Origin of the sequence: Pseudomonas oryzihabitans (assembly GCF_007665395.1) — a bacterium.
Taxonomy (GTDB): domain Bacteria; phylum Pseudomonadota; class Gammaproteobacteria; order Pseudomonadales; family Pseudomonadaceae; genus Chryseomonas; species Chryseomonas psychrotolerans_C.
The window spans coordinates 1-430,721 of sequence record NZ_VDND01000003.1 but is presented as its reverse complement, the minus strand read 5'-3'; the positions used below and the strand labels follow the sequence as shown (position 1 = coordinate 430,721).

Here is a 430,721-nt window from a genome sequence, read left to right as displayed (position 1 = left end):
TGGGCCTCGTTGGGCTTCGCTGCGCTCAGCGCCAACCTACGGAAACAGCGTGCGGGCCTGACAGCCGTAGGTTGGGTTGATACAGCTTCATCGTCGAAGCCCAACAGTGCGGGATCGACCTGGGCCTCGTTGGGCTTCGCTGCGCTCAGCGCCAACCTACGGAAACAGCGTGCGGGCCTGACAAACGTAGGTTGGGCTGAGACAGCTCTACCGTCGAAGCCCAACATTGCGAGGTCGACCTGGACAACGTTGGGCTTCGCTGCGCTCGGCGCCAACCTACGGAAACAGCGTGCGGGCCCAGACAGCCGTAGGTTGGGCTGAGACAGCTTTATCGTCGAAGCCCAACGTTGCGAGGTCGACCTGGACAACGTTGGGCTTCGCTGCGCTCAGCGCCAACCTACGATTGTCAGACCTGCTTGTAGATCACTCCACCTTCGTCCTTGAAGCGCGCGGCCTGTTCCTGGAAGCCGGCCTCGATGGCCTTCTGCTCGTCGGTCAGGCCGTTTTCCTTGGCGTAGTCGCGGACTTCCTGGGTGATCTTCATGGAGCAGAACTTGGGGCCGCACATGGAGCAGAAGTGCGCCACCTTGGCCGAGTCCTTGGGCAGGGTCTCGTCGTGGAAGGCGCGCGCCGTGTCCGGGTCCAGGCCCAGGTTGAACTGGTCTTCCCAGCGGAATTCGAAACGCGCCTTGGACAGGGCGTTGTCGCGGATCTGGGCGCCGGGATGCCCCTTGGCCAGGTCGGCGGCATGGGCGGCGATCTTGTAGGTGATGATGCCGGTCTTGACGTCGTCCTTGTTGGGCAGGCCCAGGTGCTCCTTAGGCGTCACGTAGCAGAGCATGGCGCAACCGAACCAGCCGATCATGGCGGCGCCGATGCCGCTGGTGATGTGGTCGTAGCCGGGGGCGATGTCGGTGGTCAGCGGGCCGAGGGTGTAGAACGGCGCCTCGTCGCAGCATTCGAGCTGCTTGTCCATGTTCTCCTTGATCAGTTGCATGGGCACGTGGCCCGGGCCCTCGATCATGGTCTGGACGTCGTGCTTCCAGGCGATCTTGGTCAGCTCGCCGAGGGTTTCCAGCTCGCCGAACTGGGCGGCGTCGTTGGCATCGGCGATGGAGCCGGGGCGCAGGCCGTCACCCAGGGAGAAGCTCACGTCGTAGGCCTGCATGATCTCGCAGATGTCTTCGAAGTGGGTGTAGAGGAAGTTCTCCTGGTGATGCGCCAGGCACCACTTGGCCATTATGGAGCCGCCGCGGGAAACGATGCCGGTGACGCGCTTGGCGGTCAGGGGCACGTAGTGCAGGCGCACTCCGGCGTGGATGGTGAAGTAGTCCACGCCCTGCTCCGCCTGCTCGATGAGGGTGTCGCGGAACAGCTCCCAGGTCAGCTCCTCGGCGACGCCGCCGACCTTTTCCAGGGCCTGGTAGATGGGCACGGTGCCGATGGGGACCGGCGAGTTGCGGATGATCCACTCGCGGGTCTCGTGGATGTGCTTGCCGGTGGACAGGTCCATCACGGTGTCGGCGCCCCAGCGGATGCCCCAGGTCAGCTTCTCCACCTCTTCCTCGATGGAGGAGCCCAGGGCGCTGTTGCCGATGTTGCCGTTGATCTTCACCAGGAAGTTGCGGCCGATGATCATCGGCTCCAGTTCCAGGTGGTTGATGTTGGCGGGGATGATGGCGCGACCGCGAGCGACCTCGTCGCGGACGAACTCGGGGGTGATCTCCTGGGGAATGCTGGCGCCGAAGCTCTGGCCACGGTGCTGGTTGCCGAGCAGGCCGGCGGCGCGGGCTTCCTGCAGCTTCATGTTCTCGCGGATGGCGATGTATTCCATCTCCGGGGTCACTATGCCCTGGCGGGCATAGTGCATCTGGGAGACGTTGCGCCCGGCCTTGGCCCGGCGCGGCTGGCGCGCCAGGTCGAATCTCAGGGCGGCGAGACTCGGATCGGCCAGGCGCGCCTGGCCGAAGTCGGAAGACAGCCCCGCCAGCAGCTCGGTGTCGCCGCGTTCGTCGATCCAGCGCGAACGCACGTCCGGCAGGCCCTTGCGCAGGTCGATGCGCGCCGCCGGGTCGGTGTAGGGACCGGAGGTGTCATAGACGAACACCGGGGCGTTCTGTTCACCGCCGAAGGCGGTGGGCGTATCGGCCAGGGAGATTTCCCGTACCGGCACGCGGATGTCGGGACGCGAGCCGGTAAGGTAGACCTTGCGCGAATTGGGCAACGGCTGGGTGGACTGGCGGTCGACGCGGGTGAAATCGGTGACGTTATTCTGCTTGTTCATCGAGGCTCTCCTGGTGGGCACGTTGCCGAGGGAAGAACCTGGACGAAGGGTGGGCACGCAAGAAGAGGCAAGCCCGGACGGATGGCGACCACGGATCGAGACTGCGGACGCCCTCTTGTTCCCTACGCAGGTTGACGCACCGCCATGCGGCGCGCCTAGCCTGATCAGGTTCAACGGGATCCGGGACTACCCGATCTCAGCGCCTCGTAGCGCACCCCGACAAGAACGCGGCCAGTGTAAACCCAGAGCGGCAGAAACTTCGACCGCTATTTCCTCTCCTATGGCGGATTCGGACGAAGCCACTACACTGGCGCGGTCCCTCAAGGAAGGCTCAAGAATGCGAAGACTCCTGCTGCTCGCTGCGCTCTGCTCCGCCACCGGCCTGGTCCAGGCCCAGGTAGCCGGAAGCGGCCTGCTCGACGTCTACCGCGAGGCGCTGGACAACAACGCCGACCTCGCCGCCGAGCGCGCCGGCCTCGGTGCCCAGCGCGAGGCGGTGCCCCAGGCCCGCGCCGGCCTGCTGCCGCAACTGGGCCTCGGCGCCCAGTTCAACGACACCCATACCAGTCTCGAACTCAAGGACAATCCCGCGCTGGGCGTCCAGGGTGGCCGCTACGACAGCGACCGCAGCAGCCAGCTGATCCAGGCCACCCTCAGCCAGCCGCTGTTCCGCGCCGATCGCTGGTTCCGGCTCAAGGCCGCCCAGGCTGCCACCGAGCAGGCCGAGCTGCAGTTCTCCGCTGCCCAGCAGCAACTCATCCTGCAGACCGCCGAGGGCTATTTCAGCGCCCTGCGTGCCCAGGACGCCCTGGCCACCGCGCGTGCCGAGGAAAAGGCGCTGTATCGCCAGCTGGACCAGTCCCGCGAGCGCTACAAGGTCGGCCTGACCGACGACACCGACGTGCTCCAGGCCCAGGCCAGCTTCGACAACGCCCAGGCCAACCGCTCCCAGAGCGAGCAGCAGGTGGCCGACGCCTTCCAGGCCCTGACCCGGTTGACCGACCGCGACTATGGCAGCATCGCCGGCATCCGCCACGACCTGCCGATCCTGCCGCCGCAGCCCAACGATGCGCGGCTGTGGGTGGACACCGCCATGCGCCAGAATCTGCAGCTGCTGGCGGCGGGCCAGGGCGTCAACGCCGCCCAGGAGACCCTGCGCCAGCGCCGCGCCGGGCACCTGCCGACGGTGGATGCAGTGGCGCGCTACAGCCACAGCGACAACGACGCGGTGAACCTGCCCAACGCCGAGCAGCTGTCCCTGTTCGGTAGCCCGGTCAACAGCCGCAGCATCGGTATCCAGGTCGAGGTGCCGCTGTACAGCGGCGGCGCCACCAGCTCCCAGGCGCGCCAGGCCTACCAGCAGCTGGACCAGAGCGAGCAGCGCCAGGAGAGTCTGCGCCGCCAGGTGGTGCAGAACACCCGCAACGCCCATCGCGCGATCAACACCGACATCGAGCAGGTGCGCGCCCGCCGGCTGTCCATCGCCTCCAGCCAGCGCGCCCTGCGTGCCACCGAGATCGCCTACCAGGTGGGCAGCCGCACCATCGTCGACGTGCTCGACGCCCAGCGGCTGCTGTACAACGCCGTGCGCCAGTACAACGACGCCCGCTACAACTACATTCTGGACAACCTGAGACTCAAGCAGGCGGCCGGCACCCTGGCGCCCAACGACCTGCTGGCGCTGTCCGGCTATCTCGATTCCCACTACGACCCGGATCGCGACTTCCTGCCGCCGGACCTGGCCAAGACCCGCGCCGACGTCCTGCCGGCACGGTCGCTTCAGGGCGTGAGCAGCCCGTCGAGCCCCGCGAGCAACCGCTCCAGCGCGCCCTGATTGGCGGCCAATACCGCCAGACCCGCCTGACGGCGTCGCTCGGCTTCCGCCGGCTCGGCCCAGAGCCGGGCCACGGCGGTGGCGATGGCCGAGGTCTCTGCCACGGTTTCCAGGGCGCCGGCGTCGCGCAGCTGGGCAACGATGTCGAGGAAGTTGAACACGTGCGGGCCGCTGAGTACCGGCAGGCCGAGGGCGGCCGGCTCCAGCGGATTGTGGCCGCCGCGCTCGATCAGGCTGCCGCCGACGAAGGCCACGTCGGCGAGGGCGTAGAGAAACAGTAATTCGCCCATGGTGTCGCCCAGCAGCACCTGGGTATCGGCCGCCACTGTCTCGCCCGTCGAGCGCCGTACCACGCTGAAACCTTTGCGACGCACCTCGGCCAGCACCTCGGGAAAACGCTCGGGATGGCGCGGGACCAGGATCAGCAGGGCATCGGGGTGTGCGGCCAGCAGCTGGCGATGGGCCTGGAGCAGGATGCCGTCTTCGCCGGCATGGGTGCTGGCGGCGATCCACACCGGACGCTGGCCCCAGCCCTGGCGCAGCGCGGCGGCGCGGGCCGGCAGCGCGGGATCGATGCGCAGGTCGAACTTGATGGAGCCGGTCACCGTGACCCGCTCAGCGCGGGCGCCGAGGGCACGAAAGCGCTCGGCTTCCACCGGGGTCTGCACCGCTAGCCAGGCCAGTTCCGCGAGCATCGGCCCGGTCACCCCGCCCAGCTTTCCATAGCCCCGGGCGGAACGCTCGGACAGCCGGCCATTGGCCAGGGCGATGGGAAGGTCACGGCGCGCCGCCTGGTGGATGAGGTTGGGCCAGAGCTCGGTCTCCATCACCACCCCCAGGCTGGGCCTGAGCCGGTCGAGAAAGCGCCCGGCCAGCCAGGGCAGGTCATAGGGTAGATAGCAGTGGTGGACATCGTCACCGAACAGCGCACGAATGCGCTCCGAGCCGGTGGGCGTCATGCAGGTCACGGTGATCGGCAGGTCGGGATGGCGCTGGCGCAGGGCGCGGATCACCGGCGCAGCGGCGATGCTCTCCCCCACCGACACCGCATGCACCCAGATGCCGCCGGGCGGCACCTCAGGCAAGCCCAGCGCCAGGCGCTCGCCAATACGGTGTTTATAAGCGGGCGCCTTGCGTCCACGCCAAAGCAGGCGCAGCAGGATGAAGGGCAAGGCCAGGGAGAAGATCAGGCTATAGAGGGTACGGTTCATGGCGGCAGAGCTTAAACGCAGACCTAGGGCAAGGGCGAGAAGTGAGCGATGCCCCAAGGCAAGCACGGCAGCCGTCCCCAACCTCCACTACTGCCTCATCCGGCCTAGAACGAGGTAATCCCGACCTCCAAAATCTACCTTCCGCAACACTGCATCTCGTGATGCTACGCAATCCTGCGGCTCGAATTCCGGGTGCGCATCCAGCAGCTTGCTGGAACGGACAACCTGCGCCGGCAGCAGGTCAAGTTGCCCGGAGCGCTTGAATCTCGAGAGTCTTGTTTCATTCGTACCGGCAATGGCAAATCCCCACTCATCCTCAAGGATCACGACGTCCTGCTCTTTGAGGTAGGCGTTGAGGCGCTGACCTTCTAGCCCCGCTAAAGATACATCCACGGCGTAAGGAGAGAGGACGCACACCAACCCGGCATGAGCTCCGAAAAGCTCTTCGACGCCTAACGTCTGATTTGCCGCCAGCCTATGCAAACGCCGCTCTTGAAGCTCCCGACGCTCGTGATCGTCGCCAATAATGGCGTCACCGCCTGTGACGGTAAGCGCGACGGCGCCCAGAAAGGCGAAACACCCGCGAGCCGGGAATAGTGCTCCTATCAGCCTTCCTCCCATCACGATCGCCGATTCCTTTCGCCGCTTCAGTACGCCAAGCCTGCCAGAAACGTGCTGATCGTGCGCGATGGGAGCCATGCGAAACGCCACCGAACCTCGACCGGGTCGGCACTAGCCGCTACGAAGCACCAACCGCTTATTGGCAGACCATGATGGACGGCGAGCATGGCGCCCCCGCCCCGCCAGGCTGCCACGCTCTACGCCGAAGGCTAATGCGAATGCCGCGGCACTCCACCCTCGCGGGCGATCACCTTGAGGTGCAGGGTGGCCGGTTCCAGGCAGCCGCCGGTGGAGAGCTGGCCTACCAGTTGCCGGTAGAGCTCCTGCCAGGGCGTCTGGGCCGGCGGTAGGTTGGGGGTCCAGGCGGCGCGGCGGCGTTCCAGTTCGGCGGCGTCGAGCAGGACATCGACGCGGCGGGCATTGAGGTCCACGCGCAGCCGGTCGTTGGTCTGGAGCAGCGCCAGGCCGCCGCCCACCGCCGCTTCCGGCGACATGTTGAGGATCGAGGGGCTGGCCGAGGTGCCGCTCTGGCGACCGTCGCCGAGGCACGGCAGGGAGTCGATGCCCTTCTTGATCAGGGCCGCCGGCGGCGCCATGTTGACCACCTCGGCGCTGCCCGGATAACCCACCGGCCCGGCGCCGCGGATCACCAGGATGCAGCGCTCGTCGATATCCAGCGCCGGATCCTCGATGCGCGCGTGGTAGTCCTCGGGGCCCTCGAAGACGATGGCGCGCGCCTCGAAGCTGTTTTCCTTGCCCGGCTCGGCCAGATAGGTCTGACGAAAGGCCTCGCCCACCACCGACATCTTCATGATGGCGCTATCGAAGAAGTTGCCGCTGAGCACGATGAAGCCGGCGCGGTGCTTGAGCGGCGCCTCATAGGGCTGGATCACCGCCGGGTCGGCGCTGGCGGCGCCTTCGGCGATGCTGCCGATGGTCTTGCCGGAAACGGTCAGGCACTCGCCGTGCAGGCGCCCGGCCTTGAGCAGTTCGTGGAGCACCGCCGGCACCCCGCCGGCGCGGTGGAAGCCCTCGCCGAGGTACTTGCCGGCTGGCATGCAGTTGGCCAGCAGGGGGATGTCCTCGCCCAGGCGCTGCCAGTCGTCCAGCGACAATTCGATCCCCATGTGCCGGGCGATGGCGATCAGGTGCGGCGGGCAATTGCTGGAGGCGCCCAGCGCCGAGGCCACCACGATGGCGTTCTCGAAGGCCGCGCGGGTCATGATCTGCGAAGGGCGGACATCGTCCAGCACCAGTTGGCAGATGCGCTTGCCGGTGGCATAGGCCATCTGGCCGCGTTCACGGTAAGGCGCGGGGATGCTGGCGCAACCGGGCAGTGACATGCCCAGGGTCTCGGCCAGGGCATTCATCGACAGGGCCGTGCCCATGGTGTTGCAGTGGCCCACCGAGGGCGAGGCGGCGGTGGTCAGGGCCATGAAGCCCTCGTAGTCGATCTCGCCGGTGGCCAGCAGGTTGCGCGCGTGCCAGAGCACGGTGCCGGAGCCGATCAGCTCGCCCTTGAAATGGCCGTCGAGCATGGGGCCACCGGAGAGCACGATGGCCGGCAGGTCGGTGGTGGCCGCGGCCATCAGGCAGGCCGGGGTGGTCTTGTCGCAGCCAGTGGTAAGCACCACGCCATCCAGCGGGAAGCCGTGGAGGATCTCCACCAGGCCGAGGTAGGCCAGGTTGCGATCCAGGGCCGCGGTGGGCCGGCGACTCTGCTCGGCGATGGGGTGCACCGGGAATTCCATGGGGATGCCGCCCGCATCGCGGATGCCGGCCTTGACCCGCTGGGCTAGTTCCAGGTGGTGGCGATTGCAGGGGGTGAGGTCGCTGCCGGTCTGGGCGATGCCGATGATGGGCCGGCCGGACTGGAGTTCGTCGCGGGTCAGGCCGTAGTTCATGTAGCGCTCGACATAGAGCGCGGTCATGTCGGCGTGGGCAGGGTCATCGAACCAGAGTTGGCTGCGCAGCGGGCGTTTGGCGGAAGTCATGGTGGTCTCTAGTTGTTATTAGGAAAAATGGATCAGCGGCCCAGCAGCCCACGGGCGGCCAGGTTGTGCATCAGGGCGCCGAGGCCGAAGCGCCAGGGCGCGGCCTGGTCGCTGGTGGTCACCCGGTTGTGCAGGGTACCCAGCAGCGGGCTGGCGATGCTGACCCGGTCACCCACCTTGTGGGTGAAGCCACCGCCCGGGGCGTCGCGATCCTGGGTCGGGGCGAACAGGGTGCCGAGAAACAGCACGAAGCCGTCGGGATACTGGTGGTTGGCATTGAGGGTCTGGGCGGCCAGGTCGGTGGGATCACGACTGATCTGCGCCATGGAGCTGCTGCCGCTGAGCTGGAAGCCGTCTTCGCCGCGCACCTCCAGGGTCACCACACACTGGCGCACCTGGTCGAGATCGAAGGTCTCGTCGAACAGGCGGATGAAGGGCCCCAGGGCGCAGGAGGCGTTGTTGTCCTTGGCCTTGCTCAGCAGCAGGGCGCTGCGGCCCTCGATGTCGCGCAGGTTGACGTCGTTGCCCAGGGTGGCGCCCTGGATGCGACCGCGGCTGTCCACCACCAGCACTACCTCGGGCTCGGGATTGTTCCACCGGGAGGCCGGATGCAGGCCGATGGCGCTGCCACTCCCCACGGCGGCCAGCACCGGCGCCTTGGTGAAGATCTCGGCGTCCGGCCCGATGCCCACCTCCAGGTACTGCGACCACAGGCCCTGCTCGATCAGCAGCGCCTTGAGCGCCTGGGCGCGCGGGCTGCCCGGCTCCAGACCCTGGAGGTCCGTACCTATCACCGCCTGCACCTGTTCGCGGATGGCCGCCGCGCGCCCGGCATCGCCGCCGGCCTGCTCCTCGATCACCCGCTCCAGCATGCTGGCGGCGAAGGTCACCCCGGCGGCCTTGATCACCTGCAGGTCGGCCGGCGGCAGCAGGTGCAGGCGGCCCGGGTCGGCCTGCTCGCCGCTGTTGGCCAGCAGCTCTTCCAGGCTGCCGAGGTAACGCCCGGGGGTGTCGCGCAGGGCCTGCAGGGGCGCCTCTTCCTCGAACAGGGCGCTCAGGGTGGCGAAGCGCGAGGAGACATCGAAGACACCGTCTTCGCGCAGTACCACGGGTGAAGGACCGGCCAGCGGGTCGGGCACCCAGGCGCGACCCACCAGGGTGCCGGCCAGGCCATCGGCAGGAAGGGTGTTGGCAGGCGAAAGACGAAGGGACATGGGCAGGACTCCGGGGAGGGATGGATCCACGCTAGGCACCTGGACTGATAAACTCAAATGGGCTTATCTCATCATTCGATAACCGTTGCTTATCGCGGAGGAAGGATCCATGTCCGAGCCGTCGTTCAGCCAGATCTGCCACTGGCTCAAGTTTCGCCACCTGCTGCTGATCGACACCCTCGGGCGCACCCGCAACATGCACCTGGCCGCGCAGCAGATGAATCTCAGCCAGCCGGCCGTCAGCAAGATGCTCAAGGAGATCGAGCACCTGCTGGGCTTCGCGCTGTTCGAGCGCCAGCCGCGCAGCATGCCGCCCACCGCCCTGGGCGAGCACGTGCTGCGCTATGCCCGGGTGGCCCTCAACGACGCCCGTGACTTCGCCGAGCAGATCGACAGCCTGAGGCGCGGCGGCCATGGCCAGCTCAAGGTGGGCGGTATCTTCGCCGCCACGGCGGTGGCCCTGCCGGAGGCCATCGTCGAGATCAAGCAGCGCTGGCCGCTGCTGGCCATCGAGGTGGTGGAGCAGACCAGCGATCACCTGATGGAGATGCTCGACGACAAGCTGCTGCACCTGGCGGTGGCGCGCTTCACCGACGAAGCCCAGGCCCAGCGTTTCGCCTTCCAACCCCTGGCGCCGGAGCCGTTCCGCTTCGTGGTCAACCGCCAGCATCCGCTGGTGGACAGCGGTCCCGTGGCCCTCGACCAGGTGCTGGCCTGGCCGTGGATCCTCTATCCCAAGGGCACGCCGATCCGCGGACGCATGGAGCGCGCCTTCGCCGCCGCCGGCCTGCCGGTGCCGAGCAACACCATCGACACCATCTCCATGCAGACCTTCCTGCGGGTGCTGCGCGCCGGGCCCATGATCGGCATGCTGCCCGAGGCCATGGTCGAGCCCTATCTCGCCAGCGGGGTGCTGAGCGCCCTGGAGTTGCCGCTGCACCTGCCGGCCCAGGACTACGGCATCCTCACCCGCAAGGGCGAACCCCTGGGCGACGCCGCCCGCGAATTCGCCGCCATCCTGCTGAGCCATGCCGGCCGCGAGAAGGCCTCGGCCTAGAGGCTTCGATAACGCCGCGTTATCGAATGATCCGCAAATGCCATTGGGAAAGAATCGCTCGCCCTCCTAGAGTGGCCTGGCGATTCAGACGGCCACCCTGCATCCCCGGCCGCCTTCGACCTCTTCAATAACAACAACGGGCCCCAAGGCCCCGAAGGTCATTCCCATGTTCGAGACCACCGCTCCCCAGGGCGCCGCTGGCGACGCCTTCGAAGAACGCACCTACCGCAAGGTGGTACTGCGCATCCTGCCGATCCTGCTGCTGTGCTACATCGCCGCCTACCTGGACCGGGTCAACGTTGGCTTCGCCAAGCTGGACATGCTGGGCGATCTCGGCTTCAGCAACACCGTCTACGCCCTGGGCGCCAGCATGTTCTTCTGGGGCTACTTCCTCTTCGAGGTCCCCAGCAACCTGTTGCTGCACCGCTACGGCGCGCGCTTCTGGATCGCCCGCATCATGCTCAGCTGGGCAATCATCTCCATGGCGGTGGCCTTCACCCAGCCGCTGGCGCAATTCTTCGGCCTGCAGTCGAGCACCCTGTTCTATGTGCTGCGCTTCCTGCTGGGCGTCTGCGAGGCGGGCTTCTTTCCCGGGGTGATCCTCTATCTCAACTACTGGTTCCCGACTCGGCGGCAGAGCCGGGTGATGTCGGGCTTCCTGATCGCCCTGCCCTTCAGCCTGAGCTTCGGTGGCGTGCTCTCCGGCTGGCTGATGAGCAGCCTGCACAACTGGCACGGCCTGGCCGGCTGGCAGTGGATGCTGCTGGTGGAAGGGGTACCCTCGATCATCATGGCGGTGGTGGTGTTCTGCTGCCTGAGCGACAACATCGACAAGGCGCCCTGGCTGGACACCCGGGAAAAGGCCCTGCTCAAGCGCAACCTGGAGCAGCAGAACACCGGCAAGGCCTCACGGCTCAGCGAGATCTTCTTCAATCCGCGGGTCTGGCTGCTGGTGCTCATCCTGCTGACCTTCAACACCGGCTTCTATGGCCTGGCCTTCTGGATGCCCTCGATCATCAAGAACGCCGGCGTCAGCGGCAGCCTGCAGATCGGCCTGCTCACGGCGATTCCCTACAGCGTCGCCCTGGTGGTCATGCTGCTCAACGCCCGCCACTCGGCGCGGACCGGTGAACAACGGTTGCACGCCGCGGTACCGGCCTTCGTCGGCGCCCTGGGCCTGGTGCTGAGCGCCTGGTTCATCCACAACATCGTGCTGTCGATCTTCTTCCTCACCGTGGCCGCCTCGGGGCTGCTGGCGCTGATGCCGATCTTCTGGTCGCTGCCCGGTACCCTGCTCTCCGGCGTCGCCGCCGCGGCGGGCATCGGCATGATCAATGCCATCGGCAACCTCTCCGGCTTCACCGGCTCCATGATCACCGCGACCATGGAGACCCTCACCGGCGACATCAACAACGGCACCTATGTGCTCGGCGCCTGCCTGTTCGTCAGCGGCCTGCTGATCCTGGCGATCCCGGCCTCGATGCTGCACCGCACGCCGACCGCCGTGCCGCTGGATCTCAAACCCGCCTAGCCCGCCTCGGGCACGGCCGAGCGCCCGGCACCCGCGGCGCTCGAGCGCCCGATCCCCAGGGCCATCAGCGCCGCCAGGATGCCGGTCAATCCGGCCAACACCAGGGCCTCCTGATAGGAGCCGAAGTGCTCGCGCAGGGCACCGGCGAGGAAGGCCGCGCAGGCGGCGCCGAGCATGTGGCCGCAGAACACCCAGCCGAATACCACCGGCGCGGTCTTCTCTCCGAAGGTCTGGTTGGTCAGCTTGACCGTGGGCGGCACGGTGGCGATCCAGTCCAGGCCATAGAAGATGCCGAACAGCAGCAATTGCTCGGGGGCGAAGCCGGAGAACGGCAGGTAGATCAGCGAGAGGCCGCGCAGGCTGTAGTAGACGAACAGCAGCCGGCGCGGATCGTATCTATCGGTCAGCCAACCGGAAGCGGTGGTGCCCACCAGGTCGAAGACGCCCATCAGCGCGAGGATGCCGGCGGCCTGCACCTGGGACAGCCCGTGGTCGTGGCCCATGGCGATGAAGTGGGTGCCGATCAGGCCGTTGGTGGTGAAGCCGCAGACGAAGAAGGTCAGGAACAGCAGCCAGAAGTCGCGCCGGCGACTGGCCATGGCCAGGGTACCGAGGGTCACGCGAAACAGATTGCCGGGGGCGGTGGCGGCCGGCGCCTGGAAATCCGCCGGGGCGCCAAAGGGCCGTAGGCCGATGTCCGCCGGACGCTCCGGCAGCAGCCAGGCCACCAGCGGAATCAGCGCGGCGCTGGCCACAGCCACGGTCAGCACCACCGTCTGCCAGCCTTCATGACTGGCGAGATGGGCCAGCAGTGGCAGGAACACCAGGTTGCCGGTGGCGGTACTGGCCGCCAGCAGGCCCATCATCAGGCCGCGCCGGGCGACGAACCAGCGATTGACGATGGCCGCGCCCAGCACCATGGCCACGCAGCCGGTGCCCAGGCCACTGAGCAGGCCCCAGGTGGCCACCAGGTGCCAGGGCTCGCGCATCAGGGTACTCAGGGCAGTGGCCAGGCTGATCAAGGTCAGGCCACCGAGCAGGGTACGGCGGATGCCCAGGGTCTGCATCAGGGCGGCAGCGAAGGGCCCCACCAGGCCATAGAGGAAGATGCCCACGGCGGCGGCGAAGGAGACCGTCTCACGACTCCAGCCGAAGGTGTCCTGCAAGGGCAGCAGTAGCACGCCAGGGGTGGACCTCACCCCGGCGGAAACCAGCAGGGCGAGAAAGATCAGCGCCAGGACGACGAAGACGTAGCGCTGGCCAAAAGCGGGGGTTTGGGTCATGGCGATCATCCCAGATCAGGAAGGAATGACCCGAGTATCGCAGCGCGCGCCGCCTGGCGCTGGTCAAGCTGCCCCACGGATCTGGCCAGAATGGGCTTTCGTTGGAAGGGACGGTAGGCGAGTGCCGGGGTCCGTTTTGTTGGGCTTCGCTGCGCTCAACCCAACCTACGTAGAGCACCTGTGGGTTGGCGCTGAGCACAGCGAAGCCCAACACGGCGATTCAACCGATCGCCCGCAATTCCTCCGCCAGCCGCAGCGCCAACCAACGCGCCGCCGGACCCGGGGCGGCGTTGCGGCGCCAGGCCAATTCCACCACGAGAGCGGGCGGGACCCAGTCGCAGTCCAGTTCGGCGAGCAATCCCTGGTAGGAGGGATAGCGCGCCACGTGGCGCGGCAGCCAGCCCCAACCGAGTCCGCGCATCAGCAGTTCGGCGAGCAGGTAGAAGCTGTCGGCGCGCCAGACCTTGGGGGCGATCTGTTCGCCGCCGGGGTAGGAATTCTCCAGCGGTGCGATGAGCAACTGGCGATGGCGGGCCAGCTCGCGGCGTCCTACACCGCGTTGGCCGGCCAGGGGATGGCTGGCGCTGCAGGCGGTGACCTGGGCGACGTCGCCCAGCGCCTGGCGCTCCAAGGCCTGGGGCATGCGCTCGTGGCGAAACAGCAGGCCGAGGTCGGCCTGGTCGGTCAGCAGCTTGCGCGCCACGTCGCCCTGGGCGCCGCTGGTGAGCTGGACTTCCAGGTGCGGAAAGGCCGTGGCCAGGGCATCCAGGGCGTCGAGCACCGGTTGATAGGGCATGGCCTCGTCCAGGGCCAGGCGCAGCAGCGGCTCCTGACCGGCGCACAGGGCTTGGGCCCGGCTATCCAGCCGCTGGCACTGGCGCAAGACTTCCCGCGCCTCTTCCAGCAAGGCCAGGCCGGCGGCGGTGATGACCGGCGTACGGCCATTGCTGCGCGCGAACAAGGCGACGCCCAGATCGGTCTCCAACAGGGCGATGGCCGAACTGACCGCCGACTGGGCTCGTCCCAGCCGACGCGCCATGGCGGAAAAACTCGCGCCTTCGGCGACCCCGACGAAGATCTCCAGTTGCTCCAGATTCCACTGCATCACCCATCTCCTTAGCTGATAGGTATCAACTTTCACCCATCACAGAACAAGGCACAATGGCGTCATTCGAAAGGAGAACCCACCATGAGCGGATACGTCTACCTGGCCATCGCCATCGCCGCCGAAGTCGTCGCCACCACCTCCATGAAGGCCATCGACGGCTTCAGCAAGCCGCTGCCGCTGCTGCTGGTGATTACTGGCTACAGCCTGGCCTTCTGGATGCTGACCCTGGTGGTGCGCAGCATCCCGGTGGGCATCGCCTACGCCATCTGGGCTGGCCTGGGCATCGTGCTGGTCAGCATCGCCGCGGCCGTGCTCTACGACCAGAAGCTGGACCTGCCGGCCCTGCTGGGCATGGGCCTGATCGTCGCCGGGGTGGTGGTGATCCAGCTGTTTTCCGGCAGCACCGGGCATTGAGACCAGCGGTGGCGAGGAGCGTGTAAAATCGCCCCTTTGCGGATTACCCGAGCAGGCCGTTCATGTCCCAACCCTGGTCCACCGATATCCTCATCGTCGGCGGCGGCGTCGCCGGCCTCTGGCTCAACGCCCGCCTCCGGCGCGCCGGCTACGCCACCGTGCTGGTGGAGACCGGCGCCCTGGGCGGCGGCCAGAGCGGCAAGTCCCAGGGCATCATCCATGGCGGTACCAAGTACGCCCTGACCGGGATGCTCACCGGCGCCTCCGAGGCCATCGCCGACATGCCGCGGCGCTGGCGCGAGAGCCTGGCCGGCACGGGCGAGCTGGACCTTTCCGGCGTACGCCTGCTCTCCGAAGCCCATTACCTCTGGTCGCCCGGCAGCCTGGCCGGCAACCTCACCAGCTTCTTCGCCAGCAAGGCGGTGCGCGGCCGGGTGGATACGGTCAAGGGCGACGAACTGCCCCCGGCCCTGCGCGACCGCGCCTTCAAGGGCAAGGTCTATCGCCTGGCCGAACTGGTGCTGGACGTGCCCAGCCTGGTCGCGCGCCTGGCCGAGCTGGCCGGCGACAGCCTGCTGGCCGGACGTGATCTCCAGCCCCTGCGCGAAGCCGGCGAACTGACCGGCCTGGTGGTGGACGGCCAGCCGATCCGCGCCCGGCGCCTCGTGCTCACCGCCGGCGCCGGCATGGCCGATCTGCTCCAGGCCCTGGGTCTCGAACAACCGGCCATGCAGCGCCGCCCGCTGCACATGGTGGTGGTCAAGGGCCCCATGCTCAAACCCCTCTATGCCCACTGCCTGGGCGGCGGCCCCAAGCCGCGGGTGACCATCACCAGCCACCCCACCGCCGATGGCCAGTGGCTGTGGTACCTGGGTGGCGACCTGGCCGAAGCCGAGGGCGTGGCGCGTGAACCCCAGGCGCAGATCGCCGCGGCGCGGGAAGAACTGCAGCGCCTGCTGCCCTGGATCGATTTCGCCGGCGCCCAGTGGGCGACCCTGCGGGTGGATCGCGCCGAGCCGGCGCAATCCGGGCTGGTGCGGCCGGACAATGCCTTCCTCGCCGAGGAAGGCCGCCTGCTGGTGGGCTGGCCGACCAAGCTGGCCCTGTCGCCGGACCTGGCCGACCGCGTCCTGGCCAACCTCGACCGCGACGGCATCGCCCCCGGGCAGCACCCCGCCCTGCCCGCCCATCCGCAACCACCGGTGGCGGCGCCCTTCTGGGAGGAACTGCTGCCATGAGCCTGCGCACCCTGCACGGTCTGCATCGTCCGCTGGGCGGCACCGGCCTCGAGATTTCTCCGCTGGGCCTGGGCACGGTCAAATTCGGCCGCGACCAGGGTGTGAAGTACCCCAATGGCTTCACCATCCCCGACGACCGCGCCGCCGCCGATCTACTCTGTCTGGCCCGCGAGCTGGGTATCAACCTGCTGGACACCGCCCCGGCCTATGGCCGCAGCGAGGAACGCCTGGGTCCGCTGTTGCGTGGCCAGCGCCAGCACTGGGTGATCGCCAGCAAGGTTGGCGAGGAATTCACCGATGGCCGGTCCAGTTTCGACTTCAGCCCGGCCCATACCCGCCGCTCGGTGGAACGCAGCCTGCAGCGCCTGGAAACCGACTGGCTGGACCTGGTGCTGGTGCATTCCGATGGCAACGACCTGGCCATTCTCGAAGGCAGCGGCTGCTACGAGACCCTGGCCGACCTCAAGCGCGAAGGCCTGATCCGCGCCTTCGGCTTTTCCGGCAAGACCGTGGCCGGTGGCCTCAAGGCCCTGGAGACCGGCGATTGCGCCATGGTCACCTTCAACCTCAACGAAGACGCCGAGGTCCCGGTGATCCAGGCCGCCGCCGCCCTGGGCAAGGGCATCCTGATCAAGAAGGCCCTGGCCAGCGGTCATGCCATGCTGGGCGCCGGCCAGGACCCGGTGCGCGCCAGCTTCGCCCGGGTGTTCGGCGAGCGGGGGGTGAGCGGCGCGATAGTCGGCACTATCGATCCCCTGCACCTGTCACATAATGTCCGTACGCTGGCCGACGTGATCACCGCTCGGCCCTGATCCAGAGCGTTTCGCTGAACCCTCGCCTTCGTCCGCTGGACGCCCTGCCCGGTCGCCCGGGACGGCGCGTCCGCGGCATACAACAAACAGGAGTCGGCCATGCCCCAGCTCATCGCCCGCCACAATCCCAAGGCGTTCAAGACCCTGCCCCTGCTGGTCGAGGCCTCTGCGGAAGGCCTTACCTACCAGGCCCTCGGCCAGCCGCTGAATTTCGGCGAAATGCTGGAGCGGCGCAAACCCATCGAACTCGCCGATGCCCAGCATTTCAGTGTCAAGCTGGCCAACCTGGGCGTCTCCGTGCGCCTGACGCTGAACTGGCAGGGCCAGGACCACTGGCTACTGGTGCGCCAGCGCCGGCCCGATCGCGGCGACGTGGTGCTCAAGCTGATTTCCGGCTACATCCCCGCCCATGAGCTGGCGCTGCCGCTGCTCACCGCCGTGCAGGAAGTGGCCGAGGAGTGCCTGATCGAGACGCCGCGCGGCTGGCTGGGTGGACGCTTCGCCGATACCTGGCTGCCGACGCCCTATGCGCCGGCGCTCCCCTATCGCGAGGACGTGGCCTTTCGCCTGACACCGCGCTCGGGGGCGGCGCGGCCGGTACGCTGCGGCAGCCTGGCGCTGCTGGAGCGTCCGCGGGCCTATGTGCACACCCCCACCGCCTCGCTGCAGCTGGTCTACGACCTGCTCCTGGAATTGCCCAAGGAATGCAAGGCGCCGAGCCTGTTCCACGTCGACGAGAAGATCGAGGACGGCCAGTTGCTGGCGCGGCTGGACCGGCAGCGTCCCGACCTCTATCTGGTCGGCCTCAACGACGGCAAGCCGACCGGCGAACTCTATACCCTCGCCGGCGGACAACGGCTGCCGGTCTCGACCCGTGGCCTCTGGCTGTCGGAAAGCTTCGCCCGCCAGGACGGCTGGCTGGTCCATGACAGTCGGGTACGCTGGCGCGACTGGCTCGAGCGCATGGCGCCGCAGAGCGCCCTGCAGCGGGCCTAGTCGCCACCCGCGCGGCGTTCGCCGACGCCACCGCCGGCCGCGGCCTGGACCCGGCCGGCCAGTCGGGAAAAGGGCAAGGTCTGGATCCATACGGTGCCGTGACCGCTCAGGGTCGCCAGCACCAGGCCCTCGCCGCCGAACAGCATGCTGCGTAGGCCGCCGGCCAGCTTAATGTTGTAGTCGATGCCACTGGTGAAGCCCACCAGGCAGCCAGTATCCAGGCGCAGCGTCTCGCCCCTGAGTTCCTTGCGGATCACCGTGCCCCCGGCATGCACGAAGGCCATGCCATCACCTTCCAGCCGCTGCAGGATGAAGCCTTCGCCGCCGAAGAAACCGGCGCCCAGACGACGGGTGAAGGCCACGCCGATGCGAGTGCCCTTGGCCGCGCAGAGAAAGGAATCGCGCTGGCAGAACAGGGTGCCGCCCAGGGCGGCGAGGTCCAGGGGCACCACCTGCCCGGGATAGGGGGCGGCGAAGGCGACGTGGCGCTTCTCGCGCCCTGCGTTGGTGAAATGGGTCATGAACAGCGACTCGCCGCCGAGCATCCGCTTGCCAGCGCCCCAGAGTTTGCCGAGCAAGCCGGCGGACCCATCGCCCATGCGCGCGGTGAAGTCGATGTCGGCTTCCATGTAGGTCATGGCGCCGGCCTCGGCGATCACCGTCTCGCCGGGATCGAGGCCGATCTCCACCGCCTGCAGGGATTCGCCAAGGATGCGATGGTCGAGGATATGACTGGCCATGAAGGATTCCTGTGCAGCGCGGGAAAGCCTCCAGCCTAGCAGTCGCCGAGCGCTTTGGCGTGCCCTGGAGCGCCCGAACGAAGCGGCTTGCCGGCCCCTCGCGCTCGTCGGCGCGGCAAGCCAGACGGTGGAACAGGCAACCGCTTCACGGGTTCACCTCTAGGTATCCGCCGGTTTTCGTCCGGCCCCGCTCCAGAGGTGAACATGACCAAGCACGCTGCCCAACCCTCCGCTCAACCCCTGCACGGCACCCAGGAAAAAGGCACCGCCGGCGGCTGGGGCGCGCTCAATGCCGTGACCCAGCACCTGAGTCGGCAGAAGGTGCTGATGCGCGGCAACAAGGCGCTGCTGACCATGAACAAGCCGGGCGGCTTCGACTGCCCGAGTTGCGCCTGGCCCGATCCCAAGTTGCCCCACACCTTTGAATACTGCGAGAACGGCGCCAAGGCGGTGGCCTGGGAAGCCACGCGCAAGCGCACCACCCCGGAATTCTTCGCCGCCCATACCCTCACCGAACTGCGCACCTGGACCGACCACGACCTGGAAGACCAGGGCCGGCTCACCCACCCGATGCGCTACGACGCTGCCAGCGACACCTATCGCCCGGTGAGCTGGGCCGACGCCTTCGCCGAGATCGGCGCCGAGCTGCGCGCCCTGGACGATCCTTGGAAGCTGGAGCTCTACACCTCGGGGCGCTCGTCCAACGAGTCGGCCTTTCTCTACCAGCTGTTCGGCCGCCTCTACGGCATGAACAACTTCCCCGACTGCTCCAACATGTGCCACGAGACCACCACCACGGCCATGCCGGAAAGCATCGGCGTGGGCAAGGGCACCCTGGACCTGGACGACTTCGCCCAGGCCGATGCGATCTTCATCATCGGCCAGAATCCCGGGACCAACAGTCCGCGGATGATGAGCGAATTGCACGACGCCGTGCATCGCGGCGTGCCCATCGTCACCTTCAATCCCTTGCGGGAAAAGGCCCTGGTGCGCTTCGCCTCGCCCCAGGCGGTGCGTGACATGGCGCTGCCCGGTGGCGGCGTGACCATCAGCTCCCAGTATCACCAGGTGCGCACCGGCGGCGACCTGGCGGCCATGCAGGGGCTGTGCAAGCTCGTCATCGAGGCCGACGACGAAGCCCGTCGCACGGGTGCTCCACGCATCCTCGACGTGGAGTTCATCGAGGGCCATTGCGCCGGCTTCGAGGACTTCGCCGAGCACTGCCGGGGGCTGTCCTGGGAGCGCCTGGAGCGCTATTCAGGCCTGACCCGGGCCGCCATGGAAGAGGCGGCGCAGGTCTACATGAAGGCCGAGCGGGTGATCGCCTGCTGGGGCATGGGCGTGACCCAGCATCGGCGCGGCGGCGATGTGCTGCAGCAGATCATCAATCTGCTGCTGCTGCGCGGCAATGTCGGCAAGCCGGGGGCTGGGCCCTGCCCCATCCGCGGCCATTCCAACGTCCAGGGCGACCGCACGGTGGGCATCTACCAGAAGCCCAAGGAGCCCTTCCTCGCCCGGCTGGACCAGGCGTTCGACTTCCAGGCGCCGCGGCAGGGTGGCCATGACGTGGTGGAGTGCTGCGAGGCGCTGCTGCGTGACGAGCCCCAGGCCTTCATCGGCCTGGGTGGCAACTTCTTCCGCGCCATTCCCGACATCGACCGGGTGGCGCCCCATGTCGCCAACCTGCGGCTGACGGTGCAGATCGCCACCAAGCTCAACTGGAGCCACACCCTGCACGGTCGCAGCACCTTCCTGCTGCCCTGCCTGGGGCGTACCGAGCGTGACGTCCAGGCGACCGGCGTGCAGACCATCACCGTGGAGGACTCCATGTCCATGGTGCACGGCTCCACCGGCAGCCTGGAACCGGCTTCGCCGGAGCTGCTCTCGGAGATCGCCATCGTCGCCGGCATCGCCAAGGCCACCCTCGGCGAGCGCTATCCCCATATCGACTGGGACGCCCTGGTCGGCAACTACGCCCTGATCCGTGACAAGATCGAAGCGGTGCTGCCCGAGCAATTCGCCGACTACAACGCGCGCATCGAGCAACCCGGCGGCTTCCGCCTGCCCAACGCCGCCCGCGAGCGGCAGTGGGACACGCCCAATGGCAAGGCCAACTTCCTCTTCCCCGGCGACGTACTGGACGAGGACGACAGCCCGCCGGACGCCGAACACCTGCAGCTGATGACGATCCGCAGCCACGACCAATTCAACACCACCATCTACTCCAACCGGGATCGCTACCGCGACATCGACGAGCGCATGGTGGCCATGCTCAGTCCCGAGGACATGCGTCGTCACGCCGTGCAGGAGGGGGACTTCATCGACTTCGTCGGCGATGCCCTGGACGGTTATCCGCGGCGGGCCGGGCCCTTCAAGGTCATCGCCTTCGACGTACCCGCTGGCTGCTGCGCCGCCTATTATCCCGAGACCAACAGCCTGGCGCCCCTGGCCAACCACGACACCCGCAGCCATACCCCGGCGTCGAAGTCCCTGCCGGTACGGATCGAGCGACTCAGTCAGGAACAGGCGATGGGGCGACGGGGATTGATAGCGGCGGGGTGATCCCGCAGCCCCGTAGCGTGGAAAACGGCGCAGCCTTTTCCACTGCCCTGCGAGTAGGCGAGGCGCGTGGAAGACACTGCGCGGTTTGCCACCCTACGACATCGCGGCCATGGGCCGTTCCTACAGGGCTCCTCCGCAGTTGTAGGAGCGGTCGCATCGGCGCACCGCCATGGCCGCGATGGAATCCATACCCTTACCGGCGCTACCTGGCTTCCCTCACCCCAGCCCTCTCCCAGAGGGAGAGGGGGTGATTCGGTGCGGACGGAAGCTCCGTAGGTTGGGTTGAGCGCAGCGAAGCCCAACACATCGCAGCCCCGTAGCGTGGCAAACGGCGTAGCCTTTTCCATTGCCCTGCGAGTAGATGAAGCGCGTGGAAAACGCTGTGCGGTTTGCCACCCTACAACATCGCGGCCATGGGCCGCTCCTACGGGCTCATCCGCAGTTGTAGGAGCGGTCCCATCGGCGCACCGCCATGGCCGCGGTGGACTCCATACCCTTACCGGCGCTACCTGGCTTCCCTCACCCCAGCCCTCTCCCAGAGGGAGAGGGCGTGATTCGGTGCGGAAGGAAGCTCCATAGGTTGGGTTAAGCGCAGCGAAGCCCAACATGGCCAGGCTCGACCGTGGCTGTTGGGCTTTGACGGTAGAGCTGTCTCAACCCAGCCTACGAATCGGCTTCCACGTCGCGCAGCTCGCCGGCACAGCGCGCCAGGCGCTGGTTCTCGCGGCGCAGCTCTTCCACCTCATCCAGCAGGTGCAGCCCCGTAGCGTGGAAAACGGCGCAGCCTTTTCCACTGCCTTGCGAGGCGGTGAAGCGCGTGGAGAACGCTGCGCGGTTTTCCACCCTACGACATCGCGGCCATGGGCCGCTCCTGCAGGGCTCATCCGCAGTTTTAGGAACGGTTGCATCAGCGCATTGCCATGGCCGTGATGGAATCCATACCCTTACGGCGCTACCTGGCTTCCCTCACCCCAGCCCTCTCCCAGAGGGAGAGGGGGTGATTCGGTGCGGACGGAAGCTCCGTAGGTTGGGTTGAGCGCAGCGAAGCCCAACACGGTCAGGCTCGACCCTGGCCGTTGGGCTTCGACGATGGAGCTATCTCAACCCAACCTACGAATCGCCTCTCACGTCGCGCAGCCAGGCTCATCCATGGCCGTTGGGCTTCGACGGTGGAGCGGTCTCAACCCAACCTACGAATCGGCTCCCACGTCGCGCAGCTCGCCGGCAAAGCGCGCCAATCTCTGGCGCAGCCGCTGGTTCTCGCGGCGCAGTTCTTCCACCTCATCGAGCAGGTGCAGGGCCAGGGCGGTGGCGGCCCAGTCCAGTTCCAGTTCGCGTCTCAGGCGCACGGCGCGGCGGGCGCGGTGCAGGGCGCCGGTGTCGAAGTGCCATTCGGCCGGGCGCTTGCCGCGTTGCGGCGCCAGGATGCCGTGCTCGACGATCTCCACCACCACGGGCTCGCTTACCTCGCAGAGCACGCAGAATTCCTGCAGGACGATCAGACTGCTCATCGGACTTTCCTCCAGTCTTGGCGGGGATCGAAGGCCGCCCGCTCGGCCAGTTGGCGCCACAGCGCCTGGGTCGCTTCATCGCCCTTGGGCGGCATGACCACCTTGAGCAGCGCATGCAGATCGCCCTGCCCGTTTTTACCGGCCAGGCCTTTGCCGCGTACTCGCAGCCGCGCGCCGCTCTGGCTGCCGGCCGGAATGCTGAGCATGATCTGACCGTCCAGGGTCGGCACCTGCACCTTGGCGCCCAGGGCCGCTTCCCAGGGCGCGAGTGGCACATTGACCACCAGGTCCTGGCCATCCACGTCGAACAGGGGATGGGGCACCAGGCGGATGACCAGGTAGAGATCCCCCGCCTCCGCCCCACCAATCCCCGGCTCACCCTGGCCTTTCAGGCGGATGCGCTCGCCATCGGTGCTGCCGGCGGGAATCTTGACGTTGAGGGTCTTGGTGGTCTCGCCGACGCGCCGACCGAGTTCGTCACGCTGCGGCAGCGTAAAGCTCAACGGCTTGGTGCTCCCGGCCTGGCTCTCTTCGAGGAACAGCGGCAACTCCAGCTCGACATCGCGGCCGCGCCGGGCGAAGCCGCCCTGGTGCGAGCGCCCGGCGGCGCCGAACAGGGATTCGAAGAAATCCGAATAATCGTCGCCAAAACCGGCATGGGGCTCGCTGTAGTCGGCGCCCGAGCCCGGCTGCCAGTCCGGCGGCACCTGGAAGCGCTCGCCCTGTTGCTGGTAGAGCCGCACCTGGTCGTATTCGGCGCGCTTGTGCGGATCGCGCAGGACGTCATAGGCCTCGGCCACTTCCTTGAAGCGCTCCTCGGCCTCGGCCTCCTTGCTCACGTCGGGATGGTATTTGCGCGCCAGCTTGCGATAGGCGGTCTTGAGAGTCTTGTCGTCGACGTCGGGGGCGACGCCGAGCACCTCGTAGTAGTCCTTGAAGTCCATCGCGGTCTCCAGTGGGGGGCTGTCCTAGAGACCGCGACGCACGCCTGGGGGTTGCACGCAGCCGGTCAGTCGCCGCGCTTGCGGAAGGCCCAACTGCCGGCCAGCACCGTGAAGGTGGCCACCAGCGCCACCAGGATCCAGAAGCCATGGGGCGAGCTGGCCAATGGAATGCCGCCGACGTTCATGCCGAAAAAGCCGGCGATGATGTTGATCGGCAGGGCCAGCACCGTGACCAGGGTCAGGGTGAACAGGGTGCGATTGGTCTGCTCGGCGGAGGCGGCGGCGATCTCTTCCTGCAGCAGCTTGAGCCGCTCCACCAGGGCGGAAAGGTCGTCCAGCACCCGGTCGAATTCCTCGGTGGCCTCGCGCAGGGTCTGGATGTCGTCGCGGCGCAGCCAGGCCGGGGGGCGGTTGAGCAGCCGCAGCAGCGAACCCGGCTCCAGCGCCAGCAACCGCTGCAGCCGCACCAGGGCGCGCCTCAGGCTGCCCAACTCGGCGCGGCTGGCGGCCAGCCGCTGGGACAGCAGCCGATCCTCGATGGCGTCCACCTTGACCGTGGTGTCACGGATGATGCCGGTGAGCACATCGGCCTGGTCGCGCAAGAGGTGCACCAGCAGTTCCAGGGTCGAGCCGAAGCCCTCGCCACGGCGTACCGCATGGCGCAGGCGATCCACCGAGCGCAGCGGCTGGGCGCGGGCGGTCACCAGCAGGCCCGGGCGGGCGCAGGCCCAGAGGGTGGCGACGTCCACCGAGACCTGGCCGTAGGCGAGGGTCACGTCGTTCACCACCCCGAGCAGGGTGTCGTCGGCCGGTTCCAGGCGGGTCGAATGGGAGCCGGCGTGCAGCGACTCGAAGAATTCCTCGGGCAGCCCCAGGTGCTCGCGCATCCAGCGCTCGGCGGCGGCGTGGGCCAGGTTGAAATGCAGCCAGCGAAAGCCGCCCTCCTCCGCGTCCCAGGGGTCTTCCGGCGCCATGGTCAGGGCCAGGCCCGGCTGGCCGGAGGTGAAGTGATAGGCGTAGAGCAGCCCCAGCCGTTCGGCGGCCGGATGCAGGGGGATCAGCGTGTTGGTCATGGCTACCTGCGGGAGGAACGCGACATCAGGGCTCTGTTAGCAGATCCGGATGAACCTTTGATGACAGAGCCCCGGTCGGCAGAAGCCGGAGCGACGCCCCGGACGGGGCGCCGCGCTTATTGCGGACGCATGTGCGGGAAGAGGATGACGTCGCGGATCGACGGCGAGTTGGTCAGCAGCATCACCAGGCGGTCGATGCCGATGCCTTCGCCGGCGGTGGGCGGCATGCCGTATTCCAGGGCGTTGATGAAGTCGGCGTCGTAGTGCATCGCCTCGTCGTCACCGGCGTCCTTTTCCTGGACCTGCAGCATGAAGCGCTCGGCCTGGTCTTCGGCGTCGTTGAGCTCGGAGTAGGCGTTGGCGATCTCGCGGCCGCCGATGAACAGCTCGAAGCGGTCGGTGACGTTGGGATTCTGGTCGTTGCGGCGCGCCAGCGGCGAGACCTCGAAGGGATACTCGGTGATGAAGTGCGGCTGCTCCAGCTTGCTCTCCACCAGCTCCTCGAAAATCATCACCTGCAGCTTGCCCAGGCCTTCGTGACCGAGCACCTTGGCGCCGGCCTTCTTGGCGATGGCGCGGGCCTTCTCGACGTCCTGCAGGTCTTCCGCGGTGATGTCCGGGTTGTACTTGAGGATGGAGTCGTACACCGACAGCCGCACGAAGGGCTCGCCGAAGTGGAAGACCTTGTCGCCATAGGGCACGTCGGTGCTGCCGAGCACGGCCTGGGCCAGCTCGCGGAACAGCTCCTCGGTGAGGTCCATGTTGTCTTCGTAGTCGGCGTAGGCCTGGTAGAACTCGAGCATGGTGAACTCGGGGTTGTGCCGGGTCGAGACGCCTTCGTTACGGAAGTTGCGGTTGATCTCGAAGACCTTCTCGAAGCCACCCACTACCAGGCGCTTGAGGTACAGCTCCGGCGCGATGCGCAGGAACATGGCCATGTCCAGGGCGTTGTGGTGGGTCTCGAAGGGCTTGGCCGCCGCGCCGCCGGGAATGGTCTGCAGCATGGGGGTTTCCACTTCGAGGAAACCGCGCTCCATGAGGAAGCGGCGGATGTGGGCGATGACCTGGGAGCGCACGCGGAAGGTCTGGCGCACCTCTTCGTTGACGATCAGGTCGACGTAGCGCTGGCGATAGCGCAGCTCGGTGTCGGTCAGGCCGTGGTGCTTGTCGGGCAGCGGACGCAGCGACTTGGTCAGCAGGCGCACGTCGCTCATGTTGACGTAGAGATCGCCCTTGCCAGAGCGGGCCAGGGTACCCTCGGTGGCGATGATGTCGCCCAGGTCCCAGGTCTTGACCGCTTCCAGCGTCTCGGCCGGCAGGGTCTTGCGGTCGACGTAGACCTGGATGCGCCCGCTGGTGTCCTGCAGCACCATGAAGGCGCCGCGGTTGAGCATGATGCGGCCGGCCACCTTGACCTTGATGCCCGCGGCTTCCAGCTCTTCCTTGGTCTTGTCGGCGTACTGCTTCTGCAGCTCACCGGCCAGGCTGTCGCGACGGAAGTCGTTGGGGAAGGGAATGGCCTGCTGGTCACGCAGCGCGGAGAGCTTTTCCTTGCGCTGGGCGATCAGCTTGTTGTCTTCCTGTTCCTGGGCTTGGGGGTCTAGGGGTTGTTCGCTCATGTCTGCTGTTTACCTGGGGAGTGCTGGTTGTAGGAGCGGTCCATGACCGCGATCCTGGCGGGGAATCGCGGCCATGGCGGTGCGCCGATGCGACCGCTCCTACGGGGAAAGTGGATTAGATGCCCTGCTTGAGGCTGGCTTCGAGGTATTCGTCCAGATCGCCGTCGAGCACCTTGTCGCAGTCGCTGCGTTCCACGCCGGTGCGCAGGTCCTTGATCCGCGAGGCGTCGAGGACGTAGGAGCGGATCTGGTGGCCCCAGCCGATATCGGACTTGGAGTCTTCCAGCGCCTGGGAGGCGGCGTTGCGCTTCTGCATCTCGAGCTCGTACAACTTGGCCCGCAGCATCTTCATGGCGGTGTCCCGGTTGGCGTGCTGGGAACGCTCGTTCTGGCAGGCCACCACGGTGTTGGTGGGCACGTGGGTGATCCGCACCGCGGAGTCGGTGGTGTTCACGTGCTGACCGCCGGCACCGGAGGAGCGGTAGGTGTCGACGCGCAGGTCGGACGGATTGATCTCGATGTCGATGTTGTCATCGATCTCGGGCGAGACGAACACCGCGGTGAAGGAGGTGTGGCGCCGGTTGCCCGAGTCGAAGGGACTCTTGCGCACCAGGCGGTGCACGCCGATCTCGGTGCGCAGCCAGCCGAAGGCGTATTCGCCCTTGATGTGCACCGTGGCGCCCTTGATGCCGGCGACCTCGCCTTCGGACAGCTCGACGATCTCGGCGCTGAAGCCATGCTGGTCGGCCCAGCGCAGGTACATGCGCAGGAGCATGTTGGCCCAGTCCTGGGCCTCGGTGCCGCCGGAGCCGGCCTGGATGTCCAGGTAGCAGTTGTTGGGGTCCATCTCGCCGCTGAACATGCGGCGGAATTCCAGCTTCTCGAGGATGCCGCGCAGGCGCTCCACCTCGGCCGCCACGTCATCGACCGCGCCCTGGTCTTCCTCGTCGGCGGCCATTTCCAGCAAGTCGCTGGCATCGGCCAGGCCACCGCTCAGCTCGTCCAGGGTACCGACCACCTGGGCCAGCTGGGAGCGTTCGCGACCGAGGTTCTGGGCGTACTCCGGCTTGTTCCAGACATTGGGGTCTTCGAGCTCACGCTCGACTTCGACCAGCCGATCCTTTTTCAGATCGTAGTCAAAGATACCCCCGAATGGTCTGGGTACGGCTGGAGAGGTCCTTGATGCTGGTGACGATCGGGTTGATTTCCATGGGGGAAACACTCGCGAGAAAAGCTGTGGAAAAGCTCGCGAGTATAACCCAATCGGCGGCGAAACTCAGAGTGCGACAGGGATTCGCCGCCCGTGGGGCCTCAATCGGCGTCGAGGTCGCGGTGGCGGGTTTCCGGCAGGCACAGCAGCCCCACCACCAGGCTGATGCCGGTCACCAGCACCGGATACCAGAGCCCATAGAAGATGTCGCCGGTATAGACCACCAGGGCGAAGGACACCGTGGGCAGGAAGCCGCCGAACCAGCCGTTGCCGATGTGGTAGGGCAACGACATGGAGGTGTAGCGGATGCGGGTGGGGAACAGCTCCACCATCAGCGCCGCCAGGGGGCCGTAGCAGAGGGTGGCGATGAGGATCAGGGCGAAGATCACCGCCACCACCATCGGCTTGTTGACCTGGGCGGCGTCGGCCTTGGCCGGATAGCCGGAGGCCTGCACCGCGGCGCGCAGGGCCGGTTCGTCGTAGCCGACGATGAGCCGGTCACCGACGCTGACCTGCACCGCATCGCCGGGCGCCGCGGCCACGCTGCGATAGGGTAGCCCGCTCTTGGCCAGCAGCGTCTTGACCCGGTCGCAGGGGCTGTCGAAACGCGCCTTGCCCACCGGATCGAACTGGAAGGTGCAGGTGGCCGGATCGGCGGTCACCACGATGGGCGCCTGTTGGCTGGCCTGGTAGATCTGCGGATTGGCGTAGTGGGTCAAGGCCTTGAACAGCGGGAAGTAGAGCAGCGTGGCCAGCAGCAGGCCGAGCATCAGGATCGGCTTGCGGCCAACCTTGTCCGACAGCCAGCCGGCGATGACGAAGAAGGGCGCGCCGAGGATGACGCTGACGATCAGCAGGTTGTTGGCCAGCAGCGGATCCAGCTTGAGGGTCTGGGTGAGGAAAAACATCACATAGAACTGCGCGAGGTAAAAGGTCACCGCCTGGCCGCCATTGATGCTGAACAGGGCGATCAGCACCACCTTGAGGTTGCTCCAGTTCGTGAAGGAATCGCGGATCGGCGCCTTGCTCTGCTTGCCCTCGGCCTTCATGCGCAGGAAGGCCGGCGATTCATGCATCGACATGCGGATCCAGGTGGAGATGGCCAGGAGGAAGATCGACAGCAGGAACGGCAGGCGCCAGCCCCAGACCTCGAACTGGTCACCGGTCAGATGGCGGCAGACCAGGATCACCACCAGCGACAGCAACAGGCCCAGGGTCGCGGTGGATTGCAACCAGCTGGTGTGGGCGCCGCGCTTGCCGGGCGGTGCATGCTCGGCGATGTAGGTGGCGGCGCCGCCGTATTCACCGCCCAGGGCCAGCCCCTGCAGCAGGCGCAGCACCACCAGGATGATGGGCGCGGCCACGCCGATGCTGGCGTAGGTGGGCAGCAGCCCGACGCCGAAGGTGGCGATGCCCATGAGGATGATGGTGGCGAGGAAGGTATACTTGCGCCCGACCATGTCGCCCAGCCGGCCGAATACCAGGGCGCCGAAGGGCCGCACCACGAAGCCGGCGGCGAAGGCCAGCAGGGCGAAGATGAAGGCGGTGGTGTCGTTGACCCCCGCGAAGAACTGCTTGCTGATCACCGCCGCCAGGGCGCCGTAGAGAAAGAAGTCATACCACTCGAAGACGGTCCCCAGGGACGAGGCGAAGATCACCTTGCGCTCTTCGCGGCGGCGGGTGGCCACGCTGGGTTGCACCCGGGGTTGGGCATAGTCTGACATCGCACGTTCTCCTGGCCCGGGATCACCGGGCGCCAATTGTTGTTATGGGCGACTGCTACTACGGTGGAAACGGCGGGCGGTCCGCCGTCGGTATAGCTAGGCGGCCGAGACCCGGTCCGGTCGGCCGACCGCTGCGGGCAACTCGACGACCCCCTGCTCCTGCGCCTCGGCCAGCATGAAGCGCGCGGCCTGTTCGGCGATCATCAGCGTCGGCGAACAGCTGTTGCCGGACACCAGGGTCGGCATGATGGAGGCATCGGCCACCCGCAACCCGGGAATGCCATGCACCCGCAGGCGGGCGTCCACCACGGCCTCCGCGCCCTGCCCCATGCGGCAGGTACCGGAGGGATGGAAGATGGTGGTGCCTATGGCGCCGGCGGCCTGCTGCAACTCCTCTTCGCTCTGGTAGGCCGGTCCCGGCAGGTATTCCTCGGGCTGGTAGGCGGCCAGGGCCGGCGCGGCGACGATGCGCCGGGTCAGGCGGATGGCATCGGCGGCCACCCTGAGATCCTCCGGTGCGCTCAGGTAGCGCGGCTGGATCAGTGGCGCGGCCAGCGGGTCGGCGCTGCGGATGGCTACCTGGCCGCGACTGGCCGGCCGCAGGTTGCACACCGAGGCGGTGAAGGCGGGAAAGCCGTGCAGCGGCTCGCCGAAGCGCTCCAGCGACAGCGGCTGCACGTGATACTGCAGATTGGCCGAGGGCTGCCCGGGATCCGAGCGAGCGAAGGCGCCCAGCTGGCTCGGCGCCATGGCCAGGGGACCACTGCGCTTCCAGAGGTATTCCAGGCCCATGCCCAGCTTGCCCCAGAGGCTGCCGGCCAGGGCATTGAGGGTCGGCACGCCATGGACGCGATAGATCAGGCGCAGTTGCAGGTGGTCCTGCAGGTTGCTGCCTACCCCTTCCAAGCGATGCTGGATGCCGATGCCCAGGCCGTCGAGCAGTGCCCGCGGTCCTATGCCGGAACGCTGCAGCAGCGTCGGCGAGCCGATGGCGCCGGCGCAGAGCACGATTTCCCGCCGCGCCACCAGGCGCTGCGCTTCGGCCCGGCCCGGTAGGCGCGCCAGCACCGCCCGCGCCCTGCCCTCTTCCAGCAGTACCCGCTCCACCTGGACACCGGTCAGCACCTCCAGATTGGCACGCTGGCGGATCGGCCGGAGAAAGGCCTTGGCCGCATTCCAGCGCACCCCATTGCGCTGGTTGACCTGGAAGTAGCCACAGCCTTCGTTGTCACCCATATTGAAGTCCTCTACCGGGTCTATGCCGGTTTCCCCGGCGGCGGCGCGAAAGGCGTCGAGCAGCGTCCAGTGCAGGCGCTGGCGCTCCACCCGCCATTCGCCGCCGGCGCCATGGAAGGCCGAGGCGCCGTCGCAGTGATCCTCCATGCGCTTGAACAGCGGCAGCACGTCCCGCCAGGCCCAGCCGGGATTGCCGGCGGCGGCCCAGCCGTCGTAGTCACGGGCCTGACCGCGCATGTAGATCATGCCGTTGATGGAGGAGCAGCCACCCAGCACCCGGCCGCGTGGATAGTTCAGCGCGCGGCCACCCAGGCCCGCTTCCATCTCGGTCTTGAAGCACCAGTCGGTGCGCGGATTGCCGATGCAGAACAGATAGCCGACCGGGATATGGATCCAGGGATGGTTGTCGCGCCCGCCGGCCTCCAGCAAGAGCACGCGGTGGGCCGGATCGGCGGAGAGTCGATTGGCCAGCAGGCAACCGGCCGGACCGGCGCCGACGATGATGAAGTCATAGTCCACAGCAGGACGGGGCATGACGTTCCCTCGTGTTTTGTTGTTGTGGCCCCTATCCTAGTGGCGTCATCCGCGAACGACAGTCGCCGAAAACGGGCAATGGCTGTGCATTTCTGCACAGCCTCCTGGAAGCGGCCGGCTAGACCAGAACAAGAGAGGCGGCGGCATGTTCGACTGGAACGATCTGCGCGTTTTCCTGGAGGTGCAGCGCCATGGCCGGTTGCTGACCGCCGCCCGCAGCCTGGGCGTCAGCCACGCCACCGTCGCCCGCCACCTGGAGGCCCTGGAACGCGACTTGGGCAGCCAGTTGCTGGTGCAGCAGGCCAGCGGTTACCAGCTCACCCCGGCCGGCCAGGCGCTGCTCGCCCATGCCCAGGCGATGGAAGACGCCGCCTTGCTGGCCCAGGAGGCCGTGACCCAGAGACTCAATCCCCTGGGCCAGGTGCGGGTCGGGGTGACCGAGGGACTGGGTACCGGTTTCCTGGCCCGACGCCTGGGTGGGCTATTGCAAGATTATCCAGGCCTGGAAGTGGAACTGGTCTCGGTGCCACGCTTCGTCAGCGTCAGCAACCGCGAGGCGGACATCGCCATCACCCTGGAGCGCCCCACCGCCGAGGGCCTGATCGGCCGGCGGCTGACGCCCTATCGGCTGCGGTTCTATGCCAGTCGCGCCTACCTGGATCGGGCTCCGCCCTTGGATGCCGGGGCCGATCTCGGCGCGCAAACCTTCATCGGCTACGTCGACGACCTGCTGTTCTGCCGCGAGCTGCAATTCATCCAGGGCCTCTGCCCGGAGCCTCGCCTAGTCTTTCGCAGCACCAGCGTCATCGCCCAGCGGGAGGCGGCCTGTGCCGGACTTGGCCTGGCGGTGCTGCCCTGCTACCTGGTGGACGCCGGCAGCCCGCTGGAATGCGTGCTGCCGGCAAGGTCCTTCACCCGGGAATACTGGATCTCGACCCACCGGGAGCTGCATCGCTCCGCCCGCCTACGCGTGGTCTGGGACTTCCTGCTGCAACTCTGCGCGGCGGAGCGGCCCTTGCTCCTGGGTGAAGAAACCCCGCGTGAAGAACCGCTGACCGGATAGCCGTCAGACCGCCGCGGCCTCGCGCTCCAGTTCGGCGCGCAAGCCGGGCTCCAGGCGCAGCTGGCGCGCCAGCTCGTCCAGGTAGGCCTTCTCCATGTATTGCTGGTCGTCGATCAGCAGCAGGCTGGCCAGGTACATCTCGGCCGCCATCTCCGGTGTTTCCGCGGCAGCCGCCACCTTGGCCGGATCCAGCGGCTGTTCCAGTTCACGCTGCAGCCAGCCGCGCAGTTCGGGATCGTTGTCCACCTTGGCCATCTCCGCCTCGATGGCCTGGCGCTCCTGGGCATCCACGTGGCCATCGGCCTTGGCCGCGGCGATCAGGGCGATGAGCACCGCACGGCCATGGGTCTCGGCCTCATGCTCGGGCACCCGGTCCACCGTCCGCGGCTCTGCTGCTGGCTGGGCGCCCTGGGCCTGGTTGGCCTGCCAGGACTGATAGGCCTTGTAGGCCACCATGCCCAGCGCCGCCAGACCACCATAACTGACGGCCTTGCCGCCCAGGCTACGGCCACGCTTGCTGCCGAGCAGCGCGGTCAGGGCACCAGCGGCCAGGCCGCTGTTACCCAGGCCCGACAGCAGACTGCCGAGACCGTCCTTGCCAGCGGGAGCGGCGCCAGCGCCTGGTCGCGGGGTCGACTGGCCGGTCTTGTTGGCCAGGGCTTGCTGGCCGGCCTTGAGCAATTGATCGAGCAGACCGCGGGTGTTCATGGGCAACCTCCACAGGGGATTTGGATTCAACCTGTTGAGACCGCCCGCCAGGTCGTCTGGCTCCCCGTACCTGCTTACCGGATGTTGCCGTCGCGCGAGCGATGAATCGCAGGAGATACAAAATATTTCTGACCGCGGGCCGGCCGCAGCGCTACTCTTGCGCCTTCCCCCTGCAGTTGCCGGAGACACCCCATGCGTTCGCGTCTGGCTGTGCTGTTCGCGCTTTCGCTCGCCCTCACCGCCGGCCAGACCCAGGCCGCCGCCGAGGACGCCCACCTCATCGCCAATCGCTATCTCGATGCCTGGAACGATCACGACGCCGAGGCGGCCAGCGCCCTGCTCGACCCCAAGGTGCAGTATTTCGACAGTGGCGCCGCCATCACCGAGACCAGTCGCAACCAGGCCCGCGACAAGATCGTCAAGGTCACCCTCAAGGCCGTGCCCGACCTCCAGGTGAAGATGGTGCACAAGCCGGTCATCGGCCCGCGCAGCATCGCCTTCGAATGGGAGCTGACCGGCAACCGCGTTACCGCCACCGGCAAGCAACCGGTGAAGATCCGCGGCGCCAGCATCATGAAGATCCGCGACGGCCGCATCTGGTACCTGGGCGACTACTACGACAGCGACGCCCTGGAAGCGGCGTTGCGACCGGTCAAGCCCTGACCGCGGGAGCCATCCGCACGGCTGGCTCCCTGGCGGCTATTCGGCGCCGAAGGGCTTGCGCAGCGGCGTATCCCGGTGCGCGGCGCGCACGTACTGCGGTGGCCAGGAGACCTTCTCGCGCAGGGCTTCGGCGGCATTGAGCGGCCAGTAGGGATCGCGCAGCAGTTCTCGCGCCAGCAGCACCAGGTCGGCCTGGCCGGTGCGCAAGACGTGCTCGGCCTGGGCCGCATCGGTGATCATGCCCACCGCGCCACTGGGGATCTCGGCTTCCTTGCGTACCCGCTCGGCGAACTGGGTCTGGTAACCGGGTCCGGTGGGAATGTCGGCCTGGGCCGCGGTGCCGCCGGACGAGACATCGATCAGGTCGACACCCAGGGTCTTCAAGCGGCGGGCCAGCTCCACCGTCTCGTCGACATCCCAGCCATCCTCCACCCAGTCGGTCGCGGATACCCGCACGAACAGCGGCAGCTCATCCGGCCAGACCGCGCGCACGTCGGCGGTCACCTCCAGCAGCAGGCGAATGCGATTCTCGAAATTGCCGCCGTAGTCGTCGTCGCGACGGTTGGAGAGCGGCGAGAGGAACTGGTGCAGCAGATAGCCGTGGGCGGCATGGATCTCCGCCACCTTGAAACCCGCCGCCAGGGCGCGCTCGGCGGTGTCCACGAAGGCCCGGCGAACGCTGGCGATGTCGTCTCTATCCATGGCCGTGGGCCGGGTGTGCTGGGGATCGAAGGCGATCGCGGAGGGGGCCACCGGCACCCAGCCGCCTTCGGCGATGGGCACGCTGCCGTGCTTGCCGACCCAGGGCTGCCAGGTACTGGCCTTGCGCCCGGCGTGGGCCAGCTGGATGCCGGCGACACTGCCCTGGCCCTCGATGAACTGGGTGATGCGGCGCAGCGGCTCGATCTGCTCGTCCTTCCACAGGCCGAGGTCCTGGGGCGTGATGCGACCATCGGCCGTGACCGCGGTGGCCTCGAAGATCACCAGGCCGGCGCCGCCCACGGCGCGACTGCCGAGGTGGACCAGGTGCCAGTCGTTGGCGAAGCCGTCTTCGCTGGAGTACTGGCACATCGGGGAGACCACCACCCGGTTGGGCAGGGTCAGCTGACGCAGGGTCAGGGGCTGGAACAGGAGACTCATGGCGGACCTCATCTGAATCGGGATGCACGGCATTGGAGTGCGCCCAACCAGAATAGATCGCCGATCCGACGGGACTTGGCTGAAAAGCCGCCGAGCGCCACCCGCCCAGGTACCGCTCGCCGATGTCTAACGCGGTGCCAGGTGCACCACCAGCAATTGCACGCTCTCGTTGCCGCGAAACTCGTTCACGTCCAGCCGATAGGCCAGCTCGGCCCAGCGGATGTTGGGATCGGGCCAGGTGTCGCGATCGATGTTGAAGGCGATGCCGTCCAGCTCCGGCCCGCCCTGTTCGCTGCGCAGGGTCAGCTTGAGATGCCGTTCCTTGAGCAGGCGCTGGGAGAGGATCTCGAAGGTGCCATGGAACAGCGGCTCGGGAAATTGCTGGCCCCAGGGGCCGGCCTGGCGCAGGGCCTGGGCCAGGCCGAGCTGGAATTCGGTCGGGGCGAGGCAGCCATCGGTCTGCAGCCGACCGCTGAGATCGTCGGCCTGCAGATGGCGGCGCACCTCGGCGTCGAAGGCGGCGGCGAAGGTCTCGTAGTGTGCCTGGGGCAGGCTGAGACCGGCGGCCATGGCGTGACCGCCGAACTTGGTGATGAGTCCCGGATGACGGGTCGCCACGGCGTCCAGGGCATCGCGGATGTGCAACCCGGCGACCGAACGCGCCGAGCCCTTGAGCATGCCGCTGCCACTGCCGTCGTCGGCGAAGGCCAGCGCCGGGCGGTGATACTTTTCCTTGAGCCGCGAGGCGAGGATGCCGATCACGCCCTGGTGCCACTCCGGATCGAACAGGCAGAGACCGAAGGGCAGGTCGTCTTCCGGCAATTCCTTGAGCTGCTTGAGCGCCTCGCGCTGCATGCCCTGCTCGATGCTCTTGCGATCCTTGTTGAAGTCGTCCAGCTGCTGGGCGTATTCCTGCGCCAGCTGCGGGTCTTCGCAGAGCAGCAATTCGATGCCGATGGACATGTCGTCCAGCCGGCCCGCCGCATTGAGTCGCGGTCCTAGGATGAAACCGAGATCGCTGGAGGCCACCTTGCCCGGTTGGCGCCCGGCCACTTCCAGCAGCGCCTTGAGTCCCGGCCGCGCCCGGCCGGCGCGGATGCGCAGCAGCCCCTGGTGCACCAGGATGCGGTTGTTGGCATCCAGCGGCACCACGTCGGCGACGCTGCCCAGGGCGACCAGGTCGAGCAACTCGGCCAAATTAGGCTCGGCGAGGCCCTGGCGGGCGAACCAGCCGCTCTCGCGCAGGCGACTGCGCAGGGCCAGCATCACATAGAAGATCACCCCCACCCCGGCGATGCACTTGCTGGGGAAGGCGCAGGCCGGCTGGTTCGGATTGACGATGGCGTCGGCGGCGGGCAATTCGGCGCCCGGCAGGTGGTGGTCGGTGATGACCACCTGCAGCCCGGCGGCCTTGGCCGCGGCCACGCCGTCCAGGCTGGAGATGCCGTTGTCGACGGTGAGCAGCACCTCGGGTTCGCGCTGCAGGGCCACGGCGACGATCTCGGGCGTCAGGCCATAGCCGTATTCGAAGCGATTGGGCACCAGGTAGTCGACCCAGGCCGCACCCAGCCGGCGCAGGGCCAGCACGCCGACGGCGCTGGCGGTGGCGCCATCGGCGTCGAAGTCGCCGACGATGAGGATGCGCCGGCGCTCTTCCAGGGCGCGCGCCAGCAATTCCACCGCCGCCTCGATGCCCTTGAGCTGGTGATAGGGCACCAGCCGCGCCAGGCCCTTGTCGAGCTCTTCCGGCAAGGTCACGCCGCGCGCGGCGTAGAGGCGGGTGAGCAGCGGCGGCAGGTCACCCAGGTCGGGCAACACCGCCGGCAGCGGACGGGGCTCCAGGCGCATCAACGCTCGCCCAGCAGCCATTCCAGCTGCAGTTCGTGCTGACCACGGTCGTCGGTGACGAACAGGGTGCCCTCGCTGATCATCACCTGCCAGGAAATGCTGCGTGGCAGGTCGCGGGCCAGCTCGGCCAGGGGCTCGGCGGGCACCGCGGCGATATGCAGGTTCTTCAGCGTCTTGACCGCGTCCACCACCTTGGTCTGCCAGACGCGCAGGTTGCCGTAGGCGAGCAGGCTGGTGCGTTCGGTGCGGCGGCTGCACCAGGTCAGGCGCTCGGCATCGGGCTGGCCGACCTCGATCCAGTGCAGTACCCGACCGTCGAGGCTCTTCTCCCACAGCGCCGGCTCGTCGACGTCCGACAGGCCGCGGCCGAAGGCCAGCTGCTCATTGTACCAGAGCACATAGGCCAGTAAGCGCACCGCCAGCCGCTCCTCGGTCTCGGAGGGATGCCGCGCCACGGTCAGGCGCAGATTCTCGTAGACGCCGCGATCCAGATCGGTGAGGTTGAGTTCGACTTTGTAGGGCGTGGCTTGCAGAGCCATGGCGGGTCACCGGCAGGGAAAGCCGGGCATTGTACCGGAAAAGGCAGCGGGGCTTGGGGACGGTAGGACGGTAGGTTGGGTTGAGCGCAGCGAAGCCCAACGGAGACGATTCGAATCCGACTTTTTGGGCTTCGACGATAGAGCCGTCTCAACCCAACCTACAGGTCCGCGTAGGTTGGGTTGAGCGCAGCGAAGCCCAACGGAGACGGTTGGAATCCGCCTTGCTGGGCTTCGACGATGCAGCCGTCTCAACCCAACCTACAGGTCCGCGTAGGTTGGGCTGAGCGTAGCGAAGCCCAACGGAGACGGTTGGAATCCGCCGTGTTGGGCTTCGACGGTGGAGCCGTCTCAACCCAACCTACAGGTCCGCGTAGGTTGGGTTGAGCGCAGCGAAGCCCAACACGGGTGTACTACCGCCTTACAGCGGCTGCCCACGCTTGCCATGACGGCTGACGAAGGCCTGGACGGCGGCGAGGTCGTTGGGCAGCACGGTGCAGCGCTCCTCGCGTTGCAGCAGGTCGGCCAGGTGGGTCGGCAGGCTGAGGGTGGCGCCGATGCCGGCTTTTTCCACCGCTTCGGGGAATTTGACCGGGTGGGCGGTACCCAGCACCACCATGGGCGTGGCCAGGCTGCGCCGGCACTCGCGAGCGGCACGCACGCCGATGGCGGTGTGCGGGTCCAGCACCTCGCCGGTGGCCGCATGGACCTCGGCGATGGTGGCGCAGGTCTCTTCGTCGTTGACCGCCAGGGAATCGAACAGCCTGCGGGCCTCGGTCCAGCGATCATCGGCCACCGACAGGGTGCCACTGGCGCGGAAGCTGGCCATCAGCTCGGCCAGAGCTTGGCCGTCGCGGCCGTGCAGGTCGAACAACAGGCGTTCGAAGTTGGACGAGACCATGATGTCCATGGACGGCGACAGCGAGGCTTCCAGCTGCTGCTTGTCGTAGCGGTTGCCGGACATGAAGCGGTGCAGGATGTCGTTGCGGTTGGTGGCCACCACCAGCTGGCTCACCGGCAGGCCCATGTTGCGCGCCAGGTAGCCGGCGAAGATGTCGCCGAAGTTGCCGGTGGGCACCGAGAAGGCGATGGAGCGCGCCGGGGCGCCCAGCTGCAGGGCCGCATGGAAGTAGTAGACGATCTGGGCCATGATCCGCGCCCAGTTGATCGAGTTGACCGCCACCAGCGGGGTGCCCTTGAGGAAGCCCTGGTCGGCGAAGCTGGCCTTGATCATTTCCTGGCAGTCGTCGAAGTTGCCTTCGATGGCCAGGTTGTGGATGTTGTCGCCCAGCAGCGTGGTCATCTGCCGACGCTGCACTTCCGACACCCGCTGGTGCGGATGCAGGATGAAGATGTCCACGTTCTCGCAGCGCTTGCAGCCTTCGATGGCCGCCGAGCCGGTATCACCGGAGGTAGCGCCCATGATTACCACGCGCTCGCCGCGCTTGGCCAATACATGGTCGAGCAGCCGGCCGAGCAGTTGCAGGGCGAAGTCCTTGAAGGCCAGGGTCGGGCCGTGGAACAGCTCCAGTACCCACTCGTTGGCGTCCAGCTGGCGCAGCGGCGCGATGGCGCTGTGGGCGAAACCGGCGTAGGTCTCTTCCAGGATGGCCTTGAATTCGGCATCGGCGATGGAGCCGGCGACGAAGGGCTTCATCACCCGGAAGGCCAGCTCGTGGTAGGGCAGACCGGCCCAGGAGGCGATCTCCTCCAGGGAAAAGCGCGGCAGGTTCTCCGGCACATAGAGACCACCGTCGCTGGCGAGACCCGCCAGCAGCACTTCTTCGAAATTCAGCGCGGGCGCCTGGCCGCGGGTACTGATGTAACGCATGACTCGACCTCGGGAAAGACGGCGGCGCCGGGCGCCGCCAGGCTGCTCAGTTCAGGTGCTCGACGCGGATGCGGACGACATCGCCGACGACGTCGTCCAGGGCTTCCAGGGCGGTGATGGCCTCGACCATGTGGCGCTCGGTCACGCGATGGGTCAGCAGGATCATGGGCACCAGGCCGTCATGTTCCTCGGCTTCCTTCTGCATGATGGATTCGATGTTGATGCCGCGCGCCGAAAGGATGCTCGCCACCTGGGCCAGCACGCCCGGGTGATCCTTGGCCTGGATGCGCAGATAGTAGGCGCTCTCGCAGGCCTCGATCGACAGCACCGGATGGTCGGACAGCGCATCGGGCTGGAAGGCCAGGTGCGGCACGCGATTCTCCGGATCGGAGGTCATGGCGCGCACCACGTCCACCAGGTCGGCCACCACCGCCGAGGCGGTCGGCTCCTGGCCGGCGCCGGCGCCATAGAACAGCGTCGAGCCGACGGCATCGCCATTGACCATCACCGCGTTCATCACGCCGTTGACGTTGGCGATCAGGCGATCGGCCGGGATCAGCGTCGGGTGTACCCGCAACTCGATGCCCTGGTCGGTGCTGCGCGCCACGCCCAGGTGCTTGATGCGATAGCCCAGCGCCTCGGCGTAGCCGACGTCGGCGGTGGTCAGGCGGGTGATGCCCTCGGTGTAGGCCTTGTCGAACTGCAGCGGGATGCCGAAGGCGATGGACGCCAGGATGGTCAGCTTGTGGGCGGCATCGATGCCCTCCACGTCGAAGGTCGGATCGGCTTCGGCATAGCCCAGCGCCTGGGCTTCGGCCAGGACGTCGGGGAAGGTGCGACCCTTCTCGCGCATCTCGGAGAGGATGAAGTTGCCGGTGCCATTGATGATGCCGGCCACCCAGTTGATGCGGTTGGCCGCCAGGCCCTCGCGCAGCGCCTTGATCACCGGGATGCCGCCGGCCACCGAGGCCTCGAAGGCGACGATCACGCCCTGCTCGCGCGCCTTGGCGAAGATCTCGTTGCCGTGCACGGCGATCAGCGCCTTGTTGGCGGTGACCACGTGCTTGCCGTTGGCGATGGCGCGCAGCACCAGCTCGCGGGCCAGGGTGTAGCCGCCGATCAATTCGACGACGACGTCGATCTCGGGATTGTCCGCCACCGCCAGGACCTCGGCGGTGATCGGCGTGCTGCCGGTGTCGCAGTGGGGATTCGGCCGGCGCTGGGCGATCTGCGCCACCTCGATACCCCGCCCGGCGCGCCGGGCGATTTCCTCGGCGTTGCGCTTGAGTACGTTGAAGGTCCCGCTGCCCACGGTACCCAGACCACAGATGCCTACTTTGACCGGCTTCACACCCTTATCCCCATGTCGTGTGGGACCGCTCCGCGGTCCCGTTTGAAGTCTTGGTTACGGCGCCTAGCGCGCGCTGATTGCCGCTTCCGCCAGCTGGTCGGCCGGCTGGTAGCCCGGGATCATCTGGCCATCGGCGAGGATGATCGCCGGCGTGCCCTGGATCCCCATGTTCTGCCCCAGCGCGAATTGCTGGGCAACCGGATTCTGGCAGCTCTCGGACTTGACCTCACGCCCGGTGAACATCTGGCTCAGCGCCGCCGGCTTGTCCTTGGCGCACCACACCGCCTCCAGTTGCTTGGAGCCCGGCGAGCCCATGCCCTGGCGCGGGAAGGCCAGGTAGCGTACCTCGATGCCGCGCTTGTTCAGCTCGGGCACCTCGGCGTGCAGCTTCTGGCAATAGGGGCAGGTGGTGTCGGTGAAGACGGTGATATGTGCCTTGGTCTCGCCCTGGGCGGGAAAGACGATCATCTGGCTGCGGTCGAGCCCGTTGATCTGCCGCGCGACGGCAATATTCTCGGCCTTCTCGGTCAGGTTGGCGGCCTTGCCGTCCTTCACCTGGTAGAGATAGCCCTGCATGACGAACTGGCCGTCGCCACTGGCGTAGAGCACCCGGCCGCCCTTGAGCTGGACCTGGTAGAGGCCGTCCAGCGGACTCTTGGCGATGGACTCGATGGCGAGATTGGGCTGCAGCGCGGTCAGGCTCTGGCGGATGGCCTGCTCAGGTTCGGCCTGAGCCAGTTGCACGCCGAGCCCCAGGCAAGCGGCGAGCAACAGTCGGGAAATACGCATGTTTGACTCCTGTTGAGACGCCGGCAAGCCTACCACAGACCTGCCGGCTACGGCGGTCCCGCCCCCAGGGCGGGGCTTCAGAAGTGTCTACGCAATTTTGGCGGCGCTTCTGGTTCCTGAGCGGTGTTGCCGCTCCTCGCCATAGCCCTGCTATGACTCGTCCCGGCGCCTGGCTCAGAAACCAAAATCACTCGCCAATTCTTGCGTGAACTTCTGAAACACCGCCCTAGCCGCGCGGATGGTGCTGGGCGTGCAGTTGCTGCAGGCGCACCCGGGCGACATGGGTGTAGATCTGGGTGGTGGAGAGACTGGTATGGCCGAGCAGCATCTGCACCGTGCGCAGGTCGGCGCCATGGTTGAGCAGATGGGTGGCGAAGGCGTGCCTCAGGGTATGCGGCGACAGCGAGGTGCGGATGCCGGCCACCTGGGCGTGCAGCTTGATGCGGTGCCAGAAGGTCTGCCGGGTCATGGGCGTGCCCCGCTGGCTGGGAAAGAGCACGTCGCCGGGCTGGCCACCCAGCAGCAGCGGCCGCGCCGTCTTGAGATAGTCCTCCAGCCAGGCGATGGCCTCTTCGCCCAGGGGTATCAGCCGCTCCTTGCTGCCCTTGCCGAAGACCCGCAGCGAGCCCTCGCGCAGGTTGATCTCGTCCAGGGTCAGGCTGACCAGTTCGGTCACCCGCAAGCCGGTGGCATAGAGCACCTCGAGCATGGTGCGATCGCGCAGGCCGAGGGTGTCCTCGGTATCGGGCGCCGCCAGCAGGGCCTCCACGTCCGCCTCGGACAGACTCTTGGGCAACGGTGCCCCCAGCTGCGGCATGCTCACCAGCAGCGTCGGGTCCTCGGCGATCCGCCCCTCGCGCACGGCGTACTTGTAGAAGCTGCGCAAGCCCGAGAGAAAGCGCGCGGTGGAGCGCGCCTGGTAGCCTTCGCTCAGCCGCCAGCCGAGGTGATCGAGCACGGCATCGCGGCCGACCGTCTCCAGGGTCAGGCCCCGGCCTTCCAGCCAGCGGGCGAAGGCCAGCAGGTCGGTGCGGTAGGCGCTGCGGGTATGGGGTGACAGGCCCTTTTCCAGCCACAGGGCGTCGAGGAATTCCTCGATCAGCCGCTCGCCGTTCACTCGGCGAATCCGGGCAGGACCGGCGTCGGCTTGCCCGCCTCATCGACGGCGACGAAGCTGAAGGCGCCGTTGATGGCACGCTCGCGACCTTCCGCCAGCATGCCTTCGACGAACACCTCGACCTGCACCTTGATACTGGTGTTGCCGACCTTCACCACCCGCCCGATCAACTCGACGATGGAGCCGGCGGGAATGGGATGGTTGAAATCGATGCGATCGGTGGAGACCGTCACCAGGGGCTTGCGGCAGAAGCGCGTCGCCGTGATGAAGGACACCTCGTCCATCCAGGCCAGGGCGGTACCGCCGAACAGGGTATCGTGATGGTTGGTGGTGGGCGGGAACACCGCCTTGGCCACCCGGGTTTCCGACAGCGCGGTACGCCGCTGGATTTCCGCTTCGCGGGTCGTCATTGCTTACCTCGAACCTCAGAGCCTACTCAAAATCTGCTGCGCGTCGGCCAAACGTCGTTGAAGCCGGCCTGGAAGGCCAGCCCCATCGGAATGCTCATTTACCAGCTGTAAACTCGCGCGCGAGCCCGGTCCGCTTCCTCAGCCAGCTTCGCCTTGTTTGTCTCTAGCTCGCGAGATTTTGACTGGGCTCTTAGAAACGAAAAAAGCAGCCGAAGCTGCTTTTTTCTGGTCACGCCGCGATCAGGAAAGCTTTTCCTTGATGCGGGCAGCCTTGCCGGACAGTTCGCGCAGGTAGTACAGCTTGGCCTTGCGCACGTCGCCGCGACGCTTGACGCTCAGGCTGTCGACCAGCGGGCTGTAGGTCTGGAAGGTACGCTCGACGCCAACGCCGTTGGAGATCTTGCGCACGGTGAAGGCGCTGTTCAGGCCGCGGTTACGCTTGCCGATCACCACGCCTTCGAAGGCCTGCAGACGCTGACGGTCGCCTTCCTTCACCTTCACCTGGACGATCACGGTGTCGCCGGGGGCGAACGCCGGGATTTCCTTGTTCATCTGCTCAGCTTCGATCTGGGCAATGATTTTGTTGGTCATGTCACTCTGCTCCTAAGACAGGCCGCGGCCCGCCATCGATACCTAACTATCGTTCCGCTGACGGAGGTATTCCGCCAACAGGTTCTGCTCTTCTCCAGAAAGCGAGCGGCCATCCAGAAGATCGGCACGTCGCTCCGCAGTGCGTCCCAGGGACTGCTGCAGGCGCCAGCGCCGGATATGCTCGTGGTTACCACTGAGCAACACGTCGGGTACGCGACGGCCCTCGTACACCTCGGGTCGGGTGTAGTGCGGGCAATCGAGCAGGCCGTCGGTGAACGAGTCCTGCTCAGCGGAATCCGCATGCCCCAAGGCTCCAGGCAGCAGTCGCGTGACCCCATCGATCAGCACCATGGCCGGCAATTCACCGCCGGACAGCACATAGTCGCCAATCGACCATTCTTCATCCACGTGCGTCTCGATGAAACGCTCGTCGATGCCTTCGTAACGCCCGGCGATGAGGATCAGGTGCTCCTCCTGCGCCAGTTCCCGTACCGCCGCCTGGTCGAGCTTGCGACCCTGGGGGGACAGGTAGATCACCTTCGCCGCCGAATCACCCTTGGCATCGGCCAGGGCGCGCTCCAGCGGCTGGATCTTCATGACCATCCCGGGACCGCCGCCGAAGGGCCGGTCGTCCACGGTCTGGTGGCGATCCTCGGTATAGCTGCGCGGGTTGTAGCAGGTCAGCTCCAGGAGCCCCTGCTTCATCGCGCGGCCGCTCACGCCATAGGCGCTGACGGCCTCGAACATCTCGGGAAAGAGGCTGATGACATCGATACGCATGGATTAGAAATCCGCGTCCCAGTCGACCTGCATCTCACCCTTGGCCAGATCCACCGCCAGCACGTACTGGTCCGGCAGATAGGGCAACAGACGCTCACGATCGTCGAGGCTGCCAGCACAGGGCTTGACCACCATGACGTCGTTGGCCCCGGTCTCCAGCAGGTGCTCCACCACGCCCAGCCACTGGCCTTCGCGATTGATCACCTTGAGACCTTCCAGCTGATGCCAGTAGTAGTCACCGGCGCCCAGCTGGGGCAATTCGCTGCGCGGCACGCAGATCTCGAAACCGGCCAGGAGGCGGGCTTCTTCGCGATCGTCCAGGCCCTGCAGGCGTACCGTCAGGACCTTGCCGTGCAACCGTCCGCCGAGCACCTTGGCCTGCCGGGTCTCGCCATCGCGCCTTAGCGTCCAGGTCCGATAGTCCAGCAGGTTGTCGAGGGGATCGGTGAACGAGTAGATCTTGAGCTCACCCCGTACGCCGAAGACCGAAACTATCTTGCCCAGGACCACCAGGTCGGGGGCGGAGGTCGGCGTACTCATGGTCTTCAGGCGGTAGCCTGAGCGCTCTTGAGCAGCTGAGCGACGCGCTCGGACGGCTGGGCGCCCTGCGACAGCCAGTAGCTGGCACGCTCGTGGTCCACCGACAGACGAACTTCGGCGCCGCTGGCGATCGGGTTGAAGAAACCGATGCGCTCGACGAAGCGACCATCGCGCGCATTGCGGCTGTTGGTCACGGTCAGGTGGTAGAAGGGGCGCTTCTTGGAGCCGCCACGGGCTAGACGGATGGTTACCATTGAACTTCGTTCCTGTAGTCGGTGCTTGAAACAGTGGGCACGCTGGGCCACATGGCCCGAAAGGCCGCATATTCTAAGGGCTGTCACCCCATTTGCCAATGGCTTTCAACGCAGCTCCCGGCAATGCGTTGCGCCGGAGCTCCGTGCGAGGCAGCCACGCGGCTCGCGAAGGCGCACCAGCGCTGGCGCCTGCCCCTCTCGCAAAGCCGCTTCCGCGGCCGACCGTCTGGCGACGGGCGGCACCCGCGGATCACATCTTGGGCATGCCGCCGCCGGGGAACATGCTGCCCATGCCTCTCATCATCTTGGCCATGCCACCCTTGGCGGTGACCTTCTTCATCATCTTCTGCATCTGCTTGTGCTGCTTGATGAGGCGGCCGACGTCCTGCACCTGGGTGCCGGAGCCGAGGGCGATGCGCTTCTTGCGCGAGCCGCTGATCAGCTCCGGATCGCGGCGCTCGGCCGGGGTCATGGAGTCGATGATGGCTTCCATCTGCTTGAAGTGCTTCTCGGCCGCGCCCTGGGCGTTGCCCATCTGCTGGATGTTCATGCCGCCCATCATGGTCGGCAGCTTGTCCATCAGCGAACCCAGGCCACCCATGTTCTTCATCTGGCGCAGCTGGTCGCGGAAGTCCTCGAGGTCGAAGCCCTTGCCCTTCTTGAGCTTCTTGGCCAGCTTGTCGGCCTTCTCCCGGTCCAGGGTCTGCTCGGCCTGCTCGATCAGCGAGAGGACGTCGCCCATGCCGAGGATGCGCGAGGCGACGCGATCCGGATGGAAGGGATCGAGGGCTTCGCTCTTCTCGCCCATGCCGATGAACTTGATCGGCTTGCCGGTGATGTGGCGCACCGACAGCGCGGCACCACCCCGGGCGTCGCCGTCGACCTTGGTCAGGATCACGCCGGTGAGCGGCAGGGCGTCGTTGAAGGCCTTGGCGGTGTTGGCGGCGTCCTGGCCGGTCATGGCATCGACCACGAAGAGGGTCTCGGCCGGCTTGGTGGCGGCATGGACCTGCTGGATCTCCGCCATCATCTCGCTATCGATGTGCAGGCGACCGGCGGTGTCGACGATGACCACGTCGATGAACTTGAGCTTGGCCTCGCGGATGGCGGCCTGGGCGATGTCCACCGGCTTCTGGCTGATGTCGGAGGGGAAGAAGGTGACGCCCACCTCCCCCGCCAGGGTTTCCAGCTGCTTGATGGCGGCCGGGCGGTAGACGTCGGCGGAGACGACCATGACGGTCTTCTTCTTGCGCTCCTTGAGGAAGCGCGCCAGCTTGCCGGCGGTGGTGGTCTTGCCCGCACCCTGCAGGCCGGCCATGAGGATGACCGCCGGTGGCGCCACGTTGAGCGCCAGGTCCTCGTTGGCCGCGCCCATGATGGCTTCGAGTTCGGCGCGGACGATCTTCACGAAGGCCTGACCCGGGGTCAGGCTCTTGGACACCTCGGTGCCGACCGCCCGCTCCTTGACCCGGTTGACGAACTCCTTGACCACCGGCAAGGCCACGTCCGCCTCGAGCAGCGCCATGCGCACCTCGCGCAGGGTGTCCTTAATGTTGTCTTCGGTGAGCTTGGCCTTGCCGGTAATGTGGCGCAGGCTTTGTGACAGGCGGTCTGTGAGATTCTCGAACATGCGGACATCCAGGGCGGAAACGGCGGCTGACCGGCAAGTATAACGAAAGAGCGCCGACCCAGGGATAGTCACGGGCAGCTGGGGCGCGAGTAAGGGTCAAGGAGAGGGGGCTCGGCTGCAGAGCGGGAGCGCCAGCAAGAGCGGGGCGCCGGGCACCGCCGGAGCGACGGTGCCCGGCGGGCGGGCGGTCAGAAGATCAGCGAGAAGATACCGATGACCACCACCAGACCGATCAGGAAAATGATGCCCATGGTACCGCCGAGAAATTTAAGCATGGTCGAGACTTCCTAAAGGGGTGTACCTCATGGGACCGCCCGGCGGCGGCCGGGGTTCGGCGCGCCGGACCGGCAGGCGCCAGAGCGTGCCCCGGACTTTCTGTGCTGCCCCGTCTGTGCCACACTCGTCCGCTTTCCGCCCTGCTGAATCCGGACCATGCACGCCCTGCTGCCCACCCTCCTGGCCGCCGCCCTCTATCTGCTCGCGACCCTCTACCAGGGCAGTTGCCTGCTGCGCAAACAACCGTCGAACAAGCCCCTGGTCCTGGGCGCCGGCATCCTGGCCCTGCTGCCCCATGCCCTGGCCGTCTATCTGCAGCTGATCCTCGAACCGACCCTGAGCCTGGATTTCTTCGACGCCTCGAGCCTGATCTCGGCGACCGCCATCGCGCTGATGCTGGTCGGCTGCCTGCGCATGCCGCTGCAGCCGCTGCTGGTGCTGGTCTATCCGCTCGGCGCGGTGACCGCGCTGCTGGCCGAATTCGTCCCGCCGGGCACCGTGGCGCCGCTGGATGTCTCGCCCAAGATCGTGGTGCATGTGCTGCTGTCGATCATCGCCTACGGCCTCTTCACCCTGGCGGTGCTGCAGTCCTTGCTGCTGCTGATCCAGGACCGCCAGTTGAAGAACAAGCATCCCTCCGGACTGATCCGCAGCTTCCCGCCGCTGCAGACCATGGAAAGTCTGCTGTTCGGCTTTCTCTGGGCCGGCTGGGTGGTACTGTCGCTGTCGCTGATCTCCGGCTGGTTCTTCGTCGAAGACATGTTCGCCCAGCACCTGGTGCACAAGACGGTGCTCTCCTGCATCGCCTGGGTGGTCTTCGGCATCCTGCTGTGGGGCCGCAATCGCCTGGGCTGGCGCGGCCACCGGGCGATCCGCTGGACCCTGCTCGGCTTCATCCTGCTGATGCTGGCCTATTTCGGCAGCAAGCTGGTGCGGGAATTCATCCTGCATCGTTGACAGTGGTCCTTCCGCTACCCGCATAATCTGGCGACCGAACCACGTTCGGCGCGATCCCGGCCAACAGCCAGATCGCGCCCGGCACGTCACAATCAGGTCGTCCCGCCCGTCCCTATCCCTGGACAACCGCTGCCCCATCGGGCCGCCCCGGCAGACGCCTCCTATAAGAACGACTGCCCGGTACCCCTGCATGGCCACGACCGCTGCCGCCTTCGATACCGCTACCCCTGCGCCCCGCAATTCCCCAACCCGCGTGGCCACCGCCAGCTTCATCGGCACCGCCATCGAGTTCTACGATTTCTACGTCTATGCCACGGCCGCCGCCCTGGTGATCGGCCCGGTGTTCTTTCCCCAGGGCTCGGGCGTGGCCCAGACCCTGAGCGCCTTCATCACCTTCGGCATCGCCTTCCTGGCGCGGCCCCTCGGCTCGCTGCTGTTCGGCCACTTCGGCGACCGCCTCGGGCGCAAGTCCACCCTGGTGGCCTCGCTGCTGCTGATGGGCATCTCCACCACCCTGATCGGCCTGCTGCCCGGCTACGCCAGCATCGGCGTCTGGGCCCCGATCCTGCTCTGCCTGCTGAGATTCGGCCAGGGCCTGGGCCTGGGTGGCGAATGGGGCGGCGCGGCGCTGCTGGCCACCGAGAATGCCCCGCCCGGCAAGCGCGCCTGGTTCGGCATGTTCCCCCAGCTCGGTCCGTCCATCGGCTTCCTGATGGCCAACGGCCTGTTCCTGGCCCTGGCGCTGCTGCTGGATGAGGAGCAGTTCCGCGCCTGGGGCTGGCGCATCCCCTTCCTGCTCAGCGCCCTGCTGGTGGTGGTCGGGCTCTATGTGCGGCTGTCGCTGCACGAGACCCCGGTGTTCGCCGAAGCCATGGCGCGACGCGAGAACCTGCGCCTGCCCATGGTCGAGACCTTCGGCAAGCACGGCAAGGCCGTGCTGCTCGGCGCCCTGAGCATGGTGGTGTGCTACGCCCTCTTCTACATCTCCACGGTGTTCTCGCTGAGCTACGGGGTGAAGAACCTCGGCTACAGCCGCCAGGAGTTCCTCGGCCTGCTCTGCGTGGCGGTGCTGTTCATGGCCCTGGCCACGCCGCTGTCGGCCTGGCTGGCCGATCGCTTCGGGCGCAAGCCGGTGCTGGCCGCCAGCGCCCTCGCCGCCCTGCTCTCGGGTTTCGCCATGGAACCGCTGCTGACCCACGGCTCGAGCCAGGCGGTCGGGCTGTTCCTGGCGCTGGAGCTGTTCCTAATGGGCATGACCTTCGGCCCCATGGGCGCCCTGCTGCCGGAAATCTTCCCCACCCAGGTGCGCTACACCGGCGCCTCGGCGGCCTACAACCTGGGCGGCATCCTCGGCGCCTCCCTGGCGCCCTATGCGGCCCAGCAACTAGTGGAGGCCGGTGGCCTGAGCTGGGTGGGTGGCTACGTCTCGGCGGCGGCGGCGATCAGCCTGCTGGCGGTGCTCTGCCTGCGCGAGACGCGCGACCAGTCACTGTAGATTTCTCTACGCAGTAAAAAAGGGCCCCGCGGGGCCCTTTTTCGTGGTGCCCGGGCGGTCTTACAGCTCGACCTTCACCGCCTGGGACGCGCGCACGGCCTTGGCGCGGGCGGCCTCGATGCTTTCATCGCGGGCCAGGGCCACGCCCATGCGGCGCTGACCCTTGACCTCGGGCTTGCCGAACAGGCGCAGCGCGGTGTCCGGCTCTTCCAGGGCGGCGCCCAGGTTGGCGAAGGCGGTCTGGCGCGAGTCGCCGTCGACCAGGATCACCGCCGAGGCCGAGGGACCGAACTGGCGGATGGCCGGGATCGGCAGACCGAGGATGGCACGAGCATGCAGGGCGAATTCGGACAGGTCCTGGGAGATCAGGGTCACCAGACCAGTGTCGTGAGGGCGTGGCGAAACCTCGCTGAACCAGACCTGATCGCCCTTGACGAACAGCTCCACGCCGAACAGACCGCGGCCACCCAGGGCCTCGGTCACGGCGCGGGCGACCCGCTCGGATTCGGCCAGGGCCTTCTCGCTCATGGCCTGGGGCTGCCAGGACTCGTGGTAGTCGCCCTTGACCTGGCGATGGCCGACCGGCGCGCAGAAGACGGTGCCGCCGACGTGGCGCACGGTCAGCAGGGTGATCTCGTAGTCGAAGTCGACGAAGCCCTCGACGATCACCCGGCCCTTGCCGGCGCGACCGCCTTCCTGGGCGTATTGCCAGGCCGCCTGCAGTTCATCGGCGCTGCGCAACAGGCTCTGGCCCTTGCCCGAGGAACTCATGATCGGCTTGACCACGCAGGGATAGCCCAGCGCCTCGGCGGCGGCGGCGTAGTCTTCGTAGGTGTCGGCGAAATGGTACGGCGAGGTGGGCAGGCCCAGTTCCTCGGCGGCCAGGCGGCGGATGCCTTCGCGATTCATGGTGAGCTGGGCCGCCCGCGCGGTCGGCACCACGGTGTAGCCCTCGCCTTCCAGCTCCACCAGGGTGGCAGTGGCGATGGCCTCGATCTCCGGCACGATGAAGTGCGGCTGCTCGCGCTCGATCACCGCGCGCAGGGCGGCGCCGTCGAGCATGTCGATGACATGGCTGCGGTGGGCGACCTGCATGGCCGGCGCATCGGCATAGCGATCCACGGCGATGACCTCGACGCCCAGGCGCTGCAGTTCGATGACGACTTCCTTGCCCAGTTCGCCGGAGCCGCAGAGCAGCACGCGGGTGGCGCTGGGGGACAGGGGGGTACCGATACGGGGCATGACAGATCTCTCCGGCTGATGTCAGGTGAGGAAGGCCGCACCACCGGCCCGCGCCCGCTCGTCGCAGCGCACCAGCACCTCGCGGCGCTCGGCGTCGCTCATGGACATCCAGCGGGTAATCTCGGCGGCGCTGCGCTGGCAACCGATGCAGATGTCCTGTTCGTCCAGGGCACAGACATGGACGCAGGGCGAACGCACGGGTGAATCGGCGGTGGTCATGCGGCTTCCCTCGAATGGCCGCGCATTGTGCCCGTTATGACCCGTCTTGGCATGTGCCTTTACCTTGTCGAGCGCGCTCAATCCCGCCGGGGCGGCGCCTTGAGCACGATGCCGGCGTCATACAGCAGGTTGACCAGTTCGACGATGATCACCGCGGTCAGCCCCCAGATGCGGTGATCCCCGTATTGATAGCTGGGCACCTGCCAGCGCCGGCCGTCGTGGTCGACCCTGAGGGTGAAATCCGGCGGCACCTCGCAGAAGAACTGCAGCGGCACGGTGAAGATCGCGGCGATCTCGGCTTCGCTGGGAACGTAGTCGAGCTGATCGGGAATCAGGGCGACGATGGGCGTGACCGCCAGGCCGTAGCGCGATACCAGCGGACTCAGGGGCGCGATCACCTCCACCAGGCCGGGTGGCAGGCCGACTTCTTCCTGGGCTTCGCGCAGGGCGGTGGCGACCAGGTCGGCGTCCTCAGGGTCGCGGCGACCGCCGGGCAGCGCCACCTCGCCACCGTGGGTGGACAGGTTGCTGGCGCGCAGGGTGAGCAGCAATTCGGGATGCTCGCCGCGAATGATGGGCACCAGCACCGCCGCCTCCTGGTAGGTCTCGCTGCCACTCAGGGTGCGCGGCTGGTAGTGACGCAGGCGCTGGAGCAACTCATCCACGCCGGAATTCTCCCTTGGTCGTCATAGCCGCTGGATCATGGCACGCCCGCCGGGCAATCCCAAGCCCAGCCATCGCTTGCGAGGCGAGCGACCACCCCGGCACACTGCGGCAAAACGAGGACGAGCCATGAAGCATTGCAACCACTGTGGCGGACTGCTGGAGGAACGCATTCCCGCCGGCGACAACCGAATGCGCCTGGTCTGCAGCCAGTGCGACGCGGTGCACTACCAAAATCCGCGGGTGGTGGCCGGCTGCCTGGCGATCTGGGAAGGCAAGGTGTTGCTCTGCCAGCGCGCCATCGAACCGCGGCGCGGTTACTGGACGCTGCCCGCCGGCTTCATGGAGAACGGCGAGACCACCACCGAGGCGGCCGCCCGCGAGACCTTCGAGGAAGCCGGGGCCAGGGTCCAGGGCCTGGAGCTCTATACCCTCTTCGACCTGCCGCACATCGACCAGATCTACATGCTGTTCCGCGGCGAGCTGGTCGACGGGCGCTTCGGCGTCGGCGAGGAAAGCCTGGACGTGCGCCTTCTGGACGAAGCCGACATCCCCTGGTCGTCTCTGGCTTTTCCGACCATCAAGCGGACACTAGAATGCTTTTTCGCCGACCGCCGCCGTGGCGACTTTCCGCTGCGCCATGAAGGCATGGCCCCCATGGTGGTCGCGCCCAAGCCTGCCTGAGCTCTCCCGAGGATCTTCCCGACATGCGTCCGTTGCACCTGTTGTTGGCGCTCTGCTATGTGCTGTGCGGTTCCTTGCTTCCCTCGCTGGCCCAGGCCAGCACCAGCGTCACGGTGATCCGCCAACCGGCTGCACCGCTGATCGACAAGGTGCTGGTCATCAAGTCGCGCAATCAGTTGCAGCTGCTCAGCGGCGATACCGTGATGAAGTCCTATCGCGTCTCCCTGGGCAAGAACGCCCGCGGGCCCAAGCTGCGCGAAGGCGACCAGCGGACGCCGGAAGGCTTCTATTGGATCGACTGGCGCAAGACCAGCGACAAATTCAACCTGGCCATGCACATCTCCTACCCCAACCGGGAGGACCTGACCCGCGCCTACAAGGCCGGCGTGCCCCCGGGCAGCATGATCATGCTGCACGGCACTCCCGTCGACGAGGAGTATCCGGAGTGGTACTTCAACTCGCTGAACTGGACCAATGGCTGCATCGCCCTGACCAACCACGACATGCGCGAGGTCTGGGGGCTGGTCAAGGACGGCACCCTGATCGAGATCCGCCCCTGATCGTCCCGCCAGCACCGATCGGTTGACCGGTGCTTACTGCCCTTCCCTACCCCGCTACCTGCTCCGCCGGCGAGACGATGCTGGTCTTGCCCCGCGAACGGCCGCTACTCAGGTAGTCGGCGATGGATTCCTGGGTGACCTCGCCGAGGAAGTCGTTGTCGGCGCTGAGCACGGGCAGCCAGGAGCTGTTGAACTGGTACATGCGCGACAGCAGGATGCGCAGGTGCTCGTCGAAGGCCGCGGTGGCCTTGAACGGGGTGACGAAGGGCGCCACCGGCCCGCTCTGGCCGCGCAGGTCGCGGCGGCGCACGTAGCCCAGGCCCTTGTTGGCGGCGTCGGTCACCACCAGGTAGCGGCGGTCGTGTTCTTCCATCAATTCCACGGCATCGCCGATCAGGGTCTCGGCCTGGATCGAGGGAGCGTTGTCGGCGGCGTCTTCGGCGCGGATCAGCAGCAGGCGCTTCAAGGTGCTGTCCTGGCCGACGAAGTTGCTGACGAACTCGTCCTTGGGATGGGCCAGCAGGGTATCCGGATGGTCGAACTGCACCAGCCGGCCGCCGCGGAACACGGCGATCTTGTCACCCAGGCGGATGGCCTCGTCGATGTCGTGGCTGACCATGATCACCGTCTTGTTCAGCGCCCGTTGCATCTGGAAGAACTCGTTCTGGATGGCGTCGCGGTTGATCGGGTCGACCGCGCCGAAGGGCTCGTCCATCAGCAACAGCGGCGCCTCGGCCGCCAGGGCGCGGATCACCCCGATGCGCTGCTGCTGGCCACCGGACAGCTCGCGCGGATAGCGCGACAGGTACTGCTTGGGTTCGAGCTGCACCATGCTCATCAGCTCGGTGGCGCGCTCACGGCACTTCTTCTTGTCCCAGCCCAGGAGCTTGGGCACCACGGTGATGTTCTCCTCGATGGTCATGTTGGGGAACAGGCCGATCTGCTGGATCACGTAGCCGATGTGGCGACGCAGCGTCACCTCGTCGATGCCGGTGGTGTCTTCGCCATTGATCAGCACCCGCCCGGAGGTGGGCTCGATGAGGCGGTTGATCATCTTCAGCGTGGTGGTCTTGCCGCAGCCGGAAGGACCGAGGAAGACGCAGATCTGGCCCTCTTCCACGGTGAGGCTCACCGCGTCCACCGCGGTCACGTCCTTGCCATGCTGCTTGAAGGTCTTGGTCAGGCGGTCGAGTTCGATCATCTGGGGCTCCTTAATGGGCGCCGCGCAGGCCGCGCAGGCCGCGCGGGGTGAGGCGGCGTTGCAGCCACTGGAGGACGAGGTCGGCGACGATGGCCAGCAGGCTGACCAGCACGGCGCCGACGATGAGGGTGGCCATGTCGCTGCGGCTGATGGAAGTGAGGATCAGCACGCCCAGGCCGCCAGCGCCGATGGTGGCGGCGATGGTCATGACGCCGATGTTCATCACCACGGCGGTACGCACCCCGGCGAGGATCACCGGCAGGGCGATGGGCAGCTCGACCATGCGCAGGCGTTGCCAGAAGGTCATGCCGATGCCGGCGCCCGCCTCGCGGATGCCCGGCTCGACGCTGGTCAGCGCCAGGTAGGTGTTCCTCAGGATCGGCAGCAGCGAATAGAGGAACACCGCGGTGATGGCCGGCAGCGGGCCGAGGCCTTGGCCGAACTTGGAATAGAACGGCAGCAGCAGGCCAAACAGGGCGATGGAGGGCAGCGTCATGACCACCGTGGCCACCGCCTGCAGCGGTCCGGCCAGCCAGGGATAGCGGGTCATGAGGATGCCCAGGGGTACCCCGACCAGGATCGCCAGGGTCACGGCGATGCCCACCAGGGTGATGTGCTGGCGGGTCAGTTCGAGGACCTGCAGCCAGTCGATGTGATTGAAGGAGGTGACGAAATCCATGGGTCATTGCCCTCCGCTGAAGGGGTGCTGGGCGAGGAAGTCACGCGCCACCTGGGCCGGCGTCTGGCGCTCGATGTCCACCTTGGCGTTGAGCTGGCGCATGGTGGCCTGGTCGAGGCTCTCGGCCAGGGGCTTGAGCAACTCGGCGAGATCCGGATGCTTGGCCAGGTAGGCGGCGTTGACCACCGGCGCGGCGGTGTAGTCGGGGAAGTAGCCCTTGTCGTCTTCCAGCACCTTGAGCTTGAAGGCGTCCAGACGGCCATCGGTGGTGTAGACCAGGCCGGTGAACACCTGGCCGTTGCGCAGGGCGGTGTAGACCAGGCCCGGGTCCATCTGGCGGATGTCGTCACGGGTGTAGCTCAGGCCATAGTCCTTGACCAGGCCGGCGAGCCCGTCGGAACGGTTGGCGAACTCGATGTCCAGCGCCGTCAGGTGCGGCTGCCCGGGCTCGGCCTCGAGCAACCGCGCCAGGTCGCTGATGCTGTTCAGCTCCGGGTGGGCCTGGGCGACCTTTTCCGGCAGGGCCAGGGCATAGGTGTTGTTGAACCGGGTGGGTGCCAGCCAGGCCAGGCCGATCTTGGCATCCAGCTCCTTGACCCGCTGGTAGGAGGCCGCCTGGTCCAGCCGCTCGGTCACGTGGTTATAGGCCACCAGCGAGGTGCCGGTGTATTCCCAGGTGAGGTCGAGCTGGGCGTTCTTCACGCCATTCCAGGCGATGGTGCTGCCCAGGCCGCCGACGATCTCCGGCTGGTAGCCGTGGCGGGACAGATACTGCCCGGTGAGTTCGGCGAGGATGGCCTGCTCGGTGAACACCTTGGCGCCGATGCGGATCGGCTCGGCCTGGACAGTACTGGCCAGCGTCAATCCGAACCAGGCGGCGCCCAGGGCGATAAGCAACTTCTTCATCTCGTCTCCTTAGCGGGCCAGGCCGCGTTCCAGCCAGAGGCGGCTGGCCAGCAGCACCAGGCCATCGAGCAACAGCGCCAGCAGGGCCGTGGCGGCGGCGCCCAGCAGCAGTTGCGGCTGGTTCTCCAGGGCGATGGCGGGAAAGATCAGGCTGCCCAGGCTGTTGGCACCGATCAGGAATACCAGTGGCGTGGTACCCACGTTGATCGCCAGGGCGACCCGCACCCCGCCGATGATGATGGGCACGGCGTTGGGCAGCTCGACCTTGGTCAGCACCTGGGTGGGCGTCATGCCGATGCCGGTGGCCGCCTCCTTGAGCGAGCCGGGTACGTTCCTCAGGCCTTCGTAGGTGTTGCGCACGATGGGCAGCAGCGACGCGAGAAACAGCGCCAGGATCGCCGGACCATCGCCGATCCCGACGATACCCAGGGCGATGGCCAGCACCGCCAGTGGCGGTACGGTATTGCCGATGTTGAACACCTGCATGAAGCGCTCGGCGCTACGGGTGAAGCGCGGCCGACTGAGCACCACCCCGGCGGGAATGCCGACGAGCAGGGCGACGACCATGGAGACGGCCACCAGGTAGAGGTGCGCCTGGAGATAGAACAGCAGATCCGCGCGATAGGTACGAAGGGTATCCATACCGATCCAGTGCACCAGCAGTGCCAGGATCACCACTCCCACGGCCGTGCCGAGCAGGAGGGTCTTGAACTTCGCCATGTCAGGCTCCTTCAACGGGCGGACAGGCCGCATGCCTTCCAACTGCGGAACTCGCACCAGTGGCGAGGCGCACGACGGCTGCCCGGGTTCAGGGTCGAGACGCAGCGGGGCATGGCGGGTATGCCGGCTGGACCAACGGGGCGCTGGAGGATCTCTGGATCCGTGGCGTCCTTGGGTGTCGTCTCCTCAGGAGGCGACATGGCACCTTGTCTCGACCGAAGTGATTGACGTCCATCGGGGTCGATAGTTCGCCAACTCCTTTTTAGGCTAACCCAATAGACTCGCTCAATGCCAACCCCGTCGCGCTGAAGAGTGCGGCGGACAGCCCCTGACGCCCGCGCCAGAGGCATCCGTTACCCGCCAGGGCCAAGAGCCGCGGAATAGACCGCTTTGCCGATCAGCCCTACCAAATGTAATGGCTTTTCTGTTAACCACTTGGCAGCCGGTAGACGATCTGCATCACAGCCAGGAGGGCACCGGCAGACTGTTTCGTGGAGCGCCACACAGCCAGGCTGACGTACGGTCGCGACTGAAACATCTTTCTGTGCACCAGTGCGACGCCGTTGTTTTGGCACCTCTTTATCATTCTGACGAGCGGCTGACGCTTTGAGGGATCATTCAGCCCAACCAAGGTCAATAGGTGGCCCAGTGATAGCACCAAGCCATTCCTGGTATCGCTATAACAACAGACTATTCACCGAGCTAACTTCAAAGGGAACGTTATGAATGACATGACGGCTTGTGCATCGTTGGACTCCGCCATCCTTTCCTCTGCCCCCGTACTGCTGCTGCAACCCAAGGTGGAAACTTGGGTGGTGGTCTATGCACACGGTGGCCTGGTCACCGAATTCAACGACGAGGCAGCGGCCCGCCAGGAAGCCGAGCAGTGGGCGGGTATCTGCCTGCGTCGCTAGAGACCGCACCTGAATGACCTGCCTGGCGCCGTCGCCTGACGGAAAGCAGTCGCCAGCAGTTCATCACCCGCTCCAGCGCTGCCCGCGCCTGGCGAGCCAGCCCCAGCCTAGGCGATCTCCCGCCCAGCCTCTGCAGCCCTAACCAGCTCGCATTTTTGCGGATTCCCTGCTGCCGTAACGTTGCCTGGCGCACTTTACGAGCACCGCGTTGCAACTTCTCCCTGGCCATTCGGGCCTCATGGCGAATCGGGCAGCCCGCCTGCCGCCTACCTCTCCGTCTGAGCCACTGCCTGGGACCTTGCCGATGACGCCTCGCTGGAAATCCGCTTTCGCGACCCTGTCCATCCTGCTCTGCAGCCTCACCGCCCTGCCTGCCGCGCACGCCGATACGCGCGACTTTCCCACCGACCTGATCGGACTGAATTTCTCCGGCGCCGGCTTCGCTCCCCAGGTATTGCCGGGCAAGCCCGGAACCAACTACTTCTTCCCCGACGCCGGCCACTATCGTCGCTGGGCGGCGAAGGGCATCCGGGTGATCCGTTTCCCGGTCATCTGGGAACGCCTCCAGCCGCGCCTCGGGCAGCCGCTGGATCCGGTCTATGCCAAGCTGATCGACCAGACCCTCGATAACGCCAAGCGCTATCGCATGAGCGTGATACTGGATCTGCACAACTACATGAGATACCGCGGCCAGATCATCGGCAGCGCGGCGGTGCCCTACCCGGCCTATGCCGATGTGCTGCGCCGGATCGCCCAGCGCTGGCACGACCATTCCGCCCTCGCTGCCTACGACATCATGAACGAACCCCACGACGCCGTTGAGCAATGGCCGATCGCGGCGCAGCACGGCATCGATGCGGTGCGCGACGTGGACCGCGCGCGCCCGATCCTGATCGAGGGCAATGGCTGGTCCAGCAGCTACCTCTGGCCGCGCTACAACGCCAAGCTGCTCGGCCTCAAGGACCCGGCGGACAACCTGATCTATTCCGCCCACGTCTATTTCGATAACGACGGTGGCGGCAAGTACCTCAAGAAGGACATGACCGACTTCGATCCGAACGTCGGCATCCGCCGGGTGGAGCCCTTCATCACCTGGCTCAAGCAGCACGGCAAGCGCGGCCACATCGGGGAGTTCGGCGTGCCGGACAACGATCCCCGCTGGCTGGCGGCCATGGATCGCCTGCTGGCGCGGCTGCGCCAGGAGTGCATCCCGGCCATGTACTGGGCCGCCGGCCCCAACTGGGGTGATTACAAACTGGCGATCGAGCCGGTGAACGGCAAGCCGCGCCCGCAATGGGCGGTGCTGCAGAAGTACGTCAAGCCGTCGGCCTGCGAGACCCTGGGCCCACGCTGAGCCGGCGCGCGGTCGGTATCCCCAGGCCGTGCACCACTGCGATCACCGACGACCTGAGGGGCAATCGGTGATCGCAATCACAAAGTCTCGTGTCGGGCGACCACCGGCAGCGAACTCTTAAGGATTTGACGATCAAACCGTAACAGAAAGTAATAGTTCGACGATTGAAATTCGTCGTGATAACAAGAGCCTGGATGCCATGTCTTCTTCCTTCGCGCTGTTCCACCGCCGCCTTTCGCCCTGACGGCAGCCTACCGTCACTCGTCTTCGTCTGTCGCACCGTCAGGGAAATCCCATGGAAAGATTTGTCGCTTTGGATAGCTTTCGCGGTCTGCTGGCCGTCGCCGTCGTGCTCTTCCATACCTATGTCGCCCAGGCCGCCTCGGAAAATCCGCTGATCGCCAACGCCTATCTGTTCGTCGAATTCTTCTTCGTTCTCAGTGGTTTCGTCCTGATGCACACCTACGAAACCCGCCTGCGTACCCTGTGCGACTATCGCGATTTCGCCATCAGCCGCTCGGCGCGGCTGCTGCCGCTGCACCTGGCGATGCTCGGACTCTATGTGCTGCTGGAAACCGGACGGCTGCTGGCCGAGCACCTGGGCATCGGCTTCAACGATCCGGCCTTCAGCGGTGCCACCGCACCCGAGCAGTTCCTGCCCAACCTGCTGCTGCTGCAATCCTGGCTGGGCCAGGCCATCACCGGCTCCTTCAACTACCCGTCTTGGAGCATCAGCATCGAGTACTACCTCTATCTGGTATTCGGCATGCTGGTGCTCAAGGGCCAGGGCCACCATCGCCAATGGTTCCTGGTGATCGCCCTGCTGGCCTTCGTGCAACTGCTGTTCCCGGTGCTGCCCCTGAAGACCGAGATCTTCCGTGGCCTGTCGTGCTTCTTCGCCGGCGCCTGCACCTACCGTCTCTATGCCTGGATCAAGCGGCAGAACCCGGACTCGTTCGGCGGCACCCTGCTGGAGCTGGCCTGCCTCATCGCGGCGATCGCGGTGATGACCTCCGATCTGCCCGTCGCCAAGAAAGGCGTCCTTGCCAGCCTGGTGTTCTGCGTCACCATCCTCACCTTCGCCTTCGAACGCGGCCTGGTCTCGAGCGTGCTGCACCATCGCTACTTCGTGCGCCTGGGGATGCTGTCCTATTCCATATACCTCTGCCACGCCGCGGTGATCTTCCTGTTCAAGAGCGCCTTCATCGTGCTGGGCAAGCTGCTGCACCAGGATCTCACCGTGGTAGCACCGTCCCACGATGTGCCAGTGCCCTTCATGATCCGCTACATCGCCACCGGCAGCCCCATGCTGGACAACCTGGTGGTCCTGCTGGAACTGGCGGCGGTCCTCGGCCTGGCCTGCCTGACCTACAGGTACATCGAGATCCCGGGCATGGCCTTGGGCAAGCGTCTGGTGCGCAAGAGACGCAACGCGCCGTTCTGCGAAGGCAAGATCCAGCCGCAACCCTGAGCGACCGGAAGCGTCGGGGGCCTTCGCTCCCGAGCCGCCGGGGGCTGCCCTCTGCTATACTCCGCCCCCTCTTTTTTCGCTCTCGCCCAGGTTCATCCATGACCACCCAGGCCGCCGAAGTCGCCAAGCGCCGTACCTTCGCCATCATCTCCCACCCCGACGCGGGCAAGACCACCATCACCGAGAAGCTGCTGCTGATGGGCCAGGCCATCGCCGTGGCGGGTACGGTGAAGTCGCGTAAATCCGACCGCCATGCGACCTCCGACTGGATGGAGATGGAAAAGCAGCGCGGCATCTCCATCACCACCTCGGTGATGCAGTTCCCCTACCGCGAGCATATGATCAACCTGCTCGACACCCCCGGCCACGAGGACTTCTCCGAGGACACCTACCGCACCCTGACCGCGGTGGACTCGGCGCTGATGGTGCTCGACGGCGGCAAGGGCGTCGAACCCCGCACCATCGCCCTGATGGACGTCTGTCGGCTGCGCGACACCCCCATCGTCAGCTTCATCAACAAGCTCGACCGCGATATCCGCGACCCCATCGAGCTGCTCGACGAGATCGAGGCGGTACTCAAGATCAAGGCCGCGCCCATCACCTGGCCGATCGGCAGCTATCGCGACTTCAAGGGCGTCTATCACCTCTCGGACGACCGCATCTACGTCTACACCCCCGGTCACGGCCACGAGCGCATCGCCACCAAGACCATCGACAAGCTGGACTCCGACGAGGCCCGCGCCCACCTAGGCGATCTCTACGAGCGCTTCGTCGAGGAACTGGAGCTGGTGCAGGGCGCCTGCCACGAATTCGATAACGAGGCCTTCCTGCGCGGCGAGATGACCCCGGTGTTCTTCGGCACCGCCCTGGGCAACTTCGGTGTCGACCAGGTGCTCGACGCCGTGGTCGACTGGGCGCCGCGCCCGCTGTCGCGCGCCGCCCACGAGCGCACCGTGGAGCCGGTGGAAGAGAAGTTCTCCGGCTTCGTGTTCAAGATCCAGGCGAACATGGATCCCAAGCACCGCGACCGCATCGCCTTCATGCGCATCTGCTCGGGCAAGTACGAGAAGGGCATGAAGCTGCGCCATGTGCGGATCAAGAAGGACCTCAAGATCGCCGACGCCCTGACCTTCTTCTCCAGCGAGCGCGAGCACCTGGACGAGGCCTTCGCCGGCGACATCATCGGCCTGCACAACCACGGCACCATCCAGATCGGCGACACCTTCACCGAGGGCGAGGCGCTGGGCTTCACCGGTATCCCGCATTTCGCCCCTGAGCTGTTCCGCCGGGTACGCCTGAAGGATCCGCTGAAATCCAAGCAGCTGCGCCAGGGCCTGCAGGAACTGGCCGAGGAAGGCGCCACCCAGGTGTTCTTCCCCGAGCGCAACAACGACATCGTGCTCGGCGCGGTGGGCGTGCTGCAGTTCGACGTGGTCGCCAGCCGCCTGAAGGAGGAATACAAGGTGGAGTGCGCCTACGAGGCCATCAACGTCTGGTCGGCGCGCTGGATCGAGTGCGACGACAAGAAGAAGCTCGAGGACTTCAAGACCAAGGCCTTCGAGAACCTGGCGGTGGACGGCGGCGGCCACCTCACCTACCTGGCGCCGACCCGGGTCAACCTGGCGCTGATGGAAGAGCGCTGGCCGGAGATCACCTTCCGCGCCACCCGCGAGCATCACTAGGCTACAAGACCCGACGGATGCGTCCTGCACCCGTCGGTCCCCTCCCCCAGGGTCGGATCGTCCGACCCTGTCGCTCGGATCAACCGTGGCCAGGTAACTCGGCTGCGGTTTCCAACTCCACCATGGTGAGTTCCAGCTCCGCCCGCTCGGTCCACTGGCCATCCAGCTCGGTGCGCACCGCCACGCCCAGTTCCTTGAAATCGGCCACCTGCTTGACCAGGTTGCCCGGCCCACCGACCAGCTGGCCGCAGGCCTTGCGATAGGCCTCGCCAGCCTTTTCCAGGCTCTTGCCGATGCCGTCCATGCTGCCGAGGAAGGTGCGCAGCTTGTCGTAGACCTTGGCGGCGCGTTCGGCCAGCTCCGCCGTATGGCGATTCTGGTCCTCGAAGCGCCAGAGCTGGCGGACGATGTTGAGGCTGGTGAGCAGGGTGGTCGGCGTGGCCACCAGCACGTTCTGCTCGATGGCGCGCTGGAACAGGCTTTCGTCGGCCTTGAGCGCCTCGACGAAGGCCGATTCGATGGGGATGAACAGGAAGACCATCTCCGGTGAATTCAGCCCCGGCAGGCTGAAGTATTCACGGTCGGCCAGTTCTCGAATGCGCTCGCCCACGGCGCGCACGTGCTCGCCCAGGGCCAGGCGGCGCTCGCCTTCGTCCTCGCTGTTGACGTAGCGGGTATAGGCGTTGAGCGACACCTTGGCGTCCACCACCAGGTGCTTCTTCTGTGGCAAATGCACCAGCACGTCCGGGCGACGGCGGCCGGTCTCGGTGGTGAAGCTGCGTTCGCGGACGAAGTCGCGGCCTTCGCGCAGGCCGGAGCGCTCCAGCACGTTTTCCAGGATGAGTTCGCCCCAGTTGCCCTGGGCCTTCTTCTGGCCGCGCAGGGCGGTGGCCAGGTCATGGGCTTCCTGGGTGATCTGGCGATTGAGTTCCTTGAGGTCGAGCAGTTGCTGGCCGAGCGCGGCCTGCTGCTGGACGTCCTTGTGGTGGATGTCCTCGACCTTGGCGCGAAAGCCTTCGATCTGCTCGCGGAAGGGGCGCAGCAGGGCATCCAGGGACTGCTGGCTGTGCTGGGCGAAGGCCTGGCCCTTGGCCTCGAAGATGCGTCCGGCCAGTTGCTCGAATTCCAGCTTGAGCTGCTCACGGCTGTCGCGCAGCAACTGGTGCTGTGCCTGGAAATGCTCTTCCTTCTGCGCCAGGGTGGTCTTGAGGGTCGCATGCTCTTCGGCCAGGCGCGCATGGCGCTCCTGCACCTCGGCGTGCAGTTGCTGCTCGCGGTGCTGGCGCTCGCGCAGCTCGGTGAGTTGCTCCTGGATACCCTGCAACTGGGCGCGGGTAGCCTCGGCCAGGGCGTGCTGTTCGGCGGCCTGCAACTGGGCCTGGCGGGTCTGCTGGCGCAACTCGGCTTCCAGCTCGCGATTGGCCTCCAGCTGGCGCTGCAGGGCGGCGGTACGTTCGCGCTCGGCGCCCAGCTCCACCACCTGGCGGCCGTTGGCCAATTCGGCTCGCTGCAGGTCGTCGCGCAGCATGTCGTAGCGCTCGGCGGCGCTGTCGAGCTGCTGCTGGAGATAGCGCTGGCGGCCGGTCAGCCAGATGGCCGAACCGGCCCAACCGGCCAGCAGCAACAGCGGAAGCACAAGGGAGGCGAAAGGCAGGGAAGTCATGGCACTCTCATCACGGACGGCTCCCCCTCACCTTAGGCAGGCCAGGCGGCAGCGTCCAGCAGTTATCTGTATATTTACACAGTGTTTCGCAAATCCAGGTCCAGCCCGCTGACGCGCCGGACCCGCCGGGCCACCGCCTCGGCGAAGATGCCCCCACGGGCCTCGATCAGGGTGAAGTCATCGCGCGCCCGGGTGATGCCGGTGTAGACCAACTCCTTGGTCAGCACCGGGCTGAGTTGCTCGGGCAACAGCAGCGCGGTATGGGCGAATTCCGAGCCTTGGGACTTGTGCACGGTCATGGCGAACACCGTCTCCACCGCTGCCAGGCGACTGGGCAGGACGAATCTCAGTCCACCGCTGCCATCGCCACGGGGAAAGGCGACCCGTAGCACCTTGCGTCCCGGCTGGGTGGCATCGGGCAGGCAGAGGGTGATGCCGATGTCGCCGTTCATCAAGCCCAGGCTGTAGTCGTTGCGCGTCACCAGCACCGGGCGTCCTTCATACCAGCCGTGCTCACCCGCGAGCAGGCCGGCCGCCAGCAGCGCGCTGGCGATACGCAGGTTGAGGCCTTCCACGCCCCAGGGGCCCTTGCGCACGGCGCAGAGCAACTGGAAGTCATCGAAGGCGGTGAGCACCTGGCCAGCCCAGTGCATCCAGGCTGGATCGTCCAGGGAGGTATCCGCCTGTGGCCGTGCCTGGCGCAAGACCTCCAGATAGTGCCGATAACCACGGGCGCGCCCGCGGCCTTCCAGCACCAAGCGCTCCAGCGCCCGGTCCTCCGGCCCCTTGAGCAACACCCGATGCAGATCGGCGTAGCCGCCGTCGACCAGCACCTGCTGGGCGCCCAGCCCATCCTGGGCATTGACCCGCCGCGCCAGCTGGCCGATGCCACTGCCGGCGCCGAAGCGTCGCGAGCGGCGCAGCATCACCACCTGCTGGGCCAGGGCATCGCCCTGGTCATCGCCAACGGCCAGGGCGGTCGCGGCCAACGACTGGCCGCTCACCGCCTCCAGCCAGGCGCGGGTGGCGGGGCTGTAGCGCCCGGCCTCGGCATCGCGACAGAGATCGCCCAGCACCGCCCCCGCCTCCACCGAGGCCAACTGGTCCTTGTCGCCGAGCAGGATCAGGCGTGCCTTCGGCGGCAAGGCCGCCAGCAGGCTGGCCATCATCTCCAGGTCGATCATCGAGGCCTCGTCCACCACCAGCACGTCCAGCGGCAACGGCTGCCCACGATGATGGCGGAAGTGGCGGGTATTGGGCCGACTGCCCAGCAGCCGGTGGACCGTGGTCACGCCCGTGGGGATATGCCGACGCAGCTCCTCGTCCACCGGCAGGCGACTGACCTGGCCGCCGATGGATTCGGTGAGGCGCGCAGCCGCCTTGCCGGTGGGCGCAGCCAGGCGGATGCGCAGGGGGCGACCGGCCGCCACCGCCGGCGCCTGGAGCAGCGCCAGCAGGCGGACCACCGTGGTGGTCTTGCCGGTGCCAGGGCCGCCGGTGACGATGCTGAAGGCGCCCCGTACCGCCAGGGCGCAGGCCAGTTTTTGCCAGTCGGGTTCGCCGTCGGCCTCGGCGTCCGGCGGAAACAACCGGTCGAGGCGCTCGGCGAGATCCGCCGGCAGCGGCTCGGGGGTGGCCAGGCGCTGGCGCAGGCTGGCCGCCACCTCGCGCTCATAGTTCCAATAGCGGCGTAGGTAGAGACGCTCACCCCCCAGCACCAGCGGCCGTTCCGGCGCGCTGCCGTCGCCATCGACCAGGGCGCTGGCCAGCAGCGCCTGGCGCCAGGCCTCCAGGCTATGGCCCTGGAGCAGTTGCGACGGCAGCAGTGAGCTGCGCGCCTTGTCGCCCTCGGGGGGCAGCGACAGCGCCGCGTCCGGATTGCGCAGGGTGGCCGTCAGATCCAGGCAGACATGACCATGGCCGAGTTGGTGACTGGCCAGGGCCGCGGCCAGCAGCACCGCCGACTCGCCGTGGGGTTCGAGTTCACCGAGAAAACTCGTGAAGGCCCGGTCGACCTGGCGCAGCCAGCCGCGTTGCACCCAGAGTTCCAGCAGACGAAAGAGGTCGTCACGCTGACTGAGGGGCGCAAGCGGGCGCTCCTCGACCAGGGACGCCAAGCGCAACAGCCGTTCGGTGGCCGGGCTGAAATCAGACATGGGCAGGCTCCGCACCGCTGAACAGCAGATCCAGGGTCTCGATCAAGGCCTGGGCAGGACGTTCGACGAAGACGCCGTGGCCGGCCGGATCACAACCGCGCAGGAATAGGTAGACGGCACCACCGAAATGGCGCTCGTAACGGTAGTCGGGCAGCCGCGCCTTGAGCAGGCGGTGCACGGCCAGGCTGTAGAGCACGTATTGCAGATCGTAGCGCTTGGTCAGGACGGCCGTCTCCATGGCCGCGCGGGTATAGGCAGCCGCCTCGGCACCCAGCCAATTGGATTTGTAGTCCACCACGAAATAGCGCCCCTCGTGCTCGAAGACCAGGTCGATGAAGCCCTTGAACAGGCCATTGAGCTGCCCCGGTTCCAGCACCGGTCGCGCCTGGCCGCCATGGGTACCGCGACGGACCAGGTCATCGAGGCGCTCCAGATCGACGCCGTGGGTGGCGAACCAGAATTCCATCTCCACCTGATAAAGGGCCAGCTCGCCCAGCCGCTGAGCGCCGCCGGGCAACGGCAGCGGCAGGGCCAGCAATTGGCGCAGCCAGCCCTGCAGGATGGGAATCCAGTGATTCCAGCCACGCCGTTGGCAGCGCCGGGCGATCAGATCGTCCAGCCGCTCGGGTGTGGACTGGATGGCGGTGAAGCCCTCCTCACCGACCCACTCCAGCAGGCTGTGCAGGAAGGTGCCCGGACCGGGGCCACGGGGAAAGCGATGCAGGTCTTCGCCAGCGGCGGGCTGGCGGAGTTCGTCCGGGGCGAGGCGGTCGTCGTCGAACAGCTTCTGCGCCGCGGGGGTGTCCAGGTCCAGCTCCAGATTCAACTGGCCCTCTTCCCGCGCCTCGCCGAGGCGCGTGCCGATGCGCAAGGCGCTGTAGGAGGCGATCCACCAGTCCTCGCGAGCCGCACGGCGGGCGGTCAGCGCCTTGAGCGGCGTGGGGGCCTCGCGGGCTTCCGGTAGGCGCTCGGTACTGGCCTCCGGCAGCGGCAGGATGAGGCTGTCGGGCTGGGCGCCGATCAGGATGGTCAAGGCAGCGGTCAGCGCTGCCGAACTCGCCAGCGGCTCGCCGGCAGTGGCCAGGTAGCCCAGGGCACTGCGGGCGAACCCGGATTCCTTGCTGCGTCCACGCTTGAGATCGGCGACGCCGACCCAGCAAGCATGCCGGGCGCGGGTCAGGGCGACATAGAGCAGCCGCAGGTCCTCGGCCAGACGCTCGTCGTCAGCGCGGGCCAGTTCTTCGGCCGAGGGGCGGAAGGTCCGGCGCACCCGGCCCTGGTCATCGTGATAGCGCAGCGGCAGGGTGGCGCCCTCCTCGGCGCGATAGGCGCAGGCGAAGGGCAGGAATACCAGCGGGTATTCCAGGCCCTTGGACTTGTGCACCGTCACCACCTTGACCAGCTCGGCATCGCTTTCCAGCCGCAGGATCTGCTCGTCGGCGGCGCCCTGGGTGGCCAGTTGCTCGGCCAGGTGACGGATCAACGCCTGCTCGCCGTCCAGCTCGCCGGCAGCACGCTGCAGCAATTCGGCGAGGTGCAGCAGATTGGTCAGCACCCGCTCGCCATCGGCGCGGGCCATCAGTCGCTGCGGCAGGCGGAAGTCCTGCAGCAGGCGGCGCAGCATGGGCAGCACGCCCTGGCCGCGCCAGAGTTGGCGATAGCCGCGGAATTGCAGCACCCGCGCCTCCCAGGCCTGCTCGTCGTGGTTGAGGGCATCCAATTCGGCCAAGGGCAGGTCGAGGGTCAGGCTGCCCAGGGCCGCGCGCAGGCGGCGATCCACATCGGGCTCGGCGCAGGCCTTGAGCCAGTCCAGCAGGCAGCGCGCCTCCTGGGCGGCGAATACCGAGTCCTTATCCGACAGATAGACGCTGCGTACCCCGCGCCGCACCAGTGCCTGGCGTACCGCCTGGGCCTCGCTGCCAGCGCGGACCAGGATGGCGATATCGGCCGGGCGCAGAGGCTTGAGCTCGCCGTCTTGGTGGCGAAAGCCTGCACGCCCGTCGGCGGCCAGGGTCAGCAGCCGGACGATTTCGCTGGCGGTGCTTTCGGCCAAGCTGGCGCGATAGGCGGTACCGGCCAGGGGTTCGTCGCCAGCCAGGTGCCAGAGGGTCAGGGCCGCGCCGGGGGCACCGTCGATCTCCAGCACCTCGCGCCGGCCCTGGGCGCGGACCGGCTCGAAGGGCACTGGATTGTCCTCGCCCTGGCGAAACAGGAAGGCCGCTCGTGGCGCGGTGCTCTCGCCGTGCTGGAACACCTGGTTGACCGCGGCGACCATAGCGGCGGTGGAGCGAAAATTGGTGTCCAGCGAATGCAGGTGGCCGGCATTGGCGCGGCGGGCCTGCAGGTAGGTGTGGATATCGGCACCGCGGAAGGCATAGATGGCCTGCTTGGGATCGCCGATCAGGAACAATCCGCTACCCTCTCCCGCACCATAGACAGTGCTGAAGATGCGGTACTGCACCGGATCGGTGTCCTGGAATTCGTCGATCAGCGCCACCGGGAATTGCTCGCGGATCAGCGCTGCCAGCCGCACGCCGGCGCCATCGGCCTGCAGTGCCTTGTCCAGGCGGGTGAGGATGTCGTCGAAGCCCAGCTCGGCGCGGCGCAGTTTTTCGCGCTCGAATTTCTGCTGGACCCAGGCCGCGGCGTGTTCCAGCAGCGGCACCTCGGGGCTGGGCAGCTCGGCCAGTTGCCCGGGCAGGCGCGCCATGGCCGCCAGCGCTGGATGAGCCGGCGGACTGGCCTTGGTCCAGACCTCGGCGAAGCCCTCCTCGGTCAGCCGGGTGAAGCCGGTGCCGATATCCAGGTCCTCACTGGCGGGGTCGTCCGCCCAGGCGATCAGCTTGTCGCACCAGGGCCCGAAGAATCTCTTCTGCAACTTGCGCCCATCGACCACCTTGGCGTCGCAGCCAGCCTGGCAGAGGTCACGCAATTCTTCCGCCCAGATCGCCCAGGGCGCCTTGAGGGTCGCCAGTCGCGCCTGGCACTCGGCCAGGGCCGTGGCCAGCAGCGTGGCGGGATCGCCCTGGGGCTCACCCAGCGCCTCGCTCAACAGGGGTCGCAGACGCGCCGCCAGGGCCCGGGGCTCGCCCCAGTGCTCGATCACCCAATCCAGCGCCTCGCCTTCCAGGGGATAGCAGAAGCGGCGCCAATAATCGCGCACGACCTGGGCGAGCAATTCGCTCTGGTCCTGCTCCAGGTTCTGCACGAACAGACTGCCGCTGTCGAAGGCGTGCTCGCGCAGCATGCGCTGGCACCAACTGTGGATGGTGGAGACGGCCGCCTCGTCCATCCACTGGGCGGCGATATCCAGACGGCGGGCGCAGTCGGACCAGGCCTCGCCCGGAAAGTCTTCGCGCAATTCGGCGAGCAAGGGATCGGGTGCCTCGATTTCCCCACGGAAGAAGCGCGCGGCCTCGGCCAGCCGGTGGCGAATACGATCACGCAGTTCCTGAGTGGCGGCTTCGGTAAAGGTCACCACCAGGATCTGCGGCGGCAACAACTCGCGGCCGAAGGCGGTCTCGGGCGTCCCGTGGCCCAGCACCAGACGAACATAGAGCGCGGAGATGGTAAAGGTCTTGCCGGTCCCGGCACTGGCCTCGATGAGCTGATTGCCCTGCAGCGGAAAGCGCAGGGCGAGCGGACGCTGACTCATGCCTGGCCCTCCCCGCCCAGCACCTGCCAACCGGCGGTGAAGACCGGCGCATAGAGGGTCTGGCACCAGCCATCGAATTCCTCGTCAGCCAAGAGCGCGGCGAAGTCCGGGTACTGCCGGCGCAGCGCCGGATGGGTCGCCGCCTCGCCCTGGTAGGCCTGCTCGGCAAAGGCCAGGGCCTTGTCCGGGTCGCTCGCCAGCCAGGCGAAGGCGGTGCGCGGCGCCACCGGCAGCGGACGCCGCTGGCCCAGCGCCCAGGCGTCCAGCAATTCGTTCAGCTGACGTCGAGCGAGGTCAGCATCCAACGGCGCCAGCAGCAGGGTCAAATCGGTCGCCACCACCGCGGTGGTCAGTTGCAGACCACCGGCCGCGGCGACCAGGTGCTGTACCCAAGGTCGCAGCAACCGGTGCCACTTGCGAGCACGGGCATTGCCCAGGCCATTAGCCTGGGCGCTCAGCGCCAGCAGCCCCTCGGGCCCACGGCGCAACCGTTCGAGGTTGGCCAGCAGTGGCAGCTCGCGATGTTCGAGATCCAGGGTTACAGCCTCTTCCAGGGAGTCGGGCCAGCGCAGCATCAGGGCCTCGACCTGGGCCACCACGGCGGGCAGTGGTTCGCGAAGCGCCCGCCCGGCCCGCTCGCCGAAACCCGCCAGCGGCAGGCGACCGCTGCCACGCAAGCGCTCGGCCGCTGCCATGAGCGCCCGGTCCGCCTCGGCAGGCTCGGCCAGCGCCGCTGCCAGCAGGTCTTCGCCCAATTGATAGCGGGTCAGGGCGTCCAAGCCGAAGGGTTCCTCGTCCTCCGCCGGGGCATCGGGCGCCTCGAAGTGCACCTTGAGGCGATTGCCGAAGAACAAGTCCACCGGTCCGCGCAGAAAGCGCGCCAGGTCATCGAGACCCAGGGGCTCTTCGAGCACCAACGGCGGCAGCAGGGCATCCTCATCACGCGTGGTGCGGTCGTGTACGCCCAGCCACTCGGCGGCGAAGCTGAAATAACCGCGCTCGCCGCGAAAATAGCGAGCGCTGAAAGGTTGCAGGGGGTGCTCCTGGGTCAGGGCCGCCAGCAAGCGCTCGGGCTCTTCCTCGTGACCGGCCAGCCGCCAACCGGCCTGCAGGTGATCGCGTAACTGGGCGATCAGCACCGAGGGTGGTCGCTCGCTGTTGTCACGGATGCTGCGCCCCACCCAGCTGACATAGAACTGGTCACGCGCCGAGAGCAAGGCCTCCAGCAGCAGATAGCGATCGTCCTCGCGCCGCGAGCGGTCACCGGGGCGATAGTCCTGGGCCATGAGATCGAAATCCAGCGGCGACTGGATACGCGGATAGGCGCCGTCATGCATGCCCAGCAGGCAGACCACGCGAAAGGGAATGGCACGCATCGGCATCAGAGTGCAGAAATTGACCGCCCCGGCGAGAAAGCGCTGGGCCAGGCCGCCGGCATCCAGCCCGGCCAGCCAGGCCTCGCGGACCACGGTGAGCGGCAGCTCTTCGTCCAGCGCCACGTCCTCGCACAGCTCCAGCCAGCGCTCGCGCAGATTTTCCAGCTGCTCCAGCAGGTATTCGTCATGCTCGTCCTGGGCGCTGAAGAATAGCGCCAGCAGCGCCTGCAAGCGCGCGCCCCACTCCGCCGGCCGGGCCGGTTGCGCCAGCGCCGCCTGGGCCGCGTCCAGGGCATCGAGCAGATCCACCAGCGGCCCGACCAGCGCCGCGTCCAGGCCGCCCACCTCGTCGAAGGGCTCGATATCGCCCAGCGCCGCGCCGCCGCCCACCGCATAGCCCAGCAACATGCGCCTCAGGCCGAAGCGCCAGGTGTTCTGGGTCAGGCCCTCGGGCAGGTCGAGGCGGCTGCGCTGTTCGGCATCCAGGCCCCAGCGCACGCCGGCGCCTTCCAGCCAGAGGTGCAGGGTCGGCAGATCGCCTTCGCGCAGGCCGAAGCGCGCGCGCAGCGCCGGCACGTCCAGCAAATCGAGGATCTCGCTCAGGGCGAAACGGCTGTCGGGCAACTGCAGCAGGTGCTCCAGGGCGATCAGCAGCGGCTGGAAGCCGCGCTGGTGCTGGTCCGCCAGGCTGAAGGGAATGAAGCGTGGATCCTGGCGCTCGAGCTGGCCGAACACCGCGCGGATGTGCGGTGCATAGGCATCGATGTCCGGCACCATGACGATGACATCGCGCGGCCTGAGGCTCGCATCGCTGTTGAAGCGCGCCAGCAGCTGGTCGTGCAGGATCTCCACCTCGCGCTGCGGACTGTGGGCGACATGGAAACGCACGGACCTGTCCCGCGCCGTATCGACCGCCGGCCAACGTGCGCGTGTCTCGGCCAGTGGGCGCAATTCGAGGATGTCGTCCTGCAACTGGCCCAGGAGATGCTGGGGCTCGCTCTCGGCGAAGAGGTCGATGCGCCCGCCGTTGAGGTCTTCGAACAGGCGGCGATAGCCATCGGGCTCGTCGAATTCGTCCAGCAGGTGGATGTAGTCGCGGCCCTGCTTGCCCCAGCTCGCCAGCAGCGGCTGGCCGTGCTGGTGCAGCGCCTCGGCATCCAGCGTCTGCGGCATGCCCGGCTTGCGCTGCTGGCGACGATAGTTCTGCCGCAAGAGATCCTGGTCGGCGACGATGTCGGACCAGTGGTGGCGACAGGGATTGTGCACGCAGAGCAGCACCTGGCTGAAACGCGCCAGGGCGGCCAGGGCTTCGAGGGTCTGCGCCGGAATGGCCGACAGGCCGAAGATCACCACCCGCCGCGGCAGGCCGGCCGGCGGCTCGGTCGCCGCCTGCATCACCTCTAGGAAGCGTCGGTGTACCCCGGCCCGACTGCGGGCCAGACCGCCGTCGCCCACATCGGCCAGCAGGGCGCGCCACAGTTGCGCCTGCCAGCGGCAGCTCTCCGGCAAGGGACGCCGGCCGTCGCGCAGGCTGGCCAGCAGATCGCGGCCCGCGGCCCAGTCGTTGAGCCAATCGGCGCGATAGACCTGGTAGCCGTCGTAGAGGTCGGCCAGGCGCTCGGCCAACTGGTATCTCTTGCGCAGATCACCATCGTCGTCGAGAAAGCGCCGCAGCGCAGCGAAGTCCGGCTGCAGGAGCAAGGTCGGCAGCAGCCGCATCAGGCGCCAGGTCAGGGGTGCACGGTCCAGCGGCGAGGATGGCGGCACCTGGTCACGGCCCAGTACCTGGCGATAGGTGCGCCAGAGAAAGGCCGCCGGCAACTGCACCTCGAGGGCCGCGGCCACCCCGCACCCGCCTTCGTCGTCTCCGCGCGGACCCTCGGCCAGCGCCAGCTTCAGCCACTGGGCGATGCCATTGCTCTGCACCAGCACCTGTTCGTTTTCCAGCGGTGCCAGGGGATAGCGGCGCATCCAGCCGACCGCCAGGCCGCGCAGCTCTTCGAGCCGATTGCCGTGTACCACCATGAATCCGGGAGTGAGCGCCTCGGACATCCTACGCCTCGCTGTTCGCTATCTGCCGCCAGGGTAAGGATCGCGCGACCCGGACACCAGCCCGCGATGTGATGGCCGACGCATGACGCAGCGCACAGGCACTCCGTCCATCCGCCTCCGATCGGATCCCAACCGGTAGACTCAGCGCCTATCGGCCGCCGGCCCTCGACAGGATGTTTTCATGCGTTTCCTCGTTGCCCTTCCGCTGCTCCTGAGCGCCGCCCTCGCCCATGCCGACAACGGCGAGCCCGTCGACTGCGCCAGCCTGCAGGCCCAGTTGCCACTGCCCCTGCTCCAGCAAACCTCCGGCCTGCCGCTGGCCTATGCCCGGCAGATCGCCGGTGGCTGCGCCTTCACCGATCGCGACACCGGCCAGCCGGCCAACTACCTGCTGGGGCTATCGGCGGGCTACGAGAATGGCGGTCGGGCGCTACCCAAGTTGCGTCGCCAGGTGCAGTCGCTCAGCGAACAACTGGATTGCAAGGCCATCGACGGCCTCGGCGAAGGCGCCAGTGCCTGCAGCAAGCCCCTGCTGGGCACCCAGGTGTTCTTCATCAAGGGCGACCGCATCCACACGATCACGGCGTCCAGTCCGCTGGAATACGACAAGCCCGAGCTGGCCGCCAAGCTGCGCCAGGCGGCCCAGGCCACCGCCCAGGCCTGGGCGCAACGGCTGTGAGGGACGGCGCGCCCTAGTGGCCGCGCCGATTGAGGTCATCGGAATATAGATCGTCTTCGAGTTCGTTACCTGGGATGGCGTGTTCTTCCGCCGCCCAGGCGCCCAGGTCGATCAGCTTGCAACGGTCGGAGCAGAAGGGTCGGTTGGGGCTCTTCTCGCTCCATTCCACGGGTGCGCCGCAGGTGGGGCAGTCCACGGTGAGAGTGCTCATGCTTGGCCTCCGTCAAGGGTCAAATAAAAGGAATGCAGGCGCTCCACCTCGGTGTGGAGCGCGGCGAGATCGCCGTCATTGCGGATGACGTCATCGGCCCTGGCCAACCGTTCGGCACGCGGCAGTTGCGCGGCCAGGATGGCCCTTACTTGGGCTGCGTCCACCCCATCGCGGCGCACGGCCCGCTCCAGCTGCAGCTCTTCCGGCACGTCGATCACCAGGCCACGCTGCACCAGGGCACGCTGTCCGGATTCGAACAGCAGCGGCGACACCAGGATGGCATAGGGCGACTGGGCCCGCGCCAGGACGGCCAGGATCTCCTGGCGAATGATGGGATGCAGCAAGGTTTCCAGCCAGCGCCGCTCGGCCGGGTCGGCGAAGATCGCCGCCCGCAGCGCCGCCCGGTTCAGGCTGCCGTCCGGTTGCAAGACCGCCGGCGAAAAATGCCTGACGATCTCGGCCAATGCCGGCCGTCCCGGCTCGACCACCCAACGGGCGGCCTGGTCGGCGTCGACGCAGGTGATGCCCAGACGGGCGAAGTGCTCGGCAGCGGCGCTCTTGCCACTGCCGATGCCCCCGGTCAGGCCGAGGGTCCAGGCAGAAGTCATCGGAATCCGGCGAAGTTCAGGTACAGGCCGGTTATTTGATCACCCCAGAGCAAGGCAATCCACCCCGCCACGGCCAGATAGGGACCGAAGGGCAAGGGCGTACTGGTTTCCGCCCGCCGCAATCGCAGGGTGATGATGCCGAGAATGGCCCCCACGAGCGACGACAGCAGGATGGTCAGCGGCAGGATCTGCCAACCACCCCAGGCCCCGAGCAAGGCCAGCAACTTGAAGTCGCCATAGCCCATGCCCTCCTTGCCGGTCACCAGGCGGAACAGCTGGAACACCAGCCAGAGACTCAGGTAACCCGCCACGGCGCCCCAGACCGCATCACCCAGGTTGGTGAACAGGCCGAACTGGTTGACGACCAGGCCCAGCCAGAGCAGCGGCAGGACGATGACATCCGGCAGCAGCTGATGATCGGCATCGATCAGACTGGCCGCCAGCAGGCCCCAGGTCAGCAGCAAGAAGGCCCCGCCCTGCCAGGTCACACCCAGATGCCAGATGACCCAGGCCGACAACAGGCCGCAGGCCAGCTCCACCAGCGGATAGCGCGCGCTGATCGCCCCCTGGCAACCCTTGCAACGACCGCGCAGGAACAGATAGCTGACAACCGGCACGTTCTCCCAGGGCCGCACGGCGCGCTGGCAATGAGGGCACCGCGAGGCGGGGCGCGCCAGATTGAAAGGCGCTCCAGCCGGCTCGGGTGGCAGCTCCAGCACCTCACGCGCCTCCGCCTGCCACTCACGCCTAAGCATCACCGGCAGCCGATAGACCACCACGTTGAGAAAGCTGCCCACTAGCAACCCCAGGAGTAGCGCGCACAGCGTCGCGGCCAGCGGCGCGCCGGCCAGGAATTCCAGCAGTGCCATCAGACCACCGAGCCGAGTTGGAAGATCGGCAGGTACATGGCGATGATCAGGCCGCCCACCAATACCCCGAGTACGGCCATGATCATCGGCTCCATCAGGGTGGTGAGGTTGTCGACCATGTTGTCGACCTCGTCCTCATAGAAGGTCGCGACCTTGGACAGCATCTCGTCCAGCGAGCCCGATTCCTCCCCGATGGCGGTCATCTGAATGGCCAGGGAGGAGAACACCCCGGTGGTACGCATGGAAAAGTTGAGCTGCATGCCGGTGGACACATCACCCTTGATCTTCTCTACGGCATTGCGGAACACCACATTGCCGGCCGCCCCAGCGACCGAATCGAGCGCATCCACCAGCGGGACGCCGGCAGCGAAGGTAGTGGCCAGCGTCCGGGCATAACGGGCAATGGCCGACTTGTAGAGGATGGAACCGATCAAGGGAATCTTCAGCAGCATACGGTCCGTGGCATCGCGAAATTTCTCGGACTTCTTGTGGAAATGCCGCAAGGCGAAGCCCAGGACGAACAAGCCACCGAGCACCAGCAACCACCACTCCTGCAAGACTTCGGAAATGGCGATGACCATCAGTGTGAATGCCGGCAATTGGGCACCGAAGCCTTCGAATACCGACTGGAATTGCGGTACCACCTTGATCAACAGGATGGCCGAGACGATTACCGCCACGATAATGACCGCCGCCGGATAGGTCATGGCCTTCTTGATCTTCTTCTTCAGCGCCTCGGTCTTTTCCTTGTAGGTGGCGACCCTATCCAAGAGGGTTTCCAGCGCACCGGACTGCTCACCGGCATCCACCAGGTTGCAATAGAGATCATCGAAGTACTGCGGCTGCTTGCGCAGGGAATTAGCCAGGCTGTTACCCGCGGCGACATCCTGCTTGATGTCGTCCACCAGCTTGCGCATGTTGGGATTATCAAAGCCTTCACCGATGATATCGAAGGCCTGCAACAGCGGTACGCCTGCGCCCATCATGGTCGCCAGCTGCCGGGTGAACAGGGCGATATCCAGGGGCTTGATCTTCTTGCCCTTGCCAAACAGCGACACCGACTTCTTGCGCACCCGGGTCGGATTGATGCCCTGCTTGCGCAACTGCGCCTTGATCAGCGCCGGATTCAATCCGGCCATCTCACCCTTCACCTTGGTCCCCTTGCGATCGGTTCCCTCCCAGGTGAAGTTGCCCATCTTGATAGCTTTATCGGCCATGGCCTCGACTCGTCAAAGACTCGGCCCGACATGGCGGACCCGTCAAAAGAATGCTCTTTGCAAAGCGGTTGCCTCTATCCAGGCAAGCATCGCGCCAGAGAGGCCAGGCGCCGCCGTTTAGAATAGCCCTCAGCCTACAACCGGGAGCTGACCCAACACTCCGCCCCAGTCCCCTCTCCCTCCGGGAGAGGGCTAGGGTGAGGGCAACCGTCAGTCCTTGGTCACCCGATTGATCTCTTCCAGACTGGTGATCCCTTGCATGGCCTTGACCAGTCCGGACCGCCGCAGATCGTTGAAGCCCTCGGTGCGCATCCGCGCCGCGATCTCGATGGAGTTGCCCTCCTCCATGATCATCTGCTGCAACGCCGGGGTGATCTTCACTACCTCGTAGATGCCTACCCGCCCGCGATAACCGGCGTTGCACTCCTCGCAGCCGATGGCCTGGTACAGGGTGAAGCTGCCGATCTCTTCCGCGCGGAACCCCTCGGCCAGCAGTGCCTCATGGGGTACCTCATGGACCCTCTTGCACTTGTTGCACAGCTTGCGTGCCAGGCGCTGGGCGATGATCAGGTTGACCGAGGTGGCCAGGTTGAAGGCGGGCACCCCCATGTTGCGCAGGCGGGTCAGGGTTTCCGCGGCGCTGTTCGTGTGCAGGGTCGACATCACCATGTGGCCGGTCTGGGCCGCCTTGATGGCGATCTCCGCCGTTTCCAGGTCACGGATCTCACCCACCATGATCACGTCCGGATCCTGACGCAGGAACGCGCGCAGCGCCTGGGAGAAGTCGAGCCCCTGGCGCGGATTGACGTTGACCTGGTTGATGCCTTCCAGGTTGATCTCCACCGGGTCTTCCGCGGTGGAAATATTGATGTCCTCGGTATTGAGGATATTCAGGCCGGTATAGAGGGATACCGTCTTGCCCGAACCGGTCGGCCCGGTCACCAGGATCATGCCCTGCGGCTGCTTGAGCGCCTGCAGGTAAAGCTCTTTCTGCACATCCTCGTAGCCCAGGGCGTCGATGCCCATCTGGGCGCTGGACGAGTCCAGGATCCGCATCACGATCTTCTCGCCCCACAGGGTGGGCAGGGTATTGACCCGAAAGTCGATGGACTTGGTCTTGGACACCTTGAGCTTGACCCGTCCATCCTGGGGCTTACGGCGCTCCGAAATATCCATATTGGACATCACCTTGAGTCGCGCCGAGATGCGCGACACCAGTTGCACCGGTGGCCGCGCCGCCTCGTGCAGGATGCCATCGGTACGAAAACGCACCCGATACATCTTTTCATAGGGCTCGAAATGCAGGTCGGACGAGCCCTTCTTGATGGCGTCGAGCAGCATCTTGTTGACGAACTTCACCACCGGCGCATCGTCGGCATCGGTCCCGGCCACCGCTTCCTGGGGCCGCTCACCACCGTCGGTTTCCAGATCGAGATCAATATCACCCAGATCCAGGCCACCCGTGCCGGTATCCAGATAGCGCTCGATAGCCTGGTGCAACTTGTCATCTTCGACCAGTACCACCTCGACCGCCAGCTTGCTGCCAAAGGACACATCGTTGATGGCCTGCTGGTTGGTCGGATCGGACAGGGCGATGAAGAGCTTGTTTCCCCTCTTGCTGAGGGGCAAGAAGTGATGCTGCTGCATCAGCTTCTCGTTGACGATATCCTTGGGCAACTGCTCCTTGTCGATGGCCGCCAGATCGAGAAAGGGTACGCCGAACTCCTGAGCAGCTAGCTCCGCCAAGGGCCGGCTCTGCACCAGGCGCTGCTGTACGAGATAGGTCACCAGCGGCACCTTGGCCTGCTTGGCCTTGACCACCGCCTGCTGGGCAGCCGACTCCGCCAGCAACTGCGCATCCACCAGTTGCCGCGCTAGTCCCGACAGCATCACCGTCTCATTCATCGTCGATCACCCAAGCCTGCGTTAGCTGGCCTTATAGCACCCCCCTGCCCCGCCCGCAAAATGACGCCAGACCACTGACATTTTTTGTCATGACCTGCCCCTTTATTGACGGCATCGACAGAGAAAACGTGGTGCAGTAGGCACTTTTCTTTGGCACGGCCTATGCTATACCCCTGACAGGCACGTTGGCCTGACGCAACCTTGGAGATTTGGAATGAATGCTCAAAAAGGCTTTACCTTGATCGAACTGATGATCGTGGTGGCGATCATTGGTATCTTGGCGGCGGTGGCAATTCCTGCCTACCAAGACTACACAGTTCGCGCTAGGGTCTCTGAAGGCCTTAGTCTGGCTTCGCCCGCTAGGCTTGCAGTAGCTGAGAATGCCGCAAATGGCGCTTCTAGTTTGGCACAGGGCTGGTCGGCTCCGCCAGCAACTACTAATGTCAGCTCTGTTTCTGTTGCAAGTGATACAGGCATTATTAGTATTGTTACTACCTCTCGCGCAGGAAACGTCACTTTGACCCTGACACCTAAATCTAGTGGTGCAGCTTTGAGCTCGGGAACTGTTCCGCCGGGTGCGATTACGTGGGTTTGCGCAGTTAGCGACGCCACAAAAGCGAAATATGTTCCTTCCGAATGTCGCGGCTAATTAATAGAGATAAAAAAAGGCCGAAAGGCCTTTTTTAATATTCAATGAAAAAGTATACACCCATCAGCCTATTGTCCTTCGGGATTGTCTCAATACCCTTCATAAATCCTGTGCACTTGTATCCCGATGGGGACTTTACAAGCCAGATACTGGCATTTTCGCTTTCCGTTGGACTAGCGCTATACGCAACCTATAAGAACAAAAAACTATACATTTCCGCAACATCTTTATTATTAGCTTACTTATTATTCGCCATACTATTAAATCCTCAGATAAACGAATACTCCTATTCGGCTGTACTAGTCATTTTTGCCGCAACTCTTTTATCGACAACCGTCCAGAGCAACTCAAGGGAGTCGATATTATGGGGATTAATCACTGGCACGATCCTCAGTTGCGCCGCAGGTTATATCCAGCTTTTCGACCTCACCGAAATGGTGAAGCCATATGTTTTTTGGGAACCTAACAATCCCAACGCGACCATTTATGGAAATATTGCACAGAGAAATTTATTTACCTCCTACATCTTTATAGGGCTATTATCCGCAATACACATCTACTCAAATGCGAGCACTATAAAAAACAGGTCTATCCTATCTACAGTATTAATATTGATAGCGCCCTTGCTGGCGTTCTCTGCATCCCGATCCATCTTTTTGTATCTAGCAACTTCGATATGCCTGATAGTTATATTTTCTAGAATCGGACTACAAACAGACTACTCACGCCGCTTTCTGAAGTCTCTACTTTACTCCCTAACAGTCTTATTAATCTGCCAAATACTAGCAACTCTATTTGCCAATCAAGAGACAGGCATAAAGAGACTTGCTGGCGGAGACGCGATTCGTATAGCCGAGTGGAAAAAGTCCTTAAGCATAATATTGAACAATCTTCCATGGGGAACAGGATGGGGGAACTATGCACACTATAGTTTTTTAGAACAGCTAAAAGCGCCTAGCGCGGCCCAAAACATTACCTGGAGCCACTCCCACAACATAGTGATAAACCTGCTAAGCGAGCTAGGAATTACCGCAATCCCAGCACTGGCAGGTCTGATAATAATTGGCACCCAACTGATAATGTCACTAAAAAGCAATAAAAAAGATTATTTTTCAGCCCTTGCAATCGCCACCTTAGTATTACACAGCTTATTAGAGTATCCGCTTTGGTACACTCACTTTCTCGCACTAGCAGTCACCATAATTAGCACCTCTAGTTTAAAAAGGACTGAAATCCCACTTACAACCATCACCAAGACGGTGATATACGGAGCCTGCCTATCGCTATTAACACTCGCAACAATAACATCATTTCAATATACTTATTTAGTAGAAAATACTTACAAGTCTTCAGACCAGCTTTCAAACATAGAAAAAACGGCGAACTTTACTCGCATCGCCGCCAATCCCGCTTTAAGCTTTTCGGCTGATCTTTCGAGTCTAAATTTTCTACCCGTAGCTAGTGGAAACTTACGCCTTTGCCTTATCTATCGAATGGCAAGATCTCTCCCCACATACACCCTACTTGATAAACTGGCATTAGAACTTTATATAGCGGAAGAGAACGATTCCGCAAAGCGGGTCATCAATAGTCGCTATCGAGCATACCCAACCGAAAGCGAAGACGTCTTTCTCGAAGACATAAAAGGTTTTTCAAAAAAAGATCAAAGAACTATCGAACAGGACATAGAGTATGCTAAGAAAAACAAATCCGAGGAGCCTCTTTATAAACTTGAGGAAATAATACCGTGCAACAGCTAGACGAGAAAGAGCCATCCGGAATATTGGCAATTATAGCCACCTACAATCCAGACATTCCTAAGCTAGAAAAATTACTACTTGAGCTCGATCATCCAGAAATTAACACGATCATTATTGACAATGGAAGCAAAGTAAAACCAGTTATCAAGAGCAATAGAGCTGCGATTATAGAAAACAAGAATAACGAAGGACTAGCAGCAGCTCAAAACCAAGGAGTGGAATATGCAAAAACCAAAAATTTTGAGCACATCATATTCTTAGACCAGGACAGTTTTCTCTCTAAAAGCAGCCTCGACAGCTTGCTTGATGATCTAAGACTCGTTTCCCCTTACTACAAGGTAGCTGCAATTGCTCCACTGTACAAGGAAAAGCAACATGACAATCGATACGCTCATCACATCAAAATATCTAAATATGGATTATTAAAAAAAATAAAAGCAAAGAAAGCATCAAAGCCTAGAGAGGTAGACCTCCTAATATCATCCGGAAAAATAATTCCTACAAAAGTCTTCGATACAGTAGGGATGATGAACGAAGCGCTTTTTATTGATTACATAGATACTGAATGGTGTTTGAGAGCAAAAAGCAAAGGCTTTCATCTGTTTAGCTCAACACGGTGTGAAATGACTCATACCATAGGGGACAGTTCCGACATTTTTTTGGGGCTAACCGTCCCAATACATTCTCCTGAACGAAGATACTACCGAGCTAGAAACTCAATAATCCTACTTGGTCTACCTCACGTACCTACCGCAATTGCCCTAAGGGAAATTGCTGCATGCATATTTCATCATGTCTTCTTTTTTTTATATAAAAGAGAGAAAAAAAAATACCTGAAATTTGGGGCCAAGGGGTTCTTAGATGGAATTAAAACACTGCACGGACTCAAAAAAAAATGAGTGCGAAATTTGCCATATTATTAGCAGCAAAGAATGGAGAAAAATGGATATCGGAACAGATATCTAGTATTATTTCACAAGAAGGTATCGACCTACATATATATATAAATATCGACAGATCAGATGACAATACCGAAAGAATTGTTAGCGAAATACAAAAATCCCAAAAAAATATAACCATTTTCAATGAAAAGAAAAGCTTTGGCAGCGCAGCCAAAAGCTTTTATTACTTATTGGAAAATATACCGATTCATCAGTACGACTACTTTTGCTTTTCAGACCAAGACGACATTTGGTCAGAGAAAAAGCTTATTACTGCCCATGAAAAAATAAAAGATGGAGGATACTTTGGATACTCAAGCGATGTAACAGCATTCTGGGAAGACGGCCGTAGAGTTGCTATAAAAAAATCACAGCCTCAACGGAAATGGGACTACCTATTTGAGTCAGCTGGCCCTGGTTGCACATACGTGATATCCAAATTTTTAGTAGAACGCTTTTTAGAATTCTTCAAAATTTATCGCAATGAAATATTGAGCATAGATATCCACGACTGGACAATATACGCCTTCTCAAGATCTAAAAATTTAGAATGGTTTATTGATAAAAACGACTCTTTTGTACATTATCGCCAGCATGAAAGCAATGCACTTGGCGCCAACCTAGGAATAAAAGCGGCTAGCAAGCGGATCAAGCAGATCCGGGAAGGAATATACAGTAAAAAGGTGCTGAAAACAGCCACATTATTCCAGCCCGACCTCATCCCAAGCATGAGCGGCAACGAAGGCACCAAAATAAGAAAATCTTTTATCTTGAAAAATTTCTCAAGGCTAAGAAGACAAAAAAAAGACCAAATACTCATGGTTTTATTTTCAATAATTAATATACTTTAAAGGCGCTATACCCCATTACTAAAATTCTAAAGACCTGATTAAAACAAAAGAAAATGAGCACTCCCACAGAAATATCGAAGTACAAATACACAAGTGATATCGATCACGGCATGCCCTTCCCCCCAAATGCCCCCACCACCGTCCCCGTACTAAAACTCGCATCCTCTTCCGCCAGCGCCACATAGAGCCCCGCCAATTCCGCCGGCTGTCCTGCCCGGCCAAGCGGCGTATTCTGCCCAAACTCCTTCATCTGCCCCTCTAACTGACCACCCGCCACTTGCAATGGCGTCCAGACCGGACCCGGTGCCACGGCGTTGACGCGGATGCCCTTCTTGGCCAGTTGCTTGGCCATGCCCTTGGTGAGATTGAGGATGGCAGCCTTGGTCGAGGCGTAGTCGATCAGTTCTTCGCCGGGATCGTAGGAGTTCACCGAGACGGTGTTGATGATGCTGGCGCCCGCCGGCAAGTGCGGGATGGCGGCCTTGCTGAAGCGGAAGACGTGATAGACGTTGGTTTTGAAGGTACGGTCGAATTGTTCGTCGGTGATCTCGAGGATGTCGGCCTTGCTCTGCTGGTAGGCGGCGTTGTTCACCAGCAGATCCAGGCCTCCGAGTTGCTGGATGGCCTTGTTCACCACCTCTTCACAGGCCTCCTGGGTACGGATGTCCGCCGGCAGGGTGATGGCCTTGCGACCGGCTTCCCTGATCAGCTTGACCACCTCCTGGGCGTCGGACTCTTCGGAGGGGTGGTAGTTGATGGCCACATCGGCGCCCTCGCGGGCGAAAGCGATGGCCACCGCCCGCCCTATCCCGCTGTCGCCGCCCGTGATCAGCGCCTTGCGCCCGGCCAGGCGACCCGAGCCGTGATAGCTGGTTTCGCCGTGATCGGGACGCGGCTCCATCTTGCTGGTCAGCGCCGGCCATTCCTGGCGCTGCTCCTTGAACGGCTCCCGGGTGTACTTGGTGCGGGGGTCCTGCAGCGGCTTGGCGGGACGGGTAGTAGCGGTACCTTCCTGGGCGACGGCGGCGCCGGAGGCCGCCGCGGCCAGGCCAACCGTGGAGCCGACCAGCACGTTACGACGAGTGAGGGAATAATCGGTCATCAGGGTTCTCCGCTATGGGTGGCCAGCCAGCAGCCCAGGCTTTTCGAGGTTCGGCCCGGCTGCTGTGGCCGCGAAGAATTAGGTAGGACGATTGCCGCAAAGGTTTCCCGGATACCCCTCTGGGCTGACCAACAGCCCCATCCGCCCCGGCCTCGTCAAACCGCGATCCCTGTTTGAACCCCGATAACACGCAGTCGCGGCAGTGCGACACATCGCCACAGCCCCTGCCCGGGGTCGGCGTGGCAAGCTTGCATAGTGACGACACTCGGACTTATCATTGAAAGCTTCGTGCCGGTGTAGCTCAGTTGGTAGAGCGGCGCATTCGTAATGCGAAGGTCGTAGGTTCGACTCCTATCTCCGGCACCATCCCTCCGCTTTCTCCCTCCCCGTTCTTTTCAAAGCCTTCAAGGCCTTAGCCGCCTTGGGCCGCGCCTTCCTGGCCCCCTCCTCGTCTTGCACCCCTCGCGCATCGATGCCGGCAAGCGCCGTTCGCACTGGCGACTCCGACGTCCTCGACTACTCTTACCCAGCGCATGACAGTGCCTTACCCCGCCCGATTTCGGCTTTCTTGACGGCCGGCAACACCTGAACGGCGGCTGACCAAAGGGTCGAATATCCAGCCCCTCTGTGGCACCATACCGCGCTGCGAAATCCCGCAATTTCTGCAATCCATCAGCCTGCCGCACGGATGCCTGTCCGTTGCGGAGCATGAGGCTGGCGACAGGCACGTTGAGAGAATAACCACGATGAGCCGCTCTACTGAGGTCGTGAGATGAAACTAACGAAGTATCTAAAACCAACCGGTTGGCTTCTGGCCGGTGCCGCCGCGCTGCTGCTCAGCGGGTGCGACGCCGTGCTGCTGGATCCGAAAGGCTCCATCGGCGTGCAAGAACGCAACCTCATCTACACAGCGTTCGGCCTCATGCTGATCGTGGTGATCCCGGTCATCGTGATGACCTTCCTGTTCGCCTGGAAGTACCGCGCAACCAACAAGGAAGCCAAGTACACCCCGAACTGGGCTCACTCCTACAAGATCGAAGCCGTGGTCTGGCTGGTCCCCCTGGCCATTGTGGTGTTCCTGAGCATCCTGTCCTGGAAGACCTCCCACGAGCTGGATCCCTTCAAGCCGCTCGACCATCCCGAGCAGCCGCTGGTGATCGAAGCCGTGTCGATGGACTGGAAGTGGCTGTTCATCTATCCCGAGCAGGGCATCGCCTCGGTGAACGAGATCGCCATCCCGGTCAACCGTCCGGTGCAGTTCAAGATCACCTCCGAATCGGTCATGAACACCCTGTCCATCCCGGCCCTGGGCGGCATGATCTACGCCATGTCCGGCATGCAGAGCCAGCTGCACCTGATCGCCGATCATCCCGGCGAGTTCGAGGGTCGCTCGGCCAACTACAGCGGCGCCGGCTTCTCTGACATGATCTTCGCCGTGCACGCGGTACCCACCGCCGGTGACTTCGACGCCTGGGTAGCCAAGGTCAAGCAGTCGGGTGGCAAGACCCTGGACCAGGCGAGCTACGCCGAGCTGGCCAAGCCCAGCGAGAAGCAGCCGATCGCCTACTACTCGACGGTCGAGCCGGACCTGTTCAGAACGGTCATCAAGAAGTTCATGAAGTCCGACTTCAGCAAGCAGACCGATCACGTGATGGATATGACCCAGCACGCCGGTCAACACGGTACCGAGGAATAAGTTATGTTCGGTAAATTAACTCTCGCGGATATTCCGTATCACGAGCCGATCATTCTCGTGACGTTCCTAGTGGTCGCCCTCGGCGGCCTGGGGCTGGTGGGTGCCATCAGCTACTTCGGCAAGTGGGGCTATCTCTGGAAAGAGTGGCTGACCACCGTCGACCACAAGAAGATCGGCGTGATGTATTTCATCGTCGCCCTGATCATGCTGCTGCGCGGCTTCTCCGACGCCATCCTGATGCGTAGCCAGCAGGCCATCGCCTCCGGCGGCGCCGAGGGCTACCTGCCACCGCATCACTACGACCAGATCTTCACCGCCCACGGCGTGATCATGATCTTCTTCGTGGCGATGCCCTTCGTGGCCGGCCTGATGAACGTGGTGACGCCGCTGCAGATCGGCGCCCGCGACGTGGCCTTCCCCTTCCTGAACTCGCTGAGCTTCTGGCTGTTCGTGGCCGGCGCCGTGCTGATCATGATGTCGCTGTTCATTGGCGAATTCGCCGCGACCGGCTGGGTGGCCTATCCGCCGCTCTCGGGCATCCAATACAGTCCAGGCGTGGGGATGGACTACTACATCTGGGCCTTGCAGCTGTCCGGTATCGGTACGACGCTGACCGGTGTCAACTTCTTCGTGACCGTGCTGAAGATGCGTACCAAGGGCATGACCCTGATGCGTATGCCGATCTTCACCTGGACCTCGTTCTGCACCGCCATTCTGATCATGGCCGCGTTCCCGATCCTGACCGTGACCCTGGCGCTGCTGACCCTGGACCGTTACCTGGGCTTCCACTTCTTCACTGCAGAAGCGGGCGGCAACCAGATGATGTACACCAACCTGATCTGGGCCTGGGGCCACCCCGAGGTATACATCCTGATCCTGCCGGCCTTCGGCGTGTTCTCGGAAGTCACCTCCACCTTCAGCAAAAAGCGCCTGTTCGGCTACGTGTCGATGGTCTGGGCTACGGTCGCCATTACCGTGCTGTCCTTCATCGTCTGGCTGCACCACTTCTTCACCATGGGCTCGGGCGGTAACGTCAACGCCTTCTTCGGCATCGCCACCATGATCATCGCGATCCCCACGGGCGTGAAGATCTTCACCTGGCTGTTCACCATGTACCAGGGGCGCATCCAGTTCACCTCGCCAATGCTCTGGACCCTGGGCTTCATCGTCACCTTCAGCATCGGCGGCATGACCGGCGTCCTGCTGGCGGTTCCGGGTGCCGACTTCGTGCTGCACAACAGCCTGTTCCTGATCGCGCACTTCCACAACGTGATCATCGGCGGCGCCGTGTTCGGCTACTTCGCCGGCATGATCTACTGGTTCCCGAAGGTCTTCGGCTTCAAGCTGAACGAGAAGCTGAACAAGCAGGCCTTCTGGTGCTGGCTGATCGGCTTCTATGTGGCCTTCATGCCGCTGTACATGCTGGGCTTCATGGGCATGACCCGTCGTCTGAACCACTACGACAACCCCGACTGGCACCCCTTCCTGGTGACCGCCGCCATCGGCGCCGGCATCATCGCCCTGGGCATCCTCAGCCAGCTGTGGATGTTCTACGTCAGTATCCGCGACCGCAATCTGCCGGAGAACCTGGACGTGACCGGCGATCCGTGGGATGGCCGTACCCTGGAATGGTCGACCGCTTCGCCGCCGCCCTTCTACAACTTCGCTGAAGTGCCGGAAGTGCACGACATCGACGCCTACTGGGGTATGAAGGAAAAAGGCATCACCGAGAAGAAGGATGCGGACTACAAGCAGATACACATGCCGCGCAACACTGCCGCCGGTATCGTGATCAGCCTGTTCGCCCTGGTCCTCGGCTTCGCCCTGATCTGGCACATCTGGTGGCTGGCCATCGCCAGCTTCGTAGGCGCCATCGTCAGTGCGGTCGTCCGCAGCTACGACGACGACGTCGACTACTACGTACCAGCGGAAGAAGTGGCGCGCATCGAAACCGCACGCATTCAGTCCCTGGCGAAATTGAAGCAGGCCTAACCCAATGGCGAATCAAGTTATGCATAACGAAGTCGCCCATGCCGAGGAGCATGGGCACCACGACGCCGGATCGATGAAGACATTCGGCTTCTGGTCCTACCTGATGACGGACTGCATTCTGTTCGGGACGCTGTTTGCGACCTATGCAGTCCTGAGCGGGGCCCATGCCGACGGCCCCAGCCAGAAGGACATTTTCGAACTGCCCTTCGTGCTGGTCGAAACCTTCCTGCTGCTGTTCTCCAGTATCACCTACGGCTTCGCCATGATCGCCCAGCACAAGGGCAGCAAGGGCGGCGTCCTGGGTTGGCTGGCGGTCACCTGGCTGTTCGGCGCCGGCTTCATCGGCATGGAAGTCTATGAATTCCATCACCTGATCGAAGAGGGCTTCGGCCCGGATCGCAGTGCCTTCCTGTCGTCGTTCTTCGCGCTGGTCGGTACCCACGGTCTCCACGTGAGCTCGGGTCTGATCTGGATGATCGTGTTGATGCTGCAGGTCGCTTCCAAGGGCCTGACCACCACCAACGTGACCCGCCTGTCGTGCCTGAGCCTGTTCTGGCACTTCCTGGACATCATCTGGATCTTCGTCTTCACCATCGTCTATCTGATGGGGGTGCTGTAATGGCGCACGACCATAACGCCCACGGGCACACCGCCGAGAGCCATGGCACTTTCAAGAGCTACATGGTCGGCTTCATCCTGTCGGTCATCCTGACGGTCATTCCCTTCGGCCTGGTGATGTTCCCCACCTTCTCCAAGGGCGCGACCCTGGCGATCGTGGTGATCATGGCGGTGGTACAGCTGCTCGTGCACCTGTACTTCTTCCTGCACCTGAACACCTCCGAAGAGCAGCGTTGGAACGTGATCTCCTTCGGGTTCACCGTGGTCATCGTCGGTATCGTGGTCGTCGGATCCCTGTGGATCATGTACCACATGCACCACAACATGATGATCCACTGAACCGGGCCGACGTGATGATCAAGAAGTACCTTCTCGTGACCAAGCCGGGCATCATCTTCGGCAACCTCATCTCGGTTGCCGGCGGGTTCTTCCTGGCTTCCAAAGGGAGCATCGACCCGCTGTTGCTGCTGGCGACGGCTATAGGGGTGTCGTTGGTCATTGCTTCCGGCTGTGTGTTCAACAACGTGATTGATAGGGATATCGATCAGAAGATGGAAAGAACCCGCAATCGTGCGCTGGTCCAGGGCACGATCTCTTCGAAGGTGGCGCTGGCCTATGCCACCCTCCTCGGCCTGGCCGGGGTGGGGCTGCTGTACGGGGCGACCAATCTGGTCGCCACCGCCTTCGCGGTGATGGGTTTCGTGGTGTACGTGGGGCTCTACAGCCTGTGGCTGAAGCGCACCTCGGTGTACGGCACCCTGGTCGGCAGCCTGTCCGGTGCCGCTCCGCCGGTGATCGGCTACTGCGCTGCCAGCGGCCAGTTCGACAGCGGCGCCGCGGTGCTGCTGCTGATCTTCTGCCTCTGGCAGATGCCGCACTCCTACGCCATCGCCATCTTCCGTCTCAAGGACTACACCGCGGCCTCGATTCCGGTACTGCCGGTGGCCAAGGGCATTTCGGTGACCAAGCGGCACATCGTCTGGTACACCGTGGCCTTCCTGGCCGCCACCCTGCTGCTGACCGTGCTCGGCTATGCCGGCTATGTCTACCTGGCAGTGGCCGCCGTGATCGGTGCCTGGTGGCTGCGACTGGCGTTCATGGGCTATCAGGCCGAGAACGACGTGCAGTGGGCACGCAAGCTGTTCGGGTTCTCCATCATCGCCATCACCGCGCTGTCGGTGATGATGTCGGTGGATTTCCAGATCCCGGGCGACGTGCTGCTGACCTACGCACGCTGAGACGCAAGGCTCCATGAAAAAGCCCGGCCAAGTGCCGGGCTTTTTCATGCCTGCATGAAAGCTACATTCGCTAGTCCTGGTTGGTGATGACGCGCCAGGTCTGGCGGCGACTGGCCGGCAGCTTCCCGCCCAGGCCATCCGCCGCCTTGCCACTGCTTCCATACACCGCCGCATCGGCCAGCGTGCCCTCCACGCTGAAACTGCCATCGCCGTAGACGAAGGGCACGATCCCGCCCAGCAGGCCATCGAGCTGGATACGTCCATAGACGGTATCGGTCCCGAGATTGAACAGCCCGCTGTTGTTGCCCCCGGTATAGGGATTCAGGGCATAGAGGTAGGTGGTCACCCCACTGGTACAGGCGTCGGTGCTGGGGATCAGCGAGCTCAGCAACAGGGTGCTGCTGAACAGCTGGGGCTTGTTGATCACCTGTTCGCCATTGAGGGGCAAGTTGAGGTACCAGCCCTGCTTGCCGGTGACCGCCGTCGTGGGGTCGTACCAATTCACCGTGGTGGTGGAGACGGTATTCGCCGTGCTGCTGACGCTGGATCCCGCGGAGCTGGTATAGCTGATGCTCTGGGCGGTACCGAGGGACTGCTGCTGGAGATTGGCGAGGGTCAGGGTCGGGGTGCTACCCGCCGCCGAACCATCGGTCTGCCGATCCCAGATGCCATAGAGGGTCATGGCCTTGCTGGTATTGGCGATGGCATCGTTGACCTCGAGGTATTTGCCGGTGCCGAACAGCACCAGATGCCCCGTCCCGCTGGGATGGGCGATGACCGAGGGGCTGGCGGTGATCGGCTGGACCAGGTTGGTCGTCCCGGGGGCCAGGCTGCTCGCCTGGGCGGTGTAGAGAGGCCGGCCGCCGAAGGCCACCCGGAAGTTGTCCGCGGTGGCCATGGCGCTCAGCGAGGTACCTATCAGGTCGAAGCGCCAGAGATTGCCATGCAGGTCGCCCGCGTAGGCGTAGTCGGCGACCAGGTCGCCATCGACATCGGCGACGAAGGGCGAACTCAGGCCATTGGGCGTGGCGAGGTTGTCGCTGACGGGCAGTGCCTTGACCAGGCTGCCGTCGGCGAGGTTCATTACGTAGAGGACGGTATTGTCCTGGGCACTGTTGTAGCCGTTGCTCAGCACCACGCCCCAGCCGCCGGTGTGCAACCGTGCGATGACGGGCTGGCCATAGGTGAAGCCCAGATCCTTGTAGTCGTTATCGGCGGACGATTTTTCCCAGAGCAGCACCGGGGCGTTCGGGTTGGTGATATCCAGGGCGAAGATCCCCTGCCCTCCTCCGCGCAAGGTCCCGACTAGGACGGTGCGCCAGGCGCCCCCGATATAGGCGTCTCCCACCACGGGGGTGTTGTCGACGTAGGACTGGTGCCCGCCCCCGGTGTAGCTGCGTTCGGTCAGCCGATTGAGATTACCGATGACCGCGCTGGGCATGAAGGTATAGACCTCCTGCCCCTGGTCGTTGAAGGCGTGCAACATGCCGTCGTTGGCGCCCACATAGATACGTCGCTCGCGGTTCAGGTTGGCGCTGCGGAAGGTCGTGTAGGAGTTGTCGCCGACCGTGGCATTCATCAGGGCGATGGGATTGCTGGGCACGTCCACCACCACCGGCGAGGAGTTGACGATATCGCCGAGCAGGTGGTTGCGCGGCCGAAACGACGGGGTAGCACTCGGCACCTCCAGACTCCGATCACCGCGCAGATAGTCGACCCGGCGACTGCCATAGGTGTCGGTGGCCCCACCCGAGGTCCGGTTGAGGCTCGTCTGCTGGGTGGCGGTCAGGTTGGCCCAGATGAAATCGGCAAGAATCCCGCCCTTGGCCATATAGATCTTGCGCGCGCCAAAGGCGGTGTTGCCGGAGGGGAAGCGGCTGTCGAGCTGCTCGGCGGCGCTCCAGATGCGGGTCTGAGTGGTGGCGGTTCTTTGATACTTGATGACGTCCCCGCTCCAGTCGGCGCTGGAGAAGGACGGCTTGTAGGTGAAGAGCGAGGTGGTATCTCCCACCTGGGTGGGTGACACCGTCTGGCTGGCACCGACACTGGTGGATTGACTGATCCGCGTGATCACCTTGCCCAGGGAGGTGATCAGGTCGCTGGCATTCTCGGCGCTGAAGAATTCCCCACGCGAATTGATCGCCGCGTGCCAGAGGTCGTAGACGTTGTTCTGGTTGACCGAATTGTCCGCGCCCGCCACCGGCCAGGGCGTGGTGCCAGCCGCGAGACCGGCATAGCCGCCAGCGAAGGTGTCGCCACCCCAGGCAGGATTCACCAGGGCACTGCTCAGGCCGATGCCGACGTAGAAACCGGTGAGATGCTGCCAGGTGGCGGGATCGTTGCGTGGATTCCAGTAAGGCGGAAGGGTACGGGTGCCCTGCACCTCGTCACTGGTGACGGTGTTGTAGGGCGGTACCTTGTCGGCGAGACTGGACTGGGCATCGGTGCTCCAGTAGAGGAAGGCCAGGTCCGCCAGGGTGTCCGAGGTGCCGTCCTGGAAGGGTGGGCGAGGGCTGTACTGCTGGCCGTCCGGCAGGGTCTTGGCCGTTCCATCAGCATTGCTGGAGGCGAAGGCCGCGTTCCAGATGCCATCGGTGACCACCAGGCTGTAGCTGGCACGACAGCCATAGACCGGCGATTCGACCGTCCCCGGCTGATAGGCGTAGGGACTCTCGGTGCCACTGGTCTTGAGCAGCTCCCCTACTCGCGCCACGGCCTGCAGCAAGGGCGTGCTCTGGTTGTAGTAGACATCCCCCAGCCAGGTGAAGAAGGCGGCCCGGTGCGCCCCGGTGAAGGGCCGCAGGCGATTGTCATAGGCGGCCGGGCTCGAATTGCTGATACCGCGGCAGTTGGCATTGGCCGTGACCAGTACGCAGCTGTCGTTGGTACCCAGCGCCTGCCAGCCCACCCGGATGTTTTCCGAGGCATCCGCCAGGGCCAGGTTGGTCGACGTCTGAGCGGCCAGGGCTCGGCTGCGATAGAAGGAATACCAGTTGGCGAAATTCTGCCGCTCGTCCGTGCCGTTGGGACCGGAGGTGGCGCTGACCAGCACGCGGCGATAGCAGCCTTCGGTCTGCAGCGAAGCGGGAAGACAGGTGGTGAGCGTCGTATCGTAAAGATAGTAGTAGGCCGGCACGCCGGTAATGGCGGCAGAGATGTTGGTGTTGGCCGTGACGGTATAGCTGACCGAGGAGATCACTCCCAGCAGGCCATAATCCACGTTACGTGTGCACGTGACGTTGCTGTAAGTGACGGCCGGCGTGTTAGCGATGCTCGCGGTGCATCCGCCATTGAGTGCCGCCCCCGTGAGTAGCCGCTCGAGCAAGGAGGCGTCGCTGATGGTGACCTGGGCGCCGTTGATGTTTTCCGTGAAGCCGGTACCCAACAGGATGTTGAGCAGGGTAAGGCTACCGTAGGTCGAGCTGGTTCCACGGTAGGTACCGCTGCTAAAGAAGTCCTGCGAAGGATTCTCTGCCAACATGCTCGGACTAGCATTTTGCAGCCCTGGATTGCCATAGGCGGTGCCGCGCGCCACGTTGGGGTCGGTCGTGACCAGATTGGGGTTGTAGCTCCAGCTCACCCGGTAGTCACTGGCCAGGTTCACACTGCCCAGACTGGAGCGGTAGCCATTGACATAGGCACTGGTGAAGCTGGTCGTGAGTCGCGTGCGCGTCAGGCCGCCGGTATTGCTATAGCTCACCGCATAAGGGGCTGGGTAAGAGATGGCGGGGTTGTAATAGAGGCTGTTGAAGGCCGCGGACTTGGCACGCCGCGTCGGTCGAATCGCGTCGGTATTCGACGCATCCGGCACTACCGCCATCTGCATGCTGGTGGAGTTGTCCAGAGTGACGAACAGGTTGGGACCGACGCTGTTGGTCAGGAACAGCGGCTGCTGGCTGAGGTTCAGGGCCGCCGCTTGGGCCGTCGGTGCGGCCAGGGTCAACAGCAGGGCCAGGGGCCCGATACCCGACGCGGCTCGACTCATGGCACCTCCAGGGAGACGACGCTCTGCAGGATCACCGGAAAGCGCTGTCCGCGGTCCTGGGCGACGGCGGTGACCCGAAACAGGGTGGTGGTCGGTGCGGAGACGTCGACGGAATTGCTGCCGATGGCGGTCACAACCCAACGCGGCGTGCGGGCAAAGGCCGAGCTGCCATCGGAGCCGCGATAGGCGACCGAGCGCGCCGTCGCCACCGCGTCGGTCGCCTGTAGCGCGGTGGCCGCCCAGGCCTGGGTCAGGGCGCTGGTAGCAAGGTCGCTGGTCTTGGTGAGGATGCAGAGATCACCGCTGGGGGCTTTGGTGAAGGCGCTCTGCACCGCCGCGACGCTATCGGTGCAGCTGGCGAAACCGGCGCTGAAAGCGGTGAAGGCTGGCTGCTGACTGAGCGCCAGCAGCCGCCGCTCGCCTTCGCGCAACGCCGCTTCCGCCGCATTGAAAGCCTGGGTGTTTTCCAGCGCGGCGCCGCCGCTCCGGGCCTGGAGCAGGGTCTGGCGCATGCTGGAGGCCGCCAGCAGCGAGAGCAGCAGCAACATCACCAGGGCGACCAGCAGCGTCGCGCCGCGTTGTCCGCGCAGCCGGCAAGGACTCATAGCGCAAGATTTCTCAGGGTAACGGTGCTCTGCAGCATCTGCATGGGCCGGTTCGCCTTCGTCTCGTCGATCTGCTGCCCGGTCAGCGTCTTCCAATTGACCGCCGCATTGCTGGCCACGTCACTCTGAACGGCATCGGGGGTGCTGAGCAGGGCGGCATACCGTACGGCCGGCGCGTCGGCCTTGGGCGGGATCGACCAGCGAAAATCCTGCAGCCCCTGCACCAGCACGGCATTGCCCTTGCGCGTCAGAGCCCCTGCCCGCTCGCTCCAGACGGTACAGCTCAGGGTGCCGGCCCCGGGCGTCGCGCTAGCGGTGTAGCTCAGCTTGAGCAGTACGTTGCCGCCGGCATTGAGATTCACCCGGGGAATGGCATTGCCCAGGCAATCCAGATCCTTACTGTCCAGCGCACCCTGGTAGCGGATGCAGACCCCCCTGGGCGCATCGACGCTATCCGTGGTAGCAACGAAGGTGACCCCCGCGGCGAAGGCGGGACAGCTGATGCCATCGTCGTCGGCGATCGCCCCTACCGCCGGGAAGGCGGCCTCCAGACTGTTCTGCAAGCGAACCTCGGCGCGATAACCGGTCCGCGCCAGTTGCCGGTCGAGCACCTGCAGGGTCAGTTGGGCATTGTTGCGATTGCCGGTCTGCCCCTGCTGGAAGAGGAAGCTGCGCTTGTTGTCGATATAGATCTGCGAGACACCCAGGACCAGGAAGGTGCCCACGGTCAGCGCAATCATCATCTCGATGAGCGAGAAGCCCTGCTGGCGGATGAGGTACCGGAGTCTCAGGTCCATGGCCTACAACTCCGAGCGCAACGCGTAATAGCAGACGCCCTTGGGGCAATTCAGGGGGTCGTTGCTGGCGTCCTGCCAGGCGACCACCACCATCACCATCGCCCGCGCCGTGGTCTCGCATTTGGCCAGGGGCGTGGTGTTGCCGGACGCGTCACTGGCCGGCAGCGCGGGTATGCCCGCTGCGGGACAGACGGCGAAGCTGCTGCTGATCAGGGCGTCCGTCACCGGCAGCAGGGCCTTCACCTGATTCAGCCAGCAGCCGAGGTCCTGACCGGCCACCGTTTCACCCCCCGCGGAGCGATCACGGGTCAGGCAGGTCTTGCCGGCATCGAGCGCCTTGGTGCGAAAGGTGCCACCTGGCTGCTTGGCGTAGGCGCCATCGGGCTTGACCTTGTCACTGGCCAACACCTGATCGCGATTGCTGCGCATCAGCTCGAGCAGGTCGTTGGCCAGCACCATGGCGTTGCTGCGTTGCACCGAGTCCTGGGACAGCGCCACGCTGCGCGTTTGCAAGGCCACCATGCCGAGCACGCCGATGCAGATGATCACCAGGCTGACCAGGACTTCGATCATGCTGAATCCATACTGACGGCGCTTCATCTAACTGCACCCCGTCGCGCTGGGCCGACCGGGCGCGTAATCGGTCACCGTCAATACCCCACCCTGGCTGAGGGTGAATTGCTTGCCCTGGACGAGCGCATTGGTGGCGCAGACGCGGATGGTGGCATCGCCGCCGAGCTTCAGGCTGCCATTGGGTTGGAAGGTGAGACTGGTCAAGGGGCTGCCGCCTACCGCACCGGTGCCGTTGACGCCATTGCCCAGGCCGCCGCTGTACTGGCGCAGGGTCTCCGCGGTGGGCAGCACCACGGTCTTGACGGTGCTGATCTTCAGCGCGCCCATCCAGCCATTGGCATCTTCCGGGTCGGTAGTGACGATGACGTTCACGCCCCGACTCATGGCCTCGCTGCGAGCGTAGTAGAGGGCGCGCTGCAACTCACCGGCCGCGGCCTGGACACGATTGTTCTGGACCAGACTGGCAAAGCCGGGGGCCGCGAGCGCCGTGACGATGCCCAGCAGCGCGATGACCACCAGCACCTCGATAAGGGTGAAGCCCAAGGGGTGTCTAGACCGCATTACCACCGCCTGAAAGCTGGTTGCTTTCCCTGATAGTAGTCAGGCCGACGGCAGTCGCTAGGACCGAATATCGCTTCGCTGCTGGCTGGAAGCCGCATGAACACAGGGATTCAGTGCAAAGGGGCGAGCTAGAGCGGCGCCCAAAGGAGTGCTGATCCAAGGCTCGAATGGAAGACGCAAGCCCCAGCTGCCTGGGATGGGTAGGTGGCTGTCGCCAGCGCCAACCGCGCAGCGTCCCGGGACCACTGCAGGCGACCGAGCCATCCCCTTCGCTGCGCGGGCGACCGAGGGGTGCCCCGTACAAACAGGGGGCTAGAAACGCAAAAACCCTCCTGGCGGAGGGTTTCTGGTGAAATGGTGGGTCGTGCAGGATTCGAACCTGCGACCAATTGGTTAAAAGCCAACTGCTCTACCAACTGAGCTAACGACCCAAAGATGGTCGGGGTAGGGGGATTCGAACTCCCGACATCCTGCTCCCAAAGCAGGCGCGCTACCGGGCTGCGCTATACCCCGAGAATGGAAGTGGCTCCGCGACCTGGACTCGAACCAGGGACCCAATGATTAACAGTCATTTGCTCTACCGACTGAGCTATCGCGGAATTTCGATCTTCCAACCCCTCTTACGTCAGTGCCTTTCGGGCTTTGCCGTAAGTGAGGTGCGCCATTTTACGGAAGTGGAAACAGACGTCAACACCTAGCCTGCTGTTTTTTCACAAATTTATGTGAAGAGCCGGACGACCCCAGGGCCGCCCGGCTTTTGCCTAGGCGAAGACGATCTCATCGCCCTCCACCCGACCCTGGATACGGCTGCCAGGGGCGAAGACGCCGGACAGGATGCGCTGGGCCAGCGGGTTCTCGATCCAGCGCTGGATGGCCCGCTTGAGCGGACGCGCGCCATAGACCGGGTCGTAACCCACCGCCACCAGCTTGTCCAGGGCTTCCGGGGTCAGCTCCAGGTGCAGTTCACGCTCCGCGAGGCGCTGGCGCAGGTGCTGCAGCTGGATCTCGGCGATGCCGGAGATCTGCTCGCGCCCCAGGGGCTCGAACACCACCACCTCGTCGATCCGGTTGATGAACTCGGGGCGGAAATGACCGGCCACCGCATCCATCACCGCCGCGCGCTGGGCATCGGGGTCGCCGACCAGTTCCTGAATCTGCGCCGAGCCCAGGTTGGAGGTCATGACGATCACCGCGTTGCGGAAGTCCACGGTGCGACCCTGGCTGTCGGTCAGGCGCCCATCGTCCAGTACCTGCAGGAGGATGTTGAAGACGTCGGGATGAGCCTTCTCCACCTCGTCCAGCAGGACCACCGAATAGGGTTTGCGCCGCACGGCCTCGGTCAGGTAGCCGCCCTCCTCGTAGCCGACATAGCCAGGCGGAGCGCCGATCAGCCGGGCCACGGAATGTTTCTCCATAAACTCGGACATGTCGATGCGCACCATGGCGTCCTCGGTATCGAAGAGGAACTCCGCCAGCGACTTGCACAGCTCGGTCTTGCCCACCCCGGTCGGGCCGAGGAAGAGGAAGGAGCCACTGGGGCGATTCGGATCGGACAGCCCCGCCCGCGACCGGCGTACGGCATTGGCCACCGCGGTGACCGCCTCGTCCTGGCCGATCACCCGGTTGTGCAGGGCCTCTTCCATGCGCAGCAGCTTGTCGCGCTCCCCTTCGAGCATCTTGCTCACCGGGATGCCGGTCCACTTGGAGACCACCTCGGCGATCTCGTCCTCGGTGACCTTGTTGCGCAGCAGCTGGTTGGCCGGCTTCTCGTGCTGGTCGACCATCTGCAGGCTGCGCTCCAGATCGGGGATGGTGCCGTACTGCAGCTCGGCCATGCGGTTGAGGTCACCCTTGCGACGGGCGGCTTCCAGCTCGGTCCGGGCCTGCTCGATGCGCTGTTGCAGCTGGGCGGAATCCTGCACCTCGGCCTTCTCGGCCTTCCACACCTCTTCCAGGTCGGCGTATTCCTGTTCGAGACGGACGATGTCCTCGTCGAGCTTTTCCAGGCGCTTGCGTGCGGCCTCGTCCTCTTCCTTCTTCAATGCCTGGCGTTCCACCTTGAGCTGGATCAGCCGGCGATCCAGGCGATCCAGGGCCTCGGGCTTGGAATCGATCTCCATGCGGATGCGGCTGGCGGCTTCGTCGATCAGGTCGATGGCCTTGTCCGGCAGCTGGCGGTCGGTGATGTAGCGATGGGACAGCTTGGCCGCGGCGATGATGGCGCCGTCGGTGATGGCCACCTTGTGGTGCACCTCGTAGCGCTCCTTGAGGCCCCGCAGGATGGCGATGGTGTCCTCTTCGCTCGGCTCGTCCACCAGCACCTTCTGGAAACGCCGCTCCAGGGCCGCGTCCTTCTCGATGTACTGGCGGTACTCGTCGAGGGTTGTGGCGCCCACGCAGTGCAGCTCGCCACGGGCCAGGGCCGGCTTGAGCATGTTGCCGGCATCCATGGCGCCCTCGGCCTTGCCGGCGCCGACCATGGTGTGCAGCTCGTCGATGAAGAGGATGACGCGCCCTTCCTGCTTGGCCAGTTCGTTGAGCACGCCCTTGAGCCGCTCTTCGAATTCGCCACGGAACTTGGCGCCGGCGATCAGGGCGCCCATGTCCAGCGCCAGCAGGCGCTTGTCCTTGAGACCGTCGGGCACCTCGCCATTGATGATGCGCTGGGCGAGGCCCTCGGCGATGGCGGTCTTGCCGACGCCGGGCTCGCCGATCAGCACCGGGTTGTTCTTGGTGCGCCGTTGCAGGACCTGGATGGTGCGGCGGATCTCGTCGTCACGACCGATCACCGGGTCGAGCTTGCCGTCCTCGGCGCGCTTGGTCAGGTCGACGGTGAACTTGTCCAGCGCCTTGCGGCTGTCTTCGGCATTGGGGTCGTTGACCGCCTCGCCGCCGCGCAGGTTGTTGATGGCGTTCTCCAGCGCCTTGCGCGAGACGCCCTGCCCCAGCAGCAACTTGCCGAGCCGGGTGTTCTCGTCCATGGCCGCGAGCAGCACCAATTCGCTGGAGATGAACTGGTCGCCCTTCTGCTGGGCCAGGCGATCGGCCTGGTTCAGCAGGCGTGCCAGGTCCTGGGACAGATTCACGTCGCCGGTGGGGCTCTGGATCTTGGGCAGCTTGTCCAGCTCTTCGGCGAGGGTCTTGCGCAGGCTGGCGAGGTCGAAGCCGACCTGCCGCAGCAACGGGGGAATGGAGCCCCCTTGCTGGTCGAGCAAGGCGGAGAACAGGTGCAGCGGCTCGATGGCCGGATGGTCGTGGCCGACGGCCAGGGACTGGGCATCCGCCAGGGCGAGCTGCAATTTGCTGGTGAAGCGATCTATACGCATGGGCAAGGTCCTATCTGAGACGCGGGACAGCGCGGCAGACGGCGCTTTCGATTACCCGCGGGAGTGGTCTTTAGATAGGGGCGATGCTTAACGATTCAAGCCGAGCAGGCTTGACATCCCAAAAAATACTTAGGCCTTGATCCAGATCAGGCTGGCGAAGCGACCGGTACGGGCGGCACGCCGGTAGGAGAAGAAGCGCTCCGGATCGGTGAAGGTGTCCAGGCCACCACCGTAGACCGCGGTGATGCCCTGGGCAGCCAGGCGCAGGCGAGCCAGGGCATAGAGGTCGCCCAGGTACTTGTCCCCGCCCCGCGCCACGAAGCACTGCGCCGCTTCGGGGTGCTGGGCGACGAAGGCCGCGCGCACCTCGGCGCCCACTTCGAAGCTGGCGGGGCCGATGGCCGGTCCCAGCCAGACCAGCACCTCAGCGGGCGCGACAGCCAGGCTGGCCGCCGCGGCTTCCAGCACCCCGCCCGCCAGACCCCGCCAGCCGGCGTGGGCCGCCGCGACCCGGGTGCCGTCACGGCGGCAGAACAGGGCCGGCAGGCAGTCGGCGGTCATCATGGTCACGGCCACCCCCGGCGTGGAACTCCAAGCCGCATCGGCGCGCAACACCTGGGCCGGATCGGCCTCCACCACCGCGGTGCCGTGCACCTGATCGAGCCACGCCGGCTGGCAACCCAGAGCCTCGCCCAGGCGCCGACGATTCTCCGCCACCGCCGCGGGATCGTCACCGACGTGGGCGCCCAGATTGAAGCTGGCGAAAGGCGCCTGGCTGACACCGCCGAGGCGGGTGGTGACGCAGGCCTGGACGCCGACCGGCGCCGGCCAGTCAGGCCGCAGCCAGTCGGCGCCGCTCATTCGAAGGATTCCCGGTCCTGGCGCAGCAGGTCCAGCAGCCAGACCAGGTCTTCCGGCAGTGGCGACTCCCAGCGCAGCCGCTCGCCGGTCACCGGATGATCCAGCTCGAGAAAGCGCGCGTGCAGCGCCTGGCGCGGGAATTCGCGCAGGGTCTTGATCAGGGTCGGGTTGGTCGCCGGCGGAATCTTGAAGCGCCCGCCATAGACCGGATCGCCCACCAGGGGAAAGCCGACGTGGGTCATGTGTACGCGAATCTGGTGGGTGCGCCCGGTCTCCAGCTTGACCCGGGTATGGGTATAGGCGCGAAAGCGCTCCAGCACCCGATAGTGACTGACGGCGGGCTTGCCGCCGGCGATCACCGCCATCTGCTGGCGACGCTGGGAGTGGCGGCCGATGGGGGCATTGACCGTCCCCCCGGCCACGATCACCCCGGCGACGATGGCTTCGTAGATGCGACTCACCGAACGCGCCTGCAGCTGGGCGACGAGGTGGGTATGGGCTTCCAGGGTCTTGGCCACCACCATGAGGCCGGTGGTGTCCTTGTCCAGGCGATGGACGATACCGGCGCGCGGCACGCTTTCCAGCCCAGGCACGTGATGCAGCAGGGCGTTGAGCAGGGTACCGTCGGCATGGCCGGCGGCAGGGTGCACCACCAGGCCAGCCGGCTTGTCGAGCACCAGCAGGTGGTCGTCCTCGTAGACGATGTCCAGCTCGATGTCCTGGGCCACCCATTCGCCCTGGGCCTCGCGCTCGGCGCGTAGCGCCAGCTGGGCACCGCCATGCACGGTATCGCGCGGGCGGAGCACGGCGCCATCGACGGTCAGGCTGCCGTCCTTGATCCAGGCGGCGAGACGCGAACGGGAGTGATCGGCGAACAGCTGGGCAGCGACCTGATCGAGGCGCTGGCCACCGAGTTCGGAGGGGACTTCGGCATTGAGAACGATGGATTCGGACATGGATCTGCGCGGGCAATGGCAGGGCTTTTGGAATCGGCCCGACCCTGTGGTTAAATACGGCGACTTTTTTGCCCCGGCATTCCGGGTCGATCATCATAACAGGACGGTTCCGGCCCCGTCACAGGCTAGGTGAGTGCCTTCCGCCCTCATCCCTGCACCGCCGACCGTTTCGGGGAATCCAAGCCGCCATGCAATTGAAGCACCTGCTGCTGGTCACCAGCCTAGTCCTCACCGCCGCCTGCTCCTCGAAAGCGCCCGAGGTTCCGGAAAACATGCCGGAGGGCGAGCTCTATACCCAGGCCCAGCGCGATATCTCCAACAGCAGCTACACCGATGCCATCAGCAAGCTGAAGGCGCTGGAGTCGCGGTATCCCTTCGGCCGCTATGCCGAACAGGCCCAGCTCGAGCTGATCTACGCCAATTACAAGAATGGCGAGCCCGAGGCGGCCCGCACCGCGGCCGATCGCTTCATCCGGCTGCACCCGCAGCACCCCAACGTCGACTACGCCTACTACATGAAGGGCGTGTCCTCCTTCGAACAGGACCGCGGCCTGCTGGCGCGCTTCCTGCCGCTGGACATGACCAAGCGTGACCCGGGCGCCGCGCGTGACTCCTTCAACGACTTCGCCCAGTTCACCAGCCGCTTCCCCAACAGCCGCTACGCCCCGGACGCCAAGGCGCGCATGGTCTACCTGCGCAACCTGCTGGCGGCCTACGACATCCACGTCGGCCACTACTACCTGACCCGCAAGGCCTATGTGGCCGCCGCCAACCGCGGCCGCTACGTGGTGGAGAATTTCCAGGGCACCCCGTCGGTGGGCGATGGCCTGGCGATCATGACCGAAGCCTACCAGCACCTGGGCCTCAACGACCTGGCGGCGACCAGCCTGGAAACCCTGAAGCTCAACTACCCGGACAACGTCAGCCTCAAGAATGGCGAATTCCAGCTGCGCGAGCCGGACGACAAGGATCAGCAGCGCTCCTGGCTGACCCGCGCGACCCTGGGCCTGATCGATCGCCCGAGCGATCCGCTGCCGCCCGGCGAGACCCGCGCCAGCCAGGACATCCAGCGCAAGTACCAGGAAGAGCGGGACAACCTGGCACCCGAGCTGCGCATCGTCGACCCGGCCGAAGCCGAGAAGGCCGGCGGTGCGACGCCGGCGCCGGCCAAGCGCTCCTGGTTCAGCCGTCTGACCTTCGGTCTGTTCGACTGACCGCGCGCCGGACGTGAAAAAAGGGGAAGCCACTGGCTTCCCTTTTTCGTTCCTGGGACTTGCTGAGCGACAGCCGTGTCGTGATGCCGAGCCACGCGGACTCGACATGAACGTCACTCAGTCGCCGATCCGCCAGCCGGAGGTGATCGGATAGCGCCGGTCCCGGCCGAAGCCGCGCTGGGTCACCCGCGCGCCAACCGCCGCCTGCCGTCGCTTGTACTCGTTGAGATCCACCAGGCGCAGCACCTTGCGCACCACCTCCTCCTCGAAGCCGGCGGCGACGATGTCCACGGCCGAGAGATCCTGCTCGACGTACAGCCGCAGGATTTCGTCGAGCACCGGATAGGGCGGCAGCGAGTCTTCGTCCTTCTGGTCCGGCGACAATTCCGCCGACGGCGGCCGGTCGATCACTCGCCGGGGTATCACCTCGCCATCGCGATTGCGGTACTCGCAGAGGCGGAACACCAGGGTCTTGGGTACGTCCTTGAGCACATCGAAGCCGCCGGCCATGTCGCCATAGAGGGTGGCATAGCCGACCGCCATCTCGCTCTTGTTGCCGGTGGTGAGCACCAGATAGCCCTTCTTGTTGGAAATGGCCATCAGCAGGGTGCCCCGGCAGCGCGCCTGCAGATTCTCCTCGGTAGTATCCCGCCCGAGTCCGGCGAATTCGCCGGCCAGGGTCTGCTGGAAGGCCTCGACCATGGCGGCAATAGGCAGCACGCTGTAGCGCACGCCCAGGGTCCGGGCCTCGGCTTCGGCATCGTCCAGGCTCATCTGGGCGGTGTAGTGATAGGGCATCATCACCGCCTCGACCTGCTCGGCGCCGAGGGCATCCACCGCCACCGCCAGCACCAGGGCCGAATCTATCCCCCCGGACAGGCCCAGCACCACGCCCTTGAAGCCATTCTTGCGCACGTAGTCGCGTACCCCGAGCACCAGGGCGTCATAGACGCTGGCCTCCAGCGAGGCGACCGGGGCGGTATCGGCGGGCAGCGGATTCAGGTCCGCATCGAAGGCGACCGGATAGAGGCCTTCGACGAAGGCCGGTGCGCGCTGGCTGACCCGACCCCGAGCATCGACCACGAAGGAATGGCCGTCGAACACCAGCTCATCCTGGCCGCCTACCTGGTTGACATAGACCACCGGCATGCCGCCCTCGCGTGCCCGTTCGCCCACCACGGCCTCGCGCTCCGGCTGCTTGCCGCCATGGAAGGGCGAGGCATTGAGGTTGAGCATCAGCCGGGCGCCGGCCTGGCGCGCCTTGGCCATGGGCGCGGCGAACCAGATGTCCTCGCAGATGGTGACGCCGATGGGCACACCCTGGAAGTCGAACACCGCGGCAGTGTCACCCGCTTCGAAATAGCGCTTCTCGTCGAACACCCGGTAGTTGGGCAGCTGCTGCTTGCGATAGAAGGCCAGTTGGGCGCCATCGCGGTAGACCGCGCAGGCGTTGAAGCGGCGCCCCTCCTCCAGCCAGGGAAACCCCACCAGTACATGGATCCCGACGATCTCCTCGCGGATCCGCTGCAGACCCTGCTCGATACGCCGCTGCATGCTCGACCGCAGCAGCAGGTCCTCGGGCGGATAGCCACACAGCGACAACTCCGGAAAGACGATGAGATCGCCCTGCAACCGGTCGCGGGCCTCGCACGCCGCGCCGATGATGCGCTCCACGTTGCCGTGGATGTCGCCCACCTTGAGATTCAATTGCGCCATCACGACGTTCAGCAGCTGAGTCATGCACTCTTCCTAGCCGGGTTTGTCACGCCATTTTCCCGCATCGCGCGAAGCCGGACAATCGATGCCACTCAGGGCTCACCGGCGCCGATGGCCCTGTTAAACTTGCCCATCCCTCACCTCGCGAGATCATCCATGGGTCTGTTTCGCCTGCTGTTGTGGCTCGTCCTGCTGGGCGCGCTGTTCTGGATGATCAGGCGCTGGTGGCGCGGCAAGACGCAGACGCCGGCCGGCAAGGCCCGACCGCTGCCCGCCAACCCCATGGTGCGCTGCGCCCATTGCGGGATCCACGTGCCCCAGGAGCGCGCCCTGGCCGATGGCGACAACCAGCGCTGGTACTGCAGCGCCGAACATCGCCGGTTGCAGCATGAGCAGCGCGACTGATCCAGGCGTCCTGAGAGCCGACGCGGTCCTGCGGCTCTATCACCTCTACCGCATCGTCATCGGCCTGGCGCTGGTGGTGCTGATCTCCAGCGACCTGGACCAGCAGTGGCTGCGTACCGTGGATGGCGAGCTGTTTCGCCAGGCCAGCTGGACCTACCTGGCCGCCAACGCCCTGCTGGCGATCGGTCAGCGCTGGTTGCGCGGTCATGCCTTCACCCTGGCGCTGATCGACATCCTCGCCCTGGGCGGACTGTTCTTCCTGGCCGGTGGCATCGCCAGCGGCATGGGCAGTCTGCTGGTGGTGACCGTCGGGGTATCCAACGTCCTCATCCGCGGCCGCCGCGGCCTGCTGATCGCCGCCCTGGCCGCCATCGCCCTGCTGCTGGCGACCGGCTACCTGGGCCTGCGCCGCGGCGACGGTGGCAGCGGCTACGTGCAGGCGGCGGGCCTCGGCACCCTCTGCTTCGCCACGGCGCTGCTGGTACAGGGGTTGGTCAGGCGGCTGCTGGACAGCCAGGCCCTGGCGGAGGATCGCGCCACCACCGTGGCCGAGCTGGAAGCCCTCAACGCGCTCATCCTCGCGCGCATGCGCACGGGCATCCTGGTGTTCGACGCCGAATACCAGGTGCTGCTGACCAATCCGGCGGCCCGGCGCCTGCTCGGCGTGGACGACGAGGCGACGATCACGCCACTCAGCCTGGGCCTGGCCCAGCGGCTGGAGGAATGGGAGCGCAATCCCAGCATCCGTCCCGCGCCGCTGCGCGCCTATGCCAACGGACCGCTGCTGCAACCGAGTTTCGCCCGCCTGCAGCAGGCCGAAGGCGAGCGGGTGCTGACCTTTCTCGAGGACGTCTCGCGGATCGCCCAGCAGGCCCAGCAACTCAAGCTCGCCTCTCTCGGCCGCCTCACCGCCGGCATCGCCCACGAGATCCGCAATCCGCTGGGCGCCATCAGCCATGCGGCCCAGCTGCTGCAGGAGTCCGAAGAACTGGCCACGCCGGACCGTCGCCTGGCGCAGATCATCCAGGATCAGTCGCGGCGGATGAACCGGGTGGTGGAAAACGTCCTGCAGCTGTCGCGCCGGCGCCAGGCGGCGCCGCAGCTGATCGACCTGCGCTACTGGGCGCACCGCTTCGCCGGCGAGTTGCGCCCTACCCTGCCGTCCGGCCAGACGCTGCACGTCAAGACCGAGCCCGGCACCCTGCAGACCCACATGGACCCCCACCAGCTGGGGCAGATCCTGACCAACCTGGTGCAGAACGGCCTGCGCTACAGCTGCCAGAAGCACGGCGTCGGCCAGGTCTGGATCAATACCTACCGCGACCCGGACAGCGACCTGCCCATCCTCGAGGTCATCGACGACGGCCCGGGCGTCGCCGCCGAGCAGCTCGACCACCTGTTCGAGCCCTTCTTCACCACCGAAAACAAGGGGACCGGGCTGGGCCTGTACATCTCCCGTGAGCTTTGCGAGAGCAACCAGGCCAGACTTGGCTATCATCCCTTGGCAAGCGGCAGCTGTTTTCGCATCACCTTCGCCCATCCCCGCACAATGAGCTGAGCATGGCCCGACAGAAAGTCCTGATCGTCGACGATGAACCCGATATCCGCGAACTCTTGGAAATCACGCTGGGCCGGATGAAGCTCGATACCGCCAGCGCCAAGAACATCGCCGATGCGCGGGCCGTCCTCGAGCGGGAAAACTTCGACCTCTGCCTGACCGACATGCGCCTGCCCGATGGCTCGGGCCTCGACCTGATCCAGTTCATCCAGCAGCGCCTGCCGCAGCTGCCCGTGGCCATGATCACCGCCTTCGGCAGCCTGGAGACGGCGGTCCAGGCGCTGAAAGCCGGCGCTTTCGACTACCTCACCAAGCCGGTGGACCTGCCGCGCCTGCGCGAACTGGTGGGCACCGCGCTGCGGCTGTCCGGCAACGGCGCCGCGCCGGCCGCCGGCGCCAGCGAAACCCAGTTGCTCGGTGATTCGCCGCCCATGCGCGCCCTGCGTGGCCAGATCGCCAAGCTCGCGCGCAGCCAGGCACCGGTCTACATCAGCGGCGAGTCGGGCAGTGGCAAGGAACGGGTGGCGCGCCTGATCCATGAGCAGGGCCCACGCGCTGGCCGCCCCTTCGTCCCGGTCAACTGCGGCGCCATTCCCTCGGAACTGGTGGAAAGCGAATTCTTCGGTCATCGCAAGGGCAGCTTCACCGGCGCCATCGAGGACAAGCAGGGCCTGTTCCAGGCCGCCCAGGGCGGCACCCTGTTCCTCGACGAGGTGGCCGACCTGCCGCTGCCGATGCAGGTCAAGCTGCTGCGCGCCATCCAGGAAAAGGCCGTGCGCCCGGTCGGCAGCCAGCAGGAGATCAGCCTGGACGTACGTATCCTCAGCGCCACGCACCGGGATCTCGCCGCCGAGGTGGCCGCCGGCACCTTCCGCCAGGATCTCTACTATCGCCTCAACGTCATCGAATTGCAGGTACCCGCGCTGCGCGAGCGCCGCGAGGACATCGGCGCCCTGGCCAGCTACATGCTCGAACGCCTGGCGCGGGATTCAGGCCTCGCCCCGGCGACGCTCGGCGAGGATGCCCTGGCCAAGCTCAAGAGCTACCGCTTCCCCGGCAACGTGCGGGAACTGGAAAACATGCTGGAGCGCGCCTATACCCTCTGCGAGGGCGACGTCATCCGGCCCGCCGACCTGCGCCTGGCCGATGCCCCGGCCGCCACGGCCACCGGCGAGGCCAGCCTGGCCAACATCGCCAATCTCGAGGACCACCTGGAGTCCATCGAGCGCCAGCTGATCATGCAGGCCCTCGAAGAGACCCGCTGGAACCGGACCGCCGCGGCGGAACGCCTGGGCCTGTCGTTCCGCTCGATGCGCTACCGCCTGAAAAAGCTCGGCATCGACTGATCAGCCGGGCGCCAGCCGCGCCGCGGGCGCATAGGGCGCGGGATCGATGATGGGCGTGCGCTCGGTGAGCAGATCGGTCAGCAGCTGGCAGGAGGCGGGCGCCAGCACCAGGCCGTTGCGATAATGCCCGCAGTTGAGCCAGAGCCCGGGCAGCTCCGCCACCGGACCGATGAAGGGCACGCCATCCGGCGATCCCGGTCGCAGTCCCGCCCAATGCCCGACCGGCTCTTGAGCGGCCAGCGCCGGCAACAATTCGGCCGCGGAGGCCCGCAGGCTGGCCAGCGCCTCGGCGGTCGGCGTCTTGTCGAACTCGGCATGCTCCAGGGTGCTGCCGATCAGGATATGGCCGTCCCGTCGGGGAATGGCATAGCGCCCCTTGGCCAGGACCATGCTGGTCAGATAGCCCACCGGCTGGCGATACAGCAGCATCTGCCCCTTCACCGGCCGCACGGGTACGGCCACCCCCAGCGTCTGCAGCAGTTCGCCGCTCCAGGCGCCCGCGCAAACCACCACGGACTCGGCGTGGAGGTCCTCGCGAGGCGTCCGCACCCCCACCACCCGCGCACCCGCGCGCAGGAAGCCGGTCACCGGTGAATCGCTCAGCAGCGTCACGTTCGGCAGGCGCAGCAGGGCCTCGCGCAGGGAGCGCACCAGCCGGGGATTGCGGACATTGGCCACCCCCGCCATGAACACCGCGCGTTCATAGCCTGGCCCCAGTACCGGCACCTGCTGCCGCACCTCCTCGATGGCCACGGTAGCCAGCGGCCGCACGTTGCGCCGCGCCCAGTCCAGCGCCTCGGCTTCATCGTCCAGGTCGAGCCAGTAGAGGCCGGTGACCTCGACTTCCGGGTCCACCCCGGTCTCCTGCCGCAACCGCTCGCCGAGCACCGGATAGAAATCCTGCGACCAGTGCGCCAGCGCCGTCACCGCCGGCTGATAGCGCCACGGATAGAGCGGCGAGACGATGCCGCCGCCCGCCCAGGACGCCTCCCGCCCCGGCTCGCCCCGCTCCACCACCACCACCCGCCGACCGCTCAAGGACAGGTGATACGCCGACAACAGCCCCAGGGCGCCGGCACCTATCACAGCTACATCGAAGATCACGTAATACCTCGCCTGTTGCGCTTTGACGATCTCCCCTAAAACTGTCAAAACTCTGCGGGGGCCAGGACGGCCCCTCAAGGAGATCAAGGAATGAGATCCATCGTCGCATATCGCCGTCAGTCCGGTCTGACGCTGATCGAACTTTGTACCGTCATCCTGGTGCTGGTCATCGGAGCCGCTATCGCGGTGCCAGCCCTGCAGGCGTTGGTTGATCGACAGCGGCATACGAGCACCCTGCATACCCTGACCAAGCACCTTGGCTATGCGCGCCAACAAGGCGTACAACGCGGTCAGCGCGTGCGGGTCTGCCCAATCGACCCCAGCGGAGTCTGCGGCACCGACTGGAGCCTGGGCTGGCAGATCCTGGATGCCGAGGACCGGGTGCTGCTCAGTACGCCTAACGCCCACAGGCGCCAGCGTCTGCTGCTCTTTTCACCCAGTGCCACGGTCATCATCTATCAGAGCAACGGCACCACGCAGATGGGCAATGGTACCTTCGTGTTGTGCAATACCCAGGGCCAGCCCGTCTGGGCGCTGGTCGTCAATCGGCAGGGACGCCTACGCCACCGCACCCCTGAAACGCGGGATCACAGACGCTGTAACGAGGTATCTGCCCAGACGTGACCGATCGTCAGCGGTAGGCTTCCGGCAGTCTAGAGGGGCTGGGCCGGTCTGTATCGCCTTTGACACACTGGTCTGATAACGCTGTCTTCAAGGAAGATCCGATGCACTCGCGAGCGTCTCGTGGCATCACTCTGGTTGAATTGCTGGTAGTGATAGCCCTCGTCGCCATCGTCGCCAGCTTTGCCGCGCCCAGTTTCACGGGATCCTTGCGCAGCAATCGCGTCGCCGCCGCGCTCTCCGAGCTCAATGGCCTGTTCCAATACGCTCGTGCCGAAGCCCTGACCCGCGCAGCTTCCATTGCAGTCGCACGCGCGGGTGACACCTGGAGCGTGACGTCAGGTAGTCAAACCCTGCGCCAGGTGACCCTGAGTGGCGTCACGGTGGCGACCAATTCAGCGAACGTCACCCTTCGCGCCAATGGCACCCTGAATACCAACCTGGTGGCACTACTCTGCGCGGACAATCAGGCGACCGGTGCCCAGAAGCTGCTGATCGACCGTACGGGCCGCTCGCGAACCCCAGCCCAAGGAAAGGACGAAGATGGCAAAGCGCTCACCCAATGTACGCTCTAGGTCGGCCGACGGCTTCAGCATGATCGAGGTACTGATCGCCCTGGTGGTGATCTGCATCGGCGTACTCGGCCTGGCCGCCTTGCAGGGTAAAACCCTGAGATACACCAATGAGGCAGGTAACCGTAACGCCGCGGCGATGCTCGCCGCGGACCTCATCGAGATGATGCGCAGCAATCGCGGGCAGCTTATCGGCAGTAATGGCCAACTCGCCACCGACTCCTCCTACTTCAAGGCGGCTGGCAACGACTTCCCGACCACGCGCACCAGTAGTTGTCGTAACACGAACGGCTGTACGCCCAGTCAGCTGGCAGAGGATCAACTAGCCGGATGGGTGCAGCAGGTACGCCGTACCCTACCCATAGGCGATAACGATGACCTGCTGAAGAACCAGTACGTCATCTGTGCGACCCAGAATCCAACCGCTGCCACGCCCTGCTCGCAAACGGGCTCGGCAATCCTCATTCAACTCGCCTGGCTGGGCAAGGATGCCTGCCCGTCCGGACAGACCTGCCCCTCACTGGACGCCGATCATCGTGAATACTACCGCATCAGTTTCCAGCCTTGAGCCGGGGGGCCGCGCAGTGGTCCGCCGCCGATCCAAGGGTATCTCGCTGGTGGAGTTGCTCATCGCCTTGGCGCTGGGCAGCTTTCTGATCATCGGTGTGACCCAGGCATTCCTCAACGGCCGCCTGCATGCGCTCAGTCTGAACAATCAGCTCGGCAATCAGGACAGCAGCCGTTTCGCGCTCATGCTGATCGAGCAATATCTGCTCAAGGCCGGTTATCGCACCAGGGCCCAGGATGCGCGTGAGCTGGCCTTCCCTGCCCTCGCCGCGGCTGACGGCTGCCCGGCGTTCGCCAGTCGCCAGAGCATCGTGCCCACGACCGATGGCCAGGGCGTCTGTCTGCGCTATCAGCGGCGCAGCAGGACGGAGCTCGACTGCCTGGGCAATCAGATCAACGTCACCACCGCCATCGTCACCCGCATCGGACGTGATGCCAGCAACGACACTCTGGTATGTGCCGCTCAGGGCCAGGCCGCGCAAGCCTTCGTCTCTGGCATTGGCAACCTGCAGTTCATCTACGGCCAGGACAAGAACGCCGACCGGCTGGCCGATACCTTCATTTCCAATCCAGCCGCCGGTACCGATCTGGTAGCCGTCAGGATCGCGATCCTGCAGCGCAGTGAAAGCGCTCAGGTAGCGCTCGGCAGGCAGGAATACTTCTTTCCACTCGATGCGGCTGAAGCCACGACCGCCCCCGACAACAGTCTCTATCGCTCCGTACAGAGCACTGTCACCTTGAGGAACCTGGCGCCATGATGGCTCCCAACGTCACACGGCAAAGGGGCGCGGTATTGCTGATCGCCATGATCATGCTGCTGCTGGTCACCCTGCTCGCCATCACCGGCATGCGCAACACCGTGGTAGAGGAAAAGCTCGTCGGCTACTCCCGTGATCGCCTGGCCGCGGTCAATGGCGTGGAGTCAGCGTTGCGCGAGGCGGAAACGCGGCTGGCGCTGAATCTCGGTCCGCCGGATACCACCGCTGATTGCCGAGACACCGCGAAGATATGCCTGTTCGCCAGGCTACCCAGCAATCTGCACGTCAACGACTGGAACTGGTGGCAGCAGGAACAGAACGCGCTGCCGTACCAGGGCAACGCCAGCACCACCACCACACTCTACAACCTCGACCAGCAGCCGCGCTGGCATACGGCCTTCATTGGCTTCGATCCAGCCAATTCCCAAGGCAATGTCGAGGTGACCGACCCGGTCCTGCGTCGTCGTGGCGTAGGCCCCTACTACTACCAAAACAACGCGACCTCGCGGGGCTACTCGTCACGCCTCACCGCGACCGGTCAGTCCACTCAAGTCCAGCGCTATTGAGAACCTATGATGTCGAATATCCAGAGGATCCTCTCGACGCTACGGTACCTGGCCTGCGGCTTGATGGCCGCCGCCCCGGTGCATGCAGCGCAAATCGTGCCCAGCAACCAACCGCTGTTTCTCAATCAGTCCGTGGCCCCCAATATCCTGGTTACGCTGGACGATTCAGGCAGCATGCAATCCGGCTACACGCCCGATTCGCATGCGGCCAAAAACAAGGTCTACTTCAAATCCAGGACCTATAACGGTAGTTATTACGATCCTACCGTCACCTATCAAGTCCCCAAGAAGGTTACCTTCGAACAGGGCAATCTGGTCATCACCGACTACCCTACGCCGAGCCTGACCAATGCCTGGAAGAATGGCTTCCTGCAGCAGGGTGCCCTGAGTCTGGCGAGCAACTACCGGGCGACGCGCGCCTATGATTACTACCGGAACGTGAACGACGAATCGGACGTCTCCGAATACTATTACGACTTCACCTGTAATGCGGCGACAGATGCCAACATCACCAATGAAAGATGCTACACGGCTGGCAAGCTGACCTCGGATGCGCAGAAGACCAACTTCGCCATCTGGTACTCGTATTACCGCACCCGTGAATTAGCGACCCAATCGGCGGCGAGCCTGGCCTTTTATCGGCTGCCAGAAACGCTGCGCCTATCCTGGCAGAGTCTCAACTCGGCCTGTAACAGAATTGGCTCAGGGACAGCTACCGGCAATTGCTACAGCAACGCCTTGAGAACCTTCAGCGGCCAACACAAAGCCAATTTCTACAGTTTCCTTGCCAACTTCAGCGCCAGTGGCGGTACCCCGCTCAAGCGAGCCTTGACGCGCGCGGGCGAGCTGCTGAAGGACACGACGGTCGACGGACCCTATGCTGAAAATCCCGGCACCTCCATAGGAACGGAATACGCCTGCCGACCGACCTATCACATCCTGATGACTGATGGCGTCTGGAACGAAAACAACGGTGCCAACGAACTACGGGATTACGATAGCGACAGAGCAGGAATTTCTCTTCCGGATGGCAAGACCTACATGCCACGCATGCCCTTCAGCGACCGCCCGAGCGGCGCCTATCAGAACAACCGCTCCCTCGCCGACTTGGCGCTGTATTACTGGGCGACAGACGCCAGATCGCTGGACAACAAGATCAAACCCTATATTCCCTTCAAGAACAGTAGCGATCCGACTGCCGAATACTTCGATGCACGCAATGATCCCGCTACCTGGCAACATCTGACCAACTACACTATTGGCCTGGGTCTCAGCGGCAGTCTCGACGACGATCCGAAATGGGCAGGATCGACCTATGCAGGCGGGTACGAAAAGCTGGTAGCGGGTACGGCCAGCTGGCCCAATGTCAGCAGTCTGAGCGAAAGCAACGTCTATGACCTTTGGCACGCAGCGATTAACTCGCGCGGGGAATTCTTCGCCGCCGACAGTCCAGACACCCTGGCCGGAGCCTTCCAGACCATCCTTTCTCGCATTGGCGATCGCCAGACCTCCGCAGCGGCTGTCGCCGTAGAATCCTCGCGCATCAGTCAAGACAACGAAGCCTACTTCGTTCGCTTCTCCACGGAAGACTGGAGCGGGCAACTGGTCAAGAACCAGATAGATAACGCCACCCAGGAACCCACGATGGTCTGGGATGCCCGGGATCTGCTGACCGGTACCGGACGCAACATTACCTTTGCCCGTCAAGGCACCCTGAGCAGGCTGCAATGGAGCGCGCTCAATGACACTCAAAAGGCCCAGCTCAACGTCGGCGATGATGGTAAGGCCGACACGCTGGGGCAAGCGCGGCTCGACTACATCCTGGGTGATCGAAGCAATGAGGGCACCGACAGTGATCAGTTTCGCGAGCGACGCTACCTGCTTGGCGACATCATCAACTCCAGTCCGGCAGTCGTCGGCGCCGCTGAAAGCCCCCTGGTCCTGGCCATCGAACAGGATCGGCTGAGCGGCGCCCTGGCCAACTCCGCCATTCAACGCTATAGCGAATTCTTCGCTACGCAGAGCAGGCGCGCCAAGCGGATCTACGTGGGTGCCAACGACGGCATGCTGCACGGCTTCGATGATGACGGCATCGAACGCTTCGCTTTCGTGCCTTCGGCAGTGTTCGCCAACCTGCACTGGCTGCCTTCCCAACGCTACAAAGGCACCATGCATCGCTACTTCGTGGATGGCACTCCCGTCACGTCCGAAATCCTCATCGACAACAAGTGGCGCACCATCCTGGTAGGCACGTTGCGCGGTGGTGGCACGGCACTGTTCGCCCTGGATGTCACCGAGCCCGGCAAGGAGAAGCTGCTCTGGGAATTCAGCGACCAGAATGATAGCGATCTCGGTTACCTGTTCGGCCAACCCTCGGTCATTCGCCTTCATGACGGCAATTGGGGGGTGGTCTTCGGCAACGGCTATGGCAGCAAGAACGATCGCGCAGCGCTGTTCGTGCTCAACGCCGTCAATGGAACCGTGATCAGCAAGCTGGTTCCGCCAGCGGGCGTTGGCGTCAACGGTCTATCCACGGTGCGACCGGTCGATTTGAATGGCGACCTGATCACCGAGTACCTCTATGCCGGCGACTTGCTGGGCAACCTCTGGCGATTCGATCTATTCGGCAGGAACCAGACAAGTTTCACCGTGATCGGTAGCGATGGCAGACTTGCCACCTCGGCGTCAGGTGACTGGCGGGTTGCCTTCGGCGGCAAGCCGCTGTACCGCGCCACGGTCAGGAATGTCAGTGGCCAGGACGTCGCCCAACCCATCATGGCTGCACCTTCACTCGTCCAGCACCCGCTGCAACGTGGCTATATCGTCGCCTTCGGTACCGGTCGCTATGTGACGGACGGCGATGCCACACCCGACAAGACACGCAGCATGTCGCTCTACGGCATATGGGACAACCAGCTGGATCCAGCCCAAGGCACCTCTACCACTACTCCCACGCTGAGCCGTGCCAATCTGGTCGCGCAGACCCTGACAGCCAGTGCGACGTCGGCCTTCACCGACAGCGATGGCGGTGGCACAACACGCGAGTACCGCATGCTCAGCTCCAATCCGGTCAACTGGTATAACGCCGACGGTACGAGCGTCGCCAAGTATGGTTGGTATCTGGATCTCAAGAATGGCGATTCGCTCCAGGGCGAGATGCTGGCCTTCGACATGGTCACACGCGCTCGGGTCTTGTTGGCCAGTACCCTGGTGCCCAACAGCGATCCCTGTGAACCCGGCGTCAGTGGCTGGTTGCTCGCCTTGGACGCCACCACGGGCGGCGCCTTCAGCTACGACGTGCTCGACCTCACCCGCAATCGCCAAATCAACCTGGCGGACGGCTTCAATAAACGCCCCGTGTCCATGATACGTTTGGCTGGCTTCGGCCCTCCCACCGTCGTGGGTGATCGCATTTGGCTCAACGATCCGGACAAATTGCGGTCGCCGGAAATGTTCTACAGCGGACCCGATGCCACCGGCCGGCAGAGTTGGCGCCTGATCGACGAGGAGGATAGCGAGCAATGAAGCCAACGGCCCTGTTCCTGGCTCTGGTTGCGCTACTGGCCAGTGTAGAAAGCTATGCAGAGACCTTTGAAATCGCTGGCACGATCGAGTCGGTCAGGCCTGATCGGAACGAGATCGTCATCGACGGACAACGGTATCGCCTGCCCAACACCGTAGTCGACAGCGGTGCGCCAAATGCCGGACCGGCGATCTTTCAGGTCACACCCGGGACGAGCGTAGCGTGCTCGGGATCGACCGAGGGAGAGCCGCTGATAGAGACGCTTCACATTCACCGCCGATTGCATCGGCTAACCTACCCGTGAAGCAGCTCCGTGGCTTTACCCTCATTGAGCTGCTCATCGCGGTGGCCATCGTTGCCATCCTCTCGGCCATCGCCTATCCGAGCTACCAGGAATACGTTCGCCGCGCCAATAGAGCCGAAGGCCAGAGCCTGCTGCTCGATGCCGCTGCGCGCCAGGAGCGTTTCTTCGCGCAGAACAACACCTATGTGACCAGCCAGGCGAACCTGGCTCAGTTACAGCTGAAGAACACAACCACCTCAGGCTCTGGGGGCAGCGCAACCACGGTGGTGAGTTCGGAAACGGGCAAATACCAGCTGGCGGTCAGCAGCGCGCAAGGCGATGGCGGTTATACCCTGACGGCCAGGCAACAATTTGGGGACGAGGCGCGCTGTGGCAACCTCACCCTCAATGCCATCGGCATAAAGGGAAGGAACATAACGGCAACGGCCAGCTCGGGATTGGCGAAAAGCGTGCAGGATTGCTGGCGCTGAGTCCGATCGCTGCCAGCCCGATCACACCGCCTTCACCCTCAACTCCCGCGGCAGGGTGAAGGTGATGTTTTCCGGCTCGCCTTCCAGTTCCACTTCGCCGGTGGCGCCCCAGCTCTGCAACTGGTCGATGACACCGCGGACCAGGACCTCGGGCGCCGAGGCGCCGGCGGTAACGCCGATGCGTTGCACGCCTTCGAACCAGCTCTGCTGCATATCCTCGGCGCCGTCGATGAGATAGGCCGGAGTGCCCAGGCGTTCGGAGAGTTCGCGCAAACGGTTGGAGTTGGAGCTGTTAGGGCTGCCTACCACCAGTACCACGTCGCTTTCCAGCGCCAAGGTCTTCACCGCGTCCTGGCGGTTGGTGGTGGCGTAGCAGATGTCGTTCTTGCGCGGGCCGTTGATGAGGGGAAACTTGGCGCGCAGGGCGTCGATCACCTTGCGGGTGTCGTCCATCGACAGGGTGGTCTGGGAGACGTAGAACAGAGCTGCGGGGTTGCGCACCTCGAGCTTTTCGACGTCTTCCTCGTCTTCCACCAGGTAGATGGCGCCGCCAGCACGGTCGTCGTACTGGCCCATGGTGCCCTCCACTTCCGGGTGCCCGGCGTGGCCGATGAGGATGCACTCCTGGCCGTCGCGGCTATAGCGCGCCACTTCCATGTGCACCTTGGTCACCAGCGGGCAGGTGGCGTCGAACACCTTGAGACCCCGTTCGGCCGCCTCGCGGCGCACCGCCTGGGAAACGCCATGGGCGCTGAAGATAAGGATGACGTCATCCGGCACGTCAGCCACGTCTTCGACGAAGACGGCGCCGCGGGCACGCAGGTTGTCGACCACGAACTTGTTGTGCACCACCTCGTGACGCACGTAGATCGGCGGACCGAAGACGTCCAGCGCCCGGTCGACGATATCGATGGCGCGGTCCACGCCGGCGCAGAAGCCGCGGGGATTGGCGAGCTTGATCTGCATAGGCTCCTCTGCCCGCTCGGCGGGCGGCGTTGGATCAGTGAGAAACGGCAGGCTCGATGGCCAGGATTTCCACGTCGAAGGTCAGCACACGGCCGGCCAGCGGGTGGTTGAAATCGATGATCACCTGCTCGTCGTCGTAGCTCTTGACCACCCCGGGCATCTCGCCGCCGGCGGCGTCGCTGAAGATGATCAGCAGACCGGGCGACAGCTCCATGTCACTGAAATCGTCGCGCGTCATGGTCTGCAGATTGCCGTCGTTGGGCTGTCCGAAGCCGCGCTCCGGCGGGATGGTCAGGCTGGTCTTGGCGCCGGCCTGCAGGCCGAACAGCGCCTGCTCGAACCCGGGCAGCAGGTTGCCATCGCCAACGGTGAAGGTAGCCGGCGCCTTGTCGAAGGTGCTGTCCACCACGTCGCCGTTCTGCAGCTTGATGGCGAAATGCAGGGTGACCCGGGTATCCGGGCCGACGGTGATCTCAGCCATGGGCGACCTCCGGCTTCTTCTTACGGAACATGTCCAGGGCCAGCATGATGGCGCCAACGGTGATGGCGCTGTCGGCCACGTTGAAGGCCGGGAAGCGCCACTCCTGGCGCCAGTGCACCAGGATGAAGTCGATGACGTGCCCCAGGACCATGCGGTCATAGAGATTACCCAGGGCACCGCCGAGGATCAGGGCCAGGGCAATGGCGGTCCAGGTATCGTTGCGCAGGCGCTTGAGCCAGACCACCAGCACCACGCTCACCACCAGGGCGATACCGGCGAAGAACCAGCGCTGCCAGCCGGAATGGTCGGCCAGGAAGCTGAAGGCCGCACCGGTGTTGTAGGCCAGGGTCCAGCTGAACAGGTCGGGAATGACCGGCACCTGCTGGTAGAGCGACAGGTTGTTCTGGAAGTAGGCCTTGCTCAGCTGATCCAGCAGGATCACCAGCACGCTCAAGGCCAACCAGGGCAAGGCGCCGAAGCGCTGGGCCTCACGCATGCTCGCGCACCTCGCCAGCCCCATAGACGTTGGTCACGCAGCGGTCGCAGATTTCCGGATGCTCGGCATGCTGGCCCACGCTGTGGCTGTGATGCCAGCAACGGGCGCACTTGGGTGCTTCGGACTTGCGTACCACCAGCTTGAGGCCGCTCAGCTCGCTGGCCACGGCGCCTTCCGGGGCCTTTTCCAGCGGCTGGACAGCGGCCTGGGAGGAAATCAGCACGAATCTGAGTTCGTTGCCCAGGGCCTCCAGTACGGTCTGCAGGGCGCTGTCGGCATAGAGGGTGATCTCCGCCTGCAGGCTGCCGCCCAGGGTCTTGGCCGCGCGCTGGTTCTCCAGCTCCTTGTTGACCGCGGCCTTGACCGCCATTACCTGATCCCAGTAGGCGCGATCCAGGGTCGCGCCTTCGGGCAGGGCGAAGAGGCCGTCGTACCAGGTGGTCAGCATCACCGACTCTTCCCGCTCGCCCGGCAGGTACTGCCAGATCTCGTCGGCGGTGAAGGACAGGATGGGCGCGATCCAGCGCACCAGGGCCTCGGCGATGAGGTACAGCGCGGTCTGGCAGGAACGCCGCGGCAGGCTGTCGGCACCGGTGGTGTACTGGCGGTCCTTGATGATGTCGAGGTAGAAGCCACCCAGCTCCTGCACGCAGAAGTTGTGCACCTTCTGGTAGACGTTGAGGAAGCGGTACTCGGCGTAGGCCTGCTCGATTTCCTGCTGCAGCAGCAGGGCGCGATCCACGGCCCAGCGATCCAGGTCGATCATGTCCTCGGGCGCGACGCTATTCACCGCCGGGTCGAAGCCGGACAGGTTGGAGAGCAGGAAGCGCGCGGTGTTGCGGATGCGGCGATAGGAATCGGCGCTGCGCTGCAGGATCTGGTCGGAGACCGCCATCTCGCCGGTGTAGTCGGTGGAGGCGACCCAGAGGCGCAGGATGTCGGCGCCCAGGCTGTCGATGACCTTTTGCGGGGCGACCACGTTGCCCAGCGACTTGGACTGCTTGCGGCCCTGCTCGTCCACGGTGAAGCCGTGGGTCAGCAATTCCTTGTAGGGCGCATGGCCATCGATGGCGCAGCCGGTCAGCAGCGAGGAATGGAACCAGCCGCGGTGCTGGTCGGAGCCCTCCAGGTAGAGATCGGCCACCGGCCCCTGGGTATGCGCCAGCTCGGCATGGGAACCGCGCAGCACGTGCCAGTGGGTGGTGCCGGAATCGAACCAGACGTCGAGGGTGTCGCGGCTCTTGTCGTACTGGCCGGCTTCTTCGCCGAGCAGTTCGGCGGGATCGAGCTTGAACCAAGCTTCGATGCCCTCGCGCTCGACACGCTGGGCGACGGCTTCCATCAGCTCGACGGTACGCGGATGCAGCTCGCCGCTTTCCTTGTGGGTGAAGAAGGGAATCGGCACGCCCCAGTTGCGCTGGCGCGAGATGCACCAGTCGGGCCGGCCGGCGATCATGCCGTGCAGCCGCGCCTGGCCCCAGGCCGGGACGAACTGGGTCTGCTCGATGGCCGCCAGGGAACGCTCGCGCAGGGTGGCGCCCTCGTTGGGCTGCTTGTCCATGCCGACGAACCACTGGGCGGTGGCACGGTAGATCAGCGGGGTCTTGTGGCGCCAGCAGTGCATGTAGCTGTGGTTGATCGCCTCGTGCTTGAGCAGGGCGCCCGCCTCTTCCAGCGCGCCGACGATGACCGGGTTGGCCTTCCAGATGAACTGGCCGCCGAACAGCGGCAGCGATTCGGCGTAGACGCCGTTGCTCTGCACCGGGTTGAGGATGTCGTCGTTGCTCAGGCCGTACTGCTTGCAGATGCGGAAGTCGTCCTCGCCGTAGGCGGGCGAGCAGTGCACCACGCCGGTACCAGCGCCCAGCTCGACGTACTCGGCCAGGTAGATGGGCGATAGCCGCTCGTACAGCGGATGGCGGAAGTCGATCAGCTCCAGGGCGGTACCGGGGGCAGTGGCGATCACCTCGCCCTGCAGGCCGTAGCGCGCCAGGCAGCTTTCCACCAGCTCCTCGGCCAGCACCAGCAGGCGATCACCGACGTCCACCAGGGCATAGGTGAATTCGGGGTGCACGTTGAGCGCCTGGTTGGCCGGGATGGTCCAGGGGGTGGTGGTCCAGATGACGATGGCGGTGGGCTTGGCCAGGCCACCGAGGCCGAAGGCGGCCGCCAGCTTGTCGGCATCGGCGACTGGGAAGGCCACGTCGATGGCGTCGGAACGCTTGTCCTGGTACTCCACCTCGGCCTCGGCCAGGGCCGAGCCGCAGTCGAAGCAGAAGTTGACCGGCTTGAGGCCCTTGAAGACGAAGCCGTTCTTCACCATCTCTGCCAGGGCGCGGATCTCGCCGGCCTCGTTGGCGAAGTTCATGGTCAGGTAGGGATTGCTCCAGTCGCCCAGCACGCCCAGGCGGACGAAGCCGGCCTTCTGCTCCTCGATCTGCTCGCTGGCATAGGCGCGGCAACGCTCGCGGGTCAGGTCCGCCGGCTGGTTCTTGCCGAAGGTGGTCTCCACCTTGTGCTCGATGGGCAGGCCATGGCAATCCCAGCCCGGCACATAGGGGGCATCGTAGCCGGCCAGGGTCTTGGAGCGGGTGATGATGTCCTTGAGGATCTTGTTCAGCGCATGACCGATGTGGATGCTGCCGTTGGCATAGGGCGGACCGTCATGCAGGATGAAGGTCGGCCGGCCCTTGCCGATGGCGCGCAGCTTCCCGTACAGGTCGATGTCCTGCCAGCGCTTGAGCGCTTCCGGCTCACGCTGGGGCAGGCCGGCTTTCATCGGGAACGCCGTTTCCGGCAGATTGAGCGTCGCTTTGTAATCGGTCATGTCAGTCCAGGCTCGTTGACGGTTGCCCCTGCCAGAAGGCGCGGGCCGTGGCGACGTCCGCTTCGATCGCCGCCTTGAGGGCCTCCAGAGAGGCGAATTTCTGTTCGTCGCGCACCTTCTGCACGAAGGTCACGCTGAGGTGGCGGCCATAGAGGTCGCCGGCAAAGTCCAGCAGATGGATCTCCAGGTGCGGACGGCCATCGCCCTGCACCGTCGGCCGCTGCCCGATGTTGGCCACGCCCGGCACCACCCGCCCATCGATCAGGCTGCTGACCAGGTAGACGCCGCGCAGTGGCGGGCGGCGCCGCTTGAGCTGGACATTGGCGGTCGGCCAACCCAGCTGGCGCGCCAGCTTCTGGCCGTGCAGCACCCGCCCGGAGAGGCTATAGGGCCGCCCCAGCATCCGCTCGGCCAAGGCCAGGTCACCTTCGGCCAGGGCCTGGCGGATCAGCGTACTGCTGACCCTTAGGCCATCCAGCTCGACGGTGGTAGCGGCTTCCAGGGTGAAGCCGTGGTCACGGGCGGCCAGGTTCAGGTAGGTGAAGTCGCCCGCGCGATCGCAGCCGAAGCGGAAGTCATCCCCGATCTCCAGGTGCTTCACCCCGAGCCCCTCCACCAGCACCTGCTGGACGAAGGCCTCGGCCGACAGTTCGCGCAGCCGACGGTTGAAATTCAGGCAGAGCACGTTGTCGACGCCCAGGCGGGCGAAGCATTCGAGCTTCTCGCGCAGGCGGGTCAGCCGCACCGGGGCGATGTCGGGGAGGAAGAATTCCCGCGGCTGCGGCTCGAAGATCACCACGCAGCTCGGCACCCCGAGCTCCGCCGCTCGCTCACGCAGCCGCGCGAGGATGGCCTGGTGCCCCAGGTGAACCCCGTCGAAGTTGCCGATGGTGGCAACGCAGCCCTTGGGCAGGGCGTCGAGATGATGGAGACCGCGAAACAGCTGCATGGGTAGGTATTGCTCAGAAAGTAATCGATTATATCCGGATGCCCGTCGCGAGGACAGGCGCATACCCGGCTTCGTGCAATCCTCTGGCGCCTAGAGTACCGCCCGCCGATTGAAGTCGCGCAGGCGGAAACCGAGCAGGAAGAGACTGGCGAAATAGGCCAGCACCCCGGCCGCCACCAGGCCACCCAGGCGCAGCAGGCGCTGCGCCATCAAGCCCTCGCTCCAACTGGGCAGCAACTGCATGAGCCCGAACAGCACCGCGCTCATCGCCCCTACCGCGACCAGCAGCCGCAACAGGAATCCGGTCCAGCCCGGCTGGGGCACGAACAGGTTATGGCGGCGCAACTGCCAGAATAAAAGGCCTGCGTTGAGACAGGCGGCCAGACCGATGGCCAGGGCCAGGCCGACATGCTGCAACGGACCGATCAGGATGAGGTTGAGCACCTGGGTCACCGCCAGGGTGAAGAGCGCGATCTTCACCGGCGTCTTGATGTTCTGCTGGGCATAGAAGCCCGGCGCCAGCACCTTGACCAGGATGATGCCGAGCAGCCCCACGGCATAGGCGACCAGGGCGCGCTGGGTCATCAGGGCATCGTGGGCATCGAAGCGGCCGTATTGGAACAGCGCGGCGGTCAGCGGCTCGGCCAGCAGCGCCAGGGCCGCGGCACAGGGCAGCACCAGCAGGAAGCACAGCCGCAGCCCCCAGTCGAGCAGGCGCGAATACTCCTGGCGATCGGCCTTGGCATAGGTGCGCGACAGCGCGGGCAGCAGGATGGTCCCCAGCGCGACGCCGAGCACGCCCGAGGGCAGCTCCATGAGCCGGTCGGCGTAGTACATCCAGGAGACCGATCCGGCCACCAGGAAGGAGGCGAAGATGGTGTTGATGATCAGCGAGATCTGGCTGACCGACACCCCGAGGATCGCCGGCCCCATCTGCCGCATGACCCGCCAGACGCCGCTGTCGCGCAGATTCAGCCGCGGCAGCACCAGCATGCCGATGCGCTTCAGATGCGGCAGCTGATAGAGGAACTGGGCCAGGCCACCCACCAGGGTCGCCCAGGCCAGCGCCATGATCGGCGGATTGAAATAGGGGGTGAGGAACAGCGCGAAGACGATCATGCTGATGTTGAGCAGGGTCGGCACGAAGGCCGGCACGCTGAACCTGTTCCAGGTGTTGAGCACGGCGCCGGCGAGGGACGCCAGGGAGATCAGCAGGATGTAGGGAAAGGTCACCCGCAGCAGGCTGGAGGTGAGGGCGAACTTTTCCGGGGTATCGGCGAAACCCGGCGCGGTGATCCAGATGACCAGCGGCGCGGCCAGCATGCCCAGCACCGTGACCAGCGCCAGCACCAGGGTCAGCAGGCCACTGACATAGGCCAGGAAGGTGCGGGTCGCCTCCTCGCCCTGCTGGGCCTTGTATTCGGCGAGGATGGGCACGAAGGCCTGGGAGAAGGCGCCCTCGGCGAAGATCCGGCGCAGCAGGTTGGGCAGCTTGAAGGCGACGAAGAAGGCGTCAGTGGCCATGCCGGCGCCGAAGGTGCGGGCGACGATGGTGTCGCGCACGAAACCCAGCACGCGGGACAGCATGGTCATGGAGCTGACGGCGGCCAGGGACTTGAGCAGATTCATGGCTAGGGGCGGACTCGGTGAAGGCAGCGGGGGCGCGGCGAAAGGTGCGAGCGAGCGCAGGCGCGCGATGGGCACAAGCGATCGAGTGTAACGAGGCCCTTCATCGGCGACCAGCCGGATATCCATCCAGACAGCCTTGACAGGCGCCGCCAGGGACGTCAAGATTCGCGACCTTAATTTAGCTCTGTACTTGCTACAGAGTTCGCTCTGTACCCAATACAGTCTTTTTCGAAGGAGCTCCACGGTGGCTAACTCCCCCTCCGCCAAAAAACGCGCCAAACAGGCTGAGAAGCGTCGCAGCCACAATGCGAGCCTGCGCTCCATGGTGCGTACCTACATCAAGAACGTCGTCAAGGCGATCGAAGCCAAGGACCTGGAAAAAGCCAAGTCCGCTTATGTTGCTGCCGTTCCGGTCATCGACCGCATGGCCGACAAGGGCATCATCGACAAGAACAAGGCCGCTCGCCACAAGAGCCGCCTGAACGCGCACATCAAGGCCCTGGCTATCCCCGCCGCTGCCTGATAAGCGTTCGAATGAAAAACCCGGCCTAGGCCGGGTTTTTTATTGCCTGAGCTCTGTGCGCCCTGACGCCCCTCAGGGAGGCGCCAGGATCACCGGTATCAGACCAGGACCAGATTGTCCCTGTGGATCAACTCGGGCTCGTAGACGTAGCCCAGCTCGACGACGATGGCATCCGAGGGCCGCCCCAGGATCCGGCGTGCCTCGGTGGCACTGTAGTTGACCAGGCCGCGCGCCACCTCGCGCCCATCGGGCCCGACACAGGCGACCATCTCGCCACGCCGAAAGCTGCCTTCCAGCTCCTGCACGCCCACCGGCAGCAGGCTGCGATGCCCGCCCACCAGGGCCTGGACCGCACCCGCATCCAGCCGCAAGGTACCGCGCACCTGCAGATGGCCGGCCAGCCATTGCTTGCGCGCCGCCACCAGGCCACGCTCGGGCGACAGCAGGGTGCCCAGCCGCTCGCCCTGCTGCAGGCGACTGAGCACCTGCTGGATGCGCCCGCCGACGATGACGGTATAGGCTCCGGAACGCGCTGCCAAGCGCGCGGCGCGCAGCTTGGTCTGCATGCCGCCCCGCCCCAGGGCGCCCCCGGTACCGCCGGCGACCAGGTCCAGCGCCGGATCGTCGGCCCGCGCTTCGCTAATGAGGCTGGCGTCGGGATTGCTGCGCGGATCGGCGTCGAACATGCCGTCGCGGTCGGTGAGGATGACCAGCAGGTCGGCCTCGACCAGGTTGGCCACCAGGGCGGCCAGGGTGTCGTTGTCGCCGAAGCGGATCTCGTCGGTGACGACGGTATCGTTCTCGTTGATCACCGGCACCACGCCCAGGCTGACCAGGGTACGCAGGGTGCTGCGGGCATTGAGGTAGCGCTTGCGATCGGACAGGTCGTCATGGGTGAGCAGGATCTGCGCGGTCTGCACCTGATGCTCGGCGAAGCTGGATTCCCAGGCCTGCACCAGGCCCATCTGCCCCACCGCCGCCGCCGCCTGCAACTCATTGATGGCGGTCGGGCGCTGCGTCCAGCCGAGCCGACTCATGCCCGCCGCCACCGCTCCCGAGGACACCAGGACCAGCTCGATGCCGGCCTGGTGCAAGGCCACCATCTGCTCGACCCAGCCAGCCATGGCGCCGCCGTCCAGGCAGCGACCGTCATCGGTCAGCAGCGCACTGCCGATCTTCACCACCCAGCGCTGGGCGCCAGACACCTGATCACGCATGGGCAAGCTCCTTTCTTACCGTACGTAAATAATTTCCGGACCGTCGCCGTCGTCTTCGTCATCGTCGAAGTCATCATCGGCATCGTCCACCGACTTGACGCCAGAGCGCCGCAGGGCACGCTGGTCATCTAGCGCCTGCAGCCGTGCCCGCGCCTCGTCTTCGATCTGCTGATCGAGCTCCTGCAATGCCTCGGCATAGGCAGGATCCTCAGCAATACGCAGGGAGCGCTCGTCCAAATACTGCATGATCGCCTGGCAGAGTGCCTCGGTTCCCTCGCGCTCCAGGGCGGAGATGACGAAGACCGGCCCCTTCCAGTCGAGATGCTCGACGACCGCCTTGAGGCGCTCCTCGCGCTCCTCGTCGAGCAGCTGGTCGGCCTTGTTCAGCACCAGCCAGCGGTCACGCTCGCCCAGTGCCGGACTGAACTTGGTCAACTCGTTGATGATGGTCTCGGCCGCTTCGGCCGGATCGCTCTCATCCAGGGGCGCCATGTCGACGAGGTGCAGCAGCAGGCGGGTCCGTGCCAGGTGCTTGAGGAAACGGATCCCCAGGCCGGCACCCTCGGAGGCTCCCTCGATCAGTCCGGGGATGTCGGCGACCACGAAGCTCTTGAAGCGCCCCACGCTGACCACGCCCAGGTTGGGCACCAGGGTGGTGAAGGGATAGTCCGCCACCTTGGGCTTGGCCGCCGACACGGCGCGAATGAAGGTGCTCTTGCCGGCATTGGGCAGGCCGAGCAGACCGATGTCCGCCAGCACCTTGAGCTCCAGCTTCAGATCACGCTCTTCGCCGGGCTTGCCCGGGGTGGTCTGCCGCGGTGCGCGGTTGGTGCTGGACTTGAAGCGGGTGTTGCCCAGGCCGTGCCAACCGCCCTGGACGACGCGAATGCGCTGACCGGGCTGGGTCAGGTCACCGATGATCTCCTGGGTTGCCGCATCGATCACCGTGGTGCCCACGGGGACCGGCAGCACCAGGTCTTCACCCTTGGCGCCGGTGCACTCGGTGCTCCCGCCCTTCTCACCATTCTGCGCGGTGAAGCGTCGGGTGTAACGGTAATCGACCAGGGTGTTCAGGTTGAGGTCGGCTTCGAGCCAGATCGACCCGCCATCGCCGCCGTCACCGCCATTGGGGCCACCCTTCTCGATGAATTTCTCCCGGCGGAAACTCATCATGCCGTTGCCGCCGTCACCCGCTTTTACGTGTATGGATACTTCATCGACGAATTTCATCTGGACCTCCCGCGCTCGCGGGCCGCTGCAAACAAGGAACTAGTGTGGTGCTTCAGGAGTTCGCACAAGAATTGGCGAGTGATTTTCGGTCTGGGCTAGGCGCCGCGACGAGTCATAGCAGGGCTATGGCGAGGAGTGGCAACAACGCCCAGGCGGAAAAAGCGCCGCTAAAATTGCGCAGATAACTTCTGAAACACCACACTAGCTTAACTACAAACGAAAAAGCCCCGTCGGGTAGACAGGGCTTTTCTTTCGTCACGAGCCTTAGGCGGCGGCGACGATGCTCACGTAACGACGGCCGAAGGCGCCCTTCACGTCGAACTTGATCACGCCGTCCACTTTCGCGAACAGGGTGTGATCCTTGCCGAGGCCCACGCCGTAACCGGCATGGTACTGGGTGCCGCGCTGACGCACGATGATGTTGCCGGCCTTGACGACCTGGCCGCCGTACAGCTTCACGCCAAGGCGTTTGCTTTCGGAATCGCGACCGTTACGAGTAGAACCACCCGCTTTTTTGTGTGCCATGAGTCAATTCTCCGTTAGAGGCGAGATCAGGCCTGGATGCCAGTGATCTTGATTTCGGTGAACCACTGACGGTGGCCCTGACGCTTCATGTGATGCTTACGACGACGGAATTTGATGATGGTGACCTTGTCGTGACGGCCCTGGGCGGTCACTTCGGCGGTCACTTTGGCACCATCAACGACCGGCAGACCGATCTTGACGTCGTCACCGTTGCCAACCAGCAGAACCTGGTCGAAGGTGACGGTTTCACCGGTGGCGATGTCGAGCTTCTCGACCTTCAGGTATTCGCCTTCGGCGACCTTGTATTGCTTGCCACCGGTAACGATAACTGCGTAGGACATGGTAAATCTCCGTTAAACCTGCTCACCCGGTGCTTTATAGGAGGTATCGTCGACCGGCATGGCTGCACGGGACCGGAAGGAGCGCCGCGCAATTGCGTAAGACAGGGGGTTAACCCTAGGAATGTTCAGGGCCCGCGATTCTACGCAAGCAACGGCCGGGAGGCAAGCGTCGCCGGCCCGCGCCTTGACAGGCCCCCACCCCACCCCTAGCATGCCGCGCAACCTCGTTCAGCGGCCATGCCGGGCCGGTGCCCGTCCGAAACGGCGTGAGCGGCGAGCCGCGGGAGCGCGATGGCAATCCCTGGGCATGGCACTCGTGCCGGTCCCTAGGGCATAGTCTGGCGGTCATGCGCCGTCCGGCCGCCTGAATATTGCCCGGAACCCCAGTGGACACCTCTCAATGACGCAGCAATCCCAGTCCTTCTATCGCGTGGTGACGGACGATTTCGCCGCCGTAGACGGCATCATCCGCCAGCAGCTGACCTCGCGCGTGCCGCTGGTCGAGAAGATTGGCGACTACATCGTCTCCGCGGGCGGCAAACGCCTGCGTCCGCTGCTGGTGCTGCTGACCGGCAAGGCGCTCGGGCGCGCCGACCATGACCTGCAGCTGCTGGCGGCGACCATCGAATTCCTCCACACCTCCACCCTACTGCACGACGATGTCGTCGATGCCTCGGGGATGCGCCGTGGCCGCTCCACCGCCAACGCCCTCTGGGGCAATGCGCCCAGCGTGCTGGTCGGCGATTTCCTCTATGCCCGCTCCTTCGAGATGATGGTGGCGCTAGGCTCCATGGAGGTGATGCGCATCATTTCCCAGGCGACCCGCGTCATCGCCGAGGGCGAGGTGCTGCAGCTGTCGAAGATCCGCGACGCCAGCACCACCGAAGAGATCTACATGGAGGTCATCCGCGGCAAGACCGCCATGCTCTTCGAGGCCTCCACCCACAGCGCGGCGATCCTCGCCGGGGCGAACGCCGAGCAGGCGGAAGCCCTGCGCCGGTACGGCGATCACCTGGGCGTGGCCTTCCAGCTGGTCGACGACCTGCTCGACTACCAGGGCGACGCCGTGGCCCTGGGCAAGAACGTCGGTGACGACCTGGCCGAGGGCAAGCCGACCCTGCCGCTGATCGTGACCATGCGCGAAGGCAATGCCGAGCAGGCCGCCCTGGTCCGCCAGGCGATCCGCCAGGGCGGCAGCCAGGACCTGGAAGGCGTGCGCGCCGCCGTCGAAGCCGCCGGCGCCCTCGACTACACCGCGCGCAAGGCGCAGGAATTCGCCGAGCGCGCCATCGCCTGCCTGGACGCCCTGCCCGCCAGTGAATATCGCGATGCCCTGGCCGAGCTGGGCCGCTTCTCGGTGGCCCGCACCCACTGACATCCGCGATCTCCCGCCGGAGCCCGCCGTCGTCGACCGCGGGCTTTTTCATGTCCGACTAAAAAAGTCAGGTAATCCGCTTGCTATTTAGCGAATAGGAATTATTCTCATAAATAGCAGCAGAGGAGCCCTGCCCATGACTTACCTGATCGACGCCTGGCTGGATCGGCCGCAGCCCTATCTACGCATCCTCAACCGGGAGACCGGCAAGGTGTGCGCCGAGCTGGACGAGATGGCCCTCGAAGAACTCAAGGACCTGGGCGAGCTGGATCTGCACAGCCTCACCTCCAGCGAGCCGCGGGTGGTGAAGGAGCAGATCCGGCAGGTCTTCCTGTTCAGCTACGCCCTGGCGCTGCGTCCGGACAACGAAGCGCTGAGCCTGGACGTCTGAAGACCTAGAGGACGTCGAGCAGCTCGACGTCGAACACCAGCACGCTGTGCGGCGGGATGCCGCCGACGCCCTGGGCGCCATAGGCCAGTTCGCTGGGCACGTGCAGGCGCCACTTGCTGCCCGCCGGCATCAGTTGCAGGGCCTCGGTCCAGCCGGCGATCACGCCGCCCACCGGGAATTCGGCCGGCTGGCCGCGCTGGTAGGAGCTGTCGAACACGCTGCCGTCGATGAGGGTGCCGTGATAGTGGGTGCGGACCTGGTCCTCACGGGTAGGCGTGGCGCCCTCCCCCTGGGTGAGCACCTCGTATTGCAGGCCGGAAGGCAGCACCACCACGCCAGGGCGCTCGGCGTTGGCTTTCAGGTAGTCGACGCCTTCCTGGGCAGCCGCCGCGGCCTTGACCTTCGACTCTTCCTGCATGCGCTCACGGATGACGCGGAAGCTGGCGTTCAGCGCGTCGACGTCCACCCGGGAGTCCTGACCCTCGAAGGCCTCGTTCAGACCGGCGAGCACGGCGGCCAGCTGCATGCCGGGGACCGGATTCTGGCGCAGCTGATCGCCCAACTGGCGACCTATGCCGTAGCTGACGCGGGCTTCGTCGGTATCGAGCAGGATGTCGTTCATAGCGGCCTTTCCATCGTGACAAAAAAGGAGGCGAGCCTAGCACATCAGGGGCTCGGCTCGCCGCCCGGGAGACTGCCGCGCTGGCGGCGGCACCGTTCGGAGCAGTAGCGCACCTCGTCCCAATTTCTCGCCCATTTCTTGCGCCAGGTGAAGGGTCGCTGACAGGCCGGACAGAGCTTGGTGGGCAGATCGGCCTTCTTCACAGGGATTCTCCCGCGTCGAGACGCGCCAGCAGGTCCTCGCCCCGCTGCCAGAGCGCCCGCTGCCGCTCCGGCGCCTGGCGGTCGAGATTGCGATAGAGATTGAGCATGCGCGGATAGCGGGCGAATCGCTGCCGGTGGCGGATGAGGAAATGCCAGTAGAGGGCATTGAAGGGACAGGCCGTCTCGCCCAGCGCCTCGCCGACCTGGTAGCGGCAGTCCTTGCAGTAGTCGGACTGGCGGCGGATGTACTGGCCGCTGGCGCAATAGGGCTTGCTCGCCAGGTAGCCGCCGTCCGCATGCATGACCATGGCCTGGGTATTGGGCAGCTCGACCCACTCGAAGGCATCCAGGTACACCGCCAGGTACCATTCGCCGATGGCCTGGGGCGCGATACCCGCCAGCAGGGCGAAATTTCCGGTGACCATCAGTCGCTGGATGTGATGGGCATAGGCCAGCTCCAGCGTCTGGCCGATGGCCTCGCGCATGCAGGCCATGTCCGTCGCCCCGCTCCAGTAGAACTCCGGCAGGGCGCGCGTGTTGCCCAGGACGTTGAGGTCGGCGTACTCGGGCATGCGCAGCCAGTAGACGCCATGGACGTATTCACGCCAGCCGATGAGTTGACGGAGGAAACCCTCGGCACTGTTGAGCGGCACCCGGCCCTCGCGATAGGCGGCGTCCACGTCCGCGCAGAGCTGGCGCAGGTCCAGCAGTCCGACGTTAAGCGCCGCGCTGATGCGGGCGTGATGCAGATAGGGCTCACCGCGGGCCATGGCGTCCTGATAGCTGCCGAATTCCTGGAGTCCGGTGGCCAGGAAGTGCTGCCAGAGCCGCTCGGCATCGGCGCGGGTCACCGGATAGTCGAAGCCGTCCAGCCGCCCGTAGTGATGGGCGAAGGTCCGGCCTATCAGGTCGAGCACCTCGCGGGTACTGGCATCGGGGGGACAGCTGAGTACCTCGGGAGCGGCATGGCCCTTGGGCAATGCCTTGCGGTTGTCCTGGTCCAGGTTCCAGACGCCACCACAGGGCTCGTCCGGTCCCGCCATCAGCCAGCCGTGCCGCCTGCGCATCCCGCGGTAGAAGGCTTCCATGCGCAGTTGCCGGCGGTCGCCGGCCCAGCGGGCGAAGGCTGCCCGGCTGCAGAGGAAGCGATCGTCGCCCTGCCACAGCAGGGGCACTGCCAGGTCGAGCTCGCGGAGCGCCCGCTCCAGCCGCCACTCACCGGTCTCGGTAAGGCGGACCTCGCTCGCGCCCAGCGCCTGAGCCCAGAAGGCGATCTCGGCCGGCAGCGAGCCCTGGTTCCCAGGATCATCGAGGGTGCGGTAGTGGACCTGGAAGCCGCGTTCGCGCATTTCCGTAGCGAAATGGCGCATTGCACTGAAGATGAAGGCGATCTTGCGCGGATGATGCGGGACGTAGCTCGTCTCGCTGCGGACTTCCGCCAGCAACAGCACGTCCTGGGCTGGATCGGCATCACGCAGGGACGCCAGCCGGGGCGACAGCTGATCACCGAAGACCGGCAGCAGGCGCCGGATGGCGCCCGCGCTCAAGAGGCGTTCCGGTAGTTCAGGGGGATCTTCAGGGGCGCGGAAGAGCGCGGCGCCATGCCGACCATCTCGTCGTAGGCACTGTGCTGGATGAGAAAGCACGGCACTGCCGGCAGCTCGGCCAGCAACCGCCGGGCCTGGGCCGCCGAGCCCAGCCGGTAGAAGTGGCCGTCGCGCCCGGTCAGGCGCGCGCGCCCGTCATGGGTGAGCACTTCGAGCACATAGAAGCCGCCCTCGATGGACAGCAGATTGAGTTCTCGCACCTCTCCGGCCTGGGCGCGCTGGGTCAATTCCGGCAATTGCATGGGGACCTCCGGGTCGAGGTCGGCGCCGGGGCGGCGCCGATCACAGCGGTCAGCAGTGAATAACCTAGGACAGCCAAGCGCAGCGGCGCAATCCACAAAGCGTAAGCGGAGATGCCAGCGGCAGACGAACGGGCGGCAATCTCAGTGCTTGGTCAGGCGATCCAGATAGCCCATGGCGAAGGCCGAGATCACGAACACCAGGTGGATGATCACATACCACTTGAGGTATTCGGGATTGGTGTTCTGGGCGTCCATGAAGATACGCAGGAGGTGGATCGAGGAGATGGCGACGATGGAAGCGGCCACCTTGTTCTTCAGCGACCCCGAATCCATCTTGCCCAGCCAGCTGAGCTTCTCCGAACCCTCGTCGATGTCCAGCTGGGAGACGAAGTTCTCGTAGCCGGAGATCATCACCATGACCAGCAGACCACCCACCAGCGCCATGTCGATGAGCGACAGCACCAGCAGGATCAGCTCGGCTTCGGTGGACTCGAAGATGTGGGGGAGGACGTGGAAGACTTCCTGGAAGAACTTGAGCGCCAGCAGGATCAGCGCCAGCGACAGCCCCAGGTAGATGGGTGCCAGCAGCCAACGGGAGGCGTAAAGGACTTTCTCGATCAGACGTTCCATGCAGACTCGCTCGGTTCAGGACAGCCGCGCGAGTATACCGACACCGCTACCAACGACAATGCGACGCCTTGTCGTCAGGCGTCGGGACCGACCTGGAAACGGACCTGATGCTGGGCGCGTTCGCCATTCATCTTGCGCAGTTCGCTCTGCATGTGCAGGCGCCAGATCTGGGTTTCCTCGACCTGGATGTAACCCTGCTCGACCAGGTTCTCGGCGATGGCAGTCATGACACCCTCGGCCGCCTTGGGACCATGGAAGGGGCCCTGGGCCTTGATGGCGGTAGGTTGCTGACCGTTCAGGCCGGCGGCGCACAACAGCGTCCACAGGCCCTGCTCCTGACCGAGCGGCTTGATTTCGCATTCGATACGGGTGACGAGGCCCAGGCAGGGACGGATCAGGGTAATGGTGCGGGACATGGCGTCATCCTCTCGAAGCGCTCGATGCTCACCGGTCCTAGGGCCAGAGGTATCCACAGTGGCTGTGGACAACCCTGTTGGTCGACAGGGGGCAAGCGGGTCTGGGCGCCGTGCTACTTGGGCTGCGACGCCTTGTACAAAATCCGACCTGCCCCCTGGAACTCAGTTCTCCTCCGTTTCGTTGTTTTTGCCTTTTGCCTTGGAGTTATCACTGAGTTTGTCGGCCAGTTCATCTTCCAGCTCGAGCTCGGCAATTTCCTTGAGACGCTGCACCACCCGGGCATTGACGCTGCCGTCCGGGAAGCGGCCCTTGGCATCGGGGGCCCCGGCCGGCTCGCCGACCAGCAGCGACAGGGCCTCGTCCGCCTGACGCACGGCATAGACGTGGAACCGTCCTTCGCGCACCGCTTCCAGCACGGTTTCGTCGAGCATCAGGTTGGTGACGTTGGCGCGCGGGATGATGACGCCCTGCTCGCCGGTCAGGCCGCGGGCCTGGCAGAGGCGGAAGAAGCCCTCGATCTTCTCGTTCACCCCGCCGACCGGTTGCACCTCGCCGAACTGGTTGATGGAGCCGGTGATGGCAAAGCATTGCTTGAGCGGCGTGCGGGAGAGCGCCGAGATCAGGGTGCAGGCCTCGCCGAGGGAGGCGCTGTCGCCATCGACGTAGCCGTAGGACTGCTCCAGCGCGATGCTGGCCGAGATCGACAGGGGAAATTCCTGGGCATAGCGACTGCCGAGGTAGCCGGTGAGGATCATCACGCCCTTGGAGTGGATGGGCTGGCCAAGGCTGACCTCGCGCTCGATGTCGAGGATACCGCTGGCGCCCGGGTAGACGGTGGCGGAGATCCGCGCCGGCATGCCGAAGGCGGAATCGGCCACTTCGAGCACGGTGAGGCCGTTGCACTTGCCCACCGCCGCGCCCTGGGTGTCGATGAGGATGAGGCCGGTGAGCATGTCGTCCAGCACCCGCGCGCAGACGCGGCCGGTGCGGGTCTCCTTGGCCTTGAGGGCACGCTCGACGTGGCCCTTGTCGGTGCGCTCGTCACCGGCCAGGTGGCGGATGAAGTCGGCCTCGCTGACCAGCTGGAAGAGATCGCCGATGCGCGCCGACAGGCGCCCCTGGTGCTCGGCCAGGCGCGCGCTGTAAGTCGCCAGACGCGCGACGGCCGCCGACGTCAGCGGCGCCATGCCCTCCTCCGAGGTGCGCGTCTTGAGCAACTGGGCGAATTGCTCGAGGCTCTCGTCGCGCAGCGGCAGCTCCTCGTCGAAGTCCACCAGCACCCGGAACATCTCCTGGAAGTCCGAATCGACCTCCTGCAGGGTGTAGTAGATGTTGCGCGAGCCGATGATGATGACCTTGAGTTGCAAGGGGATCTGCTGCGGCGCCAGGCTCATGGCGGTGAGCCGCCCCAGCTCCGCCAGCGGCGATTCCATCTTCAACTGACGCGAGTGCAGGGCGCGCTTGAGCGCATCCCAGACGAAGGGCTCGGTGAGCAGCTTTTCCGCCTCGACGATCAGGAAGCCGCCATTGGCCCGGTGCAGCGCGCCCGGGCGTAGCTGGCGGTAGTTGGTATAGAGCGCGCCCTGGTCGGACTGGTATTCGATGCGGCCGAAGAGATTGTCGTAGGTGGGGTGGGGTTCGAACACCACAGGGGCGCCACCGGTGACGTGGTGACCGATGATGAGATTGGGCTCGTACTGCTCGCGCAGTTCCTTGCGCCGCTGCATGTCGGGCTTGGCGTCGTCGGCCAGTTGCTCGACCACCGTCTTCAGCAGGTCCACCTGCATGGCCTGCAGATAGGCGCAGACGCCGGGGTGGTCGGTGTACTTCTCCGACAGCGGCGCGAGCAGCGGCTGCAGGGCCTGGATGATGGTGTCTTCGTTGAGCGCCCGCAGCTGGTTGCTGGATTCGCGCCGCCACTGCGGCAGGCTGGCCAACTCCTCGTTGAGGCGCTCCTCGAGGCTGGAGATGTCGGCGTGGAAGCGCTCGCGCTCGGCTTCCGGCAACTGGGCGAATTCGGCTTCGTCCAGGGCCTTGCCGTCCTTCATGGGGGTGAAGGCGACGTTGTTGGCATCGCGGTAGAGTGCGATTTCCTTGTCCAGGGCGAGTTTTTCCACCACGTCCAGCGCCTGGTCGTAGCGCTGGTTGAAGGCGCGCTCGATGGCGTTCTTCTTCTGCTGGAAGGCCGGGTGCTCGAAAACGGCCGGAAAGGTGGCCAGCAGGTTGTCGATGAAGTGGGCGATGTCGGCGACGAAGGCCTCGCCCTCCCCCGGTGGCAGCTCCAGGACGCTGGGCGCGCGGGGCTCCTCGAAGTGATTCAGGTAGACCCAGTCGTTCGGCGTGGGCTGGCGCTTGGCCTCGGCCTTGAGATAGCGCTGAACGAAGGAGAAGCGCCCAGTGCCCGGCTCGCCCATGACGAAGACGTTGTAGCCGGGCCGCGGCATGGCGACGCCGAACTGCAGGGCTTCCACCGCGCGCTCCTGCCCGAGGATGCCGCGGAAGGGCTCCAGCTGATCGGTATCGGCGAAGGAGAATTGCTCGGGGGCGAAGGGGCGGGTCAACTCATCGGGAGCGAGCCGGAGACCGGCCGCGACGGGATCGTGCATCGTAAGTCCTTGTCAGGCATGCAAGCAGTGTCCGCATTCTGCGACCGGGATGACGACGGAGGCAAGGCGAGTGGCGCTCCGCTGCGCATTTAAGCGCAGCGGCTGGCAGGGGCTGCCGCGACGTCCGTCGGTATTTTCCCGCCGCTGCGTTTTTTGACGAATTTCTCACGGAACGCCAACTAAGCTCTGTTCATGGGGATCAGTCGTAGGATCCCGTGAGGAGGCCACATGGCTGTCTCTCGTCGTCTCGTTATGCTGTTCGTCCTGCTGTCCGCGCTCGCGGGCTGCACCAGCTATCACGATCAACTGATCGCCAAGGGGTATCCACCCGCCTATGCCGATGGCTTCAGCGACGGCTGCCAGACCGGCAAGCAGGCGGTCAACGGCATCGGCTACGAGCACAAGGACGCGCGCCGCTTCGCCGCGGAGAAGCCCTATCAGCAGGGCTGGGAGGCGGGCTATGCGCAATGCGTGCAGGTGGCCCAACGCGAAGAACAGCAGCGCTTCGCCGACCAGGTGAGAGAGAACCGCGAAGGCGCCGAGCAGTTGCACCTGCGCTCGAAAACACGCTGAGGTCGCCGCCGGCCTTGCAGCGCGGACAGGATGACCTATGCTGGCGGGCCCGCTAGTCGAGCCCTGCCGATGTCCTCCCGCTCTCCCCTGTTCGCCGTGGCCCTGCTGCTGGTCGCCATGACCTCCATCCAGGCCAGCGCCAGCCTGGCCAAGACGCTGTTCCTGCGCCTCGACCCGGTGGGCGTCACCACGCTGCGGTTGATCTTCGCCGCCCTGGTGTTGCTGGCCGTGTTACGGCCCTGGCGCACCTTCCGCCGCGAGGCGCTGGGTAGCCTGCTGGGCTACGGCGTCGCCATGGGCGTGATGAACCTGAGCATCTACCTGGCGATGCAGCGCCTGCCGATCGGCATCGCCGTCGGCCTGGAATTCGTCGGCCCGCTGGTGGTGGCGCTGTGCGCCCTGCGCCGCTGGCTGGATCTGCTGTGGATCGCCCTGGTCATCGCCGGGCTGGCGGTGCTGCTGCCCTTCGGTCACTCCGCCTCGGCCCTGGATCCCCTGGGCACCGCCCTGGCCCTGGGTGCCGGCGCCTGCTGGGCGCTGTACATCGTGCTGGGCAAGCGCGCCGGTGCGGTGCATGGCACCGCTACCGTGGCCCTGGGCGCGACCATCGGCGCCCTGGTCATCCTGCCCCTGGGCATCGTGCACAGCGGCGGCAACCTGTTGCGACCCGACATCTGGCCGCTGGCCCTGGGGCTGGCGCTGCTGTCCACGGCCCTGCCCTACGCCTTGGAGATGATGGCCCTGACCCGCCTGCCGGCCGCCACCTTCGGCACCCTGATGAGTCTGGAGCCCGCGCTGGGCGCGCTGTCCGGCTGGGTCTTCCTCGGCGAGATCCTGGGCGTCGCCCAGTGGTTCGCGCTGGCCTGCATCATCGCGGCCTCCATGGGGGCGACCTGGAGCAGTCGTCTGACCCCGGAGCAAACGCCGCTCTAGACACTCTATAACGAGGCGAATCCTCACGCGGAGTGCCGACGATGATCTATCTGATAATGGGCGTCTCGGGCAGTGGCAAGACCACCCTGGGCGAATTGCTCGCCAAGCGACTGGGCTGTCGCTTCGACGACGCCGACACCTTTCACAGCCAGGCCAACAAGGACAAGATGGCCCGCGGGGTGCCACTCACCGACGAGGATCGTTGGCCCTGGCTGGACGCCATCCACGATGCCATGCGCCAGGCCCAGGCCGAAGGCACCACCCGGGTGTTCGCCTGCTCGGCGCTCAAGCGGGTCTACCGTGATCGCCTGCTGCAAGGCCTCGACGGGATCTGCCTGCTATTCCTGAAAGGCTCGCCGGAACTGCTGGCCGAGCGCATCGGCAGTCGTCGCGGCCACTTCTTCGATCCCAAGCTGTTGCAGAGCCAGCTCGACACCCTGGAAGCGCCCGACCATCTCGAAGCCCAGGTACTGGATGTGCGCCAGTCGCCCGAGCAGCTGGTGGATGAGGTACTGGCGCTCGGCCGGAGCGCCTGAGCCCTACGGCTGCCGCCTCAGACCGCGACCGGCGCCTTGATGTGCGGATGGGCCTGGTAGCCTTCCAGCTCGAAATCCTCGAAGCGGAAGGCGAACAGGTCCTGCACCTCGGGATTGAGCTTCATGGTCGGCAACGGCAGCGGCTCGCGCGTCAGTTGCAGATCGGTCTGCTCCAGGTGGTTGGCATAGAGGTGGCAATCGCCGCCGGTCCAGATGAACTCACCCGGCTGCAGGCCGGTGACCTGGGCCACCATCAGCGTCAGCAGCGCATAGCTGGCGATGTTGAAGGGCACGCCGAGGAAGATGTCGGCGGAGCGCTGGTACAGCTGGCAGCTCAGGCGACCGTCGGCGACATAGAACTGGAACAGGGCATGGCACGGTGGCAGCGCCATCTCGTCGACCAGCGCCGGATTCCAGGCCGAGACGATCAGCCGGCGCGAATCGGGTTTGGCGCGGATCATGTCCACCACCCCGGCGATCTGGTCGATGTGCCGGCCATCCGGCGCCGGCCAGCTGCGCCACTGGTAGCCATAGACCGGCCCCAGCTCGCCGTTCTCGTCGGCCCATTCGTCCCAGATGGAGACGCCGTTGTCCTTCAGGTAGCGGATATTGGTATCGCCCTGCAGGAACCACAGCAGCTCGTGGATGATGGATCTGAGGTGGCACTTCTTGGTGGTGACCAGCGGGAAACCGTCGGCCAGATCGAATCTCATCTGGTAGCCGAACACGCTGTAGGTGCCGGTGCCGGTGCGGTCGCTCTTGAAGGTGCCGTGGTCGCGCACGTGGCGCATCAGGTCGAGGTACTGTTTCATGGGGGCCGCTTATCGTTGCAGTGCTTCGAATGTTAGCAAACAACGGCCCTCACCCTAACCCTCTCCCTAAGGGAGAGGAGATGAAAGGCCAATGGGCTGCTGGCCGGAGACGGCTACGGATCGCTGCAGTGCAGGTTGGTGCGATACCGGCAATGGCCCTCACCCTAGCCCTCTCCCTAAGGGAGAGGGGATGAAAGGCCACTGAGCTGCTGGCTGGAGACGGCTACGGATCACTGCAGTGCAGGTCGGCGCAGTACCTGCAATGGCCCTCACCCTGGCCCTCTCCCCGAGGGAGATGGGATGAAAGGCCACTGGGCTGCTGCCGGAGACGGCTACGGATTGCTGCAGTGCAGGTCGGTGCAGTACCTGCAATGGCCCTCACCCTGGCCCTCTCCCGGAGGGAGAGGGGATGAAAGGCTTCTAGCTGTTGGCCGGCGGCGCCGTGAGTGTCGCCGTTTCACGCTCGCGCTGGGTGATCTCCGAGGCCGTGGCGTCCATGGCTTCCTGCAGGCCCTGCAGGCGCTTCTTCTCGGCGCGGCGGGTGAAGTACCAGGCGAAGAAGGTGAACAGCGAGACCGCCAGCAGGATGAGGCTGGCGATGGCGTTGATCTCCGGCTTCACACCGAGCCGCACCGCCGAGAACACCTCCATCGGCAGGGTGGTCGAGCCGGGGCCCGAAACGAAGCTCGCCAGCACCAGGTCGTCCAGCGACAGGGCGAAGGACATCATGCCGCCCGCCGCCAGCGAAGGCGCGATCATGGGAATGGTGATCAGCAGGAACACCTTCCAGGGCCGCGCGCCCAGGTCCATGGCCGCTTCCTCGATGGACAGGTCCAGCTCGCGCAGGCGCGCCGACACCACCACCGCCACATAGGACGAGCAGAAGCTGGTGTGGGCGATCCAGATGGTGGTCACGCCGCGATCCTGCGGCCAGCCGATCAACTGCGCCATGGAGACGAACAGCAGCAGCAGCGACAGGCCGGTGATCACCTCGGGCATCACCAGCGGCGCGGTGACCATGCCACCGAACAGGGTACGGCCGCGGAAGCGCGGGATACGGGTCAGCACGAAGGCCGCCAGGGTACCGAGGATCACCGAGGAAATGGCCGTGTAGAAGGCAATCTCCAGGGAGCGGAACACGGCGCCCATCAGCTGGCTGTTGTCCACCAGGCCCACGTACCACTTCACCGACCAGCCACCCCAGACGGTCACCAGGCGCGACTCGTTGAAGGAGTAGATGACCAGGATGACCATCGGCAGATAGATGAACAGCAGTCCGAGCACCAGCATCAGGTTGGTGAACTTGAGGCCTCTCATAGCTTGCCCTCCAGTTCCTTGGCTTGGTTCCTGTTGAACAACACGATGGGCACGATGAGGATCAGCAGCATCACCACCGCCAGCGCCGAGGCCACCGGCCAGTCACGGTTGTTGAAGAATTCCTGCCAGAGCACGCGGCCGATCATCAGGGTCTCCGGGCCGCCGAGCAGTTCGGGGATGACGAACTCACCCACCGCCGGAATGAACACCAGCATGCAGCCGGCGATGATGCCGTTCTTCGACAGCGGCACGGTGATCTTCCAGAAGCTGGTGAAACGACTGGCGCCCAGGTCGCCGGCGGCTTCCAGCAGGGTCAGGTCATGCTTCACCAGGTTGGCGAACAGCGGCAGGATCATGAACGGGAGGTAGGAGTAGACGATGCCCAGGTACACCGCGAAGTTGGTGTTGAGCATCTGCAGCGGACTGCTGATGATCCCCAGGCTCATCAGGAAGCTGTTGATCAGGCCGTTGGTGGAGAGCAGGCCCATCCAGGCATAGACGCGGATGAGGATGGCGGTCCAGGTCGGCATCATGATCAGCAGCAGCAGCACTGTCTGCTTCTCGCGGCTGGCGCGGGCGATGGCGTAGGCCATGGGGTAGCCGATCAGCAGGCAGACCAGGGTGCTGATACCGGCCATCTTCAGCGAGCCGAGGTAGGCGTCCAGATACAACGGATCGCCGGCGAACATCAGGTAGTTGCCGAAGTTGAGCGCGATGTCCAGCTGCTGGTCGGCGTAGCTGAACAGCTCGGTATAGGGCGGGATGGCCACGTCCGCCAGCGAGAAACTGATCTTGAGCACGATCAGGAACGGCAGCAGGAAGAACAGGAACAGCCAGACGAAGGGCACGCCGATGGTCAGGCGGCGGCCATCGAGCAGGCGCTTGAGCAAGGGAGGTCTGGTCATGCTTGCAGTACCACGCCGCTGTCGTCTTCCCAGTACACCACCACGGCATCGTCCCAGGTGGGGCGCTTGCCGAGGCGCTCGGCGTTGGCGATGAAGCATTGGACGACGGGGCCGGTCGCCAGCTTCACGTAGTACACCGAGTGACCACCCAGGTAGGCGATGTCCTGCACGGTGCCGCTACACCAGTTGTAATCGGGGTGTTCATGATCCGCCGGCAGGCTGGTGCCCATCAGCAGCTTCTCGGGACGCAGGGCGAAAGTGATCTGCTTTTCCTGAGCCCGGGTACTGATGCCGTGGCCGATGTAGATCGGGCGCTCCAGTTGGGGACTGTGGATGATGGCGTGGTCGGCACCGTCGTCGGTCAACTCACCGTCGAAGAGGTTGACGCTGCCGATGAACTCGCAGACCAGGCGGCTCGCCGGGGTCTCGTAGATGTCCATGGGGCTGCCCACCTGGGCGATCCAGCCCAGGTGCATGATGGCGATGCGCTCGGCCATGGTCATGGCCTCTTCCTGGTCGTGGGTCACCATCACGCAGGTCACGCCCACGCGCTCGATGATCTCCACCAGTTCCAGCTGCATCTGCGAGCGCAGCTTCTTGTCCAGGGCACCCATCGGCTCGTCGAGCAGCAGGAGCTTGGGCCGCTTGGCCAGGGAGCGTGCCAGGGCCACCCGCTGGCGCTGGCCACCGGAGAGCTGGTGCGGCTTGCGCTTGGCGTACTGGGTCATGTGCACCAGCTTGAGCATCTCGGCCACGCGGGCGTCGATCTCGGCCTTGGGCAGCTTGTCCTGCTTGAGACCGAAGGCGATGTTCTGCTCCACGCTCATGTGCGGGAACAGCGCATAGGACTGGAACATCATGTTGATCGGCCGCTCGTAGGGCGGCATGTCGGTGATGTCCACGCCATCGAGGAAGATGCGGCCCTCGCTGGGCCGCTCGAAGCCGGCCAGCATGCGCAGCAGGGTCGACTTGCCCGAGCCCGAGCCGCCGAGCAGGGCGAAGATCTCGCCCTTGTTGATGGTCAGGGAGACGTCGTCGACCGCGACGGTTTCGTCGAACTTCTTGGTGACCCGGTCGATCTTGACCAGGACTTCCTTGGCTTTCTTGTCGCCGGTGGCGGCTTTCTTGAAGGCACTGGTGGCAGTCGCCATGTACATCTCCCCTGGAAAATCGGGGACCGGCTCGGCCGGTCCGCTTAGCGTTGGTTACTTGCCGGACTTGACCCGCGTCCAGCTGCGGGTTTCCAGGCGCAGGATCTGCGGGGGCAGTTCCTTCATGACGTACAGCTTGTCCATCACCGCCTGTGGGGGATAGACCGTTTGGTCCTGCCGCAACTCGGCATTCATCAGCTCGCCGGCCTTGGGATTGGGGTTGGCATAGCCGACGTAGTCACTGACCTTGGCGATCACCTCGGGCTGCAGCAGGTAGTTGATGAAGGCATGGGCCTCCTTCACGTTCTGCGCATCCTTGGGGATGGCCAGCAGGTCGAACCAGAGATTCGCGCCCTCCTTGGGAATCGCGTAGCCGATCTTGACGCCCTTCTTCGCTTCCTCGGCACGCGAGCGCGCCTGGAAGACATCGCCGGAATAGCCGAAGGCCACGCAGATGTTGCCGTTGGCCAGGTCCGAGATGTACTTGGAGGAATGGAAATAGGTGATGTACGGCCGCACCTTCAGCAGCTGTGCCTCGGCCTTCTTGTAGTCGTCAGGATTGGTGCTGTTGGGGTCGAGCCCCAGGTATTGCAGTACCGCCGGGTAAACCTCATCGGGCGAATCCATGAAGGAGACACCGCACTTGCTCAGCTTCTTGAGGTTCTCGGGTTCGAACAGGATGGCCCAGGAATCGAGCTTGTCGGTACCCAGGGCAGCCTTGACCTTGGCGACATTGTACCCGATGCCGTTGGTGCCCCATAGGTAGGGAACGCCGTATTGATTGCCCGGATCGCTCTTTTCCAGCTGCTTGAGCAGCGCCGGATCGAGATTCTGCCAGTTCGGCAGCTGGCTCTTGTCCAGTTTCTGGAAGGCGCCGGCCTTGATCTGCTTGGCCAGGAAGTTGCTCGAGGGCACCACCACGTCGTAGCCGGTGTGGCCGGCGAGCAGCTTGCCTTCGAGGGTTTCGTTGGAGTCGAAGACGTCGTAGACCGGCGCGATGCCGGTGGCCTTCTGGAAGTCCTCCAGCGTGGTCTCGCCGACGTAATCGCTCCAGTTGTAGACACGGACGGTCGGCTCGGCGACGGCCGTGCCCATGACGGTCAGGGTGGTCATGGCCAGCAGGGTGTTACGCAACGAAAGCACGGGCGGCTCCTTGATCGGTGGGCATCGAGGCCGAGGCCTTTCAGCGGTCCATACAGACGGACGGCACGCCGGAGCTTCTCCGGCGTGCCGTCCTTTCATCCGCACGCGGCGGCGGACCTCACTTGCCGGACTTGATGGTGGTCCAGGTGCGCGTCATCAGACGCTGGGTCTTGGCCGGAAGATCCGGGAAGGCGTACAGCTTGGTCATGGTTTCCTGGGTCGGATAGATACCCGGGTTGGTGCGGATCTCTTCGGCTACCAGCGGGGTCGCCGCCTTGTTGCCGTTGGGATACTGCACGTAGTCGCTGATCGCCGCGATCACCTTGGGCTCCAGGATGTAGTTGATGAACTTGAGCGCCCCCTCGGGGTTCTCGGCGTCCTTCGGGATGGCCATGGTGTCGAAGAAGGTGCCGGCGCCTTCCTTGGGAATGTTGTAGGCCACGGTCACGCCGTTCTTGGCATCGGCCGCGCGGGCCTTGGCCTGGGCGATGTCGCCGGAGTAGCCGACGGCCACGCAGACGTTGCCGTTGGCCAGGTCCGAGATGTACTTGGAGCTGTGGAAATAGGTGATGTACGGACGCACCTTGAGGAACAGGTCCTCGGCGGCCTTGATCTCCTTGGGATCCTGGCTGTCCGGCTTGTAGCCGAGGTAATGCAGGCCGGCGGGAATGATCTCGGTGGGCGAATCCAGCACGGCGACGCCGCAGCCCTTGAGCTTGGAGAGGTTCTCCGGCTTGAAGATCAGGTCCCAGGAATCCACCGGGGCGTTGTCACCGAGGGCGGCCTTGACCTTGGCCGGGTTGTAGCCGATGCCGATGGTGCCCCACAGGTAGGGAATGGCGTACTGGTTGCCCGGATCGCTGACTTCCAGGGTCTTCATCAGCTGCGGATCCAGGTTGCCGTAGTTGGACAGCTTGGACTTGTCCAGCGGCTGGTAGACGCCGGCCTTGATCTGCTTGGCCAGGAAGGAGTTGGACGGCACCACCACGTCATAGCCGGAACGCCCGGCGAGCAGCTTGGCCTCGAGAGTCTCGTTGCTGTCGTAGACGTCATAGACCACCTTGATCCCCGACTCCTTCTCGAAGTTGGCGATGGTGTCTTCGGCAATGTAGTCGTTCCAGTTGTAGACGTGCAGGACCTTGGGGTCCGCCGAGGCGTTACCGGCGAAAAGGCCGGCCAGGCTCAGCGCTAGAAGAGTCTTGCCAAAAACATTCATGCGGTGGTGCTCCTCAAGTCATCGTTGGTCTGTTGTATCGGTGCGCGGCCAGCGCCCGCGCGCAGTCTGGCAAGGTCCGCCGCTGGGCTCAAGCCTGGCAGGCCATCAACCGCCTCCGCGCAGCACCGCGAGGGTCTGGTCGAGGCTGCGGCGAGCCAGGGTGACGAGCTCGTCGATGGATTCCGGGGTGATGACCAGCGGCGGGGCGATGATCATGGTGTCGCCCACCGCGCGCATCACCAGGCCATTGCGGAAGCAGTGCTCGCGGCAGAGCATGCCGGCCCCACCCTCGTAGCGCGCCCGCGTCTGCTTGTCGCGCACCAGCTCCAGCGCCGCCAGCATGCCCACGCCGCGGGTCTCGCCCACCAGCGGATGGTCGGCCAGCTCGGCCCAGCGTTTCTGCAAATAGGGTGCCGTGCTGCTGCGGACCCGCTCGACGATGCCCTCGTCGCGCAGGATACGGATGTTCTCCAGGGCCACCGCCGCGGCCACCGGGTGCCCGGAATAGGTGAAGCCGTGATAGAACTCGCCGCCTTCGTCGAGCACCCTGACCACCTCGTCCCGCACCACCACGCCGCCCATGGGCACGTAGCCGGAGGTCAGCCCCTTGGCGATGGGCATGAGGTCCGGGGCATTGCCGTAGTACTGGCTGCCGAACCATTCGCCGGTGCGGCCGAAGCCGCAGATGACCTCGTCGGCGATGAACAGGATGTCGTACTTGTCGAGGATCTGGCGCACCCGCGGCCAGTAGCTTTGCGGCGGAATGATCACCCCGCCGGCGCCCTGGATGGGTTCGGCGATGAAGGCGGCGACCCGCTCCTCGCCGACCTCGAGGATCTTCCGTTCCAGCTGGTCGGCCGCCCAGCGGCCGAAATCCTCCGGACTCATCTCGCCGCCTTCGCCGAACCAGTAGGGCTGCGGGATGTGCACGATGTCGGGGAGCAAGCCACCCTGCTCGTGCATCGCCGCCATGCCACCCAGGCTGGCCCCGGCCAGGGTCGAGCCGTGGTAGCCATTCCAGCGGCCAATGACCACCCGCTTCTCCGGCTGGCCCTTGGTCGCCCAATAATGGCGCACCAGGCGCAGTACGGTGTCGTTGGCCTCCGAGCCGGAGCCGGTGAAGAACACATGGTTCATGCCCTCCGGTGCCAGCTCGGCGATGGCCTTGGCCAGCTCCAGCGCCGGCGGGTGGGCGGTCTGGAAGAACAGGTTGTAGTAGGGCAACTCGCGCATCTGGCGGCTGGCCGCCTCCACCAGCTCCTCGCGGCCGTAGCCGACGTTGACGCACCACAGCCCGGCCATGCCGTCGAGGATGCGCTGGCCATCGCTGTCCCAGAGGTGGACGCCGGAGGCCTTGGTGATAATCCGCGCGCCCTTTTCGTTGAGCTGGCGATAGTCGGTGAAGGGCGCCAGCAGATGCCGGCGGCTCAGGTCCTGCCAATGGGCAGTGGTAAAGGTCGTCACTAAGCCTCTCCTCGGATCGTGCGTCAGACGCTGAGCAGCAGGAATTCCCGCTCCCAGGAACTGATCACGCGCTTGTAATTCTCGTGTTCGGCACGCTTGACCGCGACGTAGCCACGGGTGAAGCGACCGCCCAGGTAACGTTCCAGGGTGGCCGACTGCTCCATGCGCTCCAGGGCGGCTTCCAGGGTCAGCGGCAGGCGCAGGTTGCGCCGCTCGTAGCCACGGCCCTGCACCGGCGCGCTGGGCGAAACGTTCTCGACCATGCCCAGGTAGCCGCACAGCAGGCTGGCCGCCAGCGCCAGGTAGGGATTGGCATCGGCACCGGCCAGGCGATTCTCCACGCGGCGATTCTGCGGATCGGAATCCGGCACACGCAGCCCGACGGTGCGGTTCTCCTCGCCCCACTCCACGTTGACCGGCGCCGAGGTGTCGGGCAGGAAGCGGCGGAAGGAATTCACGTTGGGGGCGAACAGCGGCAAGGCCTCGGGGATGTACTTCTGCAACCCGCCGATATGGTGCAGGAACAGCTCGCTCATGCTGCCGTCGGGATTGGAAAACACCGTCTTGCCAGTCTTCAGGTCCACCACGCTCTGGTGCAGGTGCATGGCGCTGCCGGGCTCGCCGGTCATGGGCTTGGCCATGAAGGTGGCGGTGACGTCGTGCTTGAGCGCCGCCTCGCGCAGGGTGCGCTTGAAGACGAAGATCTGGTCGGCCAGGTGCAGCGGATCACCGTGACGGAAGTTGATCTCCATCTGGGCGGTGCCTTCCTCGTGGATCAGGGTATCCAGATCCAGCTCCTGGGCCTCGCACCAGTCGTACATGTCCTCGAACAGCGGATCGAACTCGTTGGCGGCGTCGATGGAGAAGGACTGGCGGCCGGTTTCCTGGCGGCCCGAGCGGCCTATCGGCGGCTGCAAGGGATAGTCGGGATCGTCGCTGCGCTTGGTCAGGTAGAACTCCATCTCCGGCGCGACGATGGGCTGCCAGCCGCGTTCGGCATAGAGCTTGAGCACCTTCTTGAGCAGGTTGCGCGGCGACAGCTCGATGGGAATGCCGCGCTTGTCGTAGGTGTCGTGGATCACCAGGGCGGTGGGCTCCAGGGCCCAGGGCACCAGGAACACCGCACGGTCGTCTGGTCGGCAGTGCATGTCGATGTCGGCCGGGTCGAGCAGTTCGTAGTAGATGTCGTCGTCGACGTAGTCACCGGTCACGCTCTGCAGGAGCACGCTCTCCGGCAGGCGCATGCCCTTCTCGTTGAGAAACTTGGCGGTGGGGGAAATCTTGCCGCGGGCGATGCCGGTCAGGTCGGCGACCAGGCATTCCACTTCGGTGATCTTGCGTTCTTTCAACCAGGCGGTCAGCCGGTCCAGCGGGGTGCTCATAAAGACCTCGAAGGTTCGAGCGGGGTGAACAGCATCAACGTCCGGCCGCGCGCTCCTTGCAGGCTTGGCCGAACGCCTTGAAGAGGGCGAGGTAGACCGGATGGCTGCGCACCTTCCATTCCGGGTGCCACTGCACGCCGCAGGCGAAGGTACGGGCCTCGCGGACCGAGACGGCTTCGATCAGCCCATCGGGGGCCAGGACCTCGGCGCGCAAGCCGGGGGCCAGACGGTCGATGCCCTGGCCATGGATGGAATTCACTTCGAAGCGCGGCGGCAGGTCGAGCGCCGCGAACACGCCACCCGGCAGGACCTCGACGGCATGGTGCAGGCCATAGTGCTCGTCCAGGGTTTCGCCACGCTCCCGATGGTCCATGAAGGGGCCGGCCTCGTGCACCTTCTGGTGCAGGCTGCCGCCAAAGGCCACGTTCATTTCCTGGAAGCCCCGGCAGATCCCCAGCACCGGCACGCCGGCCGCGACCGCCGCACGCAGCAGCGGCAGGGTCACGGCGTCCCGCGCCGCATCGTGCAGGGTACCGGGTTCGCTGGGCGTGCCCTGGTAGTGGCGCGGCTCGACATTGGACGGCGAGCCAGTGAACAGCAGGCCATCGAGCCGCTCGAGCAGGGCCTCGCTGGCGATCAGGTCGGCCAGTGCCGGAATCACCAGCGGCATGCCCTCGGCCCCCTCCACCACGGCGCGCAGATACTTGTCGCCGGCGATGTGGAAGGGGTGCAGACCTAGAGGCTTGGTGCAGGCTGTGACACCGATGAGCGGCAGCGCGGGCATGGGACACCGGGGTGATCGAAACTCTTTCGAGCCTAGTCTTGTTCGTTTTTTTTCACAACCACCGGCAAAAGGTTTCGAGATTCTGCACAGACGCCCTGAAATGGCGGTCTTCAGCGGTGGCGAAATGCGCCAAAAACAGGCGCCCGCGCACCACCCCCGAGCACGGCGGCCTCCAGTTGACTTTGGTCTGCCTTTCGGATTGACTCCAGGGTGGTAACTCCGCTGATTGATATTTTAAACAGGGGCGCTGACAAAGCGTCGGAGCGCAGGCGAGACCGTCCTCTCAGGTCGCTGTCGGATCGACAGCGGGCACTCGTGCCCTCACTGCGGTTGGCCCACTGGGCAAACAGGCGCATCAGGCGCTAACCGTTTTGTCGAGCGCAGCCAAAAGCAAAGGTGTTTCATCATGTCGGTACCCCCGCGTGCCGTTCGTTTGGATGAAGCGACCGACTTCCTCAGGGAACATCCTGAGGTCCAGTTCGTCGATCTTCTGATTGCGGATATGAATGGCGTGGTGCGTGGCAAACGCATCGAACGCAACAATCTGCCCAAAGTCTTCGAGAAAGGAATCAACCTCCCCGCTTCGCTGTTCGCCCTCGACATCACCGGCTCCACCGTGGAAAGCACCGGTCTCGGTCTCGACATCGGCGACGCCGACCGCGTCTGCTTCCCCATCACCGACACCCTCTCCATGGAGCCCTGGCAGAAGCGCCCCACCGCGCAACTGCTGATGACCATGCACGAGATGGAAGGCGAGCCCTTCTTCGCCGATCCCCGTGAAGTCCTGCGCCAGGTCGTCCAGCGTTTCGACGAACTCGGGCTCACCGTCTGCGCCGCCTTCGAGCTGGAGTTCTATCTGATCGATCAGGAGAACATCAACGGCCGCCCGCAACCACCGCGCTCGCCCATCTCCGGCAAGCGGCCCCAGTCGGTCCAGGTCTATTCCATGGACGACCTCGACGAATACGCCGACTGCCTGCAGGACATCATCGACGGCGCCCGCGCCCAGGGCATCCCGGCCGACGCCATCGTCGCCGAATCCGCGCCGGCCCAGTTCGAGGTCAACCTCAACCACGTCGCCGACCCGATCAAGGCCTGTGACTACGCCGTGCTGCTCAAGCGCCTGATCAAGAACGTCGCCTACGACCATGAGATGGACACCACCTTCATGGCCAAGCCCTACCCGGGCCAGGCGGGCAATGGTTTGCACGTGCATATCTCCCTGCTGGACAAGGATGGCCACAACATCTTCGCCGGCGAGGATCCCGAGCAGAACGCCGCATTGCGTCACGCCATCGGCGGTGTGCTCGAGACCCTGCCCGCCTGCATGGCTTTCCTCTGCCCCAACGTGAACAGCTACCGGCGCTTCGGCTCGCAGTTCTTCGTGCCCAATGCGCCGAGCTGGGGGCTGGACAACCGCACCACCGCCCTGCGCGTGCCGACCGGCACGCCGGAAGCGCACCGCATCGAGCACCGGGTAGCGGGCGCCGACGCCAACCCCTACCTGCTGCTGGCCGGGGTCCTGGCCGGCGTGCACCACGGCCTGACCCGGCAGATCGAACCCGGCCCGGTCACCGAGGGCAACTCCTACGAGCAGCACGAGCAGAGCCTGCCGAACAACCTGCGCGATGCCCTGCGCTACCTGGACGACAGCTCGGTGATGGCGGAATACATAGATCCCAAGTACATCGACATCTTCGTCGCCTGCAAGGAGCACGAGCTGGAGGAATTCGAACACTCCATCTCCGACCTCGAGTACAACTGGTACCTTCATACCGTATGAGCAGGGCCCGCCGGCCGGTCCCGCACCGGTCGGCCGGCGTCTCCGCCAGGCGCTGAAGCCCCAAGGCCGGCTTCTCGCCTGACGCTCCTCGCGCCAGAGGAGATAGACTGCGCTTCTCGAAGCATCCAAGCAGCAACCGCCGCAGCCCTCTCGCGTCATCACGCCCGAGGCACCCTGCCGCCCCCTTTCCCCTTTCAGCCCCCGAAGACTCTGGACGGAGAGCCTCGCCATGACCATCCTCACCACGCCGCGTGCCGACGGCTTCCACATGCCCGCCGAATGGGCCGAGCAGCGCCAGATCTGGATGGTCTGGCCCGAGCGGCCGGACAACTGGCGCCTGGGCGGCAAGCCCGCCCAGGCGGCCTTCACCGCGGTCGCCCAGGCCATCGCCCGCTTCGAGCCGGTCACCATAGGCGCCTCGGCGCAGCAGTACGAGAATGCCCGCGCGCGCCTGCAGCATCCCAACATCCGCGTGGTGGAAATCAGCAATGACGACGCCTGGTGCCGCGACACCGGCCCGACCTTCGTCAGCGACGGCCAAGGCGGCGTGCGCGGCGTCGACTGGAGCTTCAATGCCTGGGGCGGCCTGGACGGTGGCCTCTATTTCCCCTGGCAACGAGACGATCAGGTCGCGGGCAAGATCCTGGCCATCGAGAACCTGCCGGGCTACCGCACGCCGGACTTCGTCCTCGAGGGCGGCTCCATCCACGTGGATGGTGAGGGCACCCTGATCACCACCGAGGAATGCCTGCTCAACGCCAACCGCAATCCGTACCTGGATCGCACCCAGATCGAGCGCTATCTGAGCGACTACCTGGCGGTGGACAAGGTGATCTGGCTGCCCCATGGCCTTTATAACGACGAGACCAACGGCCACGTCGACAACTTCTGCTGCTACGTGCGCCCGGGCGAGGTGCTGCTGAGCTGGTGCGATGACGAGACGGACCCCAACTACAGCCGCTGCCGCGAGGCGCTGGCCGTGCTGGAGCGCGAGACCGATGCCCGTGGCCGTGCCTTCAAGGTCCACCGCATCGTCACCCCGGGCCCGCTGTTCGCCCGCGAAGAAGAATGCCGGAACGTGGATGCCTGCCTGGGCACCCAGCCCCGTCACGCCGGCGAGCGTCTGGCGGCCTCCTACGTCAACTTTCTGATCGTCAATGGCGGCATCATCGCCCCCACCTTCGACGTGCCCGAGGACGCCGAGGCCCTGCGCACCCTGCAAGCCTGCTTCCCGGAGCACGAGGTGGTCCAGGTGCCCGGCCGCGAGATCCTCCTGGGCGGCGGCAATATACACTGCATCACCCAGCAGCAGCCGACGGGTCGCTGAGCCTTTGTTCCGGCCATAAAAAAAGCCCGTCTCGCGACGGGCTTTTTTCTTGACCTGGACGCGGCTTAGAGCAGCGGCAGGGTGTAGCTGACGATCAGACGGTTTTCGTCCTGATCACGCTGGGTAGCGGCCGGCAGGTCGGTACGCAGCGAAGCGTTACGCCAGCTGAAGCCCAGGCCCTTGAGCTGGCCTTCCGGGATCACGTAGCTGACGGTCAGGTCACGCTCCCATTCCATGAAGTCATTGCCAGCGGAGGTGCGGATGTTGTCGCCACGCTGATAGATGACGCCAGCGGTCAGACCTTTCAGGCCCAGTTGACCGAAGTCATAGGAGTAGCGAGCCTGCCAGGTGTCTTCGCCGGAACGGGCGAACTTGTTGATCTGCAGGTCGGTGATGATGTAGGCGGACGAACCGTCGCCCTGGTTCAGCCAGGGGAAGTCGCTGTTGCCATTGCTACCCTGGTAGCCAGCGCCGAAGGTGTGACCGGCGATGGAGTAGGTGAACAGGGCGCTGTACAGGCGGTTGTCGACTTCGCCACGGGTACGGCCGTTGCCATAGTAACCGGAAGAAGCATAGAAGCGCTGGCTAGCTGCCAGAGCAGCATAGTCGCTGCTGTCGTTCTTGCCGTCACCATTGCTGTCGAAGTAGCGCAGGTCGCTCTTGAAGGTACCTTCACCCAGCTTGACGCTGTGGGTCAGACCCAGGAAGTGCTGGTTGTAGAAGTCTTCCAGCTGACCGAAGTAGTACTGCAGGGTCAGGTCTTTGGTGACCTTGTAGTCGCCGCCGACGAAGCGGAACTGGTTGCTGTCACGGGCGGTGGAACCACTGTTGGCACCACCGATGGACAGCTCTTCGTCGTTGCTGGAGTTACGACCCTTGGCGTGCTCGAGCTGGCCCGCGGTCAGGGTCAGGTCCTTGATTTCCTTGGAGGTGATCTGGCCACCCTGGAAAGTCTGAGGTACCAGACGACCATCGTTGAAGGAAACGACCGGCAGCTTGGGCATCAGGGTGCCGTAGCGCAGTTCGGTCTGGGAAATCTTCATCTTGGCGGTGGCGCCCAGGCTGGAGAACTCGTCGACGGAGCTGCCGTCGGTCTCACGCGGGAACATGGTGCCCGGCTGGTTCGAGCCATCGGTCTTGCCCGCGCGGCCACCGCCATCCAGACGGATACCGACCATGCCAACGGCATCGACGCCGAAACCGACGGTGCCTTGGGTGAAACCGGATTGGTAGTTCAGCAGGAAGCCCTGACCCCACTCTTCAACTTTCGAGGGGTTACGCGCAGAGAAGGAAGCCTCGTTGCGGTTGTCTGTGTTGATGTAGAAGTTACGCAGACTGAGGGTGGCTTTGCTGTCCTCGATGAAACCGGCAGCTTGCGAAGCGGCGATGAGGGACAGGTTCAGACAGGCCGCGGAGACCGCGACCACCAGTGGCTTCTTGACCATGTGTGCTCCAGGGGTGAATCGTTGTTATGCAGCCACCAGAGGTGTCAGCGCCTGCTGGTGGTAAGCCCGACGGGCTGTGCGGAAGGGAAAGCTAGAGGGCTTTTGTTTCAATTTGGAGAATTTCCCGGGCCTGGTCGACTTTTGAGTTGCGACCTCCAGCACAGGACCCCTGCCACCGTCTTCCACGTTGCGAAAGCTAATTGCAAAAAAGCATTTCGTCTAGCAATACGTGGTTGAAAACCCGCCCTGTGGTCTTCCTCACTTGCTGGTCGGTCGTCTCGGGCAGGAACCTTGGTCGCGCAACCCTGCGCAAAGATCCGTCTATTCGTCTCCACGCCGCTTGACCAACCCGAGCCGCTACCGCTCTAGGCCAGCACTTTCAGGCCGTACGAGCGCGATCAGGGCACCCGCAACGTTGCCATCGACGCTAATAACTTTTTCGAATTTTCTTATATATCAATGAGTTGTAATTTGTTGCTACGAAACGGGCGATGGGTACCTGCAGACGGTGCCAGAGTCGCCTTGGCATTCGGGGCTTGGCGTTAGAAGCAGCAAAAGCATTACTGCGTGGAGCGCCATGGCGAAAAGTCTTGCCACTAAGCGCGGCTAAAGCTGCCCGCGCTATAGCGAAGCTGGCACTGGCTAGGTCATCGATAGCGGGAGGTCGTGCCCGCGGCGATGGAGCTTTGGGCTAGCCACCGCGCGCGAAGGGCGCCGGTTACCCGAAGCTGGAACAGGATGCCAAGGTACCGCAGGCAGGCCGGAGGTCTTCCGGCCATGCTCGCGAAGGCCGATGGCAAAGCCAGCAGGCTGGCCATTGCCCTACCCGGGACTGAGGTGAAGACCTCTCTGCCTACCCAGGACCGCAAGGATCCTGAGCTAGCCCTGAACGATCTGGTCCTTGCCCTGGCGCTTGGCCCGGTACATGGCTTCGTCGGCCCTTACGTAGAGCGTATCCAGGGACTCGTCGCCGTCGCGCAGGACGGTGGCTCCCTGGCTAATGGTGACCTTCAGCGGACCGTCGGCCGTGGGTACGGCGAGTTGCCGGACGGCACGCTGCAGGCGGCCGCCGATCTGCAGCGCCAAGTCGCTGTCGCAGCCCGGCAGCAACAGGGCGAATTCCTCGCCACCGATGCGGCCGAACAGGTCGCCACGGCGAGTGGTCTGGGCACCGCACTCGGCAACACGCTGTAACACTTGATCGCCCATCTGGTGCCCGAAGCGATCGTTGATCTTCTTGAAGTCGTCGATATCGAGCAGCAGGAAGGCCAGCGGCTCTCCTTCGCTTTGGGCAAATTCGAAGGCGCGCTGGGCGCTTTCGAAGAAGTGCCGGCGGTTGCTGCTGCGGGTCAGCACATCGGTGGTGGCCAGGCGCTGGAGTTCTTCCTCCATGCGCTTCTTGTCGGTGATGTCTTCGGCGATGCCGACCACCAGCAGTGGCATGCCGGCCTCGCTGCGCTGGCTGACGAAGCATTTGTCGCTGAGCCAGCGGATCTCGCCGTCGGCGCGGATGATGCGGTATTCGCGCGATTCGATGGCGCCCTGCTCGATCACCTGCTCCAACGTACGCTGGGCATATTCGAGGTCATCGGGATAGATGTTGTTGAGCCAGGTGCTGTAGTCGCTCAATACCAGCGACTGGGAGCGACCGAAGATCTGTTCGTAGGCGGGGCTGACGTAGATGATCTGGCGAGTGCGCCAGTCGAGTGCCCAGAGTACGGCGTTGACGCTTTCCAGGAGCGCGCTGAACAGCTGCTCGCGATCACGCAGGCGATCTGCCTCGGCCCGCGAATGCAGGAGGGCCAGCAGGTTCTCTTCCGGGGTGGGAAGAGCGGATAGCAGCGGTTGTTCGTCCATATACAAGTGCGCCTACGCGGGGTCCTGAGGGGATTAGAGACAGCCAGGACGGGCCTGGTTCAATTCCCGCGTGATGCAGCCCACCGCTTCGGTGGGCTTTTGTGAAGCCTTTCTCAGGCGACGCCGGCCGGGCGCAGGGAATAGGTCTTCAACTGCTCGGCGAACTCGCGCAGGGACTGGATGCCACTGGCTTCGGCCTCGCCGATCCATTGGCGGGTCGCCGCCAGCATGTCGTGTCCGTTGGCGCTGGTCCGCGCCCAGATCTGCTGCAGCGCCAGGCGCTTCTCGTAGATCAGCTTCAGGGTCTGGCTATGCTCCAGCAACTCGTCGATGCGCACCTGATGACGCGCCTTGAGCAGACTGGTCTCGCGCGCCAGCAGGCCGCGGGCCCGGCGGAACAGCGGACGCTGGGACGGCGCGGCACTGCCCCGCTCCTGGCGCAGCAGCGGGCCGATCACCTGCTTGCGGTACTGGGCCATGATCTGGAAGCGATTGTTGAGGATGGCCATGGCGGTATCCATGTCCAGCTGGCCCTTGCCTTCGATGCGATGGGCGATGGGTGCGATGCGGTTGACCTTGGCCAGGCGCAGCCAGGTGAACAGCTTGATCCAGGCCCAGCCCATGTCGAATTCCCAGCGCTTGACCGACAGCTTGGCCGAGTTGGGATAGGTGTGGTGGTTGTTGTGCAGCTCCTCGCCACCAATGACGATGCCCCAGGGCACCAGGTTGGTGGCGGCGTCGCGGCACTCGAAGTTGCGGTAGCCCAGGGCATGCCCCAGGCCATTGACCACGCCAGCGGCCCAGAAGGGAATCCAGATCATCTGCACCGCCCAGACGGTCAGGCCCAGCGCGCCGAACAGGGCCAGGTCGATCAGCAGCATCAGGCCGACGCCGAGGTTGCGATGACGGGAATAGAGCGTGCGCTCGATCCAGTCGTCCGGGCAGTTCTTGCCGTAGATGCGCAGGGTCTCGGCGTTGTTCGCCTCGGCCTTGTACAGCTCGGCGCCCTTGCGCATCACGGTACCGAGCCCCTTGTGCACCGGGCTGTGGGGGTCATCCGAGGTTTCGCACTTGGCGTGGTGCTTGCGGTGGATGGCCGTCCACTCGCGGGTGTTCATCGCCGTGGTCAGCCACAGCCAGAAGCGGAAGGCGTGCTTGAGCGCGGGGTGCAGCTCGAGCGAGCGGTGGGCGGAATAGCGGTGCAGGTAGACGGTGACACTGACGATGGTCAGGTGGGTGAGCACCAGGGTGACCAGCACCAGTTGCCAAACCGTCAGGTCGAGCAGGCCGTTGTAGCTCATGGACGCAGAAGACCTCGCGCGAGATGGTGTAGTGCAACTGTCACGGAAAGTTCAGTGAACAGGCGTTCGCGCATTATTGACAGGGTGGCGGAGAAATCCACCCCTCCCTTTTGCTACACAACGTGTCCTTCACAGACTGCTAATTCGAAAAGCGAATAAACAAAGCATTATTAGCAATTTAAAGAAATAAAGGTCGTCCCCCTAAGATGGCGCCAACTCATCGCCCATCCCCTCACTCGAGGACGCCTTCCCATGAGCTCCGTTCCGTTCCGCAGCCTGGAAAACCAGGACGAAACCGCACTGCTCCGCGACATCCAGCAAGCCCTGCGCGGGCTGAGATTCGGCGCCATCGAGATCACCGTGCACAACGGCCAGGTGGTGCAGATCGAGCGCAAGGAAAAATTCCGGCCGCAAAGCGGTAATCCGGCCAAGCACTAGGTCGACGAGGTCAGCGGACGAGCGGGCAAGGCGCCCGCCAGACGGTGTCCGGCTTTCTCACTTCAAGGAGCGCTCCATGTCCATTCGCCGTTTCGCCCTGGCCACCCTGGCCAGTGCCCTGTTCGCCACCCAGGTCCATGCCGTCGAACTGCTCAACGTGTCCTACGATCCGACCCGTGAGCTCTACCAGCAGTACAACGCCGCCTTCGCCAAGCACTGGAAGAGCGAAACCGGCGAAGACGTGACCATCAAGAATTCCCATGGCGGCTCCGGCAAGCAGGCGCGCTCGGTGATCGATGGCCTGCAGGCCGACGTGGTGACCCTGGCGCTGTCCGGCGACATCGACGCCCTCAACCTGCACCAGCAGCTGGTCGATCCGAACTGGCAGAAGCGCCTGGCGGACAACAGCACCCCCTACACCTCGACCATCGTCTTCCTGGTGCGCAAGGGCAATCCCAAGGGCATCAAGGACTGGGACGACCTGGTGAAGAAGGACGTCCAGGTCATCACCCCCAATCCCAAGACCTCCGGCGGCGCGCGCTGGAACTTCCTCGCCGCCTGGGCCTATGCCAAGGCCAAGTACGGCAGCGATGCCGAGGCGCTGAAGTTCGTCACCGAACTCTATCGCCACGCCCCGGTGCTGGACACCGGCGCCCGCGGCGCCACCATCAGCTTCGTGCAGCGTCAGCTGGGCGACGTGCTGGTCGCCTGGGAGAACGAGGCCTACCTGTCGCTCAAGGAAGAAGGCGGCGACCAGTTGGAGATCGTCACCCCGTCGCTGTCGATCCTCGCCGAGCCGCCGGTCGCGGTGGTGGACAAGGTGGTCGACAAGAAGGGTACCCGCAAACAGGCCGAGGCCTACCTGCAGTACCTCTACAGCCCCGAGGGCCAGCGCATCGCCGCGCAGAACTTCTACCGTCCCCGCGACGCCAAGGTAGCGGCGGAATTCAAGGATCAGTTCAAGCCGGTCAAGCTGGTGACCATCGACCAGGAATTCGGTGGCTGGAAGGATGCCCAGCCGAAGTACTTCGCCGACGGCGGCGTGTTCGACAAGATCTTCGCCGACATCAACAAGTAAGCCTCTGGCCGGGACGGCTCACGCTGACCGGCCCGGAACAGGTATCGTTCCCCCCTCTGCGCCCTGGCGAATGCATCGCCGGGGCGCCTTGCAGAAGGACGCCCCATGTCTCGCCGTCTCTCCCCGGTCATACCCGGCTTCGGGTTGACCCTGGGATTCTCCCTGACCTACCTCGCGCTGATCGTGCTGATCCCGCTAGGCGCCATGTTCCTCCATGCCAGCCAGCTGAGCCTCGGCCAGTTCTGGTCGCTGATCACCGGCCGCCAGGTGCAGGCGGCCCTGCAGCTGTCCTTCGGCACCGCCCTGCTCGCCGCCCTCGTCAACGGGATCCTCGGCACCCTGCTGGCCTGGGTGCTGGTGCGCTACGAGTTTCCCGGACGCAAGCTGATCGACGCCATGGTCGACCTGCCCTTCGCCCTGCCCACCGCGGTGGCCGGCATCGCCCTGACCGCCCTCTATGCCCCCAATGGCATGATCGGCTCGCTGTTTCCCTTCAAGATCGCCTACACCCCCCTCGGCATCACCCTGGCGCTGATCTTCGTCACCCTGCCCTTCGTGGTGCGCACCCTGCAGCCGGTGCTGGCGGACATCCCAAAGGAGATCGAGGAAGCCGCCACCTGCCTGGGCGCCCGGCCCTGGCAGGTGTTCCGCTACGTGCTGGTGCCGACCCTGCTACCGGCCTGGCTGACCGGTTTCGCCCTGGCCTTCGCCCGCGGCGTGGGCGAGTACGGCTCGGTGGTGTTCATCGCCGGCAACATCCCGTTCAAGACCGAGATCCTGCCGCTGCTCATCGTCTCCAAGCTGGACCAGTACGACTACACCGGCGCCACCGGCATCGGCGTGTTCATGCTGCTGGTGTCCTTCGTCATGCTGCTGCTGATCAACCTCCTGCAGCGCCGCATCCAGCCCAATATCTAAGGACGTCCGCATGAGCCTCATGACTTCGACCAAAGCCGATGCGCGGGCCAGTGCGCAGCGTACGCCGGTGGCCATCGCACTGATCGCCAGCGCCTGGCTGGTGTTCCTGCTGATCCTGGTCCTGCCGCTGTACATGGTGCTGAGCCAGGGCCTGGCCCACGGCATCGGCGCCTTCTGGGACGCCATCAGCGAACCGGATGCGCTTTCCGCGCTCAAGCTGACGCTGTTCGCCACCGCCATCTCGGTGCCGCTGAACCTGGCGTTCGGCCTGGCCGCGGCCTGGTGCGTGACCAAGTTCGAGTTCACCGGCAAGAGCCTGCTGCTCACCCTGATCGACCTGCCCTTCTCGGTCTCGCCGGTGATCGCTGGCCTCATCTATGTGCTGCTGTTCGGCGCCCAGGGCCTGCTGGGACCCTACCTGCAGAGCGTCGACGTGCAGATCGTCTTCGCCGTGCCCGGCATCGTCCTGGCGACCATCTTCGTCACCTTCCCCTACGTGGCCCGCGAGCTGATCCCGCTGATGCAGGAACAGGGCACCCAGGAGGAAGAGGCGGCGCGCCTGCTGGGCGCCAGCGGCTGGCAGCTGTTCTGGCACGTGACCCTGCCCAACGTGAAATGGGCGCTGATCTATGGCGTGGTGCTGTGCACCGCGCGGGCCATGGGCGAGTTCGGCGCGGTGTCGGTGGTCTCCGGCCATATCCGCGGCCTGACCAACACCCTGCCGTTGCACATCGAGATTCTCTACAACGAATACAACATCGTCGCCGCCTTCAGCGTGGCGATCCTGCTGCTGATGATGGCGCTGTTGATCCTGCTGCTGCGGCAGTGGAGCGAGAGCCGCCTGAGCCGCCAACTGCAGCACCGTGACGAGGAATGAGCCGCCATGAGCATTGAAATCCAGGGCATCAACAAGAGGTTCGGCGCCTTCCAGGCGCTCAAGGACATCAACCTGCACATCGAGAGCGGCGAACTGGTTGCCCTGCTCGGCCCCTCCGGCTGCGGCAAGACCACCCTGCTGCGCATCATCGCCGGCCTGGAGTCGCCGGATGCCGGCAACATCGGCTTCCATGGCGAGGACGTCTCCGGCCGCGACGTGCGTGATCGCAACGTCGGCTTCGTCTTCCAGCACTACGCCCTGTTCCGCCACATGACGGTATTCGACAACGTCGCCTTCGGCCTGCGCATGAAGCCGCGCCGCGAGCGCCCCAGCGAGGCGCAGATCGCCAGCAAGGTGCATGAACTGCTGAACATGGTGCAGCTCGACTGGCTCGCCGATCGCTATCCGGAGCAACTCTCCGGTGGCCAGCGCCAGCGCATCGCCCTGGCTCGCGCCCTGGCGGTGGAGCCGAAGATCCTGCTGCTCGACGAACCCTTCGGCGCCCTGGACGCCAAGGTGCGCAAGGAACTGCGCCGCTGGCTGGCGCGCCTGCACGAGGAGATCCACCTGACCTCGGTGTTCGTCACCCACGACCAGGAAGAAGCCATGGAAGTGGCCGACCGCATCGTGGTGATGAACAAGGGGCAGATCGAGCAGGTGGGCTCCCCCGCCGAGGTCTACGAACAGCCGGCCAGCGACTTCGTCTATCACTTCCTCGGCGACTCCAACCGCCTGGCGCTGGGCGAGCGGGAGGTGCTGTTCCGGCCGCACGAGGTGGAGCTGGAGCGCGAGGCGCGGCCGGGCTATCACGCCGCCGAGGTACGGGACATCCGGCCGCTCGGCGCCATCACCCGGGTGACCCTGAAGGTGCCGGAGCAGAGCGAGGTGATCGAGGTGGAACTGGTCAAGGACCACCCGGTGCTGGCCGGCCTGCAACGCGGTACGCCGCTGCACTTCCTGCCGCGCACTCCTTGAGCGGCGCCTTCGGTCGGCTGCGACCAAGGTCGTAGCCAATAACGTCAGACAACCGTTGCAACCTCCGGAAACTTGGCTCCATGATCGTGACGTCGAAGCCGTCACGGTTTCGGCATCGACCCGAGCACAAGAACAAGGAGGTCGCATGCCCAGGCGCTGGCCACTCGTGTTGTCGCTTCACCTGCTCGCCCTCGGCGCGGCGCTGCTGTTCTGGCAGCGCCTGGCCCTGCCTACAGCGGCCGGCGTGGGCCTGACCTTCGTCGCCGCGCTCTGGCCCTGGCTGCTGATGCGCGCCCCTGCCGCGCCGCCGGCGGTGACCCAGCCACTCGACGACCTCACCCGCGACCTTTCACGCAGTACGGCGCGCAATGCGGTGGCCATCGCCGGCGTCGCCTATGCGGCCCAGCAGCTGGCGGCCCGGGTGCAGTCCCAGGCCAGCGCCGCCGCGCAGATGGCCAGCAGCGCCGCCGCGCTGACCCAGACCGAACAGGACAGTGCCGGCAGCGCCCGCCAGGCGCTGGACGTAGTGCAGCAGGTGCACGAACGCAGCGAAGCCGGGCGTGAGGCCCTGGGCGAGGCGATCGCCGCCATCCGCGCCCTGAGCGATCATGCCCGCGAGAGCCGCGAACTGATCGCCGGGCTCAGCGTGCGCACCGACAAGATCCAGCAGGTCACCGCGGTCATCCAGGCCATCGCCAGCCAGACCAACCTGCTGGCGCTCAATGCCGCCATCGAGGCGGCGCGGGCCGGCGAACACGGTCGCGGCTTCGCCGTGGTGGCCGATGAGGTACGGGGTCTGGCGGCACGGACCTCCAGCGCGACCGGCGAGGTCGGGGTGATCGTCGCCGACATCAGCCAGCAGACCGGCGCCGTGGTCAGCCAGATCCAGGAACTGGCCACCGCCCTGGAAGACGGCGTACGCCGTGTCGAGCATACCGGCGAAGGCTTGCAGGAGATCGCCCGGCTGGCGCAGACCGCCGAACGCCAGGCGGAGGACATCGCCCAGGGCACCTCGGCCAATCTCGTCCAGCTGGAAAACCTGGCGGAGGCAGTGGCGCAGGTGCACAGCGACCTGGCCGACAGCGAGCGCCAGACCAATCGCCTGAGCAGCGCCGCCGACGAACTGGTGGACATGGCCGAAGCCAGCAGCGAACGCCTGGCCGAGGTAGGCCTGGACAGCTACCACCAGCGCATCTTCGAGCTGGCGCGCCAGGGCGCGGATGCCATCGGCCAGCGCTTCGAAGCCGACCTGGCCGCCGGCCGCATCACCCCGGACGCGCTGTTCGACCGCCAGTACCAGCCGCTTCCCGGCAGCCAGCCGCCCAAGTACCGCACCCGCTTCGACAGCTATACCGACGGCGTGCTGCCGGCGATCCAGGAGCCGCTGCTGACGCAGCACCCCGGGCTGGTGTTCGCCATCGCCTGTACTCCCGAAGGCTACGTGCCGACCCACAACAATGCCTTCGCCCATGCCCCGACCGGCGATCTGGCGGTGGATACGGCGCGCAGTCGCAGCAAGCGCCTGTTCGGCGACCGTACCGGCAAGCGCTGTGGCAGCCACCAGCGGCGGCTCCTGCTACAGACCTACATGAGGGACACCGGCGAGGTGATGCACGACCTCTCGGTGCCGATCCTGGTGAACGGGCGGCACTGGGGCGGACTGCGCCTGGGCTATCGCCCCGATACCGCGCGCTAGGCCAGTTGCAGCTGGGTGACGGCCAGCTTCCAGACCGGCGCTTCCAGCCCCAGCATGCGGCTGGCCTTGTGCTCCAGCAGGCCGTCGAGGGACTCGCCGGGCGGCGGGCACGCCGCCTGGGCGGCCAGGTGCAGGATCAGCGAGGGCTTGGGCAGCACGCCGTGCAGGCTGTGCACCGCCGCCACCAGCTCGCGCAGCTCCAGCGGCAGGCGCCAATGGCGCTGCAGCTCGCTGGAGAATTCCAAGCTGTAGTCCGCCAAGGCACGCGTCACCGCCGCCTCATCGACCACACCGCCCGCCGCGCACCAGCGCTGCAGCCCCTGCAGCACGGCCAGTTCACCCAGGCGATGCAGCAGACCGCCGGTGTAGCAGCGTTCGGCGTCTTCCCGGGCATAGCGCAGCGCCAGCAGCCGCGCGCAATCAGCGGCGCGCTGGGCCAGGTGCAGATAGCCTTCGGCGCGCCCGGCCAGCAGCGGATCGGCCAGCCGCGTCGCGCGCTTGAGGCTCAGACCCAGCACCAAGTTCAGGGTGAAGCCGACGCCCAGGCGCGGCAGCGCCTGGCTGAGCGTCTGGCAGGACTGGCCCACGCGCTGGGAGGCGCTGTTGGCCGCGGCGATCAGGGTCGCGGTGACCAGCGGATCCTGGCTGAACTCGGTCTCCAGTTCGCCCAGGCTGCAGCTCGCGCTGTCACGGCAGCGCTGGATGATGGCGGGCAGGTCGGCGAACAACGGCACGGCGTCGATCTCCGCGGCCATGCGCTGCAGGTAGTCGTCCAGGGTACCCTGGGGGCCGGATGGGTCTACCTGGGTATCCTCGCCCGCGGGCGGCAACAGGCTGCGCAAGCGCCGCAGCAATTCTTCGGCGTTGTAGGGCTTGACCAGGTAGGCGGTGGGCGCGAGGCGCAGCGCCGCGCGCACATAGGCGGCATCGGCCTGGTCGGAGAGCAGGATGACCGGCTGCAGGGGCTGGGTGCCGCGCTGGCGGATACGGCGCAGCAGGTCGAGTCCATCGCAGTCGGCAGGGCGTTCGGCGATGACCAGGGCGCATCTCTTGCGCTGGTCCAGCTCGGCGAGGGCCTGATAGCCATGGCCGTATTCGTGGACCTGGGCGTCGGCGCGTGCGGCCAGGACGAGTGACTTGAGCAGATCCCGCGTCCAGGGATTGGCATCGACGATGAGTATCAGGGGCGGCATCCCAACCCACTCCTGCTTGCGGCAAGCGAAGCGGCGGATGATGCGGCAAAAGTGGACTTTTTGCCAAGTCCGTCACACCAAAACCGCCCTCTTTCGAGGGCGGTCGATCAGCACTCAAGCCAATTCGGCAAAGCACTCGCCGATAATGGCCAAGCCGCGATCCAGCTCGGCGTCGCTGGCGGTCAGCGGCACCAGGATGCGCAGCACGTTGCCGTAGCTGCCGCAGCTGAGCAGGATCAGGCCTTTCTGGCGGGCGCGGACGACGACCTGACTGGTCAGCTCGGCATCGGGCTGCTCGACGTCGCCGCCCTTGCCCAGCTCCATGGCGATCATGGCGCCCAGGCCCCGCACCTCGACGATCTGCCGGTGCTTGGCGGCCAGTTCGCGCAGGCCCACGGTAAGACGCTCACCCACGGCCTTGGATCTGTCCAGCAGGTGCTCCTGCTCGAAGGTCTCGATCACCGCCAGGGCCGCGGCGCAGGCGATGGGGCTGCCCGCGTAGGTGCCGCCCAGGCCACCCGGGACGACGGCGTCCATCACGGTGGCGCGACCGGTCACGCCCGACAGTGGGAAACCACCGGCGATGGACTTGGCGAAGGTCACCAGGTCGGCGTCGACGCCCATCTGCTCCATGGCGAAGAAGGTCCCGGTGCGCCCGGCACCGGACTGGACTTCGTCGGCGATCAGCAGGATGCCATGGGTGTCGCAGAGCTTGCGCAGGCGCTGCATGAAGTCCTTGGGCGCGGCATAGAAACCGCCCTCGCCCTGCACCGGCTCGAGGATGATGGCGGCCACGTCAGCCGGGGCGGCATCGTTCTTGAAGATGCGCTCGACGCTGGCGATGGCGTCATCGACGCTGATGCCGTGCAGTTCGCAGGGATAGAGCGCGCGATAGACGCCGCCGGGCATCAGGCCCATGCCGGCCGAATAGGGCGCGACCTTGCCGGTGAGCGACAGGGTCATCATGGTGCGACCATGGTAGGCGCTGGAGAAGGCGATGACGCCGGCACGCTGGGTGGCGGCGCGGGCGATCTTGACGGCGTTCTCCACCGCTTCGGAGCCGGAGTTGAACAGCGCGGTCTTCTTCGGGAAGTTGCCCGGCACCAGCTCGTTGAGCTTTTCGCAGACCTCGACATAGGGCTCGTAGGCCAGCACCTGGAAGCAGGTGTGGGAGACCTTGGTCAGCTGTTCCTGCACGGCCGCCACCACGCGCGGATGCAGGTGGCCGGTGTTGAGCACGGCAATGCCGCCGGCGAAGTCCAGGAATTCGTTGCCCTCGACGTCCCAGACCTTGGCGTTCTCCGCGCGGGCGACGAAGATCGGATGGGTCTGGCCGACGCCACGGGCGACGGCGGCGCTGCGGCGGTGCATCAGGGAATCGTTGGTGTGGCTCATTGCAGTCCTCGATGGCCGCTCATCGTGCGGCCGGCTACGGAAAAAGCGCGGACCGGATTCCGGGCAGCATACGATGATCGACTGCCAACGGCCCGGCGTCCGCGCCGGGGGAAAGCTAGGGACGAGCTGGAAGTGTTGGGCTTCGACGAAGAAGCCGTCTCAACCCAACCTACGAAACACGCGTAGGTTGGGTTGAGCGCAGCGAAGCCCAACAGGCCCAGCCGAAAGCCGGATCAGACGCCCAGGCAGAGGTACTTGATCTCCAGGTATTCCTCGATGCCGTACTTGGAGCCTTCGCGGCCCAGGCCGGAGGCCTTGACGCCACCGAAGGGAGCGACCTCGTTGGAGATCAGGCCGGTGTTGATGCCGACCATGCCGTACTCCAGCGCCTCGGCCACGCGGAACACGCGGGACAGGTCGCGGGCATAGAAGTAGGAGGCCAGGCCGAATTCGGTGTCGTTGGCCAGCTCGATGACCTCGGCCTCGTCCTTGAAGCGGAACAGCGGCGCCAGCGGGCCGAAGGTCTCTTCCTTGGATACCTTGGCGCTCTTGGGCACCTCGGCGAGGATGGTCGGTTCGAAGTAGCTGCCGCCATTGGCGTGGGCCTTGCCCCCGGCGATGACCTTGGCACCCTGGCTCACGGCGTCGTCGATGTGCTCCTTGACCTTGGCGGCGGCCTTGGCGTCGATCAGCGGGCCGATGGTCACGCCCTCTTCCAGGCCGTTGCCGACCTTGAGCTTGGCCACGGCGGCCTTGAACTTCTCGGCGAAGGCCTCGTAGACGCCGTCCTGGATGTAGAGGCGGTTGACGCAGACGCAGGTCTGGCCGGCATTGCGGTACTTGGAGGCGATGGCGCCTTCCACAGCCTTGTCCAGGTCGGCGTCGTCGAAGACGATGAAGGGGGCGTTGCCACCCAGCTCCAGCGACAGCTTCTTGATGGTCGGGGCGCTCTGCTCCATCAGCTTGGCACCGATCTCGGTGGAGCCGGTGAAGGAGATCTTGCGCACGATGGGGCTCTCGGTCAGCTCGGCACCGATCTCGGTGGCGGAGCCGGTGACCACGCTCAGCACGCCCTTGGGAATGCCGGCGCGCTCGGCCAGTTCGGCCAGGGCCAGCGCCGAGTACGGCGTCTGGCTGGCGGGCTTGATGACCATGGTGCAGCCGGCGGCCAGGGCCGGACCGGCCTTGCGGGTGATCATCGCGGTGGGGAAGTTCCACGGCGTGATGGCGGCGGTGACGCCGATGGGCTGCTTGATCACCAGGATGCGCTTGTCGGCCTGGTGGCCGGGGATGGTGTCGCCATAGATGCGCTTGGCTTCCTCGGCGAACCACTCGATGAAGGAGGCGGCATAGGCGATCTCGCCCTTGGCCTCGGCCAGCGGCTTGCCCTGCTCCAGGGTCATCAGGCGACCCAGGTCGTCCTGGTTCTCGATCATCAGTTCGTACCAACGACGCAGCTTGGCCGAGCGCTCCTTGGCGGTCAGCGCACGCCAGGCCGGCAGGGCGCGGTTGGCGGCGTCGATGGCGCGCTTGGTCTCGGCGCGGCCGAGCTTGGGAATGGTGCCCAGGGTCTCGCCGGTGGCGGGGTTGTCCACGCCGACGGTGGCACCGCTGTCGGCGTCGATCCAGGCGCCGTCGACATAGGCTTGCTGGCGAAACAGGGAAGCATCTTTGAGCTGCATTACGGTCTCCTTGGCTGAAAGGGCCGGAAGCAAGGGCGTGACACCCCTGCGCCTGCGATAGGGTCAGGTTTGGCAACGCTGGCGTGGCCACCGTTCAGGGCACCCTGACTCGCCGTCCAAGACGCTACGGCGTTCGAAATATTGAACGCATCCTAGGAGAATCCTGAACCCCCGCGCAATAGCGAACGCGCCGTTTTCTCATCGACCTCGCCACTGTTTAGGCAGCCCCTGCCTGACCCGACGAAACAGTCGTTCAAAATCAACAACATCGTGCATCTGGGCATGGACGGTCCGAGGCAAGGTGAGTATGATGGCGACCGATTCAGCGTCACCGAATCGCTGCACTCGTAGCTCAGCTGGATAGAGTACTGCCCTCCGAAGGCAGGGGTCGTGGGTTCGAATCCCGCCGAGTGCGCCATCTCCCGTTCACCGCCCCTGCGGTCGCGTGAACATCGCCAAAGCCCGCCATCGCGCGGGCTTTGGCGTTTCTGGCGTTCCTTCGCGATCTCCGGGCGGCCGGTTCGGACCGATCACCGGCCTGATTCGTCTGACCATCATCCGCACCCCCCGCACGATCTTGGGCTAAGCTCTGCTGACCCGCACCAGGTAAAGCCCACCGGCCGGATGCCGATACCCTGGTGATCACACAGCAAGGAAGCCTGTATGAAATACCTCCTGACCAGCTCGGTTACCCTCTTTCTGGCCGCCCCGCTCTTCACCGAAGACACCGCCCTCGCCGAGGCCAGCCAGGCCATCCGGCCGGGCCTAGAGGCGGCGGCTCATTCGCTGCACTATTCGCTCTTGCAAAGTACCGCGGCCGGCAGAGGTCCGATGGCCGAGGGCGCCCGCCTGCAGCTGGCAGGATTGGAACGCCAGGCGCGCGCCGCCGACTAGGGCCGGGGCGCCGCTCCGCGCACGGCCAGGGTTTGCCTCGCGCCCGCTCCGGAGCCTTGCCGAACGAAGTGCCCCGCGCGGGTTCTCAAGGGCTGCCCCTGGCCACTTCCGCGGCGACCCGATGAAAGCCCTGCTCCTGCTGCTGTTGCCCCTCGCCCTCGGTGCCTGCACCCAGCACCAGGGTCACCCAGACGACCTCGGTCTGCCCAGCTGCAATCTGCAGCAGCAGCGCGCCTTGCCGGGCGAGCTGGGCGGGTCCATCACCGATCCGCGGCAGGCGCATCTCTCCATGCGCGCCAACGTGCTGCAGGCGGATGTGAGCACGGCGCGGATCGCGCGGCGGATCAGTCAGCAGCAGGCGAACCAGTTCAGCGCGCGCATCGCCCAGGTGCGGCAAAGGAGCACTGACTTCATCACCCAGCAGGGCTTCCTCAGTGCCGCCGAACGCGCCAGTTTCGACCGCGAGTTCGACGCCATCGCCGGGCAGATCTGCCAACCGCGTTAGCCCTTAGTGGCTACCCACCGAGCACCTCGGGTCGCGAGGCCCGGGGGTGAGCGGCTAGGATAGCGGGGCCGATTCGGCGGTGAACTCTTGCCGCTCCTCTCTTCCAGCCCTGGGGACGCCCCTGAGATCGGCGGGCAGCGCTCCGGGACGGCCCGGTTTTACAGGAGGCCGTCGTTGGCTTGGTTCTATCTGGTGTGTGCGGGACTGCTCGAGGTGGTCTGGGCGTTCTACATGAAGCAGTCGGCGGGCTTCACCCGGGTCACACCGACGCTGATCACCCTCGTCGCCATGGTGGCGAGCGTGGCGCTCCTGTCGATCGCCATGCGCAGCCTGCCGCTAGGCACCGCCTACACGATCTGGACCGGCATCGGCGCGGTGGGCGCCTTCGTGGTGGGCATCCTGGTGCTCGGCGAGGCGGCGAGTCCGTTGCGGATCCTGGCCGCGGCCTTGATCGTCAGCGGGCTGGTGTTGATGAAGCTGACCTCATCCTGAAATCGACCGCCTAGCGTAGAACACCTGCCGGGTCGGCACTGGGCCGGACCAGCCAGAGGAACAGCAGGCCACCGAGCAGGCCGCCCACGGCCATCGCCAGCAGCCCCTCCAGGGTGCGGGTGGCGTAGATCAGCACCGGCATGGGGGCGAAGGCGTCGATCAGGCGGATGGCGGCGATCAGGCTGACACTGGTGGCCAGCGGCAGCAGGCAGGCCCGGTAAGCCCCGCTACGACGCCCAAGCCAGCTGGCGACGGCAAAGGCTGGTAACCAAGCGGCGAGCACGATGGCGGCGTAGACGGGTCCGAAGCCCAGCAGATCCTGCAACGAGGTCTGCCACCGGGTGGCGGCGTCTATCGGCTGCCCCAGGCCCTGCAGCGCGGCCAGGTTGTACTGGGTCTGCACCAGGCTGCCCCAGGCAGTGGCCAGCAGCAGGGCGGCAGCGAAGGCCAGCAGGGTGCGGGGTCTGAAAAAAGCGTGCCAGAGCGATTTGGACATGAACGGACGTTCTCGAAGAGAGGCCAAGATGGTAGCGACAGCGGATGCCTGCGGTAGACCCTGGCCAGGGGCCAAAGCTTCCGGGCGCCGGGCCTGGATTGTGTTACTGATGATGCTGGGCGGTCCGCTGGCCACGGCCGCCCCCGCCTACCGGATCGAGACGCTGGCGATCGGGCTGGAGCGGCCCTGGTCACTGGCCTTCCTGCCCGATGGCCGGGCGCTGCTGACCGAGGGCGCCGGACGGCTGCGCCTGCTGGTGCCGGACGGCCAGGGCCGGCTCGCCCTGCAGGCCGAGGCCGTAGCCGGGTTGCCCGAGTTGTATAGCGAAGGCCAGGCCGGGCTGTTCGAGGTATTGCCGGACCCGGACTTTGCGAACAACCAGCTGCTCTATCTCTCCTACGCCACCGGCACGCGCGAGGCCAATCACCTGCGCGTGATACGTGCCCGGCTGGACGGCATGCGCCTGCAGGACGTCCGGACGCTGTTCACCAGCCAACCGGCCAAGCCCTTCGGCCAGCACTTCGGCGCACGCATGGCGCTGCTCGGCGACGGCACCCTGGCCATCGCCCTGGGTGATGGCAACGTGGAGCGGACCGACGCCCAGCGGCTGAATACCCATTTGGGCAAGATCGTGCGCATCACCCGGGACGGCCAGGTGCCCGCGGACAATCCCTTCATCGAACGACCCGGCGCCCTGCCGGAGATCTACAGCCTGGGCCATCGCAATCCCCAGGGCCTGGTCTGGGTGGCCGAGCGCCAGGCGCTCTATGAGCACGAGCATGGCTCCAAGGGTGGCGACGAACTCAATCTGATCCGCAGCGGGGCCAACTACGGCTGGCCGCTGACCACCGGCGGCGTGGATTACACCGGCGCGCGCATCACGCCGTTCCGCGACCTGCCGGGCATCACCCCGCCGCTGCTGGAGTGGACGCCGTCGATCGCACCGGCCGGCCTGACCTGGTACGACGGCCAGGGCTTTCCCGCCTGGCGCGGCAGTCTGTTCGTGGCGGCGCTGCGGGAGAAATCGGTGCGGCGGATACCGCTGGTGAACGGCGTACCCGGCCCGCAGGAGTTGCTGTTCCAGGAATTGGACCAACGCCTGCGCGACGTGCGCAGCGGGCCGGACGGCAATCTCTGGCTGCTCACCGATGGCGAGGAGGGTCAGGTGTTGCGAGTGGTGCCGGGTTAGGTAGTGATTGCAGCCGTGGTGGTTAGCCGGGGTGCCGACCCTACACAGCGCTGATCGTGGCCATGCCGGCGCGCCGTAGCGACCGCCCCTACCGGCCGCCGTAGGTTGGGTTGAGCGCAGCGAAGCCCAACACTGCCCAAGCTGAACATCCCTGTTGGGCTTCGACGATGAAGCCGTCTCAACCCAACCTACGGTCAATCCAAAGCCTGTGGCAGGAACGTTTCGGCTCAAAAGCGAAACGCTTCGTCGAAACGACGAAAACTCCGCCGCTTCGTCAAATAAAGCACAACGATTCGACGCTCTGACGCTCACATCTGGCAGCGCCGCTTTCTAAGCTGGAGCCTCAACCACGGAGGATCCGCCATGAACGTCACCCTGCTCGGCGCCGGCCACATCGGCTACACCATTTCGCAATTGCTGCATGCCAGTGGCGACTACCGGGTGACGGTGGCGGATCGTGACGAACGCGCCCTGGCCGCCATCGCGGCCCTGGGCGTGCGGACCCGCACCCTCGATACCTCCGATGCCGCCGCTCTGACCGCCGCCCTGGACGACCAGGACGTGGTGCTCAACGCCCTGCCCTATCACCTGGCGATCCCCGTGGCCCAGGCGGCCAAGGCCACCAATACCCACTACTTCGACCTGACCGAAGACGTGAAGGCGACCAAGGCCATCCGCCAGTTGGCCGAGGGCGCGAGCAACGCCTTCATGCCCCAGTGCGGTCTGGCGCCGGGCTTCATCGGCATCGCCGCCCACTCCCTGGCCAAGCGCTTCGACAGTGTGCGCGAGGTGAAGATGCGCGTTGGCGCCCTGCCGGAATTTCCCACCAATGCCCTGAAGTACAACCTGACCTGGAGCGTCGACGGCCTGGTCAACGAGTACTGCCACCCCTGCGAGGCGGTGCGCAACGGCGAGCTGCAACTGGTGCAGCCGCTGGAAGGCCTGGAGCACTTCTCCCTGGATGGCGTGGAGTACGAGGCCTTCAACACTTCGGGCGGTCTGGGCACCCTCTGCGAGACCCTGCAGGGCCAGGTGGAAACCCTGGACTACAAGACCGTGCGCTATCCCGGTCACCGCGACCTGATGAAGTTCCTGCTGGAAGACCTGCGCCTGGCCGGCGACCAGGAGCAGCTCAAGAACATCCTGCGCGGCGCCGTGCCCACCACCATGCAGGACGTGGTGCTGGTGTTCGTCACCGTCAGCGGGATGCGCGGCGGCAAGCTGGTGCAGGAGGTGTTCAGCCGCAAGATCTTTGCCGCCGAGCGCGACGGCCAGCTGACCAGCGCCATCCAGATCACCACCGCGGCCGGTATCTGCACCGCCCTGGATCTGTTCCGTGAAGGCAAGCTGCCGCCGCGGGGCTTCATCGCCCAGGAGCAGGTGGACATGGACGCCTTCCTGGCCAACCGGTTCGGCAAGGCCTACCAGCCGGCCTGACCGGGGAAGCTTAGCGACATCTCGGGGGTCCATAATGGTATAGCCACCGTTAGAGGACCCCGCGTCATGCTCAGCGTCGCCATCGTCGGTTGCGAACAGATCCACGCCCAGGACTACCTGAACACCAGCCTGGCCGACCCACGGGTACGGGTGGTAGCGGTGGCAAGCGAGCGCGATCCCGAGCGTGCCCAACGCCTCGCCGCGCCCCATGGCCTGCCCGTGCTGGACGACTTCGCGCAGGTGCCCGCGGTGGACCTGGCCTTCGTCACCACCGCCATCGACGATCACGAGGCAGCGGTGGCGGCCCTGCTGCCTCGTGCCCGTCATCTGTTCGTGGAAAAGCCGCTGGCCGTCTCGGCCACGCGGGCCACCGCCCTGGCCGAGCGACTCGCCGGGCGCTCCGTGTTCAGCGGCTTCTACCTGCGTACCGATCCGGCCTTGCAGCAGCTGCGCCAGCTGGCGCGGGACGGTGCCATCGGCACCCTCACCCACCTGTCATTGACCGCGGGCCATCCGGGGCTGCTGGAAGGCTGGCTGAGCGACTGGCCGGCGCACCTGGACGAGGCGCGCATGGGCTACGGCGCCTTCGGCGACCTGGCGGTGCATCTGCTCGACTTCAGCGCCTGGCTGACCGGCCAGCCGCTCACCGTCGAACACTGTCGGCTGGAGCGTGACGCCGGTTGGCCGCTGGATCATGGCGGCGAGGCCCTGCTCAGGGCCGGCGCGTTGCCGGTCCACCTGCGCGCCAGCGCCACCCTGCGTGGTCCACGCCTGGCCATCCGGCTGGATGGCAGCGCGGGGACGCTGGAAGTCTCCGCCGGACGGCTGCTGCTTCATGATGCCAAGGGCAACCGTCAGGTACTGGCCGAGGGCCTGGATCCCGGCGTACCCCAGGGCGCCCTGGCGGTGTTCGATCGGTTGCTCGGCCAGCAGCGCCCGGAACTGGCCACCCTGGACACTGCCTTGGCCGCCAATCGTCTGCTCGATCAGCTCCATGGCCGCGGCTGAACTGGCGAAAGGCCAGCTCTGAAGCCCAGCCGGAGGGGTTAAAGGTCATCCTATAAGTGCCGATAGCGAGGGTATCCGGCGCTATGCCGCTGGCCCCCCTTCGCTCAAAGGACGTCCCCATGGTCTGGTTCAACAATCTGGCGCTGGCGAAGAAACTCGCGATCGCCTTCGGTCTCTGTACGCTCATCACCCTGGGCATAGGCGCGGTCGGCATGAATGGGCTCCGGAGCCTGAATGTCCTGCTGGATTCCGTGCTGAACAACAACCTGCTGTCCATCACCCGGCTCAACGATGCCAAGAGCAATGTGATCGGCCACAACCGCGACATCTTCCGGCTGATGTCCATGGTCTATGCCAACGCGCCCCAGGCCGAGCAGGACCGCATCGTCGCCTCGCTGCGATCCAACCAGGCCGATGCCGAGAAGCCCTTCGCCGAATACCGCGCCACTCCGTTGCAAGCGGACGAGAAGGTCGCGGGCGACGCCTTCGAGGGCGAGTGGAAAACCTACATCGCCGGCATCGACGCCGTCCTCGCGCGCCTGGCCGCCAAGGACGTGGCCGGTGCCAACCAGCTGTTGAACGAGCAGGTGCAGCCCAGCTATCGCAAGACCATGGCGGCCTTCAAGATCATGGTGGAGTCCAACAAGCGCCAGGGTAACGAAGCCGGCGCCGCGGCGATCGCCACCTACGGCAAGGCCTTCTGGATGCTGGCCGGCGGCCTGCTGCTGGCGGTGCTCTGCGCCCTGGTCCTGGGCATCGTCATCACCCGCATGATCGTCAGCCCGATCCGCGAAGCCGTGTCCAGCGCCGAGCGCGTCGCCGAGGGCGACCTGACCCAACCGATCCAGAGCACGCGCCGCGACGAAGCCGGCCAGCTGCTGCAAGCCCTGGGCGGCATGCAGCGCAGCCTGAAGGATACCGTGCAGCAGATGGCCGGCGCCTCCAGCCAGCTGGCCGCGGCCGCCGAGGAATTGCACGCCGTGACCGAGGAGACCTCGCGCGGCCAGGTTCGCCAGCACGATGAAGTGCAGCAGGCGGCCACCGCGGTCAACCAGATGACCGCCGCCGTGGAAGAGGTCGCCCGCAACGCCGCCTCCACCTCCACCGCTTCCCAGGAGACCAGCCATGAGGCCCAGCAGGGTCGCGAGCAGGTGCAGCAGGCGGCCAAGGCCATGGCGGTGATGACCGAGGAGATCACCGACTCCACCCAGAAGGTGCAGACCCTGGAAGGCCAGATCCGCGAGATCGGCAAGGTACTGGAGGTCATCCGCGGCATCGCCGAGCAGACCAACCTGCTGGCACTCAACGCTGCCATCGAAGCGGCCCGCGCCGGCGAGCAGGGTCGCGGCTTCGCCGTGGTGGCGGACGAGGTCCGCGCCCTGGCCCACAGAACCCAGGGTTCCACCGGCGAGATCGAGCGCATGATGAGCACCGTGCGCACCAGCGCCGAAGCGGCGGTGAGCGCCATGCACAAGAGCCAATCGCTGGCGGACGACACCCAGCAGCGGGCCAACCGCGCCGGCGAGGCGCTGGAGCGGATCACCGCCGGGGTGGCGCGGATCGAGGAACGCAACCTGGTGATCGCCAGTGCGGCGGAGGAGCAGGCCCAGGTCGCACGCGAAGTGGACCGCAACCTGGTCAACATCCAGGACCTGTCCACCCAGACCGCGACCGGCGCCCAGCAGACCGCCGCGTCCAGCCAGGAACTGTCGCGCCTGGCCACGTCCTTCCAGGGACTGGTGGCGCAATTCCGCTATTGAGGATCGCGTCGACCAGCGGTTGGCCTGCCACCGCCCCGGCGGGCGGCAGGCCTCAAGCGCGACGGCGTGGCCTGACGCGCCAAGCGCAGCCAGCCGGCAGGGAACATTGCCCGCCAGAGCGGTTCTGAGCAGAACCTCTCGACTGGATGCGCCCATGCCCTTCACCTACGATGCCCGCCGCAGCTATCGCCTGATCGGCCTGGACGATGGACGCCTGGCCGGCCAGTTGCTGTGCGGGCAGCTCTACATCATGGTCACGGGGGACGGCACCTTGCCGCAGTCCTATGCCGAGCTGGAAGACGACCAGTTGCGCACCGCCACGGGCGACCTGATCGGCTGTCGCGAGGCGGACATCCTCACCCTGCAACGGACCGGCGCCGCCCTGCGCCTCGAGCCGCTCGACGCCTGAAGGCTGTCGCTAGCGTGGCCCGCCCTGGCCCGGCCCACCCTCGGGTCCGCCATGGCCACCACCGGGACCACCGTGCCCACCGCCCGGTGGCGGCATGAACAGCCAGCACCCGGACAACGACAGTAATGCGGCCAGCAGGGCCACCTTGCAGCTCTTCACCAACATCCGTTCTCTCCTTCAGCGCAGGGACCTTCCCTCCGTTACGTCCTTGGACGCCGGACCCTGGCCAAAAAGGTGTAGCCGGAGGTAAAGCCCAGGTAAGAAATCTGTCCAGGCGGATACGGAGGCCGATGGATGCCGGGAACCTCGTGGCGGCTTTACCCCTCCATTTCCTTGAACGTCAGCGAAAAGCTGCCCAACGGGCGCCTTTCTAACCATTTCCAGGAGATGTCATGTCCAGCGACAACCAGTACGCCATGCAGAACCCCCTCACCCAGTATCCCCAGCCGGAATTTCCCAAGCAGCCCCAGGAAGCGCCAGGCCTGGCCCAGGCCATGCAGCCGCGTCCCGATCATGGCGAGACCAGCTACAAGGGCTTCGGCCGGCTGGCCGGGCGCAAGGCGCTGATCACCGGGGCGGATTCGGGGATCGGCCGGGCGACGGCCATCGCCTATGCCCGCGAGGGTGCCGACCTGGTGCTCAACTACCTGCCCGAGGAAGAGGCCGACGCCCAAGAGGTGGTCAAACTGGTGGAGGCCGAGGGCCGCCAAGCGTTCTGCGTGCCCGGTGACCTGAAGGACGAAGCCTTCTGCACCCAGTTGGTGAGCAAGGCCAAGGACGCCCTCGGCGGCCTCGACATCCTGGTCAACGTGGCTGGCAAGCAGACCGCCGTACAGGATATCGCCGAGCTGACCACCGAGCAGTTCGACGCCACCTTCAAGACCAACGTCTACGCGCTGTTCTGGCTGTGCAAGGCGGCCTTGCCGCACCTGCCGGCGGGCGCCGCCATCATCAACACCACCTCCATCCAGGCCACCCAGCCGTCGGAATTCCTGCTGGACTATGCTTCGACCAAGGCGGCCATCACCAACTTCACCAAGGCGCTGGCCAAGCAGGTGGCCGCCAAGGGCATCCGCGTCAACGCCGTGGCCCCCGGCCCCTTCTGGACCCCGCTGCAGCCCAGCGGCGGCCAGCCCCAGGAGAAGATTCCCAGCTTTGGCGGCGAGACGGTGTTCAAGCGGCCGGGGCAACCGGCGGAACTGGCCCCCATCTATGTGCTGCTGGCCTCCCAGGAATCGAGCTATGTGACCGGTGAGGTCTATGGCGCCACCGGAGGCATGGGCTGAGGGCCATGGCGGCCTTCGACCCAGCTCGCCAGGACGGCTACGCGCCCCTGGCGGGCTACGCCGCCCTCTCCGATGGTCGTTCGGTAGCCCTGGTGGCGCCGGACGGCTCGCTGGATTGGTGGTGCGTCCCGAACATGGATTCCGCCCCGCTGTTCGACCGCCTGCTGGACGCGCCGGCGGGCGGCTTCTTCAGCATCACGCCCGTGGCGGACTACCGGGTCGAGCGTGCCTATCGCGAAGACAGCAATGTACTGGAGACCTGCTTCCATACCGCCGACGGCAGCGTGCGCCTGACCGAATCGCTCAACAGCGGCTCGGCGGGGCGCCTGCCCTGGTGCGAACTGGGCCGGCGGGTGGAAGGCCTCGCCGGCCGGGTCGAGTTGCGCATCGAGCTGGTGCCCGGCACCCAGGGCCAGACGGTCTCGCCCTGGATGCGCAGCACGCCCAATGGCGAGGTGATGCACGTCGACGGCGTCATGGCCACCCTGAGGTATTGCGAACGGCTGGAGATTCTCCAGTGCGATGACCGCCGCCTGGTGGCGCGGCTGGTGCTGGAAGCCGGTCAGCGCAGCGTCCTGGCGCTGACCGCGACCGAGAACGAGCCCCTGATCGTGCCGACGCTGGAGGAAGTCGACCAGCGCATCGACCGCAGCGACCAGGCCTGGCGCGAATGGGCCCAGGGTTTTGCCTATCGCGGTGAATTCCTCAGCGAGGTGAAGCGTTCGGCGTTGGCGCTCAAGCTGCTGCTCTACTCCCCCACCGGCGCCATCGTCGCGGCGGCCACTACCTCGCTGCCGGAGCGCATCGGCGGCGACAAGAACTACGAATATCGCTATGCCTGGGTGCGCGACGCGGTCTTCACCATCAAGGCCTTCCTGCGCCTGGGTGCCCTCGGCGAGGCCCAGGCAGCCCTGGCCTGGATCCAGAACGTCATCCGCCGCCACGGCAATCGCCTGCATACCTGCTTCACCCTGCAAGGCGAGTTGGCGCCCGCGGAGCGCACCATCTCGGTCCCCGGCTATCGCGACTCCCAGCCGGTGCGGGTCGGCAACCGTGCCAGCGCCCAGTGCCAGTTGAGTCTCTATGGCGACCTGTTGGAGACCTTCCGCCTCTATGCCAGCAAGGGCCATGTGCTGGACTTCGCCACCGCGAGCCTCCTCACCGACCTGGCCAATCTTTGCGCCGATGGCTGGCGGCAGCCAGACGCCGGCATGTGGGAACTGCCCGAGGAGCGCCACTACACCCTGTCCAAGCTGGGCTGCTGGTTCGCCCTGGACCGCGCCGTGACCCTGGCCCGTGAAGGCCATATCCCGGATGCCATGTGCGGCCGCTGGCAACGCGAGCGCGACCGTATCCGCGACTGGGTCAACCGACACTGCTGGAGCGAACGCAAGCAGGCGTACACCTTCTATGCCGGTACCGAGCGCCTGGACGCCGGACTGCTGCTCGGTATCCGCTTCGGCTTCGATGGCGGCGAGCGGTCGGTCAGCACCCTGGCCGCCATCCGCCGCGAGTTGGCGCGCGGGCCACTGGTCTATCGCTACAGCGGTGCCGAACGCGAGGAGGGAGCCTTCCTGGCCTGCTCCTACTGGATGGTCGAGGCCCATGCCGTGCTGGGTCAGGTAGCGCAGGCTCGCGAGTTGATGCGCGAGGTGCTGGCCGCCAGTCTCAATGGCGTCGGCCTGATGACCGAGATGCGTGATCCCCGCGACGGTGCGGCCCTGGGCAACTTCCCCCAGGGGCTGAGCCACCTGGCCATGGTGCATGCCGCGCTGATCCTGGAAGAGCCGGAGCCCGAGGCGTGACAGGCGTGGACTTCAGTCGCCCGGTAGAGGAGGTCGCCCGCTGGCTGATCGGCGCCACCCTGGCGGTCGACGGGGTGGGCGGCGTGATCGTCGAGACGGAGGCCTACGATGGCGAGGATTCGGCGTCCCACAGCTTCTCCGGCCCGACCCCGCGCAACCGCGCCATGTTCGGCCCGCCCGGCCATGCCTATGTCTATCGCTCCTATGGCCTCCACTGGTGCTTCAACCTGGTCTGCCGTGAGGCCGGCCATGGCGCCGGGGTGCTGATCCGCGCCCTGGAGCCGCGCTGGGGGCTGGAGCTCATGCGCGAGCGGCGTGGCGGGCTGGCCGATCGCCTGCTCTGCGCCGGCCCCGGCCGGGTCTGCCAGGCGCTGGGGATCAACGGCAGCCACGACGGCCTGCCACTGGCCGAACCGCCCTTCCAACTGACTCCCGCGGCCGCGCCCATGGCAGTGCTGCAGGGGCCGCGCATCGGCATCAGCCGCGCCCGCGAGGTGCCCTGGCGCTTCGGCCTGGCCGGCTCGCGCTATCTGAGCCGCGGCTTTCCGGGCTGAGCGCCGCCTGCCGCTGCTGTCGCAGACCGCGACGCAGATCGACGATCAGGGTCAGGAGCCCGAAGGCCAGGATCGCCAGGACGATGCCCAGGCCGAGCAGATGTCTTTCCATGGTTGCCTCCTTTACGACTAGGCCGCACGCGCGGCGGATTCGGCTCGGCGCCGCAGCGAGCGGCGCAGGATCCAGGTCAGGCCAAGGCTCAAGGGCAGCATCGCCACCAGCAGCAGCGAGTAGGACAGCCACCAGGGATGGCCGGCGGTCATCATGCTGAATTCGGACATGCCACCGATGCCGGCGATGAGGTTGAGTGGCAGGAACACCACGTTGACCAGGGTGAGATTGCGCAGGGTGAGGTTCATGCTGTTGTTGGCCAGGTTGCCGCGCGCATCCATCAGCCGGGCGAACACCGTGGCGTAGATGTCCGCCTGGCGCCGGCACTGGTCGTTCTCGATGCTGAGGTCTTCCAGGCGCGCCCGCAGGGACTCGCCCAGGTCGCGCTTCGCGGCGATCTGGCGCAGGCGGTCGAGCACAGCGCCATTGCCCTGCAGGGCGTTAATGTAGTGGATCAGGCTCTCGCTGAGGTTGAACATCTGCACTAGGTGCTCGTTGGCCAGGGAGCTGTCGAAGCGCTGCTGCAACTCGCGGCCGACCAGCTTGATGACCCGCAGATGGCCCTGGTAGTGGTGCACGCTGCGAAACAGCAGTTCCACCAGCACGTCCAGCGGATCCTGCAGGGCGTGCGGCGTCCCCGCGCTGGCCAGCAGCGACTGCCCGGAGGAGATGACCACTAGCCGCTCCGACCGCCAGAGCAGGCCGAAGGACGACACCTCGAAGGCGAAGCGCGCCCCGCCGGCATAGCGCTCCGGGCGTTTCCAGATGAGGAAGAGGTCGTCGCCCTGCCCTTCCAGCCGCGAGACCTCGTCGGGATCCAGCGCCGAGGCCAGGCGGTGGCTATCCAGGGCGAAGCGGCTGAGCAGCCAGGCCCGTTCTTCCGCGTCGGGGTCGCTGCAGAGCAGCACCGGCGCCGTCCGTTCTGGGGTCGGTACCAGGGCGCCATCCTGCAGGGCGAAGCTCTCGATCATGGCGTGCTCCTACCAGCCCTGACGGCGCTGTTCCAGGCGCCGGACGAAGTCCTCCAGCACCCGTCGGTAGAGGCTCTCGCCCAGCACGCCATCCTCGATGCCGGCATCCAGGTTGGGATTGTCGTTGACCTCGATGACCACCAGGCGCTCGTCGTCCTGCTTGAGGTCGACGCCATAGAGGCCATCGCCGATCAGGGCGGCGGCCTGCACCGCCAGCTCGACCACCGCGGGCGGCACCGCGGCGATGGGCACCGCCTCGCAGCGGCCACCGGTACTGCCCGCTTCCGCCTTGTGGTTGTAGATCTGCCAATGGCCGGCGGACATGAAGTAGCGGCAGGCGTAGAGGGCTTCGCCGGCGAGCACGCCGATGCGCCAGTCGAAGGCGGTGTAGAGGTATTCCTGGGCCAGCAGCAGCACCGAGCGCTCGAACAGCTCCGCCGCGGCCCGGCGCAGCTCGGCGGCGTCGGCCACCTTGAGCACGCCGCGCGAAAAGCAGCCGTCGGGAATCTTCAGCACCAGCGGATAGCCGAGGCGACGGCCCACCTCCTCCAGCTCCTGGGGGCGTTCGCGATAGAGGATCTCGGTGCGCGGCATGCCCAGGCCGTGCATGGCCAGCAGGTCGGTGAGAAAGACCTTGTTGGTGCAGCGCAGGATGGAAGCGGGGTCGTCCAGCACCACCAGGCCTTCGCTCTCGGCCTTGCGGGCGAATCGGTAGGTGTGGTCGTCGACCCGGGTGGTGGCGCGGATGAACAGGGCGTCGTACTCGGCCAGGCGACCGTAGTCCTTGCGCTCGATCAGCTCCACCGCCACCCCCAGGTCGCGCCCGGCGGCGACGAAGTTGGCCAGGGCCGCGGCATTGGAGGGTGGCAGGCCTTCCTCGGGATCGTGGAGGATGGCCAGGTCGTAGCGCGCCTGGCGGCGTGAGGCCGGCTGGCGCCAGATGCGCCGGTTGAAGGCATCCAGGGCATCGGCGAAGGCGTATTGCTGGGCATCCTGCAGCCGGTGCAGAGCGCCACTCTTGATCCCGGCGATGTGCCAGTGGCGACTGTGACGCAGCTCCACCTGCAGGATCGGGCAGGGAAAGGCGTCGAACAGCTGCCGCGCCAGGGCCTGCAGCGGCGCGAAGTCGGTCCGGCCGAAATAGAGGTTGAGGGTGAAGCCCTCGGTGGCGCCCAGCGGGTGCTCGGCCAACGCCTGGTCCAGCAGGGCGTCGAGGTCCTCCAGCATCAGGCCGTAGAGCGCCTTGCGGTTGAGTTCGCTGAGGGTGCGGACCGAGGGAATGACGCGATGGCCACGCGCCTCCGCCAGCAGCGAGCAGTAGTAGCCGTGCCCCAGGTAGCGGTAGTTGCGGCAGAGGTTGAGCACCTGGGTGCGGCCACCGCCGGCGGTGAGACGGCGGTCTTCCAGGTATTCCTGGGCGGTGACGATGCTCTCGCTGGGCAGGTAGTCCGACCAGTCTTCCTTGCGCTCGACGATGATCAGCAGGGTGCTGCTGGGCGGCAGGTGCAACACGGGCTCGGGTCGGGGAACGGGGGTGGCGACGGGCAGGCGGGCTTGGATCGCGACCATGGTGCTAACAGGACTCATGGAGAAGGGGCGTCCAGCAATACGCCTTCCGCCGCCGACTGTCCCGGGCCGTTACGCAGGCTTTATGGCTTGGCGCCGGAGTTGACCGAGACTTTGCGCCAGGCGCCCTGGCCGGAGGTTGGCTAAGCTGGGGGCTGTCCTGCCGTGGAGGCTCCATGAACGTCCGTCACCTGCTGCTGTTTCCCCTGCTGGCCCCCCTGTTCGCCCAGGCCAGCCTGCGCTGCGGCCAGGGTCTCGTCGAGGAGGGCGACAGCGCCGAGCAGGTCCTCGCCGCCTGTGGCGCACCCGGCGAACGCAAGGTGATACCGCCAGCCCTGCGCAACAACGGCGTGCCCAGGTTCAACGCGGCCGAGACCCATTTCTGGACCTATGGCCCGGCGAACGGCGCCACACGCTACCTCAAGTTCATCGATGGCAAGCTGGTGGAGATCAGGGTCGAGCGTTGAGCGCGCGGAGGTGGCCTGGGCTGTTGGGCTTCGACGATGCGGCCGTCTCAACCCAACCTACACGGAGCTGGGCCCAACCCCGCTACAGGCACCCTCACCCCAACCCTCTCCCGGAGGGAGAGGGAGCAAGGCGGCCTCCGCGTGGGTTGGGTTGAGCGAAGCGAAGCCCAACGATCCGCCGTACCTGCACCCTCACCCCGGCCCTCTCCCGGAGGGAGAGGGAGCAAGGCGGCCTCGGCGTAGGTTGGGTTGAGCGCAGCGAAGCCCAACGATCCGTCCTCCAGGCACCCTCACGCCAACCCTCTCCCGGAGGAAGAGGGAGCAGAGCGGCCTCCGCGTGGGTTGGGTTGAGCGCAGCGAAGCCCAACGATCCATCCTCGAGGCACCCTCACCCCAACCCTCTCCCAGAGGGAGAGGGAGCGAAGCGGCCTCGGCGAGGTTGGGATGAGCGCAGCGAAGCCCAACACTGGGGGCCATGAAAAAGGCCACTCCGGGGAGTGGCCTTGCGAGGCAAGCGGCCAAGACTCACCCGAAGCGACCGGTGATGTAGTCCTCGGTCTGCTTCTTGTCCGGCTTGGTGAAGATCTTGTCGGTCTTGTCCACTTCGATCAGCTCACCCAGATACATGAAGGCGGTGACGTCGGAACAGCGCGCCGCCTGCTGCATGTTGTGGGTGACGATCACCACGGTGAACTCCTGCTTGAGTTCGGCCAGCAGTTGCTCGATGCGCGCGGTGGAGATGGGGTCGAGCGCCGAGGTGGGCTCGTCCAGCAACAGCACCCGCGGCCGCAGGGCGATGGTGCGGGCGATGCACAGGCGCTGCTGCTGGCCGCCGGAGAGGCCCAGGGCGCTCTGGTTCAGCTTGTCCTTGACCTCGTCCCACAGCGCCGCGCCGCGCAGGGCCTGCTCGACGCGATCCTGCAGCTCCACCCGCGATAGCCGCTCGTGGTGGCGGATGCCGTAGGCGACGTTGTCGGCGATCGACATCGGGAAGGGCACCGGCTTCTGGAACACCATGCCGATGGTGCTGCGCAGGCGGCTCAGCGAGTACTTGGGATCGAGGATGTTCTCCCCGTCCATGAGGATCTCGCCGGTCGCTTCCAGCCCCGGGTACTCGGAGTAGATGCGGTTGAAGATGCGCAGCAGGGTGGACTTGCCGCATCCGGACGGGCCGATGATGGCGGTGATCTGCTTGGCCGCGATGTCCAGGTTGATCGACTTGAGCGCCTGGTGGCCCTTGTAGCGGAAGCCGACGTCGCGCGCCTGCAGTTCCGGTATCTGCGTCTGCATGGTGGTCACTTGGAATCCCGGTTGCGAAAGAAGAAGCGAGAGGAAAGGTTCAGGAACAGCACGAACAGGGTCAGCAGCAGGGCGCCGGCCCAGGCCAGTTGCTGCCAGTTCTCGAACGGACTCATGGCGAACTGGAAGATGGTCACCGGCACGCTGGCCATGGGCTTGAGCACGTCAGCGTTCCAGTACTGGTTGCCGAAGGCGGTGAACAGCAGCGGCGCCGTCTCACCGGTGATCCGGGCGATGGACAGCAGCACCCCGGTCACCACCCCGGCGCGGGACGCGCGCAGCAGGATCTGCAGGGTCACCTTCCACTGGGGGATGCCCAGGGCCAGGGCCGCTTCGCGCATGGCCGGCGGCTGCAACTGCATCATCTCGTCGGTGGTTCGGGTCACCACCGGGACCACCAGCATGGCCAGCGCCAGGGCGCCGGCGAAACCGGAAAAGCCCAGGCTGCCACCGGTGTACTGGTTCAGCGTCACCACCACGGCGGTGTAGATGAACAGGCCGATGACAATAGACGGCGCCGACAGCAGGATGTCGTTGACGAAGCGCACCACCAGGCCAAGCTTGGAATGGCGGGCGTATTCGGCCAGCCAGAGACCGGCGAGGATGCCGATAGGGGCGCCGATGGCGGTGGCCAGCAGGGTGATCAGCACGCTGCCGAACAGGGCATTGGCCAGACCGCCGTCGGCGGCGCCGGGCGGCGGGGTCATCTCGATGAAGATGCTCGGACTCAGGGCGCTCACGCCCTTGATCAGGGTGGTACCGAGGATCCAGGCCAGGAAACCCAGGCCGAGCACGGCGGCGGCGCTGCCGAAGATCAGCGCGATACCGTTCTTGATCCGGCGCTTGCGATAGAGATAGGCGTCGATCTGCATCAGTTACCTGCCTTGCGCGACAGCTGCGACAGCATCAGACGGGCCGCCAGCAGCACGAAGAAGGTCACCACGAACAACAGGAAGCCCAGGGCGATCAGCGAGGAGCGGTGCAGATCGGTATAGGCCTCGTTGAATTCGTTGGCGATCACCGAGGCGATGGAACTGCTCGGCATCATCAGCGAGAGCGAGAACTGGTGGGCGTTGCCCAGCACGAAGGTCACCGCCATGGTCTCGCCGAGGGCGCGACCCAGGCCGAGGAAGGCACCGCCGACCACCGCCGAGCGGGTGTAGGGCAGCACGATGTCCCAGCAGACTTCCCAGGTGGTGGACCCCAGCGCGTAGGCCGATTCCTTGAGCTGGGCCGGCACGCTGCGGAACACCTCGTACATCACCGAGGTGATGAAGGGCAGGATCATGATCGCCAGGATGATGCCGGCGGTGAGCATGCCGATGCCCAGCGGCGGTCCCTGGAACAGTACCCCGATGACCGGGATGGCGCCTAGGTAGTCGTTGATGAAGGGCGAGATGTGCGCGGCCATGAAGGGCCCGAAGACGAACAGGCCCCACATGCCGTAGATGATCGAGGGAATGCCCGCCAGCAGTTCCACCGCCGTGGCCACCGGACCGCGCAGCCAGGTGGGGGCGATCTCCGAGAGGAACAGGGCGATGCCGAAGGCGGTGGGCACGGCCAGCAGCAGGGCGATGAAGGAGGTCATCAGGGTGCCGTAGATGGGCACCAGGGCGCCGAATTTCTCGGCGCCGACATCCCACTCGGCCGAGGTGATGAAATCCAGGCCGAAGGTCATGAAGGCGTGGCGACCGCCCCAGAGGGTGGACGCGGCGGCGCCGACCAGTACCAGCAGTACCAGCAGCGCGGCGGAAAACAGCAGCCGGCGGAACCAGACATCGGCGCGGGTATCGCGGCGGATGCGCTGTTCCTGAGCGGCTGAGAGGGGCAGGGTTTGGTCGGTCATGGAGCTTTCCGTCTACCTGGAAGGACGCGCGAAACCGCCTGGACCCCAGGGGATCCAGGCGGCGGGACAGGCGTGCTTACTTCTTGAAATCGGACGCCCAGTAACCTTCGATCTGCTTGACCAGCGCATCCGGGACCGGGACGTAGTCCAGGGCCGCGGCATCCTTCTGGCCCTGCTCCAGGGACCACTTGAAGAAGTCGAAGGCGACCTTGCTGCGCTCTTCGTTCTTGGGCTCCTTGTACATCACGATCCAGGTGGTGGCGGTGATCGGCCAGGCTTCGGCGCCCGGGGCGTTGGTCATCAGCAGGTTGAAGTCCTTGGCGCTCTTCCAGTCGGCGGTGGCGGCCGCGGCCTGGAAGCTCTTGGCCTCGGGCTGCACGAAGTTGCCGGCGGCGTTCTTCAGCTGCACGTGGGCCATCTTGTTGGTCAGCGCATAGGCGTACTCGACGTAGCCGATGGAGCCCTTGATCTGCTTCACGTAGGCGGCGATACCCTCGTTACCCTTGCCGCCGACCCCGACCGGCCAGTTGACGGTGGTGCCGAAGTTGAACTTCTCCTTCCACTCCGGGCTGACCTTGGCCAGGTAGTTGGTGAAGTTGTAGGAGGTGCCCGAGCCGTCGGAACGCCGGACCACGGTAATGGCGCTGTCGGGCAGCTTCAGGCCGGCGTTCAGCGCGGCGATGGCCGGGTCGTTCCAGGTCTTGATCTCACCCATGAAGATCTTCGCCAGGACCGGACCGTCGAGCTTCAGCTTGCCAGGCTCGATGCCTTCCACGTTCACCACCGGCACGATGCCGCCGATGATGGTCGGGAACTGGCCCAAGCCGCCCTTCTGCAGGTCGTCGGTGCTCATGGGCGCGTCGGTGGCGCCGAAGTCCACGGTGCCGGCCTTGATCTGGGCGATGCCGCCGCCGGAGCCAATGGACTGGTAGTTGATGCGGTTGCCGGTCTTCTCGCTGAAGGCCTGCGACCACTTCGACAGGACGGGGAACACGAAGCTCGAACCTGCGCCCGTGACATCCACGGCGTGAGCGGCGGTGCTCAGGCAAAAGGCCGACAACAACAGGGAGAGGCTGAACGTGCGTTTCATTGGTTGCTCCATTACCTTAGTGAGGGCTGGCGCTAGGCTATTGCCGAAATGTGACAATTAGGTGTCAGCGCCATGACGAAACGGGGACGGCAGAGCGCCATCATTGGCCGCGCCGTGCGCGAGCCGAGCCTTCCCGCGAACCCGGTGGTTCCGGCGCCCTGCTGGCTTCCGGATGCGTCCCAGAGGTAGCCCCCCCATTACCCTCGCCCAGCCAACCGCACGCGACCTCCAGCGGCCCGCCCGCGACACTTCCACGGCGCGTCCACGCCCCCTCGCCCCCTCTCGCAGCATCCTCTGCCGCGACGGAAACCCAGTGGCCAAGCCGCTTCCAGTTCGGCTGAGCGCCTGGCAAAGTCCCTGCGCCGCAGAAGATTTAGCCAAGGCTATATATATTAGAACTATCTACAAGATAGACTTTCTCTATCCGGCTAGGTAAGGTGGCGGCCTCTTTGGGGAGTAGCCTGCTTCCACCGCGGTGGAAAGCGTCCTGATCAACATACTCGGCAACCGCCGTGGTCAGGACAGCCAGTCAGGGTTGGCGAGACCAGAGGTATCACCGTGCCAAGCCGGGCGTGCGGGGGTGCCTTATGGATCGAGCCCGGCCGGCACTGTCACGATGAACCCCGCTTCCCTGATGTTCCTGGCCTTCGCCATGTCTACCGACGCCTTCGCCGCCGCCGTCGGCAAGGGCGCCAGCCTGCACAAGCCCTGCCTGCGCGAAGCCCTGCGCACCGGCGCCATCTTCGGTGTCATCGAAGCCATCACCCCGGTGATCGGCTGGGCCGTCGGCCTCACCGCCGCCCAGTACGTCCAACCCTGGGACCACTGGATCGCCTTCACCCTGCTCACCGTGCTCGGCCTGCGCATGATCTGGGCCGGCTTCGGCGCCCCCGACGCGGAAGAGGAAAAGCCCCGCCAGCACTCCTTCCTGCTGCTGGCCCTCACCGCCGTGGCCACCAGCATCGACGCCCTCGCCGTGGGCGTTGGCCTGGCCTTCATCGACGTCAACATCGTCACCGCCGCCCTGGCCATCGGCCTCGCCACCATGGTCATGGTCACCACCGGGGTGATGCTGGGCCGGGTGATGGGCACGCTGGTCGGCAAGCGCGCGGAGATGCTCGGTGGCGTGGTGCTGATCGTGATCGGCATCGCCATCCTGCACGAGCACCTGGCAGCCGTTGCGTCCTGATGGCGCGGCTAGGACGTAGCGCCCTCCTCGCCCTGGCCGCGCTCCTGCTCGCGGCCGGTGGCTTTCTCGCCTGGCAGCGCTTCTGGCCGGCCCAGGCCGCCGCGGGCTGGCGCTACGAGGTGGCCCATGCCGACATCGCCAAGGCCAGCGCCCTGGCCTGGCAGGGCGATGCCCTGCTCACCGCGGAAGAACTCAAGGACGGCAAGGGCCGCCTGCTGCGCATCGATGCCCAGGGCCGCCGCCAGGTGCTCAGCGACGGACTGTACAAGCCCGACGGCCTGGTGCCCTATCGCAACGGCTTCGCCTACAGCCAGGAAGGCGGTGCCCATCCGGTGCGCTGGTTCGATGCCGCGGGCAGTCGCGATCTCTTCACCGGCATCAACGCGCAGGGCCTCTGGGCCGAAGGCGCGCGCCTCTACGCGGTGGAAGACCGCAAGGGCGAGGGGCGCCTGCTGCGCTACGACGCGACCGATGGCAGCCTGACCGTACTGCGCGACCACCTGGATGAAGCCGAATCCTTCACCCGCTGCCCGGATGGCTCCGCTTTCTACACCGAGAAGGCCCGCGGCCTGGTGCGCCAGCTGAGCGACGACGGCCGTGACCCGCCCGCCCTCAGCGACCTGCGCGAGCCGAGCTTCCTGCTCTGCGACCGTCGGGGGCTGTGGATCAGCGAAGACTCCACCCATCGTGCCCGGCTGCTGCTCTGGGATCGCCAGTCAGCCCCGCGCGCCATCCTGACCTTCCTGCGCGCGCCCCAGGCGCTGCTGCCCAACGGCGACGGCTACCTGCTGGCCGAAGGCGGGCGCAATCGCATCATCGCCCTCGATCCGCGCTAGACGGGTACCCGGCGCTTGGCGCTAGAGCATGCGCCTGAGCGTATCGTCCCGCCGGATCAGGTGGTGCCAGAGCGCGGCCAGCACGTGCAGGCCGATCACCCAATAGAAGGCCTGGCCCAGCCAGATGTGCACGCCCTTGAGGGACTTCGCCAATTCCGCATCCACGGCGAAGGGCGAGGGCAAGGCCCAGGTGCTGGAGGGGATCTTCACCGCGCCGATGGTCAGCCAGACGGTGAACAGCCCGAGCAGCGGCTGGGCCAGCAGGAAGCCGTAGAGGGCGTAATGGGTGAGCCGACCCACCAGCTCCAGGCTCTTGGCCAAGGGCGGCGTGATCGGCGGCACCGGATGGTGCCGGCGTACCCAGAGCCGGGGCAGCACCAGCGTCAGGACCAGCAAGCCCACCCAGAAATGACTCAGTACCACCCACTGCCGCCCCAGGGACCCCCGCTCGAACTGCCCCCGGCTGAGGATCAGCCCGTAGGCCAGGAGCACCAGCAGGGCCATCAGCCAGTGCAGCCAGCGGGCGCTGCGCGCATAGCGGGAAACGGAGGACAGGGAAGGCATGGCGAGGTCCTGTTGCAGAGAAGAAAAACGCGCCGCCAGTGTAGCGGCGGCGTCGATCCAAAGGTAAGACGGCAACGCCGCTAACCGCAGGGCGCCGCCGCAGTGTCCAGCAGCAGCTTGCTCAACTGCTGCGGTGGCTGATGCACCAGGCCGGTGGGCGATTCGCACACCCGTTGGACGAAGTTGTCGCTGAACAGCAGCTTGCCATGGACGAAATGTTCGTCCGGACGGCGATTGGGATTGTCGATGCGAGTGCCCAGCCGCTCCGCCAGCCAACTGCCGGCTTCGTAGTGGCTGATCCAGCGCTCGCCAGCCAGCGTGGAGAGGGCGGTGGCCGGCGCCTCCCGCGCCACCACGACCACCGGCACGTCGCTGACCTCGGGTACCAGGTCGTTGTGGCCCCAGTGTCCACCCTCCCCCAGCCGCTGGCCGTGATCGCCGGTGATGATCAGGTAGCGCTCACCCTGCAGGCGGTCGAAGTCGGCGAGAATCTCGGCAAGCAGGCCGTCCAGGTAATGCAGCGAATTGTCGTAGGCGTTGGCCTGGCCGCCGGCGCCCTCGTCCGGCCAGGGTGCCGGGAGGGTTTCGTGCCGGTAGTTCTGCGCATAGGGCAGGTGCGCGGTACGCAGGTTGAGCACCACGAAGTTGCGCGGCGCCCAGCGTTGCTGGTCGAGGATGTCCAGCAGGGCACGATCCTGACGCTGCAGGAATTGCACGGGGTGATCCTCACGGGTGATGGAGACATCGAGGTAGCGACTGCCCAGGTGCGCCAGCAACTTGGACTCCTGGGAAGACAGCCAGTGGGTGCGAAAGCCCGCCGCCTGGGCGAAGCGGAACAGGTTGACCTCACCGGTCCGCAGGCGGCGGTCCTGGCCCGGTTCGCGGATCGGATTGAGCAGATAGGGCAGGCTTACGTCGGTGGCCACCCCCGCCGCTACCCCTGGCCGGATCAGCGTCTGGGGATTGCCTTCCAGATAGGCCGACAACCTGGGGGTGGTATCGCGCACATAGCCAAAGGCGCCCAGTCGATCGCTGCGCAAGGAATCGGCCACCACCAGCCAGACGTGCCGCGCGTTGCTGGGCACCTGCGCCAGACCATAGGGGGCGTAGGCGGTGGGCGGCAGGACGACATCGTCACGCCCGGCCAGGCGCACCGCCCAGGCGGAAAAGGCGTTCAGGCTGTTGTGCAGGCCGCTGCGGCTCGGGCTGGGCACGAAGGCATCGAGATTCCGGTAGGTGGCGCGATAGGGCTTGGACAGCAGCACCACGGCGATCAGCAGCAGGGCCCAGCGACTGGCCGGCAGGGGCACGCGCCCCGGCAGCTGGAGATGCAGGGCGATCAGCAGGCCATAGGGGAGGCCCACGCAAAGCAGCACGGGCCAGTGCTGGGGCAGGCTGAGCCAGAGCGCCTGGCGGACCTCGGCGGCGTCGCCCAGCAGGGCCTGGAGGTCGATGGCGCTGAGCGGCTCGCCGAAGAAGCTCAGGTTGCCGAGTTGCAGCAGCTGCATCGCGGCGAACAGCGACAGGATCAACACCGCCAGCCGCGGAAGATGGCAGAGCCAGAGCGCCAGGCTGAATACCCAGAGCGCAGCGACATAGCCCGCCTCCAGCTCGGCGCGGTTGTTCGGCGTGAAGAACTGCTGCAGAAAGTCGTCGGCCAGCAACAGCACGCAGCTCAGACCGCTCAGGGTCAGCAGATTGCGCCAGTGCCGCCAACCCGTGGCGCGGGTTCGGGAGAAGGTCGCGAGCAGCATCAGGGGGTTCTGCGCACGTGCGCGAGGCGACTAGCGAAAGCGGTCATGAGCAGGCTCCAGCGACAGGAAGCCGCCACCCTGAGGGGCGAACCTTAATGAAGTCTTAGCCGCTCATGCGTGGTAACAGATGACCAGGCGGTCAGCTGACTGCCGACCCGCTTGACCCTGAAGTCACTTCAGGCTTCAGGATGGTCAGAGAAGGGCTTATGTCCAATGCCTCCTCAATCCTTCGGAGACCTGTAGATGAGTGGCTCCACCCCTCACCACGACCACGACCACGACCATCAGCATGGCGATGGCCACGACCAAGGTCACTCCCATGCCCCGCGGGTGACCGCCGACAACGAGCGCAAGCTCAAGCTGGTGTTTGCCCTGACCTTCGGCTATGCCATCGTCCAGGCCCTGGGCGGCTGGTGGTCCGGCTCGCTGGCGCTGATCGCCGACTCCGGTCATATGGTCTCGGACGCCGCCGCCCTGCTGCTGGCCCTGGTGGCCTATCGGGTGGCAGCCAAGGCGGCCAATGCCCGCTTCACCTATGGCTTCCATCGGGTGCGCATCCTGGCGGCCCTGACCAATGGCATCGCCCTGCTGCTGCTGGTGCTATGGATTGGCTGGGAAGCCATCACGCGGCTGCGCGAGCCCACCGAGGTGCTGTCCGGGCCCATGCTGGTGGTGGCGGTGATCGGCCTGGCGGTCAACATCGTCGGCTTCCTGGTGCTCAACGGTGGGCACAAGGACGACAGCAACCTGCGCGGCGCCCTGCTGCACGTGGCCGGCGACCTGCTCGGATCGATCGGTGCCATCCTCGCCGCCCTGGGGATTCTCTGGACCGGCTGGACCTGGCTCGATCCGGCGCTGTCGATCCTGGTCGCGCTGCTCATCGTCAAGTCGGCCTGGTCGCTGGTCCGGGATGCCGGCGCGGTGCTGCTGCAGGCGGCCCCCCGGGAATTCGACACCGCCGGCGCCACGGCGGCCGTCCAGGATCTGCCCGGCGTCGCCGAGGTGGGCCACCTGCACGTCTGGACCCTCACCGACGAGACGCGTATCGCCACCCTGCACATCACCCCGGCGCCGGACAGCGATCCGCTGCAGTTGCCCAACCTGGTGGGCGAGGTGCTGCGCAGGCGGCACGGGCTGCAGCACGTGACGGTGCAGGTGGATCCGCCCGGGACCCTTGGCGGGCACTGCGCCTAGGGATGCCGGGAGTCGTCGTCGAGGGGGCGCCGGCGACCGGTCAGCATCGACAACGGCAGGTTGTCGCGCACCCTCAGGCTTTCCACCCCGGCCGCCACGGCGTGCAGGCAGACCAGGGCGAGCAGCGCGTTGGCGATGAGGGCGTGCAGGTCCTGGGGCCAGTCGGCGCCCCAGAGGGCGTCCACCTCACGCATGAGGAAGCCGGTCACGCCCAGGCCGCCGATGGCGACCATCATCAGCAGCATGACCAGCGCGCCCAGCGGCGAGTGGCCGAGGCGGTGGTAGGGTCGCCCGTGCCAAAGCGCGCTCAAATGGGCCTTGAGGCGGGCGCGGCTCGGCCAGAAATCGCTCCAGCGCGCACTGCGCGGGCCGATGAAGCCCCATAGCAGGCGGACCAGCAGCCAGGCGCTGGCGTAGTAGCCGATCCAGCGGTGCCAGAAGGCGCCCTTTTCGTTGAAGAAGTAGTTGGCGAAGAAGGCGGCGGCGACCGACAGGTGGAACAGCCGCACCAGGGGGTCCCAGAGCCGTACGGTCGCCGCGCTCATCAGCTGCCGATCTCGCTCTTGACTGCCTTGCCGCTCACCGGATCGTGGTAGATCTCGACCTTGCGTTTGTCCTTGTCGAAGCCGTAGATCTCATAGCAGTTGCCCTTGGTGACCTTTAATTTCTTGATCTCGTAACCCTGCTCGCGCAGCTTGGCCTGGAATTGCTCGGCATTCTGCCAAGTGGACTTGTCGGCCTGGGTGCACTGGGGCTCGGAAGCGAGCGCGAGGGGGCTGACGAACAGCAGCGGAAGCAGCAGGCGGCGCATGATGGGACTCCTCTTGTTGGGGAAGCCCAGGCTCGGCGCCGAACCTTAATGCAATCTTAGGACGCAACGCCCGGTAACAGTTGGCCCAGGCAGGTCCGCGACGCGGCGGCGATGATGGGCGGCTACCGAGGCAACGAGTGGAGGAGCAAGCCGTGCGGGTACTCCTGGTGGAAGACGACGCCGCCCTGGCGCAGGGCATCCGCATGGCCCTGCGAGGCGAGGGCTATACCCTGGACTGGGTAGCCGATGGCCTGGCCGCCGAACATGCCCTGGGCTGCGAACGCTTCGACCTGGTGTTGCTGGACCTGGGTCTACCCCGCCTGGACGGCCTCGAGCTGTTGCGCCGGCTGCGCAGTCAGCCCGAGGGCAACGTGCCGGTGCTGGTGCTCACCTCCCGCGACGCCAAGGCCGACCGCATCCAGGGCCTGGATGCCGGCGCCGACGACTATCTGATCAAGCCCTGCGACCTGGACGAACTCAAGGCCCGCATCCGCGCCTTGATCCGCCGCAGCTGCGGACGAGCCCAGCCGCTGCTGGAGCACGGTGGCATCAGCCTCGACCCGGCCAGCCAGGCGGTGCGCTTCCGCAGCGCCGAGGTGACCGTGACGCCCATGGAGTACCAGTTGCTGCATCAATTGCTGCTGCGCCCTGGCGCCGTGATCACCCGCGAGCGGCTGAGCAATGCCCTCTACGGTTGGCAGGAAGCGGCCTCGGGCAACACCCTGGAAGTCCTCATCCACAATCTGCGCAAGAAGCTCGACAGCAGCCTCATCCGTACGGTGCGGGGCGTCGGCTACCTGCTGGAGCGCCAGCCATGATCGCCATCCGCACCCGCATCCTCGCGCCTACCCTGGCCCTGGTGATGGCTGGCAGCCTGGCCCTCGCCCTGCTGGCCCTGCGCGACAGTCATCGCGAGATCGAGGGCATCTACGACGCCCAGCTGGTCCAGGGCGCACGGCTGCTGGAAGGCCTGCTGCAGACCGGCCTGCCGACGGCGGACACCTGGCCCGCCCTGACCCGGGTATTCGACCGCGCCATGCAGCCCGCGCCCGGCGTCACGGCGCATCCCTACGAGAATCAGCTGACCTTCCAGATCTGGACCGCCGACGGCCAGTTGCTGGTGCGCTCCGGCAACGCACCCCAGTTGCGCGAGGTACCGCCCGAGGGCCTGCACGAGGTGTTCGAGAACGGGCGCGAATGGTGCGGGATGCTGGTGCGTACCGCCGATGGCGGCCTGCGCATCTGGGTCGGCGAGCGCGAGGACCTGCGTCAGGACCTGATCCAGCGCATCGTCAGCCATACCCTCTGGCCGACCCTGGTGGGCCTGCCGCTGCTGGTCGGGGTGCTCTGGCTGCTGCTGGGCTGGGGACTGCGACCGCTGCAGGATTTCGCCCGCGGACTGCGCGAGCGCGATCCCCACAGCCTGGCGCCGCTGCCGGCCGGTCCGCTGCCGCCGGAATTGCAACCCATGCGCGGCGCCCTCGACCACCTGCTCGCCCAGCTGCGCGCCCTGCTCGACCGCGAGCGGCGCTTCATCGCCGACGCCGCCCACGAATTGCGCACGCCGCTGGCGATCCTCGACCTGCACGCGCAGAACGCCCAGCGCGCCGAGACCGCGGCGGAGCGCGACGAAGCCCTTGGCTACCTGCGCCAGGGCGTGAGCCGGGCCACCCGCCTGGCCAGCCAGTTGCTCACCCTGGCCCGCCTGGAACCCGGTGCCACCCAGCCGCGGCCCCTGGAGCTGGAACCCCTGGTGCGGGAAGAACTGGCGGAACTCACGCCCCTGGCGCTGGATCGCCAGGTGGAGCTGGTGCTGGCAGCGCAGCCGGGGCAACCGGTGCTGGGCGATCCGGACGCCATCGCCATCGCCCTGCAGAATCTGGTCGCCAACGCCCTGGCCTTCGCCCCGGCCGGCAGCGCGGTGGAGGTGGGTATCGAAGCCGGTCAGGACGACGGGGTGCTGCTGAGAGTCGAGGATCGCGGCCCGGGGGTGGACGAAGCCGAACTGGCACGCCTGTGCGACCGCTTCTACAGTGCCGGCAATCCCCAGGGCGCCGGGCTGGGTCTGGCCATCGTCGAGACCATCACCCGGCGGTTGGGCGGTGCCCTGAGCTTCAGCAATCGCGCCCGCGGTGGCTTCTGCGTGGAATTGCGCCTGCCGCGCGCGACCTAGGCCTCCTGGCAGCGCGTCGCCAGCACCGGCTGCTCGGGCCGGGTCAGGCGCAGCCCCAGGCCCATGAGCAGCAGCACGCCCAGCGCCATCAGCAGCCAGGCGTTGGCCAGGCTGTCGAGCTGGTCGCGCAGGATGCCGGCAGCCAGGGGCGCCAGGCTGGCGATGAGATAGCCACCACCCTGGACGAAACCCAGTAAGGCGCCCGCCTCGGTCGGATCGCGCACCTGGTCCATGGCCAGGATCAGCGACAGCGGGAGCAGCGCGCCGATGCCCAGGCCGAGCAGGATGGCGGTGGGGATCGCCAGCCCCAATGGCGCCAAGGCCAGGCATAGCAGGCCGACCAACACCACGCCGAGTACGCCCAGCACCAGCGGCCGACGACGGCGCAACCGGGCGATGGTCGCCGAGAGCAACAGGCCCGCGCTGACCTCGGCCAGGCTCACCCCACCCAGCAGCAGCCCGCTGTCGGCTGGGCGCCAGCCAAGGCCGGTGTAGTACGGCGGTAGCCAGGCCAGCACCAGGGTGTAGGCGGCGGTGCCGATGCCGAAGAAGGCCAGCAGTAGCCAGGCCTGCCGCGAGCGCCAGGGCTGCGCGCGGGGCGCAGCGGCCACTACCGGCGCGTCGGGGCGCGCCAGGACCAGCCAGATGCCCAGCGTCAGCAGCACCGGCAACGTCCAGAGCGCCAGGCCCTGGGCCCAGCCCAGTCGCTCGGCCAGGGGCGCGGCCGTGGCCGCCGCCACGGCTGCACCGCCCATGATGCCAGTGGTGTAGAGCCCCATCAGGGTGCTGGTGCGAGCGGGATAGCAGCGGCGGATGTAGGCCGGGATCAGCGCCTGCACCAGGGCGATGCCGACGCCACCCAGGCCGGCGCTGAGGAGCAGGCCCGGGCCGCTCGGCTCGTCCCAGCGCAGCGCGTTGGCCAGGGCCAGCAGCAGCAGGCCCAAGGCGATGCCACGGCGCTCGCCGAGCCAGATCTGCAAGCGAGCGCCGCCCAGGGCGCAGAGGCCCATGGCAGCGATGGGCAGGGTGGTCAGCGCCCCGGCGCCGCTGCCCTCCAGGCCGGTGGCCGCCTGGATGCCATCCAGCAGCGGACCGACCGCCGCCAGGATGGGTCTCAGGTTCAAGCCGACCAGCAGCACCAGCAACACCGCAAGGAAGGCATCCTGGCGCGGGGTGGCCATGGTCGGGGATGATGATGAAGCGGAAAGCATGGACAATCTCCAGCACGACTCGGTATTTCTCTCGATGAGAAGTATCTTAACATCAAGATATATTCCTGAGGTAAGCCGATGGCCGATCGTGCCGAATTCGCCGTGGACCAGTGGCAGCGCGAGCGCCCCGACCTGGACGCCCTGCCCATGCGCCTCATCGGTCGTCTCGGCGAGGTCGCCCAGGTGCTGAGCCGCGACGTGCTGCAGCCCTTCTTCGACGAGCACGGCCTGCACTATGGCGAATTCGATGTGCTGGCCACCCTGAGGCGCGCCGGCGAGCCCTATGCCCTGAGCCCCACGGTGCTCTATGAGTCCGCCATGATCTCCTCGGGCGGCATGACCAATCGCCTCGACCGCCTGGAGCGCGCCGGGCTGATCGAGCGCCGCAAGAACCCCGGGGATCGCCGCAGTACCCTGGTGGCCCTCACCTCCCAGGGCTTCGCCCTGATCGACGGCCTGATGACCGCCCACGTAGCCAACGAGCGCCGCGCCCTGGCCACCCTCAGCGAGGCGGAGCAGCGCCAGCTGGATGCCTTGCTGGGCAAGTGGCTGGCCGGCCGCGCGCCCTCCTGAGCGTCCGCCGCCATGTTCATCGACTTCAGCTCCTGCAATGGCCTGCACGCCGTGGCCCAGGACTTCGCCCATGGCGACCGGGTACCGCCTCATCGCCATCGCCAGGCGCAGCTGATCCATGCCCTCTGTGGCGTGGTCATCGTCAACACCGCCCAGGGTCGCTGGGTGGTACCCCCGGAACGTGGCGTCTGGGTACCGGCTGGCGAAGAGCACGATCTGCACCTGCTGGGCCGCGTCGAGGTGCGCACGCTCTTCGTCGATCCCCAGGTCCGCGCCGACCTGCCGACGCGCTGCCAGCTGATCGCCGTCTCGCCGCTGTTGCGTGAACTCATACTCGCCGCCCTGCCCTTGCCGGCCGACGAACCGGCCGAGGGCCGTGCCCGCTTCATCCTGCAGCTGATGCTCGACGAGCTGCAGGGTTCGCCCACCGCCGGACTGCACCTGCCCTGGCCGGTGGATGCCACCCTCGCCGAACTCTGCCGCCACCTGCGCCAGCACCCCGGCGAGCGCTGGACCCTGACCCGCGCCGCCGCGCGACTGGTGGTCAGCGAGCGCACCCTGAGCCGCCTGTTCCTCAAGGAGACGGGGCTGAGCTTCGGCCAGTGGCTACAGCGGGCGCGCCTCGATTCGAGCCTGACCTCGCTGGCTGCCGGCCATGCCATCGTCGACGTCGCCCTGGATCACGGTTATGCCAGCCCCAGCGCCTTCGCCACTCGCTTCCGCCAGGTACTGGGGGTCTCGCCGTCGGCCTATCGCGGCCAGGCGGACCTGCCCGGCGCGCCTAACCAGGCGTCGCCGCCAACCCCAGGTCGGCAGGATCGATGAGGCCGGGAAACCCCGCCTGATCCGGGCGTGCGGCCAGCGCCAGGCGGCCGCCATAGGGATGGCGCGGGTGGATGCTCAGCTGGTTGCAGGCCTCCACCACGCTGGCCACCTCCTCAAGGCGCGAGAAGTCGATACCCGGGGCTATGCCCTGGCTGTAGAGATTCAGCGCCAGGGTCACCAGGTCCACGTTGCCGGTGCGCTCGCCATTGCCGAACAGGCAACCTTCCACCCGCGTCGCGCCGGCCAACTGGGCCAGCTCGGCGCAGGCCACGCCGGTGCCGCGGTCATTGTGCGGATGGACGCTGATGGTCACGTGCGACGCGGGCCCCAGGCCGCGGATGAAGCCTTCGATCTGGTCGGCATAGACGTTGGGCGTGGCCACCTCCACCGTCGCCGGCAGGTTGAGGATCAAGGGCCGCTCGGCCGAGGGCTCCCAGGCCGCGCGCACCGCCTGGCAGATCTCCAGGGCGAAGTCCGGCTCGGTGAAGCAGAAGGTCTCGGGCGAATACTGGTAGGTCCAGGCCGTCTCCGGCTGGGCGTCGCAGCGGTCGCGCACCCGCTGGGTGCCGGCCACCGCCATCGCCAAGGTCGCGGCGCGATCCTGGTCGAATACCACCCGGCGAAACAGTGGCGCCGTGGCGTTGTAGAGGTGGACGATGGCGCGCGGCACGCCGACCAGGGCCGCGAAGGTGCGGTCGATCAGCTCGGCGCGGGCGGGCGTCATCACCTGCAGCCAGAGATCGTGCGGCAGGCCGTCGGCCGTGACCAGCTCGCGCACGAAGTCGAAATCGGTCTGGGAGGCGGCCGGAAAGGCCACCTCGATTTCCCGGTAACCCACCGCCAGTAGCAGGGCGAAGAAGCGCCGCTTGCGGGCCAGCCCCATCGGCTCGATCAGCGCCTGGTTACCGTCGCGCAGATCGGTAGAGCACCAGCGCGGTGCCTGGGTCAGCTGGCGACCAGGCCATTGGCGAGCGGGCAAGGCAGGCGCGGCGAAGGCGTGGTACTTGGTCTGGGGTTGCTTGAGCATAAGGGACTCCAGGGCTGGATCCCGGAGTCTGACCGCCCCGCCGCTTCGCTGCGCTCGCGAGCAGGACAGCCCCCAGCGCGATCCGGACAGCGGCGGGCGAAAAAAAGCCGCCGGGGGAAGACCCGGCGGCTGTGTCTGCCTCGGCAGCGTGACGCTCAGTCTACCGAGATCCGCTCCAGCGGCACCGGCTTGAGCCGCGGGGTGAGGAAGTGGATGACCAGGATGGCCACCAGGTAGGCGCTGCCGGCCACGATGAAGATCGGCTGGTAGGACTTGAAGATCTCCAGGATGTAGCCGTTGTAGGTGGTCATCAGCATGCCGCCGATGGCGCCGGCGGTACCGCCGATGCCGATCACCGAGGCCACGGCTTCCTTGGGGAAGAGGTCCGACGGCAGGGTCATGAGGTTGGCCGACCAGGCCTGGTGCGCCGCGGCGGCCAGGCCGATGATGCCCACCACCAGCCACAGGCTGGAGACGAACTGGGCGGTGACGATGGGCACGACCGCCAGGGCGCAGAGCAGCATGGTGGTCTTGCGCGCCAGGTTGGCGCTGCGGCCGAGCTTCATCTGCTTGGAGGAACCCCAGCCGCCCATCACCGAGCCGATGTCGGCGAGAATATAGATGGCGATCAGCGGCGGACCGAAGGACTTCAGGTTCAGGCCGTAGGTCTTGCCGAGGAAATCCGGCAGCCAGAACAGGTACAGCCACCAGATCGGATCGGTGAGGAACTTGCCGGCGGCGTAGGCCCAGGTCTCGCGGAAGGTCAGCAGCTTGAACCAGGAGATCTTCACCGCGACGGCCGGCTTGGCCGATACCGGCGAGCCATCGTCGGCCTGGATGTAGGCCAGTTCTTCACGACTGACCTTGGGATGCTCGTGGGGACGGCGATAGATCAGCAGCCAGGCGATCAGCCACAGCGCGGTGACCACGCCGATGGAGATGAAGGCCGCCCGCCAGCCCCAGGCCAGGGTGATGGCCGGTACCAGCAAAGGTGTGATGATAGGGCCCATGGCGGTGCCGGCGTTGAACAGCCCGGTCGCCTGGGCGCGCTCCTTCTGCGGAAACCATTCCGACACCGCCTTGAGGCTGGCCGGGAAGCTGCCGGACTCGCCGAAGCCGAGGGTGAAGCGCACCAGCACGAAGTGGGTGACGGTATGGGCGATACCGTGGCCGATGCTGGCGATGGTCCAGATGGTGAAGGCCAGGGCGTAGCCGATACGCACCCCGACCTTGTCGATGATGCGGCCGAAGGTCAGGAAACCGATGGCATAGGCGCACTGGAACCAGAACACGATCTTGGCGTAGTCGGTCTCCGTCCAGCCCAGGTCCGTCTGCAGCGTGGGTTTGAGGATGCCGATCATCTGCCGATCGATGTAGTTGATGCCGATGGCGATGAACAGCAGGGCGCAGATCAGCCAGCGGTAGCGGGTGATGCGGGAGGCTTGTTGGGTAGCGGCGACGGGCGGGACCTGCGGCCGCAGGGCGGACTCCGTCTCGGGAGTGACCTGGATAGTCATCGAATAGGCTTCCTGACTTGTTGTTATTGACCGGCGTGAACCGGGGTCGTTGGAAAGCTGTTACCGGATATTCATATGACATCGTATGAGTGAGCTGAGGAGGTGTCAATCCACCCAAAGCAGAGTGGTCAGGCAGCCCTGCAGGGATTAACGCGTGGCTGCCCGAGCTGCCGGCGCGCGTGCCGATCCCCCCGACCGGACCCTGAACACCGCCTTACAGAATCCGTGATGCGTCTGGCACTTTTCCGGCCCGGGTCGTCTAATGCTCGTCTTTGAAGCGAAGCCGTCGCCTCATCCTTTCTCGCCGAGCCTGCCGTGCCTGCTGCCGACATTCCCGCCCTGCTGGCGCGCCTTGCCGAGCTGGAGCAGTGCAATCAACAGCTGCGCCAGCAACTCGATACCCGCGCCGCGCCCCCTGAAAGCACCGCCGTTCTGGCCAGCGAGCGCTACCAGTTCCTGTTCAACGCCATGGACGAGGGCTTCTGCATCATCGAATTCCTCGACGGCCCCCATGGGCCGCTGAGCGACTACCTGCACATCGAGGCCAATCCGGCCTACGCCGCCCATGCCGGCATTCCCAACATCGTGGGTAAGAAGCTACGCGATGTGGTCGGCGACGAGGCCCAGGCCTGGCTCGACCGCTATGGCGAGGTGCTGCGCACCGGCGAATCCATCCGCTTCGAACAGGAATTGGTGGCCACCGGACGCTACCTGGAGCTGACCGCCTTCCGCATCGAGCCGGCCAGCCGGCGCCAGGTCGCCGTGCTGTTCCAGGACATCACCTCGCGCAAGCGCGCCGAGGCGGCCCTGCGCCAGCTCAACGAGACCCTCGAGGAGCGGGTGCAGTCCGCCCTGGCCGCCAACCGGATCCTGGCCAACGTGGTGAACGGTGCCACGGCGCTGGTCCAGGTAGTGGATTTCGATTTTCGCTGGCTGGCGATCAACGACTCCGGTGCCGCTATCCTCGAACGTGCCCTGGGTGTCCGCCCCCACATCGGCGGCTCCCTGCTCGAGAACCTCGCGCGGCGTCCCGATCTGTACGAGGTCATCGTGCCGTTGTGGCGCCGTGCCTTCGCCGGTGAGACCTTCCGCGAGACCATCACGGTGAGCGAGGCGCCGACACGGCGCTACTACGAGCTGCAATTCACCCCGTTGTACGACGCGGAAGGACGCTGCATCGGCGCCTATGAGTTCGCCTACGACGTGACCGAGCGCTGCAACGAGCAGGAGCGCGTCCAGCTGATGGAAGAGGCGCTGCGGCAATCGCAGAAGATGGAGGCGGTCGGCCAGCTCACCGGTGGCATCGCCCACGACTTCAACAACCTGCTGACCGGCATCCTCGGCTCGCTCGAGCTGCTCGACCTGCGTCTGCGCCAGGGCCGCCTGCAGGACCTGGGCCGCTACACCGGGACGGCGCGCAGCGCCGCCGAGCGCGCCGCGGCCCTGACCCATCGCCTGCTGGCCTTCTCGCGCCGGCAGACCCTCGATCCGCAGCCCGTGGCGCTGGCCCAGCTGGTCATAGGGCTGGAAGACCTGATCCAGCGCAGCATAGGTCCGCAGATCGTCCTGGAGCACGCGGCCGATCCGCACCTCTGGCCAACCCACATCGACGCGTCCCAGCTGGAAAACGCCCTGCTCAACCTCTGCCTCAACGCGCGCGACGCCATGCCCGAGGGCGGGCGCATCCGCATCGAGCTGGCCAACGAGACCCTCGACGCCACCCAGGCCCAGCACTTCACCCTGCCCGCCGGGGACTACGTGCGCCTCACCGTGGGCGATACCGGCAGCGGCATGAGCGAGGAGGTCCGCGCCCGGGCGTTCGACCCCTTCTTCACCACCAAGCCCCTGGGCCAGGGAACCGGCCTGGGCCTCTCCATGGTGCACGGCTTCGTGCTGCAATCTGGCGGCGACATCCGCATCGATTCCGCGCCCGGCACGGGTACCCGGGTCCAGCTCTACCTGCCGCGTCACCGGCTCACGCCGGTCGCCAGCGCTCCCGTCGCGGCCGACCTGGAGCCCAACCTGCCGGGCCGCGGCGAGACCATCCTGGTGGTCGACGACGAGCCGACCATCCGCGCCCTGCTGGTGGATGTCATGACCGCCCAGGGCTACCAGGTGCTGGAGGCCGCCGACGCCGCCACGGCGCTGACGCTGGTGCAACCCGAGACGCCGCTGGACCTGCTGGTCACCGATGTCGGCCTGCCCGGCGCTCTCAACGGCCGGCAACTGGCCGATGCCTTGCGTGGCCTGCGGGCGCAACTGCCGGTACTGTTCATCACCGGCTACGCGGAGAGCCAGATCATCGGCGAGGGCGATCTCGACACCGGCATGCGCGTGCTGACCAAGCCCTTCACCCTGGATGCGCTGGAGCGGCGTATCCAGCTGCTGCTCGGCGACGGCTGAGTCCGGCGCAGGGCAGCCAAGCGTGATAGCCCTTTGCTATCATTGGTCCAGAGTCTTCGCCGAGATGGGACGCCCATGGACAAGTTCTCCCTGGTTCACCTGCTGCTGATCTTCACCACCATCGCCTTCATGGCCCTGCTGGCCTCGCTGATTCGCTAGGCCCGTTAAGCCAGCCATAAGCCGGGCGGTGGCAAGCTCCATCCTGTGCCGACAAGGCATCGTAGAAGCTGACATCTGCGCTTTGAGCCCGGGTTGGACCCGGGCTTTTTTTTACGCCGGAAAAATGCGCAGCAGTCCACGGCGCGACGCTTTGGCACTGCGGCCAGCGCCGCACGCCCTGGCATGATGAAGTTCTCGTCCAGGAGGGACAGCCATGATCACACGGATACCGTCAGCCACAGCTTCATCCCTCGCCTTCGACGTCTGCCCCCTGGGCGCCGAGGCGGCGTCGCTGTCCGTCGAGGTCCTCCGTGAGGGCTTCCTGGCACTGGACGATCACGGCCAGCTCGACCTGGGACGCGTCATCAAGCGCCAGCTGCGCGAGCGCCTGGTCGAGCGACTCGACGCCCAGCTGAGCACCGCCGTGGTCGCGGCCCTGGACGGCTCGCTCCCCGCGGCGACCCGCCAGCCGTGGCGTACCGTCGGCGGCTGAAGGCAACCCCGCCACCTCAGTCCCGGTAATCCGGCTCCAGGCGCAGCAGCTGGCGCTTCACGCTCTCCAGGTGCAGCCGGGCGCTGTCGGCATTGCCCTGCAGCATCTGCTGGCAGGCGGCGTGGGCGATGGCCGGCGCCACCGGCTGCAGCGGCCGACCGCTGGCCATGGCCTTGAGCTGCACCTCGGCGGCGCGCTCCAGGTAGTAGAGGTCGTCCCAGGCCTCGGCGATGCTCGGCCCCAGCACCAGCGGCCCATGATTCTTCAGCATCACCACGTCCGCCGTACCGGCCGCCCGGGCGATGCGCTCGCCCTCGGCCGCGTCCAGCGCCAGGCCGTTGTAGTCCTCGTCCACGGTCAGGCGATCGTAGAACTTCAGCGCGGTCTGCCCGGCCCAGACGAAAGGCTCGCCTTCCAGCAGGCACAGCGCCGTGGCGTTGGGCATATGGGTATGGAAGGCTGCCCTGGCCCGCGGATTGAGCCGATGCAGCTGCGCGTGGATATGGAAGGCGGTGGCCTCGGGCGCGCCCTGGCCCAGCACCACCCCACCGTCGAAATCGCAGATCAGCAGCGACGAGGCGGTGACCTCGGCGAAGGCCAGGCCGTAGGGATTGACCAGGAAGAGGTCATCGTGGCCGGGCACCACGAAGGAAAAGTGGTTGCAGATGCCCTCCCCCAGGCCGAGCCGGGCGGCCATGCGGAAACAGGCAGCCAGGTCGAGGCGCGCCTGGCGGATGGCGGGGGTGTCGAGATCGCGATGCAAGGCAGCGCTGGATACCGCGGGATCGAAGGCGTGGGCCATGGAAAGCTCCTTGGAAAGAGGCAGGACCTTTGCACAAAGGATGCCGAGGCGCTGTCACCTCGCTGTCATCATAAAAATGCAGCAATCCCTTGTTACATCTGCAGCTCCTCTTCCAGCCTCCAGGGATCTTTCCATGGCGCTCCTCCCCACCCTGCTCGCTCGCGCCTGCTGCCTCACCCTGCTCGCCAGTTCCGTCGCCATGGCCGCCACACCGGCGCGCAACGTGATCCTCTTCATCGCCGACGGCCTGCGCGCCGGCATCGTCGATGAGCAGACCGCACCCAACCTGGCCCAACTGCGCCGCGATGGGGTGGACTTCCAGAACAGCCATTCGCTCTTCCCCACCTTCACCACGCCCAATGCCTCGGCCATGGCCACCGGGCACTACCTGGGCGACACCGGGGATTTCGGTAACACGATCTACACCGGTTTTCCGGTCCCGGGCGCCAACAACAGCGTCACACCCTTCCTGGAAAACGACGAGGTGCTGGGCGACGTCGACGAACATTTCGCCGGCAACTACCTGGACGAGGAGACCCTGCTGGCGGCCGCGCGCCAGGCGGGGCTGTCCACCGCCGCCGTCGGCAAGCTCGGCCCGGTGGCCATCCAGGACGTGACCGCCCGCGACGGCGAAAAGACGGTGATCGTCGACGACTCCACCGGTCACCCCACCGGCATTCCCCTGAGCGCGGCCATGCAGGACGCCCTGAAACAGGCCGGCCTGCCGCTGGAAGCCCCGAGCCGGGGCGCCAACGGCAAGGCTGGCAACGCCACCACGCCGGGCACCCTGAGTGCCAACGTCGAGCAGCAGCGCTACTTCCTCGACGTCACCAACCAGGTGCTGCTGCCGCGCTTCAAGGAAAGCGGCAAGCCCTTCGTGCTGGTGTTCTGGTCGCGCGACCCGGACGGCACCCAGCACAACCAGGGCGACAGCCTGGGCCAGGTCACCCCCGGCATCAACGGCCCTACCAGCCTGGCCGCCATCCGCAACGTCGACGCCAACCTCGGCGCCCTGCGCGCGCGGCTCAAGGAGCTGGGCCTGGACGGCGACACCGACATCTTCGTCAGCGCCGACCACGGCTTCTCCACCATCTCCAAGGAGAGCAAGACCAGTCCGGCGGCCAAGGCCAGCTATCAGGACGTACCCAAGGGGCAGCTACCGCCGGGCTTCCTCGCCCTGGATCTCGCCGCCGCGCTGAAATTGCCGCTGCTCGATCCGGACGCCAAGGGCGCCGCGGTGTCGATGGACCAGGGCCAACACCCGAGCAAGGCCAATGGCCTGATCGGCCCCGACCCGGCCAAGCCAGAGGTGGTGGTGGCGGCCAACGGCGGCTCCGACCTGGTCTATCTGCCTCAGGGCGATGCCAAGGCGCTGGCGCCCCAGGTGGTCGCGGCCCTGCTCAAGCAGGATTATGTCAGCGGTCTGTTCGTCGACGACGACCTGGGCCGGATCCCCGGCACCCTGCCGCTCTCGGCGATCAACCTCAAGGGCTCGGCGCTCACCCCCTACCCGGCCATCGTGGTCAACTTCCGCTCCTACGACAGCGGTTGCGGCAAGCCCGACGTCTGCGCCGTGGAGGTGGCCGACACCGGGCTGCAACAGGGCCAGGGCATGCACGGCAGCTTCAGCCGGGGTGATACCCACAACTTCATGGCCGCCATCGGCCCGGACTTCCGCCAGGGCTTCGTCGACCCCAGCCCGGCCAGCAACGCCGACGTCGGCCAAACCCTGACGCACCTGCTGCACCTGCAGATTCCGGCCAAGGGCCAACTGGTCGGCCGGGTGCTCGGTGAGAGCCTGGCAGGCGGCAAGCCGGTCAAGGCTAGCCATCAGGTGCAGCGCTCGAAACCGGCGCAGGACGGCCTGGTCACCGAGCTGAAGACCCAGACCGTCGGCGACACCCGCTACTTCGATGCCGCCGGCTTCAAGGGGCGCTCGGTCGGGCTGTGACGCTAGAGATCCAGGGTGCCGCGGATGCAGTCCTGCACCGCGCCACCCACCCAGATGCGCTCATCGATGCGGGCCACCCGTACCCGGCCGCGGCGGCCCAGTACGGTGCCCTGGCTGGTCAGGTAGCGCTCCGGCGCCAGGCCCGCCGGGATCAGCCACTGCGCCAGGCTGGCGTTAAGGCTGCCGGTAACCGGATCCTCGGCGAATTCCTCGCCCATCAGGGCGCGCACCTCGAATTGCGCCTCGGCCGCGGGCCCCGTCCAGGGGGCCACCAGGCCGACGTTCAGGCCATCCAGGGCGGCATAGTCCGGACGGATCGCCAGCAGTTCCTCGCGACTCTCTAGCAGTACCGCCACCCAGCCGGGGCCATTATCCGCCCACTGGCTGGCCCGGATGCGCTCAGGCGCCAGCCCGATGCCTTGGGCGATGCGTGCCAGTACCTCGGGTTCCACGGGGCCGCCGCGCACCAGTGGCGGCGCGGCGAAGGCCAGCTCTTCCCCAGCAGCGCGGATCGGCACCAAGCCGGCGCCGCATTCCTGGATCACCTCGCCGCCCTGGGGCCGCCCGCCTTCACGCAACCAGACATGGCAGCTGCCCAGGGTCGGATGGCCGGCGAAGGGCAGCTCGCGGACGGGGGTGAAGATGCGCACCCGGTAATCGGCCGCTAAATCCGTGGGTTCGAGCAGGAAGGTGGTCTCCGACAGATTGGTCCAGCGCGCCAGGGCGGCCATCTGTTCGGTGGAGAGGTGGTCGGCGCCGCAGACCACCGCCAGGGCATTGCCCTCCAGCGGGCGGTGGGCGAAGACATCGACCTGATGGAAAGCGAGGGACATGGGGCAGGTTCCTTGAGAAGGCGGATGGCCGATTCTGCGCAGCCCGGCCTGGCGCGACCAGCCACAGCCAGGGGACTAAACGGCCATACAGCGCCCCGGCCGCGGGGAAAAGATCCTTGCGCCCCCGGCCGCGGCGGGCTACACCCTTAGCCAGTGTCCGCCCATCCACTCTAGAGGTCCTGCTCATGAGTCATGCCGGCAAACGCGTCCTGGTCACCGCCGCGGGCCAGGGTATCGGCCGGGCCACCGCCCTCGCCTTCCACCGCGCCGGGGCCGAGGTCATCGCCACCGATATCGCGGCCGCTGCCCTGGACACCCTCGATGGGTTGCGCACCCGGGTGCTCGATGTCACCGATGCCACCGCCGTGGCAGCCCTGGCCGAGGACCTGGGCTGCCTCGACGTGCTGTTCAACTGCGCCGGCTACGTCCACGCCGGCAGCCTGCTCGAGTGCGACGAAGACGCCTGGTGCCGGTCCTTCGAACTCAACGTCACCGCCATGTACCGGCTGACCCGCGCGGTGCTGCCCGGCATGCTGGCCCAGGGCGGCGGTTGCATCATCAACATGGCCTCGCTGGCCTCCAGCCTCAAGGGCGTGGCCAATCGCTGCGCCTACGGCGCCAGCAAGGCGGCGGTGATCGGCCTGACCAAGTCGGTGGCCGCCGATTACGTCGGCCAGGGCATCCGCTGCAACGCCATCTGCCCCGGTACCGTGGATTCACCCTCGCTGCACCAGCGCATCGCCGATCAGGCCGCCCGCGAAGGTCGCAGCGAAGCCGAGGTGGCCGCCGCCTTCGCCGCCCGGCAGCCCATGGGCCGGGTCGGGAAACCCGAGGAGATCGCCGCCCTCGCCCTCTATCTCGCTTCCGACGCCGCCGCCTTCGTCACCGGGACCACCCAGGTGATCGACGGCGGCTGGAGCGTCTGAATCCGCGTTGGCCTGTACCCTCTCGTCTGTCTAGGAGCTCCGATGAAACTCTTGCGCTACGGCCCCCAGGGCCAGGAAAAACCCGGCCTGCTGGATGCCCAGGGCCGCCTTCGCGATCTTTCCGGCCAGGTGGCTGAGCTCGCTGGCGAGACGCTCGGCGCCGCTTCCCTCGCCCGGATCCGCCAGCTGGACCCGGACCAGCTGCCACTGGTGGAGGGCACCCCGCGACTGGGCCCTTGCGTGGGGCGGGTAGGCAAGTTCATCTGCATCGGCCTCAACTACGCCGACCACGCCGCCGAATCGGGGCTGGACGTGCCCAAGGAGCCGGTGGTGTTCAACAAGTGGACCAGTGCCATCTGCGGCCCCGATGACCCGGTACAGATCCCCCGCGGCTCGACCAAGACCGACTGGGAGGTGGAACTGGGCGTGGTGATCGGTAAGGCCGGCCGGTACATCGACGAGGCCAACGCCTTGGACCATGTCGCCGGCTACTGCGTGGTCAACGACGTCTCCGAGCGCGAATGGCAGCTGGAACGCGGCGGCACCTGGGACAAGGGCAAGGGCTTCGACACCTTCGGCCCGCTCGGCCCCTGGCTGGTCACCGCCGACGAGGTAGCCGACCCTCAGAATCTCGACCTCTGGCTGGAGGTGGACGGCCACCGCTACCAGAACGGCAACACCCGCACCATGATCTTCAGCGTCGCCCAGATCATCGCCTACCTCAGCCGCTGCATGAGCCTGCAACCGGGCGATGTCATCTCCACCGGCACCCCGCCGGGCGTGGGCATGGGCGTCAAGCCGCAGGCGGTCTACCTAAAGCCTGGCCAGGAAATGCGCCTGGGCATCCAGGGCCTCGGCGAGCAACGCCAACGCACCGTGGCCGCGGACTAAGCCTGCCTATCGGCTCCGCTCGATCAGCGGGCCCTCACCCCAGCCCTCTCCCCCAGGGAGAGGGGGCGGTTGGGAGCGGCAGGGTCGAGCGGCGCGGCGGGCAACCGTAGGTTGGCGCTGAGCAACGCGAAGCCCAACAGCCCGGCATCATCAGGTGCCAAAATTCTCTCGCGTAGCAGGGGGCTAGCCCGCGGACCGGATCATCAGCAGGCCCTCACCCCAGACCTCTCCCGCGGGGAGAGGGGGCAGTTGGGAGCAGCGGGGTCGGACGGCGCGGCAGGCAAACGTAGGTTGGCGCTGAGCAACGCGAAGCCCAACAGCCCGGCATCATCAATGCCGAAATCCTCTCCCACAACAGGAGGCCAGCCCGAAGAGCGGATCAGCAGGCCATCACCCCAGCCCTCTCCCCCAGGGAGAGGGGGCGGTTGGGAGCGGCAGGGTCGGGCGGCGCGGCAGGCAAACGTAGGTTGGCGCTGAGCAACGCGAAGCCCAACAGCCCAGCATCATCAGGTGCCGAAGCCCTCTCCCACAACAGGAGCCCAGCCCGAAGAGCGGATCAGCAGGCCATCACCCCAGCCCTCTACCCCAGGGAGAGGGGGCGGTTGGGAGCGGCAGGGTCGGGCGGCGCGGCAGGCAAACGTAGGTTGGCGCTGAGCAACGCGAAGCCCAACAGCCCAGCATCATCAGGTGCCGAAGCCCTCTCCCACAACAGGAGCCCAGCCCGAAGAGCGGATCAGCAGGCCCTCACCCCAGCCCTCTCCCGCGGGGAGAGGGGGCGGTTGGGAGCGGCGGGGTCGGGCGGCGCAGCAGGCAAACGTAGGTTGGCGCTGAGCAACGCGAAGCCCAACAGCCCAGCATCATCAGGTGCCGAAATTCTCTCCCACAACAGGAGCCCAGCCCGAAGAACAGATCGACGAGCCCTCACCCCAGCCCTCTCCGCGGCGGAGAGGGGGTGGTTGGGAGCGTTGGGGTCGGGCGGCGTAGCGGAGAAACGTAGGTTGGCGCTGAGCAACGCGAAGCCCAACAGCCCGGCGCCATCAGTGCCGAAACCCACTCCCACAACAGGAGGCCGGCCTGCGGGTCGGATCAGCGAGCCCTCACCCCAGCCCTCTCCCGCGGGGAGAGGGGGCAGTCGGGAGCGGCGGGCAAAGATACGTCGTCGCCTCTTCCAGACGCCGCCCTGCCCCGCCCACTACCGCTGCGGACTCAAGGGGCTGTCGTCCTGGTCCTCGCGCTCCTCGGTGGTGCTGGTATTGCCGGAATCCGGCACATCGCCATATTCGTCGTAGTCGTGTGGGGTTTGCTGGTCGTCGGCGGGTTCGCGGCTCATGGGGTACTCCGATGCGGGGACGCCCTTGGTGGAGTCCCCGCGCCGCGGCGGCGTTCCCGTCAGACCAGTGCCACCAGACGTTCGGCCACCCGGTCGAAGGGTTCGATGCTGCGCTGGGCGCGGCACAGCGGGATCACCCCCTGAACCGCTGCCACCAGCAGCGTCGCCAACCCTGCGGCGGCCGCCTCGGCGTGGCCCTGATCGACCAAGGCGGCCTGCAGACGCGTCTCCCAGCGGCGATAGATGCCGGCCGCCGCGTCCAGCTCGCGTTGGGCGATCTCGTCCACCGGCTCTTCCACCGCCACCGCCATCACCGGGCAGCCGACGCGGAAATCCGAATCCACCAGGATGTCGCGCCAGAGGCGCAGGAAACCCTGGATCCCCGCCCGGGCACCGGCCTGCAGCTGCCGCTCCAGATCATGGCTGACCTGGGCACCGGCCAGTTCCACCGCCTCCACCACCAGCTGGTGCTTGCCACCGGGGAAATGGTGATAGGTGGACCCCAGCGGCGCCTCGGCGCGCTTGATGGTCTCGCGGATGCTGGTGGCATTGAAGCCGTGCCGGGCCAGCATGGCCGAGGCCGCCACCACCACCCGTTGCCGCACCTTCGACTGCTCGGTCATCCAGGCTCCTTGCTATGACAGTCGTCATACTCTACCGTCCAGGCATTATAACAACTGTCATAGGGACCACCCCATGCCCAGCGATGCCCTCCAGGAGGAGCTGATCACGGCCGACGGCTATCGCCTGGGCACCTGCCGCTTTCCCGCTCAGGGCCCACTCCAGGGCCGACTGATCGTCGCCGGTGCCACCGCCGTGCCCCAGGGCTTCTACCGCCGCTTCGCCCAGCACGCCGCCACCCGCGGCTTCGAGACCCTCACCCTGGACTACCGCGGTATCGGTCGCTCGGCGCCGGCCTCGCTCAAGGGCTTTCGCATGGACCTGCTGGACTGGGCGCGCCAGGACCTCGCCGCCGCGGTGGACGCCATGGCCCAGGGCGACGTGCCCCTCTACCTAATCGGCCATTCCTATGGCGGCCACGCCTTCGGCCTCTTGCCCAACCACGCCAAGGTGGCCGGCTTCTACGTCTTCGGCACCAGCGCCGGCTGGCACGGCTACATGCCGCTGGGCGAACGCCTCAAGGTACTGGCCATGTGGCGACTGGTACTGCCGCTGCTCACCTGGTGGAAAGGCTACTGCCCCTGGAGCGCCCTCGGCCTGGGCGAAGACCTGCCACGCGACGTCTATCGCCAGTGGCGCCACTGGTGCAGCCTGCCCCACTACTTCTTCGACGACCCCGCCATGCGCGGCATCGAAGCCGGCTTCGCCGCGGTGCGCACCCCCATCGTCGCGGTCAACGCCCTGGACGATCTCTGGGCCACGCCCCAATCGCGCGACGCCTTCATGCAGGCCTATCGCAACAGCGACCTGCAACGCCAAGACCTCGATCCGCGCCAGCACGGCGGCGCCATTGGTCATATGGGCTATTTCCGCGCCAGTGCGGAGCCGCTGTGGGATAGGGCGTTGGATTGGTTTGCTGGCTTGCCCCGAGCGCCCGAGCCGAACTAGGCTCCTAACGAGCGCCAGCACAGTGCGCCCGTCACTTTTTCAAAAGCTCCGCAGTTTCCGGGCATACCCAGTGGCCGGCCGCATGCCCGGCCGTATGAACGTGCTCTTGGCCGAGGCCGAGGTGTCCTACGACCAGGTATTCGAGATGGACGACATCAACTCCGAATTCGGCTAGGCCGACGTGGTGCTGGTGCTCGGCGCCAACGACGTGGTCAACCCGGCGGCCAAGAACGATCCCAAGTCGCCCATCGCCGGCATGCCCATCCTCGAAGCCTTCAAGGCCAAGACGATCATCGTCAACAAGAGATCCATGGCCAGCGGGTACGCCGGTCTGGACAACGAACTCTTCTACCTGGACAAGACCCTGATGGTCTTTGGCGACGCCAAAAAGGTCATTGAGGAGATGGTCAAGGCGGTGGATTAAGCCCTAGCCGCCGCGACCGCCTGGGCGGTCGTGGGGGCAGTTCGTCGGCGCTGATAGCTCTTGGCGCCGACTCTCCCCAAACACCTTCACACCAAGCGAAGCCTTGCCAGTTCTCGGTTTCGGCTGCACTCGCCACAGAATCGTCAGACTTCACTGCAAAAGTCTTAACAATTCCGGCCCTTTGCCAGCCTTGACGCCTCCTACCCTGCCTCCTACTGTGAAATCCATCACAAGGAAGTAGCCGTGACGACCCCTCGTCTCGGCCAGGCCAGGACGCCGCCATGCCGCCCACAGACCGTCACGGTAAGACCGCGCAAGACTATCGCTCAGCGCTTATCGCCGAACTCTTCATTGTTCCCGCTTACCGTCGCCATATGCCGCGACGCTCTTCTCCTATAGCCATCGGGCTACTGAAAACTTCTATCTTACTCTCGCTTGACTGGGATCGGTCAAAGCACGGCCAAACATTATTCCGCTGTATTAAATTTATTTTTCGACATACTCCAAAACAAATTTCGATTTAACTAAAAATTTCCATCGTTGATATTTTTAAATCACCACCCACAGTCAAGCCAGGAAAATTAGAAATCGACAAAATAATAACTTACCAATGAAACCCATATGTTGTCTAACCACACAAACCTCAACAGACAGAGAACACCATGAACAATCCCAAAGCCTGCATCGTCTTCGCATTTGAACTTGAAGAAAAAGCCAGAGACATTTCCAAAAGTCTTTCTAAAGACGGATTTGATGTTTGCATAGTGGCTACAGAACGAGAATTAGTCAAAAATGCAAAAGCAGGCAACACTGACATACCTGATGAAATAAAAAGCTGCATCAGTGGCGCAGAGACCTGTGTATTTCTAGTACCAAAACAGGAATCCGAGGGCATATTAGGTGCTGCTGGCTATGCTGGGGCCGCTGGCAAAAAAATTGTAGCTGTACTCGAGGACCTTAGTGCCCTTCCGCAAATATTGGACGACCTAGCAGTGTCTACAGTACAAATGGAAAGTCCGAAACTAGATGAAGCCCTTAAGGGAAAAGTTATCTGGGAATATCCAACGGGTAAAAATGAAGGAAAGCGTGAAATCTCCAGAGTCAAATGCCAATGAATAATTTTCCAAAGATATTCTCCTATAAGCTATCTAGGGACTTTGGATTTGCCCCAAACCCTTTTCACGGCATCTGCACGCTTGCGACCTGCAAACCTCAAATTAGAAGAAGTGCTCAGGTGGGCGACATAGTTATCGGGTGCGGAAGTCAAGAACTAAAAATGCAAGGAAGAATAATATTCGCAATGAAAGTATCAGAAAAAATTAGCTTTGATGAATACTGGAATGACCCAAGATTTGAAATGAAAAAGCCTAGCTTTAAATCTAGCCGATCCATGGGCTATGGAGACAATATATACCACCACGAAGGGGATCAATGGCGACAAGAAGATTCTCACCACAGCTTTGCGAACGGCGTTACCAACTTTGATAATCAAAATAGAGACACCGGCGCAGATCATGTTTTGATTAGCAATGACTTCATATACTGGGGTGCAAATGCACCCAAAATGGATCTTAGCTTAAGAGACCTAGATGGAGACGACTTACTTCCAAAGGGAAGAAACTACAGAACAAATTTCTCTGACAACTTCAGAATTGAAGTATCTAACTGGTTTTCTGGACTCCCCAAGGGTTGCGTGGGAAGACCGACCTGCTGGTAAGCCCGGCACAAACAACATAAAAGGGACTTTATGATCAACATTAATACTCAACCCAGCCCCCTCTCCATAGACAACTATAAACTAGAAGCGTTTTCAACAAATCAATTCCAACAAGATGAAAGCGGCTTCCAAAAAATTGTCTTTGGCTACTTTGGAGAAATAGGTGGACTTTTATCAGCAGTAAAAAAAGCTAATCGCGACAACCTTATTGCTACAGAAGCCGATTTAGCCGCAGAGGAATTAGGAGATGCTCTTTGGTACCTGATAAATATTGCAAACTTTTTGGAAGTTAATGCAAACGACATAGGACAACAGTGCATCAAAGCATTGAGAGATAAATACAAAGAAAAATCACAAAATCCAAATACACCAGTAACTTTCCGTCAAATTGACGGCCTTATCGACATACATATACAACCAGGAACTACAGATCGCGCCAAACAACTTAGAACGTTAGCGTACAATGCGGGAGTACTAGCCAAAACCTCTTATCAGGAATACCTTAACATGCCTGATAAAATCCGCTCAATTCAACTAGGGCGCCATCTATCAGAACTAGCAATAACATGCAGTGAATTTAAACTAAAACTCGAAGATGTAGCTCGAGCCAATTTAATTAAAATAAACAGCCGCTGGCCAAAAGAAAATTCGAGTTACCCCATCCCCTTCGACATAAACCAAGAACCTCACGAAAGATTCCCATCAACATTAAATATAACCTTTATCGAAAGAAACGGCCCAGCCAAAGGTTATGTCGTCCAGGTTCTTAATGACGTTTTCATAGGCGACCGCCTTACTGACAATAGTAACGAACCGGACGACTATCGCTTTCATGATGTATTCCATCTTGCATATCTGACTTTCCTAGGTTGGTCCCCTGTGCTGCGTGGCTTACTTAAGCGCAAGCGCAAATCCGATCCTAGAGTTGACGAAAATGAAGATGGTGCACGTGCAATGATCATCGAAGAAGGCATCGCAACCTGGATATTCAATCAGGCCAAAAGACAAAAATTTTTCTTTGATGGTGCACAAGCCAAACTCGACTATGGCATGTTGAAGCAAATCAAGAACATGACTACAGGATACGAGGTTGAAAAATGTCAGCTTTGGCAATGGGAAAAGGCTATAATAGAGGGATTCAAAATATTCCGCGAACTCAAAGAGCATCGTGGAGGCACTGTGATGGTCAATGTACTTGAACACACCATAGACTTTGCCCCTCCTCCAAAGAGCTAACCAAGATGACACCCAACAGCTTTGTAAAATCCCTGTCCGAACTCAAATTGGAAAATGTTTTCAATCCATATGCCGACATTTGCGCAATCCACGATCGTGCCAATGCAGCTTCTGCACGTAGACGCAATTTAAGCGGCTATCTTAAATCAGCATTAGATATTGGTGTAGATACAATATGGATGGGGCGAGACTTAGGGTACCGCGGTGGCCGTAGGACTGGCTTAGCCCTGACAGATGAATACCATTTGCCTCAAATGACACAGCTATACCCTGGATCTAATTTCAAGCAAGCCACTTTAGGCCCAGCAGTAGCAGAACGTACCGCCTCTGAAATATGGGCAGTATTAAAGTCCATTCAGTTACCGCCGCTACTTTGGAACGTTTTTCCTTTCCATCCTCATGAACCTGGAAATCCATTTACAAATCGAAAGTTTACTGCAAAAGAGCTTAAAGAAGTCGAAATAATCAACGACATGCTAGTTAAATGGCTCAAAATTCGCAGAATAGTTGCTATAGGTCAAGACGCATTCAATTATGCTGGCAGATTTGGAGTTGAGGTAATTCCAATTCGACACCCTAGCTACGGCGGAATCAAGGATTTTCGTAGAGGCATGTGCTCACTATACAACATTCCAATTCAAGCCATCACTTCAAAGCAAAATCAAATACCTCTCTTTTAAAACTTGTAACAGCAGAAGACAAGACACTATAACATCAGCCCAAAGCACATTATTGGCAGTAACCCCCTCGACACTCTGCACCTTCGAGCAAAGCTATTTCTTCTTGATAAATAGAATCATCCTTTTGATTGATTGCGGCATTGACCTTTACAATTAGATTATCTCCCTGCACTACATTCTTTCTGGCCTCCCTGGTTTACCGCTGCGGCCGTGTCCACGGCCAGAGCCCCCACAAGGACAGTCCCCATGCAAACCTCCCGCTTCCTCATGGTCGCGTTGCTGCTGGCCAACACCGGTGCCGCCTGGGCCGAATCCAATACGGCCAACGTCCAGCAGAACGGCGGCTTCAATGTGGTGAACCTGAACCAGGGCAGCGAGCTGTCGGCGCGCAACCAGGCGGATATCCAGCAGAGCGGCAGTTTTCTCAATGCCCAGGTCACCCAGCAGAACGATGCCGATGACCGCGCGCGGGTGGTGCAGACCAATGCCAGGAGCGCGGTCGAGGTCAATCAGGTCTGGGGATCGCAGCGCCTGGTGGATATCGAGCAGCGCGATGGCGGCTATGATCGGGTGCAGGTCGATCAGGGGCCGGGCAGCGGCAACGAGACGGTGGTGCGGCAGAGCGGTCTGCGGCAGGACACCTATGTCCATCAGGACGGTGGCTATCACCGGATCGACATCGACCAGAGCGGTTATCGGGCGGGTGACAACACCCTGGCGGTGCGCCAGGACGGCCTCAATGGTGTCTTGACGCTGGGTCAGCATGGCGATGCCCTGGACCTGCAGGTGGTCAGCTTCGGGCTGCGCAATACCGCCTGGGTCAGCCAGAACGGCGACGACTCGACCACCCTCGTCGAGCAGCGCGGCAACGACAACTACGTGGGGCTCAAGCAGGGCGGCGAGCGGGTGGACTCCAAGGTGGTCCAGCAGGGCAATGGCAACGATGCCCGGGTCCAGCATTCCAGCAGCTACTCGCGGCCCAGCACCGTCGACATCGCCCAGCGCGGCGAGCTCAACCGGGCGGAGGCGATCATCTATGGTGTCGGCAGCCAGTTGACCCTGGCGCAGACCGGTGACGGCAACGGCGCCTCCGCCATCGTCTCGGGCGAGGGCAATCAGCTGGACCTGGCATCCACGGGTGACGGCAATGGCATCACCGCCTACGCCCTGGGCAACGATGGCCAGCTGAAGGTGGACCAGCAGGGCGATGGCCTCGGGGTGACGGCCTATGTCACCGGCGATGCCTCCAGCATCGCCGTCAGCCAGAGCGGTTTCCAACACACCGCCAACCTGACCCAGAACACCGGAGGTAATGCCATCAACCTGACCCAGAGCGGGTTCTCCAACCATGCGGTGATCACCCAGTAGCCAGGGAAACCGGGCGCGGTTGCGACCGCGCCCTCCTGAAGGAAACCGCTCTAGCGCCTCAATTTCCGGCCGACGCTGCCGTTAAGCTGCCATCCCCCGAAAAGGAGTTTGAGATGGCTATTGCAGTGTCCTTGAGCGGTATCGGCAAAGAAGGGACCCACCCCATCACCCTCAACCTGGGTGGCGCGACCGCCGCGCCGCAGGCCGAAGACAGCTCGGTCACCCGGACGGCGCACGGCGTCGAGGTCACCCTCAAGGGTGTCGCCAAATCGCCGGACAAGGACGAGACCGCGGCAAGCGGTGAGAGCGGTAGCTCCAGCGACAGCCGCCTGGGGATGATGCAGAAGGCCATCGAGATGGCCAAGAAGCAACTGGAACTGGCGCAGCAGCAGCTGAGCGAAGCCCAGAGCCAGGGGAATGGCGACAACAAGGCCGCCATCCAAGCCGCCCAGGCCAATGTCGTCGCGGCGAGCGCGGCCCTGATGCAGGCCTACGCCGCCTATACCGCAGTACTCACGAAGACCGGCGGCAGCGGCGGGGTCAGCACCCGGGCGTGAGGCCCGCCCCTTCCCCGGCCGGTCTGGACTACCCTCCTCTCGTCATCATCTACAGGAGGCTTCCATGGCCAACCGGCTGCTCGACAAGACCGCCCTCGTTACCGGCGCCGCCCAAGGCATAGGCGCCGCCATCGCCCGGGCCTTCGTGGCGGAGGGGGGCTTCGTCTATATCACCGACCTGAACGATGAGCTGGGGCGCACCCTTGCCGTCGAACTCGGCGACAGAGCCCGCTACGTGCATTTGGACGTACGTTTGGAAGCCGAATGGCAACAGGTGACTCGCCAAATCCTCGCCGAGCGAGGCCGGTTGGACGTGCTGGTGAACAATGCCGGGATTACCGGCTTCGAGGCAGGCCTGGTGCCCCACGACCCGGAACATGCCCGCCTGGAAGACTGGCACGCGGTGCATCGCACCAATCTCGATGGCGTCTTCCTCGGATGCCAATATGGCATCCGCGCCATGCGACCCGCAGGGAGCGGATCCATCATCAATATCTCGTCGCGCTCGGGGCTGGTGGGCATTCCCGGCGCAGCAGCTTATGCCTCGTCCAAGGCAGCCGTGCGCAACCACAGCAAAACGGTGGCGCTCTATTGCGCGGAACAGAGCCTAAATATTCGCTGCAACTCCATCCACCCCGCCGCCGTCCTCACGCCCATGTGGGAATCCATGCTGGGCGACGGCCCGGATCGCGAAGCGCGTATGGCAGCCCTGGTAAGGGACACGCCCCTGCGCCGCTTCGGTCAGCCCGAAGAGGTAGCTGCTGTGGCGCTACTACTGGCCTCCGACGAGGCCGCCTACATGACCGGCAGCGAACTCAACCTCGATGGTGGCCTGCTGGCTGGGACGGCGGTAACACCCACCGCGCCTTAAAACCCCTGAACGATCACGCCCACGCTCGCCAGCAAGCCCAAAGCCCATTTGGCCCGGCAGCGTCAGGACTTAGCGGTCTGCTGGCCTGCCGCCTCATCCGGCTTGGGCCGGTCATCCGGATAGATGTCCTGGTCGGTGACGGCGGGATAGCTGCCCAGGGCGCGCAGCTGGTTGATGGCGTCGCGGATCACCTCGTAGAGCAACGGGGTGTTGCGCACCAGGCTCTGGCTGAGCGTGCGGGTAACGCGCGCCGGACGCGTCGGATCGATCAGGGTGATCACCAGGTTGTCGCCCTGGGATTCGAGTTCGTGCTTGATGGGCGGGTCCAACGCCGCCAACTGACTGCGAAGTGCTTGCATGAGGCCGACTATTCCCGACTGCTGTTGTTTCAGTCCGACTCGCGGGCCGGCGCAAGCGTTCCAGCGTTTCGCTTGCCAGCGCCTGGCGACCTGGCCGCAGGCCTCGTGACCGGAGCGTGAGCACGGCGACCACGCCCTCCTCATTGCCGCCCTGACCCTGAACGCTCCAGGTGAATCCAGCCCCTGCCTCCGCCGCGACCGCTCACGCCCGGTGTTTTGCGGCTTCTGGGCCGTAGGGCCCTGGCAGTCCCGAAAAATGCATACGTAACATTTTGTGACGAACTTCGCAGTGTGCTATTAAAGCCCGAGCGCCATTTCATGGAGGATGTGCAGTGCTCAAGCAGCTCAAGTTCAGTCACAAGATTCTGCTGGCTACCGCCCTGGTGATGGCCGGGGTGCTGGCCGCCTTTGCCGGCTTCAATGCCTATCTGCAGCGCCAGACCATCGACCAGAGCCTGAGGGAAACCCTGGGTGAGACCGGGCGGGTCACGGCGGTCGACATCACCTACTGGCTGGATGCCCGGATCAAGCTGGTCGACACCCTGGCCCAGGCGCTGGGTGCCCAGGCCGGCCAGGGCACGCCCCTGGAGCTGCCGGACCTGCAGACCTACCGGGATACCTTCACCTCGCTCTACCTGAGCAAGCCCGACGGCAGCTACACCACCCGCCCCTTCCAGGAATTGCCCGCGGACTACGACCCGCGCAAGCGCCCCTGGTACACGGCTGCCGTGGCCAAAAGCGGCCTGATCCTGACCACCCCCTACATCTTCGCCATGTCCGGCAAGCTCGGCGTGACCATGGCGGCTCCGGTGCTGCAGAACGGTCAGCTGGCCGCCGTGCTTTCGGCCAATATCTACCTCTCCACGCTGGAAGACTTGATCGGCTCCCTGGACGTCGGTGGCCTGGGCGAGGCCTTCCTGGTGGACGCCGACGGCAAGATCCTGGTCAGCAGCCATCCCGAGCAGGTGCTCAAGACCCTGGGCGATGTCTTCCCCGGGAATGCCCCCACGCTGACCCCCGGCTTCCAGAACATCCGGCAGCACGACAGCGAACGCCTGGTGAGCTTCACCCCGGTGGAAGGCCTGCCCTCGGTGAAATGGTACCTGGGCCTGTCCATCGACCAGGCCAAGGCCTATGCCCCGGTGACCAAGGCGCGCAACCTGGCCATCATCGCGACCCTGGTGGCGGTGATCGTCATGGCAGGGCTGCTGGGCCTGCTGATCCGCGGCTTGCTGCGCCCGCTGCGCGACCTCGGCCGCGCCATGGCGGACATCGCCCAGGGCGAGGGCGACCTGACGCGCCGACTGCCGGTACAGGCGCGCGACGAATTCGGCGTCCTGTCCCAGGCCTTCAATCACTTCGTGGCCCGTATCCACACCTCCCTTCGCGACGTGGCCCAGAGCACCCACGAACTCAACCAGGGCACCCGTCGGGTACTGGACGCCTCGCAGTCGTCCATGCAGCAATCGGACGTCCAGGCCCAGCGCACCACCAGCGTGGCCGCGGCCATCAACGAGATGGGCGCCGCCACCCAGGAAATCGCGCGCAACGCCGCCCAGGCCTCCAGTGAGGCGCGCAGCGCCCGCCAGCAGGGTGACGAGGGACGCCAGGTGCTCGACGAAGCCCTGGGCGCCCTGCAGGCCTTGTCCACCCGGATCGGCAGCAGCTGCGAGCACATCGAGGCGCTCAACGGCAAGACGGCCAACATCGGCCAGATCCTCGACGTCATCCGCGGCATCTCGGAACAGACCAACCTGCTGGCGCTCAACGCCGCCATCGAGGCGGCGCGGGCCGGCGAGGCCGGACGCGGCTTTGCCGTGGTGGCCGACGAGGTGCGCTCCCTGGCCAGCCGTACCCAGAGCTCGGCGCAGCAGATCCAGCAGATGATCGAGGAACTGCAGAACGGCTCGCGCGACGCGGTAGCGCTGATGCAAGAAAGCCAGCGGCAGAGCGTCCTGAGCATGCAGGTCGCCGAGCAGGCCGGCATGCGCCTGGCCAAGGTGGCCGAGCGGATCGGCGAGATCGACGGGCAGAATCAGTCGGTGGCCACCGCGACGGAAGAGCAGACCTCGGTGGTGGAGACCCTGAACCAGGACATCAGCGATATCAGCCTGCTCAACCAGCAGGGCGTGGACAATCTGCAAGCCACCCTGACGGCCTGCAGCGCCCTCGAAGCCGAGGCCGGACGGCTACAGCGCCTGGTGGGCGGCTTCCGTATCTGACGACTACCGGTGGCCAAGAGCGCTGGCGGGATTCCCGCCTTTCCTTTGATGTTTTCTAGCGGACGGACGGCTTTTCATGAAGAACGCTTTCAAGCTGCAACACCGGGCCAGGGCATGGTTCTCCCTCATCACGCTGCTTTCGCTGCTGACCAGTCCCCTGGTCAGCGCGGACGGCCCACCGGCGCCGGTCGAGGGTGATTTCGTGGTGCCGAGCTTCACCTTCCATACCGGCCAGAAGCTCGACAAGCTGCGCCTGCACTACCTGACCCTGGGCAAGCGCGGCAACCCGGCGGTCCTGGTGCTGCACGGCACCGGCCAGCAGGCCTCGGCGATGCTGAGCAAGGATGTCGGGGGCCAGTTGTTCGGCCCCGGCCAACCGCTGGATGCGAACAAGTTCTTCATCGTCATCCCGGATGCCCTGGGTTCCGGCAATTCGAGCAAGCCGTCGGATGGCTTGCGCGCCGCCTTTCCGAATTATGACTATGCCGACATGGTGCAGGCCCAGTACCTGTTGCTCACCCAGGGCCTGGGTATCCAGCACCTGCGGCTGATCATCGGCAACTCCATGGGCGGCATGCAGACTTGGATGTGGGGTGGCCTCCATCCCGGCTTCGCCGATGGCCTGGTGCCTATGGCCGCGCAGCCCACCGAGATGGCCGGCCGCAACTGGATGATGCGGCGCATGCTGGTGGAGTCGATCAAGCAGGATCCCGCCTGGGATCAGGGTAATTACCGCACGCAACCCCCTTCCCTGCGCCTGGCCAAGGTGATGTTCGAACTGGCCACCAGTGGCGGCACCCTGAACTTCCAGGACATCGCCGGCACCCATGCCAAGGCCGATGAGCTGGTCGACAAGCGCCTGGCGGCACCGGTCACGGTCGATGCCAACGACTTCATCTACCAGTGGAATGCCGCTGCGGACTACGACGCCGCGCCGGGACTGGCCAAGATCAAGGTGCCGGTCCTGGCCATCAACGCCGCGGACGACGAGCGCAACCCGCCGGAGACGGGCCTCATGCTCGAGGCACTCAAGCAGGTGCCCAGCGCGCGTCTGCTGTTGATTCCGGCCAGTACCGAGACGCGCGGACACGGCACCACGGGGCTGGCGAAACTCTATGCGGCGCAGCTGGGGCAGTTCATCACCTCCCTGCCATAAGCGCGGGGCAGGTCCAGCGGGGCCACCGGTTCCGCCGGAAGCGGCTCAGAGCGGGGTCGTTTCTTCCCGATACACCCGTAAGCCGCGGGCCTGGTAGTTGGCCAGGGCCGCCGGGTGGTCGAGGGTGCAGGTGTGCACCCAGACGCGCTCGGTACCGGGCCAATCCCAGGCGGAACGCAGGGCGTGGCTCAGCAGCGGGCCACCGAAGCCCGCGCCCATGAAGGCGCCGGCCAGGCCGAAGTAGCGGATCTCGACGTTGCGGCCATCCGGGCGGTACAGCTCGTAGTAGCCGGCGATGGCGCCGCGATGATAGGCGACCCAGGTGCGGTGTCCCTCCTGCTCCACCAGGGCGCGCCACTCGGCATCGCTCCAGCGGTTCAGGTCGCTCCAGTCCCAGGCCTGGCCGACCAGGCCATAGAGGAAGCGGTTGAGTTCGGGCTGCGGCACCTCGCACTCGACGATCCGCAGGTCCGGCCGTGGCGGCTTTTCCCGCAACTCGGCCGAAGAGGTCATTTCGAGGTAGAAGGTGGTACAGGTCCGGTCCATCGCCACGGCTCCTTGAGAGAGGTCAGGACCCATTGTGACCAGGACCCGGGACGCGCTGCCAGCCTGATTGCGACCTCACAGGGACGCATTGAGCTCCGCGATCAGGGTTTCCCGGTGCTTGAGCGCTTCCACCGAGGCTTCGCCCAGGGAGCTGGCGACGGCGCTGAGCAGCCCTTCGGCGAGCAGCATGAAGGCGCACATGCTGTTGCTGAAGAACAGGCTGTGATTGGGCACGAAGAAACTGTGATGGGCGGTCTTGGCCAGCGGTGAACTGGCCGAATCGGTCAGGGCGACGACGGTGATGCCGTGGCGCGCCGCGACCTCGGCGGTGGCCAGCACGCTGGGGGTGTAGGGAAAGCAGCTGGCGACCACCAGCGCATCACCGGTCTCCAGCTGCGCCAGGGAATCGGCCACCCCCTGGCGAATGGAGTCCAGCGCGCCGACGTCCGGACGCAGCATGCCCAGGCCATAGGCCATGAACAGCGCCAGGGAGTTGAACTGGCGCATGCCGTGGATGCGCACGCGCTTGGCCTGGCCGAGGATGACCACCACCGCCTCGAAGGTGGCCGGATCGACCTGCTCGACGGCGCTGGCGATGTTGGCGCTTTCCTGGCGTCCCAGGCGGGTGAGTTGCGCCAGGGTGCCCTTGTCGTCGGCGCCGACCACCAGCCGCGAGGCCTGGTCGCTGTAGAAGCTGCGACCCTCGGTCAGCTCGCGGCGGAAGACGTCCTGCAGCTTGCTGAAGCCCGGGTAGCCCAGCCGTCGAGCCAGCCGCGACAGGGTGGAGGCGTTGACGTTGACCTGCTCGGCCAGCTCGCTGATGGAAGACACCGCGGCCCGTTGCGGCGATTCGATGAGCGCGGTAAGCACGCGCACCGAACTGCTGCCCAGGGCGATGTCGACCTCCTGTCTTTCGATAGCGGCCAACAGCTCCTTCAGGCCACCCACGGTATCTGGCGCCTGGGCGCTCGCTTTGCTCATCGGCCATCCATCATGCGGAAACGGAAACCACACCCGTCGCCGCGGGAGTCTCCTCCGCCGCGCCGGTGTGAAGGCTCCATTCTACCCCGGTCGGCGTGAGGATGAAGACGGCGGTGGCCAGGGTGTTCTCGTCGTCCGGATCGTCGGCGGCGCAGCGATAGATGGGCAAGTCGGCCACGGCGGTGTCGCGCAGGATGTCCAGCGCCTGTGCCGGCGCCAGTTCGTCCTGGTGTGCCGCCAGTCGCGCCTCCACCTGCCGTTGCCGGGCGGCGGAGCTGTCGGTGATGCGCTGGCCTACCCCGTCGAGCGCGGCGTGGACGATATGGTTGGCATGGCCGCTGGGCCGCTCGATCTCGACCACGGCGGTGCCCGTGGCACTCGCCTCGACACTGACCACCCGCGCCGAGCCGGCCTGGCCGAAGGCGTGGTGGAAGGCCCCGGCACGCGGCTGGAAGGACACGGCGGCAATCGCCTCCTCGACCGAACGGGCATCGAGGGAAGCGCGGCCGAGGATCTGCCGCGGCACACCGGCCGGGATCTCCGTGGGCCTCAGGTTGTTGACCGTGGCGACCACCCCATGGGCATTGACCGCGAAGGTGTGGCCGGGGATGGAGCCCGGATAGGCGAAGCTGGTGAAGGCCACGCCCTGGTCGGGGTCGACCTCGACCAGGGCGCAGTCGCCACGCAGCTGCGGCAGGCCGTCTTCGTTGTGGGCGATCAGGGTGCCCTGGGCGGTGCGGCCGTACACCGTGGTGCAGCCGTCCACCGCGGGCAGGCCGGGGAAGTCGCCGCGGCAATTCCACAGGAAGACTTCCGCCAGCGGCAGGTGCAGGCCGGCGGCGAGGCCTTCGAGTTCCTGCCAGTAACGGGGGAAGTGCTGGCGCACCAGCGCCTCCATCCGCTGGGCCTTTTCCGTACCGGCCTGGCTAGCCAGCCACTGCCAGAGCGGCAGCGGGCGCAGCTTGGCGTGCACGGCCTCACGACCGAATTCGCCCAGGCCGAAGCCGATGTCATGGGCGCTGCCGGAAAGCTTGAGTCGAGCGAGCATGGGGGCGGCCTCAGGACACGTGCTGGAGGAATTCCCGCAGGCGCGGGCTGGGCGGATTGGCGATCAGGGCCTTGGGGTCACCGTCTTCGGCGATGCGGCCCTGGTCGATGAAGATCAGCCGGCTGGCGACCTTGCGCGCGAAGTCCACCTCGTGGGTGACGATGACCATGGTCATGCCTTCCTCGGCGAGGGCCTTCATCACCGTGAGCACCTCATGGCGCAATTCCGGGTCGAGCGCGGAGGTGGGCTCGTCGAACAGCATCATCTTCGGCTTGACCGCCAGGGCGTGGGCGATGGCGACGCGCTGCTGCTGGCCACCGGAGAGTTGCGCCGGATAGTGGTCGGCGCGCTCGGCCAGGCCGACCTTGGCCAGCAGTTCGCGGGCCAGGGCCTGGGCCTCGGCCTTGCTCGCGCCGCGGACGCGGATCGGGCCGAAGGCGACGTTTTCCAGGGCGGTCATCTGCGGGAACAGGTGGAATTGCTGGAACACCATGCCCGCCTCCTGGCGGATCAGGCGCTCGTCCACCTTGGGATCGTTGACCTTGAGGCCGTCGACGATGAGTTCGCCGGCGGTGATCTCTTCGAGCTTGTTGATGCAGCGCAGCAGGGTGGATTTACCGGAACCCGAGGGGCCGATGATCACCACCACCTCGCCGCTGGCGATGCTCAGGTCGATGTCGTGCAGCACCTGGATGCGGCCGAAGTGCTTGGAAACGTTCTTGAATTCGATCATAGGATTTTCATCCTGGCCTCGATGAGGCGCAGTACGTAGCTGAGCACCAGGGTGATGATCAGGTAGATCACCGCGACCGCCGTCCAGATCTCCATCGCGCGGAAGTTGCCGGCGATGATCTCCTGGCCCTGGCGGGTCAGTTCGGCCACGCCGATGACGATGAACAGCGAGGTGTCCTTGATGCTGACGATCCACTGGTTGCCCAGGGCGGGCAGCATGCGGCGGAAGGCCAGCGGGGCGATGACGTACTTGAGGGTGTCGCGGCGCGACAGCCCCAGCGCCAGTCCCGCCTCGCGGAAGCCCTTGTTGATCGACAGCACCGCGCCCCGGGTGATCTCGCCGATGTAGGCGCCCGAATTGAGCATGATGGTGGCCACCGCCGCGCCGAAGGGATCGATCCGCACCGGGATCATCAACGGCAGGGCGAAGTAGATGAACATCACCTGCACCATGATCGGGGTGCCACGGAAGAGTTCGATGAAGACGAGGGCTACCCGGCTGCTGAAGAAGCCGCCGTAGGCGCGAGCGAAGCCCGCGACCACGCCGATCACGGCGCCACCCAGCAGGCCCAGGATGGAGATCCAGAGCGTGAGTTTGGCGCCGTCGAGCAGGACGGGGAGCGCATCCCAGATGGCGCTCCATTGGAAATTCATGCGGATGACTCTCTTGCGTACCGGAAAGGATTACTGCGGCTGGGTGCCGAACCACTTCTCGTAGATGCGCGCGTAGGTGCCGTTTTCACGCAGCTTCTTCAGCGCCGCATTGACCGGCTCGCGCAGCTCGCTGCCCTTGGGGAAGCCGATGCCGTACTGCTGGGCCATCATCTGGGTGCCCACGGTCTTCACCTGGCCGTCGCCGGCGGTCTTGATGTAGTAGAGGACGTTGGGGGTGTCGTGCATGGCGGCGTCGACGCGGCCGGTGCGCAGCTCCAGGTAGGCGTTGTCGATGTTGGGGAACTGGCGCAGGTCCTTGGCCTTGAAGTGGGCCTTGGCGTAGTCGGCCGCGGAGGTGCCGCTCTTCACCGCGACGGTCTTGCCGGCGAGATCGGCTTCGCCCTTGATGCTGTCGTTGTCGCTCTTGACCATCAGCAGGAAGCCGCTGTCGTAGTAGCCGTCGGAGAAGTCGATGACCTGCTTGCGCTCTTCCTTGATGGTGATACCGGCCAGGGCCGCATCGACGTTGCGGGTCTGCAGCGCCGGGATGATGCCGTTGAAATCCATGGGCTTGAGCTTGTAGGTCACCCCCAGCTCCTTGGCGATCGCCGCCCACAGGTCGATATCGAAGCCCACGTACTCGTTACCCTGCTTGAACTCGAACGGCACGAAGGCGGTGTCGGTCGCGATCAGCAGTTCTTTATCCGCCGCCTGGGCAGTAGTGCACGTCAGGGCGAAGGCAATAGCGGCCAGCGAAGCTTTGAAGATGGTCTTCATCGTCTTTCCTCAGCAAAAAGTGGGCTCGGTCACCGCAAGTCGGTGCGAGAGAAGGTGGCAGTGAATCAAGTACGTCGAGCTTTCTAGTTATTCGGCAGTTGTCTGGCAACTGACCGAGCGAATCGATAGGTACAACCGAAGTTTCCCCGGCGTAATTCCAGGACAATGAATGAAACGGCCCAAGCAAAGGTGCATCTTTAAACTCGTTTCACGCGCGCCCGAGGGCTACGCGTCGTTCAATGAGTGAGGATTTTCGACAGGAATTGCCTGGCGCGCTCCGACTGTGGCGCCTCGAAGAATTCCTGAGCGTTGCGGTCTTCGACGATCTCGCCCCTATCCATGAAGATCACTCGATTCGCGACTTTGCGAGCGAAGCCCATTTCATGGGTAACGCACATCATCGTCATGCCTTCATGGGCAAGTTCGACCATGACATCCAGCACCTCATTGACCATTTCGGGATCAAGCGCGGAAGTGGGCTCGTCGAACAACATGCAGATGGGATCCATGGCCAGCGCCCGGGCGATGGCGACACGCTGCTGCTGGCCGCCGGACAGCTGGCCGGGATACTTGTGCGCATGGGCATCCAGGCCAACGCGCTTCAGCAGTGCCCGCGCCTTGGCCAAGGCCTCGGCGCGGGGCCGCTTCAACACCTTCACCTGGGCGATGGTCAAGTTCTCGAGCAGATCCATGTGAGGAAAAAGCTCGAAGTGCTGGAACACCATTCCCACCCGCGAGCGCAGTTGCGACAAGTTGGTTTTTCCATCGGTGACACTTACCCCATCGACCCTGATGTTCCCGGCCTGAATGGGCTCCAGAGCATTCACGCACTTTATCAGCGTGGACTTGCCTGATCCCGAAGGTCCGCAGACGACCACGACTTCACCCTTGCTTATTTCGGCGCTGCACTCTCGCAAAACCTGAAAATCGCCATAGTGCTTCGAAATATTCTCAATTTTGATCACGGCTGGAGTCCTAGACAGGCAGGGTGTTGCGATTGAGTCGGGCCTGGAATCGCCGAACGAACTTGGACAAGGCAAAGCAGATGACGAAATAGACCACGGCGGCGAACAGATAGAATTCGACCAATCGACCATCTCGCTGGGCCACCTTGGAGGCGGCACCCAGGAAGTCGGTCGCCGATATCACGTAGAGCAGCGAAGTGTCCTGGAACAGGATGATGGTCTGGGTGAGCAGTACCGGAATCATGGCGCGAAAGGCTTGCGGCAGAATCACGTATCTCAGGTTCTGCACATAGGTGAAGCCAAGCGCCCGGCCGGCGGCATTCTGGCCTTTGGCCACCGATTGAATGCCTGCCCGTATGACTTCGCAGAAATACGCCGCTTCGAAAATGGTGAAGGCGACGAAGGCGGTCACGGTGGTTCCGAGAGGTACGGGCTCGGTCGAGCCGATCAGCCAGGCGACTAGCTCGGGGACGAGAAAGAAGATCCAGAAAATGGCGAGGATCAAGGGGATGGAACGCATGAGGTTCACATAGGCGGCGGCCAGGTTGCGCAGCCAGGCGAGACCGCTCAAGCGGGCCAGCGCCAGGAGCGTTCCGAAAAAGATGCCGCCGATCATGGCGACCAGGGTGACTTGCAGGGTGAACAGCATGCCCTTGGCCAGGTAAGGCAACGCATTGACGACGGCGGTGAAGTCGAGGTCGAGCATGATCAGCGCCCCTGCCCCGTCAGGCCCGGGACATAGCTCAGGCGTTCCACCCTCGCCATCAGCCGGTTCACCAGCAATGCCACCAGCACGTAGATCAAGGTGGCGGCACCGAAGGCTTCGTAGGTACGGAAGGTGAATTCGTTCATCTGCTGAGCCTGTGCGGTCAGCTCCATGACGCCAATGGTCAGGGCCACGGACGAGTTCTTGAAGATCGCCATGAATTCGCTGGTCAGGGGCGGGATGATGCGCCTGGCGGCCATGGGGAGCAGCACATAGCGATAGGCCTGGGGCAAGGTCATACCCATCGCAAGCGCAGCATTGCGCTGACCCTTGGCCAGGGAATCGATGCCGGCCCTGACCTGCTCGCCGACGCGCGCGGAGGTGTATAGGCCCAAGCCAATCATGGCGATCACGAACGGCCCCCAGGGGGCGCCAAAGGATTTGATCCAGTCGCCTACCTTGACGGGAAGCAGTTCGGGCAGCACGAAGTAAAGCAGGAACAGCTGTACGAGCAGCGGAATGTTGCGGAACAGCTCGACATAGGCATTGCCGAGCCGTGCCGGCAGTCGATGAGGCAGTGTCCGAGCAACTCCGACCAGGGTGCCCATCACCAGGGCGATGCACCAGGCTGACAGGGCCAGGGCCAGGGTCCACTCGAGACCCGAAAGGAGCAGTCCCAGATAGGTGATCCCGGGTTCCGGTGACGGCTGGACATAAATATCGAAGTTGAAAGACATCGAAAGCTCCAGAGCCCGCCGCGCAGCGGATGGCCACGCGGCGGAATGTCGATAAGCAGCCGTCGGACTTCGCCGAAGGCAATCAGCAGGTGATCAGCTGGTGGGCTTATCCGAAGGCGCCGCGAACAGTTCTTTCAAGTGAGCCGGCATGGGGAACCCGATAGTGATGTTGGCGGGGGGAATCGGGGAAAGGAACCACCGGTCATAGAACGTGGTTGCCTGGCCCGAGACCATGAGTTCCCTGAGCGTGTTATCCACCAGCGCCTTGAACTGCGGATCGTCCTTGCGGAACATCAGGGCGTAGGGATCACCGCCAAAGGAACCTTCGAGCAGGCGCAAGGAAGAAGGATCACGGTCCTTGGCCCGCAGGCTGGAGACCAGGATGTCGTCTTCCATGAAGGCGGCCGCACGGCCCGTGGTGACCATCAACAAAGACTCCGCATGGTCTTTGCCCGTCTGAATCTTCAGATTCAAATTGCGTTCGTCATTGAGCTTGCGGATCAGCAGCGCGGTATCCGTACCCTGAGTGACGACCACGGCAGCGCCCTTCAAATCATCGAGGGCCTTATAGGGCGAATTTGCTTTGGCGATGAAGCGTTTCGATACCCAGAAGGTGGAAAGCGAAAAGGCGACTTCCTTTTGCCGTTCAAGATAGTTGGCCGTCGAGCCGCACTCGAGATCGACAGTGCCATTCTTTACCAGGGCGATTCGATTGGACGAGTTCACCGGCTGAAAGCGAACGGTCAGATTTTCCTGATGCAAGCGCTGCTTGATGCCGGCGACTACCGCCAGGCAGAGATCCATGGAGTAGCCCACGGGTTTCTGCTGGTCATCGTAGTACGAGAAAGGCACGGACGACTCGCGATGCCCCAATACGATGACGCCGGACTTCTGGATCTTTTCCAGCGTTCCTGACAGCGGCTCGTCCGCCTGCGCCTGAAGCACCACGCCGAGGGCCAAGGCGGCCAAACATTTCAAAGTGCGCTGCATATGAAAATCCCTATCGTTCTTCTGGATAACGGCTCTGGTGGGGGCAGATAGAGAGGGGGGAATGCGTGCAGGATCTTCTGGTATCTTCGGCCTGCTGATGCACATGTAATCATGCAAAATATTGCCTTGCAACGAAAATTTGCATGACCAGATCAGGCAAGATGCGCTCTGGCACGCCCGCTTCCTGACAGCGGAGAGGAGCCATCCTGCGCCCACCCAGGTAATCGTGGGTGGCCTTGAGCCTCAATTTAATGCAAATAAAAATTGCATACAAATATTTTGCATATATTATTTGCACAACGCCAGGAGGATCTATGAGCCACGTACTGCACCGCAGCCTTACCCACAGCTATCCCACCGCCGTCGCGGGTGACGGCCCCTACCTCATCGATCGCGAGGGTCGGCGCTACCTGGACGCCAGTGGCGGCGCCGCGGTGTCCTGCCTGGGGCATAGCGATCCGGAGGTCATCGCGGCGGTACGCGAGCAGATCGGTACCCTGGCCTATGCGCACACCTCCTTCTTCACCACCGAGGTGATGGAAGAGCTGGCCGATTTCCTGATCGCCCGGGCGCCCGCCGGCCTGGACTCGGTGTATTTCGTCTCGGGTGGCTCGGAGGCCGTGGAAACGGCGCTGAAACTCGCCCGACAGTATTTCGTGGAGATCGGCCAGCCGCAGCGCACGCACGTGATCGCCCGCCGCCAGAGCTACCACGGCAACACCCTGGGCGCCCTGGCCGCTGGCGGTAACGCCTGGCGGCGCCAGCAATTCCAGCCGCTGCTGATCGACGTCAGCCATGTCGGCCCCTGCTATGCCTATCGCGAGCAGCGCGCGGGAGAAAGCGACGAGCAATTCGCCAACCGCCTGGCGCAGGAGCTTGAGGCGGAGATCCTGCGCCTGGGCGCCGACCAGGTGATGGCCTTCGTCGCGGAGCCCGTGGTGGGCGCCACCCTGGGCGCGGTGACGGCGGTGCCGGGTTACTTCAAGAAGATTCGCGAGGTCTGCGATCGCCATGGCGTGCTGCTGATCCTCGACGAGGTCATGTGCGGCATGGGCCGGACCGGTTCGCTGTTCGCCGCCGAGCAGGAAGGCATCACCGCGGACCTCATCACCATCGCCAAGGGCCTGGGCGCCGGCTATCAGCCCATAGGCGCGACCCTGCTCAGCGGTCGCATTCGTGACGCCATCGCCCAGGGCTCGGGGTTCTTCCAGCACGGCCATACCTACATCGGCCACGCCACGGCCTGCGCCGCGGCCCTGGCGGTGCAGAAGGCCGTCGAGCAGCGTGGCTTGCTGGAGAAGGTCGTGCGCCAGGGCGACCGCCTGCACGCCAGGCTGGTCGAGCAACTGGGCCAGCATCCCAACGTCGGCGATATCCGCGGCCGCGGCCTGTTCCGGGGTATCGAGCTGGTGGCCGACCGCGCGAGCAAGACGCCGTTCGCGCCCGAGCTCAAGCTGCACGCCCGCTTCAAGAAGCAGGCGATGGCCGAAGGCCTGATGTGCTACCCCATGGGCGGTACGCTGGATGGGCAGCGTGGCGATCACCTCCTGCTCGCCCCGCCCTTCATCATCGACGACGGCCATGTCGAGGAGATCGTCGAGAAGCTGTCACGCACCCTGGACGCCGTGCTTTCCAGCCTCTGAGGACGCCGACCATGCCGATCTCTTCACGCCTGACCACGCTGTCGGAACAGCAGATGACGCCGGAGCAGCAGCGGGTGCTGGCCGACATCCTCAGCGGACCGCGCGGCAATCTCGACGGCCCCTTCCTCGCCTGGATCCACAGTCCGGCGCTGGCCGATCACGCCCAGCGCCTGGGCGCCTTCTGCCGCTACGGCACCCGGCTCGACCTGCGTCTCACCGAGCTGGCGATCCTCACCACCGCGGCCTGGTGGCGTTCCCAGGCGGAATGGCAGATCCATGAACCCATCGCCCGCTCGGCGGGCCTGGCGGACGCGGTGATCGAGGCACTCCGGCAATGCGCGGCACCTCAGTTCGAGAGCGCCGAGGAGGCCTGCGTGCATGCCATAGGCATGGCGCTCTACGACACCCGGCGTGTCCCCGACGATCTCTATCGCCAGGGCGTCGCCTTGTTCGGCGAGGCCGGGATGGTCGAGCTGATCGGGGTGTACGGCTACTACACCCTGGTGGCCATGACCCTCAACGCCTTCGCGGTGGATCGGGGCACGGACACGCCCCTGCCCTTCGCCGAGTAAGACCAGCCGGCACCCCCGGCCGGTGTGTTGCTAGCCCGCTACCGCGGCACCGGCAGACCGGCTGCGCCAGGCGAAGGCCAGTACCATCAGCAGCCCCAGGGCGGCCATGCCGGCGCCGGCCAGGGAGATGGCGGGATAGCCCAGGCCGGCCTTGATCACCGCGCCGCCGAGCGCCGCGCCTATGGCATTGCCCAGGTTGAAGGCGCCGATGTTGACCGCCGAGGCTAGGTTGGGCGCGTCCTGCGCAGCCTCCATCACGCGCATCTGCAGCGGCGGCACCAGGGCGAAGCTGGCGATGCCCCAGATGAGGATGGCCACGGCAGCCGGCAGCGGCCAGCGCATCAAGACCGTGAAGGCCAGCAGGACGACGATGAGCACGCCCAGGGAGGCGATCACAGTACGGTCGATGGACCTGTCCGCCGCCTTGCCGCCCCAGAGGTTGCCCAGGGTCAGGCCGACGCCGAACAACACCAGCATGGCGGTGGTGAAGGCGGTCGAGGCATGGGTCTCGCGACTCAGGATGGGCGCGATATAGGTGAAGACGGTGAACATGGCGCCGGAGCCGACCACGGTCAGCGCCAGGGCGGCCAGCACCGGCGGCCGGGCCAGCACACGGATCTCGGCCATGACGCCATCGCTCGGCGGCAGGGCGACATTCGGCAGTGCGAACCAGAGCGCGACCATGGTCAGCATGCCGAGCCCGGCGATGCCCCAGAAGGCCTGGCGCCAGCCGAGCAGCTCGCCGAACCAGGTGGCCAGGGGCACCCCGCCGATGGTGGCCAGGGTCAGCCCCATGAACATCGCCGCCACCGCCCCGGCGCGTTTGTCCGGGGCGACCACGCTGGCCGCCACCAGGGCGCCGACGCCGAAGAAGGCGCCATGGTTGAGCGAGGTCACCACCCGGGCGATCAGCTGGCTGGTGTAGTCCGTGGCCAGGGCCGACATCAGGTTGCCCAGGGTGAAGATGGCCATCAGGCCGATCAGCAGGTGGCGGCGCGGGATGCGCCCGGTGGTGAGGGTCATCAGGGGCGCGCCGATCAGCACGCCGAGGGCGTAGGCGCTGACCAGCAGGCCCGCCGCCGGGATGGACACGCCGAGATCGGCGGCGATGCCGGGCAGCATGCCCATGGGGGCGAATTCGGTGACGCCGATGCCGAAGGCACCTGTCGCCAGGGCCAGCAAGGGAGGGTTGATACGCATGGAAAAGGCTCCTTATCTATGCGGTGAATGCTAAGCTCCCGCTGCAAGCGCCGGTAGCCGGCGCTTCTGGCATGCACCTTTGCTTGGGAGTCACAGATGGATCTGGCGGGTAGGTCGGGCGAGATGGCGGTCTTCGTGCAGGTGGTGGAGGCCGGCAGCCTCTCGGCCGCGGCCAGAGCCCTGCGCTTGACGCCTTCGGCGGTGAGTCGCTCCCTCGCCCGCACCGAGCAGCGCCTGGGTACCCGGCTGCTGCTGCGCACCACCCGGGCCATCACCCTCACCGCCGAGGGCGAGGCCTATCTGCGGGCGGCGCGACGCATACTGGCGGATCTGGCCGAGGTGGAAGAGGCCATCGCCGACCAGGGCGTGCCCCAGGGCCGCCTGCGCGTCAGCGCCGCCCTCGGCCACGGCCGCATGACCATAGTGCCGCTGGTGGCGGCCTTCAGCGCCCGCTATCCCGCCATCGTGGTGGACCTGGCGCTGGGCGACGAGGTGGTCGACATCCTCGCCGGCCAGGCCGACGTGGCGATCCGCTTCGGCCAGCTGGCCGACAGCCCCCTGAGCGCCCGCCCGATCGGCATCACTGGCCAGGTGATAGTGGCCTCGCCGGCCTATCTCGCCCGCCATGGCACGCCCCAGGTGCCGGAAGACCTGCTCGGCCACAACTGCCTGAGATTCAACTTCCGCCGCGCCGCGCCGGACTGGCCCTTCGCCCGGGACGGCCGCGCCTTCTCCCTGAAGATCTCCGGCAACATCGAGTGCAACAGCGGCGAAGCCCTGGCGCTGCTGGCCCGCGAAGGCGCCGGCATCGCCCGCATCGGCGCCTTCAGCGTGGCCGACGACCTGCGCAGCGGCGCCCTGGTACCGCTGCTGGAAGCCTGGAACCCCGGCGATCTGGAGCCCATCCATGCGGTCTTCATCGGCGGCTCGGCGATGCCGGCGCGGGTGCGGGTATTCGTGGATTTCCTGGTGGAGCACCTGGGGCGCTGAGCCTGGCGCGGGCAGACGCCCGGGATAGAGCCGCGGGATCGGCAGGCGGATTTTCCCCTTGGCCGCGCATGGAACTCCCGTCGGCATCTTCGCCCTAATCAGCCACGCCCGGATTCATGGCGCCCCTTCGCTGACTCGAAACGCCGCGTTCGTTCGCTTCGCTGATGGCAGGTGCGTCCCGCTGCCGGCCCCTTTCGTGTCTTGCCAGGATCTCGCTCCGCCATGTCCGCTCCCGCTGCCACTTCTTCCGCCTCCGACCAGAAGGCCTCGGCCCGCCGGCTGATCTTCATCACCGTGCTGGTCGCCACCATGGGCGCCCTGGCCTTCGGCTACGACACCGGCATCATCGCCGGCGCCCTGCCCTTCATGACCCTGCCGGCCGACCAGGGCGGGCTGGGGCTCAACGCCTACACCGAGGGCCTGGTCACCGCCGCGCTGATCGTCGGCGCCGCCTTCGGCTCACTGGCGGCCGGTTATCTCGCCGATCGCTATGGCCGCCGCACAACCCTGCGCCTGCTGTCGATCCTCTTCGTCCTCGGCGCCCTGGGTACCGCGGTGGCGCCCTCGGTGGAGCTGATGGTGGCGGCGCGCTTCGTGCTCGGCCTGGCGGTGGGCGGCGGCTCGGCCACGGTGCCGGTGTTCATCGCCGAGATCGCCGGCCCCAAGCGCCGTGGCCGACTGGTCAGCCGCAACGAGCTGATGATCGTCAGCGGCCAGTTGCTGGCCTATGTGCTCAGCGCCCTGCTCGCCTGGCTGGTGCACGAGAACGGCATCTGGCGCTACATGCTGGCCATCGCCATGGTGCCGGGCATCCTGCTGTTCGCCGGCACCTTCCTGCTCCCCACCTCACCGCGCTGGCTGGCGGCCAAGGGCCGGATCGAAGAGGCCGAGGCGGTGCTGGAGCGCCTGCGCGATACGCCCGAGGAGGTGGAACGCGAGGTTCAGGAAATGCGCGAGGCCGAGGAGCAAGCCAAACACCGTCCGCCGCTGCGCGAGCTGCTCGGCCAGGGCTGGGTGGTCAAGCTGCTGTTGCTGGGCATCGGCCTGGGCTTCGTCGCCCAGTTCACCGGGGTCAACGCCTTCATGTACTACACGCCGATCATCCTCAAGAGCACCGGCATGGGCACCAGCGCGGCCCTCACCGCCACCATCGGCAATGGCGTGGTCTCGGTGATCGCCACCCTGCTGGGCATCTGGGCCATCGGCCGCGCCGGCCGCCGTACCCTGCTGCTGGTCGGCCTGGTGATCGTGGTGCTGGCGCAAATGGCGCTGGGCAGCGTGCTGCTGTGGCTACCGCAGAATCTGACCCAGAGCTACCTGGCGTTGGCCTGCATCCTGGTGTTCCTGCTGTTCATGCAGATGTGCATCGCACCGGTGTACTGGCTGCTGATGTCGGAACTCTTCCCCAACCAGGTGCGCGGCCTGCTGACCGGGGTGGCGGTGGCCGTGCAGTGGCTGTGCAACGCCACCGTGGCCTTCAGCTTTCCGGTAGCGCTGGAAGCCATCGGCAACTACACCTTCTATGGCTTCGCCGCCATCAACCTGGGCTCGCTGGTCTTCGTCTACTTCTGCCTGCCGGAGACCCGTGGCAAGTCGCTGGAAGAAATCGAGCGCCATCTGAAGAAAGAGCTCTGATACCTGGATAGCTGACCGTTCGCCGACGTTTCGGACCGATTCGGACCAGATGGAATAATTTCACAGCCCGTATCAAGTCGTACTTTTCCAGGCCGATGGAGAGTGAAGGCATGTCGCCGTCACTCTCCGCGCCAGGCGCGACCGGGGCTTTGGATGAACATCAAACAGAAACTCACCTCGCTTTTCGCGGTAACCGCCTGCCTCCCGGTGATCCTGGTGGCGGGCGTGGTCATCATGAACGTGCGCAGCCAGGCGACCGGTGATTTCGTCGAGAACAGCGGCCGCGAAATCCGCCAGATCGACCGCAACATTCAGCAGTTCTTTTCCGGCATCCAGCAGAATGTCGACTTCCTGGCCAAGGAGCCGGGCCTCGTCGGACTCGCAGGCCTGAAGAACTACAGCGGCGCCGATGCCGCCCAGTTGCCGCAGCCGGAAGTCGGCCAGCAGGCCCTGGACTATTTCACCCGCTTCGCCAAGACCCATCCCACCACCGCCTACCTCTCGGTCGGCCTGACCGATGGCGGCTACGTCAGCTGGCCGGACGACACCAAGCTGGCCAACTACGATCCGCGCGTACGGCCGTGGTACCAGGCCGCCATCGCCAATCCGGGCAAGGTGGTGCGTACCCCGGCCTATTACTGGGCGACCGACGACGTCTCCCTGATGGGCGTGGTGCGGACGATGGAAGACGCCAGCGGCAAGCTGCGCGGCGTGGTGGGCCTGGACATTTCCCTCAAGCAGCTCACCGACCTGGTGAAGAGCATCACCCTGGGCCAGAGCGGCTACCTGATGCTGGTGGAAGACACCGGCAACGTGCTGGTCGACCCCCGCGAGCCCAAACACAACTTCAAGCAGCTCAAGGAGCTGGGCGACGCCTACCAGACGCTGAACGGCATCCAGAGCGGCCTGGGCGAGGTCAGCCTGAACGGCACCGACTACATGGTCAACGTCTACCAGGCCAAGGACCTGGGCTGGAAATTCATCGGCCTGATCGAGCGCAGCGAGGTGATGGGCAAGGCCACCCGCCTGACCTGGCAGATCGCCGGAATCACCGCCGTGCTGGCGCTGGTGTTCGCCCTGCTCGGCGCGGCCTTCGCCGGCATGATCGTGCGGCCGATCCGCGGGGTGTCCGCCGGCCTGGAATCCATCGCCCAGGGCGAGGGCGACCTGACCAAGAGCCTGAACGTGCAGGGCAAGGATGAAACCGCCACCCTGGCCGGCTGGTTCAACCAGTTCCTCGCCAGCATCCGCCAGCTGGTGCAGCGCATCGGCCAGGCGTCCAATGACCTGCAGCAGGCCTCGCAGACCACCACCCAGGCCGCCGCCAGCATGAACGAGGTGGCCGGCCGCCAGCGCGAAGCCGTGGAGCTGGTCTCCACCGCCTTCAACGAGATGGTCGCGACTTCCAACGAGGTGGCGCGCTCCTGCAGCCAGGCCGCGGCCTCCGCGGATGCCGGCCACCACCGGGTGCAGGAAGGCTACGGCCAGATCGAGCGGGCCACCGGCAACGTCAACCAGCTCAGCGGCAGCCTGGCCCAGTCGGCCCAGGCCATGGCGGTGCTGGAGCAGGACAGCCACAACATCAACACCATCCTCGACACCATCCGCGGCATCGCCGAGCAGACCAACCTGCTGGCGCTCAACGCCGCCATCGAAGCGGCGCGTGCCGGCGAGCAGGGCCGCGGCTTCGCCGTGGTGGCCGACGAGGTCCGCGCCCTGGCCAAGCGCACCGCCGACTCCACCGGCGAGATCGACGGCCTGCTCGGCAACCTGGCGCGCAAGACCCAGGAGGTCACCCGCCAGATCGAGACAAGCCTGGGACTGTCGCAGACCAGCGTGGCCTCCATCAGCGAGGCACGCGGCAGCTTCGAAGGCATCCGCCAGTCGGTGGACGAGATCCGCGACCAGGCCCTGCAGATCGCCGCGGCGGCCGAGGAGCAGCACCAGGTGGCCGAGGACATCAACCGCCACATCGCCCAGATCCATGACGACGCCCAGCAGGTGGAAGGCCTGGCCCAGTCCACCACCCGCGACTCCTCGCGCCTGTCGGAACTCTCCGGCGAGCTGAATGGGCTGGTGAGACGCTTCAAGGCCTGATTCTTCGCGGCCTCGACAGCCCCGCCGGTGATGCCGGCGGGGCTTTTTGTTGGGCTTCGCGTTACTCAGCGCCAACCTACGAGACGCTGTCGTCGCCATGCTCCGCCGGGGATTCCTTGATGGGGCGTGAAGCTCATGGCGCGGGGATAAGGCTGCGCCGTTATCCACCCTACCCAGGATTTCATTTCCACTCGGGACAGCACCTCTCCCGCGTGTGGAAGAAGGGAGAAGCGGCTGAGTGAAGGCGTAGCGCGGAAAACGGCGCAGCCCTTTCCACTCGGGACAGCCCCCTCTCCCGCGTGCGGGAGAGGGTTGGGGTGAGGGTAGACGCGGCTAAGGAAGCCGTAGCGTGGAAAACGGCGTTGCCTTTTCCACTCTTGGCGCCCGACGAATTCTGTTGTTGGGCTTTGCTTCGCTCAGCGCCAACCTACGAAAACCACCCTACGACGCTCCGCACCAACGGCGCCTCAGGCGCCGGAGGGTGAGCCCTGGTCGCGGTCTTCGCGCAGGCTGCTGTGGGCCGCCTGGCAGATCTCGCGCAGGCCGGTCTTGAGGCCCTCTTCCAGGGTCGGGTGGTAGAAGGGCAGGTCGAGCAGCGAGCTGGCGGTTTCGCCATGGGTCAGCGCCAGTACCAGCAGGTGGCCGATGTGGTCCATGCCGGGGCCGACCATGGCGGCGCCGGTGAGCTTGCCGGTACCCGGCTCGGCGTAGAACCGGGCGATACCCTGGTTACGTGCCTCGACCCGGGCGCGACCCTGGTCGTGATAGGAAGAGGTGCCGATCAGGCTGCCCTGGTCCGGTGGGCTGCCCAGCACGGCCACCGGCGGATCGGTGAAGATCAGGGAAAACCGCGGTGATCTCTGGGTGGCCCGGACGTCGGGATAGCAGGCGGCGTTGCGTCCGGCGATGGCGCCCTCATCGGATGCCTCGTGGAGGATGGGCCGGTCGTGGTCGGTATCGCCCGCGATGAAGATCGACGAGGAACCGCACTGCAGGGTCTGGGGGTCGTAGACCGGCGTGCCGTGGTCATCCAGTTCGATGCCGGTGGTTTCCAGCCCCAGTCCCTTCAGCCGCGGCGGACGCCCGGCCGCGACCAGCACGTAGTCGAAATCGCCCTCCCCCGTGGCGGCGCCGGACCAGGACAGCCGTACCCCATCACCTGCACGGCGGGCATCCACGTCCACGTTCAGATAAAGCTTCAGGTCGCACTCCAGGATCTTGCGCAGCTCGGCCTTCACCTCGGCATCCTCGAGTGCGCCAAGGCCATCGTCCTGGCCAAACAGGGTCACGGCCACGCCCAGGCGCGCCATGGCCTGGGCCAGTTCCAGGCCGACCGGCCCGGTGCCGATCACCGCCAGGGAGCGCGGCAGGTCGGGCAGCTCGAACAGGGTGTCGTTGGTGAGCGAGCGGTCACCGAGGCTGGCGAAGGGCTCGGGCACCAGCGGATAGGAGCCGGTGGCGATGATCACATTGCGGGCCCGGATGCGCCGGCCATCGCTCAGCTGCAACAGATCCGCCGCCAGGAAGCGCGCGGTAGCCTGCTGCGCCACCCCGTCGGGCAGTTTCGCGAAGCCCTCCTTGGTTGCCGCGACGAAATGGTCACGCTCGCGCCTGACCCGGGCCATGACGGCGGCACCGTCGACCCGTACCTGGCCCACCTCGATGCCGAAGGTACCCGCGCGCTGCACGGCGTGATGGGCCTCGCCCGCCACGATCATCAGCTTGGAAGGCATGCAGCCCACCGAGGCACAGGTGGTACCGGCCCAGCGGTCGTCGATCAGCAGGGTCCGGGCACCGCGCCGACGGGCTGCCCGTTCGGCGGCGAGGCCTGCGGTTCCCGCGCCAATGACGGCGACGTCGCACTGCAGATCCGGGGTGGTCGTACGGGCTGCTGGATCACTCATCACATCACCTGACGTTTCGGAAGGGTCAACCCGACTCGCGCCAGGGCTCTAGCTAGGGACCCCAAGCGAAGCGTCCGGGTTGCATTCTCAACCCGTGACCCACTTCGACAAAAATCCGACACCTTTTGTCAGGAGCGTCAAATTACACGCCACTCGTCACCTTATACTGGCACTCTGGAACCATTGAGGCGCCATATCCTCAATTAGCCAACTTAAATGGACGCAGGGCACTCACATGGAACGTGACATCAGCAAGATCCCGCTCATCAACGATTGGTCCTACCTGATCGCCCTGGAAACCGGCCTGTTCACCCGTGGTGAACTCAGCGGCGCGGTGCTCAAGGCCCTCAACGACCAGGCCCGCCTGCTGTCCCGTCGCTACCTGGTGCAGAAGTCCAAGCTGGACGTGCGCAAGCTGTCGCCAGCCGAGACCGAGATCCTCGATACCCTGAGCGATACCGCCGCCAGCCTGCGCCGCCGCCAGCGCCTGCCCCACAACATCGTCAAGAGCCTGAGGGCCGGTGGCCTGATCGCCGCAGTCGAGCGCAGCGTCTGTGCCTCGGGTGTCCTGCAGTGCCACAACGGCTTCTATGAAGACGGCCTGGAGCCCGGTGCCTTCGAGCGCATCGTGATGAGCCATCCGCAGGAATTCGGCGATCACGCCCGCCAGAGCGCCGCGCTCTATTTCGCCCAGGAACACCCGCAAGAGCTGCACGAGCAGCCGCTGCAGGCCAGCGCCTGATGCGCGGGACGCAGGCAGCGCACGTGGCGGCCGGGAGGCCCCAGACCACGTCCGCCTGCCTGCGCCCGGCGCCCCTGGCGGCCTTCACCCCAGCGCTTTCCCGGAACCCCTGGCGCATGACGCCCGTCCTCGTCCCGCTCAGCCCCCCATAGCGCCCCCTGCCCTCGCCGGCTGGCCGATCCCCGCGGATCGCGCCGGCTGTCGCCCCCGCGCTGCCGGCCCGTCCGGCGGCGACCTTTGCCCATGCCCGTCCACCCGACGGGCGCCCTGCCGATGCCGTGCGCGTCGCCGCTCGCCTGGAGTCCGCTCCCGAGCGGTCGCCCTGGCATGGGCCACGGCTGCGAGGAGCAGACATGACCACTCCCCACGTCCCCCACGGACGCAACAACTTCGATTTCCTGAGATTCGCCGCGGCCTCCACCGTGGTCATCGGCCACGGCTTCTGGCTGTCGGGGCATATCGGCGCCGAGCCGATCCGCCACTTCACCGGCTTCACCGACGCGGCCAGCATCGCCGTCTATGTGTTCTTCGTGATCAGCGGCTTTCTGATCACCGCCTCCTTCCAGCGCAGTCGCAATCCGCTGGACTTTCTCGCCAAGCGGGCCTTGCGGATCTTTCCGGCGCTGATCGTCTCGGTGCTCTTCTCGGTACTGGTGGTGGGCTGGCTCGCCACCAGCCGGGAGACGGGCGCCTATTTCAGCGACCGCCAGACCCTGGGCTTCTTCAAGAACATCCTGCTGGTGACGCGCTTCGAGTTGCCCGGAGTGTTCACCGGCAACCCCTTTCCCGACACGGTGAACGGCAGCTACTGGACCCTGCCCTACGAGGTGTTCATGTACCTCTCGGTGCTGATCATCGGCGTGCTGGGGCTGCTGACCCGCTCGGTGGTGATGGCCACCCTGGTGGTGCTGGTGCTCGGCAACTTCCTACTGCTGCCGCAGATGGGCATCGCCAGCTTCGTGCTGCACAAGGTGTTCAGCCTGGGGATGTTCTTCTTCGCCGGCGCCCTGCTGCAGCTGGCAGGGCCACGGATACCCTGGCGCCTGGACATCGCCCTGGCGCTCTGCCTGCTGTCGCTGGCGGCCGTCCTCTGGCGGACGCTACCGGTGATCCACCTGCTGTCGCTGGCCTACGTGATCATCTACCTGGCCCAGGTCAGGGTGCCGGTGCTGCATGGCTTCGGCCGCTTCGGCGACTATTCCTACGGCCTCTACCTGTTCAACTTCCCGGTCCAGCAACTGCTCATGCACTGGTTTCCCGACCGCTTCTCGCTGGGGGGCTTCCTGGTGGTGAGCTATGCGGTGACCCTGGGCCTGGCGGTGCTCTCCTGGCACCTGATCGAGGCGCCGGCGCTGAGATTCAAGCCGCGCCGCCAGGCCCCGGCCGTGCCCGCCTCGTCCAGCTGAGCCACGGCGGCCGGGCGCCTCAACCGAGGCGGCCGGCCAGGGCGAAGCCAGCCAGGGTCAGCAGCAGTGACCCGAGCACATGGGCGGTGATGGTGAGCGCCGCCCAGCCCAGGCGGCCGCTCTGCAGCAGCCCCACCACCTCGGCGGAAAAGCTCGAGAAGGTGGTGAAGCCGCCGCAGAAGCCGGTCACCAGCAGCAGCTTCCACTGGGCTTCGAGTCCGGGATAGCGGGAAAACAGCCCCAGGGCGAGCCCGATGAAGAAGCCCCCGATCAGGTTCACCAGCAGGGTGCCCAGCGGCAGCAGGGGGAACAGCGCATTGAAGCGCAGCCCCATCCACCAACGGCAGGCGCTACCGATGGCACCGCCGAACATCACCGCGAACAACGCATAGGGCATCTCAGACTCCTCTCAACAACGACGGGCGGCGACGAGAAGCACGGCGATGCCCGCCAGGGCCGACAGCAGCGACCCCAGCAGCACCCCGACCTTCACCTCGTCGACCAGGAAGGGCGCCCCGGGAAAGGCCAGGGCGCCGATGAACAGACTCATGGTAAAGCCAATCCCGCAGAGCAGCGCCACGCCATAGAGCTGTAGCCAGCTGGCGCCCTCCGGCAGCCGCGCCAGGCCACTGCGGATGGCCAGCAGCGCCAGCGCGCCGATACCGAGTTGCTTGCCGAGGAACAGCCCCAGGGTCACGCCCAGGGGCACCGGCTCCAGCAGCTTGTCCAGCGTCATGCCGGCCAGCGAGACCCCGGCATTGGCGAAGCCGAACAGGGGCACGATGAGGAAGGCCACCCAGGAGTGCAGCGCGGACTCCAGCCGCAGCAGTGGCGAGGCGTCCTCGGCCGCGGTATCACTCAGTGGAATGAACAGCGCCAGGATCACCCCGGCCAGGGTCGCATGGATCCCCGAATGCAGCAGGCAGAACCACAGCAGCGCCCCGACCAGCAGATAGGGCGCCAGCGCGGTGACCCCGAGGCGATTGAGCACGAACAGCAGTCCCACCAGCCCGGCCGCCGCCAGCAGCAGGGTGCTGGAGAGCGCGCCGGTGTAGAACAGTGCGATGATCAGCACCGCGCCGAGGTCGTCGAGGATCGCCAGCGCCGAGAGAAACACCTTGAGCGACGCCGGTACCCGCGAGCCCAGTAGCGAAAGCACCCCGAGGGCGAAGGCGATGTCGGTGGCGGCGGGAATGGCCCAGCCCGAGAGGGTCTGGGGATCGTGGCGATTGACCAGGGCATAGAGCAGCGCCGGCACCGCCATGCCGCCCAGGGCCGCCAGGCCCGGCAAGGCGCGATCGCCCCAGCGGGCCAGCTGGCCGACCGCCATCTCGCGCTTGATCTCCAGGCCCACCAGCAGGAAGAACAGCGCCATCAGGCCATCGTTGATCCAGTGGCCGACGGACAGGCCAGCGACCTCGGCATGCAGGCTGGTGAAATAGGTATCCGCCAGCGGCGAGTTGGCGACGCCGAGGGCGATGGCCGCGGCGACCATCAGCACGATGCCGCCGGCGGCCTCGGCCGCGCAGAAGGTGTTGAGCAGGGCCAGGGCTTTGGCCGGGGAAAGGGGCAGGGACATGGACAGCCGTACTCCGCGCGGCGGCCCGACCTGCGCTCCGTTCAACCTGTCCTACCGCACCAGCGCGGCGACACCCAGCCCGCGATGGTACTACGGCCCCGGCAGAAAATCCCGCGCCGCTCTGGACCGGGAATCCAGCGCCGGCGCGCCGTGCACGGTCTTGCCAGCCAGGGACGCAAGGAGGACGATCAGCGCCCGTTCTGCCCACCCGCTGCCTTGCCCATGCCCCAGGAACCGCTCACGCCACCGCCCCCAGCCACCCTCTTCACCCGTCTCGGCCAGGGCCTGCGGTCCTTCTGGCCGGCCGCCCTGCCCATCGACGGCCGCGAGCGGCTGCGCGCCAGCGTCGGCGCCGGACTCGGCATCCTGCTGGTGGCCCTGCTGGCCGCCTGGTGGCTGGAGGGCCAGCCGGTGCACCAGCATGGCGCCCTGGCGCTGGCCCTGGTGGCCCCGCTGGGTGCCAGCGCCGTGCTGGTGTTCGCCCTGCCCTCCAGCCCCCTGGCGCAACCCTGGTCGGTGGTGGGCGGCAACACCCTCTCGGCGCTGATCGGCATCGCCTGCGCGCTGTGGATTCCCGAGGCCAACCTGGCCGCCGCGGTGGCCGTCGCCCTCGCCATCGCCGCCATGTTCGCCCTGCGCTGCCTGCACCCGCCCGGCGGTGCCTCGGCCCTGCTGATGGTGCTCATCGGCGCCCAGGAGTTCAGCTACGCCTGGACGCCAGTGGCGGTGGATTCGCTGCTGCTGGTCAGCGCGGGGCTGCTCTACAACAACCTGACCCGTCGCCCCTGGCCCCATGTGCCGCGACCGGCGGAGCCGAGCGGCGAGACGCGGCTGCAGCGCGCCGACCTGGACGCCGTGCTGGCGCGCTACAACCAGGTGCTGGACATCAGCCGCGACGACCTCGCCGCCTTGCTCGAGCAGGTGGAGGCCCGTGCCTACCAGCGCAAGATGGGCGAATTGCGCTGCGCCGACGTCATGAGCCGGGAACCGGTGGTGGCCCGCGCCGAGATGCCGCTGCAGCAGGCCTGGGCGCTGATGCGCGCCCGGCGCATCAAGGCGCTGCCGGTGGTGGATCGCCAGGGCTATCTGCTGGGCATCGTCACCGTCGCCGACTTCATGCGGCAGATCGACCTGGATGTCCACGAAGGCCTCGGCTGGCGGTTGCGCTCGCTGGTCCGGCCGCGGGAGCGCCAGGGCGAGCGCACCGTGGGCCTCATCATGACCCGCACCGTGCGGGTGGCCAGCGCCGACCGCCTGCTGCTCGACCTGGTACCGGTGTTCTCCGAGAACGGCCACCGGCACATCCCCATCATCGACGGTTCGCGCCGCCTGGTGGGCATCATCACCCAGTCGGATCTGATCCGGGCGCTGTACCAGGCGGTGCGGGCCTGATTCGCCGTGCAGGCATCCCGGCTGGCTGCGGTGGCGCCGCGGCGGTCGCCAGGATCGTCGCCCCCTTCCTGATCAGCCAAACCGCCCTCGGCGGCTCTGCAGCGAACCTCGCGGCGTTTTCGCCGTCTCAAGGGCACTGTCGCCCATTCCGGGCGACCTGCCAGGAATGTTCGGATGAAAACCGGTCCCTCTCGTGCATCCCCGTTCGCCGCGCCCCGGGCGCTGCTCGCCAGCCTGGTCCTGGGCGGCGGCCTGCTGCTGGCGGGTTGCGCCGGCACCCCGCCCACCGCGCAGATGGCCGTGACCCAGTCGGCCGTCAACGAAGCCGTCAGCTCCGGTGGCAACCAGTTCGCCCCCATCGAGACCAAGTCCGCCCAGGACAAGTGGACCGAGGCCCAGGCGGCGCTGTCCAACGAGAAATACGACGACGCCAAGCGCCTGGCCGAGCAGGCCGAATGGGATGCCCGCCTGGCGACCCGCAAGACCCAGGCCGCCAAGGCCGCCGCGGCGCTGCAGGATGCCCAGAACAGCATCCAGCAGATCCGCGAGGAAGGTCAGATCAACCTCCAGCTGCAACAGAATCTACAGAAAAAGGTGCAGCAGTAAGGCTGCCCGCTCTCTCGAAGGACGATACCCATGCGTAAACGTTTTCTGCTTCCCGTACTGTCGGCGCTGACCCTCACCCTGGCCGCCTGCGCCACCCCGCCCAATCCCAACCTGGAGAAGGCGCGCAACGATTACTCCGCCCTGGAATCCCAGCCGCAGGCCACCCAGCTGGCGGCGCTGGAAACCAAGGACGCGGGTGCCTGGCTGGCCAAGGCCGACAAGGCCTACAAGGACGGTGAGAACGAGCAGACCGTCGACCAGCTGGCCTACCTGACCCAACAACGCATCCAGACCGCCATGCAGACCATCAAGCTGCGGATGGCCGAAGCCGAGCTGAAGAAGGTCGACGCCGAGCGCGGCGAAGCCCGCCTGAATACCCGCACCCAGCAGCTGCAGCAATTGCAGAAGGCCATCAAGTAAGGCCCGACGGGCGCGGGTCCCGCCCGGGAATCCTGCGCCCGTCGCCGTGGTCCTCTACAGACCCGCGAGCTCCGGCTCGCCATCACTCTGGAGGATTGCCATGAATGCCATACGCCTACGCAAACCCGGTGGACTGGACCAGCTGGAACACGTCGAGCTGCCCGACCCGGGCCAGCCCGGTGCCGGCGAGATCCGCGTGCGGATCAAGGCCAGCTCGCTGAATTTCCATGACCTGGGCGTGGTGCTCGGCAAGATGCCCACCGCCGATGGCCGCATTCCCATGTCCGATGGTGCCGGGGTGGTCGAGGCCGTCGGGGCGGGAGTCAGCGACTTCGCCGTGGGCGATCACGTGGTGTCCACCTTCTTCCCCGACTGGCTCGAGGGCGAACCGTCGATCGACGACTTCTCCACCACCCCCGGCGACGGGGTCGATGGCTTCGCCTGCGAGGTGGTGGTGCGCCCGGCCACCGCCTTCACCCGGGCGCCCCAGGGCTACAGCCATGCCGAAGCGGCCACCCTGACCACCGCCGGACTCACCGCCTGGCGCGCCCTGGTGGTGGACGGCAATCTCAAGGCCGGCGACAGCGTGCTGGTCATGGGCACCGGTGGCGTCTCGATCTTCGCCCTGCAGATCGCCAAGGCCATGGGCGCCACGGTGATCGCCACCTCGTCCTCGGACGAGAAGCTGCAGCGGGCCTACGCCCTGGGCGCCGATCACCTGATCAACTACCGTAGCGAACCGGAATGGGGCGCCAAGGTGCAGGCCATCACCGGGGGGCGGGGCGTCGACATCGTGGTGGAAGTGGGCGGGCCGGCGACCCTCGCGCAGTCCATCCAGGCGGCCCGCATCCATGGCCACCTCGCCTTGATCGGCGTGCTCACCGGAATCGAGGGGCAGGTGCCCACGGCCAACCTGATGCGCCGCCACCAGCGCCTGCAGGGGCTGATCGTCGGCAGCCGGCGCCACCAGCAGGACATGATCCGCGCCCTGGAAAGCACCGGGATTAAGCCGGTGATCGACCGGAGCTATCCGCTGCGCGAGATCGCCCAGGCCTTCGCCTTCCAGAAGGACGGCAGCCACTTCGGCAAGATCGTGCTGGATATCTGACAATCGTCAGACGAATGCAGAGCCGCGTCCCAGGCGGCTCTGCTAGACTGCCGGAACCTCTGCCTCGTGCGTTCCGGACGTCCCGATGACCTCGCCCACCGCTCCTCCCTATGCCGTCGTCATCGAAGACAACGCGCTGCTCGGCGACCTGCTCGGCAGTCATCTCGAAGACCGGCTGAGCTGGACCTGCATGCGCTTCGACAATGCCGACGACGCCCTGGTACACCTGCTGCAGCAACAGCAGGCGCCCGCGCTGGTCATCACCGACCACCTAATGCCCGGTCAGCTGCGCGGCGGCGAACTGGCGCAGATGCTGCTCCAGCGCTGGCCCACGCTGCCGCTGGTGATCACCTCGGGCTATGGCTACGAGATCACCACGGCGCTGCCGCCCCAGGTGATCTTCCTGCAGAAGCCCTGGACGCTCGACGAGGTGGATTCGGCGGTCCGCCTGGCCCAGGCCAGGCCCGTCGCCGATTAGAGGCCGAGCTGACCGCAGGCCTTGAGCAGCTGGTCGATGCTCCAGGGCTTGGGCAGGAACAGCGCCCGCTCTTCGCGTTCGGCGTACTGTTGCCCGGTGTAGCCGGAGGACACCAGGATCGGCAACTGGGGAAAGCGCTGGCGCACCTGCCTGGCCAGGGCGAGGCCATCCAGCCGACCGGGCATGCGTACGTCGGTGAACAGCAGATCGGGCGGCAGGGGATCCGCCTCCAACCAGCTCCAGGCGGCATCGGCGGTCTCGAACGACTGGACGGCATAGCCTTCCATTTCGAACACCTCCGTTGCCAGCGATCTCAGGACGGGATCGTCCTCGACGACCAGCACGGTGGTAACGGCAGTGGAAGAAACGGCATCGGTCATGGGAACGCTACTTCATTAGTACGACTAATAGGACCGAATTTACTCGAATTGGATCACAACACTCGGATGGACGGCTGATCGCTTCGAATCAGCACTTGTCAGATGCCGGGAAGGCTACTTAATTCCCGGCTGGTCGGAAAAAGTTGCCGATGAAGCCCTGGCCATGGTCGAACGCTACTGCCCTGGGTCACGCTGGACATCTCGCCGATCTCCTCCCCGCCCCACTGCTCACCTTCGAACGACTCCATGGCTGACCCTGATCTGTCCCCCGCCGAACTCCAGGCAGAAGTACGCCGACTCCGCGCCGCCCTCGCGCAATCCAGCCCCTTGCCACCGCAGGATGCCCAGCGGCGCCTGGCGATCTTCGATGGCGCCATCGATTTCGCCATGGTCGTGCTCGACCTCGGCGGCATCGTCACCGACTGGAACAGCGGTGCCGAACGCCTGCTGGGCTGGACCGCGGAGGAGATGTGCGGCCATGACGTGGAGCGTTTCTTCACCCCGGAAGACAATCGCGCCGGCAGGGCCGCGCTGGAAATGCGCCTGGCCCGGGAAGAGGGTCGCGCCGAGGACGAGCGCTGGCACCTGCACCGCGACGGCTCGCGCTTCTGGGCCAGCGGCGAGATGCATCCGCTGCACGACGATGCCGGGCGCCATGCCGGCTATGTGAAGATCCTGCGCGACCGCACCCCCCAGCATCTGGCCGGCGAGGCACTGCGGGAGAGCGAGCGTCATCTCAACGAGGTCCAGCAGCGCCTGGTCGAGAGCGAGCGCTACTGGCGCGGCCTGTTCGAGCAGCTCGAGGAGGGCTTCATCCTCGGCACCATCCTGCGCGACGAGCAGGGCCGCGGTCGCGATTGGCGCTACGACCAGGTCAATCGCGCCTGGCTGCAGAATTTCGGCCTTACCAAGGAGCAAACCATCGGCCGTACCGCCCGCGAGATCTTTCCCGAGCTCGAAGACACCTGGGTCGAGGATTTCACCCGGGTGGTCGATACCGGCCAGTCGTTCAGCTACGTCCGGCAGTTCCAGCACGACGGCTGCTGGTACGAAGGCCACGCCCACAAGGCCGGCCCGGACAGCTTCCTGGTGCTGTTCCTGGAGGTCACCGAGCGCGAGCTGGCGGCCCAGGCCAAGCGCAGCGAGGAACGCTATCGCCTGGCGCTGCTGGAACTCGGCGAGCGCTTCGGCCAGTTGAGCGACATCGACGCCATCACCGAGGTCGCCTGCGCCACCCTGGGCACTACGCTTGACGCCCACCTCGTAGGCTACGGCCTGGTGGATGCCGAGGCCGAGACCATCAGCATCGAGCGGGACTGGACGATTCCCGGGGCGCGGAGCCTGGTCGGCACCCTGCATTTCCGCGATTACGGCAGCTACATAGAAGACTTCAAGCGCGGCGAGACGGTGATCATCCAAGACGTCCGCGAGGACCCTCGGACCCGCGACCATCTCGCGGCACTGGAAGGCCTGGACACCCGCGCCTTCATCAATACCCCGCTGTTCGAGCACGGCCGCTTCATCGCCCTGCTGTACGTCAGCTCCAGTACCGCGCGCCAGTGGACCCCGCGGGAGCTGCAGTTCATCCGCGAAGTCGCCAACCGCACCCGCTCGGCCACCGCGCGCCTGGCCGCCGAGCAGGCCCTGCGCGACAGTGAGGTGAATCTGCGGCTGGTCGCCGATACCCTGCCCTGCCTGATCGCCTTCGTCGATCGCGAGCTGGTCTATCGCTTCGTCAACGCCGAGGCGCCCAAGTGGTTCAGGGATGCGCCGGAGAGCATCCTGGGTCGCGGCATGGCCGAGGTCTTTTCGCCGACGCTGTTCGCCGCGCGCCACCACGCCATCCAGGCCGCCCTGGAAGGCACCCCGGCGCGGCTCGACCTGCCCTGGGCCTGGCCCGATGGGCGGCGGCGCATCGCCGACATCCACTATCGCCCACGGCGGGATGCCCGGGGCGTGGTGGACGGTTTCTATGTGTTCGCCCAGGACGTCACCGCCCAACGGGATGCCCAGGCACTGATCCAGGCGCAGAATCTCAGCCTCAGCCAGGAGGTCCAGGCGCGTACCGTGGAACGGGATCGGCTGTGGGCGCAGAGCGAAGACCTGCTGCTGACCGCCGACTTCGCCGGACGCCTGCTGCGGGTCAGTCCGTCCTGGTCGCGCCGCCTGGGCTATTCCGAGGCCGAGCTGCTCAGCCGGCCCTATACCGAACTCATCCATCAGGACGACCTGCCCACGGTCATGGCCGCGCTCGACGAATTGCGTCGCAGCGGCCTGCCGGCGCGCCTGGAAAATCGCGTCCAGGCGGCCGATGGCGGCTGGCACTGGCTGTCCTGGACGCTCTCGCTGGAGCCTGACCAGGAACACCTCACCGGTGCCGCGCGCGATGTGACCCGCGAGCGGGAAGCCAGGGACACCCAGGCGCTGCTGGAGGAACAGCTGCGCCAGTCGCAGAAGATGGAAGCGGTCGGTCAACTCACCGGTGGCCTGGCCCACGACTTCAACAACCTGCTGGCGGGCATCGTCGGCAGCCTGGATCTGCTCACGGTACGGATCGGCCAGGGTCGGCTGAACAATCTCGAGCGCTACACCACGGCGGCCCAGGGCGCCGCCATGCGCGCCGCGGCCCTGACCCATCGACTGCTGGCCTTTTCCCGCCGGCAGACGCTGGATCCCAAGCCGACCGACATCAATCGCCTGGTCGCCGGCATGGAAGACCTGATTCGCCGCACGGTGGGTCCGGCCATCCAGATCGAGGTGGTGGCCGCCAGCGATCTCTGGCCGACCCTGGTCGATCCACCGCAACTGGAAAACGCCCTGCTCAACCTCTGCATCAATGCCCGCGACGCCATGCCCGAGGGCGGGCGCATCTATATCGAGACCGGCAATCGCGTCCTCGACCCGCGCATGGGCCTGATGCGCGACCTGGAGCCCGGCGAGTACATCACCCTGAACGTGACGGACACCGGCTGCGGCATGCCGCCCGAGGTGATCGCCAAGGCCTTCGATCCCTTCTTCACCACCAAGCCCATCGGCGTGGGGACCGGGCTCGGCCTGTCGATGATCTATGGTTTCGTCCGCCAGTCCGGCGGCCAGGCGCGGATCCACTCCCAGGTCGACCAGGGCACCAGCGTCACGCTGTTCCTGCCACGTCATCGCGAGGCGGCCGACACGGCAGACGCGACCAGCACCCAACCGATGCTGCCGCGGGTCGGTCATGGCGAGACGGTCCTGGTGGTGGACGACGAGCCCACCGTGCGCATGCTGGTGGTCGAGGTGCTCGAAGAGCTCGGCTACGCCGCCCTGGAAGCCGCCGATGCCAGCGCCGGCCTGCGGCTGCTGGAGTCCGACGTCCGCATCGACCTGCTGGTCAGCGACGTCGGCCTACCTGGCGGCATGAACGGCCGGCAGATGGCCGACGCCGCACGCCAGCGCCGCCCGACGCTCAAGGTGCTGTTCATCACCGGCTACGCCGAGAATGCCGTGGTCGGCAACGGCCACCTGGAGCCGGGCATGCACGTGATGACCAAGCCCTTCGCCATGGACGCCCTGGCGGTACGCATCCGCGACCTGATCGAAGGGACCTGAGGCTAGCTTCCGAGCGGATCACCCCTCACCCCAGCCCTCTCCCGGAGGGAGAGGGGGCGCTTGGGACGCCCTGGGTGTATAACGGCGCAGCCTTGTCCGCGACGGGAACCAGGGCTTGCCCAGTGGAAAACGCTGCGCGGTTTTCCACGCTACGGGGCGCGGCCAAGGTGCACGAACCACGACCCGCGCCGGACTCCATCGCCCCCTCTCCCTCCGGGAGAGGGCTGGGGTGAGGGCTGAGGTGCGCCAGGGCAACCCCGCTGTTGGGCTTCGCTGCGCTCAACCCAACCTACACGAATGACCTCGACCCTAGGGTAGATAACGGCGCAGCCTTATCCACGACGGGAACCGGGGTTTGCCCAGTGGAAAACGCTACGCAGTTTCTACGCTACGAGGCGCGGCCAAGGTGCACGAACCACAACCCGCGCCGGACTCCATCGCCCCCTCTCCCCCTGGGAGAGGGCTGGGGTGAGGGCTGAGGTGCGCCGGGGTATCTCCGCTGTTGGGCTTCGCTGCGCTCAACCCAACCTACGCGAGCGCTCTCGACCCTAGGGTGAATAACGGCGCAGCCTGGTCCACGATTGGAACCGGGGCCTGCACAGTAGAAAACGCTGCGCGGTTTTCCACGCTACGCCAGGACACCGACTGGATCGCGGCCATGGGCCGCTCCTACGGGAAGCGGTCGCGCCGGACTCGACCGCCCCCTCTCCCCCTGGGAAAGGGGTGGGGTGAGGGTTGAGATGCGCCAGGGTATTCCCGCTGTTGGGATTCGCTGCGCTCGACCCGACCTACACGGCTACCCCTCGGCGGGTACCCGCACCCAGCCTTCCATGAGGCGGCGGGCGCTGCGGCTCATGATGGCCTTTTCCACCTGCCAGCTGCCCGCCACCGCCCGGGCCTGGGCGCCGACGGCCAGGGTGCCGGCGGTATGGCCCATGCGCACCTGGCGGCCGCCCAGGTCGCCGGTCAGCTGGTTGACCAGGGTCCCCGGCAGCGCCGCGGCCACCGCCACGGCGACCGCGCCGGTGCCGGGGATGGCGTGGTGCAGCTTGCCCATGGAGATCATCCGGGCGATGAGGTCGAGTTCCCCGGCTTGCACCTGCTTGCCACCGGCCACCCGGTAGGTCCGTGGCGGGGCGATCAGGCACAGCTTGGGCGTGTGCGGGCGCTCCGCCGTGGCCTGGGCCGCCGTCTCGGCCAGGCCCATGGCCACCGCGCCCGCCGCGCGCAGGGCTTCCAGGCGCTCCAGCAGGGGCGCGTCACCATTGACCTGCGCCTGGGTCTCGGTGCCGCTCAGGCCCAGCGTCTCGGCACGCACGAAGAGGGTCGGATTGCCGGCGTTGAGCAGGGTCACCGGCAGCCGGCCCAGGCCGGCCACCTCCAGGTCGTCGATCGCCCGTCCCGAGGGCAGCACACTGCCATCGCTGCCGGTGGGATCGAGAAATTCGAGCACCACCTCGGCGGCGGGAAAGGCCACGCCGTCGAAGCGGAAGTCGCCCTCCTCCTGGACCTCGCCGTCCACCATGGGCACCCGCGCGAGGATGCGCTTGCCCAGGTTGGCCTGCCAGATGCGTACCGTGGCCAGGCCGTCACGGGGCGCCTGCACCAGGCCCTCGCTGATGGCGAAGGGGCCGACGGCGGCGCTGAGATTGCCGCAGTTGCCCGACCAGTCGATCACCGGCACCTCGATGGCGGGGGCGCCGAACAGGTAGTCGACGTCGCAGTCCGGCCGGCAGGAAGGGGCGATCACCACCACCTTGCTGGTGCTGGAGGTGGCGCCGCCCATGCCGTCGATCTGCTTGCCATAGGGGTCGGGGCTACCGATGACCCGCAGCAGCAGGGCATCGCGGGCCGGGCCGGCGGGTGGCAGGTCGCGGGCGTGGAAGAACACGCCCTTGCTGGAGCCACCACGCATGTATACGGCGGGGATACGGTGTTGCGGCATGGTGGGTCTCCTCAGCCCAGTTGGTGGAAAAATACGGCGCACAGCAAGGCAGGCGCCCCGCACAGCCATCCAGGGGCTGCGCCGGGGCGCCGACGCGCTCAGCTCAGGTAGCGGCCGAACCAGGCCAGGGTGCGCTCCCAGGCCAGCTTGGCGGCGGCTTCGTCGTAGCGCGGGGTGGAATCGTTGTGGAAGCCGTGGGTGGTGCCGGGGTAGCTGTGCACCTCGAAGGTCTTGCCGGCGGCCTTGAGCGCCGCTTCGTAGGCGGCGGCGCCCTCGTCGATGCGCGGATCGTTCTCGGCGTAATGGATCAGCAGCGGCGCCCTGATCTGGGCCACCTCTTCCGCGCGCGGCTGACGCCCGTAGAAAGGCACCGCCGCCGCCAGTTCGGGATAGGCCACGGCCGCCGCATTGGCCACCCCGCCGCCATAGCAGAAGCCGGTGATGCCGACCTTGCCAGTGCTGAATTCATGACTCGTCAGGGTTTCCACAGCGGCGAAGAAGTCGTTCATCAGTTTTTGCGGATCGACCTGCTGCTGCAGCTCGCGGCCCTTGTCGTCATTGCCGGGATAGCCGCCCATGGAGGTCAGGCCATCCGGCGCCAGGGCCAGGTAGCCGGCCTTGGCCAGGCGCCGCGCCACGTCTTCGATATAGGGATTGAGCCCGCGATTCTCGTGCGCCACCACCACCGCCGGCACCTTGCCGCTGGCCTTGGCCGGGCGCACCAGGTAGCCACGCACCCGCCCGTGGCCCCGGGGCGAGGGATAGTAGACGTACTCGGCGACGATGTCCGGGTCGGTGAATTCCACCTGGGTCGCCAGGGCGTAGTTGGGGCTCAGGGCCGCCAGCACACCGGTGGCCGACAGCCCCAGGACCGCGGCGCAGGCGCCGGCGCGGTCGAGGAAGTCGCGCCGGCTGATGCGACCGTGGACATAGAAATCATAGAGTTCGAGCAGTTCGGGCGAGAAATCCTTGGCGGTGAGACGGGTCATCGCGGCGCTCCTCTGGCGGGAAACGGGGTGTCCGACCCGGATGGGCCGGCGCCCCGCTGACTGCCGAGTGTGCCGCTAATCGTCTGACTATGCCACTGTCACTCCCGCCCTACCCTAGGTCGACGCGCACAACTCGTGCAGCACCGCGATCAGGGCCTCGAAGCTGACCGGTTTGTTGAGATGGCGAGCGAAACCGGCTGCCCGCGCCTTGTCGATGTCCAGCCGGGTGCCATAGCCGGACAGCGCCACCGCCGGCGTGCCGACATTGCGATCACCCGCCCGTACCTGGCGCAGGAATTCGTGACCGTCCATCTCCGGCATGCCGATGTCGGAGAGGATGACGTCGAAATCCTGCGCCTGGGCCAGTGCCAGGCCGCTCTGGGAATTGGTGGCCGCGGTGACCAGCACCCCCTCTTCCTCGAGCAGCAGCTGCAGGGTCTCGACGATGTCGGGAGAATCGTCCACCAGCAGCGCCCGCAGCCCGGCGATGGATTGACCGTCCGCCCGGGCTTCGGGCGGATGCCGGCGCTCGTCGGCGCACAGGGGCAGCCAGACACTGAAGCGCGCGCCCTGGCCGAGCCCCGCGGAATGGGCCTCGATCCGCCCGCCGTGGGCCTCCACCAACTGCTTGACCAATGCCAGGCCGATGCCCAGGCCGTGCTGGGCGCGGGCGGTGTACTTCATTTCCGCCTGGCCGAACATCTCGAACACCCGCGGCAGGAAGTCGGGGTCGATGCCCTGCCCGGTATCCGTGACATCCAGCCGTGCCTCGGCCGCGTCGACGCCCAGGCTGATCTCCACCTGGCCACCGGCGGGGGTGAACTTGATGGCGTTGTTGAGCAGGTTCCAGACGATCTGGCCGATGCGGGTGGCATCCGCCTGGACGTACAGCGGCGCCTCCGGCAGCCGTGGGCAGCTGACCTGCACCTCGCCCGCCAGCGGCCGGATCACCTCGGCGATCTCACGCAGTTGCTGGACCAGGTCGAGACTCTGGCGCTCCAGCTTGAGCTTGCCGGTACGGATGCGCGACAGGTCGAGCAGGTCGTCGATGATCTGCGCCTGGCTGCGCACGGCGCGCTGGATGGCCTCGGTGGCACGGCGCGCCAGGGGCACGTCGCGCAGCACCGGCGAGCGGGTCAGCAGTTCGCTGTTGAGCTGGATCAGATTGAGCGGATGCTTGAGTTCGTGGGACATCACCGCGAAGAACTCGTCCTTGAGCTGACCCAGGGCGCGCTGCTGGGCCTGCTGGGTGGCGGCCTCGCTGGAACGCACGTGGTCGGCGGTGGCATCCCGGGCGATCTTGGCGTAGCCGCGACCACCGTAGGCGTTGCTCATGCGGCTGAGCACACCGGTGCAATACAGGCGACTGCCATCCTTGCGTCTGAGCCAGCGCTCGTTGCTGGCGGCGCCCTGCTCGTCGGCGGTGCGCAGCTCCGCCTCCGGGACCTGGGCGGCGACGTCCTCCGGAGTGAAGATCAGGCCGACCGGCTGACCCAGCGCCTCGCGCTCGCTGTAGCCGAACAGCCGGGTCGCCCCGCCGTTCCAGCTGTTGATGATGCCGGTGGCATCCAGGGTGACGATGGCGTAGTCCTGGATGGTCTGGGCCACCAGGCGCATGTTTTCCTCGCCGGCGCGGGCGCGATCCTGGGCCAGGCGGCGCTCGGTGATGTCGATGAAGGTCAGCACCGCGCCTTCGATGCGATCCTCGGCGGTGCGATAGGGCAGCAACCGCGCCAGGTACCAGCGCTCGTCATGGCTGTGGACTTCGCGCTCGATCTGCCCGAGGGACTCGAATACCTGGTTGGCGTCGGTGGCCAGCTCCGGGTAGTCCAGCCGATGGGTGATGTCGAGCAGCGAACGCCCGGTGTCGCTGACGATGATGTTGAAGATGCTCGCCGCGCGCGGGGTGAATCTCTTGATGCGCATGCCGCGGTCGACGAACACCGTGGCGATGTCGGTGGAGGTGATCAGGTTCTGCAGATCGTCGTTGATCTTCCCGGTTTCCTCGATCTTGGCCTTGAGTTCGTAGTTGACGGTGATCAGTTCCTCGTTGATCGACTGCAACTCTTCCTTGCTGGTCTCCAGCTCCTCGGTGGCCGAGCGCAACTCCTCGTTGATCGCCTGCAATTCCTCGTTGGAGGCCTTGAGCTCCTCGGTGGAGGTCTCGGACTGCTCGATGGTCAGCTGCAGCTGCTCCTTGGTGCGCTGCAATTCGGCTTCCAGCTGGGTGAGGACGCTGTCCTTGGCCTCGGTGTGATCGCTGGGGGAGTCGGTGCTCATGACGTCTTCGACTTCGTCGAAGAGCACCAGCATGTAGTCGGTGCTGGTATCGCTGTCGCGGAAGGGCCGCACCACCATGTTGATGTAGTAGCTGCGGTCGTCGCGCTGGATGTGCACGCGGCGCGCCTCGACGCTCTTGTTGCTCTGCAACGCCTGGAACAGCGCGGTACGCAATTCCAGGCGCAGCTCCTCCAGTACCAGCGCCGGCAGGTTGTAGCTGGGCTCGCCGCCGACATAGCGCAGGAAGCGCCCGGCCCGCTCGGACATGTGCACGATGTTGGATTCGCGGTCGACGATGATGCTCGGCGGCGCGTACTGCTCCAGCACCCGCTGGTGCACCTCGGCGAAGGACACCTTCTTGCGCCGGCCGACCTGATGCGGCGGCAGGCGCACGCTGTGCACCCCCGGATTGAGGTTGAGCAGCGGTGTGGGCCGGACCACGCTGGTGGTGTGCTTGGCGCGATAGATGCGGTTCTTCTTGTCCACCGTGGCGAACAGGTTGCTCTGCACGTCGGCCGACTCGGAACTGCCGAGGAACAGGAAGCCACCCGGCTTGAGGGCGAAATGGAAGGTATGCAGGATCTCGGCCTGCACCTCCCGGTCCAGGTAGATCAGCAGGTTGCGGCAGCTGATCAGATCGAGCCGGGAAAACGGCGGATCGCTGAGCAGGTTGTGCTGGGCGAACAGTACCTTCTCGCGCAGCTCCTTCTTCACCCGGTACTGGTTCTGCTCCTTGAGCAGGTGCTGGCGCAGCCGGGCCGGGGCGACGTCGGTGACGATGGAGCCGGGATAGACGCCATGGCGCGCCATGGCCAGGGCGTGCTCGTCGAGATCGGTGGCGAAGACTTGCAGCCGCGCCCCGGACTGGCGCAGCTCGGCCTGCTCGGTCAGCAACATGGCCAACGAATAGGCCTCTTCGCCGCTGGAGCAGGCGGCGCTCCAGACGCGCAGCTCCTGGTCGTCCTCGTTGACCGGCAGGTGCTCGAACAACTCCGGAATGACATCCCGCTCCAGCGCCTCGAAGGCCTCGCGATCCCGGAAGAAGTTGGTCACGCCGATGAGCATGTCCTTGAGCAGTGCCGGGGTTTCCTCGGGGTGATCGTGGAGGAAGCCGGCGTAGGCCGGCATGTCGGCGATGGTGTTCACCTGCATGCGCCGCTCCACCCGGCGCAGCACCGTGGCGGTCTTGTACTGCTTGAAATTGTGCCCGGTGCGGGTGCGCAGCAGGGTGAGGATGTCACGCAGCGCCAGCTGCATGGCCTTGCTCGAAGCACCCGGCACCCGTGCTTCGAGGTCGATCTGGCGCAACTCCCCCTGGCTCAGGGTGCTGATGGTCGCGGCCAGTTCCAGCAGTTTCTGCGGCATCTCCACCACCGGCAGGACGAAGTCCACGGCACCGGCGGCGATGGCGCTGCTGGGCATGGAGTCGAACTCCGCGTCTTCCGGCGCCTGGGCCAGGGTCACCCCACCCTGCTCCTTGACCCGTCCCAACCCCACGGCGCCGTCGGCACCATTGCCGGACAGGACGATGCCGATGGCGTGGGTCCGGTGGACATCGGCCAGGGCCCGGAAGAACAGGTCCACCGCGACGTGATCGCCCTGGGGCCGCTCTGCCGGGGTCAGGCGCAGATAGCCATCGTTCATGGTCAGATCGTGGGCGGGCGGTATCACATAGACGTGCTCGGCCTGGATGGGTACCGGCTGGGTGACTTGCTGCACCGGCAGCCGGGTCACCCGCTGCAGGATCTGGTCGAGGCTGCTCTGGTGTTCCCGCGACAGGTGCATCACCACCACGAAGGCCATGCCGCAATCGGCCGGCAGGGCTTCGAAGAAGCGCAACAGTGCCTGGATACCGCCAGCGGAAGCCCCGATCCCCACCACCGGAAACGGCAGGTCGCTGGGGGTCAGGTGTTTGGAATTGTTGGGTCTGGCCACATCCGCCTGTTTGCTCATCTATCCGCCGTCTGAAAATCCAAGAAATCGTGATTGCCGCGCTTGCCACGGCTCAGGCCGTCCATCCCTTGCGCGCGGAAACGACGCCAAGCTCCCCAGTATAACGAGCGCTCGCCAGGAGGCGGACCTCACGCTGCAGAGAGGCGACCTAGCCGACGTTTGCCCCTTTTGAATCGGACTGATGGCGCGGCGGCGAGTGCGAGCGAAGCGTGAGCCAGGCCGGGCCGGCGACAGCGGCCTCGGGTACAGGTGCCGGGAGCGACGCTGCGGTGGATGAGGCTGCGCCGTCATTCACCCTATGCAGGACCCCGCGCCCCGACCGCCCCCTCTCCCGCCTGCGGGAGAGGGCTGGGGTGAGGGTGCTCTGGAGCGGCCCACCAGCCCTTGCCGAGCGAGACCGGTGGACGAGACCGCGCCGTCATCGACCTGCGCCAAACCTTACCCCGCGCCCCGACCGCCCCCTCTCCCGCCTGCGGGAGAGGGCTGGGGTGAGGGTGCTCTGGAGCGGCCCGCCAATGGGGCTTCAGTCTCCCGCCCGGACCAGTTGCCGTTCGAGCCACGTGAGAACGGCAGCCAGCCGCGGAGCGAAGTCGGTCGCGGTAGCCTGGGGCTGCAGGGCTTCCCGGTAGAAGAAGTCCAGGGCCGGGCGTTGCTCGGGATGGCGCCTGAGGGCACGCGCCCGATGGTCCTCCAGACTCCACGGCCAACCGGTCTCTTCCGGCCGGCGCAGCAGGTAGCGCGCGCAGCAGGCGCCGCGCGGCCTCGCGCTGAAGGCTCAGGCGTTCGCTGGTCACCGCGCTGTGGGCGATCAGCGGAACGAAGCCGCGGAGCAGCGGCAGTACCTCGCCATTCACCGCCCGGACGATGGCGAGCTCGGGCGTGAAGGGCGCGAAACGGCGCGCCAGGTCCTCACCCCACAGCCAGCGGCACTGGTGCTTGAGCCAATAGCCCCAGCTGTAGCGGTGGGCGGCGGCCAGCGCCTGGGCCCGGCGACCGATGTCGAAATCGATCTTGCTGACGGTGGGATGCTGGCGCTCCAGCGCCCGCCTGAGCCGCTCCAGCGCCTCGAGGAATTCAGCCGGGCAGGCATCGCTGAGGATCAGCGTGAGATCCAGGTCCGATCGCCCAGGTCGGGCGCGACCCTCGGCCACGCTCCCATAGACATAGAGCGCTACCAGATGAGCGCCCAGGAGGGCCGGCAACTGGCGGCGCACGGCCGCCAGCACGGCGCGGTACTCGGCCTGGAAGGGCACGCGGGGCACCTGGCGGATGAAACCCGCCTCATCCAGCCCGTCATTCCTGGTCGCCTTCAAAACAACCCCATTTGCCGATCCAGCAGCCGCTCGAAGCGGTCGCCGACGAAGGGCAGGATGGCATCGGCCACCGGCGCCAGCTGGCGCTGCACATAGTGGTCGTAGTCCGGCGGCGCATGGGGCAGCTCGGCCGGTTCGGGGCCGGCGGTGGTGATCAGGTAGCTGATCCAGCCACCGCGACGGAACTGGCTGCGGCGCCCGCGCCGGGCGTTTTCCGCCTCGACCAGGCGGGCGGCGCGCACCTGGGGCGGGCCGGTGCTCTGGTATTCCTCCAGCGGCCGCCGCAGGCGCTTGCGATAGACCAGCAGCTCGTCGAACTCGCCGGCGCGGGTGCGGGCGACGAAATCGCGCAGGTAGTCCACGTGGGGCTCGCCGGTGAAGATGCGCAGATAGAGTTCGCGCTGGAAGCGCTGGGCCAGCGGCGACCAGTCGCTGCGCACCGTTTCCAGGCCCTTGAACACCAGCTCCGGTTGGCCATCGGCACCTGGCCTGAGCCCGGCGTATCTCTTCTTGCTGCCCTCTTCCGCGCCGCGGATGGTGGGCATGAGAAAGCGGGAAAAATGGGTCTCGTATTGCAGCTCCAGGTGGCTTTCCAGCCCCAGTTCGGCCTGCAGCTGCGCGCGCCAGTGGGCGTTGACCGCCGCCACCAGATCGCGACCGATGCGTTCGGCGTCGGCTTCCCCGTGGGCGCGGCCGAGCCAGACGAAGGTGGAGTCGGTGTCACCATAGATCACCTGGTGGCCGCGCGCCTCGATCAGCTCGCGGGTCCGGTGCATCACCGCGTGGCCGCGCAGGGTGATGGACGAGGCCAGGCGATGGTCGAAGAAGCGGCAGTGCGGCGTGCCCAGCACCCCGTAGAAGCTGTTCATGATGATCTTCAGCGCCTGGGCCAGGGGCGCGTTGCCGGCCCGCTTGGCCGCATCGCGCCCCTCCCAGACCCGCGCCACCATCTCCGGCAGGCAGTGCCGGCTGCGATGGAAACGCGCCCCGCGAAAGCCCGGCACCGTCTCTTCCTCGGGCAACGCCAGGCCTTCCACCAGGCCCACCGGGTCGATGAGAAAGGTGCGGATCAGCGAGGGATAGAGGCTCTTGTAGTCCAGCACCAGCACCGAGTCGTAGAGCCCGGGCCGCGAATCCATGACGAAGCCGCCCGGGCTGGCCTCGGGCGGCTGGGCGCCGAGGTTGGGCGCGACGAAGCCCTGGCGGTGCATCAGCGGCAGATAGAGGTGGTAGAAGGCGGCGATGGAGGCGCCATGGCGCTCCAGCGGCAGGCCGGTGACGCTGGCCCGCTCCAGCAGGAAGCGCAGCAGCTCGGTCTTGGCGAAGATGCGGGTGACCAGCTCGCAATCCACCAGGTTGTAGCGCGCCAGGGCGCTCTTCTCGCTGGCGAACATGCGGTTGATGGAGGCCATGCGGTCGTGGGGATTGTCGATGGCCTTGCCCTCGCCCAACAGGGTGCGCGAGACGTTCTCCAGGCTGTAGGAGGGAAACACCCAGGTCGCCGACTTGAGTGCCTCCACGCCATCGATGATCGGCCGTCCGGCCAGCAGGGCGAAGAACGGGCGCCCCTGGCCGCCGGGCTCGTAGCGGTCGTCCTCGGCAGCGCCCCGGCCCAGGTGCAGGGGCACGCCCAGGGTGCGCGCGTGCTCGTGGAGCACGCGGATGTCGAAGTGCAGCACGCTCCAGCCGATGATGACGTCGGGATCATGACGCGCCAGCCAGGCGTTGAGGCGCTGCAGCAAGGTGGCGCGATCGTCGACGTATTCCAGGTCGAAGTCCACCGCCGCGGCCTCGCCGGTGGGCGGACCGAGCATGTACACCTGGCGCTGGCCGCAGCCGTGCAGGCCGATGCTGTAGAGTTCGCCGCGCTCGCTGGTCTCGATGTCCAGCGACAGGGTGCGCAGGGTCGGGCGATAGTCGGCCGCCGGCCGCAAGGGGGAGGCATTCTCGCCGGCGACCGGCAGCTGCACCGGCGCGGTAATGAAGCGCTCCATGAGGAAGCGGTCCGCCGGGGCGACATCGGCCTCGTAGACCTCGATACCCGCCGCCGTGAGGCGTTGCTCGACGTCGCGCAGGGTGCGATAGCGCGGCGCATAGAGCCCCAGGACGGGGCGCCGCTGGAAGTCCTGCAGCGCCAGGTCGCGCACTTCGACCCCGGCGGGCAGCAGCGGCTCGATGTCCGCCCGTCGCTCGGCCGGCACGAAGGCCACCGCCTGCTGGGCCGGCATCCGCACCTGCCGCGGCCCGGCATCGGTGGCGAACCAGAACACCAGCTCCATCCCGGTGGATGTCTCGCGCCAGAGGCGTGTCAGCAGGAAACCCTGGGCGGCAGCCAAAGCGGTGGCGCTCCTCATCGTCGCTCAAAGCGCCATTCTCGCAAGGCCGGCCACGGCCGGCGACCCCGACGCGCCCAATGGTCCGCTCGTCGCCCACGGCGAATGGCCTGTGTCCTGTGGCGATGATCTTGCATCGAATGCGCACACCCGTCGTAGAGCCGACCATCACGGCTTCTGGGCGCATCCTTGGTTACCCGTGTCAGGCAGTATCATGAATTCCTTGTCGTCGTCCTCTTCCACCACCGCCGTCCCCGGCTACAACGCCCTGCAACTGCGGGTGCTCGAGCAGGCGCAGCGCTGGCTGGAGCAGGATGTGCTGGTGCTGGATACCGAGGCCACCGGCCTGGGCGAAGAAGCCCAGCTGATCGAGGTGGCGGTGATGACCCTGAGCGGCCGGGTGCTGCTCGACACCCTGGTGCGCCCCGCCATCGCCGTGCCGCGCGAAGCGACCCTGATCCACGGCCTGACCGATGCCCATCTCACCCAGGCGCCCACCTTTCCCGAGGTCTTCGCCCAGCTCTGGCCGCTGCTGCAGGGCCGTACTGTGCTGGCCTACGGCATGGCCTTCGACTATCGTCTGCTGGGCTACAACGCCCGCCTGCACGGCCTGGCGCTGCCGCCGGAACTGGAGCGGGAGACGCCACCGGTGCAGCTGGTGGATGGCACCCGCCTGCATTGCCTGATGCAACTCTATGCCCAGTTCTGGCAGGAACCCAGCCTGGACAGCCGCAGCCAGGACGGCTGGCGGCGCAAGGCCCTGGCCATGGCCGCCCGCCAGCAGGGCGTCACGGTGCAGGAAACCCACCGCGCCCTGCCCGATTGCCGGCTCAAGGCCGCCCTGGTCCAGGCCCTGGCCGGCGCGGCGCCGGTCACCTGGCGCGGGCTGCAGGCGCTGGCCGGCTAGGTACCCGCCTTCCGGCGCGGAAAAAGGTATTCAGTCGGTCTCGCGCACAAGGCGCTTTGCCATACTGGTCGGAATCATCCCACCGAGGCCAGCCCATGAAAGCCGTCGTCTACGAAGCCTTCTCCGCCCCGCCGCGCCTGAGCACCGTACCGGATCCCACTCCCGAGCCCCACGGCGTGGTGGTCAGGGTCATGGCGACCGGTGTCTGCCGCAGCGATTGGCACGGCTGGGTCGGCCATGACAGCGACATCGAGCTGCCCCATGTGCCGGGCCATGAACTGGCCGGGATCGTGGCGGCGGTGGGCAGGGACGTCCGCCGCTGGCGGATCGGCGACCGGGTCACCGTCCCCTTCGTCGGCGGCTGCGGCGCCTGTCCGCAGTGCCACGCCGGCCACCAGCAGGTCTGCGATCACCAGTTCCAGCCCGGCTTCACCCATTGGGGCTCCTTCGCCCAGTACGTCGGCATCCACCAGGCCGATCTCAACCTGGTGGGCCTGCCCGAGCAACTGGACTTCGCCACCGCCGCCAGCCTGGGCTGTCGCTTCGTGACGGCCTTTCGCGCCGTGGTCGACCAGGGCAAGGTCAGTGCCGGCCAGTGGGTGGCGGTGCACGGCTGCGGCGGGGTCGGGCTCTCGGCGATCATGATCGCCAGCGCCCTGGGCGCCCAGGTGGTGGCCATCGACATCACCGCCGACAAGCTGGCGCTGGCGCGCCGCCTCGGTGCCCTGGCCACCGTCGATGCTACCCAGGTGGCCAGCGTGCCCGCAGCGGTACGCGAACTCACCGGCGGCGGTGCCCACGTCTCCCTCGACGCCCTCGGCCATCCCACCACCTGCTGCAATTCCATCGCCAGCCTGCGCAAGCGCGGCAAGCACATCCAGGTCGGCCTGCTGCTGGGCGACCTGGCCACGCCAGCGCTGCCGATGAACCTGGTGATCGCCCATGAACTGGAAATCCTCGGCAGCCACGGCATGCAGGCCCATCGCTACGACGTGCTGCTGGCCATGGTGCGCCAGGGCACCCTGGCCCCGGAACAATTGATCGGCCGGGAGATCAGCCTGGCCGAATCCTGTGCGGCGCTGATGCAGATGGATAGCTTCCAGGGGACCGGGGTGACCGTGATCACCCGCTTCGACTAGTCGGGCTCCGCCGCCCGCAACACCCAGCGCAGGCCCTGCAGGTCTTCGGCCGAGAGGGTCTCGCGCAGGCGGCAGAGGCGATAGTTGACCTGGGTGTTCATGGCCACCCATTCCAAGTCCTGGCGACTGGGCTGGCCGATGAAGTACTCGCCGTAGCGCTCGTCCAGCCCGGCCATGCGGTATTGGCCCTTGAGCGGCAGGTAGAGGCGTCCGTTCATCTCCCAGCGACTGGCGCTGCAGCCATGGAAGCGCACCTTGTCGCCGAAGGTGGACAGCTGGGTGCGGAAATCGGTAGTGGCGTGGCCGGCGCTGGTCTTGAACTGGCTGGCGATGACACTGAAGACGATGCCCTCGGGCGAGGGGGCACCGCGCCACTCGATGACCCGGCGATTGAGCGCCGTATCGAAGGCATCGGTGAAGATTCCGGCGGCCTGCGCCGTGAGCGTTGGCAGGGTCAGGGCACCCAGCAACGCCATCGTTGTTTTCAAGAGGAGCTCCTGGTGGCGACCCAAGCGGCCAAGCCTGAGGCAGCAGGCAGCGGCGGCAAAGGGCCAGCGTCGTGCTTTGGAGACCCGATTGGCTGAAAGGTGCCCCCAGCGGTCCGGATAAGCGGTATCTTTCACAGTCTGAGGACGGCGTTTTCCCGTCCACCCCTTGAACCGTCGCCGGCGAGGCGCACGGCCATCACCCTGAAACGACCGGCGCGACCGCCGGAGAGCACTGCGAGGATCTATGAGCGCTGCGGACATCGATTGGAAGACCCTCGGTTTCGACTATATCAAGACCGACTTCCGCTTTATCGCCACCTATCGCGACGGCAGCTGGCAACCCGGCGAGCTGACTCGCGACAACCAGCTGCACATCAGCGAAGGCTCCACGGCCATCCACTACGGCCAGCAGTGCTTCGAAGGCCTCAAGGCCTATCGCTGCCAGGACGGTTCCATCAACCTGTTCCGTCCCGACCGCAACGCCGCGCGCATGCACAAGAGCTGCGCCCGCCTGCTGATGCCGCCGGTGCCCACCGAGCTGTTCATCGACGCCTGCCAGCAGGTGGTCAAGGCCAACGAGGCCTGGATCCCGCCCTATGGCACCGGTGGCGCCTTCTACCTGCGGCCCTTCGTCATCGGCGTGGGGGACAACATCGGCGTGCGCACCGCCCCCGAATTCCACTTCGTGGTGTTCGGCATCCCGGTCGGCGCCTACTTCAAGGGCGGCATGACCCCGCACAACTTCGTCATCTCCGGCTACGACCGCGCCGCGCCCCAGGGCACCGGCGCCGCCAAGGTCGGCGGCAACTACGCCGCCAGCCTGATGCCCGGCGCCCAGGCCAAGGCCGAAGGCTTCGCCGACTGCATCTACCTGGATCCGCTGACCCATCGCAAGATCGAGGAAGTCGGCTCGGCCAACTTCTTCGCCATCACCGGCGACGGCAAGTTCGTCACCCCGCGCTCGGAATCGGTGCTGCCGGGTGTGACCCGGATGTCGCTGATGGACCTGGCCCGCGAGCGGCTGAACCTGGAGGTGGTCGAGGGCGACGTCTTCATCGACCAGCTCGACCAGTTCGTCGAAGCCGGCGCCTGCGGCACCGCCGCGGTCATCACCCCCATCGGCGGCATCCAGTACGGCGAGAAGCTGCACGTCTTCCACAGCCTGACCGACGTCGGCCCGGTGACGCGCAAGCTGTACGAGGAACTGACCGGTATCCAGACCGGCGACAAGCCGGCGCCGGAGGGTTGGATCGTCAAGGTCTGACGTGGGGTTTGTTTGGTTTGAAGAAGGCGCCTCAGGGCGCCTTTTTCGTTGGGCAGAGGGTTGGCGGTAGGTTGGGTTGAGCGGAGCGGAGCGGAGCCCAACACCAAAGGCACGGCGTAGGTTGGCGCTGAGCGCAAGCGAAGCCCAACGTTACAATGGTGCAAAATTGCTTTTATTGGTTCCTCAGCTGCTTACCGAGCTTTGCTGATACCTCTTGTTTCGCCCACCTGGGCGAGTCACTTTTGCCAGTCGCGGCAAAAGTAACCAAAAACGCTTGCCCCGGTCATCCGGCCCTCCGCTGCGCTGCGGGTGACTCGCGTTGCTCGCCCTTCGGGCCAGCCTACGGCTGTTACTTCGCTGCGCTACGTTTCGCTCACGCCAGCGCCGTTCCGGGGTCGGTCCAGATGGGCCATCCATGGCCCACTGGACCTCTCGCCGCATCCCTGCGGCTCGACCCACTCCGCGACACTGGCGTTCGCCCTGCTGAACGGGGCGATTCGCTAGCCTGAAAGTATTGGTTGAAGAGCCCAAACGCTTCGTAGCGTGGACAACGGCGAAGCATTGTCCACTGATGGCGTCAGTGCTCGCCAGCGGAAAACGCTACACCTTAACGCTACTGTAATCGCGGCCATGGGCCGCTCCTACGGGATATCCGGCTGCTGTAGGAGCGGCCCATGGCCGCGATAAAGACAGTCGCTTCGGCAGTTAAAGGCTGCCAGTGGAAAACGCTGCGCGGTTTTCCACGCTACAGCCTGTGAACACCCAGGCATCAGGCTACCGCCCCGTCCCCGTCAGTGAGGCCGAGTTCCGGTGTCGGGGCGGGGATTGCGAGGCAGGACGACGAGCAAGGCGCGAGGTGCAGGAAGCCCCTTCGTGCCGTGCCCCAGAGCGGCGCCGGAGCGAGGGAAACGTAGCGCAGCGAAGGAACAGCGGTAGGCTGGCCCGAAGGGTGAGCGGAGCGAATCACCCGAAGCGCAGCGCAGGGCCGAAACGTGGGAAAGCTTTTTTGGTTACTTTTGTTCGGGACGCGTAGTCCGGGGCGCGTACCCGCACCTGACAAAAGTGACTCGCCCGGATGAGCGAAACAAGAGCCCAAGCAAAGCTCGATAAACAGCTAGGGCACCGATGAGCCCAGACATCTCGGCCAAACTCCGCAACGTTGGGCTTCGCTCCGCTCAACCCAACCTACGCAACCACCTTCCCCCTACACCCCCTCCCGCCGCCGCAGGATGGCGCGTACCCCTACGAACAACACCACCACACAGATCGCCGCGGCGATGAACCAGCGCTTCGACACATGATGCTCGGCGAAGAAATCCCGCAGGATCTCGCCCACCGCGTAGCCGATGCCGGTCATGAAGAAGCCCCAGAGCAGCGCGCCGATGATGTTGTAGAACAGGAAGCGCCGCGGCCGCACCCCGCTGGCGCCGATCAGCAACGGGCCGATCAAGCGGAAGCCGTAGGCGAAGCGGATGCCGATGATCCACAGCGCCTCGTGGCGATGGATGCGGCTGCGCAGCCAGTCGATGCGCTGCTGCTGGTGCTTGAAGCGGCGCAAGATGCCATCGCCATAGCGGCGGCCGAGAAAGAACAGCGTCTGGTCGCCGATGAAGCCGCCCAGGGCCACGCATAGCGCCGTGAGCGGGAACAGCAGGTAGCCGTGGCGCGCGGCGATGCCGGCCAGGATGGCGACGCCGTCGCCCTCCACCAGGGCACCCAGGACCGCCGCGCCATAGCCGTAGTTGCTGATCATCTCGCTGTCGATCATGACGCTGTCCTAGAGACCGAGAATGGTCAGCATGATGAAGGTGCCGAACAGCACGAAGTGGGTCATGCCCTCGATGGCGTTGGTCTCGCCGTCGTTGAGGTTGATGGCGGCGACGATCAGCGTCACCGCCATCATCACCGTCTGCACCGGCGTCATGGCCATCTGGATCGGCTGACCGTTGAACAGGGCGATGGCTTCCACCACCGGCACGGTGAGGATCACCGTGGACAGGCTGGCGCCCAGGGCGATGTTGATCACCGACTGCATGCGATTGGCCATGGCCGCGCGCAGCGCCGTGAGGATCTCCGGGCTGGCGGAGATCACCGCCACCACCAGGGCCGGTACCAGGGCCGGGACGGCCAGGCCTTCCAGGCCGGTATCCAGCGACTTGGACATCACCTCGGCCAGGGCGCCGGTGGCGACGATGCCGACGATCAGCAGGCCGATGGACAGCGCCGAGCTGCTTTCACCATGGCCGCCGGTAGCTTCCTGTCCTTCGACGACCGGGCGCTTGCGCTTCTTCTCGGGGTAGTTGTAGCTGAAGAAATAGCTGTGTGGGCCGGTCTGCATGCGCAGGAACAGCGCATAGAGCAGCGCCATGGCGCCGATGGTGAAGAAGGAATAGACGTGCCACTGGGCCGAGGGAATGAACTCCGGCACCAGCATGGAGATGCTCACCGCGGTCATGATCATCACGCCGTAGCTGCGGCTGGAATCGTCGTTGTAGGGCTGCTCGCCGTGCTTGATGCCACCGAGCAGCGCGGCCAGGCCGATGATGCCGTTCATGTCCAGCATCACCGCGGCGTAGATGGTGTCGCGGGCCAGGGTCGGTGAGTGGTCATGGCTCATCATGATCGCCAGGATGATCACCTCCACCAGCACCGCGGAGAGGGTCAGGATCATGGTGCCGTAGGGATCTCCGACCTTTTCCGCCAGCAATTCGGCGTGATGGGCCACGCGCATGGCGGCGCAGATGATGGCGGCGATCAGGCCACCCGCCGCGGCCAGCGCCAGGGTCTGGCCACCGCCGAGCAGCGCGTGTTCGAACACATAGGCCAGCACCGTGGCCCCGATGGCGACCAGCAGCAGGGTTTCGTCTTTGAGGGCGGCGAGCATGTAGAGGGCGTCCTTAAATGAGCAATGCCCTGTTACGACCGCCGCAGGTGGCAAAACGCTCGCACTCGGCACGCCGCAGGGCAAGCCCCCTGCGAAATCGGCCGCCGCCTACTGGTCGCGTCCCGAACGGTAGTTTGCCGGCTTGGCTGATGGAATGGCGGTCGAACGACCGCGGAACGGTGCAGAAAGAATACTGCCGAGGTCACCCTGACTCGCCGTAGGCGAGCGTGCCATGCGGGATGAGCCCCACGGACGCTCTCGACTGTCCTTGGGTCAAAGCGAGTCGACCACAGCGGCCTCGGCCCGAAATCACCCGGGACGAAGGCCGCCATAGGATGGACTAGTGGGGCATGCCCATGGACTTGGTGACGCCATCAGTGGTCCGACTGAAGCTGTAATAGCCGACCTTGATGTCAGTGAATTTCCCGTCATCGTTCAGCGTGTAGAAGATTGGCCCATGAAACTGGAAGCGTTCCCCTTTTTTAATGGGACCGAAGGGTGTACTCGCGGCATCCCTGGGTACATCGAAGGTCACCAGCAACTGTACGGCGAGCGTCTTTCCATCGAAGAGGAACTCTTCTAGCTTGACCTTCTCGTCCATCGCTCCCCATATCTTGCGGTAGTGCGCCTCTACCTCGGGGATGCTGTTGAACACCAAACCCCCGTTGGACATGCGCACGTTGGGCGCGTAGTACTCTTCGAACGCGGCCGGATTCTTCTGGTTGAATAGCGCCAGGTAGTGCTCGAAACTCTGCCTGTCGACGACATGACCTTCGTTGGCCGTGGCGGTATCTGCGGCGTAGGCGCCGGTCATTGCGCTCAGGGCCATAGTAGTGACGGCGAGTACGGCGGCGAACGTGTTCAGTTTCATGGTCTTGCCTCTCTCATTGTTGTTGTACAAGGGAACATCGGACAGCTTGCTGCCAGGCCAGGAAGGCGTTGGATCGCCGTCACCTGGGCAGGACGCACACGGGCGAGCTCTCTGGAAAACAATCGCAACCGGCCGTCGCGGCTACCGCCTTGGGAATCGCCGATTTCATCGCGTGTTTTGCCCATCATCACCGGGGGATGACGTCCACAACTCGGGGCACTGGATCAGCTCCAGCAGGTTTCCCGAGTTGTCGCGGATGAATGCCATGGGCGTGCCCTGCACCTCTTTCTCGAAGACGATGTCGGCGCCCTTCTCGCGCAACCCTGCCACCGTCGTCGGTACGTCCAGTACGGCCAGGCACAGGTGTTTGTTGCCATGAGTGCGCACGTCCTGATTGGGCTCGCGGCGCTCAGCCGGTAGTGGCTCGGCACCCTCGACCTGGAACAATTCCAGGCGGAAATCACCGCGGCGAACGAAGGCTACGTCCGCCGGGATGATGTCGATGAAGGCACGCATCTCCAGCTCGAATCCGAGCATCCGCTGGTACCAGCCGATGGCAACATCGATGTCCGGCACGCTGATGCCGACGTGATGGGGGAGTATCTCGGGCAGAGTCGGATTCATTGCTGCGCTCTTGTCGATAGGTTCAATGGACGACCGTCATCCACTCGAATGACGGCCACTGTGGCAAGGTCCACTGCCATTACTGCATCGCCCCCTTCCCAAGACTCGGTCGGGCGAAAGCGTCGTGCGACCTGGCTCGGTAGGCTCAGAACACCGTGCCGCCGTCGGCGTTGAGCACCTGGCCAGTGATGAAGCCGGCATCTTCCGAGGTGATGAAGGCGAGCAGCCCGCAGAGGTCTTCCGGCACCCCATTGCGCTTGATCAGTTGCTGATCGCGGACTGCGTCGAATAGCGCTGGCGGCAGGTTCTTTTCCGATGCCGCCGTCCGCGTCAAGCCTGGAGAAATCGCATTGACCGTGATGCCGTGCGGGCCGAGCTCTGCGGCCAGCGCGCGGACCAGGCCAATGCCGGCCATCTTGGTGGTGATGTAGGCCGCGAAGTTGGGCATCGGGTTGCCCACCGTGCTGGAAGCGATCTGTACTATCCGTCCGAAGCCACGGCGGGCCATGTCCGGCGCGAAGCTCTGGGCCAGCAGCAGCGAGGCCTCGACGTTTATCGCCTCGAACCGACGGAAGGTTTCCAGTGTGAGTTCGGCAAAGGGCACCAGTGGCATGAAGGCGGCGTTGTTGACCAGGATGTCGCAGCGGTCGAATCGCTGCAGCACCTGGTCGGCGAACGTACGCAACGCATCAACGTCGGCCAAGTCGAAGGCTTCGGCGTACACCTGAGCCCCTAGCTTGCGTACCGCTGAAATCGTTTGCTCGGGTAGACTGAGATCAGCCAGTGCCAGGTGGCACCCCTGGCGGGCCAGATGACAGGCGAAGTGGTGGCCCAAGGCACCGCCGGCTCCGGTGATGACCGCGACGCGGCCGTGGTGAGTACCTTGCACGATGAGTCTCCTCGAAGTTGTTTTTGTTATTGAGGCGCGTTTGCGGTCGCCCTGGTCTCTGGAAGCACCGTATCGCCCGACCAATCATTCGAGAAATCGTTTGTTCGCATTCGAGGTATTCAGGATACGAATGCCTGGATAACGACTCGCCAAGCCAAGGCGTCCGCACCCTGGGTCCTTCACCGGGACCGCGGGGTACGGACATGCGAACGGGAAATGATCGGCCTCAGGGCTAGCGACGCCGCCAATCAAGGACTGGAGACCGCTGCGCTCCACGCCACCTGGATGACTCAGGGCTGCTTGGCTTTACGGAACGGCAGCGTGGCCAAAAACGCCATGTCCTTCACACTCAGCATTTTCAAGCCGGCCCGCGTGGCGGCACCGTCCAACCGTGCCTCCATGGGCAGAGTGCCGAAGCTCTTGCCCTTGATCACCAATTCATCGCCGACGCGACGGATCGACTCGACATGCATCAGCTCCTCGTCAGCCGTCCCACGCAGCACCATGCCCTCGCGGGTGGTGGGGCTCTGGCTGACCGGTGGCGGCAAGTCCTCACGCACACCGGAGGAAACCGCGCCGAAGTCCATTCCCAGCTGCTCGAACATCTTGATCGCGGTAGCGCGGCCGGCGCCATAGACACCGCCACCCGGATGCTGGAACGGACCAGCAAGGAACAGCCGATCCACGCCAGGTACGGTGAACTGGCCAAGGTCCGGCGTCGGGCGGTGCCCGGCGCTCTGGTAGAAATAGGGCGCCACGCCATGCAGGTCGCCACGCATCATGCTGTTCGGGCTGGAGCGCTCCAGGTCGACGGGACTGACGATGCTGCGGGCGATGATGTTGTCGCTGGTCAGGTTGCTGACGAACTTGCGGTAATGCTCCAGCGACAGGTCGCCGATCTCTTCCTTGAAATCGTCCCAGTGCCGGTCCTTCCAGCGCGGATCGTTGACCTTGTAGGGTGCGAAGGTGATGCCATGGAACATACCCGCCCCGGCGGGGACGCGGGTCTTGTCGCCAAGGCTCTCGTCACCGCCGGCACACAGGCGGCGCTGGCTGATGTAGCCGCGCTTTAGCTCGTCGAAGTCGGCTAGCATCTCGTCCAGGGAGTCGGTGGCCATGAATTCCAGCATGGTGGCGTAGCCCACCTCCTCTCCCGCGTAGTAGGTGCAATTCTCCTTGAGGTCGTAGTGGCTGACCATGATCGAGAACGGCGCCAAGGCCGCGCGCTCCGCGCGTGCCAACACCGGCTCGGGCACTCCTTCGACGAACTTGCGCACGACATGGGGATGGATGGCGCCGATTACCGCGTCACGGGCCTGGATGGTCTCGCCGCTGCTCAGACGGACGCCGGTGGCGCGGCCACCGCTGGTGAGGATCTGCGCCACCTCGGCATGGCAGCGCACCTCGCCGCCGTGGGACTCGATGCAGCGCACCAGCGCCTCGGTCAGCTTGCCGCTGCCGCCGATGGGTTGCGAAACGCCGTAGGTATGGATGATGCCGGGCATCAGCAGCACGCCCATCCCCGTGCCCAGTTCGTTGGGCGCCTGCAGGTTCTCGCTGACCAGTCGCAACAGGTGGATCTTGATCTTGTCGCTCTCGTAGAGCTGGTTGACCAGGTCCAGGCAGTCGCGACTCATGTAGTCCAGCATCAAGCGGCCTTCATCGCTCCGATCGAGCATCGCTACCAGTTCGCCAAGCGGCGGCGGCGGTGCGTACAGGCCAGGCATGAACATCTGCAGAATTTTCTGGCTCACCTTGACGAATTCGCGATAGGTATCGGCGTCCTTCGGCGAAATCCTGGCGAAGCCCTCGCAGGTCTTGTCGATGTCCTTGTAGGTGAACAGCGCAGTCTGGTCTGGAAACAGGGTGGCGTGTGGCACCGGTGAATAGTGGTATTTCAGTCCGTGTTGGCTGAGCAATCCCAGTTCATCCTGGCGCAGCATCGGATTGCCCTGGATCATGATATGCACGCTGGAGTGCTCGTCGTGCCAATAGCCGGGAGTGTTCAGCTGGCGTGTGCTGACGCCCCCGCCGGGATAGCTTTTGCGCTCAAGCACCAGAACCCTCTTACCAGCCTTCGCCAGGTAGGCCGCAGCGACGAGGCCGTTGTGCCCGGCGCCCATTGCGACGATGTCGTAGGGGGTATCGCTCATATTCAACTCCTTGCTGGATAGGGAGCGCGATCGCTGGCGACCGCTTCCGCCCCTTTCAGGGACAGGACTTCAGGTAATCAACAAACTGGCCATCGCGTACGGCGTGAAGGGGATTGCCGGTCAGATCGTCGCTTTGGGCCGCTCCTAGGCGTCTTGGGATATGTCGCCCTCTGGAGTCGAGCCGGGGACCATCGGTATTGCCTAACGGGCGTCCGTTCGAGGGGGCGTGCGGCACGTAGTGGTTGCCCCGACGGCGCATCAGGCGACACGCGCCGTGGGACGAGCGCTCCACGCTTTATCTCATGGCCGGTACGGGCCGGCGAATGCCTGGCGTCATGCTCGAATCGGGCCCGCGCGTGGTAGACCGGATGGGAAAGCTGTGGCGGAATCAGAAAGGAGAGAACGACTACCGGATCAGAAGCGACCGGCCGCAAGGTGCGGAGGGTGAGGTAATGCTCGAACGTACCTGAGACGTGGCAGCGCATGGTCAGCTCTCTTTTTTAGTTCTTGTTTTGTATACCGCGCCTGTCGGTCTGGTGTTTCCCCGGTCGCGCTTGACGACCCGGTACTCACGAAATTACGGAACTCCAGACCATTCGGGAAATTCTCGATTTACATACAACGCATAACTGCGATGGATGGTAGGAAGCCCCATGCCCCTGGATAGAAGGAAAACGGCTTCGACGGCCGCCGGAAGCAAACGCCGAAGTACTTAGCGGTGCCTACATCCCAAACCGCTGGTCATGCTCAATGTCCTGCTCGGCGAATGGAAAGAATCCCTTGCAGGCGAGGGCCCTTAGTCTCAACCAACCCGCCAGCCGTGCCCCTTATCCTCCTGGGCTACTTCCGGCCGTCCTGCTGACGCCGAGCGGGATCGAGGTGGCGCGAACGTCGATAGGCGACGACCTGGCACGTTGAAAGCTGTACGGGTCAGGTTCCGCGCAACCACTCAAGGCGCAGCCGTACTGGATCAGTCCTGCAGCAAATGTTTCGAACAACCTGAGAAAAAGCGTCATAACGACCTTCCACGTATCAGTCAGGTAGCGACGCCAACGCCCCGTTCGGTGCTGTGGGCGCTAGCGTCAAAAACCAGCAGGCTGCGGATCAACCCGGCCCCCGTCCTCACTAGGACTTCGAGGCCAGGCAGCGCCGCCGCTGACGCCCGGTATTGCCTGGGCGGAAGCCACTACGACGCGACGTACGCCACACCCGCCACCAGGGTACGTCGAGCGTGGCGCAGCCCGCTGGGCTCCTCTCATTTCAGGCCGTTCAGGCCCAGCAGTTGATCGAACTGCACGTGAAGCAGCACGCCGAAGGCGTAGCCATCGCGTGGGTTCTCGCCACTGAACGGATTGACGTAGCTGCTGCCTTGGAAGGTGCGGGTGATGAAGGGGCTCAGCACGATGCTGTCGGTCAGCACGAAATTCGCGTCCAGGGTAAGGGCGTACTCATCGCGTCCCGAACGATAATTTCCTCCTCCGCTGTTCAAGCTGTAGGCCCCTTCGAGCAAGCGCTGCTCGCGATCCGTCAATCTGGCCCAACTGGCCTTGACGGAATAACTGTCGAACGGCCGACCACGGAAAGGTGCGGATAGAATCAGACCGAGATCGCCCTGACTCGCCACCCCGTTCGCCGACTCCTCCTCGAACACGTGGGCCAGGCTGCCGTGTACGCTCAGGGCAGTGGGATTACGCACCCCGGCCTGGCCGCCGTCGGCACGCCAGAACGTCTGTTTCGCGCCGACATAGAAGCCGCTGACGCCATCATGGGTGGCGGGCGCAGCTTGACTGGTGAAACGCGTATTACCGTCGACGGTGTAATAGGGATCGTTCTGACGCCGATTGTTGTAGAAACCCATCAACTCGAAGGCTGTGGGATAGGTCTCCATCGAGTAGTCGGTTCGGTAGGCGACGTTACCCAGGTAGGTCGTGCTGAGCGAGCCGCCCTTGTCCCCTTCGCGGCGTTCCCAACCATTGGTGAACGGATAGGCGTCATAGCTACGCCAGACCCCTAGCTGTGCACGCCATTGCGGGGTGAAGTCGTAGGCGCTACGGACTCCCCAATTGGCGTAGGGCGGCGGATTGATGCCGGCCGTGTCCTGCATGATCGCTGGGCTCACACAGGAGAATGGCAGGTTGCACAACGGAAGAGCGAAATAGGTGCCGGCGTTGCTCTTGCCGGCCTCCAGGGTCAGGCGGTCGTTCAACAGCCGTTGCTCATAGGTCAACAGCGTCAGGTGGCTGACCCGAGGAATGTAGGGCGCCGATTTACCTGCCAGCACATCCCCCAGTTGGCCACCATAGCTAAGGTTGGAGGTCCAGGGCACATAGAGCTGCATGAAGTGCACGAGACCGCCGGAGAGTCCGGCGAGCCTTTCCATGTCGAAGTCGGCACCGACGCCAAACAGCGTCAGGGCTTCATGGCGACCGGTGTCGACGCCTGCGCTGGGGTTGGAAAGGTAAAGCTGCGTCATGTCCAGATGTGGACTGATGCCCTGCTCCTTGAGCCAGCGTCCCTGCTCTTCCAGGAGCCGACCGGTGGGCGCGGGTTGCCGAGGCTCGACGGACAACACCCGTGGCCCCACCCGTTGATTGGGCAGACTGTCGTCGGTGCTGGAGGGCAGTTGCTGCCGCCCCCCCTCATCCAGATCGGCGGCAACCGCCGTACCGGCCTGGAGCGCGGATAACACGAGGGAAAGAACGAGTAGCTTGCCGTGGATCACGTTCATGTCGACATCCTTCTTTGTTGTTTTTGTTACGGACGCAGTTACCCCGTCGCGCGGCCAGTTCGGGCGCGGGGAAGAAACAGCCTTGATTCAGCCGGCAGTGGCGCCTGCGTCTATCGCCAGATCGGCTCCGGTCACCCAGGCGGCCTCATCCGAAGCCAGAAAGACCGCGGCGCAGGCGACATCCTCCGGCCTACCTAGACGCTCGCGTAGGAACTGGCGCCGCAACGCCGTATCGCGTAGCCCAGGATCGCGAGCCATGTGGGCTCGCGTGGCCTGGGTCTCGATCAGCCCCGGCGACAGCGTGTTGGCGCGGATGTTGTGCGGTCCGCCTTCCAAGGCAAGCTGGCGCGTCATGGCCAGTACGCCGCCTTTACCGGCACAGTGGGCGAGCGCGGGAGAGCCCTCCAGCGCCATGTGGGCATTGGCGGAGGCGAAGTTGAGGATCACGCCACCACCCCGCGCCTTGAGTGTCGGCCAGGCGGCCTGGCAGACCAGGAAGACGATGTCCAGCTCACCCGTCAGGGTACGGCGCCACTGCTGTTCGTAATCCAGGTCCTCGATCCAGGCGAAGGAGCCAAAGGCCGCGGCATTGACCAGACAGTCGAAGCCGCCGTCGCTCTGGGTACGGGCCGAGTCGATCCAGGCGGTGACCGCCTCTGGCTGAGTCAGGTCATAGGTGTGGACCACCAGGGATTCCAGCCCCTCGGAGCGCGCCAGCGCGAGAGTTTGCGCTCCGGCCGCGGCATCCCAGTCGCACCCTATTACCCGGGCGCCCTGACGGGCGAACATAAGAGCACAAGCCTGGCCGATGCCATTGCCCACACCCGTGATCAGGGCGGTCTTGCCTGCCAGTCGGCTTCCTGCTGCCATGACCATCTTAGGCCTCCTCAACATTGCGAGCGGCGAAGGGAAAGGCGATCCGCGGCCGGTTGCAGAAGGCGCACAGCAGAGCGATGGCCGCCATGGCCAGCAGGACCCAGGCCGCCAGACCCACCGTGGCCGCCAGACCCCGGGTATGGGCGGTGACCGCGACCACCAGGATGGGACTCAGAAAGGCACCCAGGGAATAGCTGCCATACCAAGCGCCCGTTCCGAAGGCACGGCGGTACCAAGGCAATTCCCGCATGTTCCAGATGGCCAGACTGGGCAGCATCAGGCCGCAACCCAGGCCATTGACCAACGCCACGAACAGCATCAGGGAGGTCCGGTCGGCCCAGGGGACCAGGAGGAAGCTGCAGCCGATGAGAGCGAACGCCAGGGCCAGGCAATGCGGGATGCGCAGCTTCAGGCGCAGCAATAGGTGCACGCTGAGCGTACCCAGCACGATCATCACGCTGCCTGCCGAGGCGATCATGCCGGCGGTGCTCGGCGAGGTCTGGCCGATGTCGCGCAGCAGGTAGGCCAGCTGGATCTGCAACACCATGAAAGCGACACCGCCCACCAGGGTGACGAGACAGGTCACGGCCAGAAGCGCGGGACGGAAGGCCTTGGCCTGCTGCGACGCATCCTCGGCATCGTCGGCGCTCAGGCTCTGAGGCTTAGGCTCCCATAGCAGGAAGTGGGCGAACACCGCCATGACCAGGGCGACCACGTAGACCACGTACGGCATCCGCCAGCCGAGTTCTCCCAGAGCGCCACCGATCATGAAGAAGAGGATGGCGGAGCTGGCGGCGAAGGTGGTCTGCAGGGCCAGGTAACGTTGCCGTAGCGCGCCGCTGTAGTAATCACCGATGAGCGTGGTGCTGATGGTCACGACCACCGCCTCCATGCAGCCCAGCACGACGCGGCTGACGATGATAGCGTGCAGGGACTCGAGGAACAGCGGCAGTACGCCCATGCACCCGTAGCCAACCATGGACAGCAACAGCAGGCGTTTGCGCCCCAGGCGATCCGCCACGATGCCCATCAAGGGTCCCAGCAGGGCGACCATCAGTCCAGGCACGGCGAGCGATATGGGTACCAGGAACTGGACATTGGGTACGTCGGCGAAATGCGCCTGCATCTGCGGCAGGCTGGGCGCCACCACGATGGCCGCCATGGGCGACAGGCAATTGATCAGCAACAACAGGTAGGTGGCGATGCGGGCCACGGAGCGAACGGGAGCGGTCATGGGGTTCTCCTCGGGTTGTTATTGTTGTTCGGCGAGTACGGGGCAGATGGCATCAGCCGTCCAGGGTGCGTTCGATCAAGCTGGCCAGGTCGCCATCGTGCTTAAAGCCCAGAGCCTCGGCCTCAGGGGTAGCCAGCGCGGGATAGCGGGCGAAGGCTCGCTCCAAATCGGGATCGGGGCGATAGCTGACCAGTTGTCGACGGTCGGCGCCGAAGCGGGCGCACAGCCCGTCCACCACCGCCGCGAAACTCAGGTGTAGCACCGGCAGCGTCACCGCGCGGCGCTCGGCCAGCGCCGTGCTGGGCACGCGTGCGGCGTGCAGCAGGTTGTCGACGCAGCGCACCGCCGACATCCACCAGGCGGTACCTTCCGCCGCGACGGGGCAGACGAAGGCTTCGCCATCGCGCAGCCGCCAGAACAGGTCGCTCATGAAGGCCGACAGCAGGCCGGACGGCTGCGGCGGCCGTGCCACGATGCCGGGCAGACGCAGGGCGATGCCGTCCAGGCCGCCACGCCGGGAAAAGTCCTCCAGCAGCAGCTCGCCGATCAGCTTCTGGGTGCCGTAGCTCAGTTGCGGGCGCAGCGGTGCCGTCTCGTCCATGGGCGTCATCGACAGGCGGCCGTAGACGGCGATGGTGCTGGCGAACACCACCCGCGGCGGCCGGGTATGCCTTTGCAGACCTTCGAACAGGGCCAGGGTGGCATCCAGGTTGACCCGGCGGCCCAGGGTGTAGTCCCGTTCGGCCAGCCCGCCGGGCACGCTGGCCAGGTGGAACACCACCGCGGCCGGGTGGGTGAGCGCTGCGGCTAGCACGTTCGGCTCGGCCAGGCTGCCCGTGAGCGAATGGACCCGCGGATCGTTCGGCACGCTGGGCAATTGGACGTCCAGCAAGGTCAGGCGCGTCCAGGGCAAGGCCTCGGCATCCTCCAGCAGGCGACGGACCAGGCACTGGCCGACGAAACCGCCGGCACCGGTCACGAGGACATGCATCTCACACCTCCGACGGCAGCGGCGCCGCGACGAATTGGTGGTCGATGGCGCCGAACAGGCTCTGGCCATCGAGGCCGAACATCTCAAATCTCAGCCGATCACCGAAGCTCAGGAACGGCGTGCGCGACTCGCCCTGCTCGAGCTTCTCGATGGCGCGCTGCTCGGCCAGGCAGGCCGAGCCCGTGCGACGATAGTCGCGGTTGGAAAAGGTGCCCGAGCCGAGCACGGTCCCGGCGCGCAACCGGCGGGTGCGCGCCAGGTGCATCACCAGCTCGGGAAAGCTGAAGTCCATCTCGCCACCATGGGGTTCGCCGAAGCGCTCGCCATTGAGCTCCACGCGCAGCGGCAGCTGCACCCGGCCGTCGCGCCAGGCGTCGCCCAGCTCATCCGGAGTGATGGCGACCGGCGCGAACACCGTGCTCGGCTTGGCCCGCAGCGGCCCGAAGCCGATGCTGATTTCCTTGAACAGATGGGCGCGCAGGCTGACGTCGTTGAGCAACATCAGCAGGCGGATGTGGCTGGCGGCGGCGGCGGGCTGGACGCCCAGCGGCACGTCGTCCAGGACCACGGCCACCTCGCCCTCGAAATCGATGTGCTGGTCTTCGCCGGGCACCGGATAGTCGTCGCAGGGGCCGTAGAAATCGTCGCCGCTGCCCTGATAGAGGATGGGGACACCCGCGTCCTTCTTGATATTCAGGTCATAGGCCCGTTCCATGAGGTTGCCGTGGGAAAGGAACGCCGAGGCGTCGGCCCATTGGTAGGCCCGCGGCAGGGGCGCCATGACCGCCCGAGGATCGAAGGCGAAGGCCTCCGCGACGCGGCCGGCGTTGAGTTCGGCATAGAGCGCTTCGAGCCGGGGTGCACAGGCCTCCCAGTCTTCCAGCACGGTCTGCAGCCGCGGCATCAATGCCGGGGCGATCACCGCCCGGCGCAGATCACGCGAGACCACCAGCAGCCGACCGTCGCGGCTACCGTCCTTGAGCGAGGCGAATTTCATGGGGCAATCTCCGTTGAGGTGGGGCAAGCCGCCATCTTGATGAGTTCGAGCAGGCCGCCACGGGGGATGCGCCGTTGTGCAAGGGCGAAAGTGTTCATGGCATCCCTCCTAGGCGAGCGGGCGACCGCCATCCACGGGGATGACGGCGCCAGTGGTGAAGGTCAGTTGGGTGGCCAGGGCCAGGACCGCTGCCGCCACCTCCTCGGCCCGGGCCAGCCGCTGTAGCGGTGTGCGGGCGGCCTGTTCGTCGCGCCAGGCGCGGTCCAGGCCGGCGACGAATTCGGTGTCGGCCAGGCCCGGGGCAACCCCTACCACACGGATACGCGGAGCCAGGGCCCGCGCCAGGGACAGGGTCAGGTTGTCCAGCGCCGCCTTGGACGCGCAGTAGGCCAGGTTGCTGCCCATGGCCGTGCGCGCCGCGATGGAGCTGATGTTGACGACCAGGCCGCTGCCCTCACGCTCCAGCAAGGGCCGCAGCGTCCGTACCATGGCCAGGGCGCCGCGCACGTTGGTGGCGAAGATGCGATCGAACAGCGCATCGTCCAGGCCGTCCAGATCGGCGTGGGCGACGAAGCGGGTAGTACCGGCATTGTTCACCAGCACGTCGCAGCGGCCATAGGTGCGCTCGATAATCGTAGCCTGCTCGACCAGGGCGGTGCTGTCGGTGACGGGCAGCGGCATGGCGGCATGGGCCAGCTCGGCGGCCGGCAATTCGGCCGCCAACCGGTGCGCGGCCTCGGCGGAGGCGTGATAGCCGACCACCACCGCGGCACCCGCGGCGGCCAGGGCGCGGCAGATCGCCGAACCCAGCCCGCCCGCGCCGCCGGTGACCACCGCCACCCGCCCGGCCAGGGGCTGGCCGCTCACGGACGAGCTCCCAGCCGGCGCACGCGAATGTCCGCCTGCTCCTTGTGCCCGGAGAAATGCTCCAGGGCGCAGAGCCGCGAACACACCTCGCCGATGGCGACGCTGGCGGCATCGGTAAGGATGCGCTGGTAGGTATGGGTCTTGATGAACTTGCCGACCCAGAGCCCGCCGGTGTAGCGCCCCGCGCCCTGGGTCGGCAGCGTGTGGTTGGTGCCTATCACCTTGTCGCCATAGGCCACGTTGGTGCGATGGCCGAGGAAGAGCCCGCCGTAGTTGGTCATGCGCGCGAGGAACCAGTCCGGGTCGCGGGTCATGACCTGCACGTGCTCGGAACAGATCCGTTCGGATTCGGCGAGCAACTCCTCGTCGGTGTCGCACAGGATGATCTCGCCGTAGTCCCGCCAGGCCTGGCTGGCGATGGGCGCGGTATCCAAGCGGGCGAGCACCTGCTCGATGGCCGCTGGCAGTTCCTCGGCGATGCGGGCGCTGCGGGTGAGGCAGACCGCCGGCGAGGTGGGACCGTGCTCGGCCTGCCCGAGCAGATCTACCGCCACCAGCTCGGCGTCCACGCTGTCGTCGCAGATCACCAGGGTCTCGGTGGGACCGGCAAAGAGATCGATGCCGACGCGGCCATAGAGCTGGCGCTTGGCTTCGGCGACGTAGGCGTTGCCCGGCCCGACCAGCATGTCTACCGGTAGGATGCTTTCCGTGCCAAGCGCCATGGCCGCCACCCCCTGTACGCCCCCCATCACATAGATCTCATCGGCACCGGCCAGGGCCATGGCGGCGACGATCTCCGGAGAGGGCTTGCCGGCGAAGGGCGGCGCGCAGGCGATCACTCGCTTGACCCCGGCCACCTTGGCGGTGAGGACGCTCATGTGCGCCGAGGCCAGCAGCGGATACTTGCCCCCGGGGATGTAGCAACCCACGGAATTGACCGGAATGTTGCGATGCCCCAGCACCACGCCAGGAAGGGTCTCCACCTCCACATCGCGCAGCGACAACAATTGCACCTGGGCGAAGCGACGGATCTGCGCTTGAGCGAATTCGATGTCGGCGATGGCCTGAGGCGAGAGGCTGTCGATACAGGCCTGGATCTGTTCGGCCGAGAGGCGGAAATCCTCCGGGGCCCACTTGTCGAAGCGTTCGGAGTAGTCGCGCAGGGCGGCATCCCCGCGTTGTTCGATGGCGCCGAGAATTTCTTCCACGGTGGTACGGACCTGGGCGTTCAGCTCGGCCTTCGCCGCGGCGGGACGGCCCTGTTTGAGTTGCCGGATCATGTGCAGCTCCTATTCGGAGAGGTGAGGAAAACTAGCGCCAGTGAATCAGCGGCTGACCCGCCACCGGCGCGCGGAAATAGGGAATGCGGGTGCCCTGCAGGCTGCCGAGGTAGACGGTACGCAGGTCGGGCCCGCCAAAGGTGAGGCTGGCCAGCCAGGGCGCCAGGGTGCCGCGCGCGGCCTGCATGATGTCGGGGGTCAGGGTCTTGTCGGCGTAGTGCCGATTGAGACGCGCGGTGGCCTGGGGATCGCCGTCGTCGAGCAGCGTCAGCACCTCGCCCTCGGGGGTCAGGGCGATCAGCTTGTCGCTCATCACCAGGGTCACCCAGAGGTTGCCGTAGGCATCGAAGGCGAACCCATCCGGGAAACCCTCCAGCTCGGCGGGGCCGTACACCTCGCGCTCGCCCAGCGAGCCATCGGGACGCAGCCGCAGCCGGGAAATGCGCCTGACGTTGCTCTCCACCACATAGAGCCACTCTTCGCGATCGTCGAAGCGGATCTCGTTGGTGCCGCCGAAGCCCTCGGCGACAATGCGGATGCCCTGTTCGTCGATCACGCCGATGTAGCCATCCAGCACCCCCGAGTTGATGGAATCGGTCCAGGGCTGCTGGGTTGTGGTGACGGTGAACCAGATCCGCCCACGGGAGTCGCGTAGCGGGAAGTTGGTCTTGCCCAGCGGCCGACCCTCGAGGTGGTCGTGCAGCACCGTCAGGCGGCCCCGACGATCGAGGCGCTCGATGCGGTCCAGCCCCCAGTTGCAGATGATGAAGTCGCCGTCCGCGGTGAGCGCCAGGCCATTGGGCAGCGAGGCGCCCTGGGACTGCACGTAGCGCTGCTGGAAGTCCACCGGGGCGCTGTCCGTGGCGCTCGGCGCCAGCAGTTGCTGGCTGCCGTCCGGATCGATGCGCATCACGCCACCGCGGGCATCGGCGCTCCACAGGGTGCCGTCGGGTTGGGCGATGATGCATTCCGGGCGCTGCAGGTCGCGGCCGATGAACTGGATGCTGGCGCGATCGACCTGCCAGCCCTTGAGGGGATTGCTTGCCATGCTGAGGTCTCATGCTGGGCCGGACGTCGGGCGCGGGGGCCACGACACGGCAGGAGGTCGCCGGGGCGACGGTGGTCTAGCGAGGCTGCGCGGTCGCTCGGACGGGGCGGGGATGGCGTGCGGCGAAGGACCTGCCGAGGGGTCGCGAGAGACGGAACGGCGTCATGGGTAGCTCCCGAATTCTTGTTGTCGTCCGCGGTGACCGCGGCTGTGATTCGACGGTATGCAGCCCGCAGGTATTTGAGAAATCGTTTGTTGACATACGAGGCATAAGCGCGCTGGATTGGTCCCTGGCGCCCCGCCCCCACAACAACAGCCCCGGACCGCACCGGAGCCAGGAGTAGCCCATGCGTTTCTATGGTCTGGATCTGAATCTGCTGGTGGTGCTCGATGCACTACTGGTCGAGCAGAACATCACCCGCGCTGGCGAGCGGCTGTTTCTCAGCCAACCAGCCACCAGCGCCGCCCTCGCCCGGCTGCGCGAGTACTTCCAGGACGAATTGCTGGTACAGAACGGGCGCAAGATGGTCCGCACGCCCAAGGGCGAAGCGCTCAGCCAACCGATCCGCGACCTGCTGATCCAGATGCGTTCAACCCTGGACAACCGCCACCAGTTCGATCCGGCACAGGCACAGCGCAAATTCGTGCTGATGGCCTCGGACTACATTAGTACCGTGCTGCTGCCGCAGGTCAGCCGGCGCCTCAACGAACTCGCCCCGCATGCCAGCCTGGAGATGATCCCGCCCAACGACAATCCGCGGGAGATGATCGAGCGTGGCCATGTCGATCTGCTGGTGCTCCCCACTACCCACCTGACCGAGGAGCACCCCAGCCAGATCCTATTCGAGGACAGCTTCGTCTGCATGGTCTGCCAGGACCATCCCGAGGTGGGCGAAAGCCTTTCCTTCGAGCAATACAAGCAACTGGGCCACGTGCTGGCCCGCTGGGGGCAACAGCGCATCCCGTCCGTGGATGAATGGTTTCTCAATCGCTACAACTTCGAGCGCCGCGTGGAAGTCATCACCAATGCCTTCAGCAAGATGCCGACCTTCCTGCCCGGTACCCGCCGCGTCGCCACCATCCACCTGCGCCTGGCCGAACAATGCGCCCGCGAATTGCCGCTCAGGATCCTGCCGATACCCTGGGATGCGCCCCCCTTGGTGATGGCGATGCAATGGAACCGTCACCAGCAACACGACCCCGGACTGAACTGGCTGCGCGAGCTGATCGCCGAAAGCGCCGCCGCCCTACCCGAGGTACGCCTCGGCGATTGAATCGTCGAGAGGCATCCACCAAACGGATGCTTCGTATGCCAAATTAAAATTTCTCGAATGACTCGGCGCTGCGTAGTTTCTTGAAAACAGTCCTGGCCACACCTGCCAAGGCACTCAGAACAAGAACTACATCGAGACAACGCCATGTTCCAGCGCCTTTCGCTCCGCCTCGCGCCCGCCTCCTCCGTCATGGGTGCATCGCCGCCCTGAACCTTTGGTGCGCCGTCACTGCGCACCTAACTCGCCCAACTCGATCCAGAGCCCCCCGGCCCGCCCTGAGCTTGCCGCCGGGTTTTCCTGCCCGCTCGCCTGGCCGTTCTGCCAGGCTGCCCCTGGAGACATCGCCATGCATATCACCGGTCTCGAATACCTGACGTTCGGCGTCGAGGACCTGGCTGCCGCTCACCAGTATCTGCTGGACTACGGTCTGGACGCCCAGGACTACGATCCCGCGGTCGGCGGTACCTATCTCGCCCTGGACGGCACCGGGGTGATCGTCCGCCATAGCGACCATCCCGGCCTGCCGCCGCTGCCACCTGGCGCCCACTCGCCTTGTCTGCGCGAGACCCACTACGGCGTGGCCGACCAGGCCACCCTGGCGGCCCTGCATGATCTGCTCGGGACCGATCGCGAGGTCCGTGTCAGCGACGACGGCAGCCTGCACTGCCTGGATGACTCAGGCTTCGCCATCGCCTTTCAGCTGTCCAGGCGCCAGCCGATCCAGGCCCCCTACCTGGGCTTCAACGTACCCGGCCAGGCGCCGGGACGGGCGCCCAACGACTGCGCCGCGGACCCCGCCGCGGAGATCAAGCCGCGCTCGCTGTCCCACGTGGTCTATTTCGTCGAGGATGCCGCCCAGGCCGAGGCCTTTTATCTGCGCCTGGGCTTCGTGGTCACCGATCGCTTCAACGATCTCGGGCCCTTCCTGCGGCCTGCCGGCACCCAGGAACACCACACCCTGTTCATGCTACAGAGCCACAACGCCCACATGGTCGGCTGCAACCACTTCACCTTCCATTTCGGCTCGGCCAGCGAGGTTCTGCAACAGGGCTGGCGCTTCCAGCAAAAGGGCTACCAGAGCTTCTGGGGACCGGGCCGCCACGTCATGGGCAGCAACTTCTTCTGGTACTTCAACAGCCCCTTCGGCGCGGCCATGGAGTTCGACGCCGACATGGACCACCACGACGACAGCTGGGTACCGCGGGCCATGGACCCCGGCGCGGAAAATTCCCAGGTGTTCCTCTTCGAGGGCCGTGACAAATGGGCGCCGGGCGAGTGAGGCAAGGAGATGGTCAACGAACGCCGTCTCTGTCATCGCGACGAGCTACCCGATCAGGGCGCCCGCGGCCTGCTGCGCGAAGGTCGCCACGATCGGGTGTTCGCCATCCGCCGCGGCGACGAGGTGTTCGTCTGGCTCAACGACTGCCCGCACAACCACCGCCCGCTGGAGTACCAGCGCGACCGTTTCCTCTCGGCGGACGGCCAGCACATCGTCTGCTACGCCCATTCGGCGCACTTCGAATTACGTAGCGGCCTGTGCTTCGCCGGCCCATGCGTCGGTCGTTACCTGACCGCGGTTCCTGCGCGAGTGGACGCCGCGGGGGTGGTCTGGATAGCCGCCGAGCTGCCCGTCCCCGAACGCGAGTCGCCCCTCTCTTCCTAGTCTCGCCTGCACGAGGTCCATCCCATGTTCCAGTACTTCCCCTCCAACTATGTCTGGAGTCTCTCGACGATGATCGCCCTGACCCATGGCGGCAACATCGGTGAAGTGGACGCCATGTGCGCGCCGCTGCGCGATGCCGCCCTGGGCGGTGACGATCCCGGTACCGAGGCCTTCTATGCGGCCTGGAAAGATGGTGGCGACCGTCTGGTGCAGCTTTCCGAAGACGATCTTGCACGCGGGCGCCGCCTATCTGCAGGTGAAAAGCTGGGTCGTGCGGCCCTCTATTACGGCATCGCCGAGCGGATGCAAGCCCATGGCTTCGCGCATCGCCTGGCGCTGTACCAGCGCTCGCTGGAGTTGTTCGAACGCTCCCGGCAACTCGGGCGGGAGAATTGCCAGCGCGTGGAGATTCCCTATGGCGACACGCACCTCAGCGCCCTGTACGTACGCGCCGAGGGCCTGCCGCCTGGTGCCAAGGCACCCATCGTGGTGGTCATGAACGGCCTCGACAGCACCAAGGAGATGCTGCAGAAGAGCGTCATGGGACGGCATTTCCCCCAGCGCGGGCTGTCTGCCCTGTTCGTCGACCAGCCGGGGACCGGCGAGGCGCTGCGCCTGCACGGCTTGCCGGCGCGCTTCGACAGCGAAGCCTGGGCCTCGCCCATCGTCGACTGGCTGGAAGACCATCCGGAAGTGGACGCGAAGCGCATCGGCGCCCTCGGCGTCTCCCTGGGCGGCTACTACTGCCCACGGGCGGTAGCCTTCGAACCGCGCTTCGCCTGTGGCGCGGTCTGGGGCGCCAATCACGACTGGCGTGCCGTGCAGCAGGCGCGGCGGCGCCGTGAGGGAGAGAATCCGGTGCCCCACTACTGGCAGCACGTGCAATGGGTCTTCGGCGCCAAGGATCTCGACGACTTCCTGACCAAGGCCGAAGCCATGCACCTGGACGGCATCCTGGATCGTATCCGGGTGCCCTTCCTGGTCACCCATGGCGAGCACGACCGGCAGATTCCGCTGCACTACGCCCAGCGTACCTATGACCAACTGGTGAATAGCCCGGACCGGGAACTGTTGGTGTTCACCGCGCGCGAAGGGGGGGTCGAGCACAGCTCCTTGGACAACCCCAACAACGCCGGCAATCTCATCGCCGACTGGCTGGCCGAACGGCTGGGTGGCGTCGTCGCCTGATCCACAGGAGAAGCATCATGGCTCTTATCGAGAACGCGCTGATCGTCGGTGGCGGGATCGGCGGCATGAGCGCCGCGATCCAGTTGCGCAAGCAGGGCATCGCGGTGGAACTGGTCGAGATCAATCCCGCCTGGGCGCCGGACGGCGCCGGCATCACCATCAGCGGACCCAGCCTGCGCGCACTGCGCGAGATCGGCGTGGTGGACGAGGTCTTGCGCCGCGGCGGCTGGTGGCGCGCCATCGATCTGCGCGACGCCCAGGGCGAGTTGCTCCGCACCGTACCCCTCGCGCCGGCGGTCGGCGCCGAGGACCTGCCCAGCGCGGCCGGCATCCCGCGCCCGGTGCTGGCCGACATTCTCGCCACCGCCACCCGCGCCGCGGGTGCCACCGTCCGGCTCGGCATCAGCTTCGAACGTCTTACCCAAGACGCGGATGGCGTGGACGTATTATTCAGCGATGGCAGTGAGCGTCGCTACGATCTGGTGATAGGCGCCGACGGCGTCAACTCCGCACTACGCCGCCTGGTGCTACCGGACTTCGCCGGCCCGGTATTCACCGGCCAGGGCTGCTGGCGGCTCATCGTGCCGCGACTGCACGAGAACTCCACCATGTACCTGAGTGACCGGATCAAGGCCGGGGTCAACCCCATCAGCCCGAATCACTGCTACCTTTACCTGCTGGAGCGACGCGACGGGCAGGTATTCATTCCGCCCGCGGTCTGGCCGGAGATTCTCGCCGAACTCCTGACGCCCTTCAGCGGGGAATTGGCCGATATCCGCAGTGGCCTACTGGACGGGAGCCTACTCGACCCTCAGCTGCTCTATCGTCCCCTGGCCGGCCACATGATCCCCGCTCCCTGGCACCGCGGACGGCTGGTCCTGCTGGGCGACACGGTCCACGCCACCACGCCGCAACTGGCCTCGGGCGCCGGCATCGCCATGGAAGGCGCGATCATCCTGGCCGAGGAACTGGCGCGGCGCCATTCCCTGGCGGGCGCCCTGAGCGCCTATGCCGGTCGTCACTACGATCGCGCCAGCCTGGTGGTGGAGGCCTCAGCCGAGCTGGGGCGCATCGAGCAGGAAGCCGGTGGTGCCCAGGCTCATGCGCAGGTCATGCAGAGGACCCTTGAGCTGCTGCGCCTGTCGATCTAGCGCGGCGCGAACGGACGCGCGCATTCGCCGATGGCCGCGTGGGCGAAGCGTGGGACGACGAGAGCTTCGACCGGCGTCGGCCCACGGGGTCCCGTGCCGCCTGCCCTACCCTAACCGCGAGGTCGGCACCAGGCGGCTCCATACCGCCCTGGTCCCGGTCGCGCAGGCCTGGCGATAGCCCAGCGCGTGGCGCTCCACCAAGTACCAGGACACCACCGCCAGCGGCAGGGTGATGCCGATGGAGAGGATCACCATGGTCCAGGTCTCGATGCCCGGGATCACCGCCGCCAGGGTCTGCTGCACCGGGAAGGAGTAGATGTAGAGGCCATAGGAATAGTCGCCCACCTCGTTGAAGGCGCGGATGCGGCCGGCCGGGACGAAGGCGAGGTAGAGCAGCACGTAGCCCAGCACCAGGTTGTAGACCAGGAAGAAGCTGTCGCGGTCGGGCGTGGCCACGGCCAGCAGCGCCACGGCGGCGACGAAGGCCGCCCGTGACAGCGGGATGTAGCCGCGCAGCACATAGAAGGCGCCGCCCAGGAAGAACATCTGGAACAGCCGCAACAGGTGCGATTCGCTGGCGAAGAAGTAGTGGGCGAACAGCTTGAACAGGGCGGCACCCGCGGCGAACAGCAGGATGGCGCGCTGGAAGTGGCGGCTGTCCAAGCGCAGCCAGAGGACGAACAGCCAGAGCAGCGCCAGGGCGCCATACATCCCGACCTCGAAGGGCAGCGTCCACAGCGAGCCGTTGACCACGGTCTGCAGCGGATTGCCCTCGAACAGCCCGGGAAGGTCGAATTCGGCGCCGGCGATCAGGCCGGTGTTCTTGAACAGGTAAAACCAGGTCTGGGGATCGCTCAGGTAATCCTGCAAGGGCGCCCGGGTCATCCAGGCGCCCAGGCCGAGCACCGTCAGCACCAGCATCACCAGCAATCCCGGCACTACCCGCAGGGCGCGGCCCCAGACGAAGTCGATGATGTCGGCGCGACTCAGCAGGCTCTTGGTGACCAGGAAACCGCTGGTGATGAAGAAGATGTCGACCGCGATGTCGCCCAGGGTCATACCCAGGCTCTCGCGTCCCGGCTCCGCCGTGGCGGTGCCGCTGGAGATGGCGAAACTGTGGCTGAAGACCACGGCGAGGGCCGCGATCATGCGAATCAGATTGAGATTGTTGTTCTTGCCGCCAACGTAATCCTGAACGGTCTGCACGGATACCTCACGCCTGGTGTTTGAAGCCATGCGTCCCGATTGTAGTCAGATCCAGACCCATTGCAGGGGTTATGGCCATTTGCTGGCCCAAAGCGTGGAATGCTGGGAATTTCTGACCACCGAAGCCACCGTACATCGGCCAGGGGGAACCTGGAGGGCTGCGATTGCGCCGGCAAAGCGTGCGACAATTGTCCACTGCTTTATTCACATTAGGCGATATCGAGGTTTCCATGTACGACTGGCTCAATGCCCTGCCCAAGGCCGAACTGCACCTGCACCTGGAAGGCACCCTGGAGCCCGAGCTGCTGTTCAAGCTGGCCGAGCGCCACGGTGTCGCCCTGCCCTGGGGCGATGTCGAGGCCCTGCGCGCCGCCTACAACTTCGGCAACCTGCAGGAATTCCTCGACCTCTACTACGCCGGTGCCGACGTGCTGCGCACCGAACAGGACTTCTACGACCTGACCTGGGCCTATCTGCTCAAGTGCAAGGAGCAGAACGTCATCCACACCGAGCCCTTCTTCGATCCCCAGACCCACACCGATCGCGGCATTCCCTTCGAGGTGGTGGTACGCGGCATCACCCAGGCGCTGACCGACGGCGAGCAGCAGCTGGGCGTGACCAGCGGATTGATCCTCAGCTTCCTGCGCCACCTTTCCGAGGACGCCGCCCAGGCCACCCTGGACCAGGCGCTGCCGTTCCGCGAGCACTTCATCGCCGTCGGCCTGGACAGCTCCGAGCAGGGCCATCCGCCGAGCAAGTTCAAGCGCGTCTTCGCCCGCGCCCGTGCCGAGGGTTTCCCGGCCGTGGCCCACGCCGGCGAGGAGGGTCCGCCGGAGTACATCTGGGAGGCCCTGGACCAGCTCGGCGTGGTGCGCATCGACCACGGCGTGCGCGCCTTCGAGGACGAGCGCCTGATGGCGCGGCTGATCGACCAGCAGATCCCGCTCACCGTCTGCCCGCTGTCCAACACCAAGCTCTGCGTGTTCGACGACATGAGCCAGCACACCATCCTCAAGATGCTCGACCGCGGCCTCAAGGTCACGGTCAACTCCGACGACCCGGCCTACTTCGGCGGCTATGTCACCGAGAACTTCATGGCCCTGCACGACGGCCTGGGCATGACCCAGGAGCAGGCCCGGCGCCTGGCGCAGAACAGCCTCGACGCGCGCCTGGTGAAATGAGCATGAGCCTGAGCGCTGCCGAGATCTCCTACTACGAACGCTTCGCCGAACGCCTGGCCGACGCCGCCGCGGTGGCCATCCAGCCCTACTTCCGCGCCCAGCTGGCGGTGGACGACAAGGGCGATGCCGCCGTCGCCGGCCGCCGCTACGACCCGGTGACCATTGCCGACAAGGCCGCCGAACGGGCCATGCGCGAACTCATCCAGGCCGAGCATCCGGATCACGGCATCCTCGGCGAGGAAGAGGAAAACGTCGCCGGCAGCAGCCCCCTGAGCTGGGTGCTCGACCCCATCGACGGCACCCGCGCCTTCATCACCGGCCTGCCGCTGTGGGGCACCCTGGTGGCGCTCAACGACGGCAGCCGCCCGCTGATCGGGGTGATGAACCAGCCCTTCACCGGCGAGCGCTACCTGGGCACCCCGGCCGGCGCCTGGCGCAACGGCGTGCCGCTGCGTACCCGTCCCTGCGCCAGCCTCGCCCAGGCCCGGCTGATGTGCACCAGCCGCGACATCTTCGACACCCCCGAACGCCTGGCCGCCTTCGACGCCGTGGCCGCCGAGGTGCAGCTGGCCCGCTTCGGCGGCGACTGCTACGCCTACTGCATGCTGGCCTCGGGTTTCGTCGACGTCATCATCGAGGCGGGCCTGCAGCCCTACGACGTCCAGGCGCTGATCCCCATCATCGAAGGCGCCGGCGGCCGCATGACCGCCTGGGACGGTGGTGACGCCCAGCAGGGCGGCGCCATCCTGGCCTGTGGTGATCCGGCGCTGCACGCGCAGTTGGTGGAAAGGTTGAAGCATCTGACGTGAGGCGCCTGCTCTCGTAGGTTGGGTTGAGCGCAGCGAAGCCCAACGGCTTGGGCATTAGGTGTCTTAGCTGATTATCGAGTGCTCGGATGGTTTTTGTTTCGCCCACCCGGGCGACTCACTTTTTTCAGTCGCGAAAAAAGTAAGCAAAAACGCTTGCCCCGACCATCCGGCCTTCCGCTTCGCTCCAGGTCCGCTCACGCCAGCGCCGTTCCGGGGTCGGTCCAGATGGGCCGTCCATGGCCCACTGGGCCTCTCGCCGCATCCATGCGGCTCGACCCACTCCACGACGCTGGCGTTCGCCCTCCTGAACGGGGCGATTTGCTAACCTGAAAGTGTTGGTTGAAGAGTCATGAACAGCCCGTAGCGTGGACAACGGCGCAGCCTTGTCCACTGATGGCTTGATTGCCCACCTGTGGAAAACGCTGTGCGGTTTTCCACGCTACGAATCGTGATGGTCTCTTTGCAAGCGCTCTCTAAATTTCAGGCTGGCACCCCGTCCCCGTCAGTGAGGCCGAGTTCCGGTGTCGTGGCGAGGGTTGCGAGGCAGGACGCCGAGCAAGGCGCGAGGGGCAGGATGCCCCTTCGTGCCGTGCCTCCGCCACGGCACCGGAGCGGAGGGCCGAACTGTTGGGGTGTGCTTTCTTTTGCTTACTTTTCTTCGCACAAGCAAAGAAAAGTAAGTCGCCGGCCAGGCGAAACAAGAGCTATCAACAGACCTCAATAACCAGCCAAGATACCAAGAGCCATCGCGGCCATGGGCCGCTCCTACAGACCCAACCCAAGCCTGTAGGAGCGGCCCATGGCCGCGATCGCCCCCCGCTAACCTCTTAAGCCCCCTCTAAGCCAAATCCCGTATACCGGCGGGATTCCGCCAAGAGTCCCTGCCGTGCTCCCCTCTTCCTCCCCCGCTTCCCCCAGAGCCGCACAGCTGGAGCGGACGCTGCTGCTCGGCTGCCTGGCCGCCTACCTGCTCGCCGGGCTGTTCGGCCGGGGGTTGTGGAAGGCCGACGAGCCCTATTCCTTCGGCATGGTATGGAATTTCCTCACCACCCCGGACTGGCTGATCCCGCGGGTCGGCACGGCGCCCTTCATGGAAAAGCCGCCGCTGATGTACTGGACCGGGGCCCTCGCCGCCCGGCTGTTTTCCCCCTGGCTGGACGCACCGGACGGCGCGCGGCTGGCGGTGCTGGGCTGGATGCTGGTGACCCTGACGGCGCTGGCCTGGCTGACCCAACAGCTGCTGCCCGGTCGTGTACGCCAGGCGCTGCTGACCCTGCTGGGCATGCTCGGCGTGGTACAGCACAGCCATCTGCTGATCGCCGACGTGCCCCAGTTGACGGGCGCCACCCTGGGCCTGGCCGGTCTCGCCGCCTACCTCCACGATGGCCAGAAGCCCTGGCGGCGTGGCCTGTTGTTCGGCAGCGGCCTGGGTATCGCCTTCATGAGCAAGGGCCTGCTGGTGCCGGGAGTACTGGGTCTCACCGGCGGACTCTGCGCGCTCTGCTGGCCACGGCGCCTGGTCGAACCCGAGGGTCGCCGCTGGGTGACCGCCGCCTTCCTCGCCGCCCTGCCCTGGCTCCTGATCTGGCCCCTGCTGCTCTGGCGCCAGGCGCCCGACCTCTTCCACACCTGGCTGTGGACCAACAATATCGGCCGCTTCTTCGGCCTGGAAGCGCGCAACAGCGACACCGATGGCCTGGTCTCCAGCCTGGCGGACCTGGCGGCGCTGTCCTTTCCCACCGGCTTGATCCTGCTCGGCGCCACCCTCTGGCAACTGTATCGCCGCGGCGGCAGCCCCCTGAAGCGGCTGGGCCGTCATCCGGGCCTGGCCACGGTAGTGCTCTACGCCCTGGTCTGCCTGGGGGTGCTGCTCAAGTCGGCGGTCTTCCGCAGCCTCTACCTGCTGCCGCTATTCCCTGCCCTGGCGCTGCTGGCCGCGCGGCTGGAACCACCGCCGGCCATCGCCCGCCTCGGGCGCGATGCCAGCCTGGTGTTCTGGACACCGGTCATCGCCTTGCTGGCCCTGGGCGGGATCGGCCTGGCGCTGGGGTGGCCGCTGCCCTGGCCTGCCCTGGTCCGCGATCATCTGCCGGTGACGGAGCCCCTCACCCTGAGCCCGGTGGCCTGGACGGTCGCCCTGCTCGCCCTCGCCGCCTGGGGTCTGGCGCTTGGGCTGCGCGCCAGGCTGGCACCCGCCAGTGCCTGGTTCGTCGGCCTGACGATAAGCTGGACCCTGGCCAATACCCTCTGGCTGCCCTGGGTCGACCTGGGCAACAGCTATGCCCAGCCCTTCACTGAGTTGCGGCAGACGCTGCCATCCACCGATTGCGTCGCCACCTACGGCCTGGGCGAATCGGAGCGCTCCATGCTGCACGTCTATGCCGGCTACCCGCCGCTGGAACAGGCCAACCTGCGCCAGTTGCCTTGTCAGCTGCTGGTGGTCCAGGACGAATGGCACGAACCGGTGACGGTGCCCGGGACCTGGCAGGAAATCTGGCGCGGCGCGCGGCCTGGAAACCTCAAGGAACGCTTCCGTGCCTTCCGCCTGGTGCAGCAGGGTCCTTGAGGCGTCGGGCTTCGCGCCAACCGACCAAGCCCAATAGACCAGCCTCGAGCCAGGCAGCGTTGGGCTTCGCTGCGCTCAGCACCAACCTCCAAAAACCGCGTAGGTTGGCGCTGAGACGGCCCCATCGTCGAAGCCCAACAGCCGGAGCCAGACCCCTGGCACCGTTGGGCTTCGCTGCGCTCAGCGCCAACCTACAAGAGCCGAGTAGGTTGGTGCTGAGACGGCTCCATCGTCGAAGCCCAACAGCCGGGCCTCGATCCAGGGCACCGTTGGGCTTCGCTGCGCTCAGCGCCAACCTACAAGAGCCGCGTAGCTTGGGCTGAGACGGCTCCATCGTCGAAGCCCAACAGACCGGCCTCGAGCCAGGCACCGTTCGGCTTCGCTGCGCTCAGCACCAACCTACAAGAGCCGTGTAGGTTGGTTGAGACGGCTCCATCGTCGAAGCCCAACAGCTGGAGCTCGATCCAGGGCACCGTTGGGCTTCGCTGCGCTCAGCGCCAACCTACAAGAGCCGCGTAGGTTGGGTTGAGACGGCTCCAACGTCGAAGCCCAACAGGCCGCCGTCAGGGGACGTCGCCAGCGCCCCAGGCCGTGAGCAGGTCCTGGGATTCCATCACCAGCCCCAGGTGCAGGGAGACCATGCTCAGCGCTGCCCGCTCCAGGCCTTCGTCGGTGCCCCGTACCAGGTCGCGCAGGACGATCACTCGATAGGTCCGGTTGCTGGCGTCGAAGGCGGTGTTGAGCACGCAGCAGTCGGTGAAGCCGCCGTCCAGCACCACGGTGGTGATGCGCTGGTTGCGCAGCAGGAAGTCCAGGTCGGTGGGATAGAAGGCCGACAGCCGCCGCTTGTTCTCCACCCGCAGATCCTCGGGCAGGACCTCGGTGAGCAATTCGGTCCAGGGCGAGCCTTCCAGGGCATGGGCGTCGGCATTGGGAATCGGCCCGACGTGCAGTGGAAAGGTCCGTCGCCAGGCCGCAGGAATACCGCCCAGGTCGTCGGCGCCAGTGGCGCGCAGTACCGACTTCACATGGACGATACGCACGCCCAGGGCGCGGGCCTGGCGGTGGAAGGCGTCCACCGGCGCCACCAGGTCACGGGCGCGCGGCGCCGGGCAGGGGCACTCCGGCGAGGCGTCCAGGTGACCGCGGTGCAGGTCGATGGACAGCACCGCGGTGGTGCTCGGATCCAGGTAATCGGCGAAGTCCGCCCGCGTCAGCAGCCGGGGTTCCTCATAGACGAAAGCACGCAGGTTCATCGACGCTCCTCGCGGACATAGGCTTCGCCCAGTGCGCCGGGCTGGCTCAGGCGGTCACGCCCGGCCAGGGCGACCCAGATCATCACGCCCAGGGTGACGGCATAGGGCGCCATCAGGATGAAGTATTGCGACAGCCGCACCCCGGCGGCGGCTAGTTGCGGAATCAGCGCCTCGATGCAGCCGAACAGCAGCGCCCCGGCCAGGGCGCGCCAGGGCGACCAGCGGGCGAAGATCACCAGGGCCACGGCGATCCAGCCACGGCCACCGGTCATGTCGGCGATCCACAGCTTGGTGCTGAGCACGGCGATGTAGCCGCCGGCCAGGCCCACCAGCGCCGCGCCGGCCAGGACCGCCAGCAACCGGTAGCCGGCCACCGAGAGACCGGCGGCATCGGCCGCCTGGGGATTCTCGCCCACCGCCCGCAGGCGCAGGCCGGGGGTGGTCCGTTCCAGCCAGGCGATCACCGCGAGGAAGATCAGCGGGGTCAGGTAGACCAGCAGGTTCTGCTGGAACAGCCGCCCCACCAGCGGCAGCTCGGACAGCGGCCAGAGTGCCAGCGCCGGCAGGCCGGCCACCGGTTGGTTGGTCCAGCCCCAGACCGTGCCGAGCAGGCCGGTGAGGCCCTGGCAGAAGAACACCAGGGTCAGGCCGGCGATCACCTGGTTGATGCGCAGCCAGATCACCATGACCGCGAACAGCAGCGAGACCAGCGCCGCCGCGCCCATGGCCGCCAGCAGCGCCAGGCCGGCATTGCCCAGGGCCAGTTGCGCGCCGATGCCGAACAGGGCGCCGACCAGCATCAGGCCCTCGGCATGCAGGGCCAGCACCCCGGAGCGCTCGGTGAGGATCAGCCCCAGCGCCGCCAGGGCGTAGGGCACGGCGAAGTCGGGTACGTTACCCAGCCAGCTGGCGAGCAGGTTCAAGCGGCACCTCCCTGGCTGCGTCTGAGCCGATGGCGGATGAAGAAGTCCGAAGAGGCCACGCAGATGACGATCAGTGCCTGGATCAGCTGCACCATGGCGAAGGGGATCTGGTAGAACACCTGCAGGTTGCGCCCGGCGACGAACAGGGTCGCCACCAGGAAGGCCACCACGGCGGCGGCCAGCGGGTTGTTGCGCGCCAGGAAGGCGATCAGGATCCCGGAGAAGCCGTAGCCCTGGTAGAAGGACTGGGTCAGCCGCCCCTCCTGCCCGGCCGCCACCACGAAGCCGGCCAGCCCGGCCAGGGCGCCGGAGGCCAGCACCGTGGCGAGGATGGTGGCGCGCACCGGCACGCCCACGGCGCCGGCCACCCGTGGATTGGCGTCGACGAATCTCAGGTAGAGCCCGGCGCGACTCACCGCCACGAACCACCAGGCCAGCACCGCCACCAGCAGCGCCAGGGGCACCGCCAGGCTCAGCCCGGGCAGCAACTCCGGCAGCCGCTCGAAGGGGCGGAACAGCGGCGAATAGGGAAAGGCGTCGCGCGGGTCCTTCCAGGGGCCGAACACCAGGTGCAGCAGGAAGTTGGCGGCGATGTAGTTGAGCATCAGCGAGGCGATGATCTCGTTCACCCCCAGGCGCAGCTTGAGCAGCAAGGGCGCCAGCGCCCAGAGCAGGCCGCCAAGCAGCGCCGCCACCAGCATCAGCGGCAGGCGCAGGGCCTCCGGACCGATCTCGAACAGCGACACCGCCGTGGCGCCGATGGCGCCCCAGATCATCTGGCCTTCCAGGCCCAGGTTCCAGAAGCGCGCGCGAAAGGCCAGGCAACCGGCCAGGCCCACCAGGATCACCGGCGCGGCCTGGAACAGGGTGGCCTGCAGACTCTGGGCATCGAACAGGGTGGCGACCACGAATTCGTTGAGCAACTCGCCGGCCGGCACCCCGGCCAGGACCAGGATGGCGGCCGACAGGCCCAGGCCGAGCAGCAATGCCAGACCCAGGATCAGCGCCTGCCAGGGCCAGGCCAGCTGCTGGCGGATCTCCAGGGTGTAGCGACGGCTGAACAGCGGTTGCCGTGGTCGCGGCTGGACCTCGGGCAGCGGAGCACTCAGGGGTTCAAGCATGATTCACCATGGCATGGCCGATCGCCTGGCGATCGGCGGGTCGCTGGAATTCGGCGACGAGGCGCCCGGCGCTCATCACCCCGATGCGGTCGGCGAGGGCCAGTACCTCGTCCAGGTCTTCGCTGATCAACAACACCGCGGCGCCGGCCTCGCGGGCGGCCAGCAGGCGCGCCTGCACCTCGGCACCGGCGCGCACGTCGAGGCCACGACTGGGGCTGTGGGCCAACACCAGGCGCGGTTCGCGGCCGAATTCCCGGGCGATCACCAGCTTCTGGGCGTTGCCGCCCGACAGCAGCGCCGCCTTCTGCCGTACCGAACGCACGCCCTGGACATCGAACTGCGCCACCGCCGCCTGGGTCGCCGCCTCCTGGGCGCGTCTATCCAGCCTGGCGAAGCCACCGAAGCGACCGCTGTGCACCGCGCCGATGGCGAAGTTGTCGGCCACCGACAGGGACCCGGCCAGGGCGCTGCCGTAGCGGTCGGCGGGAATGGCAGCGATGCGCAGGTCGCGGCGCCCGGCACTGGCCGTGGTGCCCAGCTCGCCGAAGCCCGCCAGCCGGACCTCGCCCTCGTAGGGCTGCGGCAGGCCCATCAGCACATCGGCCAATTCGCCCTGGCCGTTGCCGCCGACCCCGGCGATGCCGTAGATCTCGCCGGCGCGCAGCTCCAGGTCGATGCCATCCAGGGCGCGCCGGCCGCCGCGCTCCGGGGTGCGCAGGCCGCGTACCGTCAGCAGCGGCGCCCCGGCCGCGCGGCGGGGGGTATCGGCCAGGGGTTGGGCGTCACCCACGGTGAGGCGTACCAGTTCGTCCACCGATACCTCGGCGGGGTCCAGGCTGCGCAGGGTGCGACCGCCACGCATCACCGTGAGGCGGTCGGCGTAGGTCAGGGCGTCCTGCATGCGATGGGTGACCAACACCACCGCCGCGCCCTCGGCCGCCAGGGCACGCAGGGTCTGCAGCAGCCGCTCGCCCTCGCCATCGGTGAGCACCGCGGTGGGTTCGTCGAGGATGAGAATGCGCGCCCCGGCCAACAGCACCTTGAGGATCTCCACCCGCTGCTGCTCGGCGATGGACAGTTCCGCCACGCGCTGCTCCGGGCGGATGGCGAAGCCCAGGGCGGCCGCCTGCTGGCGGATGCGCTCGCTGATCTCGGCCAGGCGCCGCCGATGGCTACCCTCCTCCGCCGGCAGGCCGAGCAACACGTTCTCGGCGACGCTGAAGGGCCGCACCAGCTTGAAGTGCTGGTGGACCATGCCGATGCGCAAGCGCGCGGCGTCCGCCGGCCCGCGCAGCCGTACCGGGTTATCGTCCACCAGGAGCTCACCCGTCTCCGGCGCATAGAGACCGGCGGCGATGTTCATCAGCGTCGACTTGCCCGCGCCGTTCTCGCCGAGCAGCGCATGCACCTCGCCCCAGCGCACCAGGAAATCCGCCTGCTGCAGCGCCTGGAAGCCATCGAAGGTCTTGCCGACGCCACGCAGGTGCAGGGCGTTGTGTCTTTTCATACGGGTCGCCCTCTTCCAAGCATCGCTTTCGTGGAAAACGCTGCGCGGTTTTCCACCCTACGCAGGAGTGAACCGCTACTTCTGCGTCGTCACGCCCTGGACGAACCAGTCCATCTGCCACAGCGCCGGGTCGGACAGCACCTGGCCGGCAGGGACGCGCTCCTTGCCGTCGCGGTCGCTCAGGGGGCCGGCGTAGATCTGCTTGCCCTTGAGGATGGCCTCGCGCTCGGCGAGGATCTTCTCCTGGGCCGCCTTGGGCACGGCGTCGCCGAAGCCGGCGATGTCGGTGCCGCCGTCGGCCATGGAGACCAGGGCGCCGTTGGGTGCGGGCTTCCAGTGGCCAGCGATGACGCGCTTGAGCTCCGGCGCCAGGAAGCGATCCCAAACCCATACCGAGGAACAGAGGGTGGCCTTGGGCGCGAACTGGCGCATGTCGCGGTGATGCCCGGTGCCATAGACGCCGCGCTCCTGGGCGACGATCTGCGGCGTGGGGGTGTCCACGTGCTGGCCGATGACGTCGGCGCCCTGGTCGATTAGCGCGGCGGCCGCGGCGCGCTCCTTGACCGGATCGTTCCAGCTGCCGGTGTAGATCACCGTGAGGGTGGCATTGGGATTCATCTGCCGGGCGCCCAGCTCGTAGGCGTTGATGGTCCAGTTCACCACGCCGAAGGGATTGGCGGCGACGAAGCCCAGCTTGCCGGTCTTGGACGCCGCGCCCGCGGCCATGCCGCAGAGGTACTGGCTTTCGTAGGTGCGGCCGTAGAAGGATTCCAGGTTGCGGCCGTTGGTGGTGCCCGAGGCGTTGAGGAAGGCCACCTCGGGATACTGCTCGGCCAGTTGCTTGAAGGTGTCGGAATAGCCGAAGGCGGTGCCGATGACGATGTTGGCGCCGCGCTTGATGAAGCGCTCGGCGGCCGGGCGGATGGCCGAGGCGGTTTCCGGCACGTTCTCCACGAACTGGATCTTCATGCCCAGCTCCTTCTCGATCTTCACCCGCGCCTCGTCCATGGCCTGGGTCCAGCCGCCGTCGTTCTTGGCGGTGAAATACAGCATGGCGATCTTCGGCTCGCCCTTGAGGGTGAAGCCCTCGTCGTCCGCCCGCGCCACGGCGCCCAGCCCTGCCAGCGCCAGCACGCACGCCACTCTTCCCAGCCATCTGCTCAGCATCGTCTCTTCCTTAGTCTGGTCTACAGCATGTGGTTGATACGGAACACGTTGCCTTCCGGGTCCAGCAGCACCGCCTGGTACCAGTGGTAGTAGGTCTCGTAGGGCGCCTTCACCAGGCGCGCACCGGCGGCCTCGGCCACCGGCACCAGCCGATCCACCTCGGCGCGGCTGTCCACCTCCAGGTTGAGCAGGAAGCGGCAGCCCGCGCTGCCGGCGAAGTCGCCCAGGCCGAGCAGGTCGTAGGCCTCCGGCGCGTTGAAGCCGATGGCGGTCTTGCCGGTGTCCAGGCCGCGAAAGATCGGCGAGCGGATCGCCTCGATCTCCGGGAAGCCGAACACCCGCTGGTAGAAGCCGCTCAGGGCGACCACGTCCTGGGCGAAGAGGTTGACGTAGGAAAGACTCGGCATCAGGCCACCCGCACGCCGGACTGGGTGCCGCCGAAGGTGGTCTGCTTGACGAACTTGGATCTCAGGTGATCACCCGAGGTGATGGGCGCATGGCGCGGCGGCGTGCCGGGGGTGGCGCAGCCGGGCAGGCACTCGATGAGGGCGTCGTAGTTGGGCTGGTGGAAGAACACCAGGGATTGGCGGCGGGTGTCGCAACCGGCATCCGCCGGTGGATTCACTACCCGATGCAGGGTCGAGACCCAGCGGTTGTTGGTCCACTGCATCATCAGGTCGCCGATGTTGACCACGAAGCCACCCGGCACCTTGGGCACGTCCACCCACTCGCCCTGGGCGTTGCGCACCTGCAGGCCGCCGGGAGCGTCGTCGGGACGGACGATGGTCAGGCTGCCGTAGTCGGTGTGGGCGCCGGCGCGCAACTGGCCAGGCAGCGCCGCTTCCTTCTGATGGGGATAGCAGAGGGTGCGGAACATGCTGATGTGGCGGTCAATGCGGCTGTCGAAATAGGTTTCCGGCAACTCCAGCCCCAGGGCGAAGAGGCGCATCAGGGTGCGCGCCAGGTCGCTCATGGCGGCGAAGTACTCGGCATAGGCCTCGCGAAAGCCGGGAATGGCCGTGGGCCAGACATTGGGTGCGAAGTGCGGTCCGGCCTCGGCGCCGCGGTAGTAGGGTTCGTCCGGCACGTCCAGCGGGCCGATGGAGAAGGACTCCTTGAGATCCCCCGGCGCCGCCTCTTCCAGGCTGTAGGCCAGGCTTTCCTCGGCCACCGCGCTGTAGCCGCGCACCTGGTCCGGCCGCGGCCGATCGGCCTTGCGCTTCTCGGCCAGGGGCAATTCGAAGAAGGCTCGCGATAGCTGCGAGACCCGCTCGACCAATGCCTCGGGCACCTGGTGGTGGGTGATCACCAGGAAGCCGATGTCGCGACAGGCCTGGTCGACGGCCTTGGCCACCGCCTGCTTGCCGGCGGTCGTGCCGGCGAAATAAGGGGCCAGATCGATGATGGGAACACTGGACAGCGGCATGACGGACCTCGCGAAGGTTGGACGAAAGGAGACAGCGCGACACACGTTCACCGGCAGGACGGCAGCAGGGAAAGTGCAACCGTTGTGCCATCTTTGGACCATTTGGTAAAAACTATAAAAGCCAATCAAAACAGCAGGTTGAGGGAGATACTCAGGGCCTGCTGAGCGCCCGCTGCACCTTGAGCGATCAGCGTGCACCGGGGTGGCGCCTGGGGCGCGTTTAGGGCTGACAGAAAAGGTTTTAGTGTGCTGGACCGGTCTGGCGGTGTTGGGCTTCGCTGCGCTCAACCCAACCTACAGTCGGCGTAGGTTGGGCTGAGACGGCCTTATCGTCGAAGCCCAACAGGCTCGGGCTAACCCAGCTCGTGATAACGCCGGTCGAAATACAGCAGGCCACCCTCGCCGCCCGGCTCGGCCACGCCCAGCACCTCGCAGAGCAGCAGGTCGTGGCTGCCCACCGCCTGCACCCCGGCGATGCGGCAGTCGCAGGCCACCAGGGCGCCCTCCAGCACCGGTGCGCCGCTGGTCAGGCGCGTCCAGCTCGCCGCGGCGAAGCGCTCGGCCATGGCGGTCTTGCCGCCGAACAGATTGGCCAGCGTCTGCTGGCCGGCGGCCAGGACGTTGACGCAGAGCACCCCGTTGGCGCTGAAGGCCGGATGCACCGAGGCACCGCGGTTGAGGCAGACCAGCAGGGTCGGCGGGCTGTCGCTGACGCTGCATACCGCGGTGGCGGTGAAACCGGCGGGCCCGGCCGGGCCGTCGGTGGTGACCACGTTGACCGCAGCGCCCAGGCGCGCCATGGCACCGCGGAAGAGGTCGCGCTCGACCGGGACGGCGGGCGTCGTGGTGGGCAGCGGCAAGGCATGGGCAGCGGACATTGGGCTACTCCTCGGAAGCTTGGCAGAGGTAGTCGAGGACTACCCGATCGAAGGTGGCGGGATCGGTGACGCTGGAGGCGTGGCCACCCCATTCCAGCAACTGCAAGGTGGCCTGGGGCAGGCCGGCGGCCAGGCGCTCGGAACAGGTCCAGGGCACCAGGACGTCGTCACGATTGGCCAGCACCAGGGTCGGCACCTCGATCCGCGCCAGCTCGGCATCCACGTCGAAGGCCAGCAGGGCACCGATACGGCGCAGGACGTTGGCCTCGCCGGGGAAATGCGCCAGGGCATGGGCTTCGTCGGCGGCCAGGCGCTCGCCGTGTTCGGCGATCCAGGTGGCGGGATAGAGGAAGATCGCCTGGGCCTGGACGTAGGCGGCCGCACCGCTGTCGCGCAGCAGCCGTTGGCGCAAGGCGAAGCAGCGCCCGCTGTGCGGATTGGGTCGGCTCCAGGCGTTGACCAGCACCTGGCGGCGGATCAGGCCCGGCCGCAGCAGGCTGGCCTGCAGCCCCACCAGGCCACCGAGGGCATGGCCCATGAACAGGCAGTCACGCAGCTCCAGGCGGTCGGCCAGCGCCAGCAGGTCCTCGGCCATGTGCTGGATGCGATAGTCGGCGGGTAGCTCGGCCGGGCTCTTGCCGGTACCGGTCTGGTCGTAGACCACCACCCGGAAATGTTCGCCCAGGACGGCCAGTTGCGGCGCCCAGAAGGCGCCGGCGCCACCCAGGCCGGAGCTGAGCAGCAGGGTCGCAGCCGCCGGATCCTGGCGGCCGTGGAGTTCGAAATGCATGGGCGGTCCTCGGTGGTTCAGTGGTTGGGGCGGCCCTCACCCCAGCCCTCTCCCAAGGGGAGAGGGGGTAGGTAGGGAGCGGGGGGCCGGGCACCCTCCCCCCAGCCCTCTCCCGGAGAGAGGGGGCTAGACGGAGCAGGGCAACGTCAGGCGCGCGCCTAGCCGATATGGGCAATGCTGGCGATCTCGATCAGGGCGTCGGGCTTCACCAGGCCGCACTGGATGCAGTAGCGCGCCGGCTTCTCGCCAGGGAAGAATTCGGCGTACACCGCGTTGATGGCGGCGTAGTTCGCCCAGTCGGTGAGCATGATCATGTTGAAGGTGACGTCGGCCATGCTGCCGCCGGCCGCCTCCACCACGCCCTGGATGGTGGTGAGCACGTGGCGCGCCTGGGCGGCGGCGTCGCCGACGTGGACCACGTTGTTCTGCGCATCGAACGGCAGGGTGCCGGAGACGTAGAGCACCCCGTCGGCCAGGCTGCCGGGGACGAAGGGGGCGATGGGAATGCCGGTACCGGCGGGGATCACGGCTTGCTTGGGCATGGTGGCTCAGTCCTTGGCGAAGGTGGTGTGGAAGTCGGCGCAGCTGGCGACCCAGCCGAAGAAGGTCTCGATGTTGAACAGCGCGGCGTCATGGGCGGCGCGTGGCCCGGCCTGGTGGCAGGCGTCGTGCAGGCAGATGCCGAAGTATTCGAGGAAGAAGCCGTCCCTCAGGGTCGACTCCACGCAGACGTTGGTGGCGACGCCGACGAACACCAGGTTGCGGATGCCGCGGGCGCGCAGCAGGCTGTCCAGGTTGGTGTTGTAGAAGCCGCTGTAGCGGGTCTTGGGCACCACCAGGTCAGCCGCCGCCGGTTGCAGCTGGTCCACCAGGGCGTAGTCCCAGCCGCCCTTGGCCAGCAGCTGGCCGTGCAGCTCGGGACGCTTGCGCATGGTCTTGAGGGCATTGGACTTGTGCCAGTTGGGCGAACCGGGGCCGCCGGCCTCGCGGTACTCCGGGTCCCAGCCATTCTGGAACCAGACCACCTGCATGCCGGCGCTGCGCGCGGTCTCCACCACCCCGGCGATGTTCTCGATCACCGGCCCGGTGGCCGAGACGTCGAAGCCGGCCAGGTCCAGGTAGCCCCCCTGGCTGGCATAGGCGTTCTGCATGTCCACCACGATCAGCGCCGTCTCGCTGGCCTTGAGCCGCAGCGGCTCGGGTCGCGCCGGCAGGGTCAGGGCTTCGCTGTCGCTCGCGGGCAGGGCATAGCCCGCCAGACTTTCCACGGCATTCATCAGGCACTCTCCTTGAGCAGGTCGACATGGCGGCGGCTGTGCATCAGCGGCTGGATGCGCTCGCCGAAATCGGTCACGCCCTGGACGAAGTCGTCGAAGGTCAACAGCACCCCGCTGGCGCCGGGCACCTCGGCGATCTCGTCGAGCAGGCGCGCCACGGTGGCGAAGGAGCCCACCAGGGTGCCCATGTTGATGTTCACCGCCGAGGTCGGGTCGGCCATCTGGCGCACGTTGGTGTCGCTGCCGGACTTGGTGTCGGCGGCGGCCTGGGCGCCCAGCCAGGCGATGGCCTCCTCGTCGGCACCGGCCTTGTAGTGTTCCCACTTGGCCCGGGCGGCCTCATCGGTCTCGGCGGCGATGATCATGAACAGGGCGATGGAGCTGACGTCACGGCCGGTCTTGGCGGTGGCCGCCTGCAGCCGTTCCACCGCCGGGGCGAAGGCCTTGGGCGTGTTCACCCCCTTGCCGAAGACGAAGCTGTAGTCGGCGTGCTCGGCGGCGAAGGCCAGGCCGGCATCGCTCGCCCCGGCACAGACGATCTCCATGGGCGCCTGGGGCTGGGGGCTCACCCGGCAGTCTTCCATCTGGAAGTGCTCGCCCTTGAAGTCCGACTGGCCGCTACCCCAGAGGTCGCGCAATACCCGGGCGTATTCACTGAGGTACTGGTAGCGGCTGGCGAAGAACTCATCGCCCGGCCAGAGCCCCATCTGGCTGTACTCGGGCTTCTGCCAGCCGGTGACCAGGTTGACGCCGAAGCGCCCGCCGGAAATGGAGTCGATGGTCGACGCCATGCGCGCGACGATGGCCGGCGGCAGGGTCAGGGTCGCGGCGGTGGCGAACAGCTTGATGCGCGAGGTCACCGCCGCCAGCCCGGCCATCAGGGTGAAGGATTCCAGGTTGTGGTCCCAGAATTCGGTCTTACCCCCGAAGCCGCGCAGCTTGATCATCGACAGGGCGAAGTCGAAGCCGTAGTGCTCGGCGCGTTGCACGATCTCGCGATTCAGCTCGAAGGTAGGCCGGTACTGGGGCGCGTTTTCCGAGAGCAGCCAGCCGTTGTTGCCGATGGGAATGAAGACACCGATGTTCATCGTTCGAGCTCTCCCGCAGTCAGGATTCGGAGCGCACCCGGAGGCGCGGTGACCGCAGGATCAGAGCAGAAAGCTTGCCAATTCCCGAATACCCAAGCCAATCAATCACTTGGATAAAATGCAGCAGATAAAACAGACCATTTGGTCCAAATAAGAGCGTCTGGTTTGGTGCAGCCTGCACGAATCCGGGGCATGCCGGCGTCCGGCGACATGCTAGAGTGGATCACGGGTCGGTGCCGCGGCGCTCGACCTCCGGTTCGTCGACCAGGACGGTGCGAACCCGAACGACCGTGTCTCCGGGGCAGCCTCCTTCCTGACTCCTAGCGCACGCGTCAGACGTTGATAAGGCCCAAGGAGCAGTTCGTGAGTCAGGCCAGCGATTCCCCACCCCGTAAGCCCCGTCAGCCCAGCCTGGCCGCCCAGCAACGCCGGCTGCGCCAGATCGAAGCCAAGCGCGCCCAGATCCTCAGTGCCGCCCTCGACATCTTTTCCCGGTTCGGCCTGCACGGCGCCAGCCTGGATCAGGTCGCCTTGCAGGCGGACGTCTCCAAGACCAACCTGCTCTACTACTTCAGCAACAAGGAAGAGCTGTACCTGGCCGTCCTGCGCCAGCTGCTCACCACCTGGCTGAGCCCCCTGCGCACCTTCCGCGAAGACCAGGAGCCGCTCGACGCCCTGCGCGGCTACCTGCGGCAGAAGCTGGAGATGTCCCGCGACTATCCGGCCGAGTCCCGGCTGTTCTGCCTGGAGATGGTCCAGGGCGCCCCGCTGCTGCTCCCGGAGCTGCAGGGCACCCTGCACGACCTGATGGACGAAAAGGCCCGGGTGATCCGCGCCTGGATCGCGGCGGGCAAGCTGGCCCCGGTGGATCCGCACCACCTGATCTTCAGCATCTGGGCCACCACCCAGCACTACGCGGACTTCCGCGTGCAGGTCCAGGCCGTCTGCGGCCGCACCCTGCTCGATCCGGACTTCTTCGACGAGGTGCTCCAGGGCCTCGAGACCCTGATCATCGAGGGGCTGCGGCCCCGTCCCGGCGCCTGACGTCCCGTTCAGGGCGCGAGGAAGAAGTCGGCGAAGGTGTCGCTCAGGCGCGGCCAAAGCGCGGCCGGGAGGTCATGGGCCATCTCCGGTACGAGTTCGAAGCGCGCGCCGGGGATGGCGCGGGCCACGGCGCGCCCACAGGCCGGCCGCAGCAACGGATCGCGGGCGCCATGCACCACCAGGGTCGGCGCCTGGATGCGCCGGGCGAAGGGGCGCAGGTCACCACTGCCGAGCAGGGCGAACAGCTGGCGCTGCACCCCGTCCACGTCCACGCCGCGGGCCAGGATGCGCTGTACCAGATGTTCGAGATCGGCCTCGCTCTGCCGATAGCGAGGGCTCTCGATAGCGCGCAGCAGCGCCTTCTGCCGGGCGAGCGCCTGGTCCGCTGACAGGTCGGCCGGTGGCCGGCGCAGCAGACTGCCGAGCAGCCGGACCGAGGGCAGCGGCAACAGCGGCTGGTTGGTGGACGAGAAGAGGATGCCCAGGCGCGCCACTCGCTGCGGCCAGTCGGCGGCGAGGATCTGGGCGATCATGCCGCCCATGGAGCCGCCCAGCACATGGGCGCGTTCGAGGCCCAGGTGGTCGAGCAGACCCACGACATCGGCGGCCATGGCCTCCAGGCGATAGGGCACCGCGCTGGTCTTGCCCAGGAGCCCCCGGCCCAGCACCGGCCACACCGACGGCGGTCGTCCGCCCGGCCAGCTTAGCCGCGAGGATTGGCCGACGTCGCGGTTGTCGAAGCGGATCACCCGCAGGCCACGCCGCACCAGGGCGGCGCAGAAGCCTTCCGGCCAGAGCAGCAACTGGGCGCCGAAACCCATGATCAGCAGCAAGGGCGGCGCGGCGGGATCGCCCCAGTCCTCGTAGGCCAGTTCGAGCGCGCCGACCCGGGCGCGCCCCTCACGTATGTCCATGCTTCACCACGACCGGGCAAACAGTCATGCTACTGCAAGGCAGCACCGGTCAAGGCAGCAGAACCGGGCGGTCACGGAGCATCCGGTCACGCTTTCGTCGATCACTTCCTGCAGGGAATCCCCATGACGCCATCCCCCTTCGACTATCAGCTCACCGACGTGGCCGACGAAGCACTCCGCCAGACCATAGGCGCACCGCTGCGTCGCTACAACGAAGCCCAGGCCGGCCCGAGCGGTTACCGCCCACTGGCGATCGCCCTGACCCGTGGCGACCAAGCCCTGGGCGGCCTCTGGGGCTACACCGGCTATGGCTGGCTCACCGTGCAGTTGCTGGCGGTGGACGAAAGCGCCCGCGGCCAGGGTGCCGGTCGCGAATTGCTGCTGCGCGCCGAGGCCGAGGCGCTCAGCCGCGGCTGCCATGGCGCCTGGCTCGACACCCACGAATTCCAGGCTCGCGGCTTCTACGAACGCCTGGGCTATGAGCTGTTCGGCGAACTGGCGGACTATCCGCCGGGCTTCGCCCGGTATTTCCTGCGTAAGACCCTCTCGCCAGCCTGAGGGCGGCCTGCGAGGCGCCTCCGGCACCGTATGGCACTCAATGATCGGTGAGGAAGTTACCGATTCGCGCGTTTTCCTGCCCGCCCTCCAGCAGCGGCACCTCGGCCTCGTCCTTGAGTTGCACGCCGGAGAGCTTGCGGCGATCCGCCTCGCGCATCAGGTAGAGCAGCTTGTGCGCCGCGAGACCGTAAGCCAGGCCCTCCAGGCGGACGTTGGAGATGCAATTACGATAGGCGTCGTTGAGGCCGGGCTTGGGCCCGTAGGTGAAGTAGAGCCCGAGGCTGTCGGGTGAACTCAGCCCCGGGCGCTCGCCGATCAGCATTACCAGCAGGCGCGCCTTGAGCAGCCCGCCGATCTCGTCACCCACCGCGACCCGCCCCTGCTCCACCAGGGTCACCGGCGCCCAGCGCCAGCCCTCGGCCTGGGCCTGGTCGGCCAGGCGCTCGAGAAACGGCAGGGCGTGGCGATGCACTGCCAGGGCGGAGAGACCGTCGGCGATCACCACGGCGACATCGAAGCCCTCGGGATGGGCAGCGGCGTAGGCCTGGAGCTCGCAGGCGGACTCCTCCGACAGCCTGCGCCCCAGGTCCGGGCGTTGCAGATAGGTGTGCCGATCCGGCGCGGCGCTCCTGAGCACCAGGGTCTCGCGGCCCTGGGCGGCCAGGCCTTCCCGTAGCGCCTCATGGTCGAAGGCCAGATGCACGGCATCGCGCGCCTGGGCGTGGGCGGCCTGGAAATCCAGCTGCGCCGCGGTGGGCAGGCTGGTACCGGCACGACCGAGGGCGATGCGCGCCGGGGTGAGGCGCCGCAGTTCGGCCCAGGGGTCAGGACGGGCGGTGTCGTTGGGGTTCATGGCAGCAGTCCTCGGTAGGTTGGGCTGAGACGGCTTCATCGTCGAAGCCCGACAAGCAAGGGTTGAGTCTGGTACTCGGCACCTTCGTAGGTTGGGCGTAGGTTGGGTTGAGACAGCTCCACCGTCGAAGCCCAACAGGCACGAGTCGAGCCTGGCAACGTTGGGCTTCGCTGGCGCTCAGCGCAACCTACGAAAAAACCTTCACAACTGCGCCAACACCCGCTGGAACGGCGCGGGCAAACCCTCGCCAAGGCGAAAGCGGCCGTCTTCCAGCCGCAGGATGCCCAGGCGGTCCAGCCAGGCGGCGAATTCCGGCGCCGGTTGCAGGCCCAGCACCTGGCGGGCGTAGAGGGCGTCGTGGAAGGAGGTGGTCTGGTAGTTGAGCATCACGTCGTCCGAGCCCGGAATGCCCATGATGAAGTTGATGCCCGCCGCGCCCAGCAGGGTCAGCAGCATGTCCATGTCGTCCTGGTCGGCCTCGGCATGGTTGGTGTAGCAGATGTCGCAGCCCATGGGCACGCCGAGCAACTTGCCGCAGAAGTGATCCTCCAGGCCGGCGCGGATGATCTGCTTGCCGTTGTAGAGGTACTCCGGGCCGATGAAACCGACCACGGTGTTGACCAGCAGCGGCTTGAATTTCCGCGCCACGGCGTAGGCGCGCACCTCGCAGGTCTGCTGGTCGACGCCATGGTGGGCCCCCGCCGAGAGGGCGCTGCCCTGCCCGGTCTCGAAGTACATGAGGTTGTCGCCCAGGGTGCCCCGCCGCTGCGACAGTCCCGCCTCGTAGCCTTCCTGCAGCAGCGCCAGGCTGATGCCGAAGCTTTCGTTGGCGCCCTGGGTACCGGCGATGGACTGGAACACCAAGTCCACCGGCGCGCCGCGCTCGATGGCGGCGATGCTGGTGGTGACATGGGTCAGGACACAGGCCTGGGTGGGAATCTCGTAGCGCTGGATCACCGCGTCGAGCATCTTCAGCAATTCGCAGATGCCGCTGGTGCTGTCGGTGGCCGGGTTGATGCCGATCACCGCATCGCCGTTGCCATAGAGCAGGCCGTCGAGGACGCTGGCGGCGATGCCGGCCGGATCGTCGGTCGGGTGATTGGGTTGCAGGCGGGTCGACAGCCGCCCGCGCAGGCCGAGGGTATTGCGGAAGCGGGTCACCACCCGGACCTTCTGGGCCACCAGGACCAGGTCCTGGATGCGCATGATCTTGGACACCGCGGCGACCATCTCCGGGGTCAGCCCGGTGGCCAGCGCGGCGAGGCTGACCTCGTCCGCCGCCGGGCCCAGCAGCCAGTCGCGAAAGCCGCCCACGGTGAGATGGGCAACCGGGGCGAAGGCCCGGGCGTCGTGGCTATCCAGGATCAGCCGGGTAACCTCGTCGGCCTCGTAGGGGATCACCGCCTCGGCGAGGAAATGCTTGAGCGGTAGCTCCGCCAACGCCATCTGCGCCGCCACCCGCTCCACGTCGCTGCCGGCGGCGACCCCGGCCAGGACATCGCCCGACCGTGCGGGAGTGGCCTTGGCCAGCAGCTCCTTGAGATCGGCGAAGCGCCAGGTCTGGCCACCCACGCTGTGCTGGAAACCGCTCATGCTACCTCCTGGGGATGCGTTGCTCAGGCCTCGCCAAAGGCGGCGTCGGGAGCGATGTCGCTCTGTCTACGGCTGAGACCGCAGACCAGCGCGCCGATCACCATCAGGCCCAGGAACACCACGGCGATGACGGTGTTGTACCAGACCATGGCGACCAGGCAGACCACTGCCAGCACCAGGGCGATGGCCGGCACCACCGGATAGCCAGGGGCGCGGAAGGTACGCTCCAGGTTCGGCTCGCTGCGGCGCAGCTTGAACAGGCTGAGCATGCTCATGATGTACATGACGATGGCGCCGAACACGCTCATGGTGATCATGGCGGCGGTCAGGGTCATGCCCTGCAGGCTGACCACGCCGTCGCTGAAGATCGCGGCGATGCCCACCACGCCACCGGCCAGCACCGCGCGGTGCGGGGTCTGGAAGCGCGACAGCTTGGCCAGGCCGTGGGGCAGGAAGCCGGCGCGGGCCAGGGCGAAGAATTGCCGCGAGTAGCCGAGGATGATGCCGTGGAAGCTGGCCACCAGGCCGAACAGGCCGATGCCCACCAGCAGGTGCAGCCACATCGAGCCCTCGCCCACCACGCCCTTCATGGCCTGGGGCAGCGGATCGTTGATGTTGGACAGGGCGCGCCAGTCACCGACGCCGCCGGCGAAGATCATCACGCCGATGGCCAGGGTCACCAGGGTGAGGATGCCGGCGATGTAGGCCTTGGGAATGGTGCGCTTGGGATCCTTGGCCTCTTCGGCGGCCATGGCCGCGCCCTCGATGGCGAGGAAGAACCAGATGGCGAAGGGGATGGCGGCGAACATGCCGCCCACCGCCGCCAGGGAGAACTGGTCCTGGCCGGCCCAGCCGCCGCTGGTGAAGTTGGCCAGGCTGAAGCCCGGCGCCACCACGCCCATGAAGATCAGCAGCTCGATCACCGCCAGCACCGTGACCACCAGCTCGAAGGTGGCGGCGATGCTCACCCCGAGGATGTTCAGGGTCATGAAGATGAAGTAGGCCGCCACCGCGCAGAGCTTGGGATCGAGCGTCGGAAACTGCACATTGAGGTAGGCACCGATGGCCATGGCGATGGCTGGCGGGGCGAAGACGAATTCGATCAGCGTGGCGATCCCGGCGACCGTACCGCCGACCGGACCGAAGGCCCGCCGGCTGTAGGCGAAGGGTCCGCCGGCATGGGGAATGGCGGTGGTCAGCTCGGTGAAGCTGAAGATGAAGCAGGTGTACATCACCGCCACTACCAGAGCGGTGATCAGAAAGCCCAGGGTCCCGGCGACACCCCAGCCGTAGCTCCAGCCGAAGTATTCGCCGGAGATCACCAGGCCCACGGCAATGCCCCAGAGGTGCAGGGTGCCGAGGGTCGGCTTGAGTTTCTCGTTGGTCATGACAGGCCACTCCCCTTGTAGCGACGTGATCCGAATGGGCGACCGCGATCCCGCGATGCCCGGCTTTTTCGAGCTTAACCAGCCCGGGGCCCTGCCGACTTGACCCGCCGCCCCGACCGGCGCGGCCCGCGGTCAAGTCGGCGTTACCCCTCTTCCCAGGGCGCTACCCAAGACCGCACCAGCGCGGTGCGACGTCGAATCGGGCGCTCCACAACGAGGCACGCCCAGCCCCCGATACCGTGAAGGCCTCGACGTTCCGGCCCCCGTTGCGGGTCGCTGGCGGCCCCGGGGCACAGCCTTTGCTTCATTCGTGCCGATAACCCCTACGGACGCCACAGCATGCTCCCGGCCGCCTCCGGCTTCGCCGCCCTGACCCCCGCGTCGCGCAACCTCGGCGTGCTCTCCGCCGCCGCCAGCGGGCTGGATGCCGCCATCGCCAGTCACGGCGGCGACGTGGACCGCATCTTCGGCACCGCCGGCATAGATCCCGAGCAGTTGCAGCATCCCACCCTCAGCCTGGGTCTGGGCAACTACTGCCGGGTCCTGGAAGAGGCCGCCGCCCAGTCCGGCTGCGACAATTTCGGCCTGTACTATGGCCAGCAATTCACGCCCCAGCGGCTCGGCCTGCTCGGCTACGTCGGACTCTGCTCACCCACCGCCGAGGCGGCGCTGCACAATTTCGCCGCCGCCTTTCCCTTCCACCAGCACAGCACCCTGATCCAGCTGGTGGATGCCGGCGACTGCTGGCGCTTCGACTACCAGGTACGCCACGGCGCCATCGTCACCCGCCGCCAGGATGCCGAGCTGACCCTGGGCATGCTGCTCAACCTGCTGCGCCACGTGCTCGGCCCGACCTGGGCACCGCGCGCGGTGCAGTTCGAACACCCACGCCCGGAGGGCTGGCACGAACACCGCCGACTGTTCGACGCCCCGGTCAGCTTCGGCCACCCCTGCAACGCCATGCTGGTGCCCAAGGCCGACCTGCACGGCCGGCCCATGCCCGACCACGATCCGCTGCTCCTGCTGGTGGTGCAGGATGCCATCCGCCAACTCGGCCAGCGCCTGCCGCAGGTGGAACTGCTCGAAGAAGTCCGCGCCTCGGTGCGCCTGGCGCTGCCCCTGGGCGAGCCCAGCCTGGAAACCATCGCCCAGCGCCTGGACCTCTCCACCAGCCAACTGCAACGCCGCCTGCGCGACCAGGGCGCGAGCTTTTCGGCCCTGGTCGAGGGCGTCCGCCGCGACCTGGCCCAGCACTACCTGCGGCAGCGGCTGCCGGTCACCGACCTGGCGCCGCTGCTCGGCTACTCGGAAACGAGCGCCTTTTCGCGGGCGTTTCGGCGGTGGTTTCAGGTGAGTCCGCGGCAGTGGCGGCAGCTTTCTTGAGGAGGCTTGGGGAGACACACCCCGACCGCCGGCCGACGTAGGTTGGCGCTGAGCGCAGCGAAGCCCAACGTCACGGATGTTGGGCTGGGGTACTGTGGCTTATCGGTTCCCTGGCTAACTCTCGTGGTTCGTTGATGGTTTTGTTTCGCCCACCCAGGCGACTCACTTTTTCAATCGCGGCTACGCGCCCCGGACTACGCGCCCCGAACAAAAGTAAGCAAAAACGCTGTCCCCACGTTTCGGCCCTCCGCAATACCTGCGCTCGGCCTCACTGACGGGGACGGGACGCTAGCCTAAGGCTTGGGTGTTCACAGGATCTGTAGCGTGGAAAACCGCGTAGCGTTTTCCATTGGCAGCCCCTCAACCGCCAAAGCCCAGCGCCCATAGGTGCAACTGTCTTTATCGCGGCCATGGGCCGCTCCTACGGGATATGAGGCTTCCGTAGGAGCGGCCGCATCGGCGGACCGCCATGGCCGCGATTTCAGCAGGTTCAAATCGCAGTAGTGCTTTCCACTGGTAAGCCTGGCCGTGGACAAGGCTTCGCCGTTGTCTACGCTACGGATGGTTATGGCTCTTCAACTGAATCTTTCAGTCTAGCGAATCGCCCCGTTCAGCAGGGCTCATGCCAACGCCGTGCAGGGGGTCGAGCCGCAGGGATGCGGCGAGAGGTCCAGCGGGCCATGGACGGCCCATCTGGACCGACCCCGGAACGGCGCTGGCGTGAGCGAAACGTAGCGAAGCGGAGTAACAGCCGCAGGCTGGCCCGAAGGGTGAGCGAAGCGAATCACCCGGCGCTTCACGCCAGGCCGGATGACCGGGGCAAGCGTTTTTGGTTACTTTTTTGCGGGGCGCGCAGCCGCAACTGCAAAAAGTAACTCGCCCGGGTGGGCGAAACAAAAACTCTCCGAACAATCGATAATCAGCTAGTGCACCTAGCACCATCCAGACGCCAACACCCGGCCAATCCCATCCAACCGGTCAGATTCTTGCAAGGCCAACCGAAACCGCCCCAACCAGAACAACGAACCCACCCCACGATGACCTCCGTCCTGCCCCCTGCCCTCTTCACCCCGGCCTGGCCGGCGCGCCTGGAGCTGGCCTATGCCCGCCAGGGCGACTGGACCCGGCCGACCACTCGCCGCCACCTCGGCCCCCTGCGGGTGCAGAAGCACCTCCACGCCGAAGGCCCCGCGGTCTGCCAGCACATCCTGGTGCATCCGCCAGGCGGCATCGCCGGTGGTGATCGACTGGACATCGAGGTCAGCGTCGGCGAGACCGCCTGGGCCCAGCTCACCAGCCCCGGCGCGGCCAAGTGGTATCGCGCCGACAGCGCCGCCTACCAGCAGATCGAACTGAGCGTCGCCGCCGGTGCCACCCTGGAATGGCTGCCCCAGGAGACCATCGTCTTCTCCGGCGCCCAGGCCCATCTCGCCACCCGCATCGAGCTGGAGGGCGATGCCCGCCTCTGCTACTGGGACATCGTCGCCCTGGGTCGTCCGGCCAGTGCCGAGCGCTTCACCGACGGCCTGTTCCAGGCGCACCTGGACATCCGCCGCGACGGCACCCCGCTGTGGCACGAACGCCAGCGTCTCATCGGCACGGATCGCCTGCTGGACTCGCCCATCGGCCTCGCCGGTCAACCGGTGTTCGCCACCCTGCTGATCACCGGCACCCTGGACGCCGACACCCTGGAGCGCTGCCGCGAGCTGGCCCTACCGGTACGGGGTGACCTGACCCAACTGCCCGGCCTGGTGGTCGCCCGTTGCCTCGCCGCCGAATCGCTGCAGGCCCGCGCCTGGCTGATCGAGGTCTGGCGCCTGTTGCGCCCGGCGCTGCTTGGCCGCGCCGCCGTCCCGCCACGCATCTGGAGCACCTGAGGCCGCAGCGCTCTTGTAGGAGCGGCCCATGGCCGCGATGATCGACCGACTCCCTTTGACCGAACCTGCCAACCGGAACACCTCATGGACCTGACGCCCCGCGAAAAAGACAAGCTGCTCATCTTCACCGCCGGCCTGGTGGCCGAACGCCGCCTGGCGCGTGGGGTGAAGCTCAACTACCCGGAAGCCATGGCGCTGATCTCCGCCGCCCTGCTCGAAGGCGCCCGCGACGGTCGCACCGTGGCCGAGTTGATGCACTACGGCACCACCCTGCTGACCCGCGACCAGGTGATGGAAGGCGTCCCGGAGATGATCCCGGAGATCCAGGTGGAAGCCACCTTCCCGGACGGCACCAAGCTGGTCACCGTCCACCAGCCCATCGCCTGAGGAGGCGCCATGAGCCTGATCGTCCGCGACGCCACGCCCGCCGACCTGCCAGCGGTCCTGGCCATCTACAACGATGCCGTGGCCAACACCACGGCGATCTGGAACGACACCCTCGTCGACCTGGCCAACCGCCAGGCCTGGTTCGACCTGCGCGCCGACCAGGGCTACCCCATCCTGGTGGCCGAGAACGCCAGCGAAGAGGTAGTGGGCTACTCCTCCTTCGGCGACTGGCGGCCCTTCGACGGCTTTCGCCACACCGTCGAGCACTCGGTCTACGTACGCAACGACCAGCGTGGCCAGGGCATCGGGCCGCGGCTGATGACGGTGCTCATCGAACGCGCCCGCGCCTGCGACAAGCACGTGATGGTGGCCGCCATCGAGAGCGGCAACCTGGCCTCCATCCGCCTGCACGAGCGCCTGGGCTTCCTCACCACCGGGCAGATGCCCCAGGTCGGCACCAAGTTCGGTCGCTGGCTGGACCTCACCTTCATGCAACTCATGCTGGAGCAACGCCCATGATCCCCGGCGAATACCAGATCCAGGACGGCGAGATCGAACTCAACGCCGGCCGCCGCACCTTGAGCCTGACCGTCGCCAACAGCGGCGACCGGCCGATCCAGGTGGGCTCCCACTACCACTTCCACGAGACCAACGACGCCCTGGTGTTCGACCGCGCCCTGGCCCGCGGCATGCGCCTGAACATCGCTGCCGGCACCGCCGTGCGCTTCGAGCCGGGCCAGAGCCGCGAGGTGGAACTGGTCGAGCTGGCGGGGCTACGTACCGTCTACGGCTTCGCCGGACGGGTGATGGGGAAGTTGTAGGGGTACTCGGGCTCTTCGCCTTTTAAGCGCTCCCTCACCCCAACCCTCTCCCAAGGGGAGAGGGGGCTCAAGAACAGACACCGAGCTCCCGCTCCTCCCCCTCTCCCTCCGGGAGAGGGCCGGGGTGAGGGCAAACCGGACCACCTTTATTCGGGATTCACGCCTATGAAAATCTCCCGCCAAGCCTATGCCGACATGTTCGGCCCCACCACCGGCGACCGGGTGCGCCTGGCCGATACCGAGCTCTGGATCGAGGTCGAAGAAGACCACACCGTCTATGGCGAAGAGGTGAAATTCGGCGGCGGCAAGGTCATCCGCGATGGCATGGGCCAGAGCCAGCTGCTGGCGGCCGAGGTGGTCGACACCGTCATCACCAATGCGCTGATCCTCGACCACTGGGGCATCGTCAAGGCCGACGTCGGCCTGAAGAACGGCCGCATCCACGCCATCGGCAAGGCCGGCAACCCGGACATCCAGCCGGGTGTCACCGTCCCCATCGGCGCCGCCACCGAGGTCATCGCCGGCGAGGGCATGATCCTCACCGCCGGCGGCATCGATTCCCACATCCACTTCATCTGCCCGCAGCAGATCGAAGAGGCGCTCATGAGCGGCACCACCACCATGATCGGGGGCGGCACCGGTCCGGCCACCGGCACCTATGCCACCACCGTGACCCCCGGTCCCTGGCACATGGCGCAGATGCTCAAGGCCGCCGACGCCTTCCCGATGAACATCGGCTTCACCGGCAAGGGCAACGCCAGTCTGCCGGGACCGTTGGAAGAGCAGGTGCGCGCCGGCGCCATCGGCCTCAAGCTGCACGAAGACTGGGGCACCACCCCCGCCGCCATCGACAACTGCCTGGCGGTGGCCGACCGCTTCGACATCCAGGTGGCCATCCACACCGACACCCTCAACGAGTCCGGCTTCGTCGAGACCACCCTGGGCGCCTTCAAGGGTCGTACCATCCACACCTACCACACCGAAGGTGCCGGTGGCGGCCACGCGCCGGACATCATCAAGGCCTGCGGTTTCCCCAACGTGCTGCCCAGCTCGACCAACCCGACGCGGCCCTTCACCAAGAACACCATCGACGAGCACCTGGACATGCTCATGGTCTGCCACCACCTGGACCCGAGCATCGCCGAGGATGTCGCCTTCGCCGAGAGCCGCATCCGCCGCGAGACCATCGCCGCCGAGGACATCCTCCACGACCTCGGCGCCTTCGCCATGATCAGTTCCGACAGCCAGGCCATGGGCCGCGTCGGCGAGGTCATCACCCGCACCTGGCAGACCGCCGACAAGATGAAGAAGCAGCGCGGTCCGCTGCCCGAGGACGGCGCCGGCAACGACAACTTCCGGGTCAAGCGCTACATCGCCAAGTACACCATCAACCCGGCCATCACCCACGGCATCAGCCACGAAGTGGGCTCCATCGAGGTGGGCAAGTTCGCCGACCTGGTGCTCTGGCGCCCGGCGTTCTTCGGTGTGAAGCCGACGCTGATCCTCAAGGGCGGCGCCATCGCCGCGAGCCTGATGGGCGACGCCAACGCCTCCATCCCTACCCCGCAACCGGTGCACTACCGCCCCATGTTCGGCAGCTATGCCGGCATGCTCCACGACACCAGCCTGACCTTCATCAGCCAGGCCGCCTTCGAGGCCGGGGTGCCGGAGCAACTGGGGCTGAAGAAGCGCATCGGCGTGGTCAAGGGCTGCCGCACCGCGCAGAAGAGCGACCTCATCCACAACGACTACCTGCCGACCATCGAGGTCGACCCGCAGAACTACCAGGTCAAGGCAGACGGCCAACTGCTCTGGTGCGAGCCCGCCGAGGTACTGCCGATGGCGCAGCGGTATTTTCTGTTCTAAAGGGGCCTGTTCTAAGGCCGGCACCGGCCACGTTGGGCTTCGCTGCGCTCAGCACCAACCTACGGCACCCTAGGTTGGCGCTGAGGCAGCTCCACGGCCGAAGCCCAACCACAAGACCCGGTCGGGCACCCGTAGGTTGGCGCTGAGGCGACTCCATCGCCGAAGCCCAACGACAAGGCCCGGTCGTACACCCGTAGGTTGGCGCTGAGGCAGCTCCATCGCCGAAGCCCAACGACAAGGCCCGGTCGGGCACCCGTAGGTTGGCGCTGAGGCGACTCCATGGCCGAAGCCCAACCACAAGGCCCGGTCGGGCACCCGTAGGTTGGGCTGAGGCAGCTCCATCGCCGAAGCCCAACAATGCGCACGGCTATGCCAGGCGCTGCCAAAGGCTCTAGACTGCGACTTTCCACTCACCAAGGACGGTGATCTTGGACTACCGACGCAGCCGCGCCGCGGGCGGCACCTTCTTCTTCACGGTCAATCTCAACGACCGCTCCGCCACCCTGCTCGTCGAGCACATCGGCGCACTGCGCCAGGCGATGCGCCAGGTGAAGGCCCAGCATCCCTTCGACATCCTCGCCATGGTGGTCCTGCCCGATCATCTGCATGCCCTCTGGCGGCTGCCGGAGGACGACGGGGACTATCCGCTGCGCTGGAACCTGATCAAGGCCGGCTTCTCCCGTCAGCTACCGCCATTGGAGACAGTGCAACTGTCCCGCCGATTGAAGCGTGAGCGCGGCGTCTGGCAAAGGCGCTACTGGGAACACCAGATCCGTGACGAACACGATCTGCGGCGACACCTCGACTACATCCACTTCAATCCGGTGAAGCATGGCCATGCACGACGTGCGGTGGAGTGGCCCTATTCATCCATCCACCGCTATGTGCGAGCAGGCGTCCTGCCGGCGGATTGGGCAGGACAGCGCGATGAGGAATGGGCGGTGGGCGAGCGCTGAAGGCTCGTCCTGTTGAGCTTCGCTGCGCTCAGCACCAACCTACGCGTTTCAACCATCCACGACGCGCCCAATCAACGTTGGGCACCCGTAGGTTGGGTTGAGGCGGCTCCATCGCCGAAGCCCAACGATCCGCGGCAGGCCTGGCACCGTTGGGCTTCGCTGCGCTCAGCACCAACCTACGCGTTTCAACCATCCATGACGCGCCCAATCGACATTGGGCACCCGTAGGTCGGGTTGAAGCGGCTCCATCGCCGAAGCCCAACGATCCGCATCAGCCATGGGCACCGTTGGGCTTCGCTGCGCTCAACCCAACCTACGTAGAGCCCTTCGCTCCTCAGCCGCGACTGACCGGCGCCGCTGGCGCCTCCGCCCGGTCATCACGGTCGTAGGCGGCCTTGTCCAACTGGCCCATCCAGCGCGCGGTCAGGGTGCCGGCGGTCATGGCGCCGTTGACGTTGAGGGCGGTGCGGCCCATGTCGATCAGCGGTTCGATGGACACCAGCAGGGCCACCAGGGTGACCGGCAGGCCCAGGGCCGGCAGCACGATCAGGGCGGCGAAGGTGGCGCCACCGCCCACGCCGGCCACACCCGCCGAACTCAGGGTGACGATGCCGACCAGGCTGGCGATCCACAGCGGATCGAAGGGATTGATGCCCAGGGTGGGGGCGACCATCACCGCCAGCATGGCCGGATAGAGGCCGGCACAGCCGTTCTGGCCGATGGTGGCGCCGAAGGAGGCGGCGAAGCTGGCGATGGCTGGCGGCACGCCGAGGCGCTCGGTCTGGGCCTCGATGTTCAGCGGGATGGTCGCGGCGCTGGAGCGACTGGTGAAGGCGAAGCTCAGCACCGGCCAGACCTTGGGAAAGAAGCGCGCCGGCGACAGGCCGCTCAGGGTCAGCAGCAGCGCATGCACGCCGAACAGGATGCCCAGGCCCAGGTAGGAAGCGATCAGGAAGGTGCCCAGCTTGAGCACGTCCTGGGGGCTGGCGGTGGCGACCATCTTGGTCATCAGCGCCAGCACGCCGTAGGGGGTGAGTTGCAGCAGCAGGCGCACCAGCTTCATCACCCAGGCCTGGAGCACGTCGATGCCAGCCAGGACCTTCTCGCCGCGGACCGGATCGTCACGCTGCAGGCGCAGGGCGGCGACGCCGAGGAAGGCGGCGAAGATCACCACGCTGATGATGGAGGTGGGATTGGCGCCAGAAAGATCGGCGAAGGGATTCTTCGGAATGAAGGACAGCAGCAGCTGCGGCACCGACAGGTCCGCCACCTTGCCGACATAGCTGCTCTGCAGGGTGGCCAGGCGCGCGGTCTCCTGGGCGCCCTGCACCAGACCCTCGGCGCTCAGGCCGAACAGCCAGGTGACCAGCACCCCGACCAGGGCGGCGATGCCGGTGGTGAACAGCAGGGTGCCCAGGGTCAGCAGGCTGATCCTACCCATGGACGAGGCCTCGCGCAGCCGCGCCACGGCGGCCAGGATGGAAGCGAACACCAGCGGCATGATGCTCATCTGCAGCAGCTGCACATAGCCGTTGCCGACCAGGTTGAACCAGCCGATGGAGGTCTTGAGCACCGGGGCGTCGTGACCATAAAGGAGTTGCAGCACCAGGCCGAAGGCCACGCCCAGGGCGAGACCGATGAAGACGCGCACGGCCAGGCTCCAGCCGGTGTTGCGGGTGCGCGCCAGCAGGCCGAGCAACACGGCGAAGGCGACGAGATTGAGGACGAGGGGCAGATTCACAGGGGGTCTCCAGAACGACGCCGGCGCGGCCGCCGGACGAAAAGGCGGCGATGGTAGCAGCTCGGGCCGCCCGGGCTTAGATCGAGGCGCTATCACCTGATAACGAGAGGAACGGCCCTATCGCCGGGGTGAGCGGCCGTCCGGTGCGGTCATGCGCTGTTACAGTGTGCCCCGTCGGGAAACGATGCCCGACGCTGCCAACCAGAAAAGGAGTCACTCCATGCAACGTTTCGCCAAGCTCGCCGCGTCCTTCGCCCTCGCCGCCGCCGTCGCCGGCTGCACCGGTACCGCGATGAAGACGCAGAACCTGGAGCCGTCGCAATACACCGTCGTCGGCCACGGCGAAGGCAAGGCCACCGGCCTTATGATCCTGGGTTTCATCCCGGTCCAGCAGAACGACCGCTTCGTGCGTGCGCAGAACGCCGCCATCAAGTCCCGCGGTGGCGATGCCCTGATCAACACCCAGGTGCAGGAAAACTGGTTCTGGGCCTATGTCCTGAACGGCTACACCACCACTGTTTCCGGCGACGTGGTCAAGCTCAAGCGCTGAGCCTTCCACGACCGACAGGCGCCGCCCACCCGGGCGGCGTTTTTGCGCTAGGCTGGTCGCTTCTCCCCGAGGAAGCCGACCATGACCGCGACCCTGATGAAACTCCCGCTGCAATCCATCGACGGCGAAACCCTGACCCTGGAACGCTACCTGGGCAAGGTGCTGCTGGTGGTGAATGTCGCCTCCAAGTGCGGCCTCACCAACCAGTACGAAGGCCTGGAACGCCTCTACGAGGCCCAGCGCGAGCGTGGCCTGGAAGTGCTCGGCTTTCCCGCCAACGACTTCAAGCAGCAGGAGCCCGGCAGCGACGCCGAGATCAAGGAATTCTGCACCCTCACCTACGGCGTGCAATTCCCGCTGTTCGCCAAGCTCAGCGTGGTGGGCGAAGACAAGCATCCGCTCTACGACGAACTGACCCGTGCCCAGCCCGAGGCTACCGGTGACGGTCCCTTCCGCGAGCGCATGCTGAGCCGTGGCGGCAGCCCCAATCCCAAGCCCGAGGTACTGTGGAATTTCGAGAAATTCCTGATTGGGCGCAATGGAGAGGTGGTGGGGCGCTTCGCGCCGGATGTGACGGCGGATGATCCGCGGTTGGTGGCGGCCATCGAGGCGGAGTTGGCGAAGGGTTGAAGCCGCCCTGCTTTTAAAAGGCGAGGCGTGACCTGATTCGTAGGTTGGGTTGAGCGCCAGCGAAGCCCAACACTGCCAGGGTCACCTTCAATATTGGTGCTCTAGCTGATTATCGAGTTTTGCTGGCACTTCTTGTTTCGCTCTCCCGGGCGAGTCACTTTTTTCAATCGCGGCTACGCGCCCCGGACTACGCGTCCCGGACTACGCGTCCCGGACTACGCGTCCCGGACAAAAGTAAGCAAAAACGCTTGCCCCGGACATCCGGCCCGGCGCGAAGCGCCGGGTTCGCTCACCCCAGTGCCGTTCCGGGGTCGGTCCAGATGGGCCATCCAAGGCCCATCTGGACCTCTCGCCGCATCCATGCGGCTCGAACCACTCCACGACACTAGGGCTCGACCTCCTGAACGAGGCGATTTCGCCAGCTTGAAAGTGTTGGTTGAAGAGCTACAAAAACTAGTAGCCCGTAGCCCGTAGCGTAGACAACGGCGAAGCCTTGGCCACTGAGCATAGCCATGTGTACCAGTGGAAAACGCTGCGCGGTTTTCCACGCTACGACTCACTCTGGCTCCGCCTGTAAACACCGCAACCTCAGGCTAGCGCCCCGTCCCCGTCAGTGAGGCCGAGTTCCGGTGTCGTGGCGGGGGTTGCGAGGCAGGACGCCGAGCAAGGCGCGAGGGGCAGGAAGCCCCTTCGTGCCGTGCCCCTGCCACGGCACCGGAGCGAGGGAAACGTAGCGAAGCGGAGTAACAGCCGTAGGCTGGCCCGAAGGGTGAGCGAAGCGAATCACCCGGAGCGCAGCGGAGGGCCGAGACGTGGGGACAGCGTTTTTGGTTACTTTTGTTCGGGACACGTAGTCCGGGGCGCGCAGCCGCGACTGGCAAAAGTGACTCGCCCGGGTGGGCGAAACAAAAACTCTCCACGCACTCAATAAGCAGCCATGGCACCTACTAAACAAGCGTGAGGACCTGCAGCGTTGGGCTTCGCTCCCGCTCAACCCAACCCACGGGAACCTCCTGCTCAAGAAGGCGGACTGCGACAGTCAGCCCTCCCTATTACCCCCGCTGCAACACCCCCCGCATGGACCCGAAATGCCCCGGGAAGGAGCAGAAGAAGCTGTATTCCTTGCCCGCTTCCAGGGCCCCGGTATCGAAGGTCACCGAGTCCTTCTCGCCACCGCCCAGCATGCGGGTGTGGGCGATGATGCGTTCGTCGCCCTCGGGCAGGTAGCCCTTGGTCTCGCCTGCACTCATGCCGGCGGCGTCCACGGCAGCGGCGTCGGTGGAACGCGTCAGTACCCAGTTATGGCCCATCACTTTCTTGGGCAGGCTACCGCTGTGGATCAACTCGACGGTGAAGGTCTTGCACGACGCCGGCACCTGGATGGAGGCACGGCTGTAGGTCATCTGATCGCCGGCCTCGATTTGCGTCGTACAGCTGTCGGCGGCCCAGGCGCCGGTACTTCCCAGTGCGAACAAGGCCGCAGCGAGCAACGTAGATTTCATGAACCCTCCGGATGCGTGAAAGTCGCCAGTCAGACCGATGCGAGGGTGGCGGGTTCCGGCAGACCTGGCAAGCGCGTGGCACGCTTCGCTCTATCGGCCCCATCGAAACCTTTGCCAGGTCGCCGGTCCATAGCTTTAGGTACTCTGCCTCCATCATCCGCCAGCCAAGGACGTCCGCCATGACCCTCACCGCCCTGCTGCACGAGTTGTTCGCCAGCTACGCCCAGGCCGCCAGCGGCAATGCGCCGGAAGAGACTTTCCTCGCGCGATGACGGTGCTGGGATCCGGCGGAACGGGCAGCTAGGCTAGGGGTTTTGCCTGCCGAGGAGTCCCCATGTCGCTGAAAACCGTCTGCGTCTTCTGTGGTGCAAAATCCGGTGCCTCTCCCATCTTCCAGGAGGCCGCCGCGCACCTGGGTCGCACCCTCGCCGAGCGAGGCCTCACCCTGGTCTATGGCGGCGGCAAGATCGGCCTCATGGGCGTGGTCGCCGATGCCGCCCTGGCCGCCGGTGGCGAGGTGATCGGCATCATCCCGGAGAGTCTCAGGGCCGCCGAACTGGGTCATACCGGCTGCACCCGCCTGGAGGTGGTCGATGGCATGCACGCGCGCAAGGCGCGGATGGCGGAACTGGCCGATGCCTTCATCGCCTTGCCCGGCGGACTGGGTACCCTGGAAGAACTCTTCGAGGTCTGGACCTGGGGCCAGCTCGGCTACCACGCCAAGCCCATGGGGCTGCTGGAGGTCGACGGCTTCTACGCCCAGCTCGAAGGCTTTCTCGATCACTTGGTGACCCAGGGCTTCGTCGCCGCGCCCCATCGCGCCATGCTGCAAGTCGAGGACACCCCGAGCGCCCTGCTAGACGCCCTCGCCGCCTGGCAACCCACGGTGCCGCCGCGCTGGGCAGAGCCGGCGCCGCGCTAGCGCCGCTGCACCGCCCGTCCCGGGTCTCGAACCCTCGCCGCTTGTGGCCTGTCGGTACTGACAGGCCCGCAAAAGTCACACCAGCGACGAGGATTCTTCCATGACCGATTTTCCCAAAGCCCCGATGCCGGAACAGCAGCAGGAGGTCCCCGGCCTGCAGTCGCGCATGAACCCCCTGCCGGATTGCGGCGAGCAGAGCTACAAGGGCTCCGGCCGGCTGGCCGGCAAGAAGGCGCTGATCACCGGTGGCGACAGCGGCATCGGTCGCGCCGTGGCCATCGCCTTCGCCCGCGAGGGCGCCGATGTCGCCATCAGCTACCTGAACGAGCACGAAGACGCCGAGGACACCGCCCGGCTGGTGCGTGAAGCCGGGCGCGAGGCCCTGCTGCTGCCCGGCTGCCTGTCCCAGCGTGAGCAGTGTCTGGCGATCGTCGAGAAGACTGTCGCCGCCTTCGGCCGCCTCGACGTGCTGGTCAACAACGCCGCCTTCCAGATGACCCACGAGACCCTCGACGAGATCCCCGACGACGAGTGGGTCTACACCTTCGATGTGAACATCACCGCCATGTTTCGCATCACCCAGGCGGCGGTGAAGCACATGGGCAAAGGTGGCTCCATCATCAACACCACCTCGGTGAATTCGGACATGCCGCGCCCCACCCTGCTGGCCTATGCCACCACCAAGGGCGCCATCGCCAACTTCACTGCGGGTCTGGCCCAGTTGCTCGGCGAGAAGGGTATTCGCGCCAACAGCGTGGCCCCCGGCCCGGTCTGGACCCCGCTGATTCCCGCCACCATGCCGCCCGAGCAGGTCAAGGAATTCGGCGGCAACACCCCGCTCGGCCGCCCCGGCCAGCCGGTGGAACTGGCGCCGGTCTACGTGATGCTGGCCTCCGACGAATCCAGCTACACCTCAGGCGCGCGGATCGCCGTCACCGGCGGCAAACCGATTCTCTGACCAGCTCTGCACCCTGGCACAGGCCGGGGTCGCCCCTTCTATTTTTCCGTATTCGGAGCCCTCTCGTGAGCGACTATCCCAAGCCCCCGCTGAAACCCCAACCCCAGACCTTTCCCGGCTCCGAAGCGCGCATGGATCCGCGACCCGACAGCGGCGCCGAGACCTATCGCGGCTCGGGTCGCCTCAAGGGCAAGGCGGCGCTGATCACCGGCGCCGACAGCGGCATCGGCCGCGCCGTGGCCATCGCCTTCGCCCGTGAGGGGGCCGACGTCGCCATCGCTTACCTCGACGAGCACGAGGACGCCCGCGAGACCGCCCGCCTGGTCACCGAGGCCGGGCGCCAGGCCGTGCTGCTGCCCGGCGATCTGGTCGAGCGCCAGACCTGCCTGGACGTGGTGCAGAAGACCGTCGAGGCCTTTGGCCGCATCGACGTGCTGGTCAACAACGCCGCCTTCCAGCAGGTGCGTGACAGCCTCGACGAGATCCCCGACGAGGAATGGGTGCATACCTTCAATGTGAACATCCATGCGATGTTCCGCATCACCCAGGCAGCGGTGAAGCACATGCCGCGCGGCGGCTCCATCATCAACACCGCCTCGATCAACGCCGACATCGCCCCGCCGACCCTGCTGGCCTATTCGGCCACCAAGGGCGCCATCGCCAACTTCACCGCAGGTCTCGCGCAGTTGCTCGGGGAGAAGGGCATCCGCGCCAACAGCGTGGCCCCCGGCCCGATCTGGACGCCGCTGATCGTCAGCACCATGAAGCCCGACGAGCCCGAGCAATTCGGTAGCAGCACCCCGCTGGGTCGCGCCGGCCAGCCGGTGGAACTGGCCCCGGCCTATGTGCTGCTGGCCTCCGACGAAGGCAGCTACATCTCCGGCGCCATGCTGCCGGTGACCGGCGGGATGCCGGTGCTCTAAGGGGTTTGGCTGGGGTGCTGGGCCTCGCCCTCACCCCGGCCCTCTCCCTGAGGGAGAGGGGGTGGGTCCGTAGGTTGGGTTAAGCGCAGCGAAGCCCAACGCGGAGTATCCGGCAGCGCCGGGCTTCGACGATGAGACCGTCTCAACCCACTCTACGAGGCTTGCCCTCTCTCCGAAAGAAGATTACTCGGACGGCCGCGTGGAAAATGCTGCGCGGTTTTCTGAGCTACGTATCTGGGTTCGTCCTCTCTCTGAGGGAGAGGGGGTGGAAAGGTCCGTAGGTTGGGTTGAGCGCAGCGAAGCCCAACGCGGGGTATCCGGCAGCGCTGAGCTTCGACGCTGAGACCATCTCAACCCACTCTACGAGGCCCGTCTTCTCTCCGAGAGAAGATTGCTTGGGCAGCCGCGTGGAAAACGCTACGCGGTTTTCCACCCTACCTATCTAGGTTCGCCCTCTCCCTCTGGAAGAGGGCCGGGGTGAGGGTGGCGCAGATACCCTACGGCTGCAGATACCGCACCATGGCATCGCCGATCATGGCCTTGTGGCGCTGCAACACGGCCGGATCCTCCATGTCGATGGCGTGGATGCGACCGAAGGTGTGCCGGTTGGAGACGCGATAGAAACAGAACGAACACATCAACAGGTGCACGTCCACCACGTCCAGGCCGGCGCGGACCTCGCCGTTGGCTTCGCCCCGGGCCAGGATGCGGCGCAGTGCTTCCAGCGCCGAGGAGTTGAGGCTGGAGATGGTCTCGGATTGCGCCAGGTGGCGGCCGCGATGGATGTTCTCGATGCTCACCACGCGAATGAAATCGTCATGGCTGCGGTGATGCTCGAAGAGGAATTCCGCCAGGGTCCGGATCGCCTCCAGCGGCGCGAGTCGGTCCAGCGGCAGCTCCGCCTCATCGCCCCGTACATCGCTGTAGAGCTTTTCCAGCACCGTCAGGTAGAGCTGCTCCTTGCTGCCGAAGTAGTAGTAGATCATCCGCTTGGAGGTATGGGTGCGCTCGGCGATGGCATCCACCCGGGCGCCGCTCAGGCCCACATCGGCGAATTCCGCCACGGCGGCGGCGAGGATGGCCTGGCGGGTCTTCTCGGGATTGTTCTTGCGCGGCGTACGGAGCGTGGGCGCGAGCGCCGGGGTGTCCTGCATCGGGTTTGACTCTTGTCGTCGGGGTGGCACCGCAGTGCCACCGCTGGGGAGGTGCGCGTCCCCGCAGGGACCCGCTTCGCTCAGAATTCCGCTGGCGCCGGTCGGCCCTGGCGGGCCTGCAGCATGGCCGCCAGGCGTACCGGGCTGTTGGCCGCGCCGTAGCCACTGTAATCCTTGCGCTGCAGGATTTCGAAGAAGAAGCGGTCGGCGAAGGACTCGGTGTAGACGTGGAACAGCTCGCCACCCTGGGCATCGCGGTCATAGAGTACGTTGTAATAGGCCAGGCGACTGAGGAAGTCGTCATCGAAATCGAAGCGCGCCCCCAGGTCGTCGTAGTAGTTCATCGGAATCTCCAGCAGCGGCACCCCGGCGGCCTTGGCCTGCTCCACCGCCTGGAAGATGTCATGGCAGGCGAAGGCGATGTGATGGACCCCGGACCCCCGGTAGCTGGACAGGGCGCGGGCGATGGCGGTGTTGCGGTTCTCCGAGATGTTCAGTGCCAGGCGCACGTTGCTCTCGCGATTCTTCAACGCGCGGCTCTTCACCAGCCCATAGGGATCGGGAACCACCACCTCGTCGTCGGCGCTGAAGTCGAACAGGCTCTTGTAGAACAGCACCCAGCTGTCCAGGGCGTCAGCCGGCAGGGCGATGGCCACGTGGTCGACATGGGTCAGCCCGAGGCCGCCACTGGCGCCGGCGCTGACGTCGAAGTCGGTGTCGTAGAGGCTACGACCATCGGCGCCGCGGTCGGCGAGATAGATCAGGCTGCCATCCGGCGCCCGTACCGCCGGGATCTCGCGCTCGTTGGGCCCGACCAGGCCGCGATAGGGTTGCGCCCGGTACTGCTGGGCACGCTCCAGGGCGCCCTGGCTATCCGGCACCCGCAAGGCCATGGCGCACAGCGAGGGGCCATGGGCTTCGAAGAAATTGTGGCCGAAGGAATAGGGTTCGGCATTGAGCACCAGGTTGATCTCGCCCTGGCGCAGCAGCTTGACGTTCTTGGAGCGGTGCCGGCCGGCCTGGGCAAAACCCAGCTTGCCCAGCCAGCGGGCCAGCTCGGCGCCATGCACGTCGTCCACGGCGAATTCGAGGAACTCGGTGCCCTCCAGGCGCGGCGCCTGGGGCGGGGCGAACAGCGGCGCCGGCACCGGGGTCTCCTCGCGCTGCAGCCGGGCGGCGGTCTGCTCTTCCAGGTACAGCAGCGACCTCAGGCCATCGGCGGCGGTGGCGCGGGTCTGGGCGGCGCGGAAGCCGTCGTTGAAGATTTCCAGGGACAGCGGTCCCTGGTAGCCGGTCTGCAGGATGGGCGCGAGGAAACCCGCCAGGTCGAATTCGCCCTGTCCCGGGAAGCAGCGGAAATGCCGGCTCCACTCCAGCACATCCATCTGCAGCAAGGGCGCGTCGGCCATCTGCACGAAGAAGATCTTGTCCCCCGGGATCTGGGCGATACCGGCCGGATCGCCGCCGATGGACAGGGTGTGGAAGCTGTCGAGCAGCACGCCGAGATTGGGGTGATCGACCGCCTTCACCAGCCGCCAGACCTGTTGCCAGGTATTGACGTGGCGGCCCCAGGCCAGGGCTTCGTAGCCGATGCGCAGGTTGCGCGGCGCGGCCCGTTCGGCCAGCAGCTGCAGGTCGTCGGCGATCAGGCGTTCATCGCCGAGGCTGTCGGCGGCGGTGTTGCTGCAGACCAGGACGAGGTCGGTGCCCAGCTCCTGCATGAGGTCGAACTTGCGCTCGGCGCGGTCGAGATTGCGTTGCAGGCGCTCGCGGCGGCCGCCTTCGAAATCGCGGAACGGCTGAAACAGGGTGATGGCCAGGCCCAGGTCGTGGGTGCGCTGGCGAATTTCGCGGGGGCTGGCGCCGGAATACAGCAGGTCGTTCTCGAAGATCTCCACGCCGTCGAAGCCCGCCGCCGCGATGGCTTCGAGCTTTTCGGTCAGGGTGCCACTGATGGATACGGTCGCGATGGAACGCTGCATGCCGGTGCTCCTGTATTGAACGGTCTTCTCCGTCGGATGACCGCCGCGGAGAAGGTCTGGTTCGTCGGGTCTGGGGGCGATTATTCTCGGCGCCCGAAAACCCAACAATGAATTATGTACGAACCGGTTAGTTTCTGTTCGCTGATCGAACAGTTGGGCGTTCAGCGAATTGACCAGCCAGGGCGACGCCTCGCACTATTGATTTCAGAGCCTTCTGCGCTCCTGCTTCCGCCGCGTCGACCATAACAAGACAAACAAGAGTGTGCGCCCATGTCCCAGCTATCCACGCTATCCTTCGCCTCCCGTCTCGCCTGTCGCCCACCCGTGGCCAGTCGCCGACGGCCAGGCTAGCCCCGCATCCCGCTATCTGTTCGGCCCTGCGCTGCCCGTTCACGCTCTGGCGCGCCGCCGAATTTCATCCTGGCCTGACAATAATTCCGGAGACAACACATGGCCAATACCGCCTCCCCCACGACCGGCTCCCAAGCCAAGAAAGCCACCGCTAGCGGCTGGATCGGCTCGGCACTGGAATACTACGACTTCTTCATCTACGCCCAGGCCGCGGCGCTGATCTTCCCACAGATCTTCTTCCCCTCCACCGATCCCAAGATCGCCATCGTCGCCTCCCTCGCCACCTATGGCGTGGGCTACCTGGCGCGTCCGGTCGGCGCCTTCGTCCTCGGTCACTGGGGCGATACCCGCGGCCGCAAGAACGTCCTGCTGCTGTGCATGTTCCTCATGGGCATCGCCACCATGGCCGTGGGCCTGCTGCCGACCTACCACCAGATCGGCATCCTCGCCCCCATCCTGCTGGTGGTGCTGCGGCTGATCCAGGGCTTCGCCGTCGCTGGCGAGATCTCCGGCGCCAGTTCGATGGTGCTCGAACACGCGCCCTTCGGCCGGCGTGGCTACTACGCGAGCTTCACCCTGCAGGGGGTGCAGGCCGGCCAGGTGATGGCCGCCGCGGTGTTCCTGCCGCTGGCCTACTTCATGCCCGCCGACGCCTTCAACAGCTGGGGCTGGCGCATTCCCTTCCTGCTCAGCGCCTTCGTGCTGCTGGCCGGCTTCATCATCCGTCGCGAGGTCCATGAGACGCCGGCCTTCGTCAAGGAAGAAGCCAAGGCCGAGACCGTCGCCAAGCGCTCGCCCATCGGCGAAGCCCTGAGCACCAGCTGGAAGTCCATGATCCTGGTCGCCCTGATGGCGCTGATGAACGTGATCCCGGTGGTGGCCACCATCTTCGGCGCCGCCTATGCGGTGCAGCCGGCCTACGGCATCGGCTTCGACAAGAGCGTCTACCTCTGGATACCCGTGGTCGGCAACATCGTCGCGGTGCTGGTGATCCCCTTCGTCGGCAACCTCTCCGACCGTATCGGCCGGCGCCCGACCATGATCGGTGGCGCCCTGGGCTCCGGCCTGCTGGCCTTCGGTTATCTCTATGCCATCAGCATCCACAACCTGCCGCTGGCCTTCGTCATGTCGCTGCTGATGTGGGGCGTGGTCTACCAGGGCTACAACGCGGTCTTCCCCAGCTTCTACCCGGAGCAGTTCCAGACCCGCTACCGCGTCTCGGCCATGGCCATCTCGCAGAACATCGGCACCATGTTCACCGCCATGCTGCCGGCGCTGTTCACCCTGGTCGCACCGCCCGGCACCGACAACATCTGGCTGGTGGTCGGTAGCCTGGCCTTCGGCGTGACCTGCCTGTCGGCCCTGGCCGCCTATCTGTCGCCGGAAACCTACCGCGTGCCCATGAGCGAACTGGGCAAGCCGGGCGCGGTGCAGATGGACAAGGGCGCCTACGACACGGCCCGTCAGGACAGCCTCAAGGCCAGCGTCTGACCTCCGCTGGAGCCTGCGCCAGGCGGAGGCTCCAGCCAGCTACTTCGGTAGCCTTGCAGCAAGACATACGTTGTCATATAACTAAGCGGCCGAGTCTTTCGGTCGCTGCCTTCCACTAATTCGAATAAGAAAGGAATCTCCCATGTTGCCCGCACCCTCCTAGCGATACCCCCGCCGCTCGCCGCCTTACCTCGCCCACGTCAGATGCCGCCTCCGCGCCGGCAGGGCACCCCTTACCGACAAGAACAAGGACCACCCATGAGCACTCGACTCGCTTCCGGCCGGCTCGTCCGTGCCTGCGCCGCCTTCGCCACCCTGGCCAGTACCGCTCCCCTGTGGGCCGCAGATAGCGGCTTCATCGACGGCACCAAGGCCAATCTCAACCTGCGTAACTTCTATTTCAATCGCAACTTCGTCGATCCGGCCTACACCGCGCAGAACAAGGCCGAGGAATGGACCCAGAGCTTCATCTTCGGCCTGACCTCGGGCTACACCCAGGGTCCGGTGGGCTTCGGCATCGATGCCCTCGGCCTCTACTCGGTCAAACTCGATGGCGGTGCCGGCACCTACGGTACCCAGCTGCTGCCGACCCATGCCGGCAATGAACCGGCCAAGGACTTCGGCCGCCTGGCGGTGGCGGCCAAGGCCAAGATCTCCAAGACCGATATCAAGGTCGGCGAATGGTTCGCCGTGCTGCCGATCCTCAGATCCGACGATGGCCGTTCGCTGCCGCAGACCTTCCAGGGCGCGCAGATCCACTCCACCGAGATCCAGAACCTGGAACTCTGGGGCGGCCAGATGCGCCAGAACAGCCCGCGCAACGATGCCAGCATGGAAGACATGTTCATGCAGGGCCGCGCCAATGCCACCTCCGACCGCTTCAACTTCGTCGGCGGCGAATACACCTTCAACGAGAAGCGCACCCGAGTTGGCCTCTGGTATGCCCAGCTCGAAGACATCTACCACCAGAAGTTCATCAACCTGATCCACTACCAGCCGGTGGGCAGCTGGACCCTGGGCGCCAACCTCGGCTACTTCATCGGCGACGACGATGGCGCCGCTCGCGCCGGTGCCCTGGACAACCGCACTGCCTATGCGCTGCTTTCGGCCAAGCAGGGTGGCGGCACCTTCTATGTTGGCCTGCAGCGCGTCAGTGGCGACAGCGCCTGGATGAGGGTCAACGGCACCAGCGGCGGCACCCTGGCCAACGACAGCTACAACTCCAGCTACGACAACGCCCGGGAACGCTCCTGGCAGGTGCGCTACGACCACAACTTCGCCGCCTTCGGCGTACCGGGCCTGACCCTGATGAATCGCTATCTCAGCGGCGACAACGTCCACACCGGCAGCATCACCGACGGCAAGGAATGGGGCCGCGAATCCGAGGTGCAATACGAGGTGCAGAGCGGTCCGCTGAAGAAGCTGCTGATCCGCTGGCGCAACTCCAGCATGAGACGCGACTACAGCGCCAGCGGCTCCTTCGACGAGAACCGCATCATCCTCAACTACCCGATTTCGGTGTTGTAGGGCGCAGGATCGGTGGCCCGCGCGGCCACCGATCCTGCCGGCTGGGCTGCCGGACCTTACGGCGCCCAGCCGACGACTGTCCCCTTGCCCGGATCGCCCAGGCCCTATACTGTACAAATATACATTATAGAGGTCTCGTCATGCCCCAGCCCCAGCGTCCGCCACGCGGCCGTGGCACCGCCAGCAATCCGCACAATCGCTTCGCCGCGACCCGCAGCGAGGTCGAGCACGACGGCTGGTACGAAGAGGCGACGCCGCTGACCTTTACCACCAGCGTCCGTCAGGAAACGGCCAAGACCGTCATCAGCCGCAACCAGTCCCCGGATGTCGGTTTCGACCGCTCGGTAAATCCCTATCGCGGTTGCGAGCACGGCTGCATCTATTGCTTCGCCCGGCCCTCCCACGCCTATTGGGACCTGTCGCCGGGCATCGATTTCGAGACCCAGCTGATCGCCAAGACCAACCTGGTGGAGCGTTTGGAGGCGGAGCTGTGCAAGCCGGGCTACCAGCCGCAGCCCATCGCCCTGGGCATCAATACCGATGGCTACCAGCCCATCGAGCGACAGTACCAACTGACCCGCCAGGCGTTGGAGGTCCTGCTGCGCTATCGCCATCCGGTCACCCTCATCACCAAGAGCGCGCTGATCCTGCGCGACCTGGATCTCTTCGTGCAGCTGGCCGAACGCAACCTAGTGCGGGTGGCCTTCAGCCTGACGACGCTGGACGACGACCTCAAGCGCATCCTCGAACCCCGCACCGCGGCGCCCCAGGCCCGGCTGCGCGCCATGCGCACCCTGCACGAGCACGGGGTGCCGGTGAGCGCCCTGCTGGCCCCCATGATCCCCATGATCAACGACCACGAGCTGGAAGCCCTGCTGGAGGCGGCCCGCGACCACGGCGCCCGCTCGGCCGGTTATGCCCTGCTGCGCCTGCCGCTGGAGATCGCCGGGCTGTTCGAGGAATGGCTGCAAACGCACTTCCCCGAGCGGGCCGCCCATGTGATGAGCCTGATCCGCCAATCGCGCGGCGGCAAGAACTACGACAGCCGCTTCGGCATCCGCATGAAGGGCGAAGGGCAGTTCGCCGAGTTGCTGGCCCAGCGCTTTCGCCTGGCCCGCCGCCGCTTCGGCCTGGAGCGGCGTGAAGGCGAAGGCCCGGACTGCAGTCAGTTCGCCCCGCCAGGGGAGCAACTGGGGTTGTTCTAGGGCAGGCGTCGAACGGGCTTGCCCCTCACCCCAGCCCTCTCCCAGGGGGAGAGGGGGAAAAGCCTTGCACCCGTAGGTTGGATTGAGCCCAGCGAAGCCCAACAGCCCCGGCCACCCTCACCCCGGCCCTCTCCCCGAGGGAGAGGGGGAAAAGCGACGCCCGCCCGTAGGTTGGGTTGAGCGCAGCGAAGCCCAACAGCCCCGGCCACCCTCACCCCGGCCCTCTCCTGGAGGGAGAGGGGGAAAAGCGACGCTCTCCTGTAGGTTGGGTTGAGCCCAGCGAAGCTCAACAGCCCCGGCCACCCTCATCCCGGCCCTCTCCCCGAGGGAGAGGGGGAAAAGCCTTGCACCAGTAGGTTGGGTTGAGCCCAGCGAAGCCCAACAGCCCACGCTTCCCTCACCCCGGCCCTCTCCCGGAGGGAGAGGGGGAAAAACCGGTGCGTCTCGCTGCCCATCCTCAGCTGCTAGGCTAACGGCTGTTCTTCCTTCTGGAATCGCCATGACCGTCCCTACGCCACTCACGCCGGCCCAGGCCGTTGCCGCCGGTATCGACTTCGCCGAGCTCAAGGTCGATGCCAGTGGCCTCTACTGGAGCCAGTACGATCCCTGCGACGGCGCCACCCGGCTCTGGGTACGCCAGGGTGACGCCGCGCCACACTGCCTGACGCCGGCCGGCTTCAGCCTGCGCAGCAAGGTCTATGAATACGGCGGTGGCGCCCTCTGCCTCGCCGACGCCGGGCCGCTGTTCGTCAATGAAGCCGATCAGGCGGTCTACCGCCAACCGCGCGATGGCAGCGCGCCCGAACGGCTCGCCGGTGGCCCACAGTGGCGTTATGGCGACCTGCACTGGGATGGCCACCAGCAACGCATACTGGCGGTCGAGGAAGACCGTAGCGAGCAACCGCCGCGCCATCGGCTGGTCACCCTTGGCCTGGACGGCGAGCGGCAGGTGCTGGCCGAGGGCGCGGACTTCTACGCCGCGCCCCGCACCAGCGCCGACGGTCGCTGGCTGGCCTGGATCGAATGGGATCGGCCCCACCAGCCCTGGACCCGCACCCGGCTGCTGGCGGCGGAACTGGACGCCGCGGGACGTCCCGGCGCGCCCCGCCTCGTCTCGGCCGACCCCGAGGAGTCGCTGCAGCAGCCGCTCTTCGATCAGGGCCACCGGCTCTGGGCACTGAGCGATCGCCAGGGCTGGTGGCAGCCCTGGTGCGAGACGCCCGACGGCTTCGCGCCCCAGGCGGCACCCGCGGCGGATCACGCCGCCGCGCCCTGGCAGCTGGGCGGCGCCAGTTGGCTGCCCACGGCGGAAGGCTGGCTGGCGACCTGGCAGGAAGAAGGCTTCGGCCTGCTCGGCGAACGCCGGGCGGACGGCCAGGTGCGGCGCCTGGCCCCCGACTTCACCCGCTTCCGCGGGCTGGCCCTGGACGAGCGGTACTGCTACTGCATCGCCGCCGCGCCGACACGGCCGTCGGCGATCCTGGCCATCGACCGCGCCACCGGCGCGGTGGACATCGTCAGCGGGGGCGTGGCGCCCCTGGCGGAAGCCGCCATCGTCGCGCCGCAGCCGCTGAGCTATCCCAGCGGCGACGGCCTGGCCCAGGGCTTTCTCTACCTGCCGGAGCGCCATGGCGAGGGTCCGCCACCGCTGCTGGTCAGCATCCATGGCGGCCCGACCTCCTGTACCTATCCGGTGTTCGAGGCACGTATCCAGTTCTGGGTCCGCCAGGGCTTCGCCGTGGCCGATCTCAACTATCGTGGCAGCAGTGGCCATGGCCGTGCCTACCGCCAGGCGTTGCACCTGCGCTGGGGCGAGGTGGACGTGGAGGACGCCTGTGCAGTGGTCGATTACCTGGGCGCCCAGGGTCTGGTGGATCCGGCGCGCGCCTTCATCCGTGGCGGCAGCGCCGGTGGCTACACGGTGCTTTGCGCCCTGGCCTTTCGCGACGTCTTCCGCGCCGGGGCCAGCGTCTATGGGGTCAGCGATCCCCTGGCGCTGGCCAAGGTCACCCACAAGTTCGAGGCCGACTACCTCGACTGGCTGATCGGCGACCCCATAGCCGACCGCGCTCGCTACGAGGCCCGTACCCCGCTGCTGCATGCCGCGGGCATCCAGGCGCCGGTAATTTTCCTCCAGGGCCTCAAGGATGCCGTGGTGGTACCGGCCCAGACCGACGCCATGGCCGCCGCCCTGGAGGCCCGCGGCGTGCCGGTGGTGGTGCGCCGCTACCCCGACGAAGGCCATGGCTTTCGCCAGGCCGCCAACCAGGCCGATGCCCTGGAGCAGGAAGCGGCCTTCTACCGTCGCTGGCTATGAGGAAGGCTGGCGCGCCCGGTGCAGCGCCTCCAGCGTCTGGTGCAGGACGTCGGCCTCGATCTGGCCCGGGGCCGACGCCTGGCCCTGGTTGCCGAAGGTGAGGGCGCTGCCGAAGGTTTCGCCCGCCAGGCGGGAGACGCTGCCGGTACCGCCCATGGCCATGATGAGCAGCGGCCGGGGGCTGCGCTCGTGCATGTTCCAGGTCACCTGCAGCAGGCGGGCGACGTCGCCGCCGTCGTGGGGCATCACCGCTAGCTTGAGGATATCGGCGCCCAGGGCTTGTTGACGCTGCAGCCGCTTCAGCATGTCGGCGTTGCTCGGGGTACCCTGGAAGTCGTGGCTGGAGAGGATCACCTTGGCTCCGGTCTTGTGCGCCTCCACCACCAGCGCCTTGACCCTGCGCTCGTCGCGCCGCATCTCCACATCGATCAGGTCGGCGAAGCCCGCCTGCAGCAGCTTGCCGTAGAGCGCCGCGTAGGCCGCGTCATCCAGCTCGCCGGCGCCGCCTTCGCGCTTGGACCTGAAGGTCAGCAGCAGCGGCTTGCCGCCCAGCGCCTGCACCAGTTGCCGCCCCAGGGCGGCGACCTGGTCGGCGTCCGTGGCGAACGTCAGGAGGTCGAGGCGCAACTCCAGGATGTCGACCGCCGCGGACCCGGCGGCGGCTTGGCCCTGCTCCAGCACCTGCTCGGCGGTCTTACCAGAGGTGGAGACGATGATCTTGGGACGCCCTGCGCCGATGGGCAAATCGCGGACCTGCACCACCTGGGTGGCGGCCTGTACCGGCGTGGACAGCGCCCAGCCGGCGCACAGGGCGAAAGGTAGCGCCGCGAGCAGCAGCGGGCGAAGTTTGAGGGGCATGGCAGGACTCCAGAACGCGAGGGGATTGTCTTCCAGACCGGCAAACCCCTCGCCGAGTGCCCGTCGGCGAGGGTGTGACGGGCGCTGATCGCACGGCTCGCGTAGACTGGTGCTTTAGCCGTCGAGTCCTTGCATGCCCTTCGTTCGTCGCGGTTTCGAAAGCATCGTATCCACCTGGCTGGCCGGCCTGCTGTTGCTCCTGCCGCTGGTGCTGACCCTGGCCCTGATCGGCTGGATCGTCAGCTTCCTCAACGGGCTGATCGGACCGAACACCACCCTCGGCCAGCTGTTCGTGGCGGTCGGTCATCCCTTCGTCGGCAACTCCCTGGCGGCCTATGGCATCGGCACCCTGGTGCTGCTGGTGCTGCTCTATCCGCTGGGCATCGCCGTCAAGCTGGGCCTGCGCCGGCCACTGGCCTGGTTCGCCAACCTGACGTTCCGGCGCATACCGGTGTTCGGCAAGCTCTATGGCCTGGCCGAACGCTTCGTCGAGTTGCTCGACCGCAAGGAAGGCGGGGCGGACATCCGCGCCATGAGTCCGGTGTGGTGCTTCTTCGGTGGCCAGGGCGTGGCGGTGCTGGCCTTGCTGCCCAATCCGGCGGTGGTGGACATCGACGGTCGCCACTATCACGCCGTGCTGGTGCCCTCGGCACCCGTGCCGGTGGGCGGTGGCCTGCTCTATGTACCGGTGGACTGGGTGAAGCCGGCCGACATGGGCGTCGACATGTTCACCAGCATCTACGTGTCCATGGGCATCACCCTGCCGCCGGTGGTTAAGGACCGCCAGGTGGAATTCATTCCGCTGGCGGAGGCGGTTCGGCGTCAGCGGAGCGAACAGGATTCGGCGGGCGCCCCTCCCGACGAAGACCAGCCCGGCTAGGCAGCCCTAGCGGAGGGTGGACGACCGCCTCGGCAGCCAGAATCGCTAGGCCGGTGAAGCCCTGGCCCGAGGGCTGAAACCCGCTTTCCAGAGCAAAGCGTGACCGGGTCCGCCGATCGCAGCGCTGCGCTTGGCTAAGCTGGAGCGCTCCCAATGCCATGGAGCCTGACCATGACCGCGCGTTTCCTACCCTTGCTCTCCGGCCTGTTCGTCCTCGGTGCCCAGGCCGCCACGCCGCTGCCCGACCAGGCAGCAGTGCGTACCGCGCTGTTGCAAGGCGCTGCGGTCCGCCTGGTGCTGGACCTCGGCGCCTGCCAGCCGGCGCTGCCCGCCACCAATCCCAGCCAGACCCGCGGCGGCCTGCAGCTGGGTGCCTTTCGCATCACTCCCGACCAGGTGCTGGCCTTCGCCGACGAACATGTCAGCGTCGCGCCGGACGGTCAGCCGGTGGTGCAGCTCCTGCGCTACCGGGTGAAGCCCGACGACTCCGCCGAATTCAGCATGGACGCGTTCGAGCTGCCTTCCTACCGCCCGCGTGGCGACAAGGTGGCCTACCGCTGCGCGGTCAATCGCGGCCTGACGTTCTACCGCGATTGAGCGGATGGCAAACCTAGTTCTGCACAGCCTGGACCGAACCGCCATCCACGCGCAGGTTGCTGCCGTTGATGAAAGAGGCGCGCTCGGATACCAGCAGGGCGATGGCCGCGGCCACCTCTTCCACCTTGCCGCGACGCTTCTGCACAATGCCGGGCCGCTCTTCGTCGAGGAAGCTTTCGATGGCTTCGTCGAAGGAGACGCCAAGTTCCTTGGCGCGTTTCTCCATCATGCCGTCGGTCATGCCGGTCTCGATGAAGGCCGGCGAGACGGTGTTGCACAGCACGCCGTGGGCCGCTTCCTTGTAGGACAGGTTCTTGATGAAGGCCGCCAGGGCCGCCTTGGCCACGTTGTAGACGGCCTCTTCCCAGTAGGGCTGGACGGCGTTTTCCGAGGTGATGCAGACGAAGCGGCCCCAGCCACGCTGGCGCATGCGCGGGATGGCGGCGCGGGCGACGCGCACGGCGGAGAAGAAGTCGGTGGCCCAGGCCTCCTCGTAGTCGGCGTCGGCCAATTCCAGCGGATCGCCCTTGGCGCCGGTGACACCGGCGGTATGCACCACGATGTCGATCTGGCCGAAGCGGCTCTCGCCCTGCTCCACCAGCTTGTTCACCGCCGCCTGGTCGGTCATGTCGGCGGCGATCAGCAGCAGCTCGCCCGGCAGGCCCTTGGCCGCCTCTGCCAGCTTGTCCTGCTCCAGGTCGGACAGCACCAGCTTGACGCCCTCTTCGGCCAACAGCTTGGCCGTTGCCAGACCCATGCCACCGCTGGCGCCCGTGATGAGGGCGACGCGCCCGTTGATTCCCAGATCCATAGCGACCTCGTTCGTAGCTCGTGTGGTTTGCGTGCAATGCCGTCATCCGGCGTCTCTGATTCCGACTCGCCAGAGCGCGCCGTTGCGCTTACCGTTCGGCGGAAAGCGCAACGGCAGAGCCCGTGGCCGGTCCAGATAGGCAAGCCCCCAGGAAGATCACGATGCATGTCCCCCGCCTGCCCCTCACCCTGTACCACGACGGCGCCTGCCCGCTCTGCGCCCGGGAGATCGCCTGGCTGCGGCGGCACGCCGATCCGCGTCGCCTACACCTGGTCGACCTGGCCGCGCCCGACTATGAACCGCCGGCCGATGCCCCACCGCGCCAGGCCATGCTCGACCTGCTGCATGCCCGGGATGCCGACGGTCACTGGTTCCGTGGCCTGGATGCCACCTACTGGAGCTGGCGCACCGCCGGCCTCGGCCACTGGGCGCGACCCCTCGCCTGGCGCCCGCTGCGCCCCCTGCTGGAACTGGGCTATCGCCTGTTCCTCAAGCTGCGCCCGGGCCTGACCTGGCTGCCGCATCCGGACGGCGGGCGGCGCTGTCGGCAGGATGCCTGCAGCTTCGACCAGCGCCGCGACGAGGGGCCCAGGCCCTAGCCCCGTCGCGCACCACCCGCTATGGCCGAAGCCCCGGCGAGACGGCTGCGACCACCCTGCTGGCATCCGGCCAGGGTTCGTTTGCGCGCCGGTCTGGGCTAAACTGCGCGGCTGTTCGCGTTACGGATCCTGACATGGCCGCTCTACCCGCCCGGGCCCTGGGCCTCGACTTCGGTACTTCCAACTCCACCGCCGGCTGGCTGCGGCCCTCGGGAGAGGTCCTGCTGCCCCTCGAGGAAGGCAAGGCCACCCTGCCCTCGGTGATCTTCTTCAACGCCGAGGAACGCCGTCCGGCCTATGGCCGCCAGGCGCTGCACGAATACCTGGAAGGTTACGAAGGCCGCCTGCTGAGATCCCTCAAGAGCCTGCTCGGCTCCAGCCTGCTCAAGGGCGAGACCAGCATCCTCGGCAGCGCCCTGCCCTTCACCGAGGTGCTCGGCCTGTTCCTCGGCACCCTCAAGCAGCGCGCCGAGGAGCAGGCGGATCGCGCCTTCGACGCCGTGGTGCTGGGTCGCCCGGTGCACTTCGTCGATGACGATCCGGTCGCCGACCAGGAAGCCGAGGACACCCTGGCCACCGTGGCGCGCCAGGTGGGCTTTAGCCACATCTCCTTCCAGTTCGAGCCCCTCGCCGCCGCCTTCGACTACGAGCGCAGCATCGAGCGCGAGGAGCTGGTGCTGATCGTCGACATCGGCGGCGGTACCTCGGACTTCTCCCTGGTGCGCCTGGCACCGGAGCGCCGCGAGCTGGCCGACCGCGCCGGCGACATCCTCGCCACCGGCGGCGTGCACGTCGGCGGGACCGACTTCGACCGCCAGCTGAGCCTGGAGGGGGTGATGCCGCTGCTGGGCTACGGCAGCGCCATGAAGAGCGGCGCCACCATGCCCACCAGCCACTACATCAACCTGGCGACCTGGCACACCATCAACGCCGTCTACGCCAAGAAGAGCGTGCTGGGCCTGCGCGACATGAGATACGACGCCCAGGACACCCGCTGCATGGATCGCCTGTTCAAGCTCATCGAACAGCGCGCCGGCCACTGGCTGGCCATGCAGGTGGAAGATGCCAAGATCGCCCTGACCGACGACTGGCGCCGCACCCTGCGCCTGGATCGCATCGAGACCGGCCTGGCCGCCGATCTGGAGCGTCCGCTGTTCGATGCCGCCATCGCCCTGCAGCTGGAACGTCTTAGCCGCGGCGTGGACGAGCTGCTGGCCCGCGCCGACCTCGATCCGGCGCGGGTCGACAGCCTGTTCTTCACCGGCGGCTCCAGCGGCATCCCGGCCCTGCGCCAGGCCCTGGCCAGGCGCTTCCCCGGCGCCCGCCTGGTGGACGGCGACCGCTTCGGCAACATCGGCAACGGCCTGGCCATCGAGGCGTTCAAGCGTTACGGCTGAGTGCCCCGGACGCCTTCGGGACGCCGCCACGCGCGGTGCCCAGAGCGCGGCCAGGATGCGCCGATCCGGCTGGATAGCCATGCCGCACCGCCTGCGCAGAGATCGCCGCCGACACCGACCGAATGGCAAAGGGGTCGACCGCCAGTCCGGGCCGCACGGCGTATTCGCTGGACTGGCCTGGCTCCTGGCCGTTGTTTCGCACAAGTCAGTCAAAGTCGGTATGCCGGGCGATAGCTCGCCAGGCGTCCATATCCGCCCGCAGCGAACTCAGCTTGTGTTCGGCGATGTCGTAGGCGACCGGTCCCAGCGGCAGATGCAAGGGCGGATTCGCCGCCTCCACCGCCTGCAGGATCACCGCGGCAGCCTTGCGTGGATCTCCCGCCTGCCGGCCATCGTTGCTGTCGCGATAGGCACGCCGGCGCCCGGCGGTGTCGGCGTAGGCGCCGATCACCTGTTTCGCCAGCGCGATGGAGCGTCCGAGGAAGTCGGTCCTGAAGGGGCCGGGCTCGACGATGATCACCCTTAGCCCAAGGGGCTCGACCTCCCGCGCCAGGGACTCGGAAAATCCCTCGACGGCGAACTTGCTGGCACTGTAGTAACCCGAGCCAGGACCTCCCGAGAGCCCGGCCCCGGACGACAGATTGACGATGCGGCCGGAACCGCGCTCGCGCAGCGCTGGCAGCGCCAGGCGGGTCATCTCGATCAGGCCGAACACATTCACCTCGAAAACCGGCCGGTATTCACTGGGCTCGGCCTCTTCGACCGCCCCTATGAAGCCGACCCCGGCATTGTTCACCAAGACATCCAGGCCGCCGAATGCCTGCTGCGCGAAAGCGATAGCGGCGGCCGCGGCGCTGGCGTCCGTGACATCCAGGCGCACCGCCTTGAGGTTATCCGGGAACTGCCGGGTCAGCGGTTGCAATATGGCCGGATCGCGGGCGGTGGCCACGACATTGTCGCCGCGCGCAGCGGCTGCCACGGCAAGGTGCTGGCCGAGGCCGGAGGAGCAGCCGGTGATGAGCCAGGTCTTTTTCATGCGGGTTTCCCCTCGATGGTCTTTGGCAAGGTCAGTGGGTACTGGAGCCGATAGCGGTCTGGGCAGCGCCCTCCGGCGTTCTCCGCCAACTCAACCCCGCCGCCAGCGCCAAGGCGCCGCCGATCGCCACCGACGTCAGCGAAAAGGCGAAGCGAACCGTCGCGGCAGGGGCGCCCTCGGGGGCGAGTTGGAAGAACAGGCCACCCAGGAGCGCGACCGACAGGGCTGCGCTGATCTGCAAGGTGGCATTCGTCAAGCCGGCCGCCAGACCGGCCAAGCTCGGCGCCACCTGATCCGCGTTCGACCTGACCAGGGCGGGCAGCGCGATGCCCTGCCCCAGGCCGATCAACAGCAGCGGAACGGATAGCCAGGCGGGTGAGCCCGCCAGAGCGGCTACCAGCACCAGCCCCGCCACTTCCAGGGTCATGCCCAGGGAGGCGGTGCGGGTGCCGAGGCGCCGGGCGATGCGCGGACTGCACAGGGGGCCGCACAGAAACCCGACGCCCAGGGGCAGAATCGCCCAACCCGCCGCCAAGGCGCCGTGACCCAGCCCCGCCTGCTGGTAGACGGCGAAGATGAGGAAGAAAGGGGCAAGGGCGTAGAACAGGAAGGTCGCCAGCAGGCTGCGGCGCAGTCGGGCTGCCGCGAACAGGGAGGGCAGCACCAAGGGCATTTCGCCCTTCCGTTCCTGGCGCTGCTCGTAGCGCCAGAACAGGCGCAGCACCACCCCACTCGAGAGCAGCAGGGACACGGACCACCAGGGCCACTCGAGTCGCGGCCCCTCGACGAGGGGAACGACCAGCGCCAACAGCCCCGCCGCGAGCAAGCAGGCGCCGATGACGTCCAGCCGGGCCCCCTGATTCGCCCGGCTCTCGCGCAGCCAGGCCAAGGCGGCAGGCAAGGCACAGAGGATGATCGGAAGGTTGATGAGGAAGATGCTGCGCCAGCCGAGTCCGAAGGGATTGGCTTCGATCAGCACGCCACCCAGCACCTGGCCGCAGACCGAGGCGAGCCCGAAGGTGGCGCCATAAAGACCGAGCGCCTGGTTCTTCTCCTCCGCCGGGAAGGTCGCATGGATCAAGGCCAGGGACTGAGGCGCCATGATGGCAGCGGCTATGCCCTGCAGCAGCCGGCCGGCGATGAGGACCTCGGGCGCGGGCGCCAGTCCGCACAGCGCGGAGGCCAGGCCGAAGCCCACCATGCCGCCGAGATAGACGCGCTTGCGACCGTAGATCGCCCAGCCGCCCACCCAGGATCAGGGTGACCGCATAGGCGGTCGCATAGACCGACACCACTAATTGGGCGAGATCCGAAGACGCCGCGAAGTCGTTGCGGATCACCAGCAGCGCCACATTGACGATGAAGAAGTCGAGCGGCGGCAGCAGCGTGCCGAGCAACAACACGCCCAGGGCGAACCAGCGGCGGCTGTCGGGCTGTGCCCGGGCACCGTCCGCTGCCTCCTGGCGAGCGACACTCCCTTCCAGGCCCTTGCAGGCGCCCGTTACCCTCGCTGCCCTCTCTCGCAATCTGCTCATGGCTGATCTCCCCTGCAGAGCCAGTTCCACCCCACTGGCAAGGTCCAACGGACCGGGATTGACGTGAGTCGTCATGGTCTCCCCTACGTTATTGTTTGGGGACTGCCCTTCCTGCATATTGAATGTTCATTTTTGAACGTGAGTTCGGCATGGAATGGGGTGATGTGCGGATCTTCCTGGCGGTTGCCCGCGGCGGGTCCTATGGCGCGGCGGCGCGGGCGCTGGACATCAGCCACCCGACCGTGGGTCGCAGGGTCAAGGTGCTCGAGGAAGAAGCCGGGCAGGCGCTATTCCGCCGTACGGGTGACGGTCTGATCCTGACCAATTCAGGGGACGCGGTCTTCGCCCTGGCCGAGTCCATGGAAGCCTCGGCCCTGGCCATGGAGCGGCGCCTGGCGGGCAACCACGAGCGCCTGGAGGGGCTATTGCGGATTTCCTCGGCGGACTGGTTTGCCGGCTATGTCCTGGCGCCGGTCCTGGCCGAGCTGAGCCGTCGGCACCCCGCCGTGGTGCCCGAGGTCATCGCCAGCTATCGGCTGCTGGATCTCTCCCGGCGCGATGCGGACGTGGCCTTTCGCCTGGTGCCCTTCAGCGAACCGGATATCGTCCAGCGGCGTTTCCTGACCCTGCCCTATGGACTCTATGGCTCGGCCGCTACCGCGCTGGCCGTGCAGGAAGATCCGGCCACGGTCGGCCTGATCCTGATGAACACCGCGCAAGCGCACTTTCCCGATGTCGCCTGGTTGATGGAGCGGCTACCGGGGTCGCGACGCGCTTTCACCAGTACCAGTCGGACGGTCCAGGCGCAGCTGTGCCGGCGCGGCCTGGGGGTTGCCGTCCTGCCCCGCCCGGTCGGCGATGCGACGGCAGGACTGCAGCTCATCGAGACCTTCGGCCCGCCCCCGTCGAGAGAGATCTGGGTGGGCTACCACCAGGACCTGCGGCTCATGGATCGGCTGCGTGCGCTGCTGGATATCGCGGAAGAATTACTGGGCCCGGCGGGCGACGCCTGATCGACGACCGCTCCGATCGTCGCTGGCGGCAGGCGCCACCTGGGCTCCTGTCACCCACACGACAGGAACCCGCGGGAAGCGATCAGGCGCCGAAGGCCCCATCGATGGTATGCATGGCGCCGGTGACGAAGCCGGCCTCGGGTCCGGCAAGCCAGGCCACCATGCCGGCCACTTCCTCGACGCGGCCGTGGCGCTTGATCGCCAGGAAGCTGTGCATCATGTCCTTCATCGGCCCCTCGGCGGGATTCATGTCGGTATCGATGGGCCCCGGCTGCACCACGTTGACGGTGATGCCGCGCGGCCCGAAGTCCCGCGCCAGGCCGCGGGCCAGCCCCTGCAGCGCGGATTTGCTCACGGCGTAGGCGGCCAGGCCGGGCACCGGCATGCGGTCGCCATTCACCGAGCCGATCACGATGATGCGACCCCCGGCGGGCATCTGCCGCGCGGCCTCCACCGCGGCGTGATAGGGCGCCTGTACATTGATGCGCAGCAGCCGGTCGACGGCATCCGGGTCCTGCTCCAGCGCATCGCCGAACAGGGCGACGCCGGAATTCACCACCAGCACGTCCAGCGGACCGCTGTCGCGCACCCGGGCGATGACCGCATCGCGGTCGGCGCTGTCGGTCGCCTGGGCGGTGCTGCCGGTTTCGGCAGCCAGCGCCTGGGCGGCCTCCTGGGAACTGGAATAGGTGAAGGTCACCCGGGCGCCCTCGGCGGCGAAGCGCCGCACGATGGCCGCCCCTATCCCGCGACTGCCGCCCAGTACCAGTACCGACTTGCCTGCAAAATTCGCCATGACCTTGCCTCCTGATTAATGTAGTGAGTGTTACAATAAACCTCACATGCCGCCTGTCAAGGTATTTTGTAATGACCGCTACAAATAAACCCGCACCCCGTGGCCGGCCACGGCGCTTCGATCCGGACGAGGCCATCACCCGTGCGCAGCGCCTGTTCCATGCCCAGGGCTACGACGGGGTGAGCGTCGCCGACCTGACCCAGGCCCTCGGCATCAATCCACCCAGTTTCTATGCGGCCTTCGGCAGCAAGGCCGAGCTGTATCGGAAGGTGCTCGAACGCTACACCCTGACCGGCGCCCTGCCGCTGCGGCAGATCCTGGAAGCCGACCAGCCCCTGGCCAAGGCGCTGGTGCAGCTGCTGGAAGTGGCGGCGCGCAGCTATGCCACCGACCCGGAGGCAGCCGGCTGCCTGGTGCTGGAGGGTATGCATTGCGACGATCCCCAGGCACGCGCGGCGGCGCAGGTCTATCACCTGGCCGCCCAGGAATTCATCCGCAGCAGCATCGCCGCGCGCCATCCGCAGGACGCGCAGCGACTGGCCGACTTCGTCGCCACCACCATGGCCGGCCTCTCCGCCAGCGCGCGGCACGGCCAGAGCCTGGAGCGCCTGCTGGCCAGCGCCCGCCTGGCCGGCCTGGCGCTGACCCAGGTGCTGCCTGCCGATGCCTGAAGGGATGGAGGGTGATCAGTCCTCGGGCTCAGTCAGGCGGGCGTAGCGACTGCCATCGAAGCAGGACGGGTCTTCGTCCAGGTATTTGCGCATCCGCCGCCACAGGGTCGCCGTGCTGATGCCGAGTCGACTGGCCGCCTGCTTGCGACTTCCTCCCACGGCGTTCAGGGCCGCATGCAGGATTGCGCGTTCATCGGGAGGCGCCGCGACCGCCGGATCCTCGGGCCTTGGCAGATCGCCGAGCAGCTCATCAAGCAGCTCGTCGGCAGGCCAGTCGCAGTCGCGCATGACCCTCAGGCGTTCGGCGAGGTTGGCGACCTGGCGCACGTTGCCCGGCCAGGGATAGTCGGCCAGGCGCTCCAGTAGGGTTTGGATGAGCGCCTGGGTGTCGGCGGACGGATTCGGCAGGAGCCGTTCCAGCAACTCCGGCAGATCGCTACGGCGTTCGCGCAAGGGCGGTAGCGTCAGGCGCAGCACGCAGAGACGGTAGTAGAAATCCTCGCGGAACAGCCCCTTGGCGACCTGGGCCAGCAAGGGCTTGTTACTGGCCGTGATGATGCGGATGTCCACCGGCGTGACCTTGTCGTCACCGATCCGGATGACCTGGCGCTCCTGCAGGGTGCGCAGCAATTTCAGCTGGATGTCCGGGGCGGTTTCGCTGATCTCGTCGAGGAACAGGGTACCGGTGTGCGCCAGCTCGAATACGCCGGTGCGGCCTTCGCTGGAGGCGCCGGTGAAGGCGCCCTTGACGTAGCCGAACAGCTCGCTTTCCAGGACGCCGGGGGCGAAGGCCGCGCAGTTGATGGCCACGAAGGGACCGTGGCGCCGCGCGGAAGCGTTGTGGATGCTCTGGGCGAAGAGCTCCTTGCCGGTACCGGTCTCGCCCTCGATGATCAGGGTGCTGTCGGCCTTGGCATAGGCGGCGGCCAGCCGCTTGACCCGCTGCAGCGCCGGACTGCTGCCGACGATGTCGGCGAAGGTGCGCTGCGCCAGGTGCCGCCCGGCCAATGCCCGGCGCATCTTGCGCTCGAGGGTACGGATGTCCGTCTGGTTCTGCAGGGTAGCGACCGCCCCTATGACCTGGGCGTCCAGCTCGATGGGGGCGATGCTCAGGGTCAGGGCGCGCCGCCCGATGTCCAGCAGCGCGCCGCGCACCGCCTGGCCGTGTTGCAGCGCCTGTTCGAAATAGCGCCCGATCGGCAGGTCGGCGACGGAATCGCCACAGGCGATATCCGCCAGGTACGACCGGGCCACCTGATTCATGCGGGTTACCCGGCCCGCCCCATCGACGCTGAAGATGCCTTCCGACACGCAGTCGAGGATCGCCTGGATCATCTCGTAGCGACGCTGCAGCTCCTGGCGCTGCAGGCGGCGCTCGTCCTCGACCTGGAGCAGGTGCAGTGCCTCGTCGAGTGCCTCGGCGGCGGCATCGCCGTCGGTCTCCGACATCACGAAGTGCAGGCCGCGGGCGGCGACGGTGTCGGCGAAGGAAAGCCCACCGATGGTGACTTCGATGCCCTGCGCCTGCAGCTCATCGAGCCGTGACTCGATCTCCTGGCTACTGGCGAGGGGGTCGATGACGCAGATGCGGGCGTCGGGCATGAACGGATGGGATTTCGCCAGGATCCGCGCGTAGCCGTTCGAGGTGGCGAGAAAGGCCACCCGGGGCGAAAGGCGAAGCGCCTTCCGGTAGGCGTTGATGCAGTCGAAGAAGGTGTGCCTGAGCTCCACCACCGGCACGCGGAAATGCTCCCGCAGGCGATGGGCCGTCTTGCCACGACTGATCAGCACCACGGCCCCCTGCTCCAGCAGGCGCTGGGCGGTGCGCAAGGCATTGCCCTGGACCGCCTCCACCACGGGCAGCGCCATCCCCCGCTGGCGCAGGAGTTCCTCCATGGTCCGCGTCAGGGTGCGCGAAGGCGCGATCACCGCGATGCGGCCGGACAGGGCGTCCGGCGGCGGCGAGGTCTGCGGGGCATTCATCGGCATTCTTCTTGTTTCAGCCCGGCGGGCGATGTGAAAGCTTTTGCAAGCTTCTGCGTGACCTGTCAACCCTCTACCCCGGCCGGAACCTAGCGCCCAGCACCGCCAAGTGACTGATGCAAAAGCTCTTGTGGGATAGGCAAGGGACTGGTGTAGCAGCTGGCACAGCCCTTGCGCTGCTATCTGGCAAACAACACCAAGAGAAGGTAGCGACGATGAAACTGGTCTTCATAGGCTTTGGCGAGGCGGCCTATCACCTGGCGCTCGGCCTGGGCTCGGCGGACGGCTTGCAACTGGGCGCCTACGACGCCTATCACGACGACGCCCAGGCGGGTCCTTTGATCAGGCAGCGCGCCAGCGAGGCGCGGGTGCCCCTGTACGACAGCCTCGCGCAGGCCTGTGACGGCGCGCGCTTCGTCCTCTGCCTCACTAGCGCGAGCAGCGCCCTGGCACTGGCCGAGCGCATCCTGCCGTTGCTGACGGCGGGCCAGGATTACCTGGACCTGAATTCCGCGGCGCCTGCGGTCAAGCAGGGCATCGAACGCCTGCCCCGGGCGGCCGGCGTGGGGTTCTGCGACTGCGCGGTGATGGGCACCGTACCGGGCAACAACCACCGCGTCCCGATGCTGCTGGCCGGCAGTGCGGCACGGGCCTTCGCCACCGCCCTCACCCCATATGGCATGCGCCTCACCGTACTGGACGCCGAGCCCGGTGCCGCCTCGGCGATCAAGATGCTCAAGAGCGTGGTGATGAAGGGCCTGCCGCAACTCTTCCTGGAGTCCTTCCAGGCCGCCGAGCGCTTCGGCGTGCTCGACACCCTGGTCGCCTCCCTCGGCGACTCCCTCGATGGCAAGACGGTGACGCAACTGGCCGACACCTTCACCGCCCGCACGCTCATCCATGCCAAGCGCCGCGCCGCCGAGCTGGACGACGTGGTCGCCACCCTGCAAGGCGTCGGCGTCGACGCCAGCATGTCCATCGCCACCCGCGACCAGCTCCTGAAGCTGGCCGGGCATGACTGGCGCAGCGAACTCGGACCTGGTGGCAGCGAGCTGGACTACCGCGCCGCCATCGCCCAGTTCACCCGCGCCCAGCAGGAGTCGCCCCAATGAACACCGACCAGTACCTGCCGCTACCCGAACTCATTCCGGCGGCGCTGCTGGAGCGCTTTCGCGCCCTCAGCCCCGCCCAGTTGTGCGACGGCATGCAGAGCCTCGGCATTCCGCGCAGCGGCTGCATGGACGCAGACCTCCTGCCGCTGGACGACCGCAAGATCCTGCTGGGCACGGCCTATACCGTGGATACCGAGGAGGGCGACAACTTTCCCATCCACGTGGCCATCTACCAGGGACGACCCGGCTACGTCCTCGTGGTGGCCGGCAAGGCTTATCCGGAACGCGCCTACCTGGGGGACCTGATGGCCGGGGCCGCCCAGGCCGTGGGCCTGGCCGGCCTGGTGGTCGATGGCTGCGTGCGTGACCGGCGTCCCCTGGCCGAGCTGGACATCCCGGTATACGCCAGGGGCTTCATGCAGCGCAGCCCGGCCAAGCAGGGTCCTGGGCGGATCAACGTGCCGGTCCGGTGCGCCGGTGTCGAGGTCGCACCAGGCGATCTGGTCTTCGGCGACTACGACGGTGTAACCGTGGTCCCCCGAGCGCGCCTGCTGGAGGTGCTCGAAGCCGCAGAGAAGAAGGACGCCTACGAGGCCCAGCGCCGCGCGGTCATCGCCGACTACGCCCACCGCCGCGCCAGTGGCGAACCCTTGCCCGAGCTGGCCCCAGGCTGGGTGACCGAGCTATTGAAGAAGTCCTGATGCTTGCCCGGGAGCCGCCTGGTCGGCTCCCCTGCCCTGCTCGTGTCCCGATAACAATAAAACTGGGAGTCACTCCGGATGCTCACCTTTCTCGGCTATGCGCTGATCGTCGCCTTCCTGTTCCTGGTCATCAGGCAGAAGCTGTCCCCCTTCACCGGCTTGATCGTGGTCTCCCTGGCCGCCGGCCTCCTCGCCTGCCTCACCAGCGGCCTGCCGGTGGATTCCCTGCTCACCTGGATCCGCGAAGGCCTGTTCTATTCCACCAGCCAGACCGGCAAGGTGACGCTGGGCACGGTCAATCCCACGGTGATGATCCTCTTCGCCATCCTCTATTTCAGCCTGATGATGAACGTGGGGCTGTTCGACCCGCTGTGTACCTATCTCATCCGCAAGGCCAACGGCGATCCCTTGAAGATCATCCTGGTCACGGCCTTCACCTCGTCGGTGGTGACCCTGGATGGCGACGGCACCACCACCATCCTCATCATCACCAGCGCCTTCCTGCCCCTGTACAAGCAGATGGGCCTGAAGCTGTCGAACCTGGCAATGCTGATCATCCTCCCCTGTGGCCTGGGCAACTGCCTGCCGTGGGGTGGCCCGCTGGCCCGTGCCGCGGCGGTGTTGAACGTGGAGGTCAACACCCTGTTCGTGGCGATCCTGCCGATCCTCGGCGTGTCCTTCGTCTATGTGTTCTGCATGGCCTACCTGATGGGCCGCAAGGAGCGCGCGCGACTGGGCTACATCCCTGGCGAACGGGCCATCGTCACACCGCAGCAGATCGAGGACATGGTCACGGTCATCCGGGAGAACGACCGGGAATTCAAGAGACCCCGGCTGTTCCTGTTCAACCTGGCGCTGACCCTGGCCATGCTCGTCATCCTGCTGGCCGGCTGGGCCAGTGGCGCCCTCGTCTTCATGCTGGGGACCGCCCTCGCCCTGGCGGTGAACTACAGCGCCACCGAGCAGCGCGAGCGCATCACGGCCAATGGCGGCGATGCCATCGCCGTGGCCTCGATCATCCTGGCGGCGGGCTGCTTCCTGGGAATCTTCAACGGCAGTGGCATGGCCGCTGCCGTGGCCACCAGCATCGCCGGCCTGATTCCAGAATCCATGGGTAGCCATACCGCGCTGGCGTTCGCCTTCCTCGGCGCCATCGCCTGCTATGCCCTGCCGGTGGACGCCTACTACTTCGGCATCCTGCCGGTGGTGGCGCCCATCGCCTACCAGTTCGGCATCACGCCCACCGAGATCGGCGTGGCCTCCTTCATGGGCCAGGCCCTGCGCTATGCGAGCCCGACGGTCGCCTGGCTGTTCCTGCTGATGAATCGCACGGAGATGAGCTTCGGCGAGTACCAGAAGGAGTTCTTCAAATGGTCGCTGCCGATGTTCGGGCTGTTCATCGTCACGGCGATCGTGACCGGGGAACTGCCCATCGGCTGATGGCCGATTCGGCAGCGCCGGGGCGGCGCCTTCGCGGGATGCTCGAACACGGCTGACCGCGCGGCGCCGCTGGAGTAAGGTGGCGACCTTCATGCCATCTTCGAGAGAGTCTGTCCCATGTCGCTGGAAATCGTCGACCATCCCGCCCTGGAAGTGACCGGCCTGCTGTTCGAACCCGGCCAGGGCGAAGACATCGCCGCCCTCTGGCGGCGCTTCGCCGACCGCGCCGGGGAGATCACCGGGCGCGAAGGCGATGCCGAATGGTATGGCCTGAGCTGGCGCCAGGCCGGCGCCATGCACTACCTGGCCGCCGTGGCCACCGCCCCGGGCGCCCCGCTGCCCGCCGGCATGGTGCGCCAGGAACTGCCGGAAGGCCGCTATGCCCGCTACGTGCACCTGGGCACCGCGCCCAGCGTGGCCAAGAGCCTCGGCCGACTGTTCGCCGAGCTGCTCCCCGCCCGCGGCCTGCAACCGCGCCCGGGCGCCTGCTTCGAGCACTACACCGAGGCCTTCACCGGGGTGGATGCGCAGGATTCGCAGATCTACATCTACGTGCCGGTGTACTAGAGAGGTTAAGCGCCGCCTGGCGGACAGGACGTTCGTCAGCTGCGGCTTGCCTCCCGGCATAACCCTTTCCAAGCTGGGGGTATCGCCCGCAACCCCAGGTGCACGATGTCCCTGCCCGAGCTCCAGTCCTTCATCGCCCGGCACGAGCGGATCTTCCTGCTCACCGGTGCCGGTTGCAGCACCGATTCCGGCATCCCTGACTACCGCGACCGCGACGGCGCCTGGAAGCGCCCGCAACCGGTCACCCTGCAGGCCTTCGTCGGCGACGAGCTCTTGCGCCGTCGCTACTGGGCGCGCAGCCTGATCGGCTGGCCGCGCTTCTGCCAGGCGCGGCCCAACGCTACCCACCAGGCGCTGGCGGCCCTGGAGCGGCGCGGCCAGGTGGAGATGCTGCTGACCCAGAACGTCGACCGCCTGCACCAGGCCGCCGGCAGCGAGGCGGTGATCGACCTGCACGGTCGCCTCGACCAGATCCGCTGCCTGGGCTGCGAGCTGCGCCTGCCGCGCCAGGAATTCCAGCAATGGCTGGGCGAACTTAATGGCGACTGGCTGCAACTGGACGCGGCTACCGCGCCGGATGGCGATGCCGATCTGGAAGGCGTGGATTTCATGAGTTTCCGCGTGCCGGACTGCCCGCGCTGCGGCGCCCTGCTCAAGCCGGACGTGGTGTTCTTTGGCGAACACGTGCCCGGCGCGCGGGTGGAGCGTGCCTTTGCCCACCTGGGCCGCGCCGATGCGCTGCTGGTGGTGGGCTCGTCGCTGATGGTCTATTCCGGCTTTCGCTTCGCCCAGGCCGCCGCCCGCGCCGGCCTGCCCATCGCCGCTCTGGGCTATGGCCGCACCCGCGCGGACGACCTGCTGGCGCTCAAGGTGGAAGCCTCCTGCGCCGAGGCGTTGGCCTTTCTGCTGGAGCATCCCGGGACAGCCGCGCCGGCGCTCAGGCGGGGACTTCCTGACGCCGTGGCGCCCGTCCCAGATGCATCAGCGGACGCTCGATCCAGCGGTAGCTGAGCATCGACAGCAGACAGGCGAGCACCAGCACCGGCGGCAGCAGCGCCATGAAGCCAACCGTGCCCAGGACCTCGACCGAACCCAGGTTGAGCAGGGTGAAGAGTCCATAGAGCAGCAGGCCGTGGGTCAGATAAAGGCTGTAGCTGATCTCGCCCAGTACCTTGAGCCCGCGACTGCGCAGGAGACCGAAGAGGTCGTTGCCGGCGGCCATGGCGGCGAAGGGCAGCGCCAGCGCCAGCATCTGCTTGAGGCTGTAGTCCGGCTGAACCATGGCGTAAGCCACCAGTGCCAGCGACAGGACCGCCACCAGAGGCGTGCGCAACCGCGCCAGCAGCGCCGGCCGATGGACCTTGACGAACACCGGCAGGAAGCCCAGCAGGAACAGCAGGCCGAAGCGCGCGCCCAGCACGTGATAGTGATAGCCGGCGGCCACCAGGCCGCCCACCAGCAGCGCCGAGATCAGCAGCGGCAGGCCGAAGCCACGGCGATTGAACAGCGCGGCGATGATCGGCAGCGCCAGGTAGAACAGCGCCTCGTAGCGCAGCGTCCAGTGGGCGCCGGCGGTCATCCAGCCGCTCTCCTCCAGGCCGTTGAGACTGAAGCCGGAAAACAGCTCCCAGCTGAGCAGTTCGAGCATGAAGTGCTGGCCGTCGGTGATGACGAAGTGGGTGCGGATCAGGGTGAAGAGCACCACCACCGCCACCACGCAGAGATACAGCGGCATCACCCGCAGCACCCGCGAACGGAGCAGTTCGCCCCAGTCCGGCGTGCGGCGATAGACCTTTCCGAAGAACAGGTAGCCGGTGATCATGAAGAACAGCGAGACCGGCACCACGCCCAGGTTGTAGAGCAGGGTGCTGTCGGGTTCGCGCCACTGGCCCTCGGCCTTGAGGTGATAGGTCAGCACGAAATGCAGGCAGACCACGGCGGTGGCGAGGATGCCACGCAGGGCATCCAGCGGCGAGGAACGCGCCAGGGTCTCCTGGGTGAGCAGCGGACTGCGGCGCAGGGCGAAGGCCAGCAGCACCAGGGTGCCCAGGTAGAGCGCGATGGGGAGAGCGACGTCAGTCATATCCGTGACCTTTTCGACAGGAGCAGGCACCCGCGCCCTGGCTACAAGGTGCGGGTTACGAGGCGAGCGAGAGAAAACGCCGACAGCCGGGCACGCTACCGCGCGGTGCGGGACCGTGGGCAGGAGGGCCGGAGCGAAGAGGGAAAGCAGGGAGCGGAAGGATCCGCCCGTCTCAGGAAAGCGCGAGAACGCCCATCAGACAAGTCTTGTTACAGGCGTTCCCTGAGCGATCGAAGATAAAACAGGCTCTGGCACTGGCTATAGCAGAGATCTACCGCTTGTCGGTTAGGCATCTAGCTGATCGTTTGAGCCAAGGTAGTGCTGGATGATTGCTGCCTTTTGGGCTTCAATTGCAGCCTAAAAGGCAGCAAATAGGTTTCCGATGTCACTCGCGTCCGTCCTTTTTCCCGACTATCGCCGCAAGGTCTTGGCGCTGCTGCTGCTCCATCCGGATAGCAGCTATCACCAGCGTGAAATCGCGCGATTGACCGAGACCCAGTCCGGTACCCTCAGCCGCGAACTCGTCAAGCTAGTCTCGGCGGGTCTGGCCGTGAAAACGCGCGTGGGTAATCAGCAGCACTACCGTGCCAATCGGGACTGCCCGATCTTCGAAGAGCTGGCGAGCATTCTGCGCAAGACCAGTGGCCTTACCGACATCCTGGCCGAGGCATTGGGCCCTGTTGCAGACCGGATAGAAGCAGCTTTCGTCTTCGGCTCGATGGCCAGCGGCAAGGCGAACAGTGGAAGCGATATAGACCTCATGATCCTGGGCACCGTGACCTTCGGTGAAGTAGTGGCGACCCTTTACCCCTGCCAGGAAAGGCTTGGCCGCGAGATCAATCCCAAGGTATACCGGCAAGAGGAATGGCAGAAGCTGTTGGCGGAAGGGGGAGCCTTCGTCACGGATCTGCTAGAAAAGCCCAAGCTGTTCGTCATAGGCGACGCTGGCGAACTGTCACAAGGATGGACAGATGACCCTGGATAATTTGATTGGCAAAAGTCTCGAAGCGATTACGCCGGATTCGGCAGGTATCCGGCGCCTGCTGGAGGCAGCGCAGCGTAGCCTGACTGACGCCCACCTGCCGACGCTGAGCAGTGAAAGCCGCTTCGATCTGGCCTACAAGGCGATCATGCAGGGCGCCAATGCAGCGCTTCAGGCCAATGGCTATCGCACCCTGACCAGTCGCCCTGGCCATCATCAGACCATGATCCAGTCCTTGCCCCGGACCATAGGTCTCGCTACGCCAATGATGCTGGTACTGGACACCCTGCGGAAGCAGCGCAATGTCATCGACTACTCGGGCGACTTGGTCAGCGACTCGATGGCCGAAGAGGCATTACGGCAGGCTGAAACTCTGCTCCAGCAGATCGTACTATGGCTGGAGCAACAACGACCCGACCTGCTGCCGCGTCGCGAGTCCTGACAGCGCTCGCGACCCGACCGCTGCCCTCCCTCAGGGCGCCAACGCCCGCGCCACCACCGGATAGTGATCCCACACCTGGCCGTCCGCCATCGAGCGCAGCAGCTTGACGTATTCGGCGTGGGACCAGGCCAGGGGCGTGGCGGAATCGGTGCCCTGCCCCTTGGTGTAGCCATGGCGCCGGTTGTCGCCCACGCCATCCCAGACCTGTTCGGGCAGCATCAGGCCGGCGTTGGCGAACAGTTCCAGGCCGCGGACATAGGTGTCGCGCAGCTTGGCCAGCGCCGCCGCCTCCGGCTTGCCCTGCAGAACTAGGCGCGCCAGCTCATAGTGACCACGCTCACCGGTGAAGATCGGCCAGACCCGGCCGCGCAATCCGGAGTTGGGCACCGGCTGTTCGGTGGCGGGAAAGTTGCTGCCGGAGGTTTCACTCTCGCCATAGCCGTCGTTGCCATAGCGCCGCCAGCCGGGGAAGGAGCCCTTCACCCCGGGGTACTGGAAGCTGTACTTGACTCTCAGATTCTCCGGCAGACCTTCGTCGTCCAGCACCGCCAGGCTCTTCTGCACCAGGGGATCGCCGGCCGGCCGCACGCCGTAGCGCACCAGCTCGAGGAAACCGGCATCCAGCACCTGGTCTTCCGGCAAGCCCGGGCGGCTGTTGTTGTCCACCAGCTTGCCCTTGTCGTTCGGGTCGGCGTTCTGGGTGATGCGCAGGTAGTAGGTGCCGGCGCCCAGGCTGCCCTGGGTGGTGGCCAGGGTCTGTTCCACCTGGCTCGAATAGCGCCGGGCGGTGTTGCGATAGCGGCTGGCATTGGCCTCGTCGCCGGCGTGGCGCGCCAGTTCGCTCGCGGTGGCGAGACCGGCGATCACCGCCGCGGTGGTGGACGGCGAATAGCCCCACTGCTCTTCCCAGCGCTCCTGCTGGGTCTGCGGCGGCTTGACCTGCCAGGTGTTCCAGCCCAGGTTGACCTGGCTGTCGCGGGCGAGGAAATCCGCCGCGGGCCTGAGCATGTCGCGGTACCAGCGATCGATCTCGGCATCGCCCAGCAGGCCGCCCTGCCAGAGGCGATAGCCGAGCATGATCGGCATGGCGGTCTGGTCCAGTTGCACGCCCACCCATTCGATGGTGCCGTCGACGTGGGTCTTCTGCAGGAACCAGCCGGTGGCGCCAGGCGCGCGAACCTCGTCGCCCTGCTTCTGCTGGTGGATGAAGGCCGAGCTGTCGGCCGGCTTGTGCGCGGTATTGGCGTCCACCTGCACCTGCTTGAGGTAGCTGAAGGCGACCTTGGGCGTCTGCCGGTCGCCCAGCGCCAGCAGCGCCATGGCGCACTGGTAGAAGTCGCGCGGCCAGACCGCCTTGTAGCCGGTGGTGCCCTTGGCGGCCGGCACCGTCTCGCCCCAGGGATTGGACAGCGAAGCAATCAGGGCGCCCGCGTGGGTCTTGTCCTCCTGGGCCTTGAGCACCAGGGCGCTGGCGTTGAGCAGCTTGCCGCCGTCGCCGGCCTGGGCCTGTAGCCGCGGCAGCTGGTCGAGGCTGGCCAGGTAGTCCTGCCAGCCGATGACGTCGCCCTCGCCGTTGTAGTGGGCCAGCACCTTCCGATAGCCGCGGGCCAGGGTGGCATCCGCCGCGGCCTCGGCCTGGCGCGGATTGGCGCCGAAGCCCGCCACCACGTCCAGGGTGGTCTCGGCACCGGTGAGCGGTAGCTTGGCCAGCATCGCGACATTGCCGGCCTGGTCGCCGGTGCTGCTGTAGAGGCGGGTCAGCTTGCCGTTACGACGCAGATCGTCGAGGCCGTCTGAAGCGCCGACGAAGCCTACGGTGGGCGTCTGCAGGGGCTGGCTGGCCTTGACCACCAGAGCGTGCTGGCCTTCGCTGGCGTAGAGCACCGCGCCCTTCACCGCCGCGCGATCATGGCTGCCGCTGTTGGCCAGGGCCGGATCGACATGGAGATAGGGCTGGATGCGCGGATCCTGGCTGCGAAAGATGACGCGCATGACCAGGGTGTCCTGGTCCGGGTCGGTAAAGACATGCTTCTCGATCTCGTAGCGGCCCTGGCGGTCGCGGTTGACGATCCGGTAGGCCAGGGAGGTGGGCCGGCCGGCGGCGTCGGTGGCCAGGTATTCGATACGGCTGTCGGTGTCGTCGCGCTCCAGGTGGGTGAAGTCCGGGCCGCGGATCACCAGTTGCATCTCGCGCAGCTGCGCCTCGTGGATCAGCCCCTGCATGGTCTCGGTGACCACCCCCTGGGCCAGGGAGAACCACACCCGCGAGACGCGGCCAGTGCTGGCCTGGTCGCTGAAGGCGCCGTCGCGATAGGCCTCGTAGCTGGTACCGATGCCGGTCTTGCCGGAGTAGGACCAGAAGGGGGCGGCGCCCGGTGCGCCGGGGGCGTCCAGGGCGAACGCCAAGGGGGTGAGGAAACAGCTAGCGGAACAGAGCAGCGGACGGACGAAGCGTACGGGCATGGGCGGTCGGGCCTTGTTCTGGTTATGCCGAAAGTCGCGTGGCAGAGGGCGTTTCGCCCTCCCCGTCCGTAAGCCTAGCCGGATTTTTCCAGGGCGCTGCTAGCCCTCGTCCCGCGCGGGGTCCGGCGTCCGTGGCAGGTAAGCGGCCAGAGGCGAATCCGGTGCCAGCAGCGAGGTGCGGATGAAGTGCAGGTAGCTGGCGATGCGCCGTAGCGGCGAGCGGTCGAAGTCGCCGGGATTGGGCTCCAGGTGGCGCTGGGCCTGGTGCGCCAGGAGGATGGCCTGGTCCACCGCGCGCAGGGCGCGGGCGAGGTTGGCGGCATCGGGCTGGCGGAACAGCCGTACCAGTGCCCGGCCCAGGGCGCGGATGGCCAGGCGCCAGGCGCGCTGCTCGCGATACCAGGGCAGCGGCGGCAAGGCCGCCTGCTCCAGGCGCAACTCGATGATGGCGTGGCCCAGCTCCAGGCTGAGGAAGGTCCAGCGCAGCAGGCGCCGTTGCACCACCGGCTGGCCCACGGTCAGCACCTGCACCTGGTTGAGCAGATCGCGCAGCCCGCCATCGAAGCGGCTGCTCAGACCCGACAGCGGAGCCCCTATGGCATGGACCAGCCGCTCCCGCAGGGCGTCTTCCAGCCGCCGCCAGACCCAGGGCTGGCTGGGTGGCAGGAGCACGCTGACGGCCACCACCGCCACGCCACAGGCCACCAGGTAAGCCAAGTAGGTGTTGCAGAAGAGGTCGGCATCGTAGCGTGGCAGATTGCCCGGCAGCGCCGCCGAGCAGAACCAGACCATCAAGCCGGTACCATAGCCGGCCAGGCGCGGACGGGTGATCAGCCAGGCGCCGGCGGTGAATACCGGCGCCAGCACCAGCAGCAACAGGGCGAAGCCGTCGATCCAGGGCAGCACCTGGAATTGCAGTAGCCCTCCGACCAGGGCGCCGACCAGGGTGCCTCCCGACAACTGCAGGCAATAGCGGCGCGGATCGGCCGAGGTGGAGGCCAGCGCCGAGATCAGCCCTGCCGCCAGGGTACAGGCCGCCCCGCTCGGCCAGGCGGTCGCGATCCAGAACAGCCCCACGCCCAGTACCACCAGGGCACTGCGCAGCCCGGCCATCCAGGCTACCGCGCGACTGGCCAGGGGCGTGAAGGTCTCGCGCGGCGCGGCAGGCCCCAGCGACGGGGCATCCAGCTCCAGCTGGGTATTCACCAGCAGGTGCAGATCCTCGGCGAAGCGATAGAGCAATTCGGCGGCGGTGTCGTAGTCGAGTCGGTCGGCCTCGGCCGCGGGCGTCGTCCGCGCCAGTTGCTGGCGACCGGTGCGGATCGCCGCCATCAGCGGCTCGCGCTCGGCGGCCAGGCGCCCGTTGAGCCGGCGCACATCGCGCTCCTCCGGCAGCCTACCCAGGCCGGGCGCCAGGGCGGCGGCGATCAATTCCAGGGCGGGCGCCAGGGCCTGGCGCACCGCCGGGGGCCGCTCGGCCAGGCGCTCCAGCAACTGGTAGAGGGCATGAAAGCGGGTGTTGAGCAGCATGAGCCGGTTGCCCAGGGCCGCCAGGCGCCCGCTGCGGCGGCGCAGGTAGGGCTCCTCGAAGACACTGGCGCTGCGCAGGCTCTCGAAACCCACGGAGTCGGCGGCGAAACGGGCACTGAGCGCGGCGAAGCGCTCGGCGTCGAGGCGGCCGAGCAGGCCGTCATGGGCCATGGCCAGGAAGTCGCGCAGCCGCTGCGCCAGGGTACGGCGCAAGACACCGCGGGTGGTCTGCGGCAGGATCGCCACGCTCACCACCCCGGCGCAGCAGATGCCCAGGCTGATCTCCAGCAGACGCCAGATGGCCTGCAGAAAGGCGCCCTGCGGCTCGGCCACCGCTGGCAGCCCGACCAGGCAGGCGGTGTAGCCGGCGAGCAGAAAGGCATAGCTGCGAAAGTCCCGGTAGCGCGCCGCGCCGCGGGTGCAATAGCCGATCCACAGCACCAGGGCGCCGAGCAGCAGGACCCGCTCCTGGGCGAACAGGGCGATGGCGGCGACGGTGAAGGTCAGCCCGGCGAGGCTGCCCAGGACCCGGTAGAAACTCTTGGCCAGTACCTGGCCGCTCTGCGGTTGCAGGACGATGAAGACGGTGACCAGCACGGTGCTCGGTTGCGGCAGCTCCAGGCGATAGGCCAGCCACAGCGCCAGGGCGGCGGCCAGCAACGCCTTGGCGATGAAGGCCCAGGTCTGGCCATCGGTGCGCGCCCATTCGCGGCCGGCCCGCCGCCAGGCGTTCAGGCTGGGCCAGCGTTTGCGCGGGACGGCGCGGGAGGGGCGCAGGGGCAACGGCGAAGCGAGAGGCATGCGGGGCAACGACGGGATCGACGGAAGGGGGCGAGACACAGCGCCTCGGCGCTCATTCTAGGAAGCCGGGGCCACCCCGATTAAGCCGGGTGCGACGGCAAAGAGCGTTAACCAAAGAGCGGGTAATGGCCCACAATGCCCTCTTTACCCGGCCAGGCCCTGCCCTCGTCCATGGATCACCTCTTCAATCTGCGCGCCTTCGCCTGCGTGGCCCGCACCGGCAGTTTCACCGGTGCCGCCCGCCAGCTGGAGCTCACCACCGCCTATGTGTCCCGGGCGGTGAGCCAGCTGGAGCAGCACCTGCAGACCCGGTTGCTGCACCGGACCACCCGCCAGCTGCGCCTGACCGAAGCCGGCGAGCGCTACCTGGTCCGCTGCGAGCGTATCCTCGCCGACCTCGACGAAGCCGATGCCGAGGCCCGCCACGCCCTGGCGGTGCCGCGTGGACGATTGCGCATCCACACCATGACCGGCCTCGGCCAGCACTATCTGATCCAGAGTCTGGCCGGCTATCGCGAGCGCTATCCCGAGGTCGACCTGGACCTGCAGCTGACCAATACCTTCACCGACATCCTCAAGGAAGGCTACGACCTGTCGCTGATCCTGGCCGCGGGTCTTGCGGATTCGGCCTTCTGCTCGGCACGCCTGGGCAGCACTTATAGCGTGCTCTGCGCGGCGCCCGGCTATCTCGAGCGCCAGGGCCACCCGGCCACGCCGGCGGACCTGGCCGGGCACCGCTGCCTGCGCCTGGTCAACCGCGCCATGGCGCCGGATCGCTGGCTGCTGGAAGGCCCGGAAGGCAGCGCCGAGGTGGCGGTGGACCGGCCGCCGTTCCAGGTCAACACCGCCGACGCCCTGGCCGAAGCCGTGGCCAACGGCCTGGGCATCGGCGCCCTGCCGCTGTATGCCGCCGTCGCCGGCCTGACCAGCGGCCGCCTGCAACGGGTACTGCCGGGGCACCGGCTCTATGCGCTGGACATCCATGCGCTCTATCCGTCGCGACCCTTTCTCGACGCCAAGATCCGCACCCTAGTGGATCACCTGCGCGAGACCCTGCCGGCGCTGCTGGAGCGTGATCGGCAGTTGGTGGAAGGCAGCGCCTAGGTTCTGTACGAAAAGTCGCCGAACGAAGGTCAGGCAAGGCGAAAAACGCTGAGGAAGCGGAATTTACGCGTGGTAAATGAGCAGTCCGAAGCGGTTTTCAACGATGCATCACCGAGTGCAGGCACTTTTCGTACAGAACCTAGAGGCGTTGCTCGGGGAGCATCCGCTCCAGCGTCCCGTCGCGGCGGATCGCCACATGCCAGACCACCGCCGCCACGTGCAGGATCACCAGGCCGTAGACGGCGAACTGGCCGGCCACGTGGATGCGATTGGCGAGGATGCCGAGGGCTTCCTGCCGAGGAAATCCCGGCAGGGAGAACAGCCCGAACACCGGCACCGGCTGGCCCTGGCCGGCCATCAGGTAGCCGGTCACCGGCATCATTAGCAACACGGCGTAGAGCAGGCCGTGATTGAGTCCGGCGAGCAGCCGCAGCAGGCGACCGTCGCGGGGGTTGGCGGGCGGCGCCGGATGGCGCCAGCGCCAGGTCAGACGGATCAGCACCAGCAGGAATACCGAGAGTCCGGTGGATTCGTGCAGCAGGTACCAGAGCGTCCGCACCGGCCCGGGCGGAAAGTTTTCCGCCACCCAGACGAAGGGCAGCAGCAGGCACAGCAACGCGACGGTCAGCCAGTGCAGCGCCTGGGCGAAGCCGGTGTAGCGAGCGATGGCCATGGACGATGCTCCGTAGCGGACGAACCCCGATAGTGCCCCAGGCGCAGCGACAACGCCGCTGCGCCGGGAGACCGCCCGTCAGCGCCTCACAGGTGGATCAGAGCAGCCAGCGCCAGCAGCAGCGCCGGGATCATCACCAGGGTGCCCAGCTTGAGGAATTGCCAGAAGCTCACCGACAACCCCTCGCGGCGCAGCGCGGCCAGCCACAGCAGGGTCGCCAGCGAACCGGTGATGGACAGGTTGGGGCCCAGGTCGATACCGATCAGTACCGCCCCGGCGATCTTTTCCGAGACATGGGCGGCCTGAACGGCGGCGCCGGCCAGCAGACCCGCGGGCAGGTTGTTGACCAGGTTGCTGCCGAAGGCCACCAGCAGCCCGGCACCCCAGGCGGCGCGCTCCGGGGTCGCCTGGGCGGCGGCCTGCAGCTGGTTGGCCAGCGCCTGCAGCACCCCGGTGGTCTCCAGGGCTTCCACCAGCACGAACAGCCCGGCCACCAGCGGCAAGACGCTCCAGGAGATGTGCTTGAGCAATTCCAGGCCACCACCCCGCTTGCAGGCCACCACCACCAGGAAGGTGGCGAAGCCGGCGAGGAAGGTCGGCAGGCCCAGCTCCAGGTCCAGCGCCGAGGCGCCGAGCAATACCAGGATGGTCAGGATCAGGCCGCAGCCGGCGATCCGGCCGGTGGTGGGCAGGGGGTCCACCGCGTCGCCCTCGGCCAGGCGCTCGGCCCGCAGGACCTTGGCCTGGGTTGCCCAGAGCACCAGGAAGGTCGCGCCGATGGCCAGGATCGACGGCACCATGAACAGCGCCAGCCAGCGGCTCAGCTCGGGCATGTGCTCGGCGAACACCACCAAGTTGGCCGGGTTGGAGATCGGCAGGACGAAGCTCGCCGCGTTGGCGATGAAGGCGCAGGAGAACAGGTAGGGCAGCGGATTCTTCACCTTCGCCGCGCGGGTGGCGTAGTAGACCGCCGGGGTCAGTACCACGGCGCAGGCGTCGTTGGAGAGGAACACCGTGACCAGGATGCCGACGCCATAGACCAGCGCGAACAGCCGCAGCGCCGAGCCCTTGGCCGCACGCACCGCGTGGCCGGCCACCCAGTCGAACAGCCCTTCCTTCCGGGCGATCTCGGCCAGCAGCATCATGCCGATGAGGAACAGGTAGACATCGGTGCCCTTGGCGACGCCATGCCAGACGCCCGCCAGCGGCAGCAGGCCGAAAATGGCCAGCAACGCCGCGCCGATGACGGCGAACAGCGCCTCGGGTAGGCCGAAGGGCCGGGTGACCACGCCCAGGGTGGCCAGGGCGGCGATCACCCACGTCAGGACGTGGGGGGTAGTGATGATGGATCCCATCTGAGACAAGTTCCTTACAGTCGATCCGCGAGGGGGGCGCTTGCCCCCCTCACCATTTGCGGCCGTTGCGATTGGGCCCCAGCTGGGTGCCCAGTACGCCCTTGGCCTGCCATTCGCCCAGGTGGGTGCGATCCGAGCCCCAGTCGCCCGGTGCGGCGAGCGCGCGTGGCTGGCTCACCAGGTCGATCCGATCGCTATCCTCGCCGCCCCGGGTATCCCGCACCCGTACCTGCAGGCAGCGGGTGCCGTCGGGCAGGGGTCGGTCGCCGCGATAGCGGCCCTTGCCCAGCGGTTCCAGCGGCCACCAGGCGCCGTCGTCGCACTGCCACTCGCAGCGCTCCAGCTCGGTCTCGGCCAGCACCAGGACGCGGCACTCACGGCCCTGGGCCTCGGCCATGCCGTTCAGCCTGGCATCCCCCGGTGCGGTGATCTGCACCCAGGGCCCCGCCTGATCACATTCGCGAAAGCGCCAGCTCACCGCCGGGCCATCCAGGGTGACCAGGGCGAATCCTACACCGCCTTCTTCGATCTGGCCGGTGGATCGGCACGCGGCGTAGAGCACGCCGCCGTCATGGGCCAGCTCGTTGTAGTGGGTATGACCGATTTCCACCAGCCGCACCGGGCCTTCGTGGAGCAGGCGCGCCACCTGCTCCGCCTCGCCGTCCCCCTGCAGGTCCGCCGGATAGCTGTGCATGAAGACCGCGCACTGGCGCTGCTGCCGGGTCGCCTCCTGCAGCTCCCGCTCCAGCCACTGCAGCTGCTCGGCGCCCAGGCGGAAGTCCGGTCCGCCGCTGCCGGGCCCGCACATGTCGAGGAACAGGCAACGCACCCCACCCACGTCCTTGGCGTAGGGCAGCCGGGGTACCTGCAGCTCCGAGTAGAAGGGGCCGAGATCGCCCCCTTCCATGTCGTGATCGCCGGTGATCACCGCGACCGGCAGCGGAAAATCGTTCAGCCATTGGCGCAGCAGCCGGTACTGCTCCGGCGTGCCGTTGTCGGCGTTGTCACCGGGCAGGAAGACGAAATCCAGCTCTTCGCGCGTCCGCAACCGCTGCAGGATGGCCTGCAGGTCGCGGGCGTTGTCCGCCTCGGCGGTGGTCAGGTGCAGGTCGCCGACATGGACGAAGGCGAGAAAATCAGCCGTGTCGCTCATCTCAACCTCCCATCACGGAGCCGGTCGGCTGGTTGCTCCCGGACACCACCTGCTCGTCGCGGGTTTCCGGCATCAGCAGCAGATAGAGCACGAAGCCCACCCCGGCGATGGCCGCCAGGGTGGTGAAGGCAGCCGAATAGCCGAAGCGGACGATGATGATCCCGGCGATGGTGGCGCTGATGGCGGCGCCCAGGCCCTGGGCGGTGGCGATGGCCCCTTGGCTGACGTTGAAGCGGCCGCTGCCGCGGGTCAGGTCGGCGACGATCACCGGCATCAGGGCGCCATAGATCCCGGCGCCGACGCCATCGAGCAACTGCACCGCCACCAGGTAATAGGGGCTGTCGGAGAAGGTGTAGAGCACCCCGCGGATCGCCAGCACGGCGAAGGCGAACAGGAAGATCGGCTTGCGCCCGAAGCTGTCGGCCTTGCGCCCGACCAGGATGGCCACCGGCACCATCACGCACTGGGCGGCGACGATGCAGACGGCCACCAGCGAGGTGGCGCTGTCCTTGCCGACGATGTGGGTCAGCTGCTGGCCGACCGAGGTCAGCATGGCGGCGTTGGCCAGGTGGAAGATGGCGGCCAGCAGGGCCAGCAGTTGCAATTTGCGATTGGCCAGCAGCGCCTGCCAGGCCGAGACCGGCTGGGCGTCGCGGGACGCGCCCTCGTCACCCAGCCCCTGGGCCAGGTCGTCGTCGATCTCGTCCTGGGGCACGCGGATGATGGCGACGATGGAGGCCGCGGCCAGCAAGGCCATCAGCCAGAACACCACGGTGGGTCCGAAGAAGTAGGCCAGGCCGCCCGCCAACGCCGCCGAGACAGCGTTGCCGGCATGGTTGAAGCCCTCGTTGCGGCCGATGTGCCGGGTGAAGGCCTTGGGGCCGACGATGCCCAGGGTGATGGCCGCCAGCGCCGGGGCGAAGATGGCCGCCGCGGCATGGGCCAGCGACTGGGTGGCGGCCACTACGTAGAAGTTGGAGACGAAGGGCAGCAAGACGCTGCAGACGGTCACCACCAGGGCCGCGATGCCGACCATGAGCCGCTTGTGGCGGGTCCGGTCGATCAGCGCGCCGGCCGGGGTCTGGGCGATCAGTCCGGCGATGCCGGCCAGGGTCATGATGAAACCGGCGGTGGCCTCGTTCCAGCCCTCCCCCGGACCGCGAACGGCGATCAGGTAGATGGCGAGATAGGGGCCCAGGCCGTCGCGGACGTCGGCCAGGGTGAAGTTGAGGGCATCCAGGGCATGGCGCGCGCGGTGCGAGGGTTCGGCGCGGGCCCCGGCGGTGGGGGAACGGGTATCGGACATGAGCGGGTATCCGTAGCGAGGTGAAGGGTCGCGGGAGGACGTCCCAGCGGCACCTCTCGCCCCGGCCCGCCTGGAACCACGGATGACCGCCGGCTTCCAGCAAACCACCGCTGCCAGGGGAGATTGCAAAATGTGACCGGAACGAAGCGGCGCTAGTGCCGTAGCCCGACGAAAGAAATGCCTCTGGCACGGTACTTTCCGCAACTATTCACAGTTCGCCGCGTCGGCCGTCACCCCGGCTCGCTGGCGGCCGCCCCGCCTCAGGCGACCTGCCGTGCCGGCGCCGCGTCGCCATCGGCCTGGGCCAGCACCACCGTCGCCCCCTCCTCGCTGCGCGGGCGCAGCATGGACAGCAGATTGGCCTCGATGGTGGCGCACAGCTTGTCCATGGTGATCTGGTGCTGGCTGTCGGCGAAGGGCGCCTGCAGATCGCTGCCGATGCGCTCCAGCGCCAGCAGCATGAAGCCGACCACGGTGGACACCAGCGGGGTGAACCAGCCCAGGGTCGACACCAGGCCCAGCGGCATGGCGATGCAGAACAGGAAGCTGAACAGCTGGGGGAAGCAGACGTAGGGATAGGGCAAGGGGGTGTTGGCGATGCGCTCCATGCCGCCCTGCCAGTTGGACATGTCCACCAGGGTCTCTTCCAGGCGCGCCAGGCGGATGCTGTCCAGGCGGCCCTGGCGGTACTCGCTGGCGATCAGCTCGGCGGTCCCGGCGAGGATGTCGTTGGCGAAGTTGAGGCTGCCTTCGGCCAGCGCCAGTTCGTGGCGGGCGAGATAAGGCGCAGCGGCCTGGGCCGGATCCTGGCGCTTGAGCTGGGCGCGCAGGGCGTGCAGGTAGCCCATGTGCCGGCGCAGCAGCACCGCCTTGACCCGGTTCTGCGTGGCGCCCCGGTCGTCGATCAGGGTCAGCACCTGGCGGCCGAAGCTGCGCGAGCTGTTGACCATGGCGCCCCACAGGGTCCGCGCCTCCCACCAGCGGCCGTAGGCGCTGCTGTTGCGAAAGCTGATCAGCACCACCAGCGCCGAGCACAGCAGGGTCAGGGGCGTGAGCGGCAGGTCGAAGCGGTCGTCGACGAACAGCATGGCGTCCACCGTCACGGCCACGTCCCACAGCAGCAGGCCGAACAGCGACCAGCCGACATAGCTGAAACTGGTACGCAGGAACTCGATCTTCTTGCGGATCGAATGGAGCTGGATCGGACTGGACATGGGGCACTCCCGAACGGCGGCGCGGATGCTGGATTCGCGGTTGCCGGTACCTCCCTTTCCTTCGCCACGGGCCGCTCGACCCGTCGCCGCGCCTCCTCCTGAGCCTGCAACCTGTTCGAAAGACTAGTCGGCGGTCCTTAAGTCAAACTTAATCCAGGGCGACCAGCGGATCATGGCAAAGTGCCGTCGTAGAGCGCTTCGCATCGCCCCTCAGAGGCTCTGGCCAGGGGCCTGGCGACCACTCGACCGCTGATCGGACGTACCTTCTGGCCTTTTCCCCTGGAGGCACCCTGGGCTCAGTCGCGCAGGCGGCCGGCGAGGCTGGAGAGGTCCTGGGAGACGCCCTGCAGACGCTCGCTGGCGCTCTGCGTCCGCTGCAGATCCTCCTCATTGTGGCGCGCCACGGTGACGATCTCCGCCAGGTTGCGGGCGATGTCCTCGGCCACCGAGGTCTGCTCCTCGGCGGCGGTGGCGATCTGCCGGTTCATGTCGCGGATGGCCTCCACCGCCGTGGTGATGCTGCGCAGGCGCTCGCCGGAGGCCAGCACCTGGTCGCGCCCGGCGCTGCTTTCGGTGGCCCCCGCGCGCACCGCTTCGGCGGCCTCGTGGGCCGCGCCCTGCAGCGTGGCGATCAGCTGATGGATCTCGCTGATGGAACTGGCGGTGCGCACCGCCAGGCTGCGCACCTCGTCGGCCACCACGGCGAAACCGCGCCCGGCGTCCCCGGCCCGGGCCGCCTCGATGGCGGCATTGAGCGCCAGCAGGTTGGTCTGGTCGGCGATGCCGCGGATCACTTCCAGCACGCTGCCGATACGGTCGCTGTCGCTTTCCAGGCGGGCGATGACCTCGGCGGTGCGGGAGATCTCCCGGTGCATCCGCTCGATGGTGGCGATGGTCTGGGTCATGCTCGCTTCGCCCTCCTGGGCGGCGCGATCCGCCTCGTTGGCCGCCGTCGCGGCGCTGCCGGAATGCCGGGCCACCTCTTCCGCCGTGGCACTCATCTCGTGCATGGCGGTGGCCACCTGATCGGTACGGGAGAATTGGTCGCGGATGCCCGCGCCACTGCGCTGGGCGATGGCGCCAAGTTCCTGGGTAGTGGCGTCCAGCGCCCCGGTGCCCTGGCGCAGCTGCCCGGCCAGGTCGCTGAAGAAATCCCGCAGGCGGTTGGCGGCGCGAGACAACCGCCCCACTTCGTCGCGGCGCGTCTCGGCCAGCGGCTGACCGAAGCGCCCCTCGCTGAGACGAACCAGCTGCTCGGTGACCTGGGCCAGCGGGCCGACGATGCGCCGGTTGACCAGCCAGGCGCTGAGCAAGGCGATCAGGATGGCGAAGGCCAGCATGGCGCAGACGGCCAGCAGGACGGTCCGGCGTGCCTCGGCGGCCAGGCGCTGGGCCTGGTCGCTGGCGCGCTGGTGGAGGGCGGTGACCAGGCCGGACAGCTGCTCGCTGGTGGCCCGGTCGATGCCCTTGACCGCGGTATCGCCCTGGGCGGCAACGAAGTTGGCCGCCACATAGGCCGCCAGTCCGCGGCGATAGGCCTCGCCCAGGTCACGGTGACTCTGGGCCAGCTGCTGCAGGCGCTGGCGCAGCTCGGGGTCATCGGCGCTGCGCTGCAGTTGCGCCAGCAGGTCCTGGACGCGGGCTTCCTCATCCTGGAATTGCTTCCAGTAGCGCTCTCGCTGGTCGGCGGCGCCGCCCCGCAGCAGCACGTTCTTCCATTCCTGCACCTGGGACTTGAAGGCCAGGTTGGTGGCGTCCACCAGGCGCGCCTCTTCCAGGGGCCCTTGGAGCAATCCTTGATAGCCGTCCAGTTGCCGGGACAGCAGGCCGAAACCGGCCAGGGCGAGCACCAGCAACAATACCAGGCCACCGCCGATGAGCAGCAGCAATTGGGCACGCAAGGAACGAGAGGGATTCATGAAGGAGACCGAGAGGATCGAGCGGAAGGCCACTTCACTACAGATTTATTGCAATAAGATTTCAGCTCTTTGAAAGGCAGACTATTCCCCGCGAATGCCCGCCAGACGGTCGCAGAGCGACCACCAGAGGTCGAACCACGCCGCTTTTGGGACGGCGACCGCCCTTGCCGCCCGGGGTCGCATGCCATAATCCGGCCACCTCCGCCGCCCTAGATGCCTGCATGCCCAGAATTGTGAAAGCGAGCCTCGTCCTGCTCGTGCTCTTGGCCCTCTACAGTCTGCTCGGTTTCCTGGTCGGGCCTCGGCTCGCCCTGCACTACCTCAACCAGACGCTCGCGGAGCGCCTCACCCAGCCGGCCAGCCTGCAGGCGCTGAGCTTCAATCCCTTCACCCTGGAGGTGCACGCCGAGCGCCTGCTGATCGGCCCGGCGGAGCGGCCGACCCTGGCCGCCGAGGGTTTCTACGCCAACCTGCAGTGGGACAGCCTCTGGCGGCGCACCCTGCACCTGACCGACGTGCGCCTCGACCAGCCCCGGGTCGATCTGCGCATCGCCAAGGGCGGCGCGGTCAACCTGGCGCAGCTCTGGCGCAGCGATCCGGCCACCGCAACCGCCGCGCCCGCGCCCGCTACGGCCGAACCGAGCCAGCCCTTCCCGCTGCACATCGAGCGCATCGCCCTGGTCGGCGGCCAGTTGCACTTCCTCGATGCCCAGGGCGCCCAGCCGGTGGACGTCACCTTCACCCCGCTGGACGCCCAGCTGCAGGAGTTCCGCACCCGCAGCGGCGACACCCCGGGTCAGCTGGCGTTGACCGCCACCACCGCCCAGGGCGGCCAGCTCACCTGGAAAGGCAGCCTGGATCTGCTGCCGCTGCGCAGCGAGGGTGACCTGACCCTCAAGGGCGTGAGCCTAGCGCCCTGGTGGCCCTATGTGCGCAACCAGCTGCCCCTGGCGCTGGGCAAGGGCCGCCTGGAGGCCAGTGCCCATTACCGACTGGACCTGGCCAAGACCCTGCAATTGCAACTCAGCCAGGGCCGGCTGACGCTGGACGACGTCGCCGTGCAGGCAGTGAACGCCGAACCCAAGGCCAGCTTCAAGCGCCTGGCCGCCGAGGGCATCGCCCTGGATCTGCAAAAACACGAGGTCGCCATCACCCGCCTGCGTGGCGCGGGCCTGGATGCCTGGGGCAATCGCGAGCAGGACGGCAGCCTGGATTGGCAGAAGCTGTTCCCCCGCAGCGATGCGCCCAGCAGCGGTCCGGCCTGGCGCGTGAAGCTCGACGACGTCCAGCTCGGCGACAACCAGCTGCACCTGGTGGACCGGGTCCCCCCGGAGCCGGCCAGTCTGTACTTCAGCGGCCTGGACCTGGCCGTGAAGGGCTTCGATACCGCCAGCGACCAGCCCTTCGGCCTGGAGATCAAGACCACCCTGGGCGATCGCGGTCGCATCACCGCCAGCGGCCAGCTGGCGCTCACGCCCCTGCAGGGCCATTTCGACGTCGGCATCGACGAACTCAACCTGCGCCAGGCCCAGCCCTATCTCAGTCCCTATGTGCGGCTGGAGATCCGCAGCGGCCAGCTGGCCAGTCGGCTCAAGGTGGCCCTGGCGCCCGGCGAGCCCCTGGACCTCGGCGTCAGTGGCGCGGCCCAGGTCACCCAGGTGCATGTGCTCGACACCCTGCACCAGCAGGACTTCATGCGCTGGCAGTCGCTCGACCTGCAAGGCATCGCCTTCCAGCTGGGCAAGCGCCTGGTCATCGACCGGATCGACCTGGAGAAGCCCTATGGCACCCTGGTGATCAACGAAGACCTGAGCAACAACTTCAGCGCCTTGCTCGTCCCCCAGCCCAAGACCGAATCCAAGGACGCCGCGCCCCCGCTGCAGATCCGCATCGGCGGGGTGAACATCAAGGACGGCAGCGCCGACTTCGCCGACAACAGCCTCAAGCCGGGCTTCGCCACCAATATCCAGTCCCTGGAAGGCGGCATCGGCACCCTCGACACCGCCGCCTCGAAACCGGCCGACATCCACCTCGCCGGCAAGGTCGATCGCTTCGCCCCGGTGGAGATCAAGGGTCGCCTCGACCCCCTCGATCCCTGGCAGCAGTTGGACGTGACCGCCTACTTCCGCCAGGTCGAGCTGACCACCCTGTCGCCCTACACCGGCAAGTTCGCCGGCTACGCGGTGCGCAAGGGACGCCTCGACCTGGATCTGCAATACCGCATCGACGACGGCAAGCTGCAGGCGCAGAACCACGTGGTGCTCGATCAGCTGGAGCTGGGCGAGCGGGTGGACAGCAAGAACGCCGTCGACCTGCCGGTGCGCCTGGCGGTGGCCCTGCTCAAGGACAGCCACGGCCGCATCGACCTGCGCCTGCCGGTGGCGGGCAATCTCGCCGACCCCAACTTCAGCGTCATGCCGGTGGTCTGGCAGACCCTGCGCAACGTGCTCAGCCGCGCCGTCCAGGCGCCCTTCCGCATGCTGGCGGGGTTGGTCGGCGGGCACGAGGCCGACCTCAGCGCCATCGACTTCGCCCCCGGCAGCACCAGCCTTTCCGCCCAGGCCCGCGGCGAACTGGACAAGCTGGCGGCGGCCCTGCGCCAGCGGCCGCAGCTGACGGTCGAGGTCAAGGGGCATGCCGGCACCGCCAGTGACGGGCGCGCCCTGGCCGCCAGCCAGCTGGAAAAGGACTTCCAGACCCAGTACTTCAACCTGCTGCAACGCCGCGGCGACAAGGTGCCGGCTGATCCTAGCCAGCTGCAGGTCCCCGCCGACATGCGCGCGCCCCTGCTGGAAGGCCTGTACCGCCTGCGACTGCAAGCGCAACCCCCGCAGGAATGGGATAGTCTTGACGATGCCACCCGCACGGCCCGCTTGCGGCAGGCGGTGCTCGAAGCCTGGAGCGGCAACGATGGCCTCCTGCGCAGCCTGGCCCAGCAACGCGCGGGCGCCATCAAGACCTATCTGGTGGACACGGCGAAACTGGATGCCCAGCGGGTCTACCTGCTGGATGTCAGCACTCAAGCCCAATCCGGCGAGTCGCCCACGGCCGCGCAACTGCAGCTGGGGGTGCTCTGACCGGCCAGGAGACCTCTGCATGCGTTGCCTGCTCGCCGCCTTCACCCTGCTGGTCGCCACCGGCGCCGCCGCCGATTCCATGAGGTGCGGCAACGCCCTGGTCAGTCGCGGCGATCGCGCCTTCGAAGTCCTGCAGAAATGCGGCGAGCCCGCCCACCGCGACCTGGTGGGCTACGAGCTGGGCCGCAACGAGCGCCGCGAGGCGGTGATCGAGGAATGGGTCTACGGCCCCAGGAACGGGGCCAACTACATCCTCACCTTCGAAGCCAACCGCCTCACCCGCATCGAGTTCCAGCGCCAATGACCGCCCGCCTCCTGCTCCTCTCGCTCCTGCTCCTCACCGGTGCCACCCAGGCCGCCTCCCTGCGCTGCGGCAGCGCCCTGGTCTCCGATGGCGCCACCACCCACGAGGTGCGTGACAAATGCGGCGACCCGCTGAGCGTCACGCCCCTGGGCGAACGTCAGACCACCGATGCCTACGGCTATCGCCAGGTCGAATTCGTCGAGGAATGGTCCTATGGCCCCTGGAACGGCATGCTCTTTTTCGTCACCTTCCGCGGCGGCCGGCTGGACCAGGTGGACAGCAAGCGGGCCAATTGAGGGCGCTTGCGGGGCGGTGGACGAGGCGGCGCCGTCGTCCACCCTACCATTCCCATGCCTCGCGGAATCGCTCCCTCTCCCCTGGGGAAAGGACTGGGTGAGGGCATCTTCGTAGGTTGGGTTGAGCGTAGCGAAGCCCAACATCACTCAAGGCCCCGCCCCGCTGTTGGGCTTCGCTGCGCTCAGCGCCAACCTACCAAAGCCAGGCCTGGGCTAACGGCCCCGCCCCACGCGGGATCGCCCCCTCTCCCCAGGGAGAGGGCTGAGTGAGGGCATCTTCGTAGGTTGGGTTGAGCGTAGCGAAGCCCAACATAACCAAGGCCCCGCCCCGTTGTTGGGCTTCGCTGCGCTCAGCGCCAACCTACGTCCCAAGCCCAACCTGGGCTGGCGGCCCCGCCCCACGCGGAATCGCTCCCTCTCCCCTGGGAAAGGCCTGGGTGAGGGCATCTTCGTAGGTTGGGTTGAGCGTAGCGAAGCCCAACATCACTCAAGGCCCAGCCCCGCTGTTGGGCTTCGCTGCGCTCAGCGCCAACCTACCAAAGCCAGGCCTGGGCTAACGGCCCCGCCCCACGCGGGATCGCCCCCTCTCCCCCTGAGAGGGCTGGGGTGAGGGGAAGCGTCGTAGGTTGGGTTGAGCGCCAGCGAAGCCCAACATAACCCAAGGCCCAGCCCCGTTGTTGGGCTTCGCTGCGCTCAGCGCCAACCTACGTCCCAAGCCCGACCTAGGCTGGGCTGGCGGCCCCGCCCCACGCGGGACCACCCCCTCTCCCCCTGGGAGAGGGCTGGGGTGAGGGCATCTTCGTAGGTTGGGTTGAGCGTAGCGAAGCCCAACATAACCCAAGGCCCCGCCCCGTTGTTGGGCTTCGCTGCGCTCAGCGCCAACCTACGCCCCAAGCCCGACCTGGGCTGGCGGCCCCACCCCACGCGGTACCACCCCCTCTCCCCCTGGGAGAGGGCTGGGGTGAGGGTATCTCCGCCTCCTCACTCCTCCCGCAGATGAATCCCCAACCCCGTCCGCCCTGGCGCCAGGTCAGGCCGCAACGTCAGCGCCGGGATCTCGTAGTCGCCGCCATTCTGCCGGCGGAACGCCAGCGGGGTGTCCGTCGCGAGGCCGTCGAGGCGGGCGCCATAGGCCTGGCAGAGCCGCTCGAACCCCGCCGCGTCCACCTTGCTGGTGCGATAGACCGCGAACGGCGGCAGCACGCTGAAGCCGGGATAGAAGAGGATGCCGTGCTGGATGGGGAAGAGGATATCGTCCAGGCCGCCGTTGATGCCGCGACCGCTGTAGTGCGACTCCCAGCCACCGCAGGTCACCACCAGCAGGGCGCGCTTGCCGGCCAGGGTGCCTTCGCCGTAGCGGTCGCCCCAGTGGTTGTCGCTGTGCTCGCCCACCCCATAGGCGAAGCCGCAGGCGTAGACCCGCTCCACCCAGCCCTTGAGGATGGCCGGCAGCGAGAACCACCACAGCGGGAATTGCAGGATCAGGGTATCGGCCCACAGCAGCTTGGCCTGCTCGGCCGTGATGTCCGCCGGCTGCTCGCCGCGGGCATAGGCCCGCTGGGAGTCGGCGACGGCGTCGAAGGGCGCGCCCGGCGCCAGGTGCGGCGCATCCGCCGCGTCCAGGGTGGCTTTCCACCCCATGGCATAGAGGTCGGACACCTGCACCTCATGGCCGGCGGCCTGCAGATGGGCGACGGCGAAGTCGCGCAGGGCGCCGTTGAGGGAGCGGGGTTCGGGATGGGCATAGACCAGCAGGACCTTCATGGCGATCACCTCATGGGAAGAGGTGACCAGGCTAGGTCCCGCTGAGGTATGCTGGAAATGAATTACCGAAACAGCAGCCATTGCCATGCACAATAGCCTGCGGCGCCTCGACCTCAATCTGCTGGTGACCCTCGACGCCCTGCTCGCCGAGCTCAACGTCACCCGCGCGGCGCGGCGGCTGAATCTGGCCCAGCCCACGGTGAGCCTGCAACTCGGGCGGCTGCGCCAGTTGCTCGACGATCCCCTGCTACTGCCCGGCCCCCGCGGCATGCGCCCGACCGCGCGCGCCTCGGCCCTGCGCGAACCGCTGCGCCAGGCCCTGGCCGCGCTGGATGAGGCCCTGGCCCCGGCCGCCCGCTACGACCCGGCGCGGGCCGAACGCACCTGGCGCATCGCCGCCAGCGACCATAGCGCCACCACCCTGCTGACGCCGCTCCTGGCCGACCTGCGCCAGCAGGCTCCCGGCATCCGCCTGGCCCTGCTGGACAAGAAACCCGACCTGCTCGCCGAGCAACTGGACGGTGACCGCCTGGATCTCGCCCTGGACGTGGCCGATGCCGCCGCGGCCGGTCTGCGCCAGCGCCTGCTGTTCACCGAACGTTACCTGCTGGCCGGCCGCCGGGATCATCCGGCGCTGCAGGCCCCGGTCTCCCTGGAAACCTTCTGCGCCCTGGACCAGGCGCTGGTCTCGCCCAGCGGCGGCGGCTTCGCCAGTGTCACCGACCGCCTGCTGGCGGAGCACGGCCTGCAGCGGCGGGTGGTGCTGTCGGTACCGCACTTCTCCACCCTGGCCAGCGCCCTGGTCGCCAGCGACCTGGTGGCCCTGCTGCCGGCGCAGATCGCCCTCACCCACCCCGGCCTGCAAACCCAGCCACCGCCGCTGGCCATTCCCGGCTTCGACATGCTGCTGCTCTGGCCCGAACGCTTGCACCGCGACCCGGCCCATAGTTGGTTACGCGACCGGATCGTCGCCAGCCTCAGCTAGCGAGCAGCTCGCGCAGCGCGATCAGCGCCTCGGCCGGGCCGCCCACCACGATGGTCGCCGGCACCGCCAGCATCAGGTTGAGCGGCAAGCCGAATTCCTCCAGCGTCCACCCCTGGCGATCGAGCTGCCCCGCCCCGACCTGCTCGGGATGCCGTTGGCGGATGCGCTCGGCCAGGCTGCCGGCCTCCGGTACGTAGCCCACCACCGGCTTGCCCAGCGCCACGGCGTAGCCCACCTCGAAACAGGTGCCGCTGTCGGGCTCGGCGCCGCGAAAGAAGTCCAGGCTGGCCAGCACCCCGTCGGCCTGCTGGATCAGGGCCAGATTCGCCCGGTAGATCCAGGCCGCCTGCTCGCGCGGATCGGTCAGCGCGGCCGGCAGGGCATTGTCCAGGGGAAACAGGCCCTGGCAGCCCTGGGCGGCGCACAGCGCCTTGAGGCGTTCGCCGTGGGCCACGGCATCCGGCCGAAAGACCTCCGGTCCGGCCAGATAGAGTCGCAGGGGCATGGGGGAATCTCCGGCAAAAAGGGCGAGTCTAGTGCAGCGGCGTCCAATCGCCTCTCTGTATCGACGGCATGCACAGGCTTGCTTTCCGTCACGCCGCGCCGCCCATCATCCTGCGCGTCCCGGAGCGAACCGTGGCTGGCCACTGGCAGTCGCACCCTTGATCACCTCCCTGGAGTTCGTCATGTCCAAGCTACGCCTCTACACCTCGCCGTCCGCCTTTCCCAATCCGCAGCGGCTGCGCCTGTTCATCCACGAAAAGGGTATCGCCGACCAGTTCGAAGAGGTCATCCTGAAGATGGCGCCCGAAGGCGAGCAGCGGCAGTGGCAACACCTCAAGCGCAATCCCTGGGGCGAGACCCCGACCCTGGAATTCGCCGAGGGCGGCTACCTGGCCGAGAGCGCGGCCATTGCCCGCTACCTGGACAACAGCTATCCCGGTCGCAAGGTGCTGGGCGAGACGCCGCTGGAGCAAGGCCAGGACGCCATGTGGAACGACCGCATCTTCGTCCATGTGCTCTATCGCATCGTGACCATGTTCCATGTGCAGCACGAAGGCCTCGGCCACAAGCTGGAGCTGACCCACAATCCGCAATGGGGCGAGCATTGCCGCAAGGAGGCACTGATGCACGCGGCGCTGGTGGATCGCCACCTGGCCGATGGCCGCGAGTGGCTGCTGGGCGGCTCGGCGCCGACCTTCGCCGACATCACCCTGTGCACCGCCATCGCCTTCTCCAAGTTCCCCACCAACCAGACGCCGCTGGACGAGCGCTTCGAACACCTGGCGGGCTTGTGGGCGCGCTGGCAGCAGCGTCCGAGCTTCCAGGCGGCCTACGCCGACGGCAACAGCGGGTTGCCGGAGCTGGCATCGCTCACGCGTTCCTGAACCACCTAGGGCACCTTCGGCCCGGGTCTCAGCTACCCGGGCCGAAGGCGCTGCAGGAGGTGTTGTCCAGATAGCCCTTGAGCGTCGCCCACTGCGGCCGGGCGGTGACGCCGTCGGTCGGCTCCACCGACAGGGCATAGCTACCCCAGCCCGGGCCGGCCGCCCAGTAGGTGGCAGGGATGCAATAGCTCTTGAGATAAGCCAGCATGTTGGCCAGGGCGGTGTAGTAACCGCTGTTGGTGTCCGGTACCCCGACCTCGCCGATGTAGCCCTTGCGGTTGTTCTTGCGCAGCCAGTCGACGAAGGGCTTGACCCGCTCCACCCCCACCTGGGGATCGACGCTGGTCACCGCGGTGGTATAGGCGCCACCGCCGTCGGCGTCGAAGTAGGTATGGGCCTCGAAGATCAGCTTGTTGGCCGGATCGGTGAGGGCGAGCAGGCTGTCGTTGTAGCGCGGCCAATAGAAGCTGCTGGCCCAGGCATTGCCCTCGATGAAGATCGGCCGGGTGTTGTCGATGGCCCGCACCCCGTTGATGCCGTATTGCGCCGCGGTGGGCCAATAGGCCAGCGCATCGTGCGGCTCGTTCATGATGTCGTAGCCGTAAAGGGCGGACTGCCCGCTCCAGCGCGTGGCGATGCGGGTCATGACGTTCTGGTAGGCGCTGTAGGGCACGCTGCTGGTCCCTATGATGTTGCCGCGGTACCTCATGTAGTTGTGCAGATCCAGCACCATCTTCACGCCATACTTGGCGGCATAGGCGAAGCTCTGGTCGACCAGCGCGGCATAGGTGCTGTCCAGCTCGCCGTTCAGCGTCGGCTGCAGCCGCTCCCAGATGATCGGGAACCGCACGAAGGTCACCCCGCGCGCCTTCCACTGCTGGAAATGCGCTTCGCTGGGGAAGATGTAGTTAGTACCGTTGACCCCCGGCAGCACCTGGGGGGCGAAACCGGCGCCGGAGAGATTGATGCCGACCAGGTCGACACCCGCCTGCACGGGCGCGGCGAGGGCGAGGGACAGCAGCGCGGCGCCGAGCAGGCGCGGCCGGGAAACGGAGAGAGCGGCGGTAGCGGAAGTCATGAGATCACCGATGGCAACGGGAAAACCAAGCGGAATCGATTCATCCCAAGGGATGAGGATTCCCGTTCAGGAGGACTAGGTCCTCGGCTCGACTCGATGTCCTTCCGGTGACACCGACCAGCGTTCTTGCCTGGGAGGGCTGGCGGGCAAATGCCTGTGGATACTACGAACAACGTCCACTGCTCGACGAAGGCGTCCCGTAAACGCCAGGACGCCAGCCAGGTCAATTTAACGTCGTCAAATTTCCCTATATCCAAAGTCTTAGTGCCGCTTGGTCGGTGGAGCAATACTGGCAAATCGCTTTTCGCCCGAACGGCCTATTTCGCCGCCTGAATGCCATTTTTAGCCTCACGTTTGCCGACGTTATACCGGCAAAGAGCCACTCTTCTTGTCCGGGCGGATACCCTCGACTTCGTGGTGGCTGCGCCAGCGCCCCAGACCTATCCGTCCAGCGCCTCGTCCAGGCTACGACCGTTCGCCCCTCGGGCCTTCCGTTCCGCCGATTTTCCGTGGTTCACCCGCCATCCCTGCCGTTAGAATTTCGCCCAGGCTGCGCCTGTCCCGGCCATTCCCTTCGCTGCCCTGTGGGCACGTTTCATCCGGTGCCGATCAATGTCTGGCCGTTTCCAATTGACCGCTCACCTCACCCGGCTGACCAATGTCCTGCTGGTGCTGACCTCGCTCGCCACGGGCTGTGGCATGGTTCTGATCGTCCATCACGCCTATGAAAGCGCGGCGAACCTGGCCCTGACCCGCGACCAGTTGCCGGTGTACCAGGAGGCGCTGCGCCTGATGGAAGCCGTCTCCGGCGAACGAGGGCCGACCAACGCGATGCTCGGCGGACGCGGGGGCGATCCCCAGAAGCTGAGCCAGGCACGCGCCCTGAGCGACGAGCGCTTTTCCCGTCTGCAGGCCTTGCTGCAGGACTGCCCGCAGTGCAGCGTGACCCTCGGCCAGACCGCAAGCGGCTTGCGCAGCCTGCAGCGGGCCCGGAGCCAGGTGGACCTGGTGCTGCAGGCCGCGGGGAAAGCGGATGAGACGGCCGTCGCCGCTGCCGTCGACGGCATGTTCCGCGCCTTCGACGACAACGTCGTCGCCGCCGACCTGACCCTGCATGATCTGGTCAGGCGCACCCCGGCGATCGCCATCTGCCTGGTGAATGCCAAGCTGGCCGCGCGACTGCGGGACACCGCGGGACGCCTGGGTTCGCTGCTGACACCCGCGCTGCAGGCCGGACGACCGCCCAGCGCCGCCGAGCAGATCCAGCTCGAGCAGACCCAGGGGCGAATCGGCCAACTGGTGGACCTGCTGCGCGGCAACCTCGACCTGGACCCCGGCAGCCCCGAGCGCAGCCGCTTCCTGCAGGTGCAGGAAAGCTACCTGGGCGCCGGTCTCGCAGGCTATCGCCAGACGCTCGCGGCGCTGGCCGCCGGCACCGCGCCCAGCGCCGCCGCCTTCGCCAGCGGCTACGTGCCGACCATGGCCAGCATCCTCGACCTGCGCGACACCGCGCTGCGGCTATCCGGCGGCGAGGTCGAGCGCCTGGCCGGCGAAGCGCGGCTGCGCCTGCTGCTGACCCTCGCCGCCGCGCTGGGCATCCTGCTGGCGCTGGGTACCGGATTGCTGCTGCTCAAGCGGCGCCTGCTCACCCCGCTGCTGGCCAACACCCAGCGCCTGCTCAGCCTCAGCCGTCTTCATCGCCCGGCCGGCGCGGTGGCCGCGGACGATCCCCGCAACCTGTTCGCCGCCTTCGAACAGCTGGAGCAGGAGCTGCAACAGGCCGACCAGTTGCGCCAGGAACGCGATGCGCTCATCGCCGAGCTGGCGACCCGGGCGGAGACCGACTATCTCACCGGGCTGGCCAACCGCCGCGCCTTCGAGCGTCAGCTGGCCCAGGGCATGGCCGAGACCCCGCACTACCTGGCGGCCATCGCCTTCGACATCGATCATTTCAAGCGCATCAACGACACTTACGGCCATGCCACCGGCGACCTGCTGCTGCAGCAACTGGCGCAACGCTGCGGCTCCCTGCTGCGCCAGGGCGACCGCCTGGCCCGCATCGGCGGAGAGGAATTCGCCGTCCTGGCCGACGTCAAGCATCCCGCCGAAGCCCTGGCGCTGGCCGAACGGCTGCGCCAGGGGATCGCCGAGACGCCCTTCGACGCGGGTCCGACGGAGGCTCTGCCGGTGACCGCCAGCTTCGGTGTGTCCGTGACGGCACGCCAGGAGCCCGGCACCCAGGGGCGCCTGCTGGCCGAGGCCGACGCCGCGCTCTACCGCGCCAAGCACCGCGGGCGCAATTGCAGCGAGGTCGCCGAGCCCGGCTAGACCAGTGCCGGCGCCGGAACCGTCAGGACCTCGCCCAACAGCCGGCACGCCGTCTCGCCCACCCGGCGCACCCCCTCTTCCATGCCGGGCCGCTGGGCCTGGGCATAGTTCAGCCGCAGGCAGTTGCGGTACTTGCCGGACGCGGAAAAGATACTGCCGCAGGCGATCTGCACGCTCTGAGCCAGCAGCTCGCGGTTGACGCCGTGGCTGTCGCAGGCCTCGGGCAGCTCCACCCAGAGCAGGAAGCTGCCCTGGGGCTGGCTGATCCGGGTACCGGCGGGAAAGTAGCGTTGTACCCAGGCGCTCATCAGGTCGCGATTGCGCTGGTACTGGGCGCGCATCCGCCGCACGTGGACGGTGTAGTGGCCGGCGGCGATGAACTCGGCGATGGCCAGCTGCGGCTGGGGCGCCGTGCAGCCGGTGCCGATGTACTTGAGATGGAGGATGCGCTCGGCATAGCGCCCGGGCGCCACCCAGCCGACCCGCAGCCCCGGCGCCAGGGTCTTGGAGAAGGAGCTGCAAAGGATCACCCGGTCGTCTTCGTCGAAGGCCCTGAGTGCCCGTCCCCGCGGATAGCTGTAGAGCAGGTCGCCATAGACATCGTCCTCGATCACCGCCAGGTCGTGCTTGCGCGCCAGGGCCAGCAGTTGGCGCTTGTTCGCCTCCGGCATGCAGTAGCCCAACGGGTTGTTGCAGCTGGGGGTGAGCTGGATGGCGCGCACCGGCCACTGCTCCAGGGCCAGCTCCAGCGCCGGCAGGCTGATGCCGGTGCGCGGATCGGTGGGGATCTCCAGCGCCTTGAGGCCCTGGCCCTTGAGGGTCTGCATCACCCCGTGGAAGGTCGGCGAATCCACCGCGACGATATCGCCCTCCTGGCAGGTGGCGCGCAGCGCCGTGGCCAGCGCCTCGTGGGCGCCACTGGTGATGACGATGTCGTCGGCGGTGAGCACGCAACCGGCATCCAGTTGCAACCGCGCCACCTGTTCGCGCAGCGCGGCCACGCCCTGGATGCTGTCGTAGGACAGTCCGGCATTGCCCGGCCGCCGGGCGATGCGCGCCAGGCCGGCGAGCAAGGGCGCCAGGGTCGGCGCCTCGGTATCCGGCAGGCCGCGGCCGAGCTGCACCCGCACCGAATCGGGGGTGGAGGTCATCAGTTCGCGTACCGGCTCCCAGCCGGACACCTCCACCGGCCAGCGCGCCGGCCGGGTCACCCGCGGCAACTCGATCACCCGCCGTTCCAGCCGGACGAAATAGCCGGACTTGGGTCGCGGCTCCACCAGGCCACGATCCTCCAGCAGGCGATAGGCCTGCTGCACCGTGGCCAGGCTCACCCCGTGCTCCTGGGCCAGGGCGCGTACCGACGGCAGGCGTTCGCCCGGTCGATAGAGGCCCTGTTCGATACGGCGGCCGAGCGCATCGGCCAACAACTGGTAGCGGTTCATGCCCGGACTATAACGGCGAAGCCCGCGCGGCCGCGCCATACAGATGGCCACGCGTAACACCATACAGCCGTGCGCTGTATGGCGGCTGTATGGCGGACAACCGCCACGCCTGGACCTGCCCGCCGAGAGCTCTACGGCGGAGCATGGAGACAGACAGGAGAGACGCCATGCCCAGACCCCCAAGCCTTCATGACCAAACCCACACCGCCGGCTGCTGGCTGTTGTTCCGGCGCCACCTGAACACTCGCCGCGCCCTGCTGGACCTCACCGACAAGGATCTGGCCGACATCGGCGTGGATAGAGTGGCGGCCCTGCACGAGGCCCAACGGCCCTGGTGGCGCGTACTGATCGAGGCCTGGCGTCAGTCCGGCAGGCGCGACAGCCGCGCCGCCCAGTCGGCCACGGGGGCCGGCAGCTCGGGGTGCCAGAGCCTGCGCCAGACCACCGCCAGCTGCTCCCGCCCGCCGCGTTCGCGCGGCCATAGCGAGGGCTCGGCGACCAGTCGCCAGTCCGTGGCGTCGCGCTGAGCCAGGACGAACCGGAAGGTGTGGTAGCCGGTGGCACCCAGCCGCAGGTCGGTCACCACCAGATCGTCGCCCAGGCGGTCGTAGCGTAGCCAGTCGTCGGTGAACCAGCGCAGGCGCTGTTCGGCCGGCGACGCGGCGAGGATGGGCGCCAGCTCGCCACCGCGAGGCAGGCTCACCAGCTCAGGGGGACGCCCGTCGAACAGCCCTACCCAGGCTTCCCGGTAACGCTCCGGCCCGTCGTCCACCATGACCCGCCACAGCAGGCTGGTGAAGGGCAGCGGCGCGCTGAACAGCCGGGCGTCCTGCTGCCCCTGGGCCGCCAGTGCCGTGCGTACCTGGCGTTCGGCGCTGTATTTGGCCAGCAGCGTCCAGCCCAGGTAGGTCGTGGAAATCAGCAAGGCCGCCACGGCCAGGCGCGGCGAGCGCCCGCGCGGACCTGCCAGCAGCCCGGCCAGCACCGCCAGCAGCAGCGGCAGGGTATAGAGCGGATCGATGATGAAGATGCTGGACCAGGCCACCGGGGTGGTCGGCAGCGGCCAGAACAGCTGGGTACCGTAGGTGGTGAAGGCATCCAGCAACGGGTGGGTGACGAGCACCAGCCAGAGGGTGAGGAACAGGCGCCCTCGACCGTAGCCCGGGTCGCGCCAGCGGCCGCAGAGCCAGGTGAGCAGCAGGGCCAATCCGGTCAGCACGAACAGGGAATGGCTGAAGCCACGGTGGTAGGTCATCTCGTTGACCGCATGGCCGTAGTCGATGAACACATCGAGGTCCGGCAGGGTGCCCAGGGCGGCGCCATACAGCAGCGCCCGTCGCCCCTGCCAGCGACCGAGCAAGGCGGTCTGGACGGTGGCGCCAAGGACGGCCTGGGTCAGCGAATCCACCGGTCAGAGGTCCTTGGCGAAGTCGAGCATCAGCCGCGCCAGGGCCTGGGGCGTCTGCAGCGGCATCAGGTGGCCGGCGCCCGGGATCACCTCCAGGCGGCTGTTGGGGAAGGCCGCCAGGGTGGTCCGGCGTTGCTCCTCCGGCCCCGGTACCTGTTCGTCATCCGCGCCGCAGATCAGCAGCACCGGATAGTCGAGCGTGGGGATACGTTCGCTCCAGTCCTCGCGGCTGCCATGATCGACCCAGGCGCGCCAGGCGGCCAGATTCAGGCGCTGGGCATCGGCGATGACCACCTCGCGGATGGCCTCAGGCAGGCGGTGGGCACTGGAGTCGTCGACGAAGGCCTCGGCTTCCGCGCGGGTCTTGCCGTAGGCGCGCTGGGCGTCACGATCCGCTTCGCTCATGGGTTGCGGCCCGGGCGGCGAAGGGGCGACCAGGATCAGCCCGGCAAGATACTCCGGTCGCCGCGCCGCCAGGACCACGGCGACCTTGCCGGTCATCGAATGGCCGACCAGGATGCAGCGCGCCAGGCCCAGGGCGCGGATGCTGGCATCCACCCGATCGGCCATCTCCGCCACGCTGTAGCCCTCCACCTCGGCCGCATCGCCAAAGCCCGGCGTATTCAGTGCCACGCAGTGATGCTCGCCGTCCAGGTAGGGCACGGTGGGAAACCAGGTGCGGTGGGAGCCACCGAGAAAGTGCATGAGCACGAAGGTGGGCGAACCGCTGCCCTGCTGGCTGTGGGGGAGCATTGGGAAACCTCGGTGCTGAAAGGCGGACGTTAGAGAGATGGAGAGTTCGGCATCGCGCTAAGTTCCGCTTCGCTCGGCACCGGGCAACCCGCCTCGCGCCCAGGGGTCTCATCCTGCACCGCCCTTCCCAAGGAGCCTGCCATGGCCGATCTGTCGCGCTTCCCCATCACCCGCCGCTGGCCCGCCCAGCACCCCGAGCGCCTGCAGCTCTATTCGCTGCCCACGCCCAATGGCGTCAAGGTCGCCATCCTCTTGGAAGAGCTCGGCCTGCCCTACGAGGTGCATCGCATCGATTTCGGCCAGGACGACCAGCACACCGCGGAATTCCTGTCGCTCAGCCCCAACAACAAGATTCCCGCCATCCTCGATCCCCAGGGTCCTGGTGGGGAACCCCTGGGGTTGTTCGAGTCCGGGGCCATCCTCCTCTATCTCGCGGAGAAGACCGGGCGCTTCCTGCCGCAAGATCCGGCCCTGCGCTACCAGGCCATCCAGTGGCTGATGTTCCAGATGGGCGGCATCGGTCCCATGTTCGGCCAGCTCGGCTTCTTCACCAAGTTCGCCGGCAAGGACATTGAGGACAAGCGGCCACGCGACCGCTACGTGGCCGAAGCCCGACGCCTGCTGGGCGTGCTGGATGGCCAGCTCGAGGGACGGGCCTGGATCCTCGGCGACGACTACGGCATCGCCGACATCGCCACCTTCCCCTGGATCCGTGCCCTGCTGGAGGTCTACCAGGCGGACAAGTTGGTCGGCTTCCAGGACTTCACCGAGGTCCGCCGCGTACTGGACGCCTTCCTTGCCCGCCCCGCGGTGCAGCGCGGCCTGCGCATACCGGCGGCGCCTTGATAGTTGCCGATGACCGACTTCAGTTGCGCGGACAATGGCAGGAAAATAGCCTGGTCTTCATCCAGTCGAAGGCTGGTCTGCCGCTAACGCAACTGACTGTCCTTACTGCCCCGGCGGTTGTAGCCGCCGGCGCGCTGGTCCTCGGCGTCCTGCTCGGACTGGCAGCGGATGCACAGGCGCACGCCCGGCACCGCCTGGCGGCGCGCCTCGGGGATGGCGTCGCCGCACTCCTCGCAGTGGGTGAGGCTCGCGCCTCGATGCAGACGGCTGCGGGCACGCTGCACCGCATCGTCCACCGTGCTGTCGATCTGATCCTGAACCGCGCCGTCTCCGGCCCACCCATTGGCCATGGCTGACTCTCCCCTGCGCTCCGCTGATAGCCATTGGAAAGGCCGCTCGCCCAGATGTTCGCTGCCGTCCAGCGCCCGCGGGTCGTGGCGGCGAACGCTGTCGCTGCTGGTACTGGGCATGACGCTGGCAGGCTGCTCCAGCCGCGAGCTGCTGCGCCAGGTCACGGCGGGGATCTGCGTGCCCAATGCCCAGCTCACCGGGCAGCCCGCGCCCTGTCGCCAGGTCGTCACCACGCCTGGCTTCGCCGTACTGCGCGCGCCGGGCGAACGCCAGCATTTCATCCTGGTCCCGCTGAGGCCCCTACGTGGCCTGGAGAGTCCGGCCCTGTGGCAGTCCGGCCAACCCAACTGGTTCGGGCTGGCCTGGCGCCAGCGCTGGTACCTGAGCGCCTGGGGTCCGGCGCCGGTGGCCGATGAGTTCGTCGGCCTGGCGCTGAATGCGCCCAGCGGCCGCAGCCAGGATCAGCTGCATGTGCACCTCGCCTGCCTGAAGCCCGCGCTGCGCCAGCAGCTCTGGCAACTGGCCCCCGAGCTGGACGACCAGTGGCGGGCGCTACCGGTGGCCCTGGCCGGCAGTCGCTATCAGGCGCGGCGCCTGAGCGAAACCCAGCTGCTGGCCGCGGACTTCTTTCCCGCCCTGGCCGCGGACCCGCCCTACCCCGTGCCGGATCCGCGCCTGTCGCTGGCCCTGGTGGCCCTGCCGAGCCGGGATGCCAGTCGCCACTTCCTGCTGCTGGCCGGGCGCGCCGGCAGCCAGCCCGGCGACCAGGGCTCGGCGGAACGGCTGCTGGCGGCGGACTGCCAGGGAACGACCGCGGCCCCGGCGACTCAATAGCGCCAGCCCGCCAGGAGGCCCCATGCCGCCGGAATTCCACGAACTCTTCGCCTTCATCGACCAGCTGCTCGCCTGGTCGGACTTCTATCTCAAGTGCGGCCTGCTGCTTTGCGGCGTAGGCATGGTGGCCGGTGCCCTGGCCTGGAAACGCTGGTGGGGCAAGGCGCTGGCTTTCGGCAGCGCCGGGCTGGGGGTACTGGCCGCCCTTGGCCTGGACCTGCTCAATCGGCTCTGAGCCGCCACGGCCTGTCCCGACCTCGCCCGCTGCCTTTCGCTGGCAGCCGTATGGCGGCAAGATGACACTGGCCGTCGCTTTCCCCCGCCAAAGCTTGAACTGTTTCACCGTCTCGCACAGAGAGCGCTACGGGTTGGCGGATAGATCGCGGCAGCTTGCTAGGGTACTGCCCCACAATAATCCGGCCTGGTCACCACGGCCTTCATCTTTTCAGCTCACGCATACAGACCCGATCATGCCCATGTCCCCATCTCGCCTGCTGTCCCGCCTTCCGCATCTCGGCCTCTGCCTGGCCGCGTCCCTCGCCTCCTTCGCCGGCACCGCGACCGCCCAGGAAAACACCACGCGCTGGGTCAGCGACAGCCTGACCACCTACGTCCGCAGCGGTCCCACCGATGGCTACCGTATCGTCGGCACCCTCAAGTCCGGGCAGAAGGTCGAGCTGATCAGCACCCAGGGCGACTACAGCCAGGTGCGCGGCGAAGGTGGCAGCACCGTCTGGATTCCCAGCAGCGACCTGCAGGCCAAGCCGGGCCAGGCCGAGCGCCTGCCGCAGCTGGAACAGCAGGTGGCCGAGCTGAGCGGCCAGCTCAAGACCATCGACGACAGCTGGAAGAATCGTGTCCAGGGCATGCAAGAGACCCTGGACTCGCGCAAAAAGCAGATCGACGAGCTGGAAAGCCGTCGCAAGGACCTCGACGCCCAGCTCACCCAGGCCCAGTCGGACCTGCGCAGCACCCAGGCCAAGCTCGGCAACGAGAACAAGCAGGCGCTGATGCAGTACATGGTCTACGGCGGCAGCATCGCCGGCGCGGGCCTGCTGGCCGGCCTGATCCTGCCGTCCATGACCCGCGGCCGGAAGAAGAACGACCGCTGGTTCTAACGTCGTCCTGGCGGCTGGGCGGACCCGGCGGCGGCGGTCCGCGCCTCACGGAGGCGCGACTTCTGCTACCGTGGCCCGACGCCTTCCGCCAAGACGAGTCCCATGCCCGATACTCCCCGCTTCCGTATCCAGCAGGTCGAGACCCTTTCCGCTGACTGGGGCCTGCTGAAGAAGACCACCTTCGACTACCTGCGCCGCGACGGCAGCTGGCAACGCCAGACCCGGGAGACCTACGACCGCGGCAACGGCGCCACCATCCTGCTGTACGACCGCGAGCGACGCACCGTGCTGCTGATCCGCCAGTTCCGCCTGCCCACCCTGGGCAACGGCCTGGACGACGGCCTGCTGGTGGAAACCCCCGCCGGGCTGCTGGACAAGGCGGCGCCCGAGGCGCGCATCAAGGCCGAGGTGGAGGAAGAGACCGGTTACCGCCTGGACAATGTCCAGCACCTGTTCGACGCCTTCATGAGCCCTGGCTCGGTGACCGAGCTGCTGCACTTCTTCGCCGGTGAATACCGCGCCGACCAGCGCATCGCCGAGGGTGGCGGCCTGCACGAGGAAGGCGAGGACATCGAATTGCTGGAACTGCCCTTCGACGAGGCCCTGGCCATGGCGCGGGACGGTCGGCTGGTGGACGGCAAGACCATCATGCTGCTGCAGTACGCCGCCCTCTATGTGCTGCCGCGCTAGGCCATGGAGGCGATCCGGAGCCACATCGAGCGGCAGGCGATGAGCCTCACCGGGCTGGCGCTGGGCGAAGTCGACTACGAGCAGCCGCCAGGCGATCCCGGGCTGTTCGGACCGGGCAGCGTGCCCTGGCGCATCCACAGCGACTTCACCTGCATGCTGGTCGGCGGCATCGCCGCCCTGCTCATGCAGACACTGCACCCACTGGCCCTGGCCGGCGTCTGGGACCACTCGACCTTTCGCGAAGACATGCTCGGCCGCCTGCGGCGTACCGGTCAGTTCATCGCCGCCACCACCTTCGGCAGCCGTGGCGACGCCGAGCGGCTCATCGCCCGGGTCAAGGCCATCCACAGGCACATCAGGGGCCAGGCCGCCGACGGCCGTCCCTACAGCGCCGAAGACCCGGCGCTACTGACCTGGGTCCATGTGGCCGAGGTCAGCCATTTCCTGGCGGCCTATCTGCGCTATTTCGATCCCCAGTTGCCGGGTGCCGAACAGGATCGCTACTACGCCGAGATCGCCCTGGTGGCCGAGCGCCTGGGCGCCATCGATGTCCCCCGCTCACGCACGGAGGTCGCCGCCTACTACCAGGCGATCCGCCCGGAACTGGTGTGTGACGAGCGCAGCCGCGAGGTCTGCCGGGTGCTGCTGCAGGCCCCTGCACCCAGCACCCTGGCCAAGCCGTTCGGCAAACTGATGATGAGCGCCGGTATCGACCTGCTGCCCGACTGGGCCAGCACGGAACTGGGTTTCCACCAGGGTCCGCTGCGTCGGCGGGTGATCCGTACCGGTATCGGCACGACCGCGACCGTGCTGCGCTGGGCGGTGCGCGACAGTTCTTCGCACCGGGCCAGACGGCGGATGGGAATCGAGGTTTGATCGTGGCCTTGGCGGTCCGCCGATGCGGTCGCCCATCGAAGGCCTATGAAGACGAACACCTGCTCGGATGGCCCCTCTCTCCCAGAGAGAGGGTTGGGGTGAGGGCACGCCTGCAACGAAGTCTAGTGGAAAAGGCTCCGCCGTTTTCCACGCTACGGCGCCACGACAGCGGCGATGCCTTGCGCGTAGGTGGGGCTGAGACAGCTCCATCGTCGAAGCCCAACGGCCCAGGGTACGATTCTGGGTACCGTTGGGCTTCGCTGCGCTCAACCCAACCTACGTCCTGTCCGCACTGATAGCCCCCTCTCCCCCTGGGAGAGGGTCGGGGTGAGGGCGTGCCTCGTGACGAAGTCCCAGCCCCGTAGGTTGGGTTGAGACGGCTCCATCGTCGAAGCCCAACAGCGGGAGCCAGGCCTGGGGCAATGTTGGGCTTCGCTGCGCTCAACCCAACCTACGTCCTGTCCGCACTGATAGCCCCCTCTCCCCCTGGGAGAGGGTTGGGGTGAGGGCGCGCCTCGCGACCAAGTCTAGTGAAAAAGGCTCCGCCGTTTTCCACGCTACGACGCGACGAAAGCGGCGATGCCTTGCGCGTAGGTTGGGTTGAGACAGCTCCATCGTCGAAGCCCAACGGCCCCGGGTGCGACTTTGGGCACCGTTGGGCTTCGCTGCGCCCAATCCAACCTACGTCCTGTCCGCGCTGATAGCCCCTCTCCCCCAGGGAGAGGGTTGGGGTGAGGGCGCGCCGCGCAACGAAGTCCCAGCCCCGTAGGTTGGGTTGAGACGGCTCCATCGTCGAAGCCCTACAGCGGGAGCCAGGCCTGGGGCAATGTTGGGCTTCGCTGCGCTCAACCCAACCTACGTCCTGTCCGCCTACAGCATCCTTACCTTGATCGAGCGCCCCTTGATCTTGCCCTCGCTCAGGCGCTGCAGCGCCTGGCGGGCGATGTCCCTTTCCACGGCGACGAAGGCCTGGTGGTCGAACAGGGTGATCTTGCCGATCTTGGCGCCCGGCAGGCCGGCGTCGCCGGTCAGGGCGCCGAGGATGTCGCCGGGGCGCAGCTTGTCCTTCTTGCCCGCCGCCAGGGCCAGGGTATGCATCACCGGCACCAGCGGCTCGACCGTGTCGCGCAGGGCGCCGAGCGGCTGCCAGTCCAGCGGAGTACCCTGCTGGGTCTCGATGGCCTGGGCGCGGCTGGCCTCGGCCGGCGCTACCAGCGACAGCGCCAGGCCCTGCTCGCCGGCCCGGCCGCTGCGGCCGATACGGTGCACGTGCACCGCCGGATCGCGGGACAGCTCGACGTTGATCACCGCCTCCAGGCCGGCCACGTCGATGCCGCGCGCCGCCACGTCGGTGGCCACCAGGACGCAGAGGCTGCGGTTGGCGAACATCGCCAGCACCTGGTCACGCTCGCGCTGCTCCAGGTCGCCATGCAGGGCGGCGGCGGAGATGCGCTGGGCGTGCAAGGCTTCGACCACTTCCTGGCATTGCTGGCGGGTCTGGCAGAAGGCCACGGCGCTGGCCGGGCGGTAGTGGCGCAGCAGGCGCACCACGGCGCCCAGGCGGTCCTGGGCGGTGATCTCGTAGAAGCGCTGGCGAATCTGGCCCTCGCTGTGCTGGCTCTCGACGCTGATGCGCAAGGGTGCGCGCAGATAATCCTCGGCCAGCCGCTCGATGCCTTCCGGATAGGTGGCGGAGAACAACAGCGTCTGCCGGCGCGTGGGCGTCTGCCGCAGGATGTCGGCGATGGCCTCGACGAAGCCCATGTCGAGCATGCGGTCGGCCTCGTCGAGCACGGCGACGTTGAGGCCGTCCAGCACCAGGGTGCCCTTGCGCAGATGCTCCTGTACCCGACCCGGGGTGCCGACGATCACCTGGGCGCCATGCTCCAGGGAGGCGATCTGCGGACCCAGCGGCATGCCACCGCAGAGGGTGAGGATCTTGAGATTGGGCGTGGTCCGCGCCAAGCGTCGCAACTCCCGCGCCACCTGGTCCGCCAGCTCGCGGGTCGGGCACAGCACCAGGGCCTGGCACCCGAAATAGCGCGGATTGAGCCCGGTCAGCAGGCCAATGCCGAAGGCGGCCGTCTTGCCCGAGCCGGTCTTGGCCTGGGCGATGAGATCCTGGCCCTTGAGGATGATGGGCAGGCTGGCCGCCTGGATGGGCGTCATGCTCAGGTAGCCAAGCTCGGCCAGATTGGCCTGCATGGCCTCGGCCAGTGGCAGGGAGTCGAAGGATGAGGGCACGGAAGTCCTGTGAAACGGCTCGTAAAGGTTTACCAGTCTAGCAGAAGGGCACCTTTTCTCTTGTACGTGGACGCTGAACCAGCGCCTACCTATGCTAGGGGGTACGACAACCCAAGGAAGTTTCTCCATGTTCGACCGGCCCGTGCTCTATACCCACCCCATGTCGCGCGGACGCATCGTGCGCTGGTTGCTGGAGGAGCTCGGCCAGCCCTACGAGGTACAGCGGATCGACTACGGGCCGGCGATGAAATCGGCGGCCTACCGGGCGATCAATCCCATGGGCAAGGTACCGGCATTGCGTCATGGCGCCGCGCTGGTGACGGAAACGGCGGCCATCTGCGCCTATCTCGCGGACGCCTTTCCCGCAGCCGGTCTCGCCCCGGCCCTCAACGACCCGGCCCGTGGCAGCTACTACCGCTGGCTGTTCTTCGCCGCCGGCCCGCTGGAAGCGGCGACCACCAACCAGGCCCTGGGCGTCACCCTGCCCGAGGATCCACAGAAGCGTGGCGCGGTAGGCTACGGCAGCCTCGCCGAGGTGCTCGACACCCTCGACGCCGCGCTGGCACCGGGTGAATACCTGGTGGACGACCGCTTCACCGCGGCGGACGTCTATGTCGGCGCCCACCTGGCCTGGGGCATGGCCTTCGGCACCATTGACAAGCGACCGCACTTCGAGCGCTACGTCGCCGGCCTGGTGGCCCGGCCGGCGGCCATCCGCGCCCGCGAGCTGGACGACGCCGAGCTCGCCACCCTCAATTGAGCCGCGATCAGAGTTCCACCGGTCCACGGGGATGGTGCAATGGGCAGCCGTTGCGCTCGCTGCGAAACTGCGACGACATCTCGTAGGCCGGTTGCCGCGATCTCATGATGCCGCCCAGCGGCCGATGCGCCGCCAGGCCATGCCAGGGGCTGAACACCATGCGGTCATCCACCTCGCGCGAGCGGGCCTCGTTCCAGGCCGGCTGCGGCTGGACCTCCAGCCGGGCCACGGTCACGAAGGGCGTCAGCTCCTCCGGCCAGACCACCGAGGCGTCCTCGATGGGGGTCTGCTCGATGTCGACACCCAGTTGCACGCGAATCTCCCAGACGCCGCCCTGCTGGGCGAAGTGGCCATTGACCGCCTCGCGCAGGCCGTCGGGCTTGCCATTGACCTCGACCGGGGCATCGGTCAGGGCGGTCAGCTCGGGCGCCACCGGCACCACGCTGAGCTTGGCGAAATAGGGACCATAGAGAAAGGGCACCATGGTGTAGAAGGTCTCGCCGAGGATATGGGTTTCCGGGTGCCCACCCAGGCTCTTCAGCGTCGGACTCTCGCCACCAAAGGCCTCCACCACCTTCTCGGTGCCGCGCAGCACCGCCGAGGCCACCTTCTTCAGGCCTTCGCCGCGGTCGGTGGTCTTGGCCAGCAGCTTGAGCGTCTTGAGAAAGGTCTTGGGATCCGGCGCGGTGAAGGCCGGGGCGTTCTGCATGACGAAATCCTGGGTCACCTGGCCTTCGCTACGGGGCAGCCGCGCCCCGGGCACGTCGATCAGCTTGAGCGCCAGGCCCCGCGGGGTGGAGACGCTGTCGGGCAGGATGTCCCCCGGATTGGTCGAGAACCTCAGCACCGCCGCGTAGCTGGCTGGGGTGGCGAAGACGCCCTGGGCATAGGCCGGCGGCAGGCCGTCCAGCACCGTCACCCGACCGGTGAGCAGGCCGTGGCTCTTGGCATGGACACTGCGGATGGCGTGGCCGCCGTTGGCATAGGTGGTTTCGGCGATGGATCTCATCGCCTCGACCATCTCGCGGACGGTCTCGGCTTCGTCGTCCGCCACCCGTTCGAAGGCGGGCTGGAACGGCAGCGGGTGGACAGCGGTAGGTGTGGTCATCACGGAATCCTCGGGCGCCGTCGTTCGGGCGAGACGGTCCGCCAGTAGACAGCTATCGCGCTAAGGGCGTTCGGCCGGGCACGGCGCCGCCGACGCAAGGTACAGGCCCCGCCACCGTCGGTAGCCGAGTGGGAACGGCCCCACCCAGACGGGTTCGATATCCCTACCCACCTGAGGAGCGCAACCATGAGCGACACCGACCCGAAGACCTACGACAACCCCAGCAATACCCCGCCGCCCGAGGAATTGCCCTACGCCGACATGGAGCCGGAAGAATTTCCGGACGATCCGGACGTCGCCGGCGCGACCGAGTCGGGTACCCCAGGCTAGGGGCTTCGCCGGCTCCTGCGGACGGTGGCCCGGCCTGCCGTCCGCCCGCTTGGGCGCGCGCGGGTTTGACGGCGCCCCCGGGCTCCCGCGAAGATGGCATGGCGTCTGTCGTGTCGAGTCCTTCCTGCATGCTTTCCACCAAGGTCCCTTTGCTCCTGCGCAGCCTGATCCGTCGGCTGGTGCGTATCGCCATCGCCTCTGGAGTGACCTACCAGACCTTCGACCGGCTGTTGCGCCAGACCTACTTCGAGGTGGCACGCGACTTCGAACCGCTGCGCGACAAACCGAATTCGGATAGCCGCATCTCGGTGCTGACCGGCCTGCCACGCCGCGAAGTCCGCGCCCTGCGCGAAGCCAGCCCAGAGCCTTCGCCAAGCACGCCTAGCCTGGAATGGCAGGTACTCAGCGCCTGGACGTCCCGGCTGGACCTGCTCGACGCCGATGGCAACCTGCGCCCCCTGCCGCGCACCCAGCGACTCGGCGGCGAGCAGAGCTTCGATGCTCTGGTCGCCAGCGTCGGCAGCGACGTCCGCGCCCGTACCGTACTGGACGAATGGCTGCGCAAGGGCTATGCCCGGCTCGACGAGGAGGACCGCGTGGTACTCACGCCCCGTTCGCTGCTGCGCGGTACGGAGAGCCAGGAAGGCGCCGGTCGGCTACTGGCCCACTTCACCGGCGATCTGCTGGCCGGCTTCGAGCGTCTGTATCTACAGGATCGCGCGGCGCCCGACTTCACCTTTCATGTGGTCTACGGCCACGACCTGACCGAGGAATCCGCGCTCAGGCTCTATCACGCCGCCTACGATGAATCCATGCACCTGCTCAACCGCCTCAACCGCCTGGTCGTCGAGCACGAAGCCCAGGACGCCGGCCGGCCCGACGCCACCCAGCGGGTGACGCTGGGCTTCGGCGGCTGCCGCGTCGAGCAGGCGCGGGATGCGGGGCTGGTACAGGGGCGGGAGGATTAGCGCCAGCAGTTGCTGACGGTGGCCGCGTTCGTGGTCGCAGTCTGGCCCGCCGCACCGCGCAGGCCAGTGGAATCCAGCGTCAGCGTCCCGCAGGTGTCGTTTCTCTGGGCGTTTTGGGGTGCCACGCTCAGGCTGTACGTGGTAGCGGTTGGCGTTCCCAGGCTCAGGGCGTAGTAGCCATTCGCCGAATTGACCGTGGTGGCGTTGGCCGTGCTGGTCAGGCCCAGCCGGTTCGGCGTCGCCGTGGCATAGGTGCTGTTCTGCGCGTAGTAGCGCTCCATGCGCGCAGCCGCCTCGCTGAGCAGCGCCATGCCCTCCGAGCGATGGCTACGCAGCACGTACTGCTGGTAGCTCGGATAGGCGATGGCGGCCAGGATACCGACGATGGCGACGGTGATCATCACCTCGATCAGGGTGAAGCCTCGCGTACTGGTCATGCTGCTGTGGTCTCCCCACTCATTGCGGTTGCGGTATCACCCGCCAGGTCTGGCGTCCGGACGTCTGGCCACCCTTGTTAACGGTAGTCGAGATACCGTCCGTGGTGATCAACTGATTGCTGGACAGGGTAGTACCCCCTGCGATCGTGCCGAAACCCGATACGACGGTACCATTCAGGCTGTCCAGACTGTTGACCACGCCATCGCCATTCAGGTCGAAGACATTGAAGCTGGTGCGACCTCCGGATGCCGGATCCACCGCATAGGCCCAGCCGGTAACACCCGAAGAACAGACGTCGGCATTGGGCGTCAGGGTGTTGAACACCAGCGTCTGGCCACTGGCGGTCATCGGATCCACCACACGCTCGCCCAGTGCCTGGTTATTGCTCTGCAGATCGAGATACCAGCCGCTGACCGTCGTCCAGTTCACTGCCGTGTTGCTCAGCACCCGCGCGCTCTTGCCGCTCACGGTGCTCTCGCTGGTGATGGTCTGGCGTTGCAGATTGCTGCGCTTGAGCGCGGTGATGCTCGCGACGGTATTGGGCGTCGAAGCGGTCGAGACGTTCTTGTCCCAGATGCCATAGACGCTCTGCAGGTCCGTCGACGTCTTGTCCTCGGTGGCGAAGTAGCTACCGGTGCCGAACATCACGATGAAGCCGGTACCGGATGGATGCTTGACCACCGACGGCGGCGCCGTGATGGGCTGGATTACGCCATTGGTATCGCTGCTCCGCGCCGTGTACAGCGGCTTACCACCGAAGGCGACGGTGAAGTTGTCGACCGTCGCGGTGGCGGTGAGATCACCATTGTTCAGCAGATCGAAGCGCCAGAGGTTGCCCTTCAGATCACCGCCGTAGACGTAGTCGGCGATACCGTCGGAGTTGACGTCCAGCACCTTGAGATTGAACAGCCCGTTGCTCTGGGTGGCGGTTTCGGCGTCCAGCTTCTTGAGCAGCCTGCCAGTGGCGATGTCGAGGACCAGCAGCGATGCCGTCCCGCCATTGCCGTTGTAGCCATTGCCGGCCAGCACTGCCCATTGGCCGGTGTGCAAGCGTGAGACCAGGGGCGTACCGAAGCTATAGCCCAGGGTCGGCTCGGTCTGGCTGTTGCCACCCGCGTTACTCGCCGCACCGCTGAACTCCCAGAGCAGCTTGATGGCGTCTGGATCGGTGATGTCGAGGGCGAAGATCGAACGACCACCACCACGCAGGGTACCGATGAGCACCTTGTGCCAGGCGCTGCCGAAATAGGCATCGGCGATGACCGGCGAACCATCCACGTAATAGGTGTGCTGCGAAGCGGTCGCGTTGTTGTAGTTCGACTTGGCCAGCAGGTAGAGGTTGGGGATCACCGCCGTGGGCACGAAGGCGAAGGCCTCCTGCCCGGTGGTGGCATTGAAGCCGTGCAGCATGCCGTCGTTGGCCCCCACGTAGACCATCGGCGCCTCGGCGGCCTGGTTGGTCTTGAAGGTGCCATAGTCACCGCCGCTTTCCAGGGCATTGGCCGCACTGGTGAGATACTGAGCACCGTTGGCCAACGCCGGGGCGGAGTTGATGATATCGCCCAGCGGACTCGACCGCTGGCGGTAGGTGGAGGTCGCCAGGCTGTTGTCGCCCTTGAGGAAGTTGACCTTGTTGGTATCCAGATTGGACTGCAGGCTGGTGCCGCCATAGGTGCGCCTGGCAAGCGCGGCATAGGTGAAATCCTGTAACCCGCTGCCAGTGCCGGGAACTGCGGCCATCTTGATGACGCGCGAGCCCCAGCCGGGCAGTTGGGCGCTGGCCTTCCATGCCTGGGTAGTGGTCTTGGTGGCCGTGCCAGAGCTGCTCGAGGTGACCTCGATGGTGCTCTTGGTCAGGTCGCCGCTCCAATAGCTGGCATTCATGCTGGTGGTGTAGGTGTCGTAGCGCGTGGCCGTACCGCTGCTGGTGCTCTGGTAGGGCAGTACCGCCGGGGCCGATACCGAGTTATTGCTCTGCAGGATCTGGTTGAAGGCATTGGACAACTGAGTCTTGAGGGTCGAGGCGTTGGTGACCAGGAAGTAGTTGTCCGGGGTGCCGGACTTGTTGGAGTCCCAGTCACCGGCGACCGGCAAGGGGCTGCTGCTGGAATAGTTGAAGCCGCCCCACTTGGCCGCATACCACAGCGGGTTCTGCAGGTTGGTGACCAAGGAGCTGGACGACGGGGTGAAGGTGCGCGTGGTGGAAGAACCGCCATTCACCACCACGCTGTTGCTCTTGCGGCCGGGCAACGCCGGGCAGGCATTGGCATTGCTCACGCAGGCGCCCGGCAATCTGCCGGGTGGCGTATCCAGGGGATTATGCTGGTTGCCGCTGGTGGACGACGTGCCGCCGCCAGTCACCTCCAGGTAGATGCCATCGGCATTGGTGCCCGACATGGTGTAGCCCATGTGGGAGTCGTTGCCCGACACCGAATACTGGGTGTCGCTGGTGACCGTGACGGTACCGTCGGCATTGGCCGCCAGGGTGTAGAGGACGATGGCGTCCATATCGTAGTCGCCACCCTGGGCGGCGTCGTCGTAGACCACGCGGAAGCTGATCAGCGGCCGACCGTTGTTCTTGGTGCTATCCACCGTCATGCCACTGAGATTGGCCATGGTATCGACGTAGAAGCCGGTGATCTGCTCCGTGGCCTGGTAGCTGGAGCCCTGGCTGGTCACCTTGCCGAAGGGTACCAGGGTCAGGGTACCCCGGCTGGTGGTCATCTGGATGCGTGGCTGGGTCGAGGACAGGGCGACGGCGAAGGTCTTCAGCCGCTGGCCACTGGTGGTCAGGGCGGTCTTGTTACCGTAGTAGGCAACGCTGGCGAGGTTGTAGCTGCCCTGCCGGGTCGGTTCGTCGGGCAGGCCGCGGAACAGGCCGAAACTGCTCGTCGGCTTGGCCGTGGGCGCGTAGTCGGTGGTGCTGCCCGCCACCTCGCCGATGTTGATGCTGCGGCTGCCACCCAGCTCGTTGTCCCAGATGGTCTGGCCCAGGGTGCGGGCGCTGAAATCATTGGGATCCCTGATACCGGCAGGGACCGACGTCGCCGTGAAGGCACTGTCCGGCAGATCCGAGTCGTAGCTCGGATTCACATCGCTGAGCAACGTCTGGAAGGGCTTGGAGCACGAAGGATAGGTGCTGTAGGGATTGCTCCAGCTGGTCACCGCCGGCAGGCCCAGGCTGCTGTCCACCGAACCCGAGGCATAGCCGGAGGTAGGGGTGGTGGCACCGCTAAAGTAGCGCAACACCTCGTAGGACATCTCCGCCAGCGGATTGCCGTAGTTGTAGCACTTGCCATTGGCCAGGTCGTTGCCGGGCGTTCCCCAGCCCGAGCAGGCGCCGTCCTGGTAATACTGGATGCCGTCGAGCGTGGCGATGATGCCCTGCTTGGTGTAGGTCGTGGTGTTGCCGGAGGTGCTGGCGACACCGAAGATCCCGGTATTGGCATCCACCTCGTTGGCGAAGGAGCTGATGGCCTTGCGCAGGGCGCCCCCTTGCAGGTTGTTATTGTAGGTGCCGGTCAACAGCCCGAAGTACATCTGGTTGCCTTCGCCATAGTCGTGCAGCAGCCCGGTCGGCTTGTACTGGCCATTGGGATAGGCCTTGCAGTTGCTCTCCAGCAGTCCACTGACGCAGGCCTGGACACGGACATTGAAGCTGTAGACGTTGCGGCCGGACGTGCTGGTCAGGGTTCCCGACGGACTGGTCGGCGTCAGGCTCACATCCGAGAAGGAAGTGGTGGTGGCGGTGTTCTGCCCCTGGACCGACTCGCGTGACACCCAGCCCCAGATCCGCGTGTCGGTGGTACTGGGGATGACCCTCAGGCTCGGTTGATTGTTGTAGGTGGTGTTGGCAAACAGCACGTAGGTGCTGGCGCTGCCTGGCGTGCTGATGGGCGCGTAGTCGGAAATGTTGTAGCCGTTCCCACGGTTGTACTCCTTGCCCCAGGAGTGCGCATCGGCCGGTACGTTGCCGCGCGCCAGTACGGTGCTGGTCGCGGTATCGGTCGAGCGATAGCCGCCATAGAGCACCTTGCGCAGGGCATCCATCCGCGAGGTTGTCAGGTAGTTGAGGAAATCACCGCTCCAGGGGGCATCGCTGTTACCGGTCCCGCACTTCTTCGGGGTACCGGTCGTGGGGGTGCCGGCAATCGCCGTACCCGCCTCCTGGGGGACGAAATAGCCGTTGGCCGTATCGTAGCTGTAGCATTTACCGGAATCGAAATAGCCCGTGTAGTCGATGACCGCCGGCTTGTAGTAGATGTCCAGCACCCCGTCGCCGTCCAGATCCGCCGCGTCGTTGTAGGCCGGGGCATAGAGCTTGTGGTCACGCTCCACCACCAGCATGTTCAGCGGCGGCACCGCGCTGTTGACGAAGAGCGGCGTCTGGGTGGGAAAGTTGGTGGCGGCCTGGGCGCTGAAGGCCAGGGCGAGCAGTTGCAGTGGCAACAGGGAATAGCGGCGACCACGAGCGTTCATGGATAGCGTCTCCGGTCGATCAGAAGGATTTCGCCATGACGGATCTCAGGGTGATCCGTTGGCCGTCTTGTGAACTCGCGCAGCCCGCACCGGCGCAGCTATCGACCTCGTAGTAGCGGGTACCGCACCCCGTCAGGGCGCAGTTGTTTTCGCTACCGGTATCGAGCGGGCCCAGATCGACCACGTACCAGCGGGCATTGGGCGTTTCCGCCGTGATGCCGGTATTCAGGATGTTGTAGCCGTCCAGCGCGGCACTGGGGTCGCCGTTGCGGAACAGCGGCGTCATATAGCCCAGGGGCACGCTGCGATTGCCGATCGTCTCACTACCCAGGGCAGCACCCGCGGTGTTCAGATAGGCGTTGTTGCGCAGTTGATAGGGCATGCAGAAGGTCAGGCTGCAGGCACTCGACAGATCCGGGGCGACGACGGCCTTGCCGACCACGCCCTCGCCCGCCCTCAGGGCGGTCTCCGCGGCACTCTGCAGGGTGCGCTGCTGCTTGATGTTACCCATCACCCGCGACTCCAGGGTGACGCCACGCAGGCTGGTCAGCGCCAGGATCGTCAGCAACAGCAGCAGGACCAGCGCGATCAACAACGACGCGCCGCGTTGTCGGTGTCCGGGCAGGCGTCGATAGGCGGTCATGGCATCAGATTCCTGAGCGTGATGGTGTCCTGGGCGATCTGGTAGAGGTAGGCGTTGCCAGTGAAGGTGGTGGCGTAGAGCTGATTCCACTGGCCCAGGACCGGCGGTGTATCGGTGCTGTCCCTCAAGCCCTGGCCGGTCGACTGCATCAACGCCGAGTAGCGCACGGCGCGGATCAGGTTGGCCGTACTGACGGACGGCGTGAGGGTATAGGAAGAAACGTTTTTCTCCGTACCCACGCCATAGTCGAAGCGCAGATCCCGGACGCCACCGATCAGCTGCGCGGTACCGGTATCACCGTTGACCCGGGTGCAGACCCCATTGCCGCAGGCCAGCAGATTGCTGGCACAGACCAGGGCACCAGGACGCTCGCTGGCCGCGCCCGTGGTGAAGTTGCTATCCGCGGCCAGGGAAAAACGCTCGACGACCACCGCGTTCTGGCTGGTGGTCGAGTATTCATAGGGCGCATCGGCATTGTTGGCCAGGGTGGTCGACTGGGCGCTGAGCACCTGGCCGCGACAATCGGTTTCGCGCGCGTCGCGCGCCTGATAGCGGATACAGATACTGGTGGCATCGCCGATCACCGCCGCGCCCGCCGCGAAGTTGCAACCGAGGGCGTTGCCGGCCGTCGTGCTACCGCTGTCGGCCGGGAAATCCTGGGTGACCGCAATGTCCGGCCGGCGCCGATAGCCCGCCTTGGCCAGCTCCTGGCTGAGCAAGGCCAGGGCGAAGCGACCATTTTCCTGGTTGAGCTCCTGGCTCTGCTGGAACAGGTAGGTTTTCTTGTTGTTGATGTAGAGCTGGGTGACGCCCAGGATCAGAAAGCTGCTGATCGCCAGGGCCACCATCAGCTCGACGATGGAGAGTCCCCGTTGCCGGGCCGATAAGGTCACGAAGCGGTTGAGCATGAGCGGCCTTCAGAGTCGGGTTCGCAGACGGTAGGTGCAGATGGAAGCGGTACCGTTTCCGGTCGGGGTCCCGGCATCCAGGCAACTGTCGAGCGGCGCGGTCCAGGCTACCTGGATCTCCAGGTAGTCGCCGCCGCTACAGGACGAGGCTGCCCCCGTGGGACCCGGGGTCGCGTTCTGGCACACATAGAAAGAATTGGTCAGCAGGTCCGTTGCCCCGGGCAGCACGGCGCTGGCCTGGGCCGCCCAGCAGGCGAGCTGGTCGGCTGCCGCGGTCGGTGTCGGCCGGCAGCTGGCGGGAGCACTGGCGAAGGCGCTACCGGGCGCCTTGAGGTAGCTGGCGACCGCCCCGGGGTTGGCGCGAACGAGTTCGAGGAGATCGTTGGCCAACATCATGGCGCTGTTGCGCTGTACCGAGTCCTGGGTAAAGGGCACCGCCTTGCTCTGGAGCGCGGCAACGCCCAGCAGGCCGACGCAGATCAGCACGACGCTGACCAACACCTCGATCATGCTGAAGCCCTGCGCGCGACGCCTCACGAACACTCCCCCGTCTGCGGCCGATCCGCGGAAGGCTGGGTGATGCGTCCGGTCACGCTGACGCCGACGAAGCGGCATTGCCCTGACTGGTCGCTGGCGCAGAGGGTGAAGCACTGACTGGTCGTGGCCCCACTGGTACCGGTCGCACCGAAGCTCGCCTGAGCGGCGCCGGAACTCACCGTCACGCCGCTCTGCAGCCCACCGGCGTCGATGCGCCTGAGTGTCTTACCTGCAGCCGAAAGGGTGAAGCCGGCATTCCAGTCGGTGGCACTGCTGGCGGTCAAGGTGACGGTCACGCCGCGGGTGATGGCCTCGCCACGGGCATATTGCAGCACCCCTGCCAGTTCATCGGCAGCGGCCTGGACCCGATTGGAGCGAATCAGACTGGCGAAGTTGGGAGCGGCCATGGCCAGGAAAATGCCCAGCAAGGCCACTACCACCAACATCTCGATCAGGGTGAAGCCTTGGATCGGACGGAACGACGATCTTTTCATGAACGGAGTACCCAGGCGAAGAGCGCAAGCTCGGAATCCCATTCCGCAGCGAGACAGCGCTCAGTCATCGTCCTTGAGCATTCAGACAACAGCGTAGCGACCCGCAGCAGCGAGCTCGGGCGCGTTCCGCTAACGTAATGCCCCTACCATGCTGCGTCCAAGGCGGACGCAAGTCAGCCAACGCGTGATGGTCGGCCCCTAAAGCATGATGATCGGTGTGCTGGCCGCGCCTTGTATCCGGCTGGACAACTCAGCCAGCGCCCGACTCGCCACCGGAGGGCAACACCCGATGGCGGACGGCGCTCCTGCCATGGCCTGCAAGGCCACGTCAGCAGGCTCACCACCGGGCGCCATACTCCGCGGTCGAGGGCAGCGCCCTGCAGGGTCGCCTCGGGCAACACAGCCTTGATTCTTAGCCTTAAGGTAAGAGTAAAGCCCGCAGCCTTCTTTACGCCTAGTCTGCCTTGTGTCCAGCGGAATAGCGGCCATGCTGCGCCAGGGCCGGCCAGAAGTCAGCCATGGCAGGATATGCGGCGGTCTGGACGGGATGACTGGACGCTGCCGTGCAGCGGCTATCCGCGGATGACGGAGCCCAGGGATTTGCTTGGAAAAGGTAAATAAAGCCAGCTATCCATTGGCCTTGCCCCAGCCCGCTGCGCGGTGATTCGCCGACGGCGGCAACCCGACCCTGCCTCACGGCTCCGTTCTCCCTTGCCAAGCCACCTCAAGGCGTCCTGCCTGCCGCGTGTGGGCGATACGCCCAGAGGCCTCTCGGCGCGCCGAGTGTGGTCAATCGCCAACTCCATCGTTATCGAACAGCCGCGCTCCGGCTGCGCTCAATATAAAACTTGATTGAACGAACAATAAAACCAATAACACTTAGTTTTTAATTGAAAGAACGAACAATCAAAAAACAATGACAGACATCAACTTCTCATTCATGGAAAACGACAGTCGTTACAACTAGCCAAACACTTGGCAATTGTTTTAAAAGAAAGCCATCCCTGGGTCCGTATCTGCCCCACCCGGCTCGCAGCCCTGAACAACCGGGGGCTGCGGCGGGCTACCCGGCCTGACCAAGCAGCCCCGACGAAATAGCGAAACGGATGCCATCGCGCTAATCGCCTTTACTGTTCACTCACGAGCACCGCGCCAAGTGAAGGCTCTACTGCCTCAGCTTTCATCTACCGATAATGACAAGGCCGCTATGCACGACTCGAAGAAAATCGATTATTCGCTGAATACCGCCGAAACCTCCGCGCCCCATTCCGCCCTGGACAATGCCGCCATCATTTCCGCCTACCGGCGCTGGGCCAATGTCTATGATCGGGTGTTCGGAGGCGTCTCGGCGCCCGGACGCAAGCGGGCGGTGGCGGCGGTCAATGCCCTGGCCGGCACCCGGGTGCTGGAGGTCGGCGTGGGCACGGGCCTCGCCCTCCCCCATTACGGCGCGGACAAGCGGGTCACCGGGATCGACCTGTCCCCGGACATGCTGGCCAAGGCCCGGGAGCGTGTCGCCCGCGACGACATCACCACCGTGGAAGCCCTGCTCGAAGCCAATGCCGAGGACACCGGCTTGCCCACCGGCTCCTTCGATATCGCCGTGGCCATGTTCGTGGCCTCCGTGGTGCCCAATCCGCGCAAGCTGATGCAGGAGATGCGACGCGTGGTGAAGCCGGGCGGCCACCTGCTGCTGGTCAATCACTTCCAGGCCGACCAAGGCCTGCGCCTGCTGGCGGAAAAGGCCCTGGCGCCGGCATCGCGCAAGCTGGGCTGGCATCCGGACTTCGCCATGGCCTCCATCCTCTCCCGCGATGACCTGCGCCGCGCCAGTCGCAGCAGCGTGCCGCCCTTCGGGCTCTTCACCCTGGTGCAGCTGACCAACGAGTAGCGCTGGCGCCGCCCTACTCCACCCGATACCCGCGCCCTGCCAGGCAAGCGGCCAGGGCCTGGCGGAAGCGCTGGCTGAGGTAGGGATCGGCGACCGTTCCGGGTCGCTCGGGATCGAAGCCCGAGCTGCCGGCGGCGTAACGACGACAGTCGTATCTGTCCTGGGCGTAGCGCTCCGGCGGCTGCCCCTGCAGCGGATAGGCGGTGACGTCATAGGCGTCGTAGCCGCCCCCAGCGGGCGCGGCGGAGGTGGTCGGTACCGCGGCGACGGTGGGATCGGCGACGGTGACGAAACCGCCACCCGGATCGGTGCGGTAGTAGCTGCCCGCAGCGAAGTAATAGGTGGTGCCGCCCATCCACAGCGTCTCGGCGAAGGCCGGCAGGACGCTGACCCGCACACCGGTGGGCGGCAGCGTCACCACATAGCGCGGGCCCTGGGGGCGATACCAGTAGCCGTCGGCATAGTAGTACTGGCTATCCCGGTACCAGATGCGCGTGAAGCCGGCGGGCACCCCGGGTACCTCGAAACCGGGGCGCCATTGCGGATGGGCACCCCAGCCCGGCCGTACATTCGACCAGCGCGAATCCTGATCGGGACCCGGCCGCGGATAGCCGCGATCCGGCTGACCGGGCGGCGGCATGCCGTAGCCCGGACGGGGCGGCGGGACGGGGCGGTCCTGCCAGGCCGGCTGGTTGCCGGGTTGCGGCGGACGGTCGTTGCGTTCCCAACGGTCCAGGGCCGGGCCGTTGCCCCGCCCTGGCGCCTCGCCACGCCCGGGAGGCCCGCCATTCCAACTACCCGGGCCACCGCCCTGCCAGCCTCTGCCAGGCGCGGACGGCGGCGCTGGGGCCGGTGGTGGTGCGCTGCCGGCGGGCGGCGTCGTGTAGCCGCCGCCCAGGCGCATGTCGCCATCGGCCCAGGCGGGGGTGGTGCTACCCAGCGCGAGGCCGAGCAGGGCGAGCGCGAACAGGACGGCAGGCGATTTCATCGCGCGGTTCCTCGAGGAAGAGCGCCCAGATTACCTCAAGCCGAGGCCCCGACCGTCATCCGCCGGACTACTTGTCGCGGCGCCGTTCCAGGGTCTGGCGCTGCTCGGCCAGGAACGGCTGCTCGGCCGGGTCCAGCCGATCCATCCCGGCGACGATGCGGTGCCAGTAGGGATACAGCGGCTCGCGGCGGGTCGCCGCCTCGATCTGCGCGGACTCCTCGGCGGTCAGCACCAGCTCCATGGCCGCCAGGTTGTCGTGCAGCTGGGCTTCGTTGCGCGCGCCGACGATCAGGCCGGTGATGCCCGGCCGGTCCTTGAGCCAGGCCAGGCAGACCTGGGCCACCGAGACGCCATGGGCATCGCCCACCGCCGCCAGGGTCTCGATGATGTCCAGGGCGCGCTCGGAATCGTGCACATAGGGCTCGGGCCAGCCGCTGCCCTGGCGGGTGTCCTTGGGCGCCGGCTTGCCGCGCCGGGTCGAGCCGGTCAACAGGCCTTCGCCCATGGGACCCCAGACCAGGGTGCCGATGTCCTGGTCGAGCGCCAGCGGCAGCAGCTCGTACTCCGCCTCGCGGGATTCCGGGGTGTAGTAGATCTGCTGGCTGACCGGTTTGCTGAAGCCATGCAGCTCGGCCTTGCCGAGGGTCTTCATCATCTGCCAGCCAGTGTAGTTGCTGGTGCCGAAGTAACGCACCTTGCCGCTCTGCACCAGCTGCGTCATGGCTTCCAGCGTCTCTTCGATGGGGGTGACGCCGTCCCAGTTGTGCAGCTGGTAGAGATCCAGGTGGTCGGTGCCCAGGCGGCGCAGGCTGTTCTCGCAGGCACGGATCAGGTGGTAGCGCGAGGCGCCGCTGTCGTTGGGATCGTCGCTCATGGCGCTGCGCCCCTTGGACGCCAGCAGGATGCTGTCGCGCTTGTCGCCCAGCGCCTGGCCGACGAGCTCCTCGGCCAGGCCATAGGAATAGAGGTCGGCGGTATCCACCAGGTTGACGCCGGCCTCGAAGGCGATGTCGAACAGCCGGCGCAGGGTGCGCAGGTCGATGCCGCCGCACTTCTCGAAGCCCTCGCGACCGCCCACCTGCAGGGTGCCGAGGGCGAGTTGGGAAACCAGCAGGCCGGAATGGCCGAGCGGACGATAGTGCATGGTGCCTCCACGGATTTTTCGTAACCAAGGGGTCGACTCCAGGCGCGGCGGGCAAGTTTCAACCGCACAGGAATCGCACTTACAGCGGGTTGCTCGGGTCTATGGCCCCACGCAAGGAGGAAAACACATGTCGAAACACCATCATCACGTCGGCTGGTTCAAGCGTCGTCACGAGGTTAAGCCGGACGACCTCACCATCGTGGACAATTCCCTGGTCAAGCGCGCCGTCGGCGCCGCCGCCCTGGGCAACGCCATGGAATGGTTCGACTTCGGCGTCTATGGCTACCTGGCCGTGACCCTGGGCAAGGTCTTCTTCCCCGATGGCAATGCCGCGGCCCAGCTGATCGCCACCTTCGCCACCTTTACCGTGGCCTTCCTGGTGCGCCCGCTCGGCGGCATCGTGTTCGGCCCGCTGGGCGACAAATACGGCCGCCAGAAGATCCTGGCGCTCACCATGATCATGATGGCCCTGGGCACCTTCAGCATCGGCCTGATCCCCAGCTACGAGAGCATCGGCATCTGGGCGCCGGCCCTGCTGCTGCTCGCCCGGGTGGTGCAGGGCTTCTCCACCGGCGGTGAATACGGGGGGGCGGCGACCTTCATCGCCGAATACGCCACCGACAAGACCCGCGGGCGCATGGGCAGCTGGCTGGAGTTCGGTACCCTGGCCGGCTACATCGCCGGGGCCGGGACGGTCACCGCCCTTACCGCGGCGCTGACCCAGGAACAGTTGCTGGACTGGGGCTGGCGGGTGCCCTTCTTCATCGCCGGGCCACTCGGCCTGCTCGGTCTCTACATGCGCCTGAAACTGGAAGAAACGCCGGCGTTCAAGGCCCATGCCGAGGCCAACGAAGGCAAGGCGGCGGACAGCCCGGCGCACAGCCTGCGCGAGCTGTTCACCCTGCACCGCGTGGCCTTGCTCAAGTGCATCGGCCTGGTGCTGGTGTTCAACGTCACCGACTACATGCTGCTGACCTACATGCCCAGCTACCTGGCCGTGACCATGGGTTATGCCGAGACCAAGGGCCTGCTGCTGATCCTCATCGTCATGGTGGTGATGATGCCGCTCAACATCCTCGGTGGTTTCTTCAGCGACCACCTGGGCCGCAAGCCGATGATCATCGGTGCCTGCCTGGCGATCCTGGTCCTGGCGATCCCCTGCCTCAAGCTGATCGGCAGCGGCGAGGACTGGCTGATCTTCCTCGGCCTGATGCTGCTGGGCATCGCCCTGGCCTGCTTCACCAGCACCATGCCCTCGACCCTGCCGGCGCTGTTCTACACCCCGATCCGCTATAGCGCCCTGTCCATCGCCTTCAACATCTCAGTGTCGCTGTTCGGCGGAACCACCCCGCTGGTCACCGCCTGGCTGGTGGAGAAGACCGGTGACCCGCTGGTGCCGGCCTACTACCTGATGGTCGCCGCGGTGATCGGCATCCTGACCATGCTCACCGTGCGCGAGACCGCCGGCAAACCCCTGCGCGGCTCGCCACCCTCGGTGGCCAGCGAAGAGGAGGCCAAGGAGTTCCTCGCCAGCGACGCGCCGCTGACCGTGGACAAGCAACCGCCGGGGCAGGCCTGAGCCTCGCGGCCGCTCCATACTGGCCGTCGTAGGTTGGGTTGAGCGCAGCGAAGCCCAACAGCGCCCTGGGGCCAGCAATGTTGGGCTTCGACGATAGCGCCGTCTCAGCCCAACCTACGGTCTATCGCCATGGCCGCGATGCTCTTCCCCCGAACAAACCTCCCCCAACCGCCCCCTCTCCTTCAGGGAGAGGGCCGGGGTGAGGGCCCGCCACACACCAAAACCTCCACCCAAAAGAAAAGGGGAGACCTTGCGGCCTCCCCTTGAATTCGTTGTCCTCTCGCACCGCTCGTGACGGTGGCTGCGATCGACCAGGCATGGTGACCTGGGCGGGCCCGGGCGCGGCAGACGGGATACCGTCGTTGGCGATGCGAAAGGCCCTCCTGGGGCACTTCCGGTGGACAGCTCTACCGGGCTATCGAAGTTGAGTTCAGCTTACGCTCATGCCACCGGCAGGGGCTTGCGTTGTGTGTCCTCTTTTCCAGCCCTTGCGCAATCGGTAGCCAGAAAACTAGCATTGAGCGCAATCGGCTATCGCAAGGCATCCAAAATGGACAAACTCGACCGCTTCGATCTGAAAATCCTGGCAGAACTGCAGCGTGATGCCCGGCTCTCCAACCAAGAACTGGCCGAACGCATCGGCCTGTCGCCCTCGCCCTGCTCGCGGCGGGTCAAGCAACTGGAGGATGCCGGCTACATCACCCGCCAGGTCGCCCTGCTCGATCGCAAGAAACTCGGCCTGTCGCTGACCGCCTTCGTGCTCATCGGCATGGACAGACACACCCCGGAGCGCTTCGAGAATTTCCAGGCGATCATCGCCCAGTGCCCCGAGGTACTGGAGTGCTGCCTGGTGACCGGCATGGACGCGGACTATCAGCTCAAGGTGGTGGTGCCCGACATGGAGCACTACCAGCAACTGCTGCTGGGTACCCTGACACGCATCGAGGGCGTGTCCAGCGTGCGGTCGAGCTTCGTGCTCAACCAGATCCTGGCCAGCACCGAGCTACCGCTCAACCACCTGCGTACCTAGGTGCGGCTCGATCGCGGCACCGGCGTCGAGAAAACGCGGCAACACCAGCATGTGTGGCACCGCGAAGGCCGCCAAGACGGCGAATAGCGCACGGATACCGGTGCGCTCCTGTAGCAGGAAGACCAGGCCACCGGCCAGGGTGAAGACGGCTGCGCCCAGCAGGATCGGCCAGGTCAACCAGAGATAGGCCTTGAGGCTGGCGGCGCCTAATAGCCGCTGCCGCACTCCGGTCTGGGGCGCGGCGTGCAGCAGATAGAAGCCGAGGGCGAAGCTTACCAGCGGCGGGGCGATCACCACGGCGAGTAGCGTCGCGGCGAGCCAGGGGCAACGCCGCTGCCAGGCGGCCCAGGACAACAGCGGCAGTGCCAGCGCGCCGCCCAAGGCGAGCGCTCCGGCCATCCACGCGGCCAGGTCGACAGAGCCCGCCGGCCCTATGGCCAGGGCCAGCAGTCGGGCGACGGCTTCGAGGTGCAACAGCACCGGACCGCCGATGATGAAGAGTCCCAGCGCCAAGGCCGTCAGCCGACTGGCGAACAGCTCGTCTTCGTGGGCGAAGTGCCAGGCCGACAGCACCAGGAACAGCGCCAGCGCCAGCGCGCTGGCCAGTTGCCAACCGAGCAGACAGGCCAGGGCCGTCGCCAGATAGCAGCCCAGGAAAGCGGGGCGTCGTGCCGGAGAGATCAAGCACAGGTCGCTGGCGCCATGCAGCAAGCCCAACCCCAGGCCTACCACCAGGGCGAAGGCCAGTTGCCCTGCCCCGCCCGCCAGGCTGGCGAGCCCGGCGGCCAGCAACAGCGCCAGCCAGGCCCGCCCGGTCAGCGTCATGGTTAGACGCCAGGCTGTGCCAGGGCCACTTTGAGATTGCGCTCGGAGGTGAAGGCATAGACCACCTTGGCCAGCACGTCGAGGATCAGGAAGACCCAGACCGTGGCCGCATCACTCACCGTCCAGACACCTTCCGGGCCCACGGCAAAGACCACCGGATAGACCAGCCAGAGCACACTCAGGAAGCCGACGTTCTTGCGATAGGCCGCGCCCAGCGCCGCGCTCTGGCCAGCAAGGGCGGCCAGTGGCTTCCACAGCAGATAGAGCACCCCGGCGAAGGCCGCGCAGGACCAGGCGAAGAACACCCACTTGATGGTGCCGTAGGGCGCCAGGGAGGCGACCAGTCCGGTCACGATCATCACCACGTCGAGGGTGACGATGGAAGCCACGAAGCCGGCCTGGCCTTCCTGCTCCCGGGCGCCCAGGTAGGCCGAACTTACCACCCCGGCCAGCAGCAAAGGCGTGGTGAAGGTCCAGTCCAGGTAGCGGGCGACATAGGTGATGCTGCCGTCCGGCTTGATCAGGTTGCCGACGCCCAGGTACATCGCCAGGTAGGCCGTGGCCGCGATGAAGGGCACCGCGGCATGCACCAGGGTATGGCCGCGCAGCGGACCGCGGTGCGCGCCCTTGGCATAGATCGCCAGGGACGCGAGCGACATGATGATGAAACCTATGAGCAGGGGCGTTTGAGTCATGGCAGTCTCCAGAGGGCAATGGGAGCGCAGCGACGGGCCAGCCCCTCTGGAGTAGGGGTTTCTCGGCTTCCGCTGCGCTTAGGGTAGAGAAGCCGCCCTGTGAATTGGTTCAAAATGTTTCAAGCCACTGAGTGGCGTGCGCCGTGGCCAAGATCGAGGTCAACAGGCGTCCCGCCGTTCCGGCAGGCTGCAGGGTTTCGTGCCCACTAGGAATCCCCACGCTGCCGGCCCGGAACGTGATGCCGAGCGACGGACGCTGCTGCGCCAGCCCCGCCTTCTTCGCTGACGTCTACCAGCGCTGCCTGGCCAGCTCGCCACGGGTACGGGAGACATTCGTGCACACCGACATGGCGGCGCAGCAACGGTTGCTGCCACGGCATCATGAACCTGGTCCTGGTCGCGCGCGGCCTGCCCGCTCCCCGGCTGCGCCAGCTGGGCGAAAGCCACTGCCGCGCGCGACTGGACATAGGCCACGAACGCTACGCAGGCTGGGTCGACTGCCTGCTCGCCACCCTCGCCCAGCACGACCCCGACTTCGACGCGGCCTTGCGCGAGGAATGCCATGAGGTGCTGGAAGCTGGGATCGCGGTGATGCGCAGTGACTCCTGAGCGAGGCTGACCCTGTTGGGCTTCGCTGCGCTCAGCCCAACCTACGCCCCCCACTGCACCGCACCCGCGCCAACCGCTCCCTCTCCCTCCGGGAGAGGGCCGGGGTGAGGGCAAACCAAACCTAAAACAACCTCATACCCGCCCACAAAGAACCTAGTACAGGCCAACTGCCAGCCACCATCGGTCGGCCAACTCGTCCGGTCACCCACGAACGCCTCTGCCTGGCTTTACCCGCCTCGCTCGCCTGGCTAACGTATGACGAAAGGATTTTTGTGCGTCAGGTCTCGGTTCAAGCCGTCCTGCCCGTACCTCGGAATGGATGACCGATGGCCCGCTTTTTCCCCGCTCGCAGTCAATGCCAGTTCGATACGCCCGGTGAACGCCGCTTTGCCGAACGCCTGGAAAAACTGCTCGAAGACGACTACCTCTGCTGGAGCAACGTCCCGGTCGGCCCCAAGGCCCGCTATCCGGATTTCGTCGTGCTCCACCCACGGCGCGGCATCCTGGTGCTGGAGGTCAAGGACTGGAAGCTCGCCACCCTGGAATCCGTCACTCACGGCAAGGTGCGGCTGCATACCCAGGATGGCCTCAAGACCGTCGCCAATCCCCTGCTGCAAGCCCGCTCCTACATCCTCGAAGTCGACCTGCTGCTGAAAAAGGACCCACTGCTGCGCCAGAGCGCCGGTTCGCCCCATCCGGGCCAGCTGATAATGCCCTGGGGCTGGGGTGTGGTGCTCACCGGCATCACCCGCCGCCAGTTCGAGCAGACCGATCTCGCCGACGTCCTTGATCCGCAGCGCGTGCTGTTCCAGGACGAGATGACCGAGTCCGCCGACCCGGAAGCTTTCCAGAAGCGCCTCTGGGACATGTTCCCCCACGTCTTCCCCTGCGCCCTCAGCCTGCCGCAGATCGACCGGGTGCGGTATCACCTCTACCCCGAGGTGCGGGTCAACAGCCAGCCCGGTCAATTCGGCCTGTTCGACGCCACCGACGCGCCGCTGCCCAGCCTGATCAAGGTCATGGACCTGCAGCAGGAACAGCTGGCGCGCTCCCTGGGTGATGGGCACCGCGTCATCCACGGCGCCGCCGGCAGCGGCAAGACCATGATCCTCGGTTATCGCTGCGCCCATCTGGCCAAGGTCTCGGTCAAACCCATCCTGGTGCTCTGCTACAACAAGTCCCTGGCCGGCCGGCTGCGCCAGGTGATCGAACAGAAGGGCCTGGGTGAACGGGTGGTGGTGCAGCACTTCCACGGCTGGTGCTCGGAGATCCTCACGACCTACAACGCCGACAAACCCAAGTGGAGTCCGTCGGCGGATCGCTACGCGACGCAACTGGTCGAGCACACCATCGACGCCGTCGACCGCGGACAGATCCCCCGCGGCCAGTACAGCGCCGTGCTGATCGACGAAGGCCACGACTTCGCCCCCGAGTGGTTCAAGCTGGTGGTGCAGATGGTCGATCCCAGCACCCAGTCCCTGCTGGTGCTCTATGACGACGCCCAGGCCATCTACCGTGGCAAGGGCGGCAAGAAGGCGCTGGACTTCAGCTTCGCCAGCGTCGGCATCCAGGCCCAGGGCCGAACCACCATCCTCAAGCTCAACTACCGCAACACGGTGGAGATCCTCGCCGTCGCCCGCGCCTTCGCCACCGAGCTGCTCACCAGCCGCGACGCCAGCGAAGACGGCGTCCCCCTCATCGCCCCGGAAAGCGCCGGCCGGCGCGGCCCCTTCCCCGAACTCATCCGATGCGGCAGCGACCGCGAAGAATGGGACCTGCTCATCGCCCGCATCCGCGACGAACAGGCCGCCGGCCGCTTGCTCAGCGACATGGCCATCCTCTATCGCAGCAGCAGCCAGGCCTACCAGGCCGAATACGAACTCAAGAAAGCTGCCATCCCCTACCGCTCCGGCGCCAGCGACAAGGGCCGCGCCCAACTCTACGATGCCGAAGACAGCCTGAAGATTGTCAGCATGCACTCCAGCAAGGGGCTGGAATTCGGCTTGGTACTGATTCCAGGACTAGGCGAAATGCCCAAGCAGGGCGAGCCGGAAGCGGATGAGGCGCGGTTGTTGTATGTGGCGATGACAAGGGCGATTGATCGGTTGGTGATGACATATCAGAGAGCGTCAGACTTTACGCTAAGAATGAAAGAACAAATAGGCACAATCAAGCAATAATACCCAAAATAAACGCAACCATTTTAAAGGATTAAAATGCGAGACAACTACAAATTTGAAATGAAAGGTCGCGCATTCGAAGATGGCGACCGTCTAGATAAAGTAGCAGCAGGACTCCAAGCCCTACAGCACATCTTTGATGGACAGTTTCGAGCCATTTCCGACAAAAAAAGACTACATGAGCAAGACCGCCAACTGTTTCAAGCGCGTATCACCAGATATGAAGACGGCTCATTCATAGCGTATCTCGGGGTGGCATATTCAGGACTGCAAACGGTACTGCCATTCATCCAAGGCACACCAAATATATGGGAGGCAACAAAAAACGCTTTTGATTTCCTGAAAGCAATTTACGAAGCCGCGCACAATGGAGAAGAAGTAAAAATAGCTCACGAAGGAAACGGCAACACTATAGTACACGCCAACAACTCTACCATTATCTACAACGGCCCCGTCATAAATATCGGCACACAAATAATTGGAGCAGTCAGAGAACTAGACGACTTGCTAGACAGTGAAGAGGTTAGCAAGGTAGTCCTAGAAGGACCAGATTCGACCCCTATTTTAGAAATGGAATCCAGCAAAAAAGGATTATATTACCCTCCAACAAGGATAGATGAATCGCCGATACAACTTCTGTGTGACATATATGACTTTAATAAATATGATAAAACCGGAAAAGCGAGAATCCCCATCCAACAAAGCATACCACCAGGAAACTATAAATTTAGAAGCATCGGAGGCCAGTCTGTTGAAGATTTTATTTTATCAATGACTGAACCACAAGTATTAATAAACTGCCTAATAAAATATCAAGTCGACCCTCTTTCAGACAGCAAAATAAATGAAATACTAGTAATGAGCATTGCCGCATAATAAGAGCTTGCCAAGCTCACAAAGCCTAATTTTGTCAACATTTTCATATTAATTGCTCGTCAATGCCAACCAACAACCCCACAAACGCCTCCGCCTGCGGCGACACCTCATCCCGCCGCCTGAGCAACCACACCGCAGAGGTCGCCTCGGGATCATCCAGCTCTCGATACACCAGCCCTTCCATCTGGGTGCGCTGGTAGGTAGCCGGCAGCACGGTGACGCCGAGGCCGGCGGCGACCAGGCCGAGGATGATGAGGACTTCGCTGGCCTCCTGGACGATGCGCGGGACGAAGCCGGCGCGGGCAGCGAGGGTGTGGAGTTGTTCGTAGAGACCGGTGCCGAAGCTGCGCGGGAAGTAGACGAAGGGTTCATCGGCGAGGGTGGCCAGGGGGAGTGGCGCCGGGCCCTGCTGGGCCAGGGGGTGGTCGTGCCGCAGCGCCACCACCAGGGGTTCGCGGAAGAGTTCGACCGCCACCAGGGCGTCGGGCAATTCGATGGGGCGGATCAGGCCGATCTGCAGGTTGCCGGCGAGCATGGCATCGATCTGCTCGCGGCTGCTCATCTCCTGCAGTTGCAGCCGTACCTCGGGATAGGCGCGACGATAGGCGAACAGGGTCTTGGGGATGGTGGCGACGAAGGGCGAGGAGGCGCTGAAGCCCACCTGCAGTTGCCCGGTCTCGCCCCGCCCGGCGCGGCGGACCCGTTCAGCGGCGCGTTCGCTGGCCGCGAGCAACTGGCGGGCTTCATCGAGGAACAGCCGGCCGGCATCGGTCAGGGCGACCCGTCTATTGGTGCGCTCCAAAAGGCGGGTGCCCAGCTCGGCTTCCAGGGCCTGGATCTGCTGGCTGAGCGGCGGCTGGGAGATGTTCAGGCGCTCGGCGGCGCGGCCGAAATGCAGTTCCTCGGCCACCGCCACGAAGTACCTCAGGTGTCGCAATTCCATGCCGCCTCCATTGAGTCGCAAAACCTATCAATCGAGACGGACAATATATTGGATATATGGCAGCCACCAGCCTAGGGTGATGAGGTCAGACCTGTCCTGAGGTACCCGTGAACACGTCCCGGTCGTCCGCTCCGCCGCCTTCCTCCCCGCTCGAATCCCGGCCCGCCGCCAACGAGGCGCAGCACGAGCCGGACGCCTTCATCGAAAAGGGCACGCCGCAATTCCTGCGCACCGCCCTGGCGCTGTTCTGCGGTGGCTTCGCCACCTTCGCCCTGCTCTATTGCGTGCAGCCGCTGATGCCGATCTTTTCCCAGGCCTTCGGCCTCACGGCGGCGGCCAGCAGCCTGTCGCTGTCCCTGGCGACCGGGCTGATGGCCTGCGGCCTGCTGGTGACCGGGCCGATTTCCGACGCCATCGGACGCAAGTCGGTGATGGTCTATGCACTGTTCGCCGCCGGGGCCTTCACCCTGGCCAGCGCCCTGATGCCCACCTGGGACGGCATCCTGGTGACCCGCGCCCTGGTCGGGCTGTCGCTGGCGGGCGTGGCGGCGGTGGCCATGACCTATCTGGCCGAGGAGGTGCATCCCGAGCACCTGGGCTATGCCATGGGCCTCTATATCAGCGGCAATGCCCTGGGCGGGATGTCGGGTCGGGTGATCAGCGGGGTGCTGGTGGACTTCGTCTCCTGGCGCATCGCCCTGGGCGCCCTGGGCGTCCTGGCGCTGGTGGCGGCGGTGCTGTTCAAGCGCAGCCTGCCGGCCTCTCGCCGCTTCCAGCCGCGGCCCTTGCGGCCGCGCAGCCTGCTCGCCGGCTATGCCCTGCATTTTCGCGATGCCGGCCTGCCCTGGCTGTTCCTGGAAGCCTTCCTGCTGATGGGCGCCTTCGTCACCCTGTTCAACTACATCGGCTATCGCCTGCTGGGCGAGCCCTACCACCTGAGCCAGGCCTGGATCGGCGTGCTGTCGCTGGTCTACCTGGCCGGCATCTACAGCTCGGCCAAGTTCGGCAGCCTGGCCGATCGCTTCGGGCGGCGGCGGGTGTTCGCCGCGGCCATCGTGCTCAAGCTCGCCGGCCTGCTGCTGACCCTGTTCACCCCCCTATGGCTGGTGCTGCCGGGCATGCTGCTGTTCACCTTCGGCTTCTTCGGCGCCCACTCGGTGGCCAGCAGCTGGGTCGGTCGCCGCGCCCGCCAGGCGCGCGGCCAGGCCTCGTCGCTCTATCTGTTCAGCTACTACGCCGGCTCCAGCGTGGCCGGCACCCTGGGTGGCTTCTGCTGGCACCTGGGCGGCTGGACCGGCGTCGGCCTGTTCATCGGCGCCCTGCTGCTGGTAGCCCTGGCGGTGGCCGTGCGGTTGTCGAGATTGCAGCCGCTGCCAGCGGCTTGAAGGCGCGGCGTGGCTTAGCGCGACGATGACGGGCCATCGTAGGTTGGGCTGAGCGCCGCGAAGCCCAACGGACCCGGTCACGGGGTGCCGCCCACGTTGGGCTTCGACGATGGGGCCGTCTCAACCCAACCTACGGCTCATTGCGGCCATGGCTGACTATCGTAGGTTGGGTTGAGCGCCGCGAAGCCCAACAGATCCTGGCTAGGGGTGCCACCCATGTTGGGCTTCGACGATGGAGCCATCTCAGCCCAACCTACGGCTCATTGCGGCCATGGCTGACTATCGTAGGTTGGGTTGAGCGCAGCGAAGCCCAACAGATCCTGGCCAGGGGTGCCACCCATGTTGGGCTTCGACGATGAAGCCGTCTCAGCCCAACCTACGGTTCATCGCAGCCATGGCTGACTATCGTAGGTTGGGTTGAGCGCAGCGAAGCCCAACAGATCTTGGCTAGAGGTGCCATCCATGTTGGGCTTCGACGATGGAGCCGTCTCAACCCAACCTACGGTTCATCGCAGCCATGGCTGACTATCGTAGGTTGGGTTGAGCGCAGCGAAGCCCAACGGACCCGGTCTAGGGGTGCCGCCCATGTTGGGCTTCGACGATGGAGCCGTCTCAACCCAACCTGCTGTTTCATCGCAGCCCCAGCCGTCATTTCCTTGCTTAATTGCCGCTCGTCGCGCGGAGCGGCGTTTCACGCCCTTGCCGGGCGCCTTCGCCTACCCATCGCGCTAGCCTGTTTCTGAATCCAGGCGCGCCACCGCCACCCTGTCGCAACAAGCGGACAAATGTTTGCCTAGGGTGGGAGCCGCTTGGATAATGCCCGCCGAACGCTGCAATACCCTGCTCATCAGGGATAGATGAAACGGCAAGCACGCAGGCTCCGGGGTAGATTCAGCCGTGAAGATGCATTTCCAGATTAGCGATTGGCGCGCCTGGGCGCCTGGTCTCGTCGACCAGGCCGCCTGGCAGCAGTGGTGCGCCGCGCCCTGGAGCCCGGCGGACGACGGCAGCCAGCCCGATGCCAGCTTCCTACCCGCCATGCAGCGCCGTCGCCTCAGCCGCCTGGCGCGGATGACCTTCCAGGTGGCCTGGCCACTGGCCGACGCCCATGGCGCGCCGCTGCCGCTGATCTTCGCCTCGCGCCACGGCGAGACGCCACGCACCCTGGCCATCCTCCAGGAACTGGCCCGTGGCGAGCCGCTCTCCCCCACCCAGTTCAGCCTCTCGGTGCACAACGCCATCATCGGCCAGTGGTCGATCCTGCGCGGCGATCACAGCGAGATGAATGCCCTGGCGACCGGCCGTGACGGCCTCGAACACGCCGTGCTGGAGGCCTGCACCCTGTTGGCCGAAGGCGCCACTGGCGTCCTGGTGGTGATCGCCGAGGAAGCGCCGCCGGTCCTCTATGCCCCGCAGATCGACGACGTGCCCTTTCCCTATGCGGTCGGCCTGCTGCTCACGCCCGGTAGCGACTGCAGCCTGCAAGGCATGCCGGCGCCCGCGGCAGCCGCGGGCAGCGCCTGGCCCCATGCCCTGCAACTGCTGCGCCTGCTGGAAAGCCGGGGCGCCCTGCACCATGCCTATGCCGGCCGAGGCTGGCAGTGGCAGGCGGAGGCCCGCGGGTGAGCGGCCGGCTCGACCATGGCTACCGGTTGCTGGCCACGGGGCTGAATTTCCTGGTGTTCGGATGCGGTGCCCTGGTCTTCCGGTTGCTGATCCTGCCCATCCTGCTGGCCCTGCCCGGGGATGACCTGCGCCGTCGCCAGCGCGCCCGGCGCGCCAACGCCCGGCTGTTCCGCTCCTTCGTCGCCTTCATGGTGCTGACCCGGGTGATGAAGCTGAGCATCCAGGGCCGCGAGCGCCTGGGGCGGCCCGGCCAGCTGATCATCGCCAACCACCCCTCGCTGATCGACGTGGTGGTGCTCATCGGCCTGGTGCCCGACGCCAATTGCGTGGTCAAGCAGGGCCTCTGGCAGAATCCCTATCTCAAGCGGCAGATCCAGGCCGCCGGCTACATCAGCAACAACGGCAGCGCCGAGATGCTCGACGAAGCCGCCGACGCCCTGCGCGAAGGCCAGACGCTGATCGTCTTTCCCGAGGGCACCCGCACCACCCCCGGCGAGCCGCCGCGCTTCCACCGCGGCGCCGCGGCCATCGCGCTGCGCGGCGCCCGCTGCATCACCCCGGTGATCATCCGCGTGGTGCCCAGCACCCTGACCAAGGCCACGCCCTGGTACCGCATTCCCGCGCGGCGCTTCGACTTCCAGCTGGAGGTCGGCGCCGACATCGACCCCACCACCTTCGCCGGGCGGCCGCTGCCGCTGGCGTCGCGTGAACTCAACGACCAGCTGCACCAGCTCTACCTGAAGGAAACCGGCAACCATGACTGACCTCAACCTCGAGCTCAAAAGCCTGATCATCGAGGCGCTCGGCCTCGAGGACGTCACCGTCGACGACATCGGCGACGACCAGACCCTGTTCGGCGACGGCCTGGGCCTGGATTCGGTGGATGCCCTGGAGCTGGGCCTGGCGATCCAGAAGCGCTATGGCATCCGCATCGACGCCGAAGCCAAGGACACCCGCACCCACTTCGCCAACGTCAACGCCCTCGCGGCCTTCGTCGCCGCCCAGCGCGCCGCCTGAGGAGAACGCCATGCAAACCCGTGACGCCATCTTCGACACCCTGCGCAACGCCCTGGTCGAGCTGTTCGAACTGGAACCCGAGCGCGTGACCCTGGACGCCAATCTCTACGAGGACCTGGAGATCGACAGCATCGACGCCGTCGACCTGATCGACCACCTGCGCCGCCAGACCGGCCACAAGATCGCCGCCGAGCAGTTCCGCCAGGTGCGCACCGTGGGCGACGTGGTCGAGGCCGTCCATCGCATCAGCCAAGCGGAAGCCTGAACCGCCGCTTATGAGTGCCCTGCCTTCCCGCTCGCCCCTGGGCCTGGTCGCCGGCGCCCTGCTGCTCCTGCTCGGCCTGGCCTACCCGTTCGCCGTCTATTTCGGCCTGCAGCACCTCTCGCCACGGCTGTTCGCCGCCGGTCTCGGCGCCCTCTGGGGGCTGCGGCTGCTGCAACCCGGCCTCCATGGCCTGCAGCGCGGCACCGCCCTGGTCGCCCTGGGCTTCTGCCTGCTGCTGGCGCTGAGCGACGCCGCCGTGCTGCTGCGCTGGTATCCGGTGCTGCTCAGCCTGTTCCTGCTGGCGCTGTTCGGCCTGAGCCTGCTGCGCGGCCAGCCGCTGATCGAGCGCCTGGCGCGGCTGCGCGAACCCGAGTTGCCGCCGCGCGCGGTGCGCTATACCCGCCGGGTAACCCAGGTTTGGTGCCTGTTCTTCCTGGGCAATGCCGCGACCGCCGCGGCCCTGGCGCTCTGGGCGCCGCTGGCCTGGTGGACGCTCTATACCGGGGTGATCGCCTATGCCCTGATGGGCCTGCTGTTCGCCGGTGAATGGCTGATCCGCCAACGCGTGCGGAGGCAGCCATGAACGTCACGCCCCTGGCCGAGCTGCTCGGCCCGGCGAGTCCGCTGGACGCCGCCCTCAAGCAGCGCGCCCTGCGCCTGGCCGCCGCCTTCCAGGCCCGTGGCCTCCAGCGTCTGGCGCTGCACCTGGACGATGCCGAGGACCTGGCCTGCGCCCTGCTCGGCGCCTGGCGCGCCGGCATCGAGGTGATCCTGCCGGCCGATGCCCAGCCCGCTACCCGCGCCCGCCTGGCGCCGAGCCTGGACGCCTGGCTCGATGATCTCGAAGACTGGGCGGCCAGCGAGCCCCTGGCGCCTGCCCTGCTCGATCTGCAAGCACCGCTGCTGACCCTGAGCACCTCGGGTTCCAGCGGTGAACCCAAGCTGATCGCCAAGCAGCTGTTCCAGCTGGCCAACGAGGTCGCCGCCCTGGAGCGGCTGTGGGGTGAATCCCTGGGCCAGGCGACGGTGCTCGGCAGCGTCTCCACCCAGCACATCTATGGCCTGCTGTTCCGCGTGCTCTGGCCGCTTTGCGCCGGGCGGCCCTTTGCCCGCCAGGCGCTGCCCTTCACCGAGGAATTGCAGCGCGAGACCGCCGCCTTGCTGCGCGAAGGCCGGCGCGCGGTATGGATCAGCAGTCCGGCGCTGCTCAAGCGCCTGGGCGAGAATCTCGACGATGCCGTCCTCGGCCAGGTGGTGCGGGTATTCTCTTCCGGCGGCGTACTGCCGGGCGCGGCCGCCAAGGGCTGTCAGCAGCGCTTCGGTCGTTATCCCACCGAGGTCTATGGCAGCTCCGAGACCGGCGGCATCGCCTGGCGCCAGGGCCCCCAGCCCTGGCAGGCCTTCGCCGACCTCGAACTGGGCCAGGATGCCGAGGGCGCCCTCTGGCTGACCTCACCCTATCTACCCCGGGGCGTGCGCGAGCAGACCATGGATGAGGTGCAGCTGCTGGGCGACGGGCGCTTCGAGCTGCTCGGCCGGCTGGATCGCATCGTCAAGCTGGAAGAGAAACGTATTGCCCTGCCAGCCCTGGAAGCGCGGCTGCTGGGCCATCCCGCCATCGCCGACGTGCGCCTGGGGGTGGTGCAGCAGGGCCGCGCCCTGCTCGGCGCCCTGGTCGCCCTCAGCGAGCACGGCCTGCACCAGCTGCGCAACGGCGGTCGCCGCGCCCTGGTGGCCGAGCTGCGCGCGCATCTGGTCGGCCATTGCGAGGCCATAGCGCTGCCGCGCCGCTGGCGCCTGCTGCTCGCGCTGCCCTACAGCGCCCAGGGCAAGCTGGCCCAGGCGGAGGTGGAGCGCCTGCTGTCCCAACCACGGCCGGTGGACATCGAGCCACTGAGCGTCGAACGGACGGCCGACGGCTGGCGCCTGGAGTTGGCAATCACCCCGGACCTGGCGTTCTTTTCCGGCCACTTCCCCACGGCGCCGGTGGTGCCAGGGGTGGTGCAGGTCGGCTGGGCCCAGCGCCTGGCGCGCCAGCATCTGGAGCTGCCCGCCGACTTCGCCGGGATGGAAGTGCTCAAGTTCCAGCAACTGCTGCGCCCCGGCGACCGGGTGACCCTGACCTTCCACTTCGACGCCGCCCGCAGCAAGCTGCACTTCGCCTTCCGCCAGGGCGAAGCCGCCTGCTCCTCCGGGCGCATCCTGCTCAAGGAGCCGCAGTCTTGAGTTTTCGTGCCTGCGCGGTGATCCCGGTGTTCGACCACGAGCACGCCCTGCCCCTGGTGGTCCAGGCCCTGCGCCAGCGCGTCCTGCCCTGCGTGCTGGTGGACGATGCCTCCAGCCCCGCCTGCGCCCGGGTGATGGACGCGCTGGCCAGGCAACCCGACATCCATCTGCTGCGCCTGCCGGTCAATCAGGGCAAGGGCGGCGCGGTGATGGCCGGCCTGGCCGAGGCGCAGCGACTGGGCTTCAGCCACGCCCTGCAGGTCGACGCCGATGGCCAGCACGACCTCGACGACGTGGCCGCCTTCCTGGCCGAGGCCCAGGCGCATCCAGACGCGCTGATCTGCGGCTATCCGCGCTTCGACGACTCGGTACCCAAGGGCCGGCTCTATGCCCGCTACCTCACCCATGTCTGGGTCTGGATCAACAGCCTGTCGCTGGAGATCCGTGACAGCATGTGCGGCTTTCGCGTCTATCCGCTGGCGCCGACCCTGGCGGTGATCCGCGCCGGTGGCCTGGGCAAGCGCATGGATTTCGACCCGGAGATCCTGGTGCGCCTGGCCTGGCGCAACCAGCCGATGCGCTGGCGCCCGACCCGGGTGCACTACCCCCTGGATGGCCGCTCGCACTTTCGCCTCTGGCAGGACAACGTGCTGATCTCGCGCATGCACACCCGGCTGTTCTTCGGCATGCTGGTCCGCGCACCGCGCCTGCTCTGGCGGCGGGTACGCCGGTGAGCGGCCACTGGGCGCAGCAGCGCGAGCGCGGCAGCCCGCTGCTGATGCGCCTCACCGCCTGGCTGGCACGCCACCTGGGCCGCCGCGCCATCGCCCCGCTGCTGCGGCTGATCGTGCTGTATTTCTTCCTGTTCGGCGCCCGGGCCCGCCGTGGCATCGGCGAGTACCAGCAGCGCCTGGCAGACTGGAGCGGTCGCCCCGACCTGCAGCCCAGCTGGCGCAGCGGCTATGCCCAGTTCATGGCCTTCGCCGAGGCCCTGCTGGACAAGCTCGACGCCTGGAATGGCCGGCTCGGCCTGGACCAGGTGCGCCTGCACGACGAGGACCAGGTGCACAGCCGCATGCACGGGCCGCGTGGCGAGATCCTGGTCACCGCCCACCTGGGCAACCTGGAGGTCTGCCGTGCCCTGGCCCAGCTGGGGCGCCGGGTGCGCCTCAATGTGCTGGTGCACACCCGCCATGCCGAGGCCTTCAATCGCCTGCTGGAAGAAGCCGGCGCCAGCGACCTGCGGCTGATCCAGGTCAGCGAACTGGACCCGGCGGTGATGCTGCAGCTGAGCGAGCGCCTGGAACGCGGCGAATGGCTGGCCATCGCCGGCGACCGGGTGCCGCTGCATGGCGGGCGCACCGTCGCGGTGGACTTCCTCGGCGCCCCGGCGCCCTTTCCCCAGGGACCCTGGCTGCTGGCCCACCTGCTGCGCTGCCCGACCAACCTGCTGTTCTGCCTGCGCGAGGACGACGGCTACCACCTCTACCTGGAAGACTTCGCCCCGGCGCCAAGCTGGCGCCGCCAGGAGCGCGCCGCCGGTATCCAGGGCCTGGCCCAGGCCTATGCCGAGCGCCTCGCCGCCCACTGCCTGAAGGCCCCGCGGCAGTGGTTCAATTTCTATCCCTTCTGGAGTCGCCATGATGCGTGAGGCTGGTCGCAACAGTTGCCGGAGGCGCCATGCGTAAGACCGGTGCCCTGCAGGTCGAGGTGGAGATCGACATCCCCTTCTTCGACGTCGACATGATGGAGATCGTCTGGCACGGCCATTATGTGAAGTACCTGGAGGTGGCGCGCTGCGCCCTGCTCGACCGCCTCGGGCACAACTACCTGCAGATGCGCGACTCCGGCTATGGCTGGCCGGTGATCGACCTGCAGATCCGCTATATCCGCCCGCTGCTGTTCCAGCAGCGCGTGCGGGTACGGGTCGACCTGGTGGAATGGGAGCATCGCCTCAAGCTCCATTACCTGATCAGCGACGCCGCCACCGGCGAACGCCTGACCCGCGCCAGCACCGTGCAGGTGGCCGTGGACCTGGCCAGCCGCGAGATGCAGCTGGCCTCGCCCAAGGTGTTCGTCGAGGCGGTAGAGAGGGCCCTGGCATGCACAAGCTGATCGCGCTGTTGCTCATCCTGGCCGCCCCCCTGGCCCAGGCCTTCGACCTCGACGACCTGGCCACCCAGCTGGCACGGCCGGCGGTGGTCGAGGGCCGTTTCGTCCAGCAGCGTTATCTGCGCGCCCTGCCACAACCGCTGACCAGCAGTGGCCACTTCACCCTGGCGCGCGGCCTGGGCCTGCTCTGGCGGCTGGAAAAGCCCCTGGCGCAGACCTATCGCATCACCCCCGGCGCCATCGCCAAGCAGACGCCGGCCGGCTGGACGCCGTTGCCCGGCAGTGACCTGGCGGCACGCCAGAGCGCCCTGTTCCTCGCCGTGCTCGGCGGTGACCGCAGCGGCCTGGAGCGCGACTTCGAGCTGGCCCTGAGCGGCGGTGCCAGCCACTGGCAACTGCGCCTGACCCCGCGCGGCGCCCTGCTCAAGCAGGTGTTCGACGGCATCCTCATCCAGGGCGGGGCCCTGGTGGAGCAGGTGGAAATCCGCGAGACTCAGGGCGACCGCAGCCTGCTCAGGCTCGACGGCCAGGCCAGCGACGCCCTTAGCGCCGACCAGCGCGCGGCCTTCCAGTGACCCGCCTGCAGCGCCCCTTCCTGCTGTTCCTCTTCGTCCTGCTGGCGCTCAGCGGCTGGCAGTGGCGCCATGGCCCGCCGGTGGCCGCCGACCTGCTGGCCCTGCTGCCCCAGGGCGCCGGCGATGCCCTCACCCAGCAGGCCGAGGCGCGCATGGCCGAGCCGCTCAATCGCGAGGTGCTCCTGCTGGTCGGTCATCCCCAGCGCGAGCGGGTGGCGGCGCTGGCCGAGCGACTGGGCCAGGCCTGGTCCCGGGAGCCGCTGTTCGAGAAGGTGCAGTGGCAACTCACGCCCGACCTGCCCGGCTTGCGCCAGCAACTCCTGGCCGGTCGCCTGGCACTGCCGCCGGGACCGGTGCGCGATGAGCTGATCGAGACCCCCGACGCCTATCTGCAAGCCCGCGCCGCCGCGCTCTTCGATCCCTTCGCCGGTGCCGGCGCCCTGCCCTTGGAACAGGACTGGTTCGGCCTCGGCTTGCTGGTGCAGCGCCAACTCACGCCGGCCAGCAAGGTGGCCTTCGACGCCGGCAGTGGCCTCTTGCTGACCCAGGGCGATGGCCTGACCTGGGCGCTGGTCCGTGCCCGTACCCGCGCCGATGCCTTCGACTTCGATGCCCCGCCGCGGGTGGAAGCCCTGATCCAGGCCGCCCGCCAGGAGGTGGTGGCCGCTGGCGGCCAGCTGCTCGCCGCCAGCGGCCTAAGGTACGCCGCCAACGGCCAGGCCACCGCCAGCCGCGAGATGTCGCTGATCGGCGGCCTGGCCACCCTGGGTACCCTGGCCCTGCTCTTGGGGCTGTTTCGCCGCTGGCGGGTGCTGCTCAGCCTGCTGGCGGTGGGCGTGGCGCTCTTGGCCGGCAGCGCGGCCTGCGTGCTGCTGTTCGGCCAGATCAACGCCCTCACCCTGATCCTTGGCGCCAGCCTTACCGGGGTGGCCGCCGACTATCCGCTGCACTATCTCAGCAAGAGTTGGAAGGGCAGTCCCTGGGACGCCACGGCCATCCTGCGCGAGACCCTGCCGGGGCTATCCCTCAGCCTGGCCACCAACCTGCTGGGCTACCTGGCGCTGGCCTGTACGCCCTTTCCGGCCTTGACCCAGGTGGCGGTGTTTTCCGCTGCCGGCCTGATCGGCGCCTACCTCACCACCGTGTGCCTGTTGCCAGCCTGGTGGCAACGCCTGGACCTGGCACCGCCCGCCGCGCCGCTGCGCCTCATGCAGCGCCTGCTGGACCTGCGCCTGCGGCTGCTGGCGCGCAGCGGCAGCCTGCCGCTGCTCCTGGCGCTGCTGGCCTTCTGCGCCGCCGGTCTCTGGCAGCTGCATACCCAGAACGACCTGCGCCTCTGGCTCGGCCAGGACCCGGCGCTGACGCGCGAAGCCCAGGCCATCGCCCGCCTCACCGGCCTGCAACCCACCAGCCAGTTCTTCCTGGTGCGCGGCGCGGATGCCGACGAGGTGTTGCAACGCCAGACGGCCCTGGGCCAGCGCCTGGACAGCCTGGCCAAGGCCGGCCAGTTGCAGGGCTATCGCGCCCTGAGCGGCCTGGTAGCCCCCGCTGGCGCCCAGGCGGAAGTGCGCCAGGCTCTAGCCGGCTGGAGCGCACGCCTGCAACCCTTGCTGGCCGTGGGCATCCCCGCCGAAGCCTTGCAGGCGGAGCTGAAACACCTGCAACAGCTGCCTGACGTGAGTCTCGACCAGGCCCTGGCCGGTCCCCTGGGCGAACCCTGGCGGCCGCTCTGGCTGGGTCGCACAAGCGATGGCGGCGCGGCCGGATTGGTCAGCCTGCAAGGCCTGGGCAATGCCCAGGTGCTGCAGAAGGTCGCCGATGGCCTGCCTGGCGTGCAGCTGGTGGATCGCCTGGGTGAATTGCGCGGCTTGTTCGTCCACACCCAGCGCCTGGCGGTGGAGCTCAAGCTGTTGGCCTCGGGGGCCATCTTCCTCCTGCTGCTCTGGGCCTTCGGCCGGCGCGCCGCGCTGCGCATCGTCTGCCTGCCGCTGCTGGCCGCCCTGGCCGCCCTGGCCTGCCTCGGCTGGCTGGGTCAGCCGCTGACCCTGTTCAGTCTCTTCGCCCTGCTGCTGATCACCGCCATCGGCGTGGACTACGCCATCCTCATGCACGAAGCCATCGGCGGCGCGGCGGTGAGCCTGCTCGGCGGCCTGCTGTCCGGCGTCGGCAGCTGGCTGTCCTTTGGTCTGCTGATGCTCAGCAGTACCCCGGCCATCGCCAATTTCGGCCTGGCCATCAGCCTGGGGCTGGTGTTCAGCTTCCTGCTGGCGCCCTGGGCGTCGCCGCCCGCCTCCCACGAAAAGGAATTTCGTCATGGTTGAACATCACCCCCTGGTGGTCATCGGCGCCGGTCCGGCCGGGGCCGTGGTCGCGGCCCTGCTCAGGCGCCGCGGGCATCCGGTGCTGGTGCTGGAAGCCCAACACTTCCCGCGCTTTTCCATCGGCGAGAGTCTGCTGTCCCACAGCCTGGACTTCATCGAGGAAGCCGGCATGCTGCCGGCCGTCGAAGCCGCGGGGTTCCAGACCAAGATCGGCGCGGCCTTCGCCTGGGGCGAGCGCTATACCGACTTCGACTTCCGTGACACTTACAGCGGTGGGCGCAGCACCTTCCAGGTCCAGCGCGGCCCCTTCGACAAGCTCCTCGCCGATGACGCCGCACGCCAGGGCGTGGAGATCCGCTATGGCCAGCGCGTCACCGCGGTGAGCCTGGGCGAAGCCGGTGAGAAGACCCGGATCGAGGTACAGGGCGACGACGGCCAGGCCTACCGGCTGACCACTGATTTCCTGCTCGACGCCAGCGGCTACGGCCGAGTGCTGCCACGCCTGCTGGATCTGGAGGCGCCTTCGAACTTCCCCGTGCGCCGCGCGCTCTTCACCCATGTGGAGGATCGCATCGACGACCCCGGCTTCGACCGCGAGCGGATCCTCATCACCACCCACCCGACCCTGCGCGACGTCTGGTTCTGGACCATCCCCTTCAGCGATGGCCGCGCCTCGGTCGGGGTGGTCGCCGCCGCCGAGCGCTATGCCGGACGCGCCCCTGATCTCGCCACCGGTCTGCGTGACTGGGTCGCCGAGACCCCGAGCCTGGCCCGGGTGCTGCACAATGCGGCCTGGGATACCCCGGTGCGCGAGCTGGGTGGCTATGCGGCCAACGTCAAGCGGCTGCACGGCCCCGGCTTTGCGCTCCTGGGCAATGCCGCCGAGTTTCTCGATCCGGTGTTTTCCTCCGGCGTCACCATCGCCCTGCGCTCGGCCAGCCTGGCCGCGCCCCTGGTGGATCGCCAACTGCGCGGCGCGCCGGTGGACTGGGACGCCGAATTCGCCCAGCCCCTCAAGGCGGGCGTCGAGGCGTTCCGTGCCTATGTGGAGGGCTGGTACGATGGCAGCTTCCAGGATGTCCTCTATTTCGAACAGGCCGATCCCGAGATCCGCCGCATGATCTGCGCCCTTCTCGCCGGCTATGCCTGGGATACCCGCAATCCCTTCGTCAAGGAGCCCAGGCGCCGCCTACGCCTGCTCGTCGAGCTCTGCCAGCTGAATTCGGTCCACCCTGCATGACCCTGCCTCGTCCGCTCGTCTTCGCGCTGGCCTGCCTGCTGCTCCTCGCCGCCTGCGCCAGCCAGCCACCCCTGCCCAGCACTCCGCCGCCGCTGGCGCACGCCCTCGTCTACCAGGTGGAGCGCCAGACCGCCGAAGGTAGCGACGCCCTGCTACTAGCCCTCCAGCCGGAAGGCCCCGCCCTGCGCTTTTCCCTGTTCGATCCCCTCGGCGTGCCCCAGGCGCGCCAGGTGCTGGTCGACGGCGCCTGGCACGCCGACGGCCTGCTGCCGCCCAACCCCCGAGCGCGGACCCTCTTCAGTGTGCTGCTGTTCGCCCTGACGCCCGCCGACCAACTGCCACGGGCCTATGCCGCGAGCGACTGGCACAGGGCCGCCGACGGCAGCCGCACCCTCAAGGACTGGCAGGTGCGCTATCCCGCCGCTGACCGCCTGGAGCTGGAGGCGCCGGACGGGTCGCGCTATCGGCTGACGCTGCTGCCGGAGTCCGCCCCTTGAGCGCCTATCTGAATGCCCTGGGCCTGCTCTGCGCCCTGGGGCATGGCAAGGCCGAGGTGGCCCGCGGACTGTTCGCCGGCGATACGGCCGGCATGCGGCCCACGCCGGGTTGGATTCCCGAGCGCCAACCGCCAGTGGGCACCGTCACTGCCGCCCTGCCGGCCTGGCCGACGGAGTGGACCCCCTTCTTCAGTCGCAACAACCAGCTCTTGCTGGCCGCCCTGAGCGAGATCGAGCCCCAGGTGCGCCAGGCCATCGACCGCCATGGCCCCGCCCGGGTCGGCGTGGTGCTGGGCACCAGCACTTCGGGCATCCACGAGGCCAGCCTGGGCATCGCCGTGCACCAGCGCAGCGGCCGGCTACCCGAGGGCTACCAGTACGCCCAGCAGGAACTGGTCGCCCCGGCGGATTTCCTCGCCCGCTACCTCGGCCTGAGCGGCCCCTGCTACGGTCTTTCCACCGCCTGCACCAGCAGCGCCCGCGCCCTGCTCAGCGCCCGCCGGCTGCTGGTCCAGAGCCATTGCGACGCCGTGCTCTGCGGCGGCGTGGACAGTCTCTGCGGCCTGACCCTGAACGGCTTCGCCGCCCTGGAAGCGGTCAGCGAGACGCTGTGCAATCCCTTCTCGGTCAATCGCCGCGGCATCAACATCGGCGAGGGCGCGGCGCTGTTCCTGTTGACCCGCGAACCCGGCCCCGTCGCCCTGCTCGGCGGGGGCGCCAGTTCGGATGCCCACCATATTTCCGCCCCCGATCCCAGCGGGCGTGGCGCCATCCAAGCCATGCAGGCGGCCCTGCGCGCCAGTGGCCTGGCGCCAGCCGACATCGGCTATCTCAACCTGCACGGCACCGCCACGCCGCACAACGATGCCATGGAAAGCCATGCCACCCAGGCGGTGTTCCCGGCCGGGGTGCCCTGCTCCTCGACCAAGCCGCTGACCGGCCACACCCTAGGCGCCGCCGGCGCCCTGGAAGCCGCCTTCGCCTGGCTGACCCTGGACCCGGCCCTCAACCCCGCCGGCCAGTTGCCGCCGCAACGCTGGGACGGCCACGCCGATCCGGCGCTGCCACGCCTGGCGCTGACGGATGCCGACAGCCGCCTGGATGGTCGCCGCCACGCCATGAGCAACAGCTTCGCCTTCGGCGGCAGCAACGTCAGCCTCATCCTCGGAGCCGCGCCATGATCCCCTGGACCCTCGCCGAGCTGGTGCCCCACGCCGGCGACATGCTGCTGATCGACGAGATCCTCGCCTGCGATGAGCAGGGCATCGAGACCCGCCTGGTGGTGCGCCCCGGCCTCTTCACGGATGCCGCCGGCGCCCTGCCGGCCTGGATCGCCGTGGAGCTGATGGCGCAGAGCGTGGCCGCCTTCGCCGGCTGCCAGGCACGCCGTCGCGGCGAGGCGCCGGCCCTCGGTTTTCTGCTCGGCACTCGCCAGTTCACCTGCGACGTCGCCGCCTTTCCCGCTGGCGCCGAGTTGCGCATCCAGGCCCATTCGGCGCTGGAGAACGAGGATGGCATGGCCATCTTCGACTGCCAGCTGCAGGGCCCCGACTGCCAGGCCAGCGCCCGGCTGAACGTCTATCGTCCACCGCGGGTGGATCTGTATCTAGAGGAGCCCGCGCCATGAGCGTCGTCCCCGCCCCGGTCCTGGTGACCGGTTCCAGCCGCGGCCTGGGCCGCGCCATCGCCCTGCGCCTGGCCGCCGCCGGCCATGACCTGGTGCTGCACTGCCGCAGTCGCCGCGAAGAAGCCGAGGCCGTGCGCGCCGAGGTCGAGGCCCTGGGTCGCACGGCGCGGGTGCTGCAATTCGACGTCGGCGACCGCGCCGCCTGCGCCGCCATCCTGGAAGCCGACACCGAGGCCCACGGCGGCTACTACGGGGTGGTCTGCAACGCTGGCCTGACCCGCGACGGCGCCTTTCCGGCGCTGACCGGCGAGGACTGGGATGTGGTGCTGCGCACCAACCTCGATGGCTTCTACAACGTCCTGCATCCGGTGGTCATGCCGATGATCCGCCGCCGCGCGCCAGGGCGCATCGTCTGCATCACCTCGGTCTCCGGGCTGATCGGCAATCGCGGCCAAGTCAACTACAGCGCTTCCAAGGCCGGCCTGATCGGCGCCGCCAAGGCGCTGTCCGTGGAACTGGCCAAGCGCAAGATCACCGTCAACTGCGTGGCCCCGGGGCTGATCGATACCGAGATCCTCGACGAGCACGTTCCGGTGGAGAAGATCCTCGAGATGATCCCCGCCGGGCGCATGGGCACCCCCGAGGAGGTGGCCCACGCCGTGGCCTTCCTGCTCGCCCCCGAGGCCGGCTACATCACCCGCCAGGTGCTGGCGGTCAATGGAGGGCTGTGCTGATGAACGGCCGCCGCGTCGTGATCACCGGGATGGCCGGCGTCACCGCCCTGGGCAGTGACTGGCCGACCATCCGCGACAACTTCCTCGCCGGCCGCAGCGGCATCCGCCGCATGGACGCCTGGGATCGCTACCGCGAGATGAACACCCGCCTGGGCGGACCCATCGTCAACTTCCAGGTGCCCGGCCACTGGACCCGCAAGCAGCTGCGCAGCATGGGCCGCGTCTCCCAGCTGGCGGTGGCCGCCGCCGAGCGCGCCCTGGCCGATGCCGGGCTGCTGGACGACGCCCGTATCACCGACGGTCGCATGGGCGTGGCCTGTGGTTCCTCCACCGGCAGCACCGACGACATCAAGGCGCTGGCCAATATGCTGCTCAGCGATGCCGCGGTGGGCCTCAACGCCAACACCTATGTGCGCATGATGCCGCACACGGCGGCGGCCAACCTGAGCCTGTTCTTCGGCCTCAAGGGCCGCTTGATCCCCACCTCCAGTGCCTGCACCAGCGGCAGCCAGGGCATCGGCTACGCCTACGAGGCCATCAAGTTCGGCCGTCTGCCACTGATGCTGGCGGGTGGCGCCGAAGAACTCTGTCCCAGCGAGGCCATGGTCTTCGACACCCTCTATGCCACCAGCCTGCGCAACGACGCCCCCCACACCTCGCCGCGGCCCTACGACAAGGGGCGCGACGGTCTGGTGATCGGCGAAGGCGCCGGCATCCTGGTCTTGGAAGAGCTGGAGCACGCCCTGGCCCGCGGCGCCCACATCCACGCCGAGATCGTCGGCTTCGGCAGCAACGCCGACGGCCAGCACTCCACCCGCCCGGAGCAGGCCACCATGCAGCGCGCCATGGAGCTGGCCCTGGAAGACGCCGGGCTGACGCCGGACGCCATCGGCTACGTCAACGGCCACGGCACCGCCACCGAACAGGGCGACATCGCCGAAACCCGCGCCACCCAGGCGCTGTTCGGCGCGCGCATGCCCATCAGCTCGCAGAAGAGCTACCTGGGCCATACCCTCGGCGCCTGCGGCGCCCTGGAATCCTGGTTCAGCATCGCCATGATGAACGAGGCGCTGTTCGTGCCCACCCTCAACCTCGACGAGCTGGACCCCCAGTGCGGCGAGCTGGACTATCTGCGCGGCGGGGCCCGGGCCCTGAGCACCGAGTTCGTGATGAACAACAATTTCGCCTTCGGCGGGGTGAACACCTCGCTGATCTTCCGTCGCTGGTCTTGATCCAACCTGGAAAAGGAGCCTTTCCAATGCTACGTCGCCTGCTGCTCGCCCTTGCCGTCCTCACGCTGGTCGCCTGTACCACCAAACCGATCGAGAATCCTCGCGAGGTGTTTCCAACCGACCGGCCACTCGCCGCCACCGATGTGCGCGAAGCCATCCTCAAGGCTCTGCAGCAGCGTGGCTGGGAAACCCGTACCGAAGCGCCCGGCCTGATCACCGCCAGCATCGACGTGCGCGACCGGCATCAGGCCTGGATCGATATTCCCTACAGCACCCAGGGCTACCAGATCCGCTATCGCGACAGTGCTGGCCTCGACTATGACGGTGAGCACATCCATCGCAACTACAACAAATGGGTGCAACTGCTCGACCGCGATATCCGCCACCAATTGCATTTGCCGGCCCCGACGCCCGCTGCTCAGTAGCCGGCAGCGCCTGGCTCGGGTAGACCGGAACGGCGGCGCGCCCGGATAGGTCTGTCTTAAAGACCTATCTCGAGGCCGCCGCCATGCCCCGCTCGCTCATCCACTACCGCAAGGACGGCGAATCCCGCCAGCTCGACGTCGAGCACACCGAGCCGGCCCTCGCGCCGCACCAGGCCGCCTTCACCTTGCTGGAGCGCCTCTGCGCCGACGCCGAGAACAGCCTGGCCCTGCCACCCGCCGATGCGCCGCCCGCCGCCATCCTGCGGCAGGCCGAGGTGCATGGCTTGACGGATATCCAGGTCGAGGCCCTGACCTCGTAGGTTGGCGCGGAGCACAGCGAAGCCCAAGGGTTCGGTGGTCAGCATTGGCTACCCTCACCCCAGCCCTCTCCCGGAGGGAGAGGGGGCGGTCGAGTCCGGTGCGTTATCCACCCGCGCCACGGTGGTTTTTTCGTAGGTTGGCGCTGAGCGCAGCGAAGCCCAACGGTTAGGTGTTCAGCGTTCGGTTACCCTCACCCCGGCCCTCTCCCGGAGGGAGAGGGGGCGGTTAGGTCCAGCGTGTTATCCACCGCGGGGGCTCGGTTCAGCCGGTGGATAAGGCTGCGCCGTTATCCACCCTACGCCACCGATCGCGATCTTGCCGGGTTTGATGGAGATGGGCACCTGCTCGGATGACCCCCTCTCCCTCTGGGAGAGGGTTGGGGTGAGGGCGCCCTAGCCACGCTGTTCCCAGAGCCCCCTGAAGGCGTTAACCCAGGAACAACCGATACGCCGGATTCTCCGTCTCGTCCCAGTAGCGATAGCCAATGGCATCCAGCGTCGCCAGCAGCTCAGGCCGCTCCGCCTGGCTGGCTTCCAGCGCCGCGAACACCCGCCCATCCGCCGCGCCATGGTTGCGGTAGTGGAACATGCTGATGTTCCAGCGCCCGCCCAGGCGTTCGAGGAAATCGAACAGCGCTCCGGGGCGCTCGGGGAATTCGAAGCGGAACACCTGCTCCTGATCC

At 66.3% G+C, this 430,721-nt stretch carries 383 protein-coding genes, 5 tRNA genes, 8 pseudogenes and 2 riboswitches; of the genes and pseudogenes, 193 read left to right on the top strand and 203 right to left on the bottom strand.

Features of this window, described 5'->3' with window-relative positions:
• Positions 1–406: 406 nt before the first annotated feature.
• Complete coding sequence (thiC, locus tag FSV73_RS09515) at positions 407–2,284, bottom strand: phosphomethylpyrimidine synthase ThiC (RefSeq protein WP_145007113.1); 1,878 nt, start codon at positions 2,282–2,284, stop codon at positions 407–409.
• 102 nt (positions 2,285–2,386) lie between these two features.
• Positions 2,387–2,513: riboswitch (TPP riboswitch) on the bottom strand.
• Positions 2,514–2,621: 108 nt separating this feature from the next.
• On the opposite strand from thiC, the gene FSV73_RS09510 reads away from it, so the two are divergent.
• Positions 2,622–4,118 carry a TolC family outer membrane protein gene (locus FSV73_RS09510; protein ID WP_145007111.1) on the top strand — a complete coding sequence of 499 codons (1,497 nt, stop codon included), beginning with the start codon at positions 2,622–2,624 and terminating at the stop codon, positions 4,116–4,118.
• On the opposite strand, the gene waaA is transcribed toward FSV73_RS09510, so the two are convergent.
• The 4 genes from waaA to FSV73_RS09490 form a co-directional block, all read right to left on the bottom strand.
• The gene (gene waaA, locus FSV73_RS09505; RefSeq protein WP_145007109.1) at positions 4,064–5,329 is read right to left on the bottom strand and encodes a lipid IV(A) 3-deoxy-D-manno-octulosonic acid transferase; all 1,266 of its coding nucleotides are present in this window, start codon (positions 5,327–5,329) and stop codon (positions 4,064–4,066) included. The genes FSV73_RS09510 and waaA overlap by 55 nt on opposite strands.
• Positions 5,330–5,416: 87 nt before the next feature.
• Positions 5,417–6,028 carry a hypothetical protein gene (locus FSV73_RS09500; RefSeq protein WP_145007107.1) on the bottom strand — a complete coding sequence of 204 codons (612 nt, stop codon included), beginning with the start codon at positions 6,026–6,028 and terminating at the stop codon, positions 5,417–5,419.
• Positions 6,029–6,159: 131 nt separating this feature from the next.
• A complete protein-coding gene (locus tag FSV73_RS09495) occupies positions 6,160–7,944 on the bottom strand; it encodes an IlvD/Edd family dehydratase (protein ID WP_145007105.1) in 1,785 nt (594 codons plus the stop codon).
• Between the two features lie 32 nt (positions 7,945–7,976).
• Positions 7,977–9,158, bottom strand: coding sequence for a fumarylacetoacetate hydrolase family protein (locus FSV73_RS09490; RefSeq protein WP_145007103.1), 1,182 nt, complete (start codon positions 9,156–9,158; stop codon positions 7,977–7,979).
• 109 nt (positions 9,159–9,267) lie between these two features.
• Here FSV73_RS09490 and FSV73_RS09485 point away from each other — a divergent pair, with 109 nt between their 5' ends.
• The gene (locus tag FSV73_RS09485) at positions 9,268–10,215 is read left to right on the top strand and encodes a LysR family transcriptional regulator (RefSeq protein ID WP_145007101.1); all 948 of its coding nucleotides are present in this window, start codon (positions 9,268–9,270) and stop codon (positions 10,213–10,215) included.
• 166 nt (positions 10,216–10,381) lie between these two features.
• Positions 10,382–11,746, top strand: coding sequence for an MFS transporter (locus FSV73_RS09480; RefSeq protein ID WP_145007099.1), 1,365 nt, complete (start codon positions 10,382–10,384; stop codon positions 11,744–11,746).
• On the opposite strand, the gene FSV73_RS09475 is transcribed toward FSV73_RS09480, so the two are convergent.
• Together FSV73_RS09475 and FSV73_RS09470 are read right to left on the bottom strand one after the other, a co-directional pair.
• Positions 11,743–13,029: an MFS transporter gene (locus tag FSV73_RS09475; protein WP_260856052.1), complete on the bottom strand. Its 1,287-nt coding sequence runs from the start codon at positions 13,027–13,029 to the stop codon at positions 11,743–11,745. The genes FSV73_RS09480 and FSV73_RS09475 overlap by 4 nt on opposite strands.
• A gap of 220 nt (positions 13,030–13,249) precedes the next feature.
• On the bottom strand, positions 13,250–14,134 hold the full coding sequence (locus FSV73_RS09470; protein WP_145007095.1) for a LysR family transcriptional regulator: 885 nt from the start codon (positions 14,132–14,134) through the stop codon (positions 13,250–13,252).
• An 84-nt stretch (positions 14,135–14,218) separates the two neighbouring features.
• On the opposite strand from FSV73_RS09470, the gene FSV73_RS09465 reads away from it, so the two are divergent.
• From FSV73_RS09465 to FSV73_RS09450, 4 genes are all read left to right on the top strand, one after another.
• Positions 14,219–14,551 (top strand): DMT family transporter, encoded by a 333-nt coding sequence (locus FSV73_RS09465; RefSeq protein ID WP_145007093.1) that lies wholly within the window; start codon positions 14,219–14,221, stop codon positions 14,549–14,551.
• Positions 14,552–14,613: 62 nt separating this feature from the next.
• Entirely contained in the window at positions 14,614–15,789 is a 1,176-nt protein-coding gene (locus FSV73_RS09460) for an NAD(P)/FAD-dependent oxidoreductase (protein ID WP_145007091.1), read from the top strand.
• Entirely contained in the window at positions 15,786–16,601 is an 816-nt protein-coding gene (locus FSV73_RS09455) for an aldo/keto reductase (RefSeq protein ID WP_145007089.1), read from the top strand. The genes FSV73_RS09460 and FSV73_RS09455 overlap by 4 nt, the downstream gene beginning before the upstream one ends.
• A 99-nt stretch (positions 16,602–16,700) precedes the next feature.
• Positions 16,701–17,597, top strand: a complete 897-nt coding sequence (locus FSV73_RS09450; RefSeq protein WP_145007087.1) for a metal ABC transporter ATPase — start codon at positions 16,701–16,703, stop codon at positions 17,595–17,597.
• Here the strand turns inward: FSV73_RS09450 and FSV73_RS09445 are convergent.
• Complete coding sequence (locus FSV73_RS09445; protein WP_145007085.1) at positions 17,594–18,337, bottom strand: TIGR00266 family protein; 744 nt, start codon at positions 18,335–18,337, stop codon at positions 17,594–17,596. The two genes, FSV73_RS09450 and FSV73_RS09445, sit on opposite strands and share 4 nt — an antisense overlap.
• A 204-nt stretch (positions 18,338–18,541) precedes the next feature.
• On the opposite strand from FSV73_RS09445, the gene FSV73_RS09440 reads away from it, so the two are divergent.
• Entirely contained in the window at positions 18,542–20,899 is a 2,358-nt protein-coding gene (locus FSV73_RS09440) for an FdhF/YdeP family oxidoreductase (RefSeq protein ID WP_145007083.1), read from the top strand.
• Positions 20,900–21,562: 663 nt separating this feature from the next.
• On the opposite strand, the gene FSV73_RS09435 is transcribed toward FSV73_RS09440, so the two are convergent.
• The 8 genes from FSV73_RS09435 to FSV73_RS09400 form a co-directional block, all read right to left on the bottom strand.
• A complete protein-coding gene (locus FSV73_RS09435; protein WP_145007081.1) occupies positions 21,563–21,742 on the bottom strand; it encodes a hypothetical protein in 180 nt (59 codons plus the stop codon).
• Positions 21,743–22,089: 347 nt separating this feature from the next.
• Positions 22,090–22,410 (bottom strand): chaperone modulator CbpM, encoded by a 321-nt coding sequence (locus tag FSV73_RS09430; RefSeq protein ID WP_058792771.1) that lies wholly within the window; start codon positions 22,408–22,410, stop codon positions 22,090–22,092.
• The gene (cbpA, locus tag FSV73_RS09425; RefSeq protein ID WP_145007080.1) at positions 22,407–23,354 is read right to left on the bottom strand and encodes a curved DNA-binding protein; all 948 of its coding nucleotides are present in this window, start codon (positions 23,352–23,354) and stop codon (positions 22,407–22,409) included. Before cbpA ends, FSV73_RS09430 begins: the two co-directional genes overlap by 4 nt.
• Positions 23,355–23,419: 65 nt before the next feature.
• On the bottom strand, positions 23,420–24,427 hold the full coding sequence (locus tag FSV73_RS09420; protein WP_145007078.1) for a transporter: 1,008 nt from the start codon (positions 24,425–24,427) through the stop codon (positions 23,420–23,422).
• 116 nt (positions 24,428–24,543) lie between these two features.
• On the bottom strand, positions 24,544–26,046 hold the full coding sequence (gene lysS / locus FSV73_RS09415; protein WP_145007076.1) for a lysine--tRNA ligase: 1,503 nt from the start codon (positions 26,044–26,046) through the stop codon (positions 24,544–24,546).
• Between the two features lie 115 nt (positions 26,047–26,161).
• Positions 26,162–27,257 (bottom strand): peptide chain release factor 2 gene (prfB, locus tag FSV73_RS09410; RefSeq protein ID WP_145007074.1). Its coding sequence is split into 2 segments (ribosomal slippage): positions 26,162–27,184 and positions 27,186–27,257, totalling 1,095 coding nucleotides; the frame shifts between segments, so codons are not numbered across the junction.
• Positions 27,258–27,357: 100 nt separating this feature from the next.
• On the bottom strand, positions 27,358–28,980 hold the full coding sequence (locus tag FSV73_RS09405) for an MFS transporter (RefSeq protein ID WP_145007072.1): 1,623 nt from the start codon (positions 28,978–28,980) through the stop codon (positions 27,358–27,360).
• A gap of 96 nt (positions 28,981–29,076) precedes the next feature.
• Complete coding sequence (locus tag FSV73_RS09400; protein ID WP_145007070.1) at positions 29,077–30,750, bottom strand: GMC family oxidoreductase; 1,674 nt, start codon at positions 30,748–30,750, stop codon at positions 29,077–29,079.
• Between the two features lie 145 nt (positions 30,751–30,895).
• Between FSV73_RS09400 and FSV73_RS09395 the strand changes: the two genes are divergently transcribed.
• Positions 30,896–31,813 (top strand): LysR family transcriptional regulator, encoded by a 918-nt coding sequence (locus FSV73_RS09395; protein WP_145007068.1) that lies wholly within the window; start codon positions 30,896–30,898, stop codon positions 31,811–31,813.
• A gap of 3 nt (positions 31,814–31,816) precedes the next feature.
• Here FSV73_RS09395 and FSV73_RS09390 read toward each other — a convergent pair whose 3' ends face one another.
• Complete coding sequence (locus tag FSV73_RS09390; RefSeq protein ID WP_145007066.1) at positions 31,817–32,521, bottom strand: tellurite resistance TerB family protein; 705 nt, start codon at positions 32,519–32,521, stop codon at positions 31,817–31,819.
• 192 nt (positions 32,522–32,713) lie between these two features.
• Between FSV73_RS09390 and FSV73_RS09385 the strand changes: the two genes are divergently transcribed.
• A complete protein-coding gene (locus FSV73_RS09385; protein WP_145007064.1) occupies positions 32,714–33,184 on the top strand; it encodes a nuclear transport factor 2 family protein in 471 nt (156 codons plus the stop codon).
• A 36-nt stretch (positions 33,185–33,220) separates the two neighbouring features.
• Here FSV73_RS09385 and FSV73_RS09380 read toward each other — a convergent pair whose 3' ends face one another.
• The 13 genes from FSV73_RS09380 to ffh all read right to left on the bottom strand — a co-directional run bounded on the left by FSV73_RS09380 (position 33,221) and on the right by ffh (position 46,001).
• Positions 33,221–34,324 (bottom strand): NADH:flavin oxidoreductase/NADH oxidase, encoded by a 1,104-nt coding sequence (locus FSV73_RS09380; RefSeq protein ID WP_145007061.1) that lies wholly within the window; start codon positions 34,322–34,324, stop codon positions 33,221–33,223.
• Positions 34,325–34,450: 126 nt separating this feature from the next.
• Positions 34,451–36,172: a single-stranded-DNA-specific exonuclease RecJ gene (recJ, locus tag FSV73_RS09375; RefSeq protein ID WP_145007059.1), complete on the bottom strand. Its 1,722-nt coding sequence runs from the start codon at positions 36,170–36,172 to the stop codon at positions 34,451–34,453.
• Positions 36,172–36,711 (bottom strand): YaeQ family protein, encoded by a 540-nt coding sequence (locus FSV73_RS09370; protein WP_058768642.1) that lies wholly within the window; start codon positions 36,709–36,711, stop codon positions 36,172–36,174. Before FSV73_RS09370 ends, recJ begins: the two co-directional genes overlap by 1 nt.
• A gap of 418 nt (positions 36,712–37,129) precedes the next feature.
• Complete coding sequence (gene thrC, locus FSV73_RS09365) at positions 37,130–38,539, bottom strand: threonine synthase (protein ID WP_145007057.1); 1,410 nt, start codon at positions 38,537–38,539, stop codon at positions 37,130–37,132.
• A gap of 46 nt (positions 38,540–38,585) precedes the next feature.
• Positions 38,586–39,890 carry a homoserine dehydrogenase gene (locus tag FSV73_RS09360; protein ID WP_145007055.1) on the bottom strand — a complete coding sequence of 435 codons (1,305 nt, stop codon included), beginning with the start codon at positions 39,888–39,890 and terminating at the stop codon, positions 38,586–38,588.
• A gap of 63 nt (positions 39,891–39,953) precedes the next feature.
• The gene (locus FSV73_RS09355; protein ID WP_145007053.1) at positions 39,954–40,679 is read right to left on the bottom strand and encodes a DsbC family protein; all 726 of its coding nucleotides are present in this window, start codon (positions 40,677–40,679) and stop codon (positions 39,954–39,956) included.
• 226 nt (positions 40,680–40,905) lie between these two features.
• Positions 40,906–41,796, bottom strand: coding sequence for a site-specific tyrosine recombinase XerD (gene xerD / locus FSV73_RS09350; protein WP_145007051.1), 891 nt, complete (start codon positions 41,794–41,796; stop codon positions 40,906–40,908).
• On the bottom strand, positions 41,793–42,206 hold the full coding sequence (locus tag FSV73_RS09345; RefSeq protein ID WP_145007048.1) for an acyl-CoA thioesterase: 414 nt from the start codon (positions 42,204–42,206) through the stop codon (positions 41,793–41,795). The genes xerD and FSV73_RS09345 overlap by 4 nt, the downstream gene beginning before the upstream one ends.
• A gap of 240 nt (positions 42,207–42,446) precedes the next feature.
• On the bottom strand, positions 42,447–42,797 hold the full coding sequence (gene rplS / locus FSV73_RS09340) for a 50S ribosomal protein L19 (RefSeq protein ID WP_007160957.1): 351 nt from the start codon (positions 42,795–42,797) through the stop codon (positions 42,447–42,449).
• A gap of 42 nt (positions 42,798–42,839) precedes the next feature.
• Positions 42,840–43,577: a tRNA (guanosine(37)-N1)-methyltransferase TrmD gene (gene trmD / locus FSV73_RS09335; RefSeq protein ID WP_007160956.1), complete on the bottom strand. Its 738-nt coding sequence runs from the start codon at positions 43,575–43,577 to the stop codon at positions 42,840–42,842.
• 3 nt (positions 43,578–43,580) lie between these two features.
• Positions 43,581–44,117, bottom strand: coding sequence for a ribosome maturation factor RimM (gene rimM / locus FSV73_RS09330; protein WP_145007046.1), 537 nt, complete (start codon positions 44,115–44,117; stop codon positions 43,581–43,583).
• A gap of 5 nt (positions 44,118–44,122) precedes the next feature.
• Positions 44,123–44,371, bottom strand: a complete 249-nt coding sequence (rpsP, locus tag FSV73_RS09325; protein ID WP_145007044.1) for a 30S ribosomal protein S16 — start codon at positions 44,369–44,371, stop codon at positions 44,123–44,125.
• Between the two features lie 250 nt (positions 44,372–44,621).
• A complete protein-coding gene (gene ffh, locus FSV73_RS09320) occupies positions 44,622–46,001 on the bottom strand; it encodes a signal recognition particle protein (protein ID WP_145007043.1) in 1,380 nt (459 codons plus the stop codon).
• A gap of 432 nt (positions 46,002–46,433) precedes the next feature.
• Between ffh and FSV73_RS09310 the strand changes: the two genes are divergently transcribed.
• Together FSV73_RS09310 and FSV73_RS09305 are read left to right on the top strand one after the other, a co-directional pair.
• Positions 46,434–47,234, top strand: a complete 801-nt coding sequence (locus FSV73_RS09310) for a cytochrome C assembly family protein (protein ID WP_145007041.1) — start codon at positions 46,434–46,436, stop codon at positions 47,232–47,234.
• Positions 47,235–47,424: 190 nt separating this feature from the next.
• Positions 47,425–48,729: an MFS transporter gene (locus FSV73_RS09305; RefSeq protein WP_145007039.1), complete on the top strand. Its 1,305-nt coding sequence runs from the start codon at positions 47,425–47,427 to the stop codon at positions 48,727–48,729.
• Positions 48,730–48,789: 60 nt separating this feature from the next.
• On the opposite strand, the gene purT is transcribed toward FSV73_RS09305, so the two are convergent.
• The 3 genes from purT to FSV73_RS09290 all read right to left on the bottom strand — a co-directional run bounded on the left by purT (position 48,790) and on the right by FSV73_RS09290 (position 50,855).
• Positions 48,790–49,971: a formate-dependent phosphoribosylglycinamide formyltransferase gene (gene purT / locus FSV73_RS09300; RefSeq protein ID WP_145007037.1), complete on the bottom strand. Its 1,182-nt coding sequence runs from the start codon at positions 49,969–49,971 to the stop codon at positions 48,790–48,792.
• 21 nt (positions 49,972–49,992) lie between these two features.
• Positions 49,993–50,190, bottom strand: coding sequence for a DUF1289 domain-containing protein (locus tag FSV73_RS09295; protein ID WP_145007035.1), 198 nt, complete (start codon positions 50,188–50,190; stop codon positions 49,993–49,995).
• A 77-nt stretch (positions 50,191–50,267) separates the two neighbouring features.
• Positions 50,268–50,855 carry a CoA pyrophosphatase gene (locus tag FSV73_RS09290; protein ID WP_145007033.1) on the bottom strand — a complete coding sequence of 196 codons (588 nt, stop codon included), beginning with the start codon at positions 50,853–50,855 and terminating at the stop codon, positions 50,268–50,270.
• Between the two features lie 127 nt (positions 50,856–50,982).
• Here FSV73_RS09290 and FSV73_RS09285 point away from each other — a divergent pair, with 127 nt between their 5' ends.
• The gene (locus tag FSV73_RS09285) at positions 50,983–51,537 is read left to right on the top strand and encodes an NUDIX hydrolase (RefSeq protein ID WP_145007031.1); all 555 of its coding nucleotides are present in this window, start codon (positions 50,983–50,985) and stop codon (positions 51,535–51,537) included.
• Positions 51,538–51,560: 23 nt separating this feature from the next.
• A complete protein-coding gene (locus FSV73_RS09280; protein ID WP_145007029.1) occupies positions 51,561–52,097 on the top strand; it encodes a L,D-transpeptidase family protein in 537 nt (178 codons plus the stop codon).
• 46 nt (positions 52,098–52,143) lie between these two features.
• Here FSV73_RS09280 and FSV73_RS09275 read toward each other — a convergent pair whose 3' ends face one another.
• The 4 genes from FSV73_RS09275 to FSV73_RS09260 are packed head-to-tail and all read right to left on the bottom strand — an operon-like array spanning position 52,144 to position 55,603.
• Positions 52,144–53,298, bottom strand: a complete 1,155-nt coding sequence (locus tag FSV73_RS09275) for an ABC transporter ATP-binding protein (protein ID WP_058772149.1) — start codon at positions 53,296–53,298, stop codon at positions 52,144–52,146.
• A gap of 10 nt (positions 53,299–53,308) precedes the next feature.
• A complete protein-coding gene (locus FSV73_RS09270; RefSeq protein ID WP_145007027.1) occupies positions 53,309–53,977 on the bottom strand; it encodes an ABC transporter permease in 669 nt (222 codons plus the stop codon).
• Positions 53,978–53,980: 3 nt separating this feature from the next.
• A complete protein-coding gene (locus tag FSV73_RS09265) occupies positions 53,981–54,883 on the bottom strand; it encodes a glycine betaine ABC transporter substrate-binding protein (RefSeq protein WP_145007025.1) in 903 nt (300 codons plus the stop codon).
• 9 nt (positions 54,884–54,892) lie between these two features.
• Positions 54,893–55,603, bottom strand: a complete 711-nt coding sequence (locus tag FSV73_RS09260; protein ID WP_145007023.1) for an ABC transporter permease — start codon at positions 55,601–55,603, stop codon at positions 54,893–54,895.
• 722 nt (positions 55,604–56,325) lie between these two features.
• On the opposite strand from FSV73_RS09260, the gene FSV73_RS09255 reads away from it, so the two are divergent.
• The 4 genes from FSV73_RS09255 to FSV73_RS09240 all read left to right on the top strand — a co-directional run bounded on the left by FSV73_RS09255 (position 56,326) and on the right by FSV73_RS09240 (position 61,024).
• On the top strand, positions 56,326–56,517 hold the full coding sequence (locus FSV73_RS09255) for a hypothetical protein (protein WP_145007021.1): 192 nt from the start codon (positions 56,326–56,328) through the stop codon (positions 56,515–56,517).
• Between the two features lie 304 nt (positions 56,518–56,821).
• Positions 56,822–57,871, top strand: a complete 1,050-nt coding sequence (locus tag FSV73_RS09250; RefSeq protein WP_145007019.1) for a glycoside hydrolase family 5 protein — start codon at positions 56,822–56,824, stop codon at positions 57,869–57,871.
• Positions 57,872–58,166: 295 nt separating this feature from the next.
• A complete protein-coding gene (locus FSV73_RS09245) occupies positions 58,167–59,342 on the top strand; it encodes an acyltransferase family protein (RefSeq protein ID WP_145007018.1) in 1,176 nt (391 codons plus the stop codon).
• A 98-nt stretch (positions 59,343–59,440) separates the two neighbouring features.
• Positions 59,441–61,024, top strand: coding sequence for a peptide chain release factor 3 (locus tag FSV73_RS09240; protein WP_145007016.1), 1,584 nt, complete (start codon positions 59,441–59,443; stop codon positions 61,022–61,024).
• A 79-nt stretch (positions 61,025–61,103) separates the two neighbouring features.
• Here FSV73_RS09240 and rmuC read toward each other — a convergent pair whose 3' ends face one another.
• The 4 genes from rmuC to recC all read right to left on the bottom strand — a co-directional run bounded on the left by rmuC (position 61,104) and on the right by recC (position 71,926).
• Positions 61,104–62,687, bottom strand: a complete 1,584-nt coding sequence (gene rmuC / locus FSV73_RS09235) for a DNA recombination protein RmuC (RefSeq protein ID WP_145007014.1) — start codon at positions 62,685–62,687, stop codon at positions 61,104–61,106.
• Positions 62,688–62,761: 74 nt separating this feature from the next.
• Positions 62,762–64,843, bottom strand: coding sequence for an exodeoxyribonuclease V subunit alpha (recD, locus tag FSV73_RS09230; RefSeq protein WP_145007012.1), 2,082 nt, complete (start codon positions 64,841–64,843; stop codon positions 62,762–62,764).
• Complete coding sequence (gene recB / locus FSV73_RS09225; RefSeq protein WP_145007010.1) at positions 64,836–68,498, bottom strand: exodeoxyribonuclease V subunit beta; 3,663 nt, start codon at positions 68,496–68,498, stop codon at positions 64,836–64,838. Before recB ends, recD begins: the two co-directional genes overlap by 8 nt.
• Positions 68,495–71,926, bottom strand: a complete 3,432-nt coding sequence (recC, locus tag FSV73_RS09220) for an exodeoxyribonuclease V subunit gamma (protein ID WP_145007008.1) — start codon at positions 71,924–71,926, stop codon at positions 68,495–68,497. The genes recB and recC overlap by 4 nt, the downstream gene beginning before the upstream one ends.
• 181 nt (positions 71,927–72,107) lie before the next feature.
• Here recC and FSV73_RS09215 point away from each other — a divergent pair, with 181 nt between their 5' ends.
• The gene (locus FSV73_RS09215; protein WP_145007006.1) at positions 72,108–72,605 is read left to right on the top strand and encodes a hypothetical protein; all 498 of its coding nucleotides are present in this window, start codon (positions 72,108–72,110) and stop codon (positions 72,603–72,605) included.
• Between the two features lie 13 nt (positions 72,606–72,618).
• Here FSV73_RS09215 and yacG read toward each other — a convergent pair whose 3' ends face one another.
• From yacG to pilB, 5 genes are all read right to left on the bottom strand, one after another.
• Entirely contained in the window at positions 72,619–72,816 is a 198-nt protein-coding gene (yacG, locus tag FSV73_RS09210) for a DNA gyrase inhibitor YacG (RefSeq protein ID WP_145007004.1), read from the bottom strand.
• Positions 72,813–73,424 (bottom strand): dephospho-CoA kinase, encoded by a 612-nt coding sequence (coaE, locus tag FSV73_RS09205; protein ID WP_145007002.1) that lies wholly within the window; start codon positions 73,422–73,424, stop codon positions 72,813–72,815. Before coaE ends, yacG begins: the two co-directional genes overlap by 4 nt.
• Complete coding sequence (locus FSV73_RS09200; RefSeq protein WP_145007000.1) at positions 73,421–74,293, bottom strand: prepilin peptidase; 873 nt, start codon at positions 74,291–74,293, stop codon at positions 73,421–73,423. Before FSV73_RS09200 ends, coaE begins: the two co-directional genes overlap by 4 nt.
• Positions 74,293–75,510, bottom strand: a complete 1,218-nt coding sequence (locus FSV73_RS09195) for a type II secretion system F family protein (RefSeq protein WP_145006998.1) — start codon at positions 75,508–75,510, stop codon at positions 74,293–74,295. The genes FSV73_RS09200 and FSV73_RS09195 overlap by 1 nt, the downstream gene beginning before the upstream one ends.
• Positions 75,511–75,720: 210 nt before the next feature.
• On the bottom strand, positions 75,721–77,415 hold the full coding sequence (pilB, locus tag FSV73_RS09190; RefSeq protein WP_145006996.1) for a type IV-A pilus assembly ATPase PilB: 1,695 nt from the start codon (positions 77,413–77,415) through the stop codon (positions 75,721–75,723).
• Positions 77,416–77,629: 214 nt separating this feature from the next.
• Here pilB and FSV73_RS09185 point away from each other — a divergent pair, with 214 nt between their 5' ends.
• From FSV73_RS09185 to FSV73_RS09170, 4 genes are read left to right on the top strand one after another with little or no spacing between them, the layout of a single operon-like run.
• Positions 77,630–78,064 carry a pilin gene (locus FSV73_RS09185; protein WP_145006994.1) on the top strand — a complete coding sequence of 145 codons (435 nt, stop codon included), beginning with the start codon at positions 77,630–77,632 and terminating at the stop codon, positions 78,062–78,064.
• 44 nt (positions 78,065–78,108) lie between these two features.
• Positions 78,109–79,824, top strand: coding sequence for a PglL family O-oligosaccharyltransferase (locus FSV73_RS09180; RefSeq protein WP_145006992.1), 1,716 nt, complete (start codon positions 78,109–78,111; stop codon positions 79,822–79,824).
• Positions 79,812–80,723, top strand: a complete 912-nt coding sequence (locus tag FSV73_RS09175; RefSeq protein WP_145006990.1) for a rhamnosyltransferase — start codon at positions 79,812–79,814, stop codon at positions 80,721–80,723. Before FSV73_RS09180 ends, FSV73_RS09175 begins: the two co-directional genes overlap by 13 nt.
• A complete protein-coding gene (locus FSV73_RS09170; RefSeq protein ID WP_145006988.1) occupies positions 80,720–81,616 on the top strand; it encodes a glycosyltransferase in 897 nt (298 codons plus the stop codon). Before FSV73_RS09175 ends, FSV73_RS09170 begins: the two co-directional genes overlap by 4 nt.
• 103 nt (positions 81,617–81,719) lie before the next feature.
• On the opposite strand, the gene FSV73_RS09165 is transcribed toward FSV73_RS09170, so the two are convergent.
• Complete coding sequence (locus tag FSV73_RS09165; RefSeq protein ID WP_145006986.1) at positions 81,720–82,718, bottom strand: SDR family oxidoreductase; 999 nt, start codon at positions 82,716–82,718, stop codon at positions 81,720–81,722.
• A 290-nt stretch (positions 82,719–83,008) separates the two neighbouring features.
• Here FSV73_RS09165 and FSV73_RS09160 point away from each other — a divergent pair.
• The 6 genes from FSV73_RS09160 to cyoE all read left to right on the top strand — a co-directional run bounded on the left by FSV73_RS09160 (position 83,009) and on the right by cyoE (position 88,262).
• A tRNA-Thr gene (locus tag FSV73_RS09160) sits at positions 83,009–83,084 on the top strand.
• Positions 83,085–83,490: 406 nt separating this feature from the next.
• A complete protein-coding gene (gene cyoA, locus FSV73_RS09155; protein ID WP_145006984.1) occupies positions 83,491–84,414 on the top strand; it encodes a ubiquinol oxidase subunit II in 924 nt (307 codons plus the stop codon).
• Between the two features lie 3 nt (positions 84,415–84,417).
• Complete coding sequence (cyoB, locus tag FSV73_RS09150; protein ID WP_145006982.1) at positions 84,418–86,406, top strand: cytochrome o ubiquinol oxidase subunit I; 1,989 nt, start codon at positions 84,418–84,420, stop codon at positions 86,404–86,406.
• Between the two features lie 4 nt (positions 86,407–86,410).
• On the top strand, positions 86,411–87,025 hold the full coding sequence (locus tag FSV73_RS09145; RefSeq protein WP_145006980.1) for a cytochrome o ubiquinol oxidase subunit III: 615 nt from the start codon (positions 86,411–86,413) through the stop codon (positions 87,023–87,025).
• Positions 87,025–87,363 carry a cytochrome o ubiquinol oxidase subunit IV gene (gene cyoD / locus FSV73_RS09140; protein WP_059316080.1) on the top strand — a complete coding sequence of 113 codons (339 nt, stop codon included), beginning with the start codon at positions 87,025–87,027 and terminating at the stop codon, positions 87,361–87,363. Before FSV73_RS09145 ends, cyoD begins: the two co-directional genes overlap by 1 nt.
• Positions 87,364–87,374: 11 nt before the next feature.
• A complete protein-coding gene (gene cyoE, locus FSV73_RS09135; RefSeq protein WP_260856051.1) occupies positions 87,375–88,262 on the top strand; it encodes a heme o synthase in 888 nt (295 codons plus the stop codon).
• Between the two features lie 70 nt (positions 88,263–88,332).
• Here cyoE and FSV73_RS25560 read toward each other — a convergent pair whose 3' ends face one another.
• The 11 genes from FSV73_RS25560 to rluD all read right to left on the bottom strand — a co-directional run bounded on the left by FSV73_RS25560 (position 88,333) and on the right by rluD (position 99,926).
• Positions 88,333–92,247, bottom strand: coding sequence for a pilus assembly protein (locus FSV73_RS25560; protein ID WP_260856050.1), 3,915 nt, complete (start codon positions 92,245–92,247; stop codon positions 88,333–88,335).
• Positions 92,244–92,852, bottom strand: coding sequence for a pilus assembly PilX family protein (locus tag FSV73_RS09125; protein ID WP_145006976.1), 609 nt, complete (start codon positions 92,850–92,852; stop codon positions 92,244–92,246). The genes FSV73_RS25560 and FSV73_RS09125 overlap by 4 nt, the downstream gene beginning before the upstream one ends.
• Positions 92,849–93,649, bottom strand: a complete 801-nt coding sequence (locus tag FSV73_RS09120; protein WP_145006974.1) for a PilW family protein — start codon at positions 93,647–93,649, stop codon at positions 92,849–92,851. The genes FSV73_RS09125 and FSV73_RS09120 overlap by 4 nt, the downstream gene beginning before the upstream one ends.
• Positions 93,650–93,652: 3 nt before the next feature.
• The gene (gene pilV / locus FSV73_RS09115; RefSeq protein WP_145006972.1) at positions 93,653–94,249 is read right to left on the bottom strand and encodes a type IV pilus modification protein PilV; all 597 of its coding nucleotides are present in this window, start codon (positions 94,247–94,249) and stop codon (positions 93,653–93,655) included.
• Entirely contained in the window at positions 94,250–94,783 is a 534-nt protein-coding gene (locus tag FSV73_RS09110) for a GspH/FimT family pseudopilin (RefSeq protein ID WP_145006970.1), read from the bottom strand.
• A gap of 355 nt (positions 94,784–95,138) precedes the next feature.
• A tRNA-Lys gene (locus FSV73_RS09105) sits at positions 95,139–95,214 on the bottom strand.
• A gap of 5 nt (positions 95,215–95,219) precedes the next feature.
• A tRNA-Pro gene (locus FSV73_RS09100) sits at positions 95,220–95,296 on the bottom strand.
• Between the two features lie 10 nt (positions 95,297–95,306).
• Positions 95,307–95,382 (bottom strand) — tRNA-Asn (locus FSV73_RS09095).
• Positions 95,383–95,544: 162 nt separating this feature from the next.
• Positions 95,545–98,109 carry an ATP-dependent chaperone ClpB gene (clpB, locus tag FSV73_RS09090; protein ID WP_145006968.1) on the bottom strand — a complete coding sequence of 855 codons (2,565 nt, stop codon included), beginning with the start codon at positions 98,107–98,109 and terminating at the stop codon, positions 95,545–95,547.
• A gap of 129 nt (positions 98,110–98,238) precedes the next feature.
• Positions 98,239–98,970 carry a peptidoglycan editing factor PgeF gene (gene pgeF / locus FSV73_RS09085; protein WP_145006966.1) on the bottom strand — a complete coding sequence of 244 codons (732 nt, stop codon included), beginning with the start codon at positions 98,968–98,970 and terminating at the stop codon, positions 98,239–98,241.
• The gene (rluD, locus tag FSV73_RS09080; RefSeq protein ID WP_145006964.1) at positions 98,967–99,926 is read right to left on the bottom strand and encodes a 23S rRNA pseudouridine(1911/1915/1917) synthase RluD; all 960 of its coding nucleotides are present in this window, start codon (positions 99,924–99,926) and stop codon (positions 98,967–98,969) included. Before rluD ends, pgeF begins: the two co-directional genes overlap by 4 nt.
• A 188-nt stretch (positions 99,927–100,114) precedes the next feature.
• On the opposite strand from rluD, the gene FSV73_RS09075 reads away from it, so the two are divergent.
• Complete coding sequence (locus tag FSV73_RS09075; protein WP_145006962.1) at positions 100,115–101,140, top strand: outer membrane protein assembly factor BamD; 1,026 nt, start codon at positions 100,115–100,117, stop codon at positions 101,138–101,140.
• Positions 101,141–101,257: 117 nt separating this feature from the next.
• Here the strand turns inward: FSV73_RS09075 and FSV73_RS09070 are convergent, their stop codons facing one another.
• Positions 101,258–102,880 (bottom strand): NAD+ synthase, encoded by a 1,623-nt coding sequence (locus FSV73_RS09070; RefSeq protein ID WP_145006960.1) that lies wholly within the window; start codon positions 102,878–102,880, stop codon positions 101,258–101,260.
• A 132-nt stretch (positions 102,881–103,012) separates the two neighbouring features.
• Here FSV73_RS09070 and FSV73_RS09065 point away from each other — a divergent pair, with 132 nt between their 5' ends.
• Genes FSV73_RS09065 through FSV73_RS09055 form a run of 3 tightly spaced genes read left to right on the top strand, consistent with a single transcriptional unit; the run spans position 103,013 to position 106,165 of the window.
• On the top strand, positions 103,013–103,261 hold the full coding sequence (locus tag FSV73_RS09065) for a PP0621 family protein (protein ID WP_145006958.1): 249 nt from the start codon (positions 103,013–103,015) through the stop codon (positions 103,259–103,261).
• Entirely contained in the window at positions 103,245–104,819 is a 1,575-nt protein-coding gene (locus FSV73_RS09060) for a sensor histidine kinase (protein ID WP_145006956.1), read from the top strand. The genes FSV73_RS09065 and FSV73_RS09060 overlap by 17 nt, the downstream gene beginning before the upstream one ends.
• A 2-nt stretch (positions 104,820–104,821) precedes the next feature.
• Positions 104,822–106,165, top strand: a complete 1,344-nt coding sequence (locus tag FSV73_RS09055; protein WP_145006955.1) for a sigma-54-dependent transcriptional regulator — start codon at positions 104,822–104,824, stop codon at positions 106,163–106,165.
• On the opposite strand, the gene thiO is transcribed toward FSV73_RS09055, so the two are convergent.
• Positions 106,166–107,269, bottom strand: a complete 1,104-nt coding sequence (thiO, locus tag FSV73_RS09050) for a glycine oxidase ThiO (protein WP_145006953.1) — start codon at positions 107,267–107,269, stop codon at positions 106,166–106,168.
• 90 nt (positions 107,270–107,359) lie between these two features.
• Between thiO and FSV73_RS09045 the strand changes: the two genes are divergently transcribed.
• The 8 genes from FSV73_RS09045 to FSV73_RS09010 all read left to right on the top strand — a co-directional run bounded on the left by FSV73_RS09045 (position 107,360) and on the right by FSV73_RS09010 (position 114,650).
• The gene (locus FSV73_RS09045; protein WP_145006950.1) at positions 107,360–107,893 is read left to right on the top strand and encodes a GspH/FimT family pseudopilin; all 534 of its coding nucleotides are present in this window, start codon (positions 107,360–107,362) and stop codon (positions 107,891–107,893) included.
• 101 nt (positions 107,894–107,994) lie between these two features.
• Positions 107,995–108,465 carry a pilus assembly FimT family protein gene (locus FSV73_RS09040; RefSeq protein WP_145006948.1) on the top strand — a complete coding sequence of 157 codons (471 nt, stop codon included), beginning with the start codon at positions 107,995–107,997 and terminating at the stop codon, positions 108,463–108,465.
• Entirely contained in the window at positions 108,434–109,030 is a 597-nt protein-coding gene (gene pilV, locus FSV73_RS09035) for a type IV pilus modification protein PilV (protein WP_145006946.1), read from the top strand. The genes FSV73_RS09040 and pilV (FSV73_RS09035) overlap by 32 nt, the downstream gene beginning before the upstream one ends.
• On the top strand, positions 108,951–109,787 hold the full coding sequence (locus tag FSV73_RS09030; RefSeq protein ID WP_145006944.1) for a PilW family protein: 837 nt from the start codon (positions 108,951–108,953) through the stop codon (positions 109,785–109,787). The genes pilV (FSV73_RS09035) and FSV73_RS09030 overlap by 80 nt, the downstream gene beginning before the upstream one ends.
• A complete protein-coding gene (locus tag FSV73_RS09025) occupies positions 109,784–110,353 on the top strand; it encodes a pilus assembly PilX family protein (RefSeq protein WP_145006942.1) in 570 nt (189 codons plus the stop codon). The genes FSV73_RS09030 and FSV73_RS09025 overlap by 4 nt, the downstream gene beginning before the upstream one ends.
• Positions 110,354–110,359: 6 nt before the next feature.
• Positions 110,360–113,878 carry a pilus assembly protein gene (locus FSV73_RS09020; RefSeq protein ID WP_145006940.1) on the top strand — a complete coding sequence of 1,173 codons (3,519 nt, stop codon included), beginning with the start codon at positions 110,360–110,362 and terminating at the stop codon, positions 113,876–113,878.
• Complete coding sequence (locus FSV73_RS09015) at positions 113,875–114,180, top strand: PilY2 family type 4a fimbrial biogenesis protein (RefSeq protein WP_145006938.1); 306 nt, start codon at positions 113,875–113,877, stop codon at positions 114,178–114,180. Before FSV73_RS09020 ends, FSV73_RS09015 begins: the two co-directional genes overlap by 4 nt.
• Positions 114,177–114,650 (top strand): type IV pilin protein, encoded by a 474-nt coding sequence (locus FSV73_RS09010; RefSeq protein ID WP_145006936.1) that lies wholly within the window; start codon positions 114,177–114,179, stop codon positions 114,648–114,650. The genes FSV73_RS09015 and FSV73_RS09010 overlap by 4 nt, the downstream gene beginning before the upstream one ends.
• A gap of 21 nt (positions 114,651–114,671) precedes the next feature.
• On the opposite strand, the gene ispH is transcribed toward FSV73_RS09010, so the two are convergent.
• The 6 genes from ispH to murJ all read right to left on the bottom strand — a co-directional run bounded on the left by ispH (position 114,672) and on the right by murJ (position 121,998).
• A complete protein-coding gene (gene ispH, locus FSV73_RS09005) occupies positions 114,672–115,616 on the bottom strand; it encodes a 4-hydroxy-3-methylbut-2-enyl diphosphate reductase (RefSeq protein ID WP_145006934.1) in 945 nt (314 codons plus the stop codon).
• A gap of 34 nt (positions 115,617–115,650) precedes the next feature.
• Entirely contained in the window at positions 115,651–116,097 is a 447-nt protein-coding gene (gene fkpB, locus FSV73_RS09000) for an FKBP-type peptidyl-prolyl cis-trans isomerase (protein WP_145006932.1), read from the bottom strand.
• Complete coding sequence (lspA, locus tag FSV73_RS08995; protein WP_145006930.1) at positions 116,090–116,593, bottom strand: signal peptidase II; 504 nt, start codon at positions 116,591–116,593, stop codon at positions 116,090–116,092. The genes fkpB and lspA overlap by 8 nt, the downstream gene beginning before the upstream one ends.
• Positions 116,586–119,420 (bottom strand): isoleucine--tRNA ligase, encoded by a 2,835-nt coding sequence (gene ileS / locus FSV73_RS08990; RefSeq protein ID WP_145006928.1) that lies wholly within the window; start codon positions 119,418–119,420, stop codon positions 116,586–116,588. Before ileS ends, lspA begins: the two co-directional genes overlap by 8 nt.
• 1 nt (position 119,421) lies before the next feature.
• The gene (gene ribF / locus FSV73_RS08985) at positions 119,422–120,369 is read right to left on the bottom strand and encodes a bifunctional riboflavin kinase/FAD synthetase (protein ID WP_145006926.1); all 948 of its coding nucleotides are present in this window, start codon (positions 120,367–120,369) and stop codon (positions 119,422–119,424) included.
• A gap of 90 nt (positions 120,370–120,459) precedes the next feature.
• Positions 120,460–121,998, bottom strand: a complete 1,539-nt coding sequence (gene murJ / locus FSV73_RS08980; RefSeq protein WP_145006925.1) for a murein biosynthesis integral membrane protein MurJ — start codon at positions 121,996–121,998, stop codon at positions 120,460–120,462.
• Between the two features lie 244 nt (positions 121,999–122,242).
• Between murJ and rpsT the strand changes: the two genes are divergently transcribed.
• Positions 122,243–122,521, top strand: a complete 279-nt coding sequence (gene rpsT, locus FSV73_RS08975) for a 30S ribosomal protein S20 (protein ID WP_058760758.1) — start codon at positions 122,243–122,245, stop codon at positions 122,519–122,521.
• A 98-nt stretch (positions 122,522–122,619) separates the two neighbouring features.
• Here the strand turns inward: rpsT and proB are convergent, their stop codons facing one another.
• From proB to rplU, 4 genes are all read right to left on the bottom strand, one after another.
• Positions 122,620–123,738: a glutamate 5-kinase gene (gene proB / locus FSV73_RS08970; protein WP_145006923.1), complete on the bottom strand. Its 1,119-nt coding sequence runs from the start codon at positions 123,736–123,738 to the stop codon at positions 122,620–122,622.
• A 15-nt stretch (positions 123,739–123,753) separates the two neighbouring features.
• A complete protein-coding gene (cgtA, locus tag FSV73_RS08965; RefSeq protein ID WP_145006921.1) occupies positions 123,754–124,968 on the bottom strand; it encodes an Obg family GTPase CgtA in 1,215 nt (404 codons plus the stop codon).
• Positions 124,969–125,232: 264 nt separating this feature from the next.
• Positions 125,233–125,493 carry a 50S ribosomal protein L27 gene (gene rpmA, locus FSV73_RS08960; protein ID WP_007160792.1) on the bottom strand — a complete coding sequence of 87 codons (261 nt, stop codon included), beginning with the start codon at positions 125,491–125,493 and terminating at the stop codon, positions 125,233–125,235.
• A gap of 26 nt (positions 125,494–125,519) precedes the next feature.
• Positions 125,520–125,834 (bottom strand): 50S ribosomal protein L21, encoded by a 315-nt coding sequence (rplU, locus tag FSV73_RS08955; protein WP_007160791.1) that lies wholly within the window; start codon positions 125,832–125,834, stop codon positions 125,520–125,522.
• Positions 125,835–126,234: 400 nt separating this feature from the next.
• Between rplU and FSV73_RS08945 the strand changes: the two genes are divergently transcribed.
• Both FSV73_RS08945 and FSV73_RS08940 read left to right on the top strand, forming a co-directional pair.
• The gene (locus FSV73_RS08945) at positions 126,235–127,209 is read left to right on the top strand and encodes a polyprenyl synthetase family protein (RefSeq protein ID WP_145006917.1); all 975 of its coding nucleotides are present in this window, start codon (positions 126,235–126,237) and stop codon (positions 127,207–127,209) included.
• Positions 127,210–127,345: 136 nt separating this feature from the next.
• Positions 127,346–127,600: a hypothetical protein gene (locus FSV73_RS08940; RefSeq protein WP_145006915.1), complete on the top strand. Its 255-nt coding sequence runs from the start codon at positions 127,346–127,348 to the stop codon at positions 127,598–127,600.
• 4 nt (positions 127,601–127,604) lie between these two features.
• Here the strand turns inward: FSV73_RS08940 and FSV73_RS08935 are convergent, their stop codons facing one another.
• The 7 genes from FSV73_RS08935 to FSV73_RS08905 form a co-directional block, all read right to left on the bottom strand.
• A complete protein-coding gene (locus tag FSV73_RS08935) occupies positions 127,605–128,222 on the bottom strand; it encodes an FKBP-type peptidyl-prolyl cis-trans isomerase (RefSeq protein ID WP_145006913.1) in 618 nt (205 codons plus the stop codon).
• A gap of 44 nt (positions 128,223–128,266) precedes the next feature.
• Positions 128,267–128,425 (bottom strand): DUF2256 domain-containing protein, encoded by a 159-nt coding sequence (locus tag FSV73_RS08930; protein WP_145006911.1) that lies wholly within the window; start codon positions 128,423–128,425, stop codon positions 128,267–128,269.
• A complete protein-coding gene (locus FSV73_RS08925) occupies positions 128,422–129,972 on the bottom strand; it encodes a cryptochrome/photolyase family protein (protein ID WP_145006909.1) in 1,551 nt (516 codons plus the stop codon). The genes FSV73_RS08930 and FSV73_RS08925 overlap by 4 nt, the downstream gene beginning before the upstream one ends.
• Positions 129,969–130,274 carry a DUF6482 family protein gene (locus FSV73_RS08920; protein ID WP_145006907.1) on the bottom strand — a complete coding sequence of 102 codons (306 nt, stop codon included), beginning with the start codon at positions 130,272–130,274 and terminating at the stop codon, positions 129,969–129,971. Before FSV73_RS08920 ends, FSV73_RS08925 begins: the two co-directional genes overlap by 4 nt.
• Positions 130,275–130,415: 141 nt before the next feature.
• The gene (locus FSV73_RS08915) at positions 130,416–130,904 is read right to left on the bottom strand and encodes a TIGR00645 family protein (RefSeq protein WP_145006905.1); all 489 of its coding nucleotides are present in this window, start codon (positions 130,902–130,904) and stop codon (positions 130,416–130,418) included.
• A gap of 74 nt (positions 130,905–130,978) precedes the next feature.
• Positions 130,979–131,320, bottom strand: a complete 342-nt coding sequence (locus FSV73_RS08910) for a hypothetical protein (protein WP_145006903.1) — start codon at positions 131,318–131,320, stop codon at positions 130,979–130,981.
• Between the two features lie 162 nt (positions 131,321–131,482).
• Positions 131,483–133,927, bottom strand: a complete 2,445-nt coding sequence (locus FSV73_RS08905; protein ID WP_145006901.1) for a Lon protease family protein — start codon at positions 133,925–133,927, stop codon at positions 131,483–131,485.
• A 228-nt stretch (positions 133,928–134,155) separates the two neighbouring features.
• Here FSV73_RS08905 and FSV73_RS08900 point away from each other — a divergent pair, with 228 nt between their 5' ends.
• From FSV73_RS08900 to FSV73_RS08890, 3 genes are all read left to right on the top strand, one after another.
• Positions 134,156–134,500, top strand: a complete 345-nt coding sequence (locus FSV73_RS08900; RefSeq protein WP_145006899.1) for a hypothetical protein — start codon at positions 134,156–134,158, stop codon at positions 134,498–134,500.
• A 69-nt stretch (positions 134,501–134,569) separates the two neighbouring features.
• Positions 134,570–135,433 carry an EamA family transporter gene (locus FSV73_RS08895; RefSeq protein WP_145006897.1) on the top strand — a complete coding sequence of 288 codons (864 nt, stop codon included), beginning with the start codon at positions 134,570–134,572 and terminating at the stop codon, positions 135,431–135,433.
• Between the two features lie 41 nt (positions 135,434–135,474).
• A complete protein-coding gene (locus FSV73_RS08890; RefSeq protein ID WP_145006895.1) occupies positions 135,475–135,969 on the top strand; it encodes a gluconokinase in 495 nt (164 codons plus the stop codon).
• A 17-nt stretch (positions 135,970–135,986) separates the two neighbouring features.
• On the opposite strand, the gene FSV73_RS08885 is transcribed toward FSV73_RS08890, so the two are convergent.
• The 9 genes from FSV73_RS08885 to FSV73_RS08845 form a co-directional block, all read right to left on the bottom strand.
• Complete coding sequence (locus tag FSV73_RS08885; protein WP_145006893.1) at positions 135,987–136,781, bottom strand: thymidylate synthase; 795 nt, start codon at positions 136,779–136,781, stop codon at positions 135,987–135,989.
• A gap of 420 nt (positions 136,782–137,201) precedes the next feature.
• On the bottom strand, positions 137,202–138,098 hold the full coding sequence (locus FSV73_RS08880) for an ABC transporter permease subunit (protein ID WP_145006892.1): 897 nt from the start codon (positions 138,096–138,098) through the stop codon (positions 137,202–137,204).
• Positions 138,095–139,003, bottom strand: coding sequence for an ABC transporter permease subunit (locus FSV73_RS08875; RefSeq protein WP_145006890.1), 909 nt, complete (start codon positions 139,001–139,003; stop codon positions 138,095–138,097). The genes FSV73_RS08880 and FSV73_RS08875 overlap by 4 nt, the downstream gene beginning before the upstream one ends.
• Positions 139,000–140,154 carry a polyamine ABC transporter ATP-binding protein gene (gene potA, locus FSV73_RS08870; RefSeq protein WP_145006888.1) on the bottom strand — a complete coding sequence of 385 codons (1,155 nt, stop codon included), beginning with the start codon at positions 140,152–140,154 and terminating at the stop codon, positions 139,000–139,002. The genes FSV73_RS08875 and potA overlap by 4 nt, the downstream gene beginning before the upstream one ends.
• A gap of 54 nt (positions 140,155–140,208) precedes the next feature.
• Positions 140,209–141,267, bottom strand: coding sequence for a polyamine ABC transporter substrate-binding protein (locus tag FSV73_RS08865; RefSeq protein ID WP_186309204.1), 1,059 nt, complete (start codon positions 141,265–141,267; stop codon positions 140,209–140,211).
• Positions 141,268–141,415: 148 nt separating this feature from the next.
• Positions 141,416–142,513, bottom strand: coding sequence for a polyamine ABC transporter substrate-binding protein (locus tag FSV73_RS08860; RefSeq protein ID WP_145006884.1), 1,098 nt, complete (start codon positions 142,511–142,513; stop codon positions 141,416–141,418).
• Between the two features lie 105 nt (positions 142,514–142,618).
• On the bottom strand, positions 142,619–143,977 hold the full coding sequence (locus FSV73_RS08855; protein WP_145006882.1) for an aspartate aminotransferase family protein: 1,359 nt from the start codon (positions 143,975–143,977) through the stop codon (positions 142,619–142,621).
• A 23-nt stretch (positions 143,978–144,000) separates the two neighbouring features.
• On the bottom strand, positions 144,001–145,359 hold the full coding sequence (locus FSV73_RS08850) for a glutamine synthetase family protein (RefSeq protein WP_145006879.1): 1,359 nt from the start codon (positions 145,357–145,359) through the stop codon (positions 144,001–144,003).
• Between the two features lie 34 nt (positions 145,360–145,393).
• Positions 145,394–146,143, bottom strand: a complete 750-nt coding sequence (locus FSV73_RS08845; protein ID WP_145006877.1) for a gamma-glutamyl-gamma-aminobutyrate hydrolase family protein — start codon at positions 146,141–146,143, stop codon at positions 145,394–145,396.
• Between the two features lie 406 nt (positions 146,144–146,549).
• On the opposite strand from FSV73_RS08845, the gene FSV73_RS08840 reads away from it, so the two are divergent.
• Both FSV73_RS08840 and aguA read left to right on the top strand, forming a co-directional pair.
• Complete coding sequence (locus FSV73_RS08840) at positions 146,550–147,926, top strand: glutamine synthetase family protein (RefSeq protein WP_145006875.1); 1,377 nt, start codon at positions 146,550–146,552, stop codon at positions 147,924–147,926.
• 229 nt (positions 147,927–148,155) lie between these two features.
• Positions 148,156–149,253: an agmatine deiminase gene (aguA, locus tag FSV73_RS08835; protein WP_145006873.1), complete on the top strand. Its 1,098-nt coding sequence runs from the start codon at positions 148,156–148,158 to the stop codon at positions 149,251–149,253.
• Positions 149,254–149,318: 65 nt separating this feature from the next.
• Here the strand turns inward: aguA and FSV73_RS08830 are convergent, their stop codons facing one another.
• From FSV73_RS08830 to desA, 3 genes are all read right to left on the bottom strand, one after another.
• Positions 149,319–150,698, bottom strand: a complete 1,380-nt coding sequence (locus FSV73_RS08830) for an OprD family porin (RefSeq protein ID WP_145006871.1) — start codon at positions 150,696–150,698, stop codon at positions 149,319–149,321.
• 879 nt (positions 150,699–151,577) lie between these two features.
• Complete coding sequence (locus FSV73_RS08825) at positions 151,578–152,555, bottom strand: sensor domain-containing diguanylate cyclase (RefSeq protein WP_145006870.1); 978 nt, start codon at positions 152,553–152,555, stop codon at positions 151,578–151,580.
• Between the two features lie 113 nt (positions 152,556–152,668).
• Positions 152,669–153,856 carry a delta-9 fatty acid desaturase DesA gene (gene desA / locus FSV73_RS08820; RefSeq protein ID WP_145006868.1) on the bottom strand — a complete coding sequence of 396 codons (1,188 nt, stop codon included), beginning with the start codon at positions 153,854–153,856 and terminating at the stop codon, positions 152,669–152,671.
• Between the two features lie 252 nt (positions 153,857–154,108).
• Here desA and oscA point away from each other — a divergent pair, with 252 nt between their 5' ends.
• The 6 genes from oscA (at position 154,109) to FSV73_RS08790 (ending at position 159,838) form a co-directional block, all read left to right on the top strand.
• Positions 154,109–154,294 (top strand): sulfur starvation response protein OscA, encoded by a 186-nt coding sequence (oscA, locus tag FSV73_RS08815; protein ID WP_145006866.1) that lies wholly within the window; start codon positions 154,109–154,111, stop codon positions 154,292–154,294.
• Between the two features lie 76 nt (positions 154,295–154,370).
• Positions 154,371–155,372 carry a sulfate ABC transporter substrate-binding protein gene (locus tag FSV73_RS08810; protein ID WP_145006864.1) on the top strand — a complete coding sequence of 334 codons (1,002 nt, stop codon included), beginning with the start codon at positions 154,371–154,373 and terminating at the stop codon, positions 155,370–155,372.
• A gap of 105 nt (positions 155,373–155,477) precedes the next feature.
• Entirely contained in the window at positions 155,478–156,290 is an 813-nt protein-coding gene (gene cysT / locus FSV73_RS08805) for a sulfate ABC transporter permease subunit CysT (RefSeq protein ID WP_145006862.1), read from the top strand.
• 19 nt (positions 156,291–156,309) lie between these two features.
• Entirely contained in the window at positions 156,310–157,167 is an 858-nt protein-coding gene (cysW, locus tag FSV73_RS08800) for a sulfate ABC transporter permease subunit CysW (RefSeq protein ID WP_437179274.1), read from the top strand.
• A 6-nt stretch (positions 157,168–157,173) separates the two neighbouring features.
• Positions 157,174–158,142 (top strand): sulfate/molybdate ABC transporter ATP-binding protein, encoded by a 969-nt coding sequence (locus FSV73_RS08795; RefSeq protein ID WP_145006858.1) that lies wholly within the window; start codon positions 157,174–157,176, stop codon positions 158,140–158,142.
• A gap of 145 nt (positions 158,143–158,287) precedes the next feature.
• Positions 158,288–159,838, top strand: coding sequence for a methyl-accepting chemotaxis protein (locus tag FSV73_RS08790; RefSeq protein ID WP_145006856.1), 1,551 nt, complete (start codon positions 158,288–158,290; stop codon positions 159,836–159,838).
• Here FSV73_RS08790 and FSV73_RS08785 read toward each other — a convergent pair.
• From FSV73_RS08785 to gabD, 3 genes are all read right to left on the bottom strand, one after another.
• Positions 159,835–161,031 carry an HDOD domain-containing protein gene (locus FSV73_RS08785; RefSeq protein WP_145006854.1) on the bottom strand — a complete coding sequence of 399 codons (1,197 nt, stop codon included), beginning with the start codon at positions 161,029–161,031 and terminating at the stop codon, positions 159,835–159,837. The two genes, FSV73_RS08790 and FSV73_RS08785, sit on opposite strands and share 4 nt — an antisense overlap.
• Before the next feature lie 114 nt (positions 161,032–161,145).
• On the bottom strand, positions 161,146–162,426 hold the full coding sequence (gene gabT, locus FSV73_RS08780; RefSeq protein WP_145006851.1) for a 4-aminobutyrate--2-oxoglutarate transaminase: 1,281 nt from the start codon (positions 162,424–162,426) through the stop codon (positions 161,146–161,148).
• 233 nt (positions 162,427–162,659) lie between these two features.
• Complete coding sequence (gene gabD, locus FSV73_RS08775; RefSeq protein WP_145006848.1) at positions 162,660–164,108, bottom strand: NADP-dependent succinate-semialdehyde dehydrogenase; 1,449 nt, start codon at positions 164,106–164,108, stop codon at positions 162,660–162,662.
• A 341-nt stretch (positions 164,109–164,449) separates the two neighbouring features.
• Between gabD and FSV73_RS08770 the strand changes: the two genes are divergently transcribed.
• The 4 genes from FSV73_RS08770 (at position 164,450) to sugE (ending at position 165,999) form a co-directional block, all read left to right on the top strand.
• Positions 164,450–164,526 (top strand) — tRNA-Arg (locus FSV73_RS08770).
• 245 nt (positions 164,527–164,771) lie between these two features.
• A complete protein-coding gene (locus tag FSV73_RS08765; RefSeq protein ID WP_145006846.1) occupies positions 164,772–165,002 on the top strand; it encodes a hypothetical protein in 231 nt (76 codons plus the stop codon).
• Positions 165,003–165,123: 121 nt separating this feature from the next.
• On the top strand, positions 165,124–165,507 hold the full coding sequence (locus FSV73_RS08760) for a hypothetical protein (protein WP_145006843.1): 384 nt from the start codon (positions 165,124–165,126) through the stop codon (positions 165,505–165,507).
• Between the two features lie 174 nt (positions 165,508–165,681).
• Complete coding sequence (gene sugE / locus FSV73_RS08755; RefSeq protein ID WP_145006840.1) at positions 165,682–165,999, top strand: quaternary ammonium compound efflux SMR transporter SugE; 318 nt, start codon at positions 165,682–165,684, stop codon at positions 165,997–165,999.
• A gap of 10 nt (positions 166,000–166,009) precedes the next feature.
• Here sugE and FSV73_RS08750 read toward each other — a convergent pair whose 3' ends face one another.
• Positions 166,010–166,495 (bottom strand): hypothetical protein, encoded by a 486-nt coding sequence (locus FSV73_RS08750; RefSeq protein WP_145006838.1) that lies wholly within the window; start codon positions 166,493–166,495, stop codon positions 166,010–166,012.
• Between the two features lie 109 nt (positions 166,496–166,604).
• Between FSV73_RS08750 and FSV73_RS08745 the strand changes: the two genes are divergently transcribed.
• The 5 genes from FSV73_RS08745 (at position 166,605) to FSV73_RS08725 (ending at position 172,298) form a co-directional block, all read left to right on the top strand.
• A complete protein-coding gene (locus FSV73_RS08745) occupies positions 166,605–167,684 on the top strand; it encodes a PQQ-dependent sugar dehydrogenase (protein ID WP_186309194.1) in 1,080 nt (359 codons plus the stop codon).
• Between the two features lie 363 nt (positions 167,685–168,047).
• Complete coding sequence (locus FSV73_RS08740; protein ID WP_145006835.1) at positions 168,048–169,121, top strand: saccharopine dehydrogenase family protein; 1,074 nt, start codon at positions 168,048–168,050, stop codon at positions 169,119–169,121.
• Positions 169,122–169,187: 66 nt separating this feature from the next.
• Positions 169,188–170,129: a Gfo/Idh/MocA family protein gene (locus FSV73_RS08735; protein ID WP_145006832.1), complete on the top strand. Its 942-nt coding sequence runs from the start codon at positions 169,188–169,190 to the stop codon at positions 170,127–170,129.
• 119 nt (positions 170,130–170,248) lie between these two features.
• Entirely contained in the window at positions 170,249–171,889 is a 1,641-nt protein-coding gene (locus FSV73_RS08730; protein WP_145006829.1) for a methyl-accepting chemotaxis protein, read from the top strand.
• Between the two features lie 154 nt (positions 171,890–172,043).
• Positions 172,044–172,298: a hypothetical protein gene (locus tag FSV73_RS08725; RefSeq protein ID WP_145006826.1), complete on the top strand. Its 255-nt coding sequence runs from the start codon at positions 172,044–172,046 to the stop codon at positions 172,296–172,298.
• A 9-nt stretch (positions 172,299–172,307) separates the two neighbouring features.
• Here the strand turns inward: FSV73_RS08725 and FSV73_RS25555 are convergent, their stop codons facing one another.
• Positions 172,308–172,463 (bottom strand): hypothetical protein, encoded by a 156-nt coding sequence (locus FSV73_RS25555; RefSeq protein ID WP_186309193.1) that lies wholly within the window; start codon positions 172,461–172,463, stop codon positions 172,308–172,310.
• Positions 172,464–172,690: 227 nt separating this feature from the next.
• Between FSV73_RS25555 and FSV73_RS08720 the strand changes: the two genes are divergently transcribed.
• Genes FSV73_RS08720 through FSV73_RS08710 form a run of 3 tightly spaced genes read left to right on the top strand, consistent with a single transcriptional unit; the run spans position 172,691 to position 175,943 of the window.
• Positions 172,691–173,584, top strand: a complete 894-nt coding sequence (locus FSV73_RS08720) for an SDR family oxidoreductase (RefSeq protein WP_145006823.1) — start codon at positions 172,691–172,693, stop codon at positions 173,582–173,584.
• Positions 173,585–173,589: 5 nt separating this feature from the next.
• Positions 173,590–175,389, top strand: a complete 1,800-nt coding sequence (locus FSV73_RS08715) for a glycoside hydrolase family 15 protein (protein ID WP_145006820.1) — start codon at positions 173,590–173,592, stop codon at positions 175,387–175,389.
• A complete protein-coding gene (locus FSV73_RS08710) occupies positions 175,386–175,943 on the top strand; it encodes a DNA-3-methyladenine glycosylase (protein WP_145006817.1) in 558 nt (185 codons plus the stop codon). Before FSV73_RS08715 ends, FSV73_RS08710 begins: the two co-directional genes overlap by 4 nt.
• Positions 175,944–176,072: 129 nt before the next feature.
• On the opposite strand, the gene FSV73_RS08705 is transcribed toward FSV73_RS08710, so the two are convergent.
• Together FSV73_RS08705 and FSV73_RS08700 are read right to left on the bottom strand one after the other, a co-directional pair.
• The gene (locus FSV73_RS08705) at positions 176,073–177,026 is read right to left on the bottom strand and encodes a magnesium transporter CorA family protein (protein ID WP_145006814.1); all 954 of its coding nucleotides are present in this window, start codon (positions 177,024–177,026) and stop codon (positions 176,073–176,075) included.
• Positions 177,027–177,035: 9 nt separating this feature from the next.
• Entirely contained in the window at positions 177,036–178,595 is a 1,560-nt protein-coding gene (locus tag FSV73_RS08700) for a RimK family protein (RefSeq protein ID WP_145007308.1), read from the bottom strand.
• Positions 178,596–178,768: 173 nt separating this feature from the next.
• Here FSV73_RS08700 and FSV73_RS08695 point away from each other — a divergent pair, with 173 nt between their 5' ends.
• Entirely contained in the window at positions 178,769–179,059 is a 291-nt protein-coding gene (locus tag FSV73_RS08695) for a DUF2845 domain-containing protein (protein ID WP_145006811.1), read from the top strand.
• A gap of 525 nt (positions 179,060–179,584) precedes the next feature.
• Here FSV73_RS08695 and pstB read toward each other — a convergent pair.
• The 4 genes from pstB to pstS all read right to left on the bottom strand — a co-directional run bounded on the left by pstB (position 179,585) and on the right by pstS (position 183,306).
• Positions 179,585–180,349, bottom strand: a complete 765-nt coding sequence (gene pstB / locus FSV73_RS08690; protein WP_017638707.1) for a phosphate ABC transporter ATP-binding protein PstB — start codon at positions 180,347–180,349, stop codon at positions 179,585–179,587.
• A gap of 5 nt (positions 180,350–180,354) precedes the next feature.
• A complete protein-coding gene (gene pstA, locus FSV73_RS08685) occupies positions 180,355–181,230 on the bottom strand; it encodes a phosphate ABC transporter permease PstA (RefSeq protein ID WP_145006809.1) in 876 nt (291 codons plus the stop codon).
• Positions 181,230–182,204: a phosphate ABC transporter permease subunit PstC gene (pstC, locus tag FSV73_RS08680; protein ID WP_145006806.1), complete on the bottom strand. Its 975-nt coding sequence runs from the start codon at positions 182,202–182,204 to the stop codon at positions 181,230–181,232. The genes pstA and pstC overlap by 1 nt, the downstream gene beginning before the upstream one ends.
• 76 nt (positions 182,205–182,280) lie before the next feature.
• Complete coding sequence (gene pstS, locus FSV73_RS08675; RefSeq protein ID WP_145006802.1) at positions 182,281–183,306, bottom strand: phosphate ABC transporter substrate-binding protein PstS; 1,026 nt, start codon at positions 183,304–183,306, stop codon at positions 182,281–182,283.
• Positions 183,307–183,738: 432 nt separating this feature from the next.
• Positions 183,739–183,906, top strand: a riboswitch (yybP-ykoY riboswitch).
• Between the two features lie 4 nt (positions 183,907–183,910).
• Between pstS and mntP the strand changes: the two genes are divergently transcribed.
• Positions 183,911–184,483, top strand: a complete 573-nt coding sequence (gene mntP / locus FSV73_RS08670; protein ID WP_145006800.1) for a manganese efflux pump MntP — start codon at positions 183,911–183,913, stop codon at positions 184,481–184,483.
• Positions 184,483–185,319: a hypothetical protein gene (locus FSV73_RS08665; RefSeq protein ID WP_145006797.1), complete on the top strand. Its 837-nt coding sequence runs from the start codon at positions 184,483–184,485 to the stop codon at positions 185,317–185,319. Before mntP ends, FSV73_RS08665 begins: the two co-directional genes overlap by 1 nt.
• A 21-nt stretch (positions 185,320–185,340) precedes the next feature.
• Here the strand turns inward: FSV73_RS08665 and FSV73_RS08660 are convergent, their stop codons facing one another.
• Together FSV73_RS08660 and FSV73_RS08655 are read right to left on the bottom strand one after the other, a co-directional pair.
• Positions 185,341–185,883 carry a cytochrome b gene (locus FSV73_RS08660; RefSeq protein WP_145006795.1) on the bottom strand — a complete coding sequence of 181 codons (543 nt, stop codon included), beginning with the start codon at positions 185,881–185,883 and terminating at the stop codon, positions 185,341–185,343.
• An 80-nt stretch (positions 185,884–185,963) separates the two neighbouring features.
• Positions 185,964–187,637 carry a sulfatase-like hydrolase/transferase gene (locus tag FSV73_RS08655; RefSeq protein ID WP_145006792.1) on the bottom strand — a complete coding sequence of 558 codons (1,674 nt, stop codon included), beginning with the start codon at positions 187,635–187,637 and terminating at the stop codon, positions 185,964–185,966.
• A 243-nt stretch (positions 187,638–187,880) separates the two neighbouring features.
• On the opposite strand from FSV73_RS08655, the gene FSV73_RS08650 reads away from it, so the two are divergent.
• Positions 187,881–188,831 (top strand): cation diffusion facilitator family transporter, encoded by a 951-nt coding sequence (locus FSV73_RS08650; RefSeq protein ID WP_145006790.1) that lies wholly within the window; start codon positions 187,881–187,883, stop codon positions 188,829–188,831.
• Here FSV73_RS08650 and FSV73_RS08645 read toward each other — a convergent pair.
• Entirely contained in the window at positions 188,828–189,376 is a 549-nt protein-coding gene (locus FSV73_RS08645; RefSeq protein WP_145006787.1) for a cytochrome b/b6 domain-containing protein, read from the bottom strand. The genes FSV73_RS08650 and FSV73_RS08645 overlap by 4 nt on opposite strands.
• Positions 189,376–189,642 carry a PepSY domain-containing protein gene (locus tag FSV73_RS08640; RefSeq protein ID WP_145006784.1) on the bottom strand — a complete coding sequence of 89 codons (267 nt, stop codon included), beginning with the start codon at positions 189,640–189,642 and terminating at the stop codon, positions 189,376–189,378. The genes FSV73_RS08645 and FSV73_RS08640 overlap by 1 nt, the downstream gene beginning before the upstream one ends.
• A gap of 152 nt (positions 189,643–189,794) precedes the next feature.
• On the opposite strand from FSV73_RS08640, the gene FSV73_RS08635 reads away from it, so the two are divergent.
• Both FSV73_RS08635 and FSV73_RS08630 read left to right on the top strand, forming a co-directional pair.
• Positions 189,795–190,460 carry a response regulator gene (locus FSV73_RS08635; RefSeq protein WP_145006781.1) on the top strand — a complete coding sequence of 222 codons (666 nt, stop codon included), beginning with the start codon at positions 189,795–189,797 and terminating at the stop codon, positions 190,458–190,460.
• Entirely contained in the window at positions 190,457–191,815 is a 1,359-nt protein-coding gene (locus tag FSV73_RS08630; protein ID WP_145006778.1) for an ATP-binding protein, read from the top strand. Before FSV73_RS08635 ends, FSV73_RS08630 begins: the two co-directional genes overlap by 4 nt.
• Here FSV73_RS08630 and FSV73_RS08625 read toward each other — a convergent pair.
• The gene (locus FSV73_RS08625) at positions 191,812–193,026 is read right to left on the bottom strand and encodes an MFS transporter (RefSeq protein ID WP_260856048.1); all 1,215 of its coding nucleotides are present in this window, start codon (positions 193,024–193,026) and stop codon (positions 191,812–191,814) included. The two genes, FSV73_RS08630 and FSV73_RS08625, sit on opposite strands and share 4 nt — an antisense overlap.
• Positions 193,027–193,104: 78 nt before the next feature.
• On the opposite strand from FSV73_RS08625, the gene FSV73_RS08620 reads away from it, so the two are divergent.
• Both FSV73_RS08620 and FSV73_RS08615 read left to right on the top strand, forming a co-directional pair.
• Positions 193,105–193,599 carry a MarR family winged helix-turn-helix transcriptional regulator gene (locus FSV73_RS08620; protein ID WP_186309192.1) on the top strand — a complete coding sequence of 165 codons (495 nt, stop codon included), beginning with the start codon at positions 193,105–193,107 and terminating at the stop codon, positions 193,597–193,599.
• 12 nt (positions 193,600–193,611) lie between these two features.
• Positions 193,612–194,424: an AraC family transcriptional regulator gene (locus FSV73_RS08615; protein WP_145006775.1), complete on the top strand. Its 813-nt coding sequence runs from the start codon at positions 193,612–193,614 to the stop codon at positions 194,422–194,424.
• On the opposite strand, the gene FSV73_RS08610 is transcribed toward FSV73_RS08615, so the two are convergent.
• Positions 194,381–195,451, bottom strand: a complete 1,071-nt coding sequence (locus tag FSV73_RS08610; protein WP_145006773.1) for a 2-isopropylmalate synthase — start codon at positions 195,449–195,451, stop codon at positions 194,381–194,383. The two genes, FSV73_RS08615 and FSV73_RS08610, sit on opposite strands and share 44 nt — an antisense overlap.
• A 155-nt stretch (positions 195,452–195,606) precedes the next feature.
• Entirely contained in the window at positions 195,607–196,968 is a 1,362-nt protein-coding gene (locus tag FSV73_RS08605) for an MFS transporter (protein ID WP_145006770.1), read from the bottom strand.
• A 315-nt stretch (positions 196,969–197,283) separates the two neighbouring features.
• Between FSV73_RS08605 and FSV73_RS08600 the strand changes: the two genes are divergently transcribed.
• The 3 genes from FSV73_RS08600 (at position 197,284) to FSV73_RS08595 (ending at position 200,023) form a co-directional block, all read left to right on the top strand.
• Entirely contained in the window at positions 197,284–199,371 is a 2,088-nt protein-coding gene (locus FSV73_RS08600) for a PAS domain-containing protein (protein ID WP_145006767.1), read from the top strand.
• A 33-nt stretch (positions 199,372–199,404) separates the two neighbouring features.
• Positions 199,405–199,530, top strand: coding sequence for a hypothetical protein (locus FSV73_RS25770; protein ID WP_260856047.1), 126 nt, complete (start codon positions 199,405–199,407; stop codon positions 199,528–199,530).
• 214 nt (positions 199,531–199,744) lie between these two features.
• Positions 199,745–200,023 (top strand): hypothetical protein, encoded by a 279-nt coding sequence (locus tag FSV73_RS08595; RefSeq protein ID WP_145006764.1) that lies wholly within the window; start codon positions 199,745–199,747, stop codon positions 200,021–200,023.
• A gap of 16 nt (positions 200,024–200,039) precedes the next feature.
• On the opposite strand, the gene FSV73_RS08590 is transcribed toward FSV73_RS08595, so the two are convergent.
• Positions 200,040–200,825 (bottom strand): aldolase, encoded by a 786-nt coding sequence (locus FSV73_RS08590; RefSeq protein WP_145006761.1) that lies wholly within the window; start codon positions 200,823–200,825, stop codon positions 200,040–200,042.
• Between the two features lie 133 nt (positions 200,826–200,958).
• On the opposite strand from FSV73_RS08590, the gene FSV73_RS08585 reads away from it, so the two are divergent.
• A complete protein-coding gene (locus FSV73_RS08585; RefSeq protein WP_145006758.1) occupies positions 200,959–202,776 on the top strand; it encodes an alkaline phosphatase family protein in 1,818 nt (605 codons plus the stop codon).
• 2 nt (positions 202,777–202,778) lie between these two features.
• Here FSV73_RS08585 and FSV73_RS08580 read toward each other — a convergent pair whose 3' ends face one another.
• On the bottom strand, positions 202,779–203,609 hold the full coding sequence (locus FSV73_RS08580; RefSeq protein ID WP_145006756.1) for a PhzF family phenazine biosynthesis protein: 831 nt from the start codon (positions 203,607–203,609) through the stop codon (positions 202,779–202,781).
• Positions 203,610–203,794: 185 nt separating this feature from the next.
• On the opposite strand from FSV73_RS08580, the gene FSV73_RS08575 reads away from it, so the two are divergent.
• Together FSV73_RS08575 and FSV73_RS08570 are read left to right on the top strand one after the other, a co-directional pair.
• The gene (locus tag FSV73_RS08575) at positions 203,795–204,535 is read left to right on the top strand and encodes an SDR family oxidoreductase (protein WP_145006753.1); all 741 of its coding nucleotides are present in this window, start codon (positions 203,795–203,797) and stop codon (positions 204,533–204,535) included.
• Between the two features lie 42 nt (positions 204,536–204,577).
• The gene (locus FSV73_RS08570; protein WP_145006750.1) at positions 204,578–205,426 is read left to right on the top strand and encodes an ureidoglycolate lyase; all 849 of its coding nucleotides are present in this window, start codon (positions 204,578–204,580) and stop codon (positions 205,424–205,426) included.
• 1,192 nt (positions 205,427–206,618) lie between these two features.
• On the opposite strand, the gene FSV73_RS25550 is transcribed toward FSV73_RS08570, so the two are convergent.
• Together FSV73_RS25550 and FSV73_RS08565 are read right to left on the bottom strand one after the other, a co-directional pair.
• Positions 206,619–206,756, bottom strand: coding sequence for a hypothetical protein (locus FSV73_RS25550; RefSeq protein ID WP_186309191.1), 138 nt, complete (start codon positions 206,754–206,756; stop codon positions 206,619–206,621).
• Between the two features lie 59 nt (positions 206,757–206,815).
• Positions 206,816–207,379, bottom strand: coding sequence for a TetR/AcrR family transcriptional regulator (locus FSV73_RS08565; RefSeq protein ID WP_145006746.1), 564 nt, complete (start codon positions 207,377–207,379; stop codon positions 206,816–206,818).
• A gap of 73 nt (positions 207,380–207,452) precedes the next feature.
• Here FSV73_RS08565 and FSV73_RS08560 point away from each other — a divergent pair, with 73 nt between their 5' ends.
• From FSV73_RS08560 to FSV73_RS08520, 9 genes and pseudogenes are all read left to right on the top strand, one after another.
• Positions 207,453–208,325, top strand: a complete 873-nt coding sequence (locus FSV73_RS08560) for an alpha/beta hydrolase family protein (RefSeq protein ID WP_145006743.1) — start codon at positions 207,453–207,455, stop codon at positions 208,323–208,325.
• 55 nt (positions 208,326–208,380) lie between these two features.
• Positions 208,381–208,749: pseudogene (locus FSV73_RS08555) on the top strand (NAD(P)(+) transhydrogenase (Re/Si-specific) subunit beta); the annotation flags it as partial.
• A 662-nt stretch (positions 208,750–209,411) separates the two neighbouring features.
• The gene (locus tag FSV73_RS08550; protein WP_145006741.1) at positions 209,412–209,864 is read left to right on the top strand and encodes a hypothetical protein; all 453 of its coding nucleotides are present in this window, start codon (positions 209,412–209,414) and stop codon (positions 209,862–209,864) included.
• Positions 209,861–210,466, top strand: a complete 606-nt coding sequence (locus FSV73_RS08545) for a hypothetical protein (protein WP_145006738.1) — start codon at positions 209,861–209,863, stop codon at positions 210,464–210,466. Before FSV73_RS08550 ends, FSV73_RS08545 begins: the two co-directional genes overlap by 4 nt.
• A gap of 30 nt (positions 210,467–210,496) precedes the next feature.
• Positions 210,497–211,702 carry a nucleoside triphosphate pyrophosphohydrolase family protein gene (locus tag FSV73_RS25545; RefSeq protein WP_186309190.1) on the top strand — a complete coding sequence of 402 codons (1,206 nt, stop codon included), beginning with the start codon at positions 210,497–210,499 and terminating at the stop codon, positions 211,700–211,702.
• A 5-nt stretch (positions 211,703–211,707) separates the two neighbouring features.
• The gene (locus FSV73_RS08535) at positions 211,708–212,382 is read left to right on the top strand and encodes a uracil-DNA glycosylase (RefSeq protein WP_145006735.1); all 675 of its coding nucleotides are present in this window, start codon (positions 211,708–211,710) and stop codon (positions 212,380–212,382) included.
• A 246-nt stretch (positions 212,383–212,628) separates the two neighbouring features.
• Positions 212,629–213,750, top strand: coding sequence for a hypothetical protein (locus tag FSV73_RS08530; RefSeq protein WP_145006732.1), 1,122 nt, complete (start codon positions 212,629–212,631; stop codon positions 213,748–213,750).
• A gap of 113 nt (positions 213,751–213,863) precedes the next feature.
• On the top strand, positions 213,864–214,307 hold the full coding sequence (locus FSV73_RS08525) for a hypothetical protein (protein ID WP_145006730.1): 444 nt from the start codon (positions 213,864–213,866) through the stop codon (positions 214,305–214,307).
• Positions 214,308–214,371: 64 nt separating this feature from the next.
• Positions 214,372–215,178 (top strand): SDR family oxidoreductase, encoded by an 807-nt coding sequence (locus FSV73_RS08520; protein ID WP_145006728.1) that lies wholly within the window; start codon positions 214,372–214,374, stop codon positions 215,176–215,178.
• A 62-nt stretch (positions 215,179–215,240) separates the two neighbouring features.
• Here FSV73_RS08520 and FSV73_RS08515 read toward each other — a convergent pair whose 3' ends face one another.
• Positions 215,241–215,537: a hypothetical protein gene (locus FSV73_RS08515; RefSeq protein ID WP_145006725.1), complete on the bottom strand. Its 297-nt coding sequence runs from the start codon at positions 215,535–215,537 to the stop codon at positions 215,241–215,243.
• A 386-nt stretch (positions 215,538–215,923) separates the two neighbouring features.
• On the opposite strand from FSV73_RS08515, the pseudogene FSV73_RS26085 reads away from it, so the two are divergent.
• The 3 genes and pseudogenes from FSV73_RS26085 to FSV73_RS08505 all read left to right on the top strand — a co-directional run.
• Positions 215,924–216,901 (top strand): annotated as a pseudogene (locus FSV73_RS26085) (HAMP domain-containing protein); the annotation flags it as partial.
• Between the two features lie 93 nt (positions 216,902–216,994).
• Positions 216,995–217,759 (top strand): methyl-accepting chemotaxis protein, encoded by a 765-nt coding sequence (locus FSV73_RS26080; RefSeq protein WP_437179273.1) that lies wholly within the window; start codon positions 216,995–216,997, stop codon positions 217,757–217,759.
• A gap of 76 nt (positions 217,760–217,835) precedes the next feature.
• Positions 217,836–218,915 carry an alpha/beta fold hydrolase gene (locus FSV73_RS08505; protein WP_145006719.1) on the top strand — a complete coding sequence of 360 codons (1,080 nt, stop codon included), beginning with the start codon at positions 217,836–217,838 and terminating at the stop codon, positions 218,913–218,915.
• Positions 218,916–218,960: 45 nt separating this feature from the next.
• Here the strand turns inward: FSV73_RS08505 and FSV73_RS08500 are convergent, their stop codons facing one another.
• From FSV73_RS08500 to FSV73_RS08455, 10 genes are all read right to left on the bottom strand, one after another.
• Positions 218,961–219,461 carry a GNAT family N-acetyltransferase gene (locus tag FSV73_RS08500; protein WP_145006716.1) on the bottom strand — a complete coding sequence of 167 codons (501 nt, stop codon included), beginning with the start codon at positions 219,459–219,461 and terminating at the stop codon, positions 218,961–218,963.
• A gap of 75 nt (positions 219,462–219,536) precedes the next feature.
• The gene (locus tag FSV73_RS08495) at positions 219,537–220,442 is read right to left on the bottom strand and encodes a MurR/RpiR family transcriptional regulator (protein ID WP_145006713.1); all 906 of its coding nucleotides are present in this window, start codon (positions 220,440–220,442) and stop codon (positions 219,537–219,539) included.
• A 10-nt stretch (positions 220,443–220,452) separates the two neighbouring features.
• A complete protein-coding gene (locus tag FSV73_RS08490; protein ID WP_145006710.1) occupies positions 220,453–221,490 on the bottom strand; it encodes a C45 family autoproteolytic acyltransferase/hydolase in 1,038 nt (345 codons plus the stop codon).
• A 10-nt stretch (positions 221,491–221,500) separates the two neighbouring features.
• Positions 221,501–222,223 (bottom strand): glutamine ABC transporter ATP-binding protein GlnQ, encoded by a 723-nt coding sequence (glnQ, locus tag FSV73_RS08485; RefSeq protein ID WP_145006707.1) that lies wholly within the window; start codon positions 222,221–222,223, stop codon positions 221,501–221,503.
• Positions 222,220–222,876 (bottom strand): glutamine ABC transporter permease GlnP, encoded by a 657-nt coding sequence (gene glnP, locus FSV73_RS08480; RefSeq protein WP_145006706.1) that lies wholly within the window; start codon positions 222,874–222,876, stop codon positions 222,220–222,222. The genes glnQ and glnP overlap by 4 nt, the downstream gene beginning before the upstream one ends.
• Before the next feature lie 30 nt (positions 222,877–222,906).
• Positions 222,907–223,653 (bottom strand): glutamine ABC transporter substrate-binding protein GlnH, encoded by a 747-nt coding sequence (gene glnH, locus FSV73_RS08475; RefSeq protein ID WP_145006703.1) that lies wholly within the window; start codon positions 223,651–223,653, stop codon positions 222,907–222,909.
• A gap of 236 nt (positions 223,654–223,889) precedes the next feature.
• Positions 223,890–224,618: an amino acid ABC transporter ATP-binding protein gene (locus FSV73_RS08470; RefSeq protein WP_145006700.1), complete on the bottom strand. Its 729-nt coding sequence runs from the start codon at positions 224,616–224,618 to the stop codon at positions 223,890–223,892.
• A gap of 10 nt (positions 224,619–224,628) precedes the next feature.
• Positions 224,629–225,324 carry an amino acid ABC transporter permease gene (locus FSV73_RS08465; RefSeq protein WP_222119444.1) on the bottom strand — a complete coding sequence of 232 codons (696 nt, stop codon included), beginning with the start codon at positions 225,322–225,324 and terminating at the stop codon, positions 224,629–224,631.
• Between the two features lie 2 nt (positions 225,325–225,326).
• A complete protein-coding gene (locus tag FSV73_RS08460; RefSeq protein WP_145006697.1) occupies positions 225,327–226,061 on the bottom strand; it encodes an amino acid ABC transporter permease in 735 nt (244 codons plus the stop codon).
• A 93-nt stretch (positions 226,062–226,154) separates the two neighbouring features.
• Positions 226,155–227,051 carry a transporter substrate-binding domain-containing protein gene (locus tag FSV73_RS08455; RefSeq protein WP_145006696.1) on the bottom strand — a complete coding sequence of 299 codons (897 nt, stop codon included), beginning with the start codon at positions 227,049–227,051 and terminating at the stop codon, positions 226,155–226,157.
• A 314-nt stretch (positions 227,052–227,365) separates the two neighbouring features.
• Here FSV73_RS08455 and FSV73_RS08450 point away from each other — a divergent pair, with 314 nt between their 5' ends.
• Entirely contained in the window at positions 227,366–228,694 is a 1,329-nt protein-coding gene (locus FSV73_RS08450) for an aspartate aminotransferase family protein (RefSeq protein WP_145006693.1), read from the top strand.
• Positions 228,695–228,705: 11 nt separating this feature from the next.
• A complete protein-coding gene (locus tag FSV73_RS08445) occupies positions 228,706–229,266 on the top strand; it encodes a carboxymuconolactone decarboxylase family protein (RefSeq protein WP_145006691.1) in 561 nt (186 codons plus the stop codon).
• A 30-nt stretch (positions 229,267–229,296) separates the two neighbouring features.
• Here the strand turns inward: FSV73_RS08445 and FSV73_RS08440 are convergent, their stop codons facing one another.
• Positions 229,297–230,466, bottom strand: coding sequence for an MFS transporter (locus FSV73_RS08440; protein ID WP_145006688.1), 1,170 nt, complete (start codon positions 230,464–230,466; stop codon positions 229,297–229,299).
• A gap of 96 nt (positions 230,467–230,562) precedes the next feature.
• Between FSV73_RS08440 and FSV73_RS08435 the strand changes: the two genes are divergently transcribed.
• From FSV73_RS08435 to FSV73_RS26070, 4 genes and pseudogenes are all read left to right on the top strand, one after another.
• Positions 230,563–231,456, top strand: coding sequence for a LysR family transcriptional regulator (locus FSV73_RS08435; protein WP_145006685.1), 894 nt, complete (start codon positions 230,563–230,565; stop codon positions 231,454–231,456).
• 222 nt (positions 231,457–231,678) lie between these two features.
• Positions 231,679–233,091 carry a sugar porter family MFS transporter gene (locus FSV73_RS08430; RefSeq protein WP_145006682.1) on the top strand — a complete coding sequence of 471 codons (1,413 nt, stop codon included), beginning with the start codon at positions 231,679–231,681 and terminating at the stop codon, positions 233,089–233,091.
• Positions 233,092–233,244: 153 nt separating this feature from the next.
• A pseudogene (locus FSV73_RS26075) lies at positions 233,245–234,333 on the top strand (HAMP domain-containing protein); the annotation flags it as partial.
• Between the two features lie 87 nt (positions 234,334–234,420).
• Positions 234,421–235,188 carry a methyl-accepting chemotaxis protein gene (locus tag FSV73_RS26070; RefSeq protein ID WP_437179272.1) on the top strand — a complete coding sequence of 256 codons (768 nt, stop codon included), beginning with the start codon at positions 234,421–234,423 and terminating at the stop codon, positions 235,186–235,188.
• Between the two features lie 467 nt (positions 235,189–235,655).
• Here the strand turns inward: FSV73_RS26070 and FSV73_RS08420 are convergent, their stop codons facing one another.
• The gene (locus tag FSV73_RS08420; RefSeq protein ID WP_145006677.1) at positions 235,656–237,092 is read right to left on the bottom strand and encodes a dihydrolipoyl dehydrogenase; all 1,437 of its coding nucleotides are present in this window, start codon (positions 237,090–237,092) and stop codon (positions 235,656–235,658) included.
• Between the two features lie 235 nt (positions 237,093–237,327).
• Here FSV73_RS08420 and FSV73_RS08415 point away from each other — a divergent pair, with 235 nt between their 5' ends.
• Both FSV73_RS08415 and FSV73_RS08410 read left to right on the top strand, forming a co-directional pair.
• Positions 237,328–237,834, top strand: a complete 507-nt coding sequence (locus FSV73_RS08415) for a hypothetical protein (protein ID WP_145006674.1) — start codon at positions 237,328–237,330, stop codon at positions 237,832–237,834.
• A 353-nt stretch (positions 237,835–238,187) separates the two neighbouring features.
• The gene (locus FSV73_RS08410) at positions 238,188–239,240 is read left to right on the top strand and encodes an acyltransferase family protein (RefSeq protein WP_145006671.1); all 1,053 of its coding nucleotides are present in this window, start codon (positions 238,188–238,190) and stop codon (positions 239,238–239,240) included.
• 19 nt (positions 239,241–239,259) lie between these two features.
• Here the strand turns inward: FSV73_RS08410 and crcB are convergent, their stop codons facing one another.
• Both crcB and nhaA read right to left on the bottom strand, forming a co-directional pair.
• Positions 239,260–239,637 (bottom strand): fluoride efflux transporter CrcB, encoded by a 378-nt coding sequence (gene crcB / locus FSV73_RS08405; RefSeq protein WP_145006669.1) that lies wholly within the window; start codon positions 239,635–239,637, stop codon positions 239,260–239,262.
• A 12-nt stretch (positions 239,638–239,649) separates the two neighbouring features.
• The gene (gene nhaA, locus FSV73_RS08400) at positions 239,650–240,819 is read right to left on the bottom strand and encodes a Na+/H+ antiporter NhaA (RefSeq protein ID WP_145006667.1); all 1,170 of its coding nucleotides are present in this window, start codon (positions 240,817–240,819) and stop codon (positions 239,650–239,652) included.
• 222 nt (positions 240,820–241,041) lie between these two features.
• Between nhaA and FSV73_RS08395 the strand changes: the two genes are divergently transcribed.
• The 5 genes and pseudogenes from FSV73_RS08395 (at position 241,042) to FSV73_RS08375 (ending at position 244,823) form a co-directional block, all read left to right on the top strand.
• The gene (locus tag FSV73_RS08395) at positions 241,042–242,211 is read left to right on the top strand and encodes an HPP family protein (protein ID WP_186309189.1); all 1,170 of its coding nucleotides are present in this window, start codon (positions 241,042–241,044) and stop codon (positions 242,209–242,211) included.
• 174 nt (positions 242,212–242,385) lie between these two features.
• The gene (locus FSV73_RS08390) at positions 242,386–242,817 is read left to right on the top strand and encodes a DUF4398 domain-containing protein (protein ID WP_145006664.1); all 432 of its coding nucleotides are present in this window, start codon (positions 242,386–242,388) and stop codon (positions 242,815–242,817) included.
• A 30-nt stretch (positions 242,818–242,847) separates the two neighbouring features.
• Positions 242,848–243,231, top strand: a pseudogene (locus FSV73_RS08385) (DUF4398 domain-containing protein); the annotation flags it as partial.
• A 106-nt stretch (positions 243,232–243,337) separates the two neighbouring features.
• Entirely contained in the window at positions 243,338–244,345 is a 1,008-nt protein-coding gene (locus tag FSV73_RS08380; protein WP_145006659.1) for a zinc-dependent alcohol dehydrogenase family protein, read from the top strand.
• An 85-nt stretch (positions 244,346–244,430) separates the two neighbouring features.
• Positions 244,431–244,823 (top strand): response regulator, encoded by a 393-nt coding sequence (locus tag FSV73_RS08375; RefSeq protein WP_145006656.1) that lies wholly within the window; start codon positions 244,431–244,433, stop codon positions 244,821–244,823.
• On the opposite strand, the gene FSV73_RS08370 is transcribed toward FSV73_RS08375, so the two are convergent.
• Positions 244,820–245,203, bottom strand: coding sequence for a response regulator (locus FSV73_RS08370; protein ID WP_145006653.1), 384 nt, complete (start codon positions 245,201–245,203; stop codon positions 244,820–244,822). The two genes, FSV73_RS08375 and FSV73_RS08370, sit on opposite strands and share 4 nt — an antisense overlap.
• Before the next feature lie 246 nt (positions 245,204–245,449).
• Between FSV73_RS08370 and FSV73_RS26065 the strand changes: the two are divergent.
• Together FSV73_RS26065 and FSV73_RS26060 are read left to right on the top strand one after the other, a co-directional pair.
• Positions 245,450–246,796, top strand: a pseudogene (locus tag FSV73_RS26065) (PAS domain S-box protein); the annotation flags it as partial.
• A 66-nt stretch (positions 246,797–246,862) separates the two neighbouring features.
• Positions 246,863–248,791 carry a PAS domain-containing protein gene (locus tag FSV73_RS26060; RefSeq protein ID WP_437179271.1) on the top strand — a complete coding sequence of 643 codons (1,929 nt, stop codon included), beginning with the start codon at positions 246,863–246,865 and terminating at the stop codon, positions 248,789–248,791.
• Positions 248,792–249,587: 796 nt separating this feature from the next.
• Here the strand turns inward: FSV73_RS26060 and prpF are convergent.
• The 4 genes from prpF to FSV73_RS08345 all read right to left on the bottom strand — a co-directional run bounded on the left by prpF (position 249,588) and on the right by FSV73_RS08345 (position 259,625).
• Positions 249,588–250,736 (bottom strand): 2-methylaconitate cis-trans isomerase PrpF, encoded by a 1,149-nt coding sequence (gene prpF / locus FSV73_RS08360; RefSeq protein ID WP_145006647.1) that lies wholly within the window; start codon positions 250,734–250,736, stop codon positions 249,588–249,590.
• A 98-nt stretch (positions 250,737–250,834) separates the two neighbouring features.
• On the bottom strand, positions 250,835–251,725 hold the full coding sequence (yghX, locus tag FSV73_RS08355; RefSeq protein WP_145006644.1) for a YghX family hydrolase: 891 nt from the start codon (positions 251,723–251,725) through the stop codon (positions 250,835–250,837).
• Between the two features lie 114 nt (positions 251,726–251,839).
• On the bottom strand, positions 251,840–255,958 hold the full coding sequence (locus tag FSV73_RS08350) for a CheR family methyltransferase (protein WP_145006641.1): 4,119 nt from the start codon (positions 255,956–255,958) through the stop codon (positions 251,840–251,842).
• A gap of 1,309 nt (positions 255,959–257,267) precedes the next feature.
• A complete protein-coding gene (locus FSV73_RS08345) occupies positions 257,268–259,625 on the bottom strand; it encodes a DNA polymerase II (RefSeq protein ID WP_437179270.1) in 2,358 nt (785 codons plus the stop codon).
• A gap of 193 nt (positions 259,626–259,818) precedes the next feature.
• On the opposite strand from FSV73_RS08345, the gene FSV73_RS08340 reads away from it, so the two are divergent.
• Positions 259,819–260,511, top strand: a complete 693-nt coding sequence (locus FSV73_RS08340) for a 3'-5' exonuclease (protein WP_260856046.1) — start codon at positions 259,819–259,821, stop codon at positions 260,509–260,511.
• Between the two features lie 95 nt (positions 260,512–260,606).
• Positions 260,607–261,650: a zinc-dependent alcohol dehydrogenase family protein gene (locus tag FSV73_RS08335; RefSeq protein WP_145006635.1), complete on the top strand. Its 1,044-nt coding sequence runs from the start codon at positions 260,607–260,609 to the stop codon at positions 261,648–261,650.
• On the opposite strand, the gene FSV73_RS08330 is transcribed toward FSV73_RS08335, so the two are convergent.
• Complete coding sequence (locus tag FSV73_RS08330; protein ID WP_186309188.1) at positions 261,647–262,138, bottom strand: hypothetical protein; 492 nt, start codon at positions 262,136–262,138, stop codon at positions 261,647–261,649. The two genes, FSV73_RS08335 and FSV73_RS08330, sit on opposite strands and share 4 nt — an antisense overlap.
• A 244-nt stretch (positions 262,139–262,382) precedes the next feature.
• Here FSV73_RS08330 and FSV73_RS08325 point away from each other — a divergent pair, with 244 nt between their 5' ends.
• Positions 262,383–263,402 carry a branched-chain amino acid aminotransferase gene (locus FSV73_RS08325; RefSeq protein ID WP_145006632.1) on the top strand — a complete coding sequence of 340 codons (1,020 nt, stop codon included), beginning with the start codon at positions 262,383–262,385 and terminating at the stop codon, positions 263,400–263,402.
• A 1,204-nt stretch (positions 263,403–264,606) separates the two neighbouring features.
• On the opposite strand, the gene FSV73_RS08320 is transcribed toward FSV73_RS08325, so the two are convergent.
• The 14 genes from FSV73_RS08320 to FSV73_RS08255 form a co-directional block, all read right to left on the bottom strand.
• Positions 264,607–265,170 (bottom strand): DedA family protein, encoded by a 564-nt coding sequence (locus tag FSV73_RS08320; protein WP_145006629.1) that lies wholly within the window; start codon positions 265,168–265,170, stop codon positions 264,607–264,609.
• 9 nt (positions 265,171–265,179) lie between these two features.
• The gene (locus FSV73_RS08315; RefSeq protein ID WP_145006626.1) at positions 265,180–266,286 is read right to left on the bottom strand and encodes a calcium:proton antiporter; all 1,107 of its coding nucleotides are present in this window, start codon (positions 266,284–266,286) and stop codon (positions 265,180–265,182) included.
• A 340-nt stretch (positions 266,287–266,626) separates the two neighbouring features.
• Complete coding sequence (locus FSV73_RS08310) at positions 266,627–267,157, bottom strand: nuclear transport factor 2 family protein (protein ID WP_145006623.1); 531 nt, start codon at positions 267,155–267,157, stop codon at positions 266,627–266,629.
• 165 nt (positions 267,158–267,322) lie between these two features.
• Positions 267,323–267,781: a VOC family protein gene (locus tag FSV73_RS08305; RefSeq protein ID WP_260856045.1), complete on the bottom strand. Its 459-nt coding sequence runs from the start codon at positions 267,779–267,781 to the stop codon at positions 267,323–267,325.
• 145 nt (positions 267,782–267,926) lie between these two features.
• Positions 267,927–268,670 carry an SDR family NAD(P)-dependent oxidoreductase gene (locus FSV73_RS08300; RefSeq protein ID WP_222119443.1) on the bottom strand — a complete coding sequence of 248 codons (744 nt, stop codon included), beginning with the start codon at positions 268,668–268,670 and terminating at the stop codon, positions 267,927–267,929.
• A 290-nt stretch (positions 268,671–268,960) separates the two neighbouring features.
• Entirely contained in the window at positions 268,961–270,823 is a 1,863-nt protein-coding gene (locus tag FSV73_RS08295) for a phytoene desaturase family protein (RefSeq protein WP_145006620.1), read from the bottom strand.
• Between the two features lie 1,255 nt (positions 270,824–272,078).
• Positions 272,079–273,551 carry a carbohydrate porin gene (locus FSV73_RS08290; protein ID WP_145006617.1) on the bottom strand — a complete coding sequence of 491 codons (1,473 nt, stop codon included), beginning with the start codon at positions 273,549–273,551 and terminating at the stop codon, positions 272,079–272,081.
• Positions 273,552–273,638: 87 nt separating this feature from the next.
• Entirely contained in the window at positions 273,639–274,421 is a 783-nt protein-coding gene (locus tag FSV73_RS08285) for an SDR family NAD(P)-dependent oxidoreductase (protein WP_145006614.1), read from the bottom strand.
• 7 nt (positions 274,422–274,428) lie between these two features.
• A complete protein-coding gene (locus FSV73_RS08280) occupies positions 274,429–275,661 on the bottom strand; it encodes an MFS transporter (RefSeq protein WP_145006612.1) in 1,233 nt (410 codons plus the stop codon).
• A 52-nt stretch (positions 275,662–275,713) separates the two neighbouring features.
• On the bottom strand, positions 275,714–276,652 hold the full coding sequence (locus FSV73_RS08275) for an NAD-dependent epimerase/dehydratase family protein (RefSeq protein WP_145006609.1): 939 nt from the start codon (positions 276,650–276,652) through the stop codon (positions 275,714–275,716).
• A 1-nt stretch (position 276,653) separates the two neighbouring features.
• A complete protein-coding gene (locus FSV73_RS08270; protein ID WP_145006606.1) occupies positions 276,654–277,649 on the bottom strand; it encodes a fumarylacetoacetate hydrolase family protein in 996 nt (331 codons plus the stop codon).
• Positions 277,650–277,757: 108 nt separating this feature from the next.
• Positions 277,758–278,516, bottom strand: a complete 759-nt coding sequence (locus FSV73_RS08265) for an SDR family NAD(P)-dependent oxidoreductase (protein ID WP_222119442.1) — start codon at positions 278,514–278,516, stop codon at positions 277,758–277,760.
• Positions 278,513–279,796: a histidinol dehydrogenase gene (hisD, locus tag FSV73_RS08260; RefSeq protein WP_145006603.1), complete on the bottom strand. Its 1,284-nt coding sequence runs from the start codon at positions 279,794–279,796 to the stop codon at positions 278,513–278,515. The genes FSV73_RS08265 and hisD overlap by 4 nt, the downstream gene beginning before the upstream one ends.
• 31 nt (positions 279,797–279,827) lie before the next feature.
• Positions 279,828–280,844, bottom strand: a complete 1,017-nt coding sequence (locus FSV73_RS08255; RefSeq protein ID WP_145006600.1) for an SMP-30/gluconolactonase/LRE family protein — start codon at positions 280,842–280,844, stop codon at positions 279,828–279,830.
• A 347-nt stretch (positions 280,845–281,191) separates the two neighbouring features.
• Between FSV73_RS08255 and FSV73_RS08250 the strand changes: the two genes are divergently transcribed.
• The 5 genes from FSV73_RS08250 to FSV73_RS08230 all read left to right on the top strand — a co-directional run bounded on the left by FSV73_RS08250 (position 281,192) and on the right by FSV73_RS08230 (position 286,120).
• Positions 281,192–282,118: a LysR family transcriptional regulator gene (locus FSV73_RS08250; protein WP_145006597.1), complete on the top strand. Its 927-nt coding sequence runs from the start codon at positions 281,192–281,194 to the stop codon at positions 282,116–282,118.
• Between the two features lie 346 nt (positions 282,119–282,464).
• A complete protein-coding gene (locus FSV73_RS08245) occupies positions 282,465–283,397 on the top strand; it encodes a VOC family protein (protein ID WP_145006593.1) in 933 nt (310 codons plus the stop codon).
• 9 nt (positions 283,398–283,406) lie between these two features.
• Positions 283,407–283,781, top strand: coding sequence for a Rieske (2Fe-2S) protein (locus tag FSV73_RS08240; RefSeq protein ID WP_145006590.1), 375 nt, complete (start codon positions 283,407–283,409; stop codon positions 283,779–283,781).
• 24 nt (positions 283,782–283,805) lie between these two features.
• Positions 283,806–284,969: an alpha/beta hydrolase family protein gene (locus tag FSV73_RS08235; protein WP_145006588.1), complete on the top strand. Its 1,164-nt coding sequence runs from the start codon at positions 283,806–283,808 to the stop codon at positions 284,967–284,969.
• 17 nt (positions 284,970–284,986) lie between these two features.
• Positions 284,987–286,120 carry an FAD-dependent oxidoreductase gene (locus tag FSV73_RS08230; protein WP_145006585.1) on the top strand — a complete coding sequence of 378 codons (1,134 nt, stop codon included), beginning with the start codon at positions 284,987–284,989 and terminating at the stop codon, positions 286,118–286,120.
• A 105-nt stretch (positions 286,121–286,225) separates the two neighbouring features.
• Here the strand turns inward: FSV73_RS08230 and FSV73_RS08225 are convergent, their stop codons facing one another.
• Positions 286,226–287,326: an acyltransferase family protein gene (locus tag FSV73_RS08225; RefSeq protein WP_260856044.1), complete on the bottom strand. Its 1,101-nt coding sequence runs from the start codon at positions 287,324–287,326 to the stop codon at positions 286,226–286,228.
• Between the two features lie 230 nt (positions 287,327–287,556).
• On the opposite strand from FSV73_RS08225, the gene FSV73_RS08220 reads away from it, so the two are divergent.
• The 3 genes from FSV73_RS08220 (at position 287,557) to FSV73_RS08205 (ending at position 291,882) form a co-directional block, all read left to right on the top strand.
• Positions 287,557–288,507, top strand: coding sequence for an adenosine deaminase (locus FSV73_RS08220; protein ID WP_145006580.1), 951 nt, complete (start codon positions 287,557–287,559; stop codon positions 288,505–288,507).
• A gap of 2 nt (positions 288,508–288,509) precedes the next feature.
• On the top strand, positions 288,510–289,316 hold the full coding sequence (hisN, locus tag FSV73_RS08215) for a histidinol-phosphatase (protein ID WP_145006577.1): 807 nt from the start codon (positions 288,510–288,512) through the stop codon (positions 289,314–289,316).
• 886 nt (positions 289,317–290,202) lie between these two features.
• A complete protein-coding gene (locus tag FSV73_RS08205) occupies positions 290,203–291,882 on the top strand; it encodes an ArnT family glycosyltransferase (protein WP_186309187.1) in 1,680 nt (559 codons plus the stop codon).
• A 563-nt stretch (positions 291,883–292,445) separates the two neighbouring features.
• On the opposite strand, the gene FSV73_RS08200 is transcribed toward FSV73_RS08205, so the two are convergent.
• The 12 genes from FSV73_RS08200 to rutA all read right to left on the bottom strand — a co-directional run bounded on the left by FSV73_RS08200 (position 292,446) and on the right by rutA (position 303,315).
• Complete coding sequence (locus FSV73_RS08200; protein WP_222119441.1) at positions 292,446–293,138, bottom strand: cysteine hydrolase family protein; 693 nt, start codon at positions 293,136–293,138, stop codon at positions 292,446–292,448.
• Entirely contained in the window at positions 293,135–294,061 is a 927-nt protein-coding gene (locus tag FSV73_RS08195; RefSeq protein ID WP_145006571.1) for an ABC transporter permease, read from the bottom strand. The genes FSV73_RS08200 and FSV73_RS08195 overlap by 4 nt, the downstream gene beginning before the upstream one ends.
• Positions 294,058–295,182, bottom strand: a complete 1,125-nt coding sequence (locus FSV73_RS08190; RefSeq protein ID WP_145006568.1) for an ABC transporter permease — start codon at positions 295,180–295,182, stop codon at positions 294,058–294,060. Before FSV73_RS08190 ends, FSV73_RS08195 begins: the two co-directional genes overlap by 4 nt.
• Positions 295,175–296,689, bottom strand: coding sequence for an ABC transporter ATP-binding protein (locus tag FSV73_RS08185; RefSeq protein WP_145006566.1), 1,515 nt, complete (start codon positions 296,687–296,689; stop codon positions 295,175–295,177). The genes FSV73_RS08190 and FSV73_RS08185 overlap by 8 nt, the downstream gene beginning before the upstream one ends.
• Positions 296,690–296,764: 75 nt before the next feature.
• Positions 296,765–297,856: a BMP family ABC transporter substrate-binding protein gene (locus FSV73_RS08180; RefSeq protein WP_145006563.1), complete on the bottom strand. Its 1,092-nt coding sequence runs from the start codon at positions 297,854–297,856 to the stop codon at positions 296,765–296,767.
• Positions 297,857–297,876: 20 nt separating this feature from the next.
• Positions 297,877–298,263, bottom strand: coding sequence for a VOC family protein (locus FSV73_RS08175; protein WP_145006560.1), 387 nt, complete (start codon positions 298,261–298,263; stop codon positions 297,877–297,879).
• Positions 298,263–299,282, bottom strand: coding sequence for an isopenicillin N synthase family dioxygenase (locus FSV73_RS08170; RefSeq protein ID WP_145006557.1), 1,020 nt, complete (start codon positions 299,280–299,282; stop codon positions 298,263–298,265). The genes FSV73_RS08175 and FSV73_RS08170 overlap by 1 nt, the downstream gene beginning before the upstream one ends.
• A 353-nt stretch (positions 299,283–299,635) precedes the next feature.
• Positions 299,636–300,160: a flavin reductase gene (locus FSV73_RS08165; protein WP_145006554.1), complete on the bottom strand. Its 525-nt coding sequence runs from the start codon at positions 300,158–300,160 to the stop codon at positions 299,636–299,638.
• 4 nt (positions 300,161–300,164) lie between these two features.
• A complete protein-coding gene (rutD, locus tag FSV73_RS08160; protein WP_145006551.1) occupies positions 300,165–300,950 on the bottom strand; it encodes a pyrimidine utilization protein D in 786 nt (261 codons plus the stop codon).
• A 158-nt stretch (positions 300,951–301,108) separates the two neighbouring features.
• Positions 301,109–301,492, bottom strand: a complete 384-nt coding sequence (gene rutC / locus FSV73_RS08155; protein WP_145006548.1) for a pyrimidine utilization protein C — start codon at positions 301,490–301,492, stop codon at positions 301,109–301,111.
• 6 nt (positions 301,493–301,498) lie between these two features.
• On the bottom strand, positions 301,499–302,227 hold the full coding sequence (gene rutB, locus FSV73_RS08150; RefSeq protein ID WP_145006545.1) for a pyrimidine utilization protein B: 729 nt from the start codon (positions 302,225–302,227) through the stop codon (positions 301,499–301,501).
• Complete coding sequence (gene rutA / locus FSV73_RS08145) at positions 302,227–303,315, bottom strand: pyrimidine utilization protein A (protein WP_145006541.1); 1,089 nt, start codon at positions 303,313–303,315, stop codon at positions 302,227–302,229. The genes rutB and rutA overlap by 1 nt, the downstream gene beginning before the upstream one ends.
• A 363-nt stretch (positions 303,316–303,678) precedes the next feature.
• Here rutA and rutR point away from each other — a divergent pair, with 363 nt between their 5' ends.
• Complete coding sequence (gene rutR / locus FSV73_RS08140) at positions 303,679–304,359, top strand: HTH-type transcriptional regulator RutR (protein ID WP_260856043.1); 681 nt, start codon at positions 303,679–303,681, stop codon at positions 304,357–304,359.
• Positions 304,360–304,367: 8 nt separating this feature from the next.
• On the opposite strand, the gene FSV73_RS08135 is transcribed toward rutR, so the two are convergent.
• Entirely contained in the window at positions 304,368–305,273 is a 906-nt protein-coding gene (locus FSV73_RS08135; protein ID WP_145006538.1) for an alpha/beta fold hydrolase, read from the bottom strand.
• Positions 305,274–305,396: 123 nt separating this feature from the next.
• On the opposite strand from FSV73_RS08135, the gene FSV73_RS08130 reads away from it, so the two are divergent.
• A complete protein-coding gene (locus FSV73_RS08130) occupies positions 305,397–305,831 on the top strand; it encodes a GNAT family N-acetyltransferase (RefSeq protein ID WP_145006535.1) in 435 nt (144 codons plus the stop codon).
• A gap of 37 nt (positions 305,832–305,868) precedes the next feature.
• Here the strand turns inward: FSV73_RS08130 and eutC are convergent, their stop codons facing one another.
• The 3 genes from eutC to eat form a co-directional block, all read right to left on the bottom strand.
• Positions 305,869–306,684, bottom strand: a complete 816-nt coding sequence (gene eutC, locus FSV73_RS08125) for an ethanolamine ammonia-lyase subunit EutC (protein ID WP_145006533.1) — start codon at positions 306,682–306,684, stop codon at positions 305,869–305,871.
• A 201-nt stretch (positions 306,685–306,885) separates the two neighbouring features.
• Positions 306,886–308,277, bottom strand: coding sequence for an ethanolamine ammonia-lyase subunit EutB (locus FSV73_RS08120; protein WP_145006529.1), 1,392 nt, complete (start codon positions 308,275–308,277; stop codon positions 306,886–306,888).
• Positions 308,278–308,300: 23 nt separating this feature from the next.
• Entirely contained in the window at positions 308,301–309,665 is a 1,365-nt protein-coding gene (gene eat / locus FSV73_RS08115) for an ethanolamine permease (protein WP_145006526.1), read from the bottom strand.
• A 339-nt stretch (positions 309,666–310,004) separates the two neighbouring features.
• On the opposite strand from eat, the gene qhpR reads away from it, so the two are divergent.
• The 7 genes from qhpR (at position 310,005) to FSV73_RS08080 (ending at position 316,955) form a co-directional block, all read left to right on the top strand.
• The gene (gene qhpR / locus FSV73_RS08110; protein ID WP_145006523.1) at positions 310,005–311,048 is read left to right on the top strand and encodes an AraC-like transcriptional regulator QhpR; all 1,044 of its coding nucleotides are present in this window, start codon (positions 310,005–310,007) and stop codon (positions 311,046–311,048) included.
• A 1,037-nt stretch (positions 311,049–312,085) separates the two neighbouring features.
• On the top strand, positions 312,086–312,925 hold the full coding sequence (locus tag FSV73_RS08105; RefSeq protein ID WP_145006520.1) for an urease accessory protein UreD: 840 nt from the start codon (positions 312,086–312,088) through the stop codon (positions 312,923–312,925).
• Positions 312,926–313,009: 84 nt separating this feature from the next.
• Positions 313,010–313,312 (top strand): urease subunit gamma, encoded by a 303-nt coding sequence (gene ureA, locus FSV73_RS08100; RefSeq protein WP_007162996.1) that lies wholly within the window; start codon positions 313,010–313,012, stop codon positions 313,310–313,312.
• Positions 313,313–313,321: 9 nt separating this feature from the next.
• Complete coding sequence (locus tag FSV73_RS08095; protein ID WP_145006518.1) at positions 313,322–313,831, top strand: GNAT family N-acetyltransferase; 510 nt, start codon at positions 313,322–313,324, stop codon at positions 313,829–313,831.
• Positions 313,828–314,133: an urease subunit beta gene (locus FSV73_RS08090; RefSeq protein ID WP_145006515.1), complete on the top strand. Its 306-nt coding sequence runs from the start codon at positions 313,828–313,830 to the stop codon at positions 314,131–314,133. Before FSV73_RS08095 ends, FSV73_RS08090 begins: the two co-directional genes overlap by 4 nt.
• 165 nt (positions 314,134–314,298) lie before the next feature.
• Complete coding sequence (ureC, locus tag FSV73_RS08085) at positions 314,299–315,999, top strand: urease subunit alpha (RefSeq protein WP_145006512.1); 1,701 nt, start codon at positions 314,299–314,301, stop codon at positions 315,997–315,999.
• 425 nt (positions 316,000–316,424) lie between these two features.
• Positions 316,425–316,955: an REP-associated tyrosine transposase gene (locus FSV73_RS08080; protein WP_222119446.1), complete on the top strand. Its 531-nt coding sequence runs from the start codon at positions 316,425–316,427 to the stop codon at positions 316,953–316,955.
• 334 nt (positions 316,956–317,289) lie between these two features.
• Here the strand turns inward: FSV73_RS08080 and FSV73_RS08075 are convergent, their stop codons facing one another.
• The gene (locus FSV73_RS08075) at positions 317,290–318,696 is read right to left on the bottom strand and encodes an L-cystine transporter (protein ID WP_145006508.1); all 1,407 of its coding nucleotides are present in this window, start codon (positions 318,694–318,696) and stop codon (positions 317,290–317,292) included.
• Positions 318,697–318,916: 220 nt separating this feature from the next.
• Here FSV73_RS08075 and FSV73_RS08070 point away from each other — a divergent pair, with 220 nt between their 5' ends.
• Both FSV73_RS08070 and FSV73_RS08065 read left to right on the top strand, forming a co-directional pair.
• Positions 318,917–319,246: a hypothetical protein gene (locus FSV73_RS08070; RefSeq protein WP_145006506.1), complete on the top strand. Its 330-nt coding sequence runs from the start codon at positions 318,917–318,919 to the stop codon at positions 319,244–319,246.
• A gap of 81 nt (positions 319,247–319,327) precedes the next feature.
• Positions 319,328–319,876 (top strand): glutathione peroxidase, encoded by a 549-nt coding sequence (locus FSV73_RS08065; RefSeq protein ID WP_145006505.1) that lies wholly within the window; start codon positions 319,328–319,330, stop codon positions 319,874–319,876.
• Positions 319,877–320,928: 1,052 nt separating this feature from the next.
• Here the strand turns inward: FSV73_RS08065 and azu are convergent.
• A complete protein-coding gene (azu, locus tag FSV73_RS08060; RefSeq protein WP_145006499.1) occupies positions 320,929–321,378 on the bottom strand; it encodes an azurin in 450 nt (149 codons plus the stop codon).
• Positions 321,379–321,712: 334 nt separating this feature from the next.
• Between azu and FSV73_RS08055 the strand changes: the two genes are divergently transcribed.
• From FSV73_RS08055 to FSV73_RS08045, 3 genes are all read left to right on the top strand, one after another.
• Entirely contained in the window at positions 321,713–322,300 is a 588-nt protein-coding gene (locus FSV73_RS08055; protein WP_145006497.1) for a TIGR00730 family Rossman fold protein, read from the top strand.
• A 100-nt stretch (positions 322,301–322,400) separates the two neighbouring features.
• Positions 322,401–323,258 carry an SDR family oxidoreductase gene (locus FSV73_RS08050; protein WP_145006495.1) on the top strand — a complete coding sequence of 286 codons (858 nt, stop codon included), beginning with the start codon at positions 322,401–322,403 and terminating at the stop codon, positions 323,256–323,258.
• A 65-nt stretch (positions 323,259–323,323) separates the two neighbouring features.
• On the top strand, positions 323,324–324,181 hold the full coding sequence (locus tag FSV73_RS08045; RefSeq protein ID WP_145006492.1) for a glucose 1-dehydrogenase: 858 nt from the start codon (positions 323,324–323,326) through the stop codon (positions 324,179–324,181).
• Between the two features lie 497 nt (positions 324,182–324,678).
• Here FSV73_RS08045 and FSV73_RS08040 read toward each other — a convergent pair whose 3' ends face one another.
• Both FSV73_RS08040 and quiC read right to left on the bottom strand, forming a co-directional pair.
• Positions 324,679–325,335 carry a TetR family transcriptional regulator gene (locus tag FSV73_RS08040; RefSeq protein ID WP_145006490.1) on the bottom strand — a complete coding sequence of 219 codons (657 nt, stop codon included), beginning with the start codon at positions 325,333–325,335 and terminating at the stop codon, positions 324,679–324,681.
• Between the two features lie 80 nt (positions 325,336–325,415).
• On the bottom strand, positions 325,416–327,317 hold the full coding sequence (quiC, locus tag FSV73_RS08035) for a 3-dehydroshikimate dehydratase QuiC (protein WP_145006487.1): 1,902 nt from the start codon (positions 327,315–327,317) through the stop codon (positions 325,416–325,418).
• Positions 327,318–327,767: 450 nt separating this feature from the next.
• Here quiC and FSV73_RS08030 point away from each other — a divergent pair, with 450 nt between their 5' ends.
• The 4 genes from FSV73_RS08030 to FSV73_RS08015 all read left to right on the top strand — a co-directional run bounded on the left by FSV73_RS08030 (position 327,768) and on the right by FSV73_RS08015 (position 334,208).
• The gene (locus FSV73_RS08030; RefSeq protein WP_145006484.1) at positions 327,768–329,159 is read left to right on the top strand and encodes an MFS transporter; all 1,392 of its coding nucleotides are present in this window, start codon (positions 327,768–327,770) and stop codon (positions 329,157–329,159) included.
• A 258-nt stretch (positions 329,160–329,417) separates the two neighbouring features.
• Positions 329,418–330,686 (top strand): OprD family porin, encoded by a 1,269-nt coding sequence (locus tag FSV73_RS08025; RefSeq protein WP_145006481.1) that lies wholly within the window; start codon positions 329,418–329,420, stop codon positions 330,684–330,686.
• Between the two features lie 140 nt (positions 330,687–330,826).
• On the top strand, positions 330,827–331,891 hold the full coding sequence (locus FSV73_RS08020) for a PA0069 family radical SAM protein (protein WP_145006479.1): 1,065 nt from the start codon (positions 330,827–330,829) through the stop codon (positions 331,889–331,891).
• A 499-nt stretch (positions 331,892–332,390) separates the two neighbouring features.
• Positions 332,391–334,208 (top strand): S9 family peptidase, encoded by a 1,818-nt coding sequence (locus tag FSV73_RS08015; protein ID WP_145006476.1) that lies wholly within the window; start codon positions 332,391–332,393, stop codon positions 334,206–334,208.
• On the opposite strand, the gene aroD is transcribed toward FSV73_RS08015, so the two are convergent.
• Entirely contained in the window at positions 334,203–335,066 is an 864-nt protein-coding gene (gene aroD / locus FSV73_RS08010; RefSeq protein ID WP_145006474.1) for a type I 3-dehydroquinate dehydratase, read from the bottom strand. The genes FSV73_RS08015 and aroD overlap by 6 nt on opposite strands.
• 133 nt (positions 335,067–335,199) lie before the next feature.
• Here aroD and FSV73_RS08005 point away from each other — a divergent pair, with 133 nt between their 5' ends.
• Complete coding sequence (locus FSV73_RS08005) at positions 335,200–335,946, top strand: DUF502 domain-containing protein (protein WP_145006471.1); 747 nt, start codon at positions 335,200–335,202, stop codon at positions 335,944–335,946.
• A 171-nt stretch (positions 335,947–336,117) separates the two neighbouring features.
• Positions 336,118–336,543: a VirK family protein gene (locus tag FSV73_RS08000; RefSeq protein ID WP_186309186.1), complete on the top strand. Its 426-nt coding sequence runs from the start codon at positions 336,118–336,120 to the stop codon at positions 336,541–336,543.
• 13 nt (positions 336,544–336,556) lie between these two features.
• Here the strand turns inward: FSV73_RS08000 and FSV73_RS07995 are convergent, their stop codons facing one another.
• Positions 336,557–337,354: an SDR family NAD(P)-dependent oxidoreductase gene (locus FSV73_RS07995; RefSeq protein WP_145006465.1), complete on the bottom strand. Its 798-nt coding sequence runs from the start codon at positions 337,352–337,354 to the stop codon at positions 336,557–336,559.
• 161 nt (positions 337,355–337,515) lie between these two features.
• Here FSV73_RS07995 and FSV73_RS07990 point away from each other — a divergent pair, with 161 nt between their 5' ends.
• Positions 337,516–337,953: a thiol-disulfide oxidoreductase DCC family protein gene (locus FSV73_RS07990; RefSeq protein ID WP_145006462.1), complete on the top strand. Its 438-nt coding sequence runs from the start codon at positions 337,516–337,518 to the stop codon at positions 337,951–337,953.
• Positions 337,954–338,087: 134 nt separating this feature from the next.
• Positions 338,088–339,350 (top strand): Hsp70 family protein, encoded by a 1,263-nt coding sequence (locus tag FSV73_RS07985; protein WP_145006459.1) that lies wholly within the window; start codon positions 338,088–338,090, stop codon positions 339,348–339,350.
• Positions 339,351–339,555: 205 nt separating this feature from the next.
• Here the strand turns inward: FSV73_RS07985 and FSV73_RS07980 are convergent, their stop codons facing one another.
• Both FSV73_RS07980 and FSV73_RS07975 read right to left on the bottom strand, forming a co-directional pair.
• Complete coding sequence (locus FSV73_RS07980; protein ID WP_145006456.1) at positions 339,556–340,386, bottom strand: oxidoreductase; 831 nt, start codon at positions 340,384–340,386, stop codon at positions 339,556–339,558.
• A gap of 31 nt (positions 340,387–340,417) precedes the next feature.
• Positions 340,418–341,635 carry an MFS transporter gene (locus FSV73_RS07975; RefSeq protein ID WP_260856042.1) on the bottom strand — a complete coding sequence of 406 codons (1,218 nt, stop codon included), beginning with the start codon at positions 341,633–341,635 and terminating at the stop codon, positions 340,418–340,420.
• Positions 341,636–342,043: 408 nt separating this feature from the next.
• On the opposite strand from FSV73_RS07975, the gene FSV73_RS07970 reads away from it, so the two are divergent.
• Positions 342,044–342,934, top strand: a complete 891-nt coding sequence (locus tag FSV73_RS07970; RefSeq protein WP_260856041.1) for a LysR family transcriptional regulator — start codon at positions 342,044–342,046, stop codon at positions 342,932–342,934.
• Between the two features lie 82 nt (positions 342,935–343,016).
• On the opposite strand, the gene bdcA is transcribed toward FSV73_RS07970, so the two are convergent.
• Positions 343,017–343,730, bottom strand: a complete 714-nt coding sequence (gene bdcA / locus FSV73_RS07965) for an SDR family oxidoreductase (RefSeq protein ID WP_145006453.1) — start codon at positions 343,728–343,730, stop codon at positions 343,017–343,019.
• 71 nt (positions 343,731–343,801) lie between these two features.
• Between bdcA and FSV73_RS07960 the strand changes: the two genes are divergently transcribed.
• Positions 343,802–344,401, top strand: coding sequence for a TetR/AcrR family transcriptional regulator (locus FSV73_RS07960; protein WP_145006450.1), 600 nt, complete (start codon positions 343,802–343,804; stop codon positions 344,399–344,401).
• Positions 344,402–344,416: 15 nt separating this feature from the next.
• Here FSV73_RS07960 and FSV73_RS07955 read toward each other — a convergent pair whose 3' ends face one another.
• Positions 344,417–346,384, bottom strand: a complete 1,968-nt coding sequence (locus FSV73_RS07955) for a sigma 54-interacting transcriptional regulator (protein WP_186309185.1) — start codon at positions 346,382–346,384, stop codon at positions 344,417–344,419.
• Positions 346,385–346,599: 215 nt separating this feature from the next.
• Here FSV73_RS07955 and FSV73_RS07950 point away from each other — a divergent pair, with 215 nt between their 5' ends.
• The 5 genes from FSV73_RS07950 to FSV73_RS07930 all read left to right on the top strand — a co-directional run bounded on the left by FSV73_RS07950 (position 346,600) and on the right by FSV73_RS07930 (position 351,215).
• The gene (locus tag FSV73_RS07950; protein ID WP_145006444.1) at positions 346,600–347,496 is read left to right on the top strand and encodes a DUF1932 domain-containing protein; all 897 of its coding nucleotides are present in this window, start codon (positions 346,600–346,602) and stop codon (positions 347,494–347,496) included.
• The gene (locus tag FSV73_RS07945; RefSeq protein ID WP_145006441.1) at positions 347,493–348,197 is read left to right on the top strand and encodes an RraA family protein; all 705 of its coding nucleotides are present in this window, start codon (positions 347,493–347,495) and stop codon (positions 348,195–348,197) included. Before FSV73_RS07950 ends, FSV73_RS07945 begins: the two co-directional genes overlap by 4 nt.
• Positions 348,198–348,275: 78 nt before the next feature.
• Complete coding sequence (locus FSV73_RS07940; RefSeq protein WP_145006438.1) at positions 348,276–349,637, top strand: CitMHS family transporter; 1,362 nt, start codon at positions 348,276–348,278, stop codon at positions 349,635–349,637.
• Between the two features lie 117 nt (positions 349,638–349,754).
• Positions 349,755–350,204 carry a GyrI-like domain-containing protein gene (locus FSV73_RS07935; protein WP_059231065.1) on the top strand — a complete coding sequence of 150 codons (450 nt, stop codon included), beginning with the start codon at positions 349,755–349,757 and terminating at the stop codon, positions 350,202–350,204.
• A gap of 105 nt (positions 350,205–350,309) precedes the next feature.
• Positions 350,310–351,215: an NAD-dependent protein deacetylase gene (locus tag FSV73_RS07930; RefSeq protein ID WP_145006435.1), complete on the top strand. Its 906-nt coding sequence runs from the start codon at positions 350,310–350,312 to the stop codon at positions 351,213–351,215.
• Here the strand turns inward: FSV73_RS07930 and FSV73_RS07925 are convergent.
• Entirely contained in the window at positions 351,142–352,287 is a 1,146-nt protein-coding gene (locus FSV73_RS07925; protein WP_145006432.1) for an acyltransferase family protein, read from the bottom strand. The two genes, FSV73_RS07930 and FSV73_RS07925, sit on opposite strands and share 74 nt — an antisense overlap.
• Positions 352,288–352,669: 382 nt before the next feature.
• On the opposite strand from FSV73_RS07925, the gene FSV73_RS07920 reads away from it, so the two are divergent.
• Together FSV73_RS07920 and FSV73_RS07915 are read left to right on the top strand one after the other, a co-directional pair.
• On the top strand, positions 352,670–353,272 hold the full coding sequence (locus FSV73_RS07920) for a nucleotidyltransferase domain-containing protein (RefSeq protein WP_145006429.1): 603 nt from the start codon (positions 352,670–352,672) through the stop codon (positions 353,270–353,272).
• Positions 353,259–353,711, top strand: a complete 453-nt coding sequence (locus tag FSV73_RS07915; RefSeq protein WP_145006426.1) for a DNA-binding protein — start codon at positions 353,259–353,261, stop codon at positions 353,709–353,711. The genes FSV73_RS07920 and FSV73_RS07915 overlap by 14 nt, the downstream gene beginning before the upstream one ends.
• A gap of 30 nt (positions 353,712–353,741) precedes the next feature.
• Here FSV73_RS07915 and FSV73_RS07910 read toward each other — a convergent pair whose 3' ends face one another.
• Positions 353,742–356,174 carry a glucan 1,4-alpha-glucosidase gene (locus tag FSV73_RS07910; protein ID WP_145006423.1) on the bottom strand — a complete coding sequence of 811 codons (2,433 nt, stop codon included), beginning with the start codon at positions 356,172–356,174 and terminating at the stop codon, positions 353,742–353,744.
• A 99-nt stretch (positions 356,175–356,273) separates the two neighbouring features.
• Positions 356,274–358,505 (bottom strand): FUSC family protein, encoded by a 2,232-nt coding sequence (locus tag FSV73_RS07905; protein WP_145006420.1) that lies wholly within the window; start codon positions 358,503–358,505, stop codon positions 356,274–356,276.
• A 171-nt stretch (positions 358,506–358,676) separates the two neighbouring features.
• Between FSV73_RS07905 and FSV73_RS07900 the strand changes: the two genes are divergently transcribed.
• Positions 358,677–359,609 (top strand): LysR family transcriptional regulator, encoded by a 933-nt coding sequence (locus FSV73_RS07900; RefSeq protein ID WP_145007281.1) that lies wholly within the window; start codon positions 358,677–358,679, stop codon positions 359,607–359,609.
• 139 nt (positions 359,610–359,748) lie between these two features.
• Here FSV73_RS07900 and FSV73_RS07895 read toward each other — a convergent pair whose 3' ends face one another.
• From FSV73_RS07895 to FSV73_RS07870, 6 genes are all read right to left on the bottom strand, one after another.
• Positions 359,749–360,282, bottom strand: a complete 534-nt coding sequence (locus FSV73_RS07895; RefSeq protein WP_145006417.1) for a cytochrome b — start codon at positions 360,280–360,282, stop codon at positions 359,749–359,751.
• An 86-nt stretch (positions 360,283–360,368) separates the two neighbouring features.
• A complete protein-coding gene (locus FSV73_RS07890) occupies positions 360,369–361,646 on the bottom strand; it encodes an arsenic transporter (RefSeq protein WP_260856040.1) in 1,278 nt (425 codons plus the stop codon).
• A gap of 40 nt (positions 361,647–361,686) precedes the next feature.
• Positions 361,687–362,790, bottom strand: a complete 1,104-nt coding sequence (locus FSV73_RS07885; RefSeq protein WP_145006411.1) for a metallophosphoesterase family protein — start codon at positions 362,788–362,790, stop codon at positions 361,687–361,689.
• Position 362,791: 1 nt separating this feature from the next.
• Positions 362,792–364,096: an MFS transporter gene (locus FSV73_RS07880; RefSeq protein ID WP_145006408.1), complete on the bottom strand. Its 1,305-nt coding sequence runs from the start codon at positions 364,094–364,096 to the stop codon at positions 362,792–362,794.
• A gap of 260 nt (positions 364,097–364,356) precedes the next feature.
• Complete coding sequence (locus FSV73_RS07875; RefSeq protein WP_145006405.1) at positions 364,357–365,310, bottom strand: bestrophin family protein; 954 nt, start codon at positions 365,308–365,310, stop codon at positions 364,357–364,359.
• A gap of 296 nt (positions 365,311–365,606) precedes the next feature.
• Positions 365,607–367,229, bottom strand: a complete 1,623-nt coding sequence (locus FSV73_RS07870) for a methyl-accepting chemotaxis protein (protein ID WP_145006402.1) — start codon at positions 367,227–367,229, stop codon at positions 365,607–365,609.
• Between the two features lie 221 nt (positions 367,230–367,450).
• Between FSV73_RS07870 and FSV73_RS07865 the strand changes: the two genes are divergently transcribed.
• The 3 genes from FSV73_RS07865 to FSV73_RS07855 are packed head-to-tail and all read left to right on the top strand — an operon-like array spanning position 367,451 to position 370,906.
• Positions 367,451–370,306 carry a DUF748 domain-containing protein gene (locus FSV73_RS07865; RefSeq protein WP_145006399.1) on the top strand — a complete coding sequence of 952 codons (2,856 nt, stop codon included), beginning with the start codon at positions 367,451–367,453 and terminating at the stop codon, positions 370,304–370,306.
• Positions 370,307–370,325: 19 nt separating this feature from the next.
• Complete coding sequence (locus FSV73_RS07860) at positions 370,326–370,610, top strand: DUF2845 domain-containing protein (protein WP_145006396.1); 285 nt, start codon at positions 370,326–370,328, stop codon at positions 370,608–370,610.
• The gene (locus FSV73_RS07855) at positions 370,607–370,906 is read left to right on the top strand and encodes a DUF2845 domain-containing protein (protein WP_145006393.1); all 300 of its coding nucleotides are present in this window, start codon (positions 370,607–370,609) and stop codon (positions 370,904–370,906) included. The genes FSV73_RS07860 and FSV73_RS07855 overlap by 4 nt, the downstream gene beginning before the upstream one ends.
• Positions 370,907–371,887: 981 nt before the next feature.
• On the opposite strand, the gene FSV73_RS07850 is transcribed toward FSV73_RS07855, so the two are convergent.
• Positions 371,888–372,670, bottom strand: coding sequence for an NAD(P)H-dependent oxidoreductase (locus FSV73_RS07850; RefSeq protein WP_145006389.1), 783 nt, complete (start codon positions 372,668–372,670; stop codon positions 371,888–371,890).
• Positions 372,671–372,755: 85 nt separating this feature from the next.
• Here FSV73_RS07850 and FSV73_RS07845 point away from each other — a divergent pair, with 85 nt between their 5' ends.
• The gene (locus FSV73_RS07845) at positions 372,756–373,655 is read left to right on the top strand and encodes a LysR family transcriptional regulator (protein WP_145006386.1); all 900 of its coding nucleotides are present in this window, start codon (positions 372,756–372,758) and stop codon (positions 373,653–373,655) included.
• Here FSV73_RS07845 and FSV73_RS07840 read toward each other — a convergent pair.
• On the bottom strand, positions 373,648–374,160 hold the full coding sequence (locus FSV73_RS07840) for a nucleoside 2-deoxyribosyltransferase (RefSeq protein WP_145006383.1): 513 nt from the start codon (positions 374,158–374,160) through the stop codon (positions 373,648–373,650). The genes FSV73_RS07845 and FSV73_RS07840 overlap by 8 nt on opposite strands.
• Positions 374,161–374,341: 181 nt before the next feature.
• Here FSV73_RS07840 and FSV73_RS07835 point away from each other — a divergent pair, with 181 nt between their 5' ends.
• The gene (locus FSV73_RS07835; protein WP_145006380.1) at positions 374,342–375,043 is read left to right on the top strand and encodes a glutathione S-transferase family protein; all 702 of its coding nucleotides are present in this window, start codon (positions 374,342–374,344) and stop codon (positions 375,041–375,043) included.
• A gap of 28 nt (positions 375,044–375,071) precedes the next feature.
• On the opposite strand, the gene FSV73_RS07830 is transcribed toward FSV73_RS07835, so the two are convergent.
• Positions 375,072–376,121, bottom strand: a complete 1,050-nt coding sequence (locus FSV73_RS07830; RefSeq protein ID WP_145006377.1) for a glycoside hydrolase family 5 protein — start codon at positions 376,119–376,121, stop codon at positions 375,072–375,074.
• A gap of 612 nt (positions 376,122–376,733) precedes the next feature.
• Between FSV73_RS07830 and FSV73_RS07825 the strand changes: the two genes are divergently transcribed.
• Positions 376,734–378,449 (top strand): GGDEF domain-containing protein, encoded by a 1,716-nt coding sequence (locus tag FSV73_RS07825; RefSeq protein WP_145006375.1) that lies wholly within the window; start codon positions 376,734–376,736, stop codon positions 378,447–378,449.
• On the opposite strand, the gene FSV73_RS07820 is transcribed toward FSV73_RS07825, so the two are convergent.
• Complete coding sequence (locus FSV73_RS07820) at positions 378,446–379,891, bottom strand: PLP-dependent aminotransferase family protein (protein WP_186309184.1); 1,446 nt, start codon at positions 379,889–379,891, stop codon at positions 378,446–378,448. The genes FSV73_RS07825 and FSV73_RS07820 overlap by 4 nt on opposite strands.
• An 89-nt stretch (positions 379,892–379,980) precedes the next feature.
• Between FSV73_RS07820 and FSV73_RS25980 the strand changes: the two are divergent.
• Positions 379,981–380,157 (top strand): annotated as a pseudogene (locus FSV73_RS25980) (hypothetical protein); the annotation flags it as partial.
• A gap of 95 nt (positions 380,158–380,252) precedes the next feature.
• On the opposite strand, the gene FSV73_RS07810 reads toward FSV73_RS25980, so the two are convergent.
• Both FSV73_RS07810 and FSV73_RS07805 read right to left on the bottom strand, forming a co-directional pair.
• Entirely contained in the window at positions 380,253–381,299 is a 1,047-nt protein-coding gene (locus FSV73_RS07810) for a metal-dependent hydrolase (protein ID WP_145006369.1), read from the bottom strand.
• A gap of 3 nt (positions 381,300–381,302) precedes the next feature.
• Positions 381,303–382,052 (bottom strand): alpha/beta fold hydrolase, encoded by a 750-nt coding sequence (locus FSV73_RS07805; RefSeq protein ID WP_145006365.1) that lies wholly within the window; start codon positions 382,050–382,052, stop codon positions 381,303–381,305.
• 141 nt (positions 382,053–382,193) lie between these two features.
• On the opposite strand from FSV73_RS07805, the gene FSV73_RS07800 reads away from it, so the two are divergent.
• Positions 382,194–382,898: a glutathione S-transferase N-terminal domain-containing protein gene (locus FSV73_RS07800; protein WP_145006362.1), complete on the top strand. Its 705-nt coding sequence runs from the start codon at positions 382,194–382,196 to the stop codon at positions 382,896–382,898.
• Positions 382,899–382,981: 83 nt separating this feature from the next.
• On the opposite strand, the gene FSV73_RS07795 is transcribed toward FSV73_RS07800, so the two are convergent.
• The gene (locus FSV73_RS07795) at positions 382,982–383,248 is read right to left on the bottom strand and encodes a DksA/TraR family C4-type zinc finger protein (RefSeq protein WP_145006359.1); all 267 of its coding nucleotides are present in this window, start codon (positions 383,246–383,248) and stop codon (positions 382,982–382,984) included.
• Positions 383,249–383,366: 118 nt separating this feature from the next.
• Between FSV73_RS07795 and FSV73_RS07790 the strand changes: the two genes are divergently transcribed.
• From FSV73_RS07790 to FSV73_RS07770, 5 genes are all read left to right on the top strand, one after another.
• A complete protein-coding gene (locus tag FSV73_RS07790; RefSeq protein WP_145006356.1) occupies positions 383,367–384,083 on the top strand; it encodes a CDP-diacylglycerol diphosphatase in 717 nt (238 codons plus the stop codon).
• Between the two features lie 22 nt (positions 384,084–384,105).
• Positions 384,106–384,318 (top strand): hypothetical protein, encoded by a 213-nt coding sequence (locus tag FSV73_RS07785; RefSeq protein ID WP_145006354.1) that lies wholly within the window; start codon positions 384,106–384,108, stop codon positions 384,316–384,318.
• Positions 384,319–384,559: 241 nt separating this feature from the next.
• Complete coding sequence (locus tag FSV73_RS07780) at positions 384,560–385,201, top strand: TIGR04211 family SH3 domain-containing protein (RefSeq protein WP_437179269.1); 642 nt, start codon at positions 384,560–384,562, stop codon at positions 385,199–385,201.
• A gap of 102 nt (positions 385,202–385,303) precedes the next feature.
• Entirely contained in the window at positions 385,304–385,891 is a 588-nt protein-coding gene (locus FSV73_RS07775) for an NUDIX domain-containing protein (RefSeq protein ID WP_145006348.1), read from the top strand.
• A 3-nt stretch (positions 385,892–385,894) separates the two neighbouring features.
• On the top strand, positions 385,895–386,767 hold the full coding sequence (locus FSV73_RS07770; protein WP_145006345.1) for an oxygenase MpaB family protein: 873 nt from the start codon (positions 385,895–385,897) through the stop codon (positions 386,765–386,767).
• An 870-nt stretch (positions 386,768–387,637) separates the two neighbouring features.
• On the opposite strand, the gene dbpA is transcribed toward FSV73_RS07770, so the two are convergent.
• The gene (gene dbpA / locus FSV73_RS07765) at positions 387,638–389,011 is read right to left on the bottom strand and encodes an ATP-dependent RNA helicase DbpA (RefSeq protein ID WP_145006342.1); all 1,374 of its coding nucleotides are present in this window, start codon (positions 389,009–389,011) and stop codon (positions 387,638–387,640) included.
• 127 nt (positions 389,012–389,138) lie between these two features.
• Here dbpA and FSV73_RS07760 point away from each other — a divergent pair, with 127 nt between their 5' ends.
• The gene (locus FSV73_RS07760; protein WP_145006339.1) at positions 389,139–389,771 is read left to right on the top strand and encodes a glutathione S-transferase family protein; all 633 of its coding nucleotides are present in this window, start codon (positions 389,139–389,141) and stop codon (positions 389,769–389,771) included.
• 7 nt (positions 389,772–389,778) lie between these two features.
• Here the strand turns inward: FSV73_RS07760 and FSV73_RS07755 are convergent, their stop codons facing one another.
• Entirely contained in the window at positions 389,779–390,879 is a 1,101-nt protein-coding gene (locus FSV73_RS07755) for a catalase family protein (RefSeq protein ID WP_145006336.1), read from the bottom strand.
• 186 nt (positions 390,880–391,065) lie between these two features.
• Here FSV73_RS07755 and FSV73_RS25540 point away from each other — a divergent pair, with 186 nt between their 5' ends.
• Both FSV73_RS25540 and FSV73_RS07750 read left to right on the top strand, forming a co-directional pair.
• A complete protein-coding gene (locus tag FSV73_RS25540; RefSeq protein WP_186309183.1) occupies positions 391,066–391,209 on the top strand; it encodes a hypothetical protein in 144 nt (47 codons plus the stop codon).
• 128 nt (positions 391,210–391,337) lie between these two features.
• Positions 391,338–392,177 carry a DUF6502 family protein gene (locus FSV73_RS07750; protein WP_145006333.1) on the top strand — a complete coding sequence of 280 codons (840 nt, stop codon included), beginning with the start codon at positions 391,338–391,340 and terminating at the stop codon, positions 392,175–392,177.
• Here FSV73_RS07750 and FSV73_RS07745 read toward each other — a convergent pair.
• Genes FSV73_RS07745 through FSV73_RS07720 form a run of 6 tightly spaced genes read right to left on the bottom strand, consistent with a single transcriptional unit; the run spans position 392,174 to position 399,676 of the window.
• Positions 392,174–392,614 (bottom strand): type IV pilin protein, encoded by a 441-nt coding sequence (locus FSV73_RS07745; protein WP_145006330.1) that lies wholly within the window; start codon positions 392,612–392,614, stop codon positions 392,174–392,176. The genes FSV73_RS07750 and FSV73_RS07745 overlap by 4 nt on opposite strands.
• Before the next feature lie 19 nt (positions 392,615–392,633).
• Positions 392,634–397,094: a pilus assembly protein gene (locus tag FSV73_RS07740; RefSeq protein ID WP_145006327.1), complete on the bottom strand. Its 4,461-nt coding sequence runs from the start codon at positions 397,092–397,094 to the stop codon at positions 392,634–392,636.
• A gap of 19 nt (positions 397,095–397,113) precedes the next feature.
• Positions 397,114–397,737: a PilX N-terminal domain-containing pilus assembly protein gene (locus FSV73_RS07735; protein ID WP_145006324.1), complete on the bottom strand. Its 624-nt coding sequence runs from the start codon at positions 397,735–397,737 to the stop codon at positions 397,114–397,116.
• Positions 397,734–398,645: a PilW family protein gene (locus FSV73_RS07730; protein ID WP_145006321.1), complete on the bottom strand. Its 912-nt coding sequence runs from the start codon at positions 398,643–398,645 to the stop codon at positions 397,734–397,736. The genes FSV73_RS07735 and FSV73_RS07730 overlap by 4 nt, the downstream gene beginning before the upstream one ends.
• Before the next feature lie 9 nt (positions 398,646–398,654).
• Positions 398,655–399,182, bottom strand: a complete 528-nt coding sequence (gene pilV, locus FSV73_RS07725; RefSeq protein ID WP_260856039.1) for a type IV pilus modification protein PilV — start codon at positions 399,180–399,182, stop codon at positions 398,655–398,657.
• Positions 399,179–399,676, bottom strand: coding sequence for a GspH/FimT family pseudopilin (locus FSV73_RS07720; RefSeq protein WP_186309182.1), 498 nt, complete (start codon positions 399,674–399,676; stop codon positions 399,179–399,181). The genes pilV (FSV73_RS07725) and FSV73_RS07720 overlap by 4 nt, the downstream gene beginning before the upstream one ends.
• A gap of 1,207 nt (positions 399,677–400,883) precedes the next feature.
• On the opposite strand from FSV73_RS07720, the gene FSV73_RS07715 reads away from it, so the two are divergent.
• Positions 400,884–401,567: a class I SAM-dependent methyltransferase gene (locus FSV73_RS07715; RefSeq protein ID WP_145006312.1), complete on the top strand. Its 684-nt coding sequence runs from the start codon at positions 400,884–400,886 to the stop codon at positions 401,565–401,567.
• 13 nt (positions 401,568–401,580) lie between these two features.
• Here FSV73_RS07715 and FSV73_RS07710 read toward each other — a convergent pair whose 3' ends face one another.
• Together FSV73_RS07710 and FSV73_RS07705 are read right to left on the bottom strand one after the other, a co-directional pair.
• Positions 401,581–402,555 (bottom strand): DUF6515 family protein, encoded by a 975-nt coding sequence (locus FSV73_RS07710; RefSeq protein WP_145006309.1) that lies wholly within the window; start codon positions 402,553–402,555, stop codon positions 401,581–401,583.
• Between the two features lie 67 nt (positions 402,556–402,622).
• On the bottom strand, positions 402,623–403,699 hold the full coding sequence (locus tag FSV73_RS07705; protein WP_145006306.1) for an aldo/keto reductase: 1,077 nt from the start codon (positions 403,697–403,699) through the stop codon (positions 402,623–402,625).
• 127 nt (positions 403,700–403,826) lie between these two features.
• Here FSV73_RS07705 and proP point away from each other — a divergent pair, with 127 nt between their 5' ends.
• Both proP and FSV73_RS07695 read left to right on the top strand, forming a co-directional pair.
• Positions 403,827–405,278 carry a glycine betaine/L-proline transporter ProP gene (gene proP, locus FSV73_RS07700; RefSeq protein ID WP_145006303.1) on the top strand — a complete coding sequence of 484 codons (1,452 nt, stop codon included), beginning with the start codon at positions 403,827–403,829 and terminating at the stop codon, positions 405,276–405,278.
• Between the two features lie 550 nt (positions 405,279–405,828).
• Complete coding sequence (locus tag FSV73_RS07695) at positions 405,829–406,308, top strand: Lrp/AsnC family transcriptional regulator (protein ID WP_058760549.1); 480 nt, start codon at positions 405,829–405,831, stop codon at positions 406,306–406,308.
• Here FSV73_RS07695 and FSV73_RS07690 read toward each other — a convergent pair.
• Both FSV73_RS07690 and FSV73_RS07685 read right to left on the bottom strand, forming a co-directional pair.
• Positions 406,282–407,133 (bottom strand): Brp/Blh family beta-carotene 15,15'-dioxygenase, encoded by an 852-nt coding sequence (locus tag FSV73_RS07690; protein WP_145006300.1) that lies wholly within the window; start codon positions 407,131–407,133, stop codon positions 406,282–406,284. The genes FSV73_RS07695 and FSV73_RS07690 overlap by 27 nt on opposite strands.
• A gap of 2 nt (positions 407,134–407,135) precedes the next feature.
• Entirely contained in the window at positions 407,136–407,828 is a 693-nt protein-coding gene (locus tag FSV73_RS07685; protein ID WP_145006297.1) for a bacteriorhodopsin, read from the bottom strand.
• A gap of 239 nt (positions 407,829–408,067) precedes the next feature.
• On the opposite strand from FSV73_RS07685, the pseudogene FSV73_RS07680 reads away from it, so the two are divergent.
• The 3 genes and pseudogenes from FSV73_RS07680 to FSV73_RS07670 all read left to right on the top strand — a co-directional run bounded on the left by FSV73_RS07680 (position 408,068) and on the right by FSV73_RS07670 (position 411,493).
• Positions 408,068–408,437, top strand: a pseudogene (locus FSV73_RS07680) (globin).
• Between the two features lie 326 nt (positions 408,438–408,763).
• Positions 408,764–410,617, top strand: coding sequence for a 3'-5' exonuclease (locus tag FSV73_RS07675; protein WP_145006294.1), 1,854 nt, complete (start codon positions 408,764–408,766; stop codon positions 410,615–410,617).
• A 36-nt stretch (positions 410,618–410,653) separates the two neighbouring features.
• Positions 410,654–411,493: a hypothetical protein gene (locus FSV73_RS07670; protein WP_145006291.1), complete on the top strand. Its 840-nt coding sequence runs from the start codon at positions 410,654–410,656 to the stop codon at positions 411,491–411,493.
• 43 nt (positions 411,494–411,536) lie between these two features.
• Here the strand turns inward: FSV73_RS07670 and FSV73_RS07665 are convergent, their stop codons facing one another.
• Entirely contained in the window at positions 411,537–412,436 is a 900-nt protein-coding gene (locus FSV73_RS07665) for a LysR substrate-binding domain-containing protein (protein WP_145006288.1), read from the bottom strand.
• Between the two features lie 107 nt (positions 412,437–412,543).
• Here FSV73_RS07665 and FSV73_RS07660 point away from each other — a divergent pair, with 107 nt between their 5' ends.
• From FSV73_RS07660 to FSV73_RS07565, 20 genes are all read left to right on the top strand, one after another.
• The gene (locus FSV73_RS07660; protein WP_145006285.1) at positions 412,544–413,821 is read left to right on the top strand and encodes an MFS transporter; all 1,278 of its coding nucleotides are present in this window, start codon (positions 412,544–412,546) and stop codon (positions 413,819–413,821) included.
• Positions 413,822–414,724: 903 nt separating this feature from the next.
• Positions 414,725–415,447, top strand: a complete 723-nt coding sequence (locus FSV73_RS07655; protein WP_145006282.1) for a beta-ketoacyl synthase chain length factor — start codon at positions 414,725–414,727, stop codon at positions 415,445–415,447.
• A complete protein-coding gene (locus tag FSV73_RS07650) occupies positions 415,444–416,211 on the top strand; it encodes a lysophospholipid acyltransferase family protein (protein ID WP_145006279.1) in 768 nt (255 codons plus the stop codon). The genes FSV73_RS07655 and FSV73_RS07650 overlap by 4 nt, the downstream gene beginning before the upstream one ends.
• Positions 416,204–416,464 (top strand): phosphopantetheine-binding protein, encoded by a 261-nt coding sequence (locus FSV73_RS07645; protein ID WP_145006276.1) that lies wholly within the window; start codon positions 416,204–416,206, stop codon positions 416,462–416,464. Before FSV73_RS07650 ends, FSV73_RS07645 begins: the two co-directional genes overlap by 8 nt.
• A gap of 10 nt (positions 416,465–416,474) precedes the next feature.
• Positions 416,475–416,729 (top strand): acyl carrier protein, encoded by a 255-nt coding sequence (locus FSV73_RS07640; protein WP_145006274.1) that lies wholly within the window; start codon positions 416,475–416,477, stop codon positions 416,727–416,729.
• A 10-nt stretch (positions 416,730–416,739) separates the two neighbouring features.
• Positions 416,740–417,312, top strand: coding sequence for a hypothetical protein (locus FSV73_RS07635; RefSeq protein WP_145006271.1), 573 nt, complete (start codon positions 416,740–416,742; stop codon positions 417,310–417,312).
• Complete coding sequence (locus FSV73_RS07630) at positions 417,309–418,955, top strand: AMP-binding protein (protein WP_145006268.1); 1,647 nt, start codon at positions 417,309–417,311, stop codon at positions 418,953–418,955. Before FSV73_RS07635 ends, FSV73_RS07630 begins: the two co-directional genes overlap by 4 nt.
• The gene (locus tag FSV73_RS07625; protein ID WP_145006265.1) at positions 418,952–419,689 is read left to right on the top strand and encodes a glycosyltransferase family 2 protein; all 738 of its coding nucleotides are present in this window, start codon (positions 418,952–418,954) and stop codon (positions 419,687–419,689) included. The genes FSV73_RS07630 and FSV73_RS07625 overlap by 4 nt, the downstream gene beginning before the upstream one ends.
• Positions 419,686–420,606, top strand: a complete 921-nt coding sequence (locus FSV73_RS07620) for an LpxL/LpxP family acyltransferase (protein WP_145006261.1) — start codon at positions 419,686–419,688, stop codon at positions 420,604–420,606. The genes FSV73_RS07625 and FSV73_RS07620 overlap by 4 nt, the downstream gene beginning before the upstream one ends.
• A gap of 29 nt (positions 420,607–420,635) precedes the next feature.
• Positions 420,636–421,070, top strand: a complete 435-nt coding sequence (locus tag FSV73_RS07615) for an acyl-CoA thioesterase (protein WP_145006258.1) — start codon at positions 420,636–420,638, stop codon at positions 421,068–421,070.
• Positions 421,058–421,642, top strand: coding sequence for an outer membrane lipoprotein carrier protein LolA (locus FSV73_RS07610; protein WP_145006255.1), 585 nt, complete (start codon positions 421,058–421,060; stop codon positions 421,640–421,642). Before FSV73_RS07615 ends, FSV73_RS07610 begins: the two co-directional genes overlap by 13 nt.
• Positions 421,639–423,963: an MMPL family transporter gene (locus FSV73_RS07605; RefSeq protein ID WP_145006252.1), complete on the top strand. Its 2,325-nt coding sequence runs from the start codon at positions 421,639–421,641 to the stop codon at positions 423,961–423,963. Before FSV73_RS07610 ends, FSV73_RS07605 begins: the two co-directional genes overlap by 4 nt.
• Positions 423,956–425,203, top strand: a complete 1,248-nt coding sequence (locus FSV73_RS07600) for an NAD(P)/FAD-dependent oxidoreductase (RefSeq protein WP_145006249.1) — start codon at positions 423,956–423,958, stop codon at positions 425,201–425,203. Before FSV73_RS07605 ends, FSV73_RS07600 begins: the two co-directional genes overlap by 8 nt.
• A complete protein-coding gene (locus FSV73_RS07595; RefSeq protein ID WP_145006246.1) occupies positions 425,200–425,700 on the top strand; it encodes a hypothetical protein in 501 nt (166 codons plus the stop codon). Before FSV73_RS07600 ends, FSV73_RS07595 begins: the two co-directional genes overlap by 4 nt.
• Complete coding sequence (locus FSV73_RS07590; RefSeq protein WP_145006243.1) at positions 425,697–426,881, top strand: beta-ketoacyl-[acyl-carrier-protein] synthase family protein; 1,185 nt, start codon at positions 425,697–425,699, stop codon at positions 426,879–426,881. Before FSV73_RS07595 ends, FSV73_RS07590 begins: the two co-directional genes overlap by 4 nt.
• The gene (locus FSV73_RS07585; protein ID WP_145006240.1) at positions 426,878–427,327 is read left to right on the top strand and encodes an ApeP family dehydratase; all 450 of its coding nucleotides are present in this window, start codon (positions 426,878–426,880) and stop codon (positions 427,325–427,327) included. The genes FSV73_RS07590 and FSV73_RS07585 overlap by 4 nt, the downstream gene beginning before the upstream one ends.
• Positions 427,324–428,061: a 3-oxoacyl-ACP reductase FabG gene (gene fabG, locus FSV73_RS07580; protein ID WP_145006237.1), complete on the top strand. Its 738-nt coding sequence runs from the start codon at positions 427,324–427,326 to the stop codon at positions 428,059–428,061. Before FSV73_RS07585 ends, fabG begins: the two co-directional genes overlap by 4 nt.
• Entirely contained in the window at positions 428,061–429,293 is a 1,233-nt protein-coding gene (locus FSV73_RS07575) for a beta-ketoacyl-ACP synthase (protein WP_145006235.1), read from the top strand. Before fabG ends, FSV73_RS07575 begins: the two co-directional genes overlap by 1 nt.
• A gap of 26 nt (positions 429,294–429,319) precedes the next feature.
• Entirely contained in the window at positions 429,320–429,718 is a 399-nt protein-coding gene (locus tag FSV73_RS07570) for a hypothetical protein (protein ID WP_145006232.1), read from the top strand.
• 83 nt (positions 429,719–429,801) lie between these two features.
• Positions 429,802–430,038, top strand: a complete 237-nt coding sequence (locus FSV73_RS07565) for a hypothetical protein (RefSeq protein ID WP_145006229.1) — start codon at positions 429,802–429,804, stop codon at positions 430,036–430,038.
• Between the two features lie 427 nt (positions 430,039–430,465).
• Here the strand turns inward: FSV73_RS07565 and FSV73_RS07560 are convergent.
• A pseudogene (locus FSV73_RS07560) lies at positions 430,466–430,721 on the bottom strand (threonine ammonia-lyase, biosynthetic); the annotation flags it as partial.

What these genes read in the sequence shown, in the direction of transcription:
- thiC (WP_145007113.1), bottom strand. Translation starts at nt 2,284, where the DNA reads ATGAACAAGCAGAATAACGTCACCGATTTCACCCGCGTCGACCGCCAG.
- FSV73_RS09510 (WP_145007111.1), top strand. Translation starts at nt 2,622, where the DNA reads ATGCGAAGACTCCTGCTGCTCGCTGCGCTCTGCTCCGCCACCGGCCTG.
- waaA (WP_145007109.1), bottom strand. Translation starts at nt 5,329, where the DNA reads ATGAACCGTACCCTCTATAGCCTGATCTTCTCCCTGGCCTTGCCCTTC.
- FSV73_RS09500 (WP_145007107.1), bottom strand. Translation starts at nt 6,028, where the DNA reads ATGGCTCCCATCGCGCACGATCAGCACGTTTCTGGCAGGCTTGGCGTA.
- FSV73_RS09495 (WP_145007105.1), bottom strand. Translation starts at nt 7,944, where the DNA reads ATGACTTCCGCCAAACGCCCGCTGCGCAGCCAACTCTGGTTCGATGAC.
- FSV73_RS09490 (WP_145007103.1), bottom strand. Translation starts at nt 9,158, where the DNA reads ATGTCCCTTCGTCTTTCGCCTGCCAACACCCTTCCTGCCGATGGCCTG.
- FSV73_RS09485 (WP_145007101.1), top strand. Translation starts at nt 9,268, where the DNA reads ATGTCCGAGCCGTCGTTCAGCCAGATCTGCCACTGGCTCAAGTTTCGC.
- FSV73_RS09480 (WP_145007099.1), top strand. Translation starts at nt 10,382, where the DNA reads ATGTTCGAGACCACCGCTCCCCAGGGCGCCGCTGGCGACGCCTTCGAA.
- FSV73_RS09475 (WP_260856052.1), bottom strand. Translation starts at nt 13,029, where the DNA reads ATGACCCAAACCCCCGCTTTTGGCCAGCGCTACGTCTTCGTCGTCCTG.
- FSV73_RS09470 (WP_145007095.1), bottom strand. Translation starts at nt 14,134, where the DNA reads ATGCAGTGGAATCTGGAGCAACTGGAGATCTTCGTCGGGGTCGCCGAA.
- FSV73_RS09465 (WP_145007093.1), top strand. Translation starts at nt 14,219, where the DNA reads ATGAGCGGATACGTCTACCTGGCCATCGCCATCGCCGCCGAAGTCGTC.
- FSV73_RS09460 (WP_145007091.1), top strand. Translation starts at nt 14,614, where the DNA reads ATGTCCCAACCCTGGTCCACCGATATCCTCATCGTCGGCGGCGGCGTC.
- FSV73_RS09455 (WP_145007089.1), top strand. Translation starts at nt 15,786, where the DNA reads ATGAGCCTGCGCACCCTGCACGGTCTGCATCGTCCGCTGGGCGGCACC.
- FSV73_RS09450 (WP_145007087.1), top strand. Translation starts at nt 16,701, where the DNA reads ATGCCCCAGCTCATCGCCCGCCACAATCCCAAGGCGTTCAAGACCCTG.
- FSV73_RS09445 (WP_145007085.1), bottom strand. Translation starts at nt 18,337, where the DNA reads ATGGCCAGTCATATCCTCGACCATCGCATCCTTGGCGAATCCCTGCAG.
- FSV73_RS09440 (WP_145007083.1), top strand. Translation starts at nt 18,542, where the DNA reads ATGACCAAGCACGCTGCCCAACCCTCCGCTCAACCCCTGCACGGCACC.
- FSV73_RS09430 (WP_058792771.1), bottom strand. Translation starts at nt 22,410, where the DNA reads ATGAGCAGTCTGATCGTCCTGCAGGAATTCTGCGTGCTCTGCGAGGTA.
- cbpA (WP_145007080.1), bottom strand. Translation starts at nt 23,354, where the DNA reads ATGGACTTCAAGGACTACTACGAGGTGCTCGGCGTCGCCCCCGACGTC.
- FSV73_RS09420 (WP_145007078.1), bottom strand. Translation starts at nt 24,427, where the DNA reads ATGACCAACACGCTGATCCCCCTGCATCCGGCCGCCGAACGGCTGGGG.
- lysS (WP_145007076.1), bottom strand. Translation starts at nt 26,046, where the DNA reads ATGAGCGAACAACCCCTAGACCCCCAAGCCCAGGAACAGGAAGACAAC.
- FSV73_RS09405 (WP_145007072.1), bottom strand. Translation starts at nt 28,980, where the DNA reads ATGTCAGACTATGCCCAACCCCGGGTGCAACCCAGCGTGGCCACCCGC.
- FSV73_RS09400 (WP_145007070.1), bottom strand. Translation starts at nt 30,750, where the DNA reads ATGCCCCGTCCTGCTGTGGACTATGACTTCATCATCGTCGGCGCCGGT.
- FSV73_RS09395 (WP_145007068.1), top strand. Translation starts at nt 30,896, where the DNA reads ATGTTCGACTGGAACGATCTGCGCGTTTTCCTGGAGGTGCAGCGCCAT.
- FSV73_RS09390 (WP_145007066.1), bottom strand. Translation starts at nt 32,521, where the DNA reads ATGAACACCCGCGGTCTGCTCGATCAATTGCTCAAGGCCGGCCAGCAA.
- FSV73_RS09385 (WP_145007064.1), top strand. Translation starts at nt 32,714, where the DNA reads ATGCGTTCGCGTCTGGCTGTGCTGTTCGCGCTTTCGCTCGCCCTCACC.
- FSV73_RS09380 (WP_145007061.1), bottom strand. Translation starts at nt 34,324, where the DNA reads ATGAGTCTCCTGTTCCAGCCCCTGACCCTGCGTCAGCTGACCCTGCCC.
- recJ (WP_145007059.1), bottom strand. Translation starts at nt 36,172, where the DNA reads ATGCGCCTGGAGCCCCGTCCGCTGCCGGCGGTGTTGCCCGACCTGGGT.
- FSV73_RS09370 (WP_058768642.1), bottom strand. Translation starts at nt 36,711, where the DNA reads ATGGCTCTGCAAGCCACGCCCTACAAAGTCGAACTCAACCTCACCGAT.
- thrC (WP_145007057.1), bottom strand. Translation starts at nt 38,539, where the DNA reads ATGCGTTACATCAGTACCCGCGGCCAGGCGCCCGCGCTGAATTTCGAA.
- FSV73_RS09355 (WP_145007053.1), bottom strand. Translation starts at nt 40,679, where the DNA reads ATGCGTATTTCCCGACTGTTGCTCGCCGCTTGCCTGGGGCTCGGCGTG.
- FSV73_RS09345 (WP_145007048.1), bottom strand. Translation starts at nt 42,206, where the DNA reads ATGACGACCCGCGAAGCGGAAATCCAGCGGCGTACCGCGCTGTCGGAA.
- rplS (WP_007160957.1), bottom strand. Translation starts at nt 42,797, where the DNA reads ATGACCAACAAAATCATTGCCCAGATCGAAGCTGAGCAGATGAACAAG.
- trmD (WP_007160956.1), bottom strand. Translation starts at nt 43,577, where the DNA reads ATGCGTATCGATGTCATCAGCCTCTTTCCCGAGATGTTCGAGGCCGTC.
- rimM (WP_145007046.1), bottom strand. Translation starts at nt 44,117, where the DNA reads ATGAGTACGCCGACCTCCGCCCCCGACCTGGTGGTCCTGGGCAAGATA.
- rpsP (WP_145007044.1), bottom strand. Translation starts at nt 44,371, where the DNA reads ATGGTAACCATCCGTCTAGCCCGTGGCGGCTCCAAGAAGCGCCCCTTC.
- ffh (WP_145007043.1), bottom strand. Translation starts at nt 46,001, where the DNA reads ATGTTCGAGAATCTCACAGACCGCCTGTCACAAAGCCTGCGCCACATT.
- FSV73_RS09310 (WP_145007041.1), top strand. Translation starts at nt 46,434, where the DNA reads ATGCACGCCCTGCTGCCCACCCTCCTGGCCGCCGCCCTCTATCTGCTC.
- FSV73_RS09305 (WP_145007039.1), top strand. Translation starts at nt 47,425, where the DNA reads ATGGCCACGACCGCTGCCGCCTTCGATACCGCTACCCCTGCGCCCCGC.
- purT (WP_145007037.1), bottom strand. Translation starts at nt 49,971, where the DNA reads ATGCCCCGTATCGGTACCCCCCTGTCCCCCAGCGCCACCCGCGTGCTG.
- FSV73_RS09295 (WP_145007035.1), bottom strand. Translation starts at nt 50,190, where the DNA reads ATGACCACCGCCGATTCACCCGTGCGTTCGCCCTGCGTCCATGTCTGT.
- FSV73_RS09285 (WP_145007031.1), top strand. Translation starts at nt 50,983, where the DNA reads ATGAAGCATTGCAACCACTGTGGCGGACTGCTGGAGGAACGCATTCCC.
- FSV73_RS09280 (WP_145007029.1), top strand. Translation starts at nt 51,561, where the DNA reads ATGCGTCCGTTGCACCTGTTGTTGGCGCTCTGCTATGTGCTGTGCGGT.
- FSV73_RS09275 (WP_058772149.1), bottom strand. Translation starts at nt 53,298, where the DNA reads ATGATCGAACTCGACCGCCTGACCAAGACCTTCAAGCAGCATGGCAAG.
- FSV73_RS09270 (WP_145007027.1), bottom strand. Translation starts at nt 53,977, where the DNA reads ATGGATTTCGTCACCTCCTTCAATCACATCGACTGGCTGCAGGTCCTC.
- FSV73_RS09265 (WP_145007025.1), bottom strand. Translation starts at nt 54,883, where the DNA reads ATGAAGAAGTTGCTTATCGCCCTGGGCGCCGCCTGGTTCGGATTGACG.
- FSV73_RS09260 (WP_145007023.1), bottom strand. Translation starts at nt 55,603, where the DNA reads ATGGCGAAGTTCAAGACCCTCCTGCTCGGCACGGCCGTGGGAGTGGTG.
- FSV73_RS09255 (WP_145007021.1), top strand. Translation starts at nt 56,326, where the DNA reads ATGAATGACATGACGGCTTGTGCATCGTTGGACTCCGCCATCCTTTCC.
- FSV73_RS09250 (WP_145007019.1), top strand. Translation starts at nt 56,822, where the DNA reads ATGACGCCTCGCTGGAAATCCGCTTTCGCGACCCTGTCCATCCTGCTC.
- FSV73_RS09245 (WP_145007018.1), top strand. Translation starts at nt 58,167, where the DNA reads ATGGAAAGATTTGTCGCTTTGGATAGCTTTCGCGGTCTGCTGGCCGTC.
- FSV73_RS09240 (WP_145007016.1), top strand. Translation starts at nt 59,441, where the DNA reads ATGACCACCCAGGCCGCCGAAGTCGCCAAGCGCCGTACCTTCGCCATC.
- rmuC (WP_145007014.1), bottom strand. Translation starts at nt 62,687, where the DNA reads ATGACTTCCCTGCCTTTCGCCTCCCTTGTGCTTCCGCTGTTGCTGCTG.
- recD (WP_145007012.1), bottom strand. Translation starts at nt 64,843, where the DNA reads ATGTCTGATTTCAGCCCGGCCACCGAACGGCTGTTGCGCTTGGCGTCC.
- recB (WP_145007010.1), bottom strand. Translation starts at nt 68,498, where the DNA reads ATGAGTCAGCGTCCGCTCGCCCTGCGCTTTCCGCTGCAGGGCAATCAG.
- recC (WP_145007008.1), bottom strand. Translation starts at nt 71,926, where the DNA reads ATGTCCGAGGCGCTCACTCCCGGATTCATGGTGGTACACGGCAATCGG.
- FSV73_RS09215 (WP_145007006.1), top strand. Translation starts at nt 72,108, where the DNA reads ATGCGTTTCCTCGTTGCCCTTCCGCTGCTCCTGAGCGCCGCCCTCGCC.
- yacG (WP_145007004.1), bottom strand. Translation starts at nt 72,816, where the DNA reads ATGAGCACTCTCACCGTGGACTGCCCCACCTGCGGCGCACCCGTGGAA.
- coaE (WP_145007002.1), bottom strand. Translation starts at nt 73,424, where the DNA reads ATGACTTCTGCCTGGACCCTCGGCCTGACCGGGGGCATCGGCAGTGGC.
- FSV73_RS09200 (WP_145007000.1), bottom strand. Translation starts at nt 74,293, where the DNA reads ATGGCACTGCTGGAATTCCTGGCCGGCGCGCCGCTGGCCGCGACGCTG.
- FSV73_RS09195 (WP_145006998.1), bottom strand. Translation starts at nt 75,510, where the DNA reads ATGGCCGATAAAGCTATCAAGATGGGCAACTTCACCTGGGAGGGAACC.
- pilB (WP_145006996.1), bottom strand. Translation starts at nt 77,415, where the DNA reads ATGAATGAGACGGTGATGCTGTCGGGACTAGCGCGGCAACTGGTGGAT.
- FSV73_RS09185 (WP_145006994.1), top strand. Translation starts at nt 77,630, where the DNA reads ATGAATGCTCAAAAAGGCTTTACCTTGATCGAACTGATGATCGTGGTG.
- FSV73_RS09180 (WP_145006992.1), top strand. Translation starts at nt 78,109, where the DNA reads ATGAAAAAGTATACACCCATCAGCCTATTGTCCTTCGGGATTGTCTCA.
- FSV73_RS09170 (WP_145006988.1), top strand. Translation starts at nt 80,720, where the DNA reads ATGAGTGCGAAATTTGCCATATTATTAGCAGCAAAGAATGGAGAAAAA.
- FSV73_RS09165 (WP_145006986.1), bottom strand. Translation starts at nt 82,718, where the DNA reads ATGACCGATTATTCCCTCACTCGTCGTAACGTGCTGGTCGGCTCCACG.
- cyoA (WP_145006984.1), top strand. Translation starts at nt 83,491, where the DNA reads ATGAAACTAACGAAGTATCTAAAACCAACCGGTTGGCTTCTGGCCGGT.
- cyoB (WP_145006982.1), top strand. Translation starts at nt 84,418, where the DNA reads ATGTTCGGTAAATTAACTCTCGCGGATATTCCGTATCACGAGCCGATC.
- FSV73_RS09145 (WP_145006980.1), top strand. Translation starts at nt 86,411, where the DNA reads ATGGCGAATCAAGTTATGCATAACGAAGTCGCCCATGCCGAGGAGCAT.
- cyoD (WP_059316080.1), top strand. Translation starts at nt 87,025, where the DNA reads ATGGCGCACGACCATAACGCCCACGGGCACACCGCCGAGAGCCATGGC.
- FSV73_RS25560 (WP_260856050.1), bottom strand. Translation starts at nt 92,247, where the DNA reads ATGAGTCGAGCCGCGTCGGGTATCGGGCCCCTGGCCCTGCTGTTGACC.
- FSV73_RS09125 (WP_145006976.1), bottom strand. Translation starts at nt 92,852, where the DNA reads ATGAGTCCTTGCCGGCTGCGCGGACAACGCGGCGCGACGCTGCTGGTC.
- FSV73_RS09120 (WP_145006974.1), bottom strand. Translation starts at nt 93,649, where the DNA reads ATGGACCTGAGACTCCGGTACCTCATCCGCCAGCAGGGCTTCTCGCTC.
- pilV (WP_145006972.1), bottom strand. Translation starts at nt 94,249, where the DNA reads ATGAAGCGCCGTCAGTATGGATTCAGCATGATCGAAGTCCTGGTCAGC.
- FSV73_RS09110 (WP_145006970.1), bottom strand. Translation starts at nt 94,783, where the DNA reads ATGCGGTCTAGACACCCCTTGGGCTTCACCCTTATCGAGGTGCTGGTG.
- clpB (WP_145006968.1), bottom strand. Translation starts at nt 98,109, where the DNA reads ATGCGTATAGATCGCTTCACCAGCAAATTGCAGCTCGCCCTGGCGGAT.
- pgeF (WP_145006966.1), bottom strand. Translation starts at nt 98,970, where the DNA reads ATGAGCGGCGCCGACTGGCTGCGGCCTGACTGGCCGGCGCCGGTCGGC.
- rluD (WP_145006964.1), bottom strand. Translation starts at nt 99,926, where the DNA reads ATGTCCGAATCCATCGTTCTCAATGCCGAAGTCCCCTCCGAACTCGGT.
- FSV73_RS09075 (WP_145006962.1), top strand. Translation starts at nt 100,115, where the DNA reads ATGCAATTGAAGCACCTGCTGCTGGTCACCAGCCTAGTCCTCACCGCC.
- FSV73_RS09070 (WP_145006960.1), bottom strand. Translation starts at nt 102,880, where the DNA reads ATGACTCAGCTGCTGAACGTCGTGATGGCGCAATTGAATCTCAAGGTG.
- FSV73_RS09065 (WP_145006958.1), top strand. Translation starts at nt 103,013, where the DNA reads ATGGGTCTGTTTCGCCTGCTGTTGTGGCTCGTCCTGCTGGGCGCGCTG.
- FSV73_RS09060 (WP_145006956.1), top strand. Translation starts at nt 103,245, where the DNA reads ATGAGCAGCGCGACTGATCCAGGCGTCCTGAGAGCCGACGCGGTCCTG.
- FSV73_RS09055 (WP_145006955.1), top strand. Translation starts at nt 104,822, where the DNA reads ATGGCCCGACAGAAAGTCCTGATCGTCGACGATGAACCCGATATCCGC.
- FSV73_RS09045 (WP_145006950.1), top strand. Translation starts at nt 107,360, where the DNA reads ATGAGATCCATCGTCGCATATCGCCGTCAGTCCGGTCTGACGCTGATC.
- FSV73_RS09040 (WP_145006948.1), top strand. Translation starts at nt 107,995, where the DNA reads ATGCACTCGCGAGCGTCTCGTGGCATCACTCTGGTTGAATTGCTGGTA.
- pilV (WP_145006946.1), top strand. Translation starts at nt 108,434, where the DNA reads ATGGCAAAGCGCTCACCCAATGTACGCTCTAGGTCGGCCGACGGCTTC.
- FSV73_RS09030 (WP_145006944.1), top strand. Translation starts at nt 108,951, where the DNA reads ATGCCTGCCCGTCCGGACAGACCTGCCCCTCACTGGACGCCGATCATC.
- FSV73_RS09025 (WP_145006942.1), top strand. Translation starts at nt 109,784, where the DNA reads ATGATGGCTCCCAACGTCACACGGCAAAGGGGCGCGGTATTGCTGATC.
- FSV73_RS09020 (WP_145006940.1), top strand. Translation starts at nt 110,360, where the DNA reads ATGATGTCGAATATCCAGAGGATCCTCTCGACGCTACGGTACCTGGCC.
- FSV73_RS09015 (WP_145006938.1), top strand. Translation starts at nt 113,875, where the DNA reads ATGAAGCCAACGGCCCTGTTCCTGGCTCTGGTTGCGCTACTGGCCAGT.
- ispH (WP_145006934.1), bottom strand. Translation starts at nt 115,616, where the DNA reads ATGCAGATCAAGCTCGCCAATCCCCGCGGCTTCTGCGCCGGCGTGGAC.
- fkpB (WP_145006932.1), bottom strand. Translation starts at nt 116,097, where the DNA reads ATGGCTGAGATCACCGTCGGCCCGGATACCCGGGTCACCCTGCATTTC.
- lspA (WP_145006930.1), bottom strand. Translation starts at nt 116,593, where the DNA reads ATGCGTGAGGCCCAGCGCTTCGGCGCCTTGCCCTGGTTGGCCTTGAGC.
- ileS (WP_145006928.1), bottom strand. Translation starts at nt 119,420, where the DNA reads ATGACCGATTACAAAGCGACGCTCAATCTGCCGGAAACGGCGTTCCCG.
- ribF (WP_145006926.1), bottom strand. Translation starts at nt 120,369, where the DNA reads ATGCAGCTGTTTCGCGGTCTCCATCATCTCGACGCCCTGCCCAAGGGC.
- murJ (WP_145006925.1), bottom strand. Translation starts at nt 121,998, where the DNA reads ATGAATCTGCTCAAGTCCCTGGCCGCCGTCAGCTCCATGACCATGCTG.
- proB (WP_145006923.1), bottom strand. Translation starts at nt 123,738, where the DNA reads ATGCGTGATCAGGTGTCTGGCGCCCAGCGCTGGGTGGTGAAGATCGGC.
- cgtA (WP_145006921.1), bottom strand. Translation starts at nt 124,968, where the DNA reads ATGAAATTCGTCGATGAAGTATCCATACACGTAAAAGCGGGTGACGGC.
- rpmA (WP_007160792.1), bottom strand. Translation starts at nt 125,493, where the DNA reads ATGGCACACAAAAAAGCGGGTGGTTCTACTCGTAACGGTCGCGATTCC.
- rplU (WP_007160791.1), bottom strand. Translation starts at nt 125,834, where the DNA reads ATGTCCTACGCAGTTATCGTTACCGGTGGCAAGCAATACAAGGTCGCC.
- FSV73_RS08945 (WP_145006917.1), top strand. Translation starts at nt 126,235, where the DNA reads ATGACGCAGCAATCCCAGTCCTTCTATCGCGTGGTGACGGACGATTTC.
- FSV73_RS08940 (WP_145006915.1), top strand. Translation starts at nt 127,346, where the DNA reads ATGACTTACCTGATCGACGCCTGGCTGGATCGGCCGCAGCCCTATCTA.
- FSV73_RS08935 (WP_145006913.1), bottom strand. Translation starts at nt 128,222, where the DNA reads ATGAACGACATCCTGCTCGATACCGACGAAGCCCGCGTCAGCTACGGC.
- FSV73_RS08920 (WP_145006907.1), bottom strand. Translation starts at nt 130,274, where the DNA reads ATGCAATTGCCGGAATTGACCCAGCGCGCCCAGGCCGGAGAGGTGCGA.
- FSV73_RS08915 (WP_145006905.1), bottom strand. Translation starts at nt 130,904, where the DNA reads ATGGAACGTCTGATCGAGAAAGTCCTTTACGCCTCCCGTTGGCTGCTG.
- FSV73_RS08910 (WP_145006903.1), bottom strand. Translation starts at nt 131,320, where the DNA reads ATGTCCCGCACCATTACCCTGATCCGTCCCTGCCTGGGCCTCGTCACC.
- FSV73_RS08905 (WP_145006901.1), bottom strand. Translation starts at nt 133,927, where the DNA reads ATGCACGATCCCGTCGCGGCCGGTCTCCGGCTCGCTCCCGATGAGTTG.
- FSV73_RS08900 (WP_145006899.1), top strand. Translation starts at nt 134,156, where the DNA reads ATGGCTGTCTCTCGTCGTCTCGTTATGCTGTTCGTCCTGCTGTCCGCG.
- FSV73_RS08895 (WP_145006897.1), top strand. Translation starts at nt 134,570, where the DNA reads ATGTCCTCCCGCTCTCCCCTGTTCGCCGTGGCCCTGCTGCTGGTCGCC.
- FSV73_RS08890 (WP_145006895.1), top strand. Translation starts at nt 135,475, where the DNA reads ATGATCTATCTGATAATGGGCGTCTCGGGCAGTGGCAAGACCACCCTG.
- FSV73_RS08885 (WP_145006893.1), bottom strand. Translation starts at nt 136,781, where the DNA reads ATGAAACAGTACCTCGACCTGATGCGCCACGTGCGCGACCACGGCACC.
- FSV73_RS08880 (WP_145006892.1), bottom strand. Translation starts at nt 138,098, where the DNA reads ATGAGAGGCCTCAAGTTCACCAACCTGATGCTGGTGCTCGGACTGCTG.
- FSV73_RS08875 (WP_145006890.1), bottom strand. Translation starts at nt 139,003, where the DNA reads ATGACCAGACCTCCCTTGCTCAAGCGCCTGCTCGATGGCCGCCGCCTG.
- potA (WP_145006888.1), bottom strand. Translation starts at nt 140,154, where the DNA reads ATGGCGACTGCCACCAGTGCCTTCAAGAAAGCCGCCACCGGCGACAAG.
- FSV73_RS08865 (WP_186309204.1), bottom strand. Translation starts at nt 141,267, where the DNA reads ATGACCACCCTGACCGTCATGGGCACGGCCGTCGCCGAGCCGACCGTC.
- FSV73_RS08860 (WP_145006884.1), bottom strand. Translation starts at nt 142,513, where the DNA reads ATGAATGTTTTTGGCAAGACTCTTCTAGCGCTGAGCCTGGCCGGCCTT.
- FSV73_RS08850 (WP_145006879.1), bottom strand. Translation starts at nt 145,359, where the DNA reads ATGAGCACCCCGCTGGACCGGCTGACCGCCTGGTTGAAAGAACGCAAG.
- FSV73_RS08845 (WP_145006877.1), bottom strand. Translation starts at nt 146,143, where the DNA reads ATGCCCGCGCTGCCGCTCATCGGTGTCACAGCCTGCACCAAGCCTCTA.
- FSV73_RS08840 (WP_145006875.1), top strand. Translation starts at nt 146,550, where the DNA reads ATGTCGGTACCCCCGCGTGCCGTTCGTTTGGATGAAGCGACCGACTTC.
- aguA (WP_145006873.1), top strand. Translation starts at nt 148,156, where the DNA reads ATGACCATCCTCACCACGCCGCGTGCCGACGGCTTCCACATGCCCGCC.
- FSV73_RS08830 (WP_145006871.1), bottom strand. Translation starts at nt 150,698, where the DNA reads ATGGTCAAGAAGCCACTGGTGGTCGCGGTCTCCGCGGCCTGTCTGAAC.
- FSV73_RS08825 (WP_145006870.1), bottom strand. Translation starts at nt 152,555, where the DNA reads ATGGACGAACAACCGCTGCTATCCGCTCTTCCCACCCCGGAAGAGAAC.
- desA (WP_145006868.1), bottom strand. Translation starts at nt 153,856, where the DNA reads ATGAGCTACAACGGCCTGCTCGACCTGACGGTTTGGCAACTGGTGCTG.
- oscA (WP_145006866.1), top strand. Translation starts at nt 154,109, where the DNA reads ATGAGCTCCGTTCCGTTCCGCAGCCTGGAAAACCAGGACGAAACCGCA.
- FSV73_RS08810 (WP_145006864.1), top strand. Translation starts at nt 154,371, where the DNA reads ATGTCCATTCGCCGTTTCGCCCTGGCCACCCTGGCCAGTGCCCTGTTC.
- cysT (WP_145006862.1), top strand. Translation starts at nt 155,478, where the DNA reads ATGTCTCGCCGTCTCTCCCCGGTCATACCCGGCTTCGGGTTGACCCTG.
- cysW (WP_437179274.1), top strand. Translation starts at nt 156,310, where the DNA reads ATGACTTCGACCAAAGCCGATGCGCGGGCCAGTGCGCAGCGTACGCCG.
- FSV73_RS08795 (WP_145006858.1), top strand. Translation starts at nt 157,174, where the DNA reads ATGAGCATTGAAATCCAGGGCATCAACAAGAGGTTCGGCGCCTTCCAG.
- FSV73_RS08790 (WP_145006856.1), top strand. Translation starts at nt 158,288, where the DNA reads ATGCCCAGGCGCTGGCCACTCGTGTTGTCGCTTCACCTGCTCGCCCTC.
- FSV73_RS08785 (WP_145006854.1), bottom strand. Translation starts at nt 161,031, where the DNA reads ATGCCGCCCCTGATACTCATCGTCGATGCCAATCCCTGGACGCGGGAT.
- gabT (WP_145006851.1), bottom strand. Translation starts at nt 162,426, where the DNA reads ATGAGCCACACCAACGATTCCCTGATGCACCGCCGCAGCGCCGCCGTC.
- gabD (WP_145006848.1), bottom strand. Translation starts at nt 164,108, where the DNA reads ATGCAGCTCAAAGATGCTTCCCTGTTTCGCCAGCAAGCCTATGTCGAC.
- FSV73_RS08765 (WP_145006846.1), top strand. Translation starts at nt 164,772, where the DNA reads ATGAAATACCTCCTGACCAGCTCGGTTACCCTCTTTCTGGCCGCCCCG.
- FSV73_RS08760 (WP_145006843.1), top strand. Translation starts at nt 165,124, where the DNA reads ATGAAAGCCCTGCTCCTGCTGCTGTTGCCCCTCGCCCTCGGTGCCTGC.
- FSV73_RS08750 (WP_145006838.1), bottom strand. Translation starts at nt 166,495, where the DNA reads ATGTCCAAATCGCTCTGGCACGCTTTTTTCAGACCCCGCACCCTGCTG.
- FSV73_RS08745 (WP_186309194.1), top strand. Translation starts at nt 166,605, where the DNA reads ATGATGCTGGGCGGTCCGCTGGCCACGGCCGCCCCCGCCTACCGGATC.
- FSV73_RS08740 (WP_145006835.1), top strand. Translation starts at nt 168,048, where the DNA reads ATGAACGTCACCCTGCTCGGCGCCGGCCACATCGGCTACACCATTTCG.
- FSV73_RS08735 (WP_145006832.1), top strand. Translation starts at nt 169,188, where the DNA reads ATGCTCAGCGTCGCCATCGTCGGTTGCGAACAGATCCACGCCCAGGAC.
- FSV73_RS08730 (WP_145006829.1), top strand. Translation starts at nt 170,249, where the DNA reads ATGGTCTGGTTCAACAATCTGGCGCTGGCGAAGAAACTCGCGATCGCC.
- FSV73_RS08725 (WP_145006826.1), top strand. Translation starts at nt 172,044, where the DNA reads ATGCCCTTCACCTACGATGCCCGCCGCAGCTATCGCCTGATCGGCCTG.
- FSV73_RS25555 (WP_186309193.1), bottom strand. Translation starts at nt 172,463, where the DNA reads ATGTTGGTGAAGAGCTGCAAGGTGGCCCTGCTGGCCGCATTACTGTCG.
- FSV73_RS08720 (WP_145006823.1), top strand. Translation starts at nt 172,691, where the DNA reads ATGTCCAGCGACAACCAGTACGCCATGCAGAACCCCCTCACCCAGTAT.
- FSV73_RS08715 (WP_145006820.1), top strand. Translation starts at nt 173,590, where the DNA reads ATGGCGGCCTTCGACCCAGCTCGCCAGGACGGCTACGCGCCCCTGGCG.
- FSV73_RS08705 (WP_145006814.1), bottom strand. Translation starts at nt 177,026, where the DNA reads ATGATCGAGAGCTTCGCCCTGCAGGATGGCGCCCTGGTACCGACCCCA.
- FSV73_RS08700 (WP_145007308.1), bottom strand. Translation starts at nt 178,595, where the DNA reads ATGGTCGCGATCCAAGCCCGCCTGCCCGTCGCCACCCCCGTTCCCCGA.
- FSV73_RS08695 (WP_145006811.1), top strand. Translation starts at nt 178,769, where the DNA reads ATGAACGTCCGTCACCTGCTGCTGTTTCCCCTGCTGGCCCCCCTGTTC.
- pstB (WP_017638707.1), bottom strand. Translation starts at nt 180,349, where the DNA reads ATGCAGACGCAGATACCGGAACTGCAGGCGCGCGACGTCGGCTTCCGC.
- pstA (WP_145006809.1), bottom strand. Translation starts at nt 181,230, where the DNA reads ATGCAGATCGACGCCTATCTCTATCGCAAGCGCCGGATCAAGAACGGT.
- pstC (WP_145006806.1), bottom strand. Translation starts at nt 182,204, where the DNA reads ATGACCGACCAAACCCTGCCCCTCTCAGCCGCTCAGGAACAGCGCATC.
- pstS (WP_145006802.1), bottom strand. Translation starts at nt 183,306, where the DNA reads ATGGAGCAACCAATGAAACGCACGTTCAGCCTCTCCCTGTTGTTGTCG.
- mntP (WP_145006800.1), top strand. Translation starts at nt 183,911, where the DNA reads ATGAACCCCGCTTCCCTGATGTTCCTGGCCTTCGCCATGTCTACCGAC.
- FSV73_RS08665 (WP_145006797.1), top strand. Translation starts at nt 184,483, where the DNA reads ATGGCGCGGCTAGGACGTAGCGCCCTCCTCGCCCTGGCCGCGCTCCTG.
- FSV73_RS08660 (WP_145006795.1), bottom strand. Translation starts at nt 185,883, where the DNA reads ATGCCTTCCCTGTCCTCCGTTTCCCGCTATGCGCGCAGCGCCCGCTGG.
- FSV73_RS08655 (WP_145006792.1), bottom strand. Translation starts at nt 187,637, where the DNA reads ATGCTGCTCGCGACCTTCTCCCGAACCCGCGCCACGGGTTGGCGGCAC.
- FSV73_RS08650 (WP_145006790.1), top strand. Translation starts at nt 187,881, where the DNA reads ATGAGTGGCTCCACCCCTCACCACGACCACGACCACGACCATCAGCAT.
- FSV73_RS08645 (WP_145006787.1), bottom strand. Translation starts at nt 189,376, where the DNA reads ATGAGCGCGGCGACCGTACGGCTCTGGGACCCCCTGGTGCGGCTGTTC.
- FSV73_RS08640 (WP_145006784.1), bottom strand. Translation starts at nt 189,642, where the DNA reads ATGCGCCGCCTGCTGCTTCCGCTGCTGTTCGTCAGCCCCCTCGCGCTC.
- FSV73_RS08630 (WP_145006778.1), top strand. Translation starts at nt 190,457, where the DNA reads ATGATCGCCATCCGCACCCGCATCCTCGCGCCTACCCTGGCCCTGGTG.
- FSV73_RS08625 (WP_260856048.1), bottom strand. Translation starts at nt 193,026, where the DNA reads ATGCTTTCCGCTTCATCATCATCCCCGACCATGGCCACCCCGCGCCAG.
- FSV73_RS08620 (WP_186309192.1), top strand. Translation starts at nt 193,105, where the DNA reads ATGGCCGATCGTGCCGAATTCGCCGTGGACCAGTGGCAGCGCGAGCGC.
- FSV73_RS08615 (WP_145006775.1), top strand. Translation starts at nt 193,612, where the DNA reads ATGTTCATCGACTTCAGCTCCTGCAATGGCCTGCACGCCGTGGCCCAG.
- FSV73_RS08610 (WP_145006773.1), bottom strand. Translation starts at nt 195,451, where the DNA reads ATGCTCAAGCAACCCCAGACCAAGTACCACGCCTTCGCCGCGCCTGCC.
- FSV73_RS08605 (WP_145006770.1), bottom strand. Translation starts at nt 196,968, where the DNA reads ATGACTATCCAGGTCACTCCCGAGACGGAGTCCGCCCTGCGGCCGCAG.
- FSV73_RS08595 (WP_145006764.1), top strand. Translation starts at nt 199,745, where the DNA reads ATGATCACACGGATACCGTCAGCCACAGCTTCATCCCTCGCCTTCGAC.
- FSV73_RS08590 (WP_145006761.1), bottom strand. Translation starts at nt 200,825, where the DNA reads ATGGCCCACGCCTTCGATCCCGCGGTATCCAGCGCTGCCTTGCATCGC.
- FSV73_RS08585 (WP_145006758.1), top strand. Translation starts at nt 200,959, where the DNA reads ATGGCGCTCCTCCCCACCCTGCTCGCTCGCGCCTGCTGCCTCACCCTG.
- FSV73_RS08580 (WP_145006756.1), bottom strand. Translation starts at nt 203,609, where the DNA reads ATGTCCCTCGCTTTCCATCAGGTCGATGTCTTCGCCCACCGCCCGCTG.
- FSV73_RS08575 (WP_145006753.1), top strand. Translation starts at nt 203,795, where the DNA reads ATGAGTCATGCCGGCAAACGCGTCCTGGTCACCGCCGCGGGCCAGGGT.
- FSV73_RS08570 (WP_145006750.1), top strand. Translation starts at nt 204,578, where the DNA reads ATGAAACTCTTGCGCTACGGCCCCCAGGGCCAGGAAAAACCCGGCCTG.
- FSV73_RS25550 (WP_186309191.1), bottom strand. Translation starts at nt 206,756, where the DNA reads ATGAGCCGCGAACCCGCCGACGACCAGCAAACCCCACACGACTACGAC.
- FSV73_RS08565 (WP_145006746.1), bottom strand. Translation starts at nt 207,379, where the DNA reads ATGACCGAGCAGTCGAAGGTGCGGCAACGGGTGGTGGTGGCGGCCTCG.
- FSV73_RS08560 (WP_145006743.1), top strand. Translation starts at nt 207,453, where the DNA reads ATGCCCAGCGATGCCCTCCAGGAGGAGCTGATCACGGCCGACGGCTAT.
- FSV73_RS08550 (WP_145006741.1), top strand. Translation starts at nt 209,412, where the DNA reads ATGAACAATCCCAAAGCCTGCATCGTCTTCGCATTTGAACTTGAAGAA.
- FSV73_RS08545 (WP_145006738.1), top strand. Translation starts at nt 209,861, where the DNA reads ATGAATAATTTTCCAAAGATATTCTCCTATAAGCTATCTAGGGACTTT.
- FSV73_RS25545 (WP_186309190.1), top strand. Translation starts at nt 210,497, where the DNA reads ATGATCAACATTAATACTCAACCCAGCCCCCTCTCCATAGACAACTAT.
- FSV73_RS08535 (WP_145006735.1), top strand. Translation starts at nt 211,708, where the DNA reads ATGACACCCAACAGCTTTGTAAAATCCCTGTCCGAACTCAAATTGGAA.
- FSV73_RS08530 (WP_145006732.1), top strand. Translation starts at nt 212,629, where the DNA reads ATGCAAACCTCCCGCTTCCTCATGGTCGCGTTGCTGCTGGCCAACACC.
- FSV73_RS08525 (WP_145006730.1), top strand. Translation starts at nt 213,864, where the DNA reads ATGGCTATTGCAGTGTCCTTGAGCGGTATCGGCAAAGAAGGGACCCAC.
- FSV73_RS08520 (WP_145006728.1), top strand. Translation starts at nt 214,372, where the DNA reads ATGGCCAACCGGCTGCTCGACAAGACCGCCCTCGTTACCGGCGCCGCC.
- FSV73_RS08515 (WP_145006725.1), bottom strand. Translation starts at nt 215,537, where the DNA reads ATGCAAGCACTTCGCAGTCAGTTGGCGGCGTTGGACCCGCCCATCAAG.
- FSV73_RS26080 (WP_437179273.1), top strand. Translation starts at nt 216,995, where the DNA reads ATGCAGCAATCGGACGTCCAGGCCCAGCGCACCACCAGCGTGGCCGCG.
- FSV73_RS08505 (WP_145006719.1), top strand. Translation starts at nt 217,836, where the DNA reads ATGAAGAACGCTTTCAAGCTGCAACACCGGGCCAGGGCATGGTTCTCC.
- FSV73_RS08500 (WP_145006716.1), bottom strand. Translation starts at nt 219,461, where the DNA reads ATGGACCGGACCTGTACCACCTTCTACCTCGAAATGACCTCTTCGGCC.
- FSV73_RS08495 (WP_145006713.1), bottom strand. Translation starts at nt 220,442, where the DNA reads ATGAGCAAAGCGAGCGCCCAGGCGCCAGATACCGTGGGTGGCCTGAAG.
- FSV73_RS08490 (WP_145006710.1), bottom strand. Translation starts at nt 221,490, where the DNA reads ATGCTCGCTCGACTCAAGCTTTCCGGCAGCGCCCATGACATCGGCTTC.
- glnQ (WP_145006707.1), bottom strand. Translation starts at nt 222,223, where the DNA reads ATGATCGAATTCAAGAACGTTTCCAAGCACTTCGGCCGCATCCAGGTG.
- glnP (WP_145006706.1), bottom strand. Translation starts at nt 222,876, where the DNA reads ATGAATTTCCAATGGAGCGCCATCTGGGATGCGCTCCCCGTCCTGCTC.
- glnH (WP_145006703.1), bottom strand. Translation starts at nt 223,653, where the DNA reads ATGAAGACCATCTTCAAAGCTTCGCTGGCCGCTATTGCCTTCGCCCTG.
- FSV73_RS08465 (WP_222119444.1), bottom strand. Translation starts at nt 225,324, where the DNA reads ATGCTCGACCTCGACTTCACCGCCGTCGTCAATGCGTTGCCTTACCTG.
- FSV73_RS08460 (WP_145006697.1), bottom strand. Translation starts at nt 226,061, where the DNA reads ATGTCTTTCAACTTCGATATTTATGTCCAGCCGTCACCGGAACCCGGG.
- FSV73_RS08455 (WP_145006696.1), bottom strand. Translation starts at nt 227,051, where the DNA reads ATGCAGCGCACTTTGAAATGTTTGGCCGCCTTGGCCCTCGGCGTGGTG.
- FSV73_RS08450 (WP_145006693.1), top strand. Translation starts at nt 227,366, where the DNA reads ATGAGCCACGTACTGCACCGCAGCCTTACCCACAGCTATCCCACCGCC.
- FSV73_RS08445 (WP_145006691.1), top strand. Translation starts at nt 228,706, where the DNA reads ATGCCGATCTCTTCACGCCTGACCACGCTGTCGGAACAGCAGATGACG.
- FSV73_RS08440 (WP_145006688.1), bottom strand. Translation starts at nt 230,466, where the DNA reads ATGCGTATCAACCCTCCCTTGCTGGCCCTGGCGACAGGTGCCTTCGGC.
- FSV73_RS08435 (WP_145006685.1), top strand. Translation starts at nt 230,563, where the DNA reads ATGGATCTGGCGGGTAGGTCGGGCGAGATGGCGGTCTTCGTGCAGGTG.
- FSV73_RS08430 (WP_145006682.1), top strand. Translation starts at nt 231,679, where the DNA reads ATGTCCGCTCCCGCTGCCACTTCTTCCGCCTCCGACCAGAAGGCCTCG.
- FSV73_RS26070 (WP_437179272.1), top strand. Translation starts at nt 234,421, where the DNA reads ATGAACGAGGTGGCCGGCCGCCAGCGCGAAGCCGTGGAGCTGGTCTCC.
- FSV73_RS08420 (WP_145006677.1), bottom strand. Translation starts at nt 237,092, where the DNA reads ATGAGTGATCCAGCAGCCCGTACGACCACCCCGGATCTGCAGTGCGAC.
- FSV73_RS08415 (WP_145006674.1), top strand. Translation starts at nt 237,328, where the DNA reads ATGGAACGTGACATCAGCAAGATCCCGCTCATCAACGATTGGTCCTAC.
- FSV73_RS08410 (WP_145006671.1), top strand. Translation starts at nt 238,188, where the DNA reads ATGACCACTCCCCACGTCCCCCACGGACGCAACAACTTCGATTTCCTG.
- crcB (WP_145006669.1), bottom strand. Translation starts at nt 239,637, where the DNA reads ATGCCCTATGCGTTGTTCGCGGTGATGTTCGGCGGTGCCATCGGTAGC.
- nhaA (WP_145006667.1), bottom strand. Translation starts at nt 240,819, where the DNA reads ATGTCCCTGCCCCTTTCCCCGGCCAAAGCCCTGGCCCTGCTCAACACC.
- FSV73_RS08395 (WP_186309189.1), top strand. Translation starts at nt 241,042, where the DNA reads ATGCCCCAGGAACCGCTCACGCCACCGCCCCCAGCCACCCTCTTCACC.
- FSV73_RS08390 (WP_145006664.1), top strand. Translation starts at nt 242,386, where the DNA reads ATGAAAACCGGTCCCTCTCGTGCATCCCCGTTCGCCGCGCCCCGGGCG.
- FSV73_RS08380 (WP_145006659.1), top strand. Translation starts at nt 243,338, where the DNA reads ATGAATGCCATACGCCTACGCAAACCCGGTGGACTGGACCAGCTGGAA.
- FSV73_RS08375 (WP_145006656.1), top strand. Translation starts at nt 244,431, where the DNA reads ATGACCTCGCCCACCGCTCCTCCCTATGCCGTCGTCATCGAAGACAAC.
- FSV73_RS08370 (WP_145006653.1), bottom strand. Translation starts at nt 245,203, where the DNA reads ATGACCGATGCCGTTTCTTCCACTGCCGTTACCACCGTGCTGGTCGTC.
- prpF (WP_145006647.1), bottom strand. Translation starts at nt 250,736, where the DNA reads ATGCCGCAACACCGTATCCCCGCCGTATACATGCGTGGTGGCTCCAGC.
- yghX (WP_145006644.1), bottom strand. Translation starts at nt 251,725, where the DNA reads ATGACCCGTCTCACCGCCAAGGATTTCTCGCCCGAACTGCTCGAACTC.
- FSV73_RS08350 (WP_145006641.1), bottom strand. Translation starts at nt 255,958, where the DNA reads ATGAGCAAACAGGCGGATGTGGCCAGACCCAACAATTCCAAACACCTG.
- FSV73_RS08345 (WP_437179270.1), bottom strand. Translation starts at nt 259,625, where the DNA reads ATGAGGAGCGCCACCGCTTTGGCTGCCGCCCAGGGTTTCCTGCTGACA.
- FSV73_RS08340 (WP_260856046.1), top strand. Translation starts at nt 259,819, where the DNA reads ATGAATTCCTTGTCGTCGTCCTCTTCCACCACCGCCGTCCCCGGCTAC.
- FSV73_RS08335 (WP_145006635.1), top strand. Translation starts at nt 260,607, where the DNA reads ATGAAAGCCGTCGTCTACGAAGCCTTCTCCGCCCCGCCGCGCCTGAGC.
- FSV73_RS08325 (WP_145006632.1), top strand. Translation starts at nt 262,383, where the DNA reads ATGAGCGCTGCGGACATCGATTGGAAGACCCTCGGTTTCGACTATATC.
- FSV73_RS08320 (WP_145006629.1), bottom strand. Translation starts at nt 265,170, where the DNA reads ATGATCGACAGCGAGATGATCAGCAACTACGGCTATGGCGCGGCGGTC.
- FSV73_RS08315 (WP_145006626.1), bottom strand. Translation starts at nt 266,286, where the DNA reads ATGCTCGCCGCCCTCAAAGACGAAACCCTGCTGCTGGTCGCCATCGGG.
- FSV73_RS08310 (WP_145006623.1), bottom strand. Translation starts at nt 267,157, where the DNA reads ATGAAACTGAACACGTTCGCCGCCGTACTCGCCGTCACTACTATGGCC.
- FSV73_RS08305 (WP_260856045.1), bottom strand. Translation starts at nt 267,781, where the DNA reads ATGAATCCGACTCTGCCCGAGATACTCCCCCATCACGTCGGCATCAGC.
- FSV73_RS08295 (WP_145006620.1), bottom strand. Translation starts at nt 270,823, where the DNA reads ATGAGCGATACCCCCTACGACATCGTCGCAATGGGCGCCGGGCACAAC.
- FSV73_RS08290 (WP_145006617.1), bottom strand. Translation starts at nt 273,551, where the DNA reads ATGAACGTGATCCACGGCAAGCTACTCGTTCTTTCCCTCGTGTTATCC.
- FSV73_RS08285 (WP_145006614.1), bottom strand. Translation starts at nt 274,421, where the DNA reads ATGGCAGCAGGAAGCCGACTGGCAGGCAAGACCGCCCTGATCACGGGT.
- FSV73_RS08280 (WP_145006612.1), bottom strand. Translation starts at nt 275,661, where the DNA reads ATGACCGCTCCCGTTCGCTCCGTGGCCCGCATCGCCACCTACCTGTTG.
- FSV73_RS08275 (WP_145006609.1), bottom strand. Translation starts at nt 276,652, where the DNA reads ATGCATGTCCTCGTGACCGGTGCCGGCGGTTTCGTCGGCCAGTGCCTG.
- FSV73_RS08270 (WP_145006606.1), bottom strand. Translation starts at nt 277,649, where the DNA reads ATGAAATTCGCCTCGCTCAAGGACGGTAGCCGCGACGGTCGGCTGCTG.
- hisD (WP_145006603.1), bottom strand. Translation starts at nt 279,796, where the DNA reads ATGATCCGGCAACTCAAACAGGGCCGTCCCGCCGCGGCGAAGGCCGAG.
- FSV73_RS08255 (WP_145006600.1), bottom strand. Translation starts at nt 280,844, where the DNA reads ATGGCAAGCAATCCCCTCAAGGGCTGGCAGGTCGATCGCGCCAGCATC.
- FSV73_RS08250 (WP_145006597.1), top strand. Translation starts at nt 281,192, where the DNA reads ATGCGTTTCTATGGTCTGGATCTGAATCTGCTGGTGGTGCTCGATGCA.
- FSV73_RS08245 (WP_145006593.1), top strand. Translation starts at nt 282,465, where the DNA reads ATGCATATCACCGGTCTCGAATACCTGACGTTCGGCGTCGAGGACCTG.
- FSV73_RS08240 (WP_145006590.1), top strand. Translation starts at nt 283,407, where the DNA reads ATGGTCAACGAACGCCGTCTCTGTCATCGCGACGAGCTACCCGATCAG.
- FSV73_RS08235 (WP_145006588.1), top strand. Translation starts at nt 283,806, where the DNA reads ATGTTCCAGTACTTCCCCTCCAACTATGTCTGGAGTCTCTCGACGATG.
- FSV73_RS08230 (WP_145006585.1), top strand. Translation starts at nt 284,987, where the DNA reads ATGGCTCTTATCGAGAACGCGCTGATCGTCGGTGGCGGGATCGGCGGC.
- FSV73_RS08220 (WP_145006580.1), top strand. Translation starts at nt 287,557, where the DNA reads ATGTACGACTGGCTCAATGCCCTGCCCAAGGCCGAACTGCACCTGCAC.
- hisN (WP_145006577.1), top strand. Translation starts at nt 288,510, where the DNA reads ATGAGCCTGAGCGCTGCCGAGATCTCCTACTACGAACGCTTCGCCGAA.
- FSV73_RS08200 (WP_222119441.1), bottom strand. Translation starts at nt 293,138, where the DNA reads ATGAACCTGCGTGCTTTCGTCTATGAGGAACCCCGGCTGCTGACGCGG.
- FSV73_RS08190 (WP_145006568.1), bottom strand. Translation starts at nt 295,182, where the DNA reads ATGCTTGAACCCCTGAGTGCTCCGCTGCCCGAGGTCCAGCCGCGACCA.
- FSV73_RS08185 (WP_145006566.1), bottom strand. Translation starts at nt 296,689, where the DNA reads ATGAAAAGACACAACGCCCTGCACCTGCGTGGCGTCGGCAAGACCTTC.
- FSV73_RS08180 (WP_145006563.1), bottom strand. Translation starts at nt 297,856, where the DNA reads ATGCTGAGCAGATGGCTGGGAAGAGTGGCGTGCGTGCTGGCGCTGGCA.
- FSV73_RS08175 (WP_145006560.1), bottom strand. Translation starts at nt 298,263, where the DNA reads ATGCCGAGTCTTTCCTACGTCAACCTCTTCGCCCAGGACGTGGTCGCC.
- FSV73_RS08170 (WP_145006557.1), bottom strand. Translation starts at nt 299,282, where the DNA reads ATGCCGCTGTCCAGTGTTCCCATCATCGATCTGGCCCCTTATTTCGCC.
- FSV73_RS08165 (WP_145006554.1), bottom strand. Translation starts at nt 300,160, where the DNA reads ATGTCCGCTGCCCATGCCTTGCCGCTGCCCACCACGACGCCCGCCGTC.
- rutD (WP_145006551.1), bottom strand. Translation starts at nt 300,950, where the DNA reads ATGCATTTCGAACTCCACGGCCGCCAGGATCCGGCGGCTGCGACCCTG.
- rutC (WP_145006548.1), bottom strand. Translation starts at nt 301,492, where the DNA reads ATGCCCAAGCAAGCCGTGATCCCCGCCGGTACCGGCATTCCCATCGCC.
- rutB (WP_145006545.1), bottom strand. Translation starts at nt 302,227, where the DNA reads ATGAATGCCGTGGAAAGTCTGGCGGGCTATGCCCTGCCCGCGAGCGAC.
- rutA (WP_145006541.1), bottom strand. Translation starts at nt 303,315, where the DNA reads ATGAACATCGGTGTCTTCATTCCCATCGGCAACAACGGCTGGCTGCTC.
- FSV73_RS08135 (WP_145006538.1), bottom strand. Translation starts at nt 305,273, where the DNA reads ATGGACATACGTGAGGGGCGCGCCCGGGTCGGCGCGCTCGAACTGGCC.
- FSV73_RS08130 (WP_145006535.1), top strand. Translation starts at nt 305,397, where the DNA reads ATGACGCCATCCCCCTTCGACTATCAGCTCACCGACGTGGCCGACGAA.
- eutC (WP_145006533.1), bottom strand. Translation starts at nt 306,684, where the DNA reads ATGAACCCCAACGACACCGCCCGTCCTGACCCCTGGGCCGAACTGCGG.
- FSV73_RS08120 (WP_145006529.1), bottom strand. Translation starts at nt 308,277, where the DNA reads ATGAGCGGTTTCCAGCACAGCGTGGGTGGCCAGACCTGGCGCTTCGCC.
- eat (WP_145006526.1), bottom strand. Translation starts at nt 309,665, where the DNA reads ATGACCAACGAGAAACTCAAGCCGACCCTCGGCACCCTGCACCTCTGG.
- qhpR (WP_145006523.1), top strand. Translation starts at nt 310,005, where the DNA reads ATGCTCCCGGCCGCCTCCGGCTTCGCCGCCCTGACCCCCGCGTCGCGC.
- FSV73_RS08105 (WP_145006520.1), top strand. Translation starts at nt 312,086, where the DNA reads ATGACCTCCGTCCTGCCCCCTGCCCTCTTCACCCCGGCCTGGCCGGCG.
- ureA (WP_007162996.1), top strand. Translation starts at nt 313,010, where the DNA reads ATGGACCTGACGCCCCGCGAAAAAGACAAGCTGCTCATCTTCACCGCC.
- FSV73_RS08095 (WP_145006518.1), top strand. Translation starts at nt 313,322, where the DNA reads ATGAGCCTGATCGTCCGCGACGCCACGCCCGCCGACCTGCCAGCGGTC.
- FSV73_RS08090 (WP_145006515.1), top strand. Translation starts at nt 313,828, where the DNA reads ATGATCCCCGGCGAATACCAGATCCAGGACGGCGAGATCGAACTCAAC.
- ureC (WP_145006512.1), top strand. Translation starts at nt 314,299, where the DNA reads ATGAAAATCTCCCGCCAAGCCTATGCCGACATGTTCGGCCCCACCACC.
- FSV73_RS08070 (WP_145006506.1), top strand. Translation starts at nt 318,917, where the DNA reads ATGCAACGTTTCGCCAAGCTCGCCGCGTCCTTCGCCCTCGCCGCCGCC.
- FSV73_RS08065 (WP_145006505.1), top strand. Translation starts at nt 319,328, where the DNA reads ATGACCGCGACCCTGATGAAACTCCCGCTGCAATCCATCGACGGCGAA.
- azu (WP_145006499.1), bottom strand. Translation starts at nt 321,378, where the DNA reads ATGAAATCTACGTTGCTCGCTGCGGCCTTGTTCGCACTGGGAAGTACC.
- FSV73_RS08055 (WP_145006497.1), top strand. Translation starts at nt 321,713, where the DNA reads ATGTCGCTGAAAACCGTCTGCGTCTTCTGTGGTGCAAAATCCGGTGCC.
- FSV73_RS08050 (WP_145006495.1), top strand. Translation starts at nt 322,401, where the DNA reads ATGACCGATTTTCCCAAAGCCCCGATGCCGGAACAGCAGCAGGAGGTC.
- FSV73_RS08040 (WP_145006490.1), bottom strand. Translation starts at nt 325,335, where the DNA reads ATGCAGGACACCCCGGCGCTCGCGCCCACGCTCCGTACGCCGCGCAAG.
- quiC (WP_145006487.1), bottom strand. Translation starts at nt 327,317, where the DNA reads ATGCAGCGTTCCATCGCGACCGTATCCATCAGTGGCACCCTGACCGAA.
- FSV73_RS08030 (WP_145006484.1), top strand. Translation starts at nt 327,768, where the DNA reads ATGGCCAATACCGCCTCCCCCACGACCGGCTCCCAAGCCAAGAAAGCC.
- FSV73_RS08025 (WP_145006481.1), top strand. Translation starts at nt 329,418, where the DNA reads ATGAGCACTCGACTCGCTTCCGGCCGGCTCGTCCGTGCCTGCGCCGCC.
- FSV73_RS08020 (WP_145006479.1), top strand. Translation starts at nt 330,827, where the DNA reads ATGCCCCAGCCCCAGCGTCCGCCACGCGGCCGTGGCACCGCCAGCAAT.
- FSV73_RS08015 (WP_145006476.1), top strand. Translation starts at nt 332,391, where the DNA reads ATGACCGTCCCTACGCCACTCACGCCGGCCCAGGCCGTTGCCGCCGGT.
- aroD (WP_145006474.1), bottom strand. Translation starts at nt 335,066, where the DNA reads ATGCCCCTCAAACTTCGCCCGCTGCTGCTCGCGGCGCTACCTTTCGCC.
- FSV73_RS08005 (WP_145006471.1), top strand. Translation starts at nt 335,200, where the DNA reads ATGCCCTTCGTTCGTCGCGGTTTCGAAAGCATCGTATCCACCTGGCTG.
- FSV73_RS08000 (WP_186309186.1), top strand. Translation starts at nt 336,118, where the DNA reads ATGACCGCGCGTTTCCTACCCTTGCTCTCCGGCCTGTTCGTCCTCGGT.
- FSV73_RS07995 (WP_145006465.1), bottom strand. Translation starts at nt 337,354, where the DNA reads ATGGATCTGGGAATCAACGGGCGCGTCGCCCTCATCACGGGCGCCAGC.
- FSV73_RS07990 (WP_145006462.1), top strand. Translation starts at nt 337,516, where the DNA reads ATGCATGTCCCCCGCCTGCCCCTCACCCTGTACCACGACGGCGCCTGC.
- FSV73_RS07985 (WP_145006459.1), top strand. Translation starts at nt 338,088, where the DNA reads ATGGCCGCTCTACCCGCCCGGGCCCTGGGCCTCGACTTCGGTACTTCC.
- FSV73_RS07980 (WP_145006456.1), bottom strand. Translation starts at nt 340,386, where the DNA reads ATGAAAAAGACCTGGCTCATCACCGGCTGCTCCTCCGGCCTCGGCCAG.
- FSV73_RS07970 (WP_260856041.1), top strand. Translation starts at nt 342,044, where the DNA reads ATGTTCATTTTTGAACGTGAGTTCGGCATGGAATGGGGTGATGTGCGG.
- bdcA (WP_145006453.1), bottom strand. Translation starts at nt 343,730, where the DNA reads ATGGCGAATTTTGCAGGCAAGTCGGTACTGGTACTGGGCGGCAGTCGC.
- FSV73_RS07960 (WP_145006450.1), top strand. Translation starts at nt 343,802, where the DNA reads ATGACCGCTACAAATAAACCCGCACCCCGTGGCCGGCCACGGCGCTTC.
- FSV73_RS07955 (WP_186309185.1), bottom strand. Translation starts at nt 346,384, where the DNA reads ATGAATGCCCCGCAGACCTCGCCGCCGCCGGACGCCCTGTCCGGCCGC.
- FSV73_RS07950 (WP_145006444.1), top strand. Translation starts at nt 346,600, where the DNA reads ATGAAACTGGTCTTCATAGGCTTTGGCGAGGCGGCCTATCACCTGGCG.
- FSV73_RS07945 (WP_145006441.1), top strand. Translation starts at nt 347,493, where the DNA reads ATGAACACCGACCAGTACCTGCCGCTACCCGAACTCATTCCGGCGGCG.
- FSV73_RS07940 (WP_145006438.1), top strand. Translation starts at nt 348,276, where the DNA reads ATGCTCACCTTTCTCGGCTATGCGCTGATCGTCGCCTTCCTGTTCCTG.
- FSV73_RS07935 (WP_059231065.1), top strand. Translation starts at nt 349,755, where the DNA reads ATGTCGCTGGAAATCGTCGACCATCCCGCCCTGGAAGTGACCGGCCTG.
- FSV73_RS07930 (WP_145006435.1), top strand. Translation starts at nt 350,310, where the DNA reads ATGTCCCTGCCCGAGCTCCAGTCCTTCATCGCCCGGCACGAGCGGATC.
- FSV73_RS07925 (WP_145006432.1), bottom strand. Translation starts at nt 352,287, where the DNA reads ATGACTGACGTCGCTCTCCCCATCGCGCTCTACCTGGGCACCCTGGTG.
- FSV73_RS07920 (WP_145006429.1), top strand. Translation starts at nt 352,670, where the DNA reads ATGTCACTCGCGTCCGTCCTTTTTCCCGACTATCGCCGCAAGGTCTTG.
- FSV73_RS07915 (WP_145006426.1), top strand. Translation starts at nt 353,259, where the DNA reads ATGACCCTGGATAATTTGATTGGCAAAAGTCTCGAAGCGATTACGCCG.
- FSV73_RS07910 (WP_145006423.1), bottom strand. Translation starts at nt 356,174, where the DNA reads ATGCCCGTACGCTTCGTCCGTCCGCTGCTCTGTTCCGCTAGCTGTTTC.
- FSV73_RS07905 (WP_145006420.1), bottom strand. Translation starts at nt 358,505, where the DNA reads ATGCCTCTCGCTTCGCCGTTGCCCCTGCGCCCCTCCCGCGCCGTCCCG.
- FSV73_RS07900 (WP_145007281.1), top strand. Translation starts at nt 358,677, where the DNA reads ATGGATCACCTCTTCAATCTGCGCGCCTTCGCCTGCGTGGCCCGCACC.
- FSV73_RS07895 (WP_145006417.1), bottom strand. Translation starts at nt 360,282, where the DNA reads ATGGCCATCGCTCGCTACACCGGCTTCGCCCAGGCGCTGCACTGGCTG.
- FSV73_RS07885 (WP_145006411.1), bottom strand. Translation starts at nt 362,790, where the DNA reads ATGAGCGACACGGCTGATTTTCTCGCCTTCGTCCATGTCGGCGACCTG.
- FSV73_RS07880 (WP_145006408.1), bottom strand. Translation starts at nt 364,096, where the DNA reads ATGTCCGATACCCGTTCCCCCACCGCCGGGGCCCGCGCCGAACCCTCG.
- FSV73_RS07875 (WP_145006405.1), bottom strand. Translation starts at nt 365,310, where the DNA reads ATGTCCAGTCCGATCCAGCTCCATTCGATCCGCAAGAAGATCGAGTTC.
- FSV73_RS07870 (WP_145006402.1), bottom strand. Translation starts at nt 367,229, where the DNA reads ATGAATCCCTCTCGTTCCTTGCGTGCCCAATTGCTGCTGCTCATCGGC.
- FSV73_RS07865 (WP_145006399.1), top strand. Translation starts at nt 367,451, where the DNA reads ATGCCCAGAATTGTGAAAGCGAGCCTCGTCCTGCTCGTGCTCTTGGCC.
- FSV73_RS07860 (WP_145006396.1), top strand. Translation starts at nt 370,326, where the DNA reads ATGCGTTGCCTGCTCGCCGCCTTCACCCTGCTGGTCGCCACCGGCGCC.
- FSV73_RS07855 (WP_145006393.1), top strand. Translation starts at nt 370,607, where the DNA reads ATGACCGCCCGCCTCCTGCTCCTCTCGCTCCTGCTCCTCACCGGTGCC.
- FSV73_RS07850 (WP_145006389.1), bottom strand. Translation starts at nt 372,670, where the DNA reads ATGAAGGTCCTGCTGGTCTATGCCCATCCCGAACCCCGCTCCCTCAAC.
- FSV73_RS07845 (WP_145006386.1), top strand. Translation starts at nt 372,756, where the DNA reads ATGCACAATAGCCTGCGGCGCCTCGACCTCAATCTGCTGGTGACCCTC.
- FSV73_RS07840 (WP_145006383.1), bottom strand. Translation starts at nt 374,160, where the DNA reads ATGCCCCTGCGACTCTATCTGGCCGGACCGGAGGTCTTTCGGCCGGAT.
- FSV73_RS07835 (WP_145006380.1), top strand. Translation starts at nt 374,342, where the DNA reads ATGTCCAAGCTACGCCTCTACACCTCGCCGTCCGCCTTTCCCAATCCG.
- FSV73_RS07830 (WP_145006377.1), bottom strand. Translation starts at nt 376,121, where the DNA reads ATGACTTCCGCTACCGCCGCTCTCTCCGTTTCCCGGCCGCGCCTGCTC.
- FSV73_RS07825 (WP_145006375.1), top strand. Translation starts at nt 376,734, where the DNA reads ATGTCTGGCCGTTTCCAATTGACCGCTCACCTCACCCGGCTGACCAAT.
- FSV73_RS07820 (WP_186309184.1), bottom strand. Translation starts at nt 379,891, where the DNA reads ATGAACCGCTACCAGTTGTTGGCCGATGCGCTCGGCCGCCGTATCGAA.
- FSV73_RS07805 (WP_145006365.1), bottom strand. Translation starts at nt 382,052, where the DNA reads ATGCTCCCCCACAGCCAGCAGGGCAGCGGTTCGCCCACCTTCGTGCTC.
- FSV73_RS07800 (WP_145006362.1), top strand. Translation starts at nt 382,194, where the DNA reads ATGGCCGATCTGTCGCGCTTCCCCATCACCCGCCGCTGGCCCGCCCAG.
- FSV73_RS07795 (WP_145006359.1), bottom strand. Translation starts at nt 383,248, where the DNA reads ATGGCCAATGGGTGGGCCGGAGACGGCGCGGTTCAGGATCAGATCGAC.
- FSV73_RS07790 (WP_145006356.1), top strand. Translation starts at nt 383,367, where the DNA reads ATGACGCTGGCAGGCTGCTCCAGCCGCGAGCTGCTGCGCCAGGTCACG.
- FSV73_RS07785 (WP_145006354.1), top strand. Translation starts at nt 384,106, where the DNA reads ATGCCGCCGGAATTCCACGAACTCTTCGCCTTCATCGACCAGCTGCTC.
- FSV73_RS07780 (WP_437179269.1), top strand. Translation starts at nt 384,560, where the DNA reads ATGTCCCCATCTCGCCTGCTGTCCCGCCTTCCGCATCTCGGCCTCTGC.
- FSV73_RS07775 (WP_145006348.1), top strand. Translation starts at nt 385,304, where the DNA reads ATGCCCGATACTCCCCGCTTCCGTATCCAGCAGGTCGAGACCCTTTCC.
- FSV73_RS07770 (WP_145006345.1), top strand. Translation starts at nt 385,895, where the DNA reads ATGGAGGCGATCCGGAGCCACATCGAGCGGCAGGCGATGAGCCTCACC.
- FSV73_RS07760 (WP_145006339.1), top strand. Translation starts at nt 389,139, where the DNA reads ATGTTCGACCGGCCCGTGCTCTATACCCACCCCATGTCGCGCGGACGC.
- FSV73_RS07755 (WP_145006336.1), bottom strand. Translation starts at nt 390,879, where the DNA reads ATGACCACACCTACCGCTGTCCACCCGCTGCCGTTCCAGCCCGCCTTC.
- FSV73_RS25540 (WP_186309183.1), top strand. Translation starts at nt 391,066, where the DNA reads ATGAGCGACACCGACCCGAAGACCTACGACAACCCCAGCAATACCCCG.
- FSV73_RS07750 (WP_145006333.1), top strand. Translation starts at nt 391,338, where the DNA reads ATGCTTTCCACCAAGGTCCCTTTGCTCCTGCGCAGCCTGATCCGTCGG.
- FSV73_RS07745 (WP_145006330.1), bottom strand. Translation starts at nt 392,614, where the DNA reads ATGACCAGTACGCGAGGCTTCACCCTGATCGAGGTGATGATCACCGTC.
- FSV73_RS07740 (WP_145006327.1), bottom strand. Translation starts at nt 397,094, where the DNA reads ATGAACGCTCGTGGTCGCCGCTATTCCCTGTTGCCACTGCAACTGCTC.
- FSV73_RS07735 (WP_145006324.1), bottom strand. Translation starts at nt 397,737, where the DNA reads ATGACCGCCTATCGACGCCTGCCCGGACACCGACAACGCGGCGCGTCG.
- FSV73_RS07730 (WP_145006321.1), bottom strand. Translation starts at nt 398,645, where the DNA reads ATGCTCAACCGCTTCGTGACCTTATCGGCCCGGCAACGGGGACTCTCC.
- FSV73_RS07720 (WP_186309182.1), bottom strand. Translation starts at nt 399,676, where the DNA reads ATGAAAAGATCGTCGTTCCGTCCGATCCAAGGCTTCACCCTGATCGAG.
- FSV73_RS07715 (WP_145006312.1), top strand. Translation starts at nt 400,884, where the DNA reads ATGCACGACTCGAAGAAAATCGATTATTCGCTGAATACCGCCGAAACC.
- FSV73_RS07710 (WP_145006309.1), bottom strand. Translation starts at nt 402,555, where the DNA reads ATGAAATCGCCTGCCGTCCTGTTCGCGCTCGCCCTGCTCGGCCTCGCG.
- FSV73_RS07705 (WP_145006306.1), bottom strand. Translation starts at nt 403,699, where the DNA reads ATGCACTATCGTCCGCTCGGCCATTCCGGCCTGCTGGTTTCCCAACTC.
- proP (WP_145006303.1), top strand. Translation starts at nt 403,827, where the DNA reads ATGTCGAAACACCATCATCACGTCGGCTGGTTCAAGCGTCGTCACGAG.
- FSV73_RS07695 (WP_058760549.1), top strand. Translation starts at nt 405,829, where the DNA reads ATGGACAAACTCGACCGCTTCGATCTGAAAATCCTGGCAGAACTGCAG.
- FSV73_RS07690 (WP_145006300.1), bottom strand. Translation starts at nt 407,133, where the DNA reads ATGACGCTGACCGGGCGGGCCTGGCTGGCGCTGTTGCTGGCCGCCGGG.
- FSV73_RS07685 (WP_145006297.1), bottom strand. Translation starts at nt 407,828, where the DNA reads ATGACTCAAACGCCCCTGCTCATAGGTTTCATCATCATGTCGCTCGCG.
- FSV73_RS07675 (WP_145006294.1), top strand. Translation starts at nt 408,764, where the DNA reads ATGGCCCGCTTTTTCCCCGCTCGCAGTCAATGCCAGTTCGATACGCCC.
- FSV73_RS07670 (WP_145006291.1), top strand. Translation starts at nt 410,654, where the DNA reads ATGCGAGACAACTACAAATTTGAAATGAAAGGTCGCGCATTCGAAGAT.
- FSV73_RS07665 (WP_145006288.1), bottom strand. Translation starts at nt 412,436, where the DNA reads ATGGAATTGCGACACCTGAGGTACTTCGTGGCGGTGGCCGAGGAACTG.
- FSV73_RS07655 (WP_145006282.1), top strand. Translation starts at nt 414,725, where the DNA reads ATGCATTTCCAGATTAGCGATTGGCGCGCCTGGGCGCCTGGTCTCGTC.
- FSV73_RS07645 (WP_145006276.1), top strand. Translation starts at nt 416,204, where the DNA reads ATGACTGACCTCAACCTCGAGCTCAAAAGCCTGATCATCGAGGCGCTC.
- FSV73_RS07640 (WP_145006274.1), top strand. Translation starts at nt 416,475, where the DNA reads ATGCAAACCCGTGACGCCATCTTCGACACCCTGCGCAACGCCCTGGTC.
- FSV73_RS07635 (WP_145006271.1), top strand. Translation starts at nt 416,740, where the DNA reads ATGAGTGCCCTGCCTTCCCGCTCGCCCCTGGGCCTGGTCGCCGGCGCC.
- FSV73_RS07630 (WP_145006268.1), top strand. Translation starts at nt 417,309, where the DNA reads ATGAACGTCACGCCCCTGGCCGAGCTGCTCGGCCCGGCGAGTCCGCTG.
- FSV73_RS07615 (WP_145006258.1), top strand. Translation starts at nt 420,636, where the DNA reads ATGCGTAAGACCGGTGCCCTGCAGGTCGAGGTGGAGATCGACATCCCC.
- FSV73_RS07610 (WP_145006255.1), top strand. Translation starts at nt 421,058, where the DNA reads ATGCACAAGCTGATCGCGCTGTTGCTCATCCTGGCCGCCCCCCTGGCC.
- FSV73_RS07600 (WP_145006249.1), top strand. Translation starts at nt 423,956, where the DNA reads ATGGTTGAACATCACCCCCTGGTGGTCATCGGCGCCGGTCCGGCCGGG.
- FSV73_RS07595 (WP_145006246.1), top strand. Translation starts at nt 425,200, where the DNA reads ATGACCCTGCCTCGTCCGCTCGTCTTCGCGCTGGCCTGCCTGCTGCTC.
- FSV73_RS07585 (WP_145006240.1), top strand. Translation starts at nt 426,878, where the DNA reads ATGATCCCCTGGACCCTCGCCGAGCTGGTGCCCCACGCCGGCGACATG.
- fabG (WP_145006237.1), top strand. Translation starts at nt 427,324, where the DNA reads ATGAGCGTCGTCCCCGCCCCGGTCCTGGTGACCGGTTCCAGCCGCGGC.
- FSV73_RS07575 (WP_145006235.1), top strand. Translation starts at nt 428,061, where the DNA reads ATGAACGGCCGCCGCGTCGTGATCACCGGGATGGCCGGCGTCACCGCC.
- FSV73_RS07570 (WP_145006232.1), top strand. Translation starts at nt 429,320, where the DNA reads ATGCTACGTCGCCTGCTGCTCGCCCTTGCCGTCCTCACGCTGGTCGCC.
- FSV73_RS07565 (WP_145006229.1), top strand. Translation starts at nt 429,802, where the DNA reads ATGCCCCGCTCGCTCATCCACTACCGCAAGGACGGCGAATCCCGCCAG.